General features: G+C 62.8%; 431 protein-coding genes, 6 tRNA genes, 1 other RNA gene, 3 pseudogenes and 1 riboswitch (2 of these 442 only partly in view). Of the genes and pseudogenes, 221 read left to right on the top strand and 220 right to left on the bottom strand.

Going from position 1 to position 438,626, the window contains the following annotated elements:
* Together BLJAPNOD_RS02565 and BLJAPNOD_RS02560 are read left to right on the top strand one after the other, a co-directional pair.
* Positions 1 to 311: the final stretch of a DUF47 family protein gene (locus BLJAPNOD_RS02565; RefSeq protein WP_077499469.1), read on the top strand. Its footprint begins 334 nt before the window's first position; the window shows 311 of its 645 coding nt (coding positions 335–645); the start codon falls outside the window, past its left edge; the stop codon is at positions 309 to 311.
* The gene (locus tag BLJAPNOD_RS02560) at positions 311 to 1,315 is read left to right on the top strand and encodes an inorganic phosphate transporter (protein WP_115418801.1); all 1,005 of its coding nucleotides are present in this window, start codon (positions 311 to 313) and stop codon (positions 1,313 to 1,315) included. The genes BLJAPNOD_RS02565 and BLJAPNOD_RS02560 overlap by 1 nt, the downstream gene beginning before the upstream one ends.
* A 56-nt stretch (positions 1,316 to 1,371) precedes the next feature.
* Here the strand turns inward: BLJAPNOD_RS02560 and BLJAPNOD_RS02555 are convergent, their stop codons facing one another.
* A complete protein-coding gene (locus BLJAPNOD_RS02555) occupies positions 1,372 to 2,727 on the bottom strand; it encodes a serine hydrolase (RefSeq protein WP_115421101.1) in 1,356 nt (451 codons plus the stop codon).
* A 179-nt stretch (positions 2,728 to 2,906) separates the two neighbouring features.
* Complete coding sequence (locus BLJAPNOD_RS02550; protein WP_077499463.1) at positions 2,907 to 3,806, bottom strand: LysR family transcriptional regulator; 900 nt, start codon at positions 3,804 to 3,806, stop codon at positions 2,907 to 2,909.
* A gap of 142 nt (positions 3,807 to 3,948) precedes the next feature.
* Here BLJAPNOD_RS02550 and BLJAPNOD_RS02545 point away from each other — a divergent pair, with 142 nt between their 5' ends.
* From BLJAPNOD_RS02545 to BLJAPNOD_RS02535, 3 genes are all read left to right on the top strand, one after another.
* Positions 3,949 to 4,698: an SDR family oxidoreductase gene (locus tag BLJAPNOD_RS02545; protein WP_077499461.1), complete on the top strand. Its 750-nt coding sequence runs from the start codon at positions 3,949 to 3,951 to the stop codon at positions 4,696 to 4,698.
* 184 nt (positions 4,699 to 4,882) lie between these two features.
* On the top strand, positions 4,883 to 5,518 hold the full coding sequence (locus BLJAPNOD_RS02540) for a DUF1326 domain-containing protein (RefSeq protein ID WP_115418800.1): 636 nt from the start codon (positions 4,883 to 4,885) through the stop codon (positions 5,516 to 5,518).
* A 5-nt stretch (positions 5,519 to 5,523) separates the two neighbouring features.
* Positions 5,524 to 6,396, top strand: coding sequence for a DUF2182 domain-containing protein (locus tag BLJAPNOD_RS02535; protein WP_115418799.1), 873 nt, complete (start codon positions 5,524 to 5,526; stop codon positions 6,394 to 6,396).
* Between the two features lie 22 nt (positions 6,397 to 6,418).
* Here BLJAPNOD_RS02535 and dnaJ read toward each other — a convergent pair whose 3' ends face one another.
* The 5 genes from dnaJ to BLJAPNOD_RS02510 all read right to left on the bottom strand — a co-directional run bounded on the left by dnaJ (position 6,419) and on the right by BLJAPNOD_RS02510 (position 13,467).
* Positions 6,419 to 7,555 (bottom strand): molecular chaperone DnaJ, encoded by a 1,137-nt coding sequence (gene dnaJ, locus BLJAPNOD_RS02530; protein WP_077499455.1) that lies wholly within the window; start codon positions 7,553 to 7,555, stop codon positions 6,419 to 6,421.
* A 348-nt stretch (positions 7,556 to 7,903) separates the two neighbouring features.
* Positions 7,904 to 9,826, bottom strand: a complete 1,923-nt coding sequence (dnaK, locus tag BLJAPNOD_RS02525) for a molecular chaperone DnaK (RefSeq protein WP_115418798.1) — start codon at positions 9,824 to 9,826, stop codon at positions 7,904 to 7,906.
* A 261-nt stretch (positions 9,827 to 10,087) separates the two neighbouring features.
* Positions 10,088 to 12,325 (bottom strand): transglycosylase domain-containing protein, encoded by a 2,238-nt coding sequence (locus BLJAPNOD_RS02520; protein ID WP_115418797.1) that lies wholly within the window; start codon positions 12,323 to 12,325, stop codon positions 10,088 to 10,090.
* 461 nt (positions 12,326 to 12,786) lie between these two features.
* The gene (locus tag BLJAPNOD_RS02515) at positions 12,787 to 12,996 is read right to left on the bottom strand and encodes a hypothetical protein (protein ID WP_115418796.1); all 210 of its coding nucleotides are present in this window, start codon (positions 12,994 to 12,996) and stop codon (positions 12,787 to 12,789) included.
* Between the two features lie 120 nt (positions 12,997 to 13,116).
* Entirely contained in the window at positions 13,117 to 13,467 is a 351-nt protein-coding gene (locus tag BLJAPNOD_RS02510) for a hypothetical protein (RefSeq protein WP_147294517.1), read from the bottom strand.
* Between the two features lie 447 nt (positions 13,468 to 13,914).
* On the opposite strand from BLJAPNOD_RS02510, the gene BLJAPNOD_RS02505 reads away from it, so the two are divergent.
* Both BLJAPNOD_RS02505 and BLJAPNOD_RS02500 read left to right on the top strand, forming a co-directional pair.
* On the top strand, positions 13,915 to 14,802 hold the full coding sequence (locus tag BLJAPNOD_RS02505; RefSeq protein WP_077499445.1) for a DMT family transporter: 888 nt from the start codon (positions 13,915 to 13,917) through the stop codon (positions 14,800 to 14,802).
* A gap of 78 nt (positions 14,803 to 14,880) precedes the next feature.
* Entirely contained in the window at positions 14,881 to 15,387 is a 507-nt protein-coding gene (locus tag BLJAPNOD_RS02500) for a hypothetical protein (RefSeq protein WP_077499569.1), read from the top strand.
* An 18-nt stretch (positions 15,388 to 15,405) separates the two neighbouring features.
* Here the strand turns inward: BLJAPNOD_RS02500 and BLJAPNOD_RS02495 are convergent, their stop codons facing one another.
* Positions 15,406 to 16,353 (bottom strand): YbhN family protein, encoded by a 948-nt coding sequence (locus BLJAPNOD_RS02495; protein WP_115418794.1) that lies wholly within the window; start codon positions 16,351 to 16,353, stop codon positions 15,406 to 15,408.
* A gap of 299 nt (positions 16,354 to 16,652) precedes the next feature.
* On the opposite strand from BLJAPNOD_RS02495, the gene BLJAPNOD_RS02490 reads away from it, so the two are divergent.
* Positions 16,653 to 16,991, top strand: coding sequence for a hypothetical protein (locus BLJAPNOD_RS02490; protein ID WP_115418793.1), 339 nt, complete (start codon positions 16,653 to 16,655; stop codon positions 16,989 to 16,991).
* A 39-nt stretch (positions 16,992 to 17,030) separates the two neighbouring features.
* On the opposite strand, the gene BLJAPNOD_RS02485 is transcribed toward BLJAPNOD_RS02490, so the two are convergent.
* Positions 17,031 to 18,422 (bottom strand): M20/M25/M40 family metallo-hydrolase, encoded by a 1,392-nt coding sequence (locus BLJAPNOD_RS02485; RefSeq protein WP_115418792.1) that lies wholly within the window; start codon positions 18,420 to 18,422, stop codon positions 17,031 to 17,033.
* A gap of 205 nt (positions 18,423 to 18,627) precedes the next feature.
* Positions 18,628 to 19,071, bottom strand: a complete 444-nt coding sequence (locus BLJAPNOD_RS02480; protein ID WP_115418791.1) for a MarR family transcriptional regulator — start codon at positions 19,069 to 19,071, stop codon at positions 18,628 to 18,630.
* A gap of 656 nt (positions 19,072 to 19,727) precedes the next feature.
* Here BLJAPNOD_RS02480 and polA point away from each other — a divergent pair.
* Both polA and purU read left to right on the top strand, forming a co-directional pair.
* Complete coding sequence (gene polA / locus BLJAPNOD_RS02475; RefSeq protein ID WP_115421100.1) at positions 19,728 to 22,709, top strand: DNA polymerase I; 2,982 nt, start codon at positions 19,728 to 19,730, stop codon at positions 22,707 to 22,709.
* A gap of 216 nt (positions 22,710 to 22,925) precedes the next feature.
* Positions 22,926 to 23,780 (top strand): formyltetrahydrofolate deformylase, encoded by an 855-nt coding sequence (purU, locus tag BLJAPNOD_RS02470; protein ID WP_077499438.1) that lies wholly within the window; start codon positions 22,926 to 22,928, stop codon positions 23,778 to 23,780.
* Here purU and BLJAPNOD_RS02465 read toward each other — a convergent pair.
* From BLJAPNOD_RS02465 to BLJAPNOD_RS02420, 9 genes are all read right to left on the bottom strand, one after another.
* The gene (locus BLJAPNOD_RS02465) at positions 23,773 to 24,417 is read right to left on the bottom strand and encodes a TetR family transcriptional regulator (RefSeq protein ID WP_115418790.1); all 645 of its coding nucleotides are present in this window, start codon (positions 24,415 to 24,417) and stop codon (positions 23,773 to 23,775) included. The two genes, purU and BLJAPNOD_RS02465, sit on opposite strands and share 8 nt — an antisense overlap.
* Before the next feature lie 52 nt (positions 24,418 to 24,469).
* The gene (locus tag BLJAPNOD_RS02460; protein ID WP_077499434.1) at positions 24,470 to 27,610 is read right to left on the bottom strand and encodes an efflux RND transporter permease subunit; all 3,141 of its coding nucleotides are present in this window, start codon (positions 27,608 to 27,610) and stop codon (positions 24,470 to 24,472) included.
* A 10-nt stretch (positions 27,611 to 27,620) separates the two neighbouring features.
* Complete coding sequence (locus BLJAPNOD_RS02455; protein ID WP_077499432.1) at positions 27,621 to 28,838, bottom strand: efflux RND transporter periplasmic adaptor subunit; 1,218 nt, start codon at positions 28,836 to 28,838, stop codon at positions 27,621 to 27,623.
* A gap of 257 nt (positions 28,839 to 29,095) precedes the next feature.
* Positions 29,096 to 30,097 carry an ATP-binding cassette domain-containing protein gene (locus tag BLJAPNOD_RS02450; RefSeq protein WP_077499430.1) on the bottom strand — a complete coding sequence of 334 codons (1,002 nt, stop codon included), beginning with the start codon at positions 30,095 to 30,097 and terminating at the stop codon, positions 29,096 to 29,098.
* Positions 30,098 to 30,110: 13 nt separating this feature from the next.
* The gene (locus BLJAPNOD_RS02445) at positions 30,111 to 31,175 is read right to left on the bottom strand and encodes a Gfo/Idh/MocA family oxidoreductase (RefSeq protein WP_077499428.1); all 1,065 of its coding nucleotides are present in this window, start codon (positions 31,173 to 31,175) and stop codon (positions 30,111 to 30,113) included.
* Positions 31,172 to 32,008, bottom strand: coding sequence for a carbohydrate ABC transporter permease (locus BLJAPNOD_RS02440; protein WP_077499426.1), 837 nt, complete (start codon positions 32,006 to 32,008; stop codon positions 31,172 to 31,174). The genes BLJAPNOD_RS02445 and BLJAPNOD_RS02440 overlap by 4 nt, the downstream gene beginning before the upstream one ends.
* Positions 32,009 to 32,019: 11 nt before the next feature.
* On the bottom strand, positions 32,020 to 32,970 hold the full coding sequence (locus BLJAPNOD_RS02435) for a sugar ABC transporter permease (RefSeq protein ID WP_077499424.1): 951 nt from the start codon (positions 32,968 to 32,970) through the stop codon (positions 32,020 to 32,022).
* A gap of 375 nt (positions 32,971 to 33,345) precedes the next feature.
* Complete coding sequence (locus tag BLJAPNOD_RS02425) at positions 33,346 to 34,605, bottom strand: ABC transporter substrate-binding protein (RefSeq protein ID WP_077499422.1); 1,260 nt, start codon at positions 34,603 to 34,605, stop codon at positions 33,346 to 33,348.
* Between the two features lie 55 nt (positions 34,606 to 34,660).
* On the bottom strand, positions 34,661 to 35,557 hold the full coding sequence (locus BLJAPNOD_RS02420) for an N-acetylmuramic acid 6-phosphate etherase (RefSeq protein WP_115418788.1): 897 nt from the start codon (positions 35,555 to 35,557) through the stop codon (positions 34,661 to 34,663).
* A 197-nt stretch (positions 35,558 to 35,754) separates the two neighbouring features.
* Here BLJAPNOD_RS02420 and BLJAPNOD_RS02415 point away from each other — a divergent pair, with 197 nt between their 5' ends.
* Genes BLJAPNOD_RS02415 through nagA form a run of 4 tightly spaced genes read left to right on the top strand, consistent with a single transcriptional unit; the run spans position 35,755 to position 39,609 of the window.
* A complete protein-coding gene (locus BLJAPNOD_RS02415; protein ID WP_115418787.1) occupies positions 35,755 to 36,639 on the top strand; it encodes an N-acetylglucosamine kinase in 885 nt (294 codons plus the stop codon).
* Positions 36,636 to 37,400, top strand: a complete 765-nt coding sequence (locus tag BLJAPNOD_RS02410; RefSeq protein ID WP_025425454.1) for a GntR family transcriptional regulator — start codon at positions 36,636 to 36,638, stop codon at positions 37,398 to 37,400. The genes BLJAPNOD_RS02415 and BLJAPNOD_RS02410 overlap by 4 nt, the downstream gene beginning before the upstream one ends.
* A 29-nt stretch (positions 37,401 to 37,429) precedes the next feature.
* Positions 37,430 to 38,452, top strand: coding sequence for an SIS domain-containing protein (locus BLJAPNOD_RS02405; protein WP_115418786.1), 1,023 nt, complete (start codon positions 37,430 to 37,432; stop codon positions 38,450 to 38,452).
* On the top strand, positions 38,449 to 39,609 hold the full coding sequence (gene nagA, locus BLJAPNOD_RS02400; protein WP_115418785.1) for an N-acetylglucosamine-6-phosphate deacetylase: 1,161 nt from the start codon (positions 38,449 to 38,451) through the stop codon (positions 39,607 to 39,609). The genes BLJAPNOD_RS02405 and nagA overlap by 4 nt, the downstream gene beginning before the upstream one ends.
* 122 nt (positions 39,610 to 39,731) lie before the next feature.
* Here the strand turns inward: nagA and BLJAPNOD_RS02395 are convergent, their stop codons facing one another.
* Genes BLJAPNOD_RS02395 through BLJAPNOD_RS02385 form a run of 3 tightly spaced genes read right to left on the bottom strand, consistent with a single transcriptional unit; the run spans position 39,732 to position 42,723 of the window.
* Entirely contained in the window at positions 39,732 to 40,457 is a 726-nt protein-coding gene (locus BLJAPNOD_RS02395) for a copper homeostasis protein CutC (RefSeq protein ID WP_115418784.1), read from the bottom strand.
* Entirely contained in the window at positions 40,454 to 41,365 is a 912-nt protein-coding gene (locus BLJAPNOD_RS02390; RefSeq protein ID WP_115418783.1) for an ROK family protein, read from the bottom strand. The genes BLJAPNOD_RS02395 and BLJAPNOD_RS02390 overlap by 4 nt, the downstream gene beginning before the upstream one ends.
* A complete protein-coding gene (locus BLJAPNOD_RS02385; protein ID WP_115418782.1) occupies positions 41,362 to 42,723 on the bottom strand; it encodes an amidase in 1,362 nt (453 codons plus the stop codon). The genes BLJAPNOD_RS02390 and BLJAPNOD_RS02385 overlap by 4 nt, the downstream gene beginning before the upstream one ends.
* Before the next feature lie 227 nt (positions 42,724 to 42,950).
* On the opposite strand from BLJAPNOD_RS02385, the gene BLJAPNOD_RS02380 reads away from it, so the two are divergent.
* Positions 42,951 to 43,688, top strand: coding sequence for a sulfate transporter family protein (locus BLJAPNOD_RS02380; protein WP_115418781.1), 738 nt, complete (start codon positions 42,951 to 42,953; stop codon positions 43,686 to 43,688).
* A 99-nt stretch (positions 43,689 to 43,787) separates the two neighbouring features.
* Positions 43,788 to 43,997 (top strand): SlyX family protein, encoded by a 210-nt coding sequence (locus tag BLJAPNOD_RS02375; RefSeq protein ID WP_077499404.1) that lies wholly within the window; start codon positions 43,788 to 43,790, stop codon positions 43,995 to 43,997.
* Positions 43,998 to 44,074: 77 nt separating this feature from the next.
* On the opposite strand, the gene BLJAPNOD_RS02370 is transcribed toward BLJAPNOD_RS02375, so the two are convergent.
* The 3 genes from BLJAPNOD_RS02370 to BLJAPNOD_RS02360 all read right to left on the bottom strand — a co-directional run bounded on the left by BLJAPNOD_RS02370 (position 44,075) and on the right by BLJAPNOD_RS02360 (position 46,443).
* Positions 44,075 to 45,067 carry a BMP family ABC transporter substrate-binding protein gene (locus BLJAPNOD_RS02370; protein ID WP_065784862.1) on the bottom strand — a complete coding sequence of 331 codons (993 nt, stop codon included), beginning with the start codon at positions 45,065 to 45,067 and terminating at the stop codon, positions 44,075 to 44,077.
* A 358-nt stretch (positions 45,068 to 45,425) separates the two neighbouring features.
* Positions 45,426 to 46,079, bottom strand: a complete 654-nt coding sequence (gene msrA / locus BLJAPNOD_RS02365; RefSeq protein WP_115418780.1) for a peptide-methionine (S)-S-oxide reductase MsrA — start codon at positions 46,077 to 46,079, stop codon at positions 45,426 to 45,428.
* A gap of 46 nt (positions 46,080 to 46,125) precedes the next feature.
* Positions 46,126 to 46,443: a hypothetical protein gene (locus BLJAPNOD_RS02360; protein WP_077499400.1), complete on the bottom strand. Its 318-nt coding sequence runs from the start codon at positions 46,441 to 46,443 to the stop codon at positions 46,126 to 46,128.
* Positions 46,444 to 46,807: 364 nt separating this feature from the next.
* Here BLJAPNOD_RS02360 and BLJAPNOD_RS02355 point away from each other — a divergent pair.
* The 6 genes from BLJAPNOD_RS02355 (at position 46,808) to BLJAPNOD_RS02330 (ending at position 49,620) form a co-directional block, all read left to right on the top strand.
* A tRNA-Ser gene (locus BLJAPNOD_RS02355) sits at positions 46,808 to 46,897 on the top strand.
* Between the two features lie 195 nt (positions 46,898 to 47,092).
* Positions 47,093 to 47,311, top strand: a complete 219-nt coding sequence (locus tag BLJAPNOD_RS02350) for a helix-turn-helix domain-containing protein (protein ID WP_115418779.1) — start codon at positions 47,093 to 47,095, stop codon at positions 47,309 to 47,311.
* A 9-nt stretch (positions 47,312 to 47,320) separates the two neighbouring features.
* Positions 47,321 to 47,848 (top strand): Clp protease N-terminal domain-containing protein, encoded by a 528-nt coding sequence (locus BLJAPNOD_RS02345; RefSeq protein ID WP_115418778.1) that lies wholly within the window; start codon positions 47,321 to 47,323, stop codon positions 47,846 to 47,848.
* 317 nt (positions 47,849 to 48,165) lie between these two features.
* Complete coding sequence (locus BLJAPNOD_RS02340; protein WP_077499392.1) at positions 48,166 to 48,504, top strand: helix-turn-helix transcriptional regulator; 339 nt, start codon at positions 48,166 to 48,168, stop codon at positions 48,502 to 48,504.
* A gap of 1 nt (position 48,505) precedes the next feature.
* The gene (locus tag BLJAPNOD_RS02335; protein ID WP_115418777.1) at positions 48,506 to 48,985 is read left to right on the top strand and encodes an SRPBCC family protein; all 480 of its coding nucleotides are present in this window, start codon (positions 48,506 to 48,508) and stop codon (positions 48,983 to 48,985) included.
* Positions 48,986 to 48,996: 11 nt separating this feature from the next.
* Complete coding sequence (locus BLJAPNOD_RS02330; protein WP_115418776.1) at positions 48,997 to 49,620, top strand: dihydrofolate reductase family protein; 624 nt, start codon at positions 48,997 to 48,999, stop codon at positions 49,618 to 49,620.
* 289 nt (positions 49,621 to 49,909) lie between these two features.
* Here BLJAPNOD_RS02330 and BLJAPNOD_RS02325 read toward each other — a convergent pair whose 3' ends face one another.
* From BLJAPNOD_RS02325 to BLJAPNOD_RS02310, 4 genes are all read right to left on the bottom strand, one after another.
* Entirely contained in the window at positions 49,910 to 50,839 is a 930-nt protein-coding gene (locus tag BLJAPNOD_RS02325; RefSeq protein ID WP_115418775.1) for a hypothetical protein, read from the bottom strand.
* A 30-nt stretch (positions 50,840 to 50,869) separates the two neighbouring features.
* Positions 50,870 to 51,673: a MerR family transcriptional regulator gene (locus BLJAPNOD_RS02320; RefSeq protein WP_115418774.1), complete on the bottom strand. Its 804-nt coding sequence runs from the start codon at positions 51,671 to 51,673 to the stop codon at positions 50,870 to 50,872.
* 165 nt (positions 51,674 to 51,838) lie between these two features.
* Positions 51,839 to 53,041 carry a Cml family chloramphenicol efflux MFS transporter gene (locus BLJAPNOD_RS02315; protein WP_115421099.1) on the bottom strand — a complete coding sequence of 401 codons (1,203 nt, stop codon included), beginning with the start codon at positions 53,039 to 53,041 and terminating at the stop codon, positions 51,839 to 51,841.
* 372 nt (positions 53,042 to 53,413) lie between these two features.
* Positions 53,414 to 53,686, bottom strand: coding sequence for a BON domain-containing protein (locus tag BLJAPNOD_RS02310; protein ID WP_115418773.1), 273 nt, complete (start codon positions 53,684 to 53,686; stop codon positions 53,414 to 53,416).
* Between the two features lie 160 nt (positions 53,687 to 53,846).
* Here BLJAPNOD_RS02310 and BLJAPNOD_RS02305 point away from each other — a divergent pair, with 160 nt between their 5' ends.
* The gene (locus BLJAPNOD_RS02305; RefSeq protein WP_077499381.1) at positions 53,847 to 54,791 is read left to right on the top strand and encodes an AEC family transporter; all 945 of its coding nucleotides are present in this window, start codon (positions 53,847 to 53,849) and stop codon (positions 54,789 to 54,791) included.
* Between the two features lie 98 nt (positions 54,792 to 54,889).
* Here the strand turns inward: BLJAPNOD_RS02305 and BLJAPNOD_RS02300 are convergent, their stop codons facing one another.
* Positions 54,890 to 55,573 carry a cytochrome c family protein gene (locus tag BLJAPNOD_RS02300; protein ID WP_115418772.1) on the bottom strand — a complete coding sequence of 228 codons (684 nt, stop codon included), beginning with the start codon at positions 55,571 to 55,573 and terminating at the stop codon, positions 54,890 to 54,892.
* Between the two features lie 156 nt (positions 55,574 to 55,729).
* Between BLJAPNOD_RS02300 and BLJAPNOD_RS02295 the strand changes: the two genes are divergently transcribed.
* From BLJAPNOD_RS02295 to BLJAPNOD_RS02285, 3 genes are all read left to right on the top strand, one after another.
* Positions 55,730 to 56,485, top strand: a complete 756-nt coding sequence (locus BLJAPNOD_RS02295; RefSeq protein WP_115421098.1) for a 3-deoxy-manno-octulosonate cytidylyltransferase — start codon at positions 55,730 to 55,732, stop codon at positions 56,483 to 56,485.
* 13 nt (positions 56,486 to 56,498) lie between these two features.
* A complete protein-coding gene (locus tag BLJAPNOD_RS02290; RefSeq protein WP_077499377.1) occupies positions 56,499 to 57,353 on the top strand; it encodes a prephenate dehydratase in 855 nt (284 codons plus the stop codon).
* A 148-nt stretch (positions 57,354 to 57,501) separates the two neighbouring features.
* Positions 57,502 to 57,639, top strand: coding sequence for a DUF1127 domain-containing protein (locus tag BLJAPNOD_RS02285; protein ID WP_065784874.1), 138 nt, complete (start codon positions 57,502 to 57,504; stop codon positions 57,637 to 57,639).
* A gap of 59 nt (positions 57,640 to 57,698) precedes the next feature.
* Here the strand turns inward: BLJAPNOD_RS02285 and BLJAPNOD_RS02280 are convergent, their stop codons facing one another.
* The 4 genes from BLJAPNOD_RS02280 to BLJAPNOD_RS02265 form a co-directional block, all read right to left on the bottom strand.
* Positions 57,699 to 58,067, bottom strand: coding sequence for a VOC family protein (locus BLJAPNOD_RS02280; RefSeq protein ID WP_115418771.1), 369 nt, complete (start codon positions 58,065 to 58,067; stop codon positions 57,699 to 57,701).
* Between the two features lie 129 nt (positions 58,068 to 58,196).
* Positions 58,197 to 58,907: a YafY family protein gene (locus BLJAPNOD_RS02275; protein WP_115418770.1), complete on the bottom strand. Its 711-nt coding sequence runs from the start codon at positions 58,905 to 58,907 to the stop codon at positions 58,197 to 58,199.
* 31 nt (positions 58,908 to 58,938) lie between these two features.
* Entirely contained in the window at positions 58,939 to 59,919 is a 981-nt protein-coding gene (gene nudC / locus BLJAPNOD_RS02270; RefSeq protein WP_115418769.1) for an NAD(+) diphosphatase, read from the bottom strand.
* Positions 59,920 to 59,921: 2 nt separating this feature from the next.
* Positions 59,922 to 60,326: an HIT family protein gene (locus BLJAPNOD_RS02265; RefSeq protein WP_077499369.1), complete on the bottom strand. Its 405-nt coding sequence runs from the start codon at positions 60,324 to 60,326 to the stop codon at positions 59,922 to 59,924.
* Between the two features lie 107 nt (positions 60,327 to 60,433).
* Between BLJAPNOD_RS02265 and ffs the strand changes: the two genes are divergently transcribed.
* From ffs to BLJAPNOD_RS02235, 6 genes are all read left to right on the top strand, one after another.
* Positions 60,434 to 60,531, top strand: an RNA gene (gene ffs / locus BLJAPNOD_RS02260) — signal recognition particle sRNA small type.
* Between the two features lie 141 nt (positions 60,532 to 60,672).
* A complete protein-coding gene (locus BLJAPNOD_RS02255) occupies positions 60,673 to 62,547 on the top strand; it encodes a DNA polymerase III subunit gamma/tau (protein ID WP_115418768.1) in 1,875 nt (624 codons plus the stop codon).
* Between the two features lie 46 nt (positions 62,548 to 62,593).
* Positions 62,594 to 62,917 carry a YbaB/EbfC family nucleoid-associated protein gene (locus BLJAPNOD_RS02250; RefSeq protein WP_029742357.1) on the top strand — a complete coding sequence of 108 codons (324 nt, stop codon included), beginning with the start codon at positions 62,594 to 62,596 and terminating at the stop codon, positions 62,915 to 62,917.
* 199 nt (positions 62,918 to 63,116) lie between these two features.
* On the top strand, positions 63,117 to 63,728 hold the full coding sequence (locus BLJAPNOD_RS02245) for a LysE family translocator (RefSeq protein ID WP_115418767.1): 612 nt from the start codon (positions 63,117 to 63,119) through the stop codon (positions 63,726 to 63,728).
* Positions 63,729 to 63,835: 107 nt separating this feature from the next.
* Entirely contained in the window at positions 63,836 to 64,441 is a 606-nt protein-coding gene (gene recR / locus BLJAPNOD_RS02240) for a recombination mediator RecR (RefSeq protein WP_115418766.1), read from the top strand.
* A gap of 166 nt (positions 64,442 to 64,607) precedes the next feature.
* Complete coding sequence (locus BLJAPNOD_RS02235; protein WP_115418765.1) at positions 64,608 to 65,846, top strand: lytic murein transglycosylase; 1,239 nt, start codon at positions 64,608 to 64,610, stop codon at positions 65,844 to 65,846.
* Between the two features lie 88 nt (positions 65,847 to 65,934).
* On the opposite strand, the gene BLJAPNOD_RS02230 is transcribed toward BLJAPNOD_RS02235, so the two are convergent.
* A complete protein-coding gene (locus BLJAPNOD_RS02230) occupies positions 65,935 to 67,569 on the bottom strand; it encodes an MFS transporter (RefSeq protein ID WP_115418764.1) in 1,635 nt (544 codons plus the stop codon).
* Between the two features lie 275 nt (positions 67,570 to 67,844).
* Here BLJAPNOD_RS02230 and rimP point away from each other — a divergent pair, with 275 nt between their 5' ends.
* The 12 genes from rimP (at position 67,845) to BLJAPNOD_RS02170 (ending at position 81,799) form a co-directional block, all read left to right on the top strand.
* Positions 67,845 to 68,465: a ribosome maturation factor RimP gene (gene rimP / locus BLJAPNOD_RS02225; RefSeq protein WP_077499355.1), complete on the top strand. Its 621-nt coding sequence runs from the start codon at positions 67,845 to 67,847 to the stop codon at positions 68,463 to 68,465.
* A gap of 48 nt (positions 68,466 to 68,513) precedes the next feature.
* Positions 68,514 to 70,130, top strand: coding sequence for a transcription termination factor NusA (nusA, locus tag BLJAPNOD_RS02220; RefSeq protein ID WP_077499353.1), 1,617 nt, complete (start codon positions 68,514 to 68,516; stop codon positions 70,128 to 70,130).
* Positions 70,130 to 70,828: an RNA-binding protein gene (locus BLJAPNOD_RS02215; protein ID WP_115418763.1), complete on the top strand. Its 699-nt coding sequence runs from the start codon at positions 70,130 to 70,132 to the stop codon at positions 70,826 to 70,828. The genes nusA and BLJAPNOD_RS02215 overlap by 1 nt, the downstream gene beginning before the upstream one ends.
* Before the next feature lie 105 nt (positions 70,829 to 70,933).
* Complete coding sequence (gene infB / locus BLJAPNOD_RS02210; protein ID WP_077499349.1) at positions 70,934 to 73,633, top strand: translation initiation factor IF-2; 2,700 nt, start codon at positions 70,934 to 70,936, stop codon at positions 73,631 to 73,633.
* Positions 73,634 to 73,706: 73 nt separating this feature from the next.
* Entirely contained in the window at positions 73,707 to 74,111 is a 405-nt protein-coding gene (gene rbfA / locus BLJAPNOD_RS02205; RefSeq protein WP_077499347.1) for a 30S ribosome-binding factor RbfA, read from the top strand.
* Positions 74,112 to 74,119: 8 nt separating this feature from the next.
* Entirely contained in the window at positions 74,120 to 75,055 is a 936-nt protein-coding gene (gene truB, locus BLJAPNOD_RS02200; protein ID WP_115418762.1) for a tRNA pseudouridine(55) synthase TruB, read from the top strand.
* A gap of 184 nt (positions 75,056 to 75,239) precedes the next feature.
* On the top strand, positions 75,240 to 76,961 hold the full coding sequence (locus BLJAPNOD_RS02195; RefSeq protein WP_115418761.1) for a sensor histidine kinase: 1,722 nt from the start codon (positions 75,240 to 75,242) through the stop codon (positions 76,959 to 76,961).
* 44 nt (positions 76,962 to 77,005) lie between these two features.
* Positions 77,006 to 77,347: an SH3 domain-containing protein gene (locus tag BLJAPNOD_RS02190; RefSeq protein ID WP_115421097.1), complete on the top strand. Its 342-nt coding sequence runs from the start codon at positions 77,006 to 77,008 to the stop codon at positions 77,345 to 77,347.
* Positions 77,348 to 77,517: 170 nt separating this feature from the next.
* Entirely contained in the window at positions 77,518 to 77,787 is a 270-nt protein-coding gene (rpsO, locus tag BLJAPNOD_RS02185) for a 30S ribosomal protein S15 (protein ID WP_025425494.1), read from the top strand.
* A gap of 356 nt (positions 77,788 to 78,143) precedes the next feature.
* Complete coding sequence (gene pnp, locus BLJAPNOD_RS02180) at positions 78,144 to 80,285, top strand: polyribonucleotide nucleotidyltransferase (RefSeq protein ID WP_115418760.1); 2,142 nt, start codon at positions 78,144 to 78,146, stop codon at positions 80,283 to 80,285.
* A gap of 82 nt (positions 80,286 to 80,367) precedes the next feature.
* Complete coding sequence (locus BLJAPNOD_RS02175) at positions 80,368 to 81,384, top strand: class I SAM-dependent methyltransferase (RefSeq protein ID WP_077499337.1); 1,017 nt, start codon at positions 80,368 to 80,370, stop codon at positions 81,382 to 81,384.
* Positions 81,385 to 81,583: 199 nt separating this feature from the next.
* Positions 81,584 to 81,799: a hypothetical protein gene (locus BLJAPNOD_RS02170; RefSeq protein ID WP_244610865.1), complete on the top strand. Its 216-nt coding sequence runs from the start codon at positions 81,584 to 81,586 to the stop codon at positions 81,797 to 81,799.
* A gap of 68 nt (positions 81,800 to 81,867) precedes the next feature.
* Here the strand turns inward: BLJAPNOD_RS02170 and fabI are convergent, their stop codons facing one another.
* Genes fabI through fabA form a run of 3 tightly spaced genes read right to left on the bottom strand, consistent with a single transcriptional unit; the run spans position 81,868 to position 84,464 of the window.
* Entirely contained in the window at positions 81,868 to 82,674 is an 807-nt protein-coding gene (gene fabI, locus BLJAPNOD_RS02165) for an enoyl-ACP reductase FabI (RefSeq protein WP_077499335.1), read from the bottom strand.
* 4 nt (positions 82,675 to 82,678) lie between these two features.
* A complete protein-coding gene (gene fabB / locus BLJAPNOD_RS02160) occupies positions 82,679 to 83,902 on the bottom strand; it encodes a beta-ketoacyl-ACP synthase I (RefSeq protein ID WP_115418758.1) in 1,224 nt (407 codons plus the stop codon).
* 46 nt (positions 83,903 to 83,948) lie between these two features.
* On the bottom strand, positions 83,949 to 84,464 hold the full coding sequence (gene fabA / locus BLJAPNOD_RS02155) for a 3-hydroxyacyl-[acyl-carrier-protein] dehydratase FabA (protein ID WP_077499331.1): 516 nt from the start codon (positions 84,462 to 84,464) through the stop codon (positions 83,949 to 83,951).
* 79 nt (positions 84,465 to 84,543) lie between these two features.
* On the opposite strand from fabA, the gene BLJAPNOD_RS35125 reads away from it, so the two are divergent.
* The gene (locus BLJAPNOD_RS35125) at positions 84,544 to 84,756 is read left to right on the top strand and encodes a hypothetical protein (RefSeq protein ID WP_147294516.1); all 213 of its coding nucleotides are present in this window, start codon (positions 84,544 to 84,546) and stop codon (positions 84,754 to 84,756) included.
* Positions 84,757 to 84,785: 29 nt separating this feature from the next.
* On the top strand, positions 84,786 to 85,211 hold the full coding sequence (gene irrA, locus BLJAPNOD_RS02150) for an iron response transcriptional regulator IrrA (protein ID WP_077499560.1): 426 nt from the start codon (positions 84,786 to 84,788) through the stop codon (positions 85,209 to 85,211).
* Positions 85,212 to 85,222: 11 nt separating this feature from the next.
* Here irrA and BLJAPNOD_RS02145 read toward each other — a convergent pair whose 3' ends face one another.
* The 3 genes from BLJAPNOD_RS02145 to BLJAPNOD_RS02135 all read right to left on the bottom strand — a co-directional run bounded on the left by BLJAPNOD_RS02145 (position 85,223) and on the right by BLJAPNOD_RS02135 (position 87,998).
* Positions 85,223 to 85,858: a trimeric intracellular cation channel family protein gene (locus tag BLJAPNOD_RS02145; protein ID WP_115418757.1), complete on the bottom strand. Its 636-nt coding sequence runs from the start codon at positions 85,856 to 85,858 to the stop codon at positions 85,223 to 85,225.
* 70 nt (positions 85,859 to 85,928) lie between these two features.
* Positions 85,929 to 86,744, bottom strand: a complete 816-nt coding sequence (locus BLJAPNOD_RS02140) for a YdcF family protein (protein WP_115418756.1) — start codon at positions 86,742 to 86,744, stop codon at positions 85,929 to 85,931.
* 78 nt (positions 86,745 to 86,822) lie between these two features.
* A complete protein-coding gene (locus BLJAPNOD_RS02135) occupies positions 86,823 to 87,998 on the bottom strand; it encodes a TMEM43 family protein (RefSeq protein WP_115418755.1) in 1,176 nt (391 codons plus the stop codon).
* A 138-nt stretch (positions 87,999 to 88,136) separates the two neighbouring features.
* On the opposite strand from BLJAPNOD_RS02135, the pseudogene BLJAPNOD_RS35850 reads away from it, so the two are divergent.
* Positions 88,137 to 88,396, top strand: a pseudogene (locus BLJAPNOD_RS35850) (helix-turn-helix domain-containing protein); the annotation flags it as partial.
* Between the two features lie 65 nt (positions 88,397 to 88,461).
* On the opposite strand, the gene BLJAPNOD_RS02125 reads toward BLJAPNOD_RS35850, so the two are convergent.
* The 5 genes from BLJAPNOD_RS02125 to BLJAPNOD_RS35305 all read right to left on the bottom strand — a co-directional run bounded on the left by BLJAPNOD_RS02125 (position 88,462) and on the right by BLJAPNOD_RS35305 (position 90,802).
* The gene (locus BLJAPNOD_RS02125) at positions 88,462 to 89,043 is read right to left on the bottom strand and encodes a Swt1 family HEPN domain-containing protein (protein WP_199565880.1); all 582 of its coding nucleotides are present in this window, start codon (positions 89,041 to 89,043) and stop codon (positions 88,462 to 88,464) included.
* A gap of 7 nt (positions 89,044 to 89,050) precedes the next feature.
* Positions 89,051 to 89,680, bottom strand: coding sequence for a DUF5343 domain-containing protein (locus BLJAPNOD_RS02120; protein WP_115418753.1), 630 nt, complete (start codon positions 89,678 to 89,680; stop codon positions 89,051 to 89,053).
* Positions 89,681 to 89,882: 202 nt separating this feature from the next.
* Positions 89,883 to 89,958 (bottom strand) — tRNA-Ala (locus tag BLJAPNOD_RS02115).
* 199 nt (positions 89,959 to 90,157) lie between these two features.
* Entirely contained in the window at positions 90,158 to 90,553 is a 396-nt protein-coding gene (locus BLJAPNOD_RS02110) for a TIGR02300 family protein (protein WP_077499558.1), read from the bottom strand.
* 81 nt (positions 90,554 to 90,634) lie between these two features.
* Entirely contained in the window at positions 90,635 to 90,802 is a 168-nt protein-coding gene (locus BLJAPNOD_RS35305; RefSeq protein ID WP_158556094.1) for a hypothetical protein, read from the bottom strand.
* A gap of 35 nt (positions 90,803 to 90,837) precedes the next feature.
* On the opposite strand from BLJAPNOD_RS35305, the gene aroA reads away from it, so the two are divergent.
* The 4 genes from aroA to rpsA all read left to right on the top strand — a co-directional run bounded on the left by aroA (position 90,838) and on the right by rpsA (position 95,563).
* Positions 90,838 to 92,184, top strand: a complete 1,347-nt coding sequence (gene aroA, locus BLJAPNOD_RS02105) for a 3-phosphoshikimate 1-carboxyvinyltransferase (protein WP_115418752.1) — start codon at positions 90,838 to 90,840, stop codon at positions 92,182 to 92,184.
* Positions 92,185 to 92,224: 40 nt separating this feature from the next.
* Positions 92,225 to 93,055: a hypothetical protein gene (locus tag BLJAPNOD_RS02100; protein WP_199565879.1), complete on the top strand. Its 831-nt coding sequence runs from the start codon at positions 92,225 to 92,227 to the stop codon at positions 93,053 to 93,055.
* A complete protein-coding gene (cmk, locus tag BLJAPNOD_RS02095; RefSeq protein ID WP_115418751.1) occupies positions 93,052 to 93,690 on the top strand; it encodes a (d)CMP kinase in 639 nt (212 codons plus the stop codon). The genes BLJAPNOD_RS02100 and cmk overlap by 4 nt, the downstream gene beginning before the upstream one ends.
* A 166-nt stretch (positions 93,691 to 93,856) precedes the next feature.
* Entirely contained in the window at positions 93,857 to 95,563 is a 1,707-nt protein-coding gene (gene rpsA, locus BLJAPNOD_RS02090; protein WP_077499319.1) for a 30S ribosomal protein S1, read from the top strand.
* Between the two features lie 146 nt (positions 95,564 to 95,709).
* On the opposite strand, the gene BLJAPNOD_RS02085 is transcribed toward rpsA, so the two are convergent.
* On the bottom strand, positions 95,710 to 97,347 hold the full coding sequence (locus BLJAPNOD_RS02085; protein ID WP_115418750.1) for a hypothetical protein: 1,638 nt from the start codon (positions 97,345 to 97,347) through the stop codon (positions 95,710 to 95,712).
* A 418-nt stretch (positions 97,348 to 97,765) separates the two neighbouring features.
* On the opposite strand from BLJAPNOD_RS02085, the gene BLJAPNOD_RS02080 reads away from it, so the two are divergent.
* The gene (locus BLJAPNOD_RS02080) at positions 97,766 to 98,098 is read left to right on the top strand and encodes a DUF6665 family protein (RefSeq protein WP_115421095.1); all 333 of its coding nucleotides are present in this window, start codon (positions 97,766 to 97,768) and stop codon (positions 98,096 to 98,098) included.
* Here the strand turns inward: BLJAPNOD_RS02080 and BLJAPNOD_RS02075 are convergent, their stop codons facing one another.
* Together BLJAPNOD_RS02075 and BLJAPNOD_RS02070 are read right to left on the bottom strand one after the other, a co-directional pair.
* Positions 98,099 to 98,872 (bottom strand): hypothetical protein, encoded by a 774-nt coding sequence (locus BLJAPNOD_RS02075; RefSeq protein ID WP_115418749.1) that lies wholly within the window; start codon positions 98,870 to 98,872, stop codon positions 98,099 to 98,101. It abuts the gene before it with no gap.
* Between the two features lie 160 nt (positions 98,873 to 99,032).
* Positions 99,033 to 99,563 (bottom strand): BA14K family protein, encoded by a 531-nt coding sequence (locus BLJAPNOD_RS02070; protein ID WP_115418748.1) that lies wholly within the window; start codon positions 99,561 to 99,563, stop codon positions 99,033 to 99,035.
* A 218-nt stretch (positions 99,564 to 99,781) separates the two neighbouring features.
* Between BLJAPNOD_RS02070 and BLJAPNOD_RS02065 the strand changes: the two genes are divergently transcribed.
* The 3 genes from BLJAPNOD_RS02065 to BLJAPNOD_RS02055 all read left to right on the top strand — a co-directional run bounded on the left by BLJAPNOD_RS02065 (position 99,782) and on the right by BLJAPNOD_RS02055 (position 102,700).
* Complete coding sequence (locus tag BLJAPNOD_RS02065) at positions 99,782 to 101,209, top strand: phosphomannomutase (protein ID WP_115418747.1); 1,428 nt, start codon at positions 99,782 to 99,784, stop codon at positions 101,207 to 101,209.
* A gap of 77 nt (positions 101,210 to 101,286) precedes the next feature.
* A tRNA-Leu gene (locus BLJAPNOD_RS02060) sits at positions 101,287 to 101,373 on the top strand.
* A 349-nt stretch (positions 101,374 to 101,722) separates the two neighbouring features.
* On the top strand, positions 101,723 to 102,700 hold the full coding sequence (locus BLJAPNOD_RS02055; protein WP_115418746.1) for an adenylate/guanylate cyclase domain-containing protein: 978 nt from the start codon (positions 101,723 to 101,725) through the stop codon (positions 102,698 to 102,700).
* A 21-nt stretch (positions 102,701 to 102,721) separates the two neighbouring features.
* On the opposite strand, the gene BLJAPNOD_RS02050 is transcribed toward BLJAPNOD_RS02055, so the two are convergent.
* The 3 genes from BLJAPNOD_RS02050 to BLJAPNOD_RS02040 all read right to left on the bottom strand — a co-directional run bounded on the left by BLJAPNOD_RS02050 (position 102,722) and on the right by BLJAPNOD_RS02040 (position 106,264).
* Positions 102,722 to 104,698 carry an adenylate/guanylate cyclase domain-containing protein gene (locus BLJAPNOD_RS02050; protein WP_077503156.1) on the bottom strand — a complete coding sequence of 659 codons (1,977 nt, stop codon included), beginning with the start codon at positions 104,696 to 104,698 and terminating at the stop codon, positions 102,722 to 102,724.
* Between the two features lie 126 nt (positions 104,699 to 104,824).
* Positions 104,825 to 105,856: a hydroxyacid dehydrogenase gene (locus tag BLJAPNOD_RS02045; RefSeq protein WP_077503155.1), complete on the bottom strand. Its 1,032-nt coding sequence runs from the start codon at positions 105,854 to 105,856 to the stop codon at positions 104,825 to 104,827.
* Positions 105,857 to 105,952: 96 nt separating this feature from the next.
* Entirely contained in the window at positions 105,953 to 106,264 is a 312-nt protein-coding gene (locus tag BLJAPNOD_RS02040; protein ID WP_077503154.1) for a hypothetical protein, read from the bottom strand.
* Positions 106,265 to 106,376: 112 nt separating this feature from the next.
* Between BLJAPNOD_RS02040 and BLJAPNOD_RS02035 the strand changes: the two genes are divergently transcribed.
* Positions 106,377 to 107,003, top strand: a complete 627-nt coding sequence (locus BLJAPNOD_RS02035) for a ribonuclease D (RefSeq protein ID WP_115418745.1) — start codon at positions 106,377 to 106,379, stop codon at positions 107,001 to 107,003.
* 50 nt (positions 107,004 to 107,053) lie between these two features.
* Here the strand turns inward: BLJAPNOD_RS02035 and BLJAPNOD_RS02030 are convergent, their stop codons facing one another.
* Together BLJAPNOD_RS02030 and BLJAPNOD_RS02025 are read right to left on the bottom strand one after the other, a co-directional pair.
* A complete protein-coding gene (locus BLJAPNOD_RS02030; RefSeq protein WP_077503188.1) occupies positions 107,054 to 107,398 on the bottom strand; it encodes a VTT domain-containing protein in 345 nt (114 codons plus the stop codon).
* Positions 107,399 to 107,481: 83 nt separating this feature from the next.
* A complete protein-coding gene (locus BLJAPNOD_RS02025) occupies positions 107,482 to 107,763 on the bottom strand; it encodes a SelT/SelW/SelH family protein (RefSeq protein WP_025425523.1) in 282 nt (93 codons plus the stop codon).
* 300 nt (positions 107,764 to 108,063) lie between these two features.
* Here BLJAPNOD_RS02025 and BLJAPNOD_RS02020 point away from each other — a divergent pair, with 300 nt between their 5' ends.
* Positions 108,064 to 108,519, top strand: coding sequence for a DoxX family protein (locus BLJAPNOD_RS02020; protein ID WP_115418744.1), 456 nt, complete (start codon positions 108,064 to 108,066; stop codon positions 108,517 to 108,519).
* A 72-nt stretch (positions 108,520 to 108,591) separates the two neighbouring features.
* Here BLJAPNOD_RS02020 and rnk read toward each other — a convergent pair whose 3' ends face one another.
* Entirely contained in the window at positions 108,592 to 108,999 is a 408-nt protein-coding gene (gene rnk, locus BLJAPNOD_RS02015; protein WP_115421094.1) for a nucleoside diphosphate kinase regulator, read from the bottom strand.
* 384 nt (positions 109,000 to 109,383) lie between these two features.
* On the opposite strand from rnk, the gene BLJAPNOD_RS02005 reads away from it, so the two are divergent.
* From BLJAPNOD_RS02005 to BLJAPNOD_RS01990, 4 genes are read left to right on the top strand one after another with little or no spacing between them, the layout of a single operon-like run.
* Entirely contained in the window at positions 109,384 to 110,136 is a 753-nt protein-coding gene (locus tag BLJAPNOD_RS02005; protein WP_115418742.1) for a type 1 glutamine amidotransferase, read from the top strand.
* Entirely contained in the window at positions 110,136 to 110,615 is a 480-nt protein-coding gene (locus tag BLJAPNOD_RS02000) for a GFA family protein (protein ID WP_077503150.1), read from the top strand. The genes BLJAPNOD_RS02005 and BLJAPNOD_RS02000 overlap by 1 nt, the downstream gene beginning before the upstream one ends.
* Positions 110,612 to 111,178 carry a sugar O-acetyltransferase gene (locus BLJAPNOD_RS01995; protein WP_115418741.1) on the top strand — a complete coding sequence of 189 codons (567 nt, stop codon included), beginning with the start codon at positions 110,612 to 110,614 and terminating at the stop codon, positions 111,176 to 111,178. The genes BLJAPNOD_RS02000 and BLJAPNOD_RS01995 overlap by 4 nt, the downstream gene beginning before the upstream one ends.
* A 40-nt stretch (positions 111,179 to 111,218) precedes the next feature.
* Positions 111,219 to 111,710 carry a GNAT family N-acetyltransferase gene (locus BLJAPNOD_RS01990; protein ID WP_199565977.1) on the top strand — a complete coding sequence of 164 codons (492 nt, stop codon included), beginning with the start codon at positions 111,219 to 111,221 and terminating at the stop codon, positions 111,708 to 111,710.
* Positions 111,711 to 111,863: 153 nt separating this feature from the next.
* Here the strand turns inward: BLJAPNOD_RS01990 and lepA are convergent, their stop codons facing one another.
* Together lepA and BLJAPNOD_RS01980 are read right to left on the bottom strand one after the other, a co-directional pair.
* Entirely contained in the window at positions 111,864 to 113,699 is a 1,836-nt protein-coding gene (gene lepA / locus BLJAPNOD_RS01985; protein ID WP_077503147.1) for a translation elongation factor 4, read from the bottom strand.
* Between the two features lie 73 nt (positions 113,700 to 113,772).
* Positions 113,773 to 115,014: an MFS transporter gene (locus BLJAPNOD_RS01980; RefSeq protein WP_115418739.1), complete on the bottom strand. Its 1,242-nt coding sequence runs from the start codon at positions 115,012 to 115,014 to the stop codon at positions 113,773 to 113,775.
* Between the two features lie 209 nt (positions 115,015 to 115,223).
* Between BLJAPNOD_RS01980 and BLJAPNOD_RS01975 the strand changes: the two genes are divergently transcribed.
* The 4 genes from BLJAPNOD_RS01975 to BLJAPNOD_RS01960 all read left to right on the top strand — a co-directional run bounded on the left by BLJAPNOD_RS01975 (position 115,224) and on the right by BLJAPNOD_RS01960 (position 118,128).
* A complete protein-coding gene (locus BLJAPNOD_RS01975) occupies positions 115,224 to 115,802 on the top strand; it encodes an XRE family transcriptional regulator (RefSeq protein ID WP_199565878.1) in 579 nt (192 codons plus the stop codon).
* Between the two features lie 2 nt (positions 115,803 to 115,804).
* Positions 115,805 to 116,332, top strand: coding sequence for a GNAT family N-acetyltransferase (locus tag BLJAPNOD_RS01970; protein ID WP_115418737.1), 528 nt, complete (start codon positions 115,805 to 115,807; stop codon positions 116,330 to 116,332).
* Between the two features lie 297 nt (positions 116,333 to 116,629).
* Complete coding sequence (locus BLJAPNOD_RS01965; RefSeq protein WP_115418736.1) at positions 116,630 to 117,655, top strand: histone deacetylase family protein; 1,026 nt, start codon at positions 116,630 to 116,632, stop codon at positions 117,653 to 117,655.
* Between the two features lie 125 nt (positions 117,656 to 117,780).
* A complete protein-coding gene (locus tag BLJAPNOD_RS01960) occupies positions 117,781 to 118,128 on the top strand; it encodes an antibiotic biosynthesis monooxygenase (RefSeq protein ID WP_115418735.1) in 348 nt (115 codons plus the stop codon).
* Between the two features lie 84 nt (positions 118,129 to 118,212).
* On the opposite strand, the gene BLJAPNOD_RS01955 is transcribed toward BLJAPNOD_RS01960, so the two are convergent.
* Positions 118,213 to 118,851: an exopolysaccharide biosynthesis protein gene (locus tag BLJAPNOD_RS01955; RefSeq protein WP_077503141.1), complete on the bottom strand. Its 639-nt coding sequence runs from the start codon at positions 118,849 to 118,851 to the stop codon at positions 118,213 to 118,215.
* Between the two features lie 206 nt (positions 118,852 to 119,057).
* On the opposite strand from BLJAPNOD_RS01955, the gene BLJAPNOD_RS01950 reads away from it, so the two are divergent.
* The gene (locus BLJAPNOD_RS01950) at positions 119,058 to 119,723 is read left to right on the top strand and encodes an OmpA family protein (RefSeq protein ID WP_077503140.1); all 666 of its coding nucleotides are present in this window, start codon (positions 119,058 to 119,060) and stop codon (positions 119,721 to 119,723) included.
* A 196-nt stretch (positions 119,724 to 119,919) separates the two neighbouring features.
* Here the strand turns inward: BLJAPNOD_RS01950 and BLJAPNOD_RS01945 are convergent, their stop codons facing one another.
* The 5 genes from BLJAPNOD_RS01945 to epmA form a co-directional block, all read right to left on the bottom strand.
* Positions 119,920 to 120,735: a class I SAM-dependent methyltransferase gene (locus BLJAPNOD_RS01945; RefSeq protein WP_115418734.1), complete on the bottom strand. Its 816-nt coding sequence runs from the start codon at positions 120,733 to 120,735 to the stop codon at positions 119,920 to 119,922.
* A 49-nt stretch (positions 120,736 to 120,784) separates the two neighbouring features.
* Positions 120,785 to 122,224 (bottom strand): MFS transporter, encoded by a 1,440-nt coding sequence (locus BLJAPNOD_RS01940; RefSeq protein WP_115418733.1) that lies wholly within the window; start codon positions 122,222 to 122,224, stop codon positions 120,785 to 120,787.
* A 199-nt stretch (positions 122,225 to 122,423) separates the two neighbouring features.
* On the bottom strand, positions 122,424 to 123,308 hold the full coding sequence (gene sigJ / locus BLJAPNOD_RS01935; RefSeq protein ID WP_244610864.1) for an RNA polymerase sigma factor SigJ: 885 nt from the start codon (positions 123,306 to 123,308) through the stop codon (positions 122,424 to 122,426).
* A 113-nt stretch (positions 123,309 to 123,421) separates the two neighbouring features.
* Complete coding sequence (locus BLJAPNOD_RS01930; protein ID WP_115418731.1) at positions 123,422 to 124,474, bottom strand: lysine-2,3-aminomutase-like protein; 1,053 nt, start codon at positions 124,472 to 124,474, stop codon at positions 123,422 to 123,424.
* On the bottom strand, positions 124,471 to 125,523 hold the full coding sequence (gene epmA / locus BLJAPNOD_RS01925; protein WP_115418730.1) for an EF-P lysine aminoacylase EpmA: 1,053 nt from the start codon (positions 125,521 to 125,523) through the stop codon (positions 124,471 to 124,473). Before epmA ends, BLJAPNOD_RS01930 begins: the two co-directional genes overlap by 4 nt.
* A gap of 177 nt (positions 125,524 to 125,700) precedes the next feature.
* Between epmA and efp the strand changes: the two genes are divergently transcribed.
* Positions 125,701 to 126,270, top strand: a complete 570-nt coding sequence (efp, locus tag BLJAPNOD_RS01920) for an elongation factor P (protein WP_025425543.1) — start codon at positions 125,701 to 125,703, stop codon at positions 126,268 to 126,270.
* A 296-nt stretch (positions 126,271 to 126,566) separates the two neighbouring features.
* A complete protein-coding gene (locus BLJAPNOD_RS01915) occupies positions 126,567 to 127,808 on the top strand; it encodes a cyclopropane-fatty-acyl-phospholipid synthase family protein (RefSeq protein ID WP_115418729.1) in 1,242 nt (413 codons plus the stop codon).
* A 16-nt stretch (positions 127,809 to 127,824) separates the two neighbouring features.
* Here the strand turns inward: BLJAPNOD_RS01915 and BLJAPNOD_RS01910 are convergent, their stop codons facing one another.
* Complete coding sequence (locus BLJAPNOD_RS01910; RefSeq protein WP_077503133.1) at positions 127,825 to 128,634, bottom strand: lipo-like protein; 810 nt, start codon at positions 128,632 to 128,634, stop codon at positions 127,825 to 127,827.
* 163 nt (positions 128,635 to 128,797) lie between these two features.
* Between BLJAPNOD_RS01910 and mbfA the strand changes: the two genes are divergently transcribed.
* Positions 128,798 to 129,781, top strand: coding sequence for an iron exporter MbfA (mbfA, locus tag BLJAPNOD_RS01905; RefSeq protein WP_077503132.1), 984 nt, complete (start codon positions 128,798 to 128,800; stop codon positions 129,779 to 129,781).
* Positions 129,782 to 129,851: 70 nt separating this feature from the next.
* Here mbfA and BLJAPNOD_RS01900 read toward each other — a convergent pair whose 3' ends face one another.
* Together BLJAPNOD_RS01900 and BLJAPNOD_RS01895 are read right to left on the bottom strand one after the other, a co-directional pair.
* Positions 129,852 to 130,472, bottom strand: coding sequence for a transglutaminase-like cysteine peptidase (locus BLJAPNOD_RS01900; protein WP_115418728.1), 621 nt, complete (start codon positions 130,470 to 130,472; stop codon positions 129,852 to 129,854).
* A gap of 287 nt (positions 130,473 to 130,759) precedes the next feature.
* Positions 130,760 to 131,569, bottom strand: a complete 810-nt coding sequence (locus BLJAPNOD_RS01895; protein ID WP_115418727.1) for an alpha/beta hydrolase — start codon at positions 131,567 to 131,569, stop codon at positions 130,760 to 130,762.
* Between the two features lie 217 nt (positions 131,570 to 131,786).
* On the opposite strand from BLJAPNOD_RS01895, the gene infC reads away from it, so the two are divergent.
* The 10 genes from infC to pheT all read left to right on the top strand — a co-directional run bounded on the left by infC (position 131,787) and on the right by pheT (position 141,321).
* Positions 131,787 to 132,323 (top strand): translation initiation factor IF-3, encoded by a 537-nt coding sequence (gene infC, locus BLJAPNOD_RS01890; RefSeq protein ID WP_077503129.1) that lies wholly within the window; start codon positions 131,787 to 131,789, stop codon positions 132,321 to 132,323.
* A 216-nt stretch (positions 132,324 to 132,539) separates the two neighbouring features.
* Entirely contained in the window at positions 132,540 to 133,115 is a 576-nt protein-coding gene (locus BLJAPNOD_RS01885) for a hypothetical protein (RefSeq protein WP_115418726.1), read from the top strand.
* Between the two features lie 337 nt (positions 133,116 to 133,452).
* Complete coding sequence (locus tag BLJAPNOD_RS01880) at positions 133,453 to 133,959, top strand: hypothetical protein (protein ID WP_147294515.1); 507 nt, start codon at positions 133,453 to 133,455, stop codon at positions 133,957 to 133,959.
* 7 nt (positions 133,960 to 133,966) lie between these two features.
* Positions 133,967 to 134,632 (top strand): response regulator transcription factor, encoded by a 666-nt coding sequence (locus tag BLJAPNOD_RS01875; protein ID WP_115418724.1) that lies wholly within the window; start codon positions 133,967 to 133,969, stop codon positions 134,630 to 134,632.
* The gene (locus BLJAPNOD_RS01870; protein ID WP_115418723.1) at positions 134,629 to 135,996 is read left to right on the top strand and encodes a sensor histidine kinase; all 1,368 of its coding nucleotides are present in this window, start codon (positions 134,629 to 134,631) and stop codon (positions 135,994 to 135,996) included. Before BLJAPNOD_RS01875 ends, BLJAPNOD_RS01870 begins: the two co-directional genes overlap by 4 nt.
* Positions 135,997 to 136,167: 171 nt before the next feature.
* Positions 136,168 to 136,371, top strand: coding sequence for a 50S ribosomal protein L35 (gene rpmI / locus BLJAPNOD_RS01865; RefSeq protein WP_025425550.1), 204 nt, complete (start codon positions 136,168 to 136,170; stop codon positions 136,369 to 136,371).
* Between the two features lie 39 nt (positions 136,372 to 136,410).
* Positions 136,411 to 136,815 (top strand): 50S ribosomal protein L20, encoded by a 405-nt coding sequence (gene rplT / locus BLJAPNOD_RS01860; RefSeq protein ID WP_077503124.1) that lies wholly within the window; start codon positions 136,411 to 136,413, stop codon positions 136,813 to 136,815.
* 91 nt (positions 136,816 to 136,906) lie between these two features.
* The gene (locus BLJAPNOD_RS01855) at positions 136,907 to 137,728 is read left to right on the top strand and encodes a serine/threonine protein phosphatase (protein WP_115418722.1); all 822 of its coding nucleotides are present in this window, start codon (positions 136,907 to 136,909) and stop codon (positions 137,726 to 137,728) included.
* A 54-nt stretch (positions 137,729 to 137,782) separates the two neighbouring features.
* Positions 137,783 to 138,865: a phenylalanine--tRNA ligase subunit alpha gene (gene pheS / locus BLJAPNOD_RS01850; RefSeq protein WP_115418721.1), complete on the top strand. Its 1,083-nt coding sequence runs from the start codon at positions 137,783 to 137,785 to the stop codon at positions 138,863 to 138,865.
* A 29-nt stretch (positions 138,866 to 138,894) separates the two neighbouring features.
* The gene (pheT, locus tag BLJAPNOD_RS01845; protein WP_115418720.1) at positions 138,895 to 141,321 is read left to right on the top strand and encodes a phenylalanine--tRNA ligase subunit beta; all 2,427 of its coding nucleotides are present in this window, start codon (positions 138,895 to 138,897) and stop codon (positions 141,319 to 141,321) included.
* A gap of 108 nt (positions 141,322 to 141,429) precedes the next feature.
* Here pheT and BLJAPNOD_RS01840 read toward each other — a convergent pair whose 3' ends face one another.
* Together BLJAPNOD_RS01840 and BLJAPNOD_RS01835 are read right to left on the bottom strand one after the other, a co-directional pair.
* Complete coding sequence (locus BLJAPNOD_RS01840) at positions 141,430 to 141,789, bottom strand: nuclear transport factor 2 family protein (protein WP_077503120.1); 360 nt, start codon at positions 141,787 to 141,789, stop codon at positions 141,430 to 141,432.
* A gap of 105 nt (positions 141,790 to 141,894) precedes the next feature.
* Entirely contained in the window at positions 141,895 to 142,890 is a 996-nt protein-coding gene (locus BLJAPNOD_RS01835) for an aldo/keto reductase (protein WP_115421093.1), read from the bottom strand.
* A 226-nt stretch (positions 142,891 to 143,116) separates the two neighbouring features.
* Here BLJAPNOD_RS01835 and BLJAPNOD_RS01830 point away from each other — a divergent pair, with 226 nt between their 5' ends.
* On the top strand, positions 143,117 to 144,007 hold the full coding sequence (locus BLJAPNOD_RS01830) for a LysR family transcriptional regulator (protein ID WP_115418719.1): 891 nt from the start codon (positions 143,117 to 143,119) through the stop codon (positions 144,005 to 144,007).
* A gap of 9 nt (positions 144,008 to 144,016) precedes the next feature.
* Here BLJAPNOD_RS01830 and BLJAPNOD_RS01825 read toward each other — a convergent pair whose 3' ends face one another.
* The gene (locus BLJAPNOD_RS01825; protein WP_077503118.1) at positions 144,017 to 144,472 is read right to left on the bottom strand and encodes a GNAT family N-acetyltransferase; all 456 of its coding nucleotides are present in this window, start codon (positions 144,470 to 144,472) and stop codon (positions 144,017 to 144,019) included.
* 19 nt (positions 144,473 to 144,491) lie between these two features.
* Positions 144,492 to 145,442, bottom strand: coding sequence for an aldo/keto reductase (locus BLJAPNOD_RS01820; protein WP_115418718.1), 951 nt, complete (start codon positions 145,440 to 145,442; stop codon positions 144,492 to 144,494).
* Positions 145,443 to 145,619: 177 nt separating this feature from the next.
* Here BLJAPNOD_RS01820 and BLJAPNOD_RS01815 point away from each other — a divergent pair, with 177 nt between their 5' ends.
* Positions 145,620 to 146,606, top strand: a complete 987-nt coding sequence (locus BLJAPNOD_RS01815) for a Gfo/Idh/MocA family oxidoreductase (protein WP_115418717.1) — start codon at positions 145,620 to 145,622, stop codon at positions 146,604 to 146,606.
* 70 nt (positions 146,607 to 146,676) lie between these two features.
* Here the strand turns inward: BLJAPNOD_RS01815 and BLJAPNOD_RS01810 are convergent, their stop codons facing one another.
* On the bottom strand, positions 146,677 to 147,084 hold the full coding sequence (locus tag BLJAPNOD_RS01810; RefSeq protein WP_077503184.1) for a hypothetical protein: 408 nt from the start codon (positions 147,082 to 147,084) through the stop codon (positions 146,677 to 146,679).
* Between the two features lie 175 nt (positions 147,085 to 147,259).
* Here BLJAPNOD_RS01810 and BLJAPNOD_RS01805 point away from each other — a divergent pair, with 175 nt between their 5' ends.
* Positions 147,260 to 148,039 carry a helix-turn-helix transcriptional regulator gene (locus BLJAPNOD_RS01805; protein WP_115418716.1) on the top strand — a complete coding sequence of 260 codons (780 nt, stop codon included), beginning with the start codon at positions 147,260 to 147,262 and terminating at the stop codon, positions 148,037 to 148,039.
* Positions 148,040 to 148,045: 6 nt separating this feature from the next.
* On the opposite strand, the gene BLJAPNOD_RS01800 is transcribed toward BLJAPNOD_RS01805, so the two are convergent.
* The 4 genes from BLJAPNOD_RS01800 to BLJAPNOD_RS01785 are packed head-to-tail and all read right to left on the bottom strand — an operon-like array spanning position 148,046 to position 150,380.
* Entirely contained in the window at positions 148,046 to 148,258 is a 213-nt protein-coding gene (locus BLJAPNOD_RS01800; RefSeq protein ID WP_115418715.1) for a hypothetical protein, read from the bottom strand.
* 16 nt (positions 148,259 to 148,274) lie between these two features.
* Positions 148,275 to 148,637 carry a transporter gene (locus BLJAPNOD_RS01795; RefSeq protein ID WP_115418714.1) on the bottom strand — a complete coding sequence of 121 codons (363 nt, stop codon included), beginning with the start codon at positions 148,635 to 148,637 and terminating at the stop codon, positions 148,275 to 148,277.
* A 20-nt stretch (positions 148,638 to 148,657) separates the two neighbouring features.
* Positions 148,658 to 149,353 (bottom strand): class I SAM-dependent methyltransferase, encoded by a 696-nt coding sequence (locus BLJAPNOD_RS01790; protein ID WP_115421092.1) that lies wholly within the window; start codon positions 149,351 to 149,353, stop codon positions 148,658 to 148,660.
* Between the two features lie 28 nt (positions 149,354 to 149,381).
* On the bottom strand, positions 149,382 to 150,380 hold the full coding sequence (locus BLJAPNOD_RS01785) for a glycosyltransferase (protein ID WP_115418713.1): 999 nt from the start codon (positions 150,378 to 150,380) through the stop codon (positions 149,382 to 149,384).
* 236 nt (positions 150,381 to 150,616) lie between these two features.
* Between BLJAPNOD_RS01785 and BLJAPNOD_RS01780 the strand changes: the two genes are divergently transcribed.
* From BLJAPNOD_RS01780 to BLJAPNOD_RS01765, 4 genes are all read left to right on the top strand, one after another.
* Positions 150,617 to 152,353 (top strand): hypothetical protein, encoded by a 1,737-nt coding sequence (locus tag BLJAPNOD_RS01780; RefSeq protein ID WP_244610863.1) that lies wholly within the window; start codon positions 150,617 to 150,619, stop codon positions 152,351 to 152,353.
* 74 nt (positions 152,354 to 152,427) lie between these two features.
* Positions 152,428 to 154,026, top strand: coding sequence for an exodeoxyribonuclease VII large subunit (gene xseA / locus BLJAPNOD_RS01775; protein ID WP_115418711.1), 1,599 nt, complete (start codon positions 152,428 to 152,430; stop codon positions 154,024 to 154,026).
* Between the two features lie 174 nt (positions 154,027 to 154,200).
* Positions 154,201 to 154,785 (top strand): AAA family ATPase, encoded by a 585-nt coding sequence (locus BLJAPNOD_RS01770; protein WP_115418710.1) that lies wholly within the window; start codon positions 154,201 to 154,203, stop codon positions 154,783 to 154,785.
* Positions 154,786 to 154,968: 183 nt separating this feature from the next.
* Positions 154,969 to 155,559: an NAD(P)H-dependent oxidoreductase gene (locus BLJAPNOD_RS01765; RefSeq protein ID WP_115418709.1), complete on the top strand. Its 591-nt coding sequence runs from the start codon at positions 154,969 to 154,971 to the stop codon at positions 155,557 to 155,559.
* A gap of 32 nt (positions 155,560 to 155,591) precedes the next feature.
* Here BLJAPNOD_RS01765 and BLJAPNOD_RS01760 read toward each other — a convergent pair whose 3' ends face one another.
* Positions 155,592 to 156,074 (bottom strand): MarR family transcriptional regulator, encoded by a 483-nt coding sequence (locus BLJAPNOD_RS01760; protein WP_115418708.1) that lies wholly within the window; start codon positions 156,072 to 156,074, stop codon positions 155,592 to 155,594.
* A 108-nt stretch (positions 156,075 to 156,182) separates the two neighbouring features.
* On the opposite strand from BLJAPNOD_RS01760, the gene BLJAPNOD_RS01755 reads away from it, so the two are divergent.
* Positions 156,183 to 157,058: an EamA family transporter gene (locus tag BLJAPNOD_RS01755; RefSeq protein WP_115421091.1), complete on the top strand. Its 876-nt coding sequence runs from the start codon at positions 156,183 to 156,185 to the stop codon at positions 157,056 to 157,058.
* A 93-nt stretch (positions 157,059 to 157,151) separates the two neighbouring features.
* Here the strand turns inward: BLJAPNOD_RS01755 and BLJAPNOD_RS01750 are convergent, their stop codons facing one another.
* The 4 genes from BLJAPNOD_RS01750 to BLJAPNOD_RS01735 all read right to left on the bottom strand — a co-directional run bounded on the left by BLJAPNOD_RS01750 (position 157,152) and on the right by BLJAPNOD_RS01735 (position 160,918).
* Entirely contained in the window at positions 157,152 to 157,946 is a 795-nt protein-coding gene (locus BLJAPNOD_RS01750; RefSeq protein ID WP_158556093.1) for a pyrroline-5-carboxylate reductase dimerization domain-containing protein, read from the bottom strand.
* Positions 157,943 to 159,196 carry an aminopeptidase gene (locus tag BLJAPNOD_RS01745; RefSeq protein WP_115418706.1) on the bottom strand — a complete coding sequence of 418 codons (1,254 nt, stop codon included), beginning with the start codon at positions 159,194 to 159,196 and terminating at the stop codon, positions 157,943 to 157,945. The genes BLJAPNOD_RS01750 and BLJAPNOD_RS01745 overlap by 4 nt, the downstream gene beginning before the upstream one ends.
* Positions 159,197 to 159,276: 80 nt before the next feature.
* Positions 159,277 to 160,155: an MBL fold metallo-hydrolase gene (locus tag BLJAPNOD_RS01740; protein WP_199565975.1), complete on the bottom strand. Its 879-nt coding sequence runs from the start codon at positions 160,153 to 160,155 to the stop codon at positions 159,277 to 159,279.
* An 88-nt stretch (positions 160,156 to 160,243) separates the two neighbouring features.
* Positions 160,244 to 160,918, bottom strand: coding sequence for a glutathione S-transferase family protein (locus BLJAPNOD_RS01735; protein ID WP_115418704.1), 675 nt, complete (start codon positions 160,916 to 160,918; stop codon positions 160,244 to 160,246).
* A gap of 84 nt (positions 160,919 to 161,002) precedes the next feature.
* Here BLJAPNOD_RS01735 and BLJAPNOD_RS01730 point away from each other — a divergent pair, with 84 nt between their 5' ends.
* A complete protein-coding gene (locus tag BLJAPNOD_RS01730) occupies positions 161,003 to 161,458 on the top strand; it encodes a MarR family winged helix-turn-helix transcriptional regulator (RefSeq protein WP_244610993.1) in 456 nt (151 codons plus the stop codon).
* 4 nt (positions 161,459 to 161,462) lie between these two features.
* On the opposite strand, the gene BLJAPNOD_RS01725 is transcribed toward BLJAPNOD_RS01730, so the two are convergent.
* The 5 genes from BLJAPNOD_RS01725 to tatA form a co-directional block, all read right to left on the bottom strand.
* Positions 161,463 to 162,047, bottom strand: a complete 585-nt coding sequence (locus BLJAPNOD_RS01725; protein ID WP_115418702.1) for a dual specificity protein phosphatase family protein — start codon at positions 162,045 to 162,047, stop codon at positions 161,463 to 161,465.
* A 68-nt stretch (positions 162,048 to 162,115) separates the two neighbouring features.
* Complete coding sequence (gene ybaK / locus BLJAPNOD_RS01720; RefSeq protein ID WP_115418701.1) at positions 162,116 to 162,589, bottom strand: Cys-tRNA(Pro) deacylase; 474 nt, start codon at positions 162,587 to 162,589, stop codon at positions 162,116 to 162,118.
* A gap of 16 nt (positions 162,590 to 162,605) precedes the next feature.
* Positions 162,606 to 162,965: an ArsC family reductase gene (locus BLJAPNOD_RS01715; RefSeq protein ID WP_115418700.1), complete on the bottom strand. Its 360-nt coding sequence runs from the start codon at positions 162,963 to 162,965 to the stop codon at positions 162,606 to 162,608.
* A 78-nt stretch (positions 162,966 to 163,043) separates the two neighbouring features.
* The gene (locus tag BLJAPNOD_RS01710) at positions 163,044 to 163,664 is read right to left on the bottom strand and encodes a YitT family protein (protein ID WP_115421090.1); all 621 of its coding nucleotides are present in this window, start codon (positions 163,662 to 163,664) and stop codon (positions 163,044 to 163,046) included.
* Positions 163,665 to 163,693: 29 nt separating this feature from the next.
* Positions 163,694 to 164,863: a tyrosine aminotransferase gene (gene tatA, locus BLJAPNOD_RS01705; RefSeq protein WP_115418699.1), complete on the bottom strand. Its 1,170-nt coding sequence runs from the start codon at positions 164,861 to 164,863 to the stop codon at positions 163,694 to 163,696.
* A 229-nt stretch (positions 164,864 to 165,092) separates the two neighbouring features.
* Between tatA and BLJAPNOD_RS01700 the strand changes: the two genes are divergently transcribed.
* The gene (locus BLJAPNOD_RS01700; RefSeq protein ID WP_115418698.1) at positions 165,093 to 165,566 is read left to right on the top strand and encodes an Lrp/AsnC family transcriptional regulator; all 474 of its coding nucleotides are present in this window, start codon (positions 165,093 to 165,095) and stop codon (positions 165,564 to 165,566) included.
* Between the two features lie 43 nt (positions 165,567 to 165,609).
* On the opposite strand, the gene BLJAPNOD_RS01695 is transcribed toward BLJAPNOD_RS01700, so the two are convergent.
* Positions 165,610 to 166,671: a succinylglutamate desuccinylase/aspartoacylase family protein gene (locus tag BLJAPNOD_RS01695; RefSeq protein WP_115418697.1), complete on the bottom strand. Its 1,062-nt coding sequence runs from the start codon at positions 166,669 to 166,671 to the stop codon at positions 165,610 to 165,612.
* A 168-nt stretch (positions 166,672 to 166,839) separates the two neighbouring features.
* Between BLJAPNOD_RS01695 and BLJAPNOD_RS01690 the strand changes: the two genes are divergently transcribed.
* Positions 166,840 to 167,466, top strand: coding sequence for a glutathione S-transferase N-terminal domain-containing protein (locus tag BLJAPNOD_RS01690; protein ID WP_115418696.1), 627 nt, complete (start codon positions 166,840 to 166,842; stop codon positions 167,464 to 167,466).
* A 115-nt stretch (positions 167,467 to 167,581) separates the two neighbouring features.
* Here the strand turns inward: BLJAPNOD_RS01690 and BLJAPNOD_RS01685 are convergent, their stop codons facing one another.
* The 6 genes from BLJAPNOD_RS01685 to BLJAPNOD_RS01660 all read right to left on the bottom strand — a co-directional run bounded on the left by BLJAPNOD_RS01685 (position 167,582) and on the right by BLJAPNOD_RS01660 (position 171,838).
* The gene (locus BLJAPNOD_RS01685; protein ID WP_115418695.1) at positions 167,582 to 168,493 is read right to left on the bottom strand and encodes an alpha/beta hydrolase; all 912 of its coding nucleotides are present in this window, start codon (positions 168,491 to 168,493) and stop codon (positions 167,582 to 167,584) included.
* Between the two features lie 212 nt (positions 168,494 to 168,705).
* Entirely contained in the window at positions 168,706 to 169,119 is a 414-nt protein-coding gene (locus tag BLJAPNOD_RS01680; RefSeq protein ID WP_077503091.1) for a GFA family protein, read from the bottom strand.
* Positions 169,120 to 169,325: 206 nt separating this feature from the next.
* On the bottom strand, positions 169,326 to 169,790 hold the full coding sequence (locus BLJAPNOD_RS01675) for an SRPBCC domain-containing protein (protein WP_115418694.1): 465 nt from the start codon (positions 169,788 to 169,790) through the stop codon (positions 169,326 to 169,328).
* Positions 169,787 to 170,116, bottom strand: a complete 330-nt coding sequence (locus tag BLJAPNOD_RS01670; RefSeq protein WP_115418693.1) for a metalloregulator ArsR/SmtB family transcription factor — start codon at positions 170,114 to 170,116, stop codon at positions 169,787 to 169,789. Before BLJAPNOD_RS01670 ends, BLJAPNOD_RS01675 begins: the two co-directional genes overlap by 4 nt.
* Positions 170,117 to 170,301: 185 nt before the next feature.
* Entirely contained in the window at positions 170,302 to 170,706 is a 405-nt protein-coding gene (locus BLJAPNOD_RS01665; RefSeq protein WP_115418692.1) for a nuclear transport factor 2 family protein, read from the bottom strand.
* Between the two features lie 76 nt (positions 170,707 to 170,782).
* Positions 170,783 to 171,838, bottom strand: a complete 1,056-nt coding sequence (locus BLJAPNOD_RS01660; protein ID WP_115418691.1) for an aldehyde reductase — start codon at positions 171,836 to 171,838, stop codon at positions 170,783 to 170,785.
* Between the two features lie 112 nt (positions 171,839 to 171,950).
* On the opposite strand from BLJAPNOD_RS01660, the gene BLJAPNOD_RS01655 reads away from it, so the two are divergent.
* The 5 genes from BLJAPNOD_RS01655 (at position 171,951) to BLJAPNOD_RS01635 (ending at position 175,277) form a co-directional block, all read left to right on the top strand.
* Positions 171,951 to 172,547: a TetR/AcrR family transcriptional regulator gene (locus tag BLJAPNOD_RS01655; protein WP_115418690.1), complete on the top strand. Its 597-nt coding sequence runs from the start codon at positions 171,951 to 171,953 to the stop codon at positions 172,545 to 172,547.
* Positions 172,548 to 172,784: 237 nt separating this feature from the next.
* Positions 172,785 to 173,090, top strand: a complete 306-nt coding sequence (locus BLJAPNOD_RS01650) for an antibiotic biosynthesis monooxygenase family protein (protein WP_077503085.1) — start codon at positions 172,785 to 172,787, stop codon at positions 173,088 to 173,090.
* A 49-nt stretch (positions 173,091 to 173,139) separates the two neighbouring features.
* Positions 173,140 to 173,454 (top strand): EthD family reductase, encoded by a 315-nt coding sequence (locus BLJAPNOD_RS01645; protein WP_115418689.1) that lies wholly within the window; start codon positions 173,140 to 173,142, stop codon positions 173,452 to 173,454.
* A gap of 72 nt (positions 173,455 to 173,526) precedes the next feature.
* Positions 173,527 to 174,423: an alpha/beta fold hydrolase gene (locus tag BLJAPNOD_RS01640; protein WP_115418688.1), complete on the top strand. Its 897-nt coding sequence runs from the start codon at positions 173,527 to 173,529 to the stop codon at positions 174,421 to 174,423.
* A complete protein-coding gene (locus BLJAPNOD_RS01635) occupies positions 174,420 to 175,277 on the top strand; it encodes a sigma-70 family RNA polymerase sigma factor (protein ID WP_115418687.1) in 858 nt (285 codons plus the stop codon). Before BLJAPNOD_RS01640 ends, BLJAPNOD_RS01635 begins: the two co-directional genes overlap by 4 nt.
* Before the next feature lie 70 nt (positions 175,278 to 175,347).
* On the opposite strand, the gene BLJAPNOD_RS01630 is transcribed toward BLJAPNOD_RS01635, so the two are convergent.
* From BLJAPNOD_RS01630 to BLJAPNOD_RS01610, 5 genes are all read right to left on the bottom strand, one after another.
* On the bottom strand, positions 175,348 to 176,115 hold the full coding sequence (locus BLJAPNOD_RS01630; RefSeq protein ID WP_115418686.1) for a class I SAM-dependent methyltransferase: 768 nt from the start codon (positions 176,113 to 176,115) through the stop codon (positions 175,348 to 175,350).
* A 14-nt stretch (positions 176,116 to 176,129) separates the two neighbouring features.
* Positions 176,130 to 177,692 (bottom strand): glutamine-hydrolyzing GMP synthase, encoded by a 1,563-nt coding sequence (gene guaA, locus BLJAPNOD_RS01625; protein WP_115418685.1) that lies wholly within the window; start codon positions 177,690 to 177,692, stop codon positions 176,130 to 176,132.
* A gap of 94 nt (positions 177,693 to 177,786) precedes the next feature.
* On the bottom strand, positions 177,787 to 178,425 hold the full coding sequence (locus BLJAPNOD_RS01620) for a 5'-methylthioadenosine/S-adenosylhomocysteine nucleosidase (protein WP_115418684.1): 639 nt from the start codon (positions 178,423 to 178,425) through the stop codon (positions 177,787 to 177,789).
* Positions 178,422 to 178,874 (bottom strand): PaaI family thioesterase, encoded by a 453-nt coding sequence (locus tag BLJAPNOD_RS01615; protein ID WP_077503078.1) that lies wholly within the window; start codon positions 178,872 to 178,874, stop codon positions 178,422 to 178,424. Before BLJAPNOD_RS01615 ends, BLJAPNOD_RS01620 begins: the two co-directional genes overlap by 4 nt.
* Positions 178,875 to 178,959: 85 nt before the next feature.
* Positions 178,960 to 179,412: a TspO/MBR family protein gene (locus BLJAPNOD_RS01610; protein WP_077503077.1), complete on the bottom strand. Its 453-nt coding sequence runs from the start codon at positions 179,410 to 179,412 to the stop codon at positions 178,960 to 178,962.
* 84 nt (positions 179,413 to 179,496) lie between these two features.
* Between BLJAPNOD_RS01610 and BLJAPNOD_RS01605 the strand changes: the two genes are divergently transcribed.
* Positions 179,497 to 180,051 (top strand): GNAT family N-acetyltransferase, encoded by a 555-nt coding sequence (locus BLJAPNOD_RS01605; RefSeq protein WP_115421089.1) that lies wholly within the window; start codon positions 179,497 to 179,499, stop codon positions 180,049 to 180,051.
* 9 nt (positions 180,052 to 180,060) lie between these two features.
* Here BLJAPNOD_RS01605 and BLJAPNOD_RS01600 read toward each other — a convergent pair whose 3' ends face one another.
* From BLJAPNOD_RS01600 to BLJAPNOD_RS01555, 10 genes are all read right to left on the bottom strand, one after another.
* Positions 180,061 to 181,152, bottom strand: a complete 1,092-nt coding sequence (locus tag BLJAPNOD_RS01600; RefSeq protein WP_115418683.1) for a DUF1513 domain-containing protein — start codon at positions 181,150 to 181,152, stop codon at positions 180,061 to 180,063.
* 81 nt (positions 181,153 to 181,233) lie between these two features.
* Positions 181,234 to 182,223, bottom strand: coding sequence for a magnesium transporter CorA family protein (locus tag BLJAPNOD_RS01595; RefSeq protein WP_077503181.1), 990 nt, complete (start codon positions 182,221 to 182,223; stop codon positions 181,234 to 181,236).
* Positions 182,224 to 182,510: 287 nt separating this feature from the next.
* Positions 182,511 to 183,635 carry an imelysin family protein gene (locus BLJAPNOD_RS01590; RefSeq protein WP_115418682.1) on the bottom strand — a complete coding sequence of 375 codons (1,125 nt, stop codon included), beginning with the start codon at positions 183,633 to 183,635 and terminating at the stop codon, positions 182,511 to 182,513.
* Positions 183,635 to 185,176, bottom strand: coding sequence for a di-heme oxidoredictase family protein (locus BLJAPNOD_RS01585; RefSeq protein WP_115418681.1), 1,542 nt, complete (start codon positions 185,174 to 185,176; stop codon positions 183,635 to 183,637). The genes BLJAPNOD_RS01590 and BLJAPNOD_RS01585 overlap by 1 nt, the downstream gene beginning before the upstream one ends.
* Before the next feature lie 48 nt (positions 185,177 to 185,224).
* On the bottom strand, positions 185,225 to 186,505 hold the full coding sequence (locus BLJAPNOD_RS01580) for an imelysin family protein (RefSeq protein ID WP_077503073.1): 1,281 nt from the start codon (positions 186,503 to 186,505) through the stop codon (positions 185,225 to 185,227).
* A 199-nt stretch (positions 186,506 to 186,704) separates the two neighbouring features.
* A complete protein-coding gene (locus BLJAPNOD_RS01575; protein WP_115418680.1) occupies positions 186,705 to 187,994 on the bottom strand; it encodes an RsmB/NOP family class I SAM-dependent RNA methyltransferase in 1,290 nt (429 codons plus the stop codon).
* Between the two features lie 158 nt (positions 187,995 to 188,152).
* On the bottom strand, positions 188,153 to 188,527 hold the full coding sequence (locus BLJAPNOD_RS01570) for a septal ring lytic transglycosylase RlpA family protein (protein ID WP_077503071.1): 375 nt from the start codon (positions 188,525 to 188,527) through the stop codon (positions 188,153 to 188,155).
* A gap of 471 nt (positions 188,528 to 188,998) precedes the next feature.
* Positions 188,999 to 189,874, bottom strand: coding sequence for an SDR family oxidoreductase (locus BLJAPNOD_RS01565; protein ID WP_115418679.1), 876 nt, complete (start codon positions 189,872 to 189,874; stop codon positions 188,999 to 189,001).
* Complete coding sequence (gene queG / locus BLJAPNOD_RS01560) at positions 189,862 to 191,034, bottom strand: tRNA epoxyqueuosine(34) reductase QueG (RefSeq protein WP_115418678.1); 1,173 nt, start codon at positions 191,032 to 191,034, stop codon at positions 189,862 to 189,864. Before queG ends, BLJAPNOD_RS01565 begins: the two co-directional genes overlap by 13 nt.
* 10 nt (positions 191,035 to 191,044) lie before the next feature.
* Positions 191,045 to 191,737, bottom strand: coding sequence for a glutathione S-transferase family protein (locus BLJAPNOD_RS01555; RefSeq protein WP_077503068.1), 693 nt, complete (start codon positions 191,735 to 191,737; stop codon positions 191,045 to 191,047).
* Between the two features lie 162 nt (positions 191,738 to 191,899).
* Here BLJAPNOD_RS01555 and BLJAPNOD_RS01550 point away from each other — a divergent pair, with 162 nt between their 5' ends.
* A complete protein-coding gene (locus BLJAPNOD_RS01550) occupies positions 191,900 to 192,706 on the top strand; it encodes an undecaprenyl-diphosphate phosphatase (RefSeq protein ID WP_115418677.1) in 807 nt (268 codons plus the stop codon).
* Positions 192,707 to 192,804: 98 nt separating this feature from the next.
* On the opposite strand, the gene BLJAPNOD_RS01545 is transcribed toward BLJAPNOD_RS01550, so the two are convergent.
* From BLJAPNOD_RS01545 to dnaN, 7 genes are all read right to left on the bottom strand, one after another.
* On the bottom strand, positions 192,805 to 192,966 hold the full coding sequence (locus tag BLJAPNOD_RS01545) for a hypothetical protein (RefSeq protein WP_115418676.1): 162 nt from the start codon (positions 192,964 to 192,966) through the stop codon (positions 192,805 to 192,807).
* Between the two features lie 242 nt (positions 192,967 to 193,208).
* The gene (locus BLJAPNOD_RS01540) at positions 193,209 to 194,189 is read right to left on the bottom strand and encodes a complex I NDUFA9 subunit family protein (protein ID WP_115418675.1); all 981 of its coding nucleotides are present in this window, start codon (positions 194,187 to 194,189) and stop codon (positions 193,209 to 193,211) included.
* Between the two features lie 119 nt (positions 194,190 to 194,308).
* Positions 194,309 to 194,596, bottom strand: a complete 288-nt coding sequence (locus BLJAPNOD_RS01535) for a DUF1330 domain-containing protein (RefSeq protein WP_115421088.1) — start codon at positions 194,594 to 194,596, stop codon at positions 194,309 to 194,311.
* A 140-nt stretch (positions 194,597 to 194,736) separates the two neighbouring features.
* Complete coding sequence (gene pyrF / locus BLJAPNOD_RS01530) at positions 194,737 to 195,441, bottom strand: orotidine-5'-phosphate decarboxylase (protein ID WP_115418674.1); 705 nt, start codon at positions 195,439 to 195,441, stop codon at positions 194,737 to 194,739.
* Between the two features lie 7 nt (positions 195,442 to 195,448).
* A complete protein-coding gene (locus tag BLJAPNOD_RS01525; RefSeq protein ID WP_115418673.1) occupies positions 195,449 to 196,033 on the bottom strand; it encodes a histidine phosphatase family protein in 585 nt (194 codons plus the stop codon).
* Positions 196,034 to 196,045: 12 nt separating this feature from the next.
* Positions 196,046 to 196,648 carry a phospholipid N-methyltransferase PmtA gene (pmtA, locus tag BLJAPNOD_RS01520; RefSeq protein WP_077503063.1) on the bottom strand — a complete coding sequence of 201 codons (603 nt, stop codon included), beginning with the start codon at positions 196,646 to 196,648 and terminating at the stop codon, positions 196,046 to 196,048.
* A gap of 221 nt (positions 196,649 to 196,869) precedes the next feature.
* The gene (gene dnaN, locus BLJAPNOD_RS01515; RefSeq protein ID WP_077503062.1) at positions 196,870 to 197,988 is read right to left on the bottom strand and encodes a DNA polymerase III subunit beta; all 1,119 of its coding nucleotides are present in this window, start codon (positions 197,986 to 197,988) and stop codon (positions 196,870 to 196,872) included.
* Positions 197,989 to 198,243: 255 nt separating this feature from the next.
* Between dnaN and rsmI the strand changes: the two genes are divergently transcribed.
* From rsmI to BLJAPNOD_RS01470, 9 genes and pseudogenes are all read left to right on the top strand, one after another.
* A complete protein-coding gene (rsmI, locus tag BLJAPNOD_RS01510) occupies positions 198,244 to 199,173 on the top strand; it encodes a 16S rRNA (cytidine(1402)-2'-O)-methyltransferase (protein WP_115418672.1) in 930 nt (309 codons plus the stop codon).
* Complete coding sequence (locus BLJAPNOD_RS01505) at positions 199,163 to 199,531, top strand: YraN family protein (RefSeq protein WP_115418671.1); 369 nt, start codon at positions 199,163 to 199,165, stop codon at positions 199,529 to 199,531. The genes rsmI and BLJAPNOD_RS01505 overlap by 11 nt, the downstream gene beginning before the upstream one ends.
* Before the next feature lie 160 nt (positions 199,532 to 199,691).
* A pseudogene (locus BLJAPNOD_RS01500) lies at positions 199,692 to 200,990 on the top strand (extracellular solute-binding protein).
* Between the two features lie 5 nt (positions 200,991 to 200,995).
* A complete protein-coding gene (locus BLJAPNOD_RS01495; RefSeq protein WP_244610861.1) occupies positions 200,996 to 201,991 on the top strand; it encodes an ABC transporter permease subunit in 996 nt (331 codons plus the stop codon).
* A 10-nt stretch (positions 201,992 to 202,001) separates the two neighbouring features.
* On the top strand, positions 202,002 to 202,844 hold the full coding sequence (ugpE, locus tag BLJAPNOD_RS01490; protein WP_077503058.1) for a sn-glycerol-3-phosphate ABC transporter permease UgpE: 843 nt from the start codon (positions 202,002 to 202,004) through the stop codon (positions 202,842 to 202,844).
* A gap of 64 nt (positions 202,845 to 202,908) precedes the next feature.
* A complete protein-coding gene (locus tag BLJAPNOD_RS01485; RefSeq protein WP_115418670.1) occupies positions 202,909 to 204,024 on the top strand; it encodes a sn-glycerol-3-phosphate import ATP-binding protein UgpC in 1,116 nt (371 codons plus the stop codon).
* A complete protein-coding gene (locus tag BLJAPNOD_RS01480; protein ID WP_199565876.1) occupies positions 204,021 to 205,013 on the top strand; it encodes an endonuclease in 993 nt (330 codons plus the stop codon). The genes BLJAPNOD_RS01485 and BLJAPNOD_RS01480 overlap by 4 nt, the downstream gene beginning before the upstream one ends.
* Positions 205,014 to 205,074: 61 nt before the next feature.
* Positions 205,075 to 206,022: a glutathione synthase gene (gshB, locus tag BLJAPNOD_RS01475; protein WP_115418669.1), complete on the top strand. Its 948-nt coding sequence runs from the start codon at positions 205,075 to 205,077 to the stop codon at positions 206,020 to 206,022.
* Positions 206,023 to 206,309: 287 nt separating this feature from the next.
* Positions 206,310 to 207,842, top strand: a complete 1,533-nt coding sequence (locus BLJAPNOD_RS01470; RefSeq protein ID WP_115418668.1) for a YifB family Mg chelatase-like AAA ATPase — start codon at positions 206,310 to 206,312, stop codon at positions 207,840 to 207,842.
* A 133-nt stretch (positions 207,843 to 207,975) separates the two neighbouring features.
* On the opposite strand, the gene cysK is transcribed toward BLJAPNOD_RS01470, so the two are convergent.
* Complete coding sequence (gene cysK, locus BLJAPNOD_RS01465; RefSeq protein WP_115418667.1) at positions 207,976 to 208,944, bottom strand: cysteine synthase A; 969 nt, start codon at positions 208,942 to 208,944, stop codon at positions 207,976 to 207,978.
* Between the two features lie 138 nt (positions 208,945 to 209,082).
* Positions 209,083 to 209,700: a LysE family translocator gene (locus BLJAPNOD_RS01460; RefSeq protein WP_115418666.1), complete on the bottom strand. Its 618-nt coding sequence runs from the start codon at positions 209,698 to 209,700 to the stop codon at positions 209,083 to 209,085.
* A 174-nt stretch (positions 209,701 to 209,874) separates the two neighbouring features.
* Between BLJAPNOD_RS01460 and BLJAPNOD_RS01455 the strand changes: the two genes are divergently transcribed.
* Positions 209,875 to 210,507 carry a LysE family translocator gene (locus tag BLJAPNOD_RS01455; RefSeq protein ID WP_115418665.1) on the top strand — a complete coding sequence of 211 codons (633 nt, stop codon included), beginning with the start codon at positions 209,875 to 209,877 and terminating at the stop codon, positions 210,505 to 210,507.
* 22 nt (positions 210,508 to 210,529) lie between these two features.
* On the opposite strand, the gene BLJAPNOD_RS01450 is transcribed toward BLJAPNOD_RS01455, so the two are convergent.
* Both BLJAPNOD_RS01450 and BLJAPNOD_RS01445 read right to left on the bottom strand, forming a co-directional pair.
* A complete protein-coding gene (locus BLJAPNOD_RS01450; protein WP_077503050.1) occupies positions 210,530 to 210,835 on the bottom strand; it encodes an NIPSNAP family protein in 306 nt (101 codons plus the stop codon).
* Positions 210,832 to 211,746: a DMT family transporter gene (locus tag BLJAPNOD_RS01445; RefSeq protein WP_115418664.1), complete on the bottom strand. Its 915-nt coding sequence runs from the start codon at positions 211,744 to 211,746 to the stop codon at positions 210,832 to 210,834. The genes BLJAPNOD_RS01450 and BLJAPNOD_RS01445 overlap by 4 nt, the downstream gene beginning before the upstream one ends.
* Positions 211,747 to 211,879: 133 nt before the next feature.
* Between BLJAPNOD_RS01445 and BLJAPNOD_RS01440 the strand changes: the two genes are divergently transcribed.
* Positions 211,880 to 212,317: an Lrp/AsnC family transcriptional regulator gene (locus tag BLJAPNOD_RS01440; protein WP_077503048.1), complete on the top strand. Its 438-nt coding sequence runs from the start codon at positions 211,880 to 211,882 to the stop codon at positions 212,315 to 212,317.
* A gap of 65 nt (positions 212,318 to 212,382) precedes the next feature.
* On the opposite strand, the gene dut is transcribed toward BLJAPNOD_RS01440, so the two are convergent.
* A complete protein-coding gene (gene dut, locus BLJAPNOD_RS01435) occupies positions 212,383 to 212,856 on the bottom strand; it encodes a dUTP diphosphatase (protein WP_199565875.1) in 474 nt (157 codons plus the stop codon).
* 90 nt (positions 212,857 to 212,946) lie between these two features.
* Here dut and BLJAPNOD_RS01430 point away from each other — a divergent pair, with 90 nt between their 5' ends.
* Positions 212,947 to 214,530, top strand: coding sequence for a peptide chain release factor 3 (locus tag BLJAPNOD_RS01430; protein WP_077503046.1), 1,584 nt, complete (start codon positions 212,947 to 212,949; stop codon positions 214,528 to 214,530).
* A gap of 48 nt (positions 214,531 to 214,578) precedes the next feature.
* On the opposite strand, the gene BLJAPNOD_RS01425 is transcribed toward BLJAPNOD_RS01430, so the two are convergent.
* The 4 genes from BLJAPNOD_RS01425 to BLJAPNOD_RS01410 form a co-directional block, all read right to left on the bottom strand.
* Positions 214,579 to 214,947, bottom strand: a complete 369-nt coding sequence (locus BLJAPNOD_RS01425) for a hypothetical protein (RefSeq protein ID WP_077503045.1) — start codon at positions 214,945 to 214,947, stop codon at positions 214,579 to 214,581.
* Between the two features lie 154 nt (positions 214,948 to 215,101).
* Positions 215,102 to 215,830, bottom strand: coding sequence for a phenylalanine--tRNA ligase beta subunit-related protein (locus tag BLJAPNOD_RS01420; RefSeq protein ID WP_115418663.1), 729 nt, complete (start codon positions 215,828 to 215,830; stop codon positions 215,102 to 215,104).
* A gap of 34 nt (positions 215,831 to 215,864) precedes the next feature.
* The gene (locus BLJAPNOD_RS01415; protein ID WP_077503043.1) at positions 215,865 to 216,767 is read right to left on the bottom strand and encodes a DMT family transporter; all 903 of its coding nucleotides are present in this window, start codon (positions 216,765 to 216,767) and stop codon (positions 215,865 to 215,867) included.
* Positions 216,768 to 216,919: 152 nt separating this feature from the next.
* Positions 216,920 to 217,732 carry an AraC family transcriptional regulator gene (locus BLJAPNOD_RS01410; RefSeq protein WP_115418662.1) on the bottom strand — a complete coding sequence of 271 codons (813 nt, stop codon included), beginning with the start codon at positions 217,730 to 217,732 and terminating at the stop codon, positions 216,920 to 216,922.
* A gap of 232 nt (positions 217,733 to 217,964) precedes the next feature.
* Here BLJAPNOD_RS01410 and BLJAPNOD_RS01405 point away from each other — a divergent pair, with 232 nt between their 5' ends.
* The gene (locus BLJAPNOD_RS01405) at positions 217,965 to 218,666 is read left to right on the top strand and encodes a DUF2268 domain-containing putative Zn-dependent protease (RefSeq protein WP_115418661.1); all 702 of its coding nucleotides are present in this window, start codon (positions 217,965 to 217,967) and stop codon (positions 218,664 to 218,666) included.
* Between the two features lie 6 nt (positions 218,667 to 218,672).
* On the opposite strand, the gene BLJAPNOD_RS01400 is transcribed toward BLJAPNOD_RS01405, so the two are convergent.
* The 7 genes from BLJAPNOD_RS01400 to BLJAPNOD_RS01365 form a co-directional block, all read right to left on the bottom strand.
* A complete protein-coding gene (locus tag BLJAPNOD_RS01400; RefSeq protein ID WP_115418660.1) occupies positions 218,673 to 219,077 on the bottom strand; it encodes a GFA family protein in 405 nt (134 codons plus the stop codon).
* 121 nt (positions 219,078 to 219,198) lie between these two features.
* On the bottom strand, positions 219,199 to 219,999 hold the full coding sequence (iolB, locus tag BLJAPNOD_RS01395; RefSeq protein WP_115418659.1) for a 5-deoxy-glucuronate isomerase: 801 nt from the start codon (positions 219,997 to 219,999) through the stop codon (positions 219,199 to 219,201).
* Between the two features lie 242 nt (positions 220,000 to 220,241).
* The gene (iolE, locus tag BLJAPNOD_RS01385; protein ID WP_115418658.1) at positions 220,242 to 221,141 is read right to left on the bottom strand and encodes a myo-inosose-2 dehydratase; all 900 of its coding nucleotides are present in this window, start codon (positions 221,139 to 221,141) and stop codon (positions 220,242 to 220,244) included.
* A gap of 242 nt (positions 221,142 to 221,383) precedes the next feature.
* Entirely contained in the window at positions 221,384 to 223,237 is a 1,854-nt protein-coding gene (gene iolD, locus BLJAPNOD_RS01380; protein WP_115418657.1) for a 3D-(3,5/4)-trihydroxycyclohexane-1,2-dione acylhydrolase (decyclizing), read from the bottom strand.
* Positions 223,238 to 223,326: 89 nt separating this feature from the next.
* On the bottom strand, positions 223,327 to 225,264 hold the full coding sequence (gene iolC, locus BLJAPNOD_RS01375) for a 5-dehydro-2-deoxygluconokinase (protein WP_115418656.1): 1,938 nt from the start codon (positions 225,262 to 225,264) through the stop codon (positions 223,327 to 223,329).
* 115 nt (positions 225,265 to 225,379) lie between these two features.
* Positions 225,380 to 226,243, bottom strand: coding sequence for a MurR/RpiR family transcriptional regulator (locus tag BLJAPNOD_RS01370; RefSeq protein WP_077503034.1), 864 nt, complete (start codon positions 226,241 to 226,243; stop codon positions 225,380 to 225,382).
* Positions 226,244 to 226,358: 115 nt separating this feature from the next.
* Positions 226,359 to 227,489 (bottom strand): Gfo/Idh/MocA family oxidoreductase, encoded by a 1,131-nt coding sequence (locus tag BLJAPNOD_RS01365; protein WP_077503033.1) that lies wholly within the window; start codon positions 227,487 to 227,489, stop codon positions 226,359 to 226,361.
* Between the two features lie 277 nt (positions 227,490 to 227,766).
* Between BLJAPNOD_RS01365 and BLJAPNOD_RS01355 the strand changes: the two genes are divergently transcribed.
* A complete protein-coding gene (locus BLJAPNOD_RS01355) occupies positions 227,767 to 228,573 on the top strand; it encodes a class II glutamine amidotransferase (protein WP_077503032.1) in 807 nt (268 codons plus the stop codon).
* 229 nt (positions 228,574 to 228,802) lie between these two features.
* Here BLJAPNOD_RS01355 and coaBC read toward each other — a convergent pair whose 3' ends face one another.
* The gene (coaBC, locus tag BLJAPNOD_RS01345) at positions 228,803 to 230,023 is read right to left on the bottom strand and encodes a bifunctional phosphopantothenoylcysteine decarboxylase/phosphopantothenate--cysteine ligase CoaBC (RefSeq protein WP_115418654.1); all 1,221 of its coding nucleotides are present in this window, start codon (positions 230,021 to 230,023) and stop codon (positions 228,803 to 228,805) included.
* A 738-nt stretch (positions 230,024 to 230,761) separates the two neighbouring features.
* On the opposite strand from coaBC, the gene BLJAPNOD_RS36345 reads away from it, so the two are divergent.
* Both BLJAPNOD_RS36345 and BLJAPNOD_RS01330 read left to right on the top strand, forming a co-directional pair.
* A complete protein-coding gene (locus BLJAPNOD_RS36345; protein WP_256372303.1) occupies positions 230,762 to 230,884 on the top strand; it encodes a hypothetical protein in 123 nt (40 codons plus the stop codon).
* A gap of 186 nt (positions 230,885 to 231,070) precedes the next feature.
* Entirely contained in the window at positions 231,071 to 232,684 is a 1,614-nt protein-coding gene (locus BLJAPNOD_RS01330) for an ABC-F family ATP-binding cassette domain-containing protein (RefSeq protein ID WP_115418652.1), read from the top strand.
* 21 nt (positions 232,685 to 232,705) lie between these two features.
* Here BLJAPNOD_RS01330 and BLJAPNOD_RS01325 read toward each other — a convergent pair whose 3' ends face one another.
* From BLJAPNOD_RS01325 to ubiE, 9 genes are all read right to left on the bottom strand, one after another.
* Positions 232,706 to 233,608: a cation transporter gene (locus BLJAPNOD_RS01325; protein ID WP_115418651.1), complete on the bottom strand. Its 903-nt coding sequence runs from the start codon at positions 233,606 to 233,608 to the stop codon at positions 232,706 to 232,708.
* A gap of 236 nt (positions 233,609 to 233,844) precedes the next feature.
* Positions 233,845 to 235,113: an MFS transporter gene (locus BLJAPNOD_RS01320; RefSeq protein WP_115418650.1), complete on the bottom strand. Its 1,269-nt coding sequence runs from the start codon at positions 235,111 to 235,113 to the stop codon at positions 233,845 to 233,847.
* 274 nt (positions 235,114 to 235,387) lie between these two features.
* Complete coding sequence (locus BLJAPNOD_RS01315) at positions 235,388 to 235,858, bottom strand: nucleoside deaminase (protein WP_115418649.1); 471 nt, start codon at positions 235,856 to 235,858, stop codon at positions 235,388 to 235,390.
* A gap of 14 nt (positions 235,859 to 235,872) precedes the next feature.
* Entirely contained in the window at positions 235,873 to 236,466 is a 594-nt protein-coding gene (locus BLJAPNOD_RS01310; protein ID WP_115421084.1) for an ankyrin repeat domain-containing protein, read from the bottom strand.
* A 378-nt stretch (positions 236,467 to 236,844) separates the two neighbouring features.
* On the bottom strand, positions 236,845 to 237,624 hold the full coding sequence (locus tag BLJAPNOD_RS01305) for an SDR family oxidoreductase (protein WP_115418648.1): 780 nt from the start codon (positions 237,622 to 237,624) through the stop codon (positions 236,845 to 236,847).
* 170 nt (positions 237,625 to 237,794) lie between these two features.
* A complete protein-coding gene (locus BLJAPNOD_RS01300; protein ID WP_115418647.1) occupies positions 237,795 to 238,052 on the bottom strand; it encodes a hypothetical protein in 258 nt (85 codons plus the stop codon).
* Positions 238,053 to 238,215: 163 nt separating this feature from the next.
* Positions 238,216 to 238,725, bottom strand: a complete 510-nt coding sequence (locus tag BLJAPNOD_RS01295) for a GNAT family N-acetyltransferase (protein WP_115418646.1) — start codon at positions 238,723 to 238,725, stop codon at positions 238,216 to 238,218.
* A 240-nt stretch (positions 238,726 to 238,965) separates the two neighbouring features.
* Positions 238,966 to 240,540, bottom strand: coding sequence for a 2-polyprenylphenol 6-hydroxylase (gene ubiB / locus BLJAPNOD_RS01290; protein WP_115418645.1), 1,575 nt, complete (start codon positions 240,538 to 240,540; stop codon positions 238,966 to 238,968).
* A gap of 4 nt (positions 240,541 to 240,544) precedes the next feature.
* Positions 240,545 to 241,321, bottom strand: coding sequence for a bifunctional demethylmenaquinone methyltransferase/2-methoxy-6-polyprenyl-1,4-benzoquinol methylase UbiE (gene ubiE, locus BLJAPNOD_RS01285; protein ID WP_115418644.1), 777 nt, complete (start codon positions 241,319 to 241,321; stop codon positions 240,545 to 240,547).
* Between the two features lie 174 nt (positions 241,322 to 241,495).
* On the opposite strand from ubiE, the gene mutM reads away from it, so the two are divergent.
* From mutM to dnaA, 4 genes are all read left to right on the top strand, one after another.
* Positions 241,496 to 242,386 carry a bifunctional DNA-formamidopyrimidine glycosylase/DNA-(apurinic or apyrimidinic site) lyase gene (gene mutM / locus BLJAPNOD_RS01280; RefSeq protein WP_115418643.1) on the top strand — a complete coding sequence of 297 codons (891 nt, stop codon included), beginning with the start codon at positions 241,496 to 241,498 and terminating at the stop codon, positions 242,384 to 242,386.
* A gap of 54 nt (positions 242,387 to 242,440) precedes the next feature.
* Positions 242,441 to 243,214, top strand: a complete 774-nt coding sequence (locus tag BLJAPNOD_RS01275) for an enoyl-CoA hydratase (protein ID WP_077503018.1) — start codon at positions 242,441 to 242,443, stop codon at positions 243,212 to 243,214.
* 192 nt (positions 243,215 to 243,406) lie between these two features.
* Positions 243,407 to 243,673 carry a 30S ribosomal protein S20 gene (gene rpsT, locus BLJAPNOD_RS01270; protein WP_053248916.1) on the top strand — a complete coding sequence of 89 codons (267 nt, stop codon included), beginning with the start codon at positions 243,407 to 243,409 and terminating at the stop codon, positions 243,671 to 243,673.
* 939 nt (positions 243,674 to 244,612) lie between these two features.
* Positions 244,613 to 246,160: a chromosomal replication initiator protein DnaA gene (dnaA, locus tag BLJAPNOD_RS01265; protein ID WP_077503017.1), complete on the top strand. Its 1,548-nt coding sequence runs from the start codon at positions 244,613 to 244,615 to the stop codon at positions 246,158 to 246,160.
* A 57-nt stretch (positions 246,161 to 246,217) separates the two neighbouring features.
* Here the strand turns inward: dnaA and gcvA are convergent, their stop codons facing one another.
* On the bottom strand, positions 246,218 to 247,099 hold the full coding sequence (gene gcvA / locus BLJAPNOD_RS01260; protein WP_115418642.1) for a transcriptional regulator GcvA: 882 nt from the start codon (positions 247,097 to 247,099) through the stop codon (positions 246,218 to 246,220).
* Between the two features lie 172 nt (positions 247,100 to 247,271).
* Between gcvA and BLJAPNOD_RS01255 the strand changes: the two genes are divergently transcribed.
* The 8 genes from BLJAPNOD_RS01255 to BLJAPNOD_RS01220 all read left to right on the top strand — a co-directional run bounded on the left by BLJAPNOD_RS01255 (position 247,272) and on the right by BLJAPNOD_RS01220 (position 253,060).
* Complete coding sequence (locus BLJAPNOD_RS01255) at positions 247,272 to 248,207, top strand: DMT family transporter (protein ID WP_115421083.1); 936 nt, start codon at positions 247,272 to 247,274, stop codon at positions 248,205 to 248,207.
* 150 nt (positions 248,208 to 248,357) lie between these two features.
* Positions 248,358 to 248,732: a YciI family protein gene (locus BLJAPNOD_RS01250; protein WP_077503015.1), complete on the top strand. Its 375-nt coding sequence runs from the start codon at positions 248,358 to 248,360 to the stop codon at positions 248,730 to 248,732.
* Positions 248,729 to 250,003, top strand: coding sequence for an RNA polymerase sigma factor (locus tag BLJAPNOD_RS01245; RefSeq protein WP_115418641.1), 1,275 nt, complete (start codon positions 248,729 to 248,731; stop codon positions 250,001 to 250,003). The genes BLJAPNOD_RS01250 and BLJAPNOD_RS01245 overlap by 4 nt, the downstream gene beginning before the upstream one ends.
* Before the next feature lie 75 nt (positions 250,004 to 250,078).
* Positions 250,079 to 250,561 (top strand): SRPBCC family protein, encoded by a 483-nt coding sequence (locus BLJAPNOD_RS01240; protein WP_115418640.1) that lies wholly within the window; start codon positions 250,079 to 250,081, stop codon positions 250,559 to 250,561.
* A 58-nt stretch (positions 250,562 to 250,619) separates the two neighbouring features.
* Complete coding sequence (locus BLJAPNOD_RS01235) at positions 250,620 to 251,486, top strand: nuclear transport factor 2 family protein (protein ID WP_115418639.1); 867 nt, start codon at positions 250,620 to 250,622, stop codon at positions 251,484 to 251,486.
* 42 nt (positions 251,487 to 251,528) lie between these two features.
* Positions 251,529 to 251,942, top strand: a complete 414-nt coding sequence (locus tag BLJAPNOD_RS01230; RefSeq protein WP_077503011.1) for a DoxX family protein — start codon at positions 251,529 to 251,531, stop codon at positions 251,940 to 251,942.
* A 27-nt stretch (positions 251,943 to 251,969) separates the two neighbouring features.
* On the top strand, positions 251,970 to 252,338 hold the full coding sequence (locus BLJAPNOD_RS01225) for a DUF1801 domain-containing protein (protein WP_115418638.1): 369 nt from the start codon (positions 251,970 to 251,972) through the stop codon (positions 252,336 to 252,338).
* A 107-nt stretch (positions 252,339 to 252,445) separates the two neighbouring features.
* Positions 252,446 to 253,060, top strand: coding sequence for a glutathione S-transferase family protein (locus tag BLJAPNOD_RS01220; protein ID WP_115421082.1), 615 nt, complete (start codon positions 252,446 to 252,448; stop codon positions 253,058 to 253,060).
* Positions 253,061 to 253,112: 52 nt separating this feature from the next.
* Here the strand turns inward: BLJAPNOD_RS01220 and hemW are convergent, their stop codons facing one another.
* The 4 genes from hemW to rph all read right to left on the bottom strand — a co-directional run bounded on the left by hemW (position 253,113) and on the right by rph (position 256,237).
* Positions 253,113 to 254,294, bottom strand: a complete 1,182-nt coding sequence (gene hemW / locus BLJAPNOD_RS01215) for a radical SAM family heme chaperone HemW (RefSeq protein ID WP_199565974.1) — start codon at positions 254,292 to 254,294, stop codon at positions 253,113 to 253,115.
* A 123-nt stretch (positions 254,295 to 254,417) separates the two neighbouring features.
* Positions 254,418 to 255,062 (bottom strand): RdgB/HAM1 family non-canonical purine NTP pyrophosphatase, encoded by a 645-nt coding sequence (gene rdgB / locus BLJAPNOD_RS01210; protein ID WP_115418637.1) that lies wholly within the window; start codon positions 255,060 to 255,062, stop codon positions 254,418 to 254,420.
* Positions 255,063 to 255,104: 42 nt separating this feature from the next.
* Positions 255,105 to 255,500: a VOC family protein gene (locus BLJAPNOD_RS01205; RefSeq protein WP_077503007.1), complete on the bottom strand. Its 396-nt coding sequence runs from the start codon at positions 255,498 to 255,500 to the stop codon at positions 255,105 to 255,107.
* 17 nt (positions 255,501 to 255,517) lie between these two features.
* Complete coding sequence (gene rph / locus BLJAPNOD_RS01200; protein ID WP_077503175.1) at positions 255,518 to 256,237, bottom strand: ribonuclease PH; 720 nt, start codon at positions 256,235 to 256,237, stop codon at positions 255,518 to 255,520.
* 159 nt (positions 256,238 to 256,396) lie between these two features.
* Between rph and hrcA the strand changes: the two genes are divergently transcribed.
* Both hrcA and grpE read left to right on the top strand, forming a co-directional pair.
* Positions 256,397 to 257,476, top strand: coding sequence for a heat-inducible transcriptional repressor HrcA (gene hrcA, locus BLJAPNOD_RS01195; protein WP_077503006.1), 1,080 nt, complete (start codon positions 256,397 to 256,399; stop codon positions 257,474 to 257,476).
* A 105-nt stretch (positions 257,477 to 257,581) separates the two neighbouring features.
* The gene (gene grpE, locus BLJAPNOD_RS01190; protein WP_256372327.1) at positions 257,582 to 258,253 is read left to right on the top strand and encodes a nucleotide exchange factor GrpE; all 672 of its coding nucleotides are present in this window, start codon (positions 257,582 to 257,584) and stop codon (positions 258,251 to 258,253) included.
* 87 nt (positions 258,254 to 258,340) lie between these two features.
* Here grpE and BLJAPNOD_RS01185 read toward each other — a convergent pair whose 3' ends face one another.
* A complete protein-coding gene (locus BLJAPNOD_RS01185; protein WP_115418636.1) occupies positions 258,341 to 259,576 on the bottom strand; it encodes a D-arabinono-1,4-lactone oxidase in 1,236 nt (411 codons plus the stop codon).
* Between the two features lie 14 nt (positions 259,577 to 259,590).
* Entirely contained in the window at positions 259,591 to 260,358 is a 768-nt protein-coding gene (locus BLJAPNOD_RS01180) for an SDR family NAD(P)-dependent oxidoreductase (protein WP_115421080.1), read from the bottom strand.
* Between the two features lie 136 nt (positions 260,359 to 260,494).
* Between BLJAPNOD_RS01180 and BLJAPNOD_RS01175 the strand changes: the two genes are divergently transcribed.
* A complete protein-coding gene (locus BLJAPNOD_RS01175) occupies positions 260,495 to 261,301 on the top strand; it encodes a LuxR C-terminal-related transcriptional regulator (protein WP_115418635.1) in 807 nt (268 codons plus the stop codon).
* Positions 261,302 to 261,353: 52 nt separating this feature from the next.
* Here the strand turns inward: BLJAPNOD_RS01175 and ptsN are convergent, their stop codons facing one another.
* The 6 genes from ptsN to lptC all read right to left on the bottom strand — a co-directional run bounded on the left by ptsN (position 261,354) and on the right by lptC (position 266,573).
* A complete protein-coding gene (ptsN, locus tag BLJAPNOD_RS01170) occupies positions 261,354 to 261,818 on the bottom strand; it encodes a PTS IIA-like nitrogen regulatory protein PtsN (protein WP_077503002.1) in 465 nt (154 codons plus the stop codon).
* A gap of 172 nt (positions 261,819 to 261,990) precedes the next feature.
* The gene (gene raiA / locus BLJAPNOD_RS01165) at positions 261,991 to 262,560 is read right to left on the bottom strand and encodes a ribosome-associated translation inhibitor RaiA (RefSeq protein WP_077503001.1); all 570 of its coding nucleotides are present in this window, start codon (positions 262,558 to 262,560) and stop codon (positions 261,991 to 261,993) included.
* A 237-nt stretch (positions 262,561 to 262,797) separates the two neighbouring features.
* Complete coding sequence (gene rpoN, locus BLJAPNOD_RS01160) at positions 262,798 to 264,357, bottom strand: RNA polymerase factor sigma-54 (RefSeq protein WP_115418634.1); 1,560 nt, start codon at positions 264,355 to 264,357, stop codon at positions 262,798 to 262,800.
* Between the two features lie 143 nt (positions 264,358 to 264,500).
* Positions 264,501 to 265,319, bottom strand: coding sequence for an LPS export ABC transporter ATP-binding protein (lptB, locus tag BLJAPNOD_RS01155; RefSeq protein ID WP_077502999.1), 819 nt, complete (start codon positions 265,317 to 265,319; stop codon positions 264,501 to 264,503).
* 13 nt (positions 265,320 to 265,332) lie between these two features.
* Positions 265,333 to 265,890, bottom strand: coding sequence for an LptA/OstA family protein (locus BLJAPNOD_RS01150; RefSeq protein WP_077502998.1), 558 nt, complete (start codon positions 265,888 to 265,890; stop codon positions 265,333 to 265,335).
* Positions 265,891 to 265,904: 14 nt separating this feature from the next.
* Complete coding sequence (lptC, locus tag BLJAPNOD_RS01145) at positions 265,905 to 266,573, bottom strand: LPS export ABC transporter periplasmic protein LptC (protein ID WP_115418633.1); 669 nt, start codon at positions 266,571 to 266,573, stop codon at positions 265,905 to 265,907.
* 261 nt (positions 266,574 to 266,834) lie between these two features.
* On the opposite strand from lptC, the gene sppA reads away from it, so the two are divergent.
* The 3 genes from sppA to BLJAPNOD_RS01130 all read left to right on the top strand — a co-directional run bounded on the left by sppA (position 266,835) and on the right by BLJAPNOD_RS01130 (position 268,651).
* Entirely contained in the window at positions 266,835 to 267,794 is a 960-nt protein-coding gene (gene sppA / locus BLJAPNOD_RS01140; RefSeq protein ID WP_077502996.1) for a signal peptide peptidase SppA, read from the top strand.
* A gap of 129 nt (positions 267,795 to 267,923) precedes the next feature.
* A complete protein-coding gene (locus BLJAPNOD_RS01135) occupies positions 267,924 to 268,223 on the top strand; it encodes an integration host factor subunit beta (protein WP_077502995.1) in 300 nt (99 codons plus the stop codon).
* An 83-nt stretch (positions 268,224 to 268,306) separates the two neighbouring features.
* Positions 268,307 to 268,651: a DUF1049 domain-containing protein gene (locus tag BLJAPNOD_RS01130; RefSeq protein ID WP_077502994.1), complete on the top strand. Its 345-nt coding sequence runs from the start codon at positions 268,307 to 268,309 to the stop codon at positions 268,649 to 268,651.
* Between the two features lie 19 nt (positions 268,652 to 268,670).
* On the opposite strand, the gene BLJAPNOD_RS01125 is transcribed toward BLJAPNOD_RS01130, so the two are convergent.
* Positions 268,671 to 269,129 (bottom strand): carbon monoxide dehydrogenase subunit G, encoded by a 459-nt coding sequence (locus tag BLJAPNOD_RS01125; RefSeq protein WP_077502993.1) that lies wholly within the window; start codon positions 269,127 to 269,129, stop codon positions 268,671 to 268,673.
* A 314-nt stretch (positions 269,130 to 269,443) separates the two neighbouring features.
* Here BLJAPNOD_RS01125 and BLJAPNOD_RS01120 point away from each other — a divergent pair, with 314 nt between their 5' ends.
* From BLJAPNOD_RS01120 to BLJAPNOD_RS01100, 5 genes are all read left to right on the top strand, one after another.
* The gene (locus tag BLJAPNOD_RS01120; protein ID WP_115421079.1) at positions 269,444 to 270,595 is read left to right on the top strand and encodes a class I SAM-dependent rRNA methyltransferase; all 1,152 of its coding nucleotides are present in this window, start codon (positions 269,444 to 269,446) and stop codon (positions 270,593 to 270,595) included.
* Positions 270,595 to 271,455 (top strand): RNA methyltransferase, encoded by an 861-nt coding sequence (locus tag BLJAPNOD_RS01115; RefSeq protein ID WP_077502991.1) that lies wholly within the window; start codon positions 270,595 to 270,597, stop codon positions 271,453 to 271,455. The genes BLJAPNOD_RS01120 and BLJAPNOD_RS01115 overlap by 1 nt, the downstream gene beginning before the upstream one ends.
* A complete protein-coding gene (lspA, locus tag BLJAPNOD_RS01110; RefSeq protein WP_077502990.1) occupies positions 271,452 to 271,943 on the top strand; it encodes a signal peptidase II in 492 nt (163 codons plus the stop codon). Before BLJAPNOD_RS01115 ends, lspA begins: the two co-directional genes overlap by 4 nt.
* Positions 271,944 to 271,998: 55 nt before the next feature.
* On the top strand, positions 271,999 to 274,266 hold the full coding sequence (locus BLJAPNOD_RS01105; RefSeq protein ID WP_115418632.1) for an ATP-binding protein: 2,268 nt from the start codon (positions 271,999 to 272,001) through the stop codon (positions 274,264 to 274,266).
* 120 nt (positions 274,267 to 274,386) lie between these two features.
* The gene (locus BLJAPNOD_RS01100) at positions 274,387 to 275,277 is read left to right on the top strand and encodes a GNAT family N-acetyltransferase (protein WP_115418631.1); all 891 of its coding nucleotides are present in this window, start codon (positions 274,387 to 274,389) and stop codon (positions 275,275 to 275,277) included.
* 346 nt (positions 275,278 to 275,623) lie between these two features.
* On the opposite strand, the gene BLJAPNOD_RS01095 is transcribed toward BLJAPNOD_RS01100, so the two are convergent.
* Positions 275,624 to 277,909 (bottom strand): NADP-dependent malic enzyme, encoded by a 2,286-nt coding sequence (locus BLJAPNOD_RS01095; protein ID WP_115418630.1) that lies wholly within the window; start codon positions 277,907 to 277,909, stop codon positions 275,624 to 275,626.
* A 103-nt stretch (positions 277,910 to 278,012) separates the two neighbouring features.
* On the opposite strand from BLJAPNOD_RS01095, the gene mutS reads away from it, so the two are divergent.
* The 17 genes from mutS (at position 278,013) to trmB (ending at position 298,874) form a co-directional block, all read left to right on the top strand.
* A complete protein-coding gene (gene mutS, locus BLJAPNOD_RS01090; RefSeq protein ID WP_115418629.1) occupies positions 278,013 to 280,757 on the top strand; it encodes a DNA mismatch repair protein MutS in 2,745 nt (914 codons plus the stop codon).
* 202 nt (positions 280,758 to 280,959) lie between these two features.
* Positions 280,960 to 283,803, top strand: a complete 2,844-nt coding sequence (locus BLJAPNOD_RS01085) for a [protein-PII] uridylyltransferase (protein ID WP_115418628.1) — start codon at positions 280,960 to 280,962, stop codon at positions 283,801 to 283,803.
* Entirely contained in the window at positions 283,800 to 285,404 is a 1,605-nt protein-coding gene (murJ, locus tag BLJAPNOD_RS01080; protein ID WP_115418627.1) for a murein biosynthesis integral membrane protein MurJ, read from the top strand. Before BLJAPNOD_RS01085 ends, murJ begins: the two co-directional genes overlap by 4 nt.
* Positions 285,405 to 285,562: 158 nt before the next feature.
* Complete coding sequence (gene trpS, locus BLJAPNOD_RS01075) at positions 285,563 to 286,627, top strand: tryptophan--tRNA ligase (protein WP_077502984.1); 1,065 nt, start codon at positions 285,563 to 285,565, stop codon at positions 286,625 to 286,627.
* A gap of 52 nt (positions 286,628 to 286,679) precedes the next feature.
* Positions 286,680 to 287,171 carry a universal stress protein gene (locus BLJAPNOD_RS01070; RefSeq protein ID WP_077502983.1) on the top strand — a complete coding sequence of 164 codons (492 nt, stop codon included), beginning with the start codon at positions 286,680 to 286,682 and terminating at the stop codon, positions 287,169 to 287,171.
* Positions 287,172 to 287,277: 106 nt separating this feature from the next.
* Complete coding sequence (locus BLJAPNOD_RS01065; RefSeq protein ID WP_077502982.1) at positions 287,278 to 287,844, top strand: NifU family protein; 567 nt, start codon at positions 287,278 to 287,280, stop codon at positions 287,842 to 287,844.
* A 120-nt stretch (positions 287,845 to 287,964) separates the two neighbouring features.
* Complete coding sequence (tsaB, locus tag BLJAPNOD_RS01060; protein WP_115418626.1) at positions 287,965 to 288,624, top strand: tRNA (adenosine(37)-N6)-threonylcarbamoyltransferase complex dimerization subunit type 1 TsaB; 660 nt, start codon at positions 287,965 to 287,967, stop codon at positions 288,622 to 288,624.
* A gap of 6 nt (positions 288,625 to 288,630) precedes the next feature.
* Positions 288,631 to 289,128, top strand: coding sequence for an N-acetyltransferase (locus BLJAPNOD_RS01055; RefSeq protein ID WP_077502980.1), 498 nt, complete (start codon positions 288,631 to 288,633; stop codon positions 289,126 to 289,128).
* Between the two features lie 93 nt (positions 289,129 to 289,221).
* Entirely contained in the window at positions 289,222 to 290,022 is an 801-nt protein-coding gene (locus tag BLJAPNOD_RS01050; protein ID WP_077502979.1) for a lysophospholipid acyltransferase family protein, read from the top strand.
* Between the two features lie 64 nt (positions 290,023 to 290,086).
* The gene (gene miaB, locus BLJAPNOD_RS01045) at positions 290,087 to 291,484 is read left to right on the top strand and encodes a tRNA (N6-isopentenyl adenosine(37)-C2)-methylthiotransferase MiaB (protein WP_115418625.1); all 1,398 of its coding nucleotides are present in this window, start codon (positions 290,087 to 290,089) and stop codon (positions 291,482 to 291,484) included.
* Positions 291,485 to 291,510: 26 nt separating this feature from the next.
* Positions 291,511 to 292,569 carry a PhoH family protein gene (locus BLJAPNOD_RS01040; protein WP_115418624.1) on the top strand — a complete coding sequence of 353 codons (1,059 nt, stop codon included), beginning with the start codon at positions 291,511 to 291,513 and terminating at the stop codon, positions 292,567 to 292,569.
* 14 nt (positions 292,570 to 292,583) lie between these two features.
* Positions 292,584 to 293,090, top strand: coding sequence for an rRNA maturation RNase YbeY (gene ybeY, locus BLJAPNOD_RS01035; protein ID WP_115418623.1), 507 nt, complete (start codon positions 292,584 to 292,586; stop codon positions 293,088 to 293,090).
* Positions 293,091 to 293,102: 12 nt separating this feature from the next.
* Positions 293,103 to 294,260 carry a hemolysin family protein gene (locus BLJAPNOD_RS01030; protein ID WP_077502975.1) on the top strand — a complete coding sequence of 386 codons (1,158 nt, stop codon included), beginning with the start codon at positions 293,103 to 293,105 and terminating at the stop codon, positions 294,258 to 294,260.
* Between the two features lie 222 nt (positions 294,261 to 294,482).
* The gene (lnt, locus tag BLJAPNOD_RS01025) at positions 294,483 to 296,078 is read left to right on the top strand and encodes an apolipoprotein N-acyltransferase (protein WP_115418622.1); all 1,596 of its coding nucleotides are present in this window, start codon (positions 294,483 to 294,485) and stop codon (positions 296,076 to 296,078) included.
* Between the two features lie 145 nt (positions 296,079 to 296,223).
* Positions 296,224 to 296,640: a helix-turn-helix domain-containing protein gene (locus tag BLJAPNOD_RS01020; protein ID WP_077502973.1), complete on the top strand. Its 417-nt coding sequence runs from the start codon at positions 296,224 to 296,226 to the stop codon at positions 296,638 to 296,640.
* 197 nt (positions 296,641 to 296,837) lie between these two features.
* Positions 296,838 to 298,076 (top strand): methionine adenosyltransferase, encoded by a 1,239-nt coding sequence (gene metK, locus BLJAPNOD_RS01015; protein WP_077502972.1) that lies wholly within the window; start codon positions 296,838 to 296,840, stop codon positions 298,074 to 298,076.
* A 99-nt stretch (positions 298,077 to 298,175) separates the two neighbouring features.
* Entirely contained in the window at positions 298,176 to 298,874 is a 699-nt protein-coding gene (gene trmB / locus BLJAPNOD_RS01010) for a tRNA (guanosine(46)-N7)-methyltransferase TrmB (RefSeq protein ID WP_115418621.1), read from the top strand.
* 110 nt (positions 298,875 to 298,984) lie between these two features.
* Here trmB and BLJAPNOD_RS01005 read toward each other — a convergent pair whose 3' ends face one another.
* Entirely contained in the window at positions 298,985 to 299,242 is a 258-nt protein-coding gene (locus BLJAPNOD_RS01005) for a DUF1150 family protein (protein ID WP_053248868.1), read from the bottom strand.
* 47 nt (positions 299,243 to 299,289) lie between these two features.
* Positions 299,290 to 299,721 (bottom strand): Hsp20 family protein, encoded by a 432-nt coding sequence (locus BLJAPNOD_RS01000; protein ID WP_077502970.1) that lies wholly within the window; start codon positions 299,719 to 299,721, stop codon positions 299,290 to 299,292.
* A 159-nt stretch (positions 299,722 to 299,880) separates the two neighbouring features.
* On the opposite strand from BLJAPNOD_RS01000, the gene BLJAPNOD_RS00995 reads away from it, so the two are divergent.
* A complete protein-coding gene (locus BLJAPNOD_RS00995; RefSeq protein ID WP_115418620.1) occupies positions 299,881 to 300,825 on the top strand; it encodes a nucleoside hydrolase in 945 nt (314 codons plus the stop codon).
* Positions 300,826 to 300,897: 72 nt separating this feature from the next.
* Here BLJAPNOD_RS00995 and BLJAPNOD_RS00990 read toward each other — a convergent pair whose 3' ends face one another.
* The 3 genes from BLJAPNOD_RS00990 to BLJAPNOD_RS00980 form a co-directional block, all read right to left on the bottom strand.
* A complete protein-coding gene (locus BLJAPNOD_RS00990; protein ID WP_115418619.1) occupies positions 300,898 to 303,294 on the bottom strand; it encodes a methyl-accepting chemotaxis protein in 2,397 nt (798 codons plus the stop codon).
* Positions 303,295 to 303,785: 491 nt separating this feature from the next.
* Positions 303,786 to 304,685: a ribokinase gene (locus BLJAPNOD_RS00985; protein ID WP_115418618.1), complete on the bottom strand. Its 900-nt coding sequence runs from the start codon at positions 304,683 to 304,685 to the stop codon at positions 303,786 to 303,788.
* Positions 304,686 to 304,737: 52 nt separating this feature from the next.
* Positions 304,738 to 305,928, bottom strand: a complete 1,191-nt coding sequence (locus BLJAPNOD_RS00980; protein WP_115418617.1) for a DNA recombination protein RmuC — start codon at positions 305,926 to 305,928, stop codon at positions 304,738 to 304,740.
* A 152-nt stretch (positions 305,929 to 306,080) separates the two neighbouring features.
* Here BLJAPNOD_RS00980 and def point away from each other — a divergent pair, with 152 nt between their 5' ends.
* The 3 genes from def (at position 306,081) to truA (ending at position 308,389) form a co-directional block, all read left to right on the top strand.
* Positions 306,081 to 306,605 (top strand): peptide deformylase, encoded by a 525-nt coding sequence (gene def / locus BLJAPNOD_RS00975; protein ID WP_115418616.1) that lies wholly within the window; start codon positions 306,081 to 306,083, stop codon positions 306,603 to 306,605.
* A 105-nt stretch (positions 306,606 to 306,710) separates the two neighbouring features.
* Positions 306,711 to 307,646 carry a methionyl-tRNA formyltransferase gene (gene fmt, locus BLJAPNOD_RS00970; protein ID WP_115418615.1) on the top strand — a complete coding sequence of 312 codons (936 nt, stop codon included), beginning with the start codon at positions 306,711 to 306,713 and terminating at the stop codon, positions 307,644 to 307,646.
* Positions 307,646 to 308,389 carry a tRNA pseudouridine(38-40) synthase TruA gene (gene truA, locus BLJAPNOD_RS00965; protein WP_115418614.1) on the top strand — a complete coding sequence of 248 codons (744 nt, stop codon included), beginning with the start codon at positions 307,646 to 307,648 and terminating at the stop codon, positions 308,387 to 308,389. Before fmt ends, truA begins: the two co-directional genes overlap by 1 nt.
* 38 nt (positions 308,390 to 308,427) lie before the next feature.
* Here truA and BLJAPNOD_RS00960 read toward each other — a convergent pair whose 3' ends face one another.
* The 5 genes from BLJAPNOD_RS00960 to BLJAPNOD_RS00940 all read right to left on the bottom strand — a co-directional run bounded on the left by BLJAPNOD_RS00960 (position 308,428) and on the right by BLJAPNOD_RS00940 (position 315,827).
* Positions 308,428 to 309,024, bottom strand: coding sequence for a hypothetical protein (locus BLJAPNOD_RS00960; protein ID WP_115418613.1), 597 nt, complete (start codon positions 309,022 to 309,024; stop codon positions 308,428 to 308,430).
* A complete protein-coding gene (gene dapE, locus BLJAPNOD_RS00955) occupies positions 309,011 to 310,204 on the bottom strand; it encodes a succinyl-diaminopimelate desuccinylase (RefSeq protein ID WP_115418612.1) in 1,194 nt (397 codons plus the stop codon). The genes BLJAPNOD_RS00960 and dapE overlap by 14 nt, the downstream gene beginning before the upstream one ends.
* Positions 310,205 to 310,387: 183 nt before the next feature.
* Entirely contained in the window at positions 310,388 to 313,573 is a 3,186-nt protein-coding gene (locus BLJAPNOD_RS00950; protein ID WP_115418611.1) for a multidrug efflux RND transporter permease subunit, read from the bottom strand.
* 140 nt (positions 313,574 to 313,713) lie between these two features.
* Entirely contained in the window at positions 313,714 to 314,919 is a 1,206-nt protein-coding gene (locus tag BLJAPNOD_RS00945; RefSeq protein WP_115418610.1) for an efflux RND transporter periplasmic adaptor subunit, read from the bottom strand.
* A gap of 83 nt (positions 314,920 to 315,002) precedes the next feature.
* Positions 315,003 to 315,827 (bottom strand): alpha/beta hydrolase, encoded by an 825-nt coding sequence (locus BLJAPNOD_RS00940; protein ID WP_115418609.1) that lies wholly within the window; start codon positions 315,825 to 315,827, stop codon positions 315,003 to 315,005.
* A gap of 140 nt (positions 315,828 to 315,967) precedes the next feature.
* Between BLJAPNOD_RS00940 and BLJAPNOD_RS00935 the strand changes: the two genes are divergently transcribed.
* The gene (locus BLJAPNOD_RS00935) at positions 315,968 to 316,879 is read left to right on the top strand and encodes a LysR family transcriptional regulator (RefSeq protein ID WP_115418608.1); all 912 of its coding nucleotides are present in this window, start codon (positions 315,968 to 315,970) and stop codon (positions 316,877 to 316,879) included.
* Positions 316,880 to 316,881: 2 nt separating this feature from the next.
* Here BLJAPNOD_RS00935 and BLJAPNOD_RS00930 read toward each other — a convergent pair whose 3' ends face one another.
* Positions 316,882 to 317,283 carry a helix-turn-helix domain-containing protein gene (locus tag BLJAPNOD_RS00930; RefSeq protein WP_115418607.1) on the bottom strand — a complete coding sequence of 134 codons (402 nt, stop codon included), beginning with the start codon at positions 317,281 to 317,283 and terminating at the stop codon, positions 316,882 to 316,884.
* Between the two features lie 82 nt (positions 317,284 to 317,365).
* Between BLJAPNOD_RS00930 and BLJAPNOD_RS00925 the strand changes: the two genes are divergently transcribed.
* Entirely contained in the window at positions 317,366 to 317,683 is a 318-nt protein-coding gene (locus tag BLJAPNOD_RS00925; protein ID WP_115421078.1) for a multidrug efflux SMR transporter, read from the top strand.
* Positions 317,684 to 317,775: 92 nt separating this feature from the next.
* Here BLJAPNOD_RS00925 and BLJAPNOD_RS00920 read toward each other — a convergent pair whose 3' ends face one another.
* From BLJAPNOD_RS00920 to dapD, 3 genes are all read right to left on the bottom strand, one after another.
* Positions 317,776 to 319,743 (bottom strand): DEAD/DEAH box helicase, encoded by a 1,968-nt coding sequence (locus BLJAPNOD_RS00920; protein WP_115418606.1) that lies wholly within the window; start codon positions 319,741 to 319,743, stop codon positions 317,776 to 317,778.
* Positions 319,744 to 319,899: 156 nt separating this feature from the next.
* Entirely contained in the window at positions 319,900 to 320,283 is a 384-nt protein-coding gene (locus tag BLJAPNOD_RS00915; protein WP_077502954.1) for a DUF805 domain-containing protein, read from the bottom strand.
* 4 nt (positions 320,284 to 320,287) lie between these two features.
* Entirely contained in the window at positions 320,288 to 321,145 is an 858-nt protein-coding gene (gene dapD / locus BLJAPNOD_RS00910) for a 2,3,4,5-tetrahydropyridine-2,6-dicarboxylate N-succinyltransferase (RefSeq protein ID WP_115418605.1), read from the bottom strand.
* 309 nt (positions 321,146 to 321,454) lie between these two features.
* Between dapD and BLJAPNOD_RS00905 the strand changes: the two genes are divergently transcribed.
* Positions 321,455 to 322,354: an LOG family protein gene (locus BLJAPNOD_RS00905; protein ID WP_077502952.1), complete on the top strand. Its 900-nt coding sequence runs from the start codon at positions 321,455 to 321,457 to the stop codon at positions 322,352 to 322,354.
* Between the two features lie 211 nt (positions 322,355 to 322,565).
* Here the strand turns inward: BLJAPNOD_RS00905 and BLJAPNOD_RS00900 are convergent, their stop codons facing one another.
* Together BLJAPNOD_RS00900 and BLJAPNOD_RS00895 are read right to left on the bottom strand one after the other, a co-directional pair.
* A complete protein-coding gene (locus tag BLJAPNOD_RS00900) occupies positions 322,566 to 323,078 on the bottom strand; it encodes an EF-hand domain-containing protein (RefSeq protein ID WP_158556092.1) in 513 nt (170 codons plus the stop codon).
* 128 nt (positions 323,079 to 323,206) lie between these two features.
* Entirely contained in the window at positions 323,207 to 323,920 is a 714-nt protein-coding gene (locus BLJAPNOD_RS00895; protein WP_115418603.1) for a pyrimidine 5'-nucleotidase, read from the bottom strand.
* Between the two features lie 156 nt (positions 323,921 to 324,076).
* Here BLJAPNOD_RS00895 and BLJAPNOD_RS00890 point away from each other — a divergent pair, with 156 nt between their 5' ends.
* The 4 genes from BLJAPNOD_RS00890 to BLJAPNOD_RS00875 all read left to right on the top strand — a co-directional run bounded on the left by BLJAPNOD_RS00890 (position 324,077) and on the right by BLJAPNOD_RS00875 (position 327,759).
* The gene (locus BLJAPNOD_RS00890) at positions 324,077 to 324,868 is read left to right on the top strand and encodes a sterol desaturase family protein (protein ID WP_115418602.1); all 792 of its coding nucleotides are present in this window, start codon (positions 324,077 to 324,079) and stop codon (positions 324,866 to 324,868) included.
* 59 nt (positions 324,869 to 324,927) lie between these two features.
* On the top strand, positions 324,928 to 325,842 hold the full coding sequence (locus BLJAPNOD_RS00885; RefSeq protein WP_077502948.1) for a DMT family transporter: 915 nt from the start codon (positions 324,928 to 324,930) through the stop codon (positions 325,840 to 325,842).
* Between the two features lie 73 nt (positions 325,843 to 325,915).
* On the top strand, positions 325,916 to 326,995 hold the full coding sequence (locus BLJAPNOD_RS00880; RefSeq protein WP_115418601.1) for a trifunctional transcriptional activator/DNA repair protein Ada/methylated-DNA--[protein]-cysteine S-methyltransferase: 1,080 nt from the start codon (positions 325,916 to 325,918) through the stop codon (positions 326,993 to 326,995).
* The gene (locus BLJAPNOD_RS00875) at positions 326,992 to 327,759 is read left to right on the top strand and encodes an isocitrate lyase/phosphoenolpyruvate mutase family protein (protein ID WP_115418600.1); all 768 of its coding nucleotides are present in this window, start codon (positions 326,992 to 326,994) and stop codon (positions 327,757 to 327,759) included. The genes BLJAPNOD_RS00880 and BLJAPNOD_RS00875 overlap by 4 nt, the downstream gene beginning before the upstream one ends.
* 77 nt (positions 327,760 to 327,836) lie before the next feature.
* Here BLJAPNOD_RS00875 and argB read toward each other — a convergent pair whose 3' ends face one another.
* Positions 327,837 to 328,724 carry an acetylglutamate kinase gene (argB, locus tag BLJAPNOD_RS00870; protein WP_077502945.1) on the bottom strand — a complete coding sequence of 296 codons (888 nt, stop codon included), beginning with the start codon at positions 328,722 to 328,724 and terminating at the stop codon, positions 327,837 to 327,839.
* 156 nt (positions 328,725 to 328,880) lie between these two features.
* On the opposite strand from argB, the gene BLJAPNOD_RS00865 reads away from it, so the two are divergent.
* From BLJAPNOD_RS00865 to msrB, 4 genes are all read left to right on the top strand, one after another.
* Positions 328,881 to 329,420 carry a sigma-70 family RNA polymerase sigma factor gene (locus tag BLJAPNOD_RS00865; RefSeq protein WP_115418599.1) on the top strand — a complete coding sequence of 180 codons (540 nt, stop codon included), beginning with the start codon at positions 328,881 to 328,883 and terminating at the stop codon, positions 329,418 to 329,420.
* Positions 329,417 to 330,139, top strand: a complete 723-nt coding sequence (locus BLJAPNOD_RS00860; protein WP_115418598.1) for an anti-sigma factor — start codon at positions 329,417 to 329,419, stop codon at positions 330,137 to 330,139. Before BLJAPNOD_RS00865 ends, BLJAPNOD_RS00860 begins: the two co-directional genes overlap by 4 nt.
* Positions 330,140 to 330,339: 200 nt before the next feature.
* Positions 330,340 to 330,897, top strand: coding sequence for a fasciclin domain-containing protein (locus tag BLJAPNOD_RS00855; protein ID WP_115418597.1), 558 nt, complete (start codon positions 330,340 to 330,342; stop codon positions 330,895 to 330,897).
* Between the two features lie 219 nt (positions 330,898 to 331,116).
* The gene (gene msrB, locus BLJAPNOD_RS00850; RefSeq protein WP_115418596.1) at positions 331,117 to 331,617 is read left to right on the top strand and encodes a peptide-methionine (R)-S-oxide reductase MsrB; all 501 of its coding nucleotides are present in this window, start codon (positions 331,117 to 331,119) and stop codon (positions 331,615 to 331,617) included.
* Positions 331,618 to 331,663: 46 nt separating this feature from the next.
* Here msrB and BLJAPNOD_RS00845 read toward each other — a convergent pair whose 3' ends face one another.
* From BLJAPNOD_RS00845 to rpmH, 6 genes are all read right to left on the bottom strand, one after another.
* Positions 331,664 to 332,203 carry a DUF1269 domain-containing protein gene (locus tag BLJAPNOD_RS00845; RefSeq protein WP_077502940.1) on the bottom strand — a complete coding sequence of 180 codons (540 nt, stop codon included), beginning with the start codon at positions 332,201 to 332,203 and terminating at the stop codon, positions 331,664 to 331,666.
* Between the two features lie 119 nt (positions 332,204 to 332,322).
* Entirely contained in the window at positions 332,323 to 332,976 is a 654-nt protein-coding gene (gene yihA, locus BLJAPNOD_RS00840) for a ribosome biogenesis GTP-binding protein YihA/YsxC (RefSeq protein ID WP_077502939.1), read from the bottom strand.
* A 77-nt stretch (positions 332,977 to 333,053) separates the two neighbouring features.
* Positions 333,054 to 333,968 (bottom strand): DMT family transporter, encoded by a 915-nt coding sequence (locus BLJAPNOD_RS00835; RefSeq protein WP_115421077.1) that lies wholly within the window; start codon positions 333,966 to 333,968, stop codon positions 333,054 to 333,056.
* A gap of 157 nt (positions 333,969 to 334,125) precedes the next feature.
* Positions 334,126 to 335,922, bottom strand: coding sequence for a membrane protein insertase YidC (gene yidC, locus BLJAPNOD_RS00830; protein WP_077502938.1), 1,797 nt, complete (start codon positions 335,920 to 335,922; stop codon positions 334,126 to 334,128).
* Entirely contained in the window at positions 335,922 to 336,320 is a 399-nt protein-coding gene (gene rnpA, locus BLJAPNOD_RS00825; RefSeq protein WP_077502937.1) for a ribonuclease P protein component, read from the bottom strand. Before rnpA ends, yidC begins: the two co-directional genes overlap by 1 nt.
* 20 nt (positions 336,321 to 336,340) lie before the next feature.
* The gene (gene rpmH, locus BLJAPNOD_RS00820) at positions 336,341 to 336,475 is read right to left on the bottom strand and encodes a 50S ribosomal protein L34 (protein WP_077502936.1); all 135 of its coding nucleotides are present in this window, start codon (positions 336,473 to 336,475) and stop codon (positions 336,341 to 336,343) included.
* A gap of 386 nt (positions 336,476 to 336,861) precedes the next feature.
* Here rpmH and BLJAPNOD_RS00815 point away from each other — a divergent pair, with 386 nt between their 5' ends.
* The 5 genes from BLJAPNOD_RS00815 to BLJAPNOD_RS00795 all read left to right on the top strand — a co-directional run bounded on the left by BLJAPNOD_RS00815 (position 336,862) and on the right by BLJAPNOD_RS00795 (position 343,104).
* A complete protein-coding gene (locus BLJAPNOD_RS00815) occupies positions 336,862 to 338,865 on the top strand; it encodes a methyl-accepting chemotaxis protein (RefSeq protein ID WP_115418593.1) in 2,004 nt (667 codons plus the stop codon).
* 253 nt (positions 338,866 to 339,118) lie between these two features.
* On the top strand, positions 339,119 to 339,919 hold the full coding sequence (locus BLJAPNOD_RS00810) for a TVP38/TMEM64 family protein (protein ID WP_115418592.1): 801 nt from the start codon (positions 339,119 to 339,121) through the stop codon (positions 339,917 to 339,919).
* A gap of 16 nt (positions 339,920 to 339,935) precedes the next feature.
* The gene (locus BLJAPNOD_RS00805; protein ID WP_115421076.1) at positions 339,936 to 341,360 is read left to right on the top strand and encodes an FAD-dependent oxidoreductase; all 1,425 of its coding nucleotides are present in this window, start codon (positions 339,936 to 339,938) and stop codon (positions 341,358 to 341,360) included.
* Between the two features lie 22 nt (positions 341,361 to 341,382).
* Positions 341,383 to 342,864, top strand: a complete 1,482-nt coding sequence (locus BLJAPNOD_RS00800) for a HAMP domain-containing sensor histidine kinase (protein ID WP_077502932.1) — start codon at positions 341,383 to 341,385, stop codon at positions 342,862 to 342,864.
* Between the two features lie 163 nt (positions 342,865 to 343,027).
* Positions 343,028 to 343,104, top strand: a tRNA-Arg gene (locus tag BLJAPNOD_RS00795).
* 622 nt (positions 343,105 to 343,726) lie between these two features.
* On the opposite strand, the gene BLJAPNOD_RS00790 is transcribed toward BLJAPNOD_RS00795, so the two are convergent.
* From BLJAPNOD_RS00790 to BLJAPNOD_RS36455, 8 genes and pseudogenes are all read right to left on the bottom strand, one after another.
* A complete protein-coding gene (locus BLJAPNOD_RS00790) occupies positions 343,727 to 344,158 on the bottom strand; it encodes a DUF1810 domain-containing protein (protein ID WP_077502931.1) in 432 nt (143 codons plus the stop codon).
* 88 nt (positions 344,159 to 344,246) lie between these two features.
* On the bottom strand, positions 344,247 to 345,233 hold the full coding sequence (locus BLJAPNOD_RS00785; protein WP_115418591.1) for an aldo/keto reductase: 987 nt from the start codon (positions 345,231 to 345,233) through the stop codon (positions 344,247 to 344,249).
* 94 nt (positions 345,234 to 345,327) lie between these two features.
* Positions 345,328 to 345,912, bottom strand: coding sequence for a YigZ family protein (locus tag BLJAPNOD_RS00780; RefSeq protein WP_115418590.1), 585 nt, complete (start codon positions 345,910 to 345,912; stop codon positions 345,328 to 345,330).
* Between the two features lie 339 nt (positions 345,913 to 346,251).
* Positions 346,252 to 349,959 (bottom strand): trifunctional transcriptional regulator/proline dehydrogenase/L-glutamate gamma-semialdehyde dehydrogenase, encoded by a 3,708-nt coding sequence (gene putA, locus BLJAPNOD_RS00775; protein ID WP_115421075.1) that lies wholly within the window; start codon positions 349,957 to 349,959, stop codon positions 346,252 to 346,254.
* Positions 349,960 to 350,148: 189 nt separating this feature from the next.
* The gene (locus BLJAPNOD_RS00770) at positions 350,149 to 350,463 is read right to left on the bottom strand and encodes a YkgJ family cysteine cluster protein (protein ID WP_115421074.1); all 315 of its coding nucleotides are present in this window, start codon (positions 350,461 to 350,463) and stop codon (positions 350,149 to 350,151) included.
* A gap of 40 nt (positions 350,464 to 350,503) precedes the next feature.
* The gene (locus BLJAPNOD_RS00765; protein ID WP_115418589.1) at positions 350,504 to 351,310 is read right to left on the bottom strand and encodes a phosphodiesterase; all 807 of its coding nucleotides are present in this window, start codon (positions 351,308 to 351,310) and stop codon (positions 350,504 to 350,506) included.
* A 126-nt stretch (positions 351,311 to 351,436) separates the two neighbouring features.
* On the bottom strand, positions 351,437 to 351,775 hold the full coding sequence (locus BLJAPNOD_RS36460; RefSeq protein ID WP_343215814.1) for a tetratricopeptide repeat protein: 339 nt from the start codon (positions 351,773 to 351,775) through the stop codon (positions 351,437 to 351,439).
* Positions 351,752 to 352,297: pseudogene (locus BLJAPNOD_RS36455) on the bottom strand (sel1 repeat family protein); the annotation flags it as partial. The gene BLJAPNOD_RS36460 and the pseudogene BLJAPNOD_RS36455, both read right to left, overlap by 24 nt.
* 231 nt (positions 352,298 to 352,528) lie before the next feature.
* Between BLJAPNOD_RS36455 and BLJAPNOD_RS00755 the strand changes: the two are divergent.
* The gene (locus BLJAPNOD_RS00755) at positions 352,529 to 353,146 is read left to right on the top strand and encodes a FecR family protein (protein WP_115421073.1); all 618 of its coding nucleotides are present in this window, start codon (positions 352,529 to 352,531) and stop codon (positions 353,144 to 353,146) included.
* Positions 353,147 to 353,233: 87 nt separating this feature from the next.
* Here the strand turns inward: BLJAPNOD_RS00755 and BLJAPNOD_RS00750 are convergent, their stop codons facing one another.
* On the bottom strand, positions 353,234 to 355,108 hold the full coding sequence (locus tag BLJAPNOD_RS00750) for a CHASE2 domain-containing protein (protein WP_115418587.1): 1,875 nt from the start codon (positions 355,106 to 355,108) through the stop codon (positions 353,234 to 353,236).
* A 5-nt stretch (positions 355,109 to 355,113) separates the two neighbouring features.
* Positions 355,114 to 355,818: a Crp/Fnr family transcriptional regulator gene (locus tag BLJAPNOD_RS00745; RefSeq protein WP_077502924.1), complete on the bottom strand. Its 705-nt coding sequence runs from the start codon at positions 355,816 to 355,818 to the stop codon at positions 355,114 to 355,116.
* A gap of 265 nt (positions 355,819 to 356,083) precedes the next feature.
* Between BLJAPNOD_RS00745 and BLJAPNOD_RS00740 the strand changes: the two genes are divergently transcribed.
* Positions 356,084 to 356,506: a DoxX family protein gene (locus BLJAPNOD_RS00740; RefSeq protein ID WP_115418586.1), complete on the top strand. Its 423-nt coding sequence runs from the start codon at positions 356,084 to 356,086 to the stop codon at positions 356,504 to 356,506.
* A gap of 70 nt (positions 356,507 to 356,576) precedes the next feature.
* On the opposite strand, the gene BLJAPNOD_RS00735 is transcribed toward BLJAPNOD_RS00740, so the two are convergent.
* Together BLJAPNOD_RS00735 and BLJAPNOD_RS00730 are read right to left on the bottom strand one after the other, a co-directional pair.
* On the bottom strand, positions 356,577 to 357,005 hold the full coding sequence (locus BLJAPNOD_RS00735; RefSeq protein WP_077502922.1) for an RbsD/FucU family protein: 429 nt from the start codon (positions 357,003 to 357,005) through the stop codon (positions 356,577 to 356,579).
* Complete coding sequence (locus tag BLJAPNOD_RS00730) at positions 357,005 to 358,237, bottom strand: ROK family transcriptional regulator (RefSeq protein WP_077502921.1); 1,233 nt, start codon at positions 358,235 to 358,237, stop codon at positions 357,005 to 357,007. The genes BLJAPNOD_RS00735 and BLJAPNOD_RS00730 overlap by 1 nt, the downstream gene beginning before the upstream one ends.
* 283 nt (positions 358,238 to 358,520) lie before the next feature.
* Between BLJAPNOD_RS00730 and BLJAPNOD_RS00725 the strand changes: the two genes are divergently transcribed.
* The 7 genes from BLJAPNOD_RS00725 (at position 358,521) to BLJAPNOD_RS00695 (ending at position 365,321) form a co-directional block, all read left to right on the top strand.
* Positions 358,521 to 359,546 carry a sugar ABC transporter substrate-binding protein gene (locus BLJAPNOD_RS00725; protein ID WP_077502920.1) on the top strand — a complete coding sequence of 342 codons (1,026 nt, stop codon included), beginning with the start codon at positions 358,521 to 358,523 and terminating at the stop codon, positions 359,544 to 359,546.
* 304 nt (positions 359,547 to 359,850) lie between these two features.
* Positions 359,851 to 360,936 (top strand): ABC transporter permease, encoded by a 1,086-nt coding sequence (locus tag BLJAPNOD_RS00720; protein WP_115418585.1) that lies wholly within the window; start codon positions 359,851 to 359,853, stop codon positions 360,934 to 360,936.
* Complete coding sequence (locus tag BLJAPNOD_RS00715) at positions 360,936 to 361,718, top strand: ATP-binding cassette domain-containing protein (RefSeq protein WP_077502918.1); 783 nt, start codon at positions 360,936 to 360,938, stop codon at positions 361,716 to 361,718. Before BLJAPNOD_RS00720 ends, BLJAPNOD_RS00715 begins: the two co-directional genes overlap by 1 nt.
* Positions 361,715 to 362,335 carry a nucleoside triphosphate hydrolase gene (locus BLJAPNOD_RS00710; RefSeq protein ID WP_115418584.1) on the top strand — a complete coding sequence of 207 codons (621 nt, stop codon included), beginning with the start codon at positions 361,715 to 361,717 and terminating at the stop codon, positions 362,333 to 362,335. Before BLJAPNOD_RS00715 ends, BLJAPNOD_RS00710 begins: the two co-directional genes overlap by 4 nt.
* Positions 362,336 to 362,536: 201 nt before the next feature.
* Complete coding sequence (pyrC, locus tag BLJAPNOD_RS00705) at positions 362,537 to 363,574, top strand: dihydroorotase (protein WP_115418583.1); 1,038 nt, start codon at positions 362,537 to 362,539, stop codon at positions 363,572 to 363,574.
* A gap of 36 nt (positions 363,575 to 363,610) precedes the next feature.
* A complete protein-coding gene (locus tag BLJAPNOD_RS00700; protein ID WP_077502915.1) occupies positions 363,611 to 364,303 on the top strand; it encodes an orotate phosphoribosyltransferase in 693 nt (230 codons plus the stop codon).
* A 91-nt stretch (positions 364,304 to 364,394) separates the two neighbouring features.
* On the top strand, positions 364,395 to 365,321 hold the full coding sequence (locus tag BLJAPNOD_RS00695; RefSeq protein ID WP_115418582.1) for a carbohydrate kinase: 927 nt from the start codon (positions 364,395 to 364,397) through the stop codon (positions 365,319 to 365,321).
* 18 nt (positions 365,322 to 365,339) lie between these two features.
* On the opposite strand, the gene BLJAPNOD_RS00690 is transcribed toward BLJAPNOD_RS00695, so the two are convergent.
* Together BLJAPNOD_RS00690 and BLJAPNOD_RS00685 are read right to left on the bottom strand one after the other, a co-directional pair.
* Positions 365,340 to 365,555 (bottom strand): helix-turn-helix transcriptional regulator, encoded by a 216-nt coding sequence (locus tag BLJAPNOD_RS00690; RefSeq protein ID WP_115418581.1) that lies wholly within the window; start codon positions 365,553 to 365,555, stop codon positions 365,340 to 365,342.
* Between the two features lie 3 nt (positions 365,556 to 365,558).
* Entirely contained in the window at positions 365,559 to 366,113 is a 555-nt protein-coding gene (locus BLJAPNOD_RS00685) for a DUF2975 domain-containing protein (protein WP_115418580.1), read from the bottom strand.
* Between the two features lie 82 nt (positions 366,114 to 366,195).
* Here BLJAPNOD_RS00685 and BLJAPNOD_RS00680 point away from each other — a divergent pair, with 82 nt between their 5' ends.
* Entirely contained in the window at positions 366,196 to 366,789 is a 594-nt protein-coding gene (locus tag BLJAPNOD_RS00680; protein ID WP_147294514.1) for a hypothetical protein, read from the top strand.
* A 42-nt stretch (positions 366,790 to 366,831) separates the two neighbouring features.
* On the opposite strand, the gene pgi is transcribed toward BLJAPNOD_RS00680, so the two are convergent.
* Both pgi and BLJAPNOD_RS00670 read right to left on the bottom strand, forming a co-directional pair.
* Entirely contained in the window at positions 366,832 to 368,457 is a 1,626-nt protein-coding gene (gene pgi, locus BLJAPNOD_RS00675) for a glucose-6-phosphate isomerase (protein WP_077502911.1), read from the bottom strand.
* A 128-nt stretch (positions 368,458 to 368,585) separates the two neighbouring features.
* Positions 368,586 to 370,286, bottom strand: a complete 1,701-nt coding sequence (locus BLJAPNOD_RS00670) for a long-chain fatty acid--CoA ligase (protein WP_115418578.1) — start codon at positions 370,284 to 370,286, stop codon at positions 368,586 to 368,588.
* Positions 370,287 to 370,627: 341 nt separating this feature from the next.
* Between BLJAPNOD_RS00670 and BLJAPNOD_RS00665 the strand changes: the two genes are divergently transcribed.
* From BLJAPNOD_RS00665 to BLJAPNOD_RS00625, 7 genes are all read left to right on the top strand, one after another.
* Positions 370,628 to 371,851, top strand: a complete 1,224-nt coding sequence (locus BLJAPNOD_RS00665; protein WP_115418577.1) for an MFS transporter — start codon at positions 370,628 to 370,630, stop codon at positions 371,849 to 371,851.
* A gap of 174 nt (positions 371,852 to 372,025) precedes the next feature.
* On the top strand, positions 372,026 to 373,186 hold the full coding sequence (locus BLJAPNOD_RS00660; protein WP_115421072.1) for an AI-2E family transporter: 1,161 nt from the start codon (positions 372,026 to 372,028) through the stop codon (positions 373,184 to 373,186).
* A gap of 499 nt (positions 373,187 to 373,685) precedes the next feature.
* Positions 373,686 to 375,395 (top strand): potassium-transporting ATPase subunit KdpA, encoded by a 1,710-nt coding sequence (gene kdpA, locus BLJAPNOD_RS00645; RefSeq protein ID WP_115418576.1) that lies wholly within the window; start codon positions 373,686 to 373,688, stop codon positions 375,393 to 375,395.
* Between the two features lie 11 nt (positions 375,396 to 375,406).
* On the top strand, positions 375,407 to 377,533 hold the full coding sequence (kdpB, locus tag BLJAPNOD_RS00640) for a potassium-transporting ATPase subunit KdpB (protein ID WP_115418575.1): 2,127 nt from the start codon (positions 375,407 to 375,409) through the stop codon (positions 377,531 to 377,533).
* 2 nt (positions 377,534 to 377,535) lie between these two features.
* Positions 377,536 to 378,105: a potassium-transporting ATPase subunit KdpC gene (gene kdpC, locus BLJAPNOD_RS00635; RefSeq protein ID WP_115418574.1), complete on the top strand. Its 570-nt coding sequence runs from the start codon at positions 377,536 to 377,538 to the stop codon at positions 378,103 to 378,105.
* Positions 378,106 to 378,138: 33 nt separating this feature from the next.
* Entirely contained in the window at positions 378,139 to 380,835 is a 2,697-nt protein-coding gene (locus BLJAPNOD_RS00630) for a sensor histidine kinase KdpD (RefSeq protein WP_115418573.1), read from the top strand.
* Entirely contained in the window at positions 380,832 to 381,524 is a 693-nt protein-coding gene (locus BLJAPNOD_RS00625; protein WP_115418572.1) for a response regulator, read from the top strand. The genes BLJAPNOD_RS00630 and BLJAPNOD_RS00625 overlap by 4 nt, the downstream gene beginning before the upstream one ends.
* A 61-nt stretch (positions 381,525 to 381,585) precedes the next feature.
* On the opposite strand, the gene BLJAPNOD_RS00620 is transcribed toward BLJAPNOD_RS00625, so the two are convergent.
* Positions 381,586 to 382,809, bottom strand: coding sequence for an alpha/beta hydrolase (locus BLJAPNOD_RS00620; protein WP_244610859.1), 1,224 nt, complete (start codon positions 382,807 to 382,809; stop codon positions 381,586 to 381,588).
* A 377-nt stretch (positions 382,810 to 383,186) separates the two neighbouring features.
* Here BLJAPNOD_RS00620 and BLJAPNOD_RS35300 point away from each other — a divergent pair, with 377 nt between their 5' ends.
* Positions 383,187 to 383,339 (top strand): hypothetical protein, encoded by a 153-nt coding sequence (locus tag BLJAPNOD_RS35300; RefSeq protein WP_158556091.1) that lies wholly within the window; start codon positions 383,187 to 383,189, stop codon positions 383,337 to 383,339.
* Between the two features lie 73 nt (positions 383,340 to 383,412).
* Here the strand turns inward: BLJAPNOD_RS35300 and BLJAPNOD_RS00615 are convergent, their stop codons facing one another.
* From BLJAPNOD_RS00615 to BLJAPNOD_RS00605, 3 genes are all read right to left on the bottom strand, one after another.
* Positions 383,413 to 383,763 carry a hypothetical protein gene (locus BLJAPNOD_RS00615; RefSeq protein WP_115418570.1) on the bottom strand — a complete coding sequence of 117 codons (351 nt, stop codon included), beginning with the start codon at positions 383,761 to 383,763 and terminating at the stop codon, positions 383,413 to 383,415.
* A 112-nt stretch (positions 383,764 to 383,875) separates the two neighbouring features.
* Positions 383,876 to 383,951, bottom strand: a tRNA-Thr gene (locus BLJAPNOD_RS00610).
* A gap of 78 nt (positions 383,952 to 384,029) precedes the next feature.
* Positions 384,030 to 385,040, bottom strand: coding sequence for a nitronate monooxygenase family protein (locus BLJAPNOD_RS00605; protein WP_115418569.1), 1,011 nt, complete (start codon positions 385,038 to 385,040; stop codon positions 384,030 to 384,032).
* Positions 385,041 to 385,454: 414 nt separating this feature from the next.
* Between BLJAPNOD_RS00605 and BLJAPNOD_RS00600 the strand changes: the two genes are divergently transcribed.
* Positions 385,455 to 386,630 (top strand): biotin transporter BioY, encoded by a 1,176-nt coding sequence (locus BLJAPNOD_RS00600; RefSeq protein ID WP_115418568.1) that lies wholly within the window; start codon positions 385,455 to 385,457, stop codon positions 386,628 to 386,630.
* Positions 386,631 to 386,662: 32 nt separating this feature from the next.
* On the opposite strand, the gene ppk2 is transcribed toward BLJAPNOD_RS00600, so the two are convergent.
* On the bottom strand, positions 386,663 to 387,559 hold the full coding sequence (ppk2, locus tag BLJAPNOD_RS00595) for a polyphosphate kinase 2 (protein ID WP_115418567.1): 897 nt from the start codon (positions 387,557 to 387,559) through the stop codon (positions 386,663 to 386,665).
* A gap of 131 nt (positions 387,560 to 387,690) precedes the next feature.
* On the opposite strand from ppk2, the gene phoR reads away from it, so the two are divergent.
* The 7 genes from phoR (at position 387,691) to phoB (ending at position 395,568) form a co-directional block, all read left to right on the top strand.
* Positions 387,691 to 388,962: a phosphate regulon sensor histidine kinase PhoR gene (phoR, locus tag BLJAPNOD_RS00590; RefSeq protein WP_115418566.1), complete on the top strand. Its 1,272-nt coding sequence runs from the start codon at positions 387,691 to 387,693 to the stop codon at positions 388,960 to 388,962.
* 194 nt (positions 388,963 to 389,156) lie between these two features.
* Positions 389,157 to 390,191 (top strand): substrate-binding domain-containing protein, encoded by a 1,035-nt coding sequence (locus BLJAPNOD_RS00585; protein ID WP_115418565.1) that lies wholly within the window; start codon positions 389,157 to 389,159, stop codon positions 390,189 to 390,191.
* Positions 390,192 to 390,287: 96 nt separating this feature from the next.
* Complete coding sequence (gene pstC / locus BLJAPNOD_RS00580; RefSeq protein ID WP_115418564.1) at positions 390,288 to 391,772, top strand: phosphate ABC transporter permease subunit PstC; 1,485 nt, start codon at positions 390,288 to 390,290, stop codon at positions 391,770 to 391,772.
* Complete coding sequence (pstA, locus tag BLJAPNOD_RS00575; RefSeq protein ID WP_077502893.1) at positions 391,769 to 393,091, top strand: phosphate ABC transporter permease PstA; 1,323 nt, start codon at positions 391,769 to 391,771, stop codon at positions 393,089 to 393,091. Before pstC ends, pstA begins: the two co-directional genes overlap by 4 nt.
* 13 nt (positions 393,092 to 393,104) lie before the next feature.
* Complete coding sequence (gene pstB / locus BLJAPNOD_RS00570; RefSeq protein WP_115418563.1) at positions 393,105 to 393,920, top strand: phosphate ABC transporter ATP-binding protein PstB; 816 nt, start codon at positions 393,105 to 393,107, stop codon at positions 393,918 to 393,920.
* Positions 393,921 to 393,973: 53 nt separating this feature from the next.
* Complete coding sequence (phoU, locus tag BLJAPNOD_RS00565; protein ID WP_115418562.1) at positions 393,974 to 394,687, top strand: phosphate signaling complex protein PhoU; 714 nt, start codon at positions 393,974 to 393,976, stop codon at positions 394,685 to 394,687.
* 197 nt (positions 394,688 to 394,884) lie between these two features.
* Entirely contained in the window at positions 394,885 to 395,568 is a 684-nt protein-coding gene (gene phoB, locus BLJAPNOD_RS00560; protein WP_025425800.1) for a phosphate regulon transcriptional regulator PhoB, read from the top strand.
* Between the two features lie 61 nt (positions 395,569 to 395,629).
* On the opposite strand, the gene BLJAPNOD_RS00555 is transcribed toward phoB, so the two are convergent.
* The gene (locus BLJAPNOD_RS00555; RefSeq protein ID WP_115418561.1) at positions 395,630 to 396,154 is read right to left on the bottom strand and encodes a GcrA family cell cycle regulator; all 525 of its coding nucleotides are present in this window, start codon (positions 396,152 to 396,154) and stop codon (positions 395,630 to 395,632) included.
* Between the two features lie 420 nt (positions 396,155 to 396,574).
* On the opposite strand from BLJAPNOD_RS00555, the gene BLJAPNOD_RS00550 reads away from it, so the two are divergent.
* The 3 genes from BLJAPNOD_RS00550 to BLJAPNOD_RS00540 all read left to right on the top strand — a co-directional run bounded on the left by BLJAPNOD_RS00550 (position 396,575) and on the right by BLJAPNOD_RS00540 (position 400,052).
* Positions 396,575 to 397,774: an aspartate aminotransferase family protein gene (locus BLJAPNOD_RS00550; protein ID WP_115418560.1), complete on the top strand. Its 1,200-nt coding sequence runs from the start codon at positions 396,575 to 396,577 to the stop codon at positions 397,772 to 397,774.
* Between the two features lie 129 nt (positions 397,775 to 397,903).
* Positions 397,904 to 398,821 (top strand): ornithine carbamoyltransferase, encoded by a 918-nt coding sequence (gene argF / locus BLJAPNOD_RS00545; protein ID WP_115418559.1) that lies wholly within the window; start codon positions 397,904 to 397,906, stop codon positions 398,819 to 398,821.
* 241 nt (positions 398,822 to 399,062) lie between these two features.
* Positions 399,063 to 400,052 carry an Hsp33 family molecular chaperone gene (locus BLJAPNOD_RS00540; protein WP_115418558.1) on the top strand — a complete coding sequence of 330 codons (990 nt, stop codon included), beginning with the start codon at positions 399,063 to 399,065 and terminating at the stop codon, positions 400,050 to 400,052.
* 7 nt (positions 400,053 to 400,059) lie between these two features.
* Here BLJAPNOD_RS00540 and apaG read toward each other — a convergent pair whose 3' ends face one another.
* Entirely contained in the window at positions 400,060 to 400,452 is a 393-nt protein-coding gene (gene apaG, locus BLJAPNOD_RS00535; RefSeq protein ID WP_115418557.1) for a Co2+/Mg2+ efflux protein ApaG, read from the bottom strand.
* A gap of 111 nt (positions 400,453 to 400,563) precedes the next feature.
* Here apaG and BLJAPNOD_RS00530 point away from each other — a divergent pair, with 111 nt between their 5' ends.
* Positions 400,564 to 401,178, top strand: coding sequence for a CDP-alcohol phosphatidyltransferase family protein (locus BLJAPNOD_RS00530; protein WP_115421071.1), 615 nt, complete (start codon positions 400,564 to 400,566; stop codon positions 401,176 to 401,178).
* A gap of 40 nt (positions 401,179 to 401,218) precedes the next feature.
* On the opposite strand, the gene BLJAPNOD_RS00525 is transcribed toward BLJAPNOD_RS00530, so the two are convergent.
* Positions 401,219 to 402,403 (bottom strand): O-succinylhomoserine sulfhydrylase, encoded by a 1,185-nt coding sequence (locus tag BLJAPNOD_RS00525; RefSeq protein ID WP_115421070.1) that lies wholly within the window; start codon positions 402,401 to 402,403, stop codon positions 401,219 to 401,221.
* A gap of 44 nt (positions 402,404 to 402,447) precedes the next feature.
* A riboswitch (SAM riboswitch) is annotated at positions 402,448 to 402,526 on the bottom strand.
* 74 nt (positions 402,527 to 402,600) lie between these two features.
* On the opposite strand from BLJAPNOD_RS00525, the gene BLJAPNOD_RS00520 reads away from it, so the two are divergent.
* The 3 genes from BLJAPNOD_RS00520 (at position 402,601) to BLJAPNOD_RS00510 (ending at position 404,857) form a co-directional block, all read left to right on the top strand.
* Positions 402,601 to 403,698 carry a 2'-deoxycytidine 5'-triphosphate deaminase gene (locus tag BLJAPNOD_RS00520; RefSeq protein ID WP_077502885.1) on the top strand — a complete coding sequence of 366 codons (1,098 nt, stop codon included), beginning with the start codon at positions 402,601 to 402,603 and terminating at the stop codon, positions 403,696 to 403,698.
* Positions 403,699 to 403,778: 80 nt separating this feature from the next.
* Positions 403,779 to 403,853: transfer RNA gene (locus BLJAPNOD_RS00515), tRNA-Gly, on the top strand.
* Positions 403,854 to 404,023: 170 nt separating this feature from the next.
* A complete protein-coding gene (locus BLJAPNOD_RS00510; protein ID WP_115418556.1) occupies positions 404,024 to 404,857 on the top strand; it encodes a transporter substrate-binding domain-containing protein in 834 nt (277 codons plus the stop codon).
* Between the two features lie 55 nt (positions 404,858 to 404,912).
* Here BLJAPNOD_RS00510 and BLJAPNOD_RS00505 read toward each other — a convergent pair whose 3' ends face one another.
* From BLJAPNOD_RS00505 to BLJAPNOD_RS00490, 4 genes are all read right to left on the bottom strand, one after another.
* Complete coding sequence (locus BLJAPNOD_RS00505) at positions 404,913 to 405,725, bottom strand: sterol desaturase family protein (protein WP_115418555.1); 813 nt, start codon at positions 405,723 to 405,725, stop codon at positions 404,913 to 404,915.
* 97 nt (positions 405,726 to 405,822) lie between these two features.
* Positions 405,823 to 406,233: a tellurite resistance TerB family protein gene (locus BLJAPNOD_RS00500; RefSeq protein WP_077502882.1), complete on the bottom strand. Its 411-nt coding sequence runs from the start codon at positions 406,231 to 406,233 to the stop codon at positions 405,823 to 405,825.
* Positions 406,234 to 406,284: 51 nt separating this feature from the next.
* Positions 406,285 to 407,115 carry a thermonuclease family protein gene (locus BLJAPNOD_RS00495; protein WP_115418554.1) on the bottom strand — a complete coding sequence of 277 codons (831 nt, stop codon included), beginning with the start codon at positions 407,113 to 407,115 and terminating at the stop codon, positions 406,285 to 406,287.
* Between the two features lie 13 nt (positions 407,116 to 407,128).
* The gene (locus tag BLJAPNOD_RS00490; RefSeq protein ID WP_077502880.1) at positions 407,129 to 407,773 is read right to left on the bottom strand and encodes a helix-turn-helix transcriptional regulator; all 645 of its coding nucleotides are present in this window, start codon (positions 407,771 to 407,773) and stop codon (positions 407,129 to 407,131) included.
* Between the two features lie 236 nt (positions 407,774 to 408,009).
* Between BLJAPNOD_RS00490 and BLJAPNOD_RS00485 the strand changes: the two genes are divergently transcribed.
* Positions 408,010 to 409,098, top strand: coding sequence for a calcium:proton antiporter (locus BLJAPNOD_RS00485; RefSeq protein ID WP_115418553.1), 1,089 nt, complete (start codon positions 408,010 to 408,012; stop codon positions 409,096 to 409,098).
* A gap of 3 nt (positions 409,099 to 409,101) precedes the next feature.
* On the opposite strand, the gene BLJAPNOD_RS00480 is transcribed toward BLJAPNOD_RS00485, so the two are convergent.
* Complete coding sequence (locus BLJAPNOD_RS00480) at positions 409,102 to 409,611, bottom strand: helix-turn-helix domain-containing protein (RefSeq protein WP_115418552.1); 510 nt, start codon at positions 409,609 to 409,611, stop codon at positions 409,102 to 409,104.
* A 151-nt stretch (positions 409,612 to 409,762) separates the two neighbouring features.
* Between BLJAPNOD_RS00480 and BLJAPNOD_RS00475 the strand changes: the two genes are divergently transcribed.
* Positions 409,763 to 410,236: an SRPBCC family protein gene (locus BLJAPNOD_RS00475; protein WP_115421069.1), complete on the top strand. Its 474-nt coding sequence runs from the start codon at positions 409,763 to 409,765 to the stop codon at positions 410,234 to 410,236.
* 18 nt (positions 410,237 to 410,254) lie between these two features.
* On the opposite strand, the gene BLJAPNOD_RS00470 is transcribed toward BLJAPNOD_RS00475, so the two are convergent.
* Positions 410,255 to 410,836, bottom strand: a complete 582-nt coding sequence (locus BLJAPNOD_RS00470; RefSeq protein WP_115418551.1) for a LysE family transporter — start codon at positions 410,834 to 410,836, stop codon at positions 410,255 to 410,257.
* Positions 410,837 to 411,140: 304 nt separating this feature from the next.
* Between BLJAPNOD_RS00470 and BLJAPNOD_RS00465 the strand changes: the two genes are divergently transcribed.
* A complete protein-coding gene (locus BLJAPNOD_RS00465) occupies positions 411,141 to 412,043 on the top strand; it encodes a DMT family transporter (RefSeq protein WP_115421068.1) in 903 nt (300 codons plus the stop codon).
* A gap of 16 nt (positions 412,044 to 412,059) precedes the next feature.
* Here the strand turns inward: BLJAPNOD_RS00465 and BLJAPNOD_RS00460 are convergent, their stop codons facing one another.
* Positions 412,060 to 412,896, bottom strand: a complete 837-nt coding sequence (locus BLJAPNOD_RS00460) for a methyltransferase domain-containing protein (protein ID WP_115418550.1) — start codon at positions 412,894 to 412,896, stop codon at positions 412,060 to 412,062.
* Between the two features lie 127 nt (positions 412,897 to 413,023).
* On the bottom strand, positions 413,024 to 413,656 hold the full coding sequence (locus tag BLJAPNOD_RS00455) for a TetR/AcrR family transcriptional regulator (protein WP_199565874.1): 633 nt from the start codon (positions 413,654 to 413,656) through the stop codon (positions 413,024 to 413,026).
* Positions 413,657 to 413,755: 99 nt separating this feature from the next.
* Here BLJAPNOD_RS00455 and BLJAPNOD_RS00450 point away from each other — a divergent pair, with 99 nt between their 5' ends.
* Positions 413,756 to 414,454 carry a hydrolase gene (locus tag BLJAPNOD_RS00450; protein ID WP_115418549.1) on the top strand — a complete coding sequence of 233 codons (699 nt, stop codon included), beginning with the start codon at positions 413,756 to 413,758 and terminating at the stop codon, positions 414,452 to 414,454.
* A gap of 84 nt (positions 414,455 to 414,538) precedes the next feature.
* Here the strand turns inward: BLJAPNOD_RS00450 and BLJAPNOD_RS00445 are convergent, their stop codons facing one another.
* From BLJAPNOD_RS00445 to BLJAPNOD_RS00430, 4 genes are read right to left on the bottom strand one after another with little or no spacing between them, the layout of a single operon-like run.
* Complete coding sequence (locus tag BLJAPNOD_RS00445) at positions 414,539 to 416,755, bottom strand: 3-hydroxyacyl-CoA dehydrogenase NAD-binding domain-containing protein (RefSeq protein WP_115418548.1); 2,217 nt, start codon at positions 416,753 to 416,755, stop codon at positions 414,539 to 414,541.
* A gap of 11 nt (positions 416,756 to 416,766) precedes the next feature.
* Positions 416,767 to 417,177 (bottom strand): YbaY family lipoprotein, encoded by a 411-nt coding sequence (locus BLJAPNOD_RS00440; protein ID WP_115418547.1) that lies wholly within the window; start codon positions 417,175 to 417,177, stop codon positions 416,767 to 416,769.
* Positions 417,178 to 417,179: 2 nt separating this feature from the next.
* Positions 417,180 to 418,388: an acetyl-CoA C-acetyltransferase gene (locus tag BLJAPNOD_RS00435; RefSeq protein WP_077502872.1), complete on the bottom strand. Its 1,209-nt coding sequence runs from the start codon at positions 418,386 to 418,388 to the stop codon at positions 417,180 to 417,182.
* A gap of 55 nt (positions 418,389 to 418,443) precedes the next feature.
* Positions 418,444 to 420,240 carry an acyl-CoA dehydrogenase C-terminal domain-containing protein gene (locus BLJAPNOD_RS00430; RefSeq protein ID WP_115418546.1) on the bottom strand — a complete coding sequence of 599 codons (1,797 nt, stop codon included), beginning with the start codon at positions 420,238 to 420,240 and terminating at the stop codon, positions 418,444 to 418,446.
* Positions 420,241 to 420,675: 435 nt separating this feature from the next.
* Between BLJAPNOD_RS00430 and BLJAPNOD_RS00425 the strand changes: the two genes are divergently transcribed.
* The 4 genes from BLJAPNOD_RS00425 (at position 420,676) to BLJAPNOD_RS00410 (ending at position 426,855) form a co-directional block, all read left to right on the top strand.
* Positions 420,676 to 424,455: a peptidoglycan-binding protein gene (locus BLJAPNOD_RS00425; protein WP_115418545.1), complete on the top strand. Its 3,780-nt coding sequence runs from the start codon at positions 420,676 to 420,678 to the stop codon at positions 424,453 to 424,455.
* A gap of 248 nt (positions 424,456 to 424,703) precedes the next feature.
* Positions 424,704 to 425,630 (top strand): sulfite exporter TauE/SafE family protein, encoded by a 927-nt coding sequence (locus BLJAPNOD_RS00420; RefSeq protein ID WP_077502869.1) that lies wholly within the window; start codon positions 424,704 to 424,706, stop codon positions 425,628 to 425,630.
* Positions 425,630 to 426,433: a TIGR02186 family protein gene (locus BLJAPNOD_RS00415; RefSeq protein ID WP_115418544.1), complete on the top strand. Its 804-nt coding sequence runs from the start codon at positions 425,630 to 425,632 to the stop codon at positions 426,431 to 426,433. Before BLJAPNOD_RS00420 ends, BLJAPNOD_RS00415 begins: the two co-directional genes overlap by 1 nt.
* 185 nt (positions 426,434 to 426,618) lie before the next feature.
* Positions 426,619 to 426,855 (top strand): Lrp/AsnC ligand binding domain-containing protein, encoded by a 237-nt coding sequence (locus tag BLJAPNOD_RS00410; RefSeq protein ID WP_053248765.1) that lies wholly within the window; start codon positions 426,619 to 426,621, stop codon positions 426,853 to 426,855.
* Between the two features lie 7 nt (positions 426,856 to 426,862).
* Here the strand turns inward: BLJAPNOD_RS00410 and pdeM are convergent, their stop codons facing one another.
* Positions 426,863 to 427,588, bottom strand: a complete 726-nt coding sequence (gene pdeM, locus BLJAPNOD_RS00405) for a ligase-associated DNA damage response endonuclease PdeM (protein WP_115418543.1) — start codon at positions 427,586 to 427,588, stop codon at positions 426,863 to 426,865.
* 47 nt (positions 427,589 to 427,635) lie between these two features.
* Positions 427,636 to 430,179 (bottom strand): ligase-associated DNA damage response DEXH box helicase, encoded by a 2,544-nt coding sequence (locus BLJAPNOD_RS00400; RefSeq protein WP_115421066.1) that lies wholly within the window; start codon positions 430,177 to 430,179, stop codon positions 427,636 to 427,638.
* A gap of 109 nt (positions 430,180 to 430,288) precedes the next feature.
* On the opposite strand from BLJAPNOD_RS00400, the gene BLJAPNOD_RS00395 reads away from it, so the two are divergent.
* Entirely contained in the window at positions 430,289 to 430,792 is a 504-nt protein-coding gene (locus BLJAPNOD_RS00395; protein WP_115418542.1) for an Rrf2 family transcriptional regulator, read from the top strand.
* A gap of 52 nt (positions 430,793 to 430,844) precedes the next feature.
* Entirely contained in the window at positions 430,845 to 431,309 is a 465-nt protein-coding gene (locus tag BLJAPNOD_RS00390) for a carboxymuconolactone decarboxylase family protein (RefSeq protein ID WP_115418541.1), read from the top strand.
* A 422-nt stretch (positions 431,310 to 431,731) separates the two neighbouring features.
* On the opposite strand, the gene BLJAPNOD_RS00380 is transcribed toward BLJAPNOD_RS00390, so the two are convergent.
* Together BLJAPNOD_RS00380 and BLJAPNOD_RS00375 are read right to left on the bottom strand one after the other, a co-directional pair.
* Positions 431,732 to 432,367 (bottom strand): YitT family protein, encoded by a 636-nt coding sequence (locus BLJAPNOD_RS00380; RefSeq protein WP_077503161.1) that lies wholly within the window; start codon positions 432,365 to 432,367, stop codon positions 431,732 to 431,734.
* Positions 432,368 to 432,475: 108 nt separating this feature from the next.
* Positions 432,476 to 433,414: a methyltransferase gene (locus BLJAPNOD_RS00375; protein ID WP_115418539.1), complete on the bottom strand. Its 939-nt coding sequence runs from the start codon at positions 433,412 to 433,414 to the stop codon at positions 432,476 to 432,478.
* Positions 433,415 to 433,837: 423 nt separating this feature from the next.
* Between BLJAPNOD_RS00375 and BLJAPNOD_RS00370 the strand changes: the two genes are divergently transcribed.
* The 3 genes from BLJAPNOD_RS00370 (at position 433,838) to BLJAPNOD_RS00360 (ending at position 436,293) form a co-directional block, all read left to right on the top strand.
* Positions 433,838 to 434,104 carry a DUF6460 domain-containing protein gene (locus tag BLJAPNOD_RS00370; protein ID WP_077502863.1) on the top strand — a complete coding sequence of 89 codons (267 nt, stop codon included), beginning with the start codon at positions 433,838 to 433,840 and terminating at the stop codon, positions 434,102 to 434,104.
* A gap of 2 nt (positions 434,105 to 434,106) precedes the next feature.
* A complete protein-coding gene (locus BLJAPNOD_RS00365) occupies positions 434,107 to 434,610 on the top strand; it encodes a CAP domain-containing protein (RefSeq protein WP_077502862.1) in 504 nt (167 codons plus the stop codon).
* Between the two features lie 324 nt (positions 434,611 to 434,934).
* Positions 434,935 to 436,293, top strand: coding sequence for an MATE family efflux transporter (locus BLJAPNOD_RS00360; protein ID WP_115418538.1), 1,359 nt, complete (start codon positions 434,935 to 434,937; stop codon positions 436,291 to 436,293).
* Here the strand turns inward: BLJAPNOD_RS00360 and BLJAPNOD_RS00355 are convergent.
* Both BLJAPNOD_RS00355 and BLJAPNOD_RS00350 read right to left on the bottom strand, forming a co-directional pair.
* Positions 436,269 to 437,357 (bottom strand): quinone-dependent dihydroorotate dehydrogenase, encoded by a 1,089-nt coding sequence (locus tag BLJAPNOD_RS00355; RefSeq protein ID WP_115418537.1) that lies wholly within the window; start codon positions 437,355 to 437,357, stop codon positions 436,269 to 436,271. The genes BLJAPNOD_RS00360 and BLJAPNOD_RS00355 overlap by 25 nt on opposite strands.
* Positions 437,354 to 437,701, bottom strand: a complete 348-nt coding sequence (locus BLJAPNOD_RS00350; RefSeq protein WP_115421065.1) for a DUF952 domain-containing protein — start codon at positions 437,699 to 437,701, stop codon at positions 437,354 to 437,356. The genes BLJAPNOD_RS00355 and BLJAPNOD_RS00350 overlap by 4 nt, the downstream gene beginning before the upstream one ends.
* A 122-nt stretch (positions 437,702 to 437,823) precedes the next feature.
* Here BLJAPNOD_RS00350 and BLJAPNOD_RS00345 point away from each other — a divergent pair, with 122 nt between their 5' ends.
* A complete protein-coding gene (locus BLJAPNOD_RS00345; RefSeq protein WP_115418536.1) occupies positions 437,824 to 438,243 on the top strand; it encodes a hypothetical protein in 420 nt (139 codons plus the stop codon).
* Between the two features lie 75 nt (positions 438,244 to 438,318).
* A protein-coding gene (locus BLJAPNOD_RS00340) for a response regulator transcription factor (RefSeq protein ID WP_077502858.1) crosses the window boundary here: on the top strand, positions 438,319 to 438,626 show its beginning. 343 nt of this gene lie beyond the right edge of the window; 308 of the gene's 651 nt are visible here — the first part of the coding sequence; it begins with the start codon at positions 438,319 to 438,321; the stop codon falls past the right edge of the window.

Here is a 438,626-nt window from a genome sequence, read left to right as displayed (position 1 = left end):
CGGGCATGCAGGAAATGGGCACCATCGTCGTCCAGGCGGCGCACCTGATTGCCGAGGCCATTCCGTTGCTCGATCGCATCGGCGTCAACCACGGCCGGCTCATTGCCATTGCCGAAGAGATCACGCGCATCGAAGGCCGGTCCGACGAGTTGCATGACCAGGGCCTGAAGGATCTCTTTCGCCGGCACGGCGCCAACAATGCGATGGCTTACATCATCGGCAGCGAGATCTATGGCGAGCTCGAGAAGGTCGTCGACCGCTTCGAGGATGTCGCCAACGAGATCAGCGGCATCGTGATCGAGAACGTCTGATGGACGCGACGCTCGCCCTGCCGCTGCTGGTCGCGCTGATCGCGATCGCGTTGTTCTTCGACTTTCTCAACGGGCTGCATGACGCCGCCAACTCGATCGCGACGATCGTTTCGACCCGGGTGCTCAGGCCGCAATACGCCGTCATGTGGGCGGCGTTCTTCAATTTCATCGCTTTCCTGTTCTTCGGGCTGCATGTGGCCGAGACGCTCGGGAAGGGCATCATCGATCCCAGCATCGTCACGCCGCTGGTGATCTTCGCGGCGCTGATGGGCGCGATCTTCTGGAACATTGCGACCTGGATCTTTGGCATCCCGTCGAGCTCGTCGCATGCGCTGATCGGTGGTCTCGTCGGCGCCGGCCTGGCCCGCACCGGCGGCGACGCCATCGTCTGGACCGGTCTTCTCAAGACCGTTGGCGCCATCTTCATGTCGCCGATGATCGGCTTCTTCCTGGCGCTGATGTTGATCCTCATCGTTTCCTGGATATTCGTGCGCCAGACGCCATTTGCGGTCGACCGCAAGTTCCGGGTGATGCAGTTCATCTCGGCCTCGCTCTACTCGCTCGGCCATGGCGGCAACGACGCGCAGAAGACCATGGGCATCATCGCCGTGCTCCTGTTCTCGCAGGGCTATCTCGGTTCAGAGTTCTACGTGCCGTTCTGGGTGGTGATCACCTGCCAGGCGGCTATCGCGCTCGGCACGCTGTTTGGCGGCTGGCGCATCGTGCACACGATGGGCTCGAAGATTACCAAGCTCAACCCGATGCAGGGCTTCTGCGCCGAAACCGGTGGCGCCATCACGCTGTTTGCCGCCACCTGGCTCGGTATTCCCGTCTCCACCACCCACACCATCACCGGTGCCATCATCGGCGTGGGGGCTGCCAAGCGCGTATCTGCGGTGCGCTGGGGCCTTGCCGGCAACATCGTCATCGCCTGGTTCGTGACCATGCCGGCCGCTGCGGCGATCTCGGCGCTCACCTACTTCGCCGTCGACCTGTTTCTGTGATCCGATCCGCCTCCGGCATATTGCCGGGGGCGGCTTTCGTTTGAAGTCGATGCGTATCAATCGCCGACGCGCGGCGCAGGGCTATCCCGTCCATTTTGATGCAGTGTCAGCCGCGTGGATCTCGCGCCGGCGGGTGCTTCGAAGCTGATCTGCGCGTCGACCACTTTGGCAAAGAACCGATGCTCCGCCTCCGGGAAAATTTCGATGCGTCCCTGACCCGTTGCCTGTGCAAATAGCCTGTTACCGTCGCGAAAAACCGTCAGATCGAAATCGGGCGCCAGCCGATAGGTGCCGACATAGGCATCGTATGCCGTCGGGTCGAGCGTGATGGCGACGCGCTGAACCGGCGCGGGTAGAAGTGGCTTCTCCCTGTCGAGCAGATGCACGCCGATATCGTCGACACCGGCTTCCGTTGCGGTGTTCGACAGGACCACCACGCCGACGCCAGTCGACGGACGGAAGCCGACGAACGATCGGTAGCCGCCGGTACCGCCATTGTGCCAGACGATCTGCCGTTCACCGGAACCGGAGATCACCCAGCCGAGCGCCTGTTCTGCCCCACCGTCACCAAGCGGCAGTCGCGTCGCGAGCATCGTGGCGAAGGCAGGCGCCAGAGGGGAGGGCTTCCTGCCCATAGCCGCCTGCAGGAAGACGAGCAGATCATTGGTGGTCGAGCGCAGCGCGCCTGCCCCCTGCAGCGCTCCGAGGTCCCAGTCGCTGGTCGACTGCAGGCCCGCATCGTGTCCGGTCGCTCGCCGCCCCTGCCATTCCGGACGCGAGGTGATCGCGGTATCGGCCATGCCGAGTGGGATCGCGATGCGCTCCCTGACCAGCGCCTCGTAGGACAGGCCGGACTGCAATGCGAGCCCATGGCCAAGCAGGCCATAGCCGAGGTTGGAATACTCGTGCTCATCGTTGGGTTGCCGGATTGGCTGGTGGCTGGAAAGGAAGGCGTAAAGCTTGGCGACGTCATAATCGGCATAAGGGTCGCTATCGTCGGCCGGTATCAGATTGTCCGGCAATCGTGGCAGGCCGGACATATGCGTCGCCAGATGTCTAAGCGTGATCGGTTTGCCAGCGTCTGCCTGCTTTATGACCACGCTTTTCGGAAGCAGTTGCGAAACCGGCGCATCGAGCCTGAGATCACCGCGTTCGACCATGTCGGCAAGCGCGAGTGCGGTGAAGGCCTTGGTCACCGAGCCGATCTCGAACACGGTATTGCCATCGACAGGGCGCGGGTCGTTCTTCGCCAGGCAGCCGTGCGCGACGACGCGTTGTGCGCCGGCATCGGTTATGCCGACGACGATGCCGACCGACTGTTTCTGTTCGTCGATACGCTCTGTCAGGATTTCCAGGATTTCGTCATAGGTCGCAGAGAGAGGTTCTGCCTGGGCGGTGGTGCCGAGCGTCATGAGTGTGATCCAGCTGAGGAGGATGTGTCGCATGGAGGGGAGATAAGCATCCCATTTTCGGTTGCAATGCGCGTTCGGTGAATAGCAACCCTAGATCGTCAATGTTTGGTCAAGGCGCGGTCGAGACACCGCGAACTGCGAGGCGGCGACAACGCTGTCGCGGCGGAAACCTCGTCGATTCAAGGATCCCAATGCGGGGGATCGCCAAAGGCCAGCTTCAGATGCTCGGCGATTGCCCTGAGTTTCGCCGAGGGCCGCCGACCCTCGGGATGGGCCATGTAGATGAACTCCGGTTCCGGGCGAAAACCGACATCGATCTCGCAAAGCCTGCCGTCGCGCACGGCGGGGCCGCAGATGAAGGCTGGCAGCAGCGCGATGCCAAGCCCGGCGACGGCGGCATCGTGGATCATGTCGCCATTGTTGATCCTCAGCGCCATGCGGGCGCGGATGACGGTCGAGCCAGTCGGCCCCTCGAACCGCCAGTCGGAGGCGCCGCGGTTGGTGTAGAAGATGCCACGGTGATCGTTGAGTTCGGCAAGCGAGGCCGGCGTGCCGTGGCGGCGCAGGTAGTCGGGCGAGGCGACCAGCAGGCGCCGGCTGCTGGCAAGTTTCCACACGATCAGCCGTGAATCGGCGATGACCCCATGGCGCACGATCGCGTCATAACCTTCCGAAGCGACATCGACCCGGCGATCATCGAGATCGAGCGTCAGTTCGATTTCGGGATGCGCCGCCAGAAAGGGATAGAGCGCCGGGCCGAGGTGCAGATGCCCGAAGCTGACGGGGGCGGCGATGCGCAGCGGCCCGGTCAGCGTGCCGCGACGCTCGGCCAGATCGCTGGCGGCGGCCTGCACCTCGCTGACGATCCGTATGGCGCGCTCGCGAAAGGCAATGCCGTCTTCGGTTAGCGTCAGCTTGCGGGTGGTGCGATGCAGGAGCGTTGCGTTCAGGCTGCGCTCCAGCTCCGCCACCCTTTCACTGATCACGGATTTCGACAACCTGAGCCGGCGCGCCGCCTCGCTGATCGAACCGGCTTCAGCGACGGTAACAAAGGCTGCAATTCCTTCGATCTTCAGCATCGTTCGGTTTTCCCGAATTCGAGTTCCATCATTGGCAGACTAATCCGAACGGCAATCTTCGGCCATAACTATCGGCATCGAAGGACGGCGGTCGATGGAAAGAAGACCGGTCCCAACCCAACGCAACAAAAGGAAGTCCATCATGTCACGTTTGCAGAACAAGACTGCGCTCATCACCGGCGGCACCAGCGGCATCGGCCTGGAGACGGCGCGCCAGTTCATCGCCGAGGGCGCACGGGTCGCCGTGACCGGCACAAGCCCGAAGAACATTGCCGAGGCGCGCAGGGTGCTCGGCGAAGACGTCCTCATCATCGAGGCCGATGCCGGCAATGCCGCCAGCCAGGCCGCTGTTGCAGAGCAGGTGAAAGCCGCCTTCGGCAAGCTCGACATTCTTTTCGTCAATGCCGGTATCGCCAAGCTGCAACCGATCGAAAACTGGGACGAAGCCAGCTTTGACCGCTCGCTCGACATCAACGTCAAGGGGCCGTTCTTCCTGATCCAGGCGCTGCTGCCGATCTTTTCGAAGCCCGCTTCGATCGTGCTCAACACCTCGATCAACGCCCATATCGGCATGCCGACCTCCAGCGTCTATGCGCTGAGCAAGGCCGCCTTGCTGTCTCTGGCCAAGACGCTCTCGGGTGAGTTGATCGGTCGCGGCATTCGCGTCAATGCCGTGAGTCCCGGACCGATCAGGACGCCGCTGCATGACGGTCACGGCGCGACGCCGGCGGAGAACAAGGAGATCGTGGCGTCGATCGCCGCGCAGATCCCGCTCGGCCGCTTCGGCGACGCAAGCGAGATCGCCAAGGCGATCGTTTTTCTCGCCTCCGACGAGGCCGCCTTTACCGTCGGTGCCGAGTTGATCATCGACGGTGGCATGGCCACGCTCTGATCGTTGCTTGATGCCGCCGCCCGCCGTTCGGCGCCGGGCGGCGGCGAAGTCCGGCCCCAGCCGCGCGCCGCCTCCGGCGTTGGCATCGGTCGCCGAGAAGAGTATATTTTTTCATTCTAATAAATCGCCGTGCATTCGAAGAGAATGAAACAGAGCCCACACCGATCAGATCCGGGAGGAGACGATGTCGAGTGTCAAATGGACGATAAAGGGTCGTGAATTCATTCACTGCAATTGCGCCTATGGCTGCCCCTGCCAGTTCAATGCACTGCCGGCCTACGGCAATTGCTGCGCCGTCGGCGGGTTCGAGATCGAGAGCGGCCATCACGGCGAAACGCGGCTCGACGGGTTGAAATGCGGTATAATCGCAGCCTGGCCCGGCGCGATTCACGAGGGCCGGGGTCAGGTCGTGCCGATCGTCGACATCCGCGCCACGCCGACGCAGCGCGAGTCTCTGCTGCGCATCATGAGCGGCCAGGATACCGAGCCGGGAGCCACCTTCTTCCAGGTGTTCGCCACCACTTTCGAAACCTTCCACGACCCGGTCTTTGCCGATATCGACTTCGACGTCGATGTCAGTGCCCGCACAGCACGGCTGAATGTGCCCGGCTGGATCGTGGCGCGTGGCGAGCCGATCCTGAACCCGGTGACCGGAAGCCCGCATCACGCGCGCATCAACCTGCCGCAGGGCTTTGAATACGATATCTGCGAGGTCGGGCGCGGATGGGCCGATACCAAGGGGCCGCTGGCCTTGTCCATCCCGGATTCGCACGCCCATTTCGCCAGCATGCATCTGACTGAAAGCGGCGTGGTGCACTGACGCCCATGGCCGACACCGCGCTCGAAACGTTTCTGAGGCGCGACCGGGTGATCGTCGCGATCTCGCTGTTGGCACTGACCGGGATTACCTGGCTCTATATCCTCTGGCTGGCAGCCAGCATGGGTGCCACGGCGATCATGCCCGCCTCAGGCGATGCTCTGAGTGGCGGCATTGCCATGGATATGGGTACGGGGGGCGAGATGGACATGTCGCCGGGGGCCATGGCGTCGATGACCGACGTTGCCGTCCGCCCGTGGAGCGCTGCAACCTTCGCCTATGCCTTCGTCATGTGGGCGGTGATGATGATCGGCATGATGATGCCCTCGGCGACGCCGATGATCCTGCTCTATGCCCGCGTCGGGCGGCAGGCCGCGCTTGACGATAAGCCGTTTGCCGCCACCGGCTTCTTTGCCGGCGGTTATCTCTCGGCCTGGGTGCTGTTTGCGGCCCTGGCAACATCAGGGCAATGGCTGCTGGAGGAAGCATTGCTGCTGACGCCGATGCTGGCGAGCGCCAGCCGTATTCTAAGTGCGGTCATCCTGATTTCGGTCGGGCTGTATCAATGGACGCCGCTGAAGGATGCCTGCCTGAGGCAGTGTCAGGCACCGTTCCTGTTCATCCAGAACCATGGCGGCTTTCGCCGCGATGCCGGCGGCGCTTGCCGGCTCGGTCTGCTGCACGGCTTTTATTGTGTCGGCTGTTGCTGGGCGCTGATGGCGCTTTTGTTCATCGGCGGGGTGATGAACGTCCTGTGGATCGCGCTGATCGCCATTTTCGTGCTTGCTGAAAAGGTCGTGCCCGGCGGCCGCATGCTTTCGCGTATCGCCGGTACCCTGATCGTCATGGCCGGGCTGTGGCAGCTTGCGGCCATGACGTGATCCTGGTGGCAGACGCTGAGCGTCAGTCGCTCAGCGTGTCGAAGAAGTCCTTCATCCGGGCAAAGAAGCCGGCGGATTCCGGATTGTTGTCCTTCGACGAGATCTGCTCGAACTCCTGCAGCAGTTCGCGCTGGCGCTTGGTCAGCTTCTGCGGGGTTTCGATCTGCATCTGGATGTAGAGATCGCCGGTCTGGCTGGAGCGCAGCACCGGCATGCCCTTGCCCTTCAGGCGGAACTGTTTGCCGGCCTGGGTGCCTTCCGGCACGGTCACGCGCGACTTGGTGCCGTCGAGCGTGGTGACGTCGAACTTGCCGCCGAGTGCGGCCGTCGTCATCGAGATCGGCACGCTGCAATAGAGATCGGCACCATCGCGCTGGTAGAACTCATGCGGCTTGACCGAGAGGAAGATGTAGAGATCGCCCGCCGGTCCGCCGCGCACGCCCGCTTCCCCTTCGCCGGAGAGGCGAATGCGGGTGCCGTCTTCGATACCGGCCGGGATGTTGACGGAGAGCGTGCGCTCTTCGGTGACGCGGCCATGGCCGTGGCACTTGGTACAGGGATCGGTGATCGTCTGGCCGCGGCCGCCGCAGGTCGGGCAGGTGCGTTCGATCGAGAAGAAGCCCTGGGCGGCGCGTACGCGGCCGGAGCCCTGACAGGTGCCGCAGGTCTTCGGGCTGGTGCCGGGCTTGGCGCCGGACCCGGTGCAGACGTCGCAGGTGATCGAGGTCGGCACCCGGATCTGTGCGGTCTTGCCGGAATAGGCTTCTTCCAGCGAGATTTCCATGTTGTAGCGCAGATCGGCGCCGCGCTCGCGGCCTCCCGATGAGCGCCGCTGGCGTCCGCCACCCATCATCTCGCCGAAGATGTCTTCGAAGATGTCGGAGAACCCGCCGGCGCCACCGGCACCGCCGCCAAAGCCATTGCCCATGCCGCCCTGCTCGAAGGCCGCGTGGCCGTAGCGATCATAGGCCGCGCGCTTCTGCGGGTCCTTGAGCGTCTCGTAGGCTTCGTTGATTTCCTTGAAGGTCTTTTCCGAGGCGGCGTCGCCGGGGTTCTTGTCCGGATGATACTTCATCGCCAGTTTGCGGAAGGCGCTCTTCAGCTCCTTCTCATCCGCGGTCTTGGCAACGCCAAGCGTTTCGTAAAGATCACGTTTCATTCTTCAAAGATTGTCCTGTTGACAAGGCGTGCCAGCGCGGGGGCCCGGCGGCTGCCTGGTTACCTTGCCACAGGATTTAGTAAACCTTGAAGCGCGATACCATAGCCCATCGAGCTGCAGATGCGGTTTTTTGTCGGAAAAATGACGTTTCTGCCGGTCTTGCGTCCCGCTGGCCCCTTTCAGCGGTGCTCTCGTTGGCGAGCTTGCCCTGTGGCGGCGGTTTCGCCTGCCTCGGCCAGCAAGTCCCGGCCCCCGAATGGCGGCGTCTGGCGCAGGCTTCTGCAGGATAAAGGGCAACAAAAAAGCCCGGGGCGAACCCGGGCTTTTCCGTCTCTAGGAGAGAGCGACTTAGGCCGAACGCTTGCGGTCGTCTTCGTCGTTGACTTCTTCGTAATCCGCATCGACGACATCGCCGTCGCGGGCGGCGTCAGCGGCGGCATCCGCGTGGGCGGCGTCCGTCTGCTGGGCCTCGTAGATCGCCTGACCGAGCTTCATGGACACTTCCATCAGCGTGTTGGTCTTGGCCTTGATGTCTTCAGCATCCGGCTCGGAAGCCTCGACAGCGGTCTTCAGCGCGGCAATGGCGTCGGAGATCGCGTTGCGGTCGGTTTCCGTTACCTTGTCGCCATAGTCCTTCAGCGACTTTTCCGAAGAATGGATCAGGCTTTCCGCCTGGTTCTTCGCTTCCACGCCTTCGCGGCGCTTCTTGTCGGTTTCGGCGTTGGCTTCTGCGTCCTTGACCATCTTCTCGATGTCGGCGTCGGACAGGCCACCGGATGCCTGGATGCGGATCTGGTGTTCCTTGCCCGTGCCCTTGTCCTTGGCCGAGACCTGGACGATGCCGTTGGCGTCGATGTCGAAGGTGACTTCGATCTGCGGCATGCCGCGCGGTGCCGGCGGAATGCCGACGAGGTCGAACTGGCCAAGCAGCTTGTTGTCGGCTGCCATTTCGCGCTCGCCCTGGGAGACGCGGATCGTCACGGCCGACTGGTTGTCGTCGGCGGTCGAGAAGGTCTGCGACTTCTTGGTCGGGATCGTCGTGTTGCGTTCGATCAGGCGGGTGAAGACGCCACCGAGCGTCTCGATGCCGAGCGACAGCGGGGTCACGTCGAGCAGCAGAACGTCCTTGACGTCGCCCTGCAGAACGCCGGCCTGGATCGCAGCACCCATGGCCACGACTTCATCCGGGTTCACGCCCTTGTGCGGCTCCTTGCCGAACAGCTGCTTCACGGTTTCCTGGACCTTCGGCATGCGGCTCATGCCGCCGACGAGAACGACTTCGTCGATCTCGGCAGCCGAAACGCCGGCATCCTTGAGGGCTGCCTTGCAAGGCGCGACGGTGCGCTGGATCAGGTCATCGACAAGCGCTTCGAACTTGGCGCGGGTCAGCTTCATCGTCAGGTGCTTCGGACCGGAAGCGTCTGCCGTGATGAACGGCAGGTTGATTTCGGTCTGCTGCGATGAGGACAGCTCGATCTTGGCCTTTTCAGCGGCTTCCTTGAGGCGCTGAAGGGCGAGCTTGTCGTTCTTCAGGTCGATGCCCTGTTCCTTCTTGAACTCGCCAGCGAGGTACTGGACCAGACGCATGTCGAAGTCTTCGCCGCCGAGGAAAGTGTCGCCGTTGGTCGACTTCACTTCGAAGACGCCATCGCCGATTTCGAGAACCGAGATATCGAAGGTGCCGCCGCCAAGGTCATAAACGGCAATCGTCTTGCCGTCCTTTTTGTCGAGGCCGTAGGCAAGGGCCGCGGCAGTCGGCTCGTTGATGATGCGCAGCACTTCGAGACCGGCGATCTTGCCGGCATCCTTGGTTGCCTGGCGCTGAGCGTCGTTGAAGTAGGCCGGAACGGTGATGACGGCCTTTTCGACCTTTTCACCGAGGTAGGACTCTGCGGTTTCCTTCATCTTCTGAAGGATCATGGCGGAGATCTGCGACGGCGAGTAGTTCGTGCCGTGCGCTTCGACCCAGGCGTCGCCATTGTCGGCCTTGGTGATCTTGTAAGGCACCATGTCCTTGTCTTTTTGCGTGGTCGGATCCTGGAAGGTCCGGCCGATCAGGCGCTTGATCGCAAAAAGCGTGTTTTCCGGGTTGGTGACCGCCTGGCGCTTGGCCGGCTGACCAACGAGACGTTCGCCGTCTTCGCTGAATGCCACCATCGAGGGGGTCGTGCGCGCGCCCTCGGCATTTTCGATGACCTTCGCATCTTTTCCGTCCATGACGGCGACGCAGGAGTTGGTCGTTCCCAAGTCAATACCAATAACTTTAGCCATGTCGTTCTCTCCTTGCAGCGGACTGTCGGAACCCGGTCAGGCATTCGTGAGACAGCCCCTAACGGGATGGTCTTTGGATTTCTTCGCAGCGTTGGCTGCGCCGATGCGGCGTATATAAGGACCGGCGTTTCGGACTGCAAGGCATTCTGCGGGGCGATTGGGGGCAAAAGCAAGCCTCCGATTGGCGGGCGGCGGACAATCGGCGTTTCGCCGTAGGCCGGGAGGGCAACAAAGCGGCAGGACGGCGCCGTTTGCGCCGCCTCAACCGCCTGTCAGAATATCGAAAAGTGTCGTGCGCTTGGTGGCGCCGGTGGTCTCGCCGACATCTGCCGGCGGTACCATGCCGCCATTACCCTCGGGCAGGGGACGGGTCTGCTGCACGGCCATCGAGCCGTCGACGCCGACAGGCGGCGCCGGAAACGCGTTCGGATCGCCGGAGATGATGTCGCCCGTCGCGACCGGTGGAGCGCCGCCGTCGTCGAAGACCGGCTGAACCCCTGTGGTGCCGAACAGCGGCGAGGGCGAAAGCCCTTCATGCGCGGTCACCATGAAGTCGTGCCACGCCTTGGCGGGCAGGCCGCCGCCGGTGACCTTCTTCATCGACTTGCCGTCGTCATTGCCGAACCAGACGCCGGTCGTGAGGTTCGAGGTGTAGCCGACGAAAAGCGCGTCGCGGAAGGATTGCGTGGTGCCGGTCTTGCCGGCCGCCTCCCAGCCCTTCAGCTGTGCCTTCTTGCCGGTACCGTTGGTCAGCACCCGAACCATCATCTGGTTCATTTCGCTGACGATGGCCGGGTCGAGCACACGCGGTGGGTTGTCGTAGGTGTTTTCGTAAAGCACCGTGCCGTCGGCCTTCGAAATCCGGCGAATGACATGCGGCGTCGCCTTGAAGCCGCCGTTCATGAACGGAGCATAGGCTGAGGTCAGTTCGACCAGGCTCACTTCCGAGGTCCCGAGCGCGATCGAGGCATTGGCCTGCATCTCGGAATCGATGCCGAGGCGGTGCGCCACCTTCACCACATTCTGCGGACCGACTTCCATGACGAGCTGTGCGGCGATGGTGTTCAGCGAGTTTGCGAGCGCGTCGGCGAGCGTGACCTCGCCGCGGTATTTCTGGTCGTAATTTTCAGGCGTCCAGTTGCCGATCCTGACCGGGCCGTCATTGCGGATCGACATCGGCGTGCGGCCGATCTCAAGCGCTGCCGCATAGACGAAGGGTTTGAAGGCCGAGCCCGGCTGGCGCTTGGCCTTTGAGGCGCGGTCGAACTGGCTTTCGGCATAATCCTTGCCACCGACGAGCGCGCGGATGGCGCCGGTGCCGTCGATCGACACGAGGGCTGCCTGCGAGGCGTCGAGCTTCTTGCCGTCGGCGTCAAGCGTGGCGCTGATCGCCTCTTCCGCCTTCTTTTCCAGATTGAGGTCGATGGTGGTATCGACGATCAGGTCTTCCTTGACCTCGCCGATCATGCCGGGAAGCTGGTCCATCACCATGTCGGCGACGTAGTGCTCGGCGCCCGACCAGTAGCTTTTGGCCTTGGTCGGCGTCTGTGACATCGCCGTCTTGATCTCGCTGTCGGTGACGAAGCCTTCCTCGCGCATGGCGCCCAGAACGACCTGGGCGCGCTCTTCCGCCGCCTTCGGATCACGGGCCGGCGACAGCCGTGAGGGTGCCTTCAACAGGCCGGCCAGCAGGGCCGCCTCGCCGAGGTTCACGTCGCGCGCCGATTTGTTGAAGTAGCGCCGCGATGCCGCCTCGACGCCATAGGCGTTCGAGCCGAAGAACACCCGGTTGAGATACATCGCCAGGATCTGGTCCTTGGAGTATTTCTGCTCCAGCCAGAAGGCGAGCAGCACTTCCTGCACCTTGCGTTCGAGCGTGCGCTCCGGCGACAGGAACAGGTTCTTGGCAAGCTGCTGGGTCAGCGTCGAGCCGCCCTGGACCATCCGGCCGGTGGTGACATTGGTCAGCATGGCGCGTGCCAGGCCGAGCGGGTCGACGCCGAAATGCGAATAGAACCGCCGGTCCTCGATGGCGATCACCGCCTGCGGGATGTAGGGTGACATGTTTTCGAGCGACAGCGCTTCGCCGCCGGTCGTGCCGCGGTTGGCGATGTTGTCGCCATTGACGGCGAGAATCTTGACGTTGGGCGGACGCTCGGGGATCGACCAGCTTTCGGCGCTCGGCATGCGCGCGCCGTAATAGAGCACGAGGCCGCCGACACCCATGGCACCCCAGATACCGAGCACGATGCACCAGTAAAACAAGGTGCGCACGAGACCAATGAAGCCGCCGCCGCCGCTGGAGCCGCGGCGCGATCCGCCACGCTTGCTGCGCTGCGCTTTCTTCCTAGGCGCAGAAGCCGGTTTGCCACGAGCAGGCTTGCGGCCGCTGCCGGTCACGCGATCACTGGCCTCGATGCGAAAATCGTCGTCATCGTCGTCGACGCTGTTGCCGAAGGAAGGCTCGATCCGTTGTCCTGACTTGCCGCTTGCTGCCATGCCGTTTGGATTTACCCCTCATGCCGCATCGCGGGCGCCCAGTCGTTTTGCCCCAGTGGCAAACGCAATCTCTAAGGCGGGGAAAAGTGGATGGATCGACCCGCCATGGCGATGCGGTGAACTTTAAATGCGGCAATTTAAGGGGGGGTTAAAAACCGGATTGTAAAATATGCATGCTCTTCAACAGCTTGCCGGATCTGGTGTGACGGCGCGTTGCCGCTTCGTTCGCACGATGTTGCCCGCCCGAGAGCCGCGGGCCGTTTGGACGGGCGAGACGCATGAAAACAGGCAACAAAGACCTATCGCGCCACACCTACATACAACGGGCTCTGAGGATCCGGGGCGCCTGCGCATTTTTGCGGGCATGCGAGCGCACTCCGTAGCGCACACGACAACGACAATCACAGACGCGTTGGCCACCTGAACAGCCGACGCCTACGGTCCAGTATTGAGAGTTCTGGCTATTCGGCGGTCTTTTCGTCCTGCGCCAAACGATCGGTCTTTTTCAAGAGCACCATTTCTTCGGATGCCGGCTGGCTTTCCGTCGTGATGCTGGCGGTAGTTGTTGCCGTGTCGATCGCTGCGTTGGTCTTGGCGTGATAGGCGCATTCCGCAAATGCCATGGGGGCGGACAGGCCGATGGCGGCTATTGCCACTAGAAGCGTCTTCATGAACTTCTCCTTCTCGCTCGCAGGAAAATTCTAACCTGCAATGCGATCCGCTCGAAATCACGATTTTGTTCCGGCAGGAGGACGGGCCAGGGTCTGGAGGATAGATCAAACGTCGTTGCTCTACTCGATCGAACTCCTGAGCGGTGTTTCGCCGATGAGCTTCGCCTGCTTACTGCGGTCCGGTTCGGTATACTCGTAGAGCCATTGGCTGTAGGGCAGCCGCAGCAGGGCGGTTTTTGCGAGCTTGTTGGTGGCGATGGCATCGCAGTCGCGCGTGGGGTGGGCGGGGCGGTTGCACATTGCTTGCGGACTATCGAGCAGCCGATAGCCGTGACCGTGAAAGACCAGCGCGGTCGTTGCGGTCAACCTGTATGAGCCGGGCGGCACAACAACCAGCCGCAAGCCGGCAAGCCAGATCGTCAGAATCAGGAGAACGACGATCACGGTCGGGATCTGGAGCAATAATTTCATCAAGAGCCTGCAATTCCAAGGTGCAATGGCATCTAAGGAACCACAAAATGCCTGCATGTCTAGAAAGATGTATGCCGCAAATAGAGATATCATTGGTTGTGGTTTACAACCTGTAACTTTATTGTTCCCTCATAAAGACAACCCTTGGAGGTTGGTCGGCATGGTTTAGGATTAAGATTGTGCGGCGCAGCAAATCCGCTCTTGAAAATATTGCGATGCATGATTATTATACGACTTATCGAAGCGCTGCACCTCCTCCCGCGGCGCCCGATGCGGATCGGTGGCACTCCTCCTCCCAGTCACCGGTCAAGTTTGAGAGCCCCGTGCACCTCCTCCCGCGCGGGGCTCTTTTCATATCCGGACATCACTGAAGCCCTGACGAAGTCATCTGAATGTCGGCGCAGATTTCACTGGTTCTGCCGGTCCTTCGGGTGTATCGGCGCAAACATGGGCATCAAGGCAAACGGCTATATCTACGCGCTGCTGGCCATCGTCATCTTTGCGATCCAGGACGGCATTTCCAAACATCTCGGCAGCATCTATCCGCCGGTCTTCGTGGCGATGATCCGCTATTGGGCCTTTGCCCTGTTTGCCGTCGTGCTCGCCGCCCGGGCAACGGGTGGGCTCAAGGTGACGGCCACGACCAAGAGACCCATGCTGCAGGTGCTGCGCGGGCTGTTGCTGCCGCTGCAGATCGTCATGGTGATCACGTCTTTCACGCTGGTGGGACTGGCGCATTCTCAGGCAATCCTCGCCGCGACGCCCTTGTTCGTTGCCCTCCTGTCGATGCCGCTGCTCGGCGAGCGGGTCGGCTGGCGCCGATGGCTGGCCATCTCCGTCGGGCTTATCGGCGTCCTCCTGATCCTGAAGCCGGCGGAAGGCCTGTTCGAGACGGCGTTCCTGTTGCCCTTGGCGGCAGCTCTTGTCTTTGCCCTCTATGTCATCGTCACCCGGTTGGTCAGCCGCGACGATCCGGCCATGACGAGCTTCTTCTATACCGGCATCGTCGGCGCCGTGGCGATCAGCCTTGTCGGTCCGTTTTTCTGGGCGACGCTATCGCCTCCGGATTGGGGCTTTATGCTGCTCCTATGCCTCACCGGGACCTCGAGCCATTACTTCCTCATCCGCGCCTATGACATGCTGGACGCGGTCGCCGTCCAGCCGCTGACATACCTGCAACTGGTCTTCGCATCGGTCATGGGCGTCAGCATTTTCGGCGAAACGCTGACCACCAACATGATTGCCGGCTCGGTGCTGGTGGTGGCGGCCGGCATCTTCACTGTCTGGCGCGAGCGCGTCGTTGCCCGCCGCAAGGCAGGCCTGCCGCCGGCCTGATCGGCGATATCGATGTTTTGGCGAATCCTGCTATGGCTTCGCCTTGATGTTGTGCTCGCCTGGCTGCCCCGAAAGCCGATGAGGAGGAATGCCGTGAAGTTTCCGTCCGCCGCTGTGCTCGCCTTTTCCACGCTCGCCACCGTGAATTCCGAAGCCCTGGCGCAGGACAACGTCGCCTATGTCGACGATCGCTCGGATGGTGCCGCTGTCGTTCGCTCGCTCTACAACGCCATCAATCGCAAGGAATATGCGCGCGCCTACGGCTATTTCGGCGAGACGAAACCCGTCGGCGGGTACAAGGCTTTCACACGCGGCTACGAGCGGACGGTTTCGGTCGAAGTGAAGCTTGGCAAGGTGAAGACGGAAGCCGGCGCCGGCAGCATCTACTCGGCGGTGCCGGTTGCGGTGAAATCGATCGAGAAACGCGCGCGCGTGCGGTTCTTCGCCGGCTGCTACGTGACGCGGATCATCAATCCGTCGCTGCAGGTGCCGCCGTTCACGCCCTATCAGATCGAAGCGGCGCGGCTGAAGGAAGTGAAAGGACCGCTCGAGGCGGCCCTTCCGACCGTGTGCAACGCGCCGTGACGGTCCCTCGTCACGATCTTACTGAATAGGTCCGCGCCGGTCGGCGAGGAACCGGGACCGTTCGAACACCAGGATCACGGCGAGCGCCATGATGAACGGGATGACGAGATAGAGGATCCGGAAGATAGCCAGCGCCGCCAGCACGTCGGCCGGATCCATTTCCGGCAGGGCTGCGATGAAGACCAGCTCCAGCACGCCAAGCCCGCCCGGCGCGTGCGAAAGCAGCGCTGCCGAAAACGATGCCAGAAAAATCCCGAGAATGACGATGAAACCCGGATTGCCGGCTTCCGGCAGGGCGAAATAGATGATCCCGGCCGCGCCGATCAGTTCGACCGGCGCGATCACCAGCTGCCGCAGAACGATGGCGGGTTTCGGATAGTGCAGCTGGAACCAGCGCGTGCGGATCGACGGAAAGCCGACGAGGCTGCCGATCACATAGAGCGCGATGACGATCAGGATCAGCACGCCTGTCGTCAACGACATTTCGACCGGCAGGAATTCGGCGAATCGTTCGATGATTTCCGGTTTCACCAGAAGCACGATCGCCGACAGCATCAGGGTCCCGAGCGCGAAGGTGAACGAGCAGAAGGCGACGAGAACGCCGACTTCTCCCGGCGTCAGCCCTTTCGATCGGTAGGCCCGGTAGCGCACGACAGCGCCGGAAAAGACGGAGGCGCCGAGATTGTGCGAGAGAGCATAGGTGGTGAACGAGCAGACCGTAATGAACCACAGCGAGATGCGGTGGCCAAGATGATCGAGCGCCAGCTTGTCGTAGCCGGCAAGGGCGGCATAGGCGACCAGTGTGGCGCCGATCGCCAGAAGCCAGCTTTTCAGGGAAATCGCCGTGAAGCTGGCAAGGAAATCGTCCAGCGAGAGACCGCTCAACTCGTGATAGAGCGCATGCACCGAAAAGATGATCGCTGCCAGCCCGACGACGGGCCAGAAATACGCGCTCAGCCTGCTCATACTGGCGTCGCGATCGCTGCAAAAAGCTTGGCCGAAGGGTCTGTCGACAGCGTCGCCTCTATCTCGGGACGCATCTGTTCATCAAAGCAGCCGCCATCGCGGCTCCAGTTCGTCACAGTTACGCGCCCAGAACGCGACGTCTCGGTCCTTACACTTGCCAATGATCCAATTTCCCATTCTGATTTGTTTTGCAAAAGGGAAGCACCTGAGGCCGGTGAGGTCAAGGATCGATGCCCCGGCAGAGGCGGGTGTTTGGTCAAGAAATCGCGAAGACGACACGGTAAAGCGGAGGCGGGCGGATGCAGAACGATGAGGAAAAGCCGATCGAACCGGTCTTCCGCAACGGAACGGTGACCGTCGTTGGCGTGGTGCTGTCGTTTTCGCTGGGTTTTCTCACCCAGTGGGCGTCCAATCCGCTGCCGTGGAATATGGGCGATCTTCCCGCCGTCATCCTGTTGGCGATCGGCATCCTCCTGCAGATGCGTGCGCTGTGGGATTTCCTCCATCTGCGCTCGCTGCAGCCGAAGGTCTACGAGCGTGCGACGCGTGTCTTCTTCATCGGCGTTATGGTTATCGGCAGCGGCGTGTTTGCCGCGTTAATTGCCGACTTTGTCGAGATGATCTCCAAAGCGGCGTGATCGGCGTGGCGGGCTGACCCGCCACGACGTCGTTCGATATCAGGCGGCAAGTGCATTCAGGATGCGAATCCAGGAACGAATGCCCTTGTGATAGGACTGCAGCTCATACTTTTCGTTCGGCGAATGGATGCGGTCGTCCGAAAGGCCGAAGCCGACGAGCAGCGATTCCATGCCGAGCATCTTCTGGAAGTCGCCGACGATCGGGATCGAGCCGCCCATGCCGATGACCACGGCCGGCTTCGGCCACTCGTCGGACAGGGCGAGCTTTGCCGTGTTGAGCAGGTTCGAATCATAAGGCAGCTGGATCGCCGGCGAACCGCCATGGGCGTGAAACTCGACCGTGCAATCGGCTGGTATCTTGGAGCGCACATAGGCGCGGAAGGCCTCGCGGATCTTCTCCGGGTTCTGGTTGCCGACCAGGCGGAAGGAGACCTTGGCGGAAGCCTCGGCGGCGATCACCGTCTTGAAGCCTTCGCCGGTGTAGCCGCCGGTGATGCCGTTGATCTCGGCTGTCGGGCGGGCCCAGGTCAGTTCGAGAACCGAGCGATTCTTTTCACCCGACGGGATCGACAGGCCGATCTCGCCGAGGAACTTTTCCGCGGTCTGGCCGAGCGTCTCCCAGCCGGCCTTGATCTGGGCCGGGGTTTCCTCGACGCCTTCGTAGAAGCCTTCGAGCGTCACCCGGCTGTCTTCGTCGTGAAGCCCGGCGAGGATACCGGTCAGGATGCGGATCGGGTTGGCGGCAGCACCGCCGAAATAGCCCGAATGCAGGTCGCGGTCGGCAGCCTTGATGACGACTTCCTCACCGACGAGGCCACGCAGGCCCGCCGAGATCGCCGGCGTGTCCCGGTCCCACATGCTGGTATCGCAGACAAGTGCATAGTCGGCTTTGAGTTCGGCCGCATTGGCTTCGAGGAAGGGTTTCAGCGACGGCGAACCGGATTCTTCCTCACCTTCGAACAGGATGGTGACGCGGCAGGGCAGCGAGCCGTGAACGTCCTTGTAGGCGCGTGCTGCCTCGACGAAGGTCAGCAACTGGCCCTTGTCGTCGGCGGTGCCGCGGCCGGTGATGACCTTGCGACCCGGCTCCAGTTCCTTCAGGCCGGGTTCGAACGGATCGGTATCCCAGAGGTTCAACGGGTCGACGGGCTGAACGTCGTAATGGCCGTAGAACAGCACGTGCGGCGCATCGGCAGTGGCACCGGCGTGGTGGGCGACAACCATCGGATGTCCGGGCGTGTCGCGGACCGAGGCGGTGAAGCCGAGGCCGTTCAGTTCCGCGACCAGCCATTCGGCGGCCTTGCGACAATCGGCCTTGAAGGCCGGATCGGTCGAGATCGACTTGATGCGCACGAGATCGAAAAGCCTGTCCAAGCTCTTCGGCAGGTTCGCGTCCGCGCGCTCGAGAATGGGGGTGATATCTGCCATCATGCATATCCTTGCTTCAAGTTTTGCCGGAACCTACTGCATGACGTCGCAAATCGGAATCGATTTCAGCGGCGAAATCATGCGGCCGTTCAACGGGCGGCAGCGACCTTGGCGTGTCCGAACGAACCCGCTCTGGTTGTTTAGAGCCTCATGCCGGTGGGTTTAAGCCAAATTTTTTGATGGGACGATCAGAGGCACGCGGCTCTCGTTACGCGGTGCCGCCATGGCGTGCGGCGTGGGCAAGCGCCATGCGCATGTATTCGAGCATGAGTTCCCGTTCGAACTGCCTGAGGCCGGATAGCAAGGACTGATCGGCCGCAACTGCCGCCTCCTTGGCAGCGGCCTCGATTTCCCTCGCCCTCTCGGTAAGGAAAATCTGTTGCGAGCGTTTATCCTGCGGATGTTTGCGCCTGACGATGAGCCCGTCGCGCTCCATCCGCCCTAGCGTATTGGCCATCGTCGCCTGTTCGATGTCGAGCCTGTCGAGAAGTTGCTTCTGCGTCAGGCCTTCCTCGGCCCATAATTCCAGGAGGACGGGAAATTGCCCGGGCGCGAAGCCGAGTTTCTGGCCGCGCTCGTGAAGGGCACGCGAGAAACTTTTGGCCAGCAGGCTGGCCAGGTAGGTCGCAGATTCCATACGATTGAAGGCCATGCTCCAATGGGTACCCCCGAAGCGGCGCGAAGACAAGTTACAAAGCAGGCGATGGACTTGAGAAAGCCTTGTCTCACAAGGATTTGACCCGCTCAACGAGAAACCGCCACGGCGCGGAGGCGGCGCCGTGGCGGTTCTCTGAAAACGGGACAAAGGCCCGGAGAGGGGGATAAGGCCTTTGTCCTCATCTGGTGCGGGCGGGGGACAGGCCAATCACCAGAAGACGGCATCACTCGGTGCCGTTGAGTAGGATTTGAGGAGTCAAATGTGGCTTTTCAAGGATTGGGCCACTGAATCGCGCATTACAAATGCGTAACGTTTCTGTGAAGCTTGGGGCCGCATCCAAAGGCTTTTCCGCGGCGCGCCGAAACCGAACATGACGCGCGACCGCCATCGTCATCTTTGCCACGACCACCACGCAGCGCACCGTTGTGCTCAGCTGCCTTGTCGCAGCCGAAGATAGGCGCCGTATGCCCAATTCGCAAGCCTGCAGATCGGTCCGCGTCCGGCCGTAAGGGCGGCCGAACGACAGATGGTTCGTGCAAGGGGCGGGCGTTGTCGAATGCGGCCCGATCGATCGCAACAATGGGGTGAGAATGTCGCGAGCGCGGAAAACCCCAATGGACGTTTGGCTCACCCCGCGCTATCCATTGCCGATGAAAAACGGTGATCACCTCTTCCTCGTCGACGGCTCCGGATTCATCTTCCGGGCGTTCCACGCCATCCCGCCGCTCAACCGCAAATCCGATGGCCTTCCGGTCAACGCGGTGTCCGGTTTCTGCAACATGCTGTGGAAGTTGCTCACCGATGCGCGCGATACGTCTGTCGGCGTCACGCCGACGCATTTCGCCGTCATTTTCGACTATTCTTCGAAGACGTTCCGCAACGAACTCTACGATCTCTACAAGGCCAATCGCTCGGCTCCACCCGAGGATCTCATCCCGCAATTCGGGCTGATCCGCCACGCCACGCGTGCCTTCAACCTGCCCTGCATCGAGAAGGAAGGGTTCGAGGCCGACGATCTGATCGCCACCTATACGCGCCTTGCCGAAAAGGCGGGCGCCAGCGTCACCATCATCTCCTCCGACAAGGACCTGATGCAGCTCGTGACGCCGAATGTGTCGATGTACGACAGCATGAAGGACAAGCAGATCTCGATCCCGGAAGTGATCGAGAAATGGGGCGTGCCGCCGGAAAAGATGATCGACCTTCAGGCGATGACCGGCGATTCGACCGACAACGTTCCCGGCATTCCCGGCATCGGCCCGAAGACTGCGGCCCAATTGCTGGAAGAATACGGCGACCTCGATACGCTCTTGGCGCGCGCCGGCGAGATCAAGCAGGCCAAGCGCCGCGAAAACATCATTGCCAATGCTGACCTCGCCCGTCTGTCCCGCCAGCTGGTAACGCTGCGCACCGACACGCCGCTCGACGTCCCGGTCGAAGACTTTCAGCTGGAACCGCAGGATGGACCGCGTCTCGTCGCCTTCCTGAAGGCGATGGAATTTACTACGCTCACCCGCCGCGTCGCCGCTGCCACCGGCACGGACGCCGATGCGGTGGAGCCTGCCACGGTGCCGGTCGAGTGGGGCGCGGATGCGCGCGGGCCGGATCTCGACAAGGCCGCGGCAGCACCGGCGCCTTCAAGCGCAGCAGATGCCGCAGCTGCGGCCAAGGGCGAGGTCGTCTCCACGGGCGAGACCGGCGAGGCGACGCCCGAGGCGCTGGCGCAGTCGCGCGCAGCCCTTTTCGCCAGCGCCACGATCGACCACACGCGTTATGTCGCGATCCGCGACCTGCCGACGCTCGATGCCTGGATTGCCGACGCCAAGGATGCGGGCCTCGTTGCCTTCGACACCGAAACGACATCGCTCGACGCCATGCAGGCCGAACTGGTCGGCTTTTCGCTGGCGCTCGCCGACTATGCCAAGGATCCCGCGGGAACGGTGATCCGCGCTGCCTACGTGCCGCTGATCCACAAGACCGGCGTCGGTGATCTTCTCGGGGGAGGCCAGGCCGAAAACCAGATTCCGGTGCGCGAGGCGCTGAGCCGGCTGAAGGTCCTGCTCGAAGACCCGTCGGTGCTGAAGGTCGCGCAGAACCTGAAATACGACTATCTGATCATGAAGCGGCACGGCATCACCGTGAAGGGCTTCGACGACACCATGCTGATGTCCTATGTCGTCGATGCCGGCAACGGCACGCACGGGATGGACGCGCTGTCGGAGCGCTGGCTCGGCCACAAGCCGATCGCCTACAAGGACATGACCGGCAGCGGCAAATCCTCGGTGACTTTCGACTATGTCGATATCGACCGCGCCACCGCCTATGCAGCCGAAGACGCCGACATCACGCTGCGCCTCTGGCACGTGCTGAAGCCGCGGCTCGCGGCCAAGGGACTGGTGCGCGTCTATGAACGGCTGGAGCGGCCGCTCGTGCCGGTGCTGGCGCATATGGAAGAGCGAGGCATCACCATCGACCGCCAGATCCTGTCGCGCCTCTCGGGCGAACTGGCGCAAGGGGCAGCGGCACTCGAAGACGAGATCTACAAGTTGGCCGGCGAGACCTTCACTGTCGGCTCGCCGAAGCAGCTCGGTGACATCCTCTTCGGCAAGATGGGTTTGCCGGGCGGTTCGAAGACCAAGACCGGCCAATGGTCGACCTCGGCGCAGGTGCTGGAGGATCTCGCGGCTGAAGGCCATGAGCTGCCGCGCAAGATCGTCGACTGGCGCCAGATGACCAAGCTGAAGTCGACCTATACCGACGCCTTGCCGGGCTTCGTCCATCCGGACACCAAGCGCGTCCACACCTCCTATGCGCTGGCGGCGACGACGACCGGACGGCTGTCCTCCTCCGACCCGAACCTGCAGAACATCCCGGTGCGTACCGCCGAAGGCCGCAAGATCCGCACAGCTTTCATCGCCACGCCGGGCCACAAGCTGGTGTCTGCCGACTACAGCCAGATCGAGTTGCGCGTGCTTGCGCACGTGGCCGACATCCCGCAGCTGCGCCAGGCCTTTGCCGATGGCGTCGACATTCACGCGATGACCGCCTCGGAGATGTTCGGCGTGCCGGTCGAGGGCATGTCGAGCGAAATCCGCCGGCGGGCGAAGGCCATCAACTTCGGCATCATCTACGGCATCTCCGCCTTTGGTCTGGCGAACCAGTTGTCGATCGAGCGTTCGGAAGCCAGCGACTACATCAAGAAGTATTTCGAGCGCTTCCCCGGCATTCGCGACTACATGGAAAACACCAAGGCCTTTGCCCGCGAGCATGGCTATGTCGAAACGATCTTCGGCCGGCGGGCGCACTATCCCGACATCCGCTCGTCGATCCCCTCGCATCGCGCCTTCAACGAGCGCGCGTCGATCAACGCGCCGATCCAGGGCTCTGCGGCCGACATCATCCGCCGCGCCATGGTCAAGATCGAGCCGGCACTGGGGGAGGCGAAGCTGTCCGCCCGCATGCTGCTGCAGGTGCACGACGAACTGATCTTCGAGGTCGAGGATGCCGAGGTCGAGCGCACCATTCCGATCGTCGTCTCGGTGATGGAGAATGCGGCGATGCCGGCGCTCGACATGCGGGTGCCGCTCAAGGTGGATGCCCGCGCCGCGATGAACTGGGATGAAGCGCACTGAGGCTTTTCTGAGGGATTCCCTCAGCGACCCCACATCGACAGCAGTTATTCTTGCAGAAGGCGGCCACCGCGGCCGCCTTTCGTCTGTCCCGATATCACGATGAGAGAAAGCGCATCCGCCTGCCACGTCAGCCGTTGCGGCTCTTGTCGTCTCCCCCTAGGCAGCGATCGGGAAGGGTGCTAGCGCGCCCGCAAGAGCCGCCGATCGGAGGAGACCATGGCCACCAACACATTCATCCTTGTGCTGTCCTGTGACGACAAGCCCGGCATCGTTGCCGCGGTGACGACTGAGCTCGCCGGCCTTGGCGCCAACATTGCCGAAAGCAGCCAGTTCTGGGATCGGCAGACCAACAGCTTCTTCATGCGCATCGCCTTCCAGGCACCGGATGGCATGGTGCGGGACGATGTCGAGCGGGCGCTGCGGCCGGCTGTCGACCGGTTCCAGATGCGCACCACGCTGACGGACGCCGCGCGCAGGCCGAAGATCGTCATCCTCGTCTCGAAGTTCGACCACGCGCTGCTGCATCTGCTCTATCAGATCCGCGTCGGCTGGCTGAACGCCGAGGTCGTTGCCATCGTTTCCAACCACGAGGACAGCCGGCGGACGGCGGACCTCGAAGCAGTGCCCTATCACCATTGGCCGGTAACGAAGACCAACAAGGCGGAGCAGGAGGAGAAGCTGCTCCGCCTGGTCCAGGAGACCGGCGCAGACCTGGTGATCCTTGCGCGCTACATGCAGGTGTTTTCGGACACGCTGTCGAAGCGCCTCTACGGCAAGGCCATCAACATCCACCACTCGTTCCTGCCGTCATTCAAGGGGGCAAAACCCTATCACCAGGCGCATGAGCGCGGTGTCAAGCTGATTGGCGCCACCGCCCACTACGTCACCTCGGATCTCGACGAAGGGCCGATCGTCGAACAGGAGACGGAGCGCGTCACCCACGCGCTGACGGCGGACGACTTCGTCGCCAGCGGCCGCGACATCGAAAGCCGCGTGCTGGCACGTGCCGTCAAGCTGCACCTGGAGCGGCGCGTCATGCTCAACGGTCACAAGACGGTGGTGTTCAGCTAACGGGGATCGGCGCGGCGCGGGCAGCGCGAGGGGTGCGAAAACTGGAAAACAGTCGCCCCAACCCATCGCGTCCTTCCGCGACGATGTCGAAGCTGCGGCCGAAGAGCAGCCACTGGGTGCAGAGGCCCAGCATCATCCAATGAAGCGTGCGGGTCGCCGATGTCGGAGTCCAGCTGTCGCGCATGTAGCCGCTGGCAAGGGCGCGGGCGAATGCCAGCTCGAGCAGAGAATTGTGATGTTCGTCGAGTTCCCTGTGTCGCGTCAGGACCTCGCTCATGTCGCCGTCGTAGTTGGTGCGCAGCATGATGGTCAGGATGCGCTGGCGTTGCTCGTCGGCGGCCAGAATATCGATCCAGGCACCCATCGCATCCTCGACGATTGCCAGCGTATCGGCGGCTTCAGCCTCGATCTCCTGAGCGATCATGTCTTCCTGGGGCAGCGGCACGGCATCGTGCAGGGCCAGGAAAAGATCGGTCTTGTTGGCGAAGTGCCAGTAGATGGCGCCACGGGTGACGCCCGCTTCCTTGGCCACTTCCTCCAGTGTCGTGTTGGAAACACCCTTTGCGTAGAACACACGTTCGGCAGCACTCAGGATCTTCTGCCGGGTTGCCTCCGCATCGGCTTTCGTTCGGCGCATTCATTCCTCCTTGCAGAACGGCCCGCCGAAAGGCGGGCCGTCGATTGTCGTGTTACTCGGCAGGTGTCGGGGTCTCGGTTGCAGCCGGTGTGGCTTCCACCTTCTTGCGTCCGAACAGCTTCGTGACGAACACGAAGAACACCGGAACGAAGAAGATCGCCAGCACCGTTGCCGAGATCATGCCACCCATCACGCCGGTACCGATGGCGCGCTGGCTGCCCGAGCTTGCGCCCGTTGCGATCGCCAGCGGCAGAACGCCGAGCGTGAAGGCGAGCGACGTCATCAGGATCGGGCGGAAGCGCAGGTGCGCCGCCTCCAGCGTCGCATCGATCAGCGATTTTCCCTGCTCGCGCAGTTCCTTGGCAAACTCGATGATCAGGATGGCGTTCTTCGCGGACAGGCCGATAATCGCGATCAGGCCGACCTTGAAGTACACGTCGTTCGGCATGTCGCGCATGGTTACGGCCAGAACCGAACCGATGACGCCGAGCGGAACCACCATGATGACCGCCACCGGGATCGACCAGCTCTCATAGAGTGCTGCCAGGCACAGGAAGACCAGCAGGCACGACAGCGCGATCAGGAGAGGCGCCTGAGTGCCGGACTGGATTTCCTGCAGGGACTGGCCGGTCCATTCGTAGCCGAAGCCCGCCGGCAGCTGCCCCGCAAGCCGCTGCATCTCGGCGATCGCGTCACCGGACGAATAGCCGTGAGCCGCTTCGCCGCTGATACGCACCGACGGGTAGCCGTTGTAGCCGATCGTCTGGGTCGAGGCCTTGACCCACTCGACGGTCGCAAAGGCCGAGAGCGGAACCATGCCGCCATTGGCGTTGCGGACGTTGAGGTTCAACAGGTCCGCCGTCTGCATGCGCTGACCCTCGTCCGCCTGCACCGTCACGCGCTGCATGCGGCCGGCATTCGGGAAGTCGTTGACATAGGACGAGCCAAGGTTGGTCGAGATCGTCGAGTTGATGTCGGCAAACGTCACGCCGAAGGTGTTGGCCTTTTCGCGGTCGATGGTCACGCTGACCTGAGCCGCATCGGGCATGCCTTCGAAACGGACGCCGGTGACGATCTTGCTCTCAGCCGCAAGGCCGAGAAGCTGGTCGCGTGCCTGCGAGAGTGCCGCTTCGCCGAGGCCGCCGCGATCCTGCAGGCGGAACGAGAAGCCCCCTGTGGTGCCGAGACCCTGGATCGCCGGCGGCGACAGCGCGAAGCTGATCGCATCCTTGATCTGGCTCATGGCCATGGTGGCGCGCATCGCGATAGACTGCGCGGCGTTGTCGGCGTCGCGTTCCTTCCAGTCCTTCAGCGTCACGAAGGCGAGCGCTGCGTTCTGTCCGGTGCCGAAGAAGGAGAAACCGTTGATCGCAATGATGCGTTCGACAGCCGGCTCCTGGCCGAAGATCTTTTCGGCCTGTTCCACCACCTCGGTCGTGCGGTTGCCCGTCGCTTCGGAGGGCAGCTGCATCATGACGATCACGAAGCCCTGGTCTTCGTCCGGAAGGAACGACGACGGCAGCTTCATGAACAGCCAGCCGAGACCGGCGAGGACTGCGAGGTAGACGACCATGTAGCGACCGGTCCGGTGGACCATGTGCTTCACGATGCCGCTATAGCCATGCGAGGTCTTGTCGAAGCTGCGGTTGAACCAGCCGAAGAAGCCGCGCTTGGCGTGGTGGTGGCCCTTCGGAACCTGCTTCAGGAAGCTGGCGCACAAGGCCGGCGTCAGCGACAGCGCAAGCAGCGCCGAGAACAGGATCGACACGACCATCGTCAGCGAGAACTGGCGATAGATCACGCCAACGGCGCCCGGGAAGAAGGCCATCGGGATGAACACCGAAGCCAGAACCAGCGTGATGCCGATGACGGCGCCGGTGATCTGCTTCATCGCCTTGCGGGTGGCGTCCTTCGGCGTCAGCCCCTCTTCGGACATGATGCGTTCGACGTTCTCGACGACGATGATCGCATCGTCGACGAGAATACCGATCGCCAGCACCATGCCGAACATGGTGAGCACGTTGATCGAGAAACCCATCGCCAGCATGACCGCGCAGGTGCCGAGCAGGGCGACCGGCACGACGAGCGTCGGGATGATGGTGTAGCGGATGTTCTGCAGGAACAGGAACATCACGATGAAGACGAGCGCGACCGCTTCGACCAGCGTCGAAAGCACCTTCTCGATGGAAACGGCAACGAACGGCGAGGTGTCGTAGGGAACCGAATATTCGAGGCCCTGGGGGAAGAACTTCGACAGTTCTTCCATGCGTTCCTTGATCGCGGCCGACGTCGACATCGCATTGCCGCTTGGCGACAGCTGCACGGCGATCGCTGCGGACGGCTTGCCGTTCAGGCGGGTCGAGAATGCGTAGCTTTCGCCACCGATTTCGACGCGGGCAACATCGCGCAGACGAACGGAGGAGCCGTCCGGGTTGGCGCGAAGCACGATCGCTCCGAATTCCTCGGCGCTCGACAGCTGGCCCTTGACGACGACAGGAGCACTGATCTGCTGCGTGATCGGGTTCGGCTGTGCGCCGATCGAGCCGGATGCGATCTGGGCGTTCTGGGCCTGGATGGCATTCGTCACGTCGGCAGCCGTCAGGTTGAGGCCGAGCATCTTGTCCGGATCGAGCCAGATGCGCATCGAGCGTTCGGTCGCAAACAGCTGCGCACGGCCGACGCCGGGCACGCGCTGGACTTCGTTGAGCACGTTGCGGCTGAGATAGTCGCCGAGACCGATGGCATCCATCGAGCCGTCGGTCGAGGTAAGCGCGACGATCATCAGGAAGCCGGAACCGGCTTCATCGACCTGCACGCCCTGGCGCTTGACCGAATCGGGCAGGCGCGGTTCGACGCGGCGCACGCGGTTCTGGATGTCGACGGCCGCCTGTCCCGGGTCTGTACCCGGTGCGAAGGTGGCGCTGATGTCGACCGAGCCGGAAGCGCTGGAGGTCGATTCGAAATAGAGCAGGCCTTCGACGCCGTTCAGCTCGTTTTCGATCAGCCGGGTAACGCTCTGATAGGTGTCCTGCGACGAGGCGCCGGGATAGCTGGTGTTGATGGAGATCTGCGGCGGTGCGACATCAGGATATTGCGACACCGGCAAGAGCGGTATCGCAATGATGCCGGCGATCATGATGAAGATCGCCACCACCCAGGCAAAAATAGGCCTGTCGATGAAAAAACTGGGCATTAATCAGCACTCACTTTGTGGCTTCAGCGGGCTTTTCTTCGGCCGCCGCGGTCGTCTGCGCTGCTTCGGCCGCGGGCTTGGCGTTCGGGTCCCAGTCGGTCGGCTCGACCGGCGCACCGGGTCCGATCTTCTGGAAGCCTTCGACGATGACCTTTTCGCCAGGCTTCAGGCCTGTCGTCACCTGCCAGCGGGTTCCGACCGTCCGCCCGAGCGTGACGTTGCGGAACTCGACCTTCTTGTCGGCCGTGACGACATAGACCTGCGACTGGCCGGCGTTGTTACGCTGGACGGCCTGCTGCGGCACGGTGATCGCATCCTTCTCGACGCCCTGCTGAACCAGCACGCGGACATACATGCCCGGAAGCAGGTCGCCATCGGGATTGGGGAATTCGCCGCGCAGCGTTACCTGGCCGGTCGTCGCATCGACGGCTGCTTCCGAGAACAGGAGCTTGCCCTTGTGTTCGTAGGGCGTGCCGTCGTCGAGTATCAGTTGCACCTCGGCCACCTGCTCGCCGCTCAACATCTTGCCGTCTTCCAGCGCCTTGCGCAGGCGGATGAGATCGGTCGCCGACTGGGTAAAGTCGGCATAGAGCGGATCGAGTTGCTGGATCGTGGCGAGGTTTTCCGAGCTGTTGGCGCTGACCAGCGCACCCTCGGTGATGAGCGCGCGGCCGATCTGGCCGCTGATCGGCGCGGTCACGTTGGCATATTGCAGATCGAGCTTGGCGGCAGCGAGGCCGGCCTGAGCGATGGCGACGTCGGCAGCCGCTGCAGCGAGCAGGGCGGATGCATCGTCGAATTGCTGGGCGGCAACGACGTTGGCCTTCTTCAACGCTTCCTGGCGGGCAGCTTTCTGCTCGGCCTGCAGGCGTACGGCCTCGGCGCGGCGCAGCGTCGCCTCGGCCTTCTCGACCTGGACCTGGAAGGGAGCCGGGTCGATGCGGTAGAGCACGTCGCCTTCCTTCACCTTGGTGCCCTGCTGGAAGACGCGTTCGACGACGATGCCGGAAACGCGCGGGCGCACTTCGGCGACGCGCGTCGCGGTGATGCGGCCCGGCAGTTCGTTGGTGATCGGCAGCGTCTCGGATGCGGTCGTGAAGACGGCGACAGCCGATGGCGGGAAGGCGGGAGCGGCCTGTTCTTCTTGTTTCTGGCAGCCGGAAAGCAAAATCACGGTTGCCAAGGCGGCGGCCAGTGTCGGTCGGTTCATGCGCATAGCGATGTCCATATTCGGTGACCGTGCGCAGCCAGCGTGGGTCGCAGGGCTGCGCGGTCCGGAAGTGAAGGGAAGCAAGACCGGCATCGGGAACGGAAAATACCGGAACGCTAATATACAAACACAAATGTATGTTAATTTGCGCCGCAGCGCAACACCATGATGCAGCGCGTTGAATCCAAAAAAAATCAGCCGCCGCAGTGCGTTCGGCACCACGGCGGCTTGTTATCACCAAGCTGTGATCCGGCCGTCGGGCCGGATTGCTCGTCTCAGGCGAGGACGCGGTCGTCGGCACCAAAGCGATGCATGCTGCCGACCATCGGCGTTGCATAGACGATATCGTCCGGGGCGTAGCGGTGCTCGCCGAACAGCCGGACGGTGATCAGGCCGACCTGATCGGACTCGATATAGACGATCGTGTCGGCACCGAGATGCTCGACATGCACGACCTTGCCCTTCCAGTCGCCGCTCTCGCGAGACAGGCCGAGATGTTCCGGCCGGATGCCGATCGTCTTGGCGCTTTTATCGCCGAGACGGGCACCGTCGATGAAATTCATCTGCGGCGAGCCGATGAAGCCGGCGACGAAGACATTGGCCGGCCGGTTGTAGAGATCCATCGGCGAGCCGATCTGCTCGATCTGGCCGGCGTTGAGCACCACGATCTTGTCGGCGAGCGTCATCGCCTCGACCTGGTCGTGGGTCACGTAGATCATCGTTGCCTTGAGGCTGCGGTGCAGCCGGGCGATCTCGAGCCGGGTGTTGACGCGCAACGCCGCGTCGAGGTTCGACAAGGGCTCGTCGAAGAGGAACAGTTTTGGTTCGCGCACGATAGCGCGGCCGATGGCGACGCGCTGGCGCTGGCCGCCGGAAAGCTCGGCCGGACGGCGGGCGAGATAGGGGTCGAGCGACAGCATGTTCGCCGCCTTGCCGACCTTGTCCTCGATTTCCGCCTTCGGCTTGCCGGCCTGCTTCAGGCCGAGGCCCATATTGTCCTTCACCGTCAGGTGCGGATAGAGCGCGTAGGACTGGAACACCATGGCGATGCCGCGTTTGGCGGGCGCCACATGCCCGACCTCGACGCCGTCGATCTGGACGCTGCCGGAGGTGGCGTCCTCAAGGCCGGCGATGGTGCGCAGCAAGGTCGACTTGCCGCAGCCGGAGGGCCCGACGAAGATGACGAACTCGCCGTCCTTCACTTCGAGATCGATGCCCTTGAGAACCTCATGGCTGCCATAGGCCTTGCGGATGGATTTGAGTTGAAGTGATCCCACCTGATTGCCCCTCTTAAAGTTTGACCGGCTGGCCGCTACGCACGCTCTCATCCGCAGCAAGGCAGATGCGCAGCGACTGGACGGCGTCGTTCATGTGGCGGTCGAGATTGATGTCTTCACGGATGGCCTTCAGCACATAGGCCTGCTCCCGATCGCAGAGTTCCTGATGGCCGGGTTCCCCGTCCATGGTCAGGTCTTCGTCCGGTTTCAGGAATCGGCCGTTGGGGCCGGTCTCGGCATTGTGTACGCGAATGACCGAGGTCTTGGTGTGGGTGTCGATATCGTCGGACTTGGCATTCGGGTCCATGACGATCGACACCGAGCCCTTCGGCGACATCACGTCCTTCACGAAGAAGGCGGTCTCGGAGATCATCGGCCCCCAGCCGGCCTCATACCACCCGGCCGAACCGTCCTCGAAGATCACCTGCAGGTGGCCGTAATTGTACATGTCCTCAGCGATCTCGTCGGACAGACGCAGGCCCATGCCGCGCACTTCCACCGGTTTGGCATCGGTGATCTGGCACATGACGTCGACATAGTGCACGCCGCAGTCGACGATCGGCGGCGTCGTCTTCATCAGCGACTTGTGGGTTTCCCACGTCGGGCCGCTCGACTGCTGGTTCAGGTTCATGCGGAACACGTAAGGACCGCCGAGCTTGCGGGCTTCGGCAATCAGCCGGATCCACGAGGGGTGATGGCGCAGGATGTAGCCGATGATCAGCTTGCGGCCATGCTTCTTGGCAGCCGCAACGACGCGCTCTGCGTCGGCGACCGTCGTTGCCAGCGGCTTCTCCACGAAGACGTCGCAGCCCGCTTCGAAGGCGGCGACCGCATAGTCGGCATGGCTGTCGGAATAGGTGCAGACCGAGCAGAGCTCCGGCTTCAGTTCCGCAAGCGCTCTGTTGAAGTCCGGATGGATTTCGTAGCCGCGCAGCTCTTCCGGAAGCTCGACCTTGGAGCGATTGACCAGGCCAACGATCTCGAAGCCGGGATTGTTGTGGTAGGCGAGCGCATGGCTGCGCCCCATGTTGCCGAGGCCTGCGACGAGGACCCGGACCGGTTTGCTTTCTGAACTCACTTGACTGCTCCTGCGGTGATGCCGCGGATCAGCTGCCGCGAGAAAATGACATAGAGGACGAGAACCGGAAGAATGGCGAGCGACAGGGCCGCAAGCACCGCATTCCAGTTGGTGACGAATTGGCCGATGAAGATCTGCGAGCCCAGCGTCACCGTCTTGGTGGCTTCCGCCGGCGCCAGGATCAGCGGGAACCACAGATCGTTCCAGATCGGGATCATCGTGAACACGGCGACGGTCGCCATTGCCGGCCGGATAAGCGGTAGAACGAGGCGGAAGAAGATCGAGTATTCCGACAGCCCGTCGATGCGACCGGCGTTCTTCAGGTCGTCGGACACCGTGCGCATGAACTCCGACAGGATGAACACCGCGAGCGGCAACCCTTGCGCCGTATAAACGAGGATCAGCGCCGTCAGCGTGTTGACGAGGTTGGCCGCGACCATGCCCTGGAGAATGGCGACGGTGCCGAGACGGATCGGGATCATGATGCCGATCGCGAGATAGAGCCCCATCAGCGTGTTGCCGCGGAACCGATATTCCGACAGCGCGAACGCGGCCATCGCGCCGAACAGCAGAACCAGCGCGATCGCAACGACCGTGACGATGAAGCTGTTCTGGAAGTAGGTCGCAAAATCGCCCTGGCCGAGTACCGTCTGGTAGCCGATGAGGCTGAAGGTTTCGGGCGTGGGGACCGTCAACGGTGCGCGGAAGATCGCGTTGCGATCCTTGAACGAGTTGATGACCGTCAGGAACACCGGAAACAGCGAGATCAGCGTATAGGCGATCAGTGCTGCGTGAACGAAGCCGGTGCGGAAAATGGAGTGGCGTGCTTGCATCTCGGCCTCCCTTAGAACTGATAGCGGCGCATGCGGCGCTGGATGACGAAGAGGTAGAGCGACACGCCGGCAAGGATGATCAGGAACATCACCGTCGCGATCGTAGCACCCATCGAGCGGTCGCCGAGCTGCAGCTGGAAGCCGAAGAAGGTGCGGTAGAGCAGCGTGCCGAGAATGTCGGTGGAACCATCAGGACCTGCGAGTGCGCCCTGCACGGTGTAGACCAGGTCGAAGGCGTTGAAGTTGCCGACGAAAGTCAGGATCGAGATGATGCCGATTGCCGGCAGGATCAGCGGCAGCTTGATCTTCCAGAACTGGCTCCAGCCGGTGACGCCGTCGCATTCGGCAGCCTCGATCACTTCATCGGGAATGTTGAGCAGCGCGGCATAGATCAGCATCATCGGGATGCCGACATATTGCCAGACCGAGATCAGCGACACGGCGATGAGCGCCGAGCCGGGCTTGCCGAGCCAGGGCGCAAACATCGACTTCAAGCCGACGAGATCGAGCATCCAGGGGGCCACGCCCCAGATCGGCGACAGGATCAGCTTCCAGATGAAGCCGACGATAACGAAGGACAGAAGCGTCGGCAGGAAGATCGCCGTGCGGTAGAACGTGACGAAACGCAGCTTCGGAATGGACAGCATCGCCGCCAGCGCAACGCCGATCGGGTTCTGCACGCACATGTGGATGATGAAGAAGATGACGTTGTTCTTCAGCGCGTTCCAGAAATCGTGTGCCCAGCGCTCTTCGCCGAACAGCACTTGGAAGTTTGCGAGACCAACGAAGGTCGGCTGACCGTCGACCGTGTTGTAGAGTGAGAGGCGCAGCGTCTCGATCAGCGGTAGGATCATGACCGCGGAGTAGACCAAAAGGGCCGGCAGCAGAAAGATGAGGATGTGCCAGCGTTTCGGCCGTCTGACGGCCGGCTGTCCCTCTTGCAGTGAAGTGGCGTTGCTCATTGATCGTACCCGCTTGTTCGACCGGTTCCCTCAGGGATCATGATGCACGTCGACGCCATACGGCCGGTCCTGCCGCATACCGCCTGCCCCGATCCGGGCTCATGACGAAGGTTAAGGCTATCGCGTTCTTTTGCAAACGACTGCGTCGGTGACCTCCCCTGTCAAAGGGGAGGTCGATGACGCTTCGGCTGGGGGAGTGCCTCCTTGGGCAATGTCGCCCCGCCCGGCCTTTGCCGCACATCTTCTTGGACCGTCTCCGATTCAAGGACAAAACATGCAGCAAATCAAAGTGCTACAGCAGCCTTTGCGCACCTGATTGGACACGCAGCACCGTAGGGCCGACCCTCCCCGTTAAGGGGAGGGAACCAGTTGCGCTTACTTTGCCGGCTTGAACCAGCCGTCCAGACCCTTCTGCAGCTTTTCGGCAGCAACCTCAGGCGTATCCGTGCCGTTGATGACGTTCGCAGATTCGACCCAGGTCTCGTTTTCGAGGTTCGGCGTGCCGCGCGACAGGATCTGGTAGGTCGAGCGGATCGTCGGCTTGCACTTTTCGCGCCAGGAAACGAATTCCTGGGCGAGCGGATCGGCCATCTTCACGGCGGTCGAGTTCAGGCTGAAGAAGCCCGGCAGCGAGTTGGCATAGATGTCGGCGAATTCCGGCGACGAGATCCAGGTCAGGAGCTTCTTGGCTTCCTCGGCATGGGCGCTCTTTGCATTGAGGCCGACGCCGATGTCGTTGTGGTCGGAGATGTAGCAAGCGTCGCCGGCGTTCTTAACCGGAGGCGGGAAGGCACCCATCTTGAACTGGGCCTGGGTGTTGAACAGACCGATTTCCCACGAACCGGCCGGGTAGATCGCAGCGCGGCCGAGCGTGAACAGGTTCTGGCTGTCCGGATAGGTCTGGGCTTCAAAACCGTCGCCGAGGTAATCCTTCCACTTGGCGAGAACGCGGAAAGGCTCGACCCACGCATCGTCGGTCAGCTTCTGCTCGCCCTTGATCAGCGCAGCGCGGCCTTCTTCACCCTTCCAGTAGGTCGGGCCGATGTTCTGGTAGCCCATGGTCGCGGCTTCCCAGAGATCCTTGGTGCCCATCGCCATCGGGATGTAGTTGCCGTCGGCCTTGATCTTGTCGAGAGCCGCGAAGAATTCGGCTTCCGTCGTCGGGATCTGGATGCCGAGCTGGTCGAAGGCGTCCTTGTTGTAGATGAAGCCGTGGATGACCGAAGCCATCGGCACGCAGAACGTGGCCGCGCCATCGTCCGTCGTCCAGGCGGACTTGGCGACCGGCGAGAAGTTCTCGATGCCCGGAAGTGCCGTCAGGTCGGCCAGGTGCTTCTTGTTGTAGAGTTCGAGCGAGGCGTCGAACGGGCGGCAGGTGATGAGGTCGCCAGCCGAACCGGCGTCGAGCTTGGCGTTCAGCGCCGCGTTGTATTCGGTCGGAGCGGTCGGAGCGAACTTGACCTTGATGCCCGGATGCTTGGCTTCGAAGGCCGGGATCAGCTTTTCCTGCCAGATCGCCAGGTCGTCGTTGCGCCAGCTTTCGATCGTCAGCGTCACGTCTTCGGCCTGGGCCAGGCCGGCCGAGCCGAGAATGCTCGACGCGAGCAGCAGGCCCTTGAGTGTCGTACGGGTCATTTAGTTTCTCCCTCTTATATGCGCCGTTTTGGCGCGGTTTGAATCCCAGGTTTTGTCAGGCCGAGACGATGTCGATCGCCCGGCGCAGATTCTGCTTGGTCTGGTCGAGCGCCGCCTCGGCTGCCGCCACGTCCTTCGCGCCCGAGGCGAGCAGGATGGCAATCTTGACCGAACCGGATGCGGCATTGATCAGCCGGCCGGCCTCGGAGGCGCTGACGCCGGTAATGTCGGTGACGATCCGCACCGCACGGCCATGCAGCTTGATGTTGTCGGCGCGAAGATTGATCATGTGGCCATCGAGCACGTGGCCGAGATGGATGCCGACGAGCGTCGAGAACATGTTGAAGGCGATCTTCTGCGCCGTGCCCGCACCCATGCGCGTCGAGCCGGAAACGACTTCCGGCGGCGTCTGCAGCAGGATGGCGACATCCGCGTCCTTGAACAGGGCAGCTCCTGGATTGTTGGCGACGGCGATCACCTTGGCGCCGAGCTTGCGCGCCTCGTCGGCTGCGGCCAGCGCATAGGGTGTCGAGCCGCTGGCCGACACGGAGACCAGACAGTCGCCCGCAGAGATGCCAGCCTTGCGCACGTCTTCGCGCGCGAGTTCCATGTCGTCTTCGTAGCCACCGGCGAGGTCGCTGAGGCTGGCAGCACCACCTGCAAGCAGAATGACGATCTGGTCCTGCGGGATACCATAGGTGCCGGGGAGTTCCAGCGCATCGGCCATGGCCATCAGGCCCGAGCTGCCGGCGCCGGCATAGGCGAGACGGTGTCCGGCGCCAAGCGCTTCTGCGGCCAGGGACGCAGCAGTGGAAATCTGCTCGATCGCAGCGTCGACGGCCTTTGCTGCCGCCTGCTGCCCGGATGCGAGCAGCCGAAGCGCCAGCGCCGGATGCATGACATCCAGGCCTTTGGCATTATCGTGACGCTCCTCGGTCTTCACTGAAGGCATAGGTTGTGTCTCCTCTGGGCGAATTAATGCCAAAAAAATACCAATTGTCTAGGAAAATTTACATTTTGAAGCCAGAAAAAAGCAATCGCTGAAATTATCCATTGTTATTCAGTGTGTTATTTCAAAATTGGCTGTCGAGACCAATTCGGACTTGGTTATTGGTATTTTTTTGGTATCTTCAACGGGCGGAGGTGCTCATGCCAAACTACCTGATTGGAATCGATGGCGGCGGAACAAGCTGCCGGGCGGCTGTGGCTGCGGGGGATGGCCGTATTCTCGGCCGTGGCAAGGCTGGTGCCGCCAATATCCTGACGGATCCAGAAACGGCGCTCGCCAACATCGCCGGCGCCGCGCGCGCTGCGTTCGAAGAAGCCGGTCTTGATCCCGCGGGTATAACGCAGGCGCGGGCGCTTGTCGGCGTCGCCGGACATAACGTCGGCGATGCGGTGCACTATGTGAAGCGCCGCCTGCCGTTTGCCGCGGCCGACATTGAATCTGACGGTTTGATCGCGCTGCAGGGCGCGCTTGGCGACGAGGACGGCGCCGTCGCCATTCTCGGCACCGGCAGCATCTATATCCTGCGCCAGGGCGACACGATCAGCTATGTCGGCGGCTGGGGCTTCACCATCGGCGACCATGGCAGCGGTGCACGCATCGGTCATGCCCTCCTGCAGGAAAGCCTGCTCGCCTTTGACGGCATTCACGAGGCTTCGCCGGTGACGGATAGCGTCATGGCTGAGTTCAAAAACGATCCGAGCAATGTCGTCGATTTCGCACGCCTGGCAAAGCCTGGCGAGTTCGGCCGTTATGCCCCGCGCGTGTTCGAAGCGGCGCAGCTAAGCGATCCGGTCGCCGTGCGCCTGTTGAAGACGGCGGCAATCACGATCGACGAAGCGCTTGACGTCGTGGTTGCTCGGGGAGGGAGGAAGCTCTGCCTGCTCGGCGGTCTCGCGCCGCTCTACCGTCCATGGCTTGCAGAGCGCCACCAGCCGCTTTTCGTCGAAGCCGAGGCCGACGCCCTTACCGGCGCCGTGGCGCTCGCCGCACAGCGCTTCGGCTCCCGCAAGGAGGTTGGCGCATGACCGACCATCTCGCCGCCATTCTGCCGCTCGAAGGCCTGCAGGCGGGCGGCTCCGGCCCGCTCTATCTCAAGCTGCGCCAATCCCTCGAAGACGCGATCCAGTCCGGCAAGCTCAATCATGGCGACGCCCTGCCGCCGGAGCGCGATCTGGCGGACTACGCCAATATCAGCCGCGTTACCGTGCGCAAGGCGGTCGACGATCTGGTGCGCGACGGCTTGCTGGTGCGCCGCCACGGCTCCGGCACCTTCGTCGTCAAGCCGGTTTCCAAGGTGCAGCAATCGCTGTCGCGGCTGACCTCTTTTACCGAGGACATGGCGCGCCGTGGCTTGAACACTCATGCTCGCTGGCTCGAGCGCGGCCTGTATCATCCGTCCCCGGACGAGATGATGGCGCTGGGCCTGCCGGCCGATGCGCTGGTGGCAAGGCTTGGGCGTCTGCGTATCGCCGACGACATGCCTCTCGCAATCGAGCGCGCGAGCATCTCGGCCGAGTTCTTGCCGGACCCGCAGGCCGTCACGTCGTCGCTCTATACCGCGCTCGATAAGACCCGCTCACGGCCGGTGCGGGCCGTGCAGCGCATCTCCGCCTGCAACATCAAGGACCCCGATGCCTCCATGCTCGGCGTCGCCGTCGGCTCTGCCGGCCTTTCCATCGAACGCGTTTCCTATCTCGCATCGGGACGCGTCGTCGAATTCACCCGCTCGCTCTACCGGGGCGACGCCTATGATTTTGTCGCGGAACTGACCCTGTCGGAATCCTGACCGACACTCCGCAAGATAAGGAATTGACCATGCAGACCAACATGCGCCGAGAAATCGACGAGATCCCTGAGGCCGCCCAGCGTCTGCTGGAGCGCTCCGCCGATCAGCTCAAGGCGGCAGGCGCGGCCTTGCGCGCCAAGGATCCGGCCTTCCTGGTAACGATTGCCCGCGGCTCCTCCGACCATGCGGCGCTCTTTCTGAAATATGCGATCGAGTTGCAGGCCGGTCGCCCGGTCGCCTCGCTCGGCCCGTCGCTCGCCTCGATCTATGGTGCCAAGCTGCAGCTCGGTGGCGCGGCGGCCATTGCCATTTCGCAATCGGGCAAGAGCCCTGACATCGTTGCCATGGCGCAGGCGGCGACCGATGCGGGCGCGGTCTCGATCGCGCTCACCAATACGCTGCCGTCGCCGATTTCCGAGGCTTGCACCCATCCGCTGGATATTCTTGCCGGTCCCGAAATTGCGGTTGCCGCCACCAAGTCCTACGTCAACTCGATCGTCGCAGGCCTTGCCGTGCTCGGCGAATGGACCGGTGATGCCGCATTGCAGCGGGCGGTCGCGGATCTTCCGAACCAGTTCGCCAAGGCGGTCAAGCTCGACTGGCAGGCCTTTGCCGATGACCTCGGCGAAGCCGAATCGCTCTATGTGCTTGGCCGCGGCCCGGCGCTTGCGATTGCCAGCGAGGCAGCGCTGAAATTCAAGGAAACATCGGGCATGCACGCGGAAGCCTATTCGGCAGCCGAGGTGCTGCACGGACCGGTGGCGCTGGTCGGTGCGAAGTTCCCGGTGCTGACGCTTGCCGCGCGCGATGCGGCGCAAACCTCGGTCGCCGGCATCGCCGACGGTATGGCGGAAAAGGGCGCGGTCGTCCATGTAACCTCGAGCCTTGCCGGCAAGGCCAAGCGCTTGCCCTTCGTTGAGACAGGCCATCCGATCACCGACGCGCTGACCCTGATCCTGCCGTTCTACGGTTTCGTCGAAGCCTGGTCGCGCTCGCGCGGCCTCAACCCCGATGCACCGGCCAGCCTCAAGAAGGTAACGGAGACGAGATGACCGAGAAGAAGGCAATCATCGGCGCCCGCCTGTTCGATGGCATCGAATGGCACGATGGCGCCGCCCTCCTGATCGAGGCCGGCCGCGTCAAGGCCATCGGGGCTGCCGGTGATGTGCCGGCGGATGCCACCGTCATCGACACGCACGGTCTGCTGCTGGTGCCTGGCTTCATCGATTTGCAGGTCAATGGCGGCGGTGGCGCACTGCTCAACGCACAACCGACGCTGGACAGCATTCGCCAGATCTGTTCGGCGCACGCGAAGTTCGGCACCACGGCGCTTCTGCCGACGCTGATCACCGATACGCGCGAAGTGCGATCGGCAACCATTGCAGCCGGCCTTCAGGCGAAGGCGGCCGGCGTGCCGGGCTTCCTCGGCCTGCATCTGGAAGGTCCTCACCTCTCGGTCGCTCGCAAGGGCGCGCATGATCCGGCGCTGATCCGGCCGATGGATGATGCCGACCTTCAGGAGATGCTCGACTGTGCCAGGGCGCTCGGTGTGCTCATGGTCACCGTCGCGCCGGAAAACGCCACGAAGGAACAGGTGCGCGCGCTCGCCGATGCCGGCGCCGTCGTCAGCCTCGGCCATACGGATGTCGGCTATGAGACCGCCGTGTCCTACGCCAAGGCCGGGGCGAAAACGGTGACGCATCTCTTCAACGCGATGAGCGGCCTCGGTCATCGCGAGCCTGGTGTCGTCGGTGCAGCGCTTGCGACCGGCACGCTGCATGCGGGTCTGATCGCCGACGGCTACCATGTCGACCCGGCCTCGATGGGGGTGGCGCTCAGGGCCAAGACCGGCCCAGGCCAGATCTTCCTGGTGACCGACGCGATGTCGCCGATCGGGACGGATATGACGAGCTTCGAGCTCAACGGTCGCGAGATCCTGCGTCACGGCGGCCGTCTGACGCTTGCCGACGGCACGCTTGCCGGCGCCGATATCGACATGCTCTCGTCGGTGCGCTTCGTGCATGAGAAGCTTGGGCTTCCGGTGGAAGAAGCGCTTCGCATGGCATCGGCCTATCCCGCCGACGCCATGGGCCTCTCCTCGCACAAGGGCCGCCTGCTGCCCGGCGCGGACGCAGACTTTGTGCTGCTGACACCGAAGCTTGCGATGGGGTCGACCTGGATCGGCGGCGACAAGGTCTACGCCGCCTGATTGCGGCAGTATTGAAAACGAGCGGTTTTCCGTCAGGAAATGCGAAAAGCAAGGAAAAGGCCCGACAATCGGAGACGATCGTCGGGCCTATTCCTTGCTGTGACGGGGAGTGAACGATCTTTCTACTGCGCCGAAAGCCGCGCCTTCATCGCCCGAACGGTCGCCGCATCCGTGCGGCGCCGATCTTCGGCGACAAATCCCATGCTGACCAGCCGTGAATCGTGAGCCGGCTCACGGATCGAGCAGGAGGAATGCACTTCGCTGACCGACAGCTTGGCAAGCAGCGCGTCGACGGTATCAAGCGTCACGCCCGAGCCCGGCATGATCGAAAGGCGCCCTGCGGCGAGCGCCACAAGCTCCGCGAGCTTTTCGATCGCTTGCGGCGCGCTTCTGGCGCCGCCTGATGTCAAGATCCGCTCGAAGCCGAGTTCGACCGCCAGTTCGATCGCATCCTTGAAATCCGGCACCAGGTCGAAGGCGCGGTGCAGGGTGAGGCCAAGGCCGGCGGCGTGACCTGTCAGCTTTCGGAGCATCGCAGCATCCAGCTGGCCATCGGTGAGCGAAGCGCCAAGCACGACACCCGCAAGCCGGGCATCGCGCACCGCATCGATATCGCGACGCATCATCTCGAGATCGCCGGCGCCAAAAACGAAGTCGCCCGGCCGCGGTCGGATCATGACATAGACGGGCACCCGGGGCGGACCGGCGAGCGCCATCAATCCGGCCGTCGGCGTCAGCCCGCCGACGGAGAGCGCCGCGCAGAGCTCTATGCGGTCAGCCCCGCCTTCAACCGCCGCCGCAAGCCCGTCGGCGTCGTCAACGCAAACCTCCAGACCAATTTCGCTCATACTTTTTCTCCTCCAAGGCCGAGCAGTGCGGCCCCGATCAGCCCCGGCTCGACCTGACATTCGCCGCGCACGACCAGCGGCCGCTTGAATTGGCGCAGAATCCGGCTACGAACCGCCTTGTCGATCTCCTCCAGCAACGGCTCGACATTGGAAAGTCCGCCGCCGACCGGCACGATGGTCGCGCCCGTCGTATTGATGACCACCGCCAGCGGCGAGCTGACGAGGTCGACAAGGATTTCCACGGTGCGCTTCGCCTCCGTATCGCCCTTCAGCCATGCCTCGATGATCTCGTGGCTCGACAGCGTCTTGCCGTGAATGGTGTCGTGTAATCGCTCAAGCCCGCGCGCACCGCCGACGGTGTCGACGCAGCGCTTCTGGCCGCAGCCACAGGCATAGGCGGGGATGGCGACCGGCGGTTCGCCCGCTTCTGCCGCCAATGCGGGACCGTGTCCCCATTCGCCGGCAAAGCCGCCGTCGGCGTTGATCAACTCGCCGCCGACCACCAGCCCGCCGCCGACGCCGGTGCCGAGGATAGCGCCGAAGACGATGCGATGGCCGCGCCCGGCGCCGGCGCCGGCTTCCGCAAGCGCGAAGCAGTCGGCGTCATTGGCGATCTTGACCGGCAGGTGCAGTTCGCGTTCGAGTTCGGCCACCAATTCGCGGCCGTCGATGCAGGGGATGTTGGCGCATTTGATCCGGCGCGTTTCCGGATCGATGACACCGGTGATCGAGATCGCCACGCATTCCGGGTGACCGCCGGCCTCGTCGAGCACGGATTCGAGCACCTGGACGAACTGGCGGAAATTGTTGAGCGGTGTCGCGCGGCGCGGCAGCGGAAAGATCCTGTCGCGCGAATGCACGATCGCACCCTTGATCGCCGATCCGCCGATATCGAAACAGACGATCATGCCTCTCCCCGGATCACCGTTTCGGCGGCAAGGGCAATCGACAGCAGCCGGTCGTCGTGATGATGCGGCGCTGCCAGCTGCAGCCCGACGGGCATTTCGCCGGCACCGGTGCCACAGGGGATCGAGATACCGCAAAAATCGAGGAAGTTGCCGATGAGAGTATTGCGCAGCGTCCTGGCATTGGTCTTGAAGAACAACTCGTCGTCCTGAAGCAGCGGTGCCAGCGGCGGCGCGACATGCGGCAACGTCGGATGGACGATGAGTTCGCCCGGTTTCAGGCTCTCGACCGTCTCGTGGATCAGCTGATCGCGGGCATCCAGAAGCGCGATGTAGTCGGGCATGGTGATCTTCTCGCCGAGCCTCGTGCGGGCGACGACGCGTGGGTCGATGCGTTCCGCATCCGGGCCGGACAGGCGCTCCCGGTGCAGCGCGTAAGCCTCGGCGGTGACGAGCGCGCCGTGGCGGGCCATCAGATCGAACACTGCCTTGAACGTCGGGAAGGCGCGCCGCGTCACCGTGGCTCCGGCCTTTTCCAGCCGCTTGACCGCATCCTCGAAGGCTTCGACGACTTCGCTCTCCGCCTCGTCGGAGACGATGGTTTCCGGGATGACGAGAGAAATGCCGGCGATCTCGCCGCGGCGCACCACCGGCGCGGTCAATCCATGCATGGCGGCGTCGAGCCAGACCGCATCCTGAACCGTATGACAGAGGGGGCCAAGCGAATCGAGGCTTTCGGCCAGCGGAAACACGCCCTTCATCGAGTAGCGGCCGCGCGTCGCCTTGTAGCCGACAATGCCGGTCATCGCCGCCGGGATGCGCACGGACCCGCCGGTATCGGTACCGATTGCCGCCGGCACGAGGCCGGCCGCCACTGCCGCAGCCGAGCCGGAGGAGGAGCCGCCCGGAATGCGCTCGACATCGGTCGAGGCCGGGTTGTGCGGTGTGCCGTAATGCGGATTGATGCCGAGGCCGGAAAAGGCGAACTCGCTCATATTGGTTCGCCCGACGCTGACCATGCCGGCACCCGCAACCGCTGCGACCACGGCGGCGTCGCTGCCGGCTGGCGGAGCGTCCCGCAGAACAGCCGAGCCGGCGGTGGTCACGCTGCCCTTGACGTCGAAGAGGTCCTTCCAGGCGACCGGAAGACCGTCGAGCAGGCCGAGTGAGCGCCCCGCCCGGAGCCGGGCGGAGGCGGCTGCCGCTTCCTTCAGCGCGCGTTCGCGGGTGAGGCCGACGAAGATCGTCTGGTCGCCATGCGCTTCGATGCCGGCAAGCGTTTCCTCGGCAAGCGTGACCGGGTCGAGTTTGCCGTCCTGGAGGAGTACCGAAAGCCCGGCGAGCGTTTTCTGTCTGGTCATTGTCTCCCCTATCCGCCTGCCGCCCGTGGGCAGCTCGCCTTTCCGATCGACCTGCACGCGCAAGTCTTTGTTCTACCATATCGCTCCCCATGGCGTTTGCCATGGTCCGTCCGTCTTCACTGCAGGAATTTTGCCGAAAGCAGACGATGCCAGCCACGCCGCCTTGTCGATGCGAGCGCTTCTGCCTACATGCCTCATCGAACCCTGCCCGGCACTGGAGAGATTTGATGATTTTGGACGCGGCGCGACTTTCTCTCGCCAATCTCTTTGCACCGGAGACCCGCTCGGTGTTCTGGAAGGTGCTCGGCCTGACGCTTCTGGCGCTCGCAGCACTCTGGTTCGGGCTTCGCGAAACCTTTATCTGGCTTGCCTTGCCATGGCTCGACGCGCTGATGCCCGGCACGCCCGCCTGGGCCGGCTGGCTCACCTTCGTGCTCGGCATCTTCGCGAGCCTCGGTCTGGCGCTGGCGCTGGCCCTGCTTCTGGCGCCGGTGACGGCGCTGATCGCCGGCTTGTTCCTCGACGACGTCGCCGAAGTGGTCGAAGCGCGGGATTATCCGAACGAGCCTGCCGGCAGGCCCCTGCCGCTCGGCGAGGCGATTGCCGGCTCGGCCAAATTTCTCGGCGTCGTCATTCTCGGCAATATTCTGGCGCTGTTCTTGCTGTTGGTGCCGGGCGTCAACCTGATCGCCTTCTTCCTGGTCAACGGCTATCTGCTTGGGCGGGAGTTCTTCGAGTTCGCCGCCATGCGCTACCGCTCGCCGGCGGAAGCGCGGCTCTTCCGTGCCAAACACCGCTCGACCGTGTTTCTGGCCGGCCTGCTGCTGGCGGCCTTCCTTGCTGTCCCGTTCCTCAACCTGCTGACGCCGCTCTTTGCCGCCGGCATGATGGTGCATCTGCACAAGAAGTTGTCGGCCAGCGACCCGGGGTTTTCGCTCGCGCAAGGCTCCGCGACCAGGGCCTGAGCCGCAATCTGCCTTGACAGCGAACCCTTGCCGGCCAATCTGCCGGAAATCCCCATGATGTCGCGGGCCCGATGGCCCTGACAGGACGGAGCAGCTGAAATGAACAATGCCGAAGACCGGATCACCCGGCTCGAAGAGACGGTGGCCCATCAGGCCAAGACGATCGAGGAGCTCTCCGACCAGCTCGCCGAACAGTGGAAGGTCGTCGAGCAGACGCGAGCCAAGCTCGACCGGTTGACCGAACGTTTCCTCAGCCTCGAGGAGCAATCGCTCGATGCACCGCCGATCACCCGCCCGCCGCATTATTGAGTCGCAATCTCAGCGCAGCAAATAAAAAGGCCGCCGTTCCTGCGAACGGCGGCCTTCTTCATGTCAGGCGGAAGCCCTTAGTAGGGGCAGGCTTCGTCGCTCATGTAGTCGTGAACCTGGACCTTGCCGGCGATGATCTCGGCCTTGACCTTTTCGACCGCGTCGAGCATTTCCGGGGTGATCAGGGCCTTGTTGTTGTCGTCGAGCGCATAGCCGACGCCATCTTCCTTGAGGCCGAGGTTGGAAATGCCGAACTCGAACTTGTCGTTCTTGGCAGCGGTGAAGGCTTCGTAGACGGCGACGTCGACGCGCTTCAGCATCGAGGTCAGAACCTTGCCCGGCTGCAGGCCGTTCTGGTTGGAATCGACGCCGATGCCGAGCTTGCCGGCATCTGCCGCTGCCTGCAGGACGCCGACGCCAGTGCCGCCGGCTGCGTGGTAGACCACGTCCGAACCCTGGTCCATCTGCGACTTGGCGATTTCGCCGCCCTTGACCGGGTCGTTCCAGGCGTCCGGCGTCGTGCCGGTGTAGGCTTCGAGAACCTTCACGTCAGCACCGGTCGACTTTGCCCCGCCGACATAGCCGCAGGCGAACTTGTGGATGAGCGGAACGTCCATGCCGCCGATGAAGCTGACGGTCTTCGACTTCGAAGCGAGACCGGCGAGCACGCCGACGAGGTAAGAGCCTTCCTGTTCCTTGAACACGATCGACTTCACGTTCGGCTTGTCGAGCACCATGTCGATGATCGCGAACTTGGTGTCGGGATATTCGCCGGCGATCTTTTCGAGCGGTGCGGCCCAGTTGAAGCCGGCCATGACGATCGGGTTGTTGCCGTCGCTGGCGAAGCGGCGCAGGGCCTGCTCGCGCTGAGCGTCATTGGCGATTTCGAACTCGCGGTATTCGACGCCCGATTCTGTCTTGAATTTTTCAGCGCCGTTGAAGGCCGCTTCGTTGAACGATTTGTCGAACTTGCCGCCCAGATCGTAAATGATGGCCGGCTTGATGTCGGCGGCCAGAGCCGTGGCGGACATCATGGAAAAGGCAAAGAGACCGAGAATTGTTTTTTTCATCGTGCAGCCCTGTTGTCGCTATTGATCTTTATCGGGTCCTCCCGCGGGCCCCGGATGGAGCCTGTCTGCGGAACCCACCCCTCTCGCGGGGGCTAGGGTGGCGGCATCCTTGCACGGTCACGGCAAAAAAACACTCAAAATTTTTCGGATGGTAAAAATGTCGACCGACATTCACAGGCATCGTTAAAATGCCGGTTCTCTTGACCTTTTGGGATCGGGCGGTTGACGCCGCGCGCCAGGCAGGCGGCGTCAAAGGGAAAGAGCATGTCGTGAAAGGGTGTACAAGGGGTTGTGCGCGGCAAGCGCAAAACAAGAGCGCTGAAGAGCGGCAAGCCACTCTGAAAGACAGCAGCGCGCTTCAGGCGCCGATCGGGCAGCTGATCCCGGTGCCGCGCAGGCCGCAGTAACCATCAGGGTTTTTCGCCAGATACTGCTGGTGGTAATCCTCGGCAAAGTACAACGGGCCGGCCATTTCGATCTGCGTGGTGATCTTGCCCGTATGGCCCGACATTTTCAGCGCCGCCTGGAAGGCGTCGCGCGCGGCCCTCGCCCCCTTCATCTGCGCATCGTCATAGACATAGATGGCGGAGCGATAGGTCGTGCCGATGTCGTTGCCCTGGCGCATGCCCTGGGTTGGGTCGTGCTCCTCGAAGAAGGTCTTGAGCAGGCGCGACAGCGGAACCACCTTCGGATCGTAGACCACCAGAACCACTTCGGTGTGGCCGGTCAGTCCCGTGGTGGTTTCCTGGTAGGTCGGGTTCGGCGTCAGGCCACCGGAATAGCCGGCGGCGGTGACGTAGACACCGGGCATGTTCCACAGCAAGCGCTCGGCACCCCAGAAACAGCCCATGCCGAAGAGGATCTTCTCCGTGCCTTCGGGGTAGGGGCTTTTCAGCGGGCGTCCCGAGACGAAATGGCTGACGGCGGTCGCAATGGCGTCCTCGCGCCCGCGCAGTGCCGTCTCAGCGTCGGGCATGATGGTCTTCTTGTTGAACATGTCGATCAGGAACATCGTGGAAACTCCATATCGTCGACGCGGGGGAAGCGCCCCGCGATGATCAGGCGGCAAAGCGGCCGGCGGCCGGCTGCTTCTTGTATCCGGCCATCCAAAGAAGGAGGGCGAGAAGCGCGAGGACCGCAAAGGCGGGCTGCGTAAAAAGCCAGTGCAGCATGGAGTGCCAGAACGTCGCTCCGCTATCGGTCCGTTGGGCGAACTGCACCCAACTGGCAGTGTCGGCCCCGAGCGCTTCGAGATCGTCGCCGAGCGAGGTCATCACCAGCTCGGATGCGGCAACGGACTGGATGGCGTCAACCGCACCGGCAAGCACGGCCGCAAGCAACACCACAAAGCTCGCCAGTCTCAGCACGAAGCGCATCGGTCCCTCATTCCTCAGATACGAACGGTCCAGTCCGTGTAGCCGCTTTCATCTTCCGTGCGCCTTTCGGGGGGCGATGCCGGCGATGGGGGAGAGCGTCGCAATCCGGGCTGGCGCAGCGTCCGGGCGATCTCCAGCGAGAAGCGCCGAACAATGCTGCTGCAAGAGATAGGCCCGGTCGGAAGCAAGCGCAATGGCGAGCATTGCCTGCCAAGTTATACAAGATGTCAACAATCTGTCAGAAAGCAGTTGATCCCGGGCAAATCATCGGTATATATCCCGCCCGTCCGCCGGTTCGCGCCGGCTGACACGAAGGGCTCCGGCCTTTCCCATCCAGCCGCATGACCAACGGCTGCTGACGGATGGACAGGTGGCCGAGTGGTTGAAGGCGCACGCCTGGAAAGTGTGTATACGTGAAAGCGTATCGAGGGTTCGAATCCCTCTCTGTCCGCCATCTCCCCTGTGAAAATCATTCGAATTAGACCCGGGCCATCGCCCACGCCTGCCGCAGTCATTTCGGTGCAGACCGAGGCTGCCGTCGATCATTCGATGATGCTGCCGGCCGAAGCCGCGCCCGGATGTGCAATCGTGTCGGCAAAATCGTCAACTTAGGTTGACGCATTGTCGCTCGTCAACTAATGTTGACGACATGATCGATCCCGATGCCTTTCAACCTTCCGACGATCCCGCAGAAACGCTTGCCACTGTCGTCGCCCTTCGAAGGCTGGCGGATCGCCTGGAGCGTCAGGCGGTCGCAGCGGCGCTGGGAAAGGGATGGTCATGGGCGCGGATTGCGCAAGCTCTCGGCGTCACCAAACAGGCCGCACATAAACGTCTGTCGGATCTCGTCACAGGCAACGAGCGTTAGGATATTTCGATGTTCAACCGTATCAAGCAGCGTCTCAACGACATGGGCACGATCAAGGCGCTTTGTGAGCGTGCCGAGCACCATGCCTTGCAAGACCAGCAGCGTGAGCCTGGCGCGGAACACTTCCTGTTGTCTGCGCTCGATCTTCCGGACGGGACGGCGCGCCGGGCATTTACGCGGGTCGGTGCCGACGCGTCCGATCTGCCGCAAGCCATTGCGCGCCAATACGCCGAGGCGCTTCGTCTTCTGGGTCTCGATCCCCGGATCGCCGCACATCTCGCTGAGGGGCAGGCACCGTTGCTGCTCAACCGCGAGGTCTACGTCGCCGCCCCCTCGGGTGCGCAGGTGATGCAGGCATTGGCTGCCGATCGGGCAAGCCACGGACCGTTGCTCGGCGCCGATGTCGTGGCAACGGTTGCGGATCTTCGCGAGGGCGTCACCGCGCGTGCCCTTCGCACGATGGGCGTCGATCCCGGTGCACTCAAAATCGCTGCCGAGGCCGAAGGTGACGCCTTTCGCAGTGCGTCGAAACATTGATCCCATAAGCGCAGCAAGGTCATCTCCGATGTCTCGATTCCGACCGCCGCATGCCGCGACGATCGGATCAGGGTGCAGGTCGGCTTCAACGTCGTCGCGAGAGGATGGCGACCAGCGCAAGCCCGCTGGTTACCGAGACGTGTTCCAGGGCCACGGTCCTGTCGCGGAGATCGCGACGTTGCGTTGAGGAAGAGGGTGAGCGGCACGCGGGCCAGCAAGCTGAAGGCGCGGGCGTCCGATATTCTCGCAATGCTGCCGCCATAGGTGGGTTAATACTTATCCATTGCACTAAGTATTTGATCGTGATACTTAGCCGTATGGAACAGTATTCGGATCCGCTCGACGGAATTTTCCAGGCGCTGGCCGACCCGACGCGCCGCGCCGTGCTCGCAAGGCTCGGTCGCGGCCCCGCCAGCATCAGCGATCTGGCAAAGCCGTTCGACATGGCGCTGCCGTCGTTCATGAAACACATCCATTTTCTCGAAGGCAGCGGCCTGATCCGCACGGTGAAACAGGGCCGGGTACGCACCTGCACCATCGACAAGAACCGGTTCGCGGCCATCGAAACGTGGATGTCGGCGCAGCGTGCCCTGTGGGAGGGGCGCACCGATCGGCTTGAGCAGTTCGTGATGGCAGCGCAAAACAAGGAGAAATGACATGATCCGATCTCCCGATCCCGATCTCGACCTGACGATATCGCGCCTGATCAAGGCGCCGCGTTCGGTGATCTGGAATGCCTGGGCCGATCCCGCCCGTTTCGAGCAATGGTGGGTGCCCGCGCCGGCCAGATGCCGGGTGGTGGATATGGATCTTCGGCCGGGCGGCGCCTTCGTCACCCGGATCAGCGAAGGCGGTGGCGCATTCACCCCGCATCTGGATGCCTGTTTCCTGGCGGTCGACGACCACGAGCGCATTGTTTTCACCAATTCGCTGGTCGCGGGATGGCGCCCCGCCGAGAACCCTTTCATGACGGCCATCATCACGCTCAAGGATCATGCTGACGGCACGGACTATGCCGCCCACGTCATGCACAGGAGCAATGCCGACCGGACCATGCACGAGGAGATGGGCTTTTACGACGGCTGGGGCACGGTGATCGGGCAGCTCGCCGGCCTCGTCGAGGGCAAGGCCCAATAGAGGAGGCGGGTATGCGCAAGATTGTCCTGCAGATGATGACGACGCTCAATGGACGCCTCGACGATCCGCTTGCCTGGATGGGCACCGTCAGCGAAGACCAGTACCGGGCGATCGATCGGCTCTATGCCACCTACGACACCGTGCTCGTCGGCCGCGTGACCTACGAAGAGATGGCAGCCTATTGGCCGGGTGCCCTTTCGGAAGACGTCGGAACCGAAACCAATCGCAAGATGGCGCGCCGGATGAACGACTATCGCAAGCTGGTCTTTTCGCGCTCGGGGTCCGAGATGCTGACCGAATGGAACAATGTCGATCAGGTGGTCGTCGCCGATGACGATGCGCTTGCCGCCTATCTCCTTCAGCTGAAGGCGCAGCCGGGCGGGGATATCCACCTCTCGGGCGGTGCGAGCCTGGCCCAGACTGTTATTGGCCTCGGTCTCGTCGATGCCTTCAACTTCTTCGTCTACCCCGTTACGTCTCCGGGCGTCGCCTGGTTTTCCGGGCTTCCGCAACGATATGATCTGCAACTGATGGGCACGGACACCTATGCGAACGGTGTGGTCGGGCTCCACTACGAACCACTCGCGCGCGGGAAAGTGGAACGGCCTGGCGGCTTTTCCGAGCTGCTCGCTTGATGCTGGCTCGCTCGTGCAGTTGGCCCTGCCTGGGCGAAACCCGCCCGCAGGTGCACCCGATCCGACGTGTCGCAGAAGCGTGATATCATTCGTGCGGTTCGCTACCGTCGGCGCCGCCGATATCCTGCAGCGGCTCCGATAGCGCCGATGCAAAACCAGCCTTCCCAGGGGGACTCGATGTCTCCCGCGCCCCCGGGGACCGCTCTCGGTCGAGAGGCGAAGACACCCAGCGCCGTTGTCTCGGGGCGCATCTGGCCGGAAATCCGCTCGGCACATTCTTGGAAATGCCTTAGCCGCCGTGCTCCAGCGCCACCTTCAGCCGGTCGTAGGTCGGGGCCAGGGCTCGCAAGCTGGCGGCCGCATCGGCGTCCTTTCGCGCCACCAGTGGATGCTGCAGCGCGCCGATGAGTCGGGCCTGGTCGTCGGCGATGCGTGCGGCCTGGTGGTAACCAGCCCGTGCAAGGCAGGCGGCGGCGTCGGCTGCGCGGCGCGCGCCGACGCGGACGGCGAAGTGGATCATGTGCGCCCTCAGTCCCTTGTCGCAAGCGGTCTCTATGCGGGCGGCGAGCGTTTCGGCGGCTTCCGCATTGCCAAGGGTTCTCGGGGGAACGGGCCGGTCCGTTTCCATCGACAACCAGTGGATGGCGGCTGGGACCGACGCCTGTATGGTTTCGATCTCCGACATCTCGGCGACACGGACAAAATCGGTCCGCATCGTGTAGGCATCACCGTAGCTCAACGTGTCCGCGCGCCAGGCGGCCATGAAGTTGGCAAGCGGCAGGCGCGCATAGGGGTAGCCTTGCGGGTCATGCATCAGCACGCTGTCCTCGTCCATCTCGATGACCACGACGTAGTGGTCGGCATCGATCGGCCCGCTCATGCCCGGCTGGTGGCGCAGATGCCCCATCTCGACCGGGCCGATCCAGACCGGCCCATCCTTGAGGGCCGCGCGCAGGCGGGAAAGCGCGTCATCCGCGTCGCCACCCTTGCTGAGTGTCGATGTCCAGCCGAGGGCCGCAAGCGCACCGTCGAATCCGGCTTCCGGATCCCAGCCGTAGGGGTCGAAGAACGGCAGAGTGCCGCCGATGAGTTGCATGCCGAACGGGCTGCCGGTGGCAAATTCGATCACCGCGGTGGAGGGCGCATGTGCGCCAAACATCATTGCAAACGAGTTGGCGTAACAATAGGGACCGGAACCCGTATAGGTGAAATGCATCATGATCGGCTGTCCTGTTTATCGTCTGTGAAATCAGGTGATGGGGTAGGCGACATCGAAGGTTGCGCCGTGGCTTCCGGGGTGAATTTCGTAGGGGCTGCCGATGCAATGGACGTCGCTTCGCGCGTCGAGCCAGCTCTCGACGGCGTCGTAGACGCGCAAGATCGGCGGGAAGTTCTCGCAAGCGGCCGGTACCGGCAGAAAGGCCTCGCGCCGTTTCGCCTGAAAGCGGATGCACAGGTCTTCGGCAGGCTCGATACTGCCTTCATAGGCAATCGCCACCTCCACCAGCCCGTCGCTGTCGCGGCTGACGGTCTCGTGGAAATGCACGGTCATGGCACCGCCGTCGGCGACCCCGCAGTCGCGAAGGTAGCCACGAATATTCGCCTCGGCGCTTGCCATGAACCCATCGAGCGCGTCGATAGTGAGTTGTCGCTGACAGAAGATCAGCTTGCAGGCCCTGACCTCGCGCACGGCAATTATCGAGGTCAAGCCGGCGTCTCGGCCGTCGCTCTGGCGTGCGATCGTATCGACAAGCTCGGTCTGTTCAACCAGTCGCTCGCCCTGGGCTTCGAGCCAGGACCGCAATTCGACCAGGCGGTTATCCGCATCGAGCTCGATCAATTGGGCGACGCGCGCTACCGGAAGGCCAAGTCTGCGCAGGCGCGCAATCAACCGTGCCCGGGCTTTCTGCTCCGGCGCGTAGTAGCGGTAGCCGGTCGCCGGATCGGTATAGGCGGGCACGAGAATGCCCTGCTCGGCATAGAGCCGCAGCGCCTTCGGAGATAGTCGCGTGGCCGCACCGAAGCGGCCGGCAAGAAGATAAGAATCGCTCATGGATCCGACTGTGGGGCTCGCCCCGGGGGCAAGGTCAAGAGGCTTTCTTGGCCGATGTGCTTGTCTCTGAACGGCGCCCTTTTTACGTCATTGGGTGCGGACGGAGGAGGGAGTGCCGCAGGGCGTTGCGACATGGCCGGAACGCCCTGTGGCGGTTTCAAGGGATCAGGCGTCCGCCGCTCGTTGCCGTGTCAAACGACCGAGAGCGATCAGCGTGCCGATCGCCATGATCGACGAATAGCCGGCTAATGGAAAGGCGGTATCGCCGCCGAGCAGCACCACGGCCACAGTGCCGAGCACCCCGACGATCAGGCTTTGGATGCAGAAGTAGAGCGCGACTGCGGTACCCGCCACGTGGCCGAAGGCTTGCAGCGCTCCATTGGCGGTGACCGAGCCGGTAAAGACGATGCCGACGGCAATGACCCACATCGGCAGAATGAAGGTCCAGAACGATGGTGGGGACACGCTTTCCCCGACGACAAGCAGCATCGCGCCGAGGAGAAGTAGCCCCATCCCGCGGGCAAAACTGCCGGCGATGCCCCAAAGCGCGACGAAGCGTTTGGCGAAACGGGTGGTGACGATCATCACCACCGCTGCCGTTGCAAAGACCAGGCTGAAGCCGAGCTCGGAGTAACCCGCCCGGTCGATCAGCACGCGTGGTGCGGTCGAGAAGAACACGAAGAACGAGCCCATCGCGGCGCTGAAGCCGAGAGTGTAGGTCCAGAACGCTCCATCCTTAAGGATCGGGGCGAAAGCCCGCCTTTGCTCCTCGGCGCCGACGGGTCGCGTTTCCCGCCATCGCGGCAGGGCGTTTGCCGTGGCGGCGATTGCCAGCACACCGAGTGTCAGGAAGATCGCCTGCCAGCCGAAGTAATCGGCCAGAAGCGCGCCGGCGATCGGCCCGAGGGCCGGGACGAAGGCGAGCATCGCGCTGAAGAGCCCGTAGATGGTCACGCCCTCCGGCCGCTCCGCATAGACGTCGCGGACCGTCGCAAAGGTGGCGACAAGCGCTGCCGATGCGCCGATCGCCTGAAGGAGGCGCAGGGCAAGGAAGGTCGGGGCCGACGATGTCGCGGCGATCAGCAATGACGCGGCCGCAAAGGCGAGCGCCCCGCCGATGAGGACGGGACGCCGACCGATGCGATCGGAAATGGGTCCGAAGACGATCTGCCCGACGCCGAGAACGATCATATAGAGGCTCAGGCTCAGCTGGATGATTGCCGGGGTGGTGCCGAGAATACCGGGCATGGCCGGCACGACCGGAAGGTAGATATCCATCGCCAGCGAGGCGAGGATGTCGAAGGGTGCCATCAGCAGCAACGCTGCCGGCACCGAATAGGTCCAGGTTGGTGATTTACGATTGGGCACGATGGAACATCCGCTCAAATGAATGACATTCGGCGGCGCTCTGCCATCTTATCGGTAGCGTGAAATGACCGGACAGACGCCGCAACAACGATTGGCAGTGTTGTTGCGGCTTACCTGGTTGCTGACTCGGTGGTCCCCATTCCGGTCTCCAAAGAAATCCTGCGCACGTCGGTTGGCGCGAGACCCGTTTACCAGCCAAGGCAGCAAACGACAACCGCTTGCTGTCTCGGGACTATGATCACGACAGGGCCTTGCGTTCAGAAGAATGCACCAGGCACGCTCCAGAACTTTGATTCCAAAGTATGTTATCCACGCTGAGTGAAACCACCTGAAATCGCGATGCTCTGCTGATGTGTTGCCCGCACGCTGGCGTTATAGGTGTTGTTCCGGCGTGACCGTCAGGCGGTTCTCGACGGTGGTGACACCGATCACCGATCTCGCCGCATCGCCGGCGCAGGCCACGTCGGCCTCGCTGCGAACCTGACCTGACAGCACGATCATTTCACCCAGTGCCATTACCGCCATATCGGTGGTGTCGATGAAGGTGGCATAGTGGATGAAGCGCAGGACCTTGCCTGCCAGATCGTCATCTTTCAGATGAGGATTGTCGTCCTGATGGGAGTAGATAGGCTTCTCAGTCGACATTGGCGTTATCCCGGTGCTGTTTGGGAACGCCCTGAGCATGGGAATGTTCCGGTCTTTCTGCCCTTGATTGCCAACCACGCCAGGGGGCAAACAGTATTGCAACCTTGCGGCGGTCGCCGGAACGGGTCTATCTCTAACGGACCGTTCCCAAGGCTGACGCATGTCCGATATTTTCCTGAATGTCCTGCCCGTCTTCATCCTGATCCTTACCGGTTGGCTGATCGTCAGGTTCGGCTATTTGAAACCGACCGTCGGCGATGCGCTCGGCGATTTTGTTTTCCGTGTCGCGGTGCCGGTTCTCCTGTTTCGAACGATCGCCGAGGCGGATTTTAAGGACGGCTCGCCCTGGCCACTCTGGGTCGCCTATTTCTCCGGCGTCGCCGTCACTTGGACCATCGGCCATCTCGCAGCGACGCTCGTCTTTGGCCGCGATGCGCGCATGGGGGTGCTCGCCGGTGTTTCCTCGGCCTTCGCCAACACCGTCTTCATCGGCCTGCCGCTGGTGTCGCGCATCGTCGGCGAGGAGGGGATCGTGGCGCTCTCCATCCTGCTCTCCGTTCATCTGCCGGTGATGATGATCGCCGGCACGGTGCTGATGGAGCGCGCCGAGCGCAAGGTCAGCGGCAAGCCGGGGCAAAGCCCGCTGAAGCTTTTGGGTGGTGTTGCCCGCAACCTGGTGCGCAACCCGCTGGTCATCGGCCTTGCCTGCGGCGCCGCCGTGCACCTTGTCGGCCAGCCGCTGGGCGGACCGGTCAAGAGTGTCGTCGATCAGCTTGCCGCCGTCGCAGCACCGGCAGCACTCGTCTCGATCGGCATGGCGCTCGATAAATATGGCCTGGTCGGCAATCTCGGTCTGGCGTCGGTGACGAGCCTGTTGAAGCTTGTTGTTTTCCCGGCTGTCGTCTTTGCCGCCTGCCACCTGCTTGGCCTCAACGACAACTGGACGACAGCCCTTGTCTTGACCTCCGCGGTGCCGACCGGCGTCAACGCCTGGCTGATCGCCAATCACTTCAACGTGGGCCATGCGCTGGCGTCCTCGACCATCACCTTGACGACCGCGCTTGGAGTCGTCAGCGTTTCGGTCTGGGCTTACATCCTGATGTAGATTGGGGTGAGATAAGCCGGATCGGACTGGCCGAAGACAGCAATAAGCCCGGCGCGATGGCCGGGCTTCTCGAAATCAGTTCGATTGCACGCTCTGGCTTATTGAGCCGGTGCGGGCTGGCCTTCCGGAGCAGCGTGGCCTTCGGCCGGCTTGGCTTCCGCTGCGGGCTGGCCTTCGGCCGGCTTTTCGGCGGCACCTTCGGTGGCGGCAGCGGGAGCGGCTTCCGCAGAGGCGGCTGCATCCGGGAGAGCGGCCGGAGCGTCGGCATGTTCGCGCAGGTAGGCGATCAGGTTGGCGCGTTCGTCAGGCTTCTTGACGCCGGCAAAGCCCATGGCGGTGCCCGGAACGTGCTTCTTCGGTGCTTCGATGAAGAAGCTGAGGTGGTCGTAGTCCCAGACGACCTTGCCGCCTTCGGCGAAGGTCTTCATGCCAGCCGAGTAGCTGAAGCCCTCATGCGAGGCGATCGGGCGGTTGACGAGACCCCACAGGTTGGGGCCGACCTTGTTGGCCCCTCCCTTATCCACGGTGTGACAGCTTGCGCATTTCTTGAACGCGGTTTCGCCGGCTGCAACGTCTGCCTTGAGGAGCAAGGGCTTGATATCGACTTCAGCCACTTCCTCGGCGCCGCCGGCTTCGGTCGCGCCTTCCGAAGAGATGATCGCGAAGCCTTCCTTCTCGGGAGCCTCGGAATGGAAAATGCCTTCCGACGCAATGGATACGGACATCAGAACGAAAACCGTACCCAGAAAGGCACCCACGCCCATGTTCACATATGAGTTCATCTGCAAACGCTCCCTTTGCCACCGGCGTAAACAAAAACCCGGCCCATCTTGAAATCGCGCGGAACCTATGTCTTTTGGCTCTGCGTTGCAACAGAGATTATGGACCCCGAACTGAGACTTTTTGACACCTTCGGCGGGGTTCTTGAAGGCCACATCATGAAACGCGAAAATTCAGGCAAAGCCATCGTGCTCATTCCGGCGCGCATGGCTTCCACACGTCTGCCGGGCAAACCGCTCGCCGATATCTGCGGCCTGCCGATGATCGTCCAGGTTGCCAGGCGGGCGGCGGAGGCCGATGTCGGACGCGTCGTCGTCGCCGTCGACGACCAGGCCGTGTTCGATGTCGTGCGCGACGCCGGTTTCGAAGCGATCATGACGCGGATCGATCACCAGTCCGGATCAGACCGCATCTATGAGGCGCTGACGAAGGCCGATCCAAACCGCGAGGCGGAGTTCGTGATCAACGTCCAGGGCGACCTGCCGACGATCGAACCCGCTCCCATCCGCGCCTCGCTGAAGCCGCTCGTCGACAATGCCTCGACCGATATCGCCACCCTGACGGTGGCGATCACCGATGAGGACGAGAAGAAGAGCCCCAACATCGTCAAGGTCGTCGGTTCGCCGTTGTCGGCCACGCGTCTACGCGCTCTCTATTTTACCCGCGCCACCGCGCCCTACGGCGAGGGGCCGCTCTATCACCACATCGGCCTTTACGCTTACCGCCGCCAGGCGCTCGAAAACTTCGTCGCTCTGAAGCCATCGACGCTCGAAAAGCGCGAATCGCTCGAGCAGCTCCGGGCGCTCGAGGCCGGCATGCGCATTGACGTCGAAATCGTCGATACCGTGCCGCTCGGCGTCGATACGCCGGTCGAGCTGGAAAAAGCCCGCCGCATCCTTTCCGAAAAAGCCTGAGAAGGAAGACAGTGTGACCACGAAGACCAACAGGATCTCCTTCCAGGGCGATTACGGCGCCAACTCCGACATGGCCTGCCGTGACATGTTTCCGTCGATGGAGCCGCTTCCCTGCCAGACGTTCGAAGATGCCTTCGTCGCGGTGGAGAACGGCGAGGCGGATCTGGCGATGATCCCGATCGAAAACACCATTGCCGGCCGCGTCGCCGACATCCACCACCTGCTGCCCGAATCGCGCCTTCATATCGTCGGCGAATACTTCATGCCGATCCGCTTCCAGCTGATGGTGCTGCCGGGCGTGACGCGCGACGAGATCCGCACGGTTCACAGCCACATTCATGCGCTCGGCCAGTGCCGCAAGATCGTGCGCGCCAATGGCTGGAAGCCGGTGGTGGCCGGCGATACGGCAGGCGCTGCCAAGCTCGTGTCGGAACAGGGCGATCGCTCGATGGCAGCGCTCGCGCCGCGGCTCGCGGCCGATCTCTACGGCCTCGAGATCGTCGCCGAGAATGTCGAGGACACGGAAAGCAACGTGACGCGCTTCGTCGTGCTGTCGCGAGAAGAGCAGTTGCTCGCCCGCAGCGCCGACGATGAACTGATCATCACCACCTTCGTGTTCAATGTGCGCAACATTCCGGCCGCCCTCTACAAGGCGATGGGCGGTTTTGCCACCAACGGCATCAACATGACGAAGCTTGAGAGCTACCAACTCGGCGGCAAGTTCGTGGCCACGCAATTCTATGCGGATATCGAGGGCCACCCGGATGATGTCGGCGTCCGTCACGCCATGGACGAGCTGCGCTTCTTCTCCGAGAAGGTCCGCATTCTCGGCACCTACAAGGCGCACCCGATGCGGGGCGTGCTCTAAAGTCACGCGCGACCCTGCGACTGCAGATCAGGCTTACCAATGCGTTAACCCGTTACGCGTCTGGTGCATGCCCGGTCTGCAATCGCGGAGGTACCTAAATAATGTGCAAATGCCTATTTGACGCTCGTTCACATATGGAGTGTTAAAAATGAAGATCCGTCAGAAGATCGTTGAATATGCAAAAATGCGCCGTGCGATCCGCGAACTGAATTCGCTGGATGACCACGCCCTGAGCGATATCGGTATTTCCCGTTCGCAGATCCAGGCCGCCGTTTACGGCCGCTAATCAGCACCATTCGCCGTATCCCGCCACCCAAGCTGGCGGGATACGCGCAAACCCTTGATCTAGTCATCAAAGAGGCACGCGCGCAGGCGGTGTCCATCCGGGTCAAGCGCCACGAAGGTCGGTCCAAAATCCATCTTCGTCAGATCCTGCGCAATCGTCAGGCCAGCACCTTTCCACTTTTCATAGTGCGCACGTACCGCCTCCTCGTCTTTGACCATGAACGCCAGTTCTGAGCGGTTGCCGGTCTTTGATGGCTCCGGCGCCACCGCGTCCCGCGCCCAAAGCCCGAGCACGAAGCCGTCCTGCAGTTCGAACGACGAAAAAGTCGGGAAGGAAACGAGCGGCTCCTTGTCGAGCAGCTTGCTGTAGAAGCTGACGCTTGCCAGCGGATTGGCGACATAGAGAATAATGAGATTTGCCTTGGCCATGATCTGTCTCCTTTTCGGGAGTTGCAGATTAGCGTGCACCGCTGCCAATTTTTGTCAGCATTGATTGGGCCGTCTTTGCTTTGCGTCTTGCTGGTGGAAGACGCGCTCAGCGCTTTCGCTCGAAATGCCTCACGCCGAACCGACACGCCTGCCCTCAGGCGGGCCGATGTTCTGGGCCTCCCGCCATTCCCGAAGCAACACCTGCCGGCGGCGTCCATAGCGCGTCTCGTTGATGTCCGCCTGCCGGATGCGGTCGGTCCGGAAGTGCCGGAACCCCTGGCGCAGCTCGCACCATGCAACCAGCACCCGGACATTCTCGAAGAAGCCGAGCGCAAACGGCCAGACGGTGCGACGCGTCTCGCCGCCATCCGTATCGATATAGGCAAGGTCGAGCTTGCGCTCGTGGCGTATCGCCTTGCGCAACAGCGCGACGTCGATGCGGTCGGCGACGGGCGGGGCTGGCCCGACAAGCAGCGTCGAGGCATCGAGCTCTTCACGAAGATCCGCCGGCAGAACCGCCGCGATCTTGGCGAGCGCATCGCCGGCAGCCTTCGCCAGATGGGTGTCGGCGCGTTTTGCCACCCAGCGTGAGCCGAGCACCAAGGCCTCGATCTCCTCCTGCGAGAACATCATCGGCGGCAGCATGAAGCCGGGTTTGAGGACATAGCCAAGTCCCGGCTCGCCCTCGATATGGGCGCCCTGGGCCTGCAGGCTGGCAATATCACGGTAGAGCGTCCTGAGGCTGACGCCGGTTTCCTCCGCCAGTCGCCGGCCGCTGACGGGCTGTCGGTAGCGTCTGAGAACCTGCAGCAGGTCGAGCAGCCGTTCGGAGCGGGACAAGGCAAGTCTCCTCGTATCGGCTGGGCTTTGCTCAGCCGTGCTCGCCCCAGGCCAGCCAGTCGCGCATCAGCCGGTGGGCGATGGCCCCCTTCGGCGGCGGAATATGCTCGTTGCCGGTATCGGCGACGCCGGTCGTGCGCTCCAGCATCGCCGCCGTTTCCTCGCGGGTAAACCAGCGAACGTCCTCGAGTTCCTGCTCGTCGCGCTTGATCACTGTCGATTTCGCTTCGGCATAACAGCCGATCATCAGCGTGTGCGGCATCGGCCAGGGTTGCGAGGCGTGGTAGCGCACTCGACCGATGTGGATGCCGGATTCCTCGTGGGTTTCGCGGCGCACGGCATTTTCGATGGTCTCGCCCGGCTCGACGAAGCCGGCGAGGCACGAATACATGCCGGCAGTGAAATGCGGGCTACGGCCGAGCAGGCAGAGGTCGCGCTCCAGATCGATGGTCATCATGATGACGACGGGATCGGTGCGCGGGAAGACCATGTGGCCGCAGGCGGTGCAGACCCGGCGATAACCGCCTGATTTGCCTTCCATCGGTCCGGCGCAACGGCCGCAGAAGCGGTTGTTGGCGTTCCAGGTGATCAGGCTCGAGCCTTGGGCGAACTGACCGAGAAGTTCTTCCGGCAGCATCTGCTGGCGGTAGAGCGTGCGCCCGTCGGCGATCTTGAAAGGCTCGGCGATGTTGTCCTCGGTCAAACCGGTCGGCACAGCAAGGCGCGGCTCACCATTCGTGAGGTAACCGAGCAGGATGGTTTCGTCGAGCACCGGCTCGAGCCCGTCGAGTTCATAGGGCGCAAACAGCGGATCGATGATCTTCTCGTCGTGCTTGACGATCAGCTTGGGTCCGGAAAAGGCGAGGAAATGGGCGCCAGGATGCTTGAGCGCAACTTCGATGCAATCGTCGGCGCGGTGCTCCGACTGGCGATCGAGGTGATTTTCGGAAAAGGCGACGAGGGTGCTCGGCTCCGGATGGGGGCTTCGAAGGTCAAAGATCGATTTCGTCATGTTCAGAGATTTTCCAGAATGCGGGCTGCAAATGCCTGGTGGTCCTGCTCGCCCCAGGGCTCCGACTTGCCGAAGCCCCAGACGGGGCCGGGCCAATTCGGGTCGCCGTCGCTGCGGGCGATGATATGCACATGGAGCTGGCGGACGATGTTGCCGAGCGCGCCGACATTGATCTTCTCGGCACCGGTGACTTTTTTCAAGGCGGTCGCCACCATATTGGTTTCAAATGTCAGCATCGTCTGGTCGAGCGGCGACAGATCGAAAATCTCGGAGATACCCCCGCGTTGGGGAATGAGCACCAGCCAGGGCCAGCGGCGATCGTTCATCAGGCGCATCTGGCAGAGGCCGATCGAGGCGATCGGGATGCCGTCGCGTTCAAGCCGCTCGTCAAGGGTGAATGTCGTCAAGAAGGTCTCCTTGGGCCGGGAGCGGATTCGCCTTGTTTTGCATATCGATATCAGTTTTTTGACGGCTTGGCTTGCATTTGCTTGCGATATTGCCGATATGGGAGCCGGGAGGTTGGTGGTGGACGAGCCACTCGCCAACCGGGTCAGGTCCGGAAGGAAGCAGCCCTAACGAGCCCCGGCACGGGTCATCGTGCCAGCCTCCCACCTGCCTGATTGCTGAGATCGAAACCGCTCTCAGCAATCAGGCAGCACCACACAAAGTTGCGGTGACCAGACGCATCCCATGCGACGCGCGGTGCCGTAAATCCGTCCTGTCGGGACACGAATTCATAAAGCGGCAGGGTCGATGAGCGACGAAACGTCCATTTCATCCGAACAGAAACCAGCCGCCTACCGCGTTCTGGCGCGTAAATATCGCCCCAAGGATTTCTCCGACCTGATGGTCGGCCAGGAGCCGATGGTGCGCACGCTGACCAACGCGTTCGAGACCGGCCGCATCGCCCAAGCCTACATGCTGACCGGTGTGCGCGGGGTGGGTAAGACCACCACCGCCCGCATTCTCGCCCGTGCGCTGAACTACAAGACACCCGACATCGATCGACCGACCATCGACCTGCGCGTGCCCGGCGAGCATTGCCAGGCGATCATGGACGGGCGCCATGTCGACGTCATCGAAATGGACGCCGCGTCGCATACCGGCATCGACGATATCCGCGAGATCATCGAGCAGGTGCGCTACCGCCCGGTTTCGGCGCGCTACAAGGTCTATATCATCGACGAAGTGCACATGCTGTCGACGCAGGCCTTCAACGGTCTGTTGAAGACGCTCGAAGAGCCGCCGGAGCATGTGAAGTTCATCTTCGCCACCACCGAAATCCGCAAGGTGCCGATCACGGTGCTGTCGCGCTGTCAGCGCTTCGACCTCCGGCGCATCAGCGGCTCCGACCTCGTCGGCCTGTTTTCGACCATTCTCGGCAAGGAAGGCGTTTCCTTTGACCCGGAAGCGCTGGCGATGGTGGCGCGTGCGGCCGAGGGCTCTGCCCGCGACGGCCTGTCGCTGCTTGATCAGGCGATCGCCCATGGCGGCGGTTCCGTCGAGGTCGAGACCGTGCGCTCGATGCTCGGCCTTGCTGATCGCGCCCGCATCGTCGATCTGTTCGACCATATCGTCAGGGGTGACGTTGCGGCAGCGCTCGGCGAATTCACGGCGCAGTACGAGGCCGGCGCCAACCCGACGGTGGTTTTGACCGACCTTGCCGATTTCACCCATCTTGTCACCCGGCTGAAATACGTGCCGGATGCCGCAAGCGACCAGTCCCTGAGCGAGATCGAGCGGACGCGTGGCGCCGAATTTGCCGGCAGTGTCGCCGTCAGCACGCTGTCGCGCATCTGGCAGATGCTCTTGAAGGGCATTCCCGAGGCCGAAAGTTCGTCGCGCCCGGCGGGTGCTGCGGAAATGGTGCTGATCCGGCTTGCCCATGCCGCCCATCTTCCGTCGCCGGAAGACGCGGCGAGACGCGTGCTCGAACTCTCCGGCAGCGACAGCGGTGGCGCCCGTCCGACCTCAGGCGGCGGCGGCAATGGCGGCGGCATGCAGGCGTCAGCCGGCAGCCCGTTACAGCCGCAAGCCGCCCAGCCGGTATCGATCGGACGGCCGACCGGCAACGGCGCGACGATGTTGCGAGCCGTTCCCGATGTCAGCCCGCAGCCGATCAGCGTCGGGCACACGGAGGAGCGGCCGGCAGCAGCCCCGGCAGCCAAGGCGCAGCCGTCGGTCCCGGTCAATTCGGTCAGCGACATCGCTGACCTCTGCGGCAAGAATAAAGACATCAAACTGAAGACGCTGGTGCGTGGCTTCATACGGTTGGTGCGCATCGAGCCCGGTCGTCTCGACGTCAACGTTTCCGACGATGCGCCGAAAACCTTGCTTGGCGAACTCGCCGTCAAGCTCAAGGAATGGACCGGCATTCACTGGATCGTCAGCTACAGCCGTGACCCCGGCGAGCCGACGATGATCGAAGCCGAGCAGCAGGCCCAGGAAAAGCGCGTCAGCGACGCGCGCCAGGATCCGGATGTGGCCGCCATTCTCGCCCGCTTCCCGGGCGCCAAGATCACCGACGTGCGCATTCGCGCCGTCGAGGAAGAAGAGGCCGAGAGCGTTGCTCCGGCCACAGCCGAATCTGCCGATGGCGATATCGTCCCCGGCGACGATATCGAATAGTCCGTCGGTCGAACGACCGGAAATTTCTAGAGAACAGGAGACGACGATGCGCGACATCATGGGGATGATGGGCAAGGTCAAGGAAATGCAGGCCAAGATGGAGAAGATGCAGGCGGAAATCGCCGCGCTCGAAGTCGACGGCACCTCTGGCGGCGGTCTCGTCACCGTCCGTCTCGATGGCAAGGGCACCCTGAAGAGCCTGAAGATCGACCCGTCGCTGTTCAAGGAAGACGACGTCGAGATCCTCGAAGACCTGATCGTCGCCGCTCACAAGGACGCCAAGGACAAGGCCGAGGCCGTTCAGGCCGAAAAGACCCGTGAACTCACCGCCGGCCTGCCGATTCCGCCGGGCATGAAGCTGCCATTCTGATCCGTTCTTCCTTCATCGATGAATGGCGACAGGTGTCTCACTTCCATCGGTGAGTGTCTGTTTCTATCGCGATCGGTAATCTTGCAATGCGCCCGCGGTCCGTCCGACTGGCGCATTGGCGCTTGAGATTTCGCGTCCGCCCGCCACTGGCGCCGACGGCAAAGCATGATAAATTGCCGCCTCCCGAGGAGGATCGCGCATGACCATGACGTCCCTGCTTATGTTTGCCGGCGCCTTGCTGGTTGCGGCCGGCTCGCCCGGCCCGAGTGTCGCAGCGCTCGTGGCGCGCGTGCTCTCGAAGGGCGCGCGCGATGTCCTGCCTTTCCTCGCGGCGCTCTGGATCGGCGAAGCCATCTGGCTGTCGTTTGCCGTGGCAGGCCTTGCGGCGATTGCCGAAAGCTTCCACCTGCTGTTTGTCGCCATCAAGTGGCTGGGCGTCGCCTACCTGCTCTATCTCGCCTGGAAAATGTGGATGGCCGAACCGGATATGCCCGGCGACAGCCTGCCGCAGTCGCATTCGGCCTCCAGGCTGTTCTTCGCCGGCCTGACGGTCACGCTCGGCAATCCCAAGGTGATGATGTTCTACGTCGCGCTGTTGCCGTCGATCATCGACCTGCGCGCTGTCACCTTGATTGGCTGGATGCAGCTGGTTGCCACCATGCTGATAGTGCTGGTCGTGGTCGATTTGGGTTGGGTCACCATGGCCGCCAACGCCCGCAAGCTGCTGAAGAGCAAGCGCGCCGTTCGCATCGCCAACCGCGCCAGCGCCGGAACCATTGCCGGCGCGGCCGTCGTCATCGCCACCCGTTGAGTCCTGCTTCGACGCGCCTTTTGTCTGCTGTGGTATCGAGGCCGGGAGCCGCGTCATATTCCGGTTAGGCGATTCCGTTTGCCGACGATTTGGGCTAAAAGCGCCGCATGGCAAAGCGAGTCACCGGTCCTGAAATCGAAAAACTGATCCAGCTCCTGGCAAAGGTGCCGGGGCTCGGGCCGCGTTCGGCGCGGCGCGCGGCACTGCATCTGGTCAAGAAGAAGGACCAGCTGCTCGGGCCGCTGGCCGAAGCCATGGGCGAGGCCCATCGCAAGGTGCGCATCTGCTCGTGCTGCGGCAATGTCGACACGATCGACCCTTGCACGGTCTGTTCCGATGAGCGCCGCGACCATACGGTGATCATCGTCGTCGAGGACGTTGCCGATCTCTGGGCGCTGGAGCGCGCCGCAGCCATGAACGCCGCCTATCACGTGCTTGGCGGCACGCTGTCGCCGCTCGACGGTGTCGGCCCCGACGATCTCAACATCAAGGGGCTGGTGCAGCGCGTTGCCAATGGCGGCGTGCGCGAACTCATCATCGCCGTCAACGCCACGGTCGAGGGCCAGACGACCGCCCACTACATCACCGACCAGCTCGAGGGCATGGAGGTGAAGATCACCCGGCTTGCCCATGGCGTGCCCGTCGGCGGCGAGCTCGACTATCTCGACGAGGGCACGCTGGCGGCCGCCCTTCGCGCGCGCACCTCGATCTGACGCCTCGAACGGATCGGGGTCTTTGCCCCGAACGCCCGCGATCCAACCGGTAAAGCGCGTTGCGGTCTTTCAGTTTAGCTGACTGCGCTTTACGTTCTTGTTTTTGCGCATGTCGTTGGCGCAAAACCGCTGCGCACTTTTGCGCGACATGCTCTAGGGAAGCCGGATGCTGAGATTTCTATCACTGTCGACAATGTTGCTCCTGGTTTTCGCGGGCTTCGCGCAGGCGGCCTCCAAGGCCGATGTCGAGATGCAGTTCCGCCAGTGGCTTGAGCGTGATCTCTGGCCGGAGGCCGAGAAGTCGGGCGTTTCGGCGCAATCGTTCAAGGCGGCATTCGCCGACGTGAAGCTCAATTGGGACCTGCCCGATCTGGCGCCTCCCGGTTTTCCTAAGCCCAAGGAACAGAAGCAGAGCCAGGCGGAGTTTTCCTCGCCCGGCAGCTACTTCTCCGAAAAGCGCCTGCAGGGACTGGCGGCAACCGGGCGAAGCCTTGCGTCCACCCACGCCTCCACATTGAAGCGGATCGAGAAAACCTATGGGGTGCCGGCATCGGTGGTCGTGGCGATCTGGGGCCGCGAATCCGGCTTCGGCCGCGCCAAAATTCCCTACCCTGTCGTTGACGTGCTGGCGACGAAGGCCTTCATGTCGACCCGTCCGGACCTGTTCCGTCGCGAGCTGATTGCCGCCCTGCATATTCTGGAAAGCGGCGACGTCGAAGAGGCATCAATGCGCGGCTCCTGGGCTGGCGCCATGGGCCAGCCGCAGTTCATGCCATCGAGCTTCCTGCAATATGCTGTCGATTTCGATGGCGACGGTCGCCGCGACATCTGGACCTCGGTTCCCGACAGCCTGGCGTCGATCGCCAATTATCTCGTCAAGAAGGGCTGGCAGCGCGGCCGCGACTGGGGCTTCGAAGTGTCGATTCCGGCGGGGGTCTCCTGCGCGCAGGAAGGGCCCGATCTCGCCCGGCCGATGTCTGACTGGGCCGGCAACGGCATCACCCGCATTTCCGGCAAGGCGTTCCCGTCGCGCGAGCTCTCGGCGCCGTCGATGATGCTGGTTCCGGCCGGCACGCACGGGCCGGAGTTCATCGTCACTCCGAACTTCTACGTGCTCAAGGAATACAACAACTCCGACCTCTATGCGCTCTTCATCGGCAATCTTGCCGATCGCATCGGCTCGGGCGGCGGCGCCTTCCGCGGCGCCTGGGGCGATGTCGGCAACATGCTGCGCTCCGATGTCCTGGCGATGCAGAAGGCGCTGGTCGCCAAGGGTTATGATGTCGGCAAGGCCGATGGTCTCGCCGGCTACAAGACGCGCCGCTCGCTCGGCGACTGGCAGGCCAAGGCCGGCCTCAAGTCGACCTGCTTTCCCGACGCCTCGCTGAAGGCGAAGCTTCGGTAAGCGGCCAGCGTCCTTAGCCCGCACCCGGCCTGGGCAATTCCTGCTTCAAGTCGTTCAACTGTACGCGCCCGGTTTCGGGCGCGTCCCGTCAGTGCATGTCGACGTCCACCTGGCGCTTGTAGCGCTCGTAGTGGGTCGGAACGATCGTCTGGCGCTCGATCATGCGGTGCACCCGCGGCGGTGCGGCACCCCGATGCAGCGCGGTCAGCTTGTCGCCGACAGAGGCATCGGCCTGGGTGCGGCGCTGGTTGTGGCGGACATATTCCACCCAGGTCGGCACATGATAGGTTTCCGTCCACGTGGTTGGGATTTCCAGGTCCCGCATCAGTGCCCAATGGCCGGCGCCGTCGCGGATGCGGATGCGCCGCCGCTCGGCCATGGTCTCCAGAAACTCCGGAATGTCGGCATCGTCGATCTCGTAGTCGATCATGATCACGATCGGGCCGCTGCGGGGCTTGAGGTCGAGTTCGAGCAACGGCTCGTTGAAGCGGTTGAGCGGGTCGAGATTGAGCGACTTGAACTCCGGCAGCGGCAGGCGCAGGCCGACGGCCGCTCCCGCCAGCATCAGCAGACAAGACGCAAAGAGCGCATTGGTGGCGCCGTATTGCTCGGCGGTGGTACCCCAAAGCCAGCTGCCGCCGGCAATGCCGCCGAAGGTCATGGTCTGGTAGAGCGACAGAGCCCGGCCGACGACCCAGCGCGGGGCGGAAAGCTGAACGGTGGTGTTGAACAGCGACAGCGCCAGCACCCAGGATGCGCCTGAGGCCAGCAGCATGAGACAGCTGAGCCACGCATAGGGGCTGAAGGCAATTACCAGCGTGCTCAAGGCAAAGCCGGCGAAGGCCAGGCGAACGATCGCTTCGCTCGACATCATTTCGCGCAGTCTTGCGCTCAGCAACGCCCCGCCGATCGCCCCGAGGCCGAAGGCGCCGAGCATTAGGCCGTAGGTGAGCGGGCCGCCCTGGACGAGATTGCGCGCCACCAGCGGCAGGAGCGCCAGAATGGCGCTTGCCGAAAGGCCGAACAGGAAACCGCGGACCAGCACCTTGCCGATGTTGGGCGACATGACGACATAGCGCAGGCCCGCCGTGATCGCCCGGCCAAGCGTTTCGCGCGGCAGCGGGCTCATGGTCACTTCGCGCCGCCAGCGCACCAGCGCAAACAGGATGGCGAAGTAGCTGAGCGAGTTGGCGGCAAAGGCGGCCGCAGCACCCGCCGTCGCCACGATCACGCCGCCGATCGCCGGGCCGACGCTGCGGGTGATGTTGAAGCCCATGCTGTTCAAGGCGACTGCCGCCGGCAGGTCATCGCGCGGAACCATGTCGCCGACCGAAGCCTGCCAGGAGGGGTTGTTGAGCGCGGTGCCGCAGCCGATCAGGAAGGTGAAGAGCAGAAGCAGCCAAGGCGTGATGATACCGAGATAGGCGCAGACGGTCAGAAGTGCGGACACCGTCAGCATGAAACACTGCGCGATCAGCATGATCCGTCGCCGGTCGAAATTATCGGCCAGCGCGCCGGAGACCAGCGAGAACATCATGATGGGAAGGGCGGTCGATGCCTGGACCAGCGCAACCATGTTGGCCGAGGAGGAAATCGAGGTCATCAGCCAGGCGGCGCCGACCGACTGGATCAGGCCGCCGAAGTTGGACGCGAGGCTCGCGATCCAGATCGTGCGGAAGATGTCATGCTTGAAGGGGGCCAGTGGCGAAATACGGGTGGGCACCTCGTCTTCTCTCTCGTGTCTTTTAATTGCGATATCGAAGCGGTTCGTTGCCTGTTATAAACCTCGAAGACCGAAGTGCCAGCCGCTGAAACTTGCCGTCGCATCGATTGCCTGCCGCCCGCACCGATGGAGCGCGTTGGACCGCCTCCGGTCGAACACCTTGCAATTTGCGGCAACGAGGCGTATATGGGCCTCAAATTCTTGATCGGTAGATGAAGAGTGGGCCCGTCAGGACCCGCTCTTTTTTATTACCCGGTCCCATGAGGAGACATCGTTTGTCCGATCCGACAACCGCTGAAAATGAGCATGAACCCCGCCTGATCACCGAAACCGGTCTTGATCAGCGCATTGCCGACATCATCGAACCGGTGCTGACGCCGATGGGCTATCGCCTGGTGCGCGTGCGCATGTCGGGCCAGAACGGCATGACGCTGCAGATCATGGCCGAGCGCAACGACGGCACCATGACCGTCGAAGATTGCGAAGCGATCTCGATGGCCATTTCCCCGGTTCTCGATGTGGAAGATCCGGTCGACAAGGCGTATCATCTGGAAGTGTCGTCGCCCGGCATCGATCGCCCGATGGTTCGCAAGTCGGATTTTGTCCGCTGGCAGGGTCACCTCCTGAAATGCGAAACCTCGGTGCTGGTCGAGGGGCGCAAGCGTTTCCGTGGTAAGATCGTGTCCGTGGATGCGGATGGTTTCCAGATCGAGCGCGATCAGCCTGCCTATGGCGAGGAAGCGACGGTCACCATTCCGTTCACCACGCTTGCGGAAGCGCGGTTGATCCTGACCGACGATCTGATCCGCGACGCCCTGACAGCCGACAAGAAGGCGAAGGCAGCGCGCGCCGCGAACGAGAATTTCGAAGACGAAGATTCACCTATCGAAGAATAAAAGCCGGGGCGGTGCTTGAGGCCCCCTGCAACCAGACGGAGACATGAGATGGCAGTCAGTGCTAACCGGCTCGAGCTTCTGCAGATCGCAGATGCAGTGGCACGCGAAAAGGTGATCGACCGCGAGATCGTTCTGGCCGCGATGGCCGATGCGATCCAGAAGGCCGCGCGCTCCCGCTATGGCTCGGAATCCAACATCCGCGCCGACATCAATTCCAAGACCGGTGAAATCCGCCTGCAGCGCCTGCTGGAAGTGGTCGAGAAGGCGGAAGACTATTCCACCCAGATCCCGCTCGAACTGGCCCGCGACCGCAACCCGGACGCCAAGCTCGGCGACTTCATTGCCGACCCGCTGCCGCCGATGGATTTCGGCCGTATCGCCGCCCAGTCGGCCAAGCAGGTCATCGTGCAGAAGGTTCGCGAAGCCGAGCGTGACCGCCAGTTCGACGAATTCAAGGATCGCGTCGGCGAGATCGTCAACGGCACCGTCAAGCGCGTCGAATACGGCAACGTCATCGTCGATCTCGGCCGTGGCGAAGGCATCATCCGTCGCGACGAGATGATCCCGCGCGAAAACATGCGCTACGGCGACCGAGTCCGTGCCTTCGTCTACGACGTTCGCCGCGAACAGCGCGGGCCGCAGATCTTCCTGTCGCGCACGCATCCGCAGTTCATGGTCAAGCTCTTCACCATGGAAGTGCCTGAAATCTACGACGGCATCATCCAGATCAAGTCGGTTGCCCGTGACCCAGGTTCGCGCGCCAAGATCGCCGTGATCTCGAATGATAGTTCGATCGATCCTGTCGGCGCCTGCGTCGGTATGCGCGGTTCGCGCGTTCAGGCCGTTGTCGGCGAGTTGCAGGGCGAAAAGATCGATATCATTCCGTGGTCGCAGGATCCGGCATCGTTCATCGTCAACGCGCTGCAGCCGGCCGAAGTCGCCAAGGTCGTTCTCGACGAAGACGCAGAGCGCATCGAAGTCGTGGTACCGGACGAGCAGCTGTCGCTTGCTATCGGCCGTCGCGGCCAGAACGTTCGCCTCGCTTCGCAGCTGACCGGCTGGGATATCGACATCCTCACCGAGCAGGAAGAAAGCGAACGTCGCCAGAAGGAATTCAACGAGCGGACCAACCTGTTCATGGATTCGCTCGACGTCGATGAAATGGTCGGCCAGGTTCTGGCTTCCGAAGGCTTCGCAGCCGTCGAGGAGCTCGCCTATGTCGATCTCGACGAAATCGCTTCGATCGACGGCTTCGACGACGAAACCGCCACCGAAATCCAGACCCGCGCCCGCGAGTTCCTGGACAGGCTCGAAGCCGAGATGGATGCCAAGCGCAAGGAACTCGGCGTTGCCGACGAACTGCGCACGATCAATGGCCTGACCAGCCCGATGCTGGTCGCGCTCGGCGAGGAAGGCATCAAGACCATCGAGGACTTTGCCGGTTGCGCCGCCGACGACCTGGTCGGCTGGAGCGAACGCAAGGATGGCGAGACCAAGCGCTTCGAGGGCACGTTCTCGAAGTTCGAGGTTTCGCGCGCCGATGCTGAAGCCATGATCGTGCAGGCTCGCCTTGCGGCCGGCTGGATCACGGAAGACGATCTTGCTGTCGAGCAGGAAGAAGAAGAGGCGATCGAGGTTGCCGAAGGCGCGGAACAGGACGCCTGATGGCGACCACCGCATCGACTGACGCTGACGCTCTGCCTTCGGACAATGGTCCGAAGGACAAGAGCGGCAGCACCCGGACTTGCATCGTGACGCGCGAGAGTGGCTCGCCCGATGATCTGATCCGCTTCGTCGCCGGACCCGACGGCCGCATCGTTCCCGATCTGAAGCGTCAGCTTCCGGGGCGCGGCTGCTGGATCAAGGCGGAGCGGGCGCTGGTTGAAAAGGCGATGGCGAAGAAGCTCTTCGCTCGTGCCTTGAAGGCCGACGTCAAGGTCGATGCGACGCTGGCCGACGACGTGGACAGGCTGCTCGTCGAGCAGCTTGCCGGGATGATGAACATGGCGCGCAAGGCGGCCCAGTTCATCTCCGGCGCGACGAAGACGGAACAGGCCGTTCGCGGATTGGCGGCGCTCGCCGTCTTTCACGCGAACGATGCGGCCGCCGACGGCGTCCGCAAGATTGACCAGGCCCGCAAGGCGATGAGCTTTGTGGTTGAAGATGAAACGGAAATACCCGCGTTCCGCCCCTTTTCGGCGGCGGAAATGGAGGGCCTTTTGGGAAGTAATGCTTTTATCCATGCCGCAACGCTTGCAGGGCAGGCGGGTGAGGGTGTAGTGAAGCGCGCAATCATGCTCGAAAAGTACCGTGGATCCGTCCCGGTCCGGGCCGAAGGCGGCGCTGGCAAGCCACAGCAATGACGCGCGTCACCGGCAAAATCCGGCATCGCGTACATTGTTTGAGACAATTTGGAAGACAGGGTCAGGTGATACGCATCCGGCCCTGATCGCTAGGAACGGAACGGAATGACCGACAACAACGACGACAAGACAGGCAGCGCAGCAGGCAAGAAGACGCTGACCCTGAAACCCCATGGGGTTTCGCAGGGGACCGTGCGTCAGGACATGGGCCGTGGCCGCACCAAGGCGGTCGTGGTCGAAACCAAGAAACGCCCCTTCCATCGCCCGAAGGACGAGCGCCCGATCACGCCGGTTGCCGCTACTCCCGCTACCCGGCCGGTTGAACAGCGTCCGGCTCCGCCGCAGCCTTCGGGCCGTCCGGCACCGCAGCCGCAGCAGCATCAGACCCGCCAGGAAGCCAACCAGGCGAACCGTCCGCGCGTCGGCGTCGTTCTGAACCAGCTTTCCGCCGGTGAGATCGATGCGCGCCGCCGTGCTCTGGCCGAAGCGCAGATCCGCGAAGCGGAAGAAGCGATCGTCCGCGCCGAGAACGAAGCGCGCCGCAAGCGTGAGGAAGAAGCCCGTCTCCTGCAGGAGAAGGAAGACGCCGCACGCCGCGCCGCAGAAGAAGCAGCCCGCCCGGCTGTCGCGCCCGAAGCAAAGGTCGAAGAGGTTGTCGAAGAGCGCCCCGTGGCAGCTCGCGCACCTGGAACCACCGAGCGTCGCGTCGACAACCGCCCGCAGGCTGGACGGCCGGCTGCCCCGGCAACCGGACTTCCGACGCCGGCTCCGGCCGGTGCTCTGCGCGGCCGCAAGGTCGACAACGAAAAGGATGAAGATCGTAGCCCGCGTCCCGGCGCAAGCCCGGTTCGTGGCAAGGTCGTGCGTCCGGAGCCTGCAAAGCCGGTGACCCGACCCAAGGGTGACGACGGTCGCCGCCAGGGCAAGCTGACGCTGACCACCGCTGCCGACGAGGATGCCGGCCAGCGCGCCCGTTCGCTGTCGGCGATGCGTCGCCGTCAGGAGAAGGCTCGGCGCAGCCAGATGCAGGAGACCCGCGAGAAGATTTCGCGCGAAGTCGTTCTGCCGGAAACCATCACGATCCAGGAACTGTCGCAGCGCATGTCCGAACGCGCCGTCGACGTCATCAAGTACCTGATGAAGGAAGGGCAGATGATGAAGCCCGGCGATCTGATCGACGCCGACCTGGCTGAACTCATCGCCGGCGAATTCGGCCACACCGTCAAGCGCGTTTCCGAGTCCGACGTCGAAGAAGGCATCTTCAACGTGTCCGACATCGAGGACGAACTGGTATCGCGTCCGCCGATCGTCACGATCATGGGTCACGTCGACCACGGCAAGACCTCGCTGCTCGACGCCATCCGTCATGCAAACGTGGTTGCCGGCGAAGCGGGTGGCATCACCCAGCATATCGGCGCCTACCAGGTCGAGCAGAACGGTCACAAGATCACCTTCATCGACACCCCCGGCCACGCGGCGTTCACCGCCATGCGTGCTCGTGGTGCCCAGGCGACCGACATTGCCATTCTGGTGGTTGCGGCCGACGACAGCGTGATGCCGCAGACGATCGAATCCATCAACCACGCCAAGGCGGCTGGTGTTCCGATCATCGTGGCGATCAACAAGATCGACAAGCCTTCGGCCAATGCCCAGAAGGTTCGCACCGAACTTCTGCAGCACGAAGTCTTCGTGGAATCCATGGGTGGTGAAGTTCTCGACGTCGAAGTCTCGGCGAAGGCCGGCACCAATCTCGACAAGCTGCTCGAAGCGATCCTGCTCCAGGCCGAAATCCTCGACCTCAAGGCCGATCCGAACCGGACGGCCGAAGGTACGGTGGTTGAAGCCGAGCTCGACCGTGGCCGCGGCGCGGTTGCGACCGTGCTCGTTCAGAAGGGCACGCTGCGTCCGGGCCAGATCATCGTTGCCGGCGACCAGTGGGGCCGTGTGCGTGCCCTGGTCAACGACAAGGGTGAACATGTCAAGGAAGCCGGGCCGTCGATGCCGGTCGAAGTTCTCGGCCTGTCGGGTACCCCGGCAGCCGGCGACCGGTTCGCCGTCGTCGAAAACGAGAGCCGCGCCCGCGAGATCTCGGAATACCGTCTGCGGCTTGCCCGCGACAAGGCGGTTGCCCGTCAGTCCGGTTCGCGTGGTTCGCTCGAGCAGATGATGACCCAGCTTCAGACCTCCGGTCTGAAGGAGTTCCCGCTCGTCATCAAGGGCGACGTGCAGGGTTCGATCGAAGCGATCACCGGTGCGCTGGAGAAGCTCGGAACCGACGAAGTGCGTGCGCGCATCGTCCATTCGGGCGCCGGCGGTATCACCGAGTCGGATATCTCGCTCGCCGAAGCATCGAACGCCGCCATCATCGGCTTCAACGTCCGTGCCAACACCCAGGCCCGTTCGGCAGCCGAGCGTGCAGGCATCGAAATCCGCTACTACAACATCATCTACGATCTGGTGGATGACGTTAAGGCGGCGATGTCCGGCCTGCTTTCGCCCGAGCGTCGCGAAACCTTCCTCGGCAACGCCGAGATCCTGGAGGTGTTCAACATCACCAAGGTCGGCAAGGTCGCAGGTTGCCGCGTCACCGAAGGCAAGGTCGAGCGTGGCGTCGGCGTCCGTCTGGTTCGCGACAACGTCGTCATCCACGAAGGCAAGCTCAAGACGCTCAAGCGCTTCAAGGACGAAGTCTCGGAAGTCAACGTCGGTCAGGAATGCGGTATGGCGTTCGAGAACTACGAAGACATCCGCGCCGGCGACACGATCGAGTGCTTCCGCGTCGAACACATCACGCGGACGCTGTAAGATCCGTCCGATTAGAAATTGTGCGGGCGCCGGGTTATCCTTCGGCGCTCGCATTTTTTTGAGGTATTGACCAATGACCAGAGCCACATCCTCTGCCCCTAATCAGCGCATGCTGCGCATCGCCGAACAGGTGCGCGCCGCGATCACGCAGGTTCTGCAGCGGGGCGACGTCCGCGACCCTGTGATCGAGAAGACGCTGATCGCGATCTCCGAAGTCCGCATGTCGCCCGATCTGAAGATCGCCACCGCCTTCGTGACGCCGCTCGGCGTTCCCGACCATGCCGAGGTCATCGAGGCGCTGAACAAGCACGCCAAGTACATCCGCGGCCGTCTCGGCCCGCAGCTGCGCCAGTTGAAGTACATGCCGGAGGTTCGCTTCCGTGATGATACGAGCTTCGACAACTACAAGAAGATCGACGCCCTGCTTCGCTCTCCCGAAGTCAGCCGCGATCTCGACCCGAATACCGACGAAGAATAGAAGAGTTCATGTCCAAACCGCGTAAACCCAAGGGCCGGCCGATTTCCGGCTGGCTGATCCTCGACAAGCCGCTCGATTTCGGCTCGACCGAAGCCGTCTCCAAGATCAAGTGGCTGTTCAAGGCGCAGAAGGCGGGCCATGCCGGCACACTCGATCCGCTGGCCTCCGGCATGCTGCCGATCGCCCTTGGCGACGCGACCAAGACCGTTCCCTATGTCATGGACGGCCGCAAGATTTATGAATTCACCGTGGCCTGGGGCGAAGAACGCTCGACCGATGACCTCGAGGGCCAAGTGACGCATGCCTCGGATACACGCCCGACGGAAGAGGCGATCCGCGCGCTGTTGCCGAACTACACCGGCGTCATCAGCCAGGTGCCGCCACAGTTCTCGGCGATCAAGATCGACGGCGAGCGCGCGTACGATCTCGCCCGCGAAGGCGAGACCGTCGATATCCCGGCGCGTGAAGTCGAAGTCTTTCGCCTGACGCTGCTCGGCGCCACGCCCAATCTCGCCCAGTTCGAGATCGAATGCGGCAAGGGCACCTATGTCCGCTCTATTGCGCGCGACATGGGCCGCGACCTCGGCTGTTTCGGCCACATCGCCTCGCTGCGGCGCACCTTCGTGGCGCCGTTCGGCGAGGATGACATGGTGCCGCTCGCCGATCTCGTCGCGCTGGAGAAGATCGAAGACGAAGGGGAGCGGCTCGCAGCACTCGACGCCTTCGTCATCGAAACCGGTGAGGCGCTCTCCAGCCTGCCGCATATCGCCGTCAGCGACGACCAGGCGCACCGGCTGAAGATGGGCAATCCCATCATCCTGCGCGGCCGAGACGCGCCGCTGGCAACGCCCGAGGCCTATGCGACAACCCGCGGCAAGCTGATTGCCATCGGCGAAATAGCCGAGGGCGAGTTCCGTCCCAAGCGCGTCTTCTCCGTCGGCTGATCCGCTCGATCCCGGCATTTGCCTTTGCCGCATCGCTGACGCATGATCCGATCCAAGGGCTTGCGGCTGCTTGAAAACGATTCCGTTTCCGGGTTGCAAGCGGGCGGTTGCGGGCAGCCGTTCGGCGGTCGGGACCACCGCGCGGCGATGCGACGCGCGGCTCGGCAATTGAGAGGCGGTGCAGTTGGCGCAGGTTTCGCAAGAGGGAAGGGAGAGTGCCGTGGGTCGCCTGGCGACAGCTCTCGATTTTGTTCGCCACCGCATGACGCGGCCCTTTCGTTTTTACCTGACATCGCTGCTTCTCATCGCGATCGTGCCGGCGTTCATCTTCTCGCTTGTGGTGCTGAAGCGCAGCGTCGACGCGCAGGAGCAGGTGATCACGGCGCTGCTGCAGGCATCGACCGGATCGGTGACCCGCATCGTCGAGCGCGATGTCGAGGGCATGCTGACGACGCTGAAGGTGCTCTCGACGGCGCCGGCAGTCGAGGGCGGCAACATGGAAGCCTTCTATCGCCGGGCCTCGACCGCGCTCGCCGACACCGACTCCTATCTGATCGTCATCGACCGCAAGCACGATCAGCTCATGAACACCCGCGTGCCCTTCGGCACGCCGCTCGGCAAGGGTTCCGATCCGGAATCCGTGGAGCGGGCCTTCACCAACAACGGCGCACCGCTGGTCTCCAACGTCTTCTTTGGCGAGACCGCCGGAAAATGGGTCTTCAACGTCTATCTGCCGGCGAAACTTCCCACCGGCGAGGACTATTTGCTGACGCTGACGCAGAACGCCGAGAGCATGGCCAAGGCCGTGAACCGCGAGACGCTGTCGCCCGGCTGGAATGCGGCGCTCGTGGACGGCAACGGCAAGGTCATCATTTCGTCCGATGCTGCGGTCAAGGCGGGCGAACCGTTCTTCCTCGACAAGGTGCCGGCGATCAGCATCGGCGTGCGCAACATCACCGAGAACGGCACGGCTTACCGGGTGGCGACCGAGTTTTCCGTTGTAACCGGCTGGCGGATCATCGCCTGGGCGCCGCGCGCCACGGTGGATGCGCCGGCTGCATGGTCGTTCCTCTGGCTGTCGCTCGGAGGCATCATCTTTGCCGGCATTGCCGTCGCCGGATCGTTGGCGATTGCCCGGCTCCTGTCGCAGGGGGTCAAGCTCGTCGCGCAAGATGCGCGCCGCCTCGGCGCCGGCGAGCGCATAGAGCCGCGCCCGCATATTATCGCCGAAGTCGAAACCGTCTCGGCCGCCCTTGCCAAGGCGGCCGCGTCGCGCACCAAGGCCGAGGGCGAAATCCGCTTCCTCATGCGCGAGGTTGCCCACCGCTCGAAGAACCAGCTGACGGTGATCCAGTCGATGCTGAACCAGTCGGTGCATTCGGCCGAAAGCGTCGCCGATTTCGCCGAATCCTTCCGCAAGCGCATCGCCGGCCTTGCCCGGTCTACCGATCTGATGATTGCCAATGCCGCGCAGGGTGTTGATTTCCGCGAGCTTGCCCAGAATCAACTGCAGCCATTCACGCCCGATGATCCCAAGCGCGTGGTCCTGTCAGGTCCGCCTTTAAGGTTGGACACGGAGAGCGCCCAGACGCTCGGCATGGCGCTGCATGAGCTGGCGACGAACGCCACGAAGTATGGCGCGCTTGCCAATACCACCGGCGTGGTCAAGCTCTCCTGGGCGCTGTCCGACGAGGGCATTGCCATTCGCTGGCGGGAGGAAGGGGCAGACATCGAGGCACCGACGACCCCGCGCCGCAAGGGCTTTGGAACGCTGGTGCTGGAGCGCATGCTCGGCATGGCGCTCAAGGCCGAACTCGAACGGATCATGCACCCTGATGGCATCGAGTGGCGCATCAACATTCCGCGCAATGCCAAAGACGGCGATGGAGACGACGCGGAACCTTAAGGCTCACGCGGGACGTTATGAAGTTCGTTTTGAAGGGGATGGCAATGCGGGTCCGAAAAGTTCGCCTCTGTATCCTCTCGGCTGTCTTGAGCCTGACGGCTTCGGCGCCCGCCACCAGCCAGGATGTGGCCTGTGTTGTTACTGATCCGACGGGCACGCCGCTCAATGTCCGCACGGAACCGAATGGCCGGATTGTCACGTCACTCACCAACGGCAGTAAGGTTCGCCGGGTTGAAGAGCGCCGGTACGCGGGCAAAGGCTGGGCGCGTGTTTCGAGCGATGCGGGAGAACTTGGCTGGGTGTTCTCGGCCTATCTCGATTGTGTTTCGGTTGGCGGCGACAGGTGGAAGTCGGCGCCGATGCACCCGCGACCGCCTGCCAATTGAGAGGTGGCCGATCCATGCAGAAGGGCTATTTTCATGACCCTTTCCTTTTTCATCCAATTCGGTTATAGGCACGCCAGCAAAAGGCGCATGCCCATTGCATTCACGGCCGCAGCTGGACGACATCCCGGCTGAAGGCGTCCCTAAATCCTCGAAATCGAAAGGATCATCCGATGTCGATTGCTGCAGAGCGTAAGGCTCAGCTCATCAAGGAATACGCAACCGTTGAAGGCGACACCGGTTCTCCGGAAGTCCAGGTAGCTATCCTGACGGAACGGATCAACAACCTGACCGAACACTTCAAGGGCCACAAGAAGGATAACCATTCCCGCCGTGGTCTTCTCGCGATGGTTTCCAGCCGTCGTTCGCTCCTCGACTATCTGAAGAAGAAAGACGAAGCGCGCTACACCAAGCTGATTGGTGCCCTCGGCATCCGTCGCTAAGCGACTTGCCCGGCGGATCGCATGCGGTCCGCCGGCCTTTTTTATTATGGGCGCAGAGCGCTCGAGAAATGAACTCTCCGCAAGCGCACTAGGCGCATAAAGGAGAGGTATCCAGCGGGCCGGATGGGCCGGATCCGCGGATCAACCGATGGCCCGTCATGGGGCAGGATTGCAGGATGCTTCGGCGCCTGCTTGCAGAACCCGCTGCGGGGCAGCCAGGTTTTGCACAGCGGAAAGCGGCCGGTCTCTTTTGAAGCCTCCCGTTGTCTTGCCCGTGATGCGCCATACCAGGCGGTTTTCCGACCACCCGCGCTGCAACAGCCGCGGAAAGGTCTGCCGCACACGAAGGACAGAACATGTTCGATACCCATAAGGTTGAAATCGAATGGGCTGGGCGTCCGCTCAAGCTCGAAACCGGCAAGGTCGCCCGTCAGGCTGACGGCGCCGTTCTCGCCACCTACGGCGAAACAGTCGTTCTCGCCACCGTCGTTTCGGCCAAGGCGCCGAAGCCGGGCCAGGACTTCTTCCCGCTGACCGTCAACTACCAGGAAAAGACCTATGCAGCCGGCAAGATTCCGGGTGGCTACTTCAAGCGCGAAGGTCGTCCGAGCGAAAACGAAACGCTGGTTTCGCGCCTGATCGACCGCCCGATCCGCCCGCTTTTCCCCGATGGCTACAAGAACGACACCCAGGTCGTCGTCACGGTCATGCAGCATGACCTCGAAAACAATCCCGACATCCTGTCGATGGTTGCAGCTTCCGCTGCGCTGACGCTGTCCGGCATCCCGTTCATGGGCCCGATCGGCGGCGCGCGCGTCGGCTACATCAACGGCCAGTACGTTCTCAACCCGCATCTCGACGAGATGGACGAATCGACCCTCGACCTCGTCGTCGCCGGCACGCAGGAAGCCGTGCTGATGGTCGAGTCGGAAGCTAAGGAACTGGGCGAAGAGATCATGCTCGGCGCCGTCGTCTTCGGCCAGAAGGGTTTCCAGCCGGTTATCGATGCCATCATCAAGCTCGCTGAAGTCGCTGCCAAGGAGCCGCGCGATTTCCAGCCGGAAGATCATTCCGCGCTTGAAGCCGAAATGCTCGGCATGGCCGAAGCTGAACTGCGCGATGCCTACAAGATCACCGAGAAGGCTGCCCGCTACGCTGCCGTCGACGCCGTCAAGGCAAAGGTGAAGGCCCACTTCTTCCCGGAAGGCGCTGAGCCGAAGCACAGCGCTGAAGTCATCGGCGCCGTCTTTAAGCACCTGCAGGCCAAGATCGTTCGCTGGAACATCCTCGACACCAAGAGCCGCATCGACGGCCGCGATCTGGAAACCGTTCGTCCGATCGTCTCGGAAGTCGGCCTTCTGCCGCGCACCCACGGTTCGGCGCTGTTCACCCGCGGTGAAACGCAGGCGATCGTCGTTGCCACGCTCGGCACCGGCGAAGACGAACAGTACGTCGACAGCCTGACCGGCATGTACAAAGAACGCTTCATGCTGCACTACAACTTCCCGCCCTACTCGGTCGGTGAAACCGGTCGCATGGGCTCCCCGGGCCGCCGCGAAATCGGTCACGGCAAGCTCGCCTGGCGCGCTATCCGCCCGATGCTGCCGGAAGCCGAGCAGTTCCCCTACACGCTGCGCGTCGTTTCCGAGATCACCGAGTCCAACGGCTCGTCGTCGATGGCGACGGTCTGCGGCACCTCGCTCGCTCTCATGGATGCAGGCGTTCCGCTCGCAAAGCCGGTTGCCGGTATCGCCATGGGCCTGATCAAGGAAGATGAGCGCTTCGCCGTTCTCTCCGACATCCTCGGCGACGAAGATCACCTCGGCGACATGGACTTCAAGGTTGCAGGCACCGACGCCGGCATCACCTCGCTCCAGATGGACATCAAGATCGAGGGCATCACCGAAGAGATCATGGGCATCGCGCTCAACCAGGCCAAGGGCGGCCGTCTCCACATCCTCGGCGAAATGGCCAAGGCCATCTCCGAAAGCCGTGGCCAGCTCGGCGAATTCGCACCGCGCATCGAAGTCATGAACATCCCGGTCGACAAGATCCGTGAAGTCATCGGTTCGGGCGGCAAGGTCATCCGCGAAATCGTCGAAAAGACCGGCGCCAAGATCAACATCGAAGACGACGGCACCGTGAAGATCGCTTCTTCGTCGGGCAAGGAAATCGAAGCGGCCCGCAAGTGGATCCACTCGATCGTTGCCGAGCCGGAAGTCGGCCAGGTCTATGAAGGTACCGTTGTGAAGACCGCCGACTTCGGCGCCTTCGTCAACTTCTTCGGCGCCCGCGACGGCCTCGTCCATATCTCGCAGCTCGCCTCCGAGCGCGTTGCCAAGACGACCGACGTCGTCAAGGAAGGCGACAAGGTCTGGGTCAAGCTCATGGGCTTCGACGAGCGTGGCAAGGTTCGCCTTTCCATGAAGGTCGTCGACCAGGCGACCGGCAAGGAAGTTGCTGCAGAAAAGAAGGGTGACGGCGAAGCCGCTGAATAAGCGACCTCTGCCCGAACGCATTCGGGGCGCGGAGCGGATCGCTCCGCGCCCTTTTCTTGTACGAGATCGACGGAAGAAACCGATGAGCCGAGACGCATTGAAGACACTGTTCCACCCGTTCGAAACCGGGGTTATCGACCCGCCGGGCGAGGGCGAGCGCGTGCTCTTCCTCGGCGCTGAGGCGGGCTACAGGCTGCCTGAGGGCTTCGGCGCGTCGATCGCCGCCGTCCAGCCCCTGAGGCCGCTCTACCGCGCCCTGGAGGCCCAGCGTGCCGATGTGGCGCCTGTGGTCACCGGCGAGGACTATGACGTCGCGCTGATCCTTTGCGGCAGGCACAAGGGCGAAAACGAAGACCGCATCGCTGAGGCCTTGAAGCGCACCCGAGATGGCGCGCTCATCGTCATTGCCGGCGGCAAGGAAGATGGCATCCAGTCGCTGAGGAAGCGCATTGCCAAGTTCGAATGGGACGGCGACCACCTGCCGAAGTATCATGGCGTTGCGTTCTGGTTCACCCGGCCCGAAGACGTCACCGACGCGGTGCAGAAGCTTGCCAAGGTGCCGGTTCGCGTCGACGGCCTATTCGAGGCGTCGCCCGGCATGTTCTCGCACGATCGCATCGATGCCGGCTCGGAGCTGCTTGCCTCGCGCCTGCCGCGCGACTTCAACGGCCATGCCGCCGATTTCGGTGCAGGCTGGGGCTATCTGGCCGTCAAGCTCGCCGAAACGTCGCCCGGCACCAAGGGCATCGACCTCTTCGAGGCCGATCACGATGCGCTGGAGGCTGCCCGCGTCAACATGATGGCAAACGCGCCGCGCATGCCGGCACGCTTTTATTGGTTCGACCTGACGGGCGAAGAGCCACGCGACAAATACGACCTCATCGTCATGAACCCGCCCTTCCACGAGGGCCATGCCGCCGAACCGTCGCTGGGCGTGGCGATCATCAAGGCGGCGCACAAGGCGCTGAAGCAGGGCGGCAAGGTCATGCTGGTCGCCAATCGCGGCCTGCAGTACGAGCAAACCCTTGCCGAGACCTTCAAGGAATATGGCGAGACCTGCCGCAACGCGCGCTTCAAGGTTCTCTGGGGCAAGCGCTGACCGCCAACTGACACTTTGATCCCTTGGAAAGGCCGGGCGAAGCGCTCGGCCTTTTTGTTTTCCAGGGGTTGGAAGACAGGCGGCCAGGTCGTCCTTGAAATCCATTGCCATCGGCCGCGAACAGGCACACGATACGGCGTCAGTCGGTATTTCCTATCGGAGGTGCGGTGCTATGCCATTCGGGCCGGGAAGGTCGCCTTTGACCGAGGATGTGGCGGAAGTGATCGCCAAGGATATCAAGCAGGCGGAGGGACACGGTGCGACCTCGGAAGTGCCGATGCCGTTCCTCAGAAGTCTTTATCGCCTGCCGCTGATACCGAACCCCATTCGCAGGACGCATGTTTGCCTGATGACCGCTGCCGTTGCCGCGGCCTTGGTCGCGATCCTGCTGTTTTCGGGTCTGCTCAGCGTCTGACAAGGCGCATGAAAAAGCCCATGGACCGAATGATCCATGGGCTTTCATGAAGGCCGATCGATGGGTCTTTATTCGGTGTCGGCGGTCCTGAGCGCGTCGAGCGCCGGCATGGACGTGATGTTGTAGCCGGAGTCCACATAGTGGATTTCGCCGGTGACGCCGCGCGACAGGTCGGAAAGCAGGTAGAGCGCCGAGCTGCCGACATCGTCGATGGTGACGGTGCGGCGAAGCGGCGAATTCTTCTGCTGCCAGGAGAGCATGGCGCGCGCATCGGAAATGCCGGCGCCCGCAAGCGTGCGGATCGGGCCGGCGGAAATCGCGTTGACGCGGATGCCGCGCACGCCGTAGTCGGCCGCCAGATAGCGGACGGAGGCTTCGAGGGCAGCCTTCGCGACGCCCATGACGTTGTAGTTCGGCATGACCCGCACCGAGCCGCCATAGGTGAGCGTCAGCATCGAGCCGCCGTCGTTCATCAGTTCGGCGGCCCGCTTGGCGATCTCCGTAAACGAGAAGCACGAGATCACCATGGTGCGGCTGAAGTTGTCGCGGCTGGTGTCGGCGTACAGGCCCTTCAACTCGTTCTTGTCGGAAAAGCCGATGGCGTGGACGATGAAGTCGAGCGTGCCCCAGCGCTCCTTGATGGCCGAGATCACCGTATCGACGGAAGCGATGTCCTCGACGTCGCAGGGAAGCAGGAAGTCGGAACCGACTTCGGCCGCCAGCGGCTTCACGCGCTTGCCGAGCGCTTCACCCTGGTAGGTGAAGGCCAGTTCCGCGCCCTGGGCTGCCAGCGCCTTGGAGATGCCCCAGGCAATGGAGTGGTTGTTGGCCACACCCATGATGAGGCCACGCTTTCCGTTCATCAGTCCCGTCATGGTGTTATCCGTTGTGGCGCTGGAAGACGAGCGTTGCATTGGTGCCGCCGAAACCGAACGAGTTGGAAAGAACCGTGTCGATCTTGGCGTTGTCGATGCGCTTGCGCACGATCGGAACGCCGTCGAATTCCGGGTCGAGTTCGGTGATGTGGGCGCTTTCGCCGATGAAGCCGGCCTGCATCATCAGGAGACCGTAGATCGATTCCTGGACGCCGGCAGCCCCCAGCGAGTGCCCGGTCAGCGACTTCGTCGACTGGATGTGCGGGATCTTCGAGCCGAAGACTTCGCGGATGGCGCCGATTTCCTTGCTGTCGCCAACCGGGGTCGAGGTGCCATGGGTGTTGATGTAATCGACGTCGCCCTTCACGGTCGACAGCGCCTGGCGCATGCAGCGGGCAGCGCCTTCGCCCGACGGGGCGACCATGTCGTAGCCGTCGGATGTCGCGCCGTAGCCGACGATTTCGGCGTAGATCTTGGCGCCGCGCGCCTTGGCATGTTCCAGTTCTTCGAGCACCAGCACACCGGCACCGCCGGCGATGACGAAGCCGTCACGGCTGGCGTCATAGGCGCGCGAGGCAGTCGAAGGCGTGTCGTTGTACTTGGAGGACATCGCGCCCATGGCGTCGAACAGGTTGGACATCGACCAGTCCAGGTCCTCGTGGCCGCCGGCGAACATCACGTCCTGCTTGCCCCACTGGATCATTTCTGCGGCATTGCCGATGCAATGCGCCGAGGTCGAGCAGGCCGACGAGATCGAGTAGTTGACGCCGTGGATCTGGAACCAGGTCGCAAGCGTGGCCGAGGCCGTCGACGACATCGCCTTCGGCACGGCAAACGGGCCGATGCGCTTCGGGCTCACGTTCTTGCGGGTGATGTCCGCCGCCTCGACGATGGTGCGGGTGGACGGGCCGCCCGAACCCATGATGATGCCGGTGCGCTCGTTGCGGGAAATCACCGCTTCCTCGAGGCCGGAGTCGGCGATCGCCTGCTTCATGGCCACGTGATTCCACGCGCCGCCCTGCGACAGGAAGCGCATGGCGCGCCGGTCGACGAGATCGGTCGGATCGAGCGTCGGTGCGCCCCAGACCTGGCACTTGAAGCCGTTTTCGGCGAAATCGGGAGAAAACGTTATGCCCGATTTGGCGTCGCGCAGCGATGCCGTGACTTCGTCGGCATTGTTTCCGATCGAGGAAACGATCCCGAGGCCCGTGACAACAACCCGTCTCATGGTAATGACCTTTTCTTTATCTCATTCGGTGCGGAGAACCCGCGGATTACTCGGTCTTTTCCTTCGACAGACCGACACGCAGGTCGGTTGCCTGGTAGATGGTCTCGCCGTCGGCCTTCAGCCAGCCGTCGGCAGTGCCGAGCACGAGGCGGCCGCGCATGACCCGCTTGAAGTCGATTCCGTACTGCAGCAGCTTGGTGTGCGGGCGAACCATGCCCTTGAACTTCACTTCGCCTGTCGAAAGCGCCATGCCGCGACCGGGCTCGCCGAGCCAGCCGAGGAAGAAGCCGGTCAACTGCCACATACCGTCGAGGCCGAGGCAGCCGGGCATGATCGGGTTGCCCTGGAAGTGGCAGGGGAAGTACCAGTCATCAGGGCTGACGTCGTATTCAGCGCGGATGAAACCCTTGTCGAAGGCGCCGCCCGTTTCGGAGATTTCCGTGATGCGGTGAACCATGAGCATGGGCGGCAGCGGCAGCTGCGCATTGCCGGGGCCAAACAGTTCACCTCGGCCGCAGGTCAGGATTTCCTCATAGCTGAAGCTTGATTGTCTGGTCGTCATCAATGGTTGTTTCCCCGAGTAACATAAAGTGTTGTCAGACCTGCTTTAGAGCAAGTTCGCTGTGAAATGAAGCGCATCAATGGCCGTTTTCGATGTTTCCGACGCCGGTGTCGCCCATTTCGATGGCGGTATCGTTCCGCCGTCGCTTACAGGATCAATGTGGGTCCGACCAGAGTTAAATACCAGCCTTTCCGGAAATAGGCCGGTTTTTCAGGCATTCCAGCCTTTCTGCACCTTAGAATCTATTGAAAGAACAGCGCGCAAAAGTTATATCGCAACGAAAGTATTGTAAATTTTACGGGATCCATGGAACGCTCCTTGATGACGAAAGCAACCGAAGTGAGTTCGGAAGAGAGATTGCGCAGCTCGGGCCTGCGCCCGACGCGTCAGCGCGTCGCGCTTGCCGATCTGATCTTCGCCAAGGGCGACCGTCACCTCACCGTTGAAGAGCTGCATGAAGAGGCTGTTGTCGCCGGCGTGCCGGTTTCGCTGGCAACTGTCTACAACACGCTGCATCAGTTCACCGAGGCCGGCATGATCCGCGTGCTCGCGGTGGAAAGTGCCAAGACCTACTTCGACACCAACGTTTCCGACCACCACCACTTCTTCGTCGAGGGTCAGAACGAAGTTCTCGATATCCCGGTCAGCAATATCGAGATCGGCAATCTACCGGAACCGCCCGAGGGCATGGAGATTGCCCATGTCGACGTGGTCATTCGGCTGCGCCGCAAGCGCGAGCGCGCGTAAAGAGTTTCTTCCTACATCACATCGTCGGGGTCGCGGCCGGGGCTTGCCTTGCCGATCGGCAGCGTCCAGCCGTATTTGAGCGCGCCGGCGCGCACGGTGAAGGCTGAGATCACGCCGAGCGCCGAAGTCGCCGCCAGCGGCAGTCCGATCATGGTGGCGACGACAAAGACGCCGGAGCCGATCAGGGCAGCCGTCACATAGACTTCCGGGCGCAGCAGCACCGAGGGCTCACCTGCCAGCAGGTCGCGCAGGACGCCGCCGAAGGTCGCCGTCAGCATGCCGGTGACAAGGGCGACCGCGGGCGAGCCGGTTGCCGCCAAGCCCTTTGCCGCGCCCATGACGCAATAGGCCGACATGCCGATCGCATCGAGCCAGACCAGTACGCGGTAACGCGAATAGAACAGGTGCGCCGTGAAAAACAGGATCACGCTCACCGAGGCGCAGACGAGCAGGTAGTTCGGCTTGAGCACCCAGAACACCGGCGTTGCGCCAAGGATGACGTCGCGCATCGTTCCACCGCCGATGCCGGTGACCGAGGCAAGGAAGAGATAACCGATGATGTCGAGCTGTTTGCGCGAAGCCGAGAGCGCGCCTGTGGCCGCGAAGACGGCGACGCCGGCATAATCGAGGATTTCGAGGATTGTCATGGCCGCTCCGTTGAAAGGCGCATCGCGGAAGTCTGTCGCATCGCAAGCTGGAGCATCCGGGGTCGTCGCGTCAACGGGGTGACGCGTTGGGTGGTGAGACGCCGGGAAGCAGGCTGTCGGTGCGACCGCCGAAATAGTAGGCCGCCAGTCCGATCCATTCGCGCACCGCCGTCGTTGTCAGCTGGGCATTGAGAGATGGCTGGGTGAAGTCGAAGCCTGGTTTGACCATGCCGCTGGTTCGGTAGTCCGTCGGCCAGGGCGTGACCTTGAGCCCGAGCTTGCGGAAAAGCCCGACCGAGCGCGGCATATGGAAGGCCGACGTCACCAGCGCGCAGTTGGAAAGGCCGCTTGCGGTCAGTAGTTCTTCCGTGTTGCGGGCGTTTTCGAATGTCGTCCTCGACTGCTCCTCGCGAATCAGCCGATCGGGGTCGATGCCGAAGGCGGCAAAGAAGGCGTCCGATGCCTTGGCATCGCCGTCATAGGCGCCGCTGAACGAACCATCGCCGCCGGACACCAGAATGCGCGCCTTCGGATAGCGCTTGGCCAGCATCGCCGTCTCGATGAAGCGGTCGGCCGCCTGGTTGAACTCGATGCCGCCACGGTTCGCCATGACCTCGTTCTCGAAGGCGCCGCCGAGCACGATGATGCAGGAGAGGGCTACGGGTGGCTCAGCCGACCGCGGGAAGCGGTCCTCGAGCATCTGCAGGAAATAGGATCCTGTCGTCGTGAACAGGCTGATGAAGAGCACGAGTGCGCCGAAAAGGCCGAAGGCGGCGCCGGTGCGCCGAAGGCCTGCCGCCGTTGTGACGAGCCCCGCCAAGGTGGCGAAGAACGCCAGGGAAAGGGGCTGCGCGACGAGCCAGAAGATCTTGGAGAGCAGAAACATCAGGCCCGTGTTCTTCCCCGCGATCCCTTAATATTTCGCAAAGGCATGGGGGTGGGCGTCCAGCGCCCGCCCCATTCGTCAGGCCGTCACGCCAGCGGCGAGCGGTTTCGCTTTGCCGGCACGAAGATAGCCGATGCTGAAGGCAACGAGCGCCCCGACGGCGACGATCACCAGCGACAGCAGCGGGCGATAAGCAAACCAGGCGATGGCGATGACCAGGGGGCCGATGATCAGCGTCAGGATCGCGGCGATGATGCCGGTGCCGAATGCGACCACCGAGCCGAGGATCGGAATGACGTCGGCGATGATGGAAATGAGCGAGAGCATCAGCGTGAAGCCGATGAACAGGCCGATCAGTCCGCCCACCCGAACGAGCCAGGTAATCAGCGTGTTCTCGCTCTGGGCTGCGTCGAACATCTCGGCGGCGCTGGCAATGCCGGCCGAGCTCAGGAACAGGTCGCGGCCGTTGGTGGTGCGATAGGAGACAAGGCTGCCGCCTTTCTGCGCCGCAACGAAGCTCGCGGTTTCCGTGTCTTCGCGGGTAAAGCCGATGCGCAGATCGCCGACGGCTGGGTTCTGGCGGTCAGCGGAGACGAAGATCGTCTGGCCGTCGGTCTTGACAGGGCGGTTGGTGTCGAGCGCATCGGCCACGCGCTGCAGATCGGCGTCCGCCATCTTAACCGGGCTGTCGCGACCGAGGTCGGCTACGGCCCTGCCGTTGACCGAAAACGCGCCGAGCATCGCGCGCTCGACGGTGAAACGCTCGCTCGAGAGCGGCATTTCCGGGTTCTGGTGCCCGTTGCCGTCACGGAAATCGGCCGAATCGGCGCGGTCGCTGCGCCACTCCTTGGCGTAGGAATAGGTGGTGACCGTTTCCTCGCCGCCGCCGAGCGTCTTGCGCGTCTCGCTCTTCTTTTCCTCGACCCATTGATACATCTCGACCGAGCGGCGCAGACCCGCAGCCCCATTCGCGGACACTTCTAGCAGGCTATCGGTGGGCGTCCCGACAGGGTCGATCCGCCCGGCGATGTGGACCAGCTTGCCCTCGTTGCCAGCCTCGACGGCGCCGCTGTCGACATCGACAACCGCACCGGCGCCCTCGACGAGCGCCCGATAGGTCTTGACCGAACGGCCTTCGTTCCAGGCCAGCAACCAGATCATGCCGAAGACCAGGACGAGCCCGATGAAGATGCCGATGACGCCATTCTTGAGGCGTGCAAACCACGACGTTCTGGTCGTTTCGGTAAAACTCATCTGATCCCCCGGCACGTGAATTCAATCCGGTTCACCAAGCGACCGGTTCGATTTTCCCCGTTGGTAGCAGAAAAAAAGCGCAAGGGAATATATCGGCCGGACGGCGCAGACGATTGGCCCAAATATGGTGACGGCCGTAAGGCCGAGATACAGGCTCGCAGGGTGAAGGTGGCTGCACTCGACCTGCCAACCTCAGAAGGCGGCAGGCTCAAGGCATTGCTAAGGCCAAAGTCGATGGGGCCTATAAGGGTCGCCCTAAAGACGAGGAGCGGAATGCAGGCATCGTGAAGATGCTTGAGAGTGGCATGAGCTGGAACACTATTGTTGCTGCCACGGGCTGCTCACGGTCTACACTGGCTCGACTGGCCAAACGTGTCTCAGGTCTGGCTCTGTCCTAATTCTCCCGCGTGTGTTTCTTCTACCCTGATTATGTGTTTTCGACCCCCCAGCATGATTTCAGCGGCTACTTCTCCATCAACCGAAACCAATCACGGACGGTAATCCGCAAGCGAAGTTCCTCGTCTTCGGCTAACGGGCAGCAGTGCGCGATAGGATTGCGGAGCGCATTTAGGCTGGCAATGACTTTCTCAAGGCCCTTCCTGCTATTGAAGAGCGAGCCAAATAGCGACCAGTGGGAATTGATTACATCGTACAACTCGCCAAACGTTGTGTAGTCCAGGGCATCTTGAGAGCGCCTGCTGACGCCAGCATCAAGTTCCTTTTGGATGCGCTTGGTAACCTCGTCCTTGATAGCTTGCGGTATCTTTGAGGAGTTCCACCAGTCCTCGCTCTGGGTGTCGGTTACGAGTGTGTCTCGGACCAATGCCCTAATCGAGCGTTCCAGCGAGTAAAAAACCTCATAATGGCGAGCCATCATAGCGCCTTCGGCCCGCACTGCTGCGTCGAGCTGAGGATAGTAGTCGCTCTCCACGGTCTCGCTCTGTCCGCGAATATGGCCCAGTTCGATGTTATACCGCCGTTCGATGGCGCTGATATCCTCGGCAATCATCTGGTTTGTCATGCCAAAGGATTTGATCTTCTCCACCAGCGCCCTACTCGCCATTCAGCAGATGTTCCCTCAAGCTGCGAAAGATCGCGTTGAATACGGCCTGATCTGACGTGGCGGGCAGGTTGAGATTGATGGTGTAAGAGAGGTTTAGTCCGAGGTTGTCTTGGTTGTTCGTGGGTGCTCGATAGGCAGGCATAGCAGGCGAGACCACCTCTTCGGGCATAGTATCGACCGCCTTGGACTTTGCATCGAAGTCGGCAAATGCTTTGAGGTTCTTGAACGTCGCTACAGTTAGTTCTGCCGTTCGGCTGTCAGCAGCAGACCCAGTCGCTTGGCACACTAGCGACAGCAAGTCTTTGTCGCTGAGCGCGTAGCAATACTCGTTGATATCAAACAGCTCCCGATAGCCAATACGAATTGCTTCTGCGATTGACGCGCCCGAAGTCTGAGTGTTGCGAAATTTCTTATAGAGATCGGTCGGACTGGCGTCAGAATTCACCAAGCCGATCTTCTTAAGAAAGGCGGCTATGCTGGCACCTGTCCCACCTTTGATGGCAAGCTTTGTTTGAATGAAGTCAGTTGTTACTCGATCAGGCGTGGCCGCATCACGTATGCGTTCAAGCGCGGTGCGGATTGAACCCGGTGTAGGGAGGTATGGAAGAGTGTCAGCCATCTAACGTCCATCGATGAGGGAGCCAAAGTTTGAAAGCACCACATTTATGGATTGAGTCGGGTTGAGGTTCAACGTGTCGTCGCAATCTGTAATATGTACGGAACCGAAACCGAGACCTGCCTTTGGATCGTTGGTCAGAATGAAAATGAGAAGTCGCTGTAAGGCGTTGATCTGAACGAAGAAAATAGATCATTGGAAGACTTGGTGGAGCTAAGCGGGATCGAACCGCTGACCTCTTGCATGCCATGCAAGCGCTCTCCCAGCTGAGCTATAGCCCCATATCGGGTCCGGCGAGGCCGGTTCCGGGAAACTTGTCGGGCTGTTGTGCCCGGCGAGTGGCGGCTTATTACTTCTGCTTTTCGCGGATAGCAAGCCGAAAATGTCAGGCCGGTGGAAATAATTTCAGGACCGGCCCGATTTTCTCCCGTCCACGCCATTTGGCAGGGACGGGAGGCATTCGCGTATTATTCTAAGTGCTTAGACGTCGTCGTCGTCGTCGGACACGCCGATGAGGTCGCTCATGTCGTCGTCATCGTCTTCGTCGTCTGTCTGCAGGAAGGTGTCGTCGTCGTCGTCGTCGCCGTCGATCTCCACTTCGTCGTCGCCCAGATCCGGAATCTCGTCGCCGCCGGCTGCTTCGTCGTCAGCTTCCTCGAGCGATACGAGTTCGACTTCCGTGTTCTCGGTGTCGACTTCAGCGACGTCCTCTTCCTCTTCCTTCTCCAGCACCTTGGCAACCGAGGTTTCTTCGAAGAAGGACAGCGGGTAGGACTTGCCGGTGTAGGGGGAAACGATCGGATCACGGTTCAGATCGTAGAATTTGCGCCCCGTTTCCGGGTCAATGCGCTTTGTTCCGAGTTCCGCTTTTGCCACAGTCAAAGCCTCTTGAATGGCCGGCCGAGCCGGCGCTTGCCGGAAAGCCGGCGGGTGGAAAGGATATCAAGCCTATGATGATTAGCCGGTCCCCATAATCATCTTGGCCGCATCTGTCAAAGATAAAACTCGAAAGCCCTGCGCCGCCTGCTTTTTCTTCGCGCCGGGAGGATGATCGCGCAATTGCATTGTGTTAGGCAACGCACCGAAGGCGGGTCGCGCCTCCGCAGCCGTTTGGCCTGTCGTCATGAGTGGTTTCGGCTGCAGGTTTAAGGAGGGTTTTCATGTCCGCTGGCTTGATCGCAAAGCCTGCCATTGCGCGCAGATCCGTGGCTCTCCGCGGCACGGTGCGTATCCCCGGCGACAAGTCGATTTCCCATCGCGCCCTGATGCTCGGCGGGCTTGCCGCCGGTCGGACGCGGATTGCGGGACTGCTCGAAGGCGAGGATATCTTCAACACTGCAAGGGCGATGCAGGCCCTCGGCGCCACGGTGCACAAGGAGGGGGGCACCTGGATCGTCGACGGTGTCGGCAACGGTGCGCTGCTTGAGCCCGAAGCGCCGCTCGATTTCGGCAATGCCGGTACCGGCTGCTGCCTGATCATGGGGCTCGCCGGCGTCTATGATTTTGCAACGACCTTCGTCGGCGATCCATCGCTCGTCATGCGGCCGATGGACCGCGTGCTCGATCCCTTGCGCCAGATGGGCGTCCAGGTGATGTCGGCCGATGGCGGTCTCCTGCCGGTGACGCTTCGCGGGCCGAAGACGGCGAACCCGGTGAGCTACCGCTTACCGACGGCCCCGGCCCAGGTAAAATCCGCCGTACTGCTCGCAGGCCTGAACGCGCCGGGCATCACCACGGTGATCGAGCCGGTAGCGACGCGCGACCATACGGAAAGAATGCTCCAGGCCTTCGGCGTGAACCTGATGGTCGAGGCTGGCGCCGAAGGCGAACGCATCGTTCGGCTCGAAGGGCAGGGCAGGCTGACCGGCCAGGATATCGATATTCCCGGCGATCCGTCCTCGGCCGCCTTTCCACTGGTGGCGGCGCTCGTCGTGCCGGGTTCCGACATCACCCTTCTCGATGTGCTGATGAACCCCACCCGCACCGGACTGATCGCCACGCTTCAGGAGATGGGCGCAAGAATAGACGTGCTGAGCGAGCGGCTCCAGGGCGGTGAGGAGGTGGCGGACCTGCGCGTCCGTTCTTCCGAGTTGAAAGGTGTCACCGTGCCGCAGGACCGCACCCCCTCGATGATCGACGCGTATCCGGTGCTGGCCGTAGCGGCTGCCTTTGCCGAGGGTCGCACGGTCATGAGCGGCCTTGAGGCGTTGTGCGCGAAGGAATCCGATCGCCTTTCCGCTGTCACCGCCGGACTGAAGCTCAACGGCGTCGATTGCGAAGAGGGGCCGGGCTCCCTCGTCGTGCAGGGCCGCCCCGGCGGCAAGGGCCTCGGCAATGCGGCCGGCGCTGCCGTCGCCACCCATCTCGATCACCGCATCGCCATGAGCTTCCTCGTCATGGGGCTTGCGTCCGAACACCCGGTCACCATCGACGACGCGACGATGATCGCCACCAGCTTTCCCGGGTTCATCGAGCTGATGACGGGATTGGGTGCGACCATCGAATGATGAAGCAGAGTAAATCCTTCGCGCAGCAACGGGCGCTCGTATGAGGCCGCGCTCTCTGATCCGTTGGTTGGTCAATGCCGCGATCGTCGTCCTGTTGACGGCTCTGACGCAGATCGGCGGTTTGATCTGGCTTGTCGCCATGCTGCTGACGCGCCGCGTTCGAGGCAGGGCGCGCGCCGTCGCAATGCTTGCGATGTTCGTGCCGCTCTATGGGCTCGGCAGTGCGCTGGCATATGCGACTGCTCCCGCCTTCAGGCGTGTCCCGCTACCATGCTTTTCCGAGCAGGGAACGACGATGCGGATGCAGTCCATACTTTACTGCGTGCTGAACCGACAATATGTGGTGCCGGAGTTGAAGACGGCCGCATTGGCGTTGTCAGCTCACATGAGCAGTTCCTTCCCCGGAACGACGACACTGACGCTCGACGGTAATTTTCCGTTCTTCGACGGCTTTCCCCTGCTGCCGCACCTTTCCCATGCGGACGGCCGCAAGCTGGATATCGCATTCTACTACAGCGATATCGGCGGAACCTTCCGCGATGGGGAGACACGTTCGCCGCTCGGATACTTCGCTTTCGAGCAGCCGTTTGAGGGCGCGGCTGAACCATGCCACGGGCGCAGCGATCTCGTGACCATGCGTTGGGATCTCGCGGCGCTACAATCGCTCTGGCGGCCGATGGCGCTTGAGGAACATCGCACCAGAGAAGCGATCCGCTGGCTGTCTGAAGAGGGACGGGCCTACGGCATCGCCAAGATATTTGTCGAACCGCATCTGGCCGAACGGCTTGGCGTTTCGGCGGAAACGATTAAATTCCAGGGCTGTCGTGCCGCAAGGCATGACGACCACATTCACATTCAGGTTTCAGAATGACACTCACCATCGCCATCGACGGACCCGCAGCGGCAGGCAAGGGCACGCTCTCGCGCCAGATCGCCGAGGAGTACGGCTTTCACCATCTCGACACCGGGCTGACCTACCGCGCGACGGCAAAGGCCCTGCTCGATGCCGGTCTGCCGCTCGACGACGAGGCGGTGGCCGAGCGCATGGCGCTCGAGGTCGAACTGGCAGGACTCGATCGCTCGGTACTCTCGGCCCACGCGATCGGCGAGGCGGCATCGAAGATCGCCGTCATGCCGGCCGTGCGCCGCGCGCTGGTCGAGGCGCAGCGGGCATTTTCGAGGAAAGAACCGGGCACCGTGCTCGACGGCCGCGATATAGGCACCGTCGTCTGCCCCGATGCGGCGGTAAAGCTCTACGTCACCGCGTCGCCGAAAGTGCGGGCGAAACGCCGCTTCGACGAGATCGTCGGCAAGGGTGCAGCCGCCGATTATGCGGCGATCTTCGACGACGTGAAGAAGCGCGACGAGCGCGACATGGGGCGGGCCGACAGTCCTTTGCGCCCCGCCGATGACGCGCACTTGCTTGATACGTCTGAAATGAGTATAGAGGCGGCGTTTCAGGCCGCGAAATCTCTGATCGATGCGGCCCTGATCAAGAAGATCTGAAGAAGAGCCTTTTTCCGACACTGTCAGGATCGCTCTTCTTGCATAAGCCTGAAATTCCGTCCACGCGCCGGATTGTCCCTTCGATGGGACGGACTGGGTTCAGGCCTGTTCAACACCAGCCCCCGGCGCATGTGTGTCTCTATTTGAGATGCATGCAGGAGATTTCATGTCTGCTACCAACCCAACCCGTGATGATTTCGCAGCGCTTCTCGAAGAATCCTTCGCGAAGACCGATCTGGCCGAAGGCTATGTTGCCAAGGGCATCGTCACGGCCATCGAAAAGGACGTCGCCGTTGTCGACGTCGGCCTGAAGGTCGAAGGCCGCATCGCTCTGAAGGAATTCGGCGCGAAGGCCAAGGACGGCTCGCTCAAGGTCGGCGACGAAGTCGAAGTCTACGTTGAGCGCATCGAAAACGCGCTTGGCGAAGCTGTTCTGTCGCGCGAAAAGGCTCGCCGCGAAGAAAGCTGGATGCGCCTGGAAGTGAAGTTCGAAGCCGGCGAACGCGTCGAAGGCATCATCTTCAACCAGGTCAAGGGTGGCTTCACCGTCGATCTCGACGGCGCCGTTGCCTTCCTTCCGCGCTCGCAGGTCGACATCCGTCCGATCCGCGACGTGACCCCGCTGATGCACAACCCGCAGCCCTTCGAAATCCTCAAGATGGACAAGCGTCGCGGCAACATCGTCGTTTCGCGTCGTACCGTTCTCGAAGAATCCCGCGCCGAACAGCGTTCTGAAATCGTTCAGAACCTTGAAGAAGGCCAGGTTGTCGAAGGCGTCGTCAAGAACATCACCGATTACGGTGCGTTCGTCGACCTCGGCGGCATCGACGGTCTGCTCCATGTCACCGACATGGCATGGCGTCGCGTGAACCATCCGTCGGAGATCCTGAACATCGGCCAGCAGGTCAAGGTTCAGATCATCCGCATCAACCAGGAAACCCACCGCATCTCGCTCGGCATGAAGCAGCTCGAGTCGGATCCGTGGGATGGCATCGGTGCGAAGTACCCGGTCGGCAAGAAGATCTCCGGTACCGTCACGAACATCACCGACTACGGTGCGTTCGTCGAGCTGGAGCCGGGCATCGAAGGCCTGATCCACATCTCCGAAATGTCCTGGACCAAGAAGAACGTACACCCCGGCAAGATCCTGTCCACGAGCCAGGAAGTCGACGTTGTCGTTCTCGAAGTCGATCCGACCAAGCGTCGCATCTCGCTCGGCCTCAAGCAGACGCTCGAGAACCCGTGGCAGGCATTCGCGCACAGCCATCCGGCTGGCACGGAAGTTGAAGGCGAAGTCAAGAACAAGACCGAATTCGGCCTGTTCATCGGCCTCGACGGCGACGTTGACGGCATGGTGCACCTTTCCGATCTCGACTGGAACCGTCCGGGCGAGCAGGTCATCGAAGAGTTCAACAAGGGCGACGTCGTTCGTGCCGTTGTTCTCGACGTCGACGTCGACAAGGAGCGCATCTCGCTCGGTATCAAGCAGCTCGGCAAGGATGCAGTCGGCGATGCCGCCGCTTCCGGCGAACTGCGCAAGAACGCTGTCGTTTCGGCCGAGATCATCGCCGTCAACGACGGTGGTATCGAAGTGAAGCTCGTCAGCCACGAGGACATCACCGCGTTCATCCGTCGCGCCGATCTGTCGCGTGACCGCGACGAACAGCGTCCGGAGCGTTTCTCGGTTGGCCAGGTTGTCGACGCACGCGTCACCAACTTCTCCAAGAAGGACCGCAAGATCCAGCTGTCGATCAAGGCTCTGGAAATCGCGGAAGAGAAGGAAGCCGTTGCTCAGTTCGGTTCGTCCGACTCGGGCGCTTCGCTCGGCGACATTCTCGGTGCCGCTCTGAAGAACCGCCAGACCAACGAGTAATCGTTGCCTGACGTCTGAAATAAGAAGCCCGCGGAGAGCGATCTCCGCGGGCTTTTGCTTGTGAGCGTTTCGCTCGGCTGCAGCATGGCTGCACGCAGCGCATCATTCATCCGGAATCGATCCGAACGATGCGATCCATTCGAGGTTCAGCTGAGACCGCCAAGCTTGCGATAGAGCTCGTAGACATCGGGTTCATCGTTCTGTTCGTCGCCCGTTTCGCTCTGCCCGTTTTCTCTCCGCTGCCCGTCTTTCGTGGCTTCGTCCCGCGCGTCCTGCGCGTCCTCGCTGTCGTCCTGCGCGGCCTCGCCGTCGTCTTGTGCGGCTTCGCCGTCGCCCCTGCCTTCTTCCCGCTCGCTCTTTTCGGTCTCGGTCTTCACGTCCTCAATTGAGATCGGATAGGGGATCATCGCAAACGGTATCGCCTCGCGCGGCAGGCCGTTCTCGATCAGTCTTGCTATTGCCTGCTGCATCGCCAAGTCGTCAATCGGCTTCTGGGGGCGCTGGGCAGCGGTTGGGCCTGCGGGGTCTGATCGCTCCGAATCGTCGTCCGCAACGCTCAGAGCGGCAAGCTCGGCGCCTGCAGTCGTATCGCGTGGTCGTAGCGGGTTCGTGCGGCCCGGCTCCGCGCTGTCCGCTTCTTGGAGGCTTGCCGCTGCCTTCGCTTCGGCATTTTCGAATTCGGGTGCGATCGGTTCGGGTGCATCGGCGCCTGCAGGTTCTCCGGGCAGGCCGAGCGCGTCGCGCACGATCGTCTTCAACGCGTCCGAAAGCGCCCTGCCGGCGCGGCTCTCGTCGCTGCGTGTCGTCGCCCTGTCGTTCTGCGGCTGGTTGTCGCCATCGGGGTGCGGGCGATAAGTGCCGTCCGGTTCCTGGCCTTCGTCGGCGTGACCCGCCTCTGTGTCGGCATCCGTCCGCGCAGCGCCGTTGCGTGCCTCCGCTTCCCTGGCCTTTAGCCGCAAATCGCTATCGTCGGCCGCGGCGGCAGGTTGCGATGGCGCACTTCCCTCCTCGCCGACCGGTGCCTTCTCGGCGCCGGCCTCCGGATCGACGACTTCGGGATCGGTCTCTCCATTGATGATGGTGGCCACGGTTTCGATCTCCGGCCCGTCCAGAGAAGGCGGTCGGCCGGGCATCGTTGCCGGCTCCGATCGCTCCGGCGCGGTCTGTCGCCGCGCCGTTGCCTGGTCCTCTGCAGGCAGCGCCGCGTCCGCCTCCTCCGTCGCCAGGCTTGAAGTGTCACCCTCGCTGCCGACTCCAAAAGTCTTCTTCAGCACGGACTGCAGCAGCGCGACCTCGCTTGCGACCGGGCTTCGGGCGGCGGCCAGATGCAGCGGAATGGCCGGCTGCAAAGGCGGGTTGCTGAGGCTTGGTAATGCAGCGCCCGTGGGCGGCGGCGCTGCACCGTATCGGATGGCCGGCAGGTCGGCAAGGATGCCGACACGCAGCGCCAGGTTGCGCCCGCCCAGCTGCCGTTCAAGCGCCAGGCGCTCCGGCATCGGCATGGATTCGAGAAAGGTGACGAGCCGGCGCACGAAGTCGCGCCCGCCCTCCTGTGGCAGCGGCGGAAACTTGAGAATGCGGGCGAGGTCCTCCATCAGGCGCACGAGGGCGTCCTTGGACAGGATCTCGCGGCCGGCCAGATGCCGGGTCAATGCATCGAGAATCTTCTGTATCGCTTCGCCCCGTTGTGCGGCCGTAAGCGGAGCTGACGGTTGCTGGGGCCGCGTGCTCGCCTCTTCGGCTGACCCGGTCGCGGTTCTGACCGTGAGAATGGGTGTCAGCATTCTGGTCTCCCTCTCGCTTGACCCTCGGGTTGAAGCGCCGCCGTCGGCAGGCGGCATCCAGATTCCATACGTTTCGACGGACCAATTCGATATCCGCCGTAGAGATTGGCTGTTCTATTCGGGCTGGCGCCTCATGCGCGTCTCGGCCAACCGGCCAGACTTGCCGCAGATTGGCTGCGGATACGGGAATCGGCATGATGCTTCGACGTTAGGTGAGATAAGTTTATAAAATATTAACCATGCGACGAGGCGGCCCATGCCCTTGGGAAGCCTTGTCGAGGCCATCGCCGCCAGCCAGGTTCGTGCACGATCCCTTTGCATCGGGATCGATCTGGCGGCAAGATCGGGCGCTGCCGTCGCCATTGTGCACCCTGGTCGGCGCGCAGCGCTATCCCATGTCCATGCCATGGAGTTTCGGATGACTGTTCGCCCTCCAAGATCGCTCAGCCCATCCCATTTCGCTTCCGGCGCCATCAGCGCTCTCGAATACGAACTGCTTTCCGAGCGCGCCGACGCGCTCGGGCGGCACGGCCTCAAGGTCGAAAAGGCGATCGTCGCCTTGCAGGCGATCGAGGGGAAGGAAACCCCGCCGGAACTGCGCGAGCGGTTGCTCGACGATGCGGCTGACGCCGTCTGGGCGTTTTTTATCCAGCGCGAGATCTGTGGCTTGCGCGACAGTCACGATGCGGTGCGGCGCTACCGCATCCCGAATGCGGTGATGGCGAGATTGGGGATTGTCCGTCGAAAGTGATCAGGCGGCGAACAGCGCCTGGCTGGCGAGGCTGTAGAGGCCGATCTCGTCGATCCGGACTGGCAACGGGCGCTCGGCTTCAGCCTCGCGGGCATCACGCACATCTTCCAGATTGTCTTTGGCCTCGAGCGCCTGCAATTCCTTCTGTTGCTCGGCCAGGGTCTCCGCGTCGGCAACGCGCGTCGGATCGCTCGTCAGACTGTCCAGCTGCAGCTCATCCAGCGACTTCGCCTCCGCCGCATCCGCAAGGCGTTGGATCGCCTTGGCCGCGTCGCTGCTGTGGCCGGCCTTCTGGGTGCCCTTGCTGTCGAGCGCCTCCTGGAGCTTCTTGCCCTGGCTACCCTGCGGATCCTTGATCGCGTCGACCAGCTCGTCCAGCGAGACGTCGATATTCGTCAGACCCAGCTGCTTCTCGATATCGCGAAGCATATCCGTCGGCAGGTTTTCGACGATCTTTTCCAATGCGCTGCCGAAGGCGAAATCGGACTTGAAGTCCTCACGCTTCAGATCGAAGAACGCTCCGACTTCCCGAATGAGCACCATCCGGTTGCTGTTGGCATCGTTTCCAGTCTGATTGAAGAAGTGATCGTTGATCTTGGTGTTGGCCGCTTTCTGGGCGTCGTCCGACTTCACCTGCGCCTTCAGGACCTTGTCGTCCTTGATGCCCTTGGCCTTTTCTTCCTCTTCCGCCTGACGCTTCTCGATGTCCTTCAGGATCGAACCGACCAGATTGGTCGTTGCGGTAGCGCTGGATTGCTGGGTGGGCAGCAGCATCGTTTCATCCCGGCGAAAGTTGCGAACGTTATGAAACGGTAAGGTGGCGAGGTTAATTGCAGCTTAACCTGCCATTCCAAGATATTGGCCAAGATATCGGCCAATATGCCGGATCGGGGGGGAGCGGCGCAACGCGGTCGCTGCGCCGCCTGGGCGTGAGCTATCGATAGGGCGAGTAGCAGGCGCGATAGACGCCCCGATAGGTAAGGAACCGGTTGGTTGCCGGATTGTAGGAGCGATAGCGCGACAGGCACCATTCCACATGGGCGCTGGTGCCGCGGCGAACGTAGTTGTCGCGATAGTAATAGCGCTCCCGGTAGTAGCGGCGTGGATAGTAGTCGCCATAGTAGCGGGGGTAGTTATTGTAGTAGCGGGGATAGTTGTTGTAGTAGCCGCCATAGCTCTGCCCGAAGTAGAGGCTGAAGCCTGGCCGGTAGTAGGAGCCCCCGCCCCAGCCCCCGCCATAATAGCCAGGTCCCCATCCACCACCCCAACCGCCGCGCCAGCCATTGGGATACATGACGCCGCCGTATCGTCTGTACGGGTAGTACTGGACATTCTGGACATCTCCCTGCGCCTTGATTTGAACGTCGCGGCCCGGCAGCGGCATGGCCAGGGCAGGTCCGAGCGAAGGTATCAGAGAGGCGGCAGCGAGAGCGCAGCCGACAACGAAATTCCGAAATCCCGTCATGCTTTCCTCACTTTCCGAAAGGGTTGCTTTCCGATTGTGTCCCTGCTTCACATTACATGTCTTTTTCTTGGTTTATTCATGGCGAAACCGTGCGGATCCGTTTGGCCAGCCGTCGGACTTTTACTCCGTCTATCTTCGGATATAGGGTGCGCCGGAACGTTTGCCATGTCACTGTTATTCTTGCCTATTGCCGGTCGTCAGCGACCACGGAGTATGAGATGCAATTGAAGTTCGGTACCAGCGGCCTGCGCGGCCTGTCGGAGGAGCTGACGGGCGAGCCGTCTGCACGCTATGCGAAGGCCTTCGCGCGGCACCTGATCGCCTCCGGGCAGGCGAAGGCCGGGGATCCGATCCTGATCGCCCGCGACTTTCGCCAATCCAGCCCTGAAATTGCGGCCGTTTGCGCCGATGCGCTGACGGGCGAGGGCTTTCGCGTCTTCGACTGCGGCACTGTGCCGACCCCGGCACTGGCCCTTTATGGTCTCGTCCATCAGGCCGCGGGACTGATGATCACCGGCTCGCATATTCCTGCCGATCGCAACGGCATCAAGTTCTACCGGCCGGACGGAGAAATCGACAAGAACGACGAACTGTCGATCAGCGCCCTTGCCGATGCGATCGCCGGCGAGGCCGCGCCTTCGGCTGGCGTGGGAGAGGACCATGCGGCGTCGGCCGCAGAGCAGTTCCTTCAGCGCAACCGGGACCTATTGCCGCCAAACTCGCTTGTCGGTCTGCGCATCGGCGTCTATCAACACAGCACCGTCGCCCGCGACCTTTTGGTCGATGTGCTCTCGTTTTATGGTGCCGAGACAGTGGCCTTGGGGCGCTCCGAGAATTTCGTGCCTGTCGATACCGAGGCCGTTTCATCCGAAACGCTTTCCAGGCTTGCCGCCTGGGCGCCGGAACATGGTCTGGATGCGATCGTTTCGGCCGATGGCGATGGCGACCGACCGCTGGTAGCCGACGAGAAAGGCGCACCGCTGCGCGGCGACCTGTTGGGCCTTGTCGCCTGCGAGTTCCTCGGCGCGCAGGTGGCCGTGACGCCGGTCACCTCCAATTCCGGCCTTGAGCGAGCCGAAGGCCTGTCGGTCATCCGCACCCGTGTCGGCTCGCCCTATGTGATTGCCGCAATGGCGCAAGCGATCCGCGAGGGCGCGACGAAGGTCGCCGGCTTCGAGGCGAATGGCGGTACGCTGACGGCGAGCGATTTCTCAGGTCGCAATGGCGTCCTCAAGGCCCTGCCCACCCGTGACAGCTTCCTGCCGATCCTCGCGGTGCTTGCACGCGCCGCAGAACGCCGGATGAGCCTCTCGGCACTGGCAGCGTCCTATCGCCTTCCGGTTGCGCTCAGTGACCGGCTGGAAAACTTCCCGGTGGAAACCAGTGCGCGCCTTATGGCGCATCTGCGGGGTGGGGCCGAAAACCTCGGCGCGTTCCTCGCTCCGATCGGTCGTCCGGCCGCGGTCAGCGACATCGACGGCCTGCGCATCACGCTTGCCGATGGCCGCACAGTTCATTTCCGCCCATCCGGAAACGCACCGGAGATGCGCTGCTATGTCGAGGCCGAAACGGCGGCGGCGGCGGAAGAGCTGCTTGCTCAAGGACTTTCCACAATCAGGTCCTGGGCAGAAGTGACGCCAAACTGACTTTTTTGCGTCCTGACACGAAAACTTCAAAATGCCTGTTGACACTTCGGCTCGGGCCTTTTACACCCCCGCTCGTCGCCCAGATGGCGGAATTGGTAGACGCGCCAGCTTCAGGTGCTGGTACTCGAAAGGGTGTGGAGGTTCGAGTCCTCTTCTGGGCACCATTCCTTTAGCCAAACATTTGTTTTGGCTTGAAAAACCCCGGCTTGCCGGGGTTTTTTCGTTTCTGGATTTTGGCCCGAGCCAAGAGCAATGATCGCCAGTCTGCCTGATGAAAAGTGACCCGTTTCCTGAACCGGAGCGGCGCTTTGGAGTCTGCGTTGCTGCATCGGGTTTGCGGGCCTGCCAGCGCGCCACCGGTGCCGTTTCAAGAGCATCAGGTGCAACATTGCGCGACGGAGGGCGTTCGGCCGTCAGAGGGGCCGTGCGGCAGCGCATCTTGCGATCTGTGTCAGGCTCACTACTATCTCATGATCCGCTGCGGCGGCGGATTTCAAGCGAGGATCAAACGCGATGGCTGAAACGCGTCGCAAGCTGACGACCATCTTCTCCGCTGATGTCCAGGACTACTCCCGCCTGATGCGGGCGGACGAGGAAGGTACGCTTGCCACTCTCAAACGATACCGAGATGCCATGACGCGCCTGATCGAGGCACATGGCGGCCGGGTCATCAATACCTGGGGCGATGGGCTGATCGCCGATTTCCCGAGTGTCGTCGAGGCTTTGCGCGCGGCGATCGACGCCCAGAGCGAGCTTGCCGGATACAACGCGAAAAGCGCAGACGGTGCGCCGATGCTGTTTCGCATCGGCATCAACCTCGGCGACGTGATCACCGAGGACGACGACATCTACGGCGATGGCGTCAACGTGGCCGCGCGCCTGCAGGCCTCCGCCCCCGCCGGCGGCATCGTGATCTCCAATACGGTCTACGACCAGGTGCGCAACAAGGTTGCCGTCGGTTTCGAGTTTTTGGGCCAGCTAGAGGTCAAGAACATCGATGGCGGCGTGCCGAGCTATGCCGTGCGCATCGGTGCCACCGATGACGCCGCGAGCACCGGCGCAGCCGATGGCGCCGCGAGCGGATCGGACGTTCAGGGCGAATGGGGCCGATCGGCCGAGCGTCCCAGTCCGCCGACAATCGCACCGGTCGAAGCCGCCGCCAAACCGATGAGCCTGATCGTCAAGCTTCTGGGCGCACTGGCCGTGATCGGTGCCGGCCTCGTCGCGCTCAATCTGTTGAGCTGGCGCGGCGTGTTCTGGGCCGCCTGGCCGCTTCTGGGGCTTGCGGTCGTGGCTGCGCTGGAATGGGTGCGGGCAAACGGCAAGATAGACCGGGTGATCGGCGCGCTCGCGATCGCCGGTCTGGCGCTCGTCGCAATCAACCTTCTGTCCTGGCGGGGTGTTTTCTGGGCCGTGTGGCCGTTGCTGGCCATCGCCGTTGCCGCGGGCATTCGTTGGGTCACGCGCCAGAGAGATAGCGCCCGTCGTTGATGGGGCGCATCGATCCGCCGGTCAGGATGAAACCGTGGGCGTTTGCGACGGCGTTGTCTGGACGATCGGCCGTGCGCTCACCACCTCGTAGATTTCGAGCGCCGTGGCGCGCCCCTTGGCCTGCGCCGAACCGAGCGGCCGGAAGGTGATCGCGTCGGACGCCTGGGCGACGACGGCACCGCTCGCCATGATGGTCGTGCCGTAGTTCTTGTTCATGCCTTCGAGCCGCGAGGCGACGTTCACGGTGTCGCCCATGGCCGTGTATTGCAGCCGTTCCTTTGCACCGACGCTGCCGACGACGGCGGTGCCGGTGTGAATGCCGAACCGGGTGCGGAACTCCGGCAATCCCTTCCTGCGCTGCGCCTCGTTGAACGCCTGCAGCCGTGCCTCGACCGCAAGCGCGCAACGACAGGCATTCTCCGCATGGCGCTCGTCCGGCGCGGGCGCATTCCACATGGCAAAGACCGAATCGCCGAGGAACTGGATGATCGTGCCGTCATGGGCATCGACGACCTCGCTGAAGATGTCGAAATATTCCGAAAGCATCGCCACCACTTCCTCGGGCGCGTGCTGCTCGCTCAAGGTGGTAAAATCATAGATGTCGGTGAAAAGGGCGGTCACCTCCTGGCGCCAGGCCGCTCTCCCGCCGAACTGGCCGGATTCGATGCCCTTGCGCACCAGTTCTCTCGGGACGTAGAGCGCGAAGGTGAAGATCGCATCGCGCGCCCGGTTCATCGCGCCGCCAAGCGTCGAGATCTCGCTGACATGCGACGACACGTCGATCGGGGTGGTGAAATCCAGGTCCTGCAGCCGGTTGGCGCTGGCGGTCAGCTGGTTGAGCGATTTGGTGATCAGGTGCGCAAGCACAAGCGAAGACAGCACGGCGAGCGCTACGACGGCGCCGGATATGGCCAGTCCCTGGACCAGCGTCCTGTTAGCCTCTGCCATCAGTTCATCGAGCGGCGCGGCCACCACGGCGCGGTTGCCGGAGAGAAGCAGCGCGGATTCGAGCGGCGTCACCATGACGAGATAGGTTCGATCTCCGACTTCGACGAAGTCGGCCTTGCCGGGCGCTGGCGGATTGAGACGGATGCTCTTGATCAGGGGGTCGCTCTCAGCCTGAACGATCGGGCCATCCTTATCCTTCGCCGCCATGATGCGTCGCATCATCACCCGGTCGGAATGGATGATCGGTTTACCGACGGCATCGAGGATGAACGAGACCGAGCCCGCCGTCAGTCGCTCGCGGGCGAGGAAATCGGTGATCGTATCGAGGATTACGTCGGCGCCGATGACGATCTGCGGATTGCCGCGATGGGCCTGCGATATCGTCATTCCAAGCGTTTCGGTCGTGGCGCTTTCGTATGGGCCGGTCGAGACCGCAGCCTTACCGTTTACGGCCGCTCGATACCAAGGCCTGGTTCGTGGGTCGAAGCCTGAGGGTGGCACGCTCCGTTCGGAGAATTGCGTACCGTCCTTGTCCAGGAACAGCACCCGCTGGAGGGGCTTGCCGCTTGCATCCTTTTCCATCGAGCGCACGGCAATGGCCGCGCCGCGCGGCGCATCGAGCGCCATGCGCCATGCGACCTGCTTGAGGTCGACCATCTGAAAGAAGGCGCCGTTGGGGTAGCCGACATAGACCCCGTCGATATGCGGCGACCGGGTAATGCCCTCGCGCAGGACTGCCACCTTGTCGCTCATCCGCTCCGGGGGCGGCACGAGGAAGGAATTGGCAACCGAGGAGACGAGGCTGACGAGCGCGGAGGTGTCACCTGAGAGCACGCCCAGCCGGTCGACCAACCGGTTCATGAAGCCATGCATGTTGGCTTCCGCGTCGGCGATCGCGGCATTGCGCGAGCGGTGATAGTCGAGCCCCACAAGGATGCCCGATACGGCGATCAGCATGGCGACCATCACCAGGCTGAACAGTGAGCGCAGCGAGCTGTTCCAGCTGTCGCGTATCCTGGTTCCGAGAAAGCCGGGCGTCTTGCTTGCCATTGCGTGTCTCTGATCTCGAGCCTGTCCTCAGCGATGCTAAGTGTTTTTCCCATAAAACACGTTAATCGGCGGGAATGCATTCCCCGCCGTGCGTGAAAAGCGAACCTTCGCGGACAGGCAGACGGATCAGTTGACCGTCACCGGCTTGGAGCGCATCCGCGCCACCGTCTCGCGCTCGGCGCGCTTGCATCGCATCGGCGGCAGGTTTCGGTCCATCAGGTCCATGTCTTCGAGCACCATGTCGCCCATCTTCTTGAAGGCGCTGTCGAGCGCTCCTGCGCGATGCGCCGAGCGCAGAAAGCCGGGCAGGCGGCGCACCCTGTGGTCGATCGGCAGCGGCTCTTGCGGAAAGACGTCGCTGGCCGCAACGATGTGCCCGCTTTCGACGGCCGACATCAGTGCGTCGAAATCGACGACGCCGGCGCGGCTGAGCAGGATGAAGGCGGCACCCGGGCGCATGCTGGCAAAAGCCTTCGCGCCGAGAAAGCCCTCGTTCTCGCTGGTGACCGATGCGACCACAAAGACGAAATCGCTTTCCGTCAGCACAGTTTCGAGCGATGCCGGTTCCACGCCATTGTCCCTGAGGATCGAGGCCGGCATCCAGGGATCGAAAACGCGGATCCTGGCGCGGAAGCCGGATAGAACCCGGTTGAGTGCCTTGCCGAGGTCCCCGAAGCCGATGATGCCGACGTCTGCGCCGGACAAGAGCCGTGCCGAGCGGTTGCCGTCGCCGCCCCAAAGTTCCCGTCCCTCGCGAAAGGCGAGATCGGCATCGACAATACCGCGCGCAATGTTGAGCGCCATGGCCAGGCCCATTTCGGCAACTGGCTCGGCAAACACCTGGCCGGTGGTGACCACATGAATGCCGCGTTCGAACAGCACCTCGTAGGGCATGTTGTTGATCAGGTTGCTTTCGACATTGAGAATGGCCCGCAGCTTCGGCAGGCGCGCCAGCATATCGTGATCGAGCGGCGGCTGGCCGATGATGTAGCGCGCTTCGGACAGCACCTCGTCGCCAAGGCCGGCGACATCCTCCGGGTCGGCTTCCACGATGCGGTAGCGCGCATGCAGCTGCCTGAGGGCGTCGTCGGTGAAGATCAGGTCGAGTGTGCGCGGTGCCGGCACGCTGATGGCGAGCGGTCTCGTGTCGTTGGGCATTGTTCCTCCTCGGTGAAAGCAGAGCGCCTCCACGGTTCCGTGCCCAATTTTCTAGGAACTATTCAGCGGCTTGCCAAGATGAACCGGTTGACGCCATTAGTAGCCGAGCCCGCGCTTCTGACGGTAGAGCGACGGTGGAAGATCGCTGCCCTGGAACACCGGGCCGTCGCCGCGGCGGCAATTGTAGATTGTGTCGTATCTGGGCCCGCCGCGCGCGCTCGATTCGAACGGATAGTCGCGATCGACAAGTGTCTGCTCGCACACCACCTTGTCACCGTTGTCGTTCAGAGGATCCATCGGGCGCACGCCCGGCAGATCCGTATAGTTCTGCGCCAGCGCCGGCATGGTGAAGAGGCCGAGAGCCACGGAGAGGACTGAAAGAGCGAGGGCGGGGCGGCGGGATATCATCAATGCGAGCTTTCGAAGACAGCACCCAGGGGCGAGGTGCCATGACATGGTTTCGCCAGGGCCGAACTTGCGCTATAGGCGACACCACTTCCGTTTCATCTGGGGATTTTCGATGGCGAATGCAATACGGTTTCACGAAGGCGATATTTCCGCAGCCGATGCCGCTCGCTACCGAGGCGCGATTGCCATCGACACCGAAACGCTTGGCCTTGTCCCCCGCCGTGACCGGCTCTGCGTCGTCCAGCTTTCACCGGGGGACGGCACCGCCGACGTGATCCGGATTGCCGCCGGCCAAAAGGAGGCGCCGAACCTCGTCGCCATGCTCGAAGACCCGGCCCGCCAGAAGATCTTTCATTTCGGCCGTTTCGACATCGCCGTGCTGTTTCACACCTTCGGCGTGACAACGGCCCCGGTGTTCTGCACCAAGATCGCCTCGCGCCTGACCCGCACCTATTCGGATCGCCACGGGCTGAAGGACAATCTCAAGGAAATGCTCGACGTCGACATTTCCAAGCAGCAACAATCCTCCGATTGGGGCGCGGCGACCCTGTCGCCGGCACAGCTCGAATATGCCGCATCCGACGTTCTATATCTGCATGCGCTTCGCGAAAAGCTGACGGCCAGGCTGTTGCGTGACGGCCGCATGGAGCATGCGGATGCCTGCTTCGCCTTTCTGCCGACCCGCTGCAAGCTCGACCTGCTCGGCTGGGACGAGACCGACATTTTCGCCCACAGCTGAACGGGATCATACCAACCGGGGCAGGAGGTCACGACCAGCGCAGGTTGGTTTCACGGCGTCAGCCAGAGCACGATGCCGTAGCGCGCCGCCTTGCCGATCGCCACGAACACCAGGAACAGCGCGAAAGGCATGCGCAGCAACCCGGCGACCAGCGTCAGCGGATCGCCGACAACGGGCAGCCAGGATAGCAGCAGCACCGGCTGGCCATAGCGCGCAAACAGCGTCTCCGCCTTCTGCCGCGCCGCAGGCGAAATCGGGAACCAGCGTCTTCCTTCGAAGCGGATCAAAAACCGCCCAAGAACGAAGTTGACGACGGCGCCAAGCACGTTGCCGGCCGTGGCCGCAACGAAAAGGGCGACACGGCTCGTTTCACCATGAAGCGCCGCTGCGACGATCGCCGCCTCCGACATGCCGAACAGAAGTGTCGCGGAGAGGAAGGCTGCCGAAAAAACGCCAGCAAGAATGCCGAAATCCAGGATCAGCTCCTGTCCGTATGGCCGAGATCGCGCTCCGGCTCGATGATGTCGCGGATACGCTGCTTCAATTCCTTCGGCCCGGGAAAGCCACCGTCACGCTTGCGCTCCCAGATCAGTTCGTCATTGACGCGGATCTCGAAATTGCCGCCGGTGCCGGGGATCAGCGCCACTTCGCCGAGCGACTGGCCGAAAGTCTGCAGCAACTCCTGCGCCATCCAGCCGGCGCGCAAAAGCCAGTTGCACTGCGTGCAATAGAGGATGGTGATCCGCGGCTTCTCGTCCATAGGCTGATTCCCAAGTGGTTTGTGCGCGGCAACATACTGCAAATCGCTGCAAAACAGGAACCTGTCTGCCAAGAAAATTATGCTGTAAGTTTCGCGCGTTACGGTGTCCCTGAGCCATTGTGGAACACACGTTGCACTGATGCGACGGCGCGCCACAGCTGGCGGTCACGCACCTCTCACATAATTGTCAACTGATTTAGTCATGTTTTTATCGATGCCACCCTTGCAAAGCAAAAGGCGCCCGGCGAGACATTGCTGCATTGCACATATTGTCGCAGCTCCCTCAAAGAGGATTTAACCATGACTGATGCCACCGTTTCGACTTCCCGTCCCCGTGCAATCCTGCCGGCACTGGAAAAGATCTATCTGCCGCTCGACACCTTTGCCGAAACGCTGCTGCGCGTTCTGTGCGGCGTCCTGCTCGTAACCCACGGTTACGGCAAGATCGTCAATCCCTTTGGTGCCGTCGGCATGGTCGAAAGCCTCGGCTTTTACCCCGGCGTGTTCTGGTCGCCGCTGCTGGCCGCCACCGAGTTCTTCGGCGGCATCCTGATTGCGATCGGCTTTCTCACCCGTCCGGCCGCTTTCGCCGCCACGATCGTGCTGCTGGTCACCGTCTATTTCCACGGCGTCGTGCAGGGCGAGGGCCTCGGTGGTGCCGAGAAGTCCATTCTCTGGGCAGCGATCCTGTTCTTCTTCGCCGTTCGCGGCGCCAACAGCCAGTCCGTCGACGCCAAACTCGGCAAGCAGTTCTGATAGCTTGGGTATTTAAAAGGCGGGGAGGGCGGTCTGACGACCGGCCTCCTCGACGTTTTTCCGGACGGACGCTCAGGCCCGTTCGGCCGGTGTAACGCTGCGGATGGTCATCCGGTGAACCTTGCCGGAGCGGTCGTGCCAGTCGATCGACTGGCCGACGGAGAGCCCGATTAGGGCTGCGCCGATCGGCGTCAGCACCGAAATGCGTCCAGCCTCGATATCGGCCTCGCCGGGATAGACCAGCGTCACCTGCTTGGCAAAACCGTTGTCGGCTTCGAAGGCGACGATCGACCCCATCTGCACGCTGTCGGCCGGGAGCTTTGCTGGCGCGGCAATACGGGCACGCTCGAGCTCCGACAGGAGCGCTTCGGCGACTTCGGGAATGCGATCGAGGGCAGAAGAGGCAAGCGCCGTCAGGCGCTTGTGGTCTTCGGCATTGATGATGATTGCGGGAAGCTTGTTGCGGGCGGTGGTCGCCATGATGATACCTGACATTCTCTGCGACGGGCCACGAGCGCCGTCGTTGCTGTTCTGGGATAATTCTATCGGGAAAAACTCGGCGCTCGGATCGCGGCCTGGGAACGGGCGTTCTCATTTGCCGACGCGAAAGGCTCCCCTGACCCGGAGAGCGCAAGCATCCGGGCTGGGGTCAGGTTCCTGCGATCGGGCACACCCGGAAGCAGCGAAGAGAAGAAATCGCGAGCATCATGATGCCGGGAAGGTCGGAAAGTTTGGCGCGGAAGTCAAGACCCGGATGCTTTGAGGCCGATTTCTTGGCAATGCACGTGGCGTGCTTTCTCGCCTCTTGAACCGAGACGCCTGTCGTGATCAATCTTCCGCCGAGACGGCGAAGGGAGGGTCCTGATGCGGATACTGGTGGTGGAAAACATGGCGAAGACCGAGCTCGGCCAGGTCGGCACGGCGCTTCGCGAGGTCAAGGCGGAGATCGAGGTTCGCCGCGCCTATGCCGGCGACCCGGTTCCGGAGACACCCGACGGCTTCGACGCGCTCGTGGTGCTCGGTGGCGAGCAGAACGCGCTCGACGACGAGGCTTTCCCCTACCTGCCGCAGCTTGCAGCGCTGATGCGTCGCTTCGGCGACAGCGAGCGCTCGGTGCTCGGCATCTGCCTCGGCAGCCAACTCCTGGCCCGCGCCTACGGCGCAAAGAACCTGCTCGGCGAAGCCAAGGAATTCGGCTGGCACGAGGTGCGCGTACGCGCCGAAGGGCAGAGCGATCCGGTGCTGGCATCCGTCGGCGAAAGCTTCCCGATCTTCCAGTGGCATGGCGATACCTTCACGCTTCCGGAAGAGGCCGTGCACCTTGCCGAAAACGACGTAACGCGGCATCAGGCGTTTCGCGTCGGGCGTGCCGCCTATGGCACACAGTTCCATTTCGAAGCCGACACCGATCTTGTCGAAGACTGGAACCGCTCGTTCCCGCAGACCATCAATCGCCTCGATCCGACCTGGCTGGCTGAATACCCCGCCCATGCAAGGCGCCACGGCGAGAAAGCCAATGCTGCCGGCCTCGCCTTGGCGCGCGCCTGGGTCGCCACCATCAGGCGCGATGCCTCTGCCGCCGCGCCAAACGACGAGGTGCTGGAGGAGGCCTGCTGATGGACGAAGGGATTGCCGGCGGCTGCTTCTGCGGACGCATCCGCTACCGGCTGAAACGCAAGCCGATGTTCGTCAACTGCTGCCACTGCGCCGAATGCCAGCGCCAGGTCGGAAGCGCCTTCGTCGTCAACGGCGTCATCGAACGGGAGAACATCGAGCTGACGGCCGGCGACCCCACCCGCGTGACCCTGCCGACCGAGAGCGGCCGTCCGCACGACGTCTACCGCTGCGCCGAATGCCAGACGGCGCTCTGGAGCGATTACGGCCGGCGCGGCTGGCTCGCCTTCCTGCGCATCGCCAGCCTCGATTGCCCATCGGATTTCCCGCCGGATGCCCATATCTTTACACGCTCGAAGGTCTCCTGGCTGTCGCTTCAGGGTGGCGCCCCGGCTTTCGAAATCTACTACGACATGAAGACAATGTGGCCGGCCGAAAGCCTGGCACGGCGTGAAGCGGCCGAAGCAAAGGCAAAGGCGTGAGCGCCAGCGAACGCGATAAGATGGCGGCGGGCGATTGGTACTGCTGCCTCGACCCGGAGCTCGAGCAGCTGCGCCAGCGGGCGCGTGACGCCGTGCACCAGCACAATACCATGGCGCCTGACGGACGGGGCTCCATGGCACCGGCACTGCGCGCGCTGTTTTCAAGCGTGGCCGACGACGTGTTCATCGAGGCGCCGTTTCACTGCTCCTACGGCATCAACATTTCGCTCGGACCCCGCGTCTATCTCAATGCCGGCTGCACGATGCTCGACAGCGGCCGCATCTCGATCGGCGAGGGCTCCATGCTTGGCCCTGGCGTGCAGATCTACTGCGCCGAACACCACAAGGACGTGCCGCTTCGAAGTGGCGGCATCGAGATCGCAAGACCGGTCGTGATCGGCAAGGACGTCTGGATCGGCGGCGGCGCGATCATCCTCGGGGGAGTGACCATCGGCGACGGCGCCATCGTCGGGGCAGGATCTGTGGTCACGAGAGACGTGCCAGCCGGTGCGACCGTTGTCGGCAACCCGGTACGGCCCCTGCCGCCATCCGGCAAGCGATAATTCAACAGGGAGATTTTTAGTGGTCGACGAGACAACAACGATCAAGGTGCGCCCGGCAACGCCTGCCGACGTGCCTGAACTCTGCAGCTTCCTCAACGAGATCATCCGGAACGGCGGTACCACCGCCAACGAGACGCCGTTCACATCAGAAAGTTTCACGGCGCACTACCTCGCCGGTCCGGGCTTCGTCAGCTGCTTCGTCGCCGAAGACGTTGATGGCCGTCCCTGCGCCTTCCAGGCACTGGAGCGCTACGATGGCTTGCCGGAAGGCTGGGCCGATATCGGCACCTTCTCCCGACCCGACGCCAAGGTGCGCGGCGCCGGTACGGCGCTCTTTGCCGCCACAAGAGACAATGCCCGTGCGCTGGGCCTCACGGCGCTCAACGCCACCATCCGCGCCGACAACGTGGGCGGCCTCGCCTACTACGGCAAGATGGGCTTCGTCGACTACAAGGTGGACAAGGCGGTGCCGCTCAAGAGCGGTCTGCCGGTGGATCGGGTCTCGAAGCGGTATCTGCTCGCGGCGGTCTAGAACGAGGGCATTTTCCCAGATCCGACCGCGGATTGCGAATGCGCTACTGCCTGCCACGTATGGCTGGATCAAACAGAACGGGCGGTCACAAGGCCGCCCGTTCCTATTCCATGAACTTGGTCGACGTCGAAGTATCGACAGTCGAACTGCCCCTTATTCGTCGCCCATCTTGAGTGCGGCGATGAAGGCTTCCTGCGGGATTTCCACCTTGCCGAACTGGCGCATGCGCTTCTTGCCGGCCTTCTGCTTTTCCAGAAGCTTGCGCTTGCGGGTGGCGTCGCCGCCGTAGCACTTGGCCGTCACGTCCTTGCGGAGCGCCGAGATGGTTTCGCGGGCAATGACGTTGCCGCCGATCGCCGCCTGGATCGGGATCTTGAACATGTGCTTCGGGATCAGCTCCTTGAGCTTCTCGCACATTTCGCGACCGCGCTTTTCGGCAGCCATGCGGTGCACCATCATCGACAGCGCGTCGACCGGCTCGCCATTGACCAGGATCGACATCTTCACCAGGTTGCCTTCCTTGTGGTCGGTGATCTGGTAGTCGAACGAGGCGTAGCCCTTGGAGATCGACTTCAGCCGGTCGTAGAAGTCGAACACGACTTCGTTGAGCGGCAGGTCGTAGGTCAGCATCGCGCGGGTGCCGACATAGGTCAGCTCGATCTGGATGCCGCGGCGGTCCTGGCAGAGCTTCAGGATGCCGCCGAGATAATCGTCCGGCGTCAGGATCGTCGCGCGGATCCACGGCTCGTGGATTTCGGCGATCTTGACAACGTCGGGCATGTCGGCCGGGTTGTGCAGCTCGCGCTCCGAACCGTCGGTCATGAACAGCTTGTAGACAACCGAAGGGGCCGTTGCGATCAGGTCGAGATCGAACTCGCGCTCCAGGCGTTCCTGGATGATTTCGAGGTGCAGGAGGCCGAGGAAGCCGCAGCGGAAGCCGAAGCCGAGGGCGGCAGACGATTCCATTTCGAACGAGAACGACGCGTCGTTGAGGCGCAGCTTGCCCATCGCCGAGCGCAGGTCCTCGAAGTCGGCGGCATCGACCGGGAAGAGGCCACAGAACACCACCGGCTGCGCCGGCTTGAAGCCCGGCAGCGCCTTGGCGGTCGGGCGCTTGTCCTCGGTGATGGTATCGCCGACGCGGGTATCGGCCACTTCCTTGATCGAGGCGGTGATGAAGCCGATCTCGCCGGGCCCAAGCGCATCCATCGCCACCATCTTCGGTGTCAAAACGCCGATGCGTTCGACCGAGTACTTGGCGTCGGTGCCCATCATGCGGATGGTCATGCCCTTCTTGAGCGTGCCGTCGATGATGCGCACGAGAACCATGACGCCGAGATAGGTGTCGTACCAGCTGTCGACCAGCAGCGCCTTCAGCGGTGCGGTCTCGCCGCCCTCGCTCTTCGGCGCCGGCAGCTTGGTGACGATCGCCTCGAGAACGTCGGGGATGCCGAGGCCCGTCTTGGCCGAGATCAGGACGGCGTCGGAAGCGTCAATGCCGATCACTTCCTCGATCTGTTCCTTGATCCGCTCCGGTTCGGCGGCGGGAAGGTCGATCTTGTTGAGCACGGTGACGAGCTCGTGATTGTTGTCGATCGCCTGGTAGACGTTGGCGAGCGTCTGGGCTTCAACGCCCTGGGAGGCGTCGACGACCAGCAGCGAACCTTCGCAGGCCGACAGCGAACGCGAGACTTCATAGGCGAAGTCGACGTGGCCGGGCGTGTCGATCAGGTTCAGCACGTAGGTCTCGCCGTCATTGGCCTTGTAGTGCAGACGTACGGTCTGGGCCTTGATGGTGATGCCGCGCTCGCGCTCGATATCCATGCTGTCGAGCACCTGCTCGGACATTTCCCGCTCGGCAAGGCCGCCCGTCGACTGGATCAGTCGGTCGGCCAGCGTCGATTTGCCGTGGTCGATATGGGCCACGATCGAGAAGTTACGGATATGCGACAGGGGCGTCTTGGAAGATGTTGTGCTCATGGGCCGCATATAGCAGTGCCTTCAAGCCGCGCAAAGCGGGAAATGAAGGCTTCGTTCACTATAAATCGCTTGGCTTGCGCGGCTATTCGGCTCTTGCCTCGGCGTCGATCAGGGCGCCGGCATTCGGGATCTGCGCGCTCTTCAGTTCGAAGGTCTCGCGCTCACCCGCCGGCACCTCTTCGCGTTTGCGCAGGCGGGCAAGCACGAACAGCGCGTAGAGTGCCGCAACGATCATCGCCGCATAGATGAAGGTGCGCGGCCCGAACACCGGCGTCAGTACGGTCACCAGCATCGGCACCAGGGTTGCGGCCACCGACCAGGCGACGAGCATGGTGCTGGCCAGCGGCACGAAATCGGCCGGATCGGTGCGATCGTTGGCATGTGCGTTGGCGATGGAATAGACGGTCTCGACCGCGCCGGCGAAAAGCGCAAAGACCACCATCAGAAGCAGAAGATTGCCGAAGGTTGCCGAGAGCGCGAAGAAGCCGGCGACGACGATGATGAGGCAGGTGGCGATCAGCACCAGCCTGCGGTCGATCCGGTCCGACAGTGTGCCCATCGGATACTGGATGGCGATCAGCCCGAGCTGCATGACGAACATCAGGTTGGCGACGTCGCCCTGGCTCACCTGGTTGGCCGCCGCATAGATCGGCGTGAAGCCCTGCACCACCATCGACAGGCCGCCGGCGGCAAGCACGCCGATGAAGGCGACGGGGGATGCGCGCCAGACCATCGGAATGTCGATGCTGACCTTGGCCGGTGCCGGCGGCGTCGGCAGGCGGGTGAGGCCGATCGGCAGGATCGCAAGGGCGGTGAAGAAGATGGTGATCAGCGGCGGCAGGTTGCCGTCGGCGGGGATCTGCCCGAACAGCCACGCGCCGGTGCCGAGCCCGATCACATAGGCCATGTAGAACATCGCCATCGCCCTGCCGCGCCAGCGATTGTCACTGGCATGGTTGAGCCAGCTCTGGCTGATGATGAAATTGGTGTTGCCGGCAGCGCCGTAGAGGCCGCGGGCGAGAACCCAGAGGATCGGGTGCATGCCAAGACTGATCGTCAAGGCCGAGAGGATGACGAGCGCCATCGAGCAGGAGAATGCCCGGGCATGGCCGACACGGCGGATCATCGGCCCGGCGATGACGCAGCCGACAAGACCGCCGAAGGCAATCATGGTGACGGCGGCGCCCGGAACCCAGTCCGGCGCATCGGACCGAGTGAGCATGAAAGGCACATAGGCGAGCATCATGCCGTTGCCGATCGCGACAGATGTCATCGACGTGACGATGCTGGCGATCGAGGTCAGCGAAGAGGGCTGCTTTTCCATGTCTTGCCGTTCCGTTTCATCAGCCGCAACATCTGTTGAACTTAAGGCTGTTCTAAATTGTTGAGCCGGAACGATTTTCCTCCCGGATGCCGCGTGCCGACCTTATCCGAAAGCCGGTTGCCGCAATGTCGCCAAAGCGGCATTGCCAGCCTTTATTTCGGGCACAAATCCCTCTTGACTCCATTATATGAGAAATGCAATCTCAAATAATGGAAAACGTCCCCGACCCACTTGAGCAAGCCATCGGCGAACGCGTTCGTTCGCTGCGGACAGAGCAGAACATGACGCTCGACGATCTGGCGACACGGTCAGGCGTCAGCCGGGCGATGATCTCGCGCATCGAGCGCGGCGAGGTCAGCCCGACGGCGCAACTGCTGGCCAAGCTTTGCAGCGCACTCTCGACCACGCTCTCGGCACTCTTTGCCTTTGAAGGCGAGCAGGCTTCGCCGGTGGCGCGGCGCGCCGATCAGAGACTTTGGCGGGATCCGGAATCCGGCTATCTGCGCCGCTCGGTTTCGCCCGAAGGCCTTGGTTCGCCGGTCGATATCGTCGAGGTCGAGTTTCCGCCGGGCGCGCGCGTCGTCTTCGAGCGCCAACCGGCCGACCGGGGCATCACCCAGCATCTCTGGCTTTTCTCCGGCCGGCTGGAGTTGACCATGGAATCCGGCCCTCAGGTGCTGGAGGCCGGCGATTGCCTGTTCATGGGGCTCGAGCAGGCCCACGTCTTTCACAATCCTCATGATGAGCCGGCTCACTATGCCGTCATCCTCAGCCGAACCAGGAACTGACCATGCCTGACATCACAATCCGCCTCCTCAACGAAACTGAGGCCCGTTCCGCCATGCCGGCGCTTGCCGAGGTGCTGTCCGATTGCGTAGAGGGCGGCGCGTCCGTCGGCTTCATGCAGCCCTATCCGCCGGCGGCGGGCTTGCCCTATTGGCAGGATGTTGCCGATGCGGTTGCGGAGGGTGAAACGTTGCTGATGGTCGCCGAAGACGAGGGGCGGATCGTCGGCACGGTCCAGGTCGGCGTGGCGCAGATGCCCAACCAGCCGCATCGCGGCGATCTGAAGAAGCTGCTTGTCCATCGGGCCGCCCGCGGCAAGGGCGTTGCCCGGCTTTTGATGCAGGCCGTCGAGCGGGAAGCGGCCGCATGCGGCAAGACGCTGCTGGTGCTCGATACGGCAACCGGCAGCGAGGCCGAAGCGATCTATCCGCGGCTGGGATGGGAGCGCGTCGGCGTCATTCCGGATTATGCGATGTGGCCGCAAGGCGGCCTTTGCGCCACCACGCTCTTCTACAAGCGCATCGCGGCTTAGGGGGCGCTGCGCGATTGCCCCTCACCCTAACCCTCTCCCCGCAAGCGGGGAGAGGGGACGTGAATTGGTCGCTAATGTCTCATTTGGCGCGCCTGTCATCCAGAAAAAGACTGAGAGCTGAGCTTGCTGCCGAGCGGCCGCGGCTCGCGTCCTTCTCCCCGCCTGCGGGGAGGTGGCCGGCAGGCCGGATGAGGGGCACCGGACACTCCGGCAAGCTGGACGAGGGGCGTCGAGGTTGCCAAGCCCGCACGCTCGGGTAGTTTAGCGCCCTTCGTTGCTGACTTCAGGACCCTCCCCATGCGCATTTTCTTCTCCGAGGACCACAAGCTCCGCGACGCCCGGACCGAACTTTTCGGGGGCGAACTGGTGGCGCCTTTCGAGGCGCCGTTCCGGGCCGAATGGATTTTGGCGGCGGTGAAGGAAGCGGGCTTTCACGACGTCGTCGCGCCCACACATCACGGGTTGGAAACGGCCCTCAAGCTGCATGCGGCCGACTATCTCGACTTTCTGGAAACCGCCTGGTCGCGCTGGGTCGCCGACGGCTATCGCGGTGAGGCGATCCCGACCAGCTTTCCGGCGCGCCGGATGCGCCAGCACCCGCCTAGGGATATCGACGGTGCGCTCGGCTACTACGCCTTTGCCGCGGAAACATCGATCACCGAAGGCACCTATGCGGCCGCGCGCGCCGCGATGGATTGTGCGCTTTCGGCGGCCGAGCACGTCAACGGCGGCGCCCGCGCAGCCTTTGCCCTTTGCCGACCGCCAGGCCATCACGCGGCGATCGATCTCTATGGCGGCTATTCCTTCATCAACAATGCCGCCTGCGCCGCACAGCGTCTGCGCGATCTCGGCGCTGCCAGGGTCGCGGTGCTCGATGTCGACTTCCATCACGGCAACGGCACGCAGGACATCTTCTATCAGCGCGGCGACGTCTATTTCGCCTCGCTGCATGGCGATCCTGTTGACGCTTTCCCTTATTTTCTCGGCTTTGCCGACGAGGAGGGGGCGGGCGAAGGGCTCGGCTCCACCAAGAACTATCCCCTGCCGCGCGGCACCGCCTATGCGGCCTGGTCAGCGGCTATGGACGATGCGCTCCGCCGCATCGAAGTGTTCGGCGCCGAAGCGCTGGTGGTTTCGCTCGGCGTCGATACGTTCGAGCGCGATCCGATTTCGACTTTCAAGCTGAAGTCCGAAGACTATCTTGCCATGGGCGAACGGCTGAGGAACGCTGGACTTCCTGTTGTCGTCTGCATGGAGGGCGGTTACGGCGTGCCGGAAATCGGGCTCAACGTCGCCAATGTGCTGAAGGGCATTTCTGCCTGAGCCAGCAGCGCAGATTTTTCACTTCCCCCTGTTGACCTCAACTTTGCTTGAGGTCGTACGAGTGTTGCTGGCCGCCGTCGAATGGTCGCCGACGGGCTTTGACGAGACACTTGAGGGAGAGTTTCATGAGCAGCACTTCAACGGACGGCATCGTCGCGCCGCTCTATCGCATCAACAAGTTTGCCGTGCCGACGGCGGCGCGCTCCGAATTTGTGAGCCTGGTGGAAAAGACACTTGCGGTCATCCGCAGCCAGGAAGGCTACGTCATGGATCTGTTCCTCGAGCAGCATGCCGGTCCGGGAAAGTTCAACTTCTGCACCATGATCGAATTTGAAAGCGAAGAGTTCGCGCCGAAGGTCGCAGCGGCGATCGCCGAGTTCGATAAGAGCCTCGATATCGATCGTGCAGTGTTGATGGAAAAGCTCGGCGTCGAGACCGATTCCGCCAGCTACAAGAGCTTCCAGGCGGCCTGACATCCCGCCGCTCCGGCCGACTGGCCGGACTGGCAACGCCGCGGATCACGACGCGTAAGGCTCGCTTGCGGGATTGGCGGGGCTTCAGGAAACGAAGAAGGTGGAAAGGCCCTGGCCAGCCGCAAAGGCCATGTAGGCGAGAACGGTGAAGTAGATCGTCGTCGCGATCAGGAACAGATAGCCGCCGGCGACCATCAGCCCGTCGCGCTGGATGATGCCGAGCGACAGAAGCAGGATGGCGATGCCCGGCAGCGTGTTCGACAGCGGAATGAGGCCGAGCGGAAACATCAGGAGCACGCCACCGGCCATGATCATCAGGCCGTTGAAGCGGTTCATCAGCGCCCCTTGCGTCAGGAAGCCGAAGCGCGGCCTGACGAAACGGTCGAGCTTGGAGACGATGGCCGCGCCCTTCTGAAGCGTCGGCACCAGCTTTTCCGTTTCGATCTGCCGGTCGAGGATGCGTTGCGGCATCCAAGGCAGGCGGTTGAGCGTGATCGAAATCGAGATCAGGATGATGGCCGCGCCGAAGACGGTGCTGACGCCGGGAATGGAAACCGGCAGCAGAAACGGCAGCGTCAGCAGTGCGCACAAGAGCAGAAAGCCCTGTTCGCCGATGCCCGTCATCAGGTCGCGAAGCGTGATCGTGTTGCCGCGGATAGAACCGATCATACCGTTCAGCGTGTCGCTGAGACTGCGCTGGGTGTCGCCAAATTCGATTGCCATCAGATCGTCCGCCTCGATTTTTCCCGAACGTGCTTGTTAACAAGAGCGTGTGAAGGATCGGTTAGTGTCCGGCCTTTTCGCAGCGATCACGGTGGCCAGGCCGCCATTTGTCGTCAAACCATGGCATCAGTGGGACGCCTCTTCATCTTCCTGCCGCAATCGCTAGTATGAAGCACTTTAGAGCACGAATGGGGACCATTGATTCTATGATCAAGAAATGCGCCATACTGGCTGTTGCGGCCATCTATCTCTCGGGATGCACGACCACCGACCCGTATACGGGTGAGCAGAAGATGTCGAACACGGCCGGTGGCGCGCTGATCGGCGCGGGCCTTGGTGCCGCGACCGGTCTTCTGGTCGGCGGCAGCGCTGCCGGTCGGCGCGATGCAGCGCTCGTCGGTGCCGGCATCGGTGCGCTCGGCGGCGGCCTGGTCGGCAACTACATGGACAGCCAGGAATCAGAACTGCGCGCCCAGCTGCAGGGTACGGGCGTTTCCGTGACCCGCGCCGGCGACCGCATCATCCTGAACATGCCGTCGAACATCACGTTTGCCACCGACCGCGACCAGGTGGTCCCGGCCTTCTACGACACCCTGAACTCCGTGGCGATCGTGCTGCGCAAGTTCAATAGGACGCTGATCGACGTCGACGGCCATACCGATTCGACCGGCAGTGCCTCCCACAACCAGGGCCTTTCCGAGCGCCGCGCCGCCTCGGTTGCCAACTATCTGGCAAGCCAGGGCGTCGACCAGCGCCGCATGGCCACCATGGGCTTCGGCCAGGAGCGGCCGATCGCCTCCAACGCAAGCGAAGCCGGCCGCGCGCAGAACCGCCGCGTCGAAATCTCGATCGCGCCGATCAAGCAGGGCTGATCGGCTCGTCCGATACCTCAACATTGAAGGGCTGCACCGTCATCGGTGCGGCCCTTTGTTGTTTGTGACGGGCGGCGGCCGACTTTGAGGCCAGTGCCCTGTCGCCCGAAAGGGCGCTGCGGTGTCGGGACATCGGTGCGCATCGAAAACAAGGTCGCAAAGGACGTCGGCTGGGTCCGCTATCCCGCGACCTGCGCTAGAATCGATAGCGCAGCAAGCGTCCCATCCGGTTGAGCAGCGGGATGATGCTGAAGACCTGGATGGCGATGCGCGCACCCGGCGACATCCGGTCGATCTGGGCCGGATCGTAGTTCGTGACCTCTTCCAGCAACGAAAGCCCGGGAACGCGCCGCTCGAGCCCGCGCGGGTCGTCGATACCCCAGCGCAATTCTGCCCCGGTTGCGCGGATGGCAGGGTTGAAGCGCAGCAGCTGAATGCCGAGGTGGCTGTAGGCGTCGAAGACGATCTCGCCGGAAGGCAGATGCGAGCAAACGCGTTGCAGCAGGTCGTGGACGTCCGTCTCTGCGATGTAGGGCAACACACCTTCGGCGATGACGATGGCGGGCCTGTCGTTCGGTATCAGTGCCATGAGGGCCGGGTCGGTTATCGATGTACCGATTGCAGCATAGCCGCTTCGGTCCGGATAAAGTCTGCGGCGGAGTTCGATGACGTCAGGGAAGTCGACGTCGAACCAGCGTACTTTGGCTGGTGGATCTATGCGGAAGATGCGCGTGTCGAGGCCGCAGCCGAGATGCAAAACGGTGGCATCGGGGTGCCGGTCGATGAAGGCTCGGGTCCAGCGGTCGAGCATGTAGGCGCGCATGGCGATACCGACCGCCATGTCATGGCCGACATCAAGATGCCTGCTCCCCTGGGCGAGCCGCCGCATGGCGTCGGCGGCAAAGTGGTCGTGCAGCAGTGAATCGGCAAGCTGGCTTTCCGCAGCTTTTGCACGCAGCGTGATCAGCAGCGTTTCGCGCACGCCGGTCAGGCCAATGCCATCGTCGCCCATCACCGCCTCCTCTGCCGAACCTCCGCGACGTCAGGCCTTGCCGGGCTTGTCAGGCTCCGGCATTTGCACGGCGCGCCCGTCGGACGCGCCGCGCCGTCAGGATCGCGAGCGCCGGTGCCAGCGCAAACAACCAGAAGAGCCATTGCGTCGCGTGCGCGATGCCATCGGCGCTGCTCGCTTCGATACCCGCCAGATTGGCGGTCAGGCCGGCAAGGGCGGCACCCAGCGCGGCGGCGAAAAGCTGCACCGTGGTTATCGAGCTCGATGCCTTCTCTTCCTCGCCCTTCGGCGCCAGTTCGTAAACGGCCGTGACGATATGGGGCCAAGCGAACCCCATACCAAAACCGACGGCCATGATGCCGGCCGAGAGCGGCGCGGCGATCGCCGCAAAGCCGAAACCGGTCATCGGCATAAAGACGGCAATCAGAGCCAGTCCGGCAAAGCCGAAACCCGGTCCGGCGAAGATCGTGCGCTGCGCCCGGTCGCCATGCCAGTGTGCGCTCGTCATCGACCCGGCGGTCCAGCCGATCGACATCAGCGCGGCGATGTAGCCGGCAACCAGCGGTGACAGCCCATGCAATTCCTGCAGCAGATACGGCACGTAGATTTCCGGCTGCATGCCGATCATCAACAGCGTGATCGTAGCATAAAGCGCTGCCAGCGGGGAACTTATGGTGAAGCTGCCGCTCGGCAAAAGCTTGCCGGTGGCTCGGCGTTCGACCAGCAGAAGGGCTGCGAACATGACGATGGCAGCACCGACGGAGGCGAGCTGTTCACCCGCTGTCGACAGCGTGCTGGCGATTGAAAGCGCAAGGACAATGCCGATGAGAAGCAGGAGCTGCAGCACCGGCAGCGGCGTGCGGTTGCCTTCGGATGACACGTTGCGCGGCAGCGACCAAAAGGCCAGCGCTGCCAGAAGGGCGGTCAGCGGCAGCAGCGACCAAAAGGCCGCCCGCCAGGTGGCAAATTCCGCAAACATGCCGCCGACGGCCGGGCCGATCAGCGTTGCCGTGCCCCAGGTGGCCGAGATCAGGCCGATGGCGCGGGTCCAGAGCACTGGCGCAAACACCAGGCGGATGACGCCATAGGCGAGCGCATAGAGCAGGCCGCCGCCAAAGCCCTGGATCGCGCGGCCGCCGAGCAGCACCAGCATATCGGGAGCGGAGGCACAGAGCAGCGTACCGAGGCCGAAGACGAGTGCGCCGACCGCATAGGCCGAACCGGCGCCGACGGCGGCAAGCAGCCGGGCCGACAGAGCCGCGCCGAGAATGGAGGCGGCCACGAACACGGTCGTGCTCCAGGCGTAATATTCGAGCCCGCCGATCTCGCGCACGATCGACGGCATGATGGTGGTGACGACATAGATGTTGAGGGCATGCAAAGCCACGCCGCCGCTGAGGACCAGGGAATGGATGGCGTTTTCGCCCGACAGCAGGGCGAGCCAGCCGCTATCCGCCTTGTCAGTGGATTGGGATGTCTTGTCGAGCATATATCTGCGCCTTTCACTAAGCGTCACGACGACCGGCTGCCAGACGCGTCGCGCATCGCTGCGCGCGCCTCGGCCTCGTTCCGTCGGTGCCGATAGAGCGCTCCCGCCTCAAGCAGGATGTTGGAGCCGCTCTATCTGTTTGTTATTACGCATTTCCTGGCGGAAAACCGCTTCGCACTTTTCCTGGAAATGCTCTGAGTCAGTGGACCGCAGCGTCACCGAGATGGGTGAGCTTGTCCGGATTGCGAACGATGAAGATATCGTTGACGTTTCCGTCGCCGTCATAACCGAAGGAAACGCTGGCGGCGATATCATTTTTGGCCTCGCCCCTGAGCACAATGCCGCGGCCGCCATTGATCTCGGCGATGTCCCAGACATAGTGCGCCCAGTATTCGGTGAGCCGGTCGGCGATGAAGGCAAGGACGGTTTCCTTGCCTGAGAGCACGCCAAGCACGGTCGCCACCTTGCCGCCGCCATCGGCCGTCAGGCGCACGTCGGCGGAGAGCAGGCTCGAAAGGCCGGCGATGTTGCCGCCGTGGATTGCCGCATGGAACGCCGACAGCAGTTCGTCCTGCCGCTCGCGCGGCGTCTGGTGGCGGCTCTTCTCCACGCCGATATTGGTCTTGGCGCGCGACACCAGCTTGCGGGCGGCGGCTTCCTGCATATCAAGCGTTTCGGCGACCTCCTCATAGGGCTGGCCGAAGATCTCGTGCAGCAGATAAGCGGCGCGCTCCTTCGGCGTCAGCCGCTCCAGCATCAAAAGGAAGGCGGTGGTGAGCGACGAGGTCAGCGCCAGCCTCTCCTCGGCATTGTCGTCGCTTGCCGTATGGATCGGCTCGGGCAGCCAGGCGCCGACATAATTGACGCGCTTGCGGTGCGCCGCCTTCAAAAGGTCGAGGCATCGGCGGGTGCAGGCGGTCGTCAGCCAGGCAGCCGGGGTCTCGATCGCCCCTTGATCGACCTCCTGCCACTTGACGAAGGTGTCCTGCACCGCGTCTTCCGCATCTGCGCGCGAACCAAGGATCCGGTAGGCGAGGCCGAGAAGGCGCGGGCGGGCCGCTTCGAAGATATCGATACTGTTCATGCCATTCATCTCTGCGCCTCTGATACGGTTCAAACGGCGGACTGCCGCGATCGTTGATCACGACCATCTGACGATCGGCATGGCGCAGCTGTGACGTCGTCTTGAAAATTTTCTCAGATTTTTGGTGGGTAGGTGTGCTCTTCGCCGCGGAAGTCGGTGACGGTGTAGCATCCGCCGCCGTCGGCTGCGATCGACGCCGAACTGATCACGGCCTTGCCGTGGCCGCCGGGAATGTCGAGGATATAGGCCGGCTGGCAGAGGCCGGAGACCCGGCCGCGCAGCGACGCGACGAGCGCCTGGCCTTCCTCGATCGACAGCCGGAAATGGCTGGTGCCGGGTGCGAGATCCGGATGATGAAGGTAATAGGGCTTGATCCGGGTTTCGACGAAAGCGCGCATCAGGCTGGCCAGCACGTCCGCATCGTCGTTGACGCCCTTCAAAAGCACCGACTGGCTGACCATGACGACGCCGGCATCGATCAGCCGGGCCGAGGCGTCGCGCGCTTCCGGCGTCAGTTCACGCGGATGGTTGGCGTGCAGCGCCACATAGGTCGCCTTGCCACTCGCCTTCAGCGCCGCAACAAGATCGGCATTGATGCGCTCGGGCTCGACCACCGGCACGCGGGTGTGGAAACGCACGATCTTGACGTGGGCAATCGGCTTCAACCGCTCCATGATTTCGGCAAGCCGGCGCGGCGAAAGCACCAGCGGGTCGCCACCGGTGAGAATGACCTCCCAGATCTCTTCATGCTCGGCGATATAGGCGATCGCCGCGTCGAGTTCTGTTGGTGTCAGCGTGCCCAGTCCCTGCGGGCCGACCATTTCGCGGCGGAAGCAGAAGCGGCAATAGACCGGGCAGACATGCACGGCTTTCAGGAGCACCCGGTCGGGATAGCGATGCACGATACCTGTCACCGGGCTATGCGGCTTGTCGCCGATCGGATCCTCCCGCTCTTCCGGCAGCAGCGTCAGCTCGGCCGCATCGGGCACGAACTGGCGGGCGATTGGATCGTTCGGGTCGTTGCCGTCAATAAGCTTGGCAATCGCCGGGCTGATGGCGACCGCGTAGCGCTCGGCAACGCGCGAAACGGCGTCCTGCTGCGACGGTTCGACAAGGCCGGCGTCGACGAGTTCTCCGGCCGTCTTGATCGGGCGGTGAACGTTCATGATCCAGTCTCCGCCACCGGTGCCCAATGCACCTGGTCGATGCGGGTCGCACCGGTCGCCAGCATGACCAGCCGGTCGAAGCCGAGCGCGATGCCGCTGGCTTCGGGCATGATCGTCAGCGCTGCCAGAAAGCCCTCGTCGAGCGGATAGGTCTCGCCATAGACGCGGGCTTTCTCCGCCATCTCCATCTCGAAACGGCGGCGCTGTTCGGCCGCGTCGGTCAGTTCACCGAAGGCATTGGCGAGTTCGACACCGCAGGCATAGAGCTCGAAGCGTTCGGCGACGCGGCGGTCGCGCGCCGTGGGTCGGGCGAGGGCTGCCTCGGCCACCGGATATTCGTCGAGGATCGTGGCGCGACCGAAGCCGAGATGCGGTTCGATCTTTTCGACAAGCACGCGGCTGAAGAGATCCGCCCAGGTGTCGTCGGCGGCAACGCGCAACCCAACCGCTGCCATTGCGCTAGCCAGTGTGTCCCGGTCGGTTTCACCATCGGACGCGATTGAAGCGAGCAGGTCGATGTTGGCAAATCGCTCGAAGGCCTCGGCCACTGCCAGGCGTTCCGGCTCGGCGAAGGGGTCGCAGGTGCGGCCCTGGAAAGTGAACTGGCGCACATCCGTCGTCCGCGCCGCGAGCGCCAGGATCTCGGCACAGTCGTGCATCAGCGTCTCGTAGGTCTCGCCGGCCCGGTACCATTCGAGCATCGTGAATTCGGGATGATGCAGCGGCCCGCGCTCGCGGTTGCGGTAGACATGGGCAAAGCAGGCGATGCGTTTCTCGCCGGCGGCGAGCAGCTTCTTGCAGGCAAATTCCGGCGACGTGTGCAGATAGAGCGGATGGATGGAGCCGTCATGGTTGAGCGCCTGTGTGGCAAACGCGTGCAGATGAGCCTCGTTGCCGGGCGAAATCTGCAACGTCGCGGTGTCGACTTCGATGAAGTCGCGCTCGTCGAAGAACCGGCGCAAAGCCGACTGGATCCGGTTGCGTCCGAGAAGAAACGGACGCCGGTCGGCATGGACATCAGGCGTCCACCAGGGTGAGGCATGCGACATGGTCGTTCGGTCCAGGCTTTCTTCGCGCCCCAGGGCTTTCTTCGCGCCAATGCCGGCGCAGGCTGGCTATTTGCACGAAATTAGGGTAGTGGCGGCGCGATATCATATTTTCGCGTCTTTCGGGGCCGGCTTTCCCGGCGCGCCGTGTCGCGCATACCTCTGTTACAAGGAAGACTAATGGTCAAGGTCATCGCTTCATCTGTCCGCAAGGGCAACGTTCTCGACGTTGACGGCAAGCTCTATGTCGTTCTGACCGCGCAGAACTTCCACCCGGGCAAGGGCACGCCGGTCACCCAGGTCGACATGCGCCGCATTTCCGACGGCGTGAAGGTTTCCGAGCGCTACCGTACGACCGAGCAGGTCGAGCGTGCCTTCGTCGAAGACCGCGAGCACACCTTCCTTTATGAAGATGGCGAAGGCTTCCACTTCATGAACCCGGAAAGCTACGACCAGCTGGTCATGACCACCGACGACATCGGCGACCTCAAGGCCTACCTGCAGGAAGGCATGGCCTGCATTCTTTCGATCCACGAAGGCCTGGCGATCGCCATCGACCTGCCGCGCCACGTGACGCTCGAAATCACGGAGACCGAGCCGGTCGTCAAGGGCCAGACGGCGTCGTCGTCCTACAAGCCGGCTATTCTGTCGAACGGCGTTCGCACGCTCGTTCCGCCGCATATCCAGGCCGGTACCCGCGTCATCATCGCGACCGAAGACGGCTCCTATGTCGAGCGCGCCAAGGACTGACACGCTCAGGGATTGACGAACGATCGATCGCTTCCAACGGGGACGGCAGGTTCAACCTGCCGTCCCCGTTGCCGTTTCTACGGCAGGGTTCCTGCCATCGCTAACCTTCGACGTGCGGAATCTGACGCAAATTCAAAGAATTACAGCGTCGTCGATGCGTCATCAATGCCGCGGCGTCGCAAGGCCCAGAAGCTGCGGCAGCGGCTGAGTAAGCAACCGCAAATTTAGGGGGAGCATTTCGAAAAACGGGTGCTAGGATGCCGACGCTACGGCGTTTCTGTCACGAGAGGGTCTGCATGTTTCCATTGTCGCACATGATGAAGTCGTTCATTCGCAAGGGTCGCCTGACGGTGATCGACGCCGATGGCAAGAGGCATGTCTTCTCCGGCGAACCCGGGCCAGAGGTGACGATGCGGCTCACCGACAAGAAGCTCTATCGCAGCCTCGTCTTCAATGCGGAGCTGGCGGCCGGCGAGGCCTACATGGACGGCACCATGCGCTTCGAGGAAGGCTCGACGCTCAAGGATTTCCTGACGCTGTTTTCGATCAACCGGCTATCGCTCGGCTCCTACCCGATCCAGAAGGTGCTGCGCGCGGTCAAGATGCGCTTCCGCAAGCGCCAACAGGCCAATCCCAAGGGCAAGGCGCAGGAGAACGTCGCCCATCACTATGATCTTGGCAACGACTTCTACAAGTTGTTCCTCGACGAGAACATGCTCTATTCCTGCGCCTACTTCCGCGAGCCGGACGAAAGCCTGGAAAAGGCCCAGCGCAACAAGCTGCGCCTGCTTGCCTCCAAGCTCTGCCTGGAGCCGGGCATGAAGGTGCTCGATATCGGTTCCGGCTGGGGCGATCTGGCAATGTACCTGGCCAAGCTCGAAAACGTCGAGGTGCTGGGCGTGACGCTGTCGAAGGAGCAGCAGGCGCTGGCGACCCAAAGGGCCAAGGCCGCAGGGCTTGCCGACCGCGTTCGCTTCGAACTCAAGGACTATCGCGATGTTCAGGGGCCATTCGATCGTATTGTTTCCGTCGGCATGTTCGAGCATGTCGGCGTGCATCACTACGACGAGTTCTTCAAGAAGCTCAATGCTTTGATGCCGGATGACGGCGTGGCCGTGCTGCATTCGATCGGTCACATGAGCCCGCCGGGCATGGCGAGCGCGTGGCTGCGCAAGTACATCTTCCCCGGCGCCTATTCGCCGGCACTGTCCGAGGTTTTTGACGTCGTCGAGCGCAACAGCCTCTGGGTCTCCGATCTCGAATTCCTGCGGGTGCATTATGCAACGACGCTGGCGCATTGGGGCGCGCGCTTCGAGGCCAACCGTGACAAGGTGATCGCGATGTATGACGAGCGCTTTGCCCGCATGTGGGAGTTCTATCTGATCAGCGCCGAAATGATGTTTCGCACCGGCAGCCAGCTCGTCTTCCACATGCAGCTGTCGCGCTCGCGCGACGCCGCGCCGATCGTGCGCGATTACATCACCGACCGCCAGCGCGACTTCATCGCTCGCGAGCAGGCGCTCGACCTTAACATCTGACCGGTTTTCCCGCCTGTCAGTCTCCGTTCCAGCGCAGTCGCTTGTAGTCGAAGCCGAATTCGAGCGTCGGTTTGACGATCGAAAAGAACGGCGAGAGATCGAAGTCTCGCGGCGTATAGAGCGAGTAGTGGCGGATATGCAGGATTTCTTCGCGCGAATAGGTCGAGGTGGCCGATGCCCGACCGGGTGCACGCGTGACCTCCGGCAAAATAGGGTAACGGATCTGCTCGAAGGCTTCGGCAATCAGCGTCGAGCAGATCGCCCGCGTCGGATCGCCGGATCCAAGCGCCAGCAGGCGTCGTCGCCAACGCACCGGCACCGGCGGTGCCGGCATGAAATAGCGCAGCATGTCGAGAATGTTCTTCAGGTCGTACTTCATGCCGAGCCGGGAGATCATGAAGCCGACCAGCGCGGAGCGGTCGTCGGGCGTCAGCGCCACCGGTCGGCAGATGCGCGTGTTGAACGACGCATATTTCTTCAAAGGCACGGCGACGCAGCCTTCGCCGATATTCACTTCGATCAGTTGTGGCCTTTCGATGGCCGGCAGGGTTGCCTGGTCGAGCGTCAGCGGCATCTGGTCGCCGGCAAAAAACGCCGCGTGCGACCAGGTCGACTGGGTCAGATACTTGATCGCAGCGGAAACCTTCTGGTTGCCCTCGATCAACAGGACGTCGCCCGGGCGTAGCGTGCGTGCCAGCGTTTCCTGGTCGGATGGCGTGTAGGGTTCATAGCCGAGCGTCTGCGTCTGCAGCCGGGCGGCCATACGGGCGCCAAGCCGGTCCAGAAACGTATCCTTGCTTTCGGAAAGCGGGTAGATGGTCTTCATGGAGGCGATTGCTCCAGCGACGGGAGGGGGTTTCGCATGCACGTATATGGTGGCCGAGCCGCGACACTCTGTCGAGTGATTGTCGCGTGATTGCATGGCTTTGGCCTTGACGCACATTCTCGGGGTTTCTATTTTAGAATAATTCTAAAGAAGGCTTTCGTCGATGTTCTCCCGTCTCTTCTCCCGCTCCAAACGTCCGTTTCTCTCCCTCAACGAACAGGAAATCCTGGCGCTGGCGATTTCCTCCGAGGAGGATGATGGCCGCATCTATCTCGCCTATGCCGATGCGCTCAGAGAAAAATATCCGCACTCGGCAAAAGTGTTCGAGGAGATGGCTGAGGAAGAGAGCCATCATCGCCAATGGCTGATCGACATGCATGTCCAGCGTTTCGGCAACCGCATCCCGCTTATCCGCCGCGAGCATGTTCGCGACTTTCCCGATCGCAAGCCCGACTGGCTGATCGGAGAAATGCCGATCGAAAAGGCGCGTGCGGAAGCCGAGGCAATGGAGGAGACTGCGCATCGTTTCTATGTCGAGGCGGCAGCGCGCACCCAGGATGCGGCGACACGCAAGCTGCTGGGGGATCTGGCGATCGCGGAAAAAACGCATGAATCGCTCGCGCGCAGGCTGGGCGAAAAGCACACGCCGGACGACGTGCGCGAGGAGGAGGATCAGACCGCCCGCCGACAGTTCATCCTGACTTACGTTCAGCCGGGGCTGGCGGGATTGATGGATGGTTCGGTCTCGACGCTGGCGCCGATCTTCGCGGCGGCCTTCGCGACCCAGGATACCTGGCAGACTTTCCTCGTCGGCCTGTCGGCTTCGGTCGGTGCCGGTATTTCCATGGGCTTCACCGAGGCGGCCCATGACGACGGCAAGCTTTCCGGACGCGGTTCGCCGATCAAGCGGGGTCTTGCCTCGGGCATCATGACCGCGCTCGGCGGTCTCGGCCACGCGCTGCCCTACCTCATTCCACATTTCTGGACGGCGACCATCACGGCGGCAGTCGTGGTCTTCTTCGAACTCTGGGCCATCGCCTTCATTCAGAACCGCTACATGGAAACGCCGTTCCTGCGTGCCGCATTCCAGGTTGTGCTGGGCGGCGGCCTGGTACTGGCCGCGGGCATCCTGATCGGCAACGCCTGATCAGGCACCGGCTTGAAACGAAAAAGGGCCGGTTCGACCGGCCCTTCTCATGAAACTTTTTTGGATCGTATCAGTTGCCGACCGAGCCGACGACCACTTCCGCGCCATTGTCGATGGTCACCCAGCGACCGCTGTTGAACGAAGCCTGACGCTTGAGATAGCGGTAGGGCGTCTGGGTCCAGAGCTTCACGCCGTTTTCAAGGTTGTCGAGGACGAAGTCGCCCTGGGCGGTGCGCACGGTCAGAACCGCGTGGCCTTCGCCATCGGGCTTGCGAACGACGGTGATCAGCAGTTCGCTTGCGGAAAAGCCCTTGCGCATCAGGCGCTTGCGCTTTTCGAGGACGAAGTCCTCGCAATCGCCGGCGTCCTGCGGATAAGCCCAGACTTCATCCCTGCCGAAGAGTTCCTGATCGGTTACCGGCGTGATCTCACGGTTCACGGAAGCGTTGACCTGACGGATCGTCGCCCAGCCGCGTTCGGTGACACGCGGTGCCAGGGTCGCCTTCGACTTGACGCTGCATTCGCCCTTGTGCTTCTGGCAGAACTCGTAATGTCCGATCGGCTGCGAAGTAACCGAGCCGGTCTGCATCCAAGGAGAGGATCCCGCCTGTGCGGGAATTGCCGTGTTTGCTGAAATGAAAAGTGCGCAAAACGCCGCGATACTTCCCTTAACTCCAGTCCAAGACGCCATTCATGTCCCCTGCGTAACGCGGTATGCCGAACTCTTCATGTTCGGACGTATTCGCGCAATCCTGAGTTGCGGGCAGCTTGTTCAGGTCTTCCGCCTCACGCTGCTCTAATCGTTAATAAAGAGTTAATAGCGTTGGAGACGGAGAGTCAATCTACTGATTCGGGCATTGGACTTTATGGTTAAAGCCGCCGTCGAAATGCAGCGCAAAGCCATGCGCAGCAGGCGGTCTGCAGCGCATGGCCTCGAAGATCAGGGGTAAAAGGGGCGTCGTGCGCCGGCCTGACGGCTTAAGCCGAAGGCAGCATATTGCCGATCGCCTGCTTCATTTTAGCAATGTCTTCCTCGCGCGAAAGACGATGGTCGCCGTCGCGGATCAGCGTCATGACGACGTCGTCGGCGGGCAGGTGCTCCATCAGTTTCAGCGCGTGGCCGTAGGGCACATCCGGGTCGCGCATGCCCTGGAGGATGTGAACCGGGCAGCCGGTGGTGATCGTGCCGACGAGCACGCGGTTGTCGCGGCCATCCTCGATCAGGGCGCGCGTATAGATGTTGGGCTCGGGACTGTATTCGGACGGTTCCTCGAAATAGCCGCGCTCTTCAAGCGAGCGCTGCTCCGTCTCCGTCAGGTTGGGCTCGATGAGGTCGGCGGTAAAGTCGGGGGCAGGGGCGATCAGCACCAGGCCGGCGACGCGCTCGCCCATGCCGCGCTGACGCAGTTCCTGGATCAGCCTGAGCGCGATCCAGCCGCCCATCGACGAGCCGATCAGGATCAAGCGTTGCTCGGGCGCGGAATGTTCGACCACGGCAAGGCTCTCTTCCAGCCAGCGCGAGATCGTGCCGTCCTTGAACGCTCCGCCCGAGGCGCCATGGCCGGAATAGTCGAAGCGGATGCAGTCGGTTGCACGGTCTTTCGCCAGGCACTCGACCTCCACGGCCTTCGTGCCCGTCATGTCGGAACGGTAGCCGCCGAGCCATACGAGAGCCGGCCTTTCGGAGGGCTTTTGCGCGCGCAGAATCCGCATGGCGATGCGTCGACGGGCGGCATCCTTGCCAACCTCGATGAAGGTCGTTTCGGTTTCAGCTGTCGTCGATTGCATGTCAATTCTCTCCAAATGCCCGGATTGGCGGCGAATTTCTTTCTAAAACAGATTCGTCTTGGCTTCGACAGGTGGTGATTTTCCCTGCAAGCCATGCTATTGACTCTCGCGTCGCAATTCACACATTGCCGTCGGCGGCAGATTGAAGCATTTCGGCCAAGGCCGCGCCGACAATAATTGAACCGCATTTCGGAAACAGCTCGAGGAGAGTACGACCATTCGCAGACCGTTCAAAACGGACGCCCCCGTCAAGGAGGGACCGCGCTCAAACAAGGAAATCCGGGTACCCCGGGTTCAGCTTATCGATGCCGAAGGCCAGAATATCGGTGCCGTCCCGATCGACCAGGCGCTCCGCATGGCGGAAGAGGCCGGTCTTGATCTGGTAGAGATCGCGCCGAACTCCGAGCCGCCGGTGTGCAAGATCCTCGATCTCGGCAAGCTGAAATACGCCAACCAGAAGAAGGCGGCCGAAGCGCGCAAGAAGCAGAAGATCGTCGAGATCAAAGAGATCAAGATGCGTCCCAACATCGACACGCACGACTATGAAGTGAAGATGCGGGCGATGAATCGATTCTTCGAAGAAGGCGACAAGGTCAAGGTGACCCTGAAGTTCCGTGGCCGCGAAATGGCGCACCAGGAACTCGGCATGAAGCTCTTGCTTCAGGTCAAGGACGACACCCAGACGATCGCCAAGGTCGAAGCCGAGCCGAAGCTCGAAGGCCGCCAGATGATGATGGTCCTCGCTCCGCGTTGACCGCCGCTGACGGACGGATCGTCCGCGCAACGTATCAGGTAGGAAGCCGCCCTTGGGGCGGCTTTTTGCGTTTGAGCGCATCCCGACTTCTTGGGCGATCTCCAACGACGTCAATCTCGACGCCTTGCTGACAGAATGCTGACAGCCGGCCTCAGCGAGCTGTCAGTGGCGGCATGGCATTCTCTCCTCATCGAAATCAGGAGAAGGACGAAAATCATGTACGTCACGCTTCGAAAAGCTTTGCTTGTGTCCACCATGGGCGTTTGCGGCCTTGTCTCGGCGCCTGTCGGGTTCTCGCTGGTGGCCACCGGTCCGGCGCATCCGTTTGCCATGTCCGCACTTGCCAGCGGCGACGACGACAACAGCGGTCGTGGCGGCAGCGATGATCGTGGCGGCGACGACCGGGATGACAATGACGATCACGGCGGCAACAGCGGCCGCGGCAGCGATCATGATGACAACGACAACGACAACGACAACGATGATGACAACGATCATCGCGGCCGGAACGGCCATGACAATGACGACAATGATGACGACGACCGGGACGACGATCGCGACAATGACCGCGACGACCGCGATGAAGTCACGCTCAATGTTTCCGAGGGCAGCCTGCGCGGACTGCGCGACGGCTCATTGGTTGCAGTCGACAATCTCGGCCGTGCGCTTGAGGTCGAAGTCGAGTTCGAACATGGTCTGCGCGTGGTGACGGTCAAACCGCATGGTGGCGATGCCCGCCGCAATCCGGGTCCCATTACCAGCGTTTCGATCCTGCCGGCTTCGGCTCGCTGATCTGAACAACGAATGTCCGGTGCATCCGCCCCCGTAGTGCACCGGAATGATGGGCTCGTTCCGCTTAACGCCCGCCCAGCGGATTGGCCCAAGGAACGCTTGACCCCCTGCGCCGGAACCGACGCAGGGGGTCAAGCGCTTTTCCATGTCTGGCTCCAGGCACCGGGCCTCTTGCGCTCGGCAGCACAGGGGATCAGTCTGAGGCCTGATGAGCGAGGGGATTTGACAAGCGCATGGGGGGAATGCGCCTTGAGGTTAAGGGACGCCGGACGATGTCGGGAAGGGCGCGGCGCTTTTCGCAAGGCTTGAAAATGTGGAACTGGACGAAACCATGCCGATGACGCGACGAAATCTGATTGCGATGGTCTGCTGCTCGTTGCTGCTGTCGCTTGCGCCGCAGGTGGGAGGCATTTCTGCCTTTGCCAAGGACGGCCGCGATGATGACGACAACAGCGGCAGCGGCAGCAGCGGTTCCGGCGGACACGGCGGCGATGATTCCGACGACGACCGCAGCGGTCGCGGCGGCGGCGATGACGACGACGACAACAGCGGGCCTGGCGGCGGCGGCGACGACAAGGACGACGCTGACGACGACGGCAATTCCGGCAGCGGTCGGCGCAGCGATCAGGAGCGGGCTCGCGATGGTGTCGAGAAGGGGCGCATCCTGGCGCTGAAGGATGTGCTGCGGCTCGTCGACGAAGACAAATATGGTGCGGTCATCGCTGTGGATCTGAGGAACAATGGCGAAGTCTACCGGCTGCGCACGCGCGACCGGCAGGGCACCATCCGAAATCTGCGCATCAATGCGCGCACGGGCAAATTCATGAACATATTCGGATTCTGAGGACAGAATGCGTATTCTTCTGGCGGAGGACGATCACAACATCGCCACCCATGTGGTGACGAAGCTGGAGGCCGAAGGTTACGGCGTCGATACGCTGGCCAACGGTCCCGACGTGTGGGAGCAAGGCGAAAACGGCACCTATGCCGCGATCATTCTCGATCTGGGCCTGCCCGGTATGGATGGCCTGTCGATCCTCAAGCGCTGGCGCAAGGCAGGGCTGGAAACGCCAGTGCTGGTGCTGACGGCGCGCGGCTCCTGGATGGAGCGGGTCGACGGTTTCGACGCCGGGGCCGACGACTATCTGCCAAAGCCGTTTCGGGCCGAAGAACTGGTCGCGAGATTGCGTGCGCTGCTCAGACGCGGCGGTCCGCGGCTGCAGTCCGTGCGCTCCGCCGGGCGTTTCACCCTTGATGAAACGACGCGCCGGGTCACATTCGACGGTCAGGTTCTGGAGTTGAGCCCGCTCGAGTACCGCATGATCGCGCTGTTCATGGAGCGCAAGGGCCAGGTTTTGACGCAGCTCGAACTGGCAAGTCATGTGCAGGGTCGAGAGGACGACGCAGCCAAGAATGCGGTCGAGGCGATGATCGCGCGGCTGCGCAAGAAGACCGAGAGTTCGGCGATCGAGACGCGGCGCGGCTTCGGTTACCTGCTGCCGGACGACGGCATATGATCCGTTCGCTTCGGCTGCGACTGGCGATCGGCGCACTGATTGCCGTCGGCGTGGTGCTGCTGGTGGTCTGGTTCTCGCTCTCGCGCCTTTTTACCGATTATGTCGTTGGCCGCTACCGCGCGGAAATGATGACAACCATCGATACAATTGCCGCCCAGGTGGTCGTCAGGGACGGCGAACTCGCTTTGCCGCGCGAGCCGGCGGATCCGCGTTTTTCGCTGCCGGCCGGCGGCCGCTACTGGCAGCTCACGCCGCAGACCGGCACCTCCATCCGATCCCGCTCCCTTTGGGATACGGTCATCGATACCAAGATGCCCTCCGCCGGCCATTACGAAGGCTTTGTGGAACTCGAAGGTCCTGACGGCGCGCCGATGCTTGTTCATACCCAGACGCTGGCTCTCGGCGATGGTCCCAAAGCCGAGCGCTTTTCCGTTCAGGCCGGATTTGGTCGCCAGGAACTCGACGACGCGCTCGCCTCATTTCACGGGCGGATGCGTCTGATGTTGCTCGCGACCGCCGCAGTGCTTGCCGGAGCTGCTTTCCTGCAGGGTGCACTCGGCCTTGCGCCGCTGCGGAGGCTGCGAGAGCGGGCAGCACTCGTGCGCGCCGGCAGCGAAAGGGACTTCGGTTCGTCCGGCCCGAGCGAGGTCGGGCCCGTTGTCAGCGAGATCAACCTGCTTCTGGCCGAGCGCGAGACGGCGGTCGAGCGTGCGCGTGCCCGCGCCAGCGATCTCGCCCATGGCCTGAAGACGCCGTTGACCGTGCTTGCCCAGCTAGCCGAAAGCCTGCCCGACAACGAACGCCAGCTGGCCTTGCAACAGGTCGATCTCGTGCGCCAGCGTGCCGACCGGCAGCTGCAGGCCGCCCGCATGGGCGTCGAGCGCATGGCGACCACGTCGGTCGCCAGCATGGCGGGCAAGCTCGTCAGCGTGTTGCGGCCGGTCACAGCCGAGCGCGGCATCGTTTGGGAGGTGTTGATCGATCCTGACCTGTCTCTCGATATGGATCCGGCCGACCTGGCGGAATGCCTTGGCAACCTGCTCGACAATGCCGCCAAGTGGGCGCGTTCGCGCATCCGCGTTTCCGCGGCGCGCAACGACGATCGATTGCACATCGTCGTCGGCGACGACGGACCTGGTATCGCCGACGGTGATCGCGAAATGGTGATGCAGCGCGGCGGTCGTGTCGTGGATGGCGAAGCGGGGCAGGTGCCCGGCACCGGGCTCGGCCTTGCCATCAGCGCGGATATCGCCGATGCCTATGGCGCGACGCTGACGCTTGGGCAGTCGCCACTCGGCGGGCTGGAGGCGGCGATGACCTTCGAAGCGGCGGGCGGGCGCAAGCGTCTGCGCGATCCGGTTTGATGCGGCCTGTCGCTTCTGCAACGCTTCTTCGATTCCGCAGTTGCGCTTTTGGGGATGTCCGGGTATAAGCCCCCGTCCGAACGGTCCGGCAGGGCATGCCGTGGCCGTTCTTAACGCTGGAAATGGACCTCGTCTGTCCGTTTCGAATTCTTAAGAAAATGGAGTAGCAAAATGCCCAAGATGAAGACGAAATCGTCTGCCAAGAAGCGGTTCAAGATCACCGCTACCGGCAAGGTTCGTGCAGCTGCTGCTGGCAAGCGCCACGGCATGATCAAGCGTTCCAACAAGTTCATCCGCGACGCACGTGGAACCATGGTTCTCGCGGAGCCCGATGGCAAGAAGGTCATCAAGAACTACCTGCCCAACGGTCTCTAAGACTTTCAGGCATTTTGGACACGTTAAGGAGATCATGACATGGCACGTGTAAAACGCGGCGTAACCGCTCACGCCAAGCACAAGAAGACACTCAAGGCAGCCAAGGGCTTCTACGGCCGCCGCAAGAACACCATCCGCGCTGCAAAGGCTGCGGTTGATCGTTCCAAGCAGTTCGCTTACCGCGACCGCAAGGTCAACAAGCGCAACTTCCGCGCTCTCTGGATCCAGCGCATCAACGCTGCCGTCCGCGAATTCGGCCTGACCTACGGCCGCTTCATCGACGGCCTGAACAAGGCTGGCATCGAAGTCGACCGCAAGGTTCTCTCCGACATGGCTATCCATGAGCCGGCAGCATTCGGCGCCCTCGTCGAAGCTTCCAAGAAGGCACTTGCCTACCTCAAGGAAGCCGGCACGACCAACGAGTTTGAAACCGCTGTTCGTTAAGCCAGCGTTTTCCCAAAACCGTTCTTGAATTTTGTTGGGAAACCCGCGCTGGCAGGGCTAGCGCGGGTTTTTCTTATTCTGCGAGACGAAAGTGCACGACGATCGAAGAGGGCCGCTTGCGGTTCCGCAGCTTGACGACGACGACATGGCGGCTCTGCTGGCAGCACTTGCCGGCGGATCGTCCCGTGTCGAGCACTGCCAGCTCAAGAATCGCGTCGTCTGGATCAAGCGTTACCAGCGCCTCGGGGCCCGTATCGGCCAACGCCTGCAGTGGCTCGCCTCTCGGCTGACCGGCGTCACCATTCTTCGTCCGGCCCCACTTCTCGATCCGCAGGGCATGCTCGACCGCGAGGTCCGGCAGATCAACGCTTTCTCCGCCGCCGGCTTCAAGACGCCGCAAATCCTCTATCGCGGCACGACGGCGCTGGTGCTTTCGCATCTCGGCCTGCCGGTCAGCAAGCAGATGGGCGCCTTGCGCGACAAGGACGCCGATGGCCACGATGCGCTCCTGGTGCGCTGTGCTGCCGAACTCGGCCGGCTGCACGCCGCAGGCCTCTGCCACGGCCGTCCGCATCCGCGTGATTTCATCATCGACGACGGCGCGTTCTGCTTCCTCGATTTCGAGGAAGAGCCGGCGGCGGTCATGCCGCTCGCAATGGCACAGGCGCGCGATGTCTGGCTCTTGTTCCTGCAGATCGCAAGCCGCGCGCTGAAGCCGGAAACCCCGGACCGCGCCTTTGCCGCCTGGAAGCTTGCCGCACCGGCGGAAACGGCGGTCGCTCTCTCGCAGATCATGCCGTTTTTCGCGCGACTGCTGCCGCTGGCGCGCTTCCTCCTGCGCATCCAGAACGGCCAGGACCTCGTGCGCTTCGTGGCCGCGACGGACTACCTGACGAGTGCGACGCAATCATAATCCTGAAGACAACGACATAGAACCGAACCCATTCCCGCATCGAGGCAGGACAGAATGAGCGAACTGGAAACACTGGAACGGACACTGCTGGCGGACATCGACGCCGCCGGCGACGAGGGATCGATCGAGGCGGTGCGCGTTGGCGCGCTCGGCAAGAAGGGCTCGATCTCCGAGCTCCTGAAGACGCTCGGCACGATGACGCCGGAAGAACGCCAGACCCGTGGCGCCCAGATCAATGCGCTGAAGACCACGGTCGCAGACGCGATTGCCGCCCGCAAGTCGGCGCTGAAGGACCTGGCGATCGCCGAGCGCCTTGCCCGCGAAACCGTCGATATCAGCCTGCCGGTGCGCTCGTCGCCGGCCGAGCGTGGGCGGATCCATCCGATCAGCCAGATCGTCGACGAAATCACCGCGATCTTCGGCGACATGGGCTTCTCGATCGCCGAAGGTCCAGATATCGAGACCGATTACTACAACTTCACTGCACTGAACTTCCCGGAGGGCCACCCGGCCCGCGAGATGCACGACACCTTCTTCTTCAATGAAGACGACAAGGGCGAGCGCAAGGTGCTGCGCACGCACACCTCGCCGGTGCAGATCCGCACGATGGAAGCGCAGGACCCGCCGATCCGCATCATCATCCCCGGCAAGACCTATCGCCAGGATTCCGACGCCACCCACTCGCCGATGTTCCATCAGGTCGAAGGCCTTGTCGTCGACAAGTCGGCGAACGTTGCCAACATGCGCTGGGTGCTGGAAGAGTTCTGCAAGGCCTTCTTCGAGGTCGACCAGGTGACGATGCGCTTCCGCCCGTCGTTCTTCCCGTTCACCGAACCGTCCTTCGAAGTCGACATCCAGTGCGACCGCTCCGGCCCGATCGTCAAGTTCGGCGAAGGCACCGACTGGATGGAGATCCTCGGCTGCGGCATGGTTCATCCGAACGTGCTGCGCTCCGGCGGCCTCGATCCGGACGAGTACCAGGGCTTTGCCTGGGGCATGGGCCTCGACCGCATCGCCATGCTGAAATACGGCATGCCGGACCTGCGTGACTTCTTCAACGCCGATGTCCGCTGGATGAATCATTACGGCTTCCGCCCGCTCGACATGCCGACGTTGTTCGGCGGCCTTTCGGCGTGATCGCGCAAAATTAGGACACAGGTGAAATCATGAAATTCACGCTTTCCTGGCTCAAGGACCACCTTGAAACCGACGCTTCGCTGGAAGCGATCTGCGCGCGCCTGACGATGATCGGGCTCGAGGTCGAGGACGTCGATGACAAGGCCGCCTTCAAGCCGTTCGTCATCGCCAAGGTCGTTTCCGCCGAGCAGCATCCGAATGCCGACAAGCTCCGGGTGCTGATGGTCGATACGGGAACGGGTGCACCGGTTCAGGTCGTCTGCGGCGCGCCGAACGCGCGTACCGGTCTGGTCGGCGCCTTCGCGGCGGCCGGCACATACGTCCCGGGCATCGACGTCACGCTCTCCGTCGGCAACATCCGCGGCGTCGAAAGCCACGGCATGATGTGCTCGGAAAAAGAGCTGGAGATCTCCGACGACCATAACGGCATCATCGATCTGCCCGTTGATGCGCCCGTCGGCACGAGCTACGCCGCCTATGCCGGCCTCGACGATCCGATGATCGAGATCAACCTGACGCCGAACCGCCCGGATTGCACCAGCGTCTACGGCATCGCCCGCGACCTTGCCGCCTCCGGCCTCGGTACGCTGAAGGCCCGCCCGGCACCGGCCCTTGCCGTCGAAGGCGAAACGACGACCAAGCTGACGATCGACCTTGGCGACGACCGCCACCTTTGCCCGGGCTTCGGCCTCAGGCTGGTGCGCGGCGTCAAGAACGGTCCGTCGCCGAAGTGGATGCAGCAGCGGCTGCTGTCGATCGGTCTGCGTCCGATCAACGCGCTGGTCGACATCACCAACTACATGACCTTCGACCAGGGCCGGCCGATGCACGTCTTCGACGCGGCCAAGGTCCAGGGCAACCTGACTGTGCGACGTGCCAAGGACGGCGAGACCGTGCTTGCGCTCGACCAGCGCGAATACAAGCTCGGCCCGAACAACGTCGTCATATCAGACGAAAAGGGCATCGAGTCGATCGGCGGCATCATGGGCGGCGAACACTCCGGCTGCGATGAGAACACCACCGACGTCCTGATTGAATCGGCGCTCTGGGATCCGATGAACATCGCCAAGTCCGGCCGCACGCTCGGCATCATCACCGATGCGCGCTACCGCTTCGAGCGTGGTGTCGACCCGGAATACATGGTGCCCGGTCTCGAGCGCACCACCGAGTTGGTTGTCGAACTCTGCGGCGGCAAGCCCGCCAAGGCCGAGGTCGTCGGCTATGCGGGCTATACCGCGAAGATCGTCGACTTCCCGATGTCCGAGGTCAAGCGCCTGACGGGCCTCGAAGTGTCGTCTGAAGAGAGTGTGACGATCCTGACGAAGCTTGGCTTTAGCGTCGAGGGATCGGGCGAGCGCGTCAACGTCTCGGTTCCGTCCTGGCGCCCTGACGTCGACGGCAAGGCCGATCTGGTCGAAGAGGTCATGCGCATCCACGGCGTCGACAACATCGTCGCAGCCCCCCTGCCGAGCCATGGCACCGTCAACGGCAAGATCCTGACGACGCTGCAGATCCGCACCCGCCTTGCCAAGCGCTCGCTTGCGAGCCGCGGCATGCTGGAAGCCGTCACCTGGTCGTTCATCTCCGAGGATCAGGCTAGGCTATTCGGCGGCGGTTCGCCGGCCCTGAAGCTTGCCAACCCGATTGCGGCCGATATGTCCGACATGCGTCCGTCGCTGTTGCCGGGTCTCCTGTCGGCGGCGCAGCGCAATGCCGACAAGGGCTTTGGCGACGTTGCGCTCTTCGAAGTCTCCGGCACCTACGAGGGCGATGGCCCGGACCAGCAGCGCCGTGTTGCCGGCGGCGTGCGCCGTGGCACCGCATCGCTCAACGGCGCCGGTCGTCTCTGGTCGAATGCCACCAAGGGCGGCGGCAAGCCGGTCGACGTCTTCGACGCCAAGGCCGATGCGATCGCCGTCTTGGAAGCTTGCGGCGTGCCGATGGGCAATGTCCAGTTCGAAGCCGGTGGCCCCGCCTGGTATCATCCCGGCCGCTCCGGCACGATCAAGCTCGGCCCGAAGATCGTGCTCGGCACCTTCGGCGAATTCCACCCGAAGACGCTCGAGGCGCTCGACGTTTCCGGCGCGCTCTGCGGCTTCGAGATCTATGTCGACGCCATGCCGGAACCAAAGAAGAAGGCGACCCGCACCAAGCCGGCGCTCGATCTTTCGCCCTTCCAGGCCGTCAAGCGCGACTTCGCCTTCGTCGTCGACAAGGGCGTGGAGGCAGGCGCCATCCTGCGCGCGGCCTCCGGTGCCGACCGCAAGCTGGTGACCGGCGTCAGCGTCTTCGACGTGTTCGAGGGGGCGTCGCTCGGCGAAGGCAAGAAGTCGATCGCCATCGAAGTAACGATCCAGCCTGTCGAGCGAACGCTGACCGACGAGGATTTCGAGGCGCTGACGGCCAAGATCGTCGCCAACGTCACCAAGACGACCGGCGGCGTGTTGCGCGCCTGAAAACGGCTCGTTCCATGATCATTGCAAAGGCCGCTGCTCGCAGCGGCCTTTTTCATATGCCGTCTGTAAAGCGCGGCATCGGCTCAAAGCCTGCGCGCGATCCGCTCGTCAGGCGTGAAGGTGATAGATCTTGTTGACGATGACCCATCGTCCGTCGATCTTGACCAGCGACAGATAGTCGGAGAAGCGTTCGCCGGCGAAGCTGTCGATCACCTTGACCGTTGCCGCATCGCCGGCAATGTCGGTCATCTCCACGTCCATCTGCGGCTGGGTGCCGGGCGGCGCGGCCCCCTGGTCCAGCACCGCCTTGATGAAGCCGTCGCGCGTCATCCATTCGAGCGCGCCTCTGTAATTGCCGATGATCGCCGCATCCGGGTGAAACGCCTTGCGCAACGCACCCTCGTTGGCAAAAGCCATGCCGTCGACATAGAGATGCACCACCGCGCTGATCGCCTGCTCGTCGGACATTCCTGCTCCTCCGCAATTGTTGGTCTCGACAGGAGAGGTAGTGCGTCCGGCGGAAAATTCGATGGGACGATGCCCCGCCTCGGCAAGGAGACGGGGCATGCGCGTTCAACGATTGGTGAGCACCAGCGATGCCTCGCTGTAGCGTTTGCCGGCAACGAGCGCCGGTGAGAGCGCATCGCCCAACCGGGCGCGTTCGTCGACGGTGAGAACGATATCGGCCGCCGCCGCATTCTGTTCCAGGTGGTTGAGCTTTCTGGCGCCGGGGATGGGCACGATGAAGTCACCCTGGTTGATCACCCAGGCGAGCGCCAGTTGCGCAGCGGTCACGCCTTTTTCGCGCGCGAGCGTCTCCAGCGTGTCGACGAGGGCGGCGTTGGCGCCCAGGTTCTCCGCCTGGAAGCGTGGCAGCGAACGGCGGAAATCGTCGGCGGCCAGATCGTCCGCCTTGCGAATCGTGCCCGTCAGCATGCCGCGCCCGAGCGGGCTATAGGGCACGAAGCCGATGCCGAGCTCGTGGCAGGTCGCCAGCACGTCCTCTTCCGGGTCGCGAGACCAGAGCGAATATTCGCTCTGGACCGCTGCGATCGGATGCACCTTGTGGGCACGGCGGATCGTTTCGGCGCTTGCCTCGGAAAGGCCGAGCGCTCGCACTTTGCCCTGGCGCACCAGGTCGGCCATGGCGCCGACGGTGTCCTCGATCGGAACCTCGGGGTCGACGCGGTGCTGGTAGTAGAGATCGATCACATCGATCCCCAGTCTTTTCAACGAGGCATCGGCCACGGCCCTGGCGTTTTCCGGCCGGCCGTCGATGCCCTTGATCGCCTCGGCCGCGGGTTTGCCGGGCGCAATGCGGAAGCCGAATTTTGTGGCGATCGTTACCTTGTCGCGCAAGGGTTTGAGCGCCCGGCCGACAAGCTTTTCATTCTCATAGGGGCCATAGACTTCGGCGGTGTCGAAGAAGGTGACGCCAAGGTCGACGGCGCGCTGCAGCGTGCGGATCGATTCCGCCTCGTCGGCGCCGCCATAGGCAAAGCTCATGCCCATGCAGCCAAGGCCGATGGCCGAGACGGTGAGTTCACTCCCGAGTTTGCGGGTCTTCATGTCATATCCTTTCGGGGGATGGGCGGCGATGCGGACGGGCCAGGTGGCGTGCGACGGCATCGAAGCAAAAGGCATCGTCGGTGGGTGGCATCGCCGGCTTGAAACGGTTTCCTGCATGCCGCTCTTCCCGGTACCGCGGGGCCGCGACGATAGGGAGAGGATAAAGCTTGCGCGTGCGTGTGAAAATCTCTGTCAATTCTCACGGGCTGTTCTAATATTTGGATCAATGAATCGAACCCAGCTTTCCCAACTTGCCGTTCTCGCCGCTGTTGCCGCCCATGGCAGTTTTCGGGGCGCCGCCCGTGAGCTTGCAATCGCGCCTTCGGCGGTGAGCCATGCGGTTGGCAGTCTGGAGGCGAGCCTGGGCGTCCGGCTTCTGGCGCGCACCACCCGCAGCGTCGCGCCGACCGAGGAGGGGCGACGGCTGCTGGAGCGGCTGGCACCGGCGCTCGACGAGATCGCCCACGCGCTAGAGGCCGTGGCCGATACGCGTGACCGCCCGGCCGGCAATCTGCGCATCACGGCGCCGCGGTTTGCCGCCGATCTTATCCTGGCGCCGCGGCTTGGCGAATTTCTCGATCGCTACCCGGACATCGTGCTGGAGATCGCCAACGAAGACGGCTTCACCGATATCGTCGAGGAGGGATACGACGCCGGCATCCGGCTCGGCGAAAGCCTCGAGGCCGACATGATCGCCGTCAAGGTCGGCCCGGAACTCGAAAGCGCGGTTGTCGCATCGCCCGATTATTTCGCGCGTTTCGGCCGTCCCTCGCACCCGCGCGACCTTGTCGGCCACCGCTGCATCCGGAGGCGTTTTTCCAATGGTACGCTCTATCGGTGGGAGTTCGAGAATGCGGGCGAAGAGCTGACGGTTTCCGTCGAAGGGCCGCTGATCCTCGGCGAAGACAGGCCGATCATCAAGGCGGCGATGGGGGGCGCAGGGCTTGCCTACCTCTTCCTGTCGCGGGTCGAAACGGCGATCACCGAAGGGCAGCTGATCCGCGTGCTCGACGACTGGTGCGCGCCCTATGCCGGGCCGTTTCTCTATTATCCGAGCAGACGGCAGATGCGCCCGGCGCTTCGTGCCTTCATCGACTTCTTCAGATACGCCGGATAGGGCTGACCTTCAGGTGAAGGTACCGAAGTTCAGCTTGTAGCGCACATGTTCGTCGGTCGCCGAGTAGCGGTCGTAGAGGCGGCGCGCCACGGCATTGTCGCGTTCGGTGTACCAATAGAGCCTGTCCCAGTCCGACGCCTGGCAGAGTGCGATCAGATCGTCGATCATGGCGCTGGCGATGCCTTTCCCGCGCGCCGACGGATCGACATAGAGATCCTCGATGTAACAGATCGGCCGTCGGAAGAACGTCGCCAGCTGCTCCTGGCAGATGGCGAACCCGACCGGTTCCCCGTCGAGGATCGCCAGCCGGGCAAAGAGCGGCGCAGCGGGATCGATCAGCCGGCCCCAGGTCAGTCTGATGATATCCTCCGCCAGTTCCGTGCCCGAGAAAGCGACGTAGCCGGCCCACAGGCGGCGCCAGTGCGTTTCGTCGCTGGCGGTCGCCGCCCGTATGCTCAATGCCATGGCTTTCGTCTTGCCCCTGTTATTCGCTGACGTCGTTGAGCTTGCGCATAGCCTCGTCGTTCAACGTCAGCTCCGCCGAGCGGATGAGGCTCGTCAACTGGTCGAGATTGGTGGCGCTGGCGATGGGAGCGGTGATGCCCTTGCGATTTCGGACCCAGGCGAGTGCGATCTCGGCCTGCGTCGCTCCGGTTTCCTCGGCAAGCTCGTCGAGAACGCCGAGAATGCGCATGCCGCGGCCATCGAGATACTTTTCGACACCTGAGCCGCGCACTGAGCCTTCCAGGTCCTTGTGGGTGCGGTATTTGCCCGAGAGGAACCCGCGCGCCAGACCGAAATAGCTGATGACGCCGATTTCTTCGCTGACGCAGAGATCGCGCACCGGCCCGTCGAAACTGTCGCGGTCGTAGAGATTGTATTCCGGCTGCAGCACTGCATAGCGTGGCAGGCCGCCATTGGCGGCGACATCAAGCGCTTCGCGCAGTTGCAGCGAGTTGAGGTTCGAAGCGCCGACGGCGCGCACCTTGCCGTCTGACAGCAGCTGATCGTAGGCGGCGAGCGTTTCTTCGTAAGGGGTTTCGGGATCGGGCCAGTGCGACAGGTAAAGGTCGATATAGTCCGTCTGCAGCCGCTGCAACGAATCTTCGACCGCCTGCAGGATCCATCGGCGCGACAGCCCCTTGCGGTCCGGGCCAAGTTCGGAGCCGACCTTGGTGACGATCACCGCCTGGTCGCGGCTGCGGCCGGACTGTTTCAGCCATTTTCCGATGATCGTCTCGGATTCGCCGCCCTGGTTTCCTGGCGCCCAGGAGGAATAGATGTCGGCGGTGTCGATGGCATTGAGGCCGGCATCGAAGAAGGTATCGAGAAGGGCGAAGGAGGTCTTTTCGTCCGCCGTCCAGCCGAAGACGTTGCCGCCGAAGACGAGCGGCGCAATGGAGAGGTCGGTTCGGCCAAGTCTGCGTTTTTCCATGGTTTCGCTCCATTGGACTGGATGAAAGCAAGTGCGCGATCGGGAGGATTGCCGGCAGGAACATAAGGCAAGCGAACAAAGTTTGTCACCTGTCGCCGGTCTTTTTTATCGCGTGTCGCCGCTTGATAGGTACGTACCTCGCAGCTACTCTCCGGCGCTTAATCAGGGAGCCCCGCCATGTTTCGTTTCGGAATTCTGTCCACGGCCAAGATCGGCCGCGATCTCGTCGTGCCCGCCATCCAGGACGCCGAGAACTGCGTCGTTTCGGCGGTCGCCAGCCGCGACCTTGCAAAGGCGCGCGCGATGGCTGACCGCTTTTCCGCGCCGCATGCCTTCGGCTCCTACGAGGAGATGCTCGCCTCCGACACGATCGATGCGGTCTATATCCCGCTGCCGACGTCGCAGCATGTGGAGTGGACGATCAAGGCCGCCAATGCCGGCAAGCATGTCCTCTGCGAAAAGCCGATCGCGCTTCGGGCATCCGAGATCGATCAGCTGATTGCCGCGCGCGACCGCAACAGGGTGCTGATCGCAGAAGCCTTCATGGTCACCTACAGCCCCGTCTGGCGCAAGGTCCGCTCGCTGATCGAAGAAGGGGCGATCGGCCGGCTGCGGCACGTCCAGGGTGCCTTCACCTACTTCAACCGCGACCCCGGCAACATGCGCAACATTCCCGAGCTCGGAGGCGGCGGCCTGCCGGATATCGGCGTCTACCCAACGATCACCACGCGCTTCGTCACGGGCAAGGAGCCGCTGCGCGTACAGGCCAGCACCGATCGCGATCCGGAATTCGGCACCGACATTTATTCGAGCGTGCGCGCCGATTTCGGTGATTTCGAATTGAGCTTTTATATCTCCACCCAGCTTGCCGCCCGCCAGGTCATGGTTTTTCACGGCGACAAGGGTTTTATCGAGGTGAAGTCGCCGTTCAATGCCGATCGCTATGGCCGCGAGGAAGTGGAACTCACCAACCAGAACCACGCCCAGTCCCAGCTTTTCCGCTTCCAGGACGCGCGCCAGTACAAGCTGCAGGCCGAAGCATTCGCGCGCGCTGCAACGGGAGAGCAGGAGGAGGTGGTGACGCTCGAAAACTCCAGGCTCAACCAGAAGCTCATCGACGCGATCTACCGCGCCAGCGAAAAGGACGGTTGGGAAGAGATCTGAGCCGGCTAATGAAAGAAAAGCCCGCCGGCACGGGGCCGGCGGGCTTTTCTCATTTTTGTCAGATCAGAGATCAGGCAAGCGCCGCGCGCTCCCTCGAAAAGCCCTTCAGCTTGAAGAACAGGAAATCTGCGACACCGATAATGCCGACGATGACAAGACCGATGCCGATGGGTGTCAGCGAGGCATAGGCGGTCGCAAGCAGAGCAAGGCTCGCGACCTGCCACAGGATGTCGCCGCCGATGCTGACCCGTGCGGCAGCTGATACCGGGCCGCCGTTGCGGGCGGCCGAGAGGTGGAAGATCCCCCAGGCCAGGAGCCCGACGCCGATCAGCTTCATCATCACCGGTGTGGCGAAGGGACCGATGAGGGCGGCGAGCTGGGCTGCACCGAGGATGAGAACCGCGCCGGACAGGAGCGAAAAAGCGCCATCGGCGAGGAAGGTCTTGTTGAGCAGGCTGCGGTTGGAAAGGTTCAGCATGTCAGGCTCCATTGGTTTGTCGATATCGGGATGGTGCCGTCTCGCGATCATCAAACCAATTACGTCTGAGGTAATGGAGGACTTACCCCGGGGTAAGGGAATCCATTTACCTCTGAGGTTATGGATTTTACGCAGCGCCTGCGCCAATCTGCCGGCGCAACGGAGGTCTGCATCGATGGAATTCGGCAATCACCTGAAGGAATGGCGCGGGCATCGTCGCATGAGCCAGCTTGATCTGGCAGTCGCTGCCGGCATCTCGACGCGGCACCTCTCGTTCCTCGAGACAGGCCGCTCGAGGCCATCGGAAGGCATGATCCTGCGGCTGGCCTCGGTGCTCGACATTCCTGCCCGCGACCAGGGCACGCTGTTTTCGGCCGCCGGCTTCCGTCCGCGCATGACGACGCGCCCGGCGTCCGGGCTCGATACCATGCCGCCGGCCGTCGCCAATGCCATCCGGCTCATCCTTGCCCGCCATGATCCCTATCCGGGCCTGGTGCTCGATCACGAATACACGCTGCTGATCGTCAATCCCGCATTGGCAGCACTCGCCGTCTCCGCCGATGTGCCCTTCAACCCCGGCCAGAACTTTCTCGATGCCTTTCTCTCCTCGGAGAATGTCCGCTCCCTTGTCGTCAACTGGGAGGCTGCGGCCGCCGATCTTGTCCAGCGCGTGCGCACGGAAGCCTGGCTTCAGGGGCCGAGGAGCCGTCTTGGCAAGAGGCTGGAGAGACTTGCGGCCGATCCCGCCGTCAAGCGGGCGGTCGAAAACTATCCGGATACCGATCGGCTGCCGGTCTTGCCGGTCGAGTTGCGGGTTGGGCCGGTGACCTTGAGCTTCATCACCACCCTCCAGACCTTCGGTTCGACGCAGGACGCCCTGGTGGAAGGTGTTCTGATCGAATCCTTCTTCCCGGCCGATGAGGAAACGAAAAACTTCTTCGAAAGAAAGGGCTGAACGAGCCTAGCGGTCGTGTGGCAATCCGACAGCGATGGCGCCGCACAATGCGAGCGCAATACCCATGTTGTAGCCGCCGATCGCCGCCGCGACTTCGCACCAGTCTCCGGCGGCACTGGACAGGACGCAGAGCGCGCCGGCGACGAGCAGGCAGGTGCGGGGCGAGCGCAGGCCGGCTGCTAGCAGTCCGAGCACGAACGAGGAGGCGATGATCATCATGACACGTGCGTCGCCATCAGGAGTTGATGATGATCATGCCGCCGATGATCAGTACGGCACCGGCGGCATAACGCAGCGTCAGCGTTTCGCCGAGGAAGACGGCGGCAAGCAGGGGTACGATGCAGAAGGTCATAGCCATGAACGAATAGGCAACGGTCAGTGGTACCGACTTGATGGTGAAGATCCAGATGATCGTGCCGATACCGTAGACGACAAGGGCCGTCAGCAGTGTCGGGGTGAACAGGAGCGCCAGCAGGCCTTGCGCGTCGGCGCGCCCCGTCTTGGCGCTCGTCAGCTTGAAGAGGATCTGTCCGGCCGAGATCAGAACTGGCGTGAAGAACAGGCCGAACCAGACAGCGGGGGCGAGATTGAGGTTCATAGCTCAGCGCCTTGCATCGGCTAGATCCTGTCTTCGCAGTAGAAGATGTCCCGGCCGATATCGATGCACTCGTGCCGTGCCGGCACGGGGTGCATCGCGCGCAGGAAGGAGTGGGTGTAGGGGAAGAAATTGAAGTGGGGATTGAAAGTGTAGCGATATTCCCGTTCGCGCGGGACGACGATTATCAGCCGTTGCCGGGTGATGCGCCGCAGTTCGGCGATCGCCTTGCGATAGTCGAGAATGTGCTCGATGACATGCGTGCAAACGACAGTATCGAATTCACCGTCATCGAAGGGAAGCTCTTCGATCATCGCCGCGACGTATTCCACGCCCTCGATCTGGGCCGCGTCGTCAATGGCGAAGTCGACGCCCGCCAGTCGCTGCAAATCGGGATTGGCACCTCGGATGTGCTTCAGCAGCACACCGGTGCCGCAACCGACGTCGCATACGGATGAGCCGCGCACTTCGGCGGCAATCTTGCGAACGCAGGCTTCGGAATTATCCGTGCCTTTGTGAACGCGCGGATGCTTTCTGTAGAGCTGCTCGTATTCCGAAGCCGTGAGGAAAGGGGCGCGTTCGCGAAACCGCGCGAGATGGGCGATATGCTCGCCCCAAGCAAGGCTCGCCACGCCCTTGAACAGCCGAGAATCTCTCAGAAACGGCGGCAGAATGTCTTCGAGGACGAAGCGTATGCGGTTGGTCGTTTCACGGTTCATCGGCAGTCGTTCCATGTCTCTCGTGAGCTTAAGCGGCGTCGGATCCACGGCGGTGGGCACGGCGTTGCGGGGCGGCAGCTTTTTCACCGGTAGTCTCCCGCGCGGATCGCCGGTCAGTCGCCGTGTAATGAAGGCGCAGTTGCTCGGTTCGTGCCCGGGAAACAGAATCAAGGATCAGCCCGGCGGTAAACATCATGATCGACGTCAACAGCAGCACCATGGAAAGCACCCAGGTCGGCATGCGGGGAACGAGGCCCGTGTGGAAATACTCGATCAGCACCGGCGTCATGAACGTCAAGCTCGCAGCCATGAACGCGAGACTTATCAGGCCGAAGAAGGTGAAGGGCCGTGTTTCCTTCATCAGCATCGCGAACATCCAGAGGATCTTGGCGCCGTCGCGGAAGGTGGAGAGCTTGGAATGGGAGCCTTCGGGACGCCTGCCATAGTCGAGCTCTAGCTCGTTGACCGGCAGTTTCAACCGCGAGGCATGCACCGACATCTCGGTTTCGATCTCGAAACCGGCCGAAATCGCCGGAAAGCTCTTCACGAACCGTCGCGAGAACACGCGATAACCGGAAAAGATATCGCTGAAATCCGTGCCGAAGATCGAACGGTAGAGGAAATTGAACAGCGTGTTTCCGAAAGCGTGGCCTTGCCTGCCGGCATCGTTGCGAATGTTGCGGCGTGTGCCGACAACCATGTCCGCCTGCTCGGTGATGAGGGTTCGGATCAGGTCTTCCGCGTCTGCCGGCGAGTAGGTGCCGTCGCCATCCGCCATCAGATAGATATCCGCGTCGATGTCGGCAAACATCCGCCGAACGACGTGGCCCTTGCCCTGTCTCCTCTCGCGAACGACTGTCGCACCGGCGAGCATGGCCTGCAGCGCAGTTCCGTCCGTCGAGTTATTGTCGAAGACATGAATGCTCGCCGTCGGCAGTGCGGCTTTGAATTCTCGCACGACGCGACCGATGGTCGAGGCTTCGTTGTAGCAGGGCAGTAGGACAGCAATGCTTAAGGATTCAAACATAGGGCGGCTCGTTTTCGAGAGTATCGAGACATGATAGGCGTTGCCGGTTAACAACACGCCAAGGTGGGCCGACGCCCGTAGCACCAGCCATTCAGCCTGACTTTACCGTTCTTTGATCATGTCCGCGTAGGCTCATGATTACACAGGGGCCAAGGCAGATGCTGGATAGAATTGCGATACGTCAGGAACCGGAAGCAGCGAGCGCAGAAAAGCGGTTCTGGTCGAGCTTGCGGTGGATGACACTGTTTTATGGCATGCCCGTCGTTTTGGTTTTGATTACCCGGTTCTTCCGTGCTGCCGATTACGTCGGCCAGGACAATGACGACGTGATGCGACTGGTTCAGGTGCGTGACCTCCTCAACGGTCAAGGCTGGTACGACCTTGTTCAGCTTCGTCTCGGTCTGGAAGGCGGCACGCAGATGCACTGGTCGCGCCTGATCGACCTGCCGATCGCCGGACTGATATCCTTGTTCAGGCCGGTCTTCGAACCTGGCAGTGCCGAGGTGCTGGCCCTTGCGATCTGGCCGATCTTTCTTGCCATTCCCTTGCTGGTCGCCATGGGCCTCGCTGGCCGTCGAATCAGCGGGACGCAATGCATGCATTTCTGCTTCGTCCTGACGGCGATCTTTGTGGTCACCGGCAACCGATTTCTCGGCGGAGCGATCGATCACCACAACGTGCAGCTAGTCCTTGCTGCAGCGATGGCCGCGATGCTGGTGGACATGCAGTATCGTGTCCGCAGCTACGCGCTTGCCGGCGCAGCCGCCGCGTTGGCGATTGCCATCGGCGCGGAAACGACGCCGCTCGTGGCGATCGTATGCGCTATCGTTGCTTTGCAGTGGGCTCATTTAGGGCGTGACGTCGCTCGCGCCACCATCGCTTTCGGCTTTTCGCTCGCCGCCACTTTGAGTGTTATGTTCTTTCTCACGGTGCCGCCTTACCTCTATCGCGCAGTAACCTGCGACAATCTCTCGATCGCCTTTTACTCCCTGGCGCTTGTCGGCGGAGCGGTGCTGGCTGCGTCTGCAGCATTTGCAAGCGGTCGCGGCAAACCCACCCGGTTCGGCGCATTGGCGGCGAGTGCCTGTTGCGTCCTCATGGTCGCCCTCGTTGTCGCCCCCCAATGCCTTGGCAATCCCCTTGCCGGCCTCGACCCGCTGTTGGTGGAACTCTGGCTTGACAATGTCACCGAGGCGCAATCCTTTTCGACAGTGCTGGCACAGCAGCCTGAAACCATCGGCACCTATTATTTCTGCGGCGCTTTCGCATCGCTCGTTTGTGCCTGGCGCATCTGGCAGGGTGATAGGGTCAGGTTGCACCTCATTCTCTTTGCTCTTGTCGCTTCCAACCTTGCCATTGCCCTGGTCCAGGTCCGGGCGATGGTGTTTTCCAACCTTCTGGCGATCTTGCCGCTGTCGCTTCTGCTTGTCGATCTGCGCACCCGGTCGCAGGGCGGAAGCCGGGGGGTGGGGGCGTCGCTCGCCTATGTGCTCGTCCTGATTTTGTCCGTGCCAACGGTCTGGGCAGTTGGCGGTACCCTTGCAAGCAACGGTCTTGCCGCTCTGGAGACACGGCAAGTGTCCAATACGCAACGCTGCCTGACGCCATCAGCTCTTTCCGACATCGAGGGCCTTCCGGCATCCACGATCGTCGGCCCTTCGGACATCGGCGCTTCCATCCTCCGATACACGAACCACCATGTCTTGGCCGCACCCTACCACCGCAATGCCGATGGCATGCTGATGGAGCTGAAGATCGGACTGGCGCCGCTCTTCAATGCCAAAGCGATGCTGAGCAAGCTGCATGATCCGATACTCGCATTTTGCGCAAACGATTTTCAGACGGATATGATCGCCAAACGAGAGCCGCAAGGCCTCTACGGGCAGCTTGCCGCCGGCAGTGTGCCGGACTTTCTGACGCCGCTACCGGTCTCCCCGCGCTCCAGCATCCTGCTCTACGCGCTCAAGCCATAATTGCGCAGCAAGAAACCGGTAGAAAGCTTCACCTGTTTGCTGACCTTGCGCCCCAGGTCGTCTACAAATGCGCAATGAGCTCCATCTTCGACAACGATTCTCCGAGCAACCTCGCCGAATACTCGGTCTCCGAGCTTTCCGGCTCGATCAAGCGCACGGTCGAGCAGGCCTTCGATCAGGTCCGTGTGCGCGGCGAAATCTCGGGCTATCGCGGGCCGCATTCTTCGGGGCACGCCTATTTCGCGCTCAAGGACGACCGGGCGCGTATCGATGCGGTGATATGGAAGGGCACGTTCTCGCGCCTGCGCTTCCGGCCGGAAGAGGGCATGGAAGTGATCGCCACCGGTAAGGTCACGACCTTCCCCGGTTCGTCGAAATACCAGATCGTCATAGAGACGCTGGAGCCGGCCGGTGCCGGCGCGCTGATGGCACTGCTCGAAGAGCGCAAGCGCAAGCTCGGCGCCGAGGGCCTGTTCGCCGCAGCGCGCAAGCGGCCGCTGCCCTATATGCCCAGGGTGATCGGCGTGGTGACCTCGCCGACCGGCGCCGTCATACGCGATATTCTCCACCGCATCGCCGACCGGTTTCCGGTCCACGTGGTCGTGTGGCCGGTCAGGGTCCAGGGCGAAGGATCTGGAGACGAAGTGGCAGCCGCCATTCGCGGCTTCAACGAATGTGAACCCGGAGGACCGATTGCCCGGCCTGATGTCCTGATCGTCGCGCGCGGTGGCGGCAGTCTCGAAGACCTCTGGGGTTTCAACGACGAGGCGGTCGTGCGCGCTGCAGCCGCGTCCGTCATCCCCTTGATCTCGGCCGTCGGCCACGAGACCGACTGGACGCTGATCGACTATGCGGCAGACCAGCGGGCACCGACGCCAACGGGGGCGGCGGAAATGGCCGTGCCGGTCAAGGCCGATCTGGAGGCGGAGGTTTCCGGCCTTTCGGCGCGGCTGAAAGCCGGCGTCGTCAGGCAGATGGAAAACCGCCGTCAGGCGGTGCGGTCTCTTGCCCGCGCGCTGCCGTCGCTAGACCAGTTGCTGGCGCTGCCGCGCCGCCGTTTTGATGAAGCCGCTCTCGGCCTCGGGCGCGGGCTGATGATGAACACCGTAAACAAGCGCCGGCTGTTCGAGCGCGCTTCGGCCGAACTGCGGCCGGATCTGCTCAAGGCAAGGCTCGGCGATCGCCGGCAGCGGATCAACGATGCGATGAGCCGTGCGGACCGGGTCGTCGAACGGCAGGTCCACCGGGGGCAGTCGCGCGTGTCGGCTGCGGATGCCTCGTTGCGCGGACTACCGTCGCGCCTGCTCGCCCAGATCCACCGCTCGAACGATCGTGTCGCCGGTCTCGCCGCCCGCTCCGACGCAGCGATCCGCACGGATATCCGCCGGTTGACGGGCGTCATCGCTGCGCAGGACCGCATCCTGCAATCGTTGTCCTATCGCAACGTGCTGCAGCGCGGCTTCGCGCTGGTGCGCGACGGTGAGGGCGGTCCGGTACGCCAGGCCGCAGCGGTCTTGCCAGGCATGGCGCTGTCGCTCGAATTTGCGGACGGCAGTGTTTCGGCGATCGCCGGTGAAGGCGGTGAGCCCCCGGCCCAGGCGGCCGCCAGGAAGAAGCAGCCGAAACCCGGCAATCCCGGCGGCGATCCGCCGAAACAGGGGGACCTGTTCTAGAGGGACGTATCCGGAACAATGCTTGAAGGACGCTCGTGCCGTGCATAGCGATATCGGATTGCACAAGCGGTCCGTTGCGTACCGATCCACTTGGGCATGCCTGGCTTCATCTGCCTGTTGCCGAAGCGGCATACTGCCGACCGGCAGCGGCATTCATGAGAACGGACATCCGATATGGTCGAACGCGCCAGGATCATCTTCATTCATGGGGCGTCCAGTAGCGGAAAATCCACGCTGGCGCGTGCGGTCCAGGCACAGCTCAACGAGCCGTTCTGGCATGTCTCGATCGATCATCTTCGCGACTCGGGCATGGTACCGATGGAACGGTTCCGGCGCGGCGACTTTCGCTGGAAGGAATATCGGGCCCGTTTCTTCGATGGATTCCACCGCTCGCTGGTCGCCTACGCTGCGGCCGGCAATAATCTCCTGCTGGAACACATTCTCGAAGAGCCACAATGGGCGTCTGACCTGGCGGTGATGCTGCAGCCATTCGACGTCTTCTTTGTCGGGCTTCACTGCGAGCTCGACGAACTCGTCCGACGGGAAACGCTGCGCGCGGACAGGCCGATCGGTAGTGCCGCAGACGATTTCCACCGGATCCACGAGGGGCAGCGCTACGACCTTGAGCTTTCTTCGGGGCAGGCTGTTGAAGCGAACGCTGCGCAACTGATGTCCGCCTGGGTGTCGCGCCGCGCGCCATCCGTTTTCGAGGAACTTGCGCTGCAAGCACGGGTGACGCGCATCGACCGGTCTCGCTGACGGGCAGGGCTTGCCCGGATCTGCTTACACCCGAAACGCCGTGCCTTGCCGACGTCGGCTTTCCTCCGTGAAGAAGCGCGGTTCTTTGCGAGCGGAGCGAATATGGTTGCAACGGGCTGATTTTTTACAGCATTTGTTCTGCGATCGTTTCGACGCCAGGTCTTATTCCATAGGGAACAATGGATGCGCATTCTGCTCGTGCTTGCCCACCCGCTTGAAGACAGCTTTGCCGCAAGCGTCGCCCGCGAAGCGAATGAGGCGCTCGTCGCCGGTGGTCATTCCGTCGATCTGCTCGACCTTTATCGGGAGGATTTCGATCCGAGGCTGAGCAAGGCGGAGCGTGGCAGCTATTTCACCGACAGCTACGACGCCAGCCTGACGGCCGGCCTGATCGCGCGGCTGCAGGCAGCCGATGGGATCGTTCTGGTCTTTCCGCAATGGTGGTTCAATTTCCCGGCGATCCTGAAGGGCTTCTTCGATCGCGTCTTCGTGCCGGGCGTCGCCTTCGACAATGATCCGGCAGGCGGCCGCATCATCCCGCGGCTGAAGAACATCAAGCTGTTCTGGGCGCTGACGACGACGGGATCGCCCTGGTGGGTGGTGCATCTCTATATGGGTAATCCCGTGCGCCGGCTGTTGAAACGCGGCATTGCCGCCTTCTGCGCCAAGGGTCTCGATTTCCGCATGCTCAGCCTGCACGACATGGACCGGGCAACCGACGATAAGCGCAAGGCACATCTGGCCCGCGTGCGCCGGCTGGCAGCAAGCATCTGAGTCGGCCTGTTCCCCCGGTCTATTCGCCCGCTCTATTCGAAAGCCGCGAGATACTTGCGCAACAGCGCGTCGAGGTTGGCCCGCTCCTCGGGCGACAGCTCGGCAACGACCCGGTGTTGGTTGGCCACATGGGCGGTCGCGGCCTCGTCGACGCGTTTCAGCCCCTCCTCGGTCAGGGCGATGATCACGCCGCGCCGGTCATCGGGATTGTCGAGCCGCTCCACCAGGCCCGCTTTCTCCAGCTGGTCGATCCGGTTGGTCATCGTGCCGGAGCTGACCATGGTGGTCGCCAGCAGGTCGCCGGGGGAAAGCCGGTAGGGCGGGCCGGAGCGGCGCAGCGTTGCGAGCACGTCGAAGCTCGATGAGGAAAGGCCGCGTTCGGCAAATGTCTTCTCGATCTCCCGGCCGATATGGGTCGACAATCGTCCGAGGCGGCCGAGAAGCCCCATGGCCGACACGTCGAGATCAGGCCGTTCCCGGTGCCATTGCGCCAATATCCTGTCGACACGATCCATAACAAATCCTCCGCCACGCCTGTTCCAGCTATAGAGTATCTTGACGTAGAGAGAAACTCTGTTATCGTCAATTTATCTTGATGTAGAGATTCTTGAGGTAAAGATATGATCGCGACCCGCAACCTCGACCTCGCTTTGACCGCGATCGCACCGGCGGTCTGGGGCAGTACCTATCTGGTTACGACCGAGTTGCTGCCGCCGGGATACCCACTGACGGTCGCCATGCTGCGCGCCCTGCCGGCGGGGCTGTTGCTCCTCCTCATCGTTCGCCGGCTGCCTTCCGGCATCTGGTGGCCGCGCACCTTCCTGCTCGGCGCGCTCAACTTCTCGTTCTTCTGGGCGATGCTGTTCGTCTCCGCCTATCGGTTACCGGGCGGCGTGGCCGCGACCGTCGGCGCGATCCAGCCTTTGATCGTCATTCTCCTGTCGCGCGTCTTTCTGGGGTCGCCGATCCGGGCGCTCAGCATCGTCGCCGGACTTGCCGGCATCGTCGGCGTCGGCCTGCTGGTGCTGACACCGGGCGCAACGCTTGATCCGCTCGGCGTCCTTGCCGGTCTTGCCGGTGCCGTATCCATGGCCTTCGGCACGGTTTTGAGCCGCCACTGGGCACCGCCGGTGCCGCCCTTGACCTTCACCGCCTGGCAGCTTGCCGCCGGCGGCGTGCTGCTGGTGCCGGTCGCGCTGTTCTTTGAGCCGGCGCTGCCGTCGTTGACTGTGGCGAACTACGGGGGCCTTGCCTATCTCGGCCTTGTTGGCGCTGCCTTCACCTATCTGCTCTGGTTCCGCGGGCTGTCGCGCCTTGAGCCTTCGGCCGTGGCGCCGCTCGGCTTCCTCAGCCCTGTTGTCGCCATCCTGCTCGGGTGGGGCGTGCTCGATGAGCGTCTGACGCCGGTCCAGGCACTCGGCATTCTGGTCGTACTCATCAGTGTCTGGCTAAGCCAGCGGGCGCAACTGGTGCCCCGGGTTCGGCCGGCCCGTGCATGAAAGGTCGAGCCTGCCACTGGACGGGCTCGTTCGAAAATTTGAGAAACATGGGGCCGCAACGCAGAGCGAGCGTTTCAGGAAAATGCGGCTGACCTATTGCTTTCGCGTACCGGCCGCTGCCTTTGCCGCGGCGGCTGTCAGACCGCGTGCGATCGGCGTGCGGATATCGGCCGCGGCCATGGCCTCAAGCCCGGCGGCGGTCGTGCCGGCGTAGTCGAGGAAAGCTTGTACGATTTCGGCGGGCGTCTGCTCGCTGTCGGCCATAAGTGCGCTGCCGCCGAGGAAGAGTTGGCGCACGGCCCGTTCGGCGATGCCACGCCCTATTCCTTTCGCCACGGCGTCGGAGATCATGGCATCGGCAAAGGCGGCGAGAAAGGCGGGGCCGGAGCCGGTCAGCGCCGTAAAATAGTCGAGCTCCGCCTCCGTCCCGATCCTTTGCGCTTGGCCGGATGCATTGAAGAAACGTTCGGCGAACACGCAATCCGCATCCGTTGCATCGGAGCTGGCAAGCCAGGGCGTGAAGGAGAGCCGCTTTTCGGCGGCAGCGTTCGGCATCGCCCGGATGATGCGGCGAGCCTTGAAGCGGGCGGCAAGGTCGTCAAGCGAAACCATCGCCATCACCGAAATGATGAGTTTGCCGGAGAGATCGAGCGTTATGGCGTCGAGATCCTGGGGGCGGACCGACAGCATCACCACATCCGCATCGCCAGCAAGCGCGGCATTGTCCTTCGTCTGGCGGACATCTGGCCAGGGCGCGAAGCCCGCCGCGGTGCCGCTGCGCGAGGAGACTGTCAGCGCCTCCCCGGCAATCACGCCATCGGCAAGGGCGGGCAAGAGCAGGGCCTTGCCCAGCCAGCCGCCGCCACCGATGACGCCAAGTCGCGTCAAGCCCACTCGCCCTGACGCATGACCGGCACGCGGCTGCCGTCGGCGCGCACGCCGTCGATGTCGACCTGGCCGGAGCCGATCATCCAGTCGATATGGATCAGGCTTGAATTGCCGCCCTGAGCGCGGATCTGCTCCGGGGTCAGTTTGGTGTCGTCGACGAAGCAACCCGAGTAGCACTGGCCGAGCGCGATATGGCACGAGGCATTTTCATCAAACAGCGTGTTGTAGAACAGGATACCGCTTGCCGAGATCGGCGAGGAATGCGGGACCAGCGCCACTTCGCCGAGCCGGCGCGCGCCTTCGTCAGTATCGAGCACCTTGTTCAGCACTTCCTCGCCACGCGACGCCTTCGCCTCGACGATGCGCCCGCCTTCGAAGCGGACCTGGATGTTATCGATCAGAGTGCCCTGATGCGACAGCGGCTTGGTGCTGGAGACAAAGCCTTCGACGCGCAGCGCATGCGGCGTGGTGAACACCTCTTCGGTCGGGATGTTCGGATTGCAGATAATGCCGTTTTTCGCTTCCGACGCGCCGCCGCACCAGAGATGGCCGTCAGCCAGGCCGACGACGAGATCGGTGCCGGGGCCGGTGAAATGCAGCGAGGCGAAGCGTTCGCCGTTCAGCCAGGCGGAGCGGCGCGCCAGGTTGGCATTGTGTGCGTTCCAGGCAGCAACCGGATCGTCGAGGTCGACGCGTGAGGCGGCAAAGATGGCATTGGCCAGTTTTTCCACCGCGATCGGCTCGGGATCGTTCGGGAACACCAGCCGCGCCCAGGAGGGATTGGGATAGGAGACGATGTTCCAGTTGATGTCGAAGTTCGAGATCTTTTCGAGCGCCGGTTTGTAGGCGATTGAATTGGCCTTGTTGGCGCGCGCGACCTTGCTCGGGTCCTGGGCCGACAGCATCATCGGGTTGTCGCCGGAGATGGCGAGGCGTGCCGCACCGCCGGCAAAGGCCTTGGCCATGCCTTCGTAAAGCCAGTCGCTGGCCCGGTCGAAGCTTTCGTCGGGCGCATAGGCATAGCGCGCCAGCGTCGTTTCCTCGTCGGAATAGAAGGTCGTCACCAGGCCGGCGCCGGCCTTGTAGGCATGTTTGGTGATGTCGCGCACCAGCGGCATGGCGGCGATCGGCGCCGTCATCACCAGGTCCTGGCCCTTCTCAAGCTGCAGGCCGACCTTGATGGCGACTTCCGCGAGCTTGTCGAGTTTGACCGGATCGATCGGGGTGGGGGTGTTGGCGGGATAGGTCATGATCTGCCTGTCGTTATGAAATCGGACGAACGAGACTTAGTGCTGTTTGCGGCGAAAATGAAGGCTGGCGGTTGCAAACCTCAGTTGCGGGCCGCCGCCGCACGCATTCTGGCGACATTGCTGTCGTGGACTTCCTCATAGGGCTCGAAATAGAGGATCGAACCGGTAGCGATCTCGTCGGCGGCAAAGTCCTTGAGCGGCCCGATCGGGATTCCCTCCGCGGCCGCTTCCATCAAGCGTTCGAGGTAGCGTCGGTTCGCATCGATGAGCGTGCCGTCGTAGCCGCCGGCGGAGATGCGGTCGCGGTCGCCATGGCTCGGCAGGATGTGGGCGATCGGCAAGAGCCGCAGCCGCTTCAGTTCGTCAATGTGCGTGGCGACGTGCGCGGCCTCGGCGATGAAGGTGGCGCAGTCTTCGACGGTGTCGCCGGCCAGGAGCAGCTTTTCCTCAGGCAGCCAGAGGACGTTGCCGTCGGCGCTGTGAATGGCGAAGTGGTGCAGTTCCACCGTCCGCTGCCCGACTTTCAGGTCGAGCCTTCCTTCGAACAGGCAGGTGGGCATGACGAGGGGGTGGATCGGCGGCGTCGCCGTTTCGATTTTTCCGCGGTTCTCGGCAAGCCGTTCTGCCGTCAACGCCAGTGCGATGATCTCGCAATCGGCAAAAACGGCGTTTCCGGCGACGTGGTCCTTGTGCCAATGGCTGAGCACGACCCGGATCGAGGTGACGCCGAGGCCTTCGAGGTGAGCGCGAATGGCTTGCGCATGGGGCAGGGAGATGTGGGTGTCGTAGACGAGTGCCTCGCCGCCGTCGACAATGGCATAGGACGCGACACCGAGCGCATAGGCGCCGTCGTCCAGCCAGTTCGGTCCCTCCGAATGCAGCCGTGTCCCGGCAATCCGCCCGTCGTAATAGGCAAAGATGCCGGGATAAGGCTGTAGTATCGTCAGGGTCGACGTCATATCAGGCACGGGCACTTCGCCTCCAGAAGGTTTGCATCCGTCATAGGACGGCGCGCGCCGAAAAAGAAGGGCCGGTGAGGCACGCGCTCTATTGCGCGCGCAGCAGATAGGCGTCGTGCTGCTTCAGGAAGACCATCAGGCGCTCGCCGTAGTCAGCGGCCACGGCCTTCCTGACACTCGGGCGTTCCGTCAGGGCCTGCCGCCAGGCGGAAACGTGGGTAAGCCCATTGAAAATCCTGTGGTCGGCCAGCGTGTCGAAAAGATCGAAGTAACGGAAGATCGGCGCAAAGACCGCATCCACCAGCGAGAAGTCGTTTCCGGCGAAATAAGGGCCGTCGCCGAGCACGGCTTCGACCGTCGCGAACTTTGCCGCGACCGCCTGGCGCTTCTGCTCGAAGGTTTCGGCGTCCCCGGTGGTCTCGAAGCCCCAGAGGTCCGACAGGATCGAGGAGCCGTATTCCATCCAGCCACGGTGGCGCGCCCGTTCGAGCGCGTCGGTCGGGTGCAGCCTGGCGCCGGCCTGGGTTTCCTCGAGATATTCACAGATCACCGAGCTTTCGAACAGCGCGGCTTCACCGGTGTCCTGGGGGATCTGCAGCAAAGGCACCTTGCCGAGCGGCGAAATCTTCAGAAACCAGTCCGGCTTGGCGGCGAGATCGATGTTGATGCGATCGAAGGCGACATTCTTCTCGGCAAGGGCGATTGCAGCCCGCTGCACATAGGGGCAGAGGTGATGGCTGATCAGGGTGAGGGCACTCGTCATGGGCGATCTCCTGGGTTGGTCAAGTAGATGCATTTGCATGTATGTGCGCTTGCCAATGATTTCAAGATCGATGTAACTGCATCTATGAGCGATTTTTCGGACACCGGAGAGCCACGGCCCACCCCGGGCGCCACACAGGCTTGGATCGGCCTGATGCGCGCGCAGCGGCGCGTGCTCCAGGAGATCGAAGCCGACTTCAAGAAGGCTGGCCTGCCGCCGCTTAGCTGGTACGACGTACTCTGGGAACTGGCACAGGCGGACGGCGGCAAGCTGCGCCCCTTCGAAATCGAGTCCCGCACCCTGCTTGCCCAATATAACCTCTCGCGCCTGATCGACCGGCTTGAACGGGAAGGGTTTGTACGTCGCGAGACTTTTGACGCCGATGGCCGCGGGCGCTGGGTGGTTGTCACCGATGAGGGGCGCGCGACGCGCGCGCGCATGTGGCAGGTCTATGCCGCCTCGATCGAGGCGCATGTCGGCGCGAAGCTGAGTGCGGACGATGCGCGGGAGCTGGCACGGCTGCTCGCTAAATTGCAATAGAACGCTAGCTGTCGAGCCCGAAGGATTTCTCCAGCGCCTCCCAAGTCTCGTCCATGGCGAAGGTCGAGGAAAGGTAGGGCAGTGCCACATGGCCGTAGATCGGCGACAGCTGCCATTCGGCCGTCTCTTCATCCACGCCGGCAATCTGCTGCAGGTAGATCGTCGACACCAGGCCGGTCCGGTCGGCGCCGGCCTTGCAATGGATCAAGAGCGGCTTCGGCGCATCGCGCAGGATCGCCATCAGCGCTTCTGTTTGCTTCAGGCTGATGGCCGATGACGAGGACATCGGGAAATTGATGAGACGGATGCCGTTGCGCTGGGCGGCTGCCGCTTCGTCGCGGTACCAGCGGGCATCGCTCTCGCCGCGCAGGTTGAGAATGGTGCGGATGCCGTAGGCCTTCGAATAGGCGACGATCGAACGCGAACTCGGCTGGGCCGACCGGTAGACCTCGCCCGCAACCAGCGTGTGGAAGTTACCCGTCCATTGCAGTGTCACGAGATAAAGCACGCTGACTGCGGCGACGACCGCGACCGCAAGAATGAGGCGACGGGCGAAGCGCTTTGGGCGCAGGATCAATCCTGATAGCATGGACGGGCTTTCAAAAACCTCGAGGATTTGAGGTGTAGCCGGCATCCGTGATGTTTTGATGGCGTGTGTCAGGCAATCAGCGGCGCCGCCACGGCCTTCAGGACATCCCTCGCATCGGCGGGCGCAAGCCGCACCTGCAAGCCCCGCTGGCCGCCATTGATATAGACCTGCGCTTCGGAAAGGGCGGCCTCTTCGATCGCTGTCGGCACCAGCTTTTTCTGCCCGAACGGGCTGATGCCGCCGACATGGTATCCGGTCAGCCGTTCCGCATCGGCCGGCTTCATCATCGCCGCCGATTTGCCACCGAAGGCCGAAGCCAGTTTCTTCATGCTGACTTCGCGATCGGACGGCACGACGCAGCAGACCGGCTTGCCGTCGACCTCAGCCATCAGCGTCTTCAGCACCCGGCTTGGATCTTCGCCCAGTGCTTCGGCCGCCTGCAGGCCGACGCGCTCGGCGTTCGGGTCGTAGTCGTAGGTGTGGACACTGAAGGCAACGCCGGCCTTGGCAAGGGTCTGTGTCGCGCGGGTCGTCTTGGACATCGTGCGGCTCCGGGCGTCAGGCGTTCGCCTTGTCGAACAGGGCGTCGTAGAGGTCGGGCTTGAAGCCGATCAGCAGGTTGCCGTTGGCCTCGAGCACCGGGCGCTTGATCATCGAGGGCTGGGCCAGCATCAGCGCGATGGCCTTGTCGGCATCGAGGTTCTGCTTGTCGGCGTCGGGCAGGTTGCGGAAGGTGGTGCCGGCGCGGTTGAGCACGATCTCCCAGCCAGCCTCTTTGCTCCAGCGATCGAGATGGGCGCGGTCGATGCCCTCGGCCTTGTAGTCGTGGAAGCGGTAGGCGATGCCCTGGCCGTCGAGCCAGGTGCGGGCCTTTTTCATCGTGTCGCAGTTCTTGATGCCGTAGATCGTGACCGTCATTCCCGTGCCCTTCCTGCCTTGCGGCAAATCTGTGCGCGGAGTGATAGCCTCCCTCGGGAAGCGAGGGAAGACTTTGTCTCAGGTCACGCCGGCATAACGACCCGGCCTGTGGTTGATGGCGAGCGTCATGTTGACGACGGCAGCGCCCAGCACGGACAGAACGAGGTTCGCCGGCGGCAGCACGAAGAGGGCCGTGGCGAGGATCGCAAGGTCCACGGCCAGCTGGAAATAGCCGGCGCGGATGCCGAACTTCTCCTGCAGGTAGATCGCCAGAATGTTGATGCCGCCGAGCCCGGTGCGATGGCGAAAGAGAATGAGCAGGCCGGTTCCCATCAGCCCGCCGCCGACAATGGTCGCATAGATCGGGTCGAGCCTGGCGAATTCCACCCATCCCGCCGTCAACTTCGAAAACAGCGCCACCAGGGTGACGGCAAGGAAGGTGCGCAGCGCAAACATCCAGCCGAGCCGTTTGACCGCAAGCACGTAGAACGGCAGGTTGATGAGCGAGAACACCAGCCAGAACTGCGCGCCGGTCGCATACTGCAACAAAAGCGCTAGGCCGGAGGTGCTGCCGGTCAGCAGCATCGCCTTGCTGTAGATGATGACGCCGAGCGACATGATCAGCGTGCCCGTCAGGATCGCCAGCGCATCCTCATAGAGGCGATGGCGCTCCGTGGGCACTTCGGTTGCATCGATCATTCGCTCGGCCTTCATCGTCTTTTCAGTCCTTAGAGGTTCTTGAACTTGCCGATGACGTCACCGACTTCGGCGGTCTTCAATCCGGCAATATTGATGCGGCCGGAACCCGGCATGTAGATGCCGTGCTCGTTGCGGAGCCGCATCACATCCGCCTCTGCGAGCGGCAGCAGCGTGAACATGCCCTCCTGGGCGGCGATGGCGCCAAGTGCCTGCCAGCGGTCGCGCAGGCCTTCGGCCAGCGCGTGACGGATGCCCGTGATGCGCAGCCGCATGGTTTCGAGCTCTTCTCTCCAGTCGCGCGCCAGGTCGGCATCCGACAGGATGGTGCGCACGATGGCGGCACCGTGATCCGGCGGCATCGAGTAGCTGGTGCGGGCGAGGCCGGCGAGGTTGGAGCGGACTGTGTCGGCCGACGAGGATGAGGTGGTGACGGCAAAGATCGCGCCGGTGCGTTCGCGGTAGAGCCCGAACGACTTAGAGCAGGAGACGGCAATCAGCGCTTCCGGAACGACGCCGATGAGGTGGCGAAGACCGACGACATCCTCGTCAAGGCCGCGGCCAAACCCCTGATAGGCGAGGTCGATCAGCGGCAGCAGACCGCGCTCGGCGACGACCGCCGCAATCTCCAGCCATTGCGCCTCGGTGATCACGCCACCCGTCGGGTTGTGGCAGCCGGCATGCAGCAGCACTGCGTCGCCGGCCGAAGCGCCCTGAAGAGCGCTCATCATGGTGTCGAAGAGCACGGTCTGCGACGGCACATCGAAGAATGGATAGCCGGCTGTCTCAAGGCCTGCGGCCTTGAAGATGCTGGCATGGTTCATCCAGCTCGGCAGGCCGATCCAGATGCGCTTGCCGCCCATCTGGCGAATGAGGTCGGCGGCAAGCCGGAGCGCGCCGGAGCCGCCCGGCGTCTGCACGCCGGCAAGGTGGCTGCGATTGACGGTGTCACCGCCGACCAGCGTCCAGAGATGATCGACGAAAACGAGATCGCCCTCGGGCCCGACATAGGCCTTGCTGTCCTGCGCTTCGAGCAACCGCTTTTCTGCTTCCTTGACCGCGCGGAAGATCGGCGTGTGGCCGGTCTCGTCGCGGTAGACGCCGACGCCGAGATCGACCTTTCCAGGGCGCTCGTCCTTGCGATAGAGCCCGATCAGGGCCAGCAACGGATCGTCGGGTTGGCGGGTCAGAGCGTCGAACATGCCGGAATTCCCCCTTGGCAGTGACAGAGTAGCGATGACGGTCGAGAAGGTCGTGCCGGTGGCCACCCTCCGACCGACCGACTGGCCTCTTCAATAAGGCAACCACCGCGCAAAATCGACGACGTATTTGCCACGGAGACAATATTCGCATAGATAAAATTGCGTAGATCGATGCATTTCTTTTGCTGGTTTGCGCGGATCACGGAAAATGCAGAGGGAGGCCTGTCTGATGGCGGAGCGCGGCGCCACCGAACTCGATGCGATCGACAGACGGATCATCCGGCTGCTTGTCGAGGATGCATCGCGAAGCAACAACGAGCTTGCCGCACGGGTCGGGCTGTCGCCGGCGCCGCTTTCACGCCGTCTGGCGCGGCTCTATTCGGCAGGCGTTATCCGGCAAACTGTCGTGGTCGATCCGAAGGCGGCGGGCGTCGGCTTCCAGGCCTTTCTCGAGGTGACGCTGGAGCGAACGGCAAGCAAGGTCGGACAGCGTTTCATCGAGCTGGTATCGCGCATGCCAGAGGTGGTGGAGTGCCACACGGTCGCCGGTGATTTCGACTTCCTCTTGAAGATCGCCGTGCGCGATGTCGCCGACTACAAGCGGCTGCTGTGGAGCGAGTTCGAGCAGATTGGCGAGATCAAGACGCTGCGCTCGACCATCCTGCTCGATAGCCCGAAGATGTCCGCGACGATGGCACCCTGAAATCCGGAACGCCCTGAGGGCGTTCCGGATCAAAGACGCGGGATCAGGCTTCCAGCGGTCCCGGCTTGCGTGCGGCGCTGGACGCCGTTTCGCAGGCGATCTTCATCAGGTCCGAGCGGCGGCGGGCGTGCCGTGTCGATACCCGGGTAACAATCAGCCCGTCCTGCGGGGCGCGGACCTCGATGGCGCCGTCCGACTGGCCGGGACGGTTGAGGATCGTCACCAGCAGATCGCCGGCCTTCACCTTGTCGCCGATATCGCGGTGGAAGAGGATGGCGCCCGATTCCGGGGCGCGGATCATCTCGATGTTGTCGAGCGGCGCGACGATGCCGCCGAAGGCGGGAAGGGCTGCCCTGTCGCCGGCGACCACGCCGCGCGCAACGAGGAAGCGCAACAGGCCCTCGGCGTCCTTGCGTGCCATCTCAGGGTAGACGTCGCGCGTGCCGCGAAGCTCGACCGTGACCGAAAGCCGCCCGGGCAGGGCCGCCTTCTTCTGTCCGGCCGTCTCGTATTTCCAGGCATAGGCGACGGCCTCTTCGAAGGCCGAGCTTTCGCCATCGGACAGAAACACCGCTTCCATGTCGAGCGCTGCAGCAAGGTCGGCCGCTTCCGGCCAGAAGGCGTCGTCGATATAGGCATATTGCAGCGCTTCGTCGTCGCAATGCAGGTCGAGCATCAGCTTTGCCCCGAGCGCCATGTGCAGCAATTGCCGCTTCAGGCGGTCCGTCGCCGAGTAGCGATCGAGATCACTCAGCAGGCTGTCGCGCTCGCCGAGTGCGATCAGCGGGAAGTCGCGGTTGAAATTGGTGCGCGAGCCGAGATCGAACCGGCCCTGCAACTCGCCGAAATGCGACTGCGCCGTGCCGATCGGGTTTGCTTGCGGCACCACGGTTATATCGCCGAGAATGGCGCCGGTCTTCTCAGCCTCGGCGAGCCTCTGCAGGAGGAAATGCGCGGCCGCCGTTCCGGGCAATTCATTGGCGTGCAGCGCCGCCTGGATATAGGTCTTCGGCGCGTCGGGGTTGTTGCCCTTGAAACGGAAGACCGGCAGGCGCCATTCGATGCCTGCGGTATCGCCGGCGATGATGATTTCCGAGATGTCCATGGTCTCCCCCCGCTTGTCTCGTGTCGATGGCTTATCGGCATTCCCGATACGCTTCGCAAGTGGCTAGAAACGGGGAGCACGCACAGCGCCAGACGGCGGAGCGAGGCTTTGACTTTTACCGTGTGGCGGGTGTCTTCTGGTCTCGTTCGCACCAGTGGGAGTTCGCAGATGATCCTGATCGGCCAATATGACTCCCCCTTCGTCCGCCGCGTCGGCATCGCGCTCACGCTCTACGGCATGGAATTCGAGCATCGCCCCTGGTCGTCCTTCGGTGATGCGGACAGGCTGCGCGCCTACAATCCGCTGACGCGCGTGCCGACCCTGGTGCTCGACGACGGCACTGCACTGGTCGACAGCCACATCATCCTCGACTACCTCGATGGCCTGGTTCCTGAGGATTGCGCGATGTTTCCAAGGTCCGAGCCGGCACGGCATCGGGCGCTAAGGATTGCGGCGCTCGCAAGCGGGCTCGGCGACAAGGCCGTCAGCCTGTTCTACGAGAAGCGCCTGCACAGCGAAGTCTCCACCCTCTGGGTCGACCGCTGCCGTCGACAGATCGAGACAACGCTTGCCACCCTTGAGGCCGGACGGGCGGAAGGCGTTTCGGAGTTTTGGTTCGGCGAGCACATCGGCCATGCCGATATCGCCGTCGCGGTGGTGCTGCGTTTCCTGTGCGATGTTCATCCCGAGCTGATCGCGATCTCCAACTATCCGGCCTTGCGGGCGCATGGCGAAAAGCTGGAAGCGCTCACCGTCTTCCAGGCTATCAGCCAGCCTTTCATCGCACCGACGTAAGGCCAAACCGAGCGTAGGCGCCGAGGGGTCGCGTGCCCGACTCAAGGCATAGCAGGGCCGGCGCAAAACTCTCGCACCGACCCGGGCCAATGTCGGGTTCACATAAGGTGGCGGATCATTCCGTATCGAGAAAGCTGCGGATCGCCTTCGCCGTCGCTTCGGGCTGTTCTTCCATCAGCCAATGGCCGGATGCCGGAATGACCACCTCAGTGACATTGTCTGCGGCGGCTCTGGCAACGACGGCCATGGTCGGGCCGAAGGATTTCTCGCCGCCAACGGCCAGCACCGGCATGCGGAGCTTGCCCTGTTTCAGGAAGCCCTGGTTGTCGATGACGTCCTGGTCGAAGGCTGCAAACTGGGCAAAGCCCGCCCGCATCGCGCCCGGCTGGGCGTAAAGCTTGGCATAGTGTTGGCGCGACGCCTCGTTCCACTTCGTCGGATCGGCGGAGAATTCGTTCCAGAAGCGGTCGAGGTAGATGCGCTCGCGGCCGGCAACCAGACGTTCCATGTCAGGCCCGCCGAAGCGGAAGTGCCAGAGCAGCGGGCTCTTCAGAATTTCGTCCCAAGGGCCGATGCCGGGAAGCGGCGCGTCCATCAGCACCAGTTTCGTCGTGCGGTCCGGATACTGGGCGGCAAAGGCGTAACCGACCATGTTGCCGATGTCGTGTGCGACGACATCGACCTTGTCGGCCTTCAAGGCGTCGAGCACGCCGGCGATATCCTGGGCTTCGTTCTTCTTGTCATAGCCGGTCGTCGGCTTCTCCGAGAGCCCCATGCCTCTGAGGTCGGGCACGATGACGCGGTGGTCGCGGGCAAGCTCCGCCGCAAGCGGGACCCACATGTCGCCGGTCTCGCCGTAGCCGTGCAAGAGAACGATGGTCGGGCCTGATCCGCCGACGCGCACGTGAAGGGTCGTGCCGTTGGTGGCAACGTTCTCGGCCGTAAATGTTGCCGGATAAGGCTTGATGTCGGCCAGTGCCGGCGCGGCAAAGGCGATCGTGGCAGCGGCGATGAAGGAACGAAGCATGGGTCTCTCCTGTTTGTCGGCGTCTGCCGAATGGCGTTTCGATGGAGAGAAGATGACAGTGATGCGCTGTTCGAACTAGCCGCCGCAAGACGGACTTACTGTTCGGAGATACCGAACACAGCATACGGCATTTGCGCGGTTGCTCAGCGATGGAGATGGAACAGGGCGCGCTTTGGCGCCCTGGAAAACTCAGATGTCCGTTCGCCTGATCTCTACATCGGCGGCATCTTGTCGAACTTCGGTAGCGTCGGATCGAGGTGATCCCAGGCGTAGCCGCGTGATCCATAGGTGACGGCATCGGGCTTGTAGCGGCTCGGGTCGTCGAGGCTCGCCGCGCGCACGGTGAAGACGTCCGGCATGGCGGCAAAGGTCATGTAGACGGGCGAACCGCAGGTGGGGCAAAAGGCCCGTGTCTTCACGTTGCCGCTGTCGGCGACCATGTCCCACAACGTCGCCTCGCCTTCGAGCTTCACGCCGTCTCGCTGGAAGCTCAGGTGCGATCCGTGCCCGGTGCCGCTTTCTTGCTGGCAGTCGCGACACTGGCAGTCGTTCGAGAAAATCGGTTCTCCCGATATTTCGTAGCGGATCGCGCCGCAGGCGCATCCACCGATATAGGACTTGCTCATCACATTCCTCCTGCTTTGGTTTGGGGAAACAAGGCGTGCCGCAGCGATCGGCGACGCCGGCCGTTCTCTTTCATGGCTTCAAATGTTTGGGGCAGGCCCGGAGCCGATATCGGTTCGGGCGTGCGCGGCATCGCAACCGTTCGGTGCGCCTGACGATCTGACGACCGATCCAGCCCGCAAACTGCGTCGCAGTCTGCGCGGTGCGATCAGCTCTGTTCGTCTGTGACGACGCCGATCTTCGAAAGAACTTTCGTCCAGCCCTGGCTCATGTTCTTGAAAGCCGTGTCGTTCCTAGGCGTCACGAAGCCGGAATGGACGAGCCGGAGGCGTGTGCCGCCGTCGACCCTCGACAGCGTCCAGGTGACGACCGTGTCGAGGCGGGAGCCATAGCCGATGTTGCCCTCGTGTCCGCCTTTCCAGGCGTAAACGAAGCGCTCATTGGGTCGGACCTCCAGCACCTTGCAGTGGATGACACCATCCCATTCGCCGGCCGCCGTCGTCTGGAAGGTGAAGCGGTTGCCTGCGACCGGTTCAAAACCTGACGGGACCATCATCCAGCGGCTCATCAAGGCGCCGCTCGTCAGCGTCTTCCAGATCGTTTCCGGGCTGTGAGGGAAGACTTCGTCGACCACGATGTCCTGGGTGTGGGGCTGCAATGCTACCTCATTCATGGATCGATCTCCTTCAAGAGAGTGCGCAGATCTGCAAAACGTTCGCGCCAGAAGACGCCGTAATGGTTCATCCAGGCGACCAGCGGCTCGAGGCCCGCCGGCTGGGCGCGGTAGTAGACGTTGCGACCCTCGGGGCGCTCGGTGACGAGGCCCGCCTGCTTCAACGATTTGAGGTGCTGCGAAATCGCACCCTGCGTCACGCCGCTGCCGCGCGTCAGCTCGACCACCGTGATCTCGTCGGCGTTGGCGATGCGCTCGAACACGGCGCGCCGGGTCGGATCGGCAAGTGCGCGCATGATGGTGGTGATGGGTGCGGCTTCAATCATGATAAAATCATTAGTGCACACTGATTGATTAGTCAATGCTATTCTTTCTGCGGACGTTGCGGAGGGGCAAAGCCGAAGTGCCGGGCCGATACCGGCAACAAAAAAGGGGCATGCCTCGGCCCGCCCCTTCTCGCATTCTTCGACGGTTGCTCCGCAAGCGGACAAAGCGCTTGCGGCGCCGATCGCTATCGGATTGCAGTTGCCTGCGACCACACGACCACCCATCGGTCGTCGCGATACTCGTATGCATCGGTGTGCCAGTAGTCGCTGCGAGGGACGGCGTGCCCGTCAAAGACGACTTCGAGCTGGGCGCGATAGCGGATGATAGCAGACTCTTCGTAGAGGCGTACGGCCATTTCGGCCGGCTGCCACGAGAGGTACTTGATCCGGCCGGCCGCGATGGCTCCCAGATACGCGTCTCTTGAAAGCGATAGGCCGATCGGCGTTATCAGCTGGAAGTCGGCAGCGTGGAACTGGCGCGCCAGCGCGACATCGGCGCTGACCAGGGCGCGCAGCCGGGCCCGTTCCGTCTCCCGCAGGATCTCGGCGTCTTGCGCCTGTCGTGTGATGTCGGCTTCTGCTTGCGTCATGGTTGGTCTCCATCTCGAGGGGTGGGAGATCGCTGATCTCCCCGTATGTCATCAACGTTGCCGGCCTGGGGCGATGCTATGCGCCGACCGAAACGGCAGGCACCAACCCCAGGGCGATGAGGCTTTGTGCGCTGGCGCAGATGCAGTCTTCCTCCGGGCGTGAGCGCCAGTTGAGCATGCGTCTGGCTTTCGACGCATCGACGCTGAGGTCGCGGCCAAGCTCGTGAACGATCGTACGGGCATTGGGGTCGGTCGATGCCATCGCCCGGATGATCTCGTCGGGAACCTCGCCGCGCGGCAGTCGCGCGGCATGCTCGGGAAAGGTGCGCGCCAGGAGGGCGACCAATTCCTTGAGCCAGAAAAATCGGCCGCCGACAATGAAGCGCTGGCCGCCGGCGGCAGGGTGGGTCATGGCCGTGATGTGAGCATCGGCAACGTCGCGCGCGTCCACGACCGAAAAGCCGAAGCGGGGAATGCCTTCGAAACGGCCTGTCATAAGATGATAGATCAATCCGACGGAGGTCCCGAAATCGCGCCCGAGCAACGGACCGAGGATCACGCTCGGATTGATGACGGCAAGATCGAGGGCGGTCTCGTGCGCGAATGTCCAGGCGGTGCGCTCGGTCAGGGTTTTTGACTTGTAGTAGGGTGTCGCCCGCGGGCTTTCCGGATCGGTCCAGTTGTCTTCGGTAAACGGCGCATGCCCGTCGCCGTGATTGGTGGCGGCAACGGACGATGTCAGAACGACCCGCTCGACATGTGCCCGGTGTGCGGCGGTCAGGACGCGCAGCGCGCCTTCGCGCGCCGTGTCGATCAGTGCCTGCTCATTTTCAGGGAAACCCGGCGGAAACGGCGACGCCGTGTGAATGACATAGCGGCAGCCTTCGACGGCCTCACGCCAGCCCTCATCTGAATCGAGATCGGCCTGGACGAAGCCCAGCCGCTGCAATTCGCCCGGGGCTTGCGCGCCAAGCTGGCTTCGGATGGCCTCGCACTTTCCCATGTTCCGCAGGCTGCCTCGAACCCGATAGCCGTGCTTGAGCAATTGAAGGCCCACATGGCTCGCGAGAAATCCGCCGATGCCCGTGACCAGCACGGTGTCCTCTCGGCCTTTTGTTTCGGCAAGACGCATCGGGGCTCCTTCTGGCAACGCCGGAATGGCAGCCTTTTCGAATTAGACAAATGGACTTAATGTGTCTGATTGTCTCTTTGACACTTTGGACCCGAAATGTCAATGTGTCTCAATGATGCCGACTGATCCAAAAACGATGCAGATTCTCGATGCCGCATTGCCGGTGTTTGTACGCTACGGCATCCGCAAGACGACGATGGCCGACATCGCCCGCGCTGCCGGGATTTCGCGGGCCTCGCTCTATCTCAGCTTCAGCAGCAAGGAGGACGTGTTTCGGGCCGGTTCCGCCCGCGCGCACAGGCAGACGATGGTCGAGGTCGAGGTGGCGCTGAAAGGGCAGGGCAGCGTTTTCGACCGCATCGAAGCAGCGGTCACGACTTTTCAAAGGGGACTGATCGTTCCTCTGGGCGCCAGTGCGGATGCAAGGGAACTGTTCGAGATCAATATGGCGCTGGCTGCCGATATTACGCTGGAGACGCGGCAACGCTTCCTCGACCTGTTGTCGCTGGCTCTGCGCGAAGCTGCGGACAAGGGGGACATCAACCTGGATACGGTTGATACCGAGCCTGCCGATCTTGCCGGCATAATTCTCGCGGCGATGAGCGGTATCAAGGAGATGCGCGGCGCGGAGCCCGATCTCGGAGACAACACAAGGCTGTTCATGCGGCTCTTGCGCGCGGCGGTGACGCCCCACACGATCGCGGGCTAGACGAAGGCGCTTCCGCATTTCCGATCTCAGATCCAGCAGTGGCGGCTCGCCTCCATGGCGCGGAGCCTGCATCGGGAGTTCGTCCGAGGGGACGCATGCTGTCTGCCATTGCGGCGCCGTATCCCGTCGGCAAGCCCCTCCGCCGTGAACCGGTCCCCCAAAATTTTTCAAAGCGCCGCGATCCGTTTTCGCTCTCTCCGTCGTCCTTGATGTGTCAGAAACAAAAGGAGACATGTCATGTCCGACGAACCCGTCATCTTGATCAATCTGCTGAAGGTCAAACCAGGGAAGCAGGATGCGCTGGTGGCGCTCTTGAAGCGCAACACCGACACGGTCGTCCGCACGCTTGAAGGCTGGAAGGCGACCCGGTTGATCGCCGCAAACGACGGCGCCGGCGTCGTCATCTATTCCGAGTGGGAGAGCCCTGCAGCCGTTGAGGCGATGCGCAGCGACCCGCGCATGCAAGCCTATTTCCCTGAGATTCTTGAGATGGCGAGCCTCGAAACGATCGTCGGCTCGGCGGTGTTTGGCGAAGCCCGGTGAGGATCGGCAGCACACAGGTTTGCGCCACATAAGCAACGGAGGAGCCGCAATGGCCCGCATGGTCGTGATTTACCCAACACCCGAGAACGTCGAGGCATTCGACCGGCATTACTTCGAGATCCACGTGCCTCTCGCCAAGAAGATCCCGGGGCTCCGGAAATATGAGGTCAGCGACGGTCCGATCGCAACGCCAGTCGGACCATCAAGCATTCATCGCATCGGAACGCTGCATTTCGACGACCTTGCCGCGATTAAAAAGGCGTTCGCGAGCCCGGAGGGCCAGGCGGCTGCGGCGGACCGACGGCTTTTTGCGCCCGACGACTCGGGCGTTCAAATGTTCCTTTTCGATGACAGGGACGTTTGAACAGATGCTGGCGGTTGGCCGTTTGCACAGGCCGCAAATATCGTATGGTCAGAGTAGAGGGGACCTGAGGGAATGACCGTGATCAAAACAGTTTTTGTCCTCGTCCATGGCGGTTGGCACGACCGCTCGACATGGAACAAGGTGACGCCGATCTTGGACGCCAATGGCTTCTCGGCTTTGACGCTTGACCTCCCTGGCGCAGGGGTCAATGCCATCGCCCCACCGTCGCTCGGCCTTTTCCCGTTCGACCCCGCAACGTTTGCCACCGAACCGTCACCCAGCGCCGGCATGACGCAGCTGGAGAGGACGGAGGCAGTTGTCGAACTGGTAGAAGAGGCGGCCGCACTCAGCGGCGGCAAGGTCATTCTGGTTGGGCATTCGGCCGGGGGGATGACGGTTTCGGCAGTCGCCGAACGGATTCCGACCCTGCTTTCCGCGGTCGTCTATATCGCCGGGTTCATGGTGCCGAATGGCATGCCGTTGCTGGCGATGCTCCAGCACGAGACCATGTCGTCAGCTCTGTCGCCCGGACTGTTCGTGGGTGACCCCGTCGCCATCGGCGCGACAAGGATCAATCCGGGATCGACGGACGAAGCCTATCGGTCGCTTCTCAAGGCTTCGTTTTATGACGATGTCTCGGAGGCTGAATTCGCGCATGCGGCGTCACACCTGCATTACGACGAATCGAATGCCGGCGCCTTGGCACCATCGGAAATTACGCCTGAACGATTTGGCAGCGTGCCGCGCCACTACGTCCGCACCACTCGGGATTGCGCGGTTCCTCTGGCTGGCCAGGATCACATGATCGCGACTATGGATGGTGCGATCGGCGGCAAGACAACGACCCACACTTTGGAGAGCAGCCACTCGCCATTCCTGTCGCAACCGGCCAAGCTGTCGACGATACTGATCGAAATCAGCACATCGTCCCAAGCGGAACGGGTCGGTGCCGAAGGTCTCGTTGCATGAACACGGACCCGTTCGAAGACCGTCTGAACGCGCTCAGACCGCGCCTCCATCGCTATTGCGCGCGCATGACGGGTTCGGCGGTTAATGGCGAGGATGTGTTGCAGGACACGCTCGTCAAGGCGCTGAACGCACGCGCCCAGGGCGTCGAGGTCGACAACCTCGAGGGCTGGCTGTTTCGCATCGCCCACAACACGTGCCTCGATTTCCTGCGCGAGCGGTCGCGCAACACGGTCGTTTCGCTTACCGAGGACGTCGAGGCGGCGCCGATACCCGACGCGGAAATCGTCGCTGTCAGCTTCCAGACGTTTCTGCGGTTGCCTGAACTTCAGCGCTGCGCCGTGATCCTCAAGGATGTCCTCGGCCATTCGATCGACGAGATCGCCGGGATCGCGGGCTGCTCGTCGGCAGCCGCCAAATCGGCGCTGCAGCGCGGACGCGTTGCCCTGCGTGAGATTGCTCGGGCGTCCGAAGACATCAGGCTGCAGCTGATGTCAGAGCCCGACCGGCGGAAGATTGCCGCCTATGTCCGCCTCTTTCAGAGCGGCGATTTCGACGCAATCCGCGCCATGCTCGCCGATGACGTCAAGCTCGATCTGGTAAACCGGCTTCAGCTCGAAGGGCGCGACAGGATCGCCCCCTATTTTACCCGCTACGGCGAGGTTACCAAGTGGCAGTTCGCTTTCGGTGCGGTCGAGGGGCAGCCGGCCATGCTGGTCTTCGACAGCACTGGCCCGATGGAACGACCTGCCCATTTTGTCCTGATCGGCTGGTCGGAAGACCGGATCATCCGGATCCGGGATTTCCTGTTCGCGCCCTATGTGCTCGAAGCCATCGATTGGGTGCGGTTGGACTAGCGGGCTGGCCGAGTGCCCGCATCGTTGGGCTCGACGGCGTGAGGATCATGCCGCCGGCATTCGCCGCCGGTCAGCGCGGCGGGGAAACGGGCGGAACGCCCAATCGTCCGATTGGTATGATTTCCGGTGCAGTCGCGTCAAAGCGCCTGCCATCCCAGCCGCCAAGCCATTGCTCGACGACGAGCCCTGCTTCCTCCATCATCGAGACGAGGTCTTCGTATGACGGGAAGGCAATTTTCGACTGCGCCGAACAGGTGCTGTCGTCGGCGGCGATCCGGTAGAATGTATCGTATTCCACGACGCCGGTCCCCGGGTCATGCCGCACGTCGTTCCACGCCAGCACCTCGCCCAAGCCCGGATGAACGATAACCCGCTCGGATTCGGCAGGCGTCCATTCCTTCCACTCTTCGACCCCAGGATTTCGGCTGTCGAAGATGAAATGTCCTTGCGGCGAGAGATGTTCGGCTATCGTCTTCAGAGCTGCAAGTTGATCCGCTCGCGTGAGGAAGACCTGGAACGCATGGCCGCTGAGCAGCACCAGGTCGAAAGTCTCTTGCAGGCGGATGGTTCGCCCATCGCCCTCGACCCACCGCACACGGTCGCCGCCGGGCCTTTGTCTTGCGACGTCGAGCATCGCGGCGGCGGGATCGACGCCGACGACGCGTTTGCCGCCCTTTTGCGCGAGAGCCACTGCCAAAAGGCCGGTGCCGCACCCGAGATCGAGGATCGAGGTGCGGCCGGATGCCATGGTGTTGAGATATTCGCTGTCGGCGGTCCAGCCGTTCTCGATGTCGTAGAACTCTACAAGACTTGGATCGTTATAGAGTTTGTCCGTCATCGAGATGGCCTAGATCATTCCCACTCGATCGTGCCGGGTGGCTTCGACGTCACGTCGTAGACCACGCGGTTGATGCCACGGACCTCGTTGATGATGCGCGTTGCGGCACGGCCGAGGAATTCCATGTCGTAATGGTAGAAGTCGGCGGTCATGCCGTCGACCGAGGTGACGGCGCGAAGGGCGCAGACGAACTCGTAGGTGCGGCCGTCGCCCATGACGCCGACGGTCTGCACCGGCAAGAGCACGGCGAATGCCTGCCAGATGGCGTCGTAGAGGCCGGCCTTGCGGATCTCGTCGAGATAGATCGCATCGGCTTCACGCAGGATCTCGAGCTTCTCGCGGCTGATGCCGCCCGGGCAACGGATGGCGAGGCCCGGTCCCGGGAAGGGATGGCGGCCGATGAAGCTGTCCGGCAGGCCGAGTTCGCGGCCGAGCACGCGGACCTCGTCCTTGAACAGCTCGCGCAGCGGCTCGACCAGCTGCATGTTCATGCGGTCCGGCAGGCCGCCGACATTGTGGTGCGACTTGATCGTCACCGACGGACCGCCGGTGAAGGAAACGCTTTCGATGACGTCGGGGTAGAGCGTGCCCTGGGCAAGGAAATCCGCGCCGCCGAGCTTCTTTGCTTCTTCCTCGAACACCTCGATGAACAGGCGTCCGATGATCTTGCGCTTGGTCTCCGGATCGATCTGGCCTTCCAGTTCGCCGATGAAGCGATCGGAAGCGTCGACGTGCAGCAGGTGCAGATTGTAGTGCTCCTGGAACATGGCGACGACATTCTTCGCCTCGTCCTTGCGCATCAGACCATGGTCGACGAGGATGCAGGTCAGCTGGTCGCCGACAGCCTCATGGATCAGGAGCGCCGCAACCGAGCTGTCGACGCCGCCCGAAAGCGCGCAGATCACCTTCTTGTCGCCGACCTGCTTGCGGATCGCGTCCACCGCCTTGGCGCGGTAGGCCGACATAGACCAGTCGCCCTTGATGCCGGCGATCTTGTGCACGAAGTTGGCGATCAGCTTGGCGCCGTCAGGCGTGTGCACCACTTCCGGGTGGAATTGCACGGCGTAGTACTTGCGCTTCTCGTCGGCGATGAAGGCGAACGGCGCGTTGGCCGAGGTGGCGACGACTTCGAACCCTTCTGGGATCGCGGTGACGCGGTCGCCATGCGACATCCACACCTGGTGGCGCGAGCCGAGCGACCAGACGCCGTCAAACAGCGCGCAGTCCTTCTCGACTTCGAGGAAGGCGCGGCCGAATTCGCGGTGATGGCCGCTCTCGACCTTGCCGCCGAGCTGGGCGCAGATGGTCTGCTGGCCGTAGCAGATGCCGAACACCGGCAGGCCGGAATCGAAGATCACCTGCGGCGCGCGTGGCGAGCCGATGTCGAGGGTGGAAGCGGGGCTGCCGGAGAGGATGATGGCCTTCGGCTTCAGCCGCTGAAAACCTTCTTCCGCCGATTGGAACGGCACGATTTCGCAATAAACACCGGTTTCGCGCACGCGCCTGGCGATGAGCTGCGTCACCTGGCTGCCGAAATCGACGATGAGAACGGTGTCGGGATGGGCTGTCTGGGTCATGTCGGGCCTTCAAACAAGCTTGATCATGGCGAGCCTTTAATCAAAGCCCGTCTTCTGCGCAACGATTAGATTGCACCCGGACAATCCCGGGCTTTCAGAGCCTGATCTCTCCGGTGCCGATCGCCACCTCAAGCCTGTCGATGACGCCGGCGAGCTTCTCGTCGATGACGTGCAAATACTCCGTCCAGTCGCTCACATGCTTGAGCTCGGCCTTGCCGTCGGAAATGCCGCGAAGGGCAATCAGCGGCACATCGAACGCCTGGCAGGCGCGCAGCACCGCATAGGTCTCCATCTCCACCATGTCGGCGTCGATACCGTCATAGGCGATACCGGAGACGATGTTGGCGCCGGTCGAAAGCCTGGCCTCCTTGACGCCGGGGATGCGCAGCGGCAACGACACGACGGCGGGAAGATCGAGAAAAGGCGTCGCGCCTTTCTCGAAACCGAGCGCCGAGGCGTCCATGTCGCGGTAGCCGACCGATATCGCCTGATAGACTTCGGTCTGCTCGAGCCTGGCGGCACCCGCTGAACCGAGGGACACGACGAGGTCGGGAAGATCGCCTTTGGCGGCTAGGCCGGCCAGCGTCTTCGTCAGCGTCACGGCGGCTTCGACCGGGCCGACGCCGGTCATCAGCGGCGCGATCCGCGCCTTCAGATGCGGGCCGTACTCGGCATCGACGGCCATGACATAGAGAACCTGGCGACCGGCGACGTCCTTCATTGCAAAACTCATCCTTCGATATCCTCGCGTCCGCGGATCACCATCATCGTGCCGGTCATCGAGGCGATCAGCTTGGCCGGTCCGTCCGAGCGGATCGCATAGCCGCGACCGTCGGAGACGATGATCGTCGTGCCGGGCTTGGTGACTTCGCCGCGAAACAGGAAGCGCTCGCCGCGTCCCGGCGACAGGAGGTTGACCTTGAACTCGATTGTCAGGATCGAGGCATCCGGGTCGATGACGGAATAGGCGGCGTAGGTACCGGCAGCGTCGAGAGCTGCGGAGATCACGCCCGCATGCAGGAAACCGTGCTGCTGCGTCAGCTTGTCGTCGAAGGGAAGTTCGATCTCGACGGTGCCCTGCTCGACCAATGTCAGTTCCGCGCCGATCGTTTCCATCGCCGCCTGCCGTGCGAAGCTCTCCCGGATGCGCCTGCGGAAATCTGGGGGATCGCTGTCGTCCATCAGTCTTTACGGCCCTGGTTGTCGCGGAAGGCCCGTTGCCTTCCATATTGAGCGACAGTGGCATGGCCGCACCGGTGCGACAAGCTCAATTCATGAGGAAAATCGAGCCGTTGAGCACTGTCGCAAACGCCACCCAGGCGAGATAGGGCAGGAACAGCAGCGCCGAAACGCGATCCTTGTTCCAGCTTGCGACGATGACGCCGGCAACCGCAATCAACAAAGCGATGATGACGATCAAGGCCGAGGAGATGTCCTGCATGCCAAAGAATAGCGGCGACCACAGGAAGTTGAGGATCATCTGCGCCAACCACAATCGCATGGCCGCAGTGCGGCGATGGTCGAGAAACAACCGTGCTCCGACAAAGCCGATCATCACATAGAGGATCGACCAGACCGGCGCGAAGATCCAGTTGGGCGGGTTGAAGGCCGGCTTTGCCAGAGCCTGATACCATTCGCCGGGGATGTTGTTGTAGCCGATGAGAAGCCCGAGACCGAGGACGGCTGCGATGAAGACTGCGTAGACGAGGGTTCTGTTCATGCCATCGACAGATAGAGCGCGCTTCAGAGCTTTCCAGCATGGATGGCCGTTTCGAAGCGGCGGGACGCCACCTATATCTCTGACATGAAAAGCTTCCGCCGCATCGACATCCGTCCGGCCGGACCGGACGACATCATGATGATCGCCTCCGTCATCGTCGAAACCTGGCGATCGACCTTTCGCGGGCTGATCTCCGATGACTTTCTCGATGCCATGAGCATCGAGGAGCAGGCGCTTCGCCATGCCAGGCGCATGCGCGTTGCCGATGTCTTCCATCTGGTTGCCGTCGACATGAGTACGCACCGCGTTATCGGCTTTGCCAATTACGGCAAGGCCCGCTCGATGCCGCCGCGTTTCGATCGCGAGCTCTATGCGCTTTACATTCTGAAGGAGTTTCAAGGGGCGGGTATCGGCTCGGGACTGGTGCGCAGCGTTGCCGCCCATTGCCGGGAGATGCGCGCGGCGTCGCTGTTTGCCTGGGTGCTGTCGAGCAATCCGAACCGGGCATTCTATGAGCGCCTTGGTGCCGTTGCGGTCGGCCAGGCGCAGGTCAGCCTCGGCGGCGAAAACCACGACCAGACCGCCTACCGATGGGACAATCTGGCAAAGCTCGCCGGCGAGGGCCGGTTTTCGGCCTGAAGCCTGCGGTCAGGACCGAGCGAGCCGGACGATATGCTGGTCCCAGGCGACGGGGTTTTCATGGTCCCTGAAGCGGCCGTCATAGGACGACACGGCAAAGCCGTGATCGGCGGCGGCGACACCGGCAGCGTCGGTCACGTGCTCTTGCCTGAGCACGACGCCGGAACGCGCATCGAGCGTCACGGCAATGCCACCCTTCGGCGAGGTCAAGCCGATCAGACCCTCGTTCCGGTTGACAGCGATGGCGCCGACATAATTGGCAAGCGCCTCGGTGGTGCTGTCGGGCAGGGACACGAAAGCAAGATCTTCGCCGGGGGAGAAATGGCCGACAAGCGGCGGCAGGTCGTCGCGGGCGCCTTCATACTGGCAGGCAAACCAGATCTCGCCCTTCGGGCCGATACCGACATGGCGGGTGGAAAGACGGCTGAGATCGGCAGGCAGCGTGTGCTTCTGGACCAGCGCGCCGGTCTCGGTGTCGACCAGCGTCAGGCTCGGCTCCATGTGGTCGAGGTTGAGCTTGGTGCGGCCGAAGTCCGGATGGGTCTCAATGCCGCCATTGGCGATAGCGAGCATGCGACCATCGACGGATAGCGTCATGTCGTGCGGGCCGATGCCGTAGGTCGGGAACTCGCCGACGCGGGCGAAATGTTTGCTGCCGTCATAGATGCCGATCATGCCGCGATTGGCGGCAAAGTCGTTTTCGGTGGCGTAGAGCAGCCGGCCATCGGCGGAAAAGCAGCCATGGCCATAGAAGTGCCGGCCTTCGGCGGCGGCAATGACCACCGGTGCGGCGCTGCCGTCGGTCGAAAGGATCATCGCATAGGTGCCGGGGCGGCGCGCGAAGGCCACCATCCGCTTGCTGGCGGCCGAATGGGCCATGCCGTGGGCGCGTGCCGGAAGCACCGTGCGCTCGACGATCTCGCCGGCCTCGGTCAGCGTGGCAACGCCGTAGCGTCCATCCGGGGCCATGAAGGCCGAGGCAAAGACCGCATCGGCGCGTTCAAGGGCAAAGGCGCCGCGAGCCCCGAGCGTCGCCACCCAGGCGGCGCCGGCCATCTTGATGAAGTTGCGTCGGTCGATCAGATCCGTGGTGGCGCCCATGCCATTCCCGCCTGCCATTTGATCGGGCCGACAGCGCAACTCCGCTGCCGGACCTTTCTTAAGATGTAGCAGATTGCTCTTTCAGAGCCAGCCCCGCCGCTTGAAGTAGAGGAACGGCACGATCGCCGAAAGCACCATCAGCGCCAGGGCGTAGGGGTATCCGAACCGCCATTGCAACTCCGGCATAACCTCGAAGTTCATGCCATAGATCGAGGCGACCAGCGTCGGCGGCAGGAACACGACGGCGGCGACCGAGAAGATCTTGATGATCTGGTTCTGCTCCAGATTGATCAGGCCGAGCGTTGCGTCGAGCAGGAAGTTGATCTTGTTCGACAGGAACAGCGCGTGGTCGCCGAGCGAGGTCGCATCGCGCTGGATCAGCTTGATCCGCTGCCGGCTTTCCTTTGCCGCCTTGCGTGGACCGATGCCCTCGAGCGCCACATGATAGGCGACCAGGCGACCGATGCTGACGAGGCTTTCGCGCACGATCGTCAGGAGGTCGCCCTTCTGGCCGATCTGCTCGATCAACGACTGCAGGTCGCGCGTCTTCTTGGTGGCGCTGGCATTGGTCTTGCGGAACACGTCACGCGAAATGCCGTCGACCTCGCTTCCGGCCCGCTCCAGCGCGTCGGCGGTGCGGTCGATCATCGCTTCCAAGAGCCCCAGCATCACCAGTTCGCCCGTTTCGCAAACTTGGCCGTTGGCCTTCTGCAGCCTGTTGGCATAGGTCTGGAACGGCTTCGGGTCGGCGTGGCGCACGGTCACGAGCGTTGCGCCCTTGACGATGAAGGTCACGGGCACCTTGGCCGGATAATCGCTGTCGAGCTTGGCAACCGCCGTCATGGTCATGAACTGGGCGCCGTCTTCCTGGTAGAGACGGTCGGACAGCTCGATTTCCTGCATTTCATCGCGGGTCGGGATCTCGATACCGAGCTGGCCCTGGACCAGTCGGGTCTCTTCCGCGGACGGGTTGAGCAGATCGTACCAGATGACAGGCGTCGGCGAGGCAAGGCCGTCGAGCATATCGACGAGCACGAGATGGCTGTTCTGGCTTTTGTAGATGCGCAGCATTTAGGGCTCCATAGGGCGAGTCATCCGACCGCCACGAAGCCCTGATCAATCAGGACCGAACGGTCGTGAGCATGAAGGCTCGACTTCGACTGTCGGGGTTCATTGCAAGTTGATCCTTGTGGTGAAACGTGCCCGCGAGAGCGGACACGGGGAGCGCTTTGCGCCCAAACGGGGGGATTGTCAACACCTCCAGCGCCGTGCGTCTCTTCAGACGCGCAACGGTAGCTGGAGCACCTTGGGACGCTGCATGTTTCCTGAAAACATGCAGCCGGTGGACGGCGACCAGCTCAGTCGCCGTCGGCAAACGAGAAGCCGGCGCCAAGGCCGATGGCGCCGCCGAAATCCTTGTTAAGCCGGTCGAGCAGATCGGCGGTGTTGAGCGTGAGAAAATCGAGCTTGGCGCGGCTCTTGTCGTCGGCAATGGCATCTGCAATCGGACCGTCGATGTTCTGGGAGATGCCTATGACGGATTTGAAGACGAAGTCCGCCGATCCGGCGACCGACCGGCTGTCTTCGGGAAGCAGGCTTTGCATGTCGGCCGCATCGAACAGGGTCTTGAGGCCGGCGATGTTGGCGGCGATCGAGGGCATGGTGTTCTGCGACCGCCAGTAGATCGCCGATTTCGGATGGCCCTTGTCCGGGACGCCATCGACGGTTCCGGCGTAGAACGGCTTCAGCCGTTGGTCCTTCACCATTTCGACGCCATGCACGAAAATGCCGAGCAGCTCGGTTGCCGCTTCCTTGCTGTCGCGAAACTCAGGGTTTCCGGGGCCGGGCTTCTTCCAGGCCGCCTGGATGCCGTCAGGCTTTTGCCATTCCGCCAGGAACTCGTTGGCGATTGCGTCGAGGTTCTGAGAGATGGCCATAGCATAGCGGCAGCGGAAATCGCCTTCCTTGCCCGCCAGCACCTCGGAGCCGTTGCCGTAGAGCACGTATTCCAGCGCGCCCAGTCCTTGCGCCGCAACGCTCTTGCCCTTGAGCGATGCAACGTCAGTCGCCGTCTCGTCCCTCTTGGCAAGAATGGCCTGCACCTGCTTCAGGCCCGTGCTCTTGCGGTCGGGGTAGAACAGGAAGCGCTCGAAGCGGTTCTGTTCGAGCGCCGGTCCGAGACGGATGATTTCGACCGTGGACCAGGCCTGCACGAGTTCGGAAAATGCGGCTTGCGCCTTCTCCTTCGACGCCGTCGACGGCGTTTCGCAAAGATCTGTCGATGTCTTCGTCAGCGCCGCGGTCTTCTCCGACAGGTTGCGGTAGCCGGGGATGATGAAATCGTCGACCGCCTTCGCCATCACGGCCGGCACGGCAGCCTCGTTGACGACGCGCGGCGACAGCGCACTTCCTTCCTGCGCCACCGCGGGCAGGGATAGGGCGGTCAGCGCAAGGCCGAAGGCAAGCGAGGGCATGGGGGACATCAAAGGGACTCCAGGAATGCGATGAGGTCACGGCGGTCGCGCGTGGAAAGGCGGGCGAAGGCGTCGCGGGCAGCCTGGCCTTCGCCGCCGTGCCAGAGAACGGCTTCCGTAAAATTACGGGCGCGCCCGTCGTGAAGCAGATAAGTGTGGCTGCTGACGGTTTTCGTCAGGCCGATGCCCCAAAGCGGCGGCGTGCGCCATTCGCTGCCGTTTGCGCTGCCCACGGCCTGGCCATCGGCAAGACCTTCGCCCATGTCGTGCAACAGGAAATCGGAATAGGGCCAGATCAACTGAAACGCCTGGGCTTTGTGAGAGGCATCTCGGCGCGTCACGAATTTCGGCGTATGGCAGGCCGTGCAGCCGATTTCGTAGAAGACCTGCTTGCCGCGCAATGTCTTCGGAAAGCTTGCCTGGCGGCGGGCAGGAACGGCGAGGTTGGCGGTGTAGAAGGTCACGAGGCCAAGCACCGGATCAGGCGCCTCGACGGTGCCAAGGCGTGCCTGAACGCCGGTGGGCATGGCAAGGCAGGCGGTCTGCGCCTGGGTGCAGTCACCGTGGCTGCGGTCGGCATCCGGCGTCGACAGGCCGATGTCGGCAGCGAAGGCATCCGCCGTCTGCTGTCGGATCGTCGGGTTTTGCGCTTTCCAGCCGAAACGGCCGAGCATCATGTTGCCGGTGCTGCGGTCGCGGGCGAGCGCCGCGCGTCCGCTGATGCCGTCGCCGTCGCGATCGTCGGGATCGGCGCCCGCCAGAATGTCGGCCTCATGGATAGCTTCGATCAGCCCGAGACCGATCATCTGCGGTGCTACGCGAGGCGAGAGCGTCGTTGTGGGGTCGAGATCGCCATAGCTCAGGTCGGTCACCGTATAGGATGGCTTGCGCAGGAAGACGAGTTCGCCGTCGGCCAATGTCACCGGCAGCTCCGAGTAGGCCATCTTCATATGACCTTCGGCAGCAAGTCCCGGAACGGCGCTATCCTGCAGCTGACTACCATAGACAGGGTCGGGAAAGTTCGGCAGATCGTAGTTGGCCAGCATCTCGCGCTCACGCTCATTGCGCGGCTCGCGCGCCAGACGGTAGAGCATCGATGTGGCGTCAGGCGAACCCTCCGGCGGGCGGCCTCGCCCGTCGCGCGGATGACAGCTTTCACAGGCCCGGGCGTTGTAGAGCGGCCCCAATCCATCCGACGCCTGGGTCGAGGAGGGCGACGACACCCAGAGTTTCTCGAAGAGCGCATCGCCCAGCTTGAAGGCTTCCTCGTCCGAGAAGGCAAGATTGGCGGAAAACAGCGTGAAGCTGTCCTGGTCGACAGTGGCGATCGAGGTCCCGGCGCCACCGGACATTGCCTCATATCGCTCGGCTTTGGAAAAGTCGGTCGTTGACCGGACGGTGGTTTCAACGCGGCTGCGGTCGGATTCGGAAAGATCGTCGCGTGTCAGCTGCAGGTTGGAGGCGTCGTCAGACGCAGAAACAGCTGTTGCAAGCAGGCAGAGCAGCGCTGCGAGCTGTCGCGACAGGAATTGGACAGTCCGTGCATTCATCGACTGAGGATCGGGCCGCGTTGTTGCGACGCGGCCCGCCTTTTCAACTCATTGGAACACAGCGTTAGGATTATCCAAGCTGTCGGAACCTTCAAGCTCAATTGTTCCAAGATCGAGCGAAGCGATGACGCGCTGCACGGTTTTGGCCTGGGCGATAAGTCCGTCGATCGCAGCCTGGACGGTGGCATTGCCCTCGGCATTGCCTTCGCCGATCATCTGGTCGTAGGCCTCGACGGTTTCGGCGCGCTTGGCCATCGCCTGCATCTTCTCGACGGTGGTGGCCAGGTCCTTGGTCATTTCCTTGTCGAGAGCCGCATCTTTGGCGGCAACCAGCTCGGAAAGCGAGGCGCCGGTCAGCTTGGTGCCGTCGACGCGGGTATAGTCGCCGGTATAGGCCGACTGGATCCCGATCGCGTCATGCAGGTGCGAGTTGTGCGTGTTGTCGGAGAAGCAGTCGTGCTCTTCTTCCGGATCGTGCAGCAGCAGGCCGAGCTTCATGCGTTCACCGGCAAGCTCGCCATAGGAGAGCGATCCCATGCCGGTCAGGATGGCGGTCAAGCCAGCCTTCGGGTCGGCTTCGACGGCTTTGGTCGCCGCACCATCCGGCGTCCAGTTGGCGACCATTTCCTTCAGGTCGGAGACGAGCAGCTCGGAGGCAGCCTTCAGATAGGCGGCACGGCGGTCGCAATTGCCGCCGGTGCAGGCCTTGGTGTCGTAATCGGTGTAGGGGCGGTTGCCGGCGCCAGCCTTGGTGCCGTTCGTGTCCTGACCCCAGAGCAGGAATTCGATGGCGTGATAGCCCGTGGCGACGTTCGCCTCGATGCCGCCGGCTTCCTGGAGGGTGCCTGCCAGCAATTCCGGCGTGATGTTGGTGGCATCGACGTCCTTGCCATCGATCTTGATCGCCTTGTTGGCGATCACATTGGCGGTGAACAGGCCGTTCTCGTCGCTTTCGCTGCCGTAGCTCGGGTCGACATAGTCGATCAGGCCTTCGTCCAGCGGCCAGGCGTTGACCTTGCCTTCCCACTCGTCAACGATGGCGTTGCCGAAGCGGTAGACTTCCGTTTCCTGGTACGGGTTGCGGGCCTTGAGCCAGGCCTCGCGCGCCGCCTTCAGCGTCGCTTCGCTCGGGGTCGCGATCAGCGCGTCGATCGCCTTGTCGAGCGCCTGCGCCGTGATCAGCGCATCTTCGAACTTGGCATGTGCAACGACGGTGTAGTGCTTGACGACGGCGGCTGCATCGGTGGCAGCCTCTGCCGGCTGCAGGGCCAGCGTCGACGTTGCCGTCATGAGCGCCAGCGCCGCGGCGCGGATGAAATTCTTGGTCATGACCCTCTCCTGTTCTTTTCCCGGCGGGACCGGAACGGACACCGCGGGACGGCGTCATCGCTCGGCGAGGGTCGTTGGACATCCCCCACAGACCCGCCGGAGCCCGATTGTCATGAACCAAAAGTAAACTGGTGTCAAAGTGTATAGTTTAGAACGTTTTCAATCTGATGCGCGCGTTTTGACGGTTGTCAAAAAGGCGTCAACCCTTGCGCTGCATCAGGCAGAAGAAGAAACCGTCCGTGCCGGTCGAGGCCGGCGTCAGTGTCACCGTCTTCATGTCCGCGGACCATGGCTGCGGCTTGTCGGTACCGAACAGTCCGGCCCAGATGTCGGCGGCCGACAGGATCTCGAATTCCGGATTATCCTCACAGAAGCCGTAGACCTGCGCCTCGTTTTCCTCGGGAAGCACCGAGCAGGTGACGTAGATCAGGTGTCCGCCCGGCCGCACGAACTGGGCAGCACTTGCCAGCGCTTCTTCCTGCTGGGAAATGCGCTCTTCGAGGTTCTTCTGGTTGAGCCGCCATTTGGTGTCGGGGCGGCGACGCCAGGTTCCGGTACCCGTGCAGGGAGCATCGACGAGAACCCGGTCGAAGCGGCCGGCAAGCGGCGCCAGGCTCTCGGTGGATTCATGCACCTGGACATTGCGGGTTCCCGCGCGCTTCAGCCGCTCGATGATCGGCGCCAGGCGCTTGCGGTCGGTGTCGTAGGCGTGAACCTGGCCCTTGTTGTTCATGGCCGCCGACATGGCGAGCGTCTTGCCGCCGCCGCCGGCGCAATAGTCGAGCACCTGCTCGCCTTCCTGCGGGAAGGCGAGGTCGGCCACGATCTGCGATCCCTCGTCCTGGACTTCGAACCAGCCCTTCTGGAAGGAGAGTTCGGCGGTGACGTTGGGCAGGCGCGAGGCGCCTTCGCCGGCTGGAATGCGGATGCCGTTGCGCGCGATCGTCGCGGCTTCAGCGCCGCTGCGCTCCAGCGCCTTCAGCACCTTGGCGCGCGTTGCCTTGAGCGTATTGGCGCGCAGGTCGAGCGTCGGGCGGCCGGCAAGCGCCTTGGCTTCATCGAGCCAATCCTCCGAGAAGTTTTCCTCGAAGGATGCCTGCACCCATTCGGGAATGTCGCCCTGGATATGGGGAGCGGCGTCTTCGAGGCGACGGGTGGCGAAGGCCTGTGCCATCTCGGCGGACGGCATCTCCGGCGCGAACTTGTCGCCATCGAGTTCCGCTGCGAGCTTCTCGGGCGAAAAGCCCCACTGACGGTACATGACCGCGTGGCCGAGAGCGGCGGCGCTATCGCTGTCCATCATGTGGGCGTGGGAGAGCTTCATGCGAAGCGCGTCGTAGACGATGTTGCCGATCGCCGATCGATCGCCGGAGCCGGCGAACCGATGGGAAAGGCCCCAGTCCTTGAGTGCGTCGGCGACCGGGCGCTTCCGCTTTTCGATATCCTCAAGAACCTCAATGGCTCCAGCGAGCCTGCCGCCCAATCGCATCTTCGATCTACTCCTTTTTCGCCGTGGTAACGGCGATGGCATCGAAGAGCAAGACGCTGGCCGGGATTAATATCAGTGCTGGTTGTTATGAGCGCGGGGAACAGTATTTCTGAAAGCAGAACCGCCCGGATCGGATGCCGGACGGAAGTATTCCATGATCAGGAATTGACGACGCGATAACAAATGCTGGCGTGGCCGGAGCTGATCATGCCGATCTGCGAGGCGGCGGCCTTGGAAAGATCGATCACACGGCCACGGATGAACGGCCCACGATCGTTGATGCGAACGATTACACTCTTGCCGTTGCGCTTATTGGTGACCTGCACCTTGGTGCCGAATTTCAGACTGCGATGGGCGGCGGTGAGGCGGGCGGCGTTCATGCGTTCGCCGGAAGCCGTCTTGGAGGTCAGCGCATACCAGGAAGCGCCACCACAGCCAGCGCCTGCTGCCTGACTGTCGGAAACGGAAACGAGGCCGATCCCGGCGGTGAACAGCGCTGCCGCAGCAACAGTCTTGATTTTCGCTGGCGTCAAACTGGCGACCCTCAGTTAGAGCCTTTGGGCGGAGGCTCTTGGTTAATTCTTTCGAACAACGTTAATTGGGGCGAAAAATGGCGAAAACGTGCTTCAACCATTTACGTTCTATTAGGATTTATTGAAAAAGGTCGAAAATTAAAAATCGAAGATTGTTTGAAATAGTTTAAACGACACCTGGAAGGTCTTTGGAATCAGCGGTTGAACATCAGCGGCGGCACGCACGTGCGCCGAGATATCGACCTCGCGATAAAAAACATTAAAAATTTCGATTTGAACGATATGTCCGGAATCCGGATGGTTCAAAACGCGTTACTATCGCTCAGGTTGCACACAATTCGCAAAGTATAGAATGAATATCTCACGGCGGTCACAATTGAGCCCCCCGTGAGATTGTCATTACTAACGTTCATGCAATCGACAATGTTCCATTGCGAAAGGGATATGTTGACCCTTTCGCGCGGCAATTGTTCACTGGCCGCGCCAGCTGTCCGTCTGCCACAATTGCGCAAGCGAAACGCGATAGTCCGGATAGGCGAATTCGAAGCCGGTTTCCCGCATGCGCGCATTCGAAACGCGCTTGTTCTCGCCATAGAAGGAGCGCGCCATTGGCGAAAGCTCGGCGGTTTCGAACGGCATCTCCGGCGGTGGCTCGACACCCATCAGCCGGGCGGCCTCGGCAACGATGTCCTGCGGCGGTGCCGGTTCGTTGTCGGTGATGTTGAAGATCCCACCCTGAAGTCCCTCGGAAAGGTAGGATGTGGCAGCGCCGATATCCTCCACGCGAATGCGGTTGAACACCTGCCCGGGCTTGATCAGCCGGCGGGCCGTGCCGTTCGCAAGATTGCAGAAGGCATTGCGCCCGGGCCCGTAGATGCCGGAGAGCCTGAGCACGGCGACGGGAACATCGTGCTTCGCGCCGAAGGCGAGCCAGGCATCTTCCGCCTCGACCCGCTCGACAGAGCGCGCAGAGACCGGCTTTGAGAGCATGTCTTCCGTCACCCACGCGCCGCCATGGTCGCCGTAGACGCCGACCGTAGAGAGATAGCCGACCCACTGAAGGGCAGGAGCCAGCTTAGCAAGGTCGGCGCTGCCGGAGCGGAACATCGGGTCGCCGTCGCGGCCGGGTGCGATCGACTGGATCAGATGGGTCGTCTGGCGCAGGGCGGCTGCCAGTTCGTCTGAGACTGTGTCGCCGTCAAAGACGATCGGGCGGATGCCTGCCTTTTCGAGCTTCGCGGCCTTTTCCACGCTGCGGGTCGTGCCAGCGACGCTGTCGGCCTTGCCGGCCAGTGCGCGCGCGATCGCCATGCCGGAATAGCCGGCACCAAGAACTAGGACATGCATCGGCTCACTCCCGCCATTTGCCATTCGGACAACACTTCCTCGTCGCTCTCCGCGCCGCACTGCCTCTCATGGGCCGCAAGCGCGTCATGCGAAATCAACCGTGACAAAGCCCATACCGCCATCGCCCGCACCACCGGCGAGGCATCGCCGGTCAGCGTCTTGCAGGCTTCCACCAGGTTCTCATCGCCGGAATTGCCCGCCGCGATCAAGACATTTCTGACGAAGCGGTCACGACCGATGCGCTTGACCGGCGAGCCGGAGAAGAAGGTTCTGAAGGTCGGATCGTCGAGGGTCAGCAGAAAGGCGAGAGACGGCGCCTTCAGATCGTCGCGCGCCTTCAGCTTCATCTCGGATGCCGTTCGCGCGAACTTGTTCCACGGGCAGGTGGCAAGACAGTCGTCGCAGCCATAGATGCGATTGCCGATGAGTGGACGCAGTGCCGGGTCGATCGGTCCCTTGTGCTCGATCGTCAGGTAGGAAATGCAGCGGCGCGCGTCGATCTTGTATGGGGCCGGAAAGGCAGCGGTGGGACAGGCATCGACGCAGGCACGGCAGGAGCCGCAATGGTCGCGCTCGGCTGCGTCGAAGGCAAGGTCCGCCGTGGTGAACAGACTGCCGAGAAACAGCCAGGAGCCGAATTCGCGGCTGACGAGATTGGTGTGCTTGCCCTGCCAGCCGAGCCCGGCCTTCTCGGCGAGCGGCTTTTCCATCACCGGTGCCGTGTCGACGAACACCTTCACATCCTCACCGGCACGCGCGGCAAAGCGGGTCGCGACCTCTTTCAGCCGGCCCTTGATGATGTCGTGATAATCGCGGTTCTGGGCATAGACGGAGATGGCGCCGCGATCCGGCTGGTCGAGGATGCCGCGCGGGTCTTCCTCGGGGCCGTAGTTCATGCCGAACATCACCACCGAGCGCACGTCGCCCCAGAGGGCTCGCGGGTCGGCGCGGCGCTCCGCCGTTTCGGCGAGCCACTCCATCGTGCCATGGAAACCCTCTTCGAGGAAATCCGCAAGGCGCGCCGGCGCCTCCGGTATGGCATCGGGCCGGGTGATGCGACAGACGTCGAAACCCTTGTCGGCCGCCTCGGCCTTCAGGAAGTCCGTCAGCTTCTGCCGCCGTCGCTCCTGGTTATCAGCCTTGGCAGCACTGCCGGGCACGACATTACCCTCAGAAATCGAGATCCGCATAGTGCGGAACCGGAGTGATGCCGCGCACGCGCTCGGCGAGCAGCGGGCGGAAGGAGGGGCGAGACTTCAGCCGCACGTACCATTCCTTGGCGGTCGGCGCGTCCGACCAGTCGATCTCGCCGAGATAGTCGAGCACCGAAACCGTCGCTGCCGCCGCAAGATCGGCATAGGAAATCCGGTCGCCGGCAAGCCAGGGGCGCGAGCCCGCAAGCCACGACAGATACTTCATGTGCTGGCGGATGTTGGCGCGAGAGGTGCGCAGCACCTTGCTGTCAGGCGCGCCGCCGCCCTGGTCCGGCGTCATCTGCAGCTTGTAGATCCGTTCGCGCACCAGCGGCCGCGTCACGTCGGCTTCCATCTTGTGCAGGAACCATTCGGCAAGCCTACGGATCTCGGCGCGCTGGAACGGATCCTCCGCCAGAAGCCGCCGATCCCGTTTCATGATGCCGTTCGTCTCGTCGAGATATTCCGAGATGATCGTGGCGCCACAGAGCGCCCTCATACTGTCGTCAACATAGACCGGTAACGTGCCGGCCGGATTCAGCGTCAGAAAGTCCCGCCGGTTTTCCCACGGTTGTTCCTCGGTCAATTCCGTCTGGTAGCCATATTCCGAAAGGATCAGGCGCACGAACCGCGAAGCGGATGACATGGGGTGATGGTACAGTGTCGGCATCGATGATCTGGCTTCTTATGGTCTTTTTTCAGGGGACGTCCGCGTGGCGGCGCATGCGTCTGGCCACGGCTCATCAGAAAAAGCTATAGGAACTTGTGGTGGCAAACACAAGCGAATCAGCCTTTTCCTCCCACTCCAAAACTTGTCAGGAAATTCTTATATATGGCGGATCAATCGATCATCAGCGCGCTCGTCCTCGGCCTCATCGAGGGGCTGACGGAGTTCATTCCGGTGTCTTCGACGGCGCATGTGCTCCTTGCCGGGCATTTCCTCGGCTTCCGGTCGCCGGGCAACACCTTCGCCGTTCTGATACAGCTCGGCGCCATCCTGGCGATCCTGCTCGTCTATTTCCAGAGGCTTCTGTCGATCGCGCTGGCGTTGCCGACGAGCGTCAAGGCCCGTCGTTTCGTCGTGTCGGTGCTGCTTGCCTTCCTGCCGGCTGCCGTCATCGGCGCAATTGCCCATGACTTCATCAAGACCGTGCTGTTCGAAACGCCGGTGCTGATCTGCCTCGTGCTCATCGTCGGCGGTTTCATCCTGCTGGCGATCGATCGCCTGCCGCTGACGCCGCGCTACACCGATGTCATGGACTACCCGCCATCGCTGGCGCTGAAGATCGGCCTGTTCCAGTGCCTGGCAATGATTCCCGGCACGTCGCGCTCGGGCGCGACCATTGCCGGTGCGCTGCTGATGGGCACGGACAAGCGGTCGGCGGCGGAGTTTTCGTTCTTCCTGGCCATGCCGACGATGCTCGGCGCCTTTACACTCGATCTCTACAAGAACCGTGATGCGCTGTCGTTCGACGATTTCACCGTCATCGCGGTCGGCTTCATCGCGGCGTTCGTCGCCGGTATCTTCGTCGTGCGCTCGCTGCTCGACTTTGTCTCGCGCCGCGGCTTCACGCCGTTTGCGATCTGGCGCATCGTCGTCGGCACGGCCGGCCTCGTCGGCCTCTGGATGCTCGGCTGAGAAATACCAAAAACAAAACCGCGTGCGTTTCAGATGAAACGCACGCGGTCCCTGGCCCCCGCCAATAACTTAATGCTTATCGCCCCGTGGGCGCCGGCTTACTTGCCGGAAAGGTCGATCGACGCCGTCGTGCACGGGTCGACGCCATAGGCCGGCGTGCATCCCTTGCGGCTGCTCGCGACCGTATTCGGCGCGACGAATGAGCCGGCCAGAATGATCAGTGCCGCACACGCAAAAAAGATTGCGATCGACTTGCCCATGGACGCTATGCCTTTCGAGAGTGATGTTGTCGCCGCCGAGACTTAACTTTGCGATCGGGGCGCGGGGCGGTTTTTATGCGTTGGATATGTCTTGATCAATATCAGGACATGTTGAATCTGCGGTAAATGCCATTCGCTTTTGTGACTGCGGCAGAACTGCAACGCTGTTGCCTGGATGACACAACGAAAAACGCCGCCGGCAGGGCCGACGGCGTTGGAAAAGGCCTTCCGAGGCTGGTTGCTCAGGCGGCGCGACCGCTGCGCGTGTACTGGCCCTGCGGGCGATAGCGCACGAGATAGGTCGACAGGATCGATTCCAGCATCGTCGGGGCGATGCCGACGCCGCGAAGCGTGCGACCTTCGGATTCGGCCTTGGCCGAGACGATATTGTCGGATTTCAGCAACACCACCTGGTCGGGCGTGATCGGTGGCGTGACGAAGGGGATCATCGACGCGACACTGCCCATCATCGACGCAATGCCGAAGGGGATCGAGACCAGCGGGCGCTTGCGGTCGATCGTCTGCAGCATGATCTCGAGACATTCGCGGAAGGTGAGCACGTCCGGTCCGCCAAGCTCGTAGGTGGCGCCGGGCGTCAGCTTTCCGTCGACCGAGCGGGCAACGGTTTCGGCGACGTCGGTAACATAGACGGGCTGGAACTTGGTGTTGCCGCCGCCGATCAGCGGCAGGGCCGGTGCGAACCGAGCCATCTGGGCAAACTTGTTGAAGAAGCCGTCTTCCGGTCCGAAGACGATCGACGGGCGCAGGATGATCGCGTCCGGCAGCGTTTCGCGGATTGCGGCCTCGGCACGGCCCTTGGTGCGGGCGTAGCTCGATTCCGATTTGGCGTCGGCGCCGATCGCCGAAATGTGCGTGAGCTTCGCGCCGACATTGCGGGCAGCTTCCGCAACGGCGCGGGCGCCGAAATCCTGCACGGCGTCGAAGGTGTTGCGGCCGCTCTCGAACAGGACGCCGACACAGTTGATGACATGGTCGGAGCCTTCGACGGCGCGGTCGACCGACTTGCGATAGCGCAGGTTGGCCTGGACGAAGGAGATCTGGCCGACATTGCCGAGCGGCTGCAGGTGGCCGGCAAGATCGGGACGGCGAACGGCGACGCGGATGCGATAGCCGCGCTTGGCAAGCGCGCGCACGACATGACGGCCGACGAACCCGGATCCGCCGAAAATCGTCACCAGCGGCGGAAGGTTGGACAAGGTCATGGGAAACGCACTCCTGATCTCATTTGGAAGAATTGTCTGCTACATAGCCCAACAGCCGCGAGAGGTGAAGGCCAATCCTCGCGGCGGGCGGCGTTGCCGCAGATTGTGGCGCTTGAGCTTCAGATACCTTCGACGACCACCATCTCGGCGTCAGCCACCTCTTGGCGGATCGCAGCGGCAATCTGGTACTCGGGCGAATTGTAACAGTCGACGGCGGCCTGCAGCGACGGAAACTCGATGACCACGTTGCGGGCGCGAACCCCGCCTTCCAGGCGCTCGAACTGACCGCCGCGCGCCAGGAAGTTGGCGCCGTATTTCTCGAAGGCAGGCTTTGCCGCCGCCACATAGTCCTTATAGCGCTCCGGGTCCCGCACATCGACCCGTGCGATCCAGTATCCTTTTGCCATGCTGAACTCCTCGTCTTCAGGCATCAAAAGCAGACGGGAGTGTTACTTCCGGCAAATCCCGAGCGAGGTCAAGCGCAACGGTTGCAGAAGTGGGCGATACACGAGACGGATCGCCGACCTGTTGCAAGAGGGTGCCATGGTCAGCGCGAAAGCGCGCCGGTCATCTCGTCGAGAATGCCCCGCGCGGCGACAAGCGGGTCGGCGGCTGCGACGATTGGGCGCGCGACGACCAGGTGGCTCGATCCGGCCTTCAGGGCATCTGCTGGCGTCATGACGCGCTTCTGGTCGCCCTTGTCGCTGCCTGCCGGGCGGATGCCGGGGGTCACCAGTGCCATGTCGGGGTCGATGATCTTGCGCACGGCTGAGGATTCCTCGGCCGAGCACACGATGCCGCCCATGCCGGCGGCACGCGCCTGTTCGGCGCGGCGCAGCACCAGCGTGTGCGGGTCATATTCATAGCCGGCGTCGATCACGTCCTGCTCGTCCATCGAGGTGAGCACTGTAACGCCAAGCAGGCAGAGGTCCGATCCCCTGGCCGCTTCGACGGCTGCCTTCATCGCTTTGGGATAGGCGTGCAATGTCAGCATCGACATGCCCATCTTGACGATGTTCTCGACGCCCTTGGCCACCGTGTTGTCGATGTCGAGCAGTTTCATGTCGAGGAAGACCTTCTTGCCGCTTGCCGCCAAATCGCGGGCGAACTCGAGGCCGCCGGCAAACACCAGCTGGTAGCCGATCTTGTAGAAGACCACGTCGTCACCAAGCGTGGTGACGATCTTTTCGGCCTTAGCGATTGTCGGAAGGTCCAGGCCGACGATCAGTCGGTCGCGTGCGGTCTCGGTCATGTCGCGGTCACCCCTGCCAGAATTCCATCGGGGTCCAGTCGCATGTGAGGGCGCGATCCGCAAGGCGGAACGCGAAGAGATTGCCGCCACCGCCGCCCTTCTGGTCGGCGCTCCGGCTGATGGCAGACCCACCCAGCTTGCACTTCAAGAGGGTGCCGACACCGCCATGGCCGACGAAGGCAATGGGGATTTTGGGGTCGTGTTCGTCAAGGATGCGAAAGACGGCAGCCGAAATACGGGCCTGCGCGTCGATGGCGCGCTCCCAGCCGGTGAAGCTTTCGTCCGGGTTGGCAAAGAACCAGTCCGCCGCCTTCTCGAATTCGGGAGGCGGCAGGAAGCCGGTGGCCGAGCGATCGTTTTCGCCCATCGTGTTGTCGATTTCCACAGTGACGCCGGCAGCGCCGGCTAAAAGTTTCGCCGTCTCGATCGCCTTGGTCTCGTCGCTCGAGACGATCCGCCCGAGCGACCGAACCCAGGGCTGCTGTGCCGTTACCTCCGCTCGCGCGCGTCCGATCTCCGACAGTCCCCATTTCGGCACGGGAACTGCCGGATCGATCTGCACCTGCGGGTGCGTGATGTAAAGGCCGAACAAGGTCGTGCTCCGTCAGTGCGCCTTGCGATAGACCCAGAGCTGCGCCGGCGGAATGTTGCGCACGACGAAGTCGAGATGCTGGATGCTGTAGCGATCGGGCATGGCGACGACCGGCGACAGCGGACCGTAGGAAATCTGCACGACAGGTCGGCCGATCGGGATACGAGACAAGAGATCCTCGATCAGCTCGACGCGACGGTACATCGGGAAATTGAGCAGCGGCACGGCGGAGATGACGCTGTCGAAGGTTCGGTCCTTCATTGCGCCAAGCGTCTGCTTCAGGTCGAACGCATCGCCGTTGATGAAGTTGACGTCGGCGAAATTCGCCTTGAGCTGCTGGTAGAAGTCGGTGGAGTATTCGACCGACACCAGATCTTCCGGTGCGATGCCGCGCTCCAGGATCGCCTTGGTGATGACGCCGGTTCCGGGGCCGAGTTCAAGAACCGGCAGCCCGGAATGGGGATTGATGACGCTCGCCATGCGGCGCGCCGTGACGGAAGACGTCGGCAGGATGGCCCCGACCGCCTTCGCATTGCTCATCCACCCCTTGAAGAAACGGATCTCCTCGTCGAATTTCCGGCCTAGCCGTTCCTTCACCTTCACGCGCAAATTCATTGAACCCCTCAAAACCGTCGTCCTCTCATACGGATCGTCCGGTCTCGCTGATTCGAGCGGGTCGCGGACATTGCGAATATAATGTGATCCCATCTGCGGCAAAAACAAGTCTGTCTACGCCTGAAAGCGTCGTCTTATCAACAACGCACGAATATCCGCGCCAACAAAAAACCCGCCACGCTGGGCGTGACGGGTCGCATTCCTCATCGCGGCACGGGCGCCTAAACCCGCATCGGCATCAGCACGTAGAGTGCATCCTCGGCCGCCAGGTCGCGCACCAGCGTCGGCGAACCCGGGTCGGCGAGCATGAAGATGGCATCCGTTCCCGTCAGCTGCGAGGTGATGTCGAGCAGGTACTTGGCGTTGAAGCCGATTTCGAGCGGGTCGTGGTCGTAGCCGACCGGAAGCTCTTCGGTCGCACTGCCCGAATCCGGGTTGTTGACCGTCAGCGTCATCTGGCCGTCGGTCAGCGCCAGCTTGACGGCGCGTCCGCGCTCGGAGGAAATCGTCGAAACGCGGTCGACGGCCTGGGCGAAGGACTGGCAATCGACGCGCAGTTCCTTGTCGTTGTTGGCCGGGATGACGCGCTGGTAGTCCGGGAAAGTGCCGTCGATCAGCTTCGAGGTCATCACGATCGAGCCGATCGTCAGGCGGATCTTTGCGTCCGAGACTTCGACCGTCACGATGATATCGGGATTGTCGAGCAGCTTCTGTAGTTCGCTGACGGTCTTGCGCGGAATGATGATGCCCGGCATGCCCTCGGAGCCGGACGGCGCCTCGACGTCGGCGCGCGCAAGGCGGTGACCGTCGGTCGCCACGGCACGCAGCTTCAGGTCGCCCTTGCTCTCGACCGTGTGCACGAAGATGCCGTTGAGGTAGTAGCGGGTTTCTTCGGTCGAGATCGCGAACTGCGTCCGGTCGATCAGCATCTTCAGGTCTGTCGCCTTGAGGCGGAAGGTGTGGGAGAAGCTGCCGGCCGTCAGGTCGGGGAAGTCGGATTGCGGCAGGCACTGCAGCGAGAATTTCGACCGGCCGGAGGCGACCGTCATCGCGGTGCCTTCGGCGTTGGTTGCCAGCAGCACTTCCGAGCCGTCAGGCAGCTTGCGCACGATGTCGTAAAGCAGGTGTGCCGGAACGGTCGTGGCGCCGGCCTGTTCGACCTGGGCCGGTGTGGCCTCGGTGATCTCGAGGTCGAGGTCGGTCGCCTTCATTTCGAGACTGGCACCGTCGGAGCGCAACAGAACGTTCGAGAGGATCGGGATCGTGTTTCGCCGTTCCACCACGCGGTGAACGTGGTTCAGCGACTTCAGAAGATTGGACCGCTCGAGAGTAATGCGCATGGGATGCTACCGCTTTCAACCGTTGCTCGGCGGGCGAGGCTCCCGCCGCAGCGTCAACTGCGAGTGTCCCGGCCGACCGACCGGAAGGATGTGGACCGGCAAAATGGCAGAAACATTGCCTGAAAAGCAAGGGGTTTGACGGGCGCTGTCCCCAGATGACGCGCGCGCCGGCTGCTTGCCGCCCTTGCCCTGCCATGTCGGCTCACTCATAAAGGCTAAAACCGGTCAGCCGGCACAGTCATCAGGAAGCTGCAGTTGGAAAAACACAAGACGTCGGACGCCACGGACGGGCAGAAGCAGCGCAGCTACCGCCTGCACAATGCCAGCATTCCCGCGCGTCCGCTCGATGTCGCGCTCTATCTCGTGGCGACACCGATCGGCAATCTCGGCGACATAACCCTGCGTGCACTGGAGACGCTTGCCGGCGCCGACGTTCTCGCCTGCGAGGACACGCGCGTCACCCGCGTGCTGCTCGACCGCTACGGCATCGTCAACCGACCCTACGCCTACCACGAGCACAATGCCGACGAGGTCGGCCCGCGGCTGTTGGCCGCGCTTTCAGAGGGCCGGTCGGTGGCGCTGGTCTCCGATGCCGGCACGCCGCTCGTTTCCGATCCCGGCTACCGCCTGGGGCAGTTGGCAATCGAAGCCGGCCACCGCGTGGTACCCATCCCTGGCGCCTCCGCGCCGCTTGCAGCCCTTGTCGGCTCCGGCCTTCCGAACGACGCCTTTCTCTTTGCCGGGTTCCTGCCGACCAAGGACAAGGCCAAGCGCGATCGGCTGCAGGAGCTGGCGAGGGTGCCGGCGACGCTCATGTTCTTCGAATCGCCGCACCGGATCGCCGCCACCGTGGCCGCAGCCGCCGCCGTGCTCGGCGAAAACAGAAGGGCGACGGTCTGCCGCGAACTGACGAAGACCTTTGAAGAGTTCCGCCGCGGCACGCTCGGGGAGCTGAAGGCGTTCTATGAGGACGCCGGCGCGGTCAAGGGTGAGATCGTTTTCGTCATCGGCCCGCCGGATGCGCCGCCGGAACCCGAAGCCGCCGACGTCGATGCCCTGCTTGTCCGGTTGATCGCCGACATGTCGACCGGCAAGGCGGCGACCGAGGCAGCAAAGCAGACGGGTCTTCCGCGCAAGGAGCTTTACGACCGCTTGCTTGAACTCAAGGACCGCGATGGCGACTGACGGCCCCGATCGACGCAAGCTTCGGGCTCAGAGGCGCGGTCGGTTCGCCGAATATCGTGCGGCCCTTTGCCTGATGTTGAAGGGCTACCGGATCGTTGCTATGCGTCATCGTACCAGACTGGGCGAAATCGACATCATCGCCCGCAAAGGTGACCTCATCGCCTGCGTCGAAGTCAAGGCCCGCCGCTCTGCAGATGCGGGCGTCTTCGCGGTGACAGCGGCGGCACAACATCGCATTCGCGCCGCCAGCGATCTCTGGCTCGCACGACAGCCCGATTTCGCCAGGCTTTCCGTGCGTTACGACATCATCACGGTGACACCCTGGCGCTGGCCGCGGCATCTGGCGGATGCCTTCTGAAGCGGCCCGAGACGAGCGAAAATGATTGCGGTGTTCCGCCCGCATCCCGCCTTGGAACAAATTCGCGAATTTGTAATCGTCCCGACATAAAAGCGTTACCGGCCTGTCATGGAAGGCCACTAGTCCACTGCCATCCGCAACCCGGTGGAGAGGACCAGTCATGTTCAAGAAAATTTCACTCGCAGCTTTCACCCTTGCTTTTTCGGCAACCTCGTCGCTTGCCGCAACCGATATTACCTGGTGGCACGGCATGGCCGGCCGCAACGGCGAGGTCATCAACGAGATCTCGCAGAAGTTCAACGAAGCCCAGAGCGCCTGCGCGCTGACGCCGGTTTCGAAGGGCACCTATGAGGAAGCGCTCGCTTCCGGCATCGCCGCATTCCGCTCCGGCGAACAGCCGAACATCCTGCAGGTATTCGATGCCGGTGCAGCGACCATCATCAACGCCAAGGGCGCCGTCGTTCCTGCCGAAGACCTGATCATCAAGGCCGGCCACAACTTCGACCGCAACGCCTTCATCGACGGCGTGCGTTACTTCTACGCCGATAGCGAAGGCAAGTTCGTCGGCATGCCGTTCAACTCCTCGGCCCCGATCATGTACGTCAACGACGAAGCCCTGAAGAAGGCTGGCGTCGAGGCACCGAAGACCTGGGAAGAGTTCGAGGCCGCTGCACCGAAGCTGAAGGCCGCCGGCTACATCCCGCTCGTCCAGTCGCAGCTCACCTGGCAGTTCACCGAGAACTTCTAATCGCGCAACAACATCCAGTTCGCCACCAACAACAACGGCTACGACAGCGTCGTCGACACCAAGCTGAAGGTCACCGACCCGAACCTCGTCATGATGTTCGACAAGCTCAAGGCCTGGAAGGACGAAGGCTATTTCGCCTTCTACGGCGCCGGCTGGAACGATAACCAGAAGGTCTTCGAAGAAGGCAAGGCTGCATTCTGGATCGGTTCGTCCGGTTCGTTCGGCGGCCTGCAGAAGACGGCGCAGATGCCGTTCTCGGCAACCTTCCTGCCCTACTGGAACGCGATCGAGGGCGCCGGCACCAACTCCTTCATCGGCGGCGCGGCGCTGTTTGCGATGTCTGGCAAGACGGACGAGGAAAACAAGTGCGTTGCCGACTTCTTCCAGTTCCTGACCTCGCCTGAGATCCAGTACTTCTACCACAAGGCAACCGGCTACGTGGCCATCACCAAGGCGGCCTACGAGCTTGCCCAGAAGGACGGCTACTACAAGGAAAAGCCGGTCGCGGAAGTCGGTATCAAGCAGCTGATGCTGCCGGCCGGTGATTGGTCGAAGGGCTACCGCCTCGGCTTCTACCCGCAGATCCGCGAGATCATGGAACGCGAATACGGTCGCATCTTCTCCGGTGAAACCACCGTCAAGGACGCCTTCGATACCATCGAGAAGGAAGGCAACGACCTGCTCGCCCGCTTCGCCAAGACGGCCGGCTGATCTCGATGACCTCTGGAACGGAACGCCTCCCCGCGCTGCGGGGAGGGACTGCAACGGATGGGCGACGCTCAAGCGCCCTCCGCCTGTTCGGCGGCAAGCCGAAGGACGGTGACGCGGCTGCCAAGCGCGTGCAGTTCTCCTCGCCCTACCTGCCGTACCTCTTTCTCGCGCCGCAACTGGCGATCATCTTCGTGTTCTTCTACTGGCCGTCGATCCAGGCGATCCAGTCGTCCTTCTATCTGGAGGACCCGTTCGGCTTCGGCTCGACCTTCGTCGGCATGACGAACTACATCGACGTCCTGAAATCAGGCGAGTATCTGGGCATTGCGCGCTTCACGGCGATCTTCACCGCGCTCGTCACCTTCTTCGCGCTGTCGATCGGCCTGTTGCTCGCCGTCAAGGCGGATGGCGTCATCCGCGGCAATGCCACCTACAAGACGCTGCTGATTTGGGTCTATGCCATCGCACCGCCGGTTGCCGGCCTGATCGGCATGATGTTCTTCGACCAGCATATTGGCCCGATCGTCGAGCTTGCCCGCTGGTTCGGCTGGGATATCAAGGTCGGTCTCAACTATTCCGATACTGCCTTCGCAATGATCGTCGTCTCGGTCTGGAAGCAGATCCCTTACAATTTCATCTTCTTCCTCTCCGGCCTGCAGGGCATTCCGGTGGCGGTGCGCGAGGCGGCGGCGATGGATTGCCGCTCCGGTTTCCGCCGCTTCTGGACGGTGATCCTGCCTCTCCTCGCGCCCACGGCCTTCTTCCTTCTGATTATCAACGTCACCTATGCGCTGTTCGATACCTTCGGCGTCATCGACGTCATGGTGAAGGACAAGGCGGCCAACAATCCGATCACCCTTGTCTACAAGGTCTACATGGATGGTTTCCGCGGCAACGACCTCGGCGGCTCCTCGGCGCAATCGGTCATCCTGATGCTCATCGTCTTCGTGCTGACCATCTTCCAGTTCCGCTTCATCGAGCGGCGCGTGCACTACAATTGAGGCGGGGCCGATGTATCGCACCAAGTTCTTCGACCACGTCATCCTGCTCTTCGGCGTCTTCATCATGGTGGCGCCGGTCGTGGTCGCCTTCATGACCTCGACGCACGAGGCGGCGGATATTCACCGCAATGGCCTCAGCCTCACCTGGGGCGGCCATTTCGTCGAGACCTACGAGACCGTGCTCACCCGCAAGGGCGGCTTTACCGGCAAGATCACCGGCCTCAACATGATGATGAACTCGATGATCCTGGGCTTAGGCTTCGCGGTCGGCAAGATCATCCTGTCGATGCTGGCCGCCTATGCGATCGTCTATTTCCGCTTCCGGCTCGGCACCTTCTTCTTCTGGATCATCTTCACGACACTCTTGCTGCCGCTCGAAGTGCGCATTCTTCCCTCCTATGAAGTGATGAACACGCTGAAGCTGACCAACACCTATACCGGCCTGATCGTGCCGCTGCTGGCGTCGGCGACGGGCACCTTCTATTTCCGCCAGTTCTTCAAGTCGGTGCCGGACGAACTGCTTGAGGCGGCGCGTATCGATGGCGCCGGCCCGTTCAAGTTCTTCATCGACGTGCTGGTGCCGCTGTCGCGCACCATGATGGCGGCGATCTTCATCATCATGTTCGTCTATGGCTGGAACCAGTATCTCTGGCCGACATTGATGACCACCGACGAAGGCTTCTTCACGCTGGTGCGCGGCATCAAGCAGATCCTGCTTGTCTGGGTCGGCTCGAACATCCCCGATTACAACGAGGCCTTTGCGCTGGCGATCCTCGCCATGCTGCCGCCGGTGCTGATCGTGGTGATCTTCCAGCGCTGGTTCATCAAGGGCCTGACGGAAAGCGACAAGTAGGAAGCGGAGCGGCGAAACCGACTTTGCCGCTTCTTCAAAACGCAATTTACCAACGGAGGCAGCCATGGCGGCCATCACCATCGCCGAGGTCTCGAAGATCTATACCGGCAACGTCGAAGCGGTGAAATCCGTCTCGATCGACATCGAGGACGGCGAATTCATCGTGCTGGTCGGCCCGTCCGGCTGCGGAAAGTCCACACTCCTGCGCATGGTCGCAGGGCTTGAGGGCATCTCGAAGGGCACGGTCAAGATCGGCTCGCGCGTCATCAACGAGGTCGATCCGGCCGAGCGCGACATCGCCATGGTCTTCCAGAACTATGCGCTCTACCCGCATATGACCGTCTACCAGAACCTTGCCTATGGCCTGAAAAACCGGAAGACGCCGAAGGCCGAGATCGACGCCCGCGTCGCGGAGGCCGCGCGCATGCTGGAGATCGAGCCCTATCTCGACCGCAAGCCGCGCGCGCTTTCCGGCGGTCAGCGGCAGCGTGTGGCCATGGGCCGCGCCATCGTGCGCAAGCCCGCCGCCTTCCTGTTCGACGAACCCCTGTCCAATCTCGATGCCAAGCTGCGTGTCTCCATGCGCGGCGAGATCAAACGGCTGCAGAAGCGCCTCGGCACCACGTCGCTCTACGTTACCCACGACCAGCTCGAGGCGATGACGCTGGCCGACCGGCTGGTGGTGCTGAACGGGGGCCGCATCGAGCAGATCGGCCGACCGCTCGATGTCTACCATCGCCCGGCCTCGACCTTCGTCGCGAGCTTCATCGGCTCGCCGGCCATGAACCTGATCAAGGGCCGCATCGAAGGCTCGCGCCTTAATGTCGGCAGCTACCGGATCGAGCTTGGCGACCGCGGCCCGGTCGATGGGCCGGTGACCGTCGGCCTGCGCGCCGAGGATCTCAGGCTTGCCGGCGTCGGCGAGGATGGGATGCTGTTCCAGGTCGACTATGTCGAGGAACTCGGCGCGCAACGTCTCGTCCACGGCACCATCGAGGATCAGGCGCTGACCCTGGCGCTTTCTCCCGAAATCCCGCTGTCAGGCGATCTTGCCGTGACGATCGCGACTGACCGCCTGCATTTCTTCTCGCCCGACACCGGCAAGCGACTGGAGCGCGGTGCGTCCTGCGCCAATACTGGCGAAAGCGTTCGCCCCCTCAGCCTGGAGCCGGCATTGTGATCGAAGAGACTGTCAGCATCCTCTCAGTGCCATCGCAGGAAACGCGCGCCGGTTTCACGACGATCGAGCGCTCGATCGTTGCCCATGACGCCGTTATGGCGGCGTTGCCTGAATTGAACAGCATCGAAATCGGCGGTGAGCCGTCATCAGCCAAGCCGCTTGCCTTCCCGTTCGCCGTTGCCGCCTGGAACCTGGAGCGCTGCCTGTTTGCGCCGGAAAGTGCGGCACATCTGGCGGCAACCGCAGCACCGGTCGTGCTGCTCTCGGAGATGGACGATGGCATGGCCCGTACCGGCCAGCGTCATCCGACCGCAGAGGTCGCAGGCATCCTTGGGATGCAATACGCCTATGGCGTCGAATTCATCGAGCTTGGCTTGGGCTCCGATACGGAACTGGAATTCTGCAAGGATGACTTCAACGAGAAGGGTTTTCACGGCAATGCGCTGATGGCATCAGTGCCGCTCGGCCGACCGTTCATGCTCCGCCTCTGGGGCGAACGGCTCTGGTTCATGGATGGCGGCGACCAGCCGCGTGTCGGCGAACGCTTCGCCATCGGCGCCGTGATCGAGACGCAAGCCGGGCCCTTCGTTGCCGTTTCCACCCATCTCGAAAGCGCCACCACCGCGCCCTATCGCGAGCGCCAGGTCAAGGAACTGATCGATGTGCTTGACGAGGCCTTCCCGGCCATGCCGATCCTGATCGGCGGGGACCTCAACACCGGCAACCATGCCGGCGGCGATTTCGAAGCCGAAGGTCTGTTCGCTCTGAGCGCCGCGCGCGGCTTCATCCGCCATGGCGGACCGCTCGATGTGATGACCACCCGCCCCAGCCTGATCACACGTTGGCCGGAGCGGGCGATGAAGCTCGACTGGTTCCTGTCGCGGGGGCTGAAGATCGGCGAAAGCCGGATCATCCCATCGCTCGACGCAAACGGCCGCCCTCTCTCCGATCATGATCTCATCACCTGCGTCGTCGGGGGCTTCGAGTAGCCTTGCCTAAGGCGGGTCCGCATTCTACATGTTGCGGGCTTTTTCAAACGGGGACGGGAAGATGGCGAAAATCGTCAATGTCGGGGTCCAGATGGACCATGTGTCGGGCATCAACATCGCGGGCGATTCCACCTTCGCGATGAGCCTTGAGGCACAGGCCCGCGGCTACCGGCTCTTCCACTACACCCCGGAGAAGCTGTCGCTGCGCGACGGCAAGGTCTTTGCGACCGCGCAGCAGATGACGCTGCGCGACGTCAAGGGCGACCACTTCACGCTCGGCGAGCCGGAGCGGCTCGATCTTTCGACCATGGACGTGATCATGCTGCGTCAGGATCCGCCCTTCGACATGGCCTATATCACCTCGACCCACCTGCTCGAGCGCCTGCATCCGAAGACGCTTGTCGTCAACGACCCGGCCTGGGTGCGCAACTCGCCGGAGAAGATCTTCGTCACCGAGTTCGCCGACCTGATGCCGAAGACGCTGATTACCCGCGACGCTGCCGAGATCGCGCGGTTCCGTGAGGAAATGGGCGACATCATCCTGAAGCCGCTCTACGGCAATGGCGGCGCCGGCGTGTTCCACTCCGCGCGCGACGACCGCAACATGTCATCGCTGCTCGAAATGTTCGGCCAGATGTTCCGCGAGCCCTTCATCGCGCAGGAATACCTGCCAGCGGTGCGCAAGGGCGACAAGCGCATCCTGCTCGTCGACGGAGAGCCGGTCGGTGCCATCAACCGCGTGCCGGCAGAACACGACGCCCGCTCCAACATGCATGCTGGCGGCCGGCCCGAGCCGACCGAGCTGACGGCGCGCGAGAAGGAAATCTGCGCCCGCATCGCGCCGGCGCTGAAGGAGCGCGGTTTCCTCTTCGTCGGCATCGACGTCATCGGCGACTACATGACCGAGATCAACGTCACGTCGCCGACCGGCATCCGCGAGGTCAAGAAATTCGGCGGCGCCGATGTCGCCAGCCTGCTGTGGGACGCGATCGAGCGCAAGCGCGCGTAGCGCGTAACGCTTGGCGCGCAACAGCGTGAAGCGGGTTTGCGATAGCGACATGGACGAAAACAGGGGCTCGCCTTAGGCGAACCTGACGGAACGCGAAGGGTAGCGCGCTGCTTCGCCCATTCATTCGGCCATTGTTGTCCGGCGCTTTCGCCTCATAAGGGGTGATCGCCGTTGAACGCTATGTTCTATTATTGTTCTTGTTTTTGTACGTGTTCCGTGCAAGATTTTCCGCTGCAACCAAAAGGGTTGCGGCGGCACGGCGGGCCGCCCCGTTGAAAGAGGCGGTCATGGTTGCGCGTGTCAGTACGATTGCATTCCAGGGAATAGAAGGTGTGCCGGTCGACGTTCAGGTGATGGTCGCACCGGGGCGGGTTGGCATGCAGATCGTCGGGCTGCCAGACAAGGCCGTCGCCGAAAGCCGCGAGCGGGTGCAGGCAGCCCTTCATGCATCCGGTCTGGCGCTGCCGGCCAAGAAAGTCACCGTCAATCTCGCGCCTGCGGACCTGCCGAAGGAAGGCAGCCATTTCGATCTGGCGATCGCGCTCGGCCTGATGGCGGCACTCGGCGCCATCCCCGGCGATGCGCTGAATGGCTATGTGGTGATCGGCGAGCTTAATCTCGACGGCACGGTTGCTGCTGTCGCCGGCGCGCTCCCGGCGGCAATCGGCGCCAACGCTGTTGGGAAAGGGCTGATCTGCCCGGCGGAAAGCGGACCGGAGGCAGCCTGGGCCGGCGCCGACATCGATATTCTGGCACCCCGCAGCCTGATCGCCATCGCCAATCATTTCAGGGGAACACAGGTTCTCTCCCGGCCGGAACCGGCCATCCGCGCCGGTGCTGCCGACCTGCCCGATCTCGCCGACATCAAGGGGCAGGAGAGCGCCAAGCGGGCGCTCGAAGTGGCCGCCGCCGGCAACCACAATCTGCTGATGATCGGACCGCCGGGTTCGGGAAAATCGATGCTGGCCTCGCGCCTGCCGTCTATCCTGCCGCCGCTGACGCCGGCCGAACTGCTCGAAGTCTCGATGATCCATTCGATTGCCGGGCAGCTTCCGGGCGGCAAGCTGTCCGACCGGCGGCCGTTTCGCACCCCGCACCATTCCGCCACCATGGCGGCGATGATCGGAGGCGGCCTCAGGGCCAGACCCGGCGAGGCATCGCTTGCCCATAACGGCGTGCTGTTTCTCGACGAGTTTCCCGAGTTCACGCCGCAGGTGCTGGACGCGTTGCGTCAGCCTCTGGAAACGGCTGAATGCATCATTGCCCGGGCCAATCACCGGGTCAGCTATCCCGCCGCGATCCAGCTGGTGGCGGCGATGAACCCGTGCCGGTGCGGCATGGCGGGCGAGCCCGGCCGAAGCTGCGCCCGCGGCCCGCGCTGCATGAGCGATTACCAGGCGCGCATCTCCGGCCCGCTGATGGACCGGATCGATCTGCGCGTCGACGTACCGGCCGTCAGCGCCGCCGACCTGATCCGGCCGATGGCGGCGGAGGCAAGCGCGGCCGTGGCAAAACGCGTCGCCCGTGCCCGTGAACTGCAGATTGATCGTTTCATCGCGCTCGGCAGCCGCGAACCATCTAGCAACGCCCGCTGCTCGACGGCGATGATCGAGCGCATTGCCGAGCCCGATGCGTCGGGGCTGCAGTTGCTGCGGGACGCGGCCGAGAAACTGAAGTTTTCCGCACGCGGCTATCACCGTGTCCTGAAGGTCGCGCGCACGCTTGCCGATCTCGACGGAGCCGCAACCGTCGGCCGGCTGCACCTCGCCGAGGCGATTTCCTACCGCATCGCCGGCGAACGATTGCAGGCGGCCGCGTAAGGCTATTGTTGCCCGCGTCGTCTGGGACCGCAGGTACGCATGTCTGCGCCCTTGCTTTCCATGCTGCTTGCCTGACGTTCATCTTCGGGAAAAAGGGCGCCGCGGCGCCCTTTCGTTCGTCATCTGCAAAAGCTTACGCACCCAAGCCTTCAAAAAGAACCGTCGAGAGGTAGCGTTCGGCAAAGGACGGGATGATGACGACGATGTTCTTGCCGGCGTTTTCCTCGCGCTGGCCGATCTCGATGGCGGCGGCGAGCGCAGCACCTGAGGAGATGCCGACCGGCACGCCTTCGAGCCTGGCGACGAGCCGCGCGATCTCGACGGCTTCACCGCTGTTGACGGTGACGACTTCGTCATAAATGCCGGTGTCGAGGATGGCGGGCGCAAAGCCGGCGCCGATGCCCTGGATCTTGTGCGGGCCGGGGTTGCCGCCCGAAAGCACCGGCGATTCCTCGGGCTCGACTGCGATCACCTTGATCGACGGCTTGCGCGCCTTCAACACCTGGCCGGCGCCGGTGATGGTGCCGCCGGTGCCGATGCCGGAGACAAAAATGTCGACTGCGCCGTCGGTGTCGTTCCAGATTTCCTCGGCCGTCGTCTTGCGGTGGATTTCCGGGTTGGCGGGGTTTTCGAACTGCTGCGGGATGATAGCATCCGGCAGAGTCTCGACCAGTTCCTGTGCCTTGGCAATCGCCCCCTTCATGCCCTTGGCGCCCTCGGTCAGCACCAGTTCGGCGCCGAGCAGCGCCAGCATCTTGCGGCGCTCGACCGACATCGTCTCCGGCATGGTCAGGATCAGCTTGTAGCCCTTGGCGGCGGCGACGAAGGCAAGCGCGATACCGGTGTTGCCCGAGGTCGGCTCGACCAGCGTGGTGCGACCGGGTGTGATCTTGCCCTGCGCTTCCAGGCTCTCGATCATGGCGACGCCGATGCGGTCCTTGACCGAAGCGATCGGGTTGAAGAATTCGAGCTTGGCGAGAAGGTTGGCCTTCACGCCCTTTTCCTTGGCAAGCTTGTCGAGCCGCACGATGGGAGTGTCGCCGATCGTTTCCGTGATCGAGGAATAGACGCGGCCGCGGCCGGGCTTGCGCGTGTCAGACATGAAGTTTCTCCCTTGGGTTCGATCTGTTTGGTTGTGACAATAGGGACAATGCCCGTTCTATTCCAGAACGGTAACCGCGACGGGGCGATCCGCCGAAGGAAAAAACACCGGCGTAAGTGCTTTCAAGGGAATGTTTTTTCAGGCGGTGCGGGTGGCGATATAGGCGGCGGTACCGGCGAGCACGCCCGCCGCGACCCGGTTCAGCGCCTGCAACGCCTTCGGCTGCTTGAGCAACGTGCGCGCCCGGGCAGCAAGCAGGATATAGGGCAAAAGCACGGTCAGCAGCACGAGGAAGGTCGCGATCAGCAACAACCCGTATTCGCGCGGTCCGATCACGGCGATGTCGATCAGCGTCGGCACCAGCGCCACATAAAACAGCATGGTCTTCGGGTTGCCGAGCGTGACGAGCAGGCCGGAAAGGAACGACATCGACATGCTCTTGGACGTCTTCGCCTTGATGTCCTGTGGCAACAGGCCTGATGTCCAGAGCCTCCAGGCGATATAGCCGAGATAGAGCACGCCGGCGAACTTGACGATCAGGAAGGCGGTCGTGAAGGTCTGGGCGATCAGCGCCAGGCCGAGCACCACGGCGGTCAGGTAGACCATGTCACCGACGATCAGGCCGAGCCCCATGAAGAAGGTTTCGCGAAAGCCCGAGCCGAGCGCCCGCGCGACAAGCGCGGTCACGCCGGGGCCAGGAATGATGGCCGCGATGAACAGAGCGCCGCTATAGGCAAGCAGGGCTGCAAGCGTCATGATCGTTCCTCCCGGTGGCGACGCCACTTTTTAGCGCAGAGCGTCGAGAATGGAAATCGGGATTGGCGGGCGGGTGGCAATTTCGCGACAAAATTGATCGGGTGACAAGTCCGCGATTGCCCGGGTTCTGCAGATGCGTAGAGCTTTACGGGATACGCAACGAAGGCGCGCCTCATGCCCGAGCTCCACAACCTCATCGGCTTTGCCCTGATCGCCCTCGGCATGGTGCTGACACCCGGGCCGAACATGATCTACCTGATCTCGCGCTCGATCAGCCAGGGGCCGGCCGCGGGCCTGATCTCGCTTGGTGGCGTCGCGCTCGGTTTCGTCGTCTACATGATCTCGGCAGCACTCGGCATCACTGCACTGCTCATTGCCGTGCCCTTCGCCTATGACGCCCTGCGGATCGCCGGTGCCGTCTATCTCGTCTATCTCGCCTGGCAGGCGGTCAGGCCCGGCGGACGCTCGCCGTTCCAGGTCAAGAGCCTGCCGAAGGACGGTCCGCGCAAGCTGTTCCTGATGGGTTTCCTGACGAGCCTGCTCAACCCGAAAGTCGCCGTGCTCTATCTCTCGCTGCTGCCGCAGTTCATTCGCCCCGAAGCCGGCAACGTCCTGGCGCAGTCGATGATCTTCGGCTCGATCCAGATCGCCACCAGCGTCACGGTCAATGCGATGATCGCGCTTGCCGCAAGCTCGATCGCCGGGTTCCTTGCCGGGCGTCCGCTGTTGATGGTGGCACAGCGCTGGGCCATGGGCACGGCGCTGTTCGGCTTTGCCGTCAGCATGGCCGCCGAGGCGCGCCGCTGACAGGCCCTCAGCCTGGGTCTTTTTACTCGAACATCGGCCGCATGAAGCTGCGCTCGTAGCTGACGATGCAGCGCGTCTTTTCCCCGTAGGCGAAGGCCTCAAGGCATTCCGGATCCCTGGCCATTTTCTCGCGATAGATTTCGTACTCCGCGAGGCTCGGAAAGGTGAAGAGCGCCAGCGCGATGTTGTTTGCGCCCTCATGCGGCATGAAGTAGCCGTGATGGGTGCCGCCCAGCCGGTTGACCAGCGGTATCCAGAGCTTGGCATAATGCTCGAATTCGGCCAGCTTGTAGGGGTCGATTACGTATTTCAGGTAGCAGGTGATCATGCGGTTCTCCCTTCGCGTCTCCGCTTGATAGGGGAGGGCAGGCGAAGTTTCCAGCCGAGATTCATGCCGGCAGCAGCCAGCAGGATGGCGATCGAGCCAAAGATCTGGATCGGCTGCAGCGCATGGCCGAAGGCGAGCCGATCGACGACGATAGCGGCGATCGGGTAAATGAAGGACAGGGCCCCGGTCATGTGCGTCGGCAGCCGCTGGATGGCGCCATAGAGCAACACGTACATGATGCCTGTATGGATGACGCCGACGGCAATCAGGATCGACCACTGTTCGGCGCCCGACGGGGCGGGGGCGGCAAGGGCCATCGGCGCCAGCATCAGCGTGCCGGTGATAACCTGGATCAGGGCGATCAGGTGCGGCGGCGTTCCCTTGAGCAGCTTCGTCAGTAGCGCCGCGATCGCGTAGAAGAAGGCGGCACCGATCGAGAGCGCAATACCAACAAGGTAATCCTCCGGCGCAAAGCCGCCGCCGGGCTTGGCCGAGATGATCGCCAGCATGCCGGCAAAGGAGATCGACAGCCACAACACCTTGGTCGCGGTGATCTTTTCGCCGAGGAACAGGGCGCCAAGCCCCAAAAGCATGAACGGCTGGGTGTTGTAGACCATCGTCGCGATCGAAATCGAGGCATGCGAATAGGCGGCAAACAGCAGCAGCCAGTTGGCGACAATGGCGATGCCGCCGGCAATCGACAGCAGCACGACCCGCCGGGTGAAATGGCGACGGTCGAGAAGGCCGAGCACAGCTGCGATCGCCACCAGCGTTACCGCGCCAAACACGCAACGCCAGAAGACGACGCTCGTCACCGGCTGACCCGACATCAGCACGAACCAGCCGATCGTGCCCGATATCAGCATCGCCGCCGTCATTTCGGCACTGCCTCTTTTAATGTCTGCACCCATAGCGATCGCTCCTCGGTTGATGCTCCAAGATTAATCGGCATCTATGGCGGTTTATATGGAAGATCGCAGGCGTTTTGGCTATTCTACCTAATCATCGAAGATGGTTTCGATCTTTTGGCTTATGAGGTTACCGATGCTCGACGAACTCGATCGCCGCATTCTGGATATCCTGGCGGCGAATGCGCGCGTGTCGCTAAAGGAGCTGGCGCAGGAGGCGGGTCTGTCGTCGCCCAGTGCCGCCGAGCGGCTGCGCAAGCTGGAAGAGCGCGGCGTGTTGGATGGGTTCACCATCGCCCTCAATCCGGTGAAGCTCGGCTATCCCCTGCAGGCGATCATCCGCGTCAGGCCGATGCCGGGCATGCTGCATATCGTCGAGAAACTGATTCAGGAGACGCCGCAGATCGTCGAATGCGACAAGGTCACCGGCGACGACTGCTTCATCGCCAAGCTGTTCGTGCGCGATATGGCAGAGCTGGACACGCTGCTCGATCGCATCGCCGAGAAGGCACAAACCAACACGTCGATCGTCAAATCGACGCCGGTCAAGCGCCGGCTGCCGCCGCTTATCTGATTTGGGGCTTTCCCGGTCACGCAATTCCGGGCGGAAAACCGCTCCGCACTTTTCCTGGAAATGCTTTAGACGCCGGTGGAGCCGAAGCCGCCGGCGCCGCGGGCCGTGTCGCTGGCACTGTCGGCTTCGCGCACGCTCACTTGCGTCACCGGCGCGATCACCATCTGTGCGATGCGCATGCCGCGCTCGATGACGAAGTCTTCTTCGCCGAGATTGACAAGGAGAACCTTCACCTCGCCGCGATAGTCGCTGTCGATCGTACCCGGCGTGTTGAGGCAAGTGATGCCGTTCTTGAAGGCGAGGCCGGAGCGCGGACGAATCTGTGCCTCGTAACCGGCCGGGATCTCGAAGATGAAGCCGGTCGGAACCAGCGCCCGCTGTCCCGGCGCAAGCGTCATCGGCTCTGCTGCCGCGACGGCCGCGCGCAAATCCATGCCGGCAGCGCCCGCGGTCTCATAAGCCGGCAGGTCCAATGCCTCGGCATGCGGCAGGCGGATGAGGGTGAGGGCGGGTTTTGTCTGGGGCGTGTGCATGGTCATTGATCCATAAGCCGAGCGCTCGATGCGCCGGTCAATTGCATAATGAGGGCCGAGCCTGTAAAGACGCCGCAACTCACAGGATTCTACGATATGGCCGAAAGTCTCGCCGAGGCGGTATCCCGCCGCCGCACATTTGCGATCATCGCCCACCCGGACGCGGGTAAGACCACCCTCACCGAAAAGCTGCTGCTGTTCGGCGGCGCCATCCAGCTCGCCGGCGAGGTCAAGGCCAAGAAGGATCGTATCCAGACCCGTTCGGACTGGATGAAGATCGAGCGCGAGCGCGGTATCTCGGTCGTCACCTCGGTGATGACGTTCGAATATGGCGGTAATGTCTTCAACATTCTCGACACGCCCGGCCACGAAGACTTCGCCGACGACACCTACCGCACGCTGACGGCGGTCGATGCGGCCGTCATGGTCATCGACGCCGCCAAGGGTATCGAGCCGCGGACGCTGAAGCTGTTCGAAGTGTGCCGCATGCGCGACATCCCGATCATCACCTTCATCAACAAGATGGACCGCGAGAGCCGCGATCCCTTCGAAATCCTCGACGAGGTCGAAGAGAAGCTGGCGCTCGACTGCGCGCCGGTGACCTGGCCGATCGGCCGCTCGAAAACCTTCTGCGGCTCCTATCATCTTGCCGACAACACCGTGCGTGGCTCTGACACGCAGGAAGTGCTGACCCGGGTCAACGGCCCTGAAATGGTCGCCCACCGCCTGCCGGAAAACGAGCGCGACGCCTTCATCGAAGAGACATCGCTCGCGATCGAAGCCTGCAAGCCGTTCGACAAGAAGGCCTTCCTCGAAGGCCACCTGACGCCGGTGTTCTTCGGCTCGGCTCTGCGCAACTACGGTGTGCGCGACCTGATCAACGCGCTCGGCGAGATCGCCCCGCCGCCGCGCGACCAGGTTGCCGATACGCGCACCGTGCATGCGACCGACGACAAGATGACCGCCTTCGTCTTCAAGATCCAGGCGAACATGGACCCGAACCACCGCGACCGCATCGCCTTTGCGCGCGTGTGCTCCGGCAAGCTCGAGCGCGGTATGAAGGCGCGGCTGGCCCGCACCGGCAAGCAGCTGGGCCTCAGCGCCCCGCAGTTCTTCTTCGCCTCGCAGCGGCAGCTGGCCGACACCGCCTATGCCGGCGATGTCGTCGGCATCCCGAACCACGGCACCCTGCGCATCGGTGACACGCTGACGGAAGGCGAGCATCTCGTCTTCCAGGGCGTTCCGAACTTCTCGCCGGAAATCCTGCGCCGTGTGCGCCTTGAGGATGCGATGAAGGCCAAGAAACTCAAGGAAGCGCTGCAGCAGATGGCCGAAGAGGGCGTCGTACAGCTGTTCTCGCCGGAAGACGGCTCTCCGGCGATCGTCGGCGTCGTCGGCGCGCTGCAGCTTGATGTTCTGAAGGAACGCCTGCAGGGGGAATACGGCCTGCCGGTATCCTTCGAGATGTCGCGCTTCTCCGTCTGCCGCTGGATTTCGTCCGATCAGCCCGCCGAGCTCGACAAGTTCGTCACCGCCCGTCGCGGCGATATCGCCCGCGACCTCGACGGCGATCCGGTGTTCCTGGCGCAGGACAGCTTCTCGCTGCGCTATGAGGCCGAGCGCTACCCGGCGATCAAGATGGTCGCGATCAAGGAGTACCACGTCGCCAAGGCGGCGTGAGCGACAATGATGTCAGCCGGCGGCACAGGCCGGCTGACCCTTGGCAACTCAGAGGGTCGACATGCGCAGCGCCAGCACCAGCTGCGTCACTCTGAGGGTTATGAAGACGTAGATCGCCAAAAGCAGGATCTGCAGCGCCAGATGCCGGCGCACCTTCGACAGCCTGTGCAGGCCATCCGCCAGATTGAGCAGAAACAGGACGATGCCGATGGCGGAGACGATGTAGCCCGCCACGGAACTGTTCGGCAGGCCCATGATCTCCAGGCTGCGGCCGTTCTCGATCGCATGCATGCCCGCGGCGATCACCACCGTCGCCACGACCAGGTTGCGCACGTGGCGAAAGATCTCTTCGAGCCCGCCATTGTCGAACAGCATCCGCCGCGCCAGGCCGAGTTTCGATCGCGTGCCTTCAATCATCGCTGCCTCTTGTTGACTGCTTGTTCCCTAAATCGCGGTCGACTTAAAGGCGGAACTTTGCGGCAAATTTAAAGGATGGCAGCGGTACGCCCTGTTGACGTGGCGCGCCGCGACCTGCCGGGAGGCTGCGATAGTATGGCGGCACGCTCTCGCGTCAAAGACTTTTGGAGCGAGCAAAATCTTGCTGTGCGGAAAGGGCAAAACGCGGTGCCGCTCGGCTGAGCAGCATTGAGGTCGGGCGGACCTGCCACGTGGCGGCTATGGCTCCCTCCAAAGCGTTCGTGAGTTCGGCGACGTCCGCCGCTGCGGTTTCGTGCAGCGCTTCCGCGACGATAAGGGCCGAGGTCGTCTGCGGACGGATCGCCGAATGGCCGCTTTGCCGGTTTGTCCATCGCCGCGCATGGGCGCGACCCTCTGCGTCGCGAAAGATCACCTCGTCCGGTTCGGGATGTTCGGTTTCGCCGGAGAAGGTGGCGTAGGCCTCGTCCCCTTTCGCGCGGGTCACTTGGAGATCGCCGGCGATGCGCGAAAGATCGAAGACGGAGATGGGAATGGCAAAGGCGAGCGACACGGCGTTGCAAAGGTCGATCAGCGGATGGATCGACGGCAGGTCGCCCTCTTTCCGGAACCGGCGCAGCAAGGCTTCCGATGCGCAGCGATACTGCGTCGGCTTCAAGCCCATCCTGGAAAACGTCCGGCGCCAGGCCTGAATTTCCGCAAGCTCGCCTTCCGGACTTGCCACGAGGGCGCCCCTGGCGATGGCCTGAAATCGGTCGACGGCGTCGTTGACCGAGACGTCGCTGCGAATGCCTTCGACGTGGAGCGCGCCGGCGGCAAGCTCGGGAAAATCACGCCAGATGCTGTCTGAATGCTGGAAATGCATGGGATGCCTCGAAGTGGAAGAGATGATGACGGCGTCAGATCTGCGTTTGGCCGGCAGTCTTGGGCCGAAGATGCGGCATGGCGAGACTGACGACGGCGACAAGCACGCAGCCGATGCCGGCGAGTTGGTTCATGCTCACGGGCTCGCCGAGAAGAACAAAGGCGAGCAGCACGGCGGAGACCGGTGCAAGCGCGGTGAAAACGGACGCTTCGGTGCCGCTCACTCTGGCGGAGCCAGCGTACCAGAGGATGAAGCCGGCAACGGTTGGGACCAGGGCATAATAAAGCACGGCCGCTAGCGAATGCACCGCGACACCTTGCATTGACGGAGCTTCGAAGAGAGCGGGTACGAAGGCGACGCCGACGCCCATGCCGGCCATGATGGTGGAGAGCGCCAGCGGCGCGATCGGCGTATGGATGCGCTTGTTGATCAGGATGAACAGCCCTTCGCAAACCACGGCACCGAAGACGAGCGTTATGCCGAGGGCCGAATGGTGGGTGCCATCGTCGGGTCGAAGCACGATCGTCAGAACGCCTGCTGCCGCCAGCCCGATCGCAATCAGGGTCGAGCGGCTGGGCCGTTCGCCGAGCAGCAGGATGGCGATGGCGGCGGAGACGACGGGAAGCGTGCCGATGACGACGCCGGCATCCGTCGCCGAACTGTAGCGCAATCCGGCGATCAGAAGTGTCGTATAGCCAACGCTGCCGGCCCCTGCCTGCAGGAGGAGGATGAGCCACTCGCGCCGTTCAAGTCTCGGCCAGGGCGTCCGTGTCAGGCGCATCAAGGCGAGGAACAGCGGGAACGCGACGGCAAAGCGCAAGGTCGTGGCGATAAAGGGCGGCAGGCCGGAAGCGATCAGCTTGCTGGCGATTACCGTGCTGCCGACCATGATCATCGCCAGCGAGAGATAGATGTATCCTTGAAATTTTTCCGTCATGCGGCCACTCCTGCGTTGGCGCGCAGATGACCGCATTCGAGCCTTTCGGTCTTGAACGGAATTGCAGCCTTTGAGGTTTTTGACGCCAAGGCGGGCCGGGATTTGCGACAACGGCATGCGGCGATCCCGGGGGGGCGCGACACGCTTTCAGGTCAATGGAATGCTTCGGCGTAGGCGCCAGGCGAAATGCCGTACTTGCGCACGAAGATCCGGGTCATGTGGCTCTGGTCGGCAAAGCCTCCCTCGGCGGCCACTACCGCAAGCGGCACGCCCCGCGCTATCAACCGTCTCGCCAGGTCGATGCGGCGCTGCACGAGATAGGCATGCGGCGTCAGCCCGACATTTTTCGAAAAGCCGCGCACCACCTGAAACCGGCTAAGGCCCGCCGCCCGCGCGAGATCAGTCAAGGTGACGGCGGCGCTCGGGTCGTCGTCGATCAGGCTTTGCGCTCTGTCGATCGCAGGTGGCGTGGAGGCGCGGTGCGTTTGCCCGTCACGCTCGTGCATCACCTCGGCCAGCAGCGAAAGGGTGCACTCCTCGCCGAGCATATCCTTGCGTTCGCCATCGGGCGCGGTGACCGCGCTGAAGAGGGACTGAAAATGTCTCGCCGTCCCCCCGTCATGAAAGACGGGAGCGGTGAATTCGGCGGTCCGCGTCTTGCCCTGGCTGATGTCCTCCATGGCGTCGGCGATGACGGCGGGGTCGAAGTACAGCATCCGCCAGGACCGCCCGGCATCGCCGATCGGCATGCCGTCATGGACCTCGCCGGGGTTGACCGTAATCATGTCGCCGGCGCCGGCTTCCACCACGCCGCGACCGCTTAGCGATTTCTGGGCGCCTTGATGGATGAGCCCGATGCCGAATTGCTCATGGGTGTGACGGGCAAACACGTGCCCCGTTGCTGCCTCGACGGCCTCGACGCCGCCAATGCGGCTGGGGAAGATCGTGAACCGGCCCTTTGCCATCGCCTCGCCTGTGCGGGTACTGATCACCCGTTGGGTATTTCTGCCTCTCTACTTACAACGGCGGCGACTTTTCGGCCATCGGATTCGACGTGTCGCCGTCTGCACCGCGGTAAGGCTGGCGCGACAAAAGGCACCTGCCCGGGCTGATGCTTTCGCCCTTGCGGCGTTGCAATCGGCGTCCGCATGGGTAAATTCCGCCGTCGAAAGACGATGACGACCGGAGAATTGCCGAATGCTGGACCTGCGCCTTCACTTCCTCGAAGCCGATGGATCGCTTGCCCCCTGGCGCGAGACGATTCTCACCGACGTGCGGACGACGGCTGAGCGTGTCGGCGGCAGCGTCTCAGCGGCCGACAAGGTTGCACCCGTCGATGTCCTCGTCGAGCGCCGGCCGGGCCAGACGATTCCTGAACTCGGACTGTCCGGCGCCTGCTACCGCCGCGGGCTGGTGACGGTCACGCTCGACCCTGATAACCCCCACTTCGAGACCAGCCTCGCCAAGGGTGAGCTGCGAAAGACGCTCACGCACGAACTCCACCATTCCTTCCGCCATGCGACGTGCGGCTATGGTTTCAGGCTCGGCGAAGTCCTGGTCACGGAAGGTCTGGCCGACGCCTTCGACGCGGAGATCAACGGTGGCGACGGCAATCCGTGGAACCACGCTGTCCCTGCGCAAGACTGGTTGGGGCTGATCGAGCGGGCCGAACTGGAACTCTGGGCCGACGGCTATAACCACAGCGCCTGGTTCTTCGGTTGGAACGGCCATGGCGAACCGCTGCCACGCTGGGCCGGCTACTCGATCGGCTACCATCTTGTGAAGACCTACCTGGCCGCCAATCCTGGCGCCCGTCCGTCGCAGATGACCGCGACCCCTGCGCCCGAGGTGATCGGCCGGGCGTGGGCGCATCTGAAGGCCAGGATAGCGACCGCTTGACGCGAATTAGCCCCGGTCGTGACCGGGCAACGTGCCGACGTCGTGGATCCAGGGGAGGGAGGAAGATCGCCAGATCTGTGATTTCGGGGAGAGCGCGCGGCGCTGGTTGATCGTCCCAAGGCGAATGCCGACCTCTTCGGCGTCCTCATCCGTGCCGGTTGTGTAAACCGGCGAACCGCAGTTCGGGCAGAAGAACTGCAGGCGTTTGCGGCCGTTTTCCGCGGTCTTGACGTAGAGCTTCGGCTCGCCGCCGGTCAGCTGTAAATTCTCGCGTGCCGTACCTGCCGTCACCCGGTAGGCCGAGCCCGTCAGTTGCTGGCAATCGGTGCAGTGGCAGATCGCGACATCGTCCGGATCGATGTCCGCCTCATAGGTCACGAAGCCGCAATGGCATTGTCCGTCGATCCGCATGGCACAGCCTCCCTGAAAGGCCATAACCTAGGACGGCTGGACGCATCCGTCCATCGGTCTGCCGGCAGGCTGGCCCGATCGCTGCGCACCCGAAATGGCTTGCGGCTGCGCGATCTCGCTTCTAAACGCCGGTAAACAGCCACTCGTGTTCGCGGGCATTGTGGAATTTCCACACACGCTTCGGTCCGGCCATGACGTTGAGATAGTAGACGTCGTAACCGTGTACCGCGGCAACCGGGTGATACCCCCTCGGCACCAGCGTGACGTCTCCGTCTTCCACCGCCATGGTCTCGTCCAGCGAGCGATCGTCGGTATAGACGCGCTGCATGGCAAAGCCTTGCGGCGGATTCAGGCGGTGATAGTAGGTCTCTTCCAGATAGCTCTCGGCCGGCAGGTCGTCCTGGTCGTGCTTGTGTGGCGGGTAGGAGGAGGTGTGTCCGCCCGGCGTGATCACTTCGACGACGAGCAGCGACTGGGCGGAGCTGTCGTCCTCCGGCATGATGTTGGTGACATAGCGGGTGTTGGTGCCCTTGCCGCGCGTCATCTGCGGGTGTGTTCCCGGCTTGATCACCTTGGCCTTGAAACCCTCGCCGCCCGGGGCTGAGCAGATCGCGAGATCGAGATCGGTCGTCGCCGCCACCTGCCAGCGGCTGCCCTTCGGCACGTAGACGGCATAGGGTTGCCCCTCGAACGGCGTCATGCGCTCGCCAAGCTCGCCGAAATCCTCGCCATCGACGGAGACCTTCGCCTTGCCCGAGACCAGCACAAGGCAGATCTCCTTGTCGCCGGCCCCGCCCTGCGTCGTCTCGTTCGGCTTCAGCCGATTGAGCGCGAAGCCGACATAGGTCCAGCCGGCGCTTTCCGGCGTGACGTTCTGCATCAGGCCGGACTTGGCTTTCGGTTTGACGAGCAGTTTGGACATATGGCGGTCTCCTGATTTATTTTATGGAGCGCGCCGAGCGTGTGGCATGCCCCTCACCCTAACCCTCTCCCCGCAGGCGGGGAGAGGGGGATTCTGGCGTTTGCCGCATGCTCTCCGCCTCACGTCGCACGGGATCGAGGAGTTGGCCGGCATGGGCCCATCTCCCCGCGAGCGGGGAGACGGTGGCGGCAGCCGGATGAGGGGCAAAAGACCCCTCAGGTCCGGCGGCCAAAAAAGTGAACTTACTTGTCGAGCCCAGCTTCCTTGGCGAATGCCTTCAGCGACTTCAACCCGAGAGACTGGTACTCGAAGGGATTGCGCACGGCCGAATCCTGCTCCGCCTCGATCACCAGCCAGCCATCGTAATTGTGTTCGGCGGCGATTTTGAGCACGGGAAGGAAATCGACGCCGCCTTCGCTGTCGCCGGGAACGGTAAAGACGCCGCGGCGCACGCCCTCGAGGAAGGAGAGGCCTTCGCCCTCGACAACCTTGCGGACAGTCGTGCGCACGTTCTTGCAATGGATGTGGCGGACGCGGTGCATGTATTTCTTCGCGACTTCGGCCGGATCGGAACCGCCGAACCAGGCGTGGCCGGTGTCGAGCAGGAGCTTCGTCGCCGGACCGGTGTTCTGCATCAGGAGGTCGATTTCCTCACCGGTCTGGACGATCGTGCCCATGTGGTGATGGTAGACGAGATCGATGCCCTGGTCGGCGCAATAGTGCGCGATCGCTTCGAGGTCGGCGCCGAATTTCTTCCACTGATCGGCCGGAAGCACCGGCTTGTCGTTGGCGACCGACTTGCTGTCGTCGCCGTGGATGGCGTTCGAGGTCTCGCAAACGATCGCCACCTTGCAGCCATTGTGCTTGAGCAGGTCGAGATGCGGCTGGATCGCCTTCTTCTCTGCTTCGACGTCATGGGTCAGCAGGTTGGTCGAGTGCCAGCCGGAGACGAAGACGAGGTCGTAGGCCGCGAGCTTTGCCTTCAGCGCTTCCGGGTCGGAAGGCATCTTGTGGCCCTTCTCGATGCCGTCGAAGCCGATCTTCTGGCAATCGGAGAGGCAATCTTCGAGCGTCAGATGCGCGCCGATCGAGTGATCGTCGTCGTTGCTCCAGGCGATCGGGTTGGTTCCATAGCGGATCATGGTCTGTCGTTTCCTATAGCATCGTCCGCGCAGGCGGATCGTTCGTGGTGTCTCATGGGTGCGGACGGGGAGGGCGATGGCCCCTCATCCGGCTGCCGCCACCTTCTCCCCGCAGGCGGGGAGAAGGCATGTGCCGCGCCCTCTAAAGTCCCCTCGCCCCGCGTGCGGGGAGAGGGCCAGGGTGAGGGGCATCAAGGTCAAATGGCGCCCGCGCGGATAACTCGGGCGCCGATAGGGCAATCTCAGCCGAAGCGCTGGGAGGCGAGCGCCTTCTCATAGCCCGTGCGGGCCTCGTTGACTTGGCTGCGGTCGGAAACTTCGGGGACTGCGACATCCCACCAGTGGCCGCCTTCGTCGGTGGTAACAAGCGGGTCTGTGTCAATGACGATGACGGTCGTGCGCGCTTCGCCCGCCGTCTCCTTCAACGCCGATTCCAGCTCCGAGATCGAGCCGACCTTGCGGGTTAGCGCGCCCATAGCCGCCGCGTGCGCGGCGAAATCGATCTGCGGCAGCTCGACGTGGTGCGTGTCGGCAAGCAAGTTGTTGAAGTTGGCGCCGCCGGTTGCCATCTGCAGCCGGTTGATGCAGCCGTAGCCGGCATTGTCGAGCAGCACGATGGTAATCTTGGCACCGAGCATGATCGACGACGCGATCTCGGAGTTCAGCATCATGTAGCTGCCGTCGCCGACCATGACGATGACGTCGCTGTCGGGGCGGGCGAGTTTGGCGCCGAGGCCGCCGGCAACTTCATAGCCCATGGTCGAGAAGCCGTATTCCATGTGGTAGCCGCCAGGCCTTTCCGCCTGCCAGAGCTTGTGCAACTCGCCGGGCAGACCACCCGCCGCGCAAACGAGGACGGTATCCGCTCCGCCGCGGGCGCGCTGGACCGCGCCGATGACCTGCGCGTCCGATGGCAGCGCCGCATTGGTCGTGGCTGTCGCCTTGTCGGCCGCCTTCAACCACTCCGCTTTGCCGGCCTTCGCCTTGTCGGTCCAGGCAGCATCGGTCTTGTGATTGCCGAGGCCGGCGGAAATCCGCTCGAGGCCGATGCGCGCATCGGCGACCAGCGGCAGCCCCTCATGCTTGGCGGCATCGAAAGGCTGGATATTAAGGCCAACGATCTTCAGACCCTCGTTCTTGAACAGCGCCCAGGAGCCGGTGGTGAAATCCTGCAGCCGCGAGCCGACGGCGAGTACGACGTCGGCCGCTTCCGCCAGCTGGTTGGAGGCCGACGTGCCGGTCACGCCGACCGAGCCCATGTTGAGCGGATGGCTGTGCGGCAGCGAGGATTTGCCGGCCTGGGTCTCGACGACGGGAATGCCGTGTTTTTCTGCGAACGCCGCAAGTGCCTTGCTGGCTTGCGAATAAAGCACGCCGCCGCCGGCGATGATGACAGGCGTCTTGGCCGCCTTCAGCGCTGCGATCGCCGCTGCCAGTTCGTCGGCATCGGGCTCGATGCGGCGCGAAGTCCAGACCTTCTCGTCGAAGAAGGCTTCCGGATAATCATAGGCTTCCGCCTGCACGTCCTGGCAAAGCGAGAGCGTCACCGGACCGCAATCGGCGGGATCCGTCAGCACCTGCATGGCGCGGCGCAGCGCCGGGATGATCTGTTCGGGCCGGGTGATGCGGTCGAAATAGCGCGAGACCGGGCGGAAGCAGTCATTGGCCGAGATCGTACCGTCGGCAAAACCTTCCACCTGCTGCAGCACCGGATCGGGCCTTCGATTGGCGAAGACATCGCCGGGCAGGAACAGCACCGGCAGGCGGTTCACATGCGCAAGGGCCGCCGATGTCACCATGTTGAGGGCGCCGGGGCCGATCGAAGTGGTGCAGGCCATGAAGCGGCGGCGGAAGCTCGCCTTGGCAAAGGCGATGGCGGCATTGGCCATGCCCTGCTCGTTCTGGGCGCGGTAGGTCGGCAGCGTATCCTTGATGCCGTGTAGCGCCTCGCCGACGCCGGCGACGTTGCCGTGACCGAAGATGGCGAAGACGCCGCCGAAGATCGGCACCTTGGTGCCGTCGATGACGGTCATCTGGCGGGTCAGGAACCGCGCCACGGCCTGTGCCATGGTCAGGCGCACGGTCTTCTGGCTCATACTCTGTTTCCTCCTCGTGGCGAAATCATCCCGTTTCGCCCACTGCATCATTGCTTAGATCGGATTAGCTCCAAGAACCGTCCCCGACCCTATGCCGCTTTTGTTTCACCCAGCTGCAGCCAGAGATCCACCAGCGCCTTGAATTTTCCCGCCATGTCGGCGACCGCCTGCTCGTCGGTCATCGTGCCGCCGAGCCAGGCCTTGCTGGCATCGGCAAAGATGGTGCGACCGACGGCAAAACCCTTGACCGTCTTCGAGGTGCGGGCCGCCGCAAAGCCATCCTTCAGCGCCTCATAGGGCGCTTCGAGGCCGAGCAGAACGACGCCTCGGCAAAGGGGATCGCGCTTTTCGATGACGGCATCGATCGCCGCCCAGGCGCCGCAGCTTGCCTGCGGTTCGAGCTTCCACCAGTCGGGCTTGAGGCCGGCATCGTAGAGCTCGTTGAGTGCGCGCGGAATGGTCTGGTCGTCGAGTTTGCCGTGCTTGCCGGCGATGATCTCTATCAGGATTTCGCGGCCGACCTTGCGCGCCGCCTCAAAGGCGGAACGGAGCTTGGCAACCTGCGTCGCCTTCATCTCGGCCGGATCATCCGGATGGTAGAAGGACAGAACCTTGATGCAGTGGTCGACCGGCCAGTCGATCAGGCGGCTGCCGAGATCCTGGCTGAACTCGAACTGCAGCGGCCGGGAGCCCGGAAGCTCAATCGGCTTGCCGATCCAGAAGTCGCGGTGGGCGCCGGCGGCATAAAGCGCGTCGCGGCCGTATTTGTCGTCGATCAGCATGCCGAAGCCGGAGCGGCCGGCGGCGACCTGTGCCGCCGCCTTGACGGCCAGCACCTTGAAGGCAGGGATGCGGGCAAGAAGCTCCGGGTTGCCGGCGGCTGCGTCTTCCAACTGGCTGCGGTGATCGATCGCCAGCGCCATCAACAGCGGGATCTCGCGGCGGCGGGTGGTGGCCCAGTGCACGTGGTTGATCGCCTCGTCCTTGCGCAGCGCCCGTTCCTTGCTGCCCTTCTCCAGGAAGAACTGCAGTTCCGTCCAGGTCGGGATCTCAGGCGCGCAGAGCAGGCGGGAGACGGCAAAGGCGCCGCAGGCGTTGGCCCAGGTCGCGGAGGTCGCATGCGGTTCTTGTCTCAGCCAGCCGCGCAGGAAGCCGGACATGAAGGCGTCGCCGGCGCCGAGCACGTTGTAGACTTCGATCGGGAACCCCTTGCCGATGATACCGTCTTCGAGATCGTCGGAGATCGGGCCGTCATAGACGATGCAGCCCATGGGCCCACGCTTCAGCACGATCGTCGCCGTGGACAGCGCCCGGATCGTCTTCAGCGCTTGCAGCAGATCGCTTTCGCCCGAAGCGATCAACACTTCTTCCTCGGTGCCGACAATCAGGTCGCAATCGGCAAGGACGGTCTTGAGGTGGGTGGAGACGCGATCGGAGGCGATGTAGCGGCTTTCGCCGGCATCATGGCCGGCAAGGCCCCAGAGGTTCGGCCGGTAATCGATGTCGAAGACGATCTTCGCGCCGTTTTCCTTGGCGATGCGCATCGCCTTGCGCTGCGCCGCATCGGTGTTGGGCTTGGAAAAATGCGTGCCGGAAACGAGGATCGCCCGTGCCGAGTGGATGAACTCTTCGGAAACGTCGTCTTCGCACAGCGCGTTGTCGGCGCAGTTGTCGCGGTAGAACAGGAGCGGGAAGGACTTGTCGTTTTCGACGGCGAGGATTGCGAGTGCCGTCAGGCGTTCCGGGTCGGTGACCATGCCGCGGGTCTCGACGCCTTCGCGGGTCAACTGCTCGCGGATGAAACGGCCCATCTGCTCATTGCCGACGCGGGTGAGAAGCGCCGATTTCAGTCCCAGGCGCGCGGTGCCGACGGAGATGTTGCAGGGGCAGCCGCCCACCGATTTGGCAAAGCTCGAAACGTCCTCGAGCCGGGTGCCGATCTGCTGGCCGTAAAGGTCGACCGAGGCCCGGCCTATGGTGATGAGGTCGAGCGGCTTTGCTCCCTGTGACGAAACGTTCTGGCTCACTGCTTCCTCCCCGCGGACGCCTTTGCGGCCCCGACCATTCTCGTTCTGTGGGTGATGCAGGTATGAAACATAAATTCCGGCGTTTCGTCAATATAGAATTTTCATTCTATCCGTTCTATTCCGCCTTCGCCTCTTCGAGCAGACGGTGGCGCTTCTCGGCAATCGCGACCGTCAGCGCCATGGCAAAGGCCATACTGGCCGACAGCGAGCGGAAACCGGCATGGTCGGCCTCGACCAGCTCGAACCAGACCTTGGAGGATTCGGCGAGCGGTGAGAATGCCGAGTCGGTCAGCGACACGACGGGCACCTTTCGCTCGGCGAGCATCCGCGCCTGGGTGGCGCTTTCGGAGGCATAAGGGGAGAAGCTGACTGCAAAGGCGGCGTCGTTCTTGCCGGCCATCGCCAGCATGTCGTCGTCGATCCCGGCGGCGGTGCCGACCAGCTGATATTTCACCTTCAGCTTGCCGAAGGCGTAGGCCATGTAGCTGGAGATCGGATAGGAGCGGCGCTTGGCGATCAGATAGACCGTTTCCGCCTTGGCGAGGATATCGACCGCGCGCTCAAAGGCTTCCGGATCGACCGAGCTTGCGATGTTGTCGAGCGAGCGGTGGGCGGCGGCGACGAAGCCGTTGAAGATCGAGCCGCTCTCGAGTTTGCTGTGCTCGTTTTCGCTAAGCGCTTTCAGCCGGTCTTCGTAACCCGGCGTGCGTTCGCGCAGCCGGGCACGGAAAATCTGCTGCAGGCTGGAAAAACCCTCGAAGCCGAAATGCTGGGCAAAGCGCACCAGCGTCGACGGCTGGACGTCGGCCGAGGTGGCGATGCTTGCGGCGGTGCCGAAGGCGATCTCATCGGGATTGTCGAGCGAATAGGCGGCCACCTGCTTCAGCCGTTTTGGCAGCTGCGCCTTTCGCTCCAGAATGACCGCCTTCAGCGCTTCGAAATCCTGCGGGACCTCCGTCGTCGTTTCAGGCGTTGCCATTCTTGTCCGTCTCCAGTGTGACCTGTGTTCTCTTGTGACCTCACACTAATCGATTAGCGATGCCTGGCATAGAACAGGCGTTCCATTTTTTATCGCCTTTTCCATTTCGTCGTTCTCAGCCGATCTGCACCCATTCGTTGGTCTTTGCCGACTGGTAGGTGGCGGACAGGACCTTCTGGACTTCGTAGCCTTCGCGGAAATCGGTCGATGGCGATTTGCCCTTGGCGATCGCCTCCAGGAACTCGTTGACTTCGATCGCCTTCAGGTCGTTGAAGCCGATCTGGTGGCCGGGGGCGACGCAGAATGCGCCATAGGGCGGATGCTCCGGGCCGGCCCAGATGGTGCGGAAACCGCGGGTGCGGATATCGTCGCCGGTCTTGTAAAGGCGGATCTCGTTCAATCGTTCCTGGGTGAAGACGATGCTGCCCTTGGAGCCATAGATCTCGAAATCGTGCTGCATCTTGCGGCCGGTGGCGATCCAGTTCGCCTCGAAACTGCCGGTCGCGCCGTTCTCGAAACGAACGAAGGCGCGGGTGATGTCGTCGACCTCGACGGCGCGCATCTCGCTCGCGCCGGCAGAGATGGGGCGCTCAGGGATCTGGATGATGGTTTCGGCCAGCACCGATTGGATCGGCCCGACGAGGTGGCGCATCGAGGCAATGATGTGGCTGCCGATATCGGCAAGCGCTCCGCCGCCACTTGCCGGGTTCAGCCGCCAGCCCCACGGCACGGAGGCGTCCGCCATGAAGTCCTCGGCATGCACGCCACGCATCGAGCGGATCTCGCCAATCTCGCCGCTTTCGATGATGTCCTTGGCGAGAAAGATCAGAGGATTCTTCAGGTAGTTGAAGCCAACCTGGGTGACGACGCCGGCCTTCTCGGCGGCCGCGACCATTTCGGCGCAGTCGGCAACCGTCGGTGCCAGCGGCTTTTCGCAATAGACGTGTTTGCCATGGGCGATGGCTGCCAGCGCCATTTCCTTGTGCAGGAGGTTCGGCGTGGTGATGTCGATGATGTCGATGTCCGGGTCGGTCAACAGTTCGCGCCAGTCGGCCGTCGCCTTGCGAAAGCCGAGGCGTTGCCGGGCGTTTTCGGCGCTCTCGGCGGTCACATCGGCGACCGACACCAGATCGAGCTCGAACGGCAGGTCGAACACCCGCGCGGCGATGGTGAAGCCGAGCGCATGCGCCTTGCCCATGAAGCCGGTGCCAATCAGGCCGACGCCCAGTTTCTTCTTGCTGCTCATGCCATTCCTCCGGGGTCAGCGACCTGCGTTGCGGCCTAGAATGAAATGAAATGTGCAAGATTTGTCAATATGGAATATTTGTTCGAAAATGTCTTTGGCGCGATGGAGGGCGGGCGGCCCATGTTTCGATCGAAACAGCGCGACCTGGCCGCCAAAGATACGTTCGCCAGGGCCCGGAATGAATTTGTTAACGCATTTTTACCATGTTTCGTCGGAACATCCCCCATGGTTAACGAATCGCATCCGTAAGCGCGGGCGAAACCGGAGTGATGTCAGCATGTGCCGCTGGGCAGCCTATCGCGGGGAGCCGCTCTATCTCGAGGAACTGGTGACCTCTCCGGCGCACTCGCTGATCGAGCAGTCCCATTGCGCCACGCGGGCAAAGACGGCGACCAACGGCGACGGCTTCGGCATCGCCTGGTACGGCGACCACCCGGAGCCCGGCCGTTACCGTGACATTCTCCCCGCCTGGTCCGACTGCAATCTGAAGAGCATCGCCCGCCAGATCCGCTCGCCATTGTTCCTTGCCCATGTGCGGGCGTCGACCGGTGGCGGCACACGGCGCGACAACTGTCATCCCTTCGTCTTCGGTCGCTGGTCCTTCATGCACAACGGCCAGATCGGCGACTTCGAGCACCTGCGCCGACCGATGGAAAGCATGCTCGACAACGACCTCTATTCGGCGCGCACCGGCACAACCGATTCGGAGCTGTTGTTCCTGCTCGCCATGCAGTTCGGGCTCGATCATGATCCGCTCGGCGCGATCGCCGAGGCGCTCGCCTTCGTCGAACAGTTGGCATCGCACCTGGAGCGCCAGGTGCTGGTGCGCTTCACCGCCGCCTTTTCCGACGGCCACGATCTCTACGCGGTGCGTTACGCGTCCGACTGGAAGGCGCCGACGCTCTATGCGGCCCCCATGGGCCCGAGCGGCGGCTACTGCCTCGTCTCCGAGCCGCTCAACGACGACGACAGCGCCTGGGTCGAAATCCCTGATGGGACAGCCGTGATCGTCGGCGAAAACGGCGTCGACGTGCGGCTGTTTTCCACGCAGGGCGCGCCGGTGCGGAAGTATCGCTCGGCCTGAGTTTCTGCTTTTCCGTGTGTTGCGTGAACGCTACCGTGTAGCCGCGCGGCGCTGCCCCTCATCCCGCTGCCGCGATCTTCTCCCCGCAGGCGCGGAGAAGGGGCAATGCCGCACGCCCCCGTTCTTATCCGTTTGCTGCTACCGCTTCGCTTCCGCAGGGCACCTTCCCTCGCGCCGCCTGCGGGGAGAGGGTTAGGGTGAGGGGCTTTGGTTACTCGCTTCCGCCTGATCAGCCCCGCTCTTTTCGCTCCAGCTCAGCCGCAATCAATGCCGCGAGCTTTTCCGCCACCGCGTCCTTGTCCATATCGGGCCAGTCGTCGTTGCCGCCGGCGGAGATCAGCTTCACCCGGTTGCGGTCGCCGCCCATGATGCCGGTTGCCGGCGAGACGTCGTTGGCGAGGATATAGTCGGCGCCCTTGCGCTCGAGCTTGGAGCGGCCGTTGTCGGCAACATTTTCCGTCTCGGCGGCAAAACCGACGACCAGCTTCGGCCTGTTGGCATGGTGGCCGATCGTCTTGAGGATATCCGGGTTCTCCGCCAGCTCGAGCGGCGGCGGCGCTTCGCCGGGCTTCTTCTTGATCTTGTTGCCCGCAGCACTGGCCACCCGCCAGTCGGCGACGGCCGCCACCATCACCGCCACGTCGGCGGGAAGGGCGGCGAGCACCGCATCGCGCATTTCCTCGGCACGCTCGACACGGATCACTTTCGCCCCCAAGGGATCGGGAATGGTCACCGGACCGGAAACCAGCGTTACGTCGGCGCCAAGTCTGGCAAGGGCGGCGGCAATCGCATGGCCCTGTTTGCCCGACGAGCGGTTGGCGATGTAGCGCACCGGGTCGATCGGCTCATGTGTCGGCCCGGAGGTGACGATTGCTTTGCGACCGGCAAGCGGCTTTGCGCCACCCGAAAGCAGGGTCTCTGCGGCAGCGACGATCGCCAGCGGCTCGCTCATCCGGCCTTCACCGGTTTCTCCACTCTCCGCCATTTCGCCGGCTTCCGGGCCGATGAAGCGGATACCGTCGGCGCCAAGCGTCGCGCGGTTGCGCCGGGTGGCGGGATTGCCCCACATCTTCGGGTTCATCGCCGGCGCGACCAACACCGGACGATCGGTGGCCAGCAGGATGGTCGAGGCGAGATCGTCCGCATGGCCGTTCGCCATCTTCGCCATCAGGTCGGCGGTGGCGGGCGCGACGATGATGAGATCGCATTCGCGCGCCAGCCGGATATGGCCGACATCCTGCTCGTCCTCGCGTGAAAACAGGTCGAGATAGACATGCGAGGCCGAGAGCGCGCCCACGGCAAGCGGCGTGACGAACTGCTGTGCACCCGCCGTCATGACGGGGCGGACACTGGCGCCGCGCTCGCGCAGGCGCCGGATGAGATCCAGGCTCTTATAGGCCGCAATGCCGCCGGAGATGATCAGGAGAATGCGTTTACCCGACAGTGTCATCGCGTCCCGGCCTTTCAGCTGCCTTCTTCACCGGAGTTTTCTCCGGTCCAGCATGGTGTTCGACAGCATCCTTCCAGCAGGTTTGCCGATAAAGCATGCGGTTGGCGGCGACCCTACTTGAGCGTTTCATCGGGCGCAATGCACCGAGCCGGAACGTGGCGCACGCGCGCATTTCCGGCGTTATGTCGGGAGCGGCAACACCCAGGATCGCAAGCCTCAGCCGGACAGGCAAGCCGTCCGTGGTGGCGCCGGTTTGGCCTTGCGGAGCCGTCATCCAATCAGGCCGCGCTACCGCTTCGCCTGGCCGCCACCGTTCCGAGTGGCGATTATCCCTTGGTATCGGCCGACCGAAGGCGCATACTCGTTTTATCATCGGCCGATCGTGCGGGCGTCGATGACTGAGAGATCGTTGCGCTTTCGCCCCAGCCGAGGAGATCGCGGCATGTACCCGGTCGACGGATTTCGAGGGCGGCCAATTCTTCCGACAGAGTTCCCGATGATCGAGGATGTCTTTCGAGACGTCGTGCGGGTCCGCTATCCGGCACTTGGTCATGACGAGCTTGAGACGCTTCTGTCCCGACTTTCGGATTTGCATCGGATCGGTTCCGAAGATCGGTCGCGTTCCGTCCAATAGCCGCCCCGTTCTTCGCCAGCCGGCCGGACGATAAATTGCACGCAGGTGATCGCGTGGCCTGAGCCTTCATGGCTGACGGGCAGTCAGACACCAGGGAGAATGCCATGTTTCACACTCTTGCGTCGCACCTTCGTCGCTACGACTACACGCTGGCCGCCATCAAGGCATCCCTTGTGCTGGCCCTGTTGATGATTGCGCTGATGACGCTCAACGGTCTCGTCTGGTAGTTCCGTGCAATTGCTCCGGACTGCCGCCAATGACCAGTCCTGGGCACTTCACGGCATAACCGCCTTGAAGAAAACACGATCGGCGTTATGTTTATGGCGATAGAAATTTAGACAGGATACACGCATCGATGGATTTTCACCTGACAGCAAAACCCACTTCTTTTGCCATCAGGGAAACCCGTATCCATGCCTGTCTCTCTCTCACTCTCCCATCTCACCTGGTCCACGCCTGACGGCCGCAGCCTCTTTTCCGACCTGAACCTGACATTTGGCCCAGGCCGATCAGGTCTTGTCGGTCGCAATGGCGTCGGCAAGAGCACGCTTTTGAAGCTGATTGCCGGGACGCTCCAGCCGCAGGCCGGCACCGTCTCCGTCGATGGCAGCCTCGGCGTTCTGCGCCAGACGGTGCAGGTCGCCGAGCATGAAACCGTTGCCGATCTCTTCGGCATCGCCGATGCACTGGCACTTCTCGATCGCGCGGAAGAAGGCACAGCCAGCATCGACGAGTTGTCGACTGCCGACTGGACACTGGAAACGCGGCTGGAAACCGCGCTTGCTCGCCTTGGGCTTGAGGCGAAGGTCCGCACACCGCTGTCATCGTTTTCCGGCGGGCAGCTGACCCGCGCCAAGCTGGCGGCGCTGGTCTTTGCCGATCCCGATTTCATCCTGCTCGACGAACCCACCAACAATCTCGATCGCGCCGGCCGCGAGGCGGTGATCGAGCTGATGGCGAGTTGGCGCGGCGGCGCCGTCGTCGTCAGTCATGATCGCGAACTGCTGGAAAGGATGGACACGATCGTCGAGCTCACCTCTCTCGGCGCCACCAGCTATGGCGGCAACTGGAGCCTTTATCGCGAGCGCAAGGCGATCGAACTCGCCTCTGCCCGGCACGATCTTGCCGATGCCGAACGACGCCTTACCGAGGTCGACCGCAAGACGCAGGAGATCGCGGAACGCAAGGCCCGCAAGGACAGTGCCGGGCGCCGGAAGCGCGCCAAGGGCGACGAGCCGCTTCTGTTGCTGGATGCCCGGAAGGAGGGCAGCGAAAAAACCGGTGGCGACAATGCGCGCCTTGCCGAACGCCGGCGCGACCAGGCGCTCGGCGATCTTGCGACGGCCCGCGACCGCATCGAAATCCTGCAGCCGTTTTCCGTGCGGCTGCCTTCGACCGGACTGCCGCCCGGCCGCGTTGTCCTGCAGGTTGACGATGTCAGCGCAGGCTATGTCGCTAACCGTCCGGTCCTCGCAAACCTGTCGCTGACGATATCAGGGCCGGAGCGGGTGGCAATCATCGGCCGCAACGGTTCGGGCAAGACGACGTTTCTGTCGCTGATCACTGGCAAACTTGCTCCCTGGTCGGGGCAGGTGCAGGTGATGACGGACTTCGCCATGCTGGATCAACAGGTGAGCCTTCTCGACCCCGAGATGTCGATCCGCGACAACTTCCGCCGGCTCAATCCCGGGGCGGGTGAAAATGCCTGCCGTGCGGCGCTCGCGCGCTTCATGTTCCGCGCCGACGCGGCGCTGCAGCGCGTCTCAAGTCTCAGCGGCGGCCAGATGCTGCGGGCGGGGCTTGCCTGCGTGCTGGGTGGCGACAGCCCGCCGCCGCTCCTGATCCTCGACGAACCGACCAACCATCTCGACATCGATTCCATCGAGACGGTGGAGGCGGGGCTGCGGGCTTACGACGGCGCACTTATCGTCGTCAGCCACGACGAGGCGTTCCTGGAGGCGATCGGCATTACGCGTCGGGTCTATCTGTCCGGGACATCGGAGGGCCGCCGCACCGCTGCCCGCTAGAGGTGGACGGTCGGGGTTGGGCTACTGCGCCCACTTCACGTCGCCGGTGAAGGCGATCGTCAGCCAGCGGTCGCGCCCGGCTTCGCCAATTTCTTCGCCGATCTCGGCGCGGATCGCATCGAGGCTTGCAAGTCTATCCACCCGGGTATCGGCCGATCCGATCAGATAGATCTCGATCAGGCGGGCGCGCCCGACCTTGGCGACGTAGGTGCGATAATCGGCAAAGCCGTGGCGGCTTGCTGCGCCGCGCGCGGCCTCGCGCACCTTTTCGTCGAGTTCGGCCGGGGCAATCAGGAAGATTTCCTTCAGTGCGGCATAGACGGTTTTTAACGGCAGCGGGATCAGGCAAAGTGTCAGAACCACCAGGATCGCCGGGTCGGCATAGGGCGTCCAACTTTCGTAAGCTGTGCCTTTCAGCATCGCGGCGACGATGAAGGCAACGAGCAGGGCTGCAGTGATCGTGCCGGACATCGCCCAGGCGCGGATATCAAGCGCCAGGAATTCCGAGCCGATCGTACGGTTCGCCCGCCGCCCGTAGAAGAACATAACGACGCAGATGACGACGACCACGGCGGCATAGGCGATCGCCCAGTCGAAGGCGAGTTCGCGGCCGCCCGTCAGCAGCGAGTCGACTGCGTTGATCAGCGCATAGAAGGAGAGTGTGGCGAGCAGGCCGGCGTTTAACAGCAGTACCATCGGTTCGATGTGCCAGAAGCCCATCTGAAAGCGGCTGCTTTCCCGGGGGATCAGTCGCGTCACGCCAAGTGCCAGCAGCGTCATGGCGGCATCGACGGCGGAAAACACACCGTCAAACACGATCGACACCGATCCCGACAACAGGCCGAAGAGCACGCCTGTCGCACCGACGACGATGGTTGCAGCGATCGATCGCTTGAGGACGGTTTGTTCGGTGGCGGTGGTCATGATCTTGTATTCACTCCTGTTTCGACGCGGTGCATAGGCGGTGCCGGTGACGAAATGGTGACGATGATCACACAGAGAGCACGATGGTAGCGTTTGGCGCGGGCAAGCGAAAGCGACAGGAGCGCTCTCTTGCGGTCATGGTGTGAGGCATCCGTGGGCGACTGGAGGCCACGGAAGTCGGCAAGTCTGAAGGGGGACGTCGCCGCGGGCGTCAGGTAGTGCGAGCGGACCTTGCGTTACGCAAGCTGACCAAGACGCAGGAGATCCCCGCCCATGGCGGCGGCATCGACCGTGCCGGCACGCACCGCCTGCGGGCGCGGCGGCGGCATGGAGTGGCCGATCGCAAACACCAGCGCGCTTGCCGCCGAGAGCAGGGCGAACAGCAGGAACATGCCGGCGCCGCCGATAGAGCCAAGCGCCAGGCCGCCGATGAGCGGTCCGAGAAAATTCCCGACCGAAGACAGGGAATGAGCGCCGAAATAGGTGCCGCGATTGCTGGCATCGGAAATGCCGTCGACCAGTACATATTCCGACGGCACGACGAGGACTTCGCCGATGGTGAAGAGGATCATCGAGGCGATGAGCATTTCCATCCCGGACGAGGCTGCAAAGCCGATTTCACCCACGAGAAACAAGAGGCAGCCGAGTGACAGCGCCTTGAGCGCGCCGATCCGCTCGATGACGAAGCGGGCAGGCGTGCTGGCGACCAGTACCGTCGCGGCATTGGTCGAGACCAAGAGCGCGAACAGCGTGACGCCATCTTCGAAGCCGGTGTTGAGATATTGTGACAAGGTCACCGACCACTGACCGTGCACGGCCAGAAGCAGCGTGCCGCCGATGACGAAGAAGACCAGTCGGCGGTCGCGCAAGGCAGCAACAAGCCCGCGCCAGCCACCGGTCGCCTGTGATGTCGCCGCCGTTTCTGCCAAGGGCTCGTTGCGCGCTTCGGGCACGGTGAAGAACAGCACGAAGCCGAAGGCGGCGTGCATCAGGCCGGCAATGACGAACAGTGTCGCATAGGCAGCCCCGATCCAGACGCCGATCAGCGGCCCGACCGCCCAGCCAGCATTGATGGCAAGATAGCGCCAGGAAAACACCCGCAGGCGCAGATGGGCCGGGGCGGCATCGCTCATCAAGGCGCGCGAAACCGGCTCATAGACGGCCGCTGCGACGGAGGAGATGATATGGGCCAGCGCAAAGGCGGCGATCGATTGCGCCAGCCCGAGCCCGGCGAGCGCCAGTCCGGCCATGCAAAGTGCTGCGGTGAGCACACCCTTTCGGCCGATGCGGTCGGAAAGGGTGCCGGCAAAGGGGCTGACGATCGCGCCGATGAGCGGGCCGGCGCCGATCAAGGCGCCGATGCTTGCCGGGTTGAGGCCGAAATCCTTCTGCAGGCGGATCGCGAGGAAGGTCAGGCTCATGCCCTTGGCGATCGTCACCACGCCGGAGCCGGCGATGAGGAGCAGCGCAATGAGGCGACCTGCGCGTTCGGAATAGCTATTCATTGCAGACACCTGCGGGCTGGAAACCGCCGATGTTCGCAGCCGAACGCTGAGCGGTGGGACGGGATCTTGCTTCCGCGATTACACCCATCGCGTGTGCGCGGCAAGAGGATGGTTGTCGAGCATCCATCGCCCCTGCGAGGAGGCGATTGGTCCGCTTGTCGACCCGCTTTGCCAAGTTGGTCCGGTGCTGCGGCCCGATCGATGGTGGCCACTGGCCGCAGTCATGCGGCGGGCCGCGGAGCTCCGGTTCGGCCGAGGCGGTATCAGCCTCCTGTCAGCCCTTCTTTTGCCGTTGCTGCCATTCCGCATAGAGTCCTGGGTCAGCGGTATCGCCGACCGGCACGTGGCGGAAGCGCATGGACTGCTCGCCAAGAGGTTTTGCCAGTTCCGCATAGATTGCCGCAGTCGACAGACCGTAGGGCTCGGCATCGGCATTCGAGTGGGCGTAGGCGATCTCGGTGATGCCGGCCATGCGCATGGCGGCAAGGCACATCGGGCAGGGCTGGCCGCTGGCATAGATCGCAACGCCGTCAAGACGGGCAGAGCCGAGGCGCTTTGCTGCCAGCCGAAGGGCGTTCATCTCGGCATGCGATGTCGGGTCACCGGTCTCGAGCATTTGGTTGACGCCTTCGGCGATCACCTCGCCGTTGCGCACGGCCACCGCGCCGAAGGGGCGGCCACCTTTTTCGATGTTGCGACGAGCAAGGCCGACAGCCTCGCGGAGAAAGCGCTTTTCCTGGTCCATGTCTGCTCCTGAAGTCAGCGGGCGCCAGCGGCGACGAGCAGCTTTTCGATGTTGCCATAGCCGCGCTGGCGGGCATGGGTCAGCGGGCTGACGCCGTCGCCATCGGCAAGATTGACGTTGGCGCCCGCGTCGATCAGCAGCCGCACAATTTCCGTATGCTTTTCACCGCCGGTGCCAAGGATGACGGCTTCGATCAGTGCCGTCCAGCCGAGCCGGTTGACGTGATCGACATCGACGCCGGCCTTAATCAGCGTCTTGACGGTCTCGACGTAGCCGCGTTCGGCGGCGGGGATCAGCGCGGTGCCGCCGTAACGGTTGGTGCTTCTCAGGTCGGCGCCGTTCTCAAGCGTCAGTTTCAGGATTTCGAGATGGCCGCGCGCACCGGCATAGAGATAGGGGCTGTCCTGGATGTCGTCCTTCGCGTTGACATCCGCGCCGGCTTCGATGAGGGCGCGGGCCGCGTCGATGCGGTTTTCGTGCGTGGCGACGAGCAAGGCAGTCGCACCACTTGCATCACGCGCGTCGAGCGTCGCTCCGCGCTTGATCAATTCGCTGAGTTCGGCGGCATTGCCGGCTTGGGCAGCGGCAATCATTTCCTTTTCAAGCATGGCGGCTCCAGCAGTGACGGGAAGAAGGGTGGAGGCGAAGAAGGTCGCCCCGAGCAGCCACCCGGTCGATGGTGATTTCATGGTTGTCATTCCAGTCGTTTGGCCAGCCGTTTGGCCAGCCGTTTGGACAGTCGTTTGGACAGTCGTTTTGCCAGCCCTATGGCCAGTCGTGTCGTCAGTCGGGCAAACGTCGCCCGGCTGCAGATTTACTGCATAACCCCTGAAACTGGCATCAATTTGCGGTGAGGTTCATCCGGCGCGTCGTGGCGCTCGACCACCATGCCCGATGAAAAATGCAGCGATAGGGCATCGCAGCCAGCTGTTTGCGTTAGCCCGTTCGTGGCTCTTCAAGACGGGACAGTGCGACGGCGCGGCAACTCAGAGCATCGATCGGCTGAGACCGCCGTCGACAGGAAGCGCCACGCCGGTGACATAGGCCGCGGGCCGGCCCGCCAGAAATGCGGCGGCAGCGCCGAATTCCGCCGGTGTTCCATAGCGGCCGATCGGTATGTCCGCCTGGCTGCGGGCGGCAACAGTGGCGATATCGACACCCTCGCTCTCGGCGTCCATGCGGTCGAAGCTCAAGGTGCGGTCGGTCGCCAGCCGGCCCGGCAGCAGCATGTTGACGGTCACGCCATCGGCGGCGACCTCGCCGGCAAGCGTCTTCAGCCAGCCGGCAACGGCACTTCGAAGCGCGTTGGAGGCGGTCAGGCCCGCGATCGGTTCGCGGATGCTGGTCGAGGCGACGGCGATGATGCGGCCAAAACCGCGCTCCCGCATGCCGGGCAGGACGCGTCCGGTGATGCGCATGCCGGCGAGCACCATGGTCTCGAACTGCGTGCGCCAGAAATCCGGCTCGATCGCAGAGGCAAGCGATGGCGGCGGACCGCCGCCATTGAGGACGAGAATGTCGATGGCGCCGAAATCGGCGGCAAGCTGGTCGAGCAGCCCGTCGAGGCTCTCGGGTTTGGAAAGGTCGAGCGCAAAACCACGCGCGGTCGGGCTGATGTCAGCGGCGACCTTTTCGGCCGATGCCGCATCGCGGCCGGTCAGAGCCACGACAACGCCTTCGGCTGCGAGCGCTTCGGCAATGCCGCGTCCAAGCCCCTTGCTGCCGCCGAGCACCAGCGCCTTCTTGCCTTTGATGCCGAGGTCCATAGCTGTCTTCCTTCCCATGCGATTTGCGTTGCTGCTTTTGGAGCCCGGCGGCAACGCGGCGTCAATGGGGTAGGCGGGTGGGAGCCAGCAAATCGGATAGGGATGATGAAGTCCGGACGTCAAAAAGCCCGGCCGAAATCCGACCGGGCTCATTGCCCCCGCCCTTGCCATTAGCGGCAGACGCGGATGCGCTCGTAATAGACGTTGCCGTAAGGATCGTAGCGCCGGACCTTCTTGATGAAGCAGTAGGGCCGGTATTCGTAATAGTCGCCGCCGTAGTAGCCGTCGACATAACCAATCTGGCCGCTCCAGCCGTGGCCATAATGGCCGTTGCTGAAGCCGATCGTCACGCTGCCAGCCTGCGATGGCGCGGCGAAGGAAACGGCTGCCGTGATGGCGACGGCGGCTGCGATGATGATCTTGAGCATGATGTTCTCTCCTCCAGGGATCGGGATGAACTCCCTTCATTCATGTGAGGACGATCGCATGGGCTCAGAATATGCGCAGTTCCGAATGGAACATGGGTTGCTGGCGGCGGCAGAATGCAACGTGCTGCCGCTGCCAGCTCTCCGGCGCACCGTCCGGGGCCCGTCAGGCACGAATGCGCGCCATGGCGAGGACGTCGGCAAGCACCCCGTTGCGCAGCGCATAGGCTTTGTGCGTGCCCTCCGGCTCGAAGCCGGTCTTGCGGTAAAGCGCGATCGCCGCCTCGTTGTCGGTGAAGACGGTGAGTTCGATGCGGCTGATGCCGAGCCAGTTATCGGCTGCATCGATCAGGGATGTAAGTAGCGCCTTACCTATTCCTTCGCCGCGATGGTTGTCGTCGACGCTGATGCCCAGCATGGCGGAGTGATGCCTGCGTCCCTTATTACGGTGCAGGCCGGCCATGCCGACGATCCGGCCGTCGCGCTCGGCAACAATCGCCGTGTGGTCGTCGGGCAGGCCTTCCAGCCACTTGCGGGTCTGCTCCGACGTCGAATAGGGCAATCTCAGCGTGCCGGAGCGGATGCCCGGCTGGCTCATGAGCGCTGCGATCGCTTCCCAGTCGATGACGCGCGCCGCTCGGATCGTGAGGGTCGGGGAGGAGGTTCCTTCGGTCATTGCTTCCTCTGGCTTCAAGGTTCCGAGGAAACAGGACCACACCCTGCTCGCCTCGGCAGGGTTGGTCGGGGGACAGTTCGCTTAACGCAAATGGTCTCCCGCACACCCCAGGGCGTGCGTGCAAAGCACCATTGCGATCATCGAACGATTGTCCATGCCGCAACGATAGCAAGCGGCAATGGAATTGCAAGCCGGTCGGGCGACCCGCTTGCGGTTGTCGATCAGGCCACCTGATGTCGATCAGGTCACTTGCCAGGCGATATAGACAAGCGTGGCGGCGATCAGCCAGAGCGCGATCCGGCCGGAGCGCGTGTGGCGCGCCTCGGCCTTGCCGATCGCATGCGCCGTCTCCGCATCGAAACGCAGGCCATTTTCGCTCATGGCCATGATGTCGCTCGAGAATTTTTCCGTGCGCGCAGCGATTTCGGGGGCCGCCTCGGCCAGCCGAAGGGCGGCATGCAGGCCGTCGCGCAGGTCGGTGACGATGCGTTTGGGCCCGAGATTGTCGCGGATCCACTTGCCGACGACGGGCTCGGAAGCCTTCCACATGTTGAACCGGGGATTGAGCGTGCGCGCGACGCCTTCGACGACGACCATGGTCTTCTGCAGCATGACCAGCTCGGGCCGTGTCTGCATGTCGAAGAGTTCGGTCACCTCGAAGAGTAGCGTCAGCAGCTTCGCCATCGAGATGGTTTCGGCCGGCTGACCGTGTATCGGTTCGCCGATGGCGCGGATCGCCTGGGCGAAGCTGGCGGCATCGTGATGCGACGGCACGTAGCCAGCCTCGAAATGCACGTCGGCAACGCGCTGGTAATCGCGGGTGATGAAGCCGAACAGGATTTCGGCAAGGAAGCGGCGCTCTTTCTTGCCGAGGCGGCCAACGATGCCCATGTCGACGGCGACGATATGGCCGGCGTCGTCGACGAACAGGTTGCCCTGGTGCATGTCGGCATGGAAGAAGCCGTCGCGCAGCGTGTGCCGCAGGAACGACTGGATCAACGTATCGGCCAGCGCATTGAGGTCGTGGCCTGATGCCTTCAGCCCATCGACATCCGACATCTTGATGCCGTCGATCCACTCCATGGTGACGACGTCGCGGCCGGTGCGTTCCCAGTCGACCTTCGGCACGCGAAAGCCGGAATCGTCCTTGGTGTTCTCGCCGAGCTCGGAAAGGGCGGCGGCTTCCAGCCGAAGATCCATCTCGATCTTGGTCGTCTGCTCGATCGTCTTGGTGACCTCGACCGGCTTCAGCCGCCGGGTATAGGGCAGGAAGCGTTCCTGCATGTGGCTGACGAGATACATCGCCTCGATGTCGGAGGCAAAGCGCTGCCGGATGCCGGGGCGGATGACCTTGACGGCAACCTTGTCCGGCTTGCCATCACGCATCACGATCGCCGGGTGAACCTGGGCGATCGAGGCGGCGGCCATCGGCTCTGAGAATTCCGCGTAGAGGTCATCGACCTTGCGGCCGAGAGAACCTTCGATCGCGGCTTTCGCCTCGCCTTGCGGGAAGGTTGCCATCTTGTCCTGCAACAGCGACAGGTCGGCGGCAAATTCGGCACCAACGACGTCGGGACGTGTCGCCAGGAACTGGCCGATCTTTACATAGGACGGGCCGAGGCGGGCAACGGCGCGCGACAGCCGGTCGCTGCGCTCCTCGCCGGGGACCTTGCGGCGGGCAAGAAGTCCGGCCACCTTCTGGCCGAAACGGGCAAAGGGCGGCAAGTGTTCCGAAGGCACCGCCGAGACGACGCCTTCGCGCACGAGAACCCAGCCGATCCGCGCGAGGCGAACATATGCTCCTGCTGTGCTCATAAGATCAGATTTTCCAGCCGGAATGCAGCGCTGCGATGCCGCCGGTGTAGTTGGTGAAGGAGACACGGGAGAAACCCGCCTCCTTGATCATGGCGGCAAAATCGCGCTGGTTCGGGAACTTGCGGATCGATTCCACCAGATACTGGTAGGGCGCTTCGTCGCCGGTGATCAGCTTGCCGAACTTCGGGATCGCGTTGAACGACCAGGCATCGTAGAACCGGTCGAGAAGCGGCATCTCCACTTCGGAGAATTCGAGCACCAGCAGGCGGCCGCCGCGCTTCAGCACGCGATAGGCTTCCTTCAGCGCCACATCGATGCGCGGCACGTTGCGGATGCCGAAGGCGATCGTGTAGGCGTCGAAGGAATTCGCCTCGAACGGCAGTTCCTCGGCATTGGCCTCGACGAAATCGAGATTGGCCGAAAGCTTCTTCTTTTCCGCCCGCTCTGCGCCGACGGCGAGCATCGAGCCGTTGATGTCGAGGACCGTCGAATGCGCCTTGCGGTCGGAGGCTTCGATGATGCGGAAGGCGATATCGCCGGTACCGCCGGCAACGTCGAGCGTTCTGTAGCCTTCGCGGCGCGGCGGGTTGAGGGCTGCGATCATCGCATCCTTCCAGGCGCGGTGCAGTCCGGCCGACATCACGTCGTTCATGATGTCGTAGCGCTTGGCCACCTTATGGAAGACGTCGTTGACGAGCGGCTGCTTTTCGCCCGTGCCGACGCTGCGGAAACCGAAGGAGGTTTCCATGCCGCCATTGGCCGATACCCGCTGATCCGTCATACGAAGAACTCCACCTGAACCAATTTTGCCGGCACCATAGCGAAATCGCCCGGCCCGCGCTATCTCGGGGGCGGGGCCATGGCTGCGGCATAGCGCACCCCTATAGGATAAGTGGCCCGCCAAGGAAATGCCAACCGCCGGGCTTATGGTGGTTAAGAAACAAGGAGAAGACGCATGCCGGAACTGCCGGAGGTCGAAACGGTAAAACGGGGCCTGGCCCCGACCATGGAAGGCGCGCTGCTCGTCAACGCCGAACTGCGCCGGCCCGATCTTCGTTTTCCCTTCCCGGTCGATTTCTCCTCGATTGTCGGCGGCCAGCGCATCGTCTCGCTGTCGCGTCGGGCAAAGTACCTGATGATCGATCTGGAGGCCGGCGACGTCATCATCGCCCATCTCGGCATGTCGGGCTCGTTCCGCATCGAGCAGGGTCGAGTGCCGGAAACGCCGGGCGAGTTTCACCATCCGCGCAGCAAGGACGAGAAGCACGATCACGTGATTTTCCATCTTGAAGGTTCAGCCGGCCCGGCCCGCGTCATCTATAACGACCCGCGCCGTTTCGGTTTCATGGACCTCGCCCGCCGGGAGACGGTCTCGGCCCATGCCTTTCTCCGCGAACTCGGGGAGGAACCGACCGGCAACGCGCTCGATGCCGCTTATCTGGCGGCACGCTTTGCCGGCAAGGCGCAGCCGCTGAAGGCTGCCCTGCTCGACCAGAAGAACATTGCCGGTCTCGGTAACATCTATGTGTGCGAGGCGCTCTGGCGCTCCGGCCTGTCGCCGCTGAAGCCGGCGGGTGCGCTCGTCGACAAGAGCGGCGGGGCCGGGCCGGCGTTGCAGGGCCTGACCGTTGCCATTCGCGAGGTCATTGCCGACGCCATCGCTGCCGGCGGATCGTCGCTGAAAGATCATATTCAGGCCGACGGGTCGCTCGGCTATTTCCAGCACTCCTTTTCGGTCTACGACCGTGAAGGCGAGGCTTGCCGCACGCCGGGTTGCGGCGGTACGGTCGCCCGCATCGTGCAGGCGGGGCGCTCGACGTTCCATTGCCCGCGCTGCCAGAAATGAACATGTGGGGTCCGGCCGGGCCCTGCCGCTGACACGAATTCGGAGGAGACGAGAATGAGTTACGAGACGCTGCTGGTCGAGACGCGCGGACGCGTGGGCCTAGTCACGCTCAATCGCCCGCAGGCGCTGAATGCACTGAACTCGACCGTCATGCGCGAGCTCGCCGCGGCGCTGAAGGCATTCGATGCCGACAAGGGGATCGGCGCCGTCGTCCTCACCGGTTCGGAGAAGGCCTTTGCCGCCGGCGCCGATATCAAGGAGATGCAGACGCTCGACTTCGTCGACAGCTATCTCGGCGACTTCATCGGCGGCTGGGACCAGGTGGCCGCCGCCCGCAAGCCGGTCATCGCTGCCGTGTCTGGCTATGCGCTTGGCGGCGGCTGCGAGCTCGCCATGATGTGCGATTTCATCATTGCCTCCGAGACCGCAAAATTCGGTCAGCCGGAAATCACGCTCGGTGTCATCCCGGGCATGGGCGGGTCGCAGCGTCTTACCCGTGCTGTCGGCAAGGCCAAGGCGATGGATCTGGTCCTGACCGGACGGATGATGGATGCGACCGAGGCGGAACGGGCAGGACTCGTATCGCGTGTGGTGGCGCCGGAGAAATTGCTGGAGGAGGCGCTCGCCGCTGCCGAGAAGATCGCGTCATTTTCCCTGCCGGCGGTGATGATGGCCAAGGAGGCCGTCAGCCGTTCGCTGGAGGTCACGTTGGCTGAAGGCCTGCGGTTCGAGCGTCGGCTTTTCCATTCGCTGTTTGCGACGGAAGACCAGAAGGAAGGCATGGCCGCCTTCGCCGCCAAGCGCAAGGCGGAGTTCAAACACAGGTAGATCAGGGGCCGACGCGCAGTTTTCTCCAAATTGCGCGTTGACGGGGCGGCTGTTTCTCGTTATATGCCGCCCTCAGTTTGGAACGCCAAATCTGGGCTTTCCGATAATGCTCCCGAATTGCTTTGATGACAGGTCGCAGTGACCCGGCACGGCGAGGGCGGAGTTCATGTCAGTTTTCGAAGAGAGGCATCAATGGCCAATACAACTTCGGCGAAAAAGGCGACCCGCAAGATCGCACGCCGCACTGCAGTGAACAAAGCCCGTCGCTCGCGCGTCCGCAACTTCGTCCGCAAGGTCGAAGAAGCGATCGCAACCGGCGATCAGGCCGTCGCGGCCGCCGCTCTGAAGGCCGCTCAGCCCGAGCTGATGCGCGCTGCCACCAAGGGTGTGCTGCATTCCAACACCGCTTCGCGTAAGGTTTCGCGCCTTGCACAGCGCGTGAAGGCGCTTTCGGCCTAATCCGGCTAATAAAAATCTGTTAATTGAGAGCCCGGCCCTTGCGCCGGGCTTTCTCGATTCATACATCTGTCACAGCGATGGTTAACCTGCACGACCTTTCTCGTGTCAATGCGATGACAGAATTTCTGTAGTTATTTCAGAGACTTATGAGAGGTCCTTGGCAAAAGGGTGTCTCTGGCTGGGGGGCTTCCTGGCCCATGATGAGTCAAGCGAATTTTTATTTTTTTTCTTTTTCGCCAGCTAATCAAAGAGCTGAAAATCAAAACCCTTGATTCAAAAGCGATTCTTCCCGGACTCGGATTGCGGCAAGCAAATGGCGGGATGAGAGTCAACGGGCAGCGCTTAAGGTTGCGTAAAAATCGCGATTGATCTTGCCCATCGATCCTGCCTAAATGCCCTCCACAGGGGACACAGACCATATCTGTAAAAGGAAGTACGGGGGCCATTTCAACGAGATGGTTTCAGGCTTTCTGTTCGCTGTATCAGGGCGGCTCCACGTCGTTCAATCAGACATGTCGAGGACGAAAAACCGGATGGTCCAACCATTCCGGACGAGGACCTTTCGACTTCTGGTTGCCGGTGGCGCCGCGCCTCAAAGTCAGGTGCAAGCGGTGCCTGACGCGAGGCAGAATCCAGCGCTCGGCTGTCCGCTTCGTACGAGGGTGCGAGACAGTTGTTGACGAGGAGGAGGATCCGGCACGGTCCAGAGCGGACCGGGGGATTTGTTGACATCGAGGCGCGAGGGGACATCAGCCGGCCGATAAGGTCTGGCAGGTGCGCGTAGCGCGCAGCCGGTCGGGAGATGAGGAGCCCGGTTGGACTGCGACTGTGACGTTCGGTGAAGCGGCATGACCTCGATTGAGGAAGCCGTGGGTGCCGGACATAAGAGATGGGGCCGGCAGAGATGACGGCGTCTGAACATAATCGGAAGGCGGCAAAATGCAGATGAATTTGGCGACGGCGGCGGGCGCGTTTCAAAAGGACGGCGACGCGTTTCAGGCCGGAAGCAATCTATCTCAGGCGGCGGGGGATAAGCACGACATGAGGCATGACGCACTGTTCGAGCGGGTGAGTGCGCGTTTGAAAGCCCAGGTCGGTCCCGATGTCTTCGCTAGCTGGTTTGGGCGTCTGAAGCTCCATTCGACTTCCAAGAGCGTCGTGCGCCTCTCGGTGCCCACGACATTCCTGAAATCCTGGATCAACAACCGCTATCTCGATCTCATCACCCAGATCTTCCAGCAGGAAGACGGTGAAATCCTGAAGGTGGAGATCCTGGTGCGCACTGCCACTCGTGGCGCCCGCCCGGTTTCACAGGAAGAAGCACTGCCGCAGGCAACGGAAACGACCCCTGCAACGCCGGCACGCCGCCCGACGTCCGCCCAGTCCGTGGCTTCGGTCGCAGCCTCCACAGTTGCCAGCGTACAACGACCGACCCAGGCGCCGCTTTTCGGCTCGCCGCTCGATCAGCGCTACACCTTTGACAGCTTCGTGGAAGGCTCTTCCAACCGCGTTGCGCTTGCCGCCGCCCGCACGATTGCGGAAGCCGGCGCCGGTGCCGTGCGCTTCAACCCGCTGTTCATTCATTCGAGCGTCGGTCTCGGCAAGACCCATCTTCTCCAGGCGATCGCCATCCAGGCACTGCAGAGCGCCCGCGCTCCGCGCGTCGTCTATCTGACAGCCGAATACTTCATGTGGCGCTTTGCCACCGCGATCCGCGACAATGACGCGCTGTCGCTGAAGGAATCGCTGCGCAACATTGATCTTCTGGTTATCGACGACATGCAGTTCCTGCAGGGCAAGTCGATCCAGCACGAATTCTGCCATCTGCTCAACATGCTGCTCGATTCCGCCAAGCAGGTCGTCGTTGCCGCCGACCGCGCCCCTTGGGAGCTGGAATCGCTCGATAGCCGCGTTCGCTCGCGCCTCCAGGGCGGTGTCGCCATCGAAATGGACGGCCCGGACTATGACATGCGCCTCGAAATGCTGAACCGCCGTCTAGACTCCGCCCGCCAGGACGACACGTCGCTGGACATTCCTGGCGATATCCTGAGCCATGTTGCCCGCAACGTCACGGCCAGCGGCCGCGAACTCGAAGGCGCGTTCAACCAGCTGCTCTTCCGCCGCTCGTTCGAACCGCAGCTGTCGATCGAGCGTGTCGACGAATTGCTCGGCCACCTCGTCAATGCCGGCGAGCCGCGCCGCGTCCGCATCGAGGACATCCAGCGCGTCGTTGCCAAGCACTACAATGTGTCGCGCCAGGAGCTGGTTTCGAACCGCCGCACCCGCGTCATCGTCAAGCCGCGCCAGATTGCCATGTATCTGTCGAAGACGCTGACGCCGCGTTCCTTCCCGGAAATCGGCCGTCGCTTCGGTGGTCGTGACCACACGACCGTTCTGCATGCCGTGCGCAAGATCGAGGAGTTGATCTCCGGCGATACCAAGCTCAGCCATGAGATCGAGCTTCTGAAGCGCCTGATCAACGAATAGGCGTTAGACGCGTTGTCGAACTAACAGGAAAGCCCGGGAAACCGGGCTTTTTCGGTTTCAGGTGCCCCGTGCCTGCTCAATGATCCAGGCGCGGAAGGACGCAACCGCCGGCCGGTCGAGCGCCGACGGCGGATAGACCAGGTGATAGGCAAGGTCGGTGGCGATGCCGATCGGAAAAGGTGCGACCAGGACACCATCGGCAAGCTCGCGCGAAACCAGCGACAGGCGCACGAGAGCGATGCCGTCGCCGGCTTTTGCCGCCTCGATCGCGCCATTGCTGTTGACGAAGACGGGACCACGCGTGGTGTCGATGCCCTCGGCGCTGACGGCTTCCAGCCACAACTGCCAATCGTGCCTCTGTACGTCATGCAGCAAGACATGGGTTGCAAGGTCTGTCGGCGCGGAGAGCGGAGACTTGCGCAATAGGGCTGGATTGGCGACCGGCACCAGGTCGTCACCAAGCAGTCGCTCGCTTGCCAGGCCCTCATAGCGGCCGAAGCCGTGGCGAATGGCGATGTCGACACCATCCGAGACAAAGTCGGTCAGCCGGTTCGAGGCACTGATGCGCATGTCGATCCCATTGAGGCGCTCCTCGAAATTGTTGATGCGCGGCACCAGCCATTGCGCCGCGAAGGTCGGGGTGCAGCTTACCGTCAGCACCGGCATGCGATTTCGCGACGTCAGTTCCTCGGTCGCTTCCCGCATCATCCGGAAGGCGCGGCGCAACGTCGAAAAATAGCTGCTTCCATCTTCGGTCAGAACCAGTTGTCGAGGCCGCCGCTCGAACAGGGCGATCCCCAGTGTCTGTTCCAGCTCGCGCACCTGCAGGCTGACGGCCCCGGGCGTGACGCCGAGTTCGCGCGCCGCGAGCGTCACGCTCAAATGGCGAGCCGTGGCTTCGAATGCGCGCAATGACGAAAGCGATGGAAGTGCTGTCATATGATTTAGCTGAACTCAATCATCGAGAGAGAAATGCTCGTTTGTGATTACTATAACATGCTGGCAATATTCATGTAAATCGAATCTACCTGCGGATTTCGTCTCAGGTAGATACGAAAAACTAAATCGTTGAGGGGATATGAAGATGTCTGGAACGATCAAGGTGAAGGTCATGGGGCCCGGCGAATGGGCGATGCTGATCGCGTTATCGCTGCTCTGGGGCGGTTCATTCTTTTTCGTCGGCGTCGCCGTCAAGGCGCTGCCGCCGTTTACCATCGTCGCCTTGCGGGTCAGCCTCGCGGCTGTGGCACTTCTGCTCTTCCTGCGCTTCACCGGTCGCTCGATGCCGCGGGACGGCCGCATCTGGCTGGCCTTCTTCGGCATGGGCCTGCTCAACAACCTCATCCCGTTTTCGCTGATCGTCTGGGGCCAGACCCATATCGCCAGTGGTCTCGCCTCTATCCTCAATGCAACGACACCCCTCTTCGGCGTCGTCGTCGCCCACTTGCTGACCGACGATGAAAAGTTGACCGCCAGCAAGCTCTGGGGCGTGGTGATCGGCTTTCTCGGTGTGGCGATGATGATCGGTCCGGCAGCGCTTGGCGGGCTGGGCTCGAATGTGCTGGCCCAGGTCGCCGTGCTGGGGGCCGCCCTTTCCTATGCCTTCGCCGGCGTTTTTGCCCGTCGTTTCAAGCGCATGGGTGTCGCCCCCATCGTCACCGCGACCGGGCAGGTCAGCGCATCGAGTATCATGCTGGTGCCAATCGCGCTGCTCGTCGATCATCCCTGGGCCTTGACCATGCCTGGCCTTGAGGTGTGGGGAGCGATCGTCGGCATCGCCCTGATCTCGACAGCGCTTGCCTATGTGCTGTTTTTCCGCATCCTCGAAACGGCAGGCGTCACCAACCTGATGCTGGTGACGTTCCTGATCCCGGTCAGCGCCATCCTGCTCGGTGCCCTCTTCCTCGGCGAGAGCCTGGAGCCCAAGCACTTCTTCGGTATGACGTTGATCGCAGCCGGCCTTGCCGCCATCGACGGCCGTCTGCTGCGGCGTTTCCGCCGCAAGACGCCGGTCGACCCCGATCTCGCCTGTGGTGAAAATATCTGAAATTGTCGGCTTTTCCTGGCGATCGCGGCGGTGCGCAGGCACCAGCCGCGATCTTCGTGTCTGAACCCGCGGTTGCGGGTATTTTTTTTGGAGGTGTTGTCGCTTATCTCTTCTCCAGATCGTCCTTGTGACAGGAGCAGGAGAGTTCCAATGCTTTACGCCGTATTTTGCTACAACCAGGAAGACGTGACCGCCAATTGGTCGAAGGAAGAGGACGACAAGGTCATGCGCGACCTCGCCGCCGTCCAGCGCAAATACGGCGATGCCGGCAAGCTCGGGCCGGTGGCACGGCTGCTGCCGACGACGGCTGCGACGACGCTGCGCCACAGTGCGAGCGAAACCGTCGTGATCGACGGCCCGTTTGCCGAAACGAAGGAGCAACTGCTCGGTTTCTATGTGGTCGATTGCGCGTCGCTCGACGAAGCGCTCGGCTTTGCCCGCGAACTGAGTGCTGCCAATCCTGCGACCGGTTCCTATGAAATTCGTCCCCTCGCCATCTACAAGCCAAGTGAGCTTCCCGCATGACAGACACGACCTGGATCGACCTCGCACTTGTTTCCGCTCGGCCGCAGGCAATGGGCGCGCTTCTGCGCTATTTCCGCAATCTCGATACTGCCGAGGAAGCATTTCAGGAGGCCTGCATCCGGGCATTGAAGGCGTGGCCGAAGAGTGGTCCACCACGCGATCCCGCCGCCTGGCTGATCTTCGTCGGCCGCAACAGCGGCATCGACAAGGTCCGCCGTCAGTCGCGCGAGACCGCACTGCCGCCGGAGGAATTGCTCTCCGATCTCGAGGATCAGGAGAGCGATCTCGCCGACAGACTGGACGGCTCGCACTATCGCGACGACATCCTCAAACTGTTGTTTGTCTGCAGCAATCCGGTTCTTCCGGCAACGCAGCAGATCGCGCTGGCGCTGCGCATCGTCTCCGGCCTTTCGGTCAAGCAGATTGCCCGCGCCTTCCTCGTCGGCGAGGCGGCGATGGAGCAACGCATCACCCGGGCAAAGGCCCGTGTCGCTGCCGCCGGCATCGAATTCGAAACACCTGACGCGGCCGATCGGTCGGAGCGCCTAGTGGCCGTCGCAACCATGATCTACCTCGTCTTCAACGAGGGCTATTCGGCGATGAACGGGCCGGCCAGCGTCTCGGCCGATCTTTGCGAGGAAGCGATCCGGCTCGCCCGGCTTCTGTTGCGGCTGTTTCCCTCCGAACCGGAAATGATGGGTCTGACGGCGCTGCTCCTGCTGCAGCATTCCCGCTCGCGCGCGCGCTTCGATGCCGATGGCGGCATCATCCTGCTCGATGATCAGGATCGCAGCCTCTGGAAAAAGCCGCTGATCACCGAGGCGCTGGCGATGATCGACAAGGCAGTGCGCCATCGCCAGCCCGGCCCCTATCAGATTCAGGCGGCAATCGCCGCGCTGCACGCGCGCGCGACGCACCCCGACGAAACCGACTGGGAAGAGATCGATCTGCTCTACCAGGCGTTGGAGCGGCTGCAGCCGTCGCCGGTGATCACGCTCAACCGAGCCGTTGCCGTGTCGAAGCGGGACGGGCCGGAGGCTGCCCTCGCACTGATCAAACCGCTTGCCGAAAAACTCGCCGGCTACTTTTACTTCCATGGGTTGAACGGGGCGCTGTTGAAGCAGGCTGGCCGGGTTCGCGAGGCGCGCGTCGCCTTCGACCGGGCGATTGCGCTCGCCACCAATGCCGCGGAGGCCTCTCACATCCGCATGCAGCTCGATCATCTGTGCAAGAATGAGTGCGGAAAAAACCTCGAAGAAGAAAAAAGATAAAAATCGTCTCGGCGGTTGTCGGAACCGTCGCTGCAACTTCGTCCTTGGAATGAACCCGCAGACGGAGAAGCAAAAATGACCGTTATCACCGAAATCAAAGCCGCCGACGACCGCGAGCTGGTCATCAGCCGCCTGATCGATGCGCCACGCGAGCTCGTCTACCGCTGCTGGACGGATGCCGAACTGCTGAAGAAGTGGTTCGCGCCTTCGCCCTGGACGACGCCGGAGGCGAAACTGGACGTTCGGGCCGGCGGCGCCAACCGCATCGTCATGCGCTCGCCCGAGGGAGAGGACTATCCCAATCTCGGCGTCTATCTCGAAGTGGTGCCGAACGAGAAACTGGTTTTCACAGATGCCTTTACCGATGCGTGGGCGCCCTCTGACAAGCCGTTCATGGTCGTGACGATCACCTTCGAGGATGTCGGGACGCAGACCCGCTACACGGCACGCGTCCGCCACTGGTCTGTGGAGGATCGCGAAGCCCACGAAAAGATGGGCTTTCACCAGGGCTGGGGCCAATGCGCCACCCAGCTCGAAGGGACAGCCAAGCAACTTTGAAACCCACCGCGTGAAGTCGCTTCTTCACGCCGACCAGCATAGGGAAAGGAGACCCGTCATGTCCGTAATCGACAACAAGAGTGCTGCCGTCGCCGAAATCCGTGCGGTGATTGATGACTGGGCGGATGCCCTGCGCACAAAGGACGCCAAGCGCGTCATCGGCCATGGCACGCCCGACTGCGTGCTCTTCTCGCTGGCGCCGCCGCTGAAGTCCTCCGATGCCGGCGAGGGCGGGCTTGAACAGTGGTTTTCCACCTGGCGTGGACCGCTCGGCTACCGTTTCGAGGATCTCGATATCTCGGCCGGCGGCGACGTTGCTTTCGTCTCGATGCTGACCGAGCTTTCCGGCGAGAAGATCGATGCCGGCAAGATATCGGTCTGGTTCCGCCAGACCCTTGGCCTGAAACGCATGGCGGACGGCTGGAAGATCGCGCATCAGCACGAGTCCGTGCCGTTCTACATGGACGGCAGCTTCAAGGCCGCCATCGATCTCAATCCGTCGTCTTCGGTCGACTGGCAGGCGCCGGCAGCGCTGCCGATGCCAGGCCCGATCGCCTATCTCTGCGTTGAGGATGCGGCCGCGACTGCCGATTTCTACACCCGTGCCTTTGCCGCAACCGATGGCGGACGCATGCTCGCCGAAGACGGCAAACGGCTGGTGCATTGCCACCTGACGATCAATGGCGGCGCGCTGATGCTCAACGATCCCTTCCCGGAACACGGCATGGCCTATGCCCCGCCGCAAGGCGTCGTCCTGCATCTGGTGGTCGAGGACGCGCAGTTCTGGTGGGACCGGGCGGTTGCCGCCGGCGCCGAGGCGACGATGCCGCTCGGCGTCGCCTTCTGGGGCGATCTCTATGGCCAACTGCGCGATCCCTTCGGCATCCGCTGGGGTATCGTCGGTCCGGTAAAGAAGACAGACTGAAAAATCGATTTGTGACAACGGGATACGAGGAGACTTCCCCGAATGAGTACTGCTCTTGCTATGACGGCTCCGGCCGGAAAAATGGTGATCCTCGGCCGCGTGCTGAGCGGCCTGGTCGTTGCCTTTCTGGCTTTCGACGGCGCGATCAAGCTGGTGCCGCTGGACGTGGTGACTGAGACACTCGCCGTACTCGGTTACCCCGCCGACGTCGGCCTTGCGCGCATGCTCGGCGTGCTCACACTGCTGTGCGCCGTACTTTATACGATCCCGAGAACGTCAGTTCTCGGCGCCATTCTGCTGACCGGTTACCTGGGTGGCGCCATGGCGACCCATCTGCGCGCCGACAGCCCTGTCTTCACTCATCTGCTGTTCGGCTTCTACCTCGGCGTCATCGCCTGGGCCGGTCTCTGGCTGAGAGACCGTCGCGTGCGCGACCTTATACCGTTCACGAACTAAACACGGCCGACAAGGAGACCTTGAAGCATGAATAAGACGGTCAACGACTACATCACCGGCCTCTCCGGTACGCCGGCTGATGTGGCGAAGGGGTTGCACGGCGCCATCCTCGCTGCCGGCGGCACCAAAGACAGCGTGAAATGGGGCCATCCGATCTATGAGGCCGGCGGACCGGTCTGCCTGATCAAGGCCGCCAAGGATCACGTGACGCTGGGCTTCTGGCGCGGCGCCGATATGCTCGACCTAGACCCGCGCCTGGCTAAGGGTGGCGGCAAGGGCGACATGGCCTTCATCAAAGTGAAAGCACTGGGCGAGGTCGATCTGGCTCAGATGGCGCGGCTGGTGGCTCGCGGCATCGCACTCAACGTCGAGAAGGGCGATCCGTTCAAATCCTGAGCGACGAAACAAACTTGCGAAAGGCGCTCCAAAACAGAGCGCCTTTCTCTTGATCGATGCAATACATCTTCGCGGGATCGATGATTTCACAATGCGCGCGAGGCACCATGATCCTTTACTACCAGACCCACTCTCCCTTTGCCCGCAAGGCGCTCGTCTTCGCCCACGAGGTCGGCATCGCCGAGCGCTTGCAGGTGATCCATCACGAAACCAGCCCGACGCTGCGCAACGAAAAGGTTCATGCCGAAAACCCGCTCGGCAAGGTGCCGGTGCTCTTGCGCCCCGAGGATGAGGCGATCTTCGATTCCGACGTCATCTGCGCCTATTTCGATACGCTTCATGACGGCCGCAAACTGATCCCCGAAAGCGGCGAGGCGCGCTGGCGGGCGCTGAGATTGCAGGCCGTCGCGCAAGGCCTGGCGCAGGCGGGGATCGGGCTTCGCTGGGAAACGGATCGGCGCCCGGAAGGTCTGCGCTACCCGGCCCTGGCCGACGGCTACAGCGAAAAGGTCGAACAGACCTATGACTGGCTGGAGCAGACGCTCGATGTCGATGCGCCGCTCGATATCGGTCACGTTGCTCTTGCGACGACTTTGTCCTGGATGGCTTTTCGCCATCTGCCGTCGTTCCGTGACCGCAAGACGCTGACCGACTGGTTTGATGCCTTCGAAGCCAGACCATCAATGCGCGCGACGCCGCTATCGGGCGAAACGCACGACTGATCCTTTTCCCGTCGGGTAATACGGGCCGGGCTTTCGCCCGCCCGCAAGCGCGTCAGCAGGCGAGGTCGGCGACGACGGCGTCGAGGATCAGCATGCCCGAGGGCGTGCAGCGCAAGCGCGAGTTGCCCAGCCGCTCGATGAAGCCATGGTCGATCAGGAACTGTTCGCGGTCCGGATCGGGATCGCGCCCGGACAGCGTCTGCCAGCGGGCGAGATCGACGCCTTCCTTGAGCCGCAGCCCCATCAGCAGCAATTCGTCCGACTGCGCTTCCAGATCGAGCACTTCGCGCTCGACCATGCCGTGGCCGTGGGTTTCGACCAGCCGAAGCCATTCTTCCGGCTTGCGTTCGGTTGCTGTTGCCACCTTGGCGCCACCGACGCTGAGACGGCCGTGGGCACCTGGGCCGATGCCGGCATAGTCGCCATAGCGCCAGTAAGTGAGGTTATGGCGGCTTTCGGCGCCCGGGCGGGCGTGGTTGGACACCTCATAGGCCGGCATGCCGATCGACGCGGTGACGTCCTGGGTCGCCTCATAGAGGACCGCCGATTGCTCGCCATCAGGAACGATCAGCTTGCCGGCCTTGTGCAGGCCGAAGAAGGGCGTGCCTTCCTCGATCGTCAACTGGTAGAGCGACAGGTGGTCGACGGCATAGGAGACCGCCTCCTTGAGCTCGCGCTCCCATTCCTCGACGGTCTGGTTGGGTCGGGCATAGATCAGGTCGAAGGACATGCGCGGAAAGATCTCGCGCGCCAGCCGGATCGCCTTCAGCGCATCCTCGACATTGTGCAGCCGCCCGAGGAATTTGAGATCCCGGTCGTTCAGCGCCTGGACGCCCAGCGAGACCCGGTTGACGCCGGCGGCGCGGTAACCGTGGAAGCGCGTCGCCTCGACGCTCGAAGGGTTCGCCTCCATGGTGATCTCGATGCCATCGGGCACATGCCATTCGCGGGCGATGCCCGAAAGGATGGCATCGACGGTTGCCGGATCCATCAGCGACGGCGTGCCGCCACCCATGAAGATGCTGGTGACCGTGCGTGGACCGGAAAGCTCGCGCGCGTCTGCCATTTCCTTGAGGAAGGCGGCGACGAAGCGCGGCTGGTCGACCGGTTGGTGGCGCACATGGCTGTTGAAGTCGCAATAGGGGCACTTGGCCGCGCAGAACGGCCAGTGCACATAGATCCCGAAGCCGGGGTCCATGCCGTCACCGATCGCCGATAGCGTGGCCGTCTGCATTGTTGCGTCTCTCATGCGGTGGATCTCGATGACGTTGGCCCGATCGATCCAAAGTCATGAACGTGATCTGTTCTCGTAAACTGGAACGGCGACGGTGCGGCACACCGCATACACGTTTCCGCGTCAGGCTCCAAGGCAGGTTTCGGCGAAGATCTTGAACGCGCGGGCGCGGTGCGACAAGGCTTCACTATCGCCCGGCTTCCATCCGTGTTTCTCGTCTGCGCTCATTTCGCCGAATGTGGTGTCGTACCCCTTCGGCTGGAAGACCGGATCATAGCCAAAACCTTGGTCGCCGCGTGGCGGCCAGACGACGTGGCCCTCGACTTCGCCGCGGAAAAGCTCGACATGGCCGTCCGGCCAGGCAAGGCAGAGCACGGAGACGAAACGGGCCGTGCGCTTCTCAGGCGCGCTAGCGCCCCTGTCCTGCAGCGCGTCCTCGACCTTCTGCATCGCCATTGCGAAATCGCGGCTGCCGTCTTCGCGCTCGGCCCAATTGGCGGTGTAAACGCCGGGCGCGCCGTCAAGCGCGTCGATCGCCAGGCCGGAATCGTCCGAAAGCGCCGGCAGGCCCGATGCCTTGGCCGAGGCTAGCGCCTTGATCGTCGCGTTTTCTTCGAACGTCGTGCCGGTTTCGTCCGGCTCCACGAAGTTGAGGTCGGCCGCCGACTTGGCTTGGAAGCCGAGCGGGCCGATCAGGTCGCGGATCTCGCGGATCTTGCCGGCGTTGTGGCTGGCGACGATGAGTGTCTTGTCATCCAATGTGCGCATGATGTGTCGTCTCTTAAAAGATGCGGGCGCAGGGGCCACGTTTCATTCGATGGACCAGAGGCCCGGCTCCGCGCATTCCAGGCTGTTTCCAGCCGGATCGCGGAAATAGAAGGACCGGGCGCCGTTCGGCCAGGCAACATCGGCCTCGATCGCAATGCCGGCTGCTTCCAGTTTGGCCTTCCACGCATCGAGCGCCTCGCGTGCGACGCGGAAGCACATGTGGCCCTGGCCGGTGGTGCCATGCGACAGAGGCGGTTTGATCGTCTCCGTCGGATTGAAAATCAGCAGAACGCCCGGGCCGCAACGGAAGAACACATGCCGATTGCCGGCGCGCGTAATCTTTTCCAGCCCGAGCACGCCGCCGTAGAAGGCCTCGGCGCTGTCGAGATCCGACGCATAGAGCGCGGTCTCGAGAATGCCTTCGAGCGCCGGGGCCATGGTCTCCGTCCTTTTCGTCAGCCTGATATCGCCTGCTTCTGCAGCGCGACGAGCTCGGCGATACCGGTCTTTGCAAGCCCGAGCAGGCCTGCGAATTCCTCTTCGCTGAAGGGCTTGCCTTCGGCGGTGCCCTGGATCTCTACGATGCCGCCGGTTCCGGTCATGACGAAGTTCGCGTCCGTCTCGGCAGCGGAATCTTCGAGATAGTCGAGGTCGATGATCGACTGGTTGGCGAAGATACCGCAGGAGATAGCGGCGACATGGTCTTTCAGGACCTTCTCGACCTTCACCATGTTGCGGGCTTCCATCCACTTCAGGCAGTCGTGCAGCGCCACAAAGGCGCCGGTGATCGAGGCGGTGCGCGTGCCGCCGTCAGCCTGGATGACGTCGCAGTCGATCGAGATCTGGCGCTCGCCGAGCGCGGGCAGATCGACGACGGCGCGCAGCGACCGGCCGATCAGGCGCTGGATTTCCTGGGTGCGGCCGCTCTGCTTGCCGCTCGAGGCTTCGCGGCGCATGCGCTCGCCGGTGGCGCGGGGCAGCATGCCGTATTCGGCCGTCACCCAGCCCTTGCCGCCGTTGCGCAGCCAGGCCGGAACCTTCTCTTCAAGGCTGGCGGTGCACAAAACGTGCGTATCGCCGAACCGCACCAGACAGGAGCCTTCCGCGTGCTTGGAGAAATTGCGCTCGAACGAAACCTTGCGCATTTGGTCGATTTTTCTGCCGGATGGCCGCATCATCAAACTCCTATCGTATCTGGTGAGCCTTCTAGAGCATGGCAGAGGTAAAGGGAACCGGTGGATAGCTGGGGATCGCGGCGATTTTTCCCTTTTGCTATCGGGCGCGGGGATCACTATATTTCCGGCGGCAGGATTGGCCTGCGAACATGGAGCGACATGGTACTGCGCAATCCCGGAGTGACCGATATCGCGGCGGCGCTGGACGAGCGTTCCGGTGAAATCTTCCGTCGCATCGTCGAAACCTATTTGAACAACGGCGAACCGCTCGGCTCCCGCAACCTTTCGCGGTTGCTGCCGATGTCGCTGTCGCCGGCCTCCGTGCGCAATGTGATGAGCGATCTCGAAGATCTCGGGCTCATCTATTCGCCGCATGTCAGCGCCGGTCGGCTGCCGACGCAGACGGGCCTGCGCTTCTTCGTCGACGCCTTCATGCAGGTCGGCAATCTCTCCCCGGAGGACCGCGCCTCGATCGACCGCCACGTCCGGCGCAGCGATCATACGCAGCCGGTCGACACGTTGCTGGCCGAGGCAAGCCAGATGCTGTCCGGCATGTCGCGCGGCGCCGGCCTTGTCATCACCGCCAAGAACGATCCGGTCTTGAAGCATGTGGAGTTCATCCGGCTGGCGCCGACCAAGGCGCTCGCCGTGCTCGTCGGCGAACACGATCAGGTCGAAAACCGCATCATCGAGCTTCCCGCCGGCGTGACGAGTTCGCAACTGACGGAAGCGGCGAATTTCCTCAACGCCCATCTCGCCGGCCAGACGATCGGCGAAGTGCGCTCGCAGCTTGAAACGGTCAAGCAGACCGTGCGCAGCGAACTCGATGCCCTGTCCCAGGACCTGGTTGAGCGCGGGCTGGCGATCTGGTCCGGCAGCGAAGGCGATGAGAAGCCGGCGCGACTGATCGTTCGCGGCCGGGCGAACCTGCTCGAGGGCCTTGAGGGTACCGAGGATATCGACCGCCTGCGCATGCTCTTCGACGATCTGGAAAAGAAGGACAGCCTGATCGAGCTGCTCGATCTCGCCGAGAGCGGTCCTGGCGTCAGGATCTTCATCGGCTCGGAGAACAAGTTGTTTTCGTTGTCTGGTTCGTCGCTGATCGTAGCGCCCTATCGCGACAGCGAAGATCGGATCGTCGGCGCCGTCGGCGTCATCGGTCCGACGCGGCTCAACTATTCGCGCATCGTGCCGATGGTCGACTATACCGCGCAGCTGATGTCGCGGCTTTCGCGCTGAACGAGCGCTTTTGGCCACAGACTGCATTGAACCCTTGATTTTTCGGCCCTAAACCTCGATATCGGCATCAAATCCAGTCACTGGGCATTCTTACGCCATGCGGCCATTGTTGCGCGCGGGTGTGAAAATGCGAAAGACACGACAGACGATACACCGGAGAACGTCATGACCGACGAAACAAACAAGCACGGACACGAAGCTGCCGCCACCGACGAGGCAGTCAACGCTGCACCCGAGGCTGTGGAAGCGGCGCCGGTTGCCGAACCCGATCCGCTGGAACTTGCGCGCGCCGAGAACAACGATCTGCGCGACAAGTATCTGCGGCTCGCTGCCGAGATGGACAACCTGCGCCGCCGCACCGAACGCGACGTCAAGGATGCCAAGTCCTATTCGGTCGCAGGCTTTGCCCGCGACATGCTGGCCGTCTCCGATAATCTGCGCCGTGCGCTCGATGCCATTCCGGCGGAAGCCAAGGAAGCCGGCGAAACCGGCCTCAACGCCCTGATCGAAGGCGTCGAGATGACCGAGCGCGCCATGCTGTCGGCGCTGGAGCGCCACGGCGTGAAGAAGCTGGAGCCGGAAGGTCAGAAGTTCGACCCGAACTTCCACCAGGCCATGTTCGAAATCCCGAACGCCGATGTGCCGAACAACACGGTGCTGCAGGTCGTCCAGGCCGGCTACACCATCGGCGATCGCGTTCTGCGCCCAGCCATGGTCGGCGTGTCCAAGGGCGGCCCGAAGGCCGCCGCGACAGAGGGCGACAGCCCGGCGGCCTGAGCTGCGCTCTGAATTGCTGAAACGCCGCGCGTCCCTCCGGACGCGCGGCGTTCTTGTTTTGGTGGTTTCATCAACGCAAGGCCGGTATCAGCCAAACAGCTGCCGCAGGTGGTCGTTGAGGAAGCGTCCCTCCGGGTCGATCCTTGCCCGCAACGCCCGGAAATCACCAGACCTTGGGTAGAGCGCGGTCACGTCCTCGGCGCCGAGGAAATGCAGCTTGCCCCAATGCGGCCGTGAGCCGTACTGGCGCAGGATCGTGTCGACATCCTTCAAGTATTCCCAGTAGTCCGTGCCCGGTTCGCCCGAGACCGAAAGCGTGATCGAATCCTGTTCGAAGAACGGGCTTATCCAGCCGGTGTCGCCTGCGGTGAACCGGTACTCGATCGGGTAGATACAGGTCGGGTGCTTTTCCAGCATCAGCTTGCGCACCGCTTTGACGGCATCCTTGCCATGGGCAACGGGCACCGCATATTCCAGCTCGTGGAAGTTCGGCACGTATTCGATCGGATAGATCTCCGAGGAATAGGCGATCTTCTCAAAACCCTGTTCCATCGGCGGTCGGTCGGTGATGTCGATCACCTTCATTTCGCAGACATCGGACGTCCTGTCCGTCGTCGAAACCGACGCGGTATCCGGCAGGCAATAGCAGTGCCGGCTCTCGGGAACCGGGCACCAGAAGAAGCCGAAGTGCCGGTGCATGGCCGCAAGCTCGTCATGCTGCTCGATCATCTCGTCGAAGGTGCAACGCCAGAGCTTTTCGTGCAGGTTGTAGCTGTCCATCGCCTGCAGCGTGATCTCGGAGATCACGCCTAGCATGCCGATCGAGACACGCGCCGCCTCCAGGAGATCCGGCGTCGTCTCGTCGACGACGAGAATGCTGCCATCCGGCTGCACGAGCCGCATGCCGACGATCTGCGAGGCCATGTTGCCGAGCGTGGCCCCGGTGCCATGGGTGCCGGTGGTCAGCGCGCCTGCCAAGGCCTGGCTGTCGATGTCGCCCTGGTTGATGAGCGAGAGACCGCTCGACTTCAGGACCTTGCCGAGCTGGTTGATGGTCGTGCCCGCCTTCACGGCGACGCGCTTGCGCGCCTGGTCGATGTTGACGACGCCCTGCATGTTCGAGAGCGTCAGATGCAGTCCGCTGGTCAAAGCCACCGGCGTGAAGGAATGGCCGGAGCCGGCGCAGCGCACGTTGAGCCCCTGCGACGTCGCCTCGCGAACCATTTCGGCGAGCGCCGCCTCGCTCTCCGGCGCGCCGCGCTGGCGTACGATGCATGATTGGTTTCCGACCCAGTTGCGCCAGTGGCCACCTGATTGAAGCATGTCTTTCCCCTCTCTCAGACCGCCGTGAAGCAATTGTCGACGAACAGATGCGTGCCGTTGACGAAACTCGCCTCGTCGCTGGCCAGAAACAGTGCGGCGTTCGCCACTTCCTTCGGATCGCACATGCGGCCCTGCTGGGCGGCGATCGCCGCTTCAGAGACGTCGACGCCGTATTTGCTGAGGCCGACCAGTTCGCGCTTGCCGTGATCGGTGGCGATGAAGCCGGGGCAGACCGCGTTGCAGCGGATGCCGCGGTCGCGGAATTCGACGGCGATGGCGCGGGCGAACATGTGGCAGGCGCCCTTGGTCGTATCGTAGAGAACCTCCATCGGCGTCGCCGCCACGGCCGAGATCGACGAGGTGCAGACGATGCTGCCGCCGCCGGCGGCGAGCATGCCCGGCAGCACCGCCTTGGTCATCAGGAACATGCTGCGCACGTTGACGGCCATCAGCCGGTCCCACTCGTCCTCTTCCGTTTCGAGGAAGGGTCCGACCGCCAGGATGCCGGCGTGATTGAAGAGAACGGTGATCGCGCCGAAGGCCGCCTCGACCGCCTTGACGGCGGAACTGACCTCTGCCGAGACTGAGACATCCGCCGGCGCAAAGATCGCCTCGCCGCCGTTCGCACGGATGGCGGCGGCCACCTCTTCGCCTTTGCTGCGCGGCAGATCGACGATGCCGACCTTTGCACCCTCGCGGGCGAAGAGTTCGGAGGCGGCAAGCCCGCAGCCGCCGGCCCCGCCACTGATCAACGCCACTTTTCCCGAAAGTCGGCCTGCCATCTGATCCCCCTTGCGCTCAAGCGCCACACGGTCTCGTGCGGCGATCTCGGTCCTCATGGGATGGATTATTGTTGACGAAGTAGGGGCTGTCGATATCCCATGGGGGATACGCGGGCAGGGGGAGAGTTCGACGCGCATGCTGGCTCGGGAATCGGCCGATATTTCGGCCATGATCGGATTGATCGGAACGCAGGATTTCGGCGGCGCCCTCGACCGCATGCTGCGCTCGGTCGCAAGTTTCGACCTGTCAGTCGCCTTCGCCTATCCCTATGACAAAAGGCCGATCGTGCTGCATGACGGCTATACGGCGAAGGTGTCCGCCAGCGCGCTTTCCGCCTATCTCGGCGGCGCCTACCTGCTCGACCCGTTCTATGTCGCCTGTAGCGGCGGTCAGCCGGCGGGGCTGTGGCGCATGCGCGAGCTGGCGCCGGACCAGTTCTTCCATTCGGATTTTTCAAGTTCGGCCGAAGTGCATCCCTGCATCTCGATGGAAAGCGGCGTTCTGGTCGAGGAGATCGGCTTCGTCATTCCGCTCGATGACCAGGTCCAGGCGACCTATTCCCTGATGCGCGGTCGCGGCGGCACACCGTTCACCGACGAGGAACTGGAGCGCCTGAGGATCTACGAGCCGATTGTCAGGGAAGCGGTACGGTCGAACTGGCGCCAGCAGAGCGAAGCGGTCGCGGCGGCACCTCGGGACGACGACGCGATCGAGACCGCGTTCGACAGCCTCTGTGCCGAGCGCCTGACCCGGCAGCAACGCAACATCGTGCGGCTGATCCTGCGGGGGCACAGCAACCTGTCGATCGGCAAGACGATGAACATCGCCGAAGGAACCGTCCGCATTCACCGCAAGAACATTTACCGCCGGCTCGGTATTTCGAGCCAGGGCGCCCTGTTTCGGATTTTCATAGATCATCTGAACCGCCGGCAGATTTACTGACGGCCAGATTTGCTGACAGCCAGATTTACTGACGGGAGGTGCGGGCGGTTGCTCAGGCGGCGTGAGAGGTCGTGTCCTCGTTGAGCAGCGTGTAGATGGCGTTGGCGGAATCGCTCGATCGGATCTTTGCCACCATATCGTGGTCGCGCAGCACGCGGGCGATGCGCGACAGGGCCTTCAGATGGTCGGCGCCGGCGCCTTCGGGCGCAAGCAACAGGAAGACGAGGTCGACAGGCTGGTCGTCGAGGGCTTCGAAATCCACCGGCGTGTCCAACCGGGCAAAGATCCCGATGATCGATGGCAGGTTGTTCAGCTTGCCGTGCGGAATGGCGATGCCGTTGCCGACGCCGGTAGAGCCGAGCCGTTCACGCTGCAGGATGACATCGAAAATTTCGCGCTCCGGGAGCCCGGTGATCTTTGCCGCTTTTGCCGCCAATTCCTGAAGGAGCTGTTTTTTCGAGTTGGCCCTCATGGCCGGGATGATCGCATTTTGGTGCAGTAGACCTGCCAATGCCATTCTTTTGTCCTCGTTCGCCGGTTAGAGCCGGACAACATCATCACAAATGCGTCGCAATGGCTCTAACCATCTTTGTCTTGGCGGGTTCCATGCACAGAAAAGTCGTATTTTCCGGCCTGTCCGCTGATCCAAGTGGAGGAAGCGCCGGCACACCGGCGCTCCCCTTTTCCACTCATCCCTTGATATTGGCAGCGTCAATCCAGCCAATGTTTCCATCGTTGCGTCTGTAGACGATATTCAACTCTGCCTTGCCGGGCGTCCGGAACATCAAAACGGGCTCATCCGTCATGTCGAGCGCCATCACAGCGCTCGCGACAGACATCGTCCTCAATTGTTTCGAACTCTCGGCCACGATCGTCGGTGCGTAATCCTCGGGGACTTCGTCATCCTCGAACGGCACCGAGTCCATCACTGTGTAAGCCACCTCGGTACCTTGACCATTACCGTTGTGGTGGTCCTTGAGCTTGCGCTTGTAGCGGCGAAGGCGCTTTTCGATGCGCTCCGACGCTGCGTCAAAGGCAGCCTGAGGATCGTTGGCCTGTCCGCTCGCCTGCATAACCACGCCCGTATCGAGATGAAGCTTGCAGTCGGCGCTAAAGCGCGGCCCAGACTTTTCCACAGTGACCTGGCTTGAATATCCTCCGTCGAAATATTTGGTAACGGCCTGTTCGATCTGGTCGCCGATGCGGGCGCGGAACGAATCGCCGATTTCCATTTGTTTACCGGATACACGCACACTCATGGAGTTTCCTCTCTATTTCGTGATTTGCGCAGCCAGTCTATTCCAAGCGCTCCCGTCATCCAAGCCTTTCACGCTTGCGGGGGCCTCTGTGTCGCACCTGCCGGTCGTACCGGCCGCCCGAGGAAGACCGTGTCCTCGGCAATTGCGGCGGGCTCATATCCCCTGCGTCGTGGAGAGTCAATCGAAGGTCGCAAAAAAGTTAACGCGCCTTAACTTAAAGGCGCTCTTTTGACGGGTTCAGAAGCCCGATACCTTGGCCAGCGCTCGCTTTTCCCGCCGTCGCTGGACGGAGGAGGGGATGTTCATCGCCTCGCGGTATTTCGCAACCGTGCGGCGCGCGATATCGACGCCGGCCTGCTTGAGGTTGTCGACGATATCGTCGTCGGACAGCACGGCGTCGGCCCTTTCCTCATGGATCATCGTGCGGATGCGATGACGCACGGTTTCGGCCGAATGGCTGTCACCGCCCTCGGCCGAGCTGATCGACACGGTGAAGAAGTACTTCAATTCGAACAGCCCGCGCGGTGTCAGCATGTACTTGTTCGAGGTGACGCGGCTGACCGTCGACTCGTGCATCTTGATAGCGTCCGCCACGGTTTTCAGGTTCAAGGGCCGCAGATGCCCGACGCCATGGACGAGGAACGCATCCTGCTGGCGAACGATCTCGGCGGCGACCTTCATGATCGTTTTGGCGCGTTGATCGAGACTGCGGGTGAGCCAGTTGGCGGTCTGCAGGCATTCGTTGAGAAAGGCCTGGTCGGCGCTGTTCTTTTCGGTGCCGCGTGACACGGAGGTGAAATAGGCCTGATTGACGAGGACGCGCGGCAGGGCGTCCGGATTGAGCTCGATGAGCCAGGTCCCGTCAGGTGCTGCCCGCACGACGATATCGGGAACGATCGCTTCGCTGACGCTGGTCTCGAAGCTCGTGCCCGGCTTCGGGTCGAGCTTGCGGATCTCGGCCAGCATGTCAATCAGGTCTTCTTCGTCAACGCCGCAGATTTTCTTGAGGTTGGCGAAATCGCGCCGGGCCAGAAGCTCCAGGTTGGCGACGAGAGCCTCCATCGCCGGATCGAGTCGATCGCGAAGGCGCAGCTGGATCGCAAGACATTCGCTGAGTGTGCGTGCAAACACGCCCGGCGGGTCGAACTGCTGCAAGGTGAGAAGGACGCGCGTGACGTCGGCGCTGGCGGCGCCGAGGCGCTCAGCGACCTCCTGCAGGTCGGCCTGCAGGTAGCCTGCCTCATCGAGCTGGTCGATCAGGTGCTGGGCGATCAGCCGGTCGGATGCGACGGAGAGCGCAAAGGGCAGTTGCTCCAGAAGCGTCTCGCGCAGGCTCTTGGTGCCGGCGACGAAGTCGTCGAAATCGTAGTCGCCGCCTTCACCGCTGCCGGGCATCGACTTCCATTGGCCGAGCAGTTCCGGCGCGTCGGCGCGTTGGGGTGCTGTGTCGTCCTGGTAGACATTGCCGAAATCCGCGTCGAGCTGTTCGTTGAGACGCTCGCCCCCGGTTGCCATGGCGTTGTCGTAGAGGTCTCGCTGGCCCGACGCCTCCTCCGTTGCGCCGAAATCCTCGCCGGATCCGGACGTCGGCTCGTCGCGGCTGCCGTGTTCGGAGCTGCCGCCGAAGTCGTCGTCATTGCCCTGAAGCTCGAGCAGCGGATTCTTCTCGACTTCCTGCGCGATGAACTGGTTGAGCTCCAGGTGCGTCATCTGCAGCAGCTGAATCGATTGCATCAGCTGCGGGGTCATGACCAGCGACTGAGACTGGCGCAGATGAAGGCTGGCCGACAATGCCATGCGGACCTGAAACTCCCGACGAAATTTCCACCGGTCGCGTCATTGGGCGGCCCGGTTTTTCATTTGGCCCAAAAATTGCTTATTGGAGAGGTTTGGTCAAGCGCGACCGCGGGCCGAGATGTCGGATTCGCCCGCGGATCACGTCAAAGGCTGAAATTATCGCCGAGATACAGCCGGCGCACGTCCGGATTGGTGACGATATCGTTGGCGCGGCCGTGGGTCAGCACTTCGCCGGCGTGGATGATATAGGCCCGGTCGATCAGGCCCAGCGTCTCGCGCACGTTGTGGTCGGTGATCAGCACGCCAATGCCACGCGACGTCAGGTGGCGCACCAGCGCCTGGATGTCGGCAACCGAAATCGGATCGACGCCGGCAAATGGCTCGTCGAGCAGCATGAAGGTCGGGTCGGTCGCCAGCGCACGGGCAATTTCGAGACGCCGCCGCTCGCCGCCGGAAAGGGCGATGGCCGGCGACTTGCGCAGGTGCGTGATGTTGAACTCGCCGAGCAGGTCGTTGAGCTTGCTTTCGCGCCGCTCCTGGTTCTTGTCGTGCACTTCGAGCACGGCGCGGATGTTTTCCTCCACCGTCAGCCCGCGAAAGATCGAGGCTTCCTGTGGCAGGTAGCCGACGCCGAGGCGGGCGCGGCGATACATCGGCATCGTCGTCACGTCGTTGCCGTTGATCTCGATCGAGCCTTCGTCGACCGGCACCAGGCCGGTGATCATGTAGAAGCAGGTGGTCTTGCCGGCGCCGTTGGGGCCGAGCAGGCCGACGGCTTCGCCGCGGCGAACGACCAGCGACACACCGTTGACAACGCGCCGCTCGCGATAGGCCTTGGTCAGGCCACGGGCGATCAGCGTGCCATCGTAACGCGCCTTGTCGACCGCGTGACCGGCTGCAGCGGGAGTGGCTGCCGACGGCTTGCGGACGCGCTTGCGCTTGTGAAGGAAGGGGAGTTGCACGAGCGGGTCTACGTCAGTTCTTTTTCTGCGACTTCGGGTCGAGCTGGATCTGCACCCGACCGCCACACGCGTCGAGCTGCGCTTCGCCCGTGTTCATCTGCACATTCAACTGGCAGCCGACGAAGACGTTCTTGCCTTCCGACAGCACGACCTTGTCGCCCTTCAGGACGAAGGTCTGCTTGGTCATGTCGAACTCGCCGCTGTCGGCGGTCGCCTGCTGCGTGCCGGAACTCAGGAAGACGCGCTGGCTGACCTCGATGCGATCGATGTCGGCGTCGCCGCTCGAGACCGAGCCGCCACCGGACTTGTAGAAGACCGTCATGCTGCCGGCCTGCAGCGTCGTGGTGCCCTGTACGACCTTGACGTTGCCGGTGAAGATCGCCTTGCTTTCCGGGTCCTTGATTTCAAGCTTGTCGCTTTCGATCTGGATCGGCTTGTCGTTCGACAGTTCGAGGCCCTTCATCTTGCTCGATGTGGCCTGGGCTGAAGCGCCCGAAACAATCATCAATGCGCCGATGCCGGCAACGGCCAGGCTGGCTGAAATCCTGAAAAATGTAGCGGGTACCGACATGGATGCACCAGATCCTAATTCGTGTTCTTGCGGATGGCGGTGGGTTCGAGATTGACCCTGACCATGCCCTCAAATGTTACTATGCGTCCCTTATCCGTCATTCGCAGCCGCTGCGCAATGATCGAACCACCCTTCATGCTGATCGCAATCGGTTGTTTCGTTTCCATTTCGCCGGCATTGATGTCCAGATAGGCCGACTGGAAGTCGGCGTTGACGCCATTATTCATGGTAATCGTGAACGGGGCGTTCATATCGAGCGTATTGGCGCCGCGATCGTAGATACCGTTGGTCGCGTCCACCGTGGCGATCAGCTTTTCGTTGACCGGCATTTCGGCATGGATCGTCTGCAGCGTGATGATGTCGGGATTGACGATATCCTGCAGCGCGCGCTGCGCCTTCATCGAATAGCTGATGCCCTGCTTGTTGCGCCCGGCAATGGCAGGGTTCTGCATGACGATCTTGCCGTCCTCGATCGTTGCACTATCGAGTTGCAGATCGACCGGCATGAAGGCGCGCACGAAGGAAATGACCGCAAAGATCGCCGCGATGACGCCAGCGACCACGGGCAGGATGATCTTCAGGCGCCTGACGCGCGCCGAATGCCGCGCGGCGAGCGCGTAGGCGTCCGACGAGCTCGCACCCGTATCGGCAAAAAAGCCGGGGGCTGGCGCATGATCTAACATGTGAAGACCTGTTGGTTCCGTTGCTTTTCAGCGTTCTCGCGAGAGCCGCGTTTTACATACATTCGTGTAAGTTGTCGCAAATATGGATATTTTTTGCCGCCGTACAATGCTGCCGCAAAAAACTTCGTGAAGACAGGAAAACGGCGGGCACGGCTTTTAACCGGGACCGACCGCGTCTATTGAGTATGCCACTTGCCGTGCAGATAACATGCCCGATCGAAAACGGACAGAAGCTGCGCCAACAATTCGGGAGAAACCCACATGGATGAACTTGCCATCGCCGATCGCCGCAGCCTGCGCAGGAAGCTCAGCTTCTGGCGCTGGATCGTCGCCGGCCTGCTTGCCGTTGTGGCTCTGGTGACGCTTTCCTGGTCGGGCTGGGCCGACAGCGCAGGACGTGCCCGCGATCATGTCGCCCGCGTGACGATTTCGGGCCTGATCCAGGACGACCGCGAATTGCTGGAGCGGCTCCAGCGGATCGAGGACAACGATTCCGTCAAGGCACTGGTGGTGACCATATCGTCGCCCGGCGGCACCACCTATGGCGGCGAGGTCATCTACAAGGCGATCCGCAAGGTCGCCGCCAAGAAGCCCGTCGTCTCCGACATCCGCACGTTGGCTGCCTCCGCCGGCTACATGATCGCGCTTGCCGGCGATACGATTGTTGCCGGCGAAAGCTCGATCACCGGCTCGATCGGCGTCATCTTCCAGTATCCCCAGGTCAAGGAGCTGATGGACAAGCTTGGCGTCTCGCTGGAATCGATCAAGTCCAGACCGCTGAAGGCCGAGCCGTCGCCCTTCCACCCACCGAGCGACGAAGCCAAGGCGATGATCCAGGCAATGATCGACGACAGCTATGGCTGGTTCGTCGACCTCGTTGCAGACCGCCGCAAGCTGTCGCGCGACGAGGCTCTCCTGCTTGCCGACGGACGGATTTTCACCGGACGACAGGCGCTCGGCCTCAAACTCGTCGACAAGCTTGGCGGTGACGACGAAATCCGCGCCTTCCTGGCCGACAGGAAGGTGTCGAAGGACCTCGCCGTGGTTGATTGGGAAGCGCCGCGACAGACCCTGCCATTCGGCCTCGGATCGGCCGTCTCCGAGTGGGTCAAGATGTTGGGATATGACGCTTTTCCGGCGATGAAAGGCCTCGAAAAAATCGGGGGTGACAAGTTGTTTCTTGACGGTCTTGTTTCGGTTTGGCAGGTTGATGCTCAATGAGGATGGCAGCATATGCCCAGCCTGATCCGTAACGTGGCCGTCCGCGCCCGATGAGCGCCGGTCATTGTCTTGCGGCAATCACAATGCAGACCGAAAAAGCAAAACAAACAAGAATTTAAGGGGGCGACAGTGATCAAGTCAGAACTGGTGCAGATTGTTGCAGCTCGCAATCCGCATCTCTACCACCGCGACGTCGAAAACATCGTCAACGCGGTGCTCGATGAGATCACAGACGCGCTGGCTGCCGGAAACCGTGTCGAACTGCGCGGTTTCGGTGCCTTCTCGGTCAAGAACCGGCCGTCCCGCTCCGGCCGCAATCCACGCACCGGCGATTCCGTTTTCGTCGAGGAAAAGTGGGTGCCGTTCTTCAAGACCGGCAAGGAGCTGCGCGAGCGGCTGAACCCGGGCATGAACGACGAAGAAGACTGATCGTCCTGCCCGATCGTCATGAATCCGGATTGTCGTCGTCGCCGCTGAGGCCTGTGCGATGATCCGGAAAACGGGAGCGCCGAATGCTCAAGAAACTGATCAACATCGTTTTCCTCGTCCCGGTCGGTGTCATCCTGATCGTGCTCAGCGTCGCCAATCGTCAGAGCGTCACGTTGGCCCTCAATCCATTTCGGCCCGAAGACAGCCTGCTGTCGGTCAGTGCGCCCTTCTTCGTCTTCCTGTTTCTCGCCGTCGTCGTCGGTCTGATCCTCGGTGCCGCCGCCACCTGGTTCAGCCAGGGCAAGTATCGTCGGCGCGCACGCAACGAGGCAACCGAGGCGCTGAAATGGCACCGCGAAGCTGAAAAGCACCGCAGCCAGGCGGAGAAGCTGGCCACCCAGGCAACACTCGCCGCCCCGCAGAGCTGAAAGCGAGGGCGGTCGCCCTTTAGCCGACCGCTTCCGCAGGTCCACCGACAGCGGCGCTGAAATCCGTAAAGAACTGCTGCGCCAGCTTCTTGGCGGTCGAATCGACCAGCCGGGAGCCGAGCTGTGCCAGCTTGCCGCCGATCTGCGCCTTGACGTCGTAGCGTAGCAGCGTCTCCGCACCGTCGTCGACCAGGGTCACATCCGCGCCACCCTTGGCAAAACCGGCAATGCCGCCCTTGCCTTCGCCTGAAATCGTGTAGCTTTCGGGCGGGTTGAGATTTGACAGAATGACGTCGCCGGTAAAGGAGGCCGAGACCGGACCGATCTTGATCTTGACCACTGCCGAAAGCTCGGTCGGCGATTTCATCTCGATCGACTGACAGCCGGGGATGCATCGCTTCAGGATATCCGGGTCGTTGAGGCCACGCCAAACGGCATCACGCGGTGCCGAGATGCGTTCTTCGCCGGTCATGTCCATGCGCATTCCTCCCATTGACAGTGCCGCGCGGCCAGCAGGGCGCGCGAAGGTTCATGTAATTCTCTGAATTCGCCTTGCAATCCTGTCCTGAATTCGTTTTCGACCGATGGATTGATGCAACTCTCGCTCCCGCACTGATCTTGGCAAATCGGAAACGGCTTTGCCAAGAGCATGAGCGGTGCTATTTGCAGCAACTAGACACGCCTCGCCTCGAATTCCGGGGTGCGGTGGCATACCTCATGGTGCCGGCCCGATTGCATCCGATATTCGCAAGGGCAGCGCCTCGTGACAAAACAAAGCCCAGGGATCTCAGCGTGAAGGAAAAGGACCGGCGGTCGAAGAATGCCTCCGTGACGACGGCGAAGGGCCGCGGAGCCGAGGCGCGTGGTGGTGGCCGCCTTGACAAGAAGCGTCCACCTTTTGCCAAGTCAGGCGACTTCAAGGAGCGTGCCGCCGTCCAGGCGACGGCAAAAGCCGTAGAGCCGCGCGACAGGCCGCCGCGGGCACAGGCCGAAAGCGAGGCTCCGGTTCGCGTCATCCCCCGCCGCTCCGGCGACAAGCCGGGCGAACATGTGCCGCTTATTCTGGAGACGTCGGGCGTTTCCGGCTATCATCTGATCGACAGCGGCGCCGGCGAAAAGCTCGAGCAGTACGGACCTTATCGCATCGTGCGCCCCGAGGCGCAGGCGCTCTGGCCGCGAACCCTGCCCGATAGCGTGTGGGAAAACGCCGACGCGATCTTCACCGGCGATACCGACGAGGACGGCATGGGCCGCTGGCGGTTTCCAGGGGCGGTTCTTGGCGAGACCTGGCCGATGCAGCTACTGGGCACCGACTTCCACGGCCGTTTCACCTCCTTCCGCCACGTCGGCGTGTTTCCCGAGCAGCTCGCGCACTGGAGTTGGGTGAAGGATCAGGTGGAGGCGTCCCGCCGTCCGCTCAAGGTCCTCAACCTCTTCGGCTATACCGGAGTTGCCTCGCTGATCGCCGCCAGGGCCGGCGCCGAGGTGACCCATGTCGACGCCTCGAAGAAGGCGATCGGCTGGGCCCGGGAGAACCAGGCACTGGCGCGCGCTGAAAAGCTGCCGATCCGCTGGATCTGTGACGACGCGATGAAGTTCATCCAGCGCGAGGAGCGGCGCGGCAGCCGCTATGACATCATCCTGACCGACCCGCCGAAGTTCGGGCGTGGTCCGAACGGCGAGGTCTGGCAACTTTTCGACCATCTGGCGGCGATGCTCGACATCTGCCGCGAGATCCTGTCGCCCGAGGCCCGCGGCTTGGTGCTGACGGCCTATTCGATCCGGGCCAGTTTCTACTCGATCCATGAACTGATGCGCGAGACGATGCGCGGCCGTGGTGGCCGGGTCGAATCGGGCGAACTCATCATCCGCGAAGGCGGGCTCGACGGCCGCGAGCCGGGACGGGCGCTTTCGACATCTCTCTTCAGCCGCTGGGTGCCGTAATGAGCAATGACAGAAGCGAACACGGCGCAGGCCGGGTCGGGCAGGTGAAGGAAGTCACCAGCCTCACCAATCCGATCATCAAAGACATCAAGCTGCTGGCGCAGAAGAAGCATCGCGACGAGACGCGGTCCTTCATGGCCGAGGGCTTGAAGCTGGTGATCGACGCGCTCGATCTCGGCTGGAAGATCAAGACGCTGATCTACGCCAAGGCCGCCAAGGGCAAGCCGCATGTGGAACAGGTGGCGGCCAAGACCTTTGCCCGCGGCGGGCTGGTGCTGGAAGTCAGCGAGAAGGTGCTGTCGACGATCACCCGGCGCGACAATCCGCAGATGGTCGTTGGGATCTTCGAGCAGCGCTACCGGGCGCTGAAGGATATCCGCCCCGAGCTCGGCGAGACCTATGTGGCGCTCGACCGCGTTCGTGATCCCGGCAATCTCGGCACGATTATCCGCACGGCCGATGCGGCCGGCGCCTCCGGCATCATTCTCGTTGGGGAAACGACGGATCCTTTCTCGCTCGAAACCGTGCGGGCGACCATGGGTTCGGTGTTCGCCATGCCGATCGTGCGCGCCAGCGCCGACGACTTCGTCAAATGGCAGAAGCAGGCCGGCGTCAAAGTCGTGGCCACGCATCTTGCCGGTTCGGTCGACTACCGGACGATCGACTACAAGTCGAAGCCGGTGGTGCTTTTGATGGGCAACGAACAGGCTGGCCTTCCCGAAGAGCTTGCCCGCGAGGCCGGAGCGCTTGCCCGCATTCCGCAGGCAGGGCGCGCCGATTCCCTCAATCTCGCCATCGCCACCGGCATCATGCTGTTTGAGGCGCGACGCCATCTGCTGGCGCTGGATGCCGGCGCATGAGCGAAAAGCAGGTCCTGTTTTCGAGGCCGCTGCCGATCGCGGTCTTCATCGCCTTGGCACTCGCCGCCGACCAGCTGATCAAGTATCTGGTCGAGGCCTATCTGCCATTCAATGAAGCGGTTCCTGTCGTGCCGATGCTGGCGCTCTACCGTACCTACAATTACGGTGTCGCCTTCTCGATGCTGTCGGGCATGGAAGGCTGGTTCATCGTCGGCATGCGTCTCGTCGTCGTCGCCTTCGTTCTGTGGCTGTGGCGGCGCACGCCGAAGGACAGGTTCTTTGCGCATTTCGGCTATGCCCTGATCATTGCCGGTGCGCTGGGCAACCTCGTCGACCGGCTGATCTTCGGCTACGTCATCGACTATATCCTGTTTCACACGCAGACATGGTCCTTCGCCGTCTTCAACCTGGCCGATAGTTTCATCACCGTTGGCGCCGGCGCGATCATTCTCGACGAGTTGCTGCAGGCGAAAAAGGCCAACGCTTAAGATTTTATCGATGCGTTGAAGCCATTTCGAACGCTTGCCGTGTTAGCCACGTGGCATGAGCGAGCCGTCACGATTGTTGGAGCAGATCGAATCCGGTTTCGGTGCGCAAGCCCGGCCCAGCGGCGCGATGCCGGCTGGCAGCACGGCGGATGGCTCCGGAGCAGTATCCAAGGACGGCGCATCGGCATACTCGCTGCGCCGTCTTTCGCTGGCATCTCTCGGGGTCATCGCCTCCGGTCTCGTGTTGGCGATCGGTATCGCCGCCGGTCTCTATCTGTTCTCCGCTGCGGTTGCGGCGGCTGGTCTTGCCGGTGTGCTGCTGTTGATTGCCGATGGCATCAGGGCTGTCGACAGCGACAGGACGGGTGCGGAAATCAGGCAGGACGGCGACTGGGATCGCCAGGAAACCTCGGCGCTGCTTTCGACCATCCACGATGCGCTTGGAGACCTGGCGATCATGCGTGGCATGGACGGCAAGATCGTCCATGCCAATGCCGCCTTTCATCGCGCCTGCGGACTTGACGATGCAAGAGGGCTGACCTGTGCTGCCATTGGCCTCAGTTTTGAGCCGAAGATCGAACCCAATCACTATCTCGTCCGGATCGCGGCACCTGAAGGGCTGCGCCTCTACGATTGGCACGACGTCATCGCAAGGGATCCGGCAAGCGGCCGGCTGATGCGCCACAGCATCGCGCGCGACGTGACGGAGGAGGCACGCGCCGCGCGGGAACGCGAAGACGCGCGCCGCCGCGCCGAAGAGGCAAGCCAGGCAAAGTCGAGACTGCTTGCAACCGTCAGCCATGAGATCCGCACGCCGCTCTCCGGTATCCTCGGCATGAGCCATCTGCTCGGCCAGACCCGGCTGTCGAGCGAGCAGAAGAACTATCTGGCCGGCATGCAGCAGTCCGGCCATGCACTGGTGCAGCTTGTCGAGGACCTGATCGATTTCTCGTCGCTGTCTGCCGGGCGTTTCCAGTTCCGGCCATCGCGGCAGGACCCACGTGGCGTCATCGAGAGTGTCGTCGAGATGCTGTCGAACCGGGCGCACGAAAAGGGCATCGAGATCGGCGCAACCGTCACCGCCGACGTTCCGACGTTGATGGAGTTCGACGCGGCGCGCCTGCGCCAGGTCCTGTTCAACGTCATCGGCAACGCCGTGAAGTTCACCGAGATCGGCGGGGTTTTCGTCAGCGCCGATATCGTCGAGGATTGCGTTCGCATCCTGATCGACGACACCGGGCCGGGTATGTCGGGCGACGATTTGAAGCGCATCTTCGAAGAGTTCGAGCAAGCCGGAAATGAAGAGCAGCGCGCCAAGGGCACGGGACTTGGGCTGGCGATCTCGCGTCGGATCATGCAGGCCTGCGGCGGCAGCCTGACGGCATCGAGCGCACCGGGGCGTGGCAGCCGCTTTGAGATCCGCCTGCCGCTCGCCGAAGTTGAGCGTGTCACGCCGGAGCGGCGCGTCAGGCTCGCCCGATCGCATGTGCTTGTGATGGCCCCGGATGGCCCGGCGTCCGCTGCGTTGTCCTCCACCATCGCCACCCTCGGCGGTCGTTGCCATCGGGCAACCACGCTTGCCGCCGCGCAGAATGTCATCTCGGACGTCCTTGCCGGCGGCGCTGCGTTGACCGACATCATCGTCGATCATCGCCACGCCGGTCAGTTCAAGCAGCTTCTCGCCCTGCAGCCGGCGGTGGCGCGCCTCGACGTGCGCCGGACCTATCTGATCAATCCGGAGGAGCGCAACAACCATCCGGTCGACCAGATGGACGGCTACGAGGCCTGGCTGATCCGCCCCTTGCGCGAGAAGTCGTTGGTCGAAGTGCTGCTCGGGCGGCTGAAAGGCATCGAAAAACGCGACGCCATCAACGACAACCGGCCGATCCTGCGGGAGGAGCCGACGATTGCGCCCGCCAAACAGAGCCCGCGCGGCATCCTTTTGGCAGAGGACGATCCGGTGAATGCACTGATCGTGCGCACCGTGCTGGAGCGCGCCGGACTGACGGTTCGCTTGGTGACTGATTTTGGTGCCGTCGATCAGATCCTTTCCGGCAAAGGCGATCCGTCCCAGGCGATGCCGGAGCTTGTTGTCACCGATCTCAACATGCCGGGCGGCGACGGGTTTTCGATGTTGAGGCGCCTGCGCGAGAACGAGGCCATAGGGCCGGGGCGGCGTCTTCCGGTGGTCGTGCTCACATCCGACGTGCGGCTGGAAGTGAGGGACAGGCTGATTGCGGCCGGCGCTGATGTCGTGCTGCCCAAGCCCGCGGATCCGCAGCGGCTGATGGCGGAAATAAGCCGCCTTCTCGAGATACGGTAAGGGCTGAAGTCGTAACGGTATCGCCGTCCTGGCAGGGGTTGTGCGCCGTTTTCATGTCACTATGTTGTTGCAGAAACGTGGTCTAAGCCCGGCAGATACGAATGATTCGGGATGACGCGGATGACGATCGAGCTTCTGGATTCGACGAGCGTGGTAGACACTTCTCAGGCTTGCGTCGGCAAGACAATGACCGCCCCGGCGACCGACGTTCTCGGTCGAATAGCCAACCTGGAGACCCGGCTTGCGCGCAACGCATCGGAGATCGATGCTGCACAGGCGGTGCGTTACAAGGTTTTCGTCGAGGAGATGAAGGCGCAGGTCGGCGCCGACCTCGATCGTCGCAAGCGCGACGTTGATAGCTGGGACGCGATCTGCGACCATCTGCTTGTGCTCGACACGGCGATCGAGGGCGATCCGGAAGACCAGATCGTCGGCACCTATCGCCTGCTGCGCCAGGATGTGGCCGAGCGGGCCGGCGGCTTCTACTCCGCTTCGGAATTCGATGTCGGCGCACTTCTCTCACGCCATTCCAACAAACGCTTCATGGAACTCGGTCGCTCCTGCGTGTTGCCGGATTACCGCACGAAGCGCACGGTGGAGCTGCTGTGGCAGGGCAACTGGGCCTACGCATTGAGATACGGCGTCGATGCCATGTTCGGCTGCGGCTCGTTCCCGGGCACCGTTCCGGCCGAGCATGCGCTGGCGCTCTCCTTCCTTCACCACAACATCCGTGCGCGCGACGAATGGGCCGTCTCCGCGAGGCCCGAATTGCACCGGACGATGGACATGATGCCGGTCGAGGCCATCAATCCAAAGAAGGCGCTGGCCGCCTTGCCGCCGCTGATCAAGGGTTACATGCGCCTCGGGGCCATGGTTGGCGACGGCGCTGTGGTCGATCATGCCTTCCACACCACCGACGTGCTGATCGTTTTGCCGATCAGCAACATCTCCGGCCGCTACCTCAATTATTACGGCGCGGATGCCGGGCGGTTCGCGACGTCGGTATCCTGACAGGCAGCCGACGCAATTAACCAGATATTAAGGATGGATTTGACTTTCGGCCTCGAAAGGGACGATAGTCTTGTCAAGAAGAGTTTTGGTTTTATGACGAAATAATAGAAAGATTAACGGAGAGAGCCGCCAGATTCAAATGAGATTGGCGTGTATTTTGCTCTACCTCCACATTATTTCATCGCATAGGAAGTAAGTCTTCCATTATGTATTGAGCTCGACCCCTTTCCCAAGGGTGTCGAGCTCTTCTTTTGTGAGCAGTTCTATATTGTTTCTGCTTCGGATCGGCACGCCCTGCTCCATCGATGGACAGGCGTGTCTCGAAATCGAACATTGTCCGCCGATGTCACATTCCGGCGTTGTAGGCCGCGAGCGCCGCCATGTTGACGATGTCGGAATCCTTCGCCGACATTGAAACGATCTGCACCGATTTGTCGAAGCCGACCAGCAGAGGCCCGATGACCGTCGAGCCGCCGAGTTCCTGCAGCATCTTGGTGGAGATCGAGGCCGAGTGGAACGCCGGCATGACGAGCACGTTGGCCGTGCCCGAAAGACGGCAGAAGGGATACTGCTCCATCACCTTCGGATTGAGCGCCACATCGGCGGCCATTTCGCCGTCATACTCGAAATCGACCCGGCGCTTGTCGAGGATGTTGACCGCTTCGCGCACTCGCTCGGAGCGTTCGCCCGAGGGATGGCCGAAGGTCGAATAGGCCAGCATCGCGACGCGCGGCACATAACCGAGACGCTTGGCGAGACCTGCCGCTTCCTCGGCGATATCGGCGAGCTCCTCCGAAGACGGCATGTCGTGCACGGCCGTGTCGGCCACCAACACGGTGCGGCCGCGGCAAAGCGCGATCGACACGCCGATGACCCGGTGACCCGGCTTCGGGTCGATGCAGCGGCGCACGTCTTCAAGGGCGGTCGAGTAGTTGCGGGTGACGCCCGTCACCATGCCGTCGGCATCGCCGAGCGCGACCATGCAGGCGGCAAAGTGGTTGCGGTCGTTGTTGATCAGGCGCTGGGCGTCACGGAACAGGTAGCCCTTCCGCTGCAGGCGCGCATAGAGATAGTCGGTATAGGCGCCGACCCGCTTGGAAACGCGGGCATTGGCGATCTGGATGCCGGGGCGGTCGAGGTCGATGCCCTCGCGCTCCGCCGTCTCGCGCATGCGGTCCTCGCGGCCGAGCAGGATCGCCGTGCCGAGCTGCTGGTTGGCATAGGCGATCGCCGAGCGCATGACCTGCACCTCTTCACCTTCGGCAAAGACGATGCGCTTCGGCTGGCGCCGGACGCGCTCGTAGATCCGCTGCAGCGTCGAGGCGATCGGGTCGCGGCGGGCGGAAAGCTGGCGGCCATAGGCTTCGAGATCGGTGATCGGCTTGCAGGCGACGCCGGTCTCCATCGCCGCCTTGGCGACGGCCATCGGGATCGCCGAGATCAGCCTGGGGTCGAAGGGGACGGGGATGATGTACTGCGCGCCGAAGCGCGGACGGTTGCCCTGGTAGGCGGCTGCCACATCGTCAGGCACGTCTTCCTTGGCAAGGCTTGCGAGCGCCTCGGCCGCCGCGATCTTCATCGCATCGTTGATCGTCGAGGCGCGCACGTCGAGCGCACCGCGGAAGATGTAGGGGAAGCCGAGCACGTTGTTGACCTGGTTCGGATAGTCCGAACGGCCGGTTGCGACGATGGCGTCGTCACGGATGCGGGCGACCTCTTCTGGGGTGATTTCAGGATCCGGGTTGGCCATCGCGAAGATGATCGGCCGCGGTGCCATCGAGCGCACCATGTCCTCCGATAGTGCGCCCTTGGCGGAAAGGCCGAACACCACGTCGGCGCCGTCGATCGCTTCGGCAAGCGTGCGGCGGTCGGTCTTGACCGCATGCGCCGACTTCCACTGGTTCATGCCTTCGGTGCGGCCCTGGAAGATCACGCCCTTGGTGTCGCAGAGGATGACGTTTTCGGGATTGAAGCCCATCGATTTGATCAGTTCGATGCAGGCGATGGCGGCAGCGCCCGCACCGTTGCAGACGAGCTTGGTGGTCTTGAAGTCGCGACCGGTCAAGGTCAGCGCGTTGATGAGGCCGGCCGCGGCGATGATCGCGGTGCCGTGCTGGTCGTCGTGGAACACCGGAATGTCCATGACCTCGCGCAGCTTCTGCTCGATGATGAAACAGTCCGGCGCCTTGATGTCCTCGAGGTTGATGCCGCCGAAGGAGGGGCCGAGGAAGCGCACGCAGTTGATGAACTCGTCGACATTCTCGGTGTCGACCTCGAGATCGATCGAATCGACATCGGCGAAGCGCTTGAACAGCACGGCCTTGCCTTCCATGACCGGCTTGGAGGCGAGCGCCCCGAGATTGCCGAGGCCGAGGATGGCCGTGCCGTTGGAAATGACCGCGACCATGTTGCCGCGCGTGGTGTAGTCGTAGGCGGTGGAGGGGTCTTCGGCGATCGCCAGGACCGGCACGGCGACGCCGGGCGAATAGGCAAGCGACAGGTCGCGCTGTGTGGCCATGGCCTTGGTGGGGGAAATCTCCAGCTTTCCGGGGCGACCCTGCGAGTGAAAATCGAGCGCTTCCTGCGCGGTGACGCTCGTCATTGTGCGATCGGTCTTGTCGGTGCCGGGCATGTTTCCTCCATCCTCCTGTGGGCGACCCTGTCGGAGCGCCTCTTTATGGTTGTCGTCTATAATTGCTTGGCGATAGTGTGCCATCTCTTTTTTCGGGACAATCATGAATTTCGTGACAGACCAATCGAGCCGCTCCGGCGAGGTGTTTTCTGCAGCCGAACTGGCGACCGAGGAGAGCCGCTCCACGGCAACGCCGATGATGGAGCAGTTCATCGAGATCAAGGCGAACAATCCGGATTCGCTGCTTTTCTATCGCATGGGCGACTTCTACGAGCTGTTCTTCCAGGACGCCGTCGAAGCCTCGCGGGCACTCGGCATCACGCTGACGAAGCGCGGCCAGCATATGGGGCAGGAAATCCCGATGTGCGGCGTGCCGGTGCATGCGGCCGACGATTATCTGCAGAAACTGATTGGCCTCGGCTTTCGCGTCGCGGTGTGCGAGCAGGTCGAGGATCCGGCCGAGGCCAAGAAGCGGGGCGGCAAGTCGGTCGTCCGCCGCGACGTCGTCCGGCTGGTGACGCCGGGAACTATCACCGAGGAGAAGCTGTTGTCTCCGTCGGAGACCAACTATCTGATGGCGCTCGCCCGCATCAAGAGCAGTTCGGAACCGGCCTATGCGCTTGCCTGGATCGATATCTCGACCGGCGTCTTCCGGCTCGCCGAAACGGCTGAGAGCCGGCTGCTTGCCGATATCCTGCGCATCGAGCCGCGCGAACTGATCCTCGCCGACACCGTTTTCCACGATCCGGAACTGCGTGCCGTGTTCGACGTGCTCGGCCGGGTGGCGGTGCCGCAACCGGCCGTGCTGTTCGACAGCGCCACGGCGGAAGGCCGTATCGCCCGCTACTTCGGCGTCAAGACGCTCGATGGCTTCGGCAGCTTCTCGCGCGCCGAGATGGCGGCCGCATCCGCTGCCATCTCCTACGTCGAAAAGACCCAACTCGCCGAACGCCCGGCACTCGGCACGCCCGAGCGCGAGAGCGCTGCCTCGACACTGTTCATCGATCCGGCGACGCGGGCCAACCTCGAACTGGTCAAGACCCTGTCTGGCGCCCGCGAAGGCACGTTGTTGAAAGCGCTCGACCGGACGGTGACGAGCGGCGGCGCGCGGCTTCTCGCCGAACGGCTGATGTCGCCGCTGACCGACCCGGATCGTATCAACCAGCGGCTGGATTCGATCGAGATCCTGGCCGGCCAACCGTCCTTTGCCGGTGATCTCAGGGACCAACTCCGGCGTGCGCCCGACATGCCACGGGCGCTGTCACGGCTGGCGCTTGGCCGTGGCGGTCCGCGCGATCTCGGTGCAATCCAGGCCGGCCTCAGGGCGGCGGCAACGATCTCGCGGCTGATGGCCTCGGGCAATCTTTCTGAAGAACTTGTCGAGGCGCGCACAGCGATCGACGCCTTGCCGTCGTCCGTCCTCGATCACCTTGATGCGATGCTTTCCGATGAACTACCGCTCCTCAAGCGCGACGGCGGCTTCCTGCGCGAGGGGGCAAATGCCGACCTTGATGAAGTGCGGGGGTTGCGCGACCAGTCGCGCCGCGTCATCGCCGGGCTGCAGCTGCAATATTCCGAAGAGACCGGCATCAAGTCGCTGAAGATCAAGCACAACAATGTGCTCGGCTATTTCATTGAGGTGACGGCGGGCAATGCCGGCTCGATGACTGACACGGACGAGGGCCGCGCCCGCTTCATTCATCGCCAGACCATGGCGAATGCCATGCGCTTCACCACCACTGCGCTTGCCGAGCTCGAGAGCAAGATTGCCAACGCCGCCGACCGGGCGCTGACGATCGAGCTTGCTGCCTTCGAGGCGATGACATCAGATGTCGTGGCAGCAGCCGAGGTCATCAAGGCGGCATCGCTGGCGCTTGCGACCGTCGATGTTTCAGCCGGCCTCGCGATCCTGGCGGAAGAACAGAACTATGCTCGCCCTGTTGTCGACCACACGCGCATGTTCGCCATCGAGGGCGGTCGCCATCCCGTCGTCGAGCAGGCGCTGAAACGCCAGGCGTCCAACGCCTTTGTCGCCAATGGTTGCGATCTGTCGCCGCCATCAGGCGAAGAGGGCGGGGCGATCTGGCTGCTGACCGGTCCTAACATGGGCGGTAAGTCGACCTTCCTACGGCAGAACGCGCTGATCGCGATCATGGCGCAGATGGGCACCTTCGTGCCTGCCGCAAGCGCCCATATCGGCATCGTCGACCGGCTGTTTTCGCGCGTCGGCGCCTCGGACGATCTTGCCCGCGGTCGCTCGACCTTCATGGTCGAGATGGTCGAAACGGCGGCGATCCTCAACCAGGCGACCGATCGCTCGCTGGTGATCCTCGATGAGATCGGCCGCGGCACCGCCACCTTCGACGGTCTGTCGATCGCCTGGGCGTCCGTCGAGCATCTGCATGAGGCCAACCGCTGCCGAGGCCTGTTCGCGACCCACTTCCACGAACTGACCGTGCTTTCGGAAAAGCTCGGCCGGCTCTCGAATGCGACCATGCGCGTCAAGGAGTGGCACGGCGACGTGATCTTCCTGCACGAGGTCGGGCCGGGTGCGGCCGACCGTTCCTATGGCATCCAGGTCGCCCGTCTCGCCGGCCTGCCGGCCTCGGTGGTGGCGCGTGCCAAGGACGTGCTTGCCAAGCTCGAAGACGCCGATCGCAAGAACCCGGCAAGCCAGCTGATCGACGATCTGCCGCTGTTCCAGGTGGCCATCCGCCGCGAAGAGGCCAAGCCCGCCGGGAACTCCAGGGTTGACGAGGCGCTGAAGGCGCTCAACCCCGACGATATGACACCGCGCGAGGCGCTGGACGCGCTCTACGCGCTGAAGAAGGAACTGAGTGCTCGGTGACGGGCACTCCGTTTTTGCTGTGCATGCGCCGATGAAAAAGGCTATACAGCGCCGCGCGCCTCGAAAGGGCGTGGCGATCAGCCGGTAGTAATTCGAAACGCTGCACGGTCCCGGTTCGGCCTTGATCGAATGGGAGCATGCAGGAATGCTCTTCAAACAGCGGACCACGCAACCAGTCGGACAGGACGCCCCTCGGCACTTCATGGGCAGACACGAAACTTCCTTTCCCGAAATTCTCGATGTCGCAGCGCTTCGGGCGAAATGCGACTTCATCGCCTCGGCCCATGCCGAGCAGCGCGAACCGATGCGTCAGGCACTGCTCGCAGCCTTCAAGCAGGCCAACGTTGCCGGCCGCGCCAAGGCGCGCGAACTCTTTGCCGGCGACGGTGGCGGCATCCTGTGCGCCGAGCGCATCTCCTGGCTTCAGGACCAGCTGATCACGGTGCTGCATGATTTCGTGCTCAACGAGATCTTTGATGCGGCCAATGCGCCGCCTGCAAGCCGCATCGCGGTTGCTGCGGTCGGCGGCTACGGCCGCGGTACGCTGGCGCCGGGCTCCGACATCGACCTGCTCTTCCTGCTGCCGGTGAAGAAGGCCGTCTGGGCAGAGCCCGCCATTGAGTTCATGCTCTATATCCTGTGGGATCTGGGCTTCAAGGTCGGCCATGCCACCCGCACGATCGAGGATTGCATCCGGCTCTCGCGCGCCGACATGACGATCCGTACGGCGATCCTCGAGACCCGCTACATCTGCGGCTCCGAGGTACTGGCGGCCGAGCTCGAAACGCGCTTCGACCATGAGATCGTGCGCAACACCGGGCCGGATTTCATCGCCGCCAAGCTCGCCGAGCGCGACGAGCGCCACCGCAAGGCCGGCGACACGCGTTATCTCGTCGAGCCCAACGTCAAGGAAGGCAAGGGCGGGCTGCGGGACCTGCACACGCTGTTCTGGATCGCCAAGTATTTCTACCGGGTCAAGGATTCCGCCGACCTGGTGAAGCTCGGCGTTCTCTCGCGAACGGAATACAAGCTGTTCCAGAAGGCCGAGGACTTCCTTTGGGCGGTGCGCTGCCACATGCATTTCCAGACCGGAAAGGCCGAGGAGCGTCTGTCCTTCGACATTCAGCGCGAGATCGCCGAGGCGCTCGGTTATCACGACCACCCGGGCCTTTCGGCGGTCGAACGCTTCATGAAGCACTACTTCCTGGTGGCCAAGGATGTCGGTGACCTCACCCGCATCTTCTGCGCAGCCCTTGAGGATCAGCAGGCCAAGGACGCGCCGGGCCTTTCCGGCATCATCGGCCGCTTCACTCATCGCAGCCGCAAGATCGCCGGCACCCTCGATTTCGTCGACGACGGCGGGCGCATCGCGCTTGCAAGCCCCGATGTCTTCAAGCGCGACCCGGTCAATCTCCTGCGTTTCTTCCACATCGCCGACATCAACAATCTCGAATTTCACCCGGCGGCCCTTCGCCAGGTGACGCGCTCGCTCGGCCTGATCAAGCCGCAGTTGCGCGAGAGCGAGGAAGCCAACCGGCTGTTCCTGTCGATCCTGACCTCGCGGCGCAAGCCGGAGCTGATCCTTCGCCGCATGAACGAGGCGGGCGTGCTTGGCCGCTTCATTCCGGACTTCGGCAAGATCGTCTCGATGATGCAGTTCAACATGTATCATCACTACACGGTGGACGAGCATCTGCTGCGCGCAGTCGACGTTCTCTCGCGGGTCGAGCGCGGCATCGAGGAGGACGCCCACCCGCTGGTCGCCAAGCTGATGCCCGGGATCGAGGAGCGCGAGGTGCTCTATGTCGCCGTGCTTCTGCACGATATCGCCAAGGGTCGGCCGGAGGATCATTCGGTCGCCGGCGCCAAGGTGGCGCGCCGGCTCTGCCCGCGTTTCGGCCTGACGCCGAAGCAGACCGAGCTGGTCGCCTGGCTCATCGACGAGCATCTGACGATGTCGATGGTCGCCCAGACCCGCGACCTCAACGATCGCAAGACCATCGTCGACTTTGCCGAACGGGTTCAGTCGCTCGACCGTCTGAAAATGCTGTTGATCCTCACCGTCTGCGACATCCGCGCCGTCGGCCCGGGTGTGTGGAACGGCTGGAAGGGGCAGCTGCTCCGCACGCTCTACTATGAAACCGAGCTCCTGCTTTCGGGCGGCTTCTCCGAGCTGTCGCGCAAGGAGCGTGCGGCCCATGCGGCGACCATGCTGAGCGACGCACTGACCGACTGGCCGGTAAGCGAGCGCGAGGCCTACGTCCGGCTGCACTATCAGCCGTATCTGCTGACGGTGGCGCTTGAAGACCAGATCCGCCATGCCCGCTTCATCCGCGAGGCCGATGCGGCCGGCAAGGCGCTGTCGACCATGGTGCGCACGCACCAGTTCCATGCGATTACCGAAATCACCGTGCTTTCGCCCGACCACCCGCGGCTGTTGACGGTCATTGCCGGCGCCTGTGCGGCGGCCGGTGCCAACATCGTCGACGCGCAGATCTTCACGACGTCCGATGGCCGGGCGCTGGATACGATCCTGGTCAACCGCGAGTTTTCCGTCGACGGCGACGAGACGCGCCGGGCCGCAAGCATCGGCAAGCTGATCGAGGACGTGCTGTCGGGCCGCAAGCGCCTGCCGGAAGTGATTGCCAGCCGCACCAAGGTCAAGAAGCGCAACAAGGCCTTCACCGTGACCCCTGAGGTGACGATCAGCAACACGCTCTCGAACAAGTTCACGGTCATCGAGGTCGAGTGCCTCGACCGCCCCGGCCTGCTGTCAGAGATCACCGCCGTGCTCTCGGACCTTTCTCTCGACATTGCCTCGGCGCACATCACCACCTTCGGCGAGAAGGTCATCGACACCTTCTACATCACCGATCTCGTCGGCCAGAAGGTCACCAGTGAAAACCGCCAGATGAACATCGCCGCCCGCCTGAAGGCCGTCATGGCCGACGAGGCCGACGAGGTTCGAGACCGGATGCCATCCGGCATCATCGCGCCTGCCGCAGGCACGTCCTCCGCTCAAAGAACGACAAAAGCCGAAACATGAGTCTGGTCAAGAAATTTGCAACCGTCGGCGGCGCCACGCTCGGCAGCCGCCTGTTCGGCTTCATCCGCGAAACCTTCATGGCGGCGGCGCTTGGCACCGGCCCGGTCGCCGATGCCTTCAACACCGCCTTCCGCCTGCCCAACACCTTTCGCAGGCTCTTTGCCGAAGGCGCCTTCAACTCCGCCTTCGTGCCGCTCTTTGCCAAGGAGATCGAGGCGAACGGCATGGAAGGCGCGCGGCGCTTCTCCGAGGAAGTCTTCGGCGTTCTCTTCACCGTGCTTCTGTTCCTGACGATCGCGATGGAACTGACGATGCCGTTCATCGTCAGCAACCTGATCGCGCCCGGTTTCGCCAACGATCCAGCAAAGCTCGGCAACACCATCGTCTTCGCGACGATCATGTTCCCCTATCTCGCCTGCATGTCGCTCGCCGCGATGATGGCGGGCATGCTGAATTCGCTGCACCGTTATTTCGCCGCAGCGATCGCGCCGGTGTTCCTCAACATCATCCTGATCGGTATCCTCGGCTATGCCTGGTATATCGGCCAGGATCCGATTGCCGTCGGCTATGGCCTCTCCTGGGGCGTGATGGCCGCCGGTCTCGTGCAACTGGCGATCGTCTGGGTCGCCGTGCGCAATGCCGGCATCAAGATCGGCTTCCGTCGGCCCCGGCTGACGTCCAACGTCCGGCGGTTGCTGGTGCTGGCGCTGCCGGCTGCGATCACCGGCGGCATCACCCAGATCAACCTGCTGATCAACACCAATATCGCCTCGGCGCAGGCGGGTGCCGTATCGTCGCTCGTCTATGCCGACCGCATCTACCAGCTGCCGCTCGGCGTCGTCGGCATTGCAGTCGCAACGGTGCTGTTGCCGGAACTGGCGCGGGCGCTGCGCTCCGGCAACCTCAACGAGGCGTCGAACCTGCAGAACCGCTCTGTTGAGTTCACCCTGTTCCTGACCTTGCCGGCAGCAGCTGCCCTGCTGGTGATGTCTGAGCCGATCGTCCGGCTGCTGTTCGAGCGCGGTGAATTCTCGGCGTCGTCGACCGTCGTCGTCGGCCATATTCTGGCGATCTACGGCCTAGGTCTTCCGGCCTTCGTGCTGATCAAGGCCTTCATTCCCGGCTTCTTTGCCCGCGAGGATACACGCACGCCGATGATCTTTGCCGGCATCTCGGTTGCGGTGAACGTATCGCTGGCCCTAACGCTGTTTCCGCGGCTGGGCGCAAGCGGCATCGCCACGGCGGAAATCGTTGCCGGCTGGGTCAATGCCGTGCTCTTGTTCGGCATGCTCGTCTGGCGCGGCCATTGGGGGCGTGACATCCCGCTTCTGACCCGCATTCCCCGTCTTGTCATCGCAGCTGCCGGCATGGCGGTCGCGCTGCATTTTGCCCTGCAATGGCTGGCCTACGAGGTGTCGTCGGCAGCGCCGCTAGTGGTGCGCGCAACCACGCTTTGCGGTCTGGTGGCCGTTGCGATGGTGATCTATTTCGCGATCGCTTTCGGCATCGGCGGCGCCAATCTCGGCATGATCCGCCGCAACATGAAGCGCGAGGCGAAGACCAAGGCAGAGCCTGCGCCGACCCCGGACACGGACGCCTGACAAGCCTGACTATCAAGCGGCGATGCCGACAACAATCGGCGTCGCCAGCCCGGATTTGGGCCACTTGATTGCACCCCGTCCGACGTGCATAAGCCATGCCGTTAGCTACATGGGCGACGACTTGCCCTGGGGCCCTCCACCAGCCTATTGAGGACGACATGAACGAATTCAAGCCGCTCGTATTTTCCGGTGTGCAACCGACGGGCAATCTCCATCTCGGCAATTATCTCGGCGCAATCCGCAAGTTCGTGGCCCTGCAGGAAAACAACGATTGCATCTATTGCGTCGTCGACCTGCATTCGATCACGGCCCAGCTTGTGCACGAGGACCTGAAGGGGCAGATCCGCTCGATCGCCGCAGCCTTCATCGCCTCCGGCATCGACCCGGAAAAGCACATCGTTTTCAACCAGTCGGCCGTACCGCAGCATGCGGAACTCGCCTGGATCTTCAACTGCGTCGCCCGCATCGGCTGGATGAACCGGATGACCCAGTTCAAGGACAAGGCCGGCAAGGACCGCGAGAACGCCTCGCTGGGCCTGCTTGCCTATCCGAGTCTGATGGCCGCCGACATCCTCGTCTATCGCGCCACCCACGTTCCAGTCGGCGACGACCAGAAGCAGCATCTGGAACTGACGCGCGACATCGCGCAGAAGTTCAACATCGACTTCATGGAGCACATCCGCGCCCGCGGCTACGGCGTCGACACGGTCGTCGGCGAAGAGCCCGTTCATGCCTATTTCCCGCCGGTCGAGCCGCTGATCGGCGGTGCTACGCCCCGCGTGATGTCACTGCGCGACGGCACCAAGAAGATGTCGAAGTCCGATCCGTCGGATCTTTCACGCATCAACCTGATGGACGACGCCGAAACCATCTCCAAGAAGATCCGCAAGGCCAAGACCGATCCGGACGCGTTGCCGAGCGAGCTCGACGGCCTCAAGGGACGTCCCGAGGCGGACAACCTGGTCGGCATCTACGCAGCCCTTTCCGACAAGACCAAGGAAGAGGTTCTGGGCGAGTTCGGTGGCCAACAGTTCTCGGTGTTCAAGCCGGCTCTGGTTGACCTGGCGGTCGAGGTTCTCGCACCGATCACCGGCGAGATGCGCCGCTTGATGGGCGACACCGCCCATATCGACGCCATCCTTCGCGATGGCGGCGCGCGGGCCCGGGCGCGTGCGGAAAAGACGATGACCGAGGTTCGCGATATCATCGGGTTTCTGCAGTAAAAGGCGAAAATGAGACCTTGCGGCGGATAATCTGGAATGTAATGTTCGCCGCATGGTCTCGACCCGACTCTCACGACTTGAAGGTCACCGCCGCAAATTCATGGCGGTGATCGACGATACCCCGGAATGCGGCCGCGCCGTGCATTATGCAGGCATGCGCGCCAAGAATTCCAATGGCGGTCTCGTCCTGCTCTATATCATCGCCGACGGCGACTTCCAGCAATGGCTGGGGGTCGAGGAAATCATGCGCGCCGAAGCCCGCGAAGAGGCGGAAGCCACCCTTGCCAAGGTGGCGCAGGCCGTGCGCGAACGCATCGGCATCGAACCCGAAATCGTCATTCGCGAAGGGGCCGCAACCGAGCAGATCCATTCGGCCATCGAAGAGGATCGCGACATCGCGATCCTGGTTCTAGCCGCAGGCTCGGCAAAGGAAGGCCCCGGTCCGCTGGTATCGTCGATCGCCGGCAAGGCGGCAGCCTTCCCGATCCCGGTGACGGTCATCCCGGATCTTCTGACCGACGAGGAAATCGACGCGCTCAGCTAAGCTGCGTCCCTTTGCGCCCTTGCGGGGGCGAAACGAAAATCATATATTCTTTTGAACTATTCTAAAGAGCCGGTTGAGGACCGATCCCGGCGAGACGGAGAAAAACATGTTCATCCAGACCGAAGCCACGCCGAACCCGGCCACGCTCAAGTTCCTGCCGGGCAAGGTCGTGCTGGAAAACGGCACTGCCGAATTCCGCGACGAGGAAGAAGCCCGCGCCGGCTCGCCGCTTGCTGCCCGGCTGTTCTCGATCCCCGGCGTCAGCGGCGTCTATTTCGGCTACGACTTCATCACCGTCAGCAAGGACGGGCAGGAGTGGCAGCACCTGAAGCCCGCCATCCTCGGCTCGATCATGGAGCACTTCATGTCCGGCGCGCCGATCATGGCCGGTGCCGGCCGTGCCGAGCAGCTCGATGAGGAAGACGAATTCTTCGAGCCCGGCGACGAGACCATTGTCGCCACCATCAAGGAATTGCTCGAAACCCGTGTTCGCCCGGCCGTTGCGCAGGACGGTGGCGACATCACCTTCCGCGGTTTCAAGGATGGCACCGTGTTCCTGAACATGAAGGGTGCATGCTCGGGCTGCCCGTCGTCGACGGCCACCTTGAAGCACGGCGTGCAGAATCTGCTGCGTCACTTCGTTCCCGAGGTGGAAGCGGTCGAAGCCGTCTGATATCGCGATGGCGAACGGCTGCGCCCTTCGGGGCCGTGGCCGGTGTCTTTGTCGAGTAAGCGTGACCGCGATGCCATAAGGGCGTCGCGGCAGGATGCGTCTGGAACTGCTGCAACTGAAATGATCGTCCTTGCCATCGACACCTCCGGGTCCGGCTGTTCCGCTGCCATCTATGACAGTGGCTCTGACGCCATTCTTGGACAATCCGGGGCCAATATCGGCCGTGGCCATGCCGAACGGCTGATGGAGTTCGTCGACGAGGCGCTCGCCAGCGCCGATCGCCCGATTGGCGATATAGATCGCATCGCCGTTACCATCGGCCCGGGATCGTTTACCGGCATTCGTGTCGGGGTCGCGACCGCGCGCGGTCTGGCGCTTGCGCTTGGCAAACCGGCAGTCGGCATTTCCTCACTTCACGTTCTCGCGCAGGAAGCCCGCACCGCGGCGCCGGGCAAAGCGGTGCTGGTCGCCATCGACGCCAAGCGCGACGAAGTCTATGTCCAGGCGTTCGATGCGGCAGGCCACGCCGTCACTGAGGCGGAAGCGCTCGCCGTCATGACCGCCCGCGACCGCTTTGCCGGCTTTGAAGGGTGCGTTGCCGGTTCGGGTGCCGAACTTCTGACCTCCGTGACACCGGTCAAGACCGCCGATCTTGTCGATATCGCAGTGGTCGCGCGGCTTGGTGCCGGCGCTGATCCAGCCTCGGCCAAGCCGAAGCCGCTATATCTTCGGGGGCCCGACGCCAAGCCGCAAGCGGGCTTCGCCGTGACCAGAGCCTAGACCCCGATGAGTTTCACCGACTACTTCACGCGCCGTGCCGAGTTCGACATCTTCCCGCTGGAGGAGCCCGATCTGATCGCCGCCGCCGGCCTGCATCGCCAGCGCTTTGCCTCTCCATGGAGCGATGGTGAAATCCATGCCCTGCTGGTCCAGGACACGGTGTTCGGTTTTGTTGCCCGCCAGACCAACGGCTCGTTGCGGCCCGCCTTTGGCGGTTTCGTGCTGTCGCGTGCCGTTGCCGGCGAGGCCGAAATCCTGACGATCGGCGTCGATCCCCGTTATGCCCGCTCCGGCCTCGGCTGGCGACTGATGCAGGCGGCGATGCGCGAAGCCTCCGTCAAGGGATCGGACACGCTCTTCCTCGAGGTGGACGAGACCAATCAGGCTGCGATCGGGCTTTACCGTAAGCTCGGCTTCCTCAAGGTCGGCGAACGCCGCGCCTATTATCAGGACAAGGCAGGACAGCGCACCGCCGCGCTTGTCATGCGGCTCGATCTTCGCTAGTGCGAAGCCGACTGGTTTGGCACGTATCGGATGAGCCAAGCCTTCGCACAGCCATGCGGAGTGGTGCGTGAACGGCGCAGGAAATCCTTTTCGATGATCAATTGGCTGCGCATCGCCCTGTTCGCGCTGGTGTTGGCGCTGGCCTCGCTTGTGCTGATGCCGGTGCAGATCGTCTGCCTCTGGCTGGACCTGAAGCCGCGCCGCCTGTTGCCGCGCTACTGGCACCGTATGGCCTGCTACCTGCTCGGCATCAAGGTGCGCGTCCATGGCATGCCGGACCGCCGCCGGCCCCTGCTTCTGTGCGCCAACCACGCGTCGTGGAAGGATATCCTGGTCCTGTCTTCGGTTGCCGATGTCGTCTTCGTCGCCAAGTCCGAGGTCAAGGAATGGCCGGTCTTCGGCGTTCTCGCACGGCTGCAGGCTTCGATCTTTGTCGTGCGGGAACAGAAGCGTGCAACGGGAAAACAGGTGAGCGAGATCGGCCAGCGGCTCGCCGGCGGCGAGATCGTCGTGCTCTTCCCGGAAGGCACGACGTCGGACGGCAACCGCCTGCTTGAGATCAAGACGTCGCTGTTCGGCGCTGCCGCCTCTGCCGTACCGCATTCGCCGACCGGCCTTGTTCACGTCCAGCCGGTGGCGATCTCATATACCGGCATCCACGGAATGCCGATGGGACGCTTCAACCGGCCGATCGCCGCCTGGCCGGGCGATACCGGCCTTGCGCCGCATCTGCTCGGTATCCTGCGCGAAGGCGCGATCGAGGTGGATGTCGATTTCGGCGAGGCCGTCGACTACGACCACCACACCAACCGCAAGGAAGTCAGCCGCGTCATCGAGCAGCGCATCCGCTCGATGTTGTCGGATCGCCTGCGCGGGCGGGCCCGGCGTCACTAGCGCCGTCAACGCGCGGCCCGCGAAAATACTTCAATTCCGGCCCGCTTTGCACTAAAGAACCGGCATGACCCAGGAAACAGCTCTTCTGACGACGCCCGCAGCGGGCGACGAACGCACGCCGGCCCGCAAGGTTTTCGTCAAAACCTACGGCTGTCAGATGAACGTCTACGACAGCGACCGCATGTCCGATGCGCTGACGCGGGACGGCTATGTCTCGACCGACGTTCTGGAAGATGCCGACTTCGTTCTTCTCAACACCTGTCATATCCGCGAGAAGGCAGCCGAGAAAGTCTACTCCGAGCTTGGCCGCCTGCGCGACCTGAAGAAGGCAAAGGCGCTCGAGGGCCGCGAGATGGTGATCGGCGTTGCCGGCTGCGTTGCCCAGGCTGAGGGCAACGAGATCCTGCGCCGGGCGCCGGCCGTCGATCTCGTCATCGGACCGACCACCTATCACCGCCTGCCGGAGGCGCTGAAGCGTGCGCGCAACGGCGAGCGCGTCGTCCAGACAGACTATGCGGTCGAGGACAAGTTCGAGCATCTGCCGGCACCCGACAAGGCCAGGACCCGCGCGCGCGGCGTCACGGCGTTCCTGACGGTGCAGGAAGGCTGCGACAAGTTCTGCACCTTCTGCGTCGTTCCCTATACGCGCGGATCGGAGGTTTCCCGTCCCGTCGCCCAGATCCTGTCCGAGGCACAGAAGCTGGTCGAGGCCGGCGTGCGCGAAATCACTTTGCTCGGCCAAAACGTAAACGCCTGGCATGGCGTCGGTCCGGATGGCCGCGAATGGGGCCTCGGCGATCTCCTGCAGTGTCTTGGCGACATCGAGGGGCTGGCGCGGCTGCGCTACACCACCAGCCATCCGCGCGACATGGACGACAGCCTGATCGAGGCGCATCGCTCGATGCCGAAGCTGATGCCCTATCTGCACCTGCCGGTGCAGGCAGGGTCCGATCGGATCCTCAAGGCGATGAACCGGCGGCACACGGCGGCTGAATATCTCGCCCTGATTGAGCGTATCCGTGCGGCGCAGCCAGACCTTGCTTTGTCGGGCGATTTCATCGTCGGCTTCCCCGGCGAGACCGACGAGGACTTCGAAGACACCATCCGGCTCATCGAAGCCGTGGGTTATGCACAGGCATTTTCGTTCAAATATTCGACCCGTCCGGGCACGCCAGGCGCCGATCTTGACGATCAGGTTCCCGAGGACGTCAAAGCCAAGCGTCTGGAAAGATTGCAGGCTTTGCTGTTTTCGCAGCAGCGCGCCTTTGGCGAATCCTGTGTCGGTCGCGAAATCGACCTGCTCTTGGAGAAGCCGGGCCGTATGCCCGGGCAACTCGTCGGCCGTTCGCCGTGGCTGCAGCCCGTGAATGTTGATGCAAAAGCATCGCAAATCGGTGACATTATCAAGGTGCGAATCATCAAGGCTGGAAACAACAGTCTGTTTGCCGAGATGATCGGGTAAGGACCGAAAACAGGAGCCTGAACCGCTTGAACGGACACGAACTGATCTCTTCATCATCGCGCCAGTCGAAAACAACTGCGACAGACGCCAATCACTTCGTGCTCACATTTGAGAACAACCGGTTCGCCAGCGAACTCTTCGGGCAGTTCGACCAGAATCTGAAGCTTCTTGAAGAGCGGCTGAAGATCGAGGCGCATCCTCGCGGCAATTCCGTTGCGATCTCGGGCGATGTCGTCGCCACCAACCAGGCGCGGCGCGCACTCGATTTTCTCTATGGACGGTTGCAGAGCGGCGGATCGATCGATACGTCGGATGTGGAAGGCGCGATCCGAATGGCGGTCGCTGCCGATGATCAGCTACAATTGCCGACCATGGAGAAAAAAGCCAAATTGACGATGGCGCAGATTTCAACGCGCAAGAAGACGATCGTCGCCCGCACGCCGACGCAGGATGCCTATATCCGCGCGCTGGAGCGCTCCGAGCTCGTCTTCGGCGTCGGTCCGGCCGGTACCGGCAAGACCTATCTTGCGGTTGCCCGTGCAGCACAGTTGCTTGAGCGTGGTGCCGTCGACCGCATCGTGCTCTCCCGTCCGGCCGTCGAAGCCGGCGAACGCCTCGGCTTCCTGCCTGGCGACATGAAGGAGAAGGTCGATCCCTATCTCAGGCCGCTCTATGATGCGCTCTATGACATGATGCCGGGCGACAAGGTGGAGCGGGCCATCACAGCAGGTGTCATCGAAATCGCGCCGCTCGCCTTCATGCGCGGTCGCACGCTCGGCAATGCCGCCGTCATCCTTGATGAGGCGCAGAACACCACGTCGATGCAGATGAAGATGTTCCTGACCCGTCTCGGCGAGAACGGCCGGATGATCGTCACCGGCGACCCGAGCCAGGTCGACCTGCCGCGCGGCGTCAAGTCGGGCCTGGTCGAGGCCTTGCAGATCCTTCGCGGCGTCGAAGGCGTTTCGGAAATCCGGTTCAAGGACGTCGACGTCGTGCGCCATCCGATGGTCGCACGTATCGTCAGGGCTTACGAAGCCCAGACGGCCGTGCACGATGAAAGCGAGCAGGGCGACCGCCGATAGCGGTCGTCGCGATCATGAGTGCATTGGATATCCAGATCAGCGTCGAAGAGGGCAATTGGCCCGACGAAGAGGCGCTTCTCGCCTTTTCGTCGCCGGTGCTCGAGGCTGCGGCCGCCTTCCTGAAGGCGGAAGAACATCAACCCTTTCCGAAGATGCAGCCCGAGCTGTCGCTGGTCTTTACCGACGACGCCTCCATTCGCACCATCAATGCGGAGTGGCGCAGCCAGGACAAGCCGACCAACGTTCTGTCCTTCCCGGCCTTCCCGCTGACGCCCGGCAAGATGCCGGGACCGATGCTCGGTGACATCATCGTGGCACGCGAGACGCTGGAGCGCGAAGCTGTCGATCTCGAAAAGACCTTCGACGCGCACCTGACGCATCTTCTCGTGCATGGATTCCTGCATCTTTTCGGTTATGATCATATGGTAGATGATGAAGCCGAAAGAATGGAAAGCCTGGAGACTCGCATTTTGGCGCGTCTTGGCTTATCTGATCCCTACGGGGACCGATCCCCGGATTAACAGTTTGGACCAATGAGCGACTTTAAAACACAGCCCGTCGCAATGGCGACCGAGGAGGCCGATGCCTCCGGAGAGGCGGAGGCGGGCAGTAGTAGCACCGCCACTCGACAAGAGGGCACCAAATCCACTTCGTCCTTCTGGAGCCGTGCGGCGCGCATTTTGCGTGGCGCCAATCCTTCGAGCCTCCGCGAGGACCTTGCCGACGCACTGCTGACGGACGCCGACAGCAACACGGCATTTTCGCCCGAAGAGCGGGCGATGCTCAACAACATCCTGCGCTTCCGTGAGGTGCGCGTCGAAGACGTGATGGTTCCGCGCGCCGATATCGAGGCCGTCGACCAGAGCATCACCATCGGTGAGCTGATGGTAATCTTCGAGGAGTCCGGCCGCTCGCGTATGCCGGTCTACAATGAAGGTCTCGATGATCCGCGCGGCATGGTCCACATCCGCGACCTGCTTGCCTATGTGACCAAGCAGGCCCGCAACCGCCGTCGCAACGGCAAGGCACAGACCACCACCGCGTCCGCTGAGAAGGCGCCAAGATCGCCGAAAGCAACCTTCGATCTGTCGCGCGTCGATCTTGGCAAGTCTCTGGAAGAGGCGGGTATTATCCGCCAGCTCCTGTTCGTGCCGCCGTCGATGCTGGCATCCGACCTGATGCAGCGCATGCAGGCCGCCCGTATCCAGATGGCGCTGGTCATCGACGAGTATGGTGGCACCGACGGTCTCGTTTCGCTCGAAGACATCGTCGAGATGGTCGTCGGCGACATCGAGGACGAGCACGACGACGACGAGGTCATGTTCGCCAAGACCTCCGAGGATATCTTCGTCGCTGATGCCCGTGTCGAACTCGAGGAGATCGCCGAGGCGATCGGCTCCGATTTCGACGTGCGCGAGCAGCTCGAGGATGTCGATACGCTCGGCGGCCTGATCTTCGCGTCTCTGGGCCGGATCCCGGTCCGGGGCGAGGTGGTGCAGGCGCTGCCCGGCTTCGAATTCCAGATCCTTGATGCCGATCCACGACGCGTCAAGCGCGTGCGCATCATGCGCAAGCGTCCGCCGGCCCGTCGCCGCGTGGTGCGCTCCGAAGGCGAATTGGCACAGGAGCAGCTGTCCGCCAATCGCGGCAACGGCACCGAGCCGCAGCAAGCGTCGGCCAGCGAACAATAGCCTTATTCACAAACTGCGTTCCCAGCGTAGCTCTCGATCTCGAGCTTCGCTGGGATCGGCAATCGGTCATCGACCGGTGGCGTCCCATTTGCGCGGCAATTTCGATGCCTGGTGCTGCAAAGGGGACAAGCAGCCACTTTTTTGGAACACTGCCGGCAACTGATTCGGTTGTTCTTCCCGCGCAGCGTCCGTGTTCTGCGGCCTGCGCCAACAGGAGGCTGCATGGAAAGACTGGCTGGCAGGATCATGCTTCTGTCGGGCGCGCCCCGGCTATTGCTCGCGTTTGTCGCGGGGCTTCTGGCTGTTCTGACGCAGCCGCCATTCGGCATCTTTGCGGCGGCCTTCCTCTCCTTTCCCGTTCTTGTCTGGCTGCTCGACGGTGCGACCGGCCACCCGGAGGGCGGTTTGATCCGCCGGCTTTGGCCGGCGGTGTCGATCGGCTGGGCCTTCGGCTTCGGCTACTTCCTCGGAGGGCTGTGGTGGCTTGGCAACGCGTTGCTGGTGGAGGCGGACAGCTTCGCCTGGGCGCTGCCGCTCGCAGTCGTAGGCCTTCCGGCCTGCCTTGCCGTGTTCTATGCGCTCGCAACCCTGATTGCCCGCATCCTGTGGTCGGACGGGGTGGGCCGGATCGCGGCTTTGGCATTGGGCTTCGGGCTTGCCGAATGGTTGCGCTCCTTCATCTTCACCGGGTTCCCCTGGAATGCCATCGGCTATGCCGCGATGCCGATGCCATTGATGATGCAGTCGGCCAGCGTCGTCAGCCTGGCGACCATCAACATGCTGGCGGTCTTCGTCTTCGCGGCCCCGGCCCTTGCCGGAACGGGCAAGGGCGGCCGGATCGGTCTCAGCCTTGCCGTCGCACTCTGTGCCGCCCACATCGGCTTCGGATTTTATCGGCTTGCCCTGCCGCCACCGGCCGGACCGGATCAGCCGCTTGCCGTTCGCCTCGTCCAGCCGGTGATCGATCAGGCAAAGAAGCTCGATGATAACGAGCGCGGCGCGATCTTCGAGGAGCATCTCGCCTTGACCGCAGTGCCCGCCGAAGGCGGCGCCAGGAAGCCAGATATCGTCGTCTGGCCGGAAACCTCGATCCCGTTCATCCTCACCGACAGTCCCGATGCGCTCGCGCGCATTGCCGAAGTCCTCGACGACGGGCAGATCCTGATTGCCGGTGCGGTGCGCGCGGAAGATGCAGGCGCCGGCCTGCCGCCGCGTTATTACAACTCGATCTACGTCATCGACGGGCGCGGGCAGATCATCGGCGCCGCCGACAAGGTGCATCTCGTTCCCTTTGGTGAATACCTTCCGTTCGAAGATCTGCTGACGTCCTGGGGCTTAAGCTCGGTTGCTGCCGCCATGCCGGGCGGCTTCTCGGCCGCCAAGACCCGCTCCCTGTTGACCCTGCCGGGTGGTCGCACCTTCTACCCGCTCATCTGCTACGAGGCGATCTTCCCCGGCGAGATCGGCACGGACGCGCGCGGCGCCGACGCACTGCTCAACATCACCAATGACGCCTGGTTCGGCGACACGCCGGGTCCGCGCCAGCACTTCCATCAGTCGCAGTTGCGTGCAGTGGAGTCGGGGATACCCCTTATACGTGCAGCCAATAATGGTATATCAGCAATTGTTGATGCACGTGGGGTTTTAGTGGTAGGATTGGCGTACAATTATAGGGGAGTGGTCGACACAATTCTGCCGGGAAGGCTTCCTACGCCCACGAATGAGGTCATACGTAGCCGAATTTTCGGGTTGTGCGCAATCTTCCTCCTGCTGGTTGCAGTCTTCTCGCGTGTTAGTTTTAATATTAGGAAGAATTGACCTAAAACCCCTAAAATTGCATAGTGGTCCGCACCATCGGTTTCTGCTGTGGCGACTCTTTTCTTCACCGTTGCGGTTGCGGCGGTGTGCGGTGTCTTCATGTCAGTCCGTGGATGATTGAAACAGCGTGTTTAGGAACGCAGATATGATGGAAAACAAGAAGAAGCCGAACCCGATCGACATTCACGTCGGTAGCCGGATTCGTCTTCGCCGCACGATGCTAGGCATGAGCCAGGAAAAGCTGGGCGAAAGCCTGGGCATCACGTTTCAGCAGATCCAGAAGTATGAAAAAGGCACGAACCGCGTTGGTGCCAGCCGGTTGCAGAACATTTCCGGCATCCTGAATGTCCCTGTTTCCTTCTTCTTCGAAGATGCTCCCGGCGAAAATACCAGCGCTTCCGGCCTGGCCGAAGCCTCAAGCTCGAACTACGTCGTCGACTTCCTCTCCTCCTCGGAAGGGCTTCAGCTCAATCGCGCTTTCGTCAAGATCACCGATCCCAAGGTGCGTCGCAAGCTCGTCGATCTCGTCAAGGCGCTGGCTGCGGAAGCAGAGAGCGAATAGTCCCAAAACCCATCGGAATTGGAAAACAAAGCGGCCATTAGTGCCGCTTTTTTCTTGTCCGCCGTTTCCCTCTGATATCGGAAGTGATTGGCGCCGTTGTTGATATAAAGATATATTTATGTCGTTGTTCGCTTGTTTTTCGGGCGCAAAACCACTAACACGATGCAGCGCTTTATCTTCTTGAGGGGAATTCCCGCATGCGTTCAAACTACCTGTTCACGAGTGAATCCGTGGCCGAGGGCCATCCGGACAAAGTATGTGACCGTATATCCGACGAGATCGTCGATCTGGTCTACCGTGAAGCTGCCAAGACCGGTGTCGATCCCTGGGGCGTACGCATTGCCTGCGAAACGCTGGCGACGACGAACCGCGTTGTGATCGCCGGCGAAGTCCGCCTGCCGCCGAGCCTTCTGAAGAAGGACAAGAACGGCAACGACGTCATCAACCCCTCGAAGTTCAAGTCTGCCGCGCGCAAGGCGATCCGCGACATCGGCTACGAGCAGGACGGTTTCCACTGGAAGACGGCGAAAATCGACGTTCTCCTCCACTTCCAGTCCGCACATATTGCACAGGGCGTCGACAGCGCGTCTGACAAGCAGGGTGAGGAAGGCGCTGGCGACCAGGGCATCATGTTCGGTTACGCGTGCCGCGAGACCTCGGAACTGATGCCGGCACCGCTTTATTATTCGCACCGCATCCTGCATCTGCTCGCTGCTGCCCGCAAGAAAGGCGACGGCGAAGTCGCCAAGCTCGGTCCTGATGCCAAGAGCCAGGTCACCGTGCGCTACATCGATGGCAAGCCGGCAGAAGTCGTGTCGATCGTCCTGTCCACCCAGCATCTCGACGAGAGCTGGGATTCGGCCAAGGTTCGCGCCGTCGTCGAGCCCTATATCCGCGAAGCGCTTGACGATCTGAAGATTGCCAGCGATTGCACCTGGTACATCAACCCGACCGGCAAGTTCGTCATCGGCGGTCCCGATGGTGACGCTGGCCTGACGGGTCGCAAGATCATCGTCGACACCTATGGTGGCGCAGCGCCGCACGGCGGCGGCGCTTTCTCGGGTAAGGACACGACCAAGGTCGACCGTTCGGCTGCCTATGCCGCTCGTTACCTCGCCAAGAACGTCGTTGCTGCCGGTCTTTCCGACCGTTGCACGATCCAGCTTTCCTACGCCATCGGCGTTGCGCAGCCGCTCTCGGTCTATGTCGACCTGCACGGCACCGGCAAGGTCTCCGAGGACCAGGTGGAAGATGCGATCCGCAAGACGATGGACCTGTCGCCGACCGGCATCCGTCGCCACCTCGACCTCAACAAGCCGATCTACGCCAAGACCGCTGCCTATGGCCACTTTGGCCGCAAGGCCGGCCGTGACGGATCGTTCTCCTGGGAGAAGCTTGACCTGGTCAAGCCGCTCAAGGAAGCCATCGGGGCTTGACGCTTCGACATTTGCCGGACACAGAACGTCCGGCCGCTAAAGCTTTAGGCGGATGCCCCCGAAAGGGGTGTCCGCCTTGCTCGTTTAAGGAAGATTGTCATGACTGAACCGCGCCGCAGCCGCGCTACGGAAGCCTTCTTCGGACGCCGCAAAGGCAAGCCCTTGCGCGAGCGCCAGGCGGCTCATCTCGAAACCATCCTGCCGAAACTAAAGTTCGATCTCGGCACGCCTGCACCGCAGGACATGAAGTCGCTCTTTCCCGAACCGGTCGATCGCGTCCGGCTGGAAATCGGCTTTGGCGGCGGCGAGCATCTGATCCATCGTGCGGCCGAGAACCCGTCGACCGGCTTCATCGGCGTCGAACCCTTCGTCAATTCGATGGCAAAGCTGATCGGGCAGATCGAGGAGAAGGGTGTCTCCAACATTCGTCTCTACAATGACGACGCCACGCAGGTGTTGGACTGGATGCCGGCAGCCTGTGTCGACCAGATCGACCTGCTCTATCCGGACCCCTGGCCGAAGCGCAAACACTGGAAGCGTCGGTTCGTGTCCAGCGTTAATCTCGACCGCTTCGCACGCGTGCTGAAGCCGGGCGGTCTTTTCTGCTTTGCGTCCGATATCGATACCTACGTCAACTGGACGCTGCTGCATTGCCGAGACCATTCAGCCTTCGAATGGACGGCCGAACAGGCATCGGACTGGTTGACGCCGTATGAGGGCTGGCCGAGCACGCGCTACGAGGCCAAGGCACGCAGGGAAGGGCGGAGTTCCGCCTATCTGACGTTCCGCCGCGTGTAAGCGACGGCTTCTCTCAGAATCATGCAGCAACTTGAAAGCGTCCGTTGCGCGTCAGATCTGACGCGCGGCGCTTTTGCATTCCCACGGCGAAGCGGCGCCGCGGTTGACGGTCAGTGCAGGCTGACAGTCCGCAATTCGTCCTCAGCCGCCTTGTAGAAGGTGCTGGAGCGGTTGTCGGTCAAGAGGATCGGTGTGCCGTCGGCACCGAACAGGGCCCACAGATCGATGCCCGGTCCCATTTCCGGCGCTTCCGGGAAGCAACGGGAAACCTCTTCCGACCGCATCTTTCTGATATAGCCGACTTCGCCCTCGCCGAGATGGGCGAGGTCGTTCATGGACAATGACGAGGTGATGGCTTTCAGTCCCATGGTGGTACTCCGTGGTCGCCGGCCAGGGGAAAATCCCGCCGGTTATCCTACTCTGGGACTGAAATGTTAATTTTCTTTACCATACGCACCGGTTCCGGACGAACGAGATCGACCGAAAGCAGGCCGTTGCGCAATTCGGCACCGAGAACCTTCATGCCGTCGGCAAGGACGAATGTGCGTTGAAACTGCCGGGCGGCAATGCCGCGGTGCAGGTATTCGCGATCGCCGGTGTCGACCTGGCGGCCACGAATGACGAGCTGGTTTTCCTCGGTTGTGACGTCGAGATCGTCTTCGGAAAAACCGGCGACAGCAAGGGTAATGCGCAAACGCTCCGGCGCGTCGACAGAATCGTCGCCGCGGATGCGTTCAATATTGTAGGGGGGATACCCGTCATTTCCCTTGGCAATACGCTCGAGGGTCTTTTCCATCGTGTCGAAACCCAGCAGCAGTGGGCTCGTGAAAGGCGTAATTCGGCTCATTCCCAAGTCCTTGTAAGATCAAGCGACCATTAACCGGACCTGCCAAGCAGCATCCTCCTGCCAATATGGTAGCTGTGCGCAATGAGCGCAAGCCGCTTGCCTCCGGCGTGCACGCAAATCATAGTCCGCAGCGCGAGAATCCCAAGGAGGAACACAAGCGTGCCTGTGCCGAGAAAAATAATCATAGACACTGATCCCGGGCAGGACGATGCCGCCGCCATCATGCTCGCTTTCGGAAGTCCGGAAGAGATAGACCTCCTGGGGATCACGACCGTTGCCGGCAACGTTCCGCTCGCGATGACCGCGCGCAATGCCCGCATCATCTGCGAATTGTGCAAAAGGACCGACGTCAAGGTTTTCGCCGGCGCCGACCGGCCGATCGCCCGGCCGCTGGTCACCGCCGAGCATGTGCATGGCAAGACCGGCCTCGACGGCCCTGTTCTCGACGAGCCGAAGATGACGCTTCAGGCACAGCATGGCGTCGACTTCATCATCGAGACGCTGCGTGCCGAGGCGTCGGGTACGGTTACGCTCTGCACGCTCGGTCCCTTGACCAACGTCGCGCTCGCCCTTCAGAAGGCGCCGGATATCGCGCCGAAGGTCCGCGAGCTGGTGATGATGGGCGGTGGTTTCTTTGAAGGTGGCAACATCACGCCGGCGGCCGAATTCAACATCTATGTCGACCCGGAAGCGGCTGACATCGTCTTCCGGTCGGGCATTCCGATCGTCATGATGCCGCTCGACGTGACTCACCGAGTGCTGACGCACAAGGCGCGCGTGGCGAAGATCCGCGAGATCGGCAGCGCCCCGGCGATCGCCATGGCGGAAATGCTGGAATTCTTCGAGCGGTTCGACATCGAGAAATACGGCACGGACGGCGGCCCGCTGCACGATCCGACCGTCATCGCTTATCTCCTGCGGCCGGAGCTTTTCACCGGGCGTGACTGCAACGTCGAGATCGAGGTTCAGTCGCCGCTGACGACGGGCATGACCGTGGTTGACTGGTGGCAGGTGACGGGCCGCAAGCACAATGCCAAGGTCATGCGCCACATCGATGACCAGGGCTTCTTCGATCTGTTGACGGAGCGGCTGGCGCGCATCTGATCGTTGCAAGCCAGGACTACAAATGAAAACGGCGCCCCGAGAGGCGCCGTTTTGCATTTCATGGGTTCTCGGTCAGAACTCTTCCCAATTGTCCTGGGCGAGCGCGTTGGCGCCGGAGGTCTGCGTCAGCGCGCGCTGTGTAGATGGCGTATAGCCGGCGCGCGCCGGGCTCGCGGCCGGACGAGCTTCGCGGGCAGGGGCCGGCGCCGGGCGTTCGGCCGTGCGCATGCGCTCGGCCGTTCCGCGCAGCATCTCTGCCGAGCTCGGCTGAGCCGTCGTTCCTGAGCGCTGTGCAACGCGGAAGCGGGCGACCAGCGTGCTCAGCGCGCGGGCTTCTTCGTTGAGCGCCATGCCGGCAGCGGTGGTTTCCTCCACCATCGCGGCGTTCTGCTGGGTCACCTGGTCCATCTGGTTGACGGCCGAGTTGATCTCCTTGAGGCCGACGGCCTGTTCGGAGGCAGAGCTGGAGATCTGCCGGATCAGGCCGTTGATCTGCACCACCTGATCGGCGATCTTTTCAAGCGCGCCACCGGCGCGACCGACGAGATCGACGCCTTCGCGCACCTGGCCGGCCGAGGTGTTGATCAGCGTCTTGATCTCCTTGGCGGCGTTTGCCGAGCGTTGCGCCAGTTCGCGGACTTCCTGAGCGACGACGGCAAAGCCCTTGCCGGCATCGCCGGCGCGGGCTGCTTCGACGCCGGCGTTGAGCGCCAGCAAGTTGGTCTGGAAGGCAATCTCGTCGATGACGCCGATGATGCGGCTGACCTCGTGCGACGACTGCTCGATGCCCTTCATCGCGGCAATCGCCTTCTGCACGACTTCGCCGGACTGCCCGGCATCGCTGCTGGCGACGTCCACCGACTTGGCGGCGACCTTGGCGTTTTCGGCGCTGGCGTTGACCTGAGAGGTCAGCTCGTCGAGGGCGGCGGCGGTCTCTTCGAGGCTTGCCGCCTGCTGTTCGGTGCGATGCGACAGATCATTGGCGGCGCTGCTGATTTCGCTGGTGCCGTTTCCGATGTTGACGACCGAGTGGTTGACGGTGCGGATCGTCTCTTCGAGGCTGTCCATCGCCGCGTTGAAGTCGCGTTTCAGCTGGGCGTATTCGCCGGGGAATTCGTCGGTGATGCGGAAGGCGAGATCACCCGAGGAAAGATGCGACAGACCCTTGCCGAGGCGCGCGACGATGTCGCGCTGAAGGGCGCTGGACGAGGCCCGCTCGGTTTCGGAACGGCTGCGTTCATGCTCGGCCTGCTCGCGTTCGTGGCGGGCTTCGCCTTCGAGCCGCTTGGTATCGGCCAACTGGTGGCGGAAGCCTTCGAGTGCCTGTGCCACCTGGCCCGTCTCGTCGGAGCGGTCCTGACCGGTGATCGAATTGCCGTAGTCGCCGTTGCTGAGGTTGCGGACGTCCTTGACGAGGCCTGCAAGCGGCTTCTGAACGAAACCACGAACGGCGAAGTAAAGGCCGAGCAGCACTGCTCCGAGGACGACGAGGCCGCCGATGATCATCATCAAGGTCTGGTCGCGGACCGGTGCGTTGATCGCAGAGCGCGGTACGTCGACGAGCACGATCCAGCTGGTGTTCACGCCCGACAGGGCAAAGGGATAGACGACGCGGTCGAACGGTTCGTTGCCGTCATAGGACAGGTTCTTGATGACGCCCGACGTGCCGGAGGCCAGCGCCTTCTTGACGATCTCGTTGCCTTCGCCGTCATAATCCTTGAGCAGCAGGTCCGGAATCGGCGCCACCAGCCACTTGCCGGATTCCGAGAGCAGGTAGACACGGCCGGTATCAAACGGCTTCAGCTTGGAAAGGCCGTCCGCCAGCGAGGCGAGCGAAATGTCGACACCGGAGACGCCGACCAGCTTGCCGTTGGACATGACAGGATAGGCGATCGAGCTCATCGCGGTCGGGACATCGGTGTCCTGCGCGGTGTAGGGCGGCGTGATCGCGCCCTTGCCGCTCTTTGCGGCCAGGCTGTACCATTCCGCAGCGTAGTCCGCGCGGAAGGTCGAGAACTGGATCTCGTTGTTGCGGTTCTTCGACCAATAGGGCGCAAAGATACCGTCTTCGTTGGCGCCCAGCTCCTTGTTGTTGGCGATTTCCTCCTTGCGGCCGTCGAAGGCCTTGGGCTCCTCGGCGAACCAACTGCCAAAGGCAAAGGGGTTCTGCTCGAGATTGGCCCTGAGGACGTTGATCACGCCGGCGCGTTCCATCGATTTTTCTGCGTGGCTACGGCCAAGAATGCCGGCCATCGAACGCGACGCGCTTGCGAGTTCGCCAATGCCGCCGGCGATATCGGAGGCAATGGCTTTTGCCTCGCCGCTTGCCTGATCGAGCACCAGCGTTTCGACGCGGTCCTGTGTCTGGGAGATGAGAACGAAGTTCGAGGCGAGCAACACGAGCGCGATCGTGCCGCCTGTCACCGCGATCAGCTTGGTCGCCAGCGATTTGGCTTGGAACTTGAACATGAAATCCTCACGTGCTGGGAGGTCCGCAGGCGCAAACCTGCGGCGAACGCATTTCACAATGTGGGTGAGGCTCCATCATGGAGCGCCAGATGCCGACCGGCATTATGGAGGCTGCCCATCCCCTGGGGAAACGGCTTTCTCATGGTCTTGAATAGACGAGCAAATCTTAAGATAGGGCCAACGCGATGGCTAATTCATACCCTGCTCATAGAGAATCTGCGCGCAAAGTTTCACCTCCGCGACAAAGACTGTCCGGATTGCGCAAAGGCGGGCGACGAGTGGTTTTCAAGGCCGCTGCCCGCTCAAGGGGGGGCGCTTTCGGCAAGGCAGGGCAGAAAGCCGCGTCGTGCGAAATCGGTTCACACGACGGGCGTCAAAGCTTGCAGGGCAAAAGTGTGCCGCGATTTTCGGCAACGACATGCGTAGGAAATGAGTGCTTGAAGTGCCGCGCGCGAGCGACCGCAACGCACTTCAAGTCCGAAGCCGCGCTATCAGATGCGCGGCTCGACTTCTGATGCGAGCGGGATCGATGGCTGGGCGCCGCGCTTCAGGCAGGCGAGCGATCCGGCAACCGCCGCGCGTCGGAGAGCCTCGGGAAAGGCGAGCTTCTCGTCGAGACTTGCGGCGAGGTAACCGCAGAACGTGTCGCCGGCACCGACGGTATCGACCGGATCGATCTTCAGGCCACGGGCGCGATGGACTTCGCCCTCGTGCACGGCGACGACGCCTTCAGCGCCCAGCGTGACAATGACCGTGTGGCCGGTTTCGGCATGCAGCTTTTTCATCGCCTCTTCCCGCTCAGTGCTTCCGATGCCGGTCTTGCCGGCGAGCAGCTCGAATTCTGTCTCGTTGGCAATGACGATGTCGGCCAACCGGCCGAGGCGGGCGGCTTCCGGGGTCAGGGGCGCGATATTGATGACCGAGCGGATCCCCTTGCGCCGCGCTTCGGCGAGCGCCTTTTCCACTGATGCCGCCGGTATTTCCAGCTGCAGCATCAAGGTGTCGCCGGCGTGCATGCCGTCGACGGCCGCAACGGCATCCGCTTCGTTGACGGTCGCGTTGGCACTGGCAACGACGACGATGACATTCTCGCCGTCACCGCCGACGAGGATATGGGCCGTGCCGGTCGGCTCATCGACGGTCTTGGTCAACGACAGGTCGGCGCCGGCCTCCTTCAGCAATTCAAGTGCGCCATCGGCAAAGCTGTCGGAGCCAACGGCGCCGGCCATGTGAACGATGGCTCCGGCGCGCCGCGCGGCCAGCGCCTGGTTGGCGCCCTTGCCACCGGCAGCGGTCGAAAAGCCAGAGCCGGCAACGGTTTCACCGGGCCTCGGCAGGCGCGCGGTCGTGGCGATCAGGTCCATGTTGATAGACCCAAAAACAGTGATCATGTGAGGATGTCCCGTCGATTTGCTGATTTTGGCCGGAGAGTGCCCGAGACGGTCAGTCCTCGTCAACCACCCTGAGGCGCAATTGCCCGACGCGATTGTCGGCAGCAGGGCGCGGTTCTTCCGGCCGCGCCACACCTTCCGCCTCGAGTTCCAGCGCTTCGATCTTGGCGCCGCGGCGGGAAAGCTTGCCCGAGGAGATGAGGATTTCCTCTACATCCTTCTGGCTCATGGCGAAGTGGCCCTGCAATTTGCGCACCCGTTCATCGAGGCGCGTCAGGTCCTCCATCAGCCGCCCCACTTCGCCCTGGATGAGGTGGGCCTGCTCGCGCATCCGGGCGTCCCGGAGGATCGACTGGATCACCTGGATCGATAGCAGCAGCAGCGACGGCGAGACGATGACGATCCTTTGGCGATGCGCTTTCTGGACGATCGCTTCGAAATGCTCGTGGATCTCCGCGAAGATCGATTCGGAGGGGACGAAGAGAAAGGCCGTCTCCTGTGTCTCGCCAGGGATCAGGTATTTGCTGGCGATATCGCGGACATGCACCTCCATGTCGCGGCGGAAGAGCTGGACCATCTGTTGCCGGCGTTCCGGCGTTGTCGCGTCGCGCATGCCGTTCCAGGCTTCGAGCGGAAATTTTGCGTCGATCACCAGCGGCGGCTGGTCGTTGGGCATGCGAATGGTGCAGTCCGGCCGGGCGCCGTTGGAAAGCGTCGTCTGGAAGGCAAAGGCGCCCATCGGCAGGCCGTCGGCGACGATCGTTTCCATGCGCGACTGGCCGAAGGCGCCGCGCGTCTGCTTGTTCGACAGGATGGCCTGCAGCCCAGCCATGTCCTTTGCCAGCGACTGGATGTTGTTCTGGGCGGTGTCGATCACCGCCAGGCGTTCCTGCAATCGCCGCAGGTTTTCATGCGTCGCCTTGGTCTGTTCGCTGATCGAGGCGCCGATCCGGTGCGTCATGCCGTCGATCCGCTGGCTCAGCGTCTGGTTCAACTCCGCCTGACGGGTGCCGAACACGTCGGCCATTGCCGCGATGCGACCCTGCATTTCCGTTTGCGCCGCCAGAAGCATGGCCATCTGTTCATGGCGCTCATCGTCGCCGGCCCGCCGCCTTCGCGAAACGGACATCAGCATGAAACCGACCGCCAGCGCCGCCAAGATCATGCAGAGATGAGCGACAGTCAAGGGTGTTGTGCCGATGAGAAAAACGGGCTGATCGAACGAAATGGGCGCAGGTTCCATGCGGCAAGCCTAGCAGATTCTCTTTCGAAGGCCAGATCAAAACAAGAACATTTGCGCCGGGCGGTTAACGAGATCGGTGCATTGGCGCTGAGCTGGAAGAGTGTGCGCCAATTTTCTTGCACCCGGACGGAAAGATCGGTTATGGGAGCGATATGACGATCAAGCCACTCATCATCCTCCCCGATCCTGTCCTGCGTCAGGTCTCGACCCCGATCGAAACCATCGACGCCGACATTCGTCGCCTGGCCGACGACATGCTCGAGACCATGTATGACGCTCCCGGTATCGGGCTCGCCGCCATCCAGATCGGCGTGGCGAAGCGCATGCTGGTGCTCGACGTCTCCAAGGAAGGCGACGAGAAGACCCCGCACGTCTTCATCAATCCCGAAATCGTCGCTTCGTCGGACGACTTCTCGGTCTATGAGGAAGGCTGCCTTTCCATTCCGGATTATTATGCCGAGGTGGAACGTCCGGCCGCGGTCACCGTCAAGCACCTCGACCGTGACGGCAAGGAGCAGATCGTCAAGGCCGATGGCCTGCTTGCGACCTGCCTGCAGCACGAGATCGACCACCTGAACGGCGTGCTGTTCATCGACCACATCTCCAAGCTCAAGCGCGACATGGTGATCCGCCGGTTCACCAAGGCCGCCAAGACCCGCGGCGCCAAGGCGATCTGATCCCGAGGAAAGCGCCCGCAGGGGCGCTTTGTCGTAGAAGGGCTTGATTTGAGGCGCGTAAACCCGTTTGAAGGGGCCTGATTTCAAACGGTCGGAGTATCCGCCTTGTCGCTTCGCATCATCTTCATGGGAACGCCGGAGTTTTCCGTGCCGACGCTGGCAGCCCTTGCCGGGGCTGGTCACCAGATCGTTGCCGTCTATACCCAGCCGCCCAGGCCCGGCGGCCGCCGCGGCCTCGATCTGCAGAAGTCGCCCGTACACCAGGCAGCCGAGCTGCTCGGCATTCCCATTCTCACCCCCGTCAATTTCAAGGACGAAGCCGACCGCCAGACCTTCCGCGAATTCGACGCGGATGTCGCCGTCGTCGTCGCTTACGGCCTGTTGCTGCCGGAAGCGATCCTGACCGGAACACGGCTCGGCTGCTACAATGGCCATGCCTCGCTGCTGCCGCGCTGGCGTGGTGCGGCGCCGATCCAGCGCGCCATCATGGCCGGCGACCATGAGACCGGCATGATGGTGATGAAGATGGACAAGGGGCTGGATACCGGCCCGGTCGCGCTCACCAAGGCGGTGCAGATCGGCGAGACGATGACATCAGGCGAACTGCACGACAAGTTGATGCAGGTCGGCGCGACGCTGATGAAGGAAGCGATCGGCAAGCTCGAAGCCGATGATCTGCCGCTGACCGAGCAAGCCGAGGAGGGCGTCGTCTACGCCGCCAAGATCAGCAAGGCTGAGACCCGTATCGATTTCGCCAAGACCGCGCGCGAGGTGCACGACCACATTCGCGGCCTGTCGCCGTTTCCGGGGGCATGGTTCGAGTTGGAGATCGCCGGCAAGCCGGAGCGCGTCAAGGTCCTGAACTCCGAGCGCGTGGCGGCCGAAGGCTCTGCCGGAACCGTGCTCGACGATATATTGACCATTGCCTGCGGCGAAGGCGCCGTCCGGCCGACGCGGCTGCAGCGGGCTGGCGGCAAGGCGCTTGGCCTTGCCGATTTCCTGCGCGGTACGCCGGTTGCCGCCGGCACGAGGGTCGGCTGATGCCGCGCTTTCGATTGACCGTCGAATATGACGGCTCTGATTATGTCGGCTGGCAGCGGCAGGACAACGGCGCCTCCGTCCAGGGCGCGATCGAAAAGGCGATCCTGTCTCTGACCGGTGAAACCGTCTCGGTCCGTGGAGCCGGGCGCACCGATTCCGGGGTGCATGCGGTCGGGCAGGTGGCCCATGTGGACCTCACGCGCCAGTGGAAGCCCCACACGCTGCGCAATGCGCTGAATGCCCATCTGGCCGTGGCCCGCGAAGGCGTCTCGATCCTCGACGCGCAGGAAGTCACAGACAAATTCGACGCGCGGTTCTCGGCGCTGCGCCGCCACTATCTCTACCGCATCATCTGCCGGCCGTCGCGGCTGGCGCTGGAGGCGAAACGGGCGTGGTGGGTGACGAAGCCGCTCGATCACGCGGCGATGCATGAGGGCGCGCAGCGGCTCGTCGGCCATCATGACTTCACCACCTTCCGTTCCATCCATTGCCAGGCGAAGAGCCCGATGCGCACGCTCGACCGGCTGGATGTCACCCGGACCGGCAATCTGATCGAGATTCGTGCCACCGCGCAGAGTTTCCTGCACAATCAGATCCGCTCGTTTGCCGGCTCGCTGAAGCTGGTGGGCGAGGGCAAGTGGACGCCGGACGACCTGCAGGCGGCGCTCGAAGCGCGTGACCGCAAGGCCTGCGGCCCGGTGGCGCCGCCCGACGGGCTCTATTTCATGCAGGTCGATTATTGAGGAAGGCAACGTCGCGCGCCGAGGGCGCGTGACGTCTGTCAGGCCGGGATCAGGCCGAAAAACCGCTGCAGCAATTCACCCATCATCATCGACGGAAGCAGGAAGAGTGCCGTCAGCGCCGTGGCCAGCAGGGTCTGGTTTCCGGTGATGATGCGCAGCAGCCGGAAGAGCACACCGATGCTGACGAAGAGCAGCACCAGCCAGATCAGGCTGGTCAGCCCCTCGCTGCCGGGAATGACGAGGCGGATCGCGGCCGGCACGGCCATCGCATAGGACAGCGGTACAGACAGCCAGTTGGTGGTGACGATGATCGGCACGACGGCGGCGGCAAAGCTGAGCGGGCGCGCGAGGAGGAAGATCAGCACCAGCGGCAGCAGCCAGCTGACGAGGTCGACGACCAGCAGCTTGAAGATGAAGCCGAAGCCGACCGTGGTTCCCGATGGCATCGCCGAGAGATAATAGAGCCGCCAGGACGCCCAGGTGACGGCAATCGCCGGCAGGCACCAGAGCATCGCCGCAAACGAGCGCCACAATCCGCTCTCGCTGAAATCGAGCCAACGAAAGCCTTCGCCATTACCCTGGATCAGCAGCCATAGGCCCTTGATGTAGGAAAGGACCTCCTCAAGCAGCGGCATGGCCGAACCAGCTGAAGATGAAGGTTTCGTAGATTTGCGTCAGCGTCTCGAGATCGGCGACGGCGACACGCTCGTCGACCATGTGCATGGTCTGGCCGACAAGCCCGAATTCGACGACAGGGCAATGGTCCTTGATGAACCGCGCGTCCGAGGTGCCGCCGGTGGTCGAAAGTTTTGGCTGCTGGCCGGTGACCGTTTCGATAGCGCCAGAGAGCGATGAGATCAGCGCATTGTTGCGCGTCAGGAAGACGTGGCTCGGCCGCTCGTTCCAGGTGATCTCGTATCGGACCGGATCGCGACCCGGCCGCAGCGCGCCGTCTGCTGCGGCGCGATCGAGCCGGGCGATGATCTCCGCCATCAGGCTTTCGGCAGTCCAGGTGTCGTTGAAGCGGATGTTGAAGGCCGCACTCGCCTTTGCCGGAATGACGTTGACGGCGCCGTTGCCGACGTCGATCGTCGTCACTTCCAGGTTCGACGGCTGGAAGTTTTCCGTGCCTGCGTCGAAGGGCGGATCCATCAGCGCCTGGGTCAGCTGCAGGATGCCGCGCACCGGGCTGTCGGCCAGATGCGGATAGGCCGCATGGCCCTGGACGCCGTGGACGGTGATTCGGCCCGAAAGCGAACCGCGGCGGCCGATCTTGATCATATCGCCGAGCCGGTCGGGGTTCGTCGGCTCGCCGACGAGGCAGGCATCCCAGTGTTCGCCCCTGGCGGCCGCCCAGTCGAGAAGCTTCGTGGTGCCGTTGATGGCGGGGCCTTCCTCGTCGCCGGTGATGAGGAAGGAGACAGAACCCTTCGGGAGCCCGTGCTTTTCGATGTGGCGGGCGACGGCTGCGACGAAGCAGGCGATGCCGCCCTTCATGTCGACCGCGCCGCGGCCATACATCTCGCCGTCGGCGATATCGGCTGAGAACGGACCGTGGGTCCACGCATTTTCGTCGCCGACCGGAACGACATCGGTATGGCCGGCAAACATCAGATGCGGCCCATCATTGCCGAGCCGGGCATAGAGGTTCTCGATATCGGGCGTGCCCGCTTCCTTTGCCATGACCCGGTCGACGGCAAAGCCGAGCGGTTTCAGCATGGCTTCGAGCGCTGAGAGCGCGCCGCCTTCGGCAGGGGTAACGGAGGGGCAACGGATGAAGGTGGCGAGATTGGCGATCGGATCTGTCGAGGTCATGTAGCGATATGCCGTCTGCGTGGCGCTGGGGCCAATGGGATTGAGGCTGCTGGTTTATCCGATCGTTGTGCGGCTGTCACGCAGGATGCAATGCGGCGCTGCACCGGGGGCGGAGGTGCAACGCCGCAGCTCAGCGGGCCGGGATGGGGCCGGCCCGCGTGAACCGTTTGAGGTGGAAGGGTCTCATTCCCCGGGTGCAAGATGAGGCGCTTCGATATGCGCGCCGGCGTGCTTCAAAGGCCGCTCGCCCGAAAGCTTGCGGATCAGCACATAGAACACCGGCGTCATGAAGATGCCGAAGGCGGTGACGCCGATCATGCCGGCAAAGACCGCGACGCCCATGGCCGAGCGCATTTCCGCGCCGGCGCCGGTGGAGATCACCAGGGGCACGACACCCATGATGAACGCCATCGACGTCATCAGGATCGGACGCAGGCGCAGCCGGCTCGCCTCGATCGCCGCCTGAACGGCGGTGCTGCCTGACAGTTCCAGTTCGCGGGCGAACTCGACGATCAGGATCGCGTTCTTGGCCGATAGCCCGACAAGCACGATCAGGCCGATCTGGGTGAAGACGTTGTTGTCGCCTCCCGTCAACCAGACGCCGGCAAGGGCGGCCATGATGCCCATCGGCACGATCAGGATGATCGCGATCGGCAGGGTCAGGCTCTCATACTGGGCGGCGAGGACGAGGTAGACCAAAAGCAGCGCCAGCGGGAAGACGAGCATGCCCGAATTGCCGGCAAGGATCTGCTGGTAGGTCAGATCGGTCCATTCAAACGCGATGCCCGGGGGCAGCGTTTCGGCTGCGATCTTCTCGATTGCCGCCTGGGCCTGGCCCGAGGAGAAGCCCGGAGCCGGACCGCCATTGATGTCAGCCGACAGGAAGCCGTTGTAACGGATCGCCCGCTCGGCGCCGACCGTCTGCTCGACCTTCAACAGCGCCGACAACGGGATCATCTCGCCCGATTGCGAACGCACCTTCAACTTGCCGATGTCGTCAGCATGGCTGCGGTAGTTGGCATCGGCCTGGACGCGCACGCTGTAGGTGCGGCCAAACGCATTGAAGTCGTTGACGTAGAGCGAGCCCAGATAGATCTGCAGGGTTTCGAAGACGTCGGTCACCTCGACGCCGAGCTGACGCGCCTTGACGCGATCGAGATCGGCATAGAGCTGCGGCACGTTGATCTGGAAGCTCGAGTAGATGCCGGCCAGTTCCGGCGTCTGGTAAGCCTTGGCGAGGAACGCCTTGGTCGCCTCGTCGAGCGCCTGGTAGCCGAGGCCGTTCTTGTCCTCGATCTGCAGCTTGAAGCCGCCGGTGGTGCCAAGACCCTGGACGGGCGGCGGCGGGAACATGGCGATGAAGGCATCCTGGATCGCGCCGAATTCCTGGTTCAGCTGCATGGCGATCGCCCCGCCCGAAAGCTCGGGTGTCGTGCGCTCCTCGAACGGCTTCAGCGCCACGAAGACGATGCCGGAGTTCGACGAGTTGGTGAAGCCGTTGATCGACAGGCCCGGGAAGGCAATGGCGTTTTCGACACCGGGATGCTTGAGCGCGATATCGCTCATGCGGCGGATGACGTCTTCCGAGCGGTCGAGCGTCGCTGCATCAGGCAGCTGGGCAAAACCGATCAGATACTGCTTGTCCTGGGCGGGCACGAAGCCGCCGGGAACGGCACGGAACAGCACGAAGGTGACGCCGAGCAGGATGACATAAACGCCCATGATCAGCGACTTGCGCGTCAGGATGCGGCCGACGCCGCGGCCGTAGGCTTCCGAGCTGCGCCCGAAGAACCGGTTGAAGCCGCGGAAGAACCAGCCGAACACCTTGTCCATGGCGCGGGTCAGCCAGTCCTTCGGCGCGTGGTGATCGCGAAGGAGCAGGGCAGCGAGCGCCGGGGAAAGCGTCAACGAGTTGATGGCGGAGATCACTGTCGAGATCGCGATGGTCAGCGCGAACTGGCGGTAGAACTGCCCGGTCAGGCCGGTGATGAAGGCGAGCGGCACGAACACGGCAACGAGCACCAGCGCGATGGCGATGATCGGTCCGGAAACTTCCTGCATCGCGCGGTAGGTCGCCTGAACAGGTGACAGACCCTGTTCGATGTTGCGCTCGACGTTTTCGACCACGACGATGGCGTCGTCGACGACGATGCCGATCGCCAGCACCAGGCCGAACAGGCTGAGCGCGTTGATCGAGAAGCCGAAAACGTACATCACCGCAAAGGTGCCGACGATCGAGACGGGAACGGCGACAAGCGGGATAATCGAGGCGCGCCACGTCTGCAGGAAGACGATGACGACGATGACGACAAGCGCGATCGCTTCGAGCAGGGTGTGGATGACCGATTCGATCGAGGCGCGCACGAACTGCGTCGTGTCGTAGACGATCTCGTAGTCGACGCCTTCCGGCATGGTCAGCTTCAGCTCGGCCATGGCCTTGTGGATGTTTTCCGAGATCTGGATCGCGTTCGAGCCCGGCGCCTGGAAGACGCCCATGCCGACGGCTGCCTTGTTGTCGAGCAGCGAGCGCAGCGAGTAGTCGGCAGCGCCCATTTCGACACGTGCAACGTCGCCGAGGCGCGTGACCTCGCCACCGGCGCCCGACTTGACGACGATATCGGCAAAGTCCTCAGGCGTCTGCAGGCGGCCCTGCGCATTGACGGAGAGCTGCAGGTCGAGCCCCGGGACGGACGGCGAGGCGCCGATGACGCCGGCTGCGGCCTGGACGTTCTGCGCGCGGATGGCATTGGCAACATCGCTCGCCGCCAGACCGCGCTCGGCAGCCTTCTGCGGGTCGATCCAGATGCGCATCGAATAGTCGCCGCCGCCGAAGATCTGCACCTGGCCGACACCTTCGATGCGGGCGAGGCGATCCTTGACGTTGAGCACGCCGTAATTGCGCAGATAATTGATGTCGTACTGGCCGTTGGGCGAGAGCAAGTGCACGACGAGCGTCAGGTCCGGCGAGCTCTTGACGGTGGTGACGCCGAGACGGCGCACTTCCTCGGGCAGGCGCGGTTCGGCCTGCGACACCCGGTTCTGGATGAGTTGCTGGGCCTGGTCCGGGTCGGTGCCGAGTTCGAAGGTGACGGTCAGCGTCATCAGACCGTCCGCCGTCGCCTGGCTCTGCATGTAGAGCATGCCCTCGACGCCGTTGATCTGTTCTTCGAGCGGCGTTGCGACGGTTTCGGCGATAACGGCCGGGTTGGCGCCTGGATACTGCGCCCGCACGACGATCTGCGGCGGCACGACTTCGGGATATTCGGAGATCGGCAGGCCGGTCATGCCGAGCAGGCCGCCCACGAAGATCAGGACCGAAAGAACGCCCGCGAAGACCGGGCGGTCGACGAAGAAGCGTGAGAAATTCATTGACGTATCCCCCTTGGGACGAGTTCAGGCAAACCTCCGGCAGCCGCGGCAAGAACACTCGCCACGCGCCGGGATCTGCTAAGTGATGTACGGGCGGTCGATCCCGCCGCGGCGAGTGCCGAAGCGGGTGCCGTCATGTCCTACTTGGCGGCGATCGACGCCGTCGTCTCTTCCACCTGCTGCGGTGCCACGAGCACGCCCGGGCGCACCCGTTGCAGGCCGTTGACGACGATGTTCTCGCCGGTCTTCAGGCCACTTTCGACGATGCGCAGTCCGTCGGAATTCGGGCCGAGCTTGACCTGGCGGTACTCGACCTTGTTGTCGGATCCGACGACGAAGACGAACTTCTTGTCCTGGTCGGAGCCGATGGCGCGATCGCTGATGACAAGCTTTTCTTCGGGCTCCGGTTCGCCGATGCGAATGCGAACGAACTGGCCTGGGATCAGCCGTCCATCGGCATTTTCAAGGGCGGCGCGAACGCGGATCGTGCCGGTTGCCGCATCCACCTCGTTGTTGATCAGCTGGATATGGCCTGAGATTGGCGTGCCCTCGTCGGCAGCGGTGCCGATCTGCACCGGGATGCGCTCGATGGCGTTGCCGCCGGCCGAGGCCTGGAGCCGGGCGAGGGCGGTGGTCACCACCTCTTCGCTGGCGCTGAAGCTTGCGTAGATGGGATCGACCGAAACCAGCGTCGTCAGCACCGGCGAGGCGGAGCCGGCGGCAACGAGATTGCCGGCGGTCACTTCCAGCCGGCCGACACGGCCGGAGATCGGGGCCCGGACCTCGGTGTATTGAAGGTCAAGCTCGGCCGTGCGCAACGCCGCCTTGGCGGAGCGCACGCTTGCCTGTGCTTCGTCGAAGGCGCTGAGGCGCTGGTCAACGCCGCTCTGCGGGATCGCGCTGGTGGTGACGAGCTTGCGTCCCCGATCGAGCTCCGTCTTGGCAAGTGCGACGCGCGCCTCGGCTGCCGAGACCTGCGCGGCTGCCCGGTCGACGGCTGCCGCATAGGGCTCGGGATCGATGGTCAGCAGCAGGTCGCCTTTCTTCACCAGGGCGCCTTCGCGGAAGTGGCTTTCAAGAATGGCGCCGCCGACCCGGGGACGGATCTCGACACGCTCGATCGCCTCCAGCCGTCCGGAAAAATCTTCCCAGGTGGTGATGCGGCGCGACTGGGCCTTGGCCACCGAAACCGGAACGGCCGGCGGCGGTGCCGCTGCCGTTTCGGTTGCGGCGTCCGCTTCGAAGTGCTGGGGCAGGCCGAGAAGAACGGCGGCTGCGCCAGCGGTAGACAATAGGATGCTCAGGCCGGCGCCCCAGAGGGCCCGGCGGGTCACTGTCGATGTCATTTTTCTCTCCTTGCCGGTTGGGAGCCGGCGCTTTTGCTGCTGTCGTCAGCGCGGGGGAAGGCCTGTCGCCTTGTCGTCCCTTGCTAACGCATCGTCATTTCCGCCGGCTTTGCCCCTGCCTGTTGAAAGAAGCGGGAAAAGATGCCGGTAATCGTTTCTTCCTGGGCGGCCCAGGTTTCGGCGTTCACGGTATTTTGCGGTATCCACCCGGCCCGGCCGGGAAGAATTTGCGATTGGACGCTCACACCCGCCTGACGGAGGCGGTCGGCATAGGCCGCAGTCTCGTCGCGCATCGGGCATTCCTCGCTGGTCAGGATCAGCGCGGGCACAAGACCGGCGAGCCGCGTACAGTGTGCTGGAGCGGCATAGGGATGCGTGAAGCCACCGCATTCGCCGAGATACCGTTGCCATCCCTCGGCGATCGATTGCACCGAGGTCTCGGGACAGTATTTGCGAAACGACGCCGTCGCCAGGCACGGATCCAGCATCGGCGACAAGAGGATCTGCCCCTTGAGGTCGGTCAGGAACTGGTCGCGGGCCATCAGCGCCACGCCGGCGGCGATGTTGCCGCCCGCCTCTTCGCCGGCGATGAACAGCATCGATTTCTTGTGCGCGAATTGCGGGCAACGCGCGCGCATCGAGGACAGCATCGAATAGGTGACGTCGAGTGCTGCCGGAAACGGATTGAGGCAGGCCGATGAATATTCCGGTGAGATCACGATGGCACCGGCCGCCGCAAGCGCCTTGGCCACCCGCTCGCCGGCGGCAATCGAACTGCCAACGAAGGAGCCGCCATGCAGGTGCAGCACCACAGGCGGCGGATTGAGCAGCGTGTCGCCACTATAGACACGTGCCGGGCACGAGCCTTGGCCCGTCTGCATCGTCTCTAGTCTAAAGCGTTCACCCATCTCTCTTGCCTTTGCCACGGGGTCATCCCACATGAGGCGACAACCCGCCATGATGGGAGAATAACATTGTCTTCTGTCTGGAATAGTCAGTTCAATCCGACTACACTATTCATTATCTCGAACAATCACGGCTATTGAAAATGGACCAGCTCACGGCCATGCGCGCGTTTCTCCGCGTTGTCGAAACCGGCAATTTCACACGGGCTTCCGCTTCGCTCAATATGCCCAAAGCAACCGTCACCAATCTCATCCAGGGCTTGGAAGCGCATTTGCGCACCAAGCTGCTCAATCGAACGACGCGGCGGGTCCTGGTGACGCCGGATGGTGCACTTTATTACGAACGCGCCGCCCGTCTCGTCACCGATCTCGACGAACTCGACGGCAGCCTGTCGAGCGCCCAGAGCCTGCCGAAAGGACGGTTGCGCGTGGAAATGGCAAGCGCCATGGCCAATCTTATTGTGATCCCTGCTTTGCCGGAGTTTCACAAGCGCTACCCCGATATCCAAATCGATCTAGGCGTTTCCGACCGCACAGTCGATTACGTTGCAGAGAATGTCGACTGCGCGATACGCGTCGGCGCCCTGACCGACCAGTCGCTGATTGCCCGCCGCATCACCGACATGAGCTTCATCGCCTGTGCTGCGCCCGACTATCTCGACCGTTGCTCGACACCGCAACATCCGTCCGACCTTTCGAAGAATTGTTATGTCGTCGGCTATTTCCGCCCACAGACCGGTCAGCAGATGCCGTTCTACTTCAAGCGCGGAGCCGAGGAGATTGAGGTCCATGGCCGCTATGCGGTCGCGGCCAACGAATCGACCACCTATCTCGCCGCCGCCCGCGCCGGCCTCGGTGTCATCCAGGCGCCGCGTTTCATGGTGCGGGGCGATCTTGAGACCGGCACCATGCGGCCGGTGCTGCAGGACTGGCAGATCGACTCGATGCCGATCTATCTGGTCTATCCGCCCAACCGGCACTTGAGCAGCCGGCTCCGTGTCTTTGCCGACTGGGTGGTGAAAATCATCGCACAATCACAACTCGACGGCGAATAGACCTATTTTCCACGCTCGGCGTCGTAGCGTTCACGCGCCGCATCGAGCGCGCCAAAGTGCGTTTCGGCCCAGCGATCGAGCACCAGCAGGGTTTCGCTGAGCGAACGACCGACAGCGCTCAAGCTGTATTCCACATGCGGCGGCACAGTCTTCTTGTCCTCGCGGATGACGAGACCGTTGCGTTCCAGCTCCTTCAGCGTCTGGGTCAGCATCTTCTGCGAGACATCGCCGAGGCGGCGCATCAGTGCGGCGTTGCGCATCGGACCTTCCTCGAGCGCCGAAATGATCAGCATCGCCCATTTGCTGGCAATCAGCTCCAGTGCATGGCGCGACGAGCAGGTCGGGTCGAACACGTCAGGAATGGAGGCCGTGGGTGCTTTCAGCAGGTCCGTCGAGATTTTCATAGTTACCAAAAGGTGCGTAATTGCTCTTCGGTGCCTATCCTACCAGATTGTTCTCCAGATGAAAATTTCGATGGAGACGGCAATGGCGTGGATCATCCTGATAGTGGCGAGCCTGATTGAAATCGTCATGGGGCTCGCGCTCAAATATGCAGACGGCTGGACGAAACTGGTGCCGAGTGTCATCGGCATCGTAGCGGCGCTTGGCAGCGTCTACCTCCTGACGATCGCCATGCGCGACCTGCCGGCCGGCACCGCCTACGCTGCCTGGACCGGCATTGGCTCGGTTGGCATCACCGTGCTCGGCATCGTGCTGTTCGGCGACCCCGTCTCCTTTCTGCGCATCACCTGCATCGCGATGATCATCGTTGCCGTCGCCGGTCTGCGTTTCCTCGAAGCCTGAGACGGTCGGCGTCCGCAACCCAAGACGAAAAAAGCGCCACGATCGGATCGCGGCGCTTTTTGATTGGTTATGGCCATGTGCCTGGGCGGAGCTTAGCTCTGACGGTTCTTGGCGTTGTTGCCCTTGGGCTTCGGCTTGAAGCCGCCATCCTTGTTGGCGTTCGGCTTGGCCTTCTTCTTGGTCCAGGCCTCGCGGTTCTCCGGCGGCTTGTCGTCGGTGTGGGCCGGGGCGGCGGCGTAGGCCGGCTTCTTGTCGAACTTGCGCTTCGGCTTGAAGTCGCCGTCGCTGCGTGCCGTATCGTCGGAATAGGGGCGCTTCTTGGCAAAGGCCGGCTTGTCCTTGGAATAGGCGGGCTTGTCCTTGGAGAAGTTCGGCTTGTCTTTCGAGAAGCTCGGCTTTTCCTGGCGCTGCTGCGTGAGATCAGGCGCACCCGGAAGCGTCTTCACCCGGATGCCTTTTTCCAGCATGCCTTCCTTGCCGATCGACGACAGGAAGCGCTCAGCGCCGTCAGCCGTCATCTCGACGAAGGTTTCGTCCTGCTGCATGCGGATCGCGCCGATGTCGCGTTTGGTGAGCTTGCCGTGGCGGCACAGCATCGGGATCAGCCAGCGCGGCTCGGCGCTCTGCTTGCGGCCGACCGAAAGCGAGAACCAGCTGCCGTCGCTGAAGTCGGCACGCGGCGCGTCATAGTCTTCGCGCGGTGTGGATTTCTCGTCGCGGCGCGGCTTGGCGCGGCTGTCGCCGACGGCAACTTCGATCAGGTCTTCAGGCGCGGAGCGACCCGAGCGGAACTGGCGCACGAAGGCTGCAGCCATCTGCTCGGCGCCGTGGAGCTCGATCAGGGCGCGCACGATCTCTTCTTCGTCTTCGCGGATCGGCTCGGCAAAGCTGGTGTCGGCAAGCAGGCGCTCGTCGTCGCGGCGGCTGACGTCGTCGGCTGACGGCGGGCGTGCCCAGTTGGCGGTGATGCGGGCATTTTCGAGCAGGCGCTCGGCCTTGCGGCGCTGGCTCACCGGCACGATCAGGGCGCTGACGCCCTTCTGGCCGGCGCGTCCGGTGCGGCCGCTGCGGTGCAGAAGCGTGTCCGGATTGGTCGGCAGGTCGGCGTGGATGACCAGCTCCAGGCCGGGCAGGTCGATGCCGCGGGCGGCGACGTCGGTGGCGATGCAGACGCGGGCGCGACCGTCGCGCATGGCCTGCAGCGCATGGGTGCGTTCGTTCTGGCTGAGCTCGCCCGACAGCGCCACGACCGAGAAGCCGCGGTTGTTGAAGCGGGCGGTCAGATGGTTGACCGCAGCACGGGTTGAGCAGAACACGATGGCGTTCTTCGCTTCGTAGAAACGCAGGACGTTGATGATCGCGTTTTCGCGATCGTTCGACGCCACGGTCAGGGCGCGGTATTCGATGTCGACATGCTGCTTCTGTTCCGAAGCGGTGCTGATGCGCACGGCATCGCGCTGGTAGTTCTTGGCAAGTGTGGCGATCGAGCGCGGCACGGTTGCCGAAAACATCAGGGTGCGGCGATCGTCAGGGGATTCCTCGAGGATGAATTCGAGGTCTTCGCGGAAGCCGAGGTCGAGCATCTCGTCGGCCTCGTCGAGCACGACGGCGCTCAGTGAGGAGATGTCGAGCGAGTTGCGGCGGATATGGTCGCAAAGGCGTCCGGGCGTGCCGACGACGATGTGGGCGCCGCGTTCCAGCGCGCGCTTCTCGGTGCGCATGTCCATGCCGCCGACGCACGAAATGATCGTCGCACCGGTCTGTTCATAGAGCCATTCGAGCTCGCGCTTGACCTGCAGCGCCAACTCGCGTGTCGGTGCGATCACCAGCGCCAACGGCGCGCCGGGCGCGCTGAAGCGGCGCTGATCGCCAAGCAGGGTCGGCGCCAGCGCCAGGCCGAAGGCGACGGTCTTGCCGGAGCCGGTCTGAGCCGATACCAGCGCATCCTTGCCCGCAAGGTCGGGATCGCGCATCGCCTTTTGAACCGGCGTCAACTCGTTGTAACCGCGTTTTGCCAACGCCTCGGCGATCGCAGGCGCGATCCCTTCGAATTCTGTCATCTCTCGTCTTTCGGATTTCGGTTTTCGCGCCGGTAAACGAACAAGACCTTGGATCAGGTCGTCATCAGGCGCCGATTGCCGCGGCCAGCATCTTGTCGCCGGCCTGTTCATGGCGCGCTACATACCTGTTCGGGGCTGAAATGTACAGTGCGCCGCTTAAGCGCCGGGTTCGTCTCCGCGCTGGCCGAATTCGTTCGGTCCTTCCGCCCCGGGCCACAGGCAGAGCGCGATGAAAACGACGGGGCTCAACACCGGGATGAACAGGCAAAGTGCGAGTGGTCCGGGATAACCGATATCGTGCAGCCGCTTGATTGCCAGCATGGCGATCGACAGCGTGGAAACGACGCCGGACACGATCAGCGCCAGCGTCCAGAGTGCCAGCGCGGTGTTGTGGTTTTCGTTGGCGAACATCTGCGCGACGACAAAACCGCCGATCAGAAGCCAGAAAAGCCAGGACAGGAAAAAGGGCAGGCGAGTGATGCGACCGGAGGGGCTGAAGAACAGCCAGATCATGTTCGGCTGCCGCCCCTCCGGTGTCATCTGATCAGTCTCGAAGCAGTTCGTTGATGCCGGTCTTGGAGCGGGTCTTCTCGTCGACGCGCTTGACGATAACGGCGCAATAGAGGTGCGGCGCCGGCTGGCCATTGCCCATGGTCGAGCCCGACGGCATCGAGCCGGCGACGACGACCGAGTAGGGCGGCACTTCGCCATAGGTCACTTCGCCGGTAGCGCGGTCGACGATCTTGGTCGACTTGCCGATGAAGACGCCCATGCCGAGAACCGAGCCTTCGCGCACGATGCAGCCTTCAACGACCTCGGAGCGGGCGCCGATGAAGCAGTTGTCCTCGATGATTGTCGGACCGGCCTGCATCGGCTCCAGCACGCCGCCGATGCCGACGCCGCCCGAGAGATGCACGTGCTTGCCGATCTGGGCGCAGGAACCGACCGTTGCCCAGGTGTCGACCATCGTGCCTTCACCGACATAGGCGCCGAGGTTGACGAATGACGGCATCAGGATCGCGTTCGGCGCGATATAGGCGGAGCGGCGCACGACGCAGTTCGGCACGGCGCGGAAGCCGGCCTTCTCGAATTCGTTGACGCTCCAACCGTCGAACTTGGAGGCGACCTTGTCCCACCAGACGGATTCTCCCGGACCGCCCCGCACGATCTCCATCGGGTTGAGGCGGAACGAGAGCAGCACGGCTTTCTTCAGCCATTGATTGACGGTCCAGTTGCCGTCGGCGCCGCGCTCTGCCACCCGCACCTTGCCGCTGTCGAGCAGGTTCAGTGCCGTCTCCACGGCATCGCGCACCGCGCCGCGCGTTCCGGTGTTTACGGAATCGCGGTCGTCAAAAGCGGCGTCGATCGTCTGCGACAGGGAGGCGAGGTCGTGGTTCGTCATCGGAATTCCTTAAAGTTCGGCAGTTATCCTGGCAAAGCTCTACTGCATAATTCCGCAAATCGGAATCGATTTAAGGACAAAATTAAGCAGCGACGCGATCTGCGGCTATGGGTGTTCATTGCCGGCTGAAGTGCGTGGTGCCCGAGGCTGTTCCGGAAAAGTTGAACTGCTTTTCGGCGCGGCCGTCCCGCCAGGGCTTGGCAAGCTCGGACGACTCCGGCATCAGGGGCATTCATGACCGATGAAACAGGATAGGACGCGTCCGCCCGAGATGCCGATTGTCCGGAACGCGACGGGAAAGACGATAGCATGGCACGCATGAAGAAGCGCAATCTGCGCCGTAAGGATGGGGTTTGGGATCCGCTGGCCGATAGCTCGCAGAGCCGTCAGCGGGCGCAGACGGTTCCGCTGACGCCGCAATCGGCCTCGCCAGCCTATCGCCTCGCCTATATCGACGATGATTTTCTCTGCCGCGAGGAGCTGCGCCCGGTGCGTTTGCAGCTCGAACTCTTGAAGACCGAAATGATGCTGGAGGAACACGGCATCAACTCGACCGTCGTGATGTTCGGTGGCGCCCGCATCCCCGAGCCCGGCGGTGACGCCTGGGCGGCCAAGAACGATACCCAGCGCAAGAACCTCGAGGCAGCCTCGGTCTACTACGACGAGGCGCGCAAGTTCGCGCGGCTTTGCTCGGAGCATTCCGCCAAGCTGCACCACAAGGAATACGTGGTCGTCACCGGCGGCGGGCCGGGTGTGATGGAGGCGGGCAACCGTGGCGCCGACGATGTCGGTGCTCCGTCGATCGGTCTCAACATCGTCTTGCCGCACGAGCAGGCGCCGAACCGCTTCGTCACGCCGGAACTGTCGTTCAACTTCCACTATTTCGCGATCCGCAAGATGCATTTCCTGCTGCGCGCAAAGGCAGTGGTGGTTTTCCCGGGTGGATTCGGAACGCTCGACGAATTGTTCGAGACGATGACTCTGATGCAGACCGGACGTATGGCTCTGGTCCCGCTGATCCTCTTCGGCGAGAAATTCTGGCGCACCATCATCAATTTCGAGGCGCTCGCTGAATTCGGCACGATCGCACCGAACGATGTGGACCTGCTGCGCTTCGTCGATACCGCCGATGAAGCCTGGGAGATCATCTCCAGCTTCTATCAGGCCGTCGATTCCAAAACCGTGCCGATGGCAAACGGTAGGCGCTAGAGAGCTCTGCTTCTTCGGGCGCAATGCTCGTTTGGCGGATAAACAACGCCGCGTGCCAAATCTGGCGCGCGGCGTCGTCGTTTCGGGGGGATGTTGCAGAATTCACGCCTCCCCCTTGCGATCGTGTCCGATGCCAGGGGGAGGCGCCACGCAGACGACACGCTCCGCCGGGGGAGGGAGAGTGTCGTCATCCGGGTTTGATTTTCCTGGCCTAGACCTTCTTGCTGAAGTCGGCCGCGTCGATGACGCCGTCGCCATTCTTGTCGCGGCGCTTGAACATCTTCTCGCTCGCACTTGCGACTTCGGCAGCACTTAGGGAGCCATTGCCGTCGGTGTCGACGCGCTTGAAGGCCTTGGGCCGCATGCCGGGCACCATGGCTGGCCGCGCCTCCTTGAGCTGGGCGAGGGCTGCGTCGCGCTCCTTGCCCTTGGCTTCGTGCCACGCCTTGCGGGCGTCGCGGAACGCCTGGCGCTTCGCCTTCATCTCGTCGGCGCTGATCTGGCCATCGCCATTGGTGTCGAATGTCTTGAAGTTCGTGGTCATGCGCGCCTGAAACTCGTTGAGCGACACCTTGGAATCGCTGTTGGTATCAAGCCGCTTGATCATGCGTTCGGCCCGCTGTTCGGGCGTCATCTTGTCTCTGGCCGCAAAGGATGGCGCAGCCATTCCTGTGACGGCGACGGCAAGGGCGGTCACGCCAAGGATCAGGGTTCTGTTCCGCATCATGCTTCCTTTCGATCGGGTTATCCCTGAACGAATGATAGGCAGCCAGGCGGCGGGCACCAGTTAAACTTTGGTAATTTAAGCCTTTGGCGGGAAAGGGGTTTTTCCCTGGCCAAATTGTGTCGGCGTCAGAGGTCGGCGATTACGCGCTTGAGGAAGCTGGCAAGGTCCTCGGTCACGTAGTCGATCTGCTCGTCCTCGTCCCCGGACTGCTCCCAGGATTCGGCAAACTCGTATTCGAAGTTGCGCGGCACCAGCAGAACCGTCTTCATGCCCAGGGTCTTGGGGACCAGCAGGTTGCGCGGCAGGTCCTCGAACATCGCCGCATTGCGCGTGTCGACCCGGTGCAGGCTCATGAACTTGTCATAGGTTTCACCCGCCGGCTTCGGTACGAAATCGGCAGCGACGATATCGAAAATGTCGTTGAAGTGATCGAGGATGCCGAGCGCGCGAGCGGTCATCTCCGCATGGGCGACGCTGCCGTTGGTGAAGATGAACTTGCGTCCCGGCAGCGCCTTGATCGCCTCGCCCAGCGTCGGGTCCGGCGGCACGATGCTGTAGTCGATCGCGTGGGCCTTTTCGAGGAATTCGTTCGGGTCGATGCCGTGATGGATCATCAGGCCTTTGAGCGTCGTGCCGTGATCGCGGTAATAGTCTTTTTGCAGCTTCTTCGCGTCCGCCGGCTCCAGCGACAAAAGCGCGGCAACATAGGCCGTCATGTTGCGGTCGATCTGCGAGAACAGATTGACGTGATGCGGATAGAGCGTGTTGTCCAGGTCGAACACCCAGTCGGTGACATGGGAGAAATCGTCGTGGGTCGGCAGGCGATCGAGCTTTTTCATGACTGCCTTATGACATGGCGGTGATGGGCGGCAAACGACAAAATGCACGCCGCAGCGCGGGTTGTCCTGCCGGCGCACGCATTTCCACTTTGAATTGCCTAGACGGCATGGCATCTTTCGCCCGGGGCGGTTTCAGACACGTGGCGGCAGGTGCACATGTCGGACGAAGTGTTCTATCTGCTGTTTCTGTTCGGGTTTTACGCGACGACCGTCGTGACCTATTTCGCCTTCGGCTATGGCGTGACCTGGTTCAACGCCCGCAATCCGGAACGAAAGATCCAGAAGGGCCGCGGTTCGGGCAGACGCCGCAAGGCGGAAATCCGCCAGAGCCTGGCGTCGATGTTCAGCGCCTGCCTGCCGCTGACGATCGGTCTTTACGTCCAGCAGAAGGGCTGGGCGCCGGCGCCCTGGGCTCTGCACTGGTGGGCGGCGGTGCCGCTCTTCGTGCTGTGCATGTTCCTCTACGATACCTGGTTCTATTTCATGCATCGGCTGCTGCACACCCGGTGGCTCTTCCCGCTGCACGCCCTTCATCACAAAAGCGTCGCGCCGACGATCTGGAGCACCTATTCGGAGGATGTTGTCGACAACTTCCTCTTGCAGAGCTTTTCGGCCGTCGTCGTTTTCGTCGTTCCGTTTCCGCCGGCAATCCTCATAGGGCAGCGATTGTTCGAACATTTCAACGGCATGATCGGCCATTGTGGCTTCGAGTATTTCGCCACATCCACCGCACGTTATCCGTCGCCTCTGTTGTGCACGACGTTCCACGACCAGCATCATTCCGGCTTCCGGTACAATTACGGCAACTATTTCTCCTTCTTGGATCGCCTGCTGGGCACGATCGCGCCGAATTACGATCAGAGCGTGAAGATTTTCGAAGAAGAGGTCCCGCCGCTGACGCTCCGTCGGGCTGGCGAACTGGCGGACGTCCAGGAAAAATCAGACTAAATAGGCGAGAGCGTATGGAGTTCTTGGCAATACCAGGCCGGGCATGTTAGCTCGCGGCCATGGAAACCTGGGTACTCATCACCGTCGCTGCGGCCTTCCTTCAGAATGTCCGCTCCGCCATGCAGAAACACCTGAAGGGCGTCATGGGCACGACGGGCGCAACCTTCGTGCGTTTCGGCTTCGGCCTGCCTTTTGCGTTGTTCTACCTGTTCGTGCTCTGGCAGGTGGTGGGTCGTCCGCTTCCGGTACCCAATGGCACCTTTTTCCTCTGGGCCGTGATCGGCGGGCTGGCACAGATCGCCGCAACCTTCCTGTTGGTACACCTCTTTTCCTTCCGCAACTTTGCGGTCGGCACCGCCTATTCGCGCACCGAGCCGGCCCAGGCAGCCCTCTTCGGCCTCATCTTCCTCGGCGAGCGGGCGAGTGAGGGCACGCTGGTGGCGATCGCCATCTCTGTTGTCGGCGTCATGCTGATTTCCGTCGCGCGCACGACGCTCAGCCCACGCTCGCTGGTCACGTCGGTTTTCAGCCGCACCGCCGGCATCGGCCTGCTTTCGGGAACGTTCTTCGGGCTCTCGGCCGTCGCCTATCGTTCCGCGTCGCTCGCACTCGCACCGAGCTTGCCGGCACCCGATTACATGATGCAGGCAAGCTTCACGCTCGGCTTCGTCATCCTGCTGCAGACGGTGGTGATGCTGATCTGGATCGTGGCCCGCGAACCAGGCGAGCTCAAGCTGATCGCCGCCGCGTGGAAACCGGCCGTCGTCGTCGGTTTCGTCGGCGCTTCCGCGTCCTTCGGCTGGTTCATGGCAATGACGCTGCAGCAGGCGGCGATCGTCAAGGTGGTGGCGCAGGTCGAGATGCTCTTCACATTCGCCTCGTCCTTCTTCATCTTCCGCGAATGGATCAATCGGCTCGAACTTCTCGGCTGCCTGCTGATCGTGCTCGGCGTGGTGACGCTCGTGCTGATCTGACAACGCTGATCTGAAAAAATAGACGCCCGAAAACCGGCGTCTCTTCGCCCTGTGGTCGTGGTAGAACCACGCCATGTTGTTCGATCTTCCTTCCGATGAAACGCTCTACGACGCCTTGATGGCGCGAAGCACCGAATACGAAGGTTCAGCCTTCGTCTGCGTCAAGACAACAGGCGTCTTCTGCCGCCTGTCCTGCCCAGCCCGCAAGCCGAAGCGAGAAAACACGATTTTCGTGGGCTCGATCGGCACCTGCCTGGAGACGGGGTTCCGTCCCTGCCAGCGCTGCCGGCCGCTCGCCACCTTCGGCGCCAAGGATCCGCTGGTACAAGAGCTGCTGCAGGCGCTGGAAGTAGCACCTGAGCGGCGCTGGAGCGAGGATGATATCGTGCGCCGCGGGCTCGATCCGTCGACTGTCCGCCGGGCGTTCAAACGCAATCTCGGCATCACCTTTCTCGATCTGGCGCGGTATCGCCGCCTGGGGCTTGCTGCCCGTCAGCTCGCCGACGGAGGGCGCGTGATCGACGCCCAGCTCAAAGCCGGCTACGAATCGCCGAGCGGCTTTCGTGCCGCCTTCCAGCGATTGCTTGGCGACGCGCCGGCCGCCGCTTTGGGGCGGGAGCTGCTCTCCTTTGATTGGCTCGAGACGCCGATCGGCCCCATGGTCGCGATCGGCGACGCCACACATCTGCATCTGCTCGAGTTCCACGATCGCAAGGCATTGCCGACGGAACTCGCGGCGCTGAAGCGAGCGACACGCTCGGCGATTGTCCCCGGCAGGACGGCGCCGATCGACAGGATTGAAGGCGAGTTGAAGGCCTATTTCGCGGGCGATATGGGCGCATTCCAAACGCCGCTTGCGCCCGGCGGGACGCCTTTCGAGCGCAACGTCTGGGAGAAGCTTGTAAAGATTCCCGCCGGTGGGACGCGGTCCTATGGTGACATTGCCCGCGAGGTCGCTACGATCCAGTCCGCGCGTGCCGTGGCCAGTGCAAACGGATCCAACCGGATCGCCATCGTCATACCCTGCCACCGCTGCCTTGGCGCTGACGGTTCGCTCACGGGTTACGGCGGCGGGCTCTGGCGGAAACAGTGGCTGTTGCGGCACGAGGCGAAAGCGAAACCTGTCAGCCCGTTCGTGGAGGAAACGCAATGAACCAGAAGGAAAAGGCGCTCGCCTTTGCCGCCCTGCATAAAAAGGGCGATCCGGTGGTGCTCTACAACATCTGGGACGCCGGCAGCGCCAAGGCGGTCGCCGAGGCCGGCGCCAAGGCGCTTGCCACCGGCAGCTGGTCGATCGCCGCCGCTCATGGCTTCGGCGATGGCGAGAAGGTGCCGTTGGCGCTGTTGACCGATATCGCCCGGCTGATCGTCGGCTCGACCGAACTGCCGGTGACGGTCGATTTCGAGGGGGCCTATTCCGATGATCCGGCAACGGGGGCTGCCAACGTCTCGCGGCTGATCGACGTCGGCGCCATCGGTATCAATTTCGAGGACCAGGTGGTCGGCAAGTCAGGCGTGCATGCACTCGAGAAGCAAGCCGCCCGTATCCGGGCTATCCGCGAGATGGCGGATCGCCGTGGCGTGCCGTTGTTCATCAATGCCCGCACCGACCTGTTCCTGCAGGCGAGCGATGCGGCCCACCATGCCGGCCTCGTCGATGAGGCGATTGCGCGCGGAAAGGCCTTTGCCGAAGCGGGCGCCAGCGGCTTCTTCGTGCCGTGGTTGGTGGACGAGGGGTTGATCGCCAAGGTCTGCGCCGCCTCGAGCTTGCCGGTCAACGTGATGATGCGACCGGGCGCACCTGATCTGAAGACGCTGGCTTCGGCCGGCGTCGCCCGGGTCAGCTACGGGCCGTTCCCTTATCGGGCGATGATGGAGAAGCTGAAGCAGGAAGCCGTGGCCGTTTATCAGGTCTGAGCATGGTCAAAAACAGAAGCGGGACACGGCCTGAAAACCGTATCCCGCTTTTTTCACGCGTCGTGGCTTGCCGTCGATCAGGGAACGATCAGCGTGCCGGCGCCGCGCTCGGTGAAGATCTCGAGCAGCACCGAATGGGCCGTCTTGCCGTTGAGGATGACGACGCCCTGGACGCCGGCCTTGATCGCTTCGATGCAGGTCTCGACCTTCGGGATCATGCCGCCGGAAATCGTGCCGTCGGCGATCAGGGCGCGGGCCTGAGCGACCGATAGTTCCTTGATCAGCTTGCCATCCTTGTCGAGCACGCCCGGAACGTCCGTCAGGAACAACAGGCGCGTGGCGTTGAGCGCACCGGCAATGGCGCCGGCAAAGGTGTCGGCGTTGATATTGTAGGTGTGTCCGTCACGGCCTGGCGCGACCGGCGCGATCACCGGGATCATTTCCGAGCGGGCAAGCAGGTCGATCAGCGTGCGGTCGACTTCGACCACTTCGCCGACGAAACCGAGATCGAGCACGCGCTCGATGTTGCTATCCGGGTCCTTGATGGTCTTGCGCGCCTTTTCGGCGAAGACCATGTTGCCGTCCTTGCCGCAAAGGCCGATCGCCCATTCGCCGGTCTGGTTGATGAGGGCGACGATCTCCTTGTTGATCGAGCCGGCCAGAACCATCTCGACGATCTCGACCGTCTTTTCGTCGGTGACGCGCAGGCCGCCTTCGAACTTCGATTCGATGCCCATCTTCGTCAGCATCGCGCCGATCTGTGGGCCGCCGCCGTGTACGACGATCGGGTTGACGCCCGACTGCTTCAACAGCGCGATGTCGCTTGCAAAGGCGCGGCCGAGTTCGGCATTGCCCATGGCGTGGCCGCCATATTTGACGACGATCGTCTTGTTCTCGTAGCGCTGCATGTAGGGCAGGGCCTGGGTAAGCAGGCGTGCCTGGATTTCACTTTCATTGGCGGACATGGCGGACCCTCGAAAAATACCGGCTGCTGTTTAACGCATGTTTCCCGTTGATGGAATGATCGGGGAGCAACATAAAACAGCAATGACGATGCACGCTGGCGGATGGCGATTTGTGCCCTATGTCCTGTCTCAAGAATGCATCGGGTCGGGTAGGCAATGATCGACGAGGAAATTTCCGGACTGCTCGGCCGTGTTTCGCTCAGGGATCGCGCGGCCTTTGCCGAGCTTTACCGGCTGACCAGTCCGAAACTTTTCGCCATTTGTCTGCGTATCCTTAGGGACAGAAGTGAAGCGGAAGAAACGCTGCAGGAAGTCTACGTCAGAATATGGCAGCACGCCGACCGTTTTTCTCCGGGCCAGTCAACGCCGATGTCCTGGTTGGCGGCGATCGCGCGCAACCGCGCCATCGACCTGATCCGGGCACGCAAACCCATCGCCAACGCGATTGACGAAGCCTATGATTTGGCTGATCCTGCTGCCGATCCGGAGAAATCGGCAGTGGTAAGAGCGGAGGGCAGGCGGATCGATGCGTGCATGGAGGAGCTTGAGGCCGATCGGGCAAACGCCGTGCGGCGCGCCTATGTCGAAGGTCTGAGTTATCAGGAACTGGCCGAAGTGTATGCTGTGCCGCTGAACACGATGCGAACCTGGTTGAGGCGCAGCCTGTTGAAGTTGAGAGAGTGCATGGAGCGATGACAGCGTCCACCCCAGACAAAGGAGACTTCCGCCGCGACGAGGTGATCGCCGGGGAATATGTGCTGGGCGTGCTGTCCGCCGACGATCGTCGCAAGGTCGAGGCTCGGCTTGCCTCCGACCGCAATTTCGCCGCCATGGTCACGCGCTGGCAGAACAACCTTTCCTCCTTCGACGAAGCCTATGATCCCGTGGCGCCGCCTGCGCGGACCTTTGCCGCGATCGAGCGCAGGCTTTTCGAAACGGCTTCGCCGGCCGCCGCCCCGGCGCGCGCGGGTATCTGGCAATCTCTTGCGCTCTGGCGCGGTCTCGCGCTCGCCTCGCTTGCCGTCGTCGCCGTGATGGGCGCGTCCATGGCGGGACTGTTTGCACCGCCTTCCGGCGGCCGTCCGCTGGTTGCCGAGATGACCGGCAAGGGCATCTCGGTCGACCTCGTCGCCCGGTTCGATCGCGAAACCGGCCATCTCCGGGTGACGCCGGTCGCCACGCGGCAGGCGGAGGAAAAATCGCTGGAGCTGTGGCTGATCAACGGCGACAACCCGGCTCTCTCCCTCGGCGTGCTGCCTCAGACCGGCGAGGGCGAAATCCTCATTGCCCCGGCGATGCGCGAGAAGTTCTCGCGCGGCTCGGTCCTCGCCGTCAGCATCGAGCCGCTTGGCGGCTCGCCGACCGGTTCGGCCACCGGCCCGATCATCGCGCTCGGCAAGGCGCGCGACCTCTAGCTCCCCACGTACTCTTCTTCTCGCGCCTGCGCCGCGTTCAGGGCGAGTTTTCGCCCGGCCGACCGACAATCTGAAAAATTCCTGAAACTCTTTTTGGAAGGCTTCCGTTGCTTGTCATGTTCCCGAGGAGGGAACGGCAGTTTCAACGGGGCGGCTTGTGTGTCGCCTCCATGACAGGTTCAACAGGAAGGAAGACTAAGATGTTCACCTCTGGGCTCCGTTCGTTCGCCACTATTGCTTTGCTGACGGCAAGCGCCGCAATCGCTCATGCCGAAAACCCGATGGTCGGTGGCGCGGCGATGTATGCGGACAAGAATATCGTCGAAAACGCCGTCAACTCGAAGGATCACACCACCCTGGTCGCAGCGGTCAAGGCCGCCGGACTGGTCGAAACCCTTGAGGGCAAGGGCCCGTTCACGGTCTTCGCGCCGACGAACGAGGCATTCGACGCCCTGCCGGCCGGCACGGTCGACACGCTGCTGAAACCGGAAAACAAGGACAAGCTGACGACGGTTCTCACCTGCCATGTCGTCTCGGCCGATGCGATGTCCTCGGCGATCGCCAAGATGGTCAAGGACGATGGCGGTGAACATGACGTCAAGACGGTCGGCGGTTGCATTCTGAAAGCCAAGGACGACGGCGGCAAGATCACGCTGACCGACGAGGCCGGCGGTACGGCCACAGTCACCATCGCCGACGTCAAGCAGTCGAACGGCGTGATCCATGTGATCGACAAGGTGCTGCTGCCCAAGGGCTGAGGTCTCTCTTCTCCGGGTCGCCGCGGCAGACACTCGCAGGCGATCCGTCGCCGGCGGTCTCATCCGTGGCGCCGGCGCCCCTGCCACCGATCGCTTGCGATCGGTGGCCTTTTCAACCGATCCCCTTCACGGCGCTTTGATCGGTCTTGTTTTGCCGCCTGACTGGCCGATGGCTATCTTCGAGCACGTCAGCGTCAGGGGCGTGAAAAGGAGGGTTCGATGGTGAACCGGCGAAACTTTCTGATCTTCGGTGGGACGCTGAGCGTGATTGCGATCGCGGCGGCAAAAGGGTTTCCGCTGGCGGCGCGCCCAGCCTCGGCCGAGACTTTCGCAGTGACCAAGACCGATGCCGAATGGCGGGCAATCCTGACGGACGAGCAATACCGGATCCTGCGCCACGAAGACACAGAGCGACCGTTCACCAGCGCACTCAACGATGAAAAACGCAAGGGTACATTCCAATGCGCCGGCTGCGCGCTCCCGGTCTACTCATCCGAAGCCAAGTATGACAGCGGCACCGGTTGGCCGAGTTTTTGGCAATCCCTTCCCGGTGGCGTGGCAACGCGCGAGGACAAGTCGCTGTTCATGACGCGCACCGAATGCCACTGCCATCGTTGCGGCGGGCATCTCGGCCACGTCTTCGACGATGGCCCGCCGCCCACCGGCAAGCGCCATTGCATCAATGGTTTCGCGCTGGCATTCGTGCCGGCGAGCGCCTGACGCTGGTCCCTGCGGGCAACGCGGCATGCCCGCAGGAAGCCGCGCTTCAGAACGTTCCGGCTTGCGGCGAAGCCGTCGTTGCGTCGGAGAGAGCCGCCTGGAGCTTCTGCTCCTGTTCGGGTGACAGCGATGTCTTCAGCACCCGACCGCGCAGGCCCGAGAATTCGGCGAGAACCTTTTCCGGCTGCACCTTGCGCACCAGGATGAACAGCGCCGAGGAGTTGTTCGGAATGGTGTTGCCCAGCGATTTGATGAAGTCGTCGTCAATGCCGTAGTCGGTCAGTGAGCCCGAAAGCGCACCGGCACCAGCGCCGAGTGCACCGCCGATGGCAAAGCCGGCAAGCGGATTGAGGAACAGGAGCCCGACAAGCCCGCCCCAGATCGAGCCGGACAGAAGGCCCGAGGTCGCCCCGATCGCGGTCAGGTTAAGGCTCTGCTTGAGATGGACCTTGCCATCCGCGTCGCGCACGACGACGACGGCGTCCTCGAGGTCGATCAGATATTCCTTCTTGAGGCCGGCGAGCTTGACGAGAACCTTGTCAGCTTCCTCAGGCGTATCGAACCCCACAACGATCAAATCGGACATGTGTCTCTCCTATCCTTGGCGCCATCGCGCAAGGAAACGCGCGACCGCACGGCAGAGATAGAGCGGTTTGCATGTCAGGGTAGTGACGGAGATCAAAGACTTGTCGGCGGTTTGCGCTCTCAGCGCGAAAGCGCAAGCTCGATCGTCGCGCGCAGCTCGTCGATGCCTTCACCCTTTTCCGAGGAAGTGAAGAGAACTTCGGGGAATGCGGCAGGATGCTTCTTGATCTTCTCGAGCGTTTCGGCGACCAGCCGGGGCACGCCGGCGGCCTTGATCTTGTCAGTCTTGGTCAGGATGATCTGGTAGGAGACAGCTGCCTTGTCGAGCAGCGACAGCACGTCCTCGTCGTTCTTCTTGATGCCATGGCGGGAATCGATCAGCACGTAGACGCGCTTCAGCGTCGCCCGACCGCGCAGGTAGTCGAACACCAGCTTGGTCCAGGCATCCACCTGTTCCTTCGGCGCCTGGGCATAGCCGTAGCCGGGCATGTCCACCAGCGCCATCGGCGGCAGGTCGCCTGCCTCGCCGGAAAAACCGTCGGGCACGAAGTAGTTGAGTTCCTGGGTGCGCCCGGGGGTGTTGGATGTGCGCGCCAGGCCCTTCTGGCCGACCAGCGCATTGATCAGCGACGACTTGCCGACATTGGAACGGCCGGCAAAGGCGATTTCGGTCGGGCCTTCCGGCGGCAGGAACTTCATCGCCGGCACGCCGCGAATGAAAATCCACGGCCGGCCGAACAGCGGCTTGTCGTCTTTTGTCTTAGTGTCGGCCATTGGTCTTCATTCCTTCGTCAAGTTGGACTTGGCTTCACGGTTTTGACGAGCGATGTCAAGCTTTCGGCTCGGCGCAGCTACCGAACCGGCCGGATTTGCTGGCGCAGGAGCTCAAGCGTCAGGTAAACCAACAGGGCGGCAAGTACGATCAATCCACCAACGATGGTATTGGTCCGCGGAATCTCGCCGTGGATGACGGCGACCCAGAGCGGCGCCAGCACGGTTTCGAGCGTGCCGAGCAGGGCAGCGAGCGCCGAGGGCAGCAGCCGCGCACCGGTGACGAACAGCGCAAGCCCAAGGCCGAAGTTGAGGGCGCCGAAGGCGACAAGGATGGCAAGCTCATTCGTCGTGACGGCAAAGCCCGAGGCTTGCGTCGCTGCAATGGTTCCGGCGACGATTGTGCCGAAGCAGGCGGCCGGCGCCATGCGCACATGGGCGTAGCGGCGGGTGATCACCGTGGCCGAGGCAAAGGCGAGCGCAATCAGCAGTGCCAGCGCATCGCCGACCGGCGAGACGCCACCGCCGATCGAATCCGAGACCATCACGACGACACCGGCGATGACGGCGGCGATTGCCGCCCAGGTGATGGCAGAAACCCGCTCGCGAAAGAGCAGCCAGCCGATGAGCGCTGCGATCAACGGCACTCCGGCCTGGATGAGCACGATGTTGGCGACCGTGGTGTAGGCGAGTGCCAGGATGAAGCTGGTCGAGGCCGTGGCGAAACAGCAGCCGACTGCAATGCCCGGCCAACCCATTTCGCGGAACAGGCGGGTCATGTTGGCGACTCCGTCACGCACCAGCATGAAGCCGATCAGGAAAAGGGTCGCGAACGTCGACCGCCAGAAGACGATCGTCCAGCCGTCGGCGATATCGAGAAACCGTGCAAGCGTGCCGCCGAAGCTCCAGACGATTGCCGAGCCAAGGACGAGCAGAACGCCGCCCGTGCGGTTTTGGAGAGCTGTCGTCGTTGAAGGGAGGGTCGACTGCGACATCGTCAGGATCCGGAGCGCGAAGGTTGAACAATAGATCGCAACGCGCGCGTGGGCACCGGTATCCGCGACAATGTCCCGTCGCAAACAGGGACAGACACAAAAAGAAAAACCCCGGACCTTTCGGTCCGGGGCCCTGCGAAGGCTCTGTCTGCCGGCGTCACTCCGCCGGCTTGGGTTTCTTCGAGAACAGGTTCTTCAGATTGTCGAACAGCTCGATCTTCACGCCCTGGCGCTTCATGATGATCGACTGCTGCAGCACCGAAAGCGTGTTGTTCCAGGCCCAGTAGATCACCAGACCAGCCGGGAACGATGCCAGCATGAAGGTGAAGACCACGGGCATCCAGGTGAACAGCATCGCCTGGGTCGGATCGGGCGGTGTCGGGTTCATGCGCATCTGCACGAACATGGTGATACCCATGATGATCGGCCAGACGCCGAGGTGCAGGAACGACGGTGCGTCGAACGGCAAGAGGCCGAAGAGGTTGAAGATCGTCGTCGGATCCGGCGCCGAAAGGTCGTGGATCCAGCCGAAGAACGGTGCGTGGCGCATCTCGATGGTGATGTAGATCACCTTGTAGAGCGCGAAGAACACCGGGATCTGCAACAGGATCGGCCAGCAGCCGGCGAGCGGATTGATCTTCTCTTCCTTGTAGAGCTGCATCATTGCCTGCTGCAGGCCCATGCGGTCGTCGCCGAACTTCTTCTTCAGCTCTTCCATCTTCGGCTGAACCTTCTTCATGTTCGCCATCGAAGCGTACTGCTTGTTGGCGAGCGGGAAGAACAGGAGCTTGACGACGATGGTGGTCGTCAGGATGGCGATGCCGAAATTGCCGAACAAACGATAGAAGTAGTCCATCATTTTGAACATCGGCTTGGTGATGAAGTAGAACCAGCCCCAGTCGATCAGGCGATCGAACTTCGGGATGGAATAGGCAGCTTCATAATTGTCGACGACGGGAACTTCCTTGGCGCCGGCAAAAACGAGGTTCTTGAGTTCCGAGGACTGGCCGGGGGCAATGGTGATTGCGTCGCTCTTGTAGTCGCTCTGGTAGCGGGCGCGGCCGTCCGTGAAGTGCGAGAAACGGGTCTCGAATGGGGTTGCCTGCGGCGGAACGACCGCTGCGGCCCAATATTTGTCGGTAATGCCGAGCCAGCCGCCGGTCGCCTTGCCGGGCTCGATCGCCTTGTCATCCTCGATCTTCGAGTAGCCGACTTCCTGCAGGCCATGCTCGCCGATGACGCCGATAAAGCCTTCATGCAGAACGTAGACGCTCGGTGTCGTCGGCTTGTTGAAGCGCGTCACGCGGCCGTAGGACGACAGCGATACAGGTTCGGCCGTATCGTTCTTGATGCTGTCGACCACCTGGAACATGTAGCGGTCGTCGATCGAGATCGTGCGGTTGAAGGTGATGCCCTTCTCGTTGGTGTAGGTGAGCGTCACCGGTGTCGCGGGCGTCAGCTTGTCGCCGCCCGAAAGCGTCCAGACGGTCTGCGGACCGGGCACGCTGCCGCTTGCCGCGTCGCCGACATAACCGATTTCGGTGAAGTAACCGTCGGTCGTCTCGGCCGGGCTGAACAGGGTGATGATCGGGCTCTGCTTGCTGACGGTCTCGTGGTAGGCCTTGAGCTTGAGATCGTCGAAGCGCGCGCCGGTCAGGTTGATGGAACCGGAAACCGCAGGCGTGTCGATCGCAACGCGGGCCGACTTCGCAAGCGCCTGGTCGCGGTTTTCGCCCGTGCCGGGAACTGTGCCGCCAGGCAGGACTTGGCCGGTCGCCGGCTGTTGCGCCGTTGCACCCGGCTGCGATTGGGCCTGCTGAGCCTGTTGGGCCTGCAGCGCTTCCGCAGCGATGCGTTCCTTTTCAATCTTCGGATTGACGTAAAGGAACTGCCAGGCGACGAGGATCAGCACGGACAGGCCGATCGCCACGAAATAGTTGCGGTTTTTTTCCATCATTGTTTCCTGGAACCGGCCGGCGGCCGCTTCTGTTTCGGCTTGTTTTCGATGCGCTCGCCAAGCCCCCGGGTCAAGGCGTCGAAGGGGGCATGCAGGAGATCGCGTCGGGCGACAATCACATAGTCGTGTCCGGGTTTCATTGCAAACCCGGCGGAAAGCCGCACCGCCTCTTTCAGGCGTCGGCGCATCCGGTTTCGCTCGACGGCATTGCCGTGTTTCTTGGTGACGGTGAAGCCGACGCGGGCTTCGCCCTCCGGATCGTTGCGGTCGAGCACTTCGAGGAGAAACAGCGGGCCTCTACGGCTTTCTCCTGCCCGAACGGCCAAAAACTGCGGACGGCTTTTCAGCCGCCCGACAGTCGTTTTGTCTTTATCTGACGTCATGTGCCCGGACACTGGTTTCGGGCAACTTCGGCTTAAGCCGAAAGACGCTTGCGGCCACGAGCCCGGCGGGCTGCGAGGACCTTCTGGCCACCGGCGGTGGACATGCGTGCACGGAAGCCGTGACGGCGCTTGCGAACAAGCTTGGACGGTTGGTAAGTACGCTTCATTTATTTAATACCGCGGTGTGCGGCCCTTCTTGGGTTTGCATGTAGCAAGGAGCGTTTACGTTCCGGACATAGCTCCGCCTGTCGGGCAGGCAGGCTTGGCCGGACGTGGGCGGCTTATAAAGGCAAATTTCCCGGAAAGTCAATCACGCGGGCCGATCCGAAAGGCAAAAGTGATCGAATCGAGGTGTCGGCGCGACCTCGATTCGCGCGCGCATGCACCACGACGCGCTATCTCAGGCTGGTAAACAGAGAGCTAACGCGCCCTCCCTAGAATGCCTGCTGTCCACGACGATCTTTATTAACCATGGATGTTTTAGCGTGGCCGCGGTGCAATAGCCGCGACCTTCCGATAACCGGGCAAGTCTCGCGGTGTCGTGGAGGCAGCGATGAAAATACGTGGTAAGATCAATCTGATCGTTGGGGTGATGAGCCTCCTGGCGATCGCGGTGACCGGCATGTCACTGTTGGTCGTTTCTCAATACAACAGCCGGTTCCATCAGTATCAGAACGCTTCAGAGCGTGCCTTCAACGGCGAGCACCTCAATCGACTGGTCACCGGCGTCGTCATGGAAGCGCGCGGGATTTACGCAGCGCCCACCATCGAAAAGGCAAAGCCCTTTGCCGAGGGCATTCTGAAGAATCTCGAAAAGATCGATGCGCTGTTTGCCGAGTGGCGCCCGCTGGTGCCGGCCGAAACGCTCGGCTCGTTCGATGCGCTGATCAAGCGCGCCGAGGAGTTCAAGGCGTTCCGCGTCGAAACCGCACGTCTCAGCCAGGAAGTTTCGCCGAAGGCGGCCAACGAACAGGGCAACAACGACGCCAACCGCGCCAACCGCAAGGCCTTCCAGGCCGAGATCGATGCCGTTGTCGAGGCGAACATCGCTACGCTCAAGGCCGTTCAGGCCGACATCGCCTCGTTCGAGCGCTCGGTCATCGTCATCATTCTCGGCATCGCCGGGCTCGGACTTGCCGTCGGTATCGGCACTGCCTTCTATATCGGCACCAACCATCTGAGCCGCCCGATCCTCGACCTGACGGGCAAGATGAAGCAACTCGCCGGTGGCGATCTTTCTGCCGACGTACCTTTTGCCGACCGCAAGGATGAGATCGGCGAAATGGCGGCAGCCGTGCAGATCTTCAAGCAGAACGGCCTTGCCGTTCGCGATCTCAACGCTCAGGAAGCGGCGTTGCGCGAAAAGAGCGCCGACCTGCAGACCAGCATTGGCGTCGTCGTCTCGGCCGCCGCCGCCGGTGACTTCACCAAGCGCATCGGCAAGGATTACGAGAACGACGATCTCAACCGCTTCGCATCGAGCGTCAACGAGCTCGTCGGCAGCGTCGATGCCGGCATCGCCGAAACGCGCCGCGTTATCGCCAGCCTTGCCGGCGGCGACCTGACCCAGAGCATGAACGGCCAGTTCCAGGGCGCCTTCGCCGAACTGCAGAAGAACGTCAACGAGACGCTGTCGACGCTGCAGAAGACGCTGCGCGAAGTGCGTGTCACCACGGACTCGATCAACGGCAACTCGTCCGAGCTTCGCTCTGCTGCCGATGACCTGTCGAAGCGCACCGAACAGCAGGCCGCCGCCCTGGAAGAAACGTCGGCAGCGCTCGACGAGATCACCGTGGCAGTAAGAAGCTCCACAGAGCGGGCGCAGGAAGCGACCGTGATGGTCAACGAAGCCAAGGAGAGCGCTGCCGAATCCGCCGCCGTCGTGCGCAATGCGGTCGAGGCGATGGGCCGCATCGAGCAGGCCTCGAGCGAGATCGGCCAGATCACCAACGTCATCGACGAGATCGCCTTCCAGACCAACCTGCTGGCGCTGAACGCCGGCGTCGAGGCGGCGCGAGCCGGGGATGCCGGCAAGGGCTTTGCCGTCGTCGCCCAGGAAGTGCGCGAGCTTGCCCAGCGTGCTGCAAGTGCGGCCAAGGACATCAAGTCCCTGATCTCGAAGTCCGGCTCGGAAGTGGCAACCGGCGTCCGGCTCGTGCAGGAAACAGGCTCGGCGCTTGGCGAGATCGAAGAGCGCGTGCTCAAGATCAACGACCATATCCACTCGATCGCCACGGCCGCCCGCGAACAGTCGACCGGCCTTGGCGAAGTCAGCACCGCCGTCAACCAGATGGACCAGGTCACCCAGCAGAACGCCGCCATGGTGGAAGAGGCCAATGCCGCGACCCACAAGCTGTCGGCGGAAGCCAACAACCTTGCGAGCCTGATCGCCTACTTCAAGCTCGACGGCACTGCGGCTGCGCGCACGATCGCACCGGCGCGGGAAACCAGCCGCCCGGTGGAATCGCCCGCGCGTCGGATGATGGGCAACGTCGCCCGCGCCTTCAGCGGCGGATCCTCGGCTGCCGTCGCCAGGGACAACTGGGAAGAGTTCTGATCGGCGCGGCGTAGTCGTCGCGCAATGAACTGAACAATGACGCCCGCGGACGACTGACGTCTCCGCGGGCGTTTTCCGTGGATAAACGGCGATCAGGGTGCCGCCGCTGCGGCAACTGCTTTCGTCTCACGGCAACGTGAGTTGTCTTGCCGGCCCGTTCACGCTGACGTTTTGCGACGCGACCATTCGTTATTGGTCCCCGGTGCGAATTGCCGTTACTGCAAGGACAGAGTTTTCCAAGAAACGAAATCACATGTACCGAAGCGCCACCAACAGGCCCGGGGATGCCGGTCCACCGCCGCCGGAGGCGCTTGACGAGGGCACGCCCGAAGACCGGGGCAGGATCGCGTGGCGGCTGGTGCTGTTGGCGCTTCTTGTCGCCGGCGGTTTCGCCTCCTACGCCTTCGGCCTTCAGCGTTATCTGTCGCTGAGTGCACTCGTCCACCACCGCGAGGTGTTGCGTCTCTATGTCGAAGCCTATCCGGTCCAGGCGGCCGGTCTGTTTTTCCTCGTCTACATCGCGGTCGTGGTCTTTTCGATCCCGGCTGCTTCGGTCCTGACGATCTTTGCCGGCTTTCTCTTCGGCTGTGCTGGCGGCGGGCTTCTCGCAGTGGCCGCCGCGACGCTGGGCTCATGCCTGCTGTTTCTGGCAGCCCGCAGCATGTTCGGCGATCTCTTGCGCCGGCGGGCCGGACCATTCCTCGCGCGCTTTGCCGACGGGTTCTGCCGCAATGCGTTTGTCTATCTTCTCGTGCTGCGCCTGGCGCCGATCTTTCCGTTTTTCATTGTTAACATCGCACCGGCCTTCTTCGAAGTGAGATTGAGGACGTTTGCGATCGCCACCTTGATCGGTATCGTCCCCGCCACCTTCGCCTATGCCTGGCTCGGTGGCGGGCTCGACGAGGTGATCGCGCGCGCGGCGGCCGCCGGTCGCGAGCTGTCTCTGTCGGATTTTGCAACGCCGAAGCTGACCCTGGCGCTCGTGGCGCTTGCGCTCATTGCGGCGTTGCCACTCGCCTTCAAGCGGGTATGGTCGCGCCGCAAGGCTGTTTGAAGTGTATGGGGCAGGCGTGGCGAAAGTCATCAATCCGGATATCTGCGTGATCGGTGGCGGTGCCGCCGGACTTTCCGTGGCGGCCGGTGCCGTCGCCTTCGGCGTTCCGGTGGTCCTGATCGAGCGGGGCTCGATGGGCGGCGATTGCCTGAACCATGGGTGCGTGCCGTCGAAGACGCTGATTGCCGCTGCCAGGCACGCCCAGACGATCCGCACGGCCGGCCGGTTCGGCCTGACGGCAAGCGAACCTGCGGTCGACTATGAACGCCTTCATGCCCGCATTCATAAGGTCATCGCCGGCATCGCCCCGCACGACAGCGTCGAGCGCTTTACCGGCCTCGGCGTCGAAGTACTGCAATCCTCCGCCCGGTTCGTCGATGAAAACACCGTTGCAGCGGGCGACCACCTCATCCGCGCCCGGCGGTTCGTGATCGCGACCGGTTCGTCTCCTGCGATTCCCGATATTCAGGGCCTCGACAAAGTGCCGTTCCTGACCAACGAAACGCTGTTCGATCTGACCCGGCTGCCGGCGCATCTGTTGATTGTCGGTGCAGGTCCTGTTGGCATCGAGATGGCACAGGCCTATCGCCGGCTCGGTGCCGAAGTCACTGTGATCGAAAGCCGACGGGCGCTATCGGGTGCCGATCCGGAACTGGCCTCGATCGCGATTGCCGCCCTTCGCGCAGAGGGCGTGGTCCTGCACGAGGCAACGACGATCCTGGAGGCCGTGCAAAGTGGCGGTCGGATCGTTCTGCGATGCGAGAATGGCAGCGGCGCTTTCCAGCTCGAAGGCAGCGATCTCTTGATCGCCGCGGGCCGTCGACCGAACCACGCATCGCTCGGCCTTTCTGCAGCCGGCATAGACCACGGCGCCAAGGGCATAGAGGTCGGGTCGAACCTTCGCACCAGCAATCGCCGCGTCTATGCGATCGGCGACGCTGCCGGTGGGCTGCAGTTCACCCATGTGGCGAGCTACCATGCGCGGCTCGTGCTGCAGCAGCTGTTGTTCCGGTTGCCGGCGCGGGAACACCGGGCGATCGTGCCGAAGGTCACCTACAGCGATCCTGAGATCGCCGAGGTCGGATGGAGCGGGGCCGAGGCGCGGGACAAATGCGGCGCCGTCGAGATCATCAGGACCGATCTAGCCTTGAGCGATCGCGCTCGTACGGACGGGGTCGAAGCCGGTCTGGTCAAGATCGTCGTCGGCCGCCGTGGACGCATCCTTGGAGTCGGGATTGCCGCCCCCGGTGCGGGCGAGCTGATCAGCATGTGGTCGCTCGTGGTCGCCAACGGCATGACGCTCAAGCAGGTCCGCGGCTATGTCGCACCCTATCCGACCCTTTCCGAGATTGGAAAACAGGCGGTCATCTCCTATTATGCGCCCTTGGCGAAGAATGCCGTCGTGCGGTCCGTCATCAGGGCCTTGCGGGTTTTCGGCTGACGGACAGGGAATTTTCGGAACGATGAGCGAAGAGGCGCAGCCGACGACGGTGAGGGAAGCGCCGCGGGCCGCCGCGGGCTTCTTCCGCGGGCTCTCGGGCAAGCTTTTGCTTTTGACGATCGCTTTCGTCATGTTGGCCGAAGTACTGATCTTCGTGCCTTCGGTTGCCAACATGCGCATTCGCTGGCTGCAGGATCGGCTGAACACGGTTGCTGCCGCCGCCGTCGTCGTCGACGGCCTGCAGAATGTCGAGCTGCCGCGAAACGTCCAGGACGACACGCTGATGGCGACGGGGACAAAGGCAATCGTCATTCGCCGCAAGGACGCCTCGCGGATGATCGCCGCCGCCGATATGCCCTCGGAGATCGACGGCGAATACGACACCGCCGATTTCACCGCCTTTGCGGCGATCCGCGATGCCTTCGATACGCTGCTGTTCGGCGGCAAACGGGTGGTACGCGTTTATGGGCCGCTCGGCGAAAGCGACGCGGTGATCGAGCTGGTCATGGCCGACGCCAGCCTGCACAAGGCGATGCTCGTCTATTCCCGCAACGTCTTCTTCCTGTCGATCATCATCTCGCTGATCACCGCGACCTTGATCTTCCTTGCGATCAACCGGATGCTGATCGTGCCGATCCGCCGGATGACGGCGAGCATGCAGGAATTCTCGAACGATCCCTCCAACCCGGCGCGCGTGCTCGTTCCGCCAGAGGGGCGCGACGAACTGGCGGTCGCCGGCCAGCATCTGGCCAGCATGCAGCGTGAGCTGCAGAAGACGCTGAAGCAGCAGAAGAGCCTCGCGGAGCTCGGTCTCGCCGTGTCGAAGATCAACCACGACATGCGCAACATCCTGTCGTCGGCGCAACTGATCTCCGACCGTCTCGCCGATGTCGACGATCCCGTCGTCAAGCGCTTCGCGCCGACGCTCTTGCGTGCGATCGACCGCGCCGTCGGTTATACTCGTGAGGTGCTCTCGTACGGCCGTACGACCGAAGCCGAACCGCACCGTCGTTTCGTCGCCTTGAAGCCGCTGGTCTCCGACGTTGCCGAACTGCTGTCCATCGATCCGCAATCCGGCATCGAATTCCAGATCCAGGTGCAGGACGATCTCGAGGTCGATGCCGACAGCGAGCAATTGTTCCGGGTGGTGCACAATATCTGCCGCAATGCCGTCCAGGCCCTGACGAATCACGAGGCCGAGGATGGCCGGCCGCGAATTGTCAGCGTTTCGGCGATGCGCATGGGCAGCGTCGTCACGATTTCCGTCGACGATACCGGTCCCGGCATGCCGCCGAAGGCGCGCGAGAACCTTTTTGCCGCTTTCCGCGGCTCGGCGCGCTCCGGCGGCACGGGTCTCGGGTTGGCGATTGCCCGCGAATTGGTGCTCGCCCATGGCGGCACCATAGCGCTTGTGGAAAAGCCGACGCCGGGAACGCTTTTTCGCATCGAATTACCGGATCGCCCGGTGCCTCTCGATGCATTTCGCTCCAAAGCCCGCCACTGAAAGGGTTTGCGGCGAAAGTCGCGCGCCGATTTCGCCGCGGGAATCCACAGCTTCAGACCCTGCCGTCGTAAAAATGAAATTTTTTGCCGAACGGCGCTTGCAATCCCCGAAAGTTCCCTTTAGAGAACCGCTCACGCAAGCGGTTTGACCGCTGCAGGCGAAAGCACCCGTAGCTCAGCTGGATAGAGCACCAGACTACGAATCTGGGGGTCAGGAGTTCGAATCTCTTCGGGTGCGCCATTCTTTTCAAGATCTTAGCAGTCCAAGTGCTAGCGCCGCAAGGCGCGGCGCCGGCGCGTTAGCGCCTGTGGTTCTGCCAATCTTCCACCATGTCTACCTCTCCAAGCCTTTCCACTTGAGCGGGATACGCCTTTCGGTTGGCGGGCAAAAACGCCTGTGACAATCATATGTTTATTAGTATAATGTAATTTAAAACGACGCCGTTTGCGTCGCACCTGTGGAGGGGTGGGACGAAGCGATCCGGAGGTGTCTGCAGCAGCCGGAAGAGGAGGCGTCCTCACATTTTTTTGAAACCCGCGTGTGAAAAACAACCGGCCCGATTCCCATATAGGAGGGAGGCGGTTCGCTGCTGCATTTTTCCTCGCATTGCCATCGATCGGAGAGGAAAATCGTCCAGCAAGTTTGAAGCGTTGCGGAGCCGTCGCGCATAAAGCTTGTCGCGCGGGACCGGAGTCGAAAGGGGGTGCCCGGTGTATCGTTACATGATGAAAGAGTTGTTGGTGATTGTTGCCGGGCTTTCCGTCTGCGCGTTCGTGGTCCTGTTCTTCCTCGCAAGCGCCGCCCACGGCGTCTGACGGGACCAGTGGAACCCCCCGCGTGCGCTGGCGCATGCGTGCCGCGATCACGAAGGCTGGCCGAGCAGGCCGAGCGTCCGCCGATCCATTTCCCCCGCGAAGTAAAGATCGAGCGCCTGGTCGAAGACGCTGCCGGGGGCTGAGGCCTTCGAAAACAGTGTCATTGACGAGCGAAACTTCATGTCGTCAGGGCTTGAGAAGATGTCGTGTGCCGAACGGCTGGAAATTCCGTTCACGGTCTCGGTGCAGTCGATGAGCCTTGGCCCGAGGATTGGGTGGGCGAGGTAGGCCCGAGCCTCCGCGAGCCCCGAGATGGCATAGCGCTGGGTCATGGGCGAATGTCCGAGGCCGGCGAGCTGAGGGAAGACGAACCACATCCAGTGGGTCTCCTTGCGGCCGCGCCGCAGCTCGTCGAGCGCCGCCGCGTAGTTGCGGCTCTGGGCGTCGACGAAGCGCTGCAGCGTGAAAGGGTCGGTCATGGTCCCTTCTTTCGCCCTGGCGCGTCTGTGGGCCCGCCAGAGCCATGTCAATTGCCGCGGTCATGCCCATTGGCCGCCGCGGAGCGTCCTACCAGCGATGATGAACATGAACCTTGACCAGCCGCTCGTAAAGCGCAGCGATCGAGGCCTTGGTTTGCTCGTCGATGGCGGACAGAGCGCTTGCCGCCGCATTGGATTGCGCCTGTGCCTCATTGCGGGCGCCGGGGATGACGACGGAGACCGCCTCCTGCTCCAGGATCCAGCGCAGCGCAAACTGCGCCATAGGCACGCCTGCGGGCACCAGCGGGCGGAGCTGCTCGACGGCGTCCAGCGCCACCTCGAAGGGCACGCCGGCAAAGGTCTCGCCGACATCGAAGGCTTCGCCGTGGCGATTGAAATTGCGATGATCGTCGGCGGCAAACGCCGTGTCGCGGCTGATCTTGCCCGACAGCAGCCCGGAGGCGAGCGGCACGCGCACGATGACGCCGACATTCTTCTTTTTCGCTTTCGCGAAGAACAGGTTCTGAGGCCGCTGGCGGAAGATGTTGTAGATGATCTGGACGGTGGCAACGCCGGGATACTCAATCGCCTTCAGCGCTTCCTCGACCTTCTCGACCGAGACGCCGTAATGGCGGATCTTGCCCTTGGTGATCAACTGGTCGAGCGCGCCGAACAGGTCTGGGCGATAGTAGACCTCGGTCGGCGGGCAATGAAGCTGGACGAGATCCAGCGTTTCGACGCCGAGATTGGCAAGGCTGCGATCGATGAAGGCTTCGATGTTGGCGCCGGTATAGCCTTCGGTCACGTGCGGGTTCAGCCGGCGCCCGGCCTTGGTGGCGACGAACGGTTTTTCTCCGCCGCGCTCCTTCAGGACCGCGGCGATGATCTTCTCTGAGCGGCCGTCGCCATACACGTCTGCGGTGTCGACAAAGGTGACGCCGCTGTCGAGTGCTGCGTTCAGCGCCCGCTTGCCGTCCGCTTCGCTGACGTCTCCCCAGGAGCCGCCGATCTGCCATGCGCCGAACCCGATCTCGGAAATCGTCGCGCCCGTCTTGCCCAGAACTCTTTCTTTCATGCTGACCATCTCCTTGGCGAATCTGTTGTCGGATTGAATATTATTCAGTTTGTCGGTCGTTTTTATGATGATTTGGCCGGCAAAGGGAAGCCGATCAATCGTCGGTCGCTATGACCGCACGCCCGCGGCTGAGGTCGGTGACCATGGCAAGAATGCCGTCCGCCTCATCCTTGCGCATGTCGACCGTCATCACCGGTCCCTTGTCGGTGAAGCTTTCGCCGACGAGCGTCACGTTGCGGGCAAGAAGGCGCGCCTTGATCAGCGCAAGGTCGGCAAAGTCGCAGGCGATGGTGGCGCGCACGGTCTCGATCATCTCGATCTTCTCGGCTGCCCGCAGGCAGAGCGCGGCCGTGCCGCCATAGGCGCGCATCAGGCCACCGCTGCCAAGCAGGATGCCACCGAACCAGCGGGTGACCACGACGGCGACACGGTCTAGCGACTGGCCGTCGATTGCCGCCAGGATCGGCTTGCCCGCGGTGCCGCTCGGCTCGCCGTCGTCATTGAAGCGATACGCCTGGCCGATGCGCCAAGCCCAGCAATTGTGGTTGGCGGTCGGGTCCGAATGCTCCGCGAGGAAAGCCTTTGCCGCCTGCTCGTCAGGCACGGGGGCGCAGATTGCCAGAAACCGGCTCTTCTTGATTTCCTGCGTCGAGGTTTCCGTGCGCTTGAGGGTGAACATTCGCTGCTTCCGTTTGCTCAACGCTGATAACGGATTGTGCGCATTGGTGCCACCCATGGTTCGGCTTGGTCCGTGTGGCGGTGGCACATCAGCGCCCGCACCCCTGTGCTCGTCATAGGGGTCCAGCCACAGCGCGTTCGCGCTGCAGAGGAATCAAACCGGCCGTCATGTAGATGTCTTGGTCTTCGGGCGCCACGGACGTGGCACCGCTGGCTCCCTGTGACACGCACAAGAATGCAACCGCCGTCAAACGTTCAGGTCGCGGGGAAGAGAAGGCGGACCGAGTGCCTCTCCCCGCGTGCGGGGAGAGGCGTCGTCGATGTTAGGTCACTATCGCGCTCAGCCGATTGCCATCAGGCTGGCGTTGCCGCCGGCAGCTGCCGTGTTGATCGAGGTGGAGACCTCTTCCAGGAGCCAGTTGAGGCAATAGGCGTCGGGGTTGCGACCGATCTCGTCGGTCGATGCCGCCTGGACCAGGACCAGCGGACCCGGCAGGCCGGCGATGACCTTGCTGACCTGACGGACGCGCTCGCCGTCGCCTTCGACCAATGCCCCGGCAAAAGGACCGTCGGCAGACCAGTCCTTCGACCAGGACAGCCGGATGGAAACACTGGCCGGCAGGCTCTTCAGCGACGACTGCAGGCCGGATGCCGCATCGATGACAACGGTGTTTCCGGTCGCAAGCGCCGCGCCGAGCTGGCGGTAGAGGCCGGTTTCGGTCGCCGGCACCAAAAGCACGCGACCGCGCGGGTGAAGCGCATAGAGGTTGCGCTCGCCAACCGGACCTGGAAGCTCGGAGATGAGGCCGAGGGCCGAGTTGCTGCCGGCGGTGCGGGCGGCTTCCGCCTCTTCCTTGGCATCCTTGCCGTCGAGCCACTTGGCGAAGTCGAGCAGCGCCGGATCGGTGTGCACGGAGCTATGCTGCGGCGGTACCGGCGCAGTCGCGACGAGGCGGCCGAGATAGAGCGGGCCGCCGGCCTTCGGGCCGGTGCCGGAGAGGCCGCGACCACCGAACGGCTGCACGCCGACGACGGCGCCGATGACGTTGCGGTTGACGTAGAGGTTGCCGGCCTTCACTCGGGACGTGACATGGGCAATGGTCTCGTCGAGGCGGGTGTGCAGGCCGAAGGTCAGACCGTAACCCGTCGCGTTGATATCGTCGATCAACCGGTCGAGATCGTCGCGGCGATAGCGGATGACGTGCAGGACGGGGCCAAACACTTCGCGCTTGAGGTCGGCGAGCTTTTCGAGCTCGACGATCGTCGGCGGCACGAAGGTGCCGAGGCCGGTTTCGGATGCGAGACCGATCTGCTCGACCTTGCGGCCCATGCCGCGCATGGTTTCGATGTGTTTCTCGATGATCCCTTGCGCTTCCGCACTGATAACCGGGCCGACATCGACGGAAAGCTTGTCCGTGCGACCGATCTTCAACTCGTGCAGCGCGCCCTTGAGCATCGCAAGAATGCGGTCGGCGACTTCTTCCTGCAGGCACAGCACGCGCAGTGCCGAGCAGCGCTGGCCGGCGCTATCGAAGGCCGAGGCGATCACGTCGCCGACGACCTGTTCGGCAAGCGCCGAGCTGTCGACGATCATGGCGTTCTGGCCACCGGTTTCGGCGATCAGCGGTATCGGCCGGCCCGACGGCGACAGCCGGTCGGCAAGCTGCGCCTGGATGAGCCGCGCGACTTCGGTCGAGCCGGTGAACATGACGCCGGCAATTTCAGGGGCGGCTACCAGCACCGCGCCGATGCGGCCGTCGCCGGGCAGCAGTTGCAGCGCGTCTGTGGGAATGCCGGCTTCGTGCAGGATGCGCACGCCTTCGGCGGCGATCAGCGGCGTTTCCTCCGCCGGCTTTGCCAGCACCGGGTTGCCGGCGACGAGTGCCGCGGCAATCTGGCCGGCAAAAATCGCCAGCGGGAAGTTCCACGGGCTAATGCAGACGATCGGGCCGAGCGCCTTGTGGGCAGGACCGAGCGTGCGGCGGGTCTGTTCGGCGTAGTAGCGCAGGAAGTCTATCGCTTCGCGCACTTCGGCAATGGCGTTCGGCAGCGACTTGCCGGCTTCGCGCACGATCAGGCCGAGCAGCGTCGGCATGCGAGCCTGCATGATATCGGCCGCCCGCACCAGCATGGCCGCGCGCTCTGTCGGCGACACCGCCGACCAGCTCGAGGCGGCTTTCGAGGCAAGGCTTGCCGCCTGGCGGGCGTCGGCTTCCGACGTCTCGGTGACGGTCCCGACAATGTCGCGGTGATCGCCGGGGTTGAGAACGGGACGGGTCTCGCCGGATGCGGGGCCGGTTGCCAGCTGCGGGACCGCGCGCCAGTCGATGGCAGCGCTTGCCTGCAGTGCCTCAGTCAGCGATGCGAGCGAGGTTTCGTTGGAAAGGTCGAGGCCGCCGGAGTTCGGACGAGCATCGCCGAAGAGGCCGACGGGCAGCGCGATCTGCGCATGCGTCGCGCCGACGACGGGCATGGCGCGCACGATGTCGACGGGATCGGCAACCAGTTCGTCGATCGAGACCTTGGGGTCGGCGATGCGGTTGACGAAGGAGGAGTTGGCGCCGTTTTCGAGCAGGCGGCGCACCAGATAGGCAAGCAGCGTCTCGTGCGTACCAACAGGCGCATAGATGCGGCAGGGACGGTCGAGATTACCCTTGCCGACGACTTCGTCATAGAGCGGCTCACCCATGCCGTGCAGGCACTGGAATTCGTACTTGCCGACCTGGAAGTCCTTGCCGGCCAGTTCGTAGATGGTGGCGAGCGACTGGGCGTTGTGGGTGGCAAACTGCGGAAAGATCACGTCGGTTGCCGCCAGCAGCTTGCGGGCGCAGGCGATGTAGGAAACGTCGGTGTAGATCTTGCGGGTGTAGACGGGGAAGTCTTCGAGACCGTCGAGCTGGGCGCGCTTGATCTCGGCGTCCCAATAGGCGCCCTTGACCAGGCGCACCATGACGCGGCGCTTGGCGCGGCGGGCAAGGTCGATGATGAAATCGAGGACGAAGGGGCAACGCTTGCCATAGGCCTGGACCACGAAGCCCATGCCGTCCCAGCCGGCAAGATCCTTGTCGAGGCACAGCTCTTCGAGCAGGTCGAGCGACAGCTCGAGGCGGTCGGCCTCCTCGGCGTCGATGTTGAGGCCGATGTCGTATTTCTTGGCGATGACGGCGAGCGCCTTCACCTTCGGCAGCAGCTCTTCCATGACGCGGGTCGCCTGCGCGCGCACATAGCGCGGATGCAGCGCCGAAAGCTTGATGGAGATGCCGGGACCTTCGTAGATGCCGCGTCCGGCCGATGCCTTGCCGATGGCATGGATCGCCGTTTCGTAATCCTTGTAGTAGCGCTCGGCGTCGGCGGCCGTGGTCGCAGCTTCACCCAGCATGTCGTAGGAGTAGCGGAAGCCCTTCTGCTCGAGCGCGCGCGAGCGGCGCAGCGCCTCGTCGATGGTTTCGCCGGTGACGAACTGCTCGCCCATCATGCGCATGGCCATGTCGACACCACGGCGGATCACCGGCTCGCCGCAACGGGCGATCAAGCGCGTCAGTGCTGCCGAAAGGCTGCGATCATTGACGGTCGACGTCAGCTTGCCGGTGACAACAAGACCCCAGGTCGCGGCGTTGACGAACAGCGAGCGACCGCCGCCCAGATGCGACTTCCAGTCACCATCGGCGATCTTGTCGCGGATCAGCGCGTCGCGCGTCGCTTTGTCCGGAATGCGCAGCAGCGCCTCAGCCAGGCACATCAGTGCCACGCCTTCCTGGCTCGACAGGGAATATTCGTGCACCAGACCTTCGACGCCGGAACCCTTGTGCTTTGCCCGAAGCGCTTCGATCAGTTTGCGCGCAGTCCGTGCGGCTGCCTTCTGCGTCTCTGCCGGAAGCGTAGCAGCTTCGACGAGCGACGGCAGGGCTTCGGTCTCAGGACGGCGATAGGCGGCGGTAATCGCCTGGCGCAGCGTGCTCTGCGCGCGGATCGGCGGTGCGAAATCGGCAAAGGGTGCCGGGGCCTGATCGGCTGTTGGGCTGGATTTGTGAAGCTGGTTCTGGCTCATCGAACGCGGTCCTTTGGAAGGCGGTGACAAGGCGCAATGCGCCCTGGATATCGTGGGCAGAAAATACGCGTCGTTGCGCCGAACATCCATCCGGCAAATTCGATCTATCTCAGAATGTTTCACTATCGCAGCGCCATTAAAGCGGTGGGAATGCGGAATGTACGCGTGGGCGCCGGATGATCCGAAGTCTTATGCGGCTTGCCCGAAGTGCCGTTCGCGCGCCATCAGACACTCGTCGTCGCCGGGCATGCAGGTGCGACAGACGATCGGCCTCACCGCGTAGATCTTGCAGGAGACATGCACACCCAGCTTGCCGCCGAGCGCTGTGCAACGGTCGTCCTCGCAACGCATGCCGCCGAGATCGGCCGCGACATACTCCTCCGGTATCAGATCGAGTTCCTCATCCGTCTCCATCGAGAAACGCGGCCAGTCGGAGGAGTAGGCGCAGCAGGCGCCGCAGCTCTGACAGTCGAGGATTTCATCGGTCGCGGTGGTTTTGGTCATGGCCCAACCTAGCATGAAGGCCGGCCGGCCGAAATGCCCCTCAGGCGATGGCGGCGTCCCTGCGGGCGATTTCATAATCTTCGGTGTGAACGAGCACGCCGTCTCTCGTCACCACGGCAATGCCGTAGGCGGCGGGTTCATCGACCGAGAGCGAGGCATCCGGCGCATCGAACGGCATCGGCTGCTGGTGCACAGGGCTTTTGAAGACGGAGAAGGGTATGCCACGGCTGGAACCACTGATCGTGCGATGCACATGGCCGGCGAAGATATGGCGCACATTGCCGTGCTTCTTCGCCAGCGCATAGAATTCCACCTCGTTGACCAGGCGGATCATGTCCATGCCGGTAAAGCCGGTCGCGTGTGGCGGATGATGCATGAAAATGAGAACCGGCCTGTCGCCGGCGACCGCCAATTGCCGGTCGAGCCAGGCAAGGCGTTTATGGCACAACAGGCCAGCATGGCTATTTGGGTAGTCGTAGGGTGGCGCAAACAGCGTGTCGAGCAGGATCGCCCGGCAGTCGTCAAAGTCGATCGCCTGCTGCACGAAACCATCGTCGTCGGTCACAGCGTCGGCAAACACGTCCAGGAACACGTCGCGCCGGTCGTGGTTGCCGACCATGATCGCCGCGGGCGGGCTCAATTGATCGACAAGGGTTTTCAATCGCTCGTAGGAGGCACGATCGGCATAGTGGGTGAGGTCGCCGGTGAAGATCACCCGATCGGCATCCGCATGATAGCGGTTCACATGCGCGATACCGTTGGCGAGCCGCTGATAGGGATCAAGGCCAATGATGGTCGCGCCTTCGGGCACCATGTGCAGATCGGTAAAGATAATCAGCTTCGTCATCGCATTTCCAGCAAGGGGGTGATCCCGCTCAGGCTGTCGTGCGGTCGGCTGCGCGTCAAGCTGCATCTTTGGGTGGGATTTGCCGATCCATCGTGGGCCGACCCTTTCGGGTCGGCCCACGATGGATCACTTGATGCGGCTCGTCTTGTCGAGCATGGCCGTTTCGAAATCGCTGGCGCTGCTCAGTTCGGCGACCTTGCGCTCCGCATAGGCGTCACCTTCGGCCGCGGCCTTGCGGAAGACGGCGCGGGCTGCGGGCAGATCCCTGGCAACACCTTCGCCGGTTTCCAGCATCAGGCCGAGATTGACCATGGCGTCGGCATTGCCGCGCTCGACGGCGAGGCGATAGAACCGGTCGGCTTCGGCATTGTCTTCCGGCACCAGCCTGCCTTCATCCAGAATGACCGCGAGATTGAACGCCGCGACGTCATCGCCGGCGAGCGAGGCGCGTTCGAACCATTCGATCGCAAGCCTGCCGTTTGCAGCCGTGCCCATGCCGTCTCGATAGGCGACGCCGAGATTGTAGGCGGCAAGGATGTTGCCGGCTGCAGCGGCTTTCTGGTTGAGCGCGAACTCGGTCTTGGTGTCGCCCTGTTCGCCGACAAACACCGCATAGTTGGTCATGGCCAGCGCATGGCCATGGTCTGCCGCTTCGCCAAGAATGCGTTGCGACTGGATCTTCTGACCGGCCTTGTCGAGAACGCGCGCCAGCTGGAACGCGGTGCGGGCGCCGGCGTGCTGGTTGTAGGCCTCGCGGCAGGCCGAAAGGGCGATGCCGATCTTCAGGTCTTCGGTGGCCACGGCCGGGTAGGCCTGATTGCGCTGCAGATCGAAGATGCTGCCCGCCTCGCGGTCGCAGATGTCGGCGGCCGAGAGATCGGCGGCACGCGCGGAGGGGAGTGCGATCGCTGCCAATGCCATGAAGCTGACGATGGCAAGAAGCAAGGCGTTGAAGATGCGAATGCCTGTTTTGCGCTGGTTTTCCATGGTGCTCTCCCGTCTCTTGAGGGCAAGTTAGCGTCATGGGTTCCAACTGCCTGTTCCGGCGGGAACAGCCGGATTGGGAGGGCTCTGGCGAAATGACAGACATTGTCGAGCAGACCACCAGAGGCCTGCGGCTTGTTTCCTCCGATATCGGGGATATCCTCCACGAAAGTCGGACGCTCGAAGGCGCGACCACGTCGAACAGGGAGAAGGACCATGAAGGACCGGGAGCCGATGCGGCAGGTGCTGGTGAAGAGGCGCGTCGTGGTTGGCGGCCTGTTGCTGGCCGCCATGGGCGGCAGCGTCGTCCCGGCGCTGGCGAGCCCTGCGATCGGCAAGACGACCGAAATCCGTGGCGACGTTCGTCGCCGGCAGGCGGAAAAGGAAGACGCTTTGGCCGTTGGAGCGCAGCTCTTCGACAACGACCATGTGCGCACGCAGGCCGAGAGTTTTGCCACTCTGGTGCTGGGTGCCGACACCCGCGTTCTGCTGGGTGCTGAGACCGATCTGCTGGTCGATCGTTTCATCGCCGGTCAGGGCGGGACACTGGAACTGGGCACCGGCCGAATGGTGTTCGACCGCCCCGAAGGGCTGCCCAAGGTCGATGTTGCCGTCAGGACCGCCTTTGGCATGATCGGCGTTCGCGGCACCAGGTTTTTCTGCGGCCCAAGCAAGGTCGCCTTTGCCGTTTTTGTCGAGCATGGCAGCGTCGCGGTTGCGGCGGGTGGTGTCACGCAAATTGTCGCCGCAGGACAGGGCGTCGAGTTCAAGCAAAGAGGTGATGCGCCAAGCGACCCGGTCAACTGGGGACAGGCGCGGATCCGCGAGGCCTATGCCAGCGTCGGGCTGTAGGCGCGTCTCAGGTATCTCCGACGGAGCGCTTCACTGCGGCGGCGCGGCGACACTTTGATTTCGCCCCGTCCTGAGACTGCTGCGGGGCTAAACCTGGTCAGGACCGGCCACAGTGAACAGCTCCATGGTGCCAAAGCCGCGGATCTCATGACTTCCGAGTGAGCGGAGCGGCTGCCTGCTTTCCGCTGCGGCCGCCGGGCCGACGCAGATGGCGGTACCGAGAAACTTGTTGGCCTCCTGCAGTCGCGCCGCAAGGTTGATGGCGTCGCCATGGGCGGTGTAGTCGAGCTTGCCGCCGGCGCCGACCTCGCCAAGGACCGCCTGGCCTGTCTCGACCCCGATGCGGGTACGCCCGAAATCCCGTGCGGCAAACTGCGGGCGCCGGCGCATTTCCTCGGTCAGCGCGTGGATCGCCTTGGCGCATTCGAGCGCCTTGTCGACATGATCGTCGAGATCCTCCGGCGCATTGAAGAAGGCGTGTACGGCATCGCCGACCACCTTGTCGACCATGCCGCCATAGTGCGCGACCAGCCCGTTGACCTCGGTGAAATAGATGTCGAGCAAGGCGATCAGGTCGCGGGGGCCGAGCTTTTGCGACAGCGTCGAAAAGCTTTCGATGTCGGTGAACAGCGCCGTCACCGCCCGTTCCTCGCCCGCAACCCGCTCAGCACCCGGATTGTCGATGTAGCGCGCGACGACCGATTGCGGCAGATATTGCGAGAATTTTTCCCGCGCAGTCGCCTCGGCCCGCCGGATATGGGCGAATTGCAGCGTGCTCGTTACCGCCAGCACCGCGGCAAGTGCGATCGAAATGCTGACGGCGTCCACCAGCCAGCCGCTGGTGCGGTAGATGGCTGTCGCCGCCGCGACGACGACCGCAACCGCGATGATGCCGAGCGCCGCCGATGTCATCGGCCTGAGCCTTGCCGCGCCGTAGGCGGCCGCGATACCCGCCGCCAGAGAGAAAAGGGCCTCGATCACGGGAAGCCGTGCATCGCGCCGCGGAATGAAGCCGGTGGTGATCGCATTGGCGATATCGGCGTGGATCTGCACCGAGGGTTCGAGCGGCATAGAGGCACTCGGCCTGAGGCCACCGAGATTGGGCAGGCTGCTGCCGATGAAGACGAGTTTTCCCGAAAGTCTGTCTTTGCCCACTTTCCTTGCCAGAATGTCGGCTGCAGAAATCGTTCGGGCGGCGATTGCGTCAGGGGCGCTCGCCACGAAGCGTAAACTTCCGGTATCGTCGAGTGTCACCACTTGATGGTCGAGGCGCAGCCAGGCCGGGTTGCCGCCAAGGATCGGCGTGCCGGTGCCGGCCATCAACCGTGTCGCCTCGATGCCAAGCGTCGGATAGGCCTCTTCGCCGAGAACGGCATAGGCCTGGACCCGGCGGATGCGGGCGTCTTCATCGCCGACCAGAAACGATGCGGCGGCCGCCTTGGCCTGGTCCATGAAGGCGGGGCAGGAGGTCTCCGCGCCGTCGAGGAACCAGAGTTCGGGCGCTGCGAAGGGGCGGCTGAGCGCCAGTGGCGGAACGGGGCGAGGGCGCTCCTGCTGTGTGTCGGCAATGAGAAAGCCGAGGACGACGGGCACCTGCGAAAGCGCTTGCGAAAGCGATCCATTGCCCGGCAGCTCTGCCGCGCAATCGGAGCTGAAGACGAAGTCGACGGCGACGACCTTGGCGCCGGCCGCGGTCAGTGCGGACAGGAGCTCGGCCGTTGCCGCCCTGTCCCAATCGCCGCCTGGCCGGGATTGATAGGCGGCGCGGTCAATGTCGACGACGACTATGTCGGGCGACTGCGGTGAGGGCACCCATTGGGTCAGACTGTCGAAGAACAGTTCCCGTTGCGTTTCGAGCACCGGCTCGGCGTAGAGATAGAGCGCCAGCGCGACGATCAGGCTCGTCAGGATCCCGCCGGCCAGCGGTGTGAAGCGAAAGTGCCGGCGAGATTGTGCGGTCATGTCGCCTAATCCTCTTCCGGATCGGCGATGCTCAAGAGCTTGCCGACCTTGCAGGCGATGATGCCGTCCATCCGCTTGATCGCGCCGCTTTCCTCGAGCCACAGGATGGCCCGGTTGACCTTGGGGCGGCTGGCACCGAGCACGCCGGCGATATCCGTCTGGCTCATGGTCAGCCTGAGGTTGGCGCTTTCGGGTAGCTCGTTGCCGTGGATCTGCCGGAGCGTGGCCAGAAAGAACCGGGCAACGCGGGCATTGAGGTCGTAAAGCGCGATGGTCTCCAGCCGCTCGGTGGTGTCACGCAGTTGGGCGCAGAGAAAGCGGACGACGGATTCGGCAGCCGCCGGCCGGGTGGTGACCATGTCGAGAAACGCCTTCTTGCCGATCACATAGCCTTCGGCAGCCGTCTGCGCCGTGGCATCGGCCGACCGCGTCTGGCCGTCGAGCACCGCCATCTCGCCGAAGATCGCCCCGGCTTCGTGCTGGCGCAGCATCAGTTCGCGGCCCTGCGGCGTGATCAGCGAGAGTTTGATGCGCCCCGATATGACGACGATCATATAGTTGCCTTCGTCGCCGCGTTGGAAGATCACCGTGCCCGCCGGCCACTTGCGATAGGTGGCGATCTCGGCCAGATCCTCGATCGACTTCTTGTCGAACCCTTCGAAGATCGCGAATGAGCGCCAGAAGGCCGGGCTCCTGTTGATTTCGTTCATGAGATGCCCCCGCGCGGCGTCCCCTGCCGCTCCTAAATTTCGCCCAGCAGCTCCCTCCTTGCAACAGAAAAGAACGTTTAGCGTCCGAGCGGCGATTCCAACGAAGAAAAGGACTGCACAGATCGTGGCGCGACCCAAATGTCGGTTGACGATAATTCCCGGTTGTCTCTAGGTTGTGAACGATCTGTCGTCGGTCGTGCGGCTAGATGAATTTGAAAATGCTGATACTTCTGCTGCCAACACTCGTTTCTCACAGGAGCCTCGCATGTCTCAGAATGTCGTCGTCCTCATCGGGCGCATTCTTCTTTCTATCATGTTCATCACCGCCGGTTTCGGCAAGCTGACAGATCCCGCCGGTACCGCCGGAATGATCGCCAATGCCGGCTGGCCGGCAGCAACCGCGCTTGCCTATCTCGCCGGCGCATTCGAGCTGATTGCTGGCCTTTTTGTTCTCGTCGGCTTCCAGACGAAGATTGCCGCCTACCTGTTGGCTCTCTTCTGCCTGGTCACTGCTTTCGTCTTCCACAGCGGCGCAATCAACATCCCGACCTTCCCGCCGGAAGCCAATGGCCTGCTCACCGTCTTCAACGGCCTGATGATGATGAAGAACATCTCGGTTGCCGGCGGCTTCCTGGTCCTTGCAGCCTTCGGCCCAGGCGCACTGTCGATCGACGCACGTCGCGCCTAAGACTTTCCGGACTTCAAACGAAAAACCCGCCGGTTCCGCCGGCGGGTTTTTCGTTTGGTCCACCATTCCGTCAGGGATAGATCACGCCCTTGCGCAGGATGACGTTGCCGTACAGCCGCGGCTCGCTGGTCTGCACCACCGTGTGGGCCGCCTGTACGCGCGGATAGAATTCAGGGCCAAGCAGGGGAACGACGGTTCGGTCGGGTTCATGCTTGCTGCAGCAATCGATGATCTCGCTGTGCACCGGATCGAGGGCGTCCCGGTCCTGTTTGACCGTAGCGCGGAAGATCGCTGCCGGTACGAAATCGTCGATCGGCATGACGCTGAGAATGGCGTCGAGAACCGGGATCAGCCCGTGGCCGTCGAGCCGGACCAGGCGGCGGGCATGTTCCTGGCCGGGATAGTTGCCGTCGACCAGCGCGATCTCGTCGCCATGGCCCATGGCCCGGAGCGTCGCGAGCAGTTCGGGGCTGAGGATCGGGTCTATGCCTTTCAGCATCAGCTGAGCTCCTTGAAGAGGACATTGGTGTCGAGCAGGTAGCGGGAGAACAAAGGCAGGCTGGCGCCGCCGATGGCGCGCGCATGGCTGCCGACCAGGCCTTCCACCAATTCCGGGATCGTCACGCCCTGGAGGTCGAGGTCGTAGAGTGCCTTGCGCGTTGCCGTGAGCAGCCGGGCGCGCACCCAGGGCGGGAAGCCGCCGTCGATGACGACGGCGGAGAAGTCGATGATCGAGGCGGCGGAGACCACGGCCTGGGCAAGGGCGGCGGCACTGTCGTCGATCCAGATGTCGAGCGGCTCACCAAAGTCGATCCAGTCATCGGCCGAATACCACAAGGGCTTGGGGTCGATGCCGCGTTCGCGCAAAAGGTTTTCGAGCACGAAGACCGAGGCGATCTTCAGGAGCTGGATGGTCTTGCCGTCCTTACCCGATACGGGGAGCGGGCCGACCGCGCCGGCGGTGCCTGTCCGGCCGGAAAAGAGCGCGGAGTTGATGACGATACCGCCGCCGATGAACGAGCCGATGTAGAAATAGACGAAGTCGGGGTAGCTGGCGCCGACGCCGAAGGCGAGTTCGGCGCCGCAGGCGCTGGTTCCGTCGTTCTGTAGAAACACCGGATGACGGGTGCGTTGCGCCACGACCGCCTGCAGGTCGATATCGCGCCACCGGTTCATTTGTTCCCGCGGGGCGCCGACTTCTTCCGCCCAGTTCCACAATTCGAAGGGCGTGGCGATGCCGATGCCGGCAATGCGCTTGCGTTCGGCAGGGCTCAGTTGCTGCTCAAGCTTCTCGATGCCGCTGATGATGAAGTCGACGAGGTCGCCGGGCAGGGGATAGGCGTGGATCTGGTGCAGGTGCAGGCGGATGTTGCCGACGAAATCCATCAGCACCAGGTCGGCACTTCGCCGTCCGATCTTCACTCCGAAGGAGAATACCGCATCCGGGTTGAGCCGCATCGGCGTCGACGGTTGACCGACGCGGCCGCGAACCGGCGCGCCGCGCACGAGCAGGCCGTCGCTTTCGAGTGCGCGCATGATGACGGAAACGGTCTGTGCCGAAAGGCCGGAGCGCCGAGCGATGTCCGCCTTCGAGAGCTCTCCGTGACGGCGCACCAGCGACATCACCAGCCTCTCGTTATAGGCGCGCACACGTGTCTGGTTCGCCCCGCCGCTCGGGTCGATGACTTCAGGTTGTATCGGTCCCCTGTCGGGGCCGTCTGTCAATGACATGCCACCGTCTCCTCCCGTTGGCATTAGTGCCCGCTTGGCGCGGGTCTGTTGTTTCCGCTCTGGGCGGGCCTGTCAATTTGCGCGGCTGCCCGGATGGCTCCGGACCGTCGTTATCCCAAGAATGACACATCGAAATAATAATTCAATTTGATTTATTTATTGACACCCTCGAAATTTAGTGTTTGTTTTTGATCCGGAAGCGCCTGTTGCAGCGGAGGAGATTGCTGCAGCGGCGAGGCCCCTGCCGGTCCGCCGGCGCGTTTTTCATCCTTGGGAGGATTACATGAAGAAGACCGTTCTCTCCGCCGCGTTCGGCGTGCTGTCGCTTGGCGTCGTTTTCGCCGCCCCGGCACAGGCCGCCGATGTCAGCGCCTGCCTGATTACCAAGACCGACACCAATCCCTTCTTCGTCAAGATGAAGGAAGGCGCTGCTGCCAAGGCGCAGGAACTCGGCGTGACGCTGAAATCCTATGCCGGCAAGATCGACGGCGACCATGACAGCCAGGTGGCTGCGATCGAATCCTGCATCGCCGATGGCGCCAAGGGCATCCTGATTGCCGCTTCCGACACCAAGGCAATCGTCGACCAGGTGAAGAAGGCGCAGGAAGCCGGTCTTCTGGTAATCGCTCTCGACACGCCGCTTGATCCGGCAACCGCTGCCGATGCGACGTTTGCCACCGACAACCTGCTTGCCGGCAAGCTGATCGGCCAGTGGGCTGCCGCCACGATGGGTGAGGGCGCCAAGACCGCCAAGGTCGGCTTCCTCGATCTGACGCCGTCGCAGCCGACCGTCGACGTCCTGCGTGACCAGGGCTTCATGATCGGCTTCGGTATCGACCCGAAGGATCCGGCCAAGATTGGCGATGAAGACGATGCCCGCATCGTTGGCCACGACGTGACCAACGGCAATGAAGAAGGTGGCCGCAAGGCGATGGAAAACCTTCTGCAGAAAGACCCGGATATCAACGTGATCCACACCATCAATGAGCCGGCCGCCGTCGGCGCCTATCAGGCGCTGAAAGCCGTCGGCAAGGAGAAGGACGTGCTGATCGTCTCGGTCGACGGTGGTTGCCCCGGCGTCAAGTCGGTCGCCGAAGGCGTCATCGGCGCGACCTCGCAGCAGTATCCGCTGATGATGGCGGCACTCGGCATCGAGGCGATCAAGAAGTTCGCCGACAGTGGCGAAAAGCCGAAGCCGACCGAAGGCAAGGACTTCTTCGACACCGGCGTTTCGCTCGTCACCGACAAGCCGGCTTCAGGCGTCGAATCGATCGACACCAAGGTCGGCACCGAGAAGTGCTGGGGCTGATCGCCTCCGCTCTTCGAGCGCATGTGCCAACAACGGAAGGGCGGCCCCGGCCGCCCTTCGCGTAAGCGCCGATGTCTTTGACAAGGCGACGAAAACCGCGCAGCTTCTAGAGCGCCGTGCGTTCCTATGAACGCACAAAGGACGCTCTAGCACTTTAATTCTAGAGCACCTTTCTGCCCTCACGTGATTCCACTTGAAGACAGGGTGCTCTAGAGTGAGTGCTGATGCCCGCCACAAGGTGGGCGGGCTGTGCACCAGATTGCATCGCAACCCCTTGGGAGTGGGGTTCACCGGAGGAAGGTCCATGGGCGAGCCCAACGCAGCCGCACAGCCATCCCAGGAATTCGAAAAGGTCCTGGTCAACAGTTCGACGCAGGTCGCGTCGTTCGATACGCATGACAAGACGCCGATCCAGAGGATCCAGCATTTCCTGCATTCGACGCCGGCGGCCGTGCCGTTCATCGTGCTCGTTGCGGCGATCCTGATCTTCGGCCTGACGATCGGCGGAAAGTTCTTCTCGTCCTATACGCTGACACTGATCCTGCAGCAGATCGCCATCGTCGGCATCCTCGGGGCTGCGCAGACCCTCGTCATCCTGACGGCCGGCATCGACCTTTCGATCGGCGTGATCATGGTGCTGTCAGCCGTCATCATGGGCAATTGCGCCGTGACCTACGGTCTACCCGCGCCGATCGCCATCTTCATCGGCTTCGTCGTCGGCGGCGCCTGTGGCTTCCTCAACGGCTTCCTCGTGTCCAGGGTCAAGCTTCCGCCGTTCATCGTGACGCTCGGCACCTGGTACGTCATCATGTCGACGAACTTCATCTACTCGGCCAATGCGACGATCCGCGAGGCGGACGTCACCGCCGTCACCAAGATGCTGCACGTCTTCGGCGTCAGCTTCAAGATCGGGTCCGCGGTCTTCACGCTGGGTGTGCTGATGATGGTCGTTTTGGTTCTCGGTCTCTGGTACGCGCTCAATCACACGGCCTGGGGTCGGCACCTCTATGCGGTCGGCGACGACCCGGAAGCTGCCAAGCTCTCTGGCATCCGCACCGGCCGGGTGCTGCTCAGCGCCTATACGCTCGCCGGCCTGATCGCAGCACTTGCCGCCTGGGTCTCGATCGGCCGCAACGGCTCGATCTCGCCCTCGGCAGCGGTCACCGACTACAATCTTCAGGCCATCACCGCAGCCGTGATCGGCGGCATCTCGCTCTTCGGCGGACGCGGATCGATCCTTGGAACCCTGATCGGCGCGATGATCGTCGGCGTGGTCTCCATGGGCCTCAACATGCTGGGCGCTGACCCGCAATGGAAAGTCTTCCTCACCGGCGTCTTGATCATCACCGCCGTCGCAATCGACCAGTGGATCAGAAAGGTAGCAGGCTGATGGCTCAGGAACCCCTTCTCACCGCGCGCGGCCTGGTCAAACGCTATGGCCGGGTCACCGCTCTCGATCACGCCGACTTCGACCTCTACCCCGGCGAGATCCTTGCCGTCATCGGCGACAACGGCGCCGGCAAGTCCTCGATGATCAAGGCGATCTCCGGCGCCATCACGCCGGATGAAGGCGAGATCCGGCTTGAGGGCCAGTTGATCAACTTCCGTTCGCCGATGGAGGCGCGCACCGCCGGCATCGAAACCGTCTACCAGAATCTGGCCCTGTCGCCGGCGCTTTCGATCGCCGACAACATGTTTCTCGGCCGCGAAATCCGTAAACCCGGCATCATGGGCTCGCTCTTCCGCAAGCTCGACCGGGCGGAGATGGAAAAGCGGGCGCGGGCGAAGCTCTCCGAACTCGGCCTGATGACCATCCAGAACATCAACCAGGCGGTCGAAACGCTTTCGGGCGGCCAGCGGCAGGGCGTGGCGGTGGCGCGGGCTGCAGCCTTCGGCTCCAAGGTGGTGATCATGGACGAGCCGACGGCGGCGCTTGGCGTCAAGGAAAGCCGGCGGGTGCTGGAGCTGATCCTCGACGTGCGTTCCCGCGGCCTGCCGATCGTGCTGATCTCGCACAACATGCCGCACGTGTTCGAGGTCGCCGACCGCATCCACATCCACCGGCTTGGCAAACGCCTCTGCGTCATCAACCCGAAGGAACACACGATGTCGGATGCCGTCGCCTTCATGACCGGCGCCAAGGAACCGCCGCGCGAGGCGCTCGCAGCATGACGGTTGCGCCTTTGGTTGACCAGCTTCTGGAACGGGCGGCAGGTGCTGCCCGTTTCATTGTCGCGATTGCAGGCCCGCCCGGTGCCGGAAAATCGACCCTGTCCGACGCGCTTGCCGAAGCCCTGGTCGCTGCTGGAGAAAAGGCGGCGGTTCTGCCGATGGACGGCTTTCACATGGACAATGCGGTGCTCGAACAGAAGGGCCTGCTTGCCCGCAAGGGCGCGCCGGAGACCTTTGACGTCAGGTCGTTCCTGGCGACGCTTGCCGCCGTCAGGGCCAATGACGGCGAAGTACTCGTGCCGGTCTTCGACCGCTCGCGCGAGCTGGCGATCGCCTCGGCACGGGTGGTGGCGGCCGACACCCGCATGATCCTCGTCGAGGGCAACTATCTGCTGCTTGACGAGGCTCCGTGGTCGAAGCTCGACAGCGCCTTTGACTTCTCCGTCTTCATCAACCCGGGCATCGAGGAGCTGGAACGGCGCCTGCTGAAGCGCTGGCGCGATCATGGGTATGACGAGGAAGCGGCGCGCCGAAAGGCGCTCGGCAACGATATTCCGAACGCGCATCGGGTTGTCGGTCACCAGCGACCTGCCGATCTCGTGCTTGCGGATTTCTGAGCGACGGTCGGATTGCCGATTGTGTTCCCGGCTGCATTGGTGATATCGAGACGCGGTTTCACCACATGAGTAACCGCCCGCCACCCGCACCTGCCGGCTCGCAAAGCCGCGCGCGGGATCGGGCGCGAGCACGAGAGCTTGATGAGGAAAAGCGCAAGCGGTTTTCCGCCATCCTGCCCTTAAGTTAGGAGAACGCTGACCATGCAAGACCTCGTTATCCGCCGGCCGGATGATTGGCACCTTCACCTTCGCGACGGCGACATGCTGAAGGGCGTCATCGCCGATACCAGCCGCCATTTCGCCCGCGCGATCATCATGCCCAACCTCGTGCCGCCAGTCGTCACCGCCGCCGATGCCAAGGCCTATCGCGAGCGGATCGTTGCTGCCATTCCGGCCGGAGACCGCTTCGAGCCGCTGATGACGCTCTACCTGACCGAGGGCACGGACCCCGATGATGTCGAGGCAGGCCACGCAAGCGGTCTCGTCAAGGCCGTCAAGCTCTATCCGGCAGGGGCCACGACCAATTCACACAGCGGCGTTCGCGATATCGACAAGGCAATGCCGGTGCTGGAGCGCATGGCCAAGATCGGCCTTCAACTCTGCGTTCATGGCGAAGTGACGACATCGGAAGTCGATATCTTCGATCGTGAGGCGGTGTTCATCGAAACGGTGCTCGATCCCTTGCGCAAGCGCCTGCCGGAACTGAAGGTGACGATGGAGCACGTCACCACCAAGGATGGCGTCGACTACATCAAGGCATCGAAGGCCAATCTCGCCGGCTCGATCACCACACATCACCTGATCATCAACCGCAACGCCATTCTCGTCGGCGGCATCAAGCCACATTACTACTGCCTGCCGGTTGCCAAGCGCGAGAACCATCGCCTGGCCCTGCGTGCGGCGGCCACCTCAGGCGATGCCCGCTTCTTCCTCGGAACGGATTCGGCGCCGCATGTCGATCCGCTGAAGGAATGCGCCTGCGGCTGCGCCGGCATCTACACCTCGATCAACACCATGAGCTGCCTTGCCCATGTGTTCGAAGGGGAAGCCGCGCTCGACAAGCTTGAAGCCTTCGCCTCGCTGAACGGCCCCGCCTGGTACGGCCTGCCGGTCAACGACGAGACGATCACGTTGCGCAAGCAGGCCGATGCCGTCAGCTATCCCGCCAAGATCGACACCGGCGCCGGCCCCGTCACCGTTTTTGATCCGATGTTCCCGTTGCACTGGGCCGTCGTCTGATCACTCGAAGAGATTGAAGAGATTAAGGAGAGTTTGATGTTTTCCAACGCGTTCACCGACAAGGCCGTGATGGCCGAGCTGGTCGCAAAGATGCTCTGGGAGATCAAGGCGGTGCATTTTAGCGCCGACAAGCCCTACAAGCTGTCGTCGGGCATGGCGAGCCCTGTCTATATCGACTGCCGCAAGCTGATTTCCTATCCGCGCATCCGTTCGGCGGTGATGGATTTTGCTGCCGCATCGATCCTGCGCGAGGCGGGCTTCGAGCAATTCGACGTCGTCGCCGGTGGCGAGACCGCGGGCATTCCCTTCGCCGCCATGCTGGCCGAGCGCCTGGGCCTGCCGATGATCTACGTGCGCAAGGCGCCGAAGGGTCACGGCCGCAACGCCCAGATCGAAGGCCACATGCCGGAGGGTGCGCGCGTTCTCGTGATCGAGGATCTGACGACAGCAGGCGGCTCGATGTTCAAGTTCATCGACGCGATCCGCGCTGCCGGCGGCATCGTCGATCACGGCATCGCGCTCTTCTACTACGACATCTTCCCGGAAGCGGTCGGCGAGATGAAGGGCAAGGGCGTCGACCTGCACTGGATCGCCACCTGGCGCAACGTGCTGGCCGTTGCCCGCGAGCAGGCGCTGTTCGACGATAAGACGCTTGGCGAAGTCGAGGCCTTCCTCAACGATCCGCTGGCCTGGTCGGGCCGCAATGGCGGCGTCAGCGCTCTGGCATAAAGTCTGGTGAGGCCCTGGTCATGCCGGGGCCTCCCAATTCTCGATCTCCATTTTTTAAATCGATTGAAATTCTGCCGAGGAGGAAGAGCCGATGATCGTATGTTGTGGTGAAGCGCTGATCGACATGCTGCCGCGGGACACGACCGCGGGCGAGAGTGCGTTCGCACCCTACGCCGGCGGCGCGATCTTCAATACGGCGATCGCGCTCGGTCGGCTCGGCATTTCCACCGGCTTCTTCACCGGCCTTTCCGACGACATGTTCGGCGATATCCTGCGCGAAACGCTGAAGGCGGCGAATGTCGATTTCGCCCCTTCGGCCACCCTGTCGCTGCATACGACGCTTGCCTTCGTCAAGCTCGTCAACGGCCATGCGACCTACGCCTTCTTCGACGAGAACACCGCCGGGAGGATGATTACGAAAGATCACCTGCCGGCGCTTGGCGATTTCTGCGAGGCGCTGCATTTCGGCGCGATCAGCCTGATCCCCGAGCCCTGCGGCTCGACCTACGAGGCGCTGATGACCCGCGAACACGAAAAACGGGTCATCTCCTTCGACCCGAACATTCGGCCCGGTTTCATCAAGGACCGCGAAGCTCACCTCGCGCGCATGAACCGCATGGCGGCAATGTCGGATATCATCAAGTTCTCAGACGAGGATCTCGACTGGTTCGGCATGTCGGGCAGCCATGACGATCTCGCCGCCGAATGGCTGACGCGCGGGCCGAAGCTGGTTCTGATCACCAAGGGCGCCGACGGCGCCGTCGGTTACACTGCCCGCCACAAGGTCGACGTCGCGGGCGAGCGGGTGACCGTCGTCGATACCGTCGGTGCCGGTGACACCTTCGATGCCGGCGTGCTGGCGTCGCTGAAGCTGAGTGATCTCCTGACGAAGGATGCCGTCGCGAGCCTTTCTGAAAGTGCCGTCCGCGACGCCCTGGCGCTGGGCGCCAAGGCGGCCGCCGTCACCGTTTCACGAGCCGGCGCCAATCCGCCATGGAAACACGAAATCGGGCTCTGAGAAGAGCCCGCGCTTGGTTCAATTCTTTTCCTCCGGACGGTATTCGAGAATGTCGCCCGGCTGGCAATCGAGAACGGCGCAGATCTTCTCCAGCGTGTCGAAGCGCACGCCTTTGACCTTGCCGGATTTCAACAGAGATATGTTCTGCTCGGTGATGCCGACCTGCTCGGCAAGGTCGCGCGAGCGTACCTTGCGTTTCGCCAGCATGACATCGAGGTTTACGACAATCGGCATCCGCTAGACGAAGCTCCTGTTCTCCGCTTCGATCCCCGATGCGATGACCATGACGTGGCCAAGCACAAGAAGCAGTCCGGCCATCAGCATGATGATCAGCGTTCCGCCATTGATGTCGATGAAGACGGAGTGCCCGGTCGCGGCCGGATTGTCGTAGGTGACGGCCATTATGCCGATTGCGTTGCTGATGATCATGCACACGGATCCGATGATCGAGAGGATTCCGATCCGTTTCAAGAGCACGCCATTGCGGCTGGAGAGAATTTCTCCGCGCTCGAAGCCGTCGAACAACTGCCAGGAAAAGGCGAGCCCGGCGATAACAAGCGCATTGTTCAAGGCGGTGAGAAACACGACGGTTGCGATCGCGCGATACGAGAGAGTGATTGTTGAGACCCTCGGAAAAACCACGTCGCGAATGCCTTGTTCGAAGCCGGCCCTGTCGAAGAAAATCTGCCAGTGGCCATAGACGACGGCCGAGCAGAACAACGCGCCGCACAGGACGACCATCAGCTTCATGATGCGGCTCAGCTTGCGCAACCGCTCGGGGGATCCGGTCATCAAAAAATTCCTTATCGGCTTACTTGTTTTTTTAATGTAAAACGATAATTAATTCGCGTCAATTGTGATTTTGGTGCTTTTCATGTCCTTCCGTATTTTGATGAATCCCTGCCTTTTCCTGTCACTCAATGTGCTCGCCGCCTGCGCGGCGCTCAATGTCGGCTCGCTTGAAAAACTGTCTGGTATCGATCCGCTCAGGTCCGATCCGGCGGAGCTGCGCGTCGCGCTGTTGGTGCCGGAAGCGCTCTCGCTCAGGCGGGGCGATGCGACGCTCGGGATCTCCTGGAAGGCGGACGGTTCGCCCCTCGACACGCGCCGTTTCGCGCTTCAGGTCCAGTCCGGCAATGCCGGAGCGCCTGATCTGACAGAGCGGATGCGGAACGGTCAGACGCTCTATGTCCTGACCCTGACGTCTGTCGATGCCGAGCGCCTGCGCGATATGCAGGAGAAGATTGCGGCGACCAAGGGGGGCGAAGCGAAAGGGCGCGGCAGCCTTTCGGTCGGTTTTTCCGGCGGCTGCTGGACCGGCGCGTTTCCAGCCGACCGGAAGCTCACCGTCGATGCGTGGATCCGCACCCGCTCCGATGAACGCTACTTCCAGATCCTGTCGGGACTGGATGTGATGGACCTGCTCCACCAGTCCGGCGTCAAGGCACTGCCGGCCTGCGCCGCGTGAGAGGACAGGGCGCGCTGAGCGCGCCCTGTCTCGGTATTTTTTTTAGCGGGCAGCCTTGAGCAGCACGGCCACAAGGCCTGCCGTCGACGAATCGTGGCCGGCAGCACTTTCCTTGCCTTCGACAACCGGCAGAAGGCCCGTTGCCAGTTCCTTGCCGAGCTCGACGCCCCACTGGTCAAAGGAGTTGATGTTGAACAGCGCACCTTCGACGAAGACGCGGTGCTCGTAGAGTGCGATCAGCCGGCCGAGCGCGAAAGGATCGAGCTGATCGTAGACCAGCGTCAGCGATGGGCGGTTGCCGGCAAAGACGCGGTGCGGCGCAATCTTGTCCGCCTTGGCGTCCGCCATGCCCTTGGAGGTCAGTTGCGCCTTCGCCTCGGCAAGCGTGCGGCCCTTCATCAGGGCTTCGGACTGGGCAAGGCAATTGGCGATCAGCAGTTCGTGCTGATGGCGCAGGTTCTTCTCATGACCGTTTGCAGCGATCATGAACTCGGCCGGGATGACATCCGTGCCCTGATGGATCAGCTGGTAGAAGGCGTGCTGGCCATTGGTGCCGGGCTCGCCCCAGACGACCGGACCTGTCGAAAATTCGACCGGCTTGCTGTCGAGCGTGACGGCCTTGCCGTTCGATTCCATGTCGAGCTGCTGCAGGTAGGCCGGGAAGCGCGACAGGCGCTGGTCATAGGGCAGGATTGCGCGCGAGGGGTAGCCGAGAACATTGCGGTTGTAGAAACCGAGCAGACCCAGCAGCATCGGCAGGTTCTGGCGGATCGGCGCGGTGCGGAAATGCTCGTCGATGGCGTGGCCGCCATCGAGGAAGCGGCCGAAATTCTCCTTGCCGATGGCAATCATCAGCGGCAGGCCGATCGCCGACCAGATCGAATAGCGGCCGCCAACCCAGTCCCAGAAGCCGAACACGCGCGCCTGGTCGATGCCGAAGGCGGCGACCTTGTCGAGCGCCGTCGAGACGGCAGCAAAGTGATGACCGACGGCGGCTTCGCCGAGCTTGCCGGCAATGAAGGCGCGGGCCGTCGCCGCATTGGTCATCGTCTCGATCGTCGTGAAGGTCTTGGAGGCGATGATGAACAGCGTCGTTTCCGGCTCGACGAGCTTCAGCGTGTCGGCAATATGCGCGCCATCGATGTTGGAAACGAAATGCAGCCGCGGGCCGTCATGGAAAGGGGCGAGCGCCAGTGTCGCCATGACAGGACCGAGATCCGAGCCGCCGATGCCGATATTGACGACGTCGGTGATCTTCTTGCCGGTCGCACCTTTCAGTGCGCCCGAGCGGATGCCATCGGCAAAGGCGCCCATGGCTTCGAGCACGCCGTTGACGTCGGGCATCACGTCCTTGCCGTCGACGATGACAGGGCGGTTGCCGCGGTTGCGCAGCGCCGTGTGCAGCACTGCGCGTTCTTCGGTGATGTTGATGATGTCGCCGCGGAACATCGCGTCGCGCTTCTCTTCGACCTTGGCGGCTTTCGCCAGCGCCTCAAGGCCGTCGAGCACCTGTTCGTTCACCGCGCATTTCGAATAATCGAGCAGCAGATCGTCGAGTGAGGTGCTGAAGCGCGAGAAGCGTTCGGCATCGCTCGCGAAGGCGGCACGGATATCGGTCGCATTGGTCTGCGCGGCGGTTGCTTTGAGTTGATCGACAAGCGCTTTCATCGCGGGGCTCCTTGTGTCGGACATTCGCCTGCGTAGCTATTCGCTTTGCATTGTCCGAATCAAGCCCGCAAAACCGCCGGAGTGGCGGTTTTCAGGATTTTTTAAATCGTTTTAAGTCGAGGCGGCCCTCAGCCCCGGAGGTCCTTGCGCAGGATCTTGCCGACATTGGTTTTCGGCAACTCGGTGCGGAACTCGACGAAGCGCGGTCGCTTGTAGTTGGTGAGATTGGCCGCGCAGTGCTTCTTGACGTCCTCTTCCGTCAGAGCCGGGTCCTTGCGGACGACGAAGAGCTTGACCGCTTCGCCCGAATGCTCGTCGGGAATGCCGATCGCCGCGCATTCGAGAATGCCAGGGTGCGTCATCGCCACTTCCTCGATCTCGTTCGGGAAGACGTTGAAGCCCGAGACCAGGATCATGTCCTTCTTCCGATCGACGATCTTGACGAGGCCGACGGCATTGATGAAGCCGATGTCACCGGAGCGGAAGAAGCCATCGGGCGAAATCGCCTTGGCGGTCTCGTCCGGCCGCTGCCAGTAGCCGGCCATGACCTGCGGTCCGCGAATGCAGATTTCCCCGACGTCTCCGATCGGCAAGGTGTTGCCCTGGTCGTCACGGATCTCGATCTCGGTCGAGGGGATCGGAAAGCCGATCGTGCCGGTGAATTCGGTTGAGTCGAGAAGATTGGCGGTGGCGACCGGCGACGTCTCGGAAAGGCCGTAGCCTTCGGCGATCGGGCATCCCGTCATCTTCTGCCAGCGTTCGGCGACAGGTCTCTGGATCGCCATGCCGCCACCGAAGGTCAGCATCAGCGAGGAGAAATCGAGTTTCTGGAATTCGGCGTTGTTCATCAGCGCGTTGAACAGCGTGTTGAGCCCCGGGAAGATGTTGGTCTTGTACTTGCCGAGTTCCGCGACGAAGCCTGGAATATCGCGCGGGTTGGGGATCAGGATGTTGTTGCCGCCGGTGGCAAGGCCCATCAGCGAATTCACCGTCAGCGCGAAGATATGATAGAGCGGCAGCGCGCACATGAAGACGAGATTGTCGGGACGCGGGCGCGAACGGAACGCCGTGTCGAACCAGATTTCCATCTGCGCCATGTTCGACAGAAGGTTGGAATGGGTGAGCGTCGCCCCCTTGGAAACGCCAGTGGTTCCGCCGGTATACTGCAGGAAAGCGACGTCGCTGGGTGCGACATTGGGCTTGGTTAGCTTCGACCGGCCACCTTCGGCGAGCACGGACTTGAAGGAATGATGGCCGGGGATCGACCAGGCGGGCACCAGCTTCTTGACCCGGCGCACGACCAGATTGACGATCACGCCCTTGAAGCCGAGCATGTCGCCCATCGTGGCGACCACCACATGCTTGATGCTGGTCTTGGCCGCAACCTGCTGGACGGTATGGGCGAAGTTTTCGAGAACGAAGATCGCCTTGGCGCCGGAGTCGATGAGCTGGTGCTCCAGTTCGCGCGGCGTGTAGAGCGGGTTGACGTTCACCACCGTGAAGCCTGCCCTGAGGATGCCGTAGACGATCACAGGGTTCTGCAGGATGTTGGGCATCATCACAGCGACCCGGTCGCCCTTCGACAGCCCGCGTGCCTGCAGCCAGGCGCCGATCTTGGCGGATTCGGCATTGAGTTCGGAGAAGGTCAGCGACTTGCCCATGCAGGTAAAGGCGAAGCGGCGCGAATAGCGCGCGACGGCATGGTCGAAGAAATCACCGATCGACCGGTAGGGCAGTGGTCCGATCTCGGCAGGGATGCCCGGCGGATAGGACTTCAGCCAGATTTTCTCCGGGCTGGTGCCTGCTGGTTGCGTGTTGAGTTCCGCCATGACCTCTCTCCCTCTGGTCGCCACAGGCTGGCCTTGCTTGCGGCCAGAGAAGAAACCCTCCCGGTCTTCTCTTGCCGATGAAGATGATGCTTTTGCGACACCTCTTCAAGCCGAGATTCGGGATTATATAACTTTGACGTAAACGTCAACTCAGCTAACGGTTAACCGGTCTGCTTCACGCGCCCACGAAAAAGTATGATGAGTGCCGCAAACCCTTTGCCATCAGGGGTCAAAGCCTGTATTGCATTGCAACATACCCTCATCGGATCCCATCCGATATCTGCTGCCAGCACCCACAGATTTGTTCCGCTCCTTGAGACCGGACGACACAGGTATTGCTCATGTGTGACGAAGCCTATTCTTCCGCCGTCGATCCGCGCCGGAGCCGCATTTCTGTTGCCGAGGTTGCGCTCGCCGTCGGTGGGTTTGGCATCGGTACGGGAGAATTCGCCATCATGGGCCTGTTGCCGCAGGTGGCCGACGACGTCGGCGTTTCGGTGCCGAAGGCCGGCGCCGTGATCAGTGCCTATGCGCTCGGCGTTGTCGTTGGTGCGCCGTTGATCGCCGTGCTTGCTGCGCGGTTTTCTCGCTTCCGGGTGCTTCTCGTCCTGATGCTTTTGTTTGCGATCGGCAATTTCGCCAGTGCCATCGCGCCGGATTTCTACACGCTGGTTGCCGCGCGCTTCTTTGCCGGTCTTCCGCACGGCGCCTATTTCGGTGTGGCGGCGCTGGTCGCCGCCGGGCTTGCCGCACCCAACCAGCGGGCGAGGGCCGTCGGGCGGGTGATGATGGGCCTGACGATCGCGACCCTGTTCGGAACGCCGCTGGTCGCCTGGTTCGGTCAGGCGCTCGGCTGGCGCTCCGCCTTTGCCATCGTCGGCGCCATCAGCCTTCTGACCATTGCGCTGACCTGTTCTTACGTGCCGCGCGACAAGGGCAATCCGCAGGCCACGCCGCTGCGCGAGCTTGGCGCTTTGGGCAAGCTGCAGGTCTGGCTGATGCTCGGCATCTGCGCCATCGGCTGCGGCGGCATGTTCGCGGTCTTCAGCTATATCGCCCCTGCATTGACGGAGGTCGCAGGCGTTTCCGTCGCCAATGTGCCGATCATGCTGTCGGTGTTCGGCGCCGGCATGATCCTCGGCAACATCGTCGGTTCCAGGCTCGCAGACTGGGCGCTGTTGCCGGCGATCGGCATCGCGCTCGCCTTCAACATCTTCGCCTATGTGCTGTTCTATTTCACCATGGGCAACCCGTGGATCGCCATCGTCAACGTGCTCTTCATCGGTGGCGGCTTTGCCGTCGTGCCGGGGGTGCAGACCCGGTTGATGGACGTGTCGGGTGAAGCGCAGACGCTTGCCGCAGCACTCAGTCATTCCGCCTTCAATCTTGCCAATGCGCTCGGCGCATGGCTTGGCGGCTGGTCGATTGCCGCAGGTTACGGCTGGACCTCGACCGGCCTCGTCGGCGCCGTCATGGGCGTTGCCGGTTTCGGCATCTTCCTCGCCTCGGTTTTCGTCGACCGGGGTGAGAGGGTAAAGCGCGCCGAGATGCGTGCGGCAGAATGACGTCTGCCATCAAATAAAGCCGGAGAGCTTGCGCGCCGCTGAATTTTTCTGTCATGTCCCGCCGCTAGCGTCGGCTGCGGCCCTGAAACTACCGTAAACCGGGGTCATTGGGGCGCCGAAGGCTGGCAAGGCCTCGGGTTTGTTGTAAAGTCGTTTGAAGACGGAGGAATGTTGGTGCAACTGGGCAATCGCGAACGAGAAAACCTTCCCGCAGAGCCGCGACTCTTCGGGAATGCGGCGACGTCGCGCTCGGCTCTGGTCGGCCCGATCACAGCTGCGCGCTGGATGCTCGTCTTCGTGCTTCTGGCCGGCGTCTATTTCTTCCACGGTTTCCTCGTACCGGTTCTGGCCGCCGTCGTCATCGGTTTCGCCAGCTGGCCCATCTATCGTCGGCTGCTGGCAGCCGTCGGGGGCAGTCGTACCCTTGCGGCCACCATTGCCATCATCTGCGTTGTCGCCTTCATCGTCGTGCCGATCTCGGTTGCTGCCGTCTATGCCGTCGACGAAGTCCGCGACTGGCTGGTCTGGGCCGTCGAAACGAATGCCAACGGCGCCGGTGTACCGGTGTGGCTGACGTCGATCCCGGTTGCTGGCGTCTGGTTCGGCGAACAATGGGTGAAGTATGTCGGCCATCCCGGTGCGCTCGGCGAACTGGTGCAGCTCGTCAGCGGCTCCAACATCGGCAATATCTATCGCGGCGTGCTGGTCATTGGCGCCTCGGCGTTTCATGCTTTCCTGACGCTGCTCTTCATGCTGATCACGTTGTTCTTCGTCTATCGCGACGGACATTCCTTCTCCAAGCAACTAGACCGTCTCGGCGAGCGCATCTTCCCGATGCGCTGGGAGCGGCTGTCGCGCGTGGTGCCACTGACGATCAGCTCGACGGTCACAGGCATGGGCATCATCGCCATCGGCGAGGGTATCGTGCTCGGCGTCGCCTATTGGCTGGCGGGCGTTCCGTCGCCGGTCACGCTCGGCATCATCACCGGCCTGATGGCGCTGATCCCCGGCGGTGCGCCGCTCTGCTTCACGCTGGTTTCCGTCTATCTCGTTGCCAGCGGTTCACCGGTTCACGGCATCGCGCTGTTTGCCTGGGGCACGACCGAACTCTTCATCGTCGACAAGACCTTGCGTCCGCGCCTCGTCGGTGGGCCTATCAAGCTGCCTTTCCTGCCGACCTTCTTCGGCCTTGTCGGTGGCGTGAAGACCATGGGCTTTCTCGGCCTGTTCGTCGGCCCGGTGCTGATGGCGCTGCTTGTCGCCATCTGGCGCGAATGGATGCGCGAAGTGACCAGCGAAGCCGCACCGACGGTCAGCCCGATCATCAAGGGCTGATGGCGTCGATCTGCCAGCCGCCTTCGGGCGGCGGCAGCGTCCTTATCTTTTCCTTATGCGCACGCAAAACCATCCCAATCGATAATTGACCCGCTGAGGGTGCATCATCCGGCCATAACCAGTCCCGGAGAATGCACATGCCCGATCTACTTTTTCTTGCCGCCGGCATCGGCGGCCTTGTCGTGTTTGCGCTTTATGCGCGCGCGCTCAGCCGGCTCTAGGAGGCATCGATGTTCGAAGCCTTCGTCGGCATTTCCGTCGCCGCCGCACTGACGGTCTATCTCATCGTGACTCTCGTTCGACCGGAACGGTTCTGACCCAGGTCGAAGCTCGTACCCAGGTCGAGACTTCGTACCCAGGTCGAGACTTCGTACCCAGGTCGAGACTTCGTACCCAGGTCGAGACTTCGTACCCAGGTCGAGACTTCGTACCCAGGTCGAGACTTCGTACCCAGGTCGAGACTTCGCGCCGTCTGGTCGTCTTTCGTGGAGAATTCCTCATGTCTATTATCGGGTGGCTGCAGATCGGCCTCCTCTTTCTCGCCGTCTTCCTTGCGATCAAGCCGCTTGGCCTCTACATGGCCCGGGTTTTCGCCGGCGAGCGCAACTTCCTCTCTCCGGTGCTCGGGCCCGTCGAGCGCGGGCTCTATCTGGCGGCCGGCGTCGATGCGAAGAAAGAGCAGGGCTGGCTCGCCTATACGCTGTCGATGCTTGCCTTCAGCGCCGCCGGCTTCGCGCTGCTCTACGCCATCCTGCGGTTCCAGGGTTCCCTGCCGGTGAACCCTCAAGGCTTTGCCGACGTTCCGGCGGATCTCGCCTTCAACACGGCGGTCAGCTTCCTCACCAACACCAACTGGCAGTCCTATGGCGGCGAGACCACCATGAGCCACTTCAGCCAGATGGCTGGCCTGACCGTGCAGAATTTCGTCTCGGCAGCGACCGGCATCGCCATCGCACTTGCCGTCACCCGCGCCTTTGCCCGTTCCGGTGCCGCGACGCTCGGCAATTTCTGGGTCGATCTGACCCGCGCGACCCTCTATGTGCTGCTGCCGCTGGCCGTCGTCGTTGCACTCGCCTTCGTCGCCATGGGCATGCCGCAGACCTTCAATGGTTCCGTCAGCGCCACCACGCTCGAAGGCGTGCAGCAGACGATCGCGCTCGGTCCGGTCGCAAGCCAGGAGGCGATCAAGCAGCTCGGCACCAATGGTGGCGGCTTCTTCAACGCCAATGCCGCCCACCCGTTCGAAAACCCGAGCGCGCTCAGCAACTACCTGTCGATCTTCGCAATGCTGTCGATCACCTCGGCACTGGTCTACGCCTTCGGCCAGATGGTCGGTGACCGCCGCCAGGGCTGGGCCTTCATCGCCGCCATGGCGACCCTTCTGATCGCCGGCATCGGCGTCATCTACTGGGCCGAAAGCTACGGCAACCCGATCCTGCACGGCCTCGGCCTCGAAGCCTCGCTCGGCAATATGGAGGGCAAGGAAGTCCGCTTCGGCCAGGCGATGTCGGCGGCCTATGCCGGCGTGACCACAGGCATTTCCACCGGTGCGGTCAACGGCATGCACGGCTCCTTCACCGGCATCGGCGGCCTCGTTCCGATGCTCCTGATCCAGCTGGGTGAAGTGCTGCCCGGCGGTGTCGGCTCCGGTCTTTACGGCATGGTCGTCTTCGCAATCCTCGCCGTCTTCGTCGCCGGCCTGATGGTCGGACGCACGCCGGAACTTCTCGGCAAGAAGATCGAGGGCCGCGAGATGAAATACGCCATGTTGGCGATCCTCATCCTGCCGGCCTCGATCCTCGGCTTCACCGCGATCTCGGCCGTCATGCCTTCGGCGGTCGCCAGCATTGGCACCGCTGGCCCGCATGGCCTGTCGGAAATCCTCTACGCCTATACCTCGGCAACCGGCAACAACGGTTCCGCCTTCGGCGGCCTCTCGGCCAACACGCCCTGGTACAACACCACGCTCGGTTTCGCGATGCTGCTCGGCCGCTTCGCCTATGCGATCCCGGTGCTGGCGATTGCCGGCTCGATCGCGGCCAAGACCCGCGTTCCAGCTTCCACGGGAACCTTCCCGACGCACACGCCGCTCTTCGTCGGCCTGCTCATCGGCATCATCCTCATCCTCGGGGGCTTGCAATATTTCCCGGCCCTCGCGCTTGGTCCCATCGTCGAGCAATTCGCCATGCTCTCGGGCCAGACCTTCTGAAGGAACAGACCATGTCTTCGAAACCCGTCGCCCCTGGTCTCCTCGACCCGGCGATCATTCTGCCGGCCTTCAAGGCCGCATTCATCAAGCTCGACCCGCGCCAGCTCATCCGCAATCCGGTGATCTTCGTCACCGAGGTGGTGGCAGCCATGGTCACGGTCTTCTTCATCCGCGATCTTGCGACCGGGACCGGCAGTCCGCTGTTTACGGGACAGATTGCCGCCTGGCTGTGGTTCACGGTGCTGTTTGCCACCTTCGCCGAAGCCGTTGCCGAAGGGCGCGGCAAGGCGCAGGCGGACAGCCTGCGTCGCACCAAGTCCGAATTGACGGCTCGCAAGCTGGTCTCGGCCGAAGGTCGCGAAACCCAGACGATCGCCGCCACCTCGCTGAAGGTCGGTGACCTCGTGCTGGTCGAAGCCGGCGAATTGATCCCCGGCGACGGCGACGTCGTCGAGGGTGTCGCCTCGGTCAACGAAAGCGCGATCACCGGCGAATCGGCACCTGTGATCCGCGAGTCCGGCGGCGACCGTTCCGCCGTCACCGGCGGAACGCAGGTGCTGTCGGACTGGATCAAGGTGCGCATCGGTACCGCACCTGGCGATACCTTCGTCGACCGCATGATTGCGCTGATCGAAGGCGCGCAGCGCCAGAAGACCCCGAACGAGATCGCGCTGTCGATCCTGCTTTCGGGCCTGACGCTGGTCTTCCTGGTTGCCGTCGTCACCCTCTGGGGGCTTGCCGGCTATTCCGGCACGGTTCTGTCGGTCACGGTTCTTGCAGCCCTACTCGTGACCCTGATCCCGACCACCATCGGCGGCCTGCTGTCGGCCATCGGCATTGCCGGCATGGACCGGCTGGTGCGCTTCAACGTCATCGCCACATCAGGTCGCGCAGTCGAAGCGGCGGGTGACGTCGACACGCTGCTTCTCGACAAGACCGGCACGATCACCTTCGGTAACCGTATGGCCGCAAATTTCATGCCGGTCCCCGGCGTGACGGATGCCGAGCTTGCCGATGCCGCGCTGCTGGCAAGCCTTGCCGACGAGACGCCGGAGGGACGCTCGATTGCCGCGTTGGCGACCGGCGAGTTTGGCCGTCAGACCCCGTCTGTGTCGCTGCCTGTTTCCGGCAAGCAGGCGAACCGTGAGGTCGTGGCTCTGGCCGTCGGTGGCGGCTCGGTTCAGTCAGGAGCTTTGGCAATCGACGCCGTCGTGCCCTTTGCTGCTGAAACGCGCCTGTCGGGTGTCGACTTCGCTGGCCGCCGTCTGCGCAAGGGTGCCGTGGATTCGATCCTGAAGTTTGCAGGTGTTCGCGACGAGAACGTGCCGGCCGAGTTCCGGCGCGCCGTCGACCAGGTCGCGCGCACCGGCGGCACACCGCTCGCCGTTGCCGACGGCAATCGTCTGCTCGGTGTCATCCATCTCAAGGACGTGGTCAAGCCCGGCATCAAGGAGCGCTTCGCAGCCCTTCGCGCCATGGGCATCCGCACCGTCATGGTGACCGGTGATAACCCGGTCACGGCAGCAGCGATCGCATCCGAGGCCGGCGTCGACGACTTCCTCGCCGAAGCAACGCCCGAAGACAAGCTCGGCTATATTCGCAAGGAGCAGCAGGGCGGCCGCCTGATCGCCATGTGCGGCGACGGCACCAACGACGCTCCGGCGCTTGCCCAGGCCGATGTCGGCGTGGCGATGCAGACCGGCACCCAGGCGGCGCGCGAGGCGGCCAACATGGTCGACCTCGATTCCAGCCCGACGAAGCTCATCGAGATCGTCGAGATCGGCAAGCAGCTTCTGATGACGCGCGGCTCGCTGACGACCTTCTCGATCGCCAACGACGTGGCAAAATACTTCGCCATCATCCCGGCGCTGTTCATCACCACCTATCCGGCGCTGGCAGCCCTCAACATCATGGGCCTGACATCGCCGCAATCGGCGATCCTGTCGGCGGTCATCTTCAACGCCCTGATCATCGTCGCGCTCATCCCGTTGGCGTTGAAGGGTGTCAAGTACCGCCCGGTCGGCGCCGCAGCACTTCTGCGCCGCAACCTGCTGGTCTACGGCCTCGGCGGCCTGATCCTGCCCTTTGCCGGGATCAAGCTCGTTGACGTCGTCGTCTCCGCTCTCAATCTGGTGTAATCATGTTGAACCAACTTCGTCCCGCAATCGTCATGGCCCTGCTTTTGACCGCGATCACCGGCCTCGCCTATCCCTTCGCCATCACCGGCGTCGCCCAGGCCTTGATGCCCGCGCAGGCCAACGGCAGCCTGATCCGCATCGACGACACCGTCGTCGGCTCCGATCTGATCGGCCAGAATTTTACCGCCGACAAATATTTCTGGCCGCGGCCGTCCGCGACTGGTCCCGAACCCTACAATGCCGGTGGCTCGACCGGCTCCAACCTTGGTCCGACCTCGGTCAAGCTGAAGGACCGGGTTGCCGCCGACGTGGAGAAGCTTCGCGCCAGCGGCATTACCGGGGAAATCGCCGCCGACGGCGGCACGGCGTCTGGCTCCGGCCTAGACCCGCATATTTCGCCGGCTTTCGCCCGCGAGCAGGTTTCTCGCGTTGCCAAGGCCCGCGCGATTGCGGAAGCGGATGTGGCGTCGCTGGTCGAACAGGCAACGGAAGGTCGTCTGCTCGGGATCATAGGCGAGCCGCGCGTCAATGTGCTAGAACTCAACCTTGCTCTGGATGCCCGGAGAAGCTGAGTGCGAAGCCTGAGATGCCACCAGAGATCTTGAATGCCTGAAACCGATCGCGAATCGAAAAGCCGTCCCGACCCGGATGCCCTGCTGGCGCTGGCCGGGCAGGGGCGAAGGGGAAAGCTGACGGTTTTTCTCGGCGCAGCCCCCGGCGTCGGCAAGACCTATACGATGCTGACGCGCGCGCGTCGGCTGAAGTCCGACGGCGTCGACATCGTCATCGGTCTGGTGGAGACCCATGGGCGCGGCGAGACCGCCGCGCTCGTTGAAGGGCTGGAGATACTGCCGCGCCGCGATGTGAACCATCGCGGCCGTGTGCTTTCAGAATTCGATCTGGATGCAGCACTTGCACGCCGCCCAAAGATCATCGTCGTCGACGAACTGGCGCACAGCAATCCGGAAGGCAACCGCCATCCGAAGCGCTATCAGGATGTGGAAGAGCTGATTGCCGCCGGCATCGATGTCTGGACGGCGCTCAACATCCAGCATCTGGAAAGCTTGTCCGATGTCGTCGCCCAGATTACCGGTGTTGCGGTGCGCGAGCGCGTGCCCGACACGGTTCTCAGCCGTGCCGACGACGTGTTGCTGGTCGATCTGCCGCCCGCCGAACTCATTGAACGGCTGAACCAAGGTAAGGTCTACCTGCCCGACAGCGCCAAGCGCGCCACCGAGCGCTTCTTCCGTCTCGGCAATCTGACGGCGCTGCGCGAACTGGCGCTCAGGCGCACCGCCGACCGGGTCGATGACCAGATGGTCGACTATCTCAAGCAGAACGCCATCGAAGGGCCTTGGGCCAGCGGCGAGCGCCTGTTGGTCTGCATCGGTCCCGATCCGCTATCGGAAAAGGTGGTGCGCACCGCCAGCCGCCTGGCTTCCGGGCTGAACGCACCCTGGATCGTCGTCTTCATTGAAAGGGCCGACCGCGAAAGCGGTGACGGCGAGGCGGCGAAAAGGCTCGACGAGACATTTCGCCTGGCCGAACAGCTCGGTGCGGAGACCCGCCGCATCGTCGGCAATGATTTCGTCGAGGAGATCCTCAAGCTCGCCCGGCGCGAGCACGCGACACAGATCGTCATCGGCACGAAGCGCCAGCCGTTCCCGATGCGGCTGTTCCGGCAATCGCTTCCCGATGCGCTGGCCGAACGCATTACCGGTGTCGGCATCCATTTGGTGACCGACAAGGAACAGCCACGCCCAAAGCGAAGCGTCACCGCCAAGCGACGCATGCCCGAGGGCTTCGTCCGGGCACTTGCCATTGCCGCCGCCACGGTGGCTGCAGCAACGGCGCTCGGCGTGCTCATCGAGCGTTTCATCATCCTGCCGAACATCTCGCTGCTGTTCCTGCTGGCGGTGCTGGCGTCGGCAACCTATGCCGGCCACGTCGCGGCGATCGCCGCTGCCCTTCTCTCGGTTCTCGCCTACAACTTTTTCTTCATCAATCCGGTCGGCACCTTCACCGTCGCCGAGCCGCATGAAGTCTTCGCACTGTTCATTTTTCTGGTCGCAGCGGCCCTTGCCGGCAGCCTTGCCTCCCGGGTGCGCGAACAGGCGAAATCAGCGCGGCGGCGTGCGGCGGCAACGCAGGCGCTCTATGATTTTTCCCGCAAGCTTTCGGGCACCGCCAATGTCGATGATGTGCTCTGGGCAGCAGTCACCCAGATGCAGACGACGCTGAAGCGCAATATCGCGCTGCTGTTGCCGGAGGAGGCCGACCTGCGCCTGAAGGCCGCCTGGCCGCCGGATACCGAACTCGATGTCACCGACACCATGGCGGCCCGCTGGGCGATGGACAAGAAGGAGACGGCCGGCAACGGTACCGGCACGCTGCCCAACAGCCCCTTCCATTTCCGACCGCTGACGAGCCCGCACGGCGTCGTCGGCGTCTGCGGTTTTGCTCAGGCCGGCAAGCCGCTGGAGATCAACGAGGAGCGGGCGCTCGCCGCCATCCTCGACCAGACGGCGATCGCCATCGACCGGGCGCGGCTGTCTCGCGAGAGCCTGGATCATGCCGCCAAGCTGGAGGGCGAGCGGTTTCGCGCGGCCCTCCTGTCGTCCATCTCGCACGATCTGCGCACGCCGCTTGCTACCATTACCGGTGCCGTCACCAGCCTGCGCCAGCTCGGCGACCGCATGCCGCCGGAAAGCCGCGACGACCTATTGCAGTCGATCGAGGAAGAGGGGGGGCGGCTGACGCGGTTCGTCGCCAATCTCCTGGACATGACCCGCATCGAGGCGGGCACCGTCAACGCCAAGCGCGACTGGGTTGATGTTGCCGACGCCGTGCGCGCTGCCGTCGATCGGGCGCGCAAGTACTTCCCGGACCGCGAGATCGAAACCAGCATCGCGCCGGAACTGCCGCTGATGCGCGGCGACAGCGTGCTTCTCGGCCAGGTGCTCTTCAACCTGCTCGACAACGCCAACAAATACGGCGGCGAAGAGCCGATCAGCATCTATGCCCGGCGCGACGGCAACGAGATCGTGCTGTCGGTGACGGACCTCGGCAAGGGCATCGCGCAGGGCGATCTCGAACAGGTCTTCGAAAAGTTCTTCCGCCGAGGCAAGGTCGACGGCCGCACGCCGGGCACCGGCCTCGGCCTGTCGATCGCCAAGGGCTTCGTCGAGGCCATGGGCGGTCGGATCAAAGCCGAAAGCCCGGCATTGAGACGTCGCGGCACGCGCATCTCCATGCGTTTCCCCGCCGCCGAAGCAGAAATATCCGAAAAGGACCGTGCATGAGCGTGGAGCGTATCCTCGTTGTCGACGACGAACCCCAGATCCAGCGTTTCCTAAGACCGGCGCTCAGCGCTGCCGGCTATGACGTGCTGGAGGCTTTGACGGGAGCAGAGGCATTGAAGGCGGCGGCGACCACCGCGCCCGACGTCGTGATCCTCGACCTGGGCCTGCCCGACATGGACGGCAAGGACGTGATCGCCAACATCCGCGCCTGGTCGCAGGTGCCGATCATCATTCTGTCGGCGCGCGACCGGGAGAGCGAAAAGATCGCGGCTCTTGATCTCGGCGCCGATGATTACATCGAAAAGCCCTTTGGGATCGGCGAGCTGACGGCGCGCATTCGCGCGGCCCTTCGCCACCGCATCCAGATGGAGGGCGGGCATACCCAGCTTTCGGCCGATGGCGTGGCGATCGATACCATCAAGCGGCTGGTCACGCGTGATGGCGAACCCGTACGTCTGACGCCGAAGGAATATGATCTGCTGGTCATGCTGGCCCACCATGCCGGACGGGTCGTCACGCACAAGACGCTGCTGACCTCGGTCTGGGGTGCGGCCCACGGCGAGGATCTGCATTATCTGCGCGTCTTCATCGGCCAGTTGCGCGGCAAGATCGAGCGCGATCCGGCCGATCCCAAGATCATCCGCACCGAACCGGGCGTCGGTTACCGCTTCGTCGGCGACGGTGACTGATACCACTTGAGACTTTGTACGAGGGCGGCCGGTCCGCTCAGCGGCCCGGCCGCCGTGGCGATCAGTTGGCCGCAACCGGCTTCGGTTGTTCGCCAGCGAGCGTATCGCCGACGACTATCTTTTTCTTCGCTGTCGGCCGTGGATTTTCGATGATGTTGACCGGTGCGGACAACGTCGTCGCCGCGACATTACCGACGCCTCTCGCGGTGCCGGCGACAACGGCGGCGATGCCGGTTCCCACCGAAATGTTTGAGTCGGTCAGGGTCTGACCCTTGATCAGGCGTTGGCCGATCAACTGCACAATCTCGGGGCTCTCGGCGAATTTTCCATGATGCAGCCCGTCGTCGGTCTCGACCTTGGTCAGGTCGATGGCGGTGATGCCGGATTTCTCCAGGTCGCTGCGATAGGGCTCCTTCGACGGGTCGATGGCGCCAAGTCGCGAAACGTCACCGGAAATGAAGCTCGAAAGCGCGAGCGCGCGGTCGTCCTGCGAGACGAAGATCGTGAATTTCGGCTTCTTCTTGCCCATCTCCACCCATTGCTTGGCAAAGACGTCGAGGTCGATATCCGGCGATGCCAGAATGACGTTCTGGATCTTCGACGGCACGTTGCCGTCGCGAATTCCCATCTGCCGGAGCGATTCCATCGTCAACCATGTGCCCATGGAATGGGCGAGGATAGTGATGTCCTTCACGTTCGGCGCGTCGGCCAGGATGCGCAGCGTATCCTCGAGCGCGGTGCGCGAATAGTTGGTGCTTTCCTTGTCGTAATTGTATTCGAACACATTGGCGCGCGATGGCCAGGTGAACAGGATCGGCGTTGTCTGTGCGCCGGAATCATGGATGATCTGCGCCAGCCGGAAGACGGAATCCTCGTAGCGGTTGTTGAAGCCGTGCACGAAGACGAAGGCATGGCCGCCGACGCTGTGCTGCTTGAACCAGGCCTTGCCGTCGGCGAGCGTGTCCAGTTCCCGCACCCGCGTCACTGCAAAGTCGGTCGCCGGATCGGGCGGCAGCTTGCGCGGCCATTGCACCGTGCCGGGCTTGCGCACTGTCTCAGGCGGGATCGATACCGAAACATCGGTCATGAAGGTGTTGGCGTCCCGTTCCCCCGAAAACAAGGTCGCGGGGTCGCCGGAGGGTTGCCGGGTTGTCGCGACCAGCATGTCCACCTGCGCGGTTTTCGGTGTCTGTGCGGTCAGGGCAACCGGGGTCATGACGCCCTTGGGTTTTCCGGCGCAAGAGGAAAGCCCCAGCGAAAGGGCAACAGGCACCGCGATTGCCATCAGTCTCCGCGTCCGTGCCGACGAGATCGTAACACGCGCATTTTTAATCATCGGCGCCCCACGCAGAAACAAGAACGAGCCGCATCAGACTGTGCGTTCGCGACAGCGCGATGACACCACTCCATGCCGGCAGATGCAAGCGGGTATTTCGCCATGTCTCGCGCTGTGGTTTTGCAGTGAGATTGCGCCGGCTCGGCCAGGTTTGCCTGCGTGGCGGATCAACCTGCCGAACGACGGCGTCTCTCGCTGGAACCGATCCGTGCGAACAGGGTCGTCAATGGGGTAGGTGAAGCTCTGCCTCGAAACCCGGTGTGCAAACAGCCGCCACACCGGCAAAACGCTTCCGACCGTGGTGTCCACCTGTCGGGAAAGGCAAGATGAACATCGCCTTTCTTCACCTCGCGCTGACGACCTTCGCGACCGGGACTGCGGAAAACATCGCTATCGGCATCCTGCCTGATGCGGCCTCAGGTCCTGGCATATCCATCGGTCTCGCCGGGCAGTGGACCGTGGTACTTGCCGTGACATGACGAGCATCGCCCACAAATGCATCCGGTCGCCCTTCGGCGGCGTGAGCGGTTTGGGCAACGCCTTTCTTGCCGATCAGGATGCGGTGGAGGGTAGCGGCAGGTTGATCGTCGGGCCGGGGCTGACGCCGTGCTGTCGGCGGACCTGCCGCGACGCGCTGCCATCGAACAGCGACATCGGCAATGTGCCGGTCAGGATCCAGCGATAGGGCGAGTACGCATCCGGCTCGCGCGCTTGATGCGGGACCGAAGCCAGCGGCAGCACATATTCCGGCCGGCGCAGGCCTGCGTCCTTGTTGCCGAGCCAAGTCAGCACGACCAGCACTTCGCCACCGATCTCAAGCGCCGACAAGGAGCAGGTCCGGCCGGCAACATTGGCCTGAACGGCATCCTCGTGAACTTGAAAACGGCTAACCTTGAGCGACATCGATCGGCTTCCTTGAAATGGACCTCTGCCCGCCGCGTGCGGCAAGGCGAGCTGGCCCTTGGCCAGCTTCAGACTTTCATCCCGCTACAGTGCTCATTTCTCAGAAGGAAAATGGTGCCGCTTAGCAGACTCGAACTGCTGACCCCATCATTACGAATGATGTGCTCTACCAACTGAGCTAAAGCGGCCCTGAGGCGGTTCCGCGAAAAGACCGCGGAACGAAGTGTGAGGCGCTGATAAACGCAAAGCGCCAAGATTTCAAGCCATCAGTTTCGAGAACTTGAAAATTCCTTGTTGGTGGCGATCGTGGGGGCGGCATCCAGCCCGAGACGGGCGCGCGCGGCGTCGTATTCGCGCTCCCAGCGATCGACAATGTGTGCGACCGAGGTGATCTCGCGCACGGCGCCGATGCCCTGGCCGCAGCCCCAGATGTCCTTCCAGGCCTTGGCGCCCTCGGTGGCTTGCGCAAAGTCCATCTTCGACGGATCGGCTTCCGGCAGGCTCTCCGGGTCCATGCCGGCCGCCATGATCGACGGCTTCAGGTAATTGCCGTGAATACCGGTGAAGTAGTTGGAATAGACGATGTCGGCGGCATTGCTGTCGACGATCATCTGCTTGTAGGCGTCGCTGGCGCGCGCCTCTTCCGTGGCGATGAAGGGTGAGCCGATATAGGCCATGTCGGCACCCATGGCCTGGGCGGCGAGGATGGCACCGCCGTTGGCGATCGCGCCGGACAAAAGCAGCGGGCCGTCGAACCAGGAGCGGATCTCCTGGACGAGGGCAAACGGGGAAAGCGTACCGGCATGGCCGCCGGCACCGGCGGCAACGGCGATCAACCCGTCGGCGCCCTTGCGGATCGCCGAATTGGCATGGCGGTTGTTGATCACGTCATGCAGCACGATGCCGCCATAGGAATGAATGGCGGCGTTGACCTCGGGCACGGCGCCGAGCGAAGATATGACCACCGGCACCTTGTACTTGATGCAGAGCATCAGATCCTGCTCGAGGCGGGTGTTGGATTTGTGGACGATCTGGTTGACGGCAAAGGGCGCAGCCTTGCGGCCGGGGTTCCGGGCGTCGTGGTCGGCGAGAGTCTCGGTGATTTCGGCAAGCCACTCGTCGAGCTGCGATTGCGGGCGGGCGTTCAATGCCGGAAACGATCCGACCACGCCTGCCTTGCACTGCGCGATCGTCAGCTTGGGATGCGAGATGATGAACAAAGGCGCGCCGACAACCGGCAGTCTCGTCGTTCCGGAAAGAATTGGCGGCAGCGACATCGAGTTCTCCATCCCGTAATTTTTTGACGTTTGCGTAAACGTCAAAATAGATAGCAGCAAGTTGCTCGCTTGCAAAGATGCGGATTTTCATGGCGGTGCGAAGGTGCGCGGGCAGTTTTCCCCGACGTTGCCGGGGTAGCCCACGCGTCGGACTTGCGGATTTTGAAAGCAGCGGTTACGCAATTGTTAACAAAACCAACGGCGTGCATCCGGAATTAGCCGATAGGGCGTGCGGATGATGAATGAACGGCGCGGGTCAGGTGACGAGCGTCGGCGGGGCTGCTGCAGAATCCCTTAGATCGGATCCGATTTGAGGGTAAAATCATGCGGCGGATTGATGGCTTTGCAGCGTCCTTTGCGCGCCTTGATGGACGCGTGGCGCCGTAAGGCCCGGTGTGCACAGAAGGATTTGACGTGAGCGGACTCGAGACTGCAATCCGAAATGCGCTGGAGCGCTCCGACAGGACCAACGCCGAGACGCGGGCGCGCATCTATCAATCCGCGCGCCAGGCGCTCGAAGCCGGGCTACAGAAGCAGGGGATCGAGGATCAGAACGTCGTCGCCCAGCAGCGCCATCGGCTGGAAGCGGTCATCCACGCGATCGAGACTGAGGAGCGCGCGGCGCTAAAGGCGCGCCCGGCGCCGGCCCCGTCTGTCAGCCTCGACGATGCTGTCGCACCGCGCGCTGCGGCAGCGGCAAGGTCCGAGCCGCAGCCGTCTGCGCCCGCGAGCGGCCGCCGTGAGCCGGCTTTTGCCGGCCAGGCGCCGCGCGACGGACAGAATGACGGTGGACTTGGTGGCCTTCGTGCCGACCGCGACGGTCCTGTTGTTTCGACGGCCGCGGCCGGCGAGGTTGCGGCCAGGCAGCCGAATGAAGGCAGGGGCGCGGTCGCGCCGGAACTGCGCGCAACGGACGGCCGCAAGCGTCGCCGCAAACGCGGGCGCCTGCTGTCGCTTTCCATGGTCGTCGCGACGCTGTTGGCTGCGGTCGTCGCCGCCGTCTGGTGGGTCGAGACCAACAATCTGCTGCAGTCACCGGCTGCGCGCGATACCAATGTCGCCAATCCGCCGGCAACGGTGGCGTCACAGGATTTCGACGGGGCTGCCGGTCTGCCGACGCTCGGCGCTCAGGAAGGCTTCACCGGCGATTGGGTCGAGGTGTACACGCCCGGCAAGACAGGGGCGATCACGCCCGGCCCACAGGCGACTGTCGAGCCTGTCAATGACGATGGCGGCCAGCGCATCCTGCTGACCTCAGGCGATGCCAATGCGGACGGCGACGTGACCATTGAAATTCCGGCGGCGATCCTGGCCGAACTTTCGGGCAAGACGTCGACGCTGGCGCTGACGGTACAGGCCACGCCCGGAAAGTCGACGGAGTTCGCGGTGGAGTGTAATTTCTCTTCGCTCGGCGAGTGCGGCCGACACCGTTTCACTCTGCATGATGAGCGGGTCGACATGCTGTTCAAGGTGACGTTCGACCGAAGCCTTGCGCCAAGTGCTGCCGGGCAGATCGTCATTAACAGCGACATCAGCGGTGGCGGCAAGGGCTTGAACCTTTACGCCATCCGCGTCCTGCCGGGTCAATAAGCCTGCGCGAAAAGCCGGCTCGCCGGCTTCGGCTATTTGAGGAAGCCGGGGCCTGACCCGATGATCTTGTCGTCTATCTCGCCGATCGCGTCCATGTCCTTGCCCTCGTAGTCGAGCTTGGAAAGCATGTGGCGAATGAGATTGATACGTTCGCGTCGTTTGTCGTTGCCCCGCACGATTGTCCATGGCGCATGGTCCGTGTGGGTCGCCTTGAGCATCTGGTCGCGCTTCTCGGTGTAGTCGTCCCATTTGTTGAGTGCGGCGATATCCATCGGCGACAGCTTCCAGACTTTCAACGGATCGTGGCGGCGGTCGTGAAAGCGCTTCAGCTGCATCTCGCGGCCGATACTGATCCAGAATTTGAAGAACTGGATGCCTTCGTGCACGATCATCTTTTCGAAGCGCGGCACCTGTTTCAGGAATTGTTCGTGCTGCTCGGGCGTGCAGAAGCCCATGACCGGCTCGACGCCGGCGCGGTTGTACCAGGAGCGGTCGTAGAGCACGAGCTCGCCCGCTGTCGGCATGGTCGCGATGTAGCGCTGGAAGTACCATTGCCCACGCTCGGTCTCGGTCGGCTTCGTCAAGGCGACCACGCGGGCCCAGCGGGGATTGAGGTTACTGCTGGTGGCATGAATGGCGCCGCCCTTGCCGGCCGCGTCCCGGCCCTCGAACAGGGCGATGATGCGCTTGCCGGTCGCCTGCTGCCAGAGCTGCAGCTTGACCAGCTCGATCTGCAGCTTCTCCAGCGTCTTTGAGTATTCTTCCTCGTCGAGCTTTTTCTTGTAAGGGTAGTCGTCCGAGGCAAAGGCGGCCTCGTCGATCCACTTCGGCAATTCCGGGTTGTCGACGTCGAAGAGCCGCTTCTTGCCGCCGATATCGAGTTCCACCGCCCGGCTTTCGGCCTTCGTTGCCGCCTGCGTTGACGCCATATGATCTTCCTCCAGCCCGAGCGATTTCCTGTGAGGAGGCCACAATTGCATTGCGGATTCAAGCGCGTCGTGAAAATCATGTCATGAAGGGTCGCTATCTCTCGACCAATTGAGGTCGGGAGGAGGACAAAGTGATTCATGAGGATGTGGTGCTGGACGGTTCCAAGGCGTTCTGGCGGATGCTTGTGCCGCGACTGAAGGCAGAGCGTTGGCTGCTCGGCCTGACGGCGCTGCTGGCAGTCCTTGCAACCGTCGCCGGCATTCATTTCCTCGCCGTGCTGCCGTTCTGGGTCGTGCTCGCGGCGGCCCTGCTCAACCGCAGCACGCCCTCGGCAATGTCGAAGGCTGCAAAAACGACAAAGGTCGCGGCAGCGGCGGGCTCAGCCAGCGACGCCCTGATCCCGGCTTTGAACGCGCTCGATATGCCGGTTCTGGTTGTGGCGGTCGATGAAACCGTCGTCTTCCAGAACATCGCGGCCGAAAAGGCTTTCGGCACCATTCCGCCCAACAGCTATCTCGCAGCCCGCGTCCGTTCGCCCGGCATTCTCGATATGGTTCGCGAGACGATCGCGACCGGCAAGATCAACCAGATCGAACACACCGAGCGCCTGCCGTCCGATGCGGTCTACGTGGTCAGGGTCGCGCCCGCCGAAATCGGCGGCGGCGGTTCGTGGAGCCGGGTCTTCCTGCTCACATATCGCGATATCTCGCAGGCCCGCCGCATCGATCGCATGCGCTCGGACTTCGTTGCGAATGCCAGCCACGAACTGCGCACGCCGCTGGCGTCCCTGCGCGGCTTCATCGAGACGATGCAGGGGCCTGCGCGCAACGATCTCAAGGCACAGGAGAAGTTCTTCGGCATCATGCACGAGCAGGCGACACGCATGAGCCGGCTTGTCGACGACCTCCTGTCCTTGTCGCGGCTGGAGCTGAAATCCCATATCGCACCTGACGATACGATCGACCTGCGCCCGCTGCTCGGCCATGTCCGCGACAGTCTTGCTCCGCTTGCTGCCGACCTCGATGTGACGATCACGTTGACGATGCCCGAGACGCCTGTCGTCGTTCAGGGGGACCGCGACGAGCTGATCGAGGTGTTCGAGAACCTGATCGAGAATGCCTGCAAATACGGTCAGGAGGGCAAGAAGGTCGATGTCGCGCTTTCCGGCGGGGAAGGCGGGCAGGCTGAAGTCGTGGTCAGAGACTACGGTCCCGGCATTCCCGCCGAACATGTGCCGCGCATCACTGAGCGTTTCTACCGCGTCAATGTCGAGGCGAGCCGCTCGAAAAAGGGCACCGGTCTCGGCCTTGCGATCGTCAAGCACATCCTGACCCGCCACCGCGCGCGGCTCCTGATCCACTCGGAGCTGGGCAAGGGTACGGTGTTTACCGTGCGTTTTTGACATATTGGCGCTGGATAAAGTCGCACTGTTCATTTTTCATTATGATTTTCAATGACATGAGCTGTCATAAATGTTTCGCGAAACTGACATAAAAGGTGTGGCTATCGGCGGCTAGTTAGGGGCAGCCGATCAGACGGCGAAGAGCGCTGCAACGCTTGGCGCACTCAACACAAGCCCATTCCGGGAGAACTTTTATGAAAGCTCTTAAACTCACTGTCGCGGCGCTCGTCGCATCCGCCGCGTTCGCTGGCGTGGCTGTCGCGCGCGATCAGGTTCAGGTCGCCGGCTCCTCGACGGTTCTTCCCTACGCAAAGATCGTCGCCGAGACGTTCGGCGAGACCTTCCCAGACTTCAAGACGCCGGTCGTCGAATCCGGCGGCTCCTCGGCCGGCCTGAAGGAATTCTGCAAAGGCGTCGGCCCTGACACCATCGACATCGCCAACTCCTCGCGCAAGATCAAGGACAGCGAAGTCGAGGCCTGCAAGGCCGCCGGCGTCACCGAAATCCAGGAAATCCAGATCGGTTACGACGGCATCGTCTTTGCAACCGATGCCGGCAATGCCGACCTCGCCCTGAAGCCTGTCGATCTCTACAAGGGTCTGGCCGCTGAAGTCGTCGTCGACGGCAAGCTCGTCGCCAACCCCTACAAGAAGTGGTCTGAAGTCAACTCGGTTCTGCCGGATGCCGATATCGCCGCTTACATCCCCGGCGAAAAGCACGGCACACGCGAAGTCTTCGAAGAGAAGATCCTCGCTGCAGGCTGCAAGGAAGCCGGCGCTGTCGACGTCATCAAGGCTGCCGTTGCCGATGAAAAGCAGCAGCACAGCAAGTGCGTCGCAGTCCGCAAGGACGGCATGGCTGTCGACATCGACGGCGACTACACCGAAACGCTGGCGCGTATCGCCGCCAACAAGAGCGGCATCGGCGTCTTCGGCCTGTCCTTCTATGAAAACAACGCTGACAAGCTGAAGGTCGCCACCGTCAACGGCATCGTTCCGTCGACCGAAACGATTGCTTCCGGCGAATACCCGGTTTCCCGCCCGCTTTACTTCTACGTCAAGAAGGCACATCTCGGCGTTATCCCGGGCCTCAAGGAATATGTCGAGTTCTTCCTCGACGATCAGATGATCGGCCCGGATAGCCCGCTTGCCGAATACGGCCTCGTTGCCGCTCCGGATGCCGAGCGCGAAGAGATCCGCAAGGCTTTCACAGCCGGCAACATGCTCTGATACTGACAAGCCCCGGCGCGACATTTTTCGCGCCGGGGCATGCCTCCATCCGAACTGTCGGCAGCGCCTTGAGCGCCACGCCGCGGAGACGTGCCGATGAGTACTTCATTTCTTCTTTTGCTCATTGTTATTATTGGTTTTATTTCTTATTTTGCAGGCCGTGCGCGCTCCTTCGCGCAGGCTGGCGGCAAGCTCTCCAATCTGCATTCCTTGCCCGGCTATCATGGCAGTTATGTCGCCATCTGGGCGATCCTTCCGGCGGCGCTCGTGCTCGGCGCCTGGCTCGTCGCCGCGCCCATGTACATCGACGCCAGCACCCGGGCGATCTTGCCCGAGACGGTTCAGACCCAGGGCGGCGCCACCGTCGAGCTGGCGCTTGGCCAGGTCAAGTCTGTCGCCGGCGGCCTGAAGCGGCTGACGGCCGAAGAAGTTCAGGCGCTTGAAAGCGGCTCGGCCAATCTTCGCTCCACGCTGGCTGCCAAGGGCGTGGCCCTTGCTGGTGAGGGCGAGCCCTACATGATCACCGCCGCCCAGCATTTCAACGCGATGACCGTCACCAATCGCTGGCTGATGAGCGCCGTCGTGCTCCTGATCGCCGTTGCCGGCGGCTTCTATGCCATCCGCAACATCGCCACCCGCTTCCGCGCCCGCAATCAGGTCGAGCGCGTCATGCTCGGCGCACTGATCGTCGCTTCCTCGATCGCCATCTTGACGACGGTTGGCATCATCGCCTCGATGCTGTCGGAAGCCGGTCGCTTCTTCACCATGGTCTCGCCCTTCGAGTTCTTCTTCGGCACGGTCTGGGACCCACGATTTGCGGCTGCCGGCAGCGGGGGCTCTTCCGGCCAGTTCGGCCTGATCCCGCTTCTCGCCGGCACGCTCTACATCGCCTTCGTCGCCATGCTCTTTGCGGTGCCGATCGGCCTGTTTGCCGCCATCTACATGGCGGAATATGCAAGCCCGCGCCTGCGTTCGACGGCAAAGCCGCTCTTGGAAGTGCTGGCCGGTATCCCGACCATCGTCTACGGTTTCTTCGCACTCGTGACCGTCGGTCCGTTCCTGCGCGATATTTCCGCCCAGCTGAACGGTCTCGTCACCGGCAACTATCAGAACTTCATCCAGGCACAGAGCGTACTCACCGCCGGCATCGTCATGGGCATCATGCTGATCCCGTTCGTGTCTTCGCTGTCGGACGACATCATCACCCAGGTGCCGCGGGCGCTGCGTGACGGCTCGCTCGGCCTCGGTGCCACCCGCTCCGAGACGGTCAAGAAGGTCATCCTTCCAGCCGCTCTGCCCGGCATCGTCGGCGCGCTGTTGTTGACCGCCTCGCGTGCCGTCGGCGAAACCATGATCGTGGTGTTGGCCGCCGGTGTCGCCGCCCGCATGCAGATCAATCCCTTCGAGCCGATGACGACGGTGACGGTCAAGATCGTCAACCAGCTGACGGGCGACCTTGAGTTCACCTCGCCGCAGACGCTGGTCGCGTTTGCGCTCGGCATCACGCTCTTCGTCATCACGCTCGGCCTCAACATTTATGCGCTCTACATCGTGCGCAAATATCGGGAACAGTACGAATGACCGACATCGCTTCCCCGGCCGTCCGGATCTCCACCCGTCCCGCATCCGCCAAGCGCGATATCGGCATCAAGCGCCGCTATGCGGCAGAGCGTCGGTTCCGTGCCTATGGCATCAGCGCCATCAGCCTCGGCCTGTTCTTCCTCGCCCTGCTGCTGTGGACTGTGTTTTCAAACGGCTATACCGCGTTCCAGCAGACGACGATCACGCTGCCGATCGAATTCACCGAGAAGGTCATCGACCCCAAGGGTGAGCGCGCAACCGACGGCAAGGTGCTGATGACCGCCAACTATCCGCTCTTGGTGCGTGATGCGCTGATCAAGCAGCTCGGCATCGACGCAACCAAGCGTCCGCTGGTCAAGCAGGCGACCGACATGGTGTCTGCGAGCTCCCGCACGCTGTTGCGCGACATCGTCGTCGCCGACCCCTCGGTCATTGGCAAGACCGTATCGGTGACGTTGCTCGCAGAGGCCAATGTCGACTCCGCCTTCAAGGGTCAGATCGATCTGGCGGTCGACCAGAGCAAGCGCAAGGTCAAGGACCAGCAGGTCACCTGGATGAACGAGATGGCGAGCGCCGGCGTTCTGAAGAAGAGCTTCAACACCGGCATCTTCACCTTCGGCGCTTCGAGCCGTCCGGAAGCGGCAGGTGTGGGCGTTGCCGCTCTCGGCTCGCTGTTCATGATGCTGATCGTGCTGGTGCTGGCACTGCCGATCGGCGTTGCCGCCTCGATCTATCTCGAAGAGTTCGCACCGAAGAACCGGCTGACCGATCTCATCGAGGTGAACATCAACAATCTCGCCGCCGTCCCGTCGATCGTCTACGGTCTCCTGGGTCTGGCAGTGTTCATCAACTTTGCCGGCATGCCGCGCTCGGCGGCGCTCGTCGGCGGCCTGGTGCTGACGCTGATGACCTTGCCGACCATCATCATCGCCACCCGTGCGGCGCTGAAGGCGGTGCCGCCGTCGATCCGCTCGGCAGCACTTGGTCTCGGTGCGTCGAAGATGCAGACCATCTTCCACCACGTCCTGCCGCTGGCGATGCCGGGCATTCTGACCGGCACGATCATCGGCCTCGCCCATGCACTTGGCGAAACCGCGCCGCTCCTTCTTATCGGCATGGTCGCCTTCGTCGTCGACTATCCCGGCTCGCCGATGGAGCCGTCGACAGCGCTGCCGGTACAGATCTACATGTGGGCCAACGAGGCGGAACGCGCCTTCGTCGAGCGCACATCCGGCGCGATCATCATTCTTCTCATCTTCCTCGTCGTCATGAACCTTGGCGCCATTCTGTTGCGACGTCGCTTTGAGCGCCGTTGGTAGTGAGGTAATTACTATGAACATCATGTCAGAAGCAGCAGTCGAGAAAGCCTTGGATCAGAAAATGAACACCGTGCCCTACAAGATGATCGGCAAGGATGTGTCGGTCTATTACGGCGAGAAGCGCGCGCTTTTCGACGTCAATCTCAACATCCGCGAAAACACGGTGACGGCGCTGATCGGCCCGTCGGGCTGCGGCAAGTCGACCTTTCTGCGCACACTGAACCGCATGAACGACACCATCGAGAACTGCCGCGTCACCGGCAAGATCACGCTGGATGAAGACGACATCTACGATCCGACGATCGACGTCGTGGAACTGCGTGCCCGCGTCGGCATGGTGTTCCAGAAGCCGAACCCGTTCCCGAAGTCGATCTACGACAACGTCGCCTACGGCCCGCGCATTCATGGGCTTGCCCGCACCAAGTCCGAGTTCGACGACGTCGTCGAGACCAGCCTGCAGAAGGCCGGTTTGTGGAACGAGGTGAAGGACCGCCTGCAGGAGCCGGGCACCGGCCTTTCGGGCGGCCAGCAGCAGCGTCTGTGCATCGCGCGCGCCGTTGCCGTCAGCCCGGAAGTCATCCTGATGGACGAGCCCTGTTCGGCGCTCGACCCGATCGCGACGGCCAAGGTCGAGGAACTGATCCACGAACTGCGCACCAACTTCACGATCGTCATCGTCACGCACTCGATGCAGCAGGCGGCGCGCGTTTCGCAGCGCACCGCCATGTTCCACCTCGGCAATCTCGTCGAGGAGAATGATACCGACAAGATGTTCACCAATCCGGATGACCAGCGCACCCAGGACTACATCATGGGTCGCTTCGGTTGATCGCCGAAGCTCCTCTTCACCCCGTTTCCTGAACGCGCCCGCAAGGATCACAGATTATGTCCATGCACATAATGTCCGCCTATGACGAAGAACTGAAATACCTGACACGCCGCATCTCCGAGATGGGCGGCATTGCCGAGCAGATGGTGGGCGAATCCGTCCGCGCGCTGGTCAATTCCGACCTCGCATTGGCGCAGAAGGTGATCTCCGACGACACCATCCTCGATGAGGCCGAGCGCCAGATCGGCGAAAAGGCGATCATCACCATTGCCAAGCGTCAGCCGGTGGCTGCCGACCTGCGCGAGATCATGGGATCGGTCCGCATCGCCTCCGATCTGGAGCGCGTCGGCGACCTCGGCAAGAACAACGCCAAGCGCGTCATCGCCGTTGCCGGCTCCGGCATCCCGCGCAAGCTGGCACGCGGTCTTGAACACCTGGCCGAGCTTGCCCTCGTGCAGCTCAAGGAAGTTCTCGACGTCTACGCCTCCCGCTCGCCGGAGAAGGCCAACAGCATCCGCGAGCGCGACGAGGAGATCGATGCGATCTACACCTCGCTGTTCCGCGAGCTCTTGACCTACATGATGGAAGATCCGCGCAACATCACGCCCTGCACGCATCTTCTGTTCTGTGCCAAGAACATCGAGCGCATCGGCGACCACGCCACCAACATCGCCGAGACGATCTATTACATGGCGACGGGCGCACAGCCGGAAGGCGAGCGTCCGAAGGACGACAATACGTCGACGCTGGGCGCCGTAAAGGACTAAGCCGGATACGTTCGAGTGCCTGCTAATGAACCTCATTCGGTCGCAGCTCTGGTTGCGGCCCTGCTTTGTTGCGTCTGCAGCCCTGCGTTTTCAAGCGTGTCTTTGAAAACGCCCGGAATGCTCCAGATGCTATATGTTCGAGCATCTCTGGCTGTTCCATCGAACACGGGATGCTCTGGGTAAGGAGACGTTACCTGATGTTGCCGAAAATCGCCGTTGTCGAAGACGAGGAGGCGCTGAGCGTCCTTTTGCGATATAACCTCGAAGCCGAGGGTTTCGATGTCGATACGATCCTGCGCGGGGACGAAGCCGAGATCCGCCTGCAGGAGCGCCTGCCGGATCTCCTGATCCTCGACTGGATGCTGCCGGGTGTTTCCGGCATCGAGCTTTGCCGTCGCCTGCGCCAGCGCCCGGAAACCGAGCGTCTGCCGATCATCATGTTGACGGCGCGGGGCGAAGAAAGCGAGCGGGTTCGTGGTCTTGCCACCGGTGCCGACGACTATGTCGTCAAGCCGTTCTCCACGCCCGAACTGATGGCCCGCGTCAAGGCGATGCTGCGCCGTGCCAAGCCTGAAGTTCTGTCTACGCTGCTGCGGTGCGGCGATATCGAACTTGACCGCGAAACCCACCGCGTGCACCGCCGCACACGCGAGGTTCGCCTCGGCCCGACGGAGTTTCGCCTGCTCGAGTTCCTGATGTCGTCGCCGGGCCGGGTCTTCTCGCGGTCACAGCTTTTGGACGGCGTCTGGGGGCATGACATCTATGTCGACGAGCGCACGGTCGACGTGCATGTTGGTCGCCTGCGCAAGGCGCTGAACTTCTCCAGCATGCCGGACGTCATCCGCACCGTTCGCGGTGCCGGCTACTCGCTCGAAAGCTGAGCCAACCATCCAACAAAAAAAGGGGCCGCGCGGCCCCTTTTTCATGTGCTGTTTCAAATCTTTAGCGAGCGCGGCGGCGCTCGGCGGACGGCTGGTAGGCAAGCCGTGCATGGAAGCTGCAATAGGGCGAGGCTTCCGGAGAGTCGTTGCCGCAGAAGTGGAACTCTTCCTTCAGCGGGTCGCCGATCGGCCACTTGCAGGTGCGTTCGGTCAGCTGCGTCAGCTCCAGGCGGCGCGACATCGGCACGACAACATCCGTCCGAATGCTGAAGTCCTGTTCGGCAACGAGATCGACTTCGACCTCTTCCTTGAGGACGGTGGCGCCGGCCGAACGGGTGACCGTGCGGGTTGCGACACGCGCGGCGTAGTTCGGAGCGCGCGGCGCCGAGGTCGCCGGGCGCTGCTTCGGCCGGGTCGCCGCGGTGGTGCCGCCAGCCTTGGCTCTGCCGGGCAGGCTCAGCCGGTGAACCTTGCCGATGACCGCATTGCGGCTGACGCCGCCGAGCTGCGCCGCGATCTGGCTCGCGCTCAGGCCCTCGGACCAAAGCTTCTTCAGTTTTTCCACCCGCTCGTCAGTCCAGTTCATTTCTGCACTCTCCGTTCTCAGCGTTGGCGATGACAGAATCCCTCACCACGCTCCGGACAGACTCCGGAGCTGCAACGCGATAACACTTTTGGTGACTAGTTCCGCCGCATGCGTCTAGTAATTGAACGTTAACCTACTGACCGCCGGACTCCGTGGCAAGAGTCCGCGGAATCAGGCCGAATCGATTTCCTAGTTTTCCCCAACTTGCTCGGTGGGCGTTGCATTTTTGCAAGCCCCGCCGCGTGATTTTTTCGTCGCATGGAACGCGGCCGTCCGACCGCACTGCAAGGCTTGGTTTTGTTGACATTGCGCTGCGAAATAGGAATAGTGCCTGCGCCGCCGCAAGGCGGCATTTTTAATTTTTTACCGCGCTTAACAGGGCGCGTATCGATGCCGATAGCAATGAAGGAGAGGCTCGCCATGACTGCAACCACGCCGCTTTACGACACCTACATGCGTGCGCCGTTGCGTTTCGAGCGAGGAGAGGGCGTCTGGCTGATCGCCGAAGACGGCACGCGCTATCTCGACTTCGCCGCCGGCGTCGCCGTCAACTCGCTTGGCCATGCGCACCCGCATCTGGTCGAGGCACTGAAGGCGCAGGCCGAGAAGGTCTGGCATCTGTCGAACCTCTACGAGGTTCCCGGCCAGGAGAGCCTGGGGCGCCGGCTGACGGCAGTGACTTTCGCCGATCGTGTGTTCTTCACCAATTCTGGCGCCGAGGCGCTCGAATGCGCGATCAAGACTGCCCGCCGCTACCACTATGCCAAGGGCAATCCGGAGAAATTCCACGTCATCACCTTCGAGGGCGCCTTCCACGGACGTACGATCGCGACGATCGCCGCCGGCGGTCAGCAGAAGTACATCGAAGGTTTTGGTCCGAAGGCTCCCGGTTTCTATCAGGTTCCCTTCGGCGATATTGCAGCCGTCAAGGATGCGATCACCGACGAGACTGCGGCGATCCTGATAGAGCCGATCCAGGGCGAGGGTGGCATCCGCCCGGTCACCAAGGAATTCATGCAGGAACTGCGCGCGCTTTGCGACGAGTTCGGCCTGCTGTTGATCCTCGACGAGGTTCAGTCCGGCGTTGGCCGCACCGGCAAGCTTTTCGCCTATGAGTGGGCGGGCATCCGTCCGGATATCATGGCGGTCGCCAAGGGCATCGGCGGCGGCTTCCCGCTTGGCGCCTGCCTGGCGACCGAAGAGGCGGCGGCCGGTATGGTTGCCGGCACGCACGGTTCGACCTATGGCGGCAATCCGCTTGCCATGGCGGTCGGCAACGCCGTTCTCGACGTCATCCTGGCCGACGGCTTCCTGGAACACGTGCGCGACGTCTCCCTGGTCTTCCGCCAGGGTCTCGCCTCGCTGCAGGACAGGTTCCCTGATGTGATCGAGGATATCCGCGGCGACGGCCTGATGCTCGGCATCAAGGTGAAGGGGCCTTCGGCGGATCTCCTGAAGGCAATCCGTGCCGAGAAGCTGCTGGCGGTTCCGGCCGGCGAGAACGTGCTGCGCCTGCTGCCACCGCTGACGGTGACGGCCGAAGAAGCGCGCGAAGGCCTGGCACGCATCGAGCGCGCCGCCGAAGCCGTGAGAAGCGCGAGCGGCACTGCCGCAGCCTAATGTTTGAACCCGGAGATCGGCAGCGATTTTCCTAAGGGTCCATGCGTGAACCCGAGGTGTCGAAGCGTTTTTTACTCTTCGACACCGGTCGCGCTTCAAGGGCCATTCTGAGGACAGGAATTGAGTACGATGGCAGGCACAAGACATTTCATCGATCTTTCGGCCATGACGGCAGCCGATCTCAGGACGATCATCGACGACGCACGCGTGCGAAAGACGGCGACCAAGGCTGGAACCGCCAAAAAGCCGCTCGCCGGCAAGATGCTGGCGATGATCTTCGAAAAGCCGTCGACGCGCACCCGCGTTTCCTTCGACGTCGGCATGCGCCAGCTCGGCGGCGAAACCCTGTTTCTCTCGGGCACCGAGATGCAGCTCGGACGCGCTGAAACCATCGGCGACACCGCCAAGGTGCTGTCGCGCTATGTCGATGCGATCATGATCCGCACCACCGATCACCGCCGGCTTCTCGAGCTTGCCGAGCACGCGACCGTGCCTGTCATCAACGGTCTCACCGACGACACCCATCCCTGCCAGATCATGGCAGACATCATGACCTTCGAGGAGCATCGCGGCCCGGTAAAGGGCAAGACCATCGCCTGGACCGGCGACGGCAACAATGTGCTTCACTCGCTGATCGAGGGTTCGGCCCGCTTTGGCTACCGCATGAACATGGCTGTGCCGCTCGGCTCCGAGCCGCATGACAAGATCCTCAACTGGGCGCGCAACAACGGCGGCGAGATCCTGCTGTGCCATGAGGCCGAGCAGGCCGTTGCCGGCGCCCACTGCGTTGTTACCGACACCTGGATTTCCATGAACCAGGAGCATCGCGCTCGCGGCCACAACGTTTTCCAACCCTTCCAGGTCAACGAGGCACTGATGAAGCAGGCGTCGCCTGATGCCCTGTTCATGCACTGCCTGCCGGCGCACCGCGGCGAGGAAGTGACCGACGAGGTCATCGACGGTCCGCAGTCGGTGGTGTTCGACGAGGCGGAAAACAGGCTGCATGCGCAGAAGTCGATCATCGCGTGGTGCATGGGGCTCGTCTGATCGGCGCATTCGCCTCTTGAATTTTCCCGCATGCGACCCGATTTAGGCCGCATGTGGGACGTTCCGAGGTGGAAACATCGGACCTACCCTGACGACAGGCAGCGCATGAGGAGCCGGAAAACGGCACGTGCCTGCTGGACAAATCCGTTTATGGCGGGATCAAATAGGATAACGGGCAGGCTGCGCCGGAGGATGTTCATGTCCTTTGCGCGGCCTTCTCGGGTTACGCAAGGAGCAGCAGATGACTGAGATGGCACCCGGACTTGGCGAATTCGATTTTGCCGGCGACGATCACGTCGTGCCCTTCCAGGTGGAGGGCCTCGATGTGCGTGGCCGGGCGGTTCAGCTCGGCCCGATGCTCGATGCGATCCTGGAGCGCCACAACTATCCGCTTCCGGTCGCCAGGCTCGTCGCCGAAACCGTTGTGCTGACGGTGTTGCTCGGCACGTCGCTGAAGTTCGACGGCAAGCTTATCGTTCAGACGAAGAGCGACGGTCCTGTGGATCTGGTGGTCGCCGATTTTGCTACGCCCGACAAGGTGCGCGCCTATGCCCGCTTCAACGAGGAAGCGCTTGCCGAGGCCTTGAAGGACGGACGCACGCAGTCGCACGAACTGCTCGGCAAGGGTGTTCTCGCCTTCACCATCGATCAGGGCGCCCATACCCAGCGCTATCAGGGCATCGTTGCGCTTGATGGCGCCACTCTTGAGGAAATCGCCGGCGTCTACTTCCGCCAGTCGGAGCAGATCCCGACCAAGGTGCGCCTCGGCGTTGCCGAATTGCTCGACCGCGACGAGAACGGCAAGCCGCGCCATCGCTGGCGTGCCGGCGGCATGGTCGCGCAGTTCCTGCCGAATGCACCGGAGCGCATGCGCCAGCCGGACCTTTCTGGCGGTGACGGCGACGACAACGAGGATCTCTTCGACGAGGACGATCTCTGGGCCGAAGCCAAGGTCATGGTCGAGACGATCGATGCCGACGAACTGACCGACCCGATGGTCGGCACGGAGCGCCTGCTCTATCGGCTGTTCCACGAACGCGGCGTTCGCGTCTACCAGCCGCAGGCGGTCTACGATCGCTGCAGCTGCTCGCGGGAAAAGATCCGTTCGGTACTGACCGGACTGCATGCCGACGATATCGAGAGCACGATCGAGGACGGCTTGATCAAGGTGACGTGCGAGTTCTGCTCGACCACCTATCGCTTCGAGGCAAGCGAAGTCCGTCAGCAGTAGAATGGTCTCAGTTCAGGGTTCGCACCAGCCCTGGTGAATCGAGCGAGAAGGCGGGGATGGCCACGTTGAAGTGCTCTCCGCCTTCCGATTCCATGCTGTAGTGGCCGAACATGACGCCTGAGGGCGTATCCAGCGGGCATCCGGAGGAATATTCGTAGGTGTCGCCGGGGTTGAGCAACGGCTGCTCGCCGATGACGCCAGGTCCGCTGACTTCGTCCACCTGGCCGTTCTCGTCGGTGATGTGCCAGTAGCGCGTCATCAGCCGGACCGTCTCGGCGGAGTGGTTGGAGATGACGATGCGGTAGCCCCAGACATAGCGGCTGTCATCCGGATCAGATTGCTCTTCCAGATAGTACGGCTCCACCGTAACTTCTATGTCGCGAGTGAGCGCGCGATACATGGGCAACACCTTGTTTCAAGTCTTTCAGGGTATTCTACAGCAAGATGGTTTCGTCAAGAATAACGGCAGGATTGCATGCATTGCCTGCAACACGGCGGGCAGGCCGCGCTGATGCTTGATGGCGCGGTGAGAAAACATCTGGATCCGATGCTGGATCGCGTGGGCGCCGCGCTCGCCCGCGGGGGTATCAGTGCCAATGCTGTCACGATCACCGGCCTGGCGCTCGGTCTCGTTGCCGCGACGTTGATAGTCGGGCAATTCTATCTTGCAGGCGCCATCTTCATCATCGTCAGCCGGCTTTGCGATGGTCTCGACGGCGCGGTGGCGCGGGCGACGTGCAAGACCGATTTCGGCGGCTTCCTCGACATCGTGCTCGACTTCGTCTTCTACGGCGCCATCCCGCTTGGCTTCATCCTCGCCGACCCGCAGGCCAATGGGCTCGCCGGCGGGTTTCTGCTCTTCTCGTTCTACGTCAACGGGTCGAGTTTTCTCGCCTATGCCATCATGGCCGAGAAGCGATCGATGACGACGGATGTGCGGGGGGAAAAGTCGCTCTACTTCACCACCGGGCTCGCCGAGGCGACGGAGACGATCGCCGTCTTCCTGGCCTTCTGCCTGTTCCCGGCGTGGTTTCCAGTCATAGCGACGTTGTTTGCCGTCGTCTGCCTCTACACCGCGCTGTCGCGCATCGTGCTTGCACGCATGAGGTTTCGCGACCGGCAGTAGCGGCCGCCCGCTGTCCGGGCGGCCATCTTGTTCGTCGATGTCAGGCCTTGACGCTCTTCAGTGCGCGGGCGAAATCCTCGACGATGTCGTCGCTGTCTTCGATGCCGGCGGAGAAACGCACGGTGCCGGCGGAAATGCCGAGTTCGTCGCGGGCCTCGTCCGTCAGGTTCTTGTGCGTCGTCGTTGCCGGATGGGTGATCAGGCTCTTGCTGTCGCCAAGATTGTTGGAGATGCGGGCAATCTGCAGCGCGTTCTGCAGCGCGAAGGCCGCATCCTTGCCGCCCTTCAGTTCAAAGGCGACGAGGGTCGAGCCGCCGGTCATCTGCTTGGCGATGATGTCAGCCTGTGGGTGGTCCGCGCGGCCGGGATAGATCACCTTGGCGATCTGCGGCTGCTCGGCCAGGAAGTCGGCGACGAGGCGCGCGTTTTCGGTCTGCTGCTTGACGCGCAGCGGCAGGGTCTCGATGCCCTTCAGCAAGGTCCAGGCATTGAACGGCGACATCGCCGGACCGGTGTGGCGGAAGTAATCGTGCAGGTGCTCGTTGATCCAGTCCTTGTCGGACAGAACCACGCCGCCCAGGCACCGGCCCTGGCCATCGATATGCTTGGTGGCCGAGTAGACGACGATATGGGCGCCGAGTTCGAGCGGCTTCTGGAACAGCGGCGTGGCGAAGACGTTGTCGACCACGACCTTGGCGCCGATCTGGTTGGCAAGCTTGGCGACGCCGGCAATGTCGATCACTTCGAGCGTCGGGTTGGTCGGGCTTTCCAGGAAGAAGACCTTGGTGTTCTTCTGGATTGCCTTTTCCCAGTTGGCGAGATCGCGGCCGTCGACCAGCGTGCATTCGATACCGTATTTCGGCGCCAGCGTCTCGACCACCCAGCGGCAGGAACCGAAGAGCGCACGGGCGGCAACGATATGGTCACCGGCTTTCAGCTGGCAGAGAATGGCAGCAGTGACGGCGGCCATGCCCGATGCGGTGGCGCGCGCATCTTCCGCACCTTCCAGCATGCACATGCGCTTTTCGAACATGTCGTTGGTCGGGCTGCCGTAGCGGGCGTAGATGAAGCCTTCGGTCTCGCCCTTGAAGCGCGCTTCCGCCGCTTCCGATGTGTCATAGACGAAGCCCTGGGTGAGGAATATCGCCTCGGACGTCTCGCCGTGCTGGGAGCGGGTCGTTCCGCCGTGGACGAGTTGGGTTGCCGGGCGCCAGTTTTTGCTCATGTGACGATCACCTTCAAAAACAAAAAAACCGGCCGCGTGAAGGGCCGGTTTGATACCCGGCCTTTTTAGCTACTTGTTTAACGTGGCTGCAAGCCGACCGGCCAAATCACCACGGGATAAAGCTCCAATACTGCTTGGGTGCGCTTGCGTCAATTCCTGGAGTTTGGTTTTGTCTCGCAACTGAAAAGAGGATCGAAATGGGCCGCGAGACTGGGATTTTGGCCGACCGCGCGATTGCCGCGCTGTTTGAAGCCGGACGCTTGAAAAGCGAGAAGGCGCTGGATGCCGATCAGATCCAGCCGGCGAGCCTCGATCTGCGTCTCGGCGCCAAGGCGTTTCGCGTCCGCGCGAGCTTCATGCCGGGCCCGTCGCACCTCGTTGCCGACAAGCTTGACCGGCTGAAGCTGCATGTCGTCGATCTCTCCGAAGGTGCGGTGCTGGAGACCGGCTGCGTCTATATCGTGCCGCTGATGGAAAGCCTCGATCTGCCGGAAAACATGTCGGCGTCGGCGAACCCGAAGAGCTCGACCGGTCGTCTCGACATCTTCACCCGCGTCATCACCGATCGCGCCCAGGAGTTCGACAAGATCCCGGCTGGGTATCGCGGGCCGCTCTACCTCGAAATCAGCCCGCGCACCTTCCCGATCGTCGTCAGGCGCGGCTCGCGCCTGTCGCAGATCCGCTTCCGCACCGGCCAGGCGCTGCTCTCCGAACAGGAACTGCTGGCGCTGCATGAAAGTGATGTGCTGGTTGCAAGCGAGAAACCCAATGTCAGCGGCGGCGGCATTGCGCTGTCGATCGACCTCAAGGGCACCGGCCCGGACGGACTGATCGGCTACCGTGGCAAGCATCACACGGCGGTCGTCGATGTCGACAAGAAGGCGCAGCACGCCGTGTTCGACTTCTGGGAGCCGCTCTACAGCCGCGGCCGTGACGAGCTGATCCTCGACCCCGATGAATTCTACATTCTGGTATCGCGCGAGGCGGTGCACGTTCCGCCGCTCTACGCTGCCGAGATGACGCCGTTCGATCCGTTGGTCGGCGAATTCCGTGTGCACTATGCCGGCTTCTTCGATCCGGGCTTCGGCCATGCTTCTGCCGGCGGCACCGGCAGCCGTGCGGTACTGGAAGTGCGCAGTCACGAGGTGCCCTTCATCCTGGAACATGGCCAGATCGTCGGCCGCCTGGTCTATGAGCATATGCTCGAGCGTCCGGACGGACTGTACGGCCTCGGCCTCGGCTCCAACTACCAGGCGCAGGGCCTCAAGCTCTCCAAACATTTCCACGCGGAGTAACAGAAAAAGTGCCGTTGCGCGGCAACGCGGCGCAACGGTCCTTGACAGATGCATGCGGTTGAGGAAGTTTCCGAAACGCTGCGGGTGTAGTTCAGTGGTAGAACGCCAGCTTCCCAAGCTTGATGTCGTCGGTTCGATCCCGATCACCCGCTCCACTTTCCTTTTCGATGTCAGTCAGCCAGGCATTGAACCGGTGGTCCGAACAGCAGGGCGCCGAAGCCAGTAGCCAGCCCGGTTCCATCCGGCTAATCTCGCGTCACCCATGAATCATCCGCGGCCTTGCTAGGTCGCATGGCATCCCGAAGAGACGCGCTGGCCCTTGCCCATGAAAATTCACCGACTGCTGGCTCTCTGCGTCTATCTGATAGCCGCCCCGCTCGCCGCCCAGCCCAAGGATCTGCCCAATCTGTTCGACGCGCGTGAGCGCATTGCCAAGCCGGATCTGACCGGCCTTGCGCGGCTCAGGTTCCTGACGACGGTCGATTTTCCGCCGTTCAATTTCATCGACCAATCGGGCAGGCTTTCGGGCTTCCATGTTGACCTCGTGCGCGAGATCTGCCGCGAACTCGATATCGAAGCCAAATGCCAGATCCAGGCGGTCACCTATGCCGAACTCTTGCCGGCGCTGGAAGAAGGCCAGGGCGAGGCGGTCGCAGCAGGTATCGCCGTCAGCCCGGAGCTGCGCCAGCGCTTCGGCTTTTCGCGCCCCTTCATGCGGCTCCCCGCGCGCTTCGCCGTCAACACCAAGGCGGCGGGTGCTCTCTCGGATCCCACGGGTCTGAAGGGCAAAGTGGTCGGCGTCGTTTCCGGCACCACCCATGAGGTGATGTTCAGGGCTTTCTTCCCCAAGCTTGAAGCCAAGGTCTTTCCGGATCGTAATGCCATGCTGACAGCCCTGCAGAAAGGCGAGGTGGCGGCTGCCTTTTCCGACGGCATGCAGCTTTCCTTCTGGGTGTCGGGCGGTGCTGCTGCCGGGTGCTGCGGGCTTGTCGACGGCGCCTATTTCTCGCAGCGCTTTCTGGGCGAAGGGCTGACGATCATGAACCGCAAGTCCGAGCCGGCTTTGACGCAGGCGATCGATCATGCCTTGCTGGCACTGTCGCGCAGCGGACGGCTGGACGAGATCTACCTGCGCTATTTCCCGAACGGGATCTACTGACGCTTGCCTTTCGTCGCCGCAAGGCCGCGGCACATTTTTGCGCGAGCTGCTTTGATCAACTGCGCCGGAACGGCAGGAGCAACGACCACAGAAGCCTGGTCGGCTCGCTGCGTCCGTAGGCGGTCAGCCCCGTTTCGATCGCATCGTCGCCGCGCCGCGGCCGAGCCGTATAGGTCGAAAACAGCCGATCCCAGATCGACAGGTTGAAGCCGTAGTTCGAATCCGTCTCCAAGCGTTCTGTGGAGTGGTGGATGCGGTGCATGTCCGGCGTGACGATCAGCGGCCGCAGAGCCCGGTCAAGGCGCGGCGGCAGCCGCAGATTGGCATGGTTGAACATGGCAGCGGCGTTGAGCACGACCTCGAACAGCAACACTGCGACAGCGGGCGCGCCGAGCGCGACGATGATCGCGATCTTCCAGGCCATCGAGACGACGATCTCGAGCGGATGAAACCGCAACGCCGTGGTCAGATCGACGCCGGGATCGGCATGATGGACCCGGTGCATTCGCCAGAAGAGCGGCACCTTGTGAAAGGCGACGTGTTCCAGCCAGATCGCAAAGTCGAGCACGACGAAGGCGATGACGCCGGCGATGAGCGGGGGAGTGCCGAGTGCCGGCAGCAGGCCGTATCCGCGCGCCCCAGCCCAGAGGGCCGCTCCCGTGGCCGCGGCCGGGAAGATTAGGCGCAGAGACAGCGAAGACAGCACCAGAATGGAAAGGTTGGTAAACCATCGGCGCGCCTTCAGCGCCTTTTGCAGCTCCGGCCGCTCCAGCCGGGGGTGCAGAAGTTCGAGCACGGACATCGCGGCAAAGACCGAGAGAAAGGCCGCAAGGCGCCACAGCGGCTCTGTCACGCCGAAAAGCTGCATCCGTTTCGCCTCGCTATGGTTCTTGCGCACAGCGATAACATGCGCCGCCAGCGACGCGCCAAGACACGTTGACGTGAAGCGGCGGATCGAGCCGCCGTTACTTGCGAAAGCGGGCGAGCGCGCCCCGTTCGATCGCCGCGCAGGTGAGCTTGTCGAGGCCGAATCGGTCGCGCAGCAACTGAAGCAGGCGGATTTCCTCGTTGCGGATGCGCTGGTCGGCGGCCGCGATCTCGACCGCGAGCGCATAGGCCGTTTCGTGAAGCCGCTCGGGCAGCGCCTCGCGCACGATCTCAAGCACGATGTCGAGGCCCTCGGGCGCAGCCAACTGGGCTGCGCATTCGTGGCCGATGAGCACGAGTTGGTCCTCGTCGAAGCCTTCGAAGGCGGGAAGAAACTGTACGAGCCTGCCGATGCGCGCGAACTCGTCGTCGCTCATCTCCCGGTCGACCGCCGACATCATCACCATGACATAGACAAGGGCTTCGTGCTGGCTGAGGCTAGGGGGCATGGATGCTTTCCGGAAAGTGTCTGGGCAAGAACTGGTGTGTTCCGCCGTTCCTTACAAGTCCGGTGCTGCTTCGTCCATCGTCGCAGCCGCGCTCGGATCGTCGAACGGCATCGGTGTTTCACGGAAATCGCGCGGGTCATCGCCGTTAAAGCCAAGCTTTGCCTTGCGTGCCGCTTCGGCTTGCTCCTCAAGGGGAGAGCCCGGCATTGGCGTCGCCCAGCCGTTGGCAACAAGCCATGCTGCGGGGTCCTGGCCGCCGACGGTGCAGTGTGCCGTCACAGTCTCGCCCGCTCCATCCTCGGGAACATCGCAGCTGACGGCGCGGGCGCGCAGGAAATTGCGGAACGCCGTGCGAGCGACCATGCCGCAGGGCCAGCTCTTGCCACCGCTTTCGCAGGTTCGTTCCGCCGCTTCCGGCTCTATGCCGTCGAGTTGTAGGGTTATCTTGTCGAAGCGGATGAGCCCGGCTGCCAGCGCCACCGGCTGCCTGAGGATCGTCGGCGCCTTCGGCTTGTCCTTGTCGGTATCCGACAGAGGTGAGCGCGGTTCAATGCGCTCGAGTGGCTTGGTCGTGACTTCGTCGGGTAGTCCGAACTGCTGCGGCTCGATGGCGCGGGCGGTGGTCTCGGTCGAATGAGAGCCGCCCTGGCCCTGGTTACCAAGCGGCGCCGTCTCGCTTGCCTGAGGGTCGGTCATGTCGAACGGTACATCGTCGGCCTCGACCGAAGGTTCCGTCTCCCCCAAATCGGGCGTTTCCAGCACGAAGTCCGGCGTGGCAGAACTTTCGCGGTCGCGGATGGTCGCAGCACCCGCATAGAGGATGCCGGTATAGAGCGCCAGGGCGGCAATCCCGCCCGCAAGTGTCACCAGTTGCTGCCGCATCAGGAAAGATGTCCTATTGGCTGGCCCAGATGATCCGGGCGATCCATTCGACTTCGCTCATCTCGAAACTCCGGTTGGGATGTTCCGGGTTGAGCGATAGCAGTTCGATGTTGCGCGAAGTATGCCGCATCAGGATTTTCGCCATGACCTCGCCTTCGCGGGTCTTGACCACGACACGGTCGCCGCGCCGGACCTGCGCGCCAGGGTCGACGATCAAGACATCGCCATCGCGGTAGAGCGGCAGCATGCTGTCGCCCTGGATCTCCAGCGCATAGATGCCGGCGCGCCGCTCGGCCCCCGCCGGGAAATCGACGACATCCCAACCCTGGCCGGCCGGAAACCCGCCGTCGTCGAAGAATCCGCCGGCGCCGGCCTGGGCAAAACCGATCAGCGGTATGGCGCTCTTGTACGGTTCGCTTCGGGTAGCGTCCGGACGCATCAGCGCCATGAACTGGTCGATGGTGGCGCCGGTGGCATCCAGCACCTTCGCAATCGATTCCGTCGACGGCCAGCGCTCGCGGCCATCGGCGGACTGGCGCTTGGATTTGTTGAAGGATGTCGGGTCGAGCCCGGCGCGGCGCGCAAGCCCGGACGGGGAGAGCTGATGGCGCTCGGCCAAGGCGTCGATGGCGTGCCAGATGGTGTTGTGCGACAGCATGAATGTCTGGTCCGGGCGCTCGAGCGACGGCTACTATGCCTCTGTTTGCCAGTAGATTAACCAAGCGCGCCGGGATGGTAAAGAACAAGGAGGAAAATAATCCTTGTTCGCTCCGATTGAAATAGAGTTTCCTGCTTCTATAGTCCTTGTACCAAGCCTCGACGATAGAAACCTATAGGCTCTTATCGTCGAAGGTTGGTTTGGGGTTGCTTGAGTTTGGCCGGCGAGGGGCGCATTTGTTGGCGGTGCTGAAATCCGAACGTCTGCTGCTCGCCGCCTTTCTTGCCGCGGGTGCCGGTTTTGTGCTGGAGCATCATTTGCTCGAAATGGGGCAGGCGGCTTCGCTTGCCGGTGCGGCGGCACTGGTGGCTGCAATCGTGCTGGCGTCGATGCGGGTTGCGCACCACGCCGAGGTCCTGGCAGCCAAGGTCGGCGATCCCTATGGCACGATGATCCTGACGCTTTCCGCCGTGTTGGTGGAAGTGATCATCCTGGCGATCATGATGATGGGCGAGAGTTCGCCGACGCTGGTGCGCGATACGATCTATTCCGCAGTGATGCTCGATATCAACGGCATCCTCGGGCTTGCAGCGCTGCTTGGCGGGCTGAAACATGGAGAACAGCCCTACAACGACAATTCCGCCCGCACCTATAGCGTCATGATCCTGACGGCGATGGGGATTTCGATGGTCGTGCCCGAATTCGTACCGGCAGCGAAATGGCACTTCTACTCCGCCTTCACCATCGGCGCGATGATCATGCTCTACACGCTGTTCCTGCGCATGCAGGTAGGCCCGCACAGCTACTTCTTCAGCTACAGTTATCCCCGGGTGAAGAGCGATGGGGTCGACACGGCAGAAGAATCCGGGGAACCGGTGCTGCCGTCGATCGTGATCCTGCTCATCGGCGTGGTGGTGATCGGTGCGCTTGCCGAAATCATGTCGGGGCTTTTGACTTCGGGGCTCAAGGGCACCGGCGCGCCGCCGGCGATTGCCGCAATCGTCGTCGCCGCGATCTCGGCTTCGCCCGAGATCATGACGGCGATGCGGGCGGCGCTCGCCAACCGCATGCAGGCGGTTGTCAACATCGCGCTCGGGGCATCGCTGTCGACCGTCATTCTCACCGTGCCGGTGATGGAGGCGATCGCGCTTTACACCGGCCAGCCGTTCCTCATGGCGATGTCGCCGGTGCAGACGGTGATGGTGGCGATCACGCTGATCGTTGCGGCGATCAACCTCAATGACGGCCAGACAAACGCCATCGAGGGCATGACGCATTTCGTGCTGTTTGCCACCTTCGTCATGCTTTCGGTAATCGGCCTGTAGCCCTCAGGCGATAGCGTTTTCCCGGGTCTTCCTGGCGACGACATCCTCGTAGGCCGCCTGTAGGGTGGCGCGCACACGCGGCGGGCCGTCGAGCGGCAGGCCGAGATGCTCGTATCGAAGTTCGTCCATGAAGCGGTTCCAGAGATCAGGACCTCCGGTTTCCATCAGTTCCGCCCGGATGCTGAGTTCTTCGCTGACAGGCAGGTAGCGCCGACCCCAGGCGCCCAGATGCGCCATGATCGGCACCAGCGCGATGGTCATTTCGGTGAGGCTGTAGATGGCCTTTTGTTTGTGCGTCGGGTCGTCGGTCTTGGTCAGCATGCCCTCTTCGACCAGCATCTTCAGCCGATCGGCGAGAATGTTCGAGGAGATGCCCTCCTGCGATCGCAGCAGTTCGCGAAAATGCCTTTTACCGCCGAAGATCATGTCGCGGATGATCAGCAGGCTCCATTTGTCGCCAAAAACCTCCAGCGAGAGATTGATCGGGCAGCCGGAGCGATGATCGTCTTTCATTGGGACCTCTTCAAAACTGCTTGCATTATTGCAGCAGTGGAATTAACTTGCAACTGCTTTTGAAATGAAATCAGTTTTGGGCCGTTGGTTCGAGCGCGAGCTGAGAACCGTTCGCGCCAGAACCCTGGGGCTGGATCAAGAGGAGACGATCATGAGCGCCAATTCCGTGGAACATGCGAGCTTCACCATCGAGCGGGTTTTCAAGGCGACGCCCGAACAGGTCTTTCATGCCTTTGCCGATCCGGCAGCGCACCACCGCTGGTTCGTCAAGACCGACGGCTGGCCCGTCACTGAGTACAGCCACGACTTCCGCGTCGGCGGGCGCGAGAGTGGCCGGTTCAGCAAGGACGGCAAGACGTTCTACTACAACGACACGATCTACCTCGACATCGTCGAGAACCGGCGCATCATTTCGGCCTATACCATGGCGGAAAACGACCGGCGGATTTCCGCTTCGGTGGCAACGGTCGATATTCAGCCGCACGGCGCCGGCACGCGCATCGTTTACACCGAGCAGGCGGCGTTCCTCGATGGTCTCGATCAGGTCGCCTATCGGCGCCAGGGTTGGGAAGAGTTGATCGCGGCGCTCGCAGTCGAATTGGGCGATGCTGCGGCTGCCGCCTGATCCGATGGGCGACTGGTGTCAGGCGAGCGCGGCAAGCGCACTGCCGGCAATGCCGAAGGAAAACACGGCGAGGCAGACGGCGGCAATGCGGCGCGGCAGAAGCGACGTTCGCGCGCTACGCGAGAGTTGCACGAGCATGGCTCCGGCGCCGATCCACAGCGAACCGCCGACAACGACCAGCAGCGAAAATCCGGCAATCCAGGGCAGCGTCGCCGCAAGGCCCGTCTGCGGCAGAAGCACCAGTGCCACGATCAGTGCCTTTGGGTTGAGAAGCGTCGTCACGAACACGCGCCGAATGGTGATGTCGTTCGACGCCCGGCTGTCGTCGCCGGTGGTCCAGAGTGCGTAGGCAAGGAAGAGCACCCAGCAGGCAGCGACGACCCTGAGTGCCAACCCGATCTGCGGATGGGCCGCCAGAAACGGCGCGAGAAGCGCCACGGCCGGGATGATGACCGAGAGATAGCCGCCAAGCTCGCCCAGGAGCAGCGGCGTCGAGCGCTTGAAGCCGGCGGATGCGCCCGAAAGCCACAGCAACGTGTTGGTCGGGCCGGGTGTGGCCAACAGCACGAGAGCGGCGAGGGTGAAGGCGAGCGGCTGCATCTTTGAAGACCCGGTTTCGCGGCAATAGAGCCGTCATCTACAACATTGCGCATCAATCTGCCTATCGTCCAGTGGCTGCGGGACTGAGATATTCTGCGTAACGTCGGGGGCCGATCCGGCCCCGTCGACCCATCTTTAGCGCGGAGGACGGTGCGAGGTCTTGATCTCCATCAAGCCTTGGTCGTGGTGCCACACCAAGATTTCGCCACAGGGCGACCCGTCGGCAGCACTTCCACCAAAGGCGGCTGCGCGCTATCAGACGGGCGCTGCCGCCGGTCTCTCCCGGCTGCCTTCGGGGCTTTCCATGAACAAGACAGTGCTTTCCGGCATCGTGATGACGACGTTTTCCTATTTCCTGTTCTCGCTGCAGGATGCGTCGGTCAAATGGCTCGTGGTCGGTTATTCCGTCTGGCAGATCCTGTTCACCCGTAGCATCACCATTCTCCTGCTTTGCCTGGTCATCGGCCGGGGCAAGCTGGTGCGCCGGGCGATTTCGTCGCCGGTCGTCAAGCCGCTGTTCGTGCGCAACCTGTTGCTGCTCGCCGCCTGGCTTTCCTACTTCAACGCGGCCCGGGATCTCGGTCTTGCCGAGATGACCACGCTCTATTACGCCGCGCCGATCGTGGTGACGCTCTTGGCAGTGCCGATCCTGAAGGAAGACGTGCCACCGATCCGCTGGTTCGCCGTGCTGCTCGGTTTCGTCGGCGTGCTGGTGGCCTGCGATCCGCTCGGAACCGGCATGAAGCTGTCGCTGCCGGTCTTCCTGGCGCTGATGGCCGCCGTCTTCTGGGCGATCGGCACGGTGATGCTGCGCAAGACCGCGCTCCAGGAGACGACGCTGACGCAGATGACGATCTCCAACGTCTTCTTCATCGGCATGACGGGTGTTGTCGTCGGTTTCTACTGGACGCCACCGGCGCTGTTCGACCTGGCGCTGATGGCCGGCACCGGCGTCATTGCGGGCATCGCCCAATACGCGCTGTTCGAGGGCATGCGGCGGGCGCCGATCTCGGTGATCGCGCCGTTCGAATACACATCGCTCGTCTGGGCCTTCGGTCTCGGTTTCCTGATCTGGGGCGATATCCCCGCCAGCAACGTCTTTGCCGGTGCCGGCCTGATCTTTATTGCTGGCGTGACGATCATCGTCGGCGAGCGTCTGGCGCATCGGCGAACCGCTGCCGTTCAAGGGGCCGGCCCGCAGACGTAACAGTCGATACCGGCTGTCAGTGCTCGGGTGCCTGTCGCGTGCCGGGGATGCGACCGGTCACTCTGAAGAACAGATGCGAGGTGACGAGCACCGAGGGATCGGCGAGGTGCCGATCGAGCGCCTGCAGATCGGCCTCGAGTTCGGCGCGGCCGATGAAGCCTTCGTCAACCAGGCCCTTGCGGACATTGGCGATGAAATCCCGCAGGATCGGCCGGCGGTCATGGCCGGACGGATAGACGTGGACGACGGCATCCGTGCTGAGCGCCTCGACGCCAGCCGCACGGAAGAGCCGCTGCGTGCGCCGCCCGATATGCAGGTCGATGTCACGCGCCGCCGAATAGGAGACATAGGCGGCAAGAAGGCGATCCCAGGCCGCAAGCGGCGGGTCGCAGATATGGGCGAGGAAATCGGCCTCGAAGCTGGCGATCCAGCCGCCCGGTTTCACCAGGGAAACCATCTCTTGCACGATGCGCTCCGGCTCGGGCACATTGACGAGCACGAGGCGCATATGGGCGCCGTCGAACGAGCCGCGCGGCAGACCGGTGGCGTAGGCGTCGCCCTCTCGCACGTCCACCTGCGGCAGGGCATGGCTCGCGACGAACCGGCGCGCCAGCTCGACGAAGTGGGCGTCGCGCTCGATGCCGAGGACCGAGCCTGTGGCCCCTACGCGTTTGCCGAGCAGATGCAGCACCCCGCCGGGGCCGCAGCCGAGATCGAGGACGCGTTCGCCCGGTCGAATAGCAATCCGCTCGAGTTGCTGGTCGGAGTCGGGGGCGAGATTGGCGATCTGCCGTTTCAACCGTTCTTCCTCGGGCCCGGCGCGCCCAAGCAGATAGAGATCAGGCTCGCTCATGGCGTGTTCCCCTCTGGCAAACCGGAGGATGCGCCTGCGCAAGTCGCCGGTCAACGCTCACGGCGTCGGCGGATTGCGGCCGGCGTGGCGGCAAGCAAGCCGTACGCCGCGGTTTGATCGTTTGGTCCTAGAGGCGCAGGAGTGCCAACGCTGCCTTGATCCGCGGACGGATATCCGTTGCCGGGACAGGCTGTGCCAGGCCGAGTGCCATGCGTCGCAGAGGTTCGGCGATCACCATCGACAGGATCAGGTCGCTCGTGATCGTGGGATCGGCAACATCGATGAGGCCGCGGGCCTTGTGGCGGGCGAGCCAGTCGGCGAGCAGGGCGCGGGAGCGCTCGATCCCATTGCGATCATAGATCGAGAGGATGTCCTCCCGCGCCGGGATGTCGCCGACGAGCAGCCGGAACAGGCCGACTGCGTCCTCGCAAAGCACCCGCTCCGCGATGGTCGACAGGATCGCCTCCAAGAGAGCCGGCACCTCGTCGGCGGTTTTCGCCTCGGTGGTGAAGGCGGGCAGGAACGTATCCGTCCAGTTCTTCACGATCAGGCCGAACAGCGCTTCCCGGTCGGGTGCGAAGCGATAGACCGTCTTCTTGGCGACGCCGGCGTGCCTGGCGACCGCCTCCATGGTCATCGCCGCATAGCCGCGCTGGAGCAGAAGCTGCGTCGCGGCAGCAATCACCATCTCGGCAAGCGCTTCTTCGGGCTTTGCCGGGCGGCCCCGTTGTCTTTGCGTCTCCGGCGCGGGCGTCTGCAATTCATGGCTCCGTTTGACAAATCTCGCCGACAGGCATAGTTGATATTTAGGAAACGTTCAACGTTTCCTAAATTCATTTCTCGCGAAAGAGGATGAAACATGTCTGTCAGCACCGACCACGCCCGCGCTGGTATCGGCTATATCAACGACCTTCTCGACCCCGTGCCGATGCGGCTTGAAACCGGCATCAGCCGGCTCGACACGGGCGCCCTGGTGGTTGCCGTCAGGACCGAGCTTCCCGGCTGCAAGGGCCGTATGCTCGACTGGTGGTTCAAGCATTTCGACACCACGGAACACCTGTCCTGGTGGCACCCGCTCGATCACGTCGCCCACAACGGCTGGGACGCGCATCGCATCAGGGGAAAACGCTATGTCGGCGCCACCATTCGTGCTGTCGAAAGTCTCGGCGACATCCCACCGGTGCCGGCCGTCATCAAGTTTCACGAGCCGGGCGAGGTTTTTGGCCAGGTTGTATTCGAACAGGCCTTGGCCGCTGGCCACGCGTCAGCCGCCGTCTACGCTCGCATCGGCTTCGGCGAGACGGCGCGGCTCGATGACAGCGGTGATCCGCTCGATGGCCAGATGGTGCATGTGGTGCGCGATACCGACCAGGGCGCGGTGCTGCGCAGTCGCTTCATCCTCGGCCTGGATGCTGGCGCGAGCCATCCGGTGCCCGATGCCATCGGCCTCGGCCTCTTGCAGCATTGCTACACCGAGTTCGGCTATCTCGCCAAAGTCCTGCCGTCGCTCTACTGGGCCGACCCGGCCAATCGCGCTGACGTCCCGGTCTTGTGGTAGCCGAGGGGAGGTTATCCGTATGGCTGCCCCTAAACGAAAACAGGCTCCGCGAGGAGCCTGTCTGCATGTTCTATTGGAAGCTTCTTAAGCCGCCTGCTTCTTCTCGCCATAGGGGTCGAAGCGGCCGTAGAAGGTCTCGCCGCGGTCGGCCATTTCCTTCAAGAGCGCCGTCGGCTTGAAGTGGCTGCCATAGTCCTTGGCGAGTTTCTCGCACAGCGCGACGAAGGCCTTGGCGCCCATGCCGTCGATGTAGGAGAGCGTGCCGCCGGTGTAGGGCGCAAAGCCGAAACCGAGGATCGAGCCGACGTCGGCTTCGCGCGGATCGGTGACGATGCCTTCTTCCACGGTGCGGGCCGCTTCCAGCGCGATCGTTGCGAGGAAGCGCTGCTTCAGCACTTCTACGTCGATCTTGTCGGCGTTCTTCTGCGGGTAGAGCGTCTTCAGCTCCGGCCACAGATACTTCTTCGCCGGCTTTGCCGGGTACTCGTAGAAGCCCTTGCCGTTCTTGCGGCCGCGACGGTCGAGGTCGTCGACCATCTTGTTGATCAGCGCCATGTGCTTGGGATCGACGGCCTTTTCGCCGAGATCGGCGACGGTGGCTTTCAGGATCTTCTGGCTGAGGTCGATCGCCACTTCGTCGTTGAGCGACAGCGGACCGACCGGCATGCCGGCCATCTTGGCGGCATTTTCGATCATCGCCGGCGACACGCCTTCGATCAGCATGTCGTAGGCTTCGTGAATGTAGCGGAAGACGCAGCGATTGACGTAGAAGCCGCGCGTGTCGTTGACGACGATCGGCGTCTTCCGGATCGCGGCGATATAGTCGAGTGCTGTGGCGAGTGCCTTGTCGCCGCTCTCCTTGCCGAGGATCACTTCCGTCAGCATCATCTTCTCGACCGGCGAGAAGAAGTGGATGCCGATGAACTGGCCGGGGCGTCTGGAGTTCTTCGCAAGGCCGGTGATCGGCAGCGTCGAGGTGTTGGAGGCAAAGATCGTGTCTTCGCCGATCACCGCTTCGACCTTCTCGATCACGTCCTTCTTGACTTGGCGATCTTCGAACACGGCTTCGACGACGAGGTTGACAGTCTTCAGGTCGTTGTAGTCGGCCGAAGGCGTGATGCGGGCGAGCAGCGCTTCACCTTCTTCCTTGGTCAGACGGCCCTTGCCGACGGAATCCTTGACCAGGCCTTCCGAATGGATCTTGCCCTTGGTCGCCGCTTCCATGTCGCGGTCGATCAGCGTCACGGCGATGCCGGCGGCAGCCGTCACATAGGCGATCGAGGCGCCCATGAAGCCGGCGCCGACGACGCCGACATGCTTGAACTCCGACTTCGGCACGCCGGCCGGGCGACGGGCGCCCTTGCCGAGCTCCTGCATCGAGACGAACAGCGAGCGGATCATCGAGAAGGCTTCGGTGGTCTGCAGAATCTCGGTGAAGTAGCGCTGCTCGATCTTCAGGGCCGTGTCGAACGGGACCTGCAGGCCCTCATAGACGCATTTGAGGATCGCGATCGCGCCTGGGTAGTTGCCTTGCGTCTCGCGGCGCAGGATGCCGGAAGCAGCCGGCCAGAGCTGGGCCGAGGCCGGGGTCCAGATGCCGCCGCCCGGCACCTTGTAGCCCTTTTCGTCCCAGGGCTGCACCGGCTTCAGGCCGTTCTTGATCATCGCCTTGGCGGCGTCGACCAGCTTGTCGGCGTCGACGACTTCGTGCACCAGGCCGAGCGCTTTGGCGCGCGCTGCCGTCAGCGACGAGCCTGTCGTCATCATCTGCAGCGCGTCCTGCGCGTTGGTCAGGCGCGGCACGCGCTGGGTGCCGCCGGCGCCCGGGAAAATGCCGACCTTGACTTCAGGCAGCGCGATCTTGACCGACTTGGAGTTGGAGGCGACACGGCCGTGGCAGGCGAGCGAAAGCTCGAATGCGCCGCCCATGCAGGTGCCGTTGATCGCCGAAACCCACGGCTTGCCGGAGGTTTCGAGCTTGCGGAAGAGGCCGGTCATGCGGCCGACGAGGTCGAAAAGCTTCTGGGCGGCATTGGCCGGATCCTTCTTCTTTTCTTCCTGCTGGAAGGTGAACATCGACTTGATCATCGAGAGATCAGCGCCGCCGGAGAACGACGACTTGCCCGACGTGAAGACGACGCCCTTGACGGCGGCATCCGCCGTCGTCTCGTCGACGATGGCGTTCAGCTCTTCCATCACCTCCTGGGTGAAGACGTTCATCGACTTTTCAGGCATGTCCCAGGTGACCAGGGCAATGCCGTCGGCATCGGTCTCAATCTTGAAATTGGTATACTTCGTCATGGTTCTCCCCCTCAGTAGAGAATGGGTTCGATGCGCAGCGCGATATTCGATCCGCCGCTGTAACGTTGTTTGGTGGTGTTGGTGGCGATCAGCCTGCCGTCGCGCTCGACGCGGATGGTGAAGCCCGCGTCGACGGCCTTGTCGAGCTCGGGCTTCGGCACCTGCAGCACGAAGGGCACGCGGTTGGCCTTGCCGTCGCTCGAAACGGACGTTTCGGCGATCAGTTTGGCGGCCACATCCATCACGCCCTGCTCCTCGAGCCGGATGGTGACGGTGCCGGCCGGAACCGGGCCGTTGACGACATTGGTGATCACACCGGTCAGCGTGAAGCTGTCGCCGCCTTCGTCTTCGGAGACGCAAGCCGAGACTGCAAGCAGCCCCAGTCCCATCAGTCCGAGAAGCGTGCGGCGGGTCGCTTTCATCGTCAGACCCTTTCGATGATCGTGGCGGTGCCCATGCCGGCGCCGATGCACAGCGTGACGAGAGCAGTGTTGAGATCGCGCCGTTCCAGCTCGTCGAGCACGGTGCCGAGGATCATCGCGCCGGTGGCGCCGAGCGGATGGCCCATGGCGATCGCGCCGCCGTTGACGTTGATCTTGTCGTGCGGAATGTCGAAGGCCTGCATGTAGCGCAGCACCACGGCGGCAAAGGCTTCGTTGAGCTCGAAGAGATCGATGTCGGAGAGCTTCATGTCGGCGCGCTTCAGCAACTTCTCGGTCACGTCGACCGGGCCGGTCAGCATCAGCGCCGGGTCGGAGCCGATATTGGCGAAGGCGCGGATGCGGGCGCGAGGCTTGAGGCCCATGCTTTCGCCACCGGCCTTGGAGCCGAGCAGTACGGCGGCCGCACCATCGACGATACCCGAGGAGTTGCCGGCATGATGCACGTAGTTGATCTTCTCGATCTCGGGATGTGCCTGGATGCCGACGGCTTCGAAGCCGCCCATTTCGCCCGGCATCTGGAACGACGGGTTGAGCGAGGCGAGCGCCTGCATGTCGGTACCGGGACGCATATGCTCGTCGCGGTCGAGAATGGTGAGTCCGTTCTGGTCCTTGAAGGGCACGACCGATTTCTTGAAGTAGCCCTTTTCCCAGGAATGGGCGGCGCGCTTCTGGCTTTCCACGGCATAGGCATCGACGTCGTCGCGGCTGAAACCGTATTTGGTGGCGATCAGATCGGCCGACACGCCCTGCGGCATGAAATAGCCCGGCAGGTTGACGGAGGGATCCATGAACCAGGCGCCGCCGGACATGCCGAGGCCGACGCGCGACATCGATTCGACGCCTCCGGCAATGACGATGTCGTCGGCGCCCTGGGCGATCTTGGCCGCGCCGAAGTTGACGGCATCGAGGCCCGACGCACAGAAGCGCGAGATCTGCATCCCGGGCGCGCGGGTGGAATAACCTGCTTCGAAGGCGGCTGCCTTCGGGATCACAGCGCCGGCATCCATGACCGGATCGACGCAACCCATGATGATGTCGTCGACGGTCGCCGTATCGAGCCCGTTGCGGTCACGCACGGCCTCCAGCATCTTGGCCGCAAGGCGAACGGACGGCACTTCGTGCAGCGATCCGTCCTTCTTGCCACGGCCGCGCGGCGTGCGCACGTGGTCGTAAACGAAGACTTTCGTCATGTCTCATCTCCCTTTCGGCAACACCATCCGGTGCCGCCCGTCAAACAGTTTGAAATCAGAACGCGGCCGCGTCGAGCGCCATAACGGTGTCGGCGCCGGTCTCGATGCGGGCCTTGCGCAACGCCGTTTCCGGCAGAATCCTTTCCATGAAGAAGGTCGCGGTGATCAGCTTGTTCTTCAGATAGTCCGCGCGTGCCGTTTCGCCAGAGGCCAGTTTTTCCTCCGCCGTCTTGGCGATCTTCGCCCACATGTAGCCGAGCACGACGAGTCCGAAGAGGTGCATGTAGTCGGTGGAGCCGGCACCGGCATTGTCGGGCTTGGCCATGGCGTTCTGCATGAACCACATGGTGGACGCCTGCAGGTCGTTGAGCCCCTTCTTCAGCGCCTTGGTATAGGTGGAAAGCTTCTCGTTGCCGCGGTTTTCTTCGCAGAAATCGCCGATTTCCTTGAACAGCGCCATGACGGCGCGCCCGCCGTTGAGGCCGAGCTTGCGGCCGACGAGGTCGAGCGCCTGGATGCCGTTGGCGCCCTCGTAGATCATCGCGATGCGGGCATCGCGAACATACTGGCTCATGCCGTGTTCTTCGATATAGCCGTGGCCGCCGAACATCTGCTGCGCCATGACGGCGTGGTCGAAGCCCTTGTCGGTGAGCACGCCCTTGAGGATCGGCGTCATCAGGCCGAGGATGTCGTCGGCCGACTGGCGGTCGGCCTCGTTGTCGGAGCGGTGGGCGATATCGGATTTCAGCGCGGTCCAGAGCGTAAACGCGCGGCCCGCCTCGTTGAAGGCGCGGATCGTCATCAGCGTGCGGCGCACGTCCGGATGGACGATGATCGGGTCAGCCTTCTTGTCGGGCGCCTTCGGGCCGGAAAGCGAGCGGCCCTGGATGCGGTCGCGGGCATAGTTGGCGGCGTTCTGGTAGGCGATTTCGGCGATCGACAGGCCCTGCAGGCCGACGCCGAGGCGGGCCTCGTTCATCATCACGAACATGGCGTTGAGGCCCTTGTTCTCCGTGCCGATGAGGTAGCCCTCCGCCTCGTCATAGTTCATGACGCAGGTCGAATTGCCGTGAATGCCCATCTTGTGCTCGATGGCGCCGCAGGAAACGCCGTTGCGCTCGCCCGGCTCGCCGGCGCCGTTCAGCTTGAATTTCGGTACGATGAACAGCGAGATGCCCTTCACGCCCTCTGGCGCGCCCTCGATGCGGGCGAGCACCAGATGGATGATGTTCTCGGACATGTCGTGTTCGCCGGCGGAGATGAAGATCTTCTGGCCGGAAATCTTGTAGGCGCCGTTGCCATCGGGAACGGCCTTGCTGCGCAAGAGCCCGAGGTCGGTGCCGCAATGCGGCTCCGTCAGGTTCATCGTTCCTGTCCAGGTGCCGTCCACCATCTTCGGCAGATAGGCCTTCTTCTGCTCGTCGGAGCCGTGGACGAGGATCGCGGCGATCGCGCCCTGGGTCAGGCCCGGATACATCGTCAGCGCCATGTTGGCCGAGGACATGTATTCGCCGACGGCGGTGTGCAGCGTGTAGGGCAGGCCCTGGCCGCCGAATTCTTCGGGCACGGCAAACCCGAGCCAGCCGCCTTCGCGGTAGAGATCGAAAGCCTGCTTGAAGCCCTTGGGGACGCTGACGGAACCGTCGTCGCGACGCTTGCAGCCTTCCTGGTCGCCGGAAAGGTTGACCGGGAACAGCACTTCTTCGGCAAGCTTGGCGGCTTCGCCGACGATCGCCTCGATCATGTCGGGCGTCGCATCGGCAAAGCCCGGCAGGTTGTTGTAACGCTCGATGCCGAGCACGTCGTTCAGAATGAAGAGGGTATCGTCGACCGGGGCCTTGTAGGTGGGCATTCTTTCCTCGCCTTTTTTCGCTTTCGGGTCGTCGCCTCCACGCGGCCGACGTCCGGTTGCAACATGCCGGATGCGCCGCCATCTGAGGGCGGTCTCGCATCGTTGGCAGGATGCTACAAAATTTTGACGTTTGCGTAAACGTCAAAAATAACGCCCGTTCGAAGTTTCGGTTGCCGCTGAAAGGCGCGGTGAAATCGCCGCCGCACGGCACTCTCCATCGCCTACCCCTGCCAAATCGTTAAAAAATCCGCAGCGGTTAACCGGTTGTTTACCACGTTTAATGAAAGGTGCGTGTTGAGATGGTCAAAGCTGCAACCGGTCCGGTCCTCGCATTGTTGTAGCTTTGCCCGCGTCGGAAGTGCCGCAGGGGTGAAGGAAGCCGTTTCCTTCCGTGGCGACTTTCGAGATGGCCGACGGACAGGGGCGAAGAGCACAATGAATGGATCGCGATCAAATCCTCAGCGCGCTGGCACCCAGAGCTATGGCGAGCGACCCTCGCTGGACGCCCTGAACCGCACGATCGAGGGCCTAGAGGCCCGGATCGAAGGATTGATGAACAGTGCGAGCCGTGAGCCGCCGGCCCGTCCGGTCGAGCGCGAACGTGTCGCTCCCCGCGACATCCCATCCCCGCGTGATGCCGTTTCCGAGATCATGCAGCGCCAGCGGGCGTTGAGCACGTCGCGCGAGCGGCCGCCTCTGAGAGACCGCGTGCCGCAGCGCGAGCCGGAACGCCCGGCTCTGCGTGAGCCCGAGCGTTACGTCGACGATATCAGGTCGCAGCCGGTCCGGGCACCAGTTGCCCGGCCGGCGGCCGCCGTTAACGATATCGCCGAGGCGCTTGTCGGCTTGCGCCAGGATCTCAAGCGCGACATCACCGATGGGTTGACCCGCGAGATGAATTCCCTGCGCGCCGAAATTCGCGGCATCAAGGCGCAGGCCGAGGATCACAGTTTTGCCGAGGACGTGCGCGGCGACATGCAGCGCCTCGCCGACAGCATCCAGCAGCTCGGCCGCCAGGCTTCGCCCGCCCAGGCCGACGCGCTGCGCGGCGATTTTGACGACCTGCGCAGCATGATCGACGGCTTGGCGCGCGAAGACAGCGTTCGCCGGATGGAAAGCCGCTGGAACGGCGTCGAAGATCGACTGATCGCCTTCGACCAGAACCGCGACGACGAACTGGTGGCGCTCGCCTACAGGCTGGACGAAATCAAATCGCAGATCGGTGCGCTCGGCAACAGCTCTGCCGTCGACGTTCTTGAAGACAAGATGATTGCGGTTGCCCAGGCGATCGAGATGCTCGGCCGCCAGATACAGCCTGATGACCGCCGCCTCGTCTCGCAGTTTGCCGATCTGGATGCGCGCCTTGACGAGATCAGCCGCGCGATCGCCGCCAACAGCCGCACGGCGAGCAGTCTCGAGGGTGGGTTCACCAATCGGCTGGAGACCAGGCTCGGCGATCTCTCGCGGCAGATCGATGGGCTGTCCCGTCCAAACGATTCCGGCCTCGGCGCCCGCCTGGAGGCGCTGGCTGCCCGCGTCGAGGATCTCGCCAGCGAGAAAGCGGCCGCCGGCCTTGAGGAGCGTCTCGATCAGCTGTCCCTGTTGATGGAGCGCAGCCATCGCAACGCCCAGCCGGACCTGACCGGTTACCTCAGCGACATTTCCCGCAAGATCGAGGCCCTCGACCAGGGTAGCGTCAACGACGCGCTGGCCGAGCGGCTCGACTATCTCGCCCGCCGCATCGACGACCTCGACACGCTGAACGCACAACCGGTCTCCGATCCGCGTTTCGACCGGCTTGAAGACCGTCTCGCCGGCATCGCGCAGCGGCTGGAAGAAACCTATGCGGCGCCCTACGACGACCGCGCCGCCTTGCACAATCTCGAAGCGCAGATCGCCAATCTGTCGACCCTCGTCAGCCAGCCCCGCGTCGAGGCGACTGCTGCGATGCCGGTGGAATTCGAGAGCCGCATGAATGCGCTCGAAGATTATTTCGCCACCAGCGACGAGTATATCGTCGAGGCTGCCCGTCAGGCGGCCGAAGCGGTGATGGAGGCCTATTCCAAGCGGGGCATGCCGCAGGCATCGGGTGGCGGCGATCTCGCGGCCATCTCGGCCTTGGCCGACGACCTGCGCACGCTCGAAGATCTCAGCCGCTCCAGCGAAGAACGCACGGCACGCACCTTCGAAGCGCTGCACGAAACCCTCGTTCATATCGCCGACAAGCTCGAGCGCATCGAGGGACGCGAGCCTGCCATGGCGTCGGCACATTACGAGGCGCCGGTGGCGCGCGAAATGCCTGTCATGCCCAAGGCGATGCAACCGGAATTCAACGACCCCTTCACGGGCGCCGATCTCGACGACCGTTACCAGGATCTGCAGCGCAATGTCCGCGCCCTGCAGGCGGAAGACGACGGCGTCATTGCCGCCGCCACTGCCTCCGCCCATGCGACTGCCTATGCCGGCGACGAAGGTCAGGTTTCGACCATCGAGCCCGATGGCGCGCGCGAACAGCCCGTTGCCGCCCGCACGGGCCTGCTTGCCGGACTGACCCGGCGCTTTTCCGCAAAGCGTGTCGAGCCTGCACCGGAGCAGACACGACAGCTGGTCGAGCCCGCGCCGTCCATCGACCCCTCGGAGATGCTGGCCCCGGAAGAGGCCAATCAACTGCTGGAGCCCGGCTCGGGTGTTCCCGACGTCAAGAAGATTCTCGAGCGCGTGCGCGCCGGCCAGATGAACCGTGGCGGCAAACAACCTGCTGATGGCGACAAGGCCGACTTCATCGCAGCGGCCCGCCGCGCCGCACAGCTGGCGGTCGAGGAAGCCGATACGCTCAACAAGACCAAGGACGGTGGCGCTTCTGGTGGCGTCGGCGGTGCCTTTGCCCGTCATCGCCGGCCGATCCTGATGGCCGTCGGCGCCGTACTGCTGGCGATCATGTCATATCCGCTCGTCGGCACCATGCTGAAGGGCAGCAATGCGCCCGCTGCCGAACCGGTGGCGGTCATCGAACAGAACGCAAGCCCCGTCGTCGAACAGCCCGCCGTCGCCAAGCCGACTGAGATCGCTGGTGGCCAGGCGCCGGCGGCAGCCGTCGTTGCGACCCAAACACCGCTCGAGGCGTTGCCGCCGCTTCCAGGCGCGACGCTCGATTCTGTCGAGCAGCCGTCCAGCGCCGTCCAGACGCCTGCCGTCTCGACCCCGCCGGCAGACACATCCGCATCGACGACCTTGGCGCAGGCTCCGCTGCTTCAGCCGGTGCCGGAGGTCAAGCAGCCGACGGCCGCTTCCACATTCCAGGCAGCCCCTGCCGATGCCGCTCAGGTTGGCACTTTCGCTCCGCTCGCCAAGCCCGCCGAGGTCGTGCTGCCCGACGGCTTTGGCCCGGTTGCCCTGGTGACGGCTGCCAAGGGCGGCGACCCGCTGGCTTTCTACGAAATCGGCGCGCGCTTCACCGAGGGGCGCGGCGTCAAGGAAGATCTGGCGGAAGCTGCCAAATGGTACCAGCGCGCCGCCGACGGCGGCGTGGTGCCGGCCGATTACCGCCTCGCCAGCATGTACGAAAAGGGTTCGGGCCTGACGCGCGACGCGGCCAAGGCCAAGGCTCTCTATCTGAAGGCCGCCGGTCAGGGCAACGCCAGCGCCATGCACAACCTCGCGGTCATGCTGGCCAGCGGTCGCGATGGTGCGCCGGATTTCGCCGAGGCGACAAAGTGGTTCGCCAAGGCTGCCGAACTCGGCATCCGCGACAGCCAGTTCAACCTTGCTGTTCTTTATGCCCGCGGCAATGGCGTGCCGCAGGATCTTGAGTCTTCCTACAAGTGGTTTGCCGCTGCCGCCCGCGAGGGCGACATGGACGCTGCTGCCAAGCGCGACGAGGTCGCCAAGGCGATGAAGCCGGAACAGCTTTCGAGCGCCAAGGCCAAGGCTGACGCCTGGAAGCCGCAGGCGGTCGATACCAAGGCGAACACGGTCGACGTGCCGGACGCCTGGGTCGGCCCGGCCAACAAGACCGCCTCGATCGACATGAGCAAGGCCATCCGCAACATCCAGGCCATCCTCAACAATAACGGCTTCGACGCCGGCAAGCCGGATGGCCAGCTGGGCAAGAAGACGGTTGCCGCGATCAAGGCCTTCCAGACATCCGTCGGCCAGGAGCCGACAGGTGAAATCACCGACCAGCTGGTGAAGGAATTGCTCAAGCGCAATTCCTGATCCGGCAGGGTCCGACGCCGCAATAAAGCCGCAGAACCGGGCCACAGGCTCTGCGGAGCCGAAGCTGTCCGCCATGTCGCTGAAAAGGTTGACAGCTCCGGTTGAGGAGCGCATGACGGAAGCCTATGCCACCTCGCCTTCGGGAGGGGTGTCGGCTTTCTTAAGATAATCCCCCTTCCGTGGTGAATAGCTTGCCACTGTGACGTTTTCGCCCGCGCCGCGGGCCGTTGGCATATCGAGGTCCCGGCGTGTCGATCTATCTGCCCATCGCAGAGTTGTCGGTGAACATACTCATCATCCTCGGCATGGGTGCGGCCGTTGGCTTTCTGTCGGGCATGTTCGGTGTCGGCGGCGGATTCCTGATCACGCCGCTCCTGATCTTCTACAACATCCCGCCCGTCGTCGCCGTTGCGACCGGAGCCAACCAGGTCGTGGCCTCCTCGATCTCCGGTGCCATCACCCACTTCCGCCGCGGCACGATCGACATCAAGCTCGGCACGGTGCTCTTATGCGGCGGTTTGGCGGGCGCGACGGTCGGCGTCTGGCTGTTCTCGCTGCTGCGCCGCGTCGGCCAGCTCGATCTGGTCATCTCGCTGCTCTATGTCGTGCTCCTGGGCTCGGTCGGTAGCCTGATGCTGTGGGAAAGCGTGCGCGCCATGCGCAAGGCGGCCAACAACCAGGCGACGCCGCTGCGCCGTCCCGGGCAGCACAATTGGGTGCACCGGTTGCCGCTCAAGATGCGGTTCAAGAAATCGAAGATCTATCTGAGCGTCATTCCCGTCGCGACCCTCGGCTTCTGCATCGGCATCCTGACGTCGGTCATGGGTGTCGGCGGCGGCTTCATCATGGTGCCGGCGATGATCTACCTCCTGCGCATCCCGACCAATGTCGTCGTCGGCACATCGCTGTTCCAGATCATCTTCGTCTCCGCCTATACGGTCATCGTCCAGGCCTCCACCAACTACACCGTCGATATCGTGCTCGCCTTCGTGCTGATGATCGCCGGCGTCATCGGTGCGCAATATGGCGTGCGCGTCGGACAGAAGCTGCGCGGCGAGCAACTGCGCGCGCTGCTGGCGCTGCTCGTGCTTGCCGTCGGCATCCGCTTGGCGATCGAACTCGTCATTCCGCCGAAGGACATCTACTCCGTCGTGTCAGCGGGGTTCGGCTTCTGATGCGCCGTCTCGCCCATATGGCCCTTGCAGCGCTGACGCTCGCTTTCGCCGCTCCGGCCTTCGCCCAGCTGCAGGACGAGAATGCCAACGACTTCACCGAAAAGCTGGAGATCGGCATCTCGACCGACGAGATCGCCATCACCTCGGATTTCCGCGGCGCCGACCTGACGATCTTCGGAGCGGTCGATGGCTTCGATCCGAACCTGCTGGCGCAGGGCAAGTACAACATCATCGTCTCGCTTGAAGGCCCGAAGGACAATGCGACGGTGCGCAAGAAAGAGCGGGTCTTCGGCATCTGGGTGAACACCAGCTCCATGACTTTCGAGCTGGTGCCGGAATCCTATTCGCTGTCGAGCACGCGTGACATCGAGACGATCGCGCCCCCGGGCGAGATGGGCAATATGGGCATCGGCGTTGACCATATGCGGCTGGTGCCGCTCGGCTTCGTCGGCGACGGCAGCAATCTCGGCGAATTCCGCAATGCCTTCCGCCGTATCCGCGAGACCAGCGGCGTCTATGAGCGCGATCCGGGCGGCGTGCAGTTCATCAGCTCCAGCCTGTTCAAGGCGTCGGTGCGCCTGCCGGCCAACGTTCCCAACGGCGTGCATGTCGTGCGGGCCTATCTCTTCCGCGACGGCACCTTCGTCGCCGCCAAGGCGCTGCCGCTGCGCGTGGTCAAGACGGGTGTGGAGCAGGTGATCACCCAGACGGCGCATGAGCAACCGTTCTTCTACGGCCTGTTCGCGGTGCTGCTCGCCGTCATCACCGGTTGGGGCGCAAGCCTGCTCTTCCGCAAGGATTAACCCTTGACGGCAGCCGGCCGACGTTCCCTTTTGTGCGCTGGGCGGCTAAAGAAGGCCTACTGCATCGCCCCATAAGTCGGAATCGATCTAAGGAGGAAATTATGCAGCGAGTTTATAGCCTTACAGCGGCCATAGCGCGGCATATCTGACGCGCGGCGCTGTAAGACAGAAACAGAGGAAATTCCATGAAACCGATTTTCGTCCAGTTGCAGTGTGCTCCCGGCAAGACTTATGAGGTTGCCGACGAGATCTACCGCAAGGAGATCGTTTCGGAAATGTATTCGACGAGCGGCGACTATGACCTCTTGCTCAAGATTTACATCGAAGAAGGCCAGGACATCGGCAAGTTCATCAATGACAACATTGCCACAGTTCCGGGCATCTCGCGTTCGCTGACGACGCTGACCTTCAACGCGTTCTGACGGATGCTCAAGCGATCAGGTTCGTGAAGCGGACCGAATAGATCCGATCACGGCCGAGCATGTGGGCGACCAGCATGGCACGGTCGAACAGGCCGGTCATCGCCCGGTGGCGCAGATCGAGGCCGCCGGTGGTGACGCCGAAGGCCGGCATCAGCATGCGCTCGCCATCGGTGGCAAAACAGGCGCGCCGCACCGACTTCTCCCGCCGGACGACGGTCGCCGCCGGATGCAGATGGCCGGCGATTTCTCCCGCGGCCTCGCCTCGCGACGGTTCATGGCGAAAGATAAGACCGGCGTGCCGGAATTCGTCCAGCGATAGGCCCGGCAGGCCCGAGGCGCCGTCGGGGTCATGATTGCCGTTGATCCAGATCCATTCCCGCCCCATGGCCATCGCGGCGATCATGTGCCGGAATGTGTCCGGCATTGCGGCCGAGCCCACCCGGTCATGGAAATTGTCGCCGAGGCTGATCACCAGTTTGGGGTCGTGGCGGGTTATTGCCGCCTCGAGCACACGCAACGTGGCAAGGGTGTCGTAGGGCGGGAGCATCATGCCGCGTCGCGCAAAAGCGGCTCCCTTTTCCAGATGCAGATCGGACACGACGAGTGTTCTCGTCTCGGGTAGATAGAGGCTGCCGAGCGGATCGCAGACCGCTTCGACGCCGTGGACGATGGCGCGCGCGGAAGCCACGGTGCTGTCTGTTGGAGCCGATAATGCCTGGGCAAGCCTGTGCATGCGTTTCTTTACCGTCCTTGGCGTGCTCGCGCGAACACGGGAGTATTCTATAGTGGTTCTGCGCCCATCGCTTCGTTGATCAGATCGTCGGCTGCTTCGGAAAGCAGGAAGTCCTGCGCCTCGCCCTGGACCGCCTCCTTGCCGATTTCGAGCATCACGGGCACCGCCAGCGGCGAAATCCGGTCGAGCCGACGATGGGTGATGTGGCCCTTGATTCGCTTCAGCATATCCCCGAGACGTCCGATGTCCAAAAGCCCCGTTGCCGCATCGTTGCGGGTAGCCTCCAGCAGCAGATGATCGGGCTCGTGCGCGCGCAATACGTCGTAAATGAGGTCGGCCGAGACGGTCACCTGGCGGCCGGTCTTCTCCTTGCCGGGATGTCGCTGGTCGATCAGTCCGGCAATGACGGCGCAATTGCGAAAGGTCCGCTTGAGGAGAAAGGATTCGTTCAGCCAGGCTTCCAGATCGTCGCCGAGCATGTCCTCGTCGAAGAGGTCGGCAAGCGCTTTCCGGCGCAGCTGGAACGTCGCGCCGAGGTCGTCCAGCGCCCAGACGGCAAGCGAGTAGTCGGTGGCGACGAAGCCGAGCGGCTTCAGACCGGCGCGGTCGAGCCGGCGGGTCAGCAGCATGCCGAGCGTCTGGTGCGCCAGCCGTCCCTCGAAGGCGTAGATCACCATGTAGTGGCGGCTGCCGCGCGGAAAGGTCTCGATCAAAAGCTCGTCTTCGCGTGGCAGCATCGACACGTCCTTCTGCAGCGACAGCCAGTCGCGCACCTGTCCGGGCAGGCTCGCGCGCCGCGCCGGATCGGCGAGCATCTTGCGCACCTGTTCGGCCAGATAGGTCGACAGCGGAAACTTGCCGCCGGCATAGCTCGGCACCTTCGGGTCGAAGGAAAACGCCTGGCTGACGAGACACTCGCTTTCGCGGATGCCTTCGAACCGCAGCACTTTGCCCGAAAACAGGAACGTGTCGCCTTGGGAGAGCATCTCGAGAAAATACTCCTCGACCTTGCCAAGCGACATGCCGCCGCGGCCGAGCGAGCCGCGCTGGTTGCGCTTCACCATACGCACGTTCAGCATCGGCGATTCGACGATGGTGCCGACATTGAGTCGGTACTGCTGCGCGACCAGCGGGTTCGAAACGCGAAAGAGCCCCTCCTTGGTCTTGCGGATGCGGGCATAGCGCTCGTAGGTTTTCAGCGCATAACCGCCGGTCGCGACGAAATCGATCACGCGTTCGAAGGTTTCCCATGGGAGCGACGCATAGGGCGAGGCGCTGGTGATCTCCTCATAGAGAGATATAGGGTCGAAGGGTGCTGCGCAGGCCATGCCGAGCACGTGCTGGGCCAGCACGTCGAGCGCGCCCTTGCCGACCGGTGGCGTGTCCTGCGCTCCGATATAGTTGGCGTCGAGGGCTGCCTGGCACTCCATCACTTCGAAGCGGTTGGCCGGAACCAGGATCGCCTTGGAAGGTTCGTCCATCCGGTGGTTCGCGCGGCCGATGCGCTGGGCGAGCCGGCTTGCCCCCTTCGGAGCACCGACATGCACGACAAGGTCGACATCGCCCCAGTCGATGCCGAGGTCGAGCGTCGATGTGGCAACGACGGCGCGCAGCCGGTTCTCCGACATCGCCGCCTCGACCTTGCGCCTCTGGGCGACATCGAGGGAGCCATGGTGAAGGGCGATCGGCAGGTTGTCGTCGTTGATGGTCCAGAGCTCCTGAAACAGGAGCTCTGCCTGGCTGCGGGTGTTGACGAAGAGCAGAGTCGTGCCGTGTTCCTTGATGGCGGCGTAGACGTCGGCGATGGCGTATCGGGCCGAATGTCCGGCCCAGGGCACGTGCTCGTCGGTGCGAAGGATCGAGATCTCAGGCCTCGCTCCACCCTTGACGGTGACGAGGCCGGCATGCGCGACCGTGTCGGCCGCCTGCGGCGCCAGCCAGCGCTGCAGGTCCATCGGATCGGCGACCGTCGCCGACAGGCCGATCGTCTGCAGATCGGGCGCAAGCCTGCGCAGCCGGGCAAGGCCGAGCGACAGCAGGTGTCCGCGCTTCGAGGTGACCAGCGAATGCAGTTCGTCGAAGACCACGTAGCGCAAATCCCGAAAAAAGCGCTCGGCCTCGCCGTTGGCAAGCAGCAGCGCCAATTGCTCCGGCGTCGTCAAGAGAATGTCGGGCGGATTGAGTTTCTGGCGCTGGCGCTTGGCTTGCGGCGTGTCGCCGGTGCGGTTTTCGACGCGCACCGGCAGGCCCATCTCGCCGACCGGCTTCATCAGATTGCGCTCGATATCGACGGCTAGCGCCTTCAGCGGCGAGAGGTAGAGCGTGTGAATGCCGGTAAAGGCGGAACCCGGCGGGATTTTCCCGCGCCGCGTCAGATCGACCAGGGAGGGCAGAAAGCCGGCAAGCGTCTTGCCGGCCCCTGTTGGCGCGATCAGCAGCGTGCTTTCGCCAGCCTCCGCCCGCGCCAACAGTTCCAGTTGGTGGGCGCGGGGCTGCCAGCCCTTTTCGCCGAACCAGCGAAGGAAGGGGGCGGGCAAGGTCAACGCATCGCCTTGCGGGCGCGGGGAATCGATCCTGTTCACGGAGAACAAAGGTAGATCAAATCCGGCAAAAGAGAAGTCCGAGACGTTCACGATCGCATGGCGATTGACTCTTCACATAATCATGGATAAAAAAGATCCATGAATAGGGGGAAGGCGGATGAAACTCGGGGACGGTGTCGAGCAGGCGATCCACAGCGTGACGATGCTGAGCTGTCTTCAGCCCGGCAGCACGCTGTCGGCAGCAGCTCTTGCCGAATTTCATGGGGTGTCCACGAGCTATCTCCTGAAGCATCTGCAGGCGATGTCCGGGGCAGGGCTGCTTGAAGCCGTGCCCGGGCCGAAGGGCGGTTATCGTCTTGCCCGCCTGCCGGCAAAGATCAGCCTGCTCGATATCGTGCTTGCGGTCGAAGGCCCGGAACCGGCGTTCCGCTGCAACGAGATCCGCCTGCGTGGCCCCAATCCCTATACCTGCAAGCCGAAGACGCTGTGCACCATCAACGTCGCGATGCTGAAGGCCGAACAGGCCTACCGCGCCGAGCTTCGGCGCGTGACCATCGCCGACATCATGGAAGACCTCAGCGCCAAGGATGACGGCAGCATTTCCGCAAGGACCAGCGCGTTCCTCGCGGTCAACGAACGCAAGTCGGCCGCCGGCGCCTGAAATCCCGATCCCCATCCACCTGCCAATCCCCATCCACCTGAAGGAGAAGACCATGCAACCGCGTTTGAACTTCGTCAAAGCCGCCCCCGATGCCTACAAGGCCGCGGCAGCCTTCGACAGCTACATCATCAAGGAATCTGGACTTGAACCGCGGCTGATCCACCTGATCAAGCTGCGCGCCTCGCAGATCAACGGCTGTGCCTATTGCATCGACATGCATGTGAAGGAGGCCCGTCATAGCGGCCTCAGCGAGCAGTGGATCCACCTGATCTGCTCCTGGCGCGAATCGCCGATCTATGACGCTCGCGAACGCGCGGTGCTGGCCTGGACCGAAGCGCTCACCAACCTTGCTCAGACCGGCGCGCCCGACGCGGACTTCGAGCCGCTGAGAGAGCATTTCGATGAGGCCGAGATCACCAAGATCACCATGGCGATCGGCGTCATCAATGTCTGGAACCGGGTCGCCGTCGGCTTCCGTTCGCAGCATCCGGTCGACGCACCGGCAAAGGCCGCCTGATATCCGGTGACGGAGCGACACAAAAGCCCTGAAGTCGGTCTTCGGGTCAGACTGCTAAGAAGGTCGGTGTGAGGAGCAAGGAAGGCTCGGCGTTAGCCTGATTTTCCTTCATTCCTGTGCTTGTCACAGGAATCCAGCCAGCCCAAGTCCTTGGGCTGAAAAGATCTTTTGACCTGACGGACGTCAGTTCGCTGGATTCCGGCACAGGGCCGGAATGAGGGAGAACTGAACGGCCCCCTCGTCAAATAGGCATTCTCGAGCTTTGTTATCAAAAGAGCCCCGAAGTCGCCCTTCGGGGCTTTTCTATTTCTGATGCCCCCAGAGCATGTCGCGCAAAAGTGTGCTGCGGTTTTGCGATAATGACATGCATAAAAACAAGAGCTTAAAGAGCGGCAAGCGAACCTAAAAGGTCGCGGCGCGCTTTAGAGCGCGATGTAGCGGTCGGCGCGGTGGTTGATGGCGACGAACAGGTTGAGCACGACAGCGCCGAGCACCGACCAGGCGACGACCGAGGGGCTGGTGACGCCGAAGGCGGCGACCAGCACGACCATGTCGATCGCCAGCTGCACCAGCCCGGCGCGAACGCCGAAACGTTCCTGCAGGTAGATGCCGAGAATGCCGACGCCGCCGAGGCTGGCGCGGTGGCGATAGAGCGCCAGCAGACCGTAGCCGAGAAGCAGGCCGCCGATGAGGGCCGCCCAGGCCGGATGAATATCGCCGATCTGGAACAGGCGCGACTGGATGTCTGTCAGGAACGAGGTCACGCCGATGGCAATGAAGGTCTTGACCGTGAAGGCCGGTCCGAGCCGCTTCCAGGAGAGATAGAAGAATGGCAGGTTGAGCAGGAAGAAGGCGAGGCCGAAGTTCACGCCGGTCGCATAATGCAGCAGGAAGGCGACGCCGGCGGTGCTGCCCGTAAGCAGACCGGCGCTGGCCAGGAAATAAAGGCCGAGTGCTGCAATCAGGCTGCCGGAGAAAATGCCCTGCAGGTCCTCGATCGGCGTGTGCCGGGTCGGGCTGGTGTTCCAAATACCGAAAACGCTGCTGCTCAGAGCCATGGCAAAAACCTCGATTGGGATGCGTGAAGCAATGCTGCAACGCACAAAAACAATCAAGAAAAATATGTCAGTAATGCTGACGTATTTTTGCGAACCAGCCCTGCATTTTTATGCAGGCTTGCGGGCGAGAAACAGGATGCCGGTGATCGGCTGGCCTGCATCCATGCGGATGACGGTCCGCTCCACTGCCACCATGTCCAGGCCGTGTAAAGCGAGAAGGTCGCGGATATAGGTCTCGCTGTGGGCGTAGCGTAGCGACGGGCGCAGGACGAAGCCATCCGCCGCACCGGCATCCTCCACCGAGAAGGCAAACAGGCCCTGGCTGGAAAGCAGTTCGCCGACGATCCCGGCGACGCCATCGAGACCGCCGAGATACATCAGCACGTCGGCCGCACTGACGAGATCGGCGCGAGCGGCAGCGAAATTGCCGAAGACACCGGATTGTTCAGGCGGTAACGACAGGTCGGCCCGCGCCAGCCGGTCATAAACGGCTTTCGCCTCGGCCTTCAGCAACATGTTGGCGGAGATGTCGAAACCTTCGAGAAATGCAGCGCGCCCGCGGATGCGCTCGCCGAACAGGCCCGTGCCGCAACCGAGGTCGACGACATGCTCGAAATGCGCGCCCGCCGTCGATCTTTCGATCAGGGCTGCGAGCTTGTCCGGCACGGTGTAATCGAGCTTCTCGACCAGCGCATGGTCGAAGCGGTCGGCGTAGTCGTCGAACAGCCGCTCGACATAGAGGCTTGGCGGCTGTTCCGGCATCTCGGTCGCGCCGAGAAGCGCCAGTTTCAGCCCGGCGCCAAAAATGTCTTTCGGGTTGAGGGACAGGGTTTTGCGCAGCGCATCGATCGCCGCCTCTTTCCGGCCCGATTTTTCCTCATAGTCCGCCAGCCGGAACCAGCCGGCAGCCCAATCGGGTACGCGCTCGAGCGCCTGGACCATGAGATCGGCCGCACTCTCGGGCTCGCCGGCCTCGGCAAGCATTTTTGCGTAGTCGGCGCGGCGGTCGGCGATCAGGTCGCCGGAGGAGAGCTGGTTGAGCGTCATCAATGTGAGATATCGGTTGCGATCAGCGCTTCTGACGCCGGGCAGGGCAAAACACAAGCGGAATCTGAAAGCCGAGCATAATACCAACCTGCGCTGATATTGACCTCTTGCGTGGGACCGTCTGCGGTCATCCGGCAAGGAGCATACCGCAGAGCGATGCCTTGGCATCGGTCGAGGATTGCGACGCGGCAGGTGGCCGACAGACGGCCCACCCGAAGGGCCGGGCGCTTTTGGCCTCCTGATAGCGTCGACAATCCTCACCGGACCACTTGGTCCGGGTGCGGTTGTCTCCTTGCCGGAAACCAAAATCGCTCCGGCGCAATAGGTCAATATCAGCGCAGGTTGGTATAGGCCCGCCTTTTCCGGTGACTTGCGAGGGTGCGAATGGCAGCTTATGTGAAGGGAAACAGGAGTATTTCGCCGATGTCGGACGGAGTGAACAGATTTTTGGGGGATTCGCCGCTGCGCGTCCTCGTCAAGCTCGTCGTGGTGTCGATCCTCGTCGGCTTCGTCATGACCGTTTTCGGCTGGTACCCCGCCGATATCTATTTCGGCATCCGCAACTTCCTGCTCGACCTCTGGCATACGGGCTTCTCGGCTCTCGGTCGGGTCGGCGACTATCTGCTCCTGGGCGCTGCGATCGTCATTCCGGCCTTTATCATCCTGCGTGTCATGAGCTACCGGCGGTGAGCATGAAGGACCAGGTTTTCGTCATCGAGCGGCGCGCTCTTCTGCGTGCCGGCGGCGTGCTTTCGCTGGCCGTGCTTGCCGGCTGCACCACATCCAACATACTGACGCCGGAAACAGGTACTGGCAGCGACCAGACTGCGGCGAGCCTCGGCTATGTCAATGCGTTGCGCAAGAGCAAGGGCCTCTCGCCGCTGGTGGCCGACAGGGCCGCTTCGGTCGCAGCCATGAACCAGGCCGCCCGGATGGCCAAGGTCGGCAAGATGCAGCATCTGATCGGCTGGAACGACAGTTTCTACAACCGGATGAAAAGCGACGGCGTCACCTTGCCGGCTGCCGAAAACATCGCCGTCGGCCAGGACGACGCCGCGCGCGCCTATGACGCCTGGTACCGGTCGCCGAAGCACCTGGAAAACATGCTCGGCAACTATCGCGGCCTCGGCGTTGCCGTGGTGCAAAACGCCGCGTCGGGCAACCGTCCCTATTGGGCCATGGTGCTGTCGAGCTGATCGCACCCACATTGACGTCGGCCCCTCATCCCTCCCCGCGGGCGGGGAGAAGGGACGAAGCTCTGCCCTTTTGCCTTCCATCGGGGCGTTGCGTTTTCCCACAGGCTTGCCGGTAACTCAGATCCTGCCTGCAAACATGCGAGACATTCGACATCTGTCGCCCGTATGCGTCCCCTCTCGGCACAGGCGGGGAGCGAGCTAGGGTGAGGGGCTATTGCGCCGTCGCAGGGTTGTTAATTGCGGCGACCGCCCGTGACACCTTGCGCGCGCCTATGATCTTTCCCTAAAACGGTCGTCACGCACTCATTCCTCTGGGACCGTTCGATGACCGCAGTTTCTCCCGCCTCACCGAACGATCCCGCCGGTCCCTTCGAGGTCACGCACCGCCTGATCCTGGCGATCGCCCTGCCGATGACGCTGGGTTTTCTCACCACGCCGTTGCTCGGCCTCGTCGATACGGCGGTGGTCGGCCGCATGGGCCAGGCGACGTTGCTGGCCGGGCTTGCGGTCGGGGCGATAATCTTCGATCTGATCTTCACCACCTTCAATTTCCTGCGGGCCGCCACCACCGGCCTCGTTGCACAGGCCTATGGCCGGGGTGACCGGCGCGAACAGCAGGCCGTGTTCTGGCGCTCGCTGGTCATTGGGCTTACGGCCGGTGTTGCGGTCGTCGTCCTGTCTCCGCTTTTGCTTGCCGGTGGTCTCTGGCTGATGGACCCACCGGCAGAAGTGGGGGCTGTGACGCGGACTTATTTCCTTTGTCGCATGCTCTCGGCCCCGGCGGCACTCGCCAACTATGCCATCCTCGGCTTTGTGCTCGGGCGCGGCCAAGGCACGACCGGGCTGTTGCTGCAGGCGCTGATCAACGGGGTCAACATCGTGCTGTCGATCCTGCTCGGGCTGGTTTTGGGCTGGGGGGTCGTGGGTGTCGCGATCGCAACCGTGACCGGCGAGGTCATCGGCGCCCTGGCCGGCTTTGCTATCGTCTATAGTCGTTTCGACAGGAAGGACGCGCCGAGTTGGGCGATGATCTTCGACCGCGAGCGGCTCCGGCCGCTGTTCGGGCTCAACCGCGACATCATGATCCGCTCGTTTGTGTTGGTTGCGGCCTTCGCGCTGATGACACGTATCGGCACAGCTTTCGGCCCGGTAACTCTGGCTGCGAACGCGGTGTTGATGACCGTTTTTCTCGTCGCCGGCTACTATCTCGATGGCCTTGCCAATGCGGCCGAGCAACTGATCGGCCGTTCGATCGGCGCCCATTACCGCCCTGCCTTCGATCGGGCGCTGAAGCTGACGATGACCTGGTCGCTCGGCCTCGCCGCCCTGACGACGACAGCGCTCCTGTTTCTTGGCCACGGGCTTGTCGATCTCCTGACGACGGCACCCGACGTTCGCGCGGTCGCCTACGCGTATCTGCCCTGGGCGGCGCTGACGGCGATAACTGGTGCGCTCGCCTTCCTGATGGATGGGGTCTTCATCGGCGCCACCTGGTCGCGCGAGATGCGCAACATGATGCTGGCGGCCCTTGTGGGATATCTCGGAGCCTTGGCGATCCTCGTGCCCGCCTTCGGCAATCACGGCCTATGGGCGGGGCTCAACCTGTTCCTGTTGATGCGCGGCCTGTTCCTGCTCGCCAGAATTCCGGCAAAGGCCGGTCAGACCTTCCGCTCGGCCCAGTAGTCGAGCCGGCTGTCGCGCAGATCGCGGATCGATGTCAGGTCTTCGCGATCGCAGAGATCGGAAAGCCCGCGCACGATACGACCGGGCAGCGCCGGCCCTTCGTAGACCATGCAGGAATAGAGCTGCACCAGATCGGCCCCGGCGCGGATTTTCTCCGCAGCCGTTTCTGCCGAGCTGACGCCGCCGACGCCGATGATCGGCAGGTCAGGGCCGACGCGCTTGCGCATGCGGGCAAGCACGGCCGTCGATTTCTCGAACAGCGGCTTGCCGGAAAGGCCGCCGCTTTCGCCCGCCTGCCGCTGGTCCTTGAGACCGTCGCGCGAAAGCGTCGTGTTCGAGACGATCAGGCCGTCGAGCTTGTGCGCCAGAACTTCGGCGGCGATGTCGTCCATGCCCTCCTCGGTCAGATCGGGAGCGATCTTGAGGAACACCGGCACATTTCTCTGGCTGCGCGCGGCTTCCTCGTCGCGTGCGGCAAGAACGGCCGACAGCAGCGCGGACAGGCTTTCGCGCGCCTGCAGGTCACGCAGGCCGGGCGTGTTCGGCGAGGAGATGTTGGCCGTGAAATACTTGGCGACGGAGTAGAACGTGTGGATGCCGCTGACATAGTCGCCGATGCGGTCGGCGCTGTCCTTGTTGGCGCCGATGTTGACGCCGATCAGCGCATCGCGCGAGCAGGCCTTCAGCCGCGCGAGTGCTGCGCCATGGCCCTCATTGTTGAAACCGAGGCGATTGATCACCGCTTCGTCCTCGACCAGACGGAAGATGCGCGGCTTGTCGTTGCCCGATTGCGGGCGCGGCGTCACCGTGCCGATTTCGGTGAAGCCGAAGCCGATCTTCAACAGCGCTTCCGGCACTTCGGCGTTCTTGTCGTAGCCGGCGGCCATGCCGAGCGGATTGGGGAAGGCGAGGCCGGCAACGGTCTGGGCCAGCCGCTTGTCCTGCCCGGTCGGGCAGCTCGGCACGAGGCCTGTTTTCAGCGCCTTGATCGACAGGCCGTGGGCGGCTTCCGGATCGAAGAGAAAGAGGCCGCGGCGGGCAAGATTGGCAAAGGGATTGATCATGCGTCGAGTTCCGGGAAGACGTGACGGCCGTCGGCGCCGAGCGGAAGCGGCTTTTCCCACAGGACGGCGGACAGGAACAGCGGTGCGTAGAGATGCGGGAAAAGGGCACCGCCGCGCGAGGTCTCATAGACCAACTCTTCGCCGAGCGCATCGCCATCGACCGCGACCAGCAGCAGACCTTCCTGGCCCTCGAAGTAGAGAGCGGCAGTCGTGACGACCTGCTCGCCGGTCGAAAAATGGATGTAGCCGTCGGTAAGGTCGATGGGGGCGCCATCGAAGCGGCCGGTGCGCCTGGCTTCCTGCCATAGTGCGGCCGGAACGATCTTGTATATGATTGAGCTCATGATGCCCGCTTGTCCGTCGTGATATCCTGTCGTGGCCTTGCCGCAAATATCGGCGATTGTCCATTGCAGAAGGCGGTTCACCGGCGGTTTTCCGCCCGCATGTCCGCAACGGAGAGCAAATCATGAGAAGAGCAATTGCAGTCATGCTTATCGGCGGTAGCCTCGGCCTTGCCGGTGGCGCACGCGCCCAGGAGCCGGCGCCGGGTCGCTACGCCATGCAGAAATCGGAGACCGGCATTGCCCGGCTCGACACCCAGACCGGCGAGGTCTCGCTCTGCCTGGAACGGGACGGTCAGCTTGTCTGCCGCATGGCCGCCGACGAGCGCACGGCCTTCGAGCTGGAGATCGATCTCTTGACCAAGCGGGTGGAGGCGCTCGAAAAGGTTGTCGAATCCGGTGGAGCTGTCGCAAAACCGGACCTTCCGACCGACGAAGAGATTGACCGGACAATGGGCATCATGGAAAGAATGATGCGCAAGTTCATGGATATCGTGAAGGATCTTGAGGGCAGCAGCGACGGAGCGTCGCCGCAGAAGACCTGACGGGTCGGACGGACCGTGCGGCGACAACCGGCGTGGGGACGCGGGCTGTCGCCGAAGCTCTTGGGAGGGAGCGACATGACGCCGGACATGACCATCATCATCGCAGACGATCACCCGCTGTTTCGCGGCGCCATGCGGCAGGCATTGAGCGGCATGGCCGGCGCGCCCGCCATCGTTGAGGCCGGCGATTTCGCCGCCGCCCGCAAGGCCGCCGCCGATTGCCCCGATGCCGACCTGATGCTGCTCGACCTGACCATGCCCGGTGTCAGCGGACTGTCGGGCCTGATCGCCCTTCGCGCCGAATTTCCAAGCCTGCCGGTCATGGTGGTGTCCGCCCATGACGATCCCGCGACGATCCACCGGGCGCTCGATCTCGGCGCCTC

Origin of the sequence: Ensifer sp. M14 (assembly GCF_003355565.1) — a bacterium.
Lineage (GTDB): Bacteria > Pseudomonadota > Alphaproteobacteria > Rhizobiales > Rhizobiaceae > Ensifer.
This window is presented reverse-complemented; position numbering and strand designations above follow the sequence as displayed.

What these genes read in the sequence shown, in the direction of transcription:
- BLJAPNOD_RS01880 (WP_147294515.1), top strand. Translation starts at nt 133,453, where the DNA reads ATGACGCGACGAAATCTGATTGCGATGGTCTGCTGCTCGTTGCTGCTG.
- BLJAPNOD_RS01650 (WP_077503085.1), top strand. Translation starts at nt 172,785, where the DNA reads ATGTCCGACGAACCCGTCATCTTGATCAATCTGCTGAAGGTCAAACCA.
- BLJAPNOD_RS01680 (WP_077503091.1), bottom strand. Translation starts at nt 169,119, where the DNA reads ATGAGCAAGTCCTATATCGGTGGATGCGCCTGCGGCGCGATCCGCTAC.
- BLJAPNOD_RS02080 (WP_115421095.1), top strand. Translation starts at nt 97,766, where the DNA reads ATGACTGTTCGCCCTCCAAGATCGCTCAGCCCATCCCATTTCGCTTCC.
- fabA (WP_077499331.1), bottom strand. Translation starts at nt 84,464, where the DNA reads ATGACGACCAGACAATCAAGCTTCAGCTATGAGGAAATCCTGACCTGC.
- dut (WP_199565875.1), bottom strand. Translation starts at nt 212,856, where the DNA reads ATGACCATGCACACGCCCCAGACAAAACCCGCCCTCACCCTCATCCGC.
- BLJAPNOD_RS01420 (WP_115418663.1), bottom strand. Translation starts at nt 215,830, where the DNA reads ATGCATTTCCAGCATTCAGACAGCATCTGGCGTGATTTTCCCGAGCTT.
- BLJAPNOD_RS02065 (WP_115418747.1), top strand. Translation starts at nt 99,782, where the DNA reads ATGCAATTGAAGTTCGGTACCAGCGGCCTGCGCGGCCTGTCGGAGGAG.
- argF (WP_115418559.1), top strand. Translation starts at nt 397,904, where the DNA reads ATGGCAGGCACAAGACATTTCATCGATCTTTCGGCCATGACGGCAGCC.
- BLJAPNOD_RS01960 (WP_115418735.1), top strand. Translation starts at nt 117,781, where the DNA reads ATGAGCAGCACTTCAACGGACGGCATCGTCGCGCCGCTCTATCGCATC.
- BLJAPNOD_RS01645 (WP_115418689.1), top strand. Translation starts at nt 173,140, where the DNA reads ATGGCCCGCATGGTCGTGATTTACCCAACACCCGAGAACGTCGAGGCA.
- BLJAPNOD_RS00730 (WP_077502921.1), bottom strand. Translation starts at nt 358,237, where the DNA reads ATGTCATTGACAGACGGCCCCGACAGGGGACCGATACAACCTGAAGTC.
- ugpE (WP_077503058.1), top strand. Translation starts at nt 202,002, where the DNA reads ATGTATCGCACCAAGTTCTTCGACCACGTCATCCTGCTCTTCGGCGTC.
- BLJAPNOD_RS02215 (WP_115418763.1), top strand. Translation starts at nt 70,130, where the DNA reads ATGGCGACCACCGCATCGACTGACGCTGACGCTCTGCCTTCGGACAAT.
- BLJAPNOD_RS01320 (WP_115418650.1), bottom strand. Translation starts at nt 235,113, where the DNA reads ATGAATAGCTATTCCGAACGCGCAGGTCGCCTCATTGCGCTGCTCCTC.
- BLJAPNOD_RS02405 (WP_115418786.1), top strand. Translation starts at nt 37,430, where the DNA reads ATGCAGACCAACATGCGCCGAGAAATCGACGAGATCCCTGAGGCCGCC.
- BLJAPNOD_RS00720 (WP_115418585.1), top strand. Translation starts at nt 359,851, where the DNA reads ATGGGCGAGCCCAACGCAGCCGCACAGCCATCCCAGGAATTCGAAAAG.
- BLJAPNOD_RS00715 (WP_077502918.1), top strand. Translation starts at nt 360,936, where the DNA reads ATGGCTCAGGAACCCCTTCTCACCGCGCGCGGCCTGGTCAAACGCTAT.
- rpmH (WP_077502936.1), bottom strand. Translation starts at nt 336,475, where the DNA reads ATGAAGCGTACTTACCAACCGTCCAAGCTTGTTCGCAAGCGCCGTCAC.
- BLJAPNOD_RS01830 (WP_115418719.1), top strand. Translation starts at nt 143,117, where the DNA reads ATGAATCGAACCCAGCTTTCCCAACTTGCCGTTCTCGCCGCTGTTGCC.
- BLJAPNOD_RS01225 (WP_115418638.1), top strand. Translation starts at nt 251,970, where the DNA reads ATGAATAAGACGGTCAACGACTACATCACCGGCCTCTCCGGTACGCCG.
- BLJAPNOD_RS02555 (WP_115421101.1), bottom strand. Translation starts at nt 2,727, where the DNA reads ATGACGCTCGGCACCACCGCCCAGGCAGAACCTCTCTCTGCGACCTAT.
- BLJAPNOD_RS00505 (WP_115418555.1), bottom strand. Translation starts at nt 405,725, where the DNA reads ATGCAGCTTTTCGGCGTGACAGAGCCGCTGTGGCGCCTTGCGGCCTTT.
- iolD (WP_115418657.1), bottom strand. Translation starts at nt 223,237, where the DNA reads ATGAGCCAGAAGACCGTGCGCCTGACCATGGCACAGGCCGTGGCGCGG.
- BLJAPNOD_RS01615 (WP_077503078.1), bottom strand. Translation starts at nt 178,874, where the DNA reads ATGGACGACAGCGATCCCCCAGATTTCCGCAGGCGCATCCGGGAGAGC.
- lepA (WP_077503147.1), bottom strand. Translation starts at nt 113,699, where the DNA reads ATGCGGCCCATGAGCACAACATCTTCCAAGACGCCCCTGTCGCATATC.
- BLJAPNOD_RS01405 (WP_115418661.1), top strand. Translation starts at nt 217,965, where the DNA reads ATGCTGGACCTGCGCCTTCACTTCCTCGAAGCCGATGGATCGCTTGCC.
- BLJAPNOD_RS00750 (WP_115418587.1), bottom strand. Translation starts at nt 355,108, where the DNA reads ATGACCGCACAATCTCGCCGGCACTTTCGCTTCACACCGCTGGCCGGC.
- BLJAPNOD_RS36345 (WP_256372303.1), top strand. Translation starts at nt 230,762, where the DNA reads ATGTTTCACACTCTTGCGTCGCACCTTCGTCGCTACGACTACACGCTG.
- BLJAPNOD_RS00510 (WP_115418556.1), top strand. Translation starts at nt 404,024, where the DNA reads ATGAAAATTCACCGACTGCTGGCTCTCTGCGTCTATCTGATAGCCGCC.
- epmA (WP_115418730.1), bottom strand. Translation starts at nt 125,523, where the DNA reads ATGTCGCATGCCTCACCCTGGTGGACGCCTGATGTCCATGCCGACCGG.
- BLJAPNOD_RS00990 (WP_115418619.1), bottom strand. Translation starts at nt 303,294, where the DNA reads ATGTTCAAGTTCCAAGCCAAATCGCTGGCGACCAAGCTGATCGCGGTG.
- BLJAPNOD_RS02560 (WP_115418801.1), top strand. Translation starts at nt 311, where the DNA reads ATGGACGCGACGCTCGCCCTGCCGCTGCTGGTCGCGCTGATCGCGATC.
- BLJAPNOD_RS00530 (WP_115421071.1), top strand. Translation starts at nt 400,564, where the DNA reads ATGCTTGATGGCGCGGTGAGAAAACATCTGGATCCGATGCTGGATCGC.
- BLJAPNOD_RS01100 (WP_115418631.1), top strand. Translation starts at nt 274,387, where the DNA reads ATGACGATCGAGCTTCTGGATTCGACGAGCGTGGTAGACACTTCTCAG.
- BLJAPNOD_RS01295 (WP_115418646.1), bottom strand. Translation starts at nt 238,725, where the DNA reads ATGACCGAAGGAACCTCCTCCCCGACCCTCACGATCCGAGCGGCGCGC.
- BLJAPNOD_RS00915 (WP_077502954.1), bottom strand. Translation starts at nt 320,283, where the DNA reads ATGACACCGGAGGGGCGGCAGCCGAACATGATCTGGCTGTTCTTCAGC.
- dnaK (WP_115418798.1), bottom strand. Translation starts at nt 9,826, where the DNA reads ATGGCTAAAGTTATTGGTATTGACTTGGGAACGACCAACTCCTGCGTC.
- BLJAPNOD_RS02245 (WP_115418767.1), top strand. Translation starts at nt 63,117, where the DNA reads ATGACCATGACGTCCCTGCTTATGTTTGCCGGCGCCTTGCTGGTTGCG.
- BLJAPNOD_RS01595 (WP_077503181.1), bottom strand. Translation starts at nt 182,223, where the DNA reads ATGCTGCGCATCTACAAAAGCCAGAACAGCCATCTCGTGCTCGTCGAT.
- kdpC (WP_115418574.1), top strand. Translation starts at nt 377,536, where the DNA reads ATGTTGAACCAACTTCGTCCCGCAATCGTCATGGCCCTGCTTTTGACC.
- raiA (WP_077503001.1), bottom strand. Translation starts at nt 262,560, where the DNA reads ATGAGTGTGCGTGTATCCGGTAAACAAATGGAAATCGGCGATTCGTTC.
- BLJAPNOD_RS01230 (WP_077503011.1), top strand. Translation starts at nt 251,529, where the DNA reads ATGAGTACTGCTCTTGCTATGACGGCTCCGGCCGGAAAAATGGTGATC.
- BLJAPNOD_RS01745 (WP_115418706.1), bottom strand. Translation starts at nt 159,196, where the DNA reads ATGACCTATCCCGCCAACACCCCCACCCCGATCGATCCGGTCAAACTC.
- purU (WP_077499438.1), top strand. Translation starts at nt 22,926, where the DNA reads ATGGCCACCAACACATTCATCCTTGTGCTGTCCTGTGACGACAAGCCC.
- BLJAPNOD_RS35305 (WP_158556094.1), bottom strand. Translation starts at nt 90,802, where the DNA reads ATGACGACAGGCCAAACGGCTGCGGAGGCGCGACCCGCCTTCGGTGCG.
- BLJAPNOD_RS00695 (WP_115418582.1), top strand. Translation starts at nt 364,395, where the DNA reads ATGATCGTATGTTGTGGTGAAGCGCTGATCGACATGCTGCCGCGGGAC.
- BLJAPNOD_RS02295 (WP_115421098.1), top strand. Translation starts at nt 55,730, where the DNA reads ATGAAACGCGAAAATTCAGGCAAAGCCATCGTGCTCATTCCGGCGCGC.
- BLJAPNOD_RS00690 (WP_115418581.1), bottom strand. Translation starts at nt 365,555, where the DNA reads ATGCCGATTGTCGTAAACCTCGATGTCATGCTGGCGAAACGCAAGGTA.
- BLJAPNOD_RS01780 (WP_244610863.1), top strand. Translation starts at nt 150,617, where the DNA reads ATGACACTGTTTTATGGCATGCCCGTCGTTTTGGTTTTGATTACCCGG.
- pheT (WP_115418720.1), top strand. Translation starts at nt 138,895, where the DNA reads ATGAAATTCACGCTTTCCTGGCTCAAGGACCACCTTGAAACCGACGCT.
- BLJAPNOD_RS01900 (WP_115418728.1), bottom strand. Translation starts at nt 130,472, where the DNA reads ATGGCGTCTTGGACTGGAGTTAAGGGAAGTATCGCGGCGTTTTGCGCA.
- BLJAPNOD_RS01445 (WP_115418664.1), bottom strand. Translation starts at nt 211,746, where the DNA reads ATGGGTGCAGACATTAAAAGAGGCAGTGCCGAAATGACGGCGGCGATG.
- BLJAPNOD_RS01965 (WP_115418736.1), top strand. Translation starts at nt 116,630, where the DNA reads ATGCGCATTTTCTTCTCCGAGGACCACAAGCTCCGCGACGCCCGGACC.
- BLJAPNOD_RS02280 (WP_115418771.1), bottom strand. Translation starts at nt 58,067, where the DNA reads ATGGCCAAGGCAAATCTCATTATTCTCTATGTCGCCAATCCGCTGGCA.
- BLJAPNOD_RS02390 (WP_115418783.1), bottom strand. Translation starts at nt 41,365, where the DNA reads ATGATCGTCTGTTTCGATATCGGCGGATCGGCGATCAAGGGTGCGATC.
- BLJAPNOD_RS01495 (WP_244610861.1), top strand. Translation starts at nt 200,996, where the DNA reads ATGACCTCTGGAACGGAACGCCTCCCCGCGCTGCGGGGAGGGACTGCA.
- metK (WP_077502972.1), top strand. Translation starts at nt 296,838, where the DNA reads ATGCGTTCAAACTACCTGTTCACGAGTGAATCCGTGGCCGAGGGCCAT.
- BLJAPNOD_RS01085 (WP_115418628.1), top strand. Translation starts at nt 280,960, where the DNA reads ATGGGCAGACACGAAACTTCCTTTCCCGAAATTCTCGATGTCGCAGCG.
- BLJAPNOD_RS01000 (WP_077502970.1), bottom strand. Translation starts at nt 299,721, where the DNA reads ATGAGCCGAATTACGCCTTTCACGAGCCCACTGCTGCTGGGTTTCGAC.
- BLJAPNOD_RS02070 (WP_115418748.1), bottom strand. Translation starts at nt 99,563, where the DNA reads ATGACGGGATTTCGGAATTTCGTTGTCGGCTGCGCTCTCGCTGCCGCC.
- BLJAPNOD_RS00435 (WP_077502872.1), bottom strand. Translation starts at nt 418,388, where the DNA reads ATGACGAAAGTCTTCGTTTACGACCACGTGCGCACGCCGCGCGGCCGT.
- BLJAPNOD_RS35125 (WP_147294516.1), top strand. Translation starts at nt 84,544, where the DNA reads ATGGCCGTTTTCGATGTTTCCGACGCCGGTGTCGCCCATTTCGATGGC.
- BLJAPNOD_RS00740 (WP_115418586.1), top strand. Translation starts at nt 356,084, where the DNA reads ATGTCTCAGAATGTCGTCGTCCTCATCGGGCGCATTCTTCTTTCTATC.
- apaG (WP_115418557.1), bottom strand. Translation starts at nt 400,452, where the DNA reads ATGTATCGCGCGCTCACTCGCGACATAGAAGTTACGGTGGAGCCGTAC.
- BLJAPNOD_RS01150 (WP_077502998.1), bottom strand. Translation starts at nt 265,890, where the DNA reads ATGTCGGTACCCGCTACATTTTTCAGGATTTCAGCCAGCCTGGCCGTT.
- BLJAPNOD_RS02545 (WP_077499461.1), top strand. Translation starts at nt 3,949, where the DNA reads ATGTCACGTTTGCAGAACAAGACTGCGCTCATCACCGGCGGCACCAGC.
- BLJAPNOD_RS00790 (WP_077502931.1), bottom strand. Translation starts at nt 344,158, where the DNA reads ATGACCGACCCTTTCACGCTGCAGCGCTTCGTCGACGCCCAGAGCCGC.
- ybaK (WP_115418701.1), bottom strand. Translation starts at nt 162,589, where the DNA reads ATGTCCAAGACGACCCGCGCGACACAGACCCTTGCCAAGGCCGGCGTT.
- BLJAPNOD_RS00865 (WP_115418599.1), top strand. Translation starts at nt 328,881, where the DNA reads ATGATCGACGAGGAAATTTCCGGACTGCTCGGCCGTGTTTCGCTCAGG.
- BLJAPNOD_RS01695 (WP_115418697.1), bottom strand. Translation starts at nt 166,671, where the DNA reads ATGGACATCTCGGAAATCATCATCGCCGGCGATACCGCAGGCATCGAA.
- BLJAPNOD_RS01725 (WP_115418702.1), bottom strand. Translation starts at nt 162,047, where the DNA reads ATGCTATCAGGATTGATCCTGCGCCCAAAGCGCTTCGCCCGTCGCCTC.
- BLJAPNOD_RS01095 (WP_115418630.1), bottom strand. Translation starts at nt 277,909, where the DNA reads ATGCCCGGCACCGACAAGACCGATCGCACAATGACGAGCGTCACCGCG.
- BLJAPNOD_RS00450 (WP_115418549.1), top strand. Translation starts at nt 413,756, where the DNA reads ATGTCTGTCAGCACCGACCACGCCCGCGCTGGTATCGGCTATATCAAC.
- BLJAPNOD_RS00495 (WP_115418554.1), bottom strand. Translation starts at nt 407,115, where the DNA reads ATGCGGCAGCAACTGGTGACACTTGCGGGCGGGATTGCCGCCCTGGCG.
- cmk (WP_115418751.1), top strand. Translation starts at nt 93,052, where the DNA reads ATGACACTCACCATCGCCATCGACGGACCCGCAGCGGCAGGCAAGGGC.
- BLJAPNOD_RS02520 (WP_115418797.1), bottom strand. Translation starts at nt 12,325, where the DNA reads ATGGCAGCAAGCGGCAAGTCAGGACAACGGATCGAGCCTTCCTTCGGC.
- BLJAPNOD_RS00985 (WP_115418618.1), bottom strand. Translation starts at nt 304,685, where the DNA reads ATGATCACTGTTTTTGGGTCTATCAACATGGACCTGATCGCCACGACC.
- BLJAPNOD_RS00540 (WP_115418558.1), top strand. Translation starts at nt 399,063, where the DNA reads ATGACTGAGATGGCACCCGGACTTGGCGAATTCGATTTTGCCGGCGAC.
- BLJAPNOD_RS01955 (WP_077503141.1), bottom strand. Translation starts at nt 118,851, where the DNA reads ATGGCAATCGAATTTGGCGACACCCAGCGCAGTCTCAGCGACACGCTG.
- dapD (WP_115418605.1), bottom strand. Translation starts at nt 321,145, where the DNA reads ATGACGAACCACGACCTCGCCTCCCTGTCGCAGACGATCGACGCCGCT.
- BLJAPNOD_RS01455 (WP_115418665.1), top strand. Translation starts at nt 209,875, where the DNA reads ATGCCCGAGCTCCACAACCTCATCGGCTTTGCCCTGATCGCCCTCGGC.
- BLJAPNOD_RS00350 (WP_115421065.1), bottom strand. Translation starts at nt 437,701, where the DNA reads ATGAGCTCAATCATATACAAGATCGTTCCGGCCGCACTATGGCAGGAA.
- BLJAPNOD_RS02040 (WP_077503154.1), bottom strand. Translation starts at nt 106,264, where the DNA reads ATGATATCCCGCCGCCCCGCCCTCGCTCTTTCAGTCCTCTCCGTGGCT.
- BLJAPNOD_RS02035 (WP_115418745.1), top strand. Translation starts at nt 106,377, where the DNA reads ATGGCGAATGCAATACGGTTTCACGAAGGCGATATTTCCGCAGCCGAT.
- BLJAPNOD_RS01655 (WP_115418690.1), top strand. Translation starts at nt 171,951, where the DNA reads ATGATGCCGACTGATCCAAAAACGATGCAGATTCTCGATGCCGCATTG.
- BLJAPNOD_RS00445 (WP_115418548.1), bottom strand. Translation starts at nt 416,755, where the DNA reads ATGACGAAGTATACCAATTTCAAGATTGAGACCGATGCCGACGGCATT.
- BLJAPNOD_RS01460 (WP_115418666.1), bottom strand. Translation starts at nt 209,700, where the DNA reads ATGACGCTTGCAGCCCTGCTTGCCTATAGCGGCGCTCTGTTCATCGCG.
- truB (WP_115418762.1), top strand. Translation starts at nt 74,120, where the DNA reads ATGTCCAAACCGCGTAAACCCAAGGGCCGGCCGATTTCCGGCTGGCTG.
- BLJAPNOD_RS02410 (WP_025425454.1), top strand. Translation starts at nt 36,636, where the DNA reads ATGACCGACCATCTCGCCGCCATTCTGCCGCTCGAAGGCCTGCAGGCG.
- kdpA (WP_115418576.1), top strand. Translation starts at nt 373,686, where the DNA reads ATGTCTATTATCGGGTGGCTGCAGATCGGCCTCCTCTTTCTCGCCGTC.
- BLJAPNOD_RS02515 (WP_115418796.1), bottom strand. Translation starts at nt 12,996, where the DNA reads ATGAAGACGCTTCTAGTGGCAATAGCCGCCATCGGCCTGTCCGCCCCC.
- BLJAPNOD_RS02550 (WP_077499463.1), bottom strand. Translation starts at nt 3,806, where the DNA reads ATGCTGAAGATCGAAGGAATTGCAGCCTTTGTTACCGTCGCTGAAGCC.
- BLJAPNOD_RS02335 (WP_115418777.1), top strand. Translation starts at nt 48,506, where the DNA reads ATGATCCGATCTCCCGATCCCGATCTCGACCTGACGATATCGCGCCTG.
- BLJAPNOD_RS01050 (WP_077502979.1), top strand. Translation starts at nt 289,222, where the DNA reads ATGATCAATTGGCTGCGCATCGCCCTGTTCGCGCTGGTGTTGGCGCTG.
- BLJAPNOD_RS01315 (WP_115418649.1), bottom strand. Translation starts at nt 235,858, where the DNA reads ATGGACCAGGAAAAGCGCTTTCTCCGCGAGGCTGTCGGCCTTGCTCGT.
- BLJAPNOD_RS01640 (WP_115418688.1), top strand. Translation starts at nt 173,527, where the DNA reads ATGACCGTGATCAAAACAGTTTTTGTCCTCGTCCATGGCGGTTGGCAC.
- miaB (WP_115418625.1), top strand. Translation starts at nt 290,087, where the DNA reads ATGACCCAGGAAACAGCTCTTCTGACGACGCCCGCAGCGGGCGACGAA.
- efp (WP_025425543.1), top strand. Translation starts at nt 125,701, where the DNA reads ATGGTCAAGGTCATCGCTTCATCTGTCCGCAAGGGCAACGTTCTCGAC.
- BLJAPNOD_RS01760 (WP_115418708.1), bottom strand. Translation starts at nt 156,074, where the DNA reads ATGGATCGTGTCGACAGGATATTGGCGCAATGGCACCGGGAACGGCCT.
- BLJAPNOD_RS02500 (WP_077499569.1), top strand. Translation starts at nt 14,881, where the DNA reads ATGAGGAGGAATGCCGTGAAGTTTCCGTCCGCCGCTGTGCTCGCCTTT.
- BLJAPNOD_RS01470 (WP_115418668.1), top strand. Translation starts at nt 206,310, where the DNA reads ATGGTTGCGCGTGTCAGTACGATTGCATTCCAGGGAATAGAAGGTGTG.
- BLJAPNOD_RS01715 (WP_115418700.1), bottom strand. Translation starts at nt 162,965, where the DNA reads ATGACGGTCACGATCTACGGCATCAAGAACTGCGACACGATGAAAAAG.
- lptC (WP_115418633.1), bottom strand. Translation starts at nt 266,573, where the DNA reads ATGTTAGATCATGCGCCAGCCCCCGGCTTTTTTGCCGATACGGGTGCG.
- pstB (WP_115418563.1), top strand. Translation starts at nt 393,105, where the DNA reads ATGAACATCATGTCAGAAGCAGCAGTCGAGAAAGCCTTGGATCAGAAA.
- coaBC (WP_115418654.1), bottom strand. Translation starts at nt 230,023, where the DNA reads ATGACACTGTCGGGTAAACGCATTCTCCTGATCATCTCCGGCGGCATT.
- BLJAPNOD_RS00345 (WP_115418536.1), top strand. Translation starts at nt 437,824, where the DNA reads ATGAGAAGAGCAATTGCAGTCATGCTTATCGGCGGTAGCCTCGGCCTT.
- BLJAPNOD_RS02375 (WP_077499404.1), top strand. Translation starts at nt 43,788, where the DNA reads ATGAACAATGCCGAAGACCGGATCACCCGGCTCGAAGAGACGGTGGCC.
- BLJAPNOD_RS00615 (WP_115418570.1), bottom strand. Translation starts at nt 383,763, where the DNA reads ATGTCGCTCAAGGTTAGCCGTTTTCAAGTTCACGAGGATGCCGTTCAG.
- BLJAPNOD_RS00365 (WP_077502862.1), top strand. Translation starts at nt 434,107, where the DNA reads ATGAAGGACCAGGTTTTCGTCATCGAGCGGCGCGCTCTTCTGCGTGCC.
- BLJAPNOD_RS00835 (WP_115421077.1), bottom strand. Translation starts at nt 333,968, where the DNA reads ATGTCGCAGTCGACCCTCCCTTCAACGACGACAGCTCTCCAAAACCGC.
- BLJAPNOD_RS02020 (WP_115418744.1), top strand. Translation starts at nt 108,064, where the DNA reads ATGACTGATGCCACCGTTTCGACTTCCCGTCCCCGTGCAATCCTGCCG.
- BLJAPNOD_RS01575 (WP_115418680.1), bottom strand. Translation starts at nt 187,994, where the DNA reads ATGCGATTGGGCGGCAGGCTCGCTGGAGCCATTGAGGTTCTTGAGGAT.
- msrB (WP_115418596.1), top strand. Translation starts at nt 331,117, where the DNA reads ATGGTGAACCGGCGAAACTTTCTGATCTTCGGTGGGACGCTGAGCGTG.
- rbfA (WP_077499347.1), top strand. Translation starts at nt 73,707, where the DNA reads ATGACCAGAGCCACATCCTCTGCCCCTAATCAGCGCATGCTGCGCATC.
- BLJAPNOD_RS02005 (WP_115418742.1), top strand. Translation starts at nt 109,384, where the DNA reads ATGCGGATACTGGTGGTGGAAAACATGGCGAAGACCGAGCTCGGCCAG.
- BLJAPNOD_RS01180 (WP_115421080.1), bottom strand. Translation starts at nt 260,358, where the DNA reads ATGGCAGGCCGACTTTCGGGAAAAGTGGCGTTGATCAGTGGCGGGGCC.
- BLJAPNOD_RS02505 (WP_077499445.1), top strand. Translation starts at nt 13,915, where the DNA reads ATGGGCATCAAGGCAAACGGCTATATCTACGCGCTGCTGGCCATCGTC.
- BLJAPNOD_RS01355 (WP_077503032.1), top strand. Translation starts at nt 227,767, where the DNA reads ATGTGCCGCTGGGCAGCCTATCGCGGGGAGCCGCTCTATCTCGAGGAA.
- BLJAPNOD_RS01670 (WP_115418693.1), bottom strand. Translation starts at nt 170,116, where the DNA reads ATGATTGAAGCCGCACCCATCACCACCATCATGCGCGCACTTGCCGAT.
- iolE (WP_115418658.1), bottom strand. Translation starts at nt 221,141, where the DNA reads ATGATCCGCTATGGAACCAACCCGATCGCCTGGAGCAACGACGACGAT.
- BLJAPNOD_RS00480 (WP_115418552.1), bottom strand. Translation starts at nt 409,611, where the DNA reads ATGAAAGACGATCATCGCTCCGGCTGCCCGATCAATCTCTCGCTGGAG.
- BLJAPNOD_RS00980 (WP_115418617.1), bottom strand. Translation starts at nt 305,928, where the DNA reads ATGGAACCTGCGCCCATTTCGTTCGATCAGCCCGTTTTTCTCATCGGC.
- pnp (WP_115418760.1), top strand. Translation starts at nt 78,144, where the DNA reads ATGTTCGATACCCATAAGGTTGAAATCGAATGGGCTGGGCGTCCGCTC.
- BLJAPNOD_RS01400 (WP_115418660.1), bottom strand. Translation starts at nt 219,077, where the DNA reads ATGCGGATCGACGGACAATGCCATTGCGGCTTCGTGACCTATGAGGCG.
- BLJAPNOD_RS01410 (WP_115418662.1), bottom strand. Translation starts at nt 217,732, where the DNA reads ATGGCAAAGGGCCGGTTCACGATCTTCCCCAGCCGCATTGGCGGCGTC.
- BLJAPNOD_RS01660 (WP_115418691.1), bottom strand. Translation starts at nt 171,838, where the DNA reads ATGCGTCTTGCCGAAACAAAAGGCCGAGAGGACACCGTGCTGGTCACG.
- BLJAPNOD_RS01255 (WP_115421083.1), top strand. Translation starts at nt 247,272, where the DNA reads ATGGGGCCCGGCGAATGGGCGATGCTGATCGCGTTATCGCTGCTCTGG.
- BLJAPNOD_RS00880 (WP_115418601.1), top strand. Translation starts at nt 325,916, where the DNA reads ATGTTGTTCGATCTTCCTTCCGATGAAACGCTCTACGACGCCTTGATG.
- BLJAPNOD_RS00425 (WP_115418545.1), top strand. Translation starts at nt 420,676, where the DNA reads ATGAATGGATCGCGATCAAATCCTCAGCGCGCTGGCACCCAGAGCTAT.
- BLJAPNOD_RS00770 (WP_115421074.1), bottom strand. Translation starts at nt 350,463, where the DNA reads ATGACCAAAACCACCGCGACCGATGAAATCCTCGACTGTCAGAGCTGC.
- def (WP_115418616.1), top strand. Translation starts at nt 306,081, where the DNA reads ATGACGATCAAGCCACTCATCATCCTCCCCGATCCTGTCCTGCGTCAG.
- BLJAPNOD_RS00520 (WP_077502885.1), top strand. Translation starts at nt 402,601, where the DNA reads ATGGGCCGCGAGACTGGGATTTTGGCCGACCGCGCGATTGCCGCGCTG.
- BLJAPNOD_RS01070 (WP_077502983.1), top strand. Translation starts at nt 286,680, where the DNA reads ATGGTCTCGACCCGACTCTCACGACTTGAAGGTCACCGCCGCAAATTC.
- BLJAPNOD_RS00945 (WP_115418610.1), bottom strand. Translation starts at nt 314,919, where the DNA reads ATGACATCGACAGTGACCCGCCGGGCCCTCTGGGGCGCCGGCCTGAGC.
- BLJAPNOD_RS01185 (WP_115418636.1), bottom strand. Translation starts at nt 259,576, where the DNA reads ATGCTTCAATCAGGTGGCCACTGGCGCAACTGGGTCGGAAACCAATCA.
- BLJAPNOD_RS02510 (WP_147294517.1), bottom strand. Translation starts at nt 13,467, where the DNA reads ATGAAATTATTGCTCCAGATCCCGACCGTGATCGTCGTTCTCCTGATT.
- BLJAPNOD_RS02385 (WP_115418782.1), bottom strand. Translation starts at nt 42,723, where the DNA reads ATGACCAGACAGAAAACGCTCGCCGGGCTTTCGGTACTCCTCCAGGAC.
- BLJAPNOD_RS01795 (WP_115418714.1), bottom strand. Translation starts at nt 148,637, where the DNA reads ATGAACCTCAATCTCGCCCCCGCTGTCTGGTTCGGCCTGTTCTTCACG.
- BLJAPNOD_RS02050 (WP_077503156.1), bottom strand. Translation starts at nt 104,698, where the DNA reads ATGGCAAGCAAGACGCCCGGCTTTCTCGGAACCAGGATACGCGACAGC.
- ybeY (WP_115418623.1), top strand. Translation starts at nt 292,584, where the DNA reads ATGAGTGCATTGGATATCCAGATCAGCGTCGAAGAGGGCAATTGGCCC.
- BLJAPNOD_RS02140 (WP_115418756.1), bottom strand. Translation starts at nt 86,744, where the DNA reads ATGTTTCTGCTCTCCAAGATCTTCTGGCTCGTCGCGCAGCCCCTTTCC.
- BLJAPNOD_RS01945 (WP_115418734.1), bottom strand. Translation starts at nt 120,735, where the DNA reads ATGGGCGACGATGGCATTGGCCTGACCGGCGTGCGCGAAACGCTGCTG.
- BLJAPNOD_RS01580 (WP_077503073.1), bottom strand. Translation starts at nt 186,505, where the DNA reads ATGACCAAGAATTTCATCCGCGCCGCGGCGCTGGCGCTCATGACGGCA.
- BLJAPNOD_RS00550 (WP_115418560.1), top strand. Translation starts at nt 396,575, where the DNA reads ATGACTGCAACCACGCCGCTTTACGACACCTACATGCGTGCGCCGTTG.
- BLJAPNOD_RS00360 (WP_115418538.1), top strand. Translation starts at nt 434,935, where the DNA reads ATGACCGCAGTTTCTCCCGCCTCACCGAACGATCCCGCCGGTCCCTTC.
- aroA (WP_115418752.1), top strand. Translation starts at nt 90,838, where the DNA reads ATGTCCGCTGGCTTGATCGCAAAGCCTGCCATTGCGCGCAGATCCGTG.
- BLJAPNOD_RS00440 (WP_115418547.1), bottom strand. Translation starts at nt 417,177, where the DNA reads ATGAAAGCGACCCGCCGCACGCTTCTCGGACTGATGGGACTGGGGCTG.
- trpS (WP_077502984.1), top strand. Translation starts at nt 285,563, where the DNA reads ATGAACGAATTCAAGCCGCTCGTATTTTCCGGTGTGCAACCGACGGGC.
- BLJAPNOD_RS01770 (WP_115418710.1), top strand. Translation starts at nt 154,201, where the DNA reads ATGGTCGAACGCGCCAGGATCATCTTCATTCATGGGGCGTCCAGTAGC.
- BLJAPNOD_RS01980 (WP_115418739.1), bottom strand. Translation starts at nt 115,014, where the DNA reads ATGGAAAAGCAGCCCTCTTCGCTGACCTCGATCGCCAGCATCGTCACG.
- BLJAPNOD_RS01620 (WP_115418684.1), bottom strand. Translation starts at nt 178,425, where the DNA reads ATGAGTTTTGCAATGAAGGACGTCGCCGGTCGCCAGGTTCTCTATGTC.
- BLJAPNOD_RS02480 (WP_115418791.1), bottom strand. Translation starts at nt 19,071, where the DNA reads ATGGCCTTCAATCGTATGGAATCTGCGACCTACCTGGCCAGCCTGCTG.
- BLJAPNOD_RS00905 (WP_077502952.1), top strand. Translation starts at nt 321,455, where the DNA reads ATGGCACGCATGAAGAAGCGCAATCTGCGCCGTAAGGATGGGGTTTGG.
- pmtA (WP_077503063.1), bottom strand. Translation starts at nt 196,648, where the DNA reads ATGAATTTGCGCGTGAAGGTGAAGGAACGGCTAGGCCGGAAATTCGAC.
- BLJAPNOD_RS00470 (WP_115418551.1), bottom strand. Translation starts at nt 410,836, where the DNA reads ATGCAGCCGCTCGCCTTCACCCTCGCCGCTCTCGTGCTGTTGGCCACA.
- dnaJ (WP_077499455.1), bottom strand. Translation starts at nt 7,555, where the DNA reads ATGAAACGTGATCTTTACGAAACGCTTGGCGTTGCCAAGACCGCGGAT.
- BLJAPNOD_RS01630 (WP_115418686.1), bottom strand. Translation starts at nt 176,115, where the DNA reads ATGACGGACAAACTCTATAACGATCCAAGTCTTGTAGAGTTCTACGAC.
- BLJAPNOD_RS00620 (WP_244610859.1), bottom strand. Translation starts at nt 382,809, where the DNA reads ATGGCAATCGCGGTGCCTGTTGCCCTTTCGCTGGGGCTTTCCTCTTGC.
- hrcA (WP_077503006.1), top strand. Translation starts at nt 256,397, where the DNA reads ATGGTACTGCGCAATCCCGGAGTGACCGATATCGCGGCGGCGCTGGAC.
- BLJAPNOD_RS01275 (WP_077503018.1), top strand. Translation starts at nt 242,441, where the DNA reads ATGAGTTACGAGACGCTGCTGGTCGAGACGCGCGGACGCGTGGGCCTA.
- BLJAPNOD_RS02235 (WP_115418765.1), top strand. Translation starts at nt 64,608, where the DNA reads ATGCTGAGATTTCTATCACTGTCGACAATGTTGCTCCTGGTTTTCGCG.
- BLJAPNOD_RS02495 (WP_115418794.1), bottom strand. Translation starts at nt 16,353, where the DNA reads ATGAGCAGGCTGAGCGCGTATTTCTGGCCCGTCGTCGGGCTGGCAGCG.
- BLJAPNOD_RS01330 (WP_115418652.1), top strand. Translation starts at nt 231,071, where the DNA reads ATGCCTGTCTCTCTCTCACTCTCCCATCTCACCTGGTCCACGCCTGAC.
- nagA (WP_115418785.1), top strand. Translation starts at nt 38,449, where the DNA reads ATGACCGAGAAGAAGGCAATCATCGGCGCCCGCCTGTTCGATGGCATC.
- BLJAPNOD_RS01125 (WP_077502993.1), bottom strand. Translation starts at nt 269,129, where the DNA reads ATGGACATGACCGGCGAAGAACGCATCTCGGCACCGCGTGATGCCGTT.
- pyrF (WP_115418674.1), bottom strand. Translation starts at nt 195,441, where the DNA reads ATGACCGAGACCGCACGCGACCGACTGATCGTCGGCCTGGACCTTCCG.
- BLJAPNOD_RS02300 (WP_115418772.1), bottom strand. Translation starts at nt 55,573, where the DNA reads ATGAACTCATATGTGAACATGGGCGTGGGTGCCTTTCTGGGTACGGTT.
- dapE (WP_115418612.1), bottom strand. Translation starts at nt 310,204, where the DNA reads ATGACCTCGACAGATCCGATCGCCAATCTCGCCACCTTCATCCGTTGC.
- BLJAPNOD_RS01535 (WP_115421088.1), bottom strand. Translation starts at nt 194,596, where the DNA reads ATGGCAAAAGGATACTGGATCGCACGGGTCGATGTGCGGGACCCGGAG.
- BLJAPNOD_RS00765 (WP_115418589.1), bottom strand. Translation starts at nt 351,310, where the DNA reads ATGACGAAGCTGATTATCTTTACCGATCTGCACATGGTGCCCGAAGGC.
- BLJAPNOD_RS02340 (WP_077499392.1), top strand. Translation starts at nt 48,166, where the DNA reads ATGGAACAGTATTCGGATCCGCTCGACGGAATTTTCCAGGCGCTGGCC.
- BLJAPNOD_RS01685 (WP_115418695.1), bottom strand. Translation starts at nt 168,493, where the DNA reads ATGCTTCGTTCCTTCATCGCCGCTGCCACGATCGCCTTTGCCGCGCCG.
- BLJAPNOD_RS01115 (WP_077502991.1), top strand. Translation starts at nt 270,595, where the DNA reads ATGAGCAATGACAGAAGCGAACACGGCGCAGGCCGGGTCGGGCAGGTG.
- phoB (WP_025425800.1), top strand. Translation starts at nt 394,885, where the DNA reads ATGTTGCCGAAAATCGCCGTTGTCGAAGACGAGGAGGCGCTGAGCGTC.
- BLJAPNOD_RS00680 (WP_147294514.1), top strand. Translation starts at nt 366,196, where the DNA reads ATGTCCTTCCGTATTTTGATGAATCCCTGCCTTTTCCTGTCACTCAAT.
- BLJAPNOD_RS00735 (WP_077502922.1), bottom strand. Translation starts at nt 357,005, where the DNA reads ATGCTGAAAGGCATAGACCCGATCCTCAGCCCCGAACTGCTCGCGACG.
- BLJAPNOD_RS00460 (WP_115418550.1), bottom strand. Translation starts at nt 412,896, where the DNA reads ATGAGCGAGCCTGATCTCTATCTGCTTGGGCGCGCCGGGCCCGAGGAA.
- rph (WP_077503175.1), bottom strand. Translation starts at nt 256,237, where the DNA reads ATGCGGCCATCCGGCAGAAAAATCGACCAAATGCGCAAGGTTTCGTTC.
- putA (WP_115421075.1), bottom strand. Translation starts at nt 349,959, where the DNA reads ATGAGCCAGAACCAGCTTCACAAATCCAGCCCAACAGCCGATCAGGCC.
- recR (WP_115418766.1), top strand. Translation starts at nt 63,836, where the DNA reads ATGGCAAAGCGAGTCACCGGTCCTGAAATCGAAAAACTGATCCAGCTC.
- ubiB (WP_115418645.1), bottom strand. Translation starts at nt 240,540, where the DNA reads ATGAGCACAGCAGGAGCATATGTTCGCCTCGCGCGGATCGGCTGGGTT.
- BLJAPNOD_RS00390 (WP_115418541.1), top strand. Translation starts at nt 430,845, where the DNA reads ATGCAACCGCGTTTGAACTTCGTCAAAGCCGCCCCCGATGCCTACAAG.
- BLJAPNOD_RS02350 (WP_115418779.1), top strand. Translation starts at nt 47,093, where the DNA reads ATGATCGATCCCGATGCCTTTCAACCTTCCGACGATCCCGCAGAAACG.
- xseA (WP_115418711.1), top strand. Translation starts at nt 152,428, where the DNA reads ATGAGCTCCATCTTCGACAACGATTCTCCGAGCAACCTCGCCGAATAC.
- BLJAPNOD_RS02370 (WP_065784862.1), bottom strand. Translation starts at nt 45,067, where the DNA reads ATGAAAAAAACAATTCTCGGTCTCTTTGCCTTTTCCATGATGTCCGCC.
- BLJAPNOD_RS01610 (WP_077503077.1), bottom strand. Translation starts at nt 179,412, where the DNA reads ATGAACAGAACCCTCGTCTACGCAGTCTTCATCGCAGCCGTCCTCGGT.
- BLJAPNOD_RS01425 (WP_077503045.1), bottom strand. Translation starts at nt 214,947, where the DNA reads ATGATTGAAGGCACGCGATCGAAACTCGGCCTGGCGCGGCGGATGCTG.
- BLJAPNOD_RS00860 (WP_115418598.1), top strand. Translation starts at nt 329,417, where the DNA reads ATGACAGCGTCCACCCCAGACAAAGGAGACTTCCGCCGCGACGAGGTG.
- BLJAPNOD_RS01565 (WP_115418679.1), bottom strand. Translation starts at nt 189,874, where the DNA reads ATGCATGTCCTAGTTCTTGGTGCCGGCTATTCCGGCATGGCGATCGCG.
- BLJAPNOD_RS01130 (WP_077502994.1), top strand. Translation starts at nt 268,307, where the DNA reads ATGCTCAAGAAACTGATCAACATCGTTTTCCTCGTCCCGGTCGGTGTC.
- BLJAPNOD_RS01430 (WP_077503046.1), top strand. Translation starts at nt 212,947, where the DNA reads ATGGCCGAAAGTCTCGCCGAGGCGGTATCCCGCCGCCGCACATTTGCG.
- BLJAPNOD_RS01370 (WP_077503034.1), bottom strand. Translation starts at nt 226,243, where the DNA reads ATGGCAACGCCTGAAACGACGACGGAGGTCCCGCAGGATTTCGAAGCG.
- rdgB (WP_115418637.1), bottom strand. Translation starts at nt 255,062, where the DNA reads ATGCGCACATTGGATGACAAGACACTCATCGTCGCCAGCCACAACGCC.
- BLJAPNOD_RS02045 (WP_077503155.1), bottom strand. Translation starts at nt 105,856, where the DNA reads ATGCCCAACGACACGAGACCGCTCGCCATCAGCGTGCCGGCACCGCGC.
- rpsT (WP_053248916.1), top strand. Translation starts at nt 243,407, where the DNA reads ATGGCCAATACAACTTCGGCGAAAAAGGCGACCCGCAAGATCGCACGC.
- hemW (WP_199565974.1), bottom strand. Translation starts at nt 254,294, where the DNA reads ATGCAGACGGCCACGCTATCGGCGATCGGTGACGGCATGGACCCCGGC.
- nusA (WP_077499353.1), top strand. Translation starts at nt 68,514, where the DNA reads ATGGCAGTCAGTGCTAACCGGCTCGAGCTTCTGCAGATCGCAGATGCA.
- mutS (WP_115418629.1), top strand. Translation starts at nt 278,013, where the DNA reads ATGAATTTCGTGACAGACCAATCGAGCCGCTCCGGCGAGGTGTTTTCT.
- BLJAPNOD_RS02535 (WP_115418799.1), top strand. Translation starts at nt 5,524, where the DNA reads ATGGCCGACACCGCGCTCGAAACGTTTCTGAGGCGCGACCGGGTGATC.
- BLJAPNOD_RS02490 (WP_115418793.1), top strand. Translation starts at nt 16,653, where the DNA reads ATGCAGAACGATGAGGAAAAGCCGATCGAACCGGTCTTCCGCAACGGA.
- BLJAPNOD_RS00475 (WP_115421069.1), top strand. Translation starts at nt 409,763, where the DNA reads ATGAGCGCCAATTCCGTGGAACATGCGAGCTTCACCATCGAGCGGGTT.
- gshB (WP_115418669.1), top strand. Translation starts at nt 205,075, where the DNA reads ATGGCGAAAATCGTCAATGTCGGGGTCCAGATGGACCATGTGTCGGGC.
- BLJAPNOD_RS01550 (WP_115418677.1), top strand. Translation starts at nt 191,900, where the DNA reads ATGGCGGATCAATCGATCATCAGCGCGCTCGTCCTCGGCCTCATCGAG.
- guaA (WP_115418685.1), bottom strand. Translation starts at nt 177,692, where the DNA reads ATGACCCAGACAGCCCATCCCGACACCGTTCTCATCGTCGATTTCGGC.
- BLJAPNOD_RS01440 (WP_077503048.1), top strand. Translation starts at nt 211,880, where the DNA reads ATGCTCGACGAACTCGATCGCCGCATTCTGGATATCCTGGCGGCGAAT.
- BLJAPNOD_RS01005 (WP_053248868.1), bottom strand. Translation starts at nt 299,242, where the DNA reads ATGGGACTGAAAGCCATCACCTCGTCATTGTCCATGAACGACCTCGCC.
- BLJAPNOD_RS00875 (WP_115418600.1), top strand. Translation starts at nt 326,992, where the DNA reads ATGAACCAGAAGGAAAAGGCGCTCGCCTTTGCCGCCCTGCATAAAAAG.
- tsaB (WP_115418626.1), top strand. Translation starts at nt 287,965, where the DNA reads ATGATCGTCCTTGCCATCGACACCTCCGGGTCCGGCTGTTCCGCTGCC.
- BLJAPNOD_RS01805 (WP_115418716.1), top strand. Translation starts at nt 147,260, where the DNA reads ATGGAATTCGGCAATCACCTGAAGGAATGGCGCGGGCATCGTCGCATG.
- BLJAPNOD_RS00430 (WP_115418546.1), bottom strand. Translation starts at nt 420,240, where the DNA reads ATGCCCACCTACAAGGCCCCGGTCGACGATACCCTCTTCATTCTGAAC.
- BLJAPNOD_RS00725 (WP_077502920.1), top strand. Translation starts at nt 358,521, where the DNA reads ATGAAGAAGACCGTTCTCTCCGCCGCGTTCGGCGTGCTGTCGCTTGGC.
- lspA (WP_077502990.1), top strand. Translation starts at nt 271,452, where the DNA reads ATGAGCGAAAAGCAGGTCCTGTTTTCGAGGCCGCTGCCGATCGCGGTC.
- BLJAPNOD_RS00845 (WP_077502940.1), bottom strand. Translation starts at nt 332,203, where the DNA reads ATGTCCGATTTGATCGTTGTGGGGTTCGATACGCCTGAGGAAGCTGAC.
- rplT (WP_077503124.1), top strand. Translation starts at nt 136,411, where the DNA reads ATGGCACGTGTAAAACGCGGCGTAACCGCTCACGCCAAGCACAAGAAG.
- BLJAPNOD_RS00855 (WP_115418597.1), top strand. Translation starts at nt 330,340, where the DNA reads ATGTTCACCTCTGGGCTCCGTTCGTTCGCCACTATTGCTTTGCTGACG.
- irrA (WP_077499560.1), top strand. Translation starts at nt 84,786, where the DNA reads ATGACGAAAGCAACCGAAGTGAGTTCGGAAGAGAGATTGCGCAGCTCG.
- BLJAPNOD_RS00555 (WP_115418561.1), bottom strand. Translation starts at nt 396,154, where the DNA reads ATGAACTGGACTGACGAGCGGGTGGAAAAACTGAAGAAGCTTTGGTCC.
- BLJAPNOD_RS02425 (WP_077499422.1), bottom strand. Translation starts at nt 34,605, where the DNA reads ATGACCCGTACGACACTCAAGGGCCTGCTGCTCGCGTCGAGCATTCTC.
- BLJAPNOD_RS02100 (WP_199565879.1), top strand. Translation starts at nt 92,225, where the DNA reads ATGAGGCCGCGCTCTCTGATCCGTTGGTTGGTCAATGCCGCGATCGTC.
- BLJAPNOD_RS01205 (WP_077503007.1), bottom strand. Translation starts at nt 255,500, where the DNA reads ATGGCCCCGGCGCTCGAAGGCATTCTCGAGACCGCGCTCTATGCGTCG.
- BLJAPNOD_RS02330 (WP_115418776.1), top strand. Translation starts at nt 48,997, where the DNA reads ATGCGCAAGATTGTCCTGCAGATGATGACGACGCTCAATGGACGCCTC.
- BLJAPNOD_RS00930 (WP_115418607.1), bottom strand. Translation starts at nt 317,283, where the DNA reads ATGAAAATCTCGACGGACCTGCTGAAAGCACCCACGGCCTCCATTCCT.
- BLJAPNOD_RS01450 (WP_077503050.1), bottom strand. Translation starts at nt 210,835, where the DNA reads ATGATCACCTGCTACCTGAAATACGTAATCGACCCCTACAAGCTGGCC.
- BLJAPNOD_RS02255 (WP_115418768.1), top strand. Translation starts at nt 60,673, where the DNA reads ATGAGCGACGAAACGTCCATTTCATCCGAACAGAAACCAGCCGCCTAC.
- BLJAPNOD_RS01310 (WP_115421084.1), bottom strand. Translation starts at nt 236,466, where the DNA reads ATGCTTGAAAAGGAAATGATTGCCGCTGCCCAAGCCGGCAATGCCGCC.
- BLJAPNOD_RS02345 (WP_115418778.1), top strand. Translation starts at nt 47,321, where the DNA reads ATGTTCAACCGTATCAAGCAGCGTCTCAACGACATGGGCACGATCAAG.
- sppA (WP_077502996.1), top strand. Translation starts at nt 266,835, where the DNA reads ATGGATGAACTTGCCATCGCCGATCGCCGCAGCCTGCGCAGGAAGCTC.
- BLJAPNOD_RS02465 (WP_115418790.1), bottom strand. Translation starts at nt 24,417, where the DNA reads ATGCGCCGAACGAAAGCCGATGCGGAGGCAACCCGGCAGAAGATCCTG.
- BLJAPNOD_RS02145 (WP_115418757.1), bottom strand. Translation starts at nt 85,858, where the DNA reads ATGACAATCCTCGAAATCCTCGATTATGCCGGCGTCGCCGTCTTCGCG.
- BLJAPNOD_RS00355 (WP_115418537.1), bottom strand. Translation starts at nt 437,357, where the DNA reads ATGATCAATCCCTTTGCCAATCTTGCCCGCCGCGGCCTCTTTCTCTTC.
- BLJAPNOD_RS00630 (WP_115418573.1), top strand. Translation starts at nt 378,139, where the DNA reads ATGCCTGAAACCGATCGCGAATCGAAAAGCCGTCCCGACCCGGATGCC.
- BLJAPNOD_RS01800 (WP_115418715.1), bottom strand. Translation starts at nt 148,258, where the DNA reads ATGATGATCATCGCCTCCTCGTTCGTGCTCGGACTGCTAGCAGCCGGC.
- BLJAPNOD_RS01605 (WP_115421089.1), top strand. Translation starts at nt 179,497, where the DNA reads ATGAAAAGCTTCCGCCGCATCGACATCCGTCCGGCCGGACCGGACGAC.
- BLJAPNOD_RS01820 (WP_115418718.1), bottom strand. Translation starts at nt 145,442, where the DNA reads ATGGAAAAACGCAGACTTGGCCGAACCGACCTCTCCATTGCGCCGCTC.
- BLJAPNOD_RS02305 (WP_077499381.1), top strand. Translation starts at nt 53,847, where the DNA reads ATGTCCGATATTTTCCTGAATGTCCTGCCCGTCTTCATCCTGATCCTT.
- BLJAPNOD_RS01235 (WP_115418639.1), top strand. Translation starts at nt 250,620, where the DNA reads ATGTCCGTAATCGACAACAAGAGTGCTGCCGTCGCCGAAATCCGTGCG.
- BLJAPNOD_RS00960 (WP_115418613.1), bottom strand. Translation starts at nt 309,024, where the DNA reads ATGCCGCTGCTTGAGGAGGTCCTTTCCTACATCAAGGGCCTATGGCTG.
- BLJAPNOD_RS02190 (WP_115421097.1), top strand. Translation starts at nt 77,006, where the DNA reads ATGCGGGTCCGAAAAGTTCGCCTCTGTATCCTCTCGGCTGTCTTGAGC.
- BLJAPNOD_RS02120 (WP_115418753.1), bottom strand. Translation starts at nt 89,680, where the DNA reads ATGGCTGACACTCTTCCATACCTCCCTACACCGGGTTCAATCCGCACC.
- BLJAPNOD_RS01885 (WP_115418726.1), top strand. Translation starts at nt 132,540, where the DNA reads ATGTACGTCACGCTTCGAAAAGCTTTGCTTGTGTCCACCATGGGCGTT.
- fabB (WP_115418758.1), bottom strand. Translation starts at nt 83,902, where the DNA reads ATGAGACGGGTTGTTGTCACGGGCCTCGGGATCGTTTCCTCGATCGGA.
- BLJAPNOD_RS01870 (WP_115418723.1), top strand. Translation starts at nt 134,629, where the DNA reads ATGATCCGTTCGCTTCGGCTGCGACTGGCGATCGGCGCACTGATTGCC.
- BLJAPNOD_RS01940 (WP_115418733.1), bottom strand. Translation starts at nt 122,224, where the DNA reads ATGCTCGACAAGACATCCCAATCCACTGACAAGGCGGATAGCGGCTGG.
- gcvA (WP_115418642.1), bottom strand. Translation starts at nt 247,099, where the DNA reads ATGACAGCACTTCCATCGCTTTCGTCATTGCGCGCATTCGAAGCCACG.
- BLJAPNOD_RS01585 (WP_115418681.1), bottom strand. Translation starts at nt 185,176, where the DNA reads ATGAATGCACGGACTGTCCAATTCCTGTCGCGACAGCTCGCAGCGCTG.
- yidC (WP_077502938.1), bottom strand. Translation starts at nt 335,922, where the DNA reads ATGGAAAAAAACCGCAACTATTTCGTGGCGATCGGCCTGTCCGTGCTG.
- BLJAPNOD_RS02440 (WP_077499426.1), bottom strand. Translation starts at nt 32,008, where the DNA reads ATGCAAGCACGCCACTCCATTTTCCGCACCGGCTTCGTTCACGCAGCA.
- pstA (WP_077502893.1), top strand. Translation starts at nt 391,769, where the DNA reads ATGACCGACATCGCTTCCCCGGCCGTCCGGATCTCCACCCGTCCCGCA.
- BLJAPNOD_RS00810 (WP_115418592.1), top strand. Translation starts at nt 339,119, where the DNA reads ATGTACCGAAGCGCCACCAACAGGCCCGGGGATGCCGGTCCACCGCCG.
- pyrC (WP_115418583.1), top strand. Translation starts at nt 362,537, where the DNA reads ATGCAAGACCTCGTTATCCGCCGGCCGGATGATTGGCACCTTCACCTT.
- BLJAPNOD_RS01765 (WP_115418709.1), top strand. Translation starts at nt 154,969, where the DNA reads ATGCGCATTCTGCTCGTGCTTGCCCACCCGCTTGAAGACAGCTTTGCC.
- mbfA (WP_077503132.1), top strand. Translation starts at nt 128,798, where the DNA reads ATGTTCTCCCGTCTCTTCTCCCGCTCCAAACGTCCGTTTCTCTCCCTC.
- iolB (WP_115418659.1), bottom strand. Translation starts at nt 219,999, where the DNA reads ATGTCCAAACTGCTCGTCAAACCGAAAGCCAAGTCCGGCCTGATGCAG.
- BLJAPNOD_RS00525 (WP_115421070.1), bottom strand. Translation starts at nt 402,403, where the DNA reads ATGAGCAAAAACTGGCGCCCGGCAACCCAACTCGTCCACGGCGGAACG.
- BLJAPNOD_RS01915 (WP_115418729.1), top strand. Translation starts at nt 126,567, where the DNA reads ATGTTTCCATTGTCGCACATGATGAAGTCGTTCATTCGCAAGGGTCGC.
- BLJAPNOD_RS01485 (WP_115418670.1), top strand. Translation starts at nt 202,909, where the DNA reads ATGGCGGCCATCACCATCGCCGAGGTCTCGAAGATCTATACCGGCAAC.
- BLJAPNOD_RS01835 (WP_115421093.1), bottom strand. Translation starts at nt 142,890, where the DNA reads ATGAAGACCCGCAAACTCGGGAGTGAACTCACCGTCTCGGCCATCGGC.
- BLJAPNOD_RS00885 (WP_077502948.1), top strand. Translation starts at nt 324,928, where the DNA reads ATGGAAACCTGGGTACTCATCACCGTCGCTGCGGCCTTCCTTCAGAAT.
- BLJAPNOD_RS01675 (WP_115418694.1), bottom strand. Translation starts at nt 169,790, where the DNA reads ATGAATGAGGTAGCATTGCAGCCCCACACCCAGGACATCGTGGTCGAC.
- BLJAPNOD_RS00935 (WP_115418608.1), top strand. Translation starts at nt 315,968, where the DNA reads ATGGACCAGCTCACGGCCATGCGCGCGTTTCTCCGCGTTGTCGAAACC.
- BLJAPNOD_RS00410 (WP_053248765.1), top strand. Translation starts at nt 426,619, where the DNA reads ATGAAACCGATTTTCGTCCAGTTGCAGTGTGCTCCCGGCAAGACTTAT.
- BLJAPNOD_RS02540 (WP_115418800.1), top strand. Translation starts at nt 4,883, where the DNA reads ATGTCGAGTGTCAAATGGACGATAAAGGGTCGTGAATTCATTCACTGC.
- BLJAPNOD_RS01240 (WP_115418640.1), top strand. Translation starts at nt 250,079, where the DNA reads ATGACCGTTATCACCGAAATCAAAGCCGCCGACGACCGCGAGCTGGTC.
- BLJAPNOD_RS02485 (WP_115418792.1), bottom strand. Translation starts at nt 18,422, where the DNA reads ATGATGGCAGATATCACCCCCATTCTCGAGCGCGCGGACGCGAACCTG.
- BLJAPNOD_RS01325 (WP_115418651.1), bottom strand. Translation starts at nt 233,608, where the DNA reads ATGACCACCGCCACCGAACAAACCGTCCTCAAGCGATCGATCGCTGCA.
- BLJAPNOD_RS00920 (WP_115418606.1), bottom strand. Translation starts at nt 319,743, where the DNA reads ATGACAGAATTCGAAGGGATCGCGCCTGCGATCGCCGAGGCGTTGGCA.
- BLJAPNOD_RS01305 (WP_115418648.1), bottom strand. Translation starts at nt 237,624, where the DNA reads ATGGACCTCGGCATCAAAGGCAAGAAGGCGCTGGTGCTCGGCGGCAGC.
- BLJAPNOD_RS00490 (WP_077502880.1), bottom strand. Translation starts at nt 407,773, where the DNA reads ATGCTGTCGCACAACACCATCTGGCACGCCATCGACGCCTTGGCCGAG.
- polA (WP_115421100.1), top strand. Translation starts at nt 19,728, where the DNA reads ATGAAAAACGGTGATCACCTCTTCCTCGTCGACGGCTCCGGATTCATC.
- BLJAPNOD_RS01055 (WP_077502980.1), top strand. Translation starts at nt 288,631, where the DNA reads ATGAGTTTCACCGACTACTTCACGCGCCGTGCCGAGTTCGACATCTTC.
- BLJAPNOD_RS00950 (WP_115418611.1), bottom strand. Translation starts at nt 313,573, where the DNA reads ATGAATTTCTCACGCTTCTTCGTCGACCGCCCGGTCTTCGCGGGCGTT.
- trmB (WP_115418621.1), top strand. Translation starts at nt 298,176, where the DNA reads ATGACTGAACCGCGCCGCAGCCGCGCTACGGAAGCCTTCTTCGGACGC.
- BLJAPNOD_RS01930 (WP_115418731.1), bottom strand. Translation starts at nt 124,474, where the DNA reads ATGAACGTTCACCGCCCGATCAAGACGGCCGGAGAACTCGTCGACGCC.
- BLJAPNOD_RS00780 (WP_115418590.1), bottom strand. Translation starts at nt 345,912, where the DNA reads ATGTTCACCCTCAAGCGCACGGAAACCTCGACGCAGGAAATCAAGAAG.
- BLJAPNOD_RS00380 (WP_077503161.1), bottom strand. Translation starts at nt 432,367, where the DNA reads ATGGCTCTGAGCAGCAGCGTTTTCGGTATTTGGAACACCAGCCCGACC.
- BLJAPNOD_RS02455 (WP_077499432.1), bottom strand. Translation starts at nt 28,838, where the DNA reads ATGGACATCGCTATGCGCATGAACCGACCGACACTGGCCGCCGCCTTG.
- BLJAPNOD_RS01815 (WP_115418717.1), top strand. Translation starts at nt 145,620, where the DNA reads ATGTTTCGTTTCGGAATTCTGTCCACGGCCAAGATCGGCCGCGATCTC.
- BLJAPNOD_RS00465 (WP_115421068.1), top strand. Translation starts at nt 411,141, where the DNA reads ATGAACAAGACAGTGCTTTCCGGCATCGTGATGACGACGTTTTCCTAT.
- cysK (WP_115418667.1), bottom strand. Translation starts at nt 208,944, where the DNA reads ATGTCTGACACGCGCAAGCCCGGCCGCGGCCGCGTCTATTCCTCGATC.
- BLJAPNOD_RS00625 (WP_115418572.1), top strand. Translation starts at nt 380,832, where the DNA reads ATGAGCGTGGAGCGTATCCTCGTTGTCGACGACGAACCCCAGATCCAG.
- BLJAPNOD_RS02395 (WP_115418784.1), bottom strand. Translation starts at nt 40,457, where the DNA reads ATGAGCGAAATTGGTCTGGAGGTTTGCGTTGACGACGCCGACGGGCTT.
- BLJAPNOD_RS02075 (WP_115418749.1), bottom strand. Translation starts at nt 98,872, where the DNA reads ATGCTGCTGCCCACCCAGCAATCCAGCGCTACCGCAACGACCAATCTG.
- BLJAPNOD_RS01810 (WP_077503184.1), bottom strand. Translation starts at nt 147,084, where the DNA reads ATGCTGAACCTTTCCAACCGCAGCCTGCTCAACAAGACCTTCCTCGCC.
- BLJAPNOD_RS02325 (WP_115418775.1), bottom strand. Translation starts at nt 50,839, where the DNA reads ATGATGCATTTCACCTATACGGGTTCCGGTCCCTATTGTTACGCCAAC.
- BLJAPNOD_RS00685 (WP_115418580.1), bottom strand. Translation starts at nt 366,113, where the DNA reads ATGACCGGATCCCCCGAGCGGTTGCGCAAGCTGAGCCGCATCATGAAG.
- BLJAPNOD_RS01690 (WP_115418696.1), top strand. Translation starts at nt 166,840, where the DNA reads ATGATCCTGATCGGCCAATATGACTCCCCCTTCGTCCGCCGCGTCGGC.
- BLJAPNOD_RS00585 (WP_115418565.1), top strand. Translation starts at nt 389,157, where the DNA reads ATGAAAGCTCTTAAACTCACTGTCGCGGCGCTCGTCGCATCCGCCGCG.
- BLJAPNOD_RS00605 (WP_115418569.1), bottom strand. Translation starts at nt 385,040, where the DNA reads ATGTCGCTGCCGCCAATTCTTTCCGGAACGACGAGACTGCCGGTTGTC.
- rpoN (WP_115418634.1), bottom strand. Translation starts at nt 264,357, where the DNA reads ATGGCATTGTCGGCCAGCCTTCATCTGCGCCAGTCTCAGTCGCTGGTC.
- ubiE (WP_115418644.1), bottom strand. Translation starts at nt 241,321, where the DNA reads ATGACGGATCAGCGGGTATCGGCCAATGGCGGCATGGAAACCTCCTTC.
- BLJAPNOD_RS01875 (WP_115418724.1), top strand. Translation starts at nt 133,967, where the DNA reads ATGCGTATTCTTCTGGCGGAGGACGATCACAACATCGCCACCCATGTG.
- BLJAPNOD_RS01665 (WP_115418692.1), bottom strand. Translation starts at nt 170,706, where the DNA reads ATGACGCAAGCAGAAGCCGACATCACACGACAGGCGCAAGACGCCGAG.
- dnaA (WP_077503017.1), top strand. Translation starts at nt 244,613, where the DNA reads ATGCAGATGAATTTGGCGACGGCGGCGGGCGCGTTTCAAAAGGACGGC.
- BLJAPNOD_RS00895 (WP_115418603.1), bottom strand. Translation starts at nt 323,920, where the DNA reads ATGAAAAAGCTCGATCGCCTGCCGACCCACGACGATTTCTCCCATGTC.
- truA (WP_115418614.1), top strand. Translation starts at nt 307,646, where the DNA reads ATGCCGCGCTTTCGATTGACCGTCGAATATGACGGCTCTGATTATGTC.
- BLJAPNOD_RS00670 (WP_115418578.1), bottom strand. Translation starts at nt 370,286, where the DNA reads ATGGCGGAACTCAACACGCAACCAGCAGGCACCAGCCCGGAGAAAATC.
- BLJAPNOD_RS00375 (WP_115418539.1), bottom strand. Translation starts at nt 433,414, where the DNA reads ATGACGCTCAACCAGCTCTCCTCCGGCGACCTGATCGCCGACCGCCGC.
- BLJAPNOD_RS01600 (WP_115418683.1), bottom strand. Translation starts at nt 181,152, where the DNA reads ATGGGCGCCACCACGGATCTGATCGACCGACGCAACTTCATCAAGATG.
- BLJAPNOD_RS02460 (WP_077499434.1), bottom strand. Translation starts at nt 27,610, where the DNA reads ATGCCCAGTTTTTTCATCGACAGGCCTATTTTTGCCTGGGTGGTGGCG.
- BLJAPNOD_RS00815 (WP_115418593.1), top strand. Translation starts at nt 336,862, where the DNA reads ATGAAAATACGTGGTAAGATCAATCTGATCGTTGGGGTGATGAGCCTC.
- BLJAPNOD_RS00900 (WP_158556092.1), bottom strand. Translation starts at nt 323,078, where the DNA reads ATGCGGAACAGAACCCTGATCCTTGGCGTGACCGCCCTTGCCGTCGCC.
- BLJAPNOD_RS01540 (WP_115418675.1), bottom strand. Translation starts at nt 194,189, where the DNA reads ATGACCTTGTCCAACCTTCCGCCGCTGGTGACGATTTTCGGCGGATCC.
- BLJAPNOD_RS02310 (WP_115418773.1), bottom strand. Translation starts at nt 53,686, where the DNA reads ATGTCGACTGAGAAGCCTATCTACTCCCATCAGGACGACAATCCTCAT.
- BLJAPNOD_RS00395 (WP_115418542.1), top strand. Translation starts at nt 430,289, where the DNA reads ATGAAACTCGGGGACGGTGTCGAGCAGGCGATCCACAGCGTGACGATG.
- BLJAPNOD_RS01840 (WP_077503120.1), bottom strand. Translation starts at nt 141,789, where the DNA reads ATGTCCGACGAGCAGGCGATCAGCGCGGTGGTGCATCTCTATGTCGAC.
- BLJAPNOD_RS02320 (WP_115418774.1), bottom strand. Translation starts at nt 51,673, where the DNA reads ATGAGCGATTCTTATCTTCTTGCCGGCCGCTTCGGTGCGGCCACGCGA.
- BLJAPNOD_RS02135 (WP_115418755.1), bottom strand. Translation starts at nt 87,998, where the DNA reads ATGAGTTTTACCGAAACGACCAGAACGTCGTGGTTTGCACGCCTCAAG.
- BLJAPNOD_RS01635 (WP_115418687.1), top strand. Translation starts at nt 174,420, where the DNA reads ATGAACACGGACCCGTTCGAAGACCGTCTGAACGCGCTCAGACCGCGC.
- yihA (WP_077502939.1), bottom strand. Translation starts at nt 332,976, where the DNA reads ATGGCCGACACTAAGACAAAAGACGACAAGCCGCTGTTCGGCCGGCCG.
- nudC (WP_115418769.1), bottom strand. Translation starts at nt 59,919, where the DNA reads ATGACGAAATCGATCTTTGACCTTCGAAGCCCCCATCCGGAGCCGAGC.
- BLJAPNOD_RS01825 (WP_077503118.1), bottom strand. Translation starts at nt 144,472, where the DNA reads ATGGCATTGAGCATACGGGCGGCGACCGCCAGCGACGAAACGCACTGG.
- infB (WP_077499349.1), top strand. Translation starts at nt 70,934, where the DNA reads ATGACCGACAACAACGACGACAAGACAGGCAGCGCAGCAGGCAAGAAG.
- BLJAPNOD_RS01740 (WP_199565975.1), bottom strand. Translation starts at nt 160,155, where the DNA reads ATGACGTCGACCCTGACGATACTACAGCCTTATCCCGGCATCTTTGCC.
- BLJAPNOD_RS02055 (WP_115418746.1), top strand. Translation starts at nt 101,723, where the DNA reads ATGGCTGAAACGCGTCGCAAGCTGACGACCATCTTCTCCGCTGATGTC.
- BLJAPNOD_RS01970 (WP_115418737.1), top strand. Translation starts at nt 115,805, where the DNA reads ATGCCTGACATCACAATCCGCCTCCTCAACGAAACTGAGGCCCGTTCC.
- BLJAPNOD_RS02380 (WP_115418781.1), top strand. Translation starts at nt 42,951, where the DNA reads ATGATTTTGGACGCGGCGCGACTTTCTCTCGCCAATCTCTTTGCACCG.
- tatA (WP_115418699.1), bottom strand. Translation starts at nt 164,863, where the DNA reads ATGTTCGACGCTCTGACCCGCCAACCCGACGATCCGTTGCTGGCCCTG.
- BLJAPNOD_RS00415 (WP_115418544.1), top strand. Translation starts at nt 425,630, where the DNA reads ATGCGCCGTCTCGCCCATATGGCCCTTGCAGCGCTGACGCTCGCTTTC.
- BLJAPNOD_RS01105 (WP_115418632.1), top strand. Translation starts at nt 271,999, where the DNA reads ATGAGCGAGCCGTCACGATTGTTGGAGCAGATCGAATCCGGTTTCGGT.
- BLJAPNOD_RS02420 (WP_115418788.1), bottom strand. Translation starts at nt 35,557, where the DNA reads ATGCCTTCAGTGAAGACCGAGGAGCGTCACGATAATGCCAAAGGCCTG.
- BLJAPNOD_RS02250 (WP_029742357.1), top strand. Translation starts at nt 62,594, where the DNA reads ATGCGCGACATCATGGGGATGATGGGCAAGGTCAAGGAAATGCAGGCC.
- rnk (WP_115421094.1), bottom strand. Translation starts at nt 108,999, where the DNA reads ATGGCGACCACCGCCCGCAACAAGCTTCCCGCAATCATCATCAATGCC.
- BLJAPNOD_RS01700 (WP_115418698.1), top strand. Translation starts at nt 165,093, where the DNA reads ATGGCGGAGCGCGGCGCCACCGAACTCGATGCGATCGACAGACGGATC.
- BLJAPNOD_RS02085 (WP_115418750.1), bottom strand. Translation starts at nt 97,347, where the DNA reads ATGCTGACACCCATTCTCACGGTCAGAACCGCGACCGGGTCAGCCGAA.
- argB (WP_077502945.1), bottom strand. Translation starts at nt 328,724, where the DNA reads ATGTCCGCCAATGAAAGTGAAATCCAGGCACGCCTGCTTACCCAGGCC.
- BLJAPNOD_RS01300 (WP_115418647.1), bottom strand. Translation starts at nt 238,052, where the DNA reads ATGCTCAAGATCATCATCGCAGCCGCCGTCGCCATCACGGCAGCCGTT.
- BLJAPNOD_RS01020 (WP_077502973.1), top strand. Translation starts at nt 296,224, where the DNA reads ATGATGGAAAACAAGAAGAAGCCGAACCCGATCGACATTCACGTCGGT.
- BLJAPNOD_RS01790 (WP_115421092.1), bottom strand. Translation starts at nt 149,353, where the DNA reads ATGAACCGTGAAACGACCAACCGCATACGCTTCGTCCTCGAAGACATT.
- BLJAPNOD_RS01975 (WP_199565878.1), top strand. Translation starts at nt 115,224, where the DNA reads ATGGAAAACGTCCCCGACCCACTTGAGCAAGCCATCGGCGAACGCGTT.
- BLJAPNOD_RS02175 (WP_077499337.1), top strand. Translation starts at nt 80,368, where the DNA reads ATGAGCCGAGACGCATTGAAGACACTGTTCCACCCGTTCGAAACCGGG.
- BLJAPNOD_RS00710 (WP_115418584.1), top strand. Translation starts at nt 361,715, where the DNA reads ATGACGGTTGCGCCTTTGGTTGACCAGCTTCTGGAACGGGCGGCAGGT.
- BLJAPNOD_RS00785 (WP_115418591.1), bottom strand. Translation starts at nt 345,233, where the DNA reads ATGAAAGAAAGAGTTCTGGGCAAGACGGGCGCGACGATTTCCGAGATC.
- BLJAPNOD_RS00800 (WP_077502932.1), top strand. Translation starts at nt 341,383, where the DNA reads ATGAGCGAAGAGGCGCAGCCGACGACGGTGAGGGAAGCGCCGCGGGCC.
- BLJAPNOD_RS01545 (WP_115418676.1), bottom strand. Translation starts at nt 192,966, where the DNA reads ATGGGCAAGTCGATCGCAATCTTTTTTGCGTGTGCGGCACTGATCATT.
- msrA (WP_115418780.1), bottom strand. Translation starts at nt 46,079, where the DNA reads ATGTTCCTGATCGACATGTTCAACAAGAAGACCATCATGCCCGACGCT.
- ptsN (WP_077503002.1), bottom strand. Translation starts at nt 261,818, where the DNA reads ATGGCATTGGCAGGTCTACTGCACCAAAATGCGATCATCCCGGCCATG.
- BLJAPNOD_RS00940 (WP_115418609.1), bottom strand. Translation starts at nt 315,827, where the DNA reads ATGGGTGAACGCTTTAGACTAGAGACGATGCAGACGGGCCAAGGCTCG.
- BLJAPNOD_RS00890 (WP_115418602.1), top strand. Translation starts at nt 324,077, where the DNA reads ATGTCGGACGAAGTGTTCTATCTGCTGTTTCTGTTCGGGTTTTACGCG.
- BLJAPNOD_RS00745 (WP_077502924.1), bottom strand. Translation starts at nt 355,818, where the DNA reads ATGAACGAAATCAACAGGAGCCCGGCCTTCTGGCGCTCATTCGCGATC.
- pgi (WP_077502911.1), bottom strand. Translation starts at nt 368,457, where the DNA reads ATGAAAGCGCTTGTCGATCAACTCAAAGCAACCGCCGCGCAGACCAAT.
- mutM (WP_115418643.1), top strand. Translation starts at nt 241,496, where the DNA reads ATGCCGGAACTGCCGGAGGTCGAAACGGTAAAACGGGGCCTGGCCCCG.
- BLJAPNOD_RS00665 (WP_115418577.1), top strand. Translation starts at nt 370,628, where the DNA reads ATGTGTGACGAAGCCTATTCTTCCGCCGTCGATCCGCGCCGGAGCCGC.
- BLJAPNOD_RS02360 (WP_077499400.1), bottom strand. Translation starts at nt 46,443, where the DNA reads ATGCGCTTCGTGCTGAGACTGGCGAGCTTTGTGGTGTTGCTTGCGGCC.
- rpsA (WP_077499319.1), top strand. Translation starts at nt 93,857, where the DNA reads ATGTCTGCTACCAACCCAACCCGTGATGATTTCGCAGCGCTTCTCGAA.
- lnt (WP_115418622.1), top strand. Translation starts at nt 294,483, where the DNA reads ATGGAAAGACTGGCTGGCAGGATCATGCTTCTGTCGGGCGCGCCCCGG.
- BLJAPNOD_RS01365 (WP_077503033.1), bottom strand. Translation starts at nt 227,489, where the DNA reads ATGAGCAGCAAGAAGAAACTGGGCGTCGGCCTGATTGGCACCGGCTTC.
- BLJAPNOD_RS01710 (WP_115421090.1), bottom strand. Translation starts at nt 163,664, where the DNA reads ATGATCGATGCAACCGAAGTGCCCACGGAGCGCCATCGCCTCTATGAG.
- BLJAPNOD_RS01590 (WP_115418682.1), bottom strand. Translation starts at nt 183,635, where the DNA reads ATGTCCCCCATGCCCTCGCTTGCCTTCGGCCTTGCGCTGACCGCCCTA.
- BLJAPNOD_RS01910 (WP_077503133.1), bottom strand. Translation starts at nt 128,634, where the DNA reads ATGAAGACCATCTACCCGCTTTCCGAAAGCAAGGATACGTTTCTGGAC.
- BLJAPNOD_RS35300 (WP_158556091.1), top strand. Translation starts at nt 383,187, where the DNA reads ATGAACATCGCCTTTCTTCACCTCGCGCTGACGACCTTCGCGACCGGG.
- BLJAPNOD_RS01250 (WP_077503015.1), top strand. Translation starts at nt 248,358, where the DNA reads ATGCTTTACGCCGTATTTTGCTACAACCAGGAAGACGTGACCGCCAAT.
- BLJAPNOD_RS00925 (WP_115421078.1), top strand. Translation starts at nt 317,366, where the DNA reads ATGGCGTGGATCATCCTGATAGTGGCGAGCCTGATTGAAATCGTCATG.
- BLJAPNOD_RS00370 (WP_077502863.1), top strand. Translation starts at nt 433,838, where the DNA reads ATGTCGGACGGAGTGAACAGATTTTTGGGGGATTCGCCGCTGCGCGTC.
- BLJAPNOD_RS00755 (WP_115421073.1), top strand. Translation starts at nt 352,529, where the DNA reads ATGCGGCAGGTGCTGGTGAAGAGGCGCGTCGTGGTTGGCGGCCTGTTG.
- pheS (WP_115418721.1), top strand. Translation starts at nt 137,783, where the DNA reads ATGAGCGAACTGGAAACACTGGAACGGACACTGCTGGCGGACATCGAC.
- murJ (WP_115418627.1), top strand. Translation starts at nt 283,800, where the DNA reads ATGAGTCTGGTCAAGAAATTTGCAACCGTCGGCGGCGCCACGCTCGGC.
- kdpB (WP_115418575.1), top strand. Translation starts at nt 375,407, where the DNA reads ATGTCTTCGAAACCCGTCGCCCCTGGTCTCCTCGACCCGGCGATCATT.
- dnaN (WP_077503062.1), bottom strand. Translation starts at nt 197,988, where the DNA reads ATGCGCATTACTCTCGAGCGGTCCAATCTTCTGAAGTCGCTGAACCAC.
- BLJAPNOD_RS00500 (WP_077502882.1), bottom strand. Translation starts at nt 406,233, where the DNA reads ATGCCCCCTAGCCTCAGCCAGCACGAAGCCCTTGTCTATGTCATGGTG.
- BLJAPNOD_RS01950 (WP_077503140.1), top strand. Translation starts at nt 119,058, where the DNA reads ATGATCAAGAAATGCGCCATACTGGCTGTTGCGGCCATCTATCTCTCG.
- ppk2 (WP_115418567.1), bottom strand. Translation starts at nt 387,559, where the DNA reads ATGGCGTCAACGCAGGCGGCAACGAAGGCCGAAAGCCGGGCGGTGGAA.
- BLJAPNOD_RS02025 (WP_025425523.1), bottom strand. Translation starts at nt 107,763, where the DNA reads ATGGACGAGAAGCCGCGGATCACCATCCTCTATTGCACGCAGTGCAAC.
- pdeM (WP_115418543.1), bottom strand. Translation starts at nt 427,588, where the DNA reads ATGCACAGGCTTGCCCAGGCATTATCGGCTCCAACAGACAGCACCGTG.
- BLJAPNOD_RS01730 (WP_244610993.1), top strand. Translation starts at nt 161,003, where the DNA reads ATGAGCGATTTTTCGGACACCGGAGAGCCACGGCCCACCCCGGGCGCC.
- rpsO (WP_025425494.1), top strand. Translation starts at nt 77,518, where the DNA reads ATGTCGATTGCTGCAGAGCGTAAGGCTCAGCTCATCAAGGAATACGCA.
- BLJAPNOD_RS01785 (WP_115418713.1), bottom strand. Translation starts at nt 150,380, where the DNA reads ATGTTTGAATCCTTAAGCATTGCTGTCCTACTGCCCTGCTACAACGAA.
- pstC (WP_115418564.1), top strand. Translation starts at nt 390,288, where the DNA reads ATGAGTACTTCATTTCTTCTTTTGCTCATTGTTATTATTGGTTTTATT.
- BLJAPNOD_RS02285 (WP_065784874.1), top strand. Translation starts at nt 57,502, where the DNA reads ATGAAGATCCGTCAGAAGATCGTTGAATATGCAAAAATGCGCCGTGCG.
- BLJAPNOD_RS01505 (WP_115418671.1), top strand. Translation starts at nt 199,163, where the DNA reads ATGGCGACTGACGGCCCCGATCGACGCAAGCTTCGGGCTCAGAGGCGC.
- BLJAPNOD_RS01415 (WP_077503043.1), bottom strand. Translation starts at nt 216,767, where the DNA reads ATGACGGAAAAATTTCAAGGATACATCTATCTCTCGCTGGCGATGATC.
- BLJAPNOD_RS01735 (WP_115418704.1), bottom strand. Translation starts at nt 160,918, where the DNA reads ATGACGAGTGCCCTCACCCTGATCAGCCATCACCTCTGCCCCTATGTG.
- BLJAPNOD_RS01030 (WP_077502975.1), top strand. Translation starts at nt 293,103, where the DNA reads ATGAGCGACTTTAAAACACAGCCCGTCGCAATGGCGACCGAGGAGGCC.
- BLJAPNOD_RS02435 (WP_077499424.1), bottom strand. Translation starts at nt 32,970, where the DNA reads ATGAGCAACGCCACTTCACTGCAAGAGGGACAGCCGGCCGTCAGACGG.
- BLJAPNOD_RS01065 (WP_077502982.1), top strand. Translation starts at nt 287,278, where the DNA reads ATGTTCATCCAGACCGAAGCCACGCCGAACCCGGCCACGCTCAAGTTC.
- BLJAPNOD_RS01895 (WP_115418727.1), bottom strand. Translation starts at nt 131,569, where the DNA reads ATGCAATCGACGACAGCTGAAACCGAAACGACCTTCATCGAGGTTGGC.
- BLJAPNOD_RS01175 (WP_115418635.1), top strand. Translation starts at nt 260,495, where the DNA reads ATGCTGGCTCGGGAATCGGCCGATATTTCGGCCATGATCGGATTGATC.
- BLJAPNOD_RS00700 (WP_077502915.1), top strand. Translation starts at nt 363,611, where the DNA reads ATGTTTTCCAACGCGTTCACCGACAAGGCCGTGATGGCCGAGCTGGTC.
- BLJAPNOD_RS02000 (WP_077503150.1), top strand. Translation starts at nt 110,136, where the DNA reads ATGGACGAAGGGATTGCCGGCGGCTGCTTCTGCGGACGCATCCGCTAC.
- rpmI (WP_025425550.1), top strand. Translation starts at nt 136,168, where the DNA reads ATGCCCAAGATGAAGACGAAATCGTCTGCCAAGAAGCGGTTCAAGATC.
- fabI (WP_077499335.1), bottom strand. Translation starts at nt 82,674, where the DNA reads ATGACGGGACTGATGAACGGAAAGCGTGGCCTCATCATGGGTGTGGCC.
- sigJ (WP_244610864.1), bottom strand. Translation starts at nt 123,308, where the DNA reads ATGAACAGTATCGATATCTTCGAAGCGGCCCGCCCGCGCCTTCTCGGC.
- BLJAPNOD_RS02415 (WP_115418787.1), top strand. Translation starts at nt 35,755, where the DNA reads ATGCCAAACTACCTGATTGGAATCGATGGCGGCGGAACAAGCTGCCGG.
- BLJAPNOD_RS01245 (WP_115418641.1), top strand. Translation starts at nt 248,729, where the DNA reads ATGACAGACACGACCTGGATCGACCTCGCACTTGTTTCCGCTCGGCCG.
- BLJAPNOD_RS01555 (WP_077503068.1), bottom strand. Translation starts at nt 191,737, where the DNA reads ATGCCGACACTGTACCATCACCCCATGTCATCCGCTTCGCGGTTCGTG.
- BLJAPNOD_RS01220 (WP_115421082.1), top strand. Translation starts at nt 252,446, where the DNA reads ATGATCCTTTACTACCAGACCCACTCTCCCTTTGCCCGCAAGGCGCTC.